The organism is Sulfurivermis fontis, from assembly GCF_004001245.1.
GTDB lineage: Bacteria > Pseudomonadota > Gammaproteobacteria > Thiohalomonadales > Thiohalomonadaceae > Sulfurivermis > Sulfurivermis fontis.
Map to the genome: position 1 here is coordinate 1,459,910 of NZ_AP018724.1, position 461,373 is coordinate 1,921,282.

Below are 461,373 nucleotides of genomic sequence, written 5' to 3' on the forward strand. Positions count from 1 at the left end.
TTGGCACAGCGGTTGTTTTCCAGTTGCGTCCACGCGGCGTGGCTGCCGGTGAGCGAGCTTTCGGCCTGGCGATCGATGTCGATCTCGAAGGCATAGGAGCGCCCGTCTTCCAGCTTCAGTTGGTAGGTGATGACGTTCATGGAGTGACGGCCCCGCAGCGTGATGACAGCGGCCAGCATAGCGCGTGGTCGTGGCAGTCGCCTAGGGGTGGGCAGGATTGTTCCGTGACAGCCCGGCACGGTCACGGAAAAGATGACATAGGCCGTGCTCAGTAGGTCTCGCCGAACAGCGGCAGGCCGTGCCCGGCGATCTGCGCGCGCAGCGCGTCGTTGAGATAGAAGGCCGGCACCGGCAGTTCGGTGGCACGGCAATGGCGGGCGACCACGGCCATGGCCTCGTCGCGGCTCTGGAAGCGGGCGCGGGTCTGGAACTTGCCCTGACCGTCGGCCACCCGCCACTTGTCCTGACGCCGCTCCATGTTGAGCCACGGTTCGCGTGTGGCGATCAGGGTGGTTTCCACCCTGCAGCGGAACGGCCGGCCGAGACGGTTGATGGCCTGGGGAATTTCGCGGTCGTAATGCTGCTTGATGGGCGTCAGCTCACGCATGTAGCGCAGTTCCTGGATGTCACCCGGCGGCCAGGCGATGCCAGCGTAGCCGTTCTCGCTGGCGTGGATCAGCATCAGCTTGGCGGCCAGTGCCGCCCATTCCTTCTTGAACGGCGCATCGGCCACCTGGCCCCACCAGCTGGTGTCGTAGCCGTCGCGGCGGCCGCTCTGGTGCCAGTCGCTCTGCACCTCCTCGATGAACAGCAGCTTGCGCCCGGCGCTGTCGCTGCGGGTGGTGGTGCGGATGTGCACCAGCACGTTGTGATCGTAGAAATGACCGCCGAAAAAGATGCGCTGGTGGTCGGGCAGCGTCACCAGCCATTCGCGGTAGTCGTGGCCGCCGAACAGGGTGAGATGGTCATAGCGGGTGTGGTTGCTGGCGCCGCTGCGGATGTCGAAGTGTTCGCGCGCGTGGCGATCGGCGGCAAGCTTGGCGTCGAGGCTGCTGTCGAAGAACAGGCGGCAGGCGGCGTCCTCCGCCGCCTCCGGGTTGGGCACGGCGCGGCCGTAGGGGTCGAGGGCGAACCAGTATTTGTTCAGCGCCATGGGGTGGCCGTTGTGCAGCGTCTTCACCACGCCGACGCGGTAGTTGTAGCAGGAGTCCACGTAGCGCTGCACGCACAGACAGTGGGCGTCGAGCCTGAGCGCGGCGCGGTACACCGCCTGATGCGGCATGCGCCGTGCCACCTCGCGGAAGTTGAGGCCGCCGTTGGCGCCCCAGATCTGCTCGGTGCTGAGTTCCAGGCGGATGTGGCGGAACTGCAGGCGCTGCAGCAGCTCACTCTTGTCCAGCATGCGCTCCGCCGGCTGATCCCGCAGAAACTCCGGCAGGCCCGACCAGTGCAGTTCCTCGGCACGCACGCCGTGCTGCGTCATGTTGGCGAGGGTGGCACGCCACTGCGCGGCGCTGGCCCGCGGCTGGGGCAGGGCGGCGAGGCGCCGGCGTAGCAGGGAATAGAGGTGGCGCGGCGCGGAATAGACCTTGGCCGACAGCTGCGGCTGACTGTCGATGAGGCGGCGGCGCGCGGTTTCGATGTGACGGCGCTGGGGTTCCTGGCGTACCCAGCGATCCAGTGCCGCCTTGTCCTCGTCACTCCAGTCATCGGCCTGACGCACACTGTCCAGGGTGTAGCCGGAGAACGCGTAGTCGTACTCGGTCCAGCCCGCACGCGGTGTACCGTCCGCGCCGCGATAGCGATAAACCACATCCACCAGGGCATAGAGCGCCTGGTGCTCTGAGTTTGGCCCGACGCCGGGCTGGCGCAAGGCATGGTATTTGGACCGTTCCGTGGACAGGTCGATGACTCTTCCGCCAGGCAGTTCCAGCATGGGCCACGTTCCTCCGTACGGTGCTGATACCGCGTAATTGATTAGTAAATTACTCATGTATTGCCGCGCATTCAACCCGATGAACATTCCGGTTATTGCGGCAACGGGGTAAGGTAGCGGGCGGAAAAGGACAGCGAAGGAGGCGGCACATGTCACAGACGACAACAGGGACGCCGGCCGGGGCGACCGCCATTCTGGTGGTGCACGGCATCGGCCAGCACGACAAATACGCAACCCTGGCGGCCTTCGCCGCCGGCCTTACGCAGTCGCTGGCGGACGAGCCGCGGATGCAGCGGCGGCTGGTGGCGCTGGGCGACGGCGTGGAAAGCGCGCTGTCACTCGAGGCGGGCGGACGCCAGGTGGATCTGTTCGAGTACTACTACCAGCCGCAGTTGCAGCGCAGTGTCGCCGCCAGCGATGTGGCGGGCTTCGTGTTTCACACCATCCGGCGCGTGCGCGCATTGTACCGGGTTTATGACTTCGACAGCAGGCAACGGGAACTGCGGCGGCGCCAGGCGGCGAAAGAGCCGGCCGATGCGGAACTGATCGCCTGGGACTACATGCTGCGCCATCGCAATACCCGGCTGTCGGCGCTGCTGGCCCTGCCGCTGATCGGCCTGTATCGCTTGTGGAGCATCGCCCCCGGTTTCATACAGCGCCCCCTGCAATGGCTCGGTGCACGTCTGTTGCAAAAGTATGTGCTGGAGGTGTTCGGCGACCTGGTGGCCTATCTGGCCATCGATCCCAAGGCGCGCCTCAACAGCAAACGGGCGGAGATCCTCGCCGGTTGCACGGCACGCATCAAGCAGCTGCTGTCCGCCGGCTACGGGCGGGTGATCGTGGCGGGTCATTCCCTCGGCAGCGTGGTGGCCTATGACGCGCTCAGCCGGGTGGCGCGCGATGCCGCCTGCGGGTTGTTCGACGAGCGGCAGTGCGACCGCCTCAAGGGCTTCGTGACCTTCGGCTCGCCCCTCGACAAGGTGGCCTTCGTGTTCTGGCCGACGGCCACGGCGGAAAGCCGGGGCAGCGCCTGGGATGTGCGCTGTGCGCAGGTTTACGCCGGCATGCTGCCGCACTTCTACGGCATGCGCAGCGCCACGGTACAGCAGCAGCTGAAGTCGCCGGTCGTGCAACCGGCGGCGACGGTGTTCGACGACGTGCGCTGGCTGAATTATCACTGCGATCGCGACCTCGTCTCCGGCCATCTGGATGCCTACGACGGCGTCGACAACCGCCGGATCGGCACGACGGATGCGGACATCGATCTGTTCAAGGCGTTTTCCGATCACAGCATGTACTGGGCGAGCCGCGAAATGTTCGACGGCGTGGCGGCGGAGTTCCTGCCCGACATTCCCGCGGCACCTGCCGTCGGCGCCGTGTCCCCGGAGGCCAACCGCTTTTTCGGGGAGCGGACGCGTCCGCTGATCCTCGGCCACCGCGGCGTGCCGCTGCTGCATCAGGAAAACACGCTCTCCGGTTTGCGCCGCGCACTGGAGCTGGGCATCGACGGCGTGGAGTTCGACGTGTTCAAGACCCGCGACGGCAAGATCGTCGTGTTCCATGACGAGGACACCGAACGCCTGACCGGCGTGAAGGGCAACATCACGCAGATGACCTGGGATGAGGTGGCGCGCCTGCGCATCCGCCGCCGCATCGACATGGGCGGCGGCCGCGTCGTCGAGTACCCGACGGAGGAGCGTATCCCGCTGCTGGAGGAGGTGCTGGACGAATTCAAGGGCCGGCTGCTGATGAACATCGAAATGAAGGCCTACGCGCCCGACTGGGCGCGGCGCCACACCGGCACCGAAGTGGCACGCGTCATCCGCCGCTGCGCTGCCGCCGATTCGGTGGTCATCACCTCCTTCGATTTCTTCATGCTGTACTATCTGGAGCAGGAACTGCCCGGCCTGCACTCCGGCTTCGCCTACGACGACGGCATGATGGCCAATGCGGCGGGGGAGTGGCTGCAGCGCTTTCCGGAACTGGCCACCGAGCTGGCCCGCGCCCCCGGCAACCAGAACGACCTCAGCTTCCTCAATTTCGTGCTGGAGGCCAACGCCGTGGGCAAGGCCATCGGCTCGACCCTGGTGGATGCCGAATACACCCTGCTCGACAGCGACACGGTGGCGCGTTTCCATGACAGAAACATGCTGGTGGGGGCCTATACGGCCTTTCCGCTCGATACGCGCTATGTGCGCTATCCCGACGAGGATCAGGACGCGGTGGTGCAGCGGCTGGTGCAGTTGGGCGTGGACTGGATCGAGACCGATGATCCGGGGCGGGTGCAGGAACTGTATGCGCGGCTGTAGGCGCGTCTAGCTGCCGGTAGGAGCGGCGGCGAGATCGGTATCCACAGTCTGCAACACGCTGGCCAGCAGTTGCCGCAGTCTGTCCACCTGCACCGGCTTGTGGATCACCGCATTCATCCCGGCCTGCAGGCAGGCCTGCTGCTGCTCGGGCAGCACGTGGGCGGTGAGGCCGATGATCGGCAGCGTGACGCCCGCCGCGCGCAGGCGCCGCGTCACCTCCAGGCCGTCCATGTCGGGCATGCCGAGGTCCATCAGCACCAGGTCGTAGTGTCCCTGCGCAATCTGCCGGAGCGCGGTCTGGCCGTTGTCGACGGCCTCCACCCGATGGCCGTCGCGCGACAACAGGGCGGTGGCGACCAGGCGGTTGATGGCATCGTCGTCCACCACCAGGATGCGCTGCGGCGGCAGCGCAACATCGGCCGCCGTTTCCACCGTCGGCGGCAGGGCCGCGCCTGCAGGCAGCACCATTTCCACCGTGAAGCGGCTGCCCTGGCCGGGTTCGCTCTCCACGCGAATGCTGCCGTCCATCAACTGTACCAACTCGTAGGCAATGGCCAGGCCCAGGCCGCTGCCGCCATAGCGGCGGGCGATGGAATTGTCGGCCTGGTGGAAGCGCTCGAACAGATGTTGCAGCGTCTGTGCATCCATGCCGATGCCGGTGTCGCTGACGGTGAAGCGCAGCCGGTAGTTTTCGTCATTCTGTTCCAGACATTCCGCACTCAGGCGCACCGCGCCGTGTTCGGTGAACTTGACGGCATTGCCGAGCAGGTTGAGCAGGATCTGGCGCAATCTTCCCGGGTCTCCCGCCACCACCGGCGGCAGGTGTGGATCCACCTCCAGTTGCAGTTGCAGGCCTTTCTTGCGCGCCTGGGCCGACAGCAGGAACACCGCTTCGTCGAGCAGCGGGCGTAGCTCGAAGTCGCTGCGTTCCAGGCGGATGCGGCCGGCCTCCACCCGCGAGTAATCGAGGATGTCGTCCAGCAGGGTGAGCAGTGCCGTGCCGCTGTGGCCGATGTGGTCGAGATACTCGCGCTGTTTGCTATCGAGCGGCGTGCCGTGCAGCACGTCGACCATGCCCAGCACGCCGTTGAGCGGGGTGCGGATCTCGTGGCTCATGTTGGCGAGGAAGGTGGATTTGGCCGCATTGGCCGCCTGCGCCGCTTCCTTCTCGCGGCTCAGGCGCCGCACCCGATCGGCCAGGGCCAGGGAGAGGAAGAACATCTCGAACAGGATGGCCCACACACTCCATACGCCGGCGTCGATGCTGAGTTCGGTCAGTCCCATCACGCCGAGCATGCCCTTGGTGGTCATCGCCAGCATGCCGCCCCAGCCGATGAGGATGTAGCGCGATTCGGGTTTGTTGTGGGCCACGGCGCTGAGCACCGCAGCCAGCACCAGTCCGGTGAGCAGCAAATGGCTGGCGCGTATCGTGGTGAGGAGGGCATGCGGTTCCAGCACGAACAGCGCCAGCGGCATCAGCAGCAGGGCGATGATGAAGGCGCGATACAGGCGCGCCAGACGCGGTGCAAACGTCGGCAGTTCCAGAAAGTGGTAGACGAACAGTGCGCCGCCCAGCACGGCCAGGGCAATGGCCGGAATGTTCAGCAGCAGATAGCGCTGCAGGATGGGCATGCCGGCACCGAGGAAGCCGAGCGCGGTGAGCAGGTAGACGAGGTGGCCGCTGGCGTGACCCACATAATACAGATAGGTGGACAGGCGCAGGCTGAGACCGAGGAACAGGTTGTAGCAGATGAGGGCGGCCATGGCACCGGCACCGGCCCAGATGGCGATCATGTGAAAGCGCGATTCGGCATTGGCGATGCTGGCCGGCTTGACGAAGATCAGGCCGCGATGGGCGACATCGGTTTCCAGATGCAGCACCACCGTGCGTCGGCCATCGGCCGGCAGATGGATGGGGAAGTGGTGGCCGATGGTGTAATCGGTCGCACCGCTGCGGCCGAGGGCCAGCAGATCGGCCGATGCGTGGTACACCGGGTGGCTGTCATCGAACAGCGACAGCGTTGCCCTTTCGATGGCGGTGTTGCCCACGTGCACGACCCAGTCGGTGTCCGTGCCGGGATTTTTTATCTCCGCCACCCACCAGTAGCTGCGCGTGGCAATGCCGAGGTTGTCTGCGGGTGGGTTTGCAGCGTGTTGCCGGGCCCGGGCCGCATCCCAGGTATTGTCCGGATCGCCGAGCAGGACCGGGCCGCGCACGATGGGCGACGGGCTGTCGTAGAAGGGCACGGTGCCGAACCAGGCTGCCAGCTGAAATGCCAGCAGCAGGAGTATCGCCCGCATCATCACGCCTCTGGCCGGCTGCATCCCCTCGTCTTGCCCTCCCTTGTCACTCAAGCCGCGTCAGGATTTGTTGTGCCTCTGGCTACGGGGTAGTATCCGGTCCATGGCAGCGGGATTATACGGCGGATTGCGACCAAGGCGAGTGTGGATTTTGACGGTGTCGGTATTGGGACTTACCCTTATCCGCACGATTCCGACCGTCGCAGATGCAGACGAGGCAAACCGATGAGCAACACGACATTTGCAGTGATTTTTTCCGGCCAGCTGGTCGAGGGCGCCAGGGTCGAGCAGGTGCAGGCCAACTTTTCCCAGCTGTTCAAGGTGGAGCTGGCCCGTATCACGCCGATGTTCTGCGGCAAGCCGGTGACCATCAAGAAGGGCATCGACGAGGCGACGGCGAAGAAGTACCAGCAGGCCTTGTTGCAGGCGGGGGCGATCTGTCAGGTGGTCGACCTGGCTGCTGCGGCTCCCGCGGCTGCACAACAGGCCCCCGCCGCGCCGGCAGCCGGCACGGCTCCGGCAGCGGCACCCGTGGCCGCCGCACCGGCTGGCGGTTTGAACGCCACCCTGGCCGAACCGGGGGTGATCATCAAGGAGCCGGAAGAGGTGCCGCCGCTGCAGGTGGATATCTCCCATCTCAGCATGGGGGCGCTGGGCGAGACCATCATCCAGCCCGCAGCGACCGCCGAACTCAAGGTCGATGTCAGCGCCCTGTCCTTGGCCGAGCCCGGCGTGCTGCTGGTGCCGCCCAGCGAGGTGGAGGCATTGCAGGTGGACGTCAGCGCGTTGAGCATGGCCGAACCGGGCGTCATCCTCAAAGAGCCGGAAGAGGTGGCTCCGGCACAGATCGACACCAGCAAGATCAGTCTGGCCTAGAGAACGTCCTTGTAGCGGGCGTAGAGCTGGGTGACGCGACGCACGTAGTTGCGCGTCTCGGGGTAGGGCGGGATGCCGCGATAACGCTCCACCGCGTCGGGGCCCGCGTTGTAGGCCGCCGCGGCGAGACGGATGTCGTTGCGGTAGCGGGCCAGCAGTTCTTTCAGCAGGCGGGTGCCGCCGTCCAGATTTTCATGCACATCGAACGGGTCGCGCACGCCGAGCTTGAGCTGGGTCTTGGGCATGAGCTGCATCAGCCCCTGCGCGCCGGCACGGGAAACCGCCCGGTGATTGAAGTTGGACTCTGCATGCACCACGGCACGGATCAGGGCCGGCTCCAGGCCGTGACGCTCAGCCACCTGGCGGATCGGTTGCTGGTAGTCGCGGTGATTGAGCGGGATGCGGCTCCAGTCGGCGCGTGACAGTGTGCAGCCGAGGTAGCTGAACAGGCAGTCCGGCTCCAGCTTCTCGTAGTGCACCGAGCGCGGCTTGTCCTGGCTGTAGGTGACGGTGCCATCGGGGGCGGTGTACTTGTAGATCTCGCTGGCCGTCGCCGGCAGCGCGGCGAGCAGCAACACGGCCAGCCAGCGCGACGTGCGCCGCGGCTGGAATCGCTGTTGTGGCCCAACCCTGTCGTACTGCATCACCGCGCCCTCAGTCACGCTCGCTTCAGCCGGTAGCCAACATTCTTATCGGCCATGACCTTGATAGTTTAAACCGTTCAGCCTGCCGCCGGCACGCGCAGCGCCGCCTGGATATCGTTGAGGATCGCCGGGTCGTCGATGGTGGCGGGCATGTCATAGGGCTGATGGTCGGCGATCTTGCGCATCACGCCGCGCAGGATCTTGCCGGAGCGGGTCTTGGGCAGACGCTTGACCACCACGGCATGACGGAAGCAGGCCACCGGCCCGATGCGCTCGCGCACCAGGGCCACCAGTTCCTGTTCGATCTGCCGCGGCTCACGCTGCACGCCGGCCTTGAGCACCACCAGCCCGAGCGGCAGCTCGCCCTTGAGGTCATTGGCCGTGCCGATCACCGCGCATTCGGCGACGTCGGGATGGGCGGCGAGCACCTCTTCCATGGCGCCGGTGGAGAGGCGGTGGCCGGCGACATTGATGATGTCGTCGATGCGGCTCATGATCCACAGATAGCCGTCCTCGTCCTTGTAGCCGGCGTCGCCGGTGAGGTAGTAGCCGGGGGCGGCGGAGAGATAGGCCTGGATGAAGCGCTGGTCGTTGCCCCACAACGTGAGCAGGCCGCTGGGCGGCAGCGGCAGTTTGATCATGATGCGGCCGATGGCGCCGGCGGGCAGCGGCTGATTGTCGTCGCCCAGCACCTGCACGTCGTAACCCGGCACGGCGCGGGAAGGCGACCCCGGCTTCACCGGCAACGGTTCGATGCCCATGCAGTTGGCGGCGATGGCCCAGCCGGTCTCCGTCTGCCACCAATGGTCGATCACCGGTACCTGGAGTTTTTCCTGCGCCCATTGCAGGGTAGGCGGATCACAGCGTTCACCGGCGAGGAACAAGGTGCGGAAGCCCGACAGGTCGTAGCGGGCCAGATGTGTCGCCTCGGGGTCTTCGCGCTTGATGGCGCGGAAGGCGGTGGGGGCGGTGAACATCACGTCGACGCCGTGTTCGGCGATGACGCGCCAGAAGGCGCCGGGGTCCGGGGTGCCCACCGGCTTGCCTTCGAAGAGTATCGTGGTGCAGCCCTGCAGCAGCGGGCCGTAGCAGATGTAGGAGTGGCCCACCACCCAGCCCACGTCGGAGGCGGCCCAGAACACCTCGCCGGGCTTTACGCCGTAGACGTTGGCCATGCTCCACTGCATCGCCACCGCATGGCCGCCGGTGTCGCGCACCACGCCCTTGGGCTGGCCGGTGGTGCCCGAGGTATAGAGGATGTAGAGCGGGTGCGATGATTCCACCGGCACGCAGTCCGCCGGCTCGGCCGTGTCGACCACGCTGTGCCATTCCACGTCGCGGCCGGCGCTGAGGGTGCCCGGCTCCTGCGGCCGTTGCAGGATGATGCAGTGTTCCGGCTTGTGACAGGCCTGTTCGATGGCGGCGTCCAGCAGCGGCTTGTAGTGCACGATGCGGTTCGGCTCGATGCCGCAGGAGCCGGCGACGATGACCTTGGGTTGCGCATCGTCGATGCGGGTGGCCAGCTCGCGCGCCGAGAAGCCGCCGAACACCACCGAATGGATGGCACCGATGCGCGCGCAGCCGAGCATGGCGACGAGTGTCTCGGGCACCATCGGCATGTAGATGATGACGCGGTCGCCCGTCTCGACGCCGAGCTTGCGCAATGCACCGGCGAACTGCGCCACGCGCTGCTGCAACTGGCGGTAACTGATCGTCTCTTTGGTGCCGGTCACCGGGCTGTCGTAAATGATCGCCGCCTGCCCGCCGCGGCCGTTCTCCACATGCCGGTCCACGGCGTTGTAGCAGGTATTGAGCCGGCCGCCGGCGAACCAGCGGTAGAAGGGCGGATTGGATCGGTCCAGCACCTGCCGCCATGGATGGTCCCAATGCAGCGCCACCGCCGCCTCGGCCCAGAACCCCTCCGGGTCCTGCATCGAACGCTGATATTCCTGCTGATGACCCATGCTGCCCCCTACGTCGCAGAATTGTTGTTTTGACGGTGCCCGGCCAATTCGGGTCGGAACGCAAGGCTTGATGAGCCAGGACTCCTAAGGAAGGTCTGAATAAGTCCATCCTGGACTTTTCAGGTCACTCCCGCCCCTCCCTGGGCTGCGCGACATAAGTCCATCCGTGGACAAAACCACGCCAAGCGAAAAGTGTGATTTTCGCTTGGCTTCATTTTTCAACGACTTATCGTCGTTGAAAAATGGCGGCACATCCCTGTGCCGCGGAAGCTCAGAGCTTCCCTAATTCGCATGGCTCTGCAAGCGGAAATAGTCTCCGACGACCAGATCGATCTCCTCCAGCGACAGCGGCGACTCATAGGCGGCATTGCCGGTCTTGTAGCAAACGAAGGCGTAGGGTGCCGGATCGCCACCGCTCAAGCGCCACTGGGTACGAAATTCCGAGGTATCCATCATCACGTAGGTGACATCCCACTCCACCTTGTCCATGCGGAACTGCCGCGGTGTCAATTCCAGAGCGGCTGCAGCTTTCTGCCGCAGTTCCAGCGCACAATAGGCCCGATAGCGATTGACGCCAAGGAAACCAAGTATCCCGGCGTTTTGATACAGCTTTCCATCCTGGAAATATACCCGCAGGCTGCCTGCGGTAAACTGCACCGGCCGCTCCAGGGAGAGCAGGGTACCTCCGGGAACCTGATGCAAGAAGCGCGGTGTCGCCGCCCGATTCCCAGGCACGGCACAGCCGGCCAGCAAGAGCACGACGGACAAACACAGTGGCCAGATACGCATGCAGAAATTGCTCCATGGTGAGACGGCAGGATTATACCGCGCCTACCGGGCACGGCGGTTGGCAAGGGCCGCGCATTGCCGGTATCCTGCTGCCCATGCCAAGCCATAGGGAGTGCGCAGTCTTGGAATTTACCGATACCAGCCGGCAAGAACAAACGCTGATTCAGTCCATCGTCAACGCCGAGCTCATCTTCCAGCGCCATCAGCCATCCGCCGGCAGCCTCCCGCCGGTAGTGACGCTGTCCCGCGATCACGGCGCCGGCGGTGAAGAGATCGCGCAAATGCTCGCCGAGCGACTGCAGGTGGAACTCTTCGACCGGCAGATTCTCGAGCGGGTTTCGCAAGAAGCCCATGTCGATGCCGAGCAGCTGTCCTCCATGGACGACAAATCCGGCGTCGACCGGATCACCACCTGGATCCACGGCCTGTTCAGCAGCAACACCGCCTATCCGGAATCCTACCGCTACCACCTGGTCAACGTGATTCTCGGGATTTGTCACAGCGGCGGCATCATCATGGGGCGCGGTGCGCACATCATTCTGAGTTCCCGTCCTGCATTTAGAGTGCGTATCGTCGGCAGCATCGAAAACTGCGCCGAACGTATCGCGCCACGTGAAGGCATCAGCATGGAGGAGGCCCGGGCCAGGGTCAGGAAGGTGAATGGTGAGCGTGACGCCTACCTGTTCAACATGTTCCATCGTCATCTGCACGACGCCAGTCTATTCGATCTGGTGATCAACACCGACAAGTTCCGGGATATGCAGACGGTCGTGGACCTGATCCTGATGGCGATGGTGCAGTGCGGCCACACGCTGCCGCCGCAGACGGGGGCCGCCCAGTGATCAACACTGACAAGACCTTCCTGCTGAACATTGCCAGTCCGGAGCGGGCGATCTATTCTGGCCCGGCGCACATGGTCTCGGTGCTGTCCGTCAACGGCGAGCTCGGCATCCTGCCGCGCCATTCGCCCTTGCTGGCCGATCTGCTACCGGGAGAGGTACGCATCAGCACCGCCGACGGCACGGAGGAATATGTCTACATCTCCGGTGGCTACATCGAGGTGCTCCCGCATGTAGTCACCATCCTCGCCGATACCGCCTTGCGTGGCGAGGACGTCGACGAAGCCGCAGCCCTGGAAGCCAAGAAGCGCGCCGAACGCACCATCCGTACCAGCCCGCTGTACAGCGACCGCGATCAGGCCCAGCTGGAGCTGATCAAGGCCCTGGCCCAGCTCAAGGCGCTGGAACACGCGCGGCGTGGCAAGAAGCGGGGGATGTGAACAAGGGAAGTGACAGTGGGGCAAACCAAGGTCAAGACCATTGCTGGCGACCCTCGGCAGATGGAGGCTTGAACCCGAAAAGTTCCTTAGGCGAGGCGCCCTCGCTCGATCCTTGAATTCACAAGGAATTTTCCTCAGTCGGCAATACGGCTCGGTAGTGCGCTCCTGCGGACATATTCCTTGTGAATCCAATTCCCGTCGCGATCATCACGCCGCCTAATGGACTTTCCGGCTTGAAGGTTTTCAAAATGTTCCCTATGCTAAACGGGAACCTTGCGAGAACCTTTTTATGACCCCCCAGCAGCGAAATACCTTCAATTTCATACAGGATTACCTCCAGAGCCACGGTCATGCCCCGACGCTGGAGGAGATTGGCGCGGCCGTGGGTGTCCGCTCCAAGGGGGCGGTGCACCGCCTGGTGCAGGCCCTGGTGGACAAGGGGCATCTGCAACGGGAGGCCGGGAGCTGGCGTGGCTTGCGCCTGACCGGGAACGCTGCTGCCCCGGTACTACCCCTGGTCGGACGCATCGCCGCCGGCCGGCCCATCGAGGCCATCCCCGGTGAGGACACCCTCAACTTGTCCGACCTCCTGCTCGGCCCCCGGCGCTATGCCCTGCGCGTACTGGGCGACTCCATGGTGGGGGCCGGTATCCTCAATGGTGACACGGTGGTGGTGGAGCAGGCCGATACCGCCCGCGACGGCGAGATCGTGGTCGCCCTCATCGACGACCAGGAAGCCACCCTCAAGCGCCTCAAGCACCGCAAGGACGGTGCCATCGAACTCATCCCCGAGAACCCCACCATGGCGCCAATGATCTACCCCGCCCAGCGGGTGCGTATCCAAGGCGTGGTGATCGGCCAGCTGCGCAGCTATCGCTGAGGTGCCCCATGCCGGCCTTGTGGGAACGCGCCATCATCCTGGTGGACATGAATGCATTCTTCGCCTCCATCGAGCAGATGGACCATCCGGAGCTGCAGGGCCGCGCCATCGGCATCACCAACGGCGCCACCGGAACCTGCATCATCACCTGCTCCTATGAAGCCCGTGCCTGGGGCATCAAGACCGGCATGCGCGTGCGGGAAGCGCGGCAGATGTGCCCCGACTTCATCCAGGTGCCCGCGCGCCCGGAACGTTATGCCGCGGTTTCCACCGCCATCATGGACGCCCTCACCACCATCACGCCGGATGTCGAAATCTTCTCGGTGGATGAGGCCTTTCTCGATGTCACCCGCTGCCAGACTCTACTCGGCACACCGGAGCAGATTGCGCGACAGGTGAAGCGCACGGTATACGAGGCCTCCGGTGTGCTCTGTTCGGTGGGTGTCTCCGGCGACAAGACCACCGCCAAGTGGGCCGCCAAGCTGAACAAGCCTGATGGCCTCACCGTGGTGCCGCCGTGGGAGGCCGCCGAGCGTCTGCGGACAGTCCCCGTCACCGAACTGTGCGGCATTGCCGGCGGCATCGGTCGCTTCCTGGCCACGCGTGGTGTGCACACCTGCGGTGACATGGCGAGGCTACCGGTGAGTGAACTCGGCCGCCGCTTCGGCAATGTCGGTCGGCGCATCTGGCTGATGGCGCAGGGCCTCGACCCCGCTCCGGTGGAGACCCGCATCGCCCCGCCCAAGAGCATCGGTCACGGCAAGGTGATGCCACCCAACACGACCGCGCAGGAGGTCATCCTCACCTATCTGGAACACATGAGCTTCAAGGTCGGTACGCGGCTGCGTCGACATGCGATGGTGGCGCAGAGTTTCTGCATTGGCCTGCGGGCGGACTTCGGTTGGCTGGGTGGCACCTATCACGCGGCCACACCGACAGATGACAGCGCCCCCCTGATGGCGCTGTGTCGGCGCATGCTGAATGAACAGTGGTCAGGGGAGGGGGTGAGCCAAGTTCAGGTCACCGCCCTCGACCCGCGCCCATCTGGCGGGCAAATGGAACTCTTTGCCGAACAGCAACAGACCGACAAGAAGGGCAAGGCGAACGCCGTGATGGATGCCATCAACCGGCGCTATGGCGAATTCGCCCTGGCCCCGGCGCGACTGCTGGGCCGCTCCGACATGCCCAACGTCATCGCCCCGGCCTGGAAGCCGCACGGCCATCGCCAGACCATCTGACCATGTGCGGCGGCGTCTACTTCAGCCACAACGGGGAGGACCAGCGCGTTTACTTCCCCAACCCCAAGGCCGTGCTGCCGGTACGGCGCAAGGATGGCAGTGTCATCCTGCTGCCGTGGGGGCGGCGCAAGACCCAGTCCGGTGTATTGCCCATGGGCGGTTGGGCACGGCTCGACGCCATCCACGCCGGCCGCTGGGACAAGTGGTTTCCGGTGCCGGTGAAGCTGCCCATCAAAAGCTTCATGGAGAAGGACATCGAGGGCAACTCACACTGGTATGACCTGACCAATCGCGTGAACATATATTTAACATAATATACATTATGCGCATTTCGTGCCCGTCACGAAATCGGCGGGAGGCCAGCTCTGATGCGGTCTTCAAGCGAATTGCTGCATCAAGGCTGGACGGGCAATTTGACCGCCCTGCGCGAGTTGCAACTGTTCGCCGGGCTCAGCAACGAGGACGCCGCCCGGCTGTGTCTGGTGTCGCCGGAAACCTACCGGCGCTGGCGCCGCGACCGCTCACCGAATCCCACTGCAGTGCGCCTGCTGGCCGTGCTGGCCGGGTACGTGCCTTGGCGCGGCTGGGATGGCTGGGAGGTCCACAGCGGGTTGCTGTTCCCTCCGGGGTACTCTCGGCACGGGGTTGCCCCGGCCGACATTCTGGCCTTGCCGTTCACCTTGCAGCTGCTGGCCGAGGTGCAGCGACAGGCCAAAATCACCCGCTCGGAACCGGCCGAGGTGCTGCCAGTCAAGGGGCGGTCCCTGTAACACCGCCCCTTAGTGCCATGGGTAGCAGTCGCCATACGCTTTGCAGGGTTATTGGGCAGGGGGTGCGTCATGGCTGATGCGGTCCTGAAAGTGGGCTTTCTGGAGTCCCTCGAAGCCGTCGCCCCAACCCCCGACGCGGGGCGGCAAGCGTTCCTCACCTGGTCGCTGGTGCAGTCCTTCGGCTGGGCTGAGGCGCGGCGTCGGGTGCCGTGCAGGACTTGGTATCGCCATTTGCGGCTGCTGGCCGCTGCGGGCCTCCCTGTGCCCCCTGGGCGGGCCATCACCGCCGAGGGGCCCTCTCGGGACGGCTCGGGGTGGTTCGGGGCGTCTACGCACGCTGAGGCCGCTCAACTGGTCGCTGTCTCTCCGGGCCGCCTGCTGGAACTCACTGGCCGGCGCTTCCGGGTGGTGATTCCGGAGGATGGGGCGGACGGGGCGGAAGCGACGACGGCGCCGCAGGCGGGGCCGTCGCTTCGCCTCGTCCGCCCTCGCCCTGCTCTGCCTTGGAAAAACCGCGGGCCGTTGCGTGTACCCAAGCCGGGGCATGTGATGGATCTGTGGCCTGCGGGAACGACCGGCGTCGTGGTGTCGGTGCTGTTCGATGGGGCTTGGCTGGTCGAGCTGGAGCACGACGACTGGCAGAAGTGCGAAGACTTGGAAGACCGCTATCCCCGTGTCGATGTAGCCGACTTCCTGCGTTGCACGTGGCCGCTGGAGGTGTCGGCATGAGCGGGTTGCCACCCCACAGCGGGAAAGCTGGCTGCATGTCTCATGGCCGCCCCGCGTCTGGATCACCTCGGAGGGTTTTCCCCGTAGTCCACAGCCCCGAAGCCCCGCGCGGGCCGATGAAATCGTGCCCAGAGCGCGGGGGCCGCGTGCAACGCGGCGGGCTTGTGGGCCCACGGGGGAAACCCGGTGCTTGCAAGGGCTCGATCTGCACGAGTCTTCACAACGTCTTTTTTTTGCTGGAGGATGGGCAAAATGACCAACCCGATTACCCTACTTACCCCCCCTTGTTTCGAGGGGTCGCATTTGCCCCTGCTGCGCACATTGCAGGGCATGTATTTTCATACAGCAAAACAAGCAAAACCCCTGAAAATAACAGCGTTTCTCGCCCTTACGAGTCTATACATTATGCGCATTTCGTGCCCGTCACGAAATCGGCGGGAGGCCAGCTCTGATGCGGTCTTCAAGCGAATTGCTGCATCAAGGCTGGACGGGCAATTTGACCGCCCTGCGCGAGTTGCAACTGTTCGCCGGGCTCAGCAACGAGGACGCCGCCCGGCTGTGTCTGGTGTCGCCGGAAACCTACCGGCGCTGGCGCCGCGACCGCTCACCGAATCCCACTGCAGTGCGCCTGCTGGCCGTGCTGGCCGGGTACGTGCCTTGGCGCGGCTGGGATGGCTGGGAGGTCCACAGCGGGTTGCTGTTCCCTCCGGGGTACTCTCGGCACGGGGTTGCCCCGGCCGACATTCTGGCCTTGCCGTTCACCTTGCAGCTGCTGGCCGAGGTGCAGCGACAGGCCAAAATCACCCGCTCGGAACCGGCCGAGGTGCTGCCAGTCAAGGGGCGGTCCCTGTAACACCGCCCCTTAGTGCCATGGGTAGCAGTCGCCATACGCTTTGCAGGGTTATTGGGCAGGGGGTGCGTCATGGCTGATGCGGTCCTGAAAGTGGGCTTTCTGGAGTCCCTCGAAGCCGTCGCCCCAACCCCCGACGCGGGGCGGCAAGCGTTCCTCACCTGGTCGCTGGTGCAGTCCTTCGGCTGGGCTGAGGCGCGGCGTCGGGTGCCGTGCAGGACTTGGTATCGCCATTTGCGGCTGCTGGCCGCTGCGGGCCTCCCTGTGCCCCTGGGCGGGCCATCACCGCCGAGGGGCCCTCTCGGGACGGCTCGGGGTGGTTCGGGGCGTCTACGCACGCTGAGGCCGCTCAACTGGTCGCTGTCTCTCCGGGCCGCCTGCTGGAACTCACTGGCCGGCGCTTCCGGGTGGTGATTCCGGAGGATGGGGCGGACGGGGCGGAAGCGACGACGGCGCCGCAGGCGGGGCCGTCGCTTCGCCTCGTCCGCCCTCGCCCTGCTCTGCCTTGGAAAAACCGCGGGCCGTTGCGTGTACCCAAGCCGGGGCATGTGATGGATCTGTGGCCTGCGGGAACGACCGGCGTCGTGGTGTCGGTGCTGTTCGATGGGGCTTGGCTGGTCGAGCTGGAGCACGACGACTGGCAGAAGTGCGAAGACTTGGAAGACCGCTATCCCCGTGTCGATGTAGCCGACTTCCTGCGTTGCACGTGGCCGCTGGAGGTGTCGGCATGATCGGGCTGCCACCCCACAGCGGACGAGCGGCGGCGAGGGGGCGGGAGGCAGCGAAGCGCCCGCCCCCGCGCCGCCTTGTGTCTGGATCACCTCGGAGGGTTTTCCCCGTAGTCCACAGCCCCGAAGCCCCGCGCGGGCCGATGCAATCGTGCCCAGAGCGCGGGGGCCGCGTGCAACGCGGCGGGCTTGTGGGCCCACGGGGGAAACCCGGTGCTTGCAAGGGCTCGATCTGCACGAGTCTTCACAACGTCTTTTTTTTGCTGGAGGATGGGCAAAATGACCAACCCGATTACCCTACTTACCCCCCCTTGTTTCGAGGGGTCGCATTTGCCCCTGCTGCGCACATTGCAGGGCATGTATTTTCATACAGCAAAACAAGCAAAACCCCTGAAAATAACAGCGTTTCGCTCCCTTACGAGTCTATACATTATGCGCATTTCATATGAGCGCGGCGGGCGAGCATAACGGTCACCTCGATGCCTCAGCCCGGTACATCTGGCTGAATCAGAAAGGAATTTCACTCCGGCGTTAATGGTTAGCATTGGTGCGTAATTTCTCTATAATGCCACCTTCATACTTGGCGTCGCCTGTGTCTGCAAGGGCTAGGCATTTGTTGAATGCCGGCCTGAGATTGACTTCAACCTGCCCGGAATATCCTGTAGCAACGACATGGCTGAAACCAGAACACGGGTCGAACCCCAATACCTTCGGAATTACGTACCACTTTCCGAACTGACCCAGGACAATCTGCAGGAACTCTCACGCAGCACCTTCGTGGAGAAGCTTCCGGCCGGCCGCACGCTGTTCACGAAAGGTGATGCGGACAACCGCTCCTATTACATTCTGGGTGGCGAAATCGAGCTCGATACCGGCGACGGCACGCCGCCACGCGTAGTGGCCGGAGCAACGCCGGCCTCCCGTTTTCCACTCGACCATCACCGGCCACGCCAGGCCACCGCCAAGGCACGTACCCAGGTGTTTTACTTTCAGGTCGATAACAACCATCTTGACCTGCTGCTGACCTGGGGACAGAACGCCGGTTACATGGTCACCGAAATCGACAACGGTGGCACAGATGTGGACGACGGCGACTGGATGACGCACATGCTGCGTTCCAGCATCTTCCACCGCATCCCGGCCTCGAACATTCAGGCGGTATTCATGAAGATGGAGGCCCATCCAGTGAGAGCCGGTGACGTGGTCATCAGGCAGGGCGATGAGGGTGATTACTACTATTACATCAAGCAGGGCCGTGCCGTGGTGACCCGCCTGACCAAGACCGGACAGACCATCAAGCTGGCGGAGCTGGAAGCGGGCAGCAGCTTTGGCGAGGAAGCCCTGATCTCGGATACCAAGCGCAATGCCAATGTCACCATGCTAACCGATGGCGTGCTGATGCGACTGGCAAAGGCGGATTTCGCCTCGCTGCTCAAGGAGCCGGTACTGGAAAGCCTCAGCTACGAAGAGGCACAGAAACAGGTCGAGTCCGGTGCCGCGATCTGGCTGGATGTGCGCCTGGAGAGTGAACACAAGAATGCGGCCCTACCCGGCAGCATCAATATACCGTTGTTCATGTTGCGCCTGAAAACAGCCAGCCTCGATCGCAACAAGAAGTATATCGTCTACTGCGATACCGGCCGACGCAGTTCATCGGCTGTCTTTTTGCTCACCGAGCGCGGTTTCGATGCCTATCTGCTCAAGGGTGGCCTGATGGCCATCAAGCAGGGCATGCAGCGTTAACTGCCCCTCCCCTACTTCTCCGTGCGTTCGTAAACCCCATCCCACTCCGCCGCAGGCGGTGCGTTGCGCAGTGCTTCAATACGTTCCAGATAAAGCGCATAAACCTGGACGGCAGGATGCGCGGCATGAAGTTGTTGCCACAGACTGGCCGCATGATCCCAGTCCTGACCGCGATAACTGGCCAGCGCCTCGTCATGCAACTGCAGTTCTGCAAGCAGTTCGCTGGATGCTTGGGCCTTGGCGCAGATGGGCTCGAAAATGTGAATTGCCTCGGCCTTGCCTTTGACACGGATCAGGTCCAGTTCGCGGAAGACATAGTTATCTGCAGCCAGGTGTCGCGTTGTCTCACCCACCACCAGGCCGACATGATAGTACTTGGTGGTCCCTTCCAGACGTGAGGCCAGATTCACCGCGTCACCCAGCACAGTGTAGGCGCGGCGATATTCCGAGCCCATGTCGCCGACATTCATGACACCGCTGTTGATGCCGATACCGATCTGTATTATGGGAAAGCCCGCCGCCTGGAACTCCGGCTTGAGCCGCTCCACCTCGCGCAACATCGCCAGCGCGGCGCTGATGGCATGCACGGCGTGCTGCGTGTCTTCCAGCGGCGCCCCCCAGAAGGCCATCACCATGTCGCCGACGTATTTGTCGATGGTGCCTCGGTTGTCGAAGATGATACGCGTCATCGGTGTGAAGAAACGGTTCAGCATGGCCTTCAGTTCGTTGGCCGACAGCACCTCAGAGATGGTGGTGAAGGAACGGATGTCGGCAAACAGCACGGTCATCTCCCGACTTTCACCCTCGAAACTGTACTGCTCCGGGTTTTCACTCATTTCCTGCACCAGCTGCGGCGGTACGTACTGGCCGAACATGCCTTGCAACTGCCGCTTGCTGCGGAATTCACCGAAGAAACCATAGGCCATATTGAACATGGCGAGCACGATCACCAGCAGTAACTGCGGCGCCAGCGCGAGGATCAGTCCACCGCTGGCCCAGATCCAGAAGTTGAAGGCAACGGCTGCCGCCAGCACCGCCAGTGAAACAATGACCAGCGGCAACGGAGCCAGACGTGGGAACAGTAGCGCCAGTACGAGGCCGATGATCAGGGTCAGCAGGAAGTCAGCCCCGGTGGCCCAGGCCGGCTCCATGGGGAAAGTGTTGTCGAGGATGGCGGCGATGGTGTTGGCGTGTACCTCGACACCGGGATACACCGCTTGGATCGGTGTCGCACGCAGGTCGAACAAGCCCTGCGCCGTAGTGCCGATAAGTACGATGGCATTTTCCAGGGTCGCCGCGTTCACACGTCCGTGCAGCACATCGGTGGCGGAGACATAGGGATAGCTACCCCACAGACCACGATAGGGAATGATCACGCGGCCTTCGCTATCGGTGGGAATGACTGTCTGTCCCAGGTGGATGGCCTCGAGAATTTCCTCACTGCCGACCATTGCGGTCTGCAGTTCCACCTCGTCGACCATCAGATATAGCCGTGCCACCTCCATACCGAGCGAGGGATAAAGGTAATCGCCATATCGTACCACGACCGGGGCGCGGCGGATGATGCCATCGGGGTCCGGTTCCAGACTGAAGAAACCGCCATGACGTGCCGCCTGCTGCAGCACATCGATGTTGCCGGTGTAACTGGCCGCAGTCGACATGGCCAGGCGCGCCACAATCTCGTGCGGCATGATGTTGAGTGGTTGAGGCAGTGTGCCGACGGCCTCCTCGCCGCGATTGTGGAAGATATAACCGAGTACCACCTCCCGGTCGGCCAGTTTCTCGGCGAAGGCAAGATTGTTGTCGAACAGCGGCAGGTAATCGCGCAACCCGCGCACCAGGGCATCGCCCTGTCCCCGCACCTCACCCAGGCGCTGCAGGACCACCTCGCCGCTGTTGCGTTCCGGTTCGGCGAAGATGATGTCGAAGCCAACCACCGCCACACCCTGTGCATACAAGTTGTCGAGCAGTTGTCCCAGCTTGCTGCGTGGCCAGGGCCACTGCCCTTCCTGCTGCAGGCTTTTCTCGTCGATATCGACGATGACGATGCGCGGATCGACATGGCGTCCGGGCAGCATGGCGCGCAGGCGCAGGTCGTAAACCAGGGAGTCGAGCCGCTGCATGGTCTGTTGCATCAGCGGCATATCGCTGAACTGCAGCCACAGCATGAGAAAAACCAGCAGCAGCCCGGTGACCGTGGGATAGAGTTTCTTGCGGAAGCCGCCCCGGGCCATGTTGCGTCAGGCCAGCCGGAACAGGCGCCGGAAATTGGCGCTGGTCAGTTCGGCAATCTCATCCAGCGTGGTGCCACGCACGCTGGCGAGCCGTTCGGCGACATGGCGCACATAGGCCGGATAATTGGGCTTGCCGCGATGCGGCATCGGTGCCAGATAGGGCGCATCCGTCTCCACCAGCAGGCGGTCGGACGGAACGCGTGCCGCCACCTCGCGCACCTGCACCGCATTGTTGAAGGTGATGATGCCAGAGAAAGAGATGTAAAAGCCCAGCTCCAGGGCCTGTTGTGCAGTACGCCAGTCGTCGACGAAGCAATGCATGATGCCGCCCACCATATCCGCTCCCTCTTCCCGCAACAGACGTATGGTGTCGTCCTGGGCATCGCGGCTATGGACGATGAGCGGTTTCCCTACGGCACGGGCCGCCTGAATATGGCGGCGGAAACGGTCGTGCTGCCAGGTCAGGTCACCCTCGCTGCGGAAATAGTCGAGGCCGGTTTCACCGATACCGAGCACCTTGGGCTGCTTGGCCGCGGCCACCAACTCCTCGATGGTAGGCTCATGCCCCTCGTGATCGTTGGGATGCACGCCAACTGTGGCATAGACATGTTCGTGCTGTTGGGCCAGCGCCAGCACGGCGGGAAAGTTTTCCCAATTGATACACACGCACAGCACGTCGCTGACGCCCTGCACCGCTGCCTGCTCCAGCACATCGTTGATACCGTCGGCATAGGGCGCGAGATCGAGGCGATCGAGATGGCAATGGGAGTCGATGAGCCGCGTGGACATGAAGACGTTATCGTGCTTGTAAACGTACCCCGCTGTGGCGGGGCACATCGCTTACATGGTGTGGGTCTGGCGATCGGATTTGAGGGCGCCGGCCAGATAGGTTTCGATTTTGTTGCGCACGTTGCCGCCGTCCTGTTCGCTGAATTGAACGCCGATGCCGGCGGCGCGGTTGCCCTGTGCACCCTTGGGGGTGATCCAGACGATCTTGCCGGCGACCGGCAGCTTTTCCTTTTCTTCCATCAAGGTAAGCAACATGAAAACCTCATCCCCCAGCGCATAATCCTTATTGGTGGGGATGAATAGGCCGCCGTTCTTGACGAACGGCATGTAGGCGGCGTACAGAGCGCTCTTGTCCTTGATGGTCAGAGACAATATGCCCTGCTTGGCTATCGGGGGTGCCTTCTGCTCCATGGTGACCTTATCTCGTTGGTGCGGCGCGCTGCGCCACCGTTGCGCCCATGCCGCTCCAGCCGAGCAGCATTTCCTCCAGCAGCAACTGCACATTGGGATGGCCGCGCGCCAGACGCATGGCCTCCAGCAGTTGTCCCTGCCGTTGCAGCAACTGGGCTAAGTCTACCTGCTCGCACAAGGCTTGCAAACGCCGGCGTAAATCCGGGTTGTCCAACCGCACCGTCGCGGCCCCGGCCTTGAGGCGGGCCATATCCACATGCCAGCCGTGCAGCGTGGCGAGTGTTTCCTGTAGGGGCAGCTCCAGCCACTGCGCCGCCAGGGCGATGGGTTCCTGTTGGCCGCCAATCAGTGCCTCGAACTCGCCGAACAGGCGCGCGCGCTGCTCCATGCCGCCGGACGCCGCCAGGGCCACGGCCCGCAGCGGGGCACCACCGCAAATGGCCAAGGCCAGCTCGGCTTGGGCCGCATCGCCCATCTGTCCGATCAGCCAACCGCGGGTTGCCGCATCATTCTGAGCGGCAAACGACAACTGCTGGCAGCGACTGCGGATGGTGGGCAGCAGCGCCGCGGGCCGTGCCGTAACCAGCAACAGCAGTGCATCGCGCCCGGGCTCTTCCAACGTTTTCAGCAGGGCATTGGCCGCATTGAGATTCATGCGGTCCGCCGGCTCGATGATCACCACCCGGGCCCGGCCGTACTGTGGCGTCAGCGCCTGCCAGCCCAGCAGGTCACGGATCTGGCCGATGGTGATCTCCTTGCCCTCCTCCGGCCGCACCGCCTGGAAATCGGGGTGGGTTCCCGCGGTAAAGAGCTGGCAGCCGCGACACCGGCCGCAGGGCAGCCCCTGCTCTGGGCTGTCACATAGCAGGGAACGCGCCAGCAGGTGGGCGAAATCCAGCTTGCCGAGACCGGCCGCACCGCTCAACAGCAGGGCATGGGGCAGGCGGCCGGCGGCGATACGCTGCTGCAGCGCCTGCCACGTCGTCTCCTGCCAGGGGTAAGGGTGCTGCATGGTTCAGCCCGCCTCCGCCAGATAGGCATCCAGTACCTGATCGATTTGTGCCTGTACCTCGGGCAGTGGCCGGCTGGCGTCGATGAGGCGGAAACGCTCCGGTTCCTGCGCGGCGCGGGCGTGATAGGCGTCGCGCACACGACGAAAGAAATCCTCCTGTTCCTGCTCGAAGCGATCCGGATCACTGCGTGCGCCGGCCCGCTGCAGCCCCTGTTCCACCGGCAGGTCCAACAACAGGGTGAGGTCGGGACGCAACTCACGCTGCACCCATTGCTCCAGCACACGGATGCGCTCCGGGTCGATACCGCGGCCACCGCCCTGATAGGCGTAGGTAGCATCGGTGAAGCGATCGCATAACACCCAGTCGCCACGTTCCAGCGCCGGCACGATCAGTTCACCCAGGTGCTGGGCACGGGCGGCGAACATCAGCAACAGCTCGGTGTCGGCGACCATGGCGCTCTGGCTGCGATCCAGCAGCAACGCACGCAGTTGTTCGCCCAACGGCGTGCCGCCGGGTTCACGGGTGCGGATCACCCGCTTGCCTGCCGCGCTCAGGCGGCGGTGGATGTGTTCGAGGTTGGAACTCTTGCCGGCGCCTTCGCCGCCTTCCAGAGTGATGAAGCGTCCACGCATGGTTTATTCCGGTATGACGAATCCGGTAATGCTACCACGACGACCACCCTCTCAGGCGGCGGGAGCCTCCTCCCATTGTTTGAGTATGTCGTTCAGCCCCTTCTTCAAGTTCTTGATCGCCTCGGGCGCCTCGATATCGACGACCTGCTCGATGACCCACTTGTTTTCCGTCCCGCCCATCACGCCGTCGACGCACTGTCCCAGATAGCGCAGGGACTGGTAGCTGGGCTGGCCGTCGGCAAAACCGAACTCGGCGTAAGCCTCCATGCGTTCGTTGAGACGCGCAACCACCGCGGCACGGTGATCGCCGGGACCGGAAACGGTGGTCTTGTTGTCCACCAGCGTGCGCACCAGATGCTGGGCGAGTGCCCCCATCAGCTGCTGGCGCTGTTCATCGGGCAGACGCTCGTAGCACAGGCGATCGGCCAGTTGCAGCAGAAATACGACGAACTCGCCCACCACATCCAGCAACTGTGCCTGGGAGGAGAAGTTGAAACCGGCGTTGTACATCTTGTCGGCGCGCTCCTGTGCCGCACGCCAGGTGATGAAACCGAGCACCGAGGCCAATTCTTCCAGCGACTTCGGCTTGTCTTTCTTGTGCCATTTGCTCTTGATACGCACGTTGGATCCTCGTTATTCATGGTTGGCAGACCAGGAAAGCCGTGCTAGCTTTGTCATAAGTTGAGTATTCTACTCAACATGAGTCACCAAACCAATCGCAGGCCAGCCATGCGCACCGATCTTCACACCCTCACCGCCCAGGTGCAACACAACTGCCACATCTCGGACGCCCGTCATGCCCGCAACTATTCCCTGTGCATCTACCTGCTCAAGATGCGCGAATATTTCCGCTGGGAAATGGGCTTCGGCTACGACGAGCGCCTGCCGGAGAAGCAACTCGGTGACTGGCTGGTGGATCGTGAGCGGTTCTGGGGCGAGTTGGAGGAGCAGGACTACCGCCCTATCGAGGTGAGCGCACAGACTTACGCCCCGTTCGAGCCGGAAATCATCAATGATCAGTTGCTGCCCAGCGGACTGGTGTACAGCGGCGGTTATGGTGGTCTGTCCAAACCGCATTTTTTCCTTGCCGAACTGCACGCAGTGGAACAGCGCCACGGTCGGCGCATCCTGATCACCGGACGGGAACATGCCCGCGATCTTACCGCCCCACCGGCGATGACCCTGCAAGGCGAGGTGTATGTGCGGCGCGAATCCCTGCGGCGCATGCTGTGGGAAAAGATCGAGGAATGGCGCTGGCGCCGTCAGGAAAACGCCATGGCGCGCGCCATCGCCTTCTACCCGGTGGAGACCGCACTGGAAAGTGCGCTGGATGCGATGACCGCCACGGAAACCGAGGCTGTGGTGCTGCACGAACTGGGCGAGGTGGAGGCCGGGCAACTGTTCGGCGCGGCCTGGGAGCAGATGCTGAGTGCCGTATGGCATACACGGGCGGAACTGGTGGCACGTGCCGTGCGCGACCATCTCGCCGACTGCCTGACGACGCTGCCGGCACTGCTGGAAGAGAAGCGTCTCCCCTCCCTCCATTTCTACATGGCCAATCTCAGCGGCATGCGCCAGGCGCTGTTTCCCGCCCTGAATGACGCTTATCGGGACTGGCTGGAGCGCGGCAGCCTGACTGCGCTGCACGATTGCGTCGGCCGCGGCCAGGAACACTGGCTGGCCGCAGGCCGGCGCCTGCTGCAGGCCTATGGCGGGGAAGATGATGCGGCGGCGGAACGTATCGATGCCGCGGCCGCGGGAATCGAGCTGTAGAAACGACGACGCCCGCCGAAGCGGGCGTCGTGCGGAGCACGGCAGGCTTAGTAACCGCCCTTGCGGCGGGTCTCCGGCAGACCGGCGATCTTGGTGGCCTGCTTGGAGGGCTGCATCGGGAACAGTTCGTACAGAGCCTTGGCATCGATCTTCTCGCCCCACTTTTCGGACATCGCCTTGACGATGTTGCGATCGTTGGGCTGGTTGCCGCCGTTGTTGAGGTATTCATCGCGCAGGTAGTTGATCACGTCCCAGGACTTTTCTGTCAGGGTGACCTTCTCGGCCTCAGCGATGACCTTGGCCACGTCCTCGTTCCAGTCTTCCAGATTTTCCAGGTAGCCGTTGGCGGTGGCCGCGATGGTCTTGCCGTTTACTTCGTAGGACATGCTGCTCTCTCCTTCAAGTTATTTCTAGGTTTAAATCGCAACTTATTATTCGGAATTGACTTTATTGATTGATTTATGCTCGATGAACAGGCCGCAACCCAGCGTGCGCAAGGGGCCGAGACCGCGCTCCTGCAAGGTCACGGCATCGGCTGGCGGCAACTCGGCCACCATCAGGCTGCGCACATAGATCGGACCATCCGGTGTATGAAAATGGTGTTGCCTGCCGGCCAGCACCTTCTTGAAGTGCAGGCCCATGGCGCGCATCTGCTGCACCGCCCCGGCAATAAACTGTTCTTCCTCCTGGCCCTCGGGCACAACGATATATCGGGCATACATGGTGGCGGCCGGACTGAGTGGAACAATCTTCGCCTCCCCTACGACCAGGCTATGCCCATCAACATCGAGGGTCTGGCCACACAGGGCGCGTGCATTTTCCACTCTATCGCGGGCCAGACGCAAGACAAGACGCGTCCGCTTTGACAGATGCAATAATGCCAGGGCGTGGCTGGGGCGCTCCCAACCATTGCCTGAGTCGGCCACGTGCACCAGATGCAGGCCATCGGACGGGTCATCACCGAACCACGGCAAGGCACGGCGGATGGCAGTGGAAAGGGCGTAGGCGTGATCCACCGGCAGGGTACGGCAGTCGATGCGGAATGACATATCGACCACGTTGTCCGGAACGGTGAAAAATTCCTTTTGTACGTCCTCTTGCCAGAACATGGGATTCAGTCCGCAGGCAACCGGCTGCGCAGCAGGTCACGATCGTACCACCAGGCATCGGGTACCAGCACGTCGAGCAGCTTGCCGAGGCGCGGCAGGAGCTTTGCCGGGTCATTCAATTCCAGGCGCTCCACCCAGAAATCGAAAATCTCCTTGTTGTCCACCACTTCACTGTGTTTCTTGGCCACCTCGGCCAACATGCCGGCGGTGAAGAACTTCAAGTCTTCGCGCTTCTTGCCCTCGGCGCGCAGTTCCACCAGATAGGCGGCAACCGCTGCCGGAATGGCGGCGGCATCGGCCTTGGGCGGGGTCTCCTCCACCAGATGCTTGAGCATCAGCACCGAAAGTTCGGGATCGATGGGATAGGTCACTGCCAGCCAGACGCCATGGGCCAGGGCCTTGATGGCATCGTTCTTCTCGGATTGATAGACGATGTCACAGCCCTGTACCGCCTGCTCCCACAGCTCGGCCGCAAGGGCCTGGCGGAAGCTGTCGTGTCCCAGGTGCCAGGCATCCTCATTACGTTCGAGGTCGAGGAGGATATAGCCGATGTCATTGCGCAGGGTCAGGCGTTGCGCCAGCGGGGCATCGGCCGGCAGGGATGCCAGTTCTGCCTCCAACTGGGCCAGCCGCGCCTCCTCCGCCTGTTTCGGACGGATGGCGTCGGAGGCGCACTCGGCCTCGCCTTGTACAGATTCGTTTTCCAGTTGCAGATATTTCACGCGTCAATTCCGTGGTTGGGTCGGGCATCAGGAAGTGAAGGCGGCCTCGAGCCGGTCTTCCCAGTTTTCCGGTGTATTTTCGTAGGTGGGTTTGACGTCGATGCGGAAGAACATCTCGCCCTTGGCCCGCTGCCTTACCACCTCGATCAGCTCCTCGAAGTCATCCAGTTGCGGGTTCTGGATCATGATTTCGCTTAAATACAGCATCGCTCGCCTCGTCGTCCCCAAAAACACTCTATATATGTGTGGCGCACGCCCTACCCCTTCAAGGGAAGGCCGGACAGCCCGCCAAATACTTCAGAGAATCAGTAAGTAATGATATTGAACCCGATGCACAAGGCCCGAACAAGTCTTAGTTTATGTCCCCATTCATCGCCGTCCGTAGTCACCGGAACAGCAACGAATCACATAAATGACATAAGATAGTTGTTGTAATATATTGATTAATTTCAACTAATTGTATTTCTTATGAGCCAATAATCCACATTCCAGAAGTCTTTTGTATATCCCATTCAGGATAGTCCTACCCCTCCCCTCCCCCCCATCGGAAGGATACTTCGCTTCATAATGAACTTCTAAACTTCGCGCCATGTTGAAAAGGACCACTCTGTCCAGTCCTCTTCAGACTAGGTAGTCGTGCCCCGCGCCGCGTCGCGTCGCCGGGCCAGATGGACGGCCAAGGTACCCTCCTCCGGCCGGCCCGAAACCCAACAGATCTCTGACGGGAGAATGACAACATGGCAACCAAGATGCACAAGACTCCGATGCTGGACCAGCTGGAGAGCGGCCCGTGGCCGTCCTTCGTAACCGGCCTGAAGCGCCTGGCCAACGACGAGGGCAAGCCCTATGCCGACATGATGAAAGACCTGCTCGGTCAGCTGGAAACCTCCTACACCACCCGTAAGGGCTACTGGAAGGGCGGTACCGTTGGCGTGGTCGGTTACGGCGGCGGCGTCATTCCCCGCTTCACCGAGCTGCACGACGAGAACAAGAAGCCGTTGTTCCCGAAGGCCGCCGAGTTCCACACCCTGCGTATCATGCCGCCTGCCGGCATGCACTATGACACCGCTACCATCCGCAAGATGTGCGACGTGTGGGACAAGTACGGTTCCGGCCTCGTGGCTTTCCACGGCCAGTCCGGCGACATCATGTTCCAGGGCTGCACCACCGAGAACGTCCAGCCGGCCTTCGACGAGTTCAACGAGATGGGCTTCGACCTGGGCGGCGCCGGCCCCGCTGTGCGCACCGGCATGTCCTGCGTGGGTGCCGCTCGCTGCGAGCACTCCTGCTTCAACGAACAGCGTGCCCACCGTACCCTGGTGAACCGCTTCCTGGACGACATGCACCGTCCGGCCCTGCCGTACAAGTTCAAGTTCAAGGTGTCCGGCTGCCCGAACGACTGCATGAACTCCATCCAGCGCGCCGACATGGCGACCATCGGCACCTGGCGCGACGACATGAAGGTCGACCAGGCCGAAGTGAAGAACTTCGTCAACGCCAAGGGCCGCAAGTACGTCATCGACAACGTCATCACCCGTTGCCCGACCGGCGCGCTGTCCCTGAACGACGATGACACCCTGGCGGTGGACAACAAGAACTGCGTCCGCTGCATGCACTGCATCAACGTCATGACCAAGGCCCTGTCCCCCGGCGATGACAAGGGCGTCACCATCCTGGTGGGTGGCAAGCGCACCCTGAAGATCGGCGACCTGATGGGCACCGTGATCGTTCCGTTCATGAAGCTCGAAACCGACGAAGATTTCGAAGCGCTGGAAGAACTGGCCGGCAACATCATCGACTTCTTCGCCGAGAACGCCCTGGAACACGAGCGTACCGGCGAGATGATCGAGCGTATCGGCCTGGTGAACTTCCTGGAAGGTATCGGTCTCGAGATCGACCCGAACATGATCACCAACCCGCGCATGAACCCCTACGTCCGTACCGATGGCTGGGACGAAGAGGCCAAGAAGTGGTTCGAGCGTAAGGCTGGCTAAACGGTCGGTCCAACAGGAAAACGCGGGGCGTCCCGGGCAACCGGAACGCCCCGCAAACTAAATAACGACGAATTTCTGAGTGTAATTGGAGGTAATTATGTCTGCACCTCGCATGCCCATCGAGAGTGGTGTACCGGATCCGTTCCCGTATATGCACCCCGCGCTGAAGAAGAACTTCGGCCAGTGGAAGTACCATGACCGCCCGCGTCCGGGCGTCCTGCACCACGTCGCCAAGAGCGGCGATGAAGTGTGGACCGTGCGCGCCGGTACCCAGCGCCAGATGGACACCTACACCATCCGCAAGCTGATGGACATCGCCGACCAGTTCGCTGACGGCTATGTGCGTTTCACCATCCGTTCCAACATCGAGTTCATGGTCACCGACGAGAAGAAGGTGCAGCCGCTGATCGACAAGCTGCAGGCCGAAGGCTTCCCCGTCGGCGGCACCGGTAACTCCGTATCCATGATCTCCCACACCCAGGGCTGGCTGCACTGCGACATCCCCGGCACCGACGCCTCCGGCGTGGTGAAGGCCCTGATGGACGAGCTGTACGAAGAGTTCATCAAGGAAGAGATGCCGAACCGCGTGCGCATCACCACCTCCTGCTGCCAGATCAACTGCGGTGGCCAGGGTGACATCGCCATCAACATCCAGCACACCAAGCCGCCCAAGATCAACCACGACCTGGTTGCCAATGTGTGCGAGCGCCCGTCCGTCGTGGCCCGCTGCCCGGTAGCGGCCATTCGTCCGGCCATGGTCAATGGCAAGCCGTCCCTGGAAGTCGATGAGAAGAAGTGCATCTGCTGCGGCGCCTGCTTCCCGCCCTGCCCGCCGATGCAGATCAACGATCCGGAGCACTCCAAGCTGGCCATCTGGGTGGGCGGCAAGAACTCCAACGCCCGTTCCAAGCCGACCTTCCATAAGCTGGTTGCCGCCGGTATCCCCAACAATCCGCCGCGCTGGCCCGAGGCCGCCGCTGTGGTGAAGAACATCCTGGCTGCCTACAAGAAGGACGCCAAGGAGTGGGAGCGTATGAACGAGTGGATCGACCGCATCGGTTGGCCTCGTTTCTTCGAGCTGACTGGCCTGCCGTTCACCAAGTACCACATCGATAACTGGCGTGGTGGCCGCGTGAACCTCAACGCCTCTGCTCACATCCGCTTCTAAAGATACGGATAAAGGAAGAGGTCAATGAAGTTTACGATTCAGGTTAACGAAGGCCCGTACACTCATCAGGCATCTGATACGGCATACAACTTCGTCAAGGCAGCTCTGGAAGCAGGTCACGAGATTTATCGCGTGTTCTTCTACCATGACGGTGTCAACAACGCGACCCGTCTGACTACTCCGCCGCAGGATGACCGCAACGTGGTCAACCGCTGGAGTGAGTTGGCTGCCAAGCACAACCTCGACCTCGTCGTATGCGTTGCCGCGGCCCAGCGCCGCGGCATCGCCGACGCCGATGAGGCCAAGCGTAATGGCAAAGACGCTGACAATATCGCTCCTGGCTTCCGGATCTCCGGTCTGGGCCAGCTGATCGAGGGCGGTATCCAGTCCGATCGCCTCGTCGTGTTTGGCGATTAATGCGGAGACAGAGTGATGAGTGACGAAGAAATGATGGAAGGCGGCGTGCAGAAGAAGTTCTGCTACATCAACCGCAAGGCCCCCTACGGCACCATATATGCCCTGGAGTCCCTGGAAGTCGTGCTGATCGGTGCTGCTTTCGAGCAGGACGTGTCTCTGATTTTCATGGACGACGGCGTGTTCCAGATCACCAAGGGGCAGGACACTGCCGGCATCGGCATGAAGAACTTCTCCCCCACCTACCGCGCACTCGAAATGTATGACGTCGAGAAGCTGTATGTGTCGGAGGAGTCGTTGGCAGAGCGCGGCCTGACGGCGGATGACCTGCTGGTGGACGTCGAAGTGCTGAACGCCGAGCAGATCCGCGACCTTATGGAACAGCAGGACGTGATCCTGAGCTTCTAATTGGGAGAGAAACGAAATGCTGCATACCGTAAACAAGTCGCCGTATGAAAAGAACACCTTTGAAAGCTGCATCAAGCACGCTGCAAAAGGCAGCGCCGTCCTGTTGATCGAGGATGGCGTTTACGCTGTGCTGAAGGGGTCCGCTGCGGCCGCCAAGGTACAGCAGGCCATGGGTGATATCACCTTTTATGCCCTCGAGCCGGACGTTAACGCCCGTGGTCTAAAGGGTAAAGTGATGGATGGTATCAATCTGGTCGATTACGCCGGGTTTGTTGACCTGACCGTCAAGTTTGATCGTGTTCAATCCTGGCTGTAAGCCTATTCATTCAATCCAACTGATTGAGGAGATAATGTCATGGGTACTATGACTGCTGGTGGTAAGACTGTAGAAGTCGATGAGGAAGGTTATCTGGTCAATATCAACGACTGGACCCGCGAAATCGCTGATGAGCTGGCCAAGTCCGAAAACGTGACGATGACCGACGCCCACTGGGAAGTGATCGACTTCCTGCGCGAGTACTACAACGAGTACCAGATCGCTCCGGCGGTGCGCGTGCTGACCAAGGCCATCGGCAAGAAGCTCGGCCCCGAGAAGGGCAATAGCAAGTATCTGTACGAGCTGTTCCCCTACGGTCCCGCCAAGCAGGCCTGTAAGATCGCTGGCCTGCCGAAGCCGACCGGCTGTATCTAATGCTGTGCCCGGGGGGCGTTTACGCCCCCCACCCCCTACTTCAATTCTCTAGCGAGGGTCGATACGAATGTCGTTCCTGACAGTGCTCTACGCACTCTTGTTCTATACCGCCACGGCGTTGTTCATCGTCGGCCTGGCCTACAAGATTCGCCAGTACGCCACGACGCCCGCTCCGCTCAAGATTCCGACCACGCCCGCCCCCACCACCACCGGCGGCGTCGTGTTTCGCATGGCCCGCGAGGTCGTGCTGTTTGAAAGCCTGTTCAAGTCCAACAAGTGGATCTGGCTCTTCGGCTGGATGTTCCATGTCGCTCTGGCCCTGGTGATTCTGCGTCACTTCCGCTATTTCCAGGAGCCGGTGTGGGGCATCATCAGCTTCATCCAGCCCTTCGGCATGTATGCCGGCTTCTTCATGGTCCTGGGCCTGCTCGGCCTGTGGGTGCGCCGCCTTTTCGTCGAGCGCATCCGCTATATCACCAATCCGTCCGACCACCTGATGTTGGCCCTGCTGGTAGGTATCGGTGTCAGCGGCCTGATGATGAAGTTCGTACGCCACACCGACATCGTGATGGTCAAGGCCTTCTTCCTTGGTCTGATGCGTTTCGACCTGCAGCCGCTGCCGAACGACGGCCCGCTGCTGGTTCACCTGGCACTGGTGGCCCTGCTGCTGATCGTCTTCCCGTTCAGCAAGCTGCTACATGCGCCGGGCGTGTTTTTCAGCCCGACCCGCAATCAGGTCGACAATCCGCGCGAGCGCCGGCATCTCGCGCCCTGGGCCGCGGAACTCGACAAATAACCGAACTTTAAGCGCTTGAACGTATAAGGAGAAACGCGTGGCTGCAGCCAAGTTTGACACGCCGAAAATGCGGGAGTACCCGAGCATTCCTGCCCTCCAGCCGGATGCGACGGCGCACCTGAAGTCTTTCCTCGCGGCACCGGAACACAATACCTTCCTCGGCTTTCCCGGCGAGTTGGTGGAAAACTGGCAGGAAAAGGCCATCGAAAAGATGGGCGACCTGCTGGGCAAGTACCGTGGCTTGCGCGTGTTCATGGATGCCTGCGTCAAGTGCGGCTCCTGCACCGACAAGTGCCACTACTTCCAGGGCACGAGCGATCCGAAGAACATGCCGGTGGCACGCCAGGACCTGCTGCGCAGTGTCTACCGCCGCTACTTCACCTTCGCAGGTAAATTCTTCCCCGGTCTGGTCGGCGCCCGTGACCTGACCCGTGAAGTGCTGGACGAATGGTACAACTACTTCCACCAGTGTTCGCAGTGCCGTCGCTGTTCGGTGTTCTGCCCCTACGGCATCGACACCGCCGAGGTCTCCATGGCCGCCCGCGAGATCATGGACTCCATCGGCTACGGCCAGAAGTACTGCAACGAGATCCTCGGCAAGGTACAGAAAGTCGGCAACAACCTCGGTCTGCCCGGCCCGGCGCTGGAAGCCACGCTGGAAGAGTTCGCGGAAGAGATTTCCGACGACACCGGCTGCAACGTCGAGATCCCGCTGGATCGCGAAGGTGTGGATGTGCTGCTAATCACGCCGTCCGCAGACTTCTTTGCCGAACCGCACATCGATGGCTTGATGGGCTATGCCAAGGTGTTCCATGCCGCCGGCATCAGCTGGACCCTGTCCTCCTATGCCTCCGAGGCGGCCAACTTCTCCATGTTCATCGGCTCCTACTCGAACATGAAGAAAGTCGCCGAGCGCATCCGCAAGGCGGCGCTGGATCTGGGCGTCAAGCGCATCATTGTCGGCGAATGCGGCCATGCCTGGCGCGTAGCCTATTCGTTCTGGAACACCCTGGCCGGCATCGGTTCCGGTGGCGACGATCCGTACGCGCAACAACTGCAGAAACAACTGGATCACAGCTACCCGATCCCACAGCACATCTGCGAGTTCACCTGGGACCTGATCCAGCAGGGCAAGCTCAAGTTCGACAAGTCGCAGAACGATCACCGCGTGGTGACCTTCCACGACTCCTGTAATGTGGCCCGCGCCACCCGCATGGGCACCGAGCCCGGCGGCCAGTTTGACATCCCGCGCAACGTCATCAAGGCAGTGTGTAACAACTATGTCGACATGGCGCCCGACACCATCCGCGAAGTGACTTACTGCTGCGGTGGTGGCGGCGGTCTGCTGACCGACGATTTGATGGAACTCCGTGTCAAGGGCGCCCTGCCCCGCATGGAGGCTCTGAAGAAGGTGATCGACGAAGACAAGGTCAATGCCATGGCGGCGATCTGCGCCATCTGCAAGGCGCAGTTCACCAAGATTATGCCGTACTACGGCATCCCCATGGATACCATCGTCAGTCTGCACCAGCTGGTGAAGGACGCGATCATTCTTCCCGGACAGGGAGAAGAAGAGGCGGAGCCGGCAGCAGAGGCCACCGAGTAACACTAAATTTCACATCCCGCGGTGCATACCGTCACCGGGGGGAGACAAGGCTACAGGCATAGGAGAGTGAAAATGGCAACTTCTAGCGACGACATGAAGAAGGGTTTTACGTACCGCCGCTACAAGGACGGCGACAGCAAGCATCGTCCGTTCTCCCAGGAAATCTGGCAGGCGGGCTGGACCCACAAGTGCCCGACCTACGTGCACCGCACCCCACCCTGCCAGGGTAGCTGCCCCTCCGGCCATGACATCCGCGGCTGGCTGGACATCGTGCGCGGTATCGAGAAGCCGACCGGCGGCATGACCATGCAGGAATACGCTTTCCGTCGCGCCACCAACGCCAACCCCTTTCCCTCCATCATGGGCCGTGTCTGTCCCGCTCCCTGCGAGGACGGTTGCAACCGCAATCAGGTCGACGACCACGTCGGCATCAACTCCGTGGAGCAGTACATCGGTGACCAGGCCCTGGCCAACGGTTACAAGTACGAAGCCGGCGCCGATACCGGCAAGAAGGTTGCCGTGATCGGCGGCGGCCCTGCCGGCCTCGCCGCGGCCTATCAGCTGCGCCGCAAAGGCCACGCCGTGACCATCTTCGAGCAGAAGGACCAACTGGGCGGCATGATGCGCTATGGCATCCCCGGCTATCGTACTCCGCGCGACGTACTGGACGGCGAAATCAAGCGCATTGTCGACATGGGCGTCACCATCAAGACCGGCGTGAAGATTGGCAAGGACATCACCGTCGATCAATTGGCCAAGGACTTCGACGCCGTCCTGTTCGCCATGGGTGCCTGGTCCGGCCGCAATCTGCCGATCCCCGGCGCGGATGCCGTCAATTGCATCACCGGCGTGGCCTTCCTGGCCGCCTTCAATGAAGGTCGCCTGAAGGGCGTAAGCGGCAAGGTGGTGGTCGTCGGTGGTGGCGACACCTCCATCGACGTCGCCTCCGTCGCCCGTCGTCTCGGCCACATCACCGTGGAGAACGAGAAAGACCGTCCGGAGCACATCATCATCAACCAGACCGCCCACGACGTGGCCATGACCGCCAATCGCCAAGGTGCCGACGTCATGCTGATCTCCCGCGCTCCCATCAACAAGATGCCGGCCGCGCAGCATGAAATCGAAGACGCCACCCGCGAAGGTGTGGAGATCGTCGGTCAGTTGAGCCCGGTCGAAGTCATCAAGGGTAAGGATGGCCGTGCCACCGCCCTGCGCGTGGTCAAGCTGGAAGAGGACGGCAAGACCCCCATCGCCGGTTCCGAGTTCGATATTCCCTGCGAGCTGATCGTTGCCGCCATCGGCCAGACCGGTGACGTCGCCGGTTTCGAAGGTTTCGCCAACGACAAGGGCCTGGTCGCTGCCGACAAGCACTTCCAGGTACCGGGCAAACCCGGCTTCTTCGCCTGCGGTGACATCGTGCGTCCGCACCTGCTGACCACCGCCATCGGCCAGGCCTCCATTGCCGTGGAAAGCATCGACCACTACCTGAACAATCAGGAGCAGGTTGCCCGTCCGAAGGTCGACGTGCACCACTGGAACCTGATGGAGAAGCTGATGGAGGCCGGCTTGCAGCCGGAGCACTTCGAAGCGGCCAACAAGGACGAGATTGCCAAGGCGGAAGGTTTCGTCAAGGACATCGACCGCGGCCTGCGCGGCACCTCCAGTTCCAAGTTCGCCATCCACAACTACGAAGACCGCTCTTTCGCCGAAATCATCCCGGCCGATGAGTTGTTCCTGGGCCACTTCAACTACACCCCGCGCAACAAGCGCCAGCACATCATGGTGAATGCCGACGAGGTGCTGGGCCACTTCCAGGAACGCCTGATCGCCCTGGACGAGAAGCAGGTTATCGACGAGGCCAAGCGTTGCATGAGCTGCGGCATGTGCTTCGAGTGCGACAACTGCGTGGTGTTCTGCCCGCAGACCGCGGTGAAGCGCGTTCCGGCCAAGGAGAGGACCACCGGCCGTTACGTTTACACCGACTACTCGATGTGCATCGGTTGCCATATCTGCGCCGACGTATGTCCGACCGGCTACATCCAGATGGGTATGGGCGACTAAGGGTGATCCCGATGAAGCGTTTACTGCAGCTTCTCTCCATGGCAGTGCTGGCGCTGACTCTGTCGGCGCCGGCCCTCGCCGGTGACGGCGGGCGGACTCCCCTGCCCTCCATTCCCGCGGCCAAGGGTGACCAGTGTGTGGAAGATACGGCGGTAATGCGCCGTGACCATATGAAGTTCCTCAAGCAGCACCGTGACGCCACCATGCACCAGGGTATCCGTACCAAAAAGTACAGCCTGAAGGCCTGCCTGGAATGTCACGCGCCGGCGGAGGGCAGCACGGCATCGGCCGGCAAGACGGAAGGGCACTTCTGCGTCAATTGCCACGTCTATGCCGGTGTCACCCTGGACTGCTTCGAGTGTCACGCCACCAAGCCGGAAACCACCGCGCAGTTCCATCCGCTGGTGAGCCCGGCCGCTGCGGCGCTGAAGGCAACGGAACGTACCGACTCCACCGTGCTGCTCAATCGTCTGGTGGGGATCTCTGAGAACAAGGCAGGTGTTGCCCATGAGTGATCACAAGCAACCGGATCTGACGCGTCGTGAATTCCTCGGCCAGGGTGCCGCCGCGGCCGGCGTGCTGCTGGCCCCCGGCGTCATGCTGTACGGCGTGGCCCAGGCCAAGCCGGCGGATGAGCCGGCAAGCAGCAAGGTGCGCTGGGGCATGCTGGTGGATACCAGCAAGTGCAGCAGCGGTTGCAATGCCTGCGTCGATGCCTGCAACAAGGAGCACGGCCTGGGTAACGAAACCCACAGCCGCGCCACGCAGCGTACCCAGTACATCCGCAAGGTGGAACTGCGCCATAAGTTCACCGGCGCCACCCACTCGCTGCCGGTGATGTGCCAGCACTGCGAGACGCCGCCCTGCGTGGATGTCTGCCCCACCGGCGCTTCGTTCAAGCGCGCCGATGGTATTGTGCTGGTCGACCGCCACATCTGCATCGGTTGCCGCTATTGCATGATGGCCTGCCCGTACAAGGCGCGCTCCTTCGTGCACGAGACGCTGACCGATCAGCGCCCGCACCAGCCGCGCGGCAAGGGCTGTGTCGAGGCCTGCACCATGTGCGTACACCGCGTCGACGAAGGCCGTCAGCCTGCTTGTGTCGAGGCCTGCGCGGCCGATGGCAGCAATGCGATCATCTTCGGTGACCTGAACGATCCCACTAGCGAAATCGCCCAGCGTGTGAAGACCTACGCCAGCAGCGAAATCCGTGCTGACCTCGGTCTCAACACCGGTGTGCGCTATCAGGGCCTTTAACGGGAAGGTGAGCTTCTAGCATGAAAAATACTAAGTTCCTGGAGATCGGCAGCGGCAAGGGCTATTACGGCCTGCTGGCGCTGTTGGGGGTGTTCATCCTGGCCGGCCTGAGTTCCTTCTTCTATATGGAGCACAGCGGCCACTGGGTGACGGGGATGGATAACCAGATCGTGTGGGGCGCCCCGCACGTGTTTGCCATCTTCCTCATCGTGGCGGCCTCCGGCGCACTCAACGTGGCCTCCATCGGCACGGTGTTCGGCAAGCAGATGTATCAGCCGCTGGGCCGCATGTCCGCCCTGCTGGCCATTGCCCTGCTCATCGGCGGCCTGACCGTGCTGGTGCTGGACCTGGGGCGGCCGGATCGCCTCATCGTCGCGATGACTCACTACAACTTCAAGTCCATCTTCGCGTGGAACATCATCCTGTATAACGGCTTCCTCGGTCTGGTTGCCGTGTATATCTGGACCATGATGGACCCCAACCCGGCGGTGAAGAAGTTCTACAAGGTTGCCGGCTTCGCCTCCTTCGTCTGGCGTCTGATCCTCACCACCGGTACCGGCTCCATCTTCGGCTGGCTGGTGGCGCGGCAGGCCTATGATGCCGCGATCATGGCCCCGATGTTCATCGTCATGTCCTTCTCCTTCGGTCTGGCGGTGTTCATGTTGGTGATGATGGCCACCTACAGCTGGACCGGCCGCCCGCTGGGCGATGCCGTGGTGCGACGTCTGAAGAATCTGCTCGGCGTGTTCATCGGCGGCGTGCTGTACTTCGTCATGGTCTATCACCTGACCAACCTGTATGCCACGGAGCATCACGGTGTGGAGGCCTTCATCCTGCGTGACGGCGGCGTGTTCACCAAGGTGTTCTGGATCGGTCAGATCTTCCTCGGCAGCCTGCTGCCGCTGGGCCTGCTGTTCTGCCGTTTCACCCGCGACTCCCGCTTCTGGATCGGTGTCGCCTCCGCCCTCGTGATACTCGGTGGCTTTGCCCAGCTGTACGTGCTGCTCATCGGCGGCCAGGCCTACCCGCTGGTACTGTTCCCGGGCTATGAAGTCAGCAGCACCTTTGCCGATGGTGTGGTCAACAGCTACAGTCCGAGCCTGCCCGAACTGGTGCTGGGCTTCTCCGGCATCGCCGTTGCCATGGCCCTGATGGTGGTGGGCATGCGCGTGCTGCGTCTGACCCCGGCCAGTCTGGCCGACGCGGCCGTCGACCCGCATCACAAGTAAGCCGGGTTCGCGGCGCCTGCGCCTGCAACTCGTGTGATCTGCCAATGCCCCTGCTCAGGGGCATTGGCGTTTATGCCGGGTGAAAACCTTGCCCGGCAACAGTGGTAAAATTCCGCGCCCGCCCCTATAACGGTAGTATCCAGCGCAGGGCCCGCACCGCCTCCAGCGGGCAATGACCACTCCAACTTCTGAGGTGCCTGGGCATGACCCAAGAACATCCGTTTGCACAGTACGTCCGTATCCTCGGCAAGGGCCGCAACGGCTCGCGCGCCCTGTCGCCGGAAGAGGCCTACGAGGCCTTCCGCCTGATCATGAACGGCCAGGTGGAGCCGATACAGCTCGGCGCCTTCCTGATGCTGATGCGTGTGAAGGAGGAAAGCCCTGAGGAAGTGGCCGCCGCCGTGCGCGCCATTCGCGAGTCGCTCCAGGTGCCGGCCAACGCGCCCAGGGTCGACCTCGACTGGTCCAGCTACGCCGGCAAGAAGCGCCAGCTGCCTTGGTATCTGCTGTCAACCCTGCTGCTGGCGGAAAGCGGCGTGAAGGTATTCATGCACGGTGCCAGCGGCCACACCGCCGGCCGCATCTACACCAAGGAGGTATTGCCGCAACTGGGCATACCCGTCGCCCGAAGTTTCGACGAGGCCTGCCGCCACATCGAGTCCGGCAATTTCGCCTATCTGGACCTGGAGTACCTAAGCCCGAAGCTGCACCAGATTATCGAGATGCGCCCTCTGCTCGGCCTGCGCTCGCCGGTGCACACCATCGCCCGCATGCTCAATCCCTTAGACGCGCCCTGCGTGATGCAGGGCATCTTCCACCCCGGCTACCGTGATATCCATCAGGAGGCCGGCAAGCTGCTGGGGCTGCCGCGCATGGCGGTGATCAAGGGCGAAGGCGGCGAAATCGAGCGCAACCCGGACATCGCCTGTCTGGTGCGCCTGGTGCGCGACGGCGCGCTGGCCGAGGAGGAGTGGCCGCCGATGTTCGACAAACGCCACATCCGCCAGGACGACCTGGACGTGAACCACCTGATCCAGGTGTGGGACGGCAGCCGCGAGGACGAGTATGGTGTCGGCGCCGTCGTCGGTACCGTGGCGGTCGCCCTCTACACCATGGGTCGCGCCCAGACCCGGGAAGAGGCCGAGGCCCAGGCCCTGACCCTGTGGCAGGGGCGCAACAAGACCCGTTTCCGCGCCGCTGCCTGATCCATGGCCCGCCTGCTCATCAGCGCCGCGCACAAGTCCTCGGGCAAGACCACCATCACCCTGGGCCTGTGCGCTGCCCTGCGTCGGCGCGGGCTGGCGGTGCAGCCGTTCAAGAAGGGGCCGGACTACATCGACCCCATGTGGCTGAGCCGCGCGGCAGGCCGCCCCTGCCACAATCTGGACTTCCAGACCCAGGGCGATGGTGAGATACGCGACACCTTCATCCGCTACCCGGCGGACCTGCGCATCATCGAAGGCAACATGGGGCTGTTCGACAGCATCGACGTCGAGGGCCGGCACAGCAACGCCGCCCTCGCCGCCCTGCTGCAGACACCGGTGATCCTGGTGGTCAACGTGCTGGGCATGACACGCAGCGTGGTGCCCATCATCCTCGGCTACCAGCGTTTCGACCCGTCGATCCGCATCGCCGGCGTGATCCTCAACAGTGTGGCCGGCAAACGCCACGAGGAGCGCCTGCGCGAGGTCTTCGCGCGCTATATCGACATCCCCCTGCTCGGCTGCATCCACCGCGACCCGCAGCTGGCCATCTCCGAGCGCCACCTCGGCCTGGTGCCCAGCAACGAGGCGGTGGAGGTGGACGACAAGCTGGATTACATCGCCGAGGCTATCGTCCGCCAGGTGGACCTGGAGCGATTGATGGACATCGCCCGCAGTGCGCCGCCCCTCCCAGAGCCGGAATCAGCACCTTCATCCCTCCGCCCTGAGGGCGGGGGGGGTAAAGTGGTGCGCATCGGCATCGCCCGCGACGCCGCCTTCGGTTTTTACTATCCCGGCGACCTCGAACGGCTGGAGGAGGCAGGCGCCGAACTGGTCCCCTTCGACGCCCTGCACGATACCCGGCTGCCCATCGTGGACGGCCTGTTCATCGGCGGCGGCTTTCCCGAGACCCATATGGATGCCCTGGCGGCCAACAGCGGCCTGCGCGAGGCCATCCGTGAGGCCATCGAGGGCGGCATGCCGGCTTATGCCGAGTGCGGCGGCCTGATGTATCTGGCGCGCTCCATCCGCTGGGGCGAGCGTTCCGCCGCCATGGTCGGTATCATCCCCGGCGACATCGTGATGTACGACAAACCGCAGGGGCGCGGCTACGTGCGCCTGCGCGAAACCGAGGCCAATCCCTGGCCGCGGGAAGACGCCCCGGCCGAATTCTATGCCCACGAATTTCACTATTCGATGTTGGAAAACCTGAGCAGCGGACTTACCTATGCCTATGATATGGTGCGCGGTACGGGCATCGACGGCCGCCACGACGGCATCGTGTACCGCAACCTGGTAGCCAACTACGTCCACCTGCGCGATGTCGACGGTTACCACTGGACGCGGCGCTTCGTGAAGTTCGTGCGCCAGTGCGCGGCCCGTCCCGGTAAAACGGGCACGGCTTAACCCCCTTGTGACACCCAAACCGAAAAGGTCTGCATATGATTACAGTGACTCCGGAAGCCGCCAAACAGATCCTGGCGGCCGCTGCCCAGGGCGGCATGGACAACATGGCCCTGCGCCTGGCCGCCCGTCCCGGTGCCCATGGTGGCCTGGAATACGGCATGGGCTTTGATGATGCCCAGGACGACGACCTGAGCTTCGATTGCGAGGGCGTGCATGTGGTACTGGAACCCCAGTACGGCCCGCTCCTGCAGGGCACCACCATCGACTACGTCGAGTTGGAGCCCGGCCAGTTCCACTTCATCTTCATGAACCCCAACGACACCGGCGGTGGCTGCGGCAGTGGCTCGGGCGGCGGTTGCAGCTCCGGCGGCTGCGGTTCCGGCGGCGGTTGCAGCTGATGCCTTCCGCGGGAGCCCGTCCTGCGGGTTCCCGCGCCACGTCTGACACAGGTTCAAGGCCGGCACCCTCTTGGTGTAATATGTCGCGTCTATGACACGATAAACCGGAGTCGGGGCTACACCACCCTATCCTATGCGCAAAGCCGAAGACCTCCAGGACGCCGAACGACTGCATGGAATTGCAACCTGGATGTTGCCACCCGCCCCGGACTGGCGCCGCAAGCTGGCTGCCTTTCGTCGCCATCATCTGCTCCCTGCCGTTGTCGGGCTGATTCTCAGCCTCGCCCTGCTCGCCCTGATCAGCTATCTCGCCTGGCAGCGGCAGTCCTATGTTGCCTGGCTGGTGGTGGTTCAGCTCATCGCCGTACTGGTCGCCGTCCTTTCCGGCGCCGTGCTGCTGCGCGGTGTGCAGCGCCAGCTGGTGGAGCCCTTCGCCCAGTTACGCGACTGGGCGACGCGCATGCGCAACGGCAACGTCGCTGCCCGCCTGCCACAGGATGGCAGCGGCGAATTTGCCGCACTGGCCGACGACCTCAACAACCTGGGCAGCTCGCTGCAATCCCTGACACAGAATCTGGAGGCCGAGGTACGCCGCCAGACCGAACACATCGCACAAAAGACCCACTCCCTGCAGGTGCTCTACGACGTCGCCGCCAGTCTCAACGCCTCACGCGACCTCAAGGATCTGCTCACCCGCTTCCTCTACACCATGCGCGATATCGTCAACGCCAAGGCCGGTACCGTGCGTCTGCTCATCGACGACGATCAGATGGAGCTGGTGGCCAGCATCGGCCTGGACGACGAGGTGGTATCCCATGAGCGCGTCGTGCCGGTAAAGCGCTGTCTGTGCGGCAATGCCGTGGACGAGGGTGAGGTGTTATTCCAGCAGGACCTGTTGCCGTGCCAGCAGTTCGTCGGCCGGCCGCTGCTCAACAACAACAGCCTGGGCATGATCGCCGTGCCGCTGCAATACCGCGGCAAGAGCCTGGGCGTCTACAACCTGTTCATCGACAAGTCAGAGTTCGAGGCGCGCGACGAAGTGAAGGCGCTGTTCACCAGTATCGGTCGCCACCTCGGCATGGCGATCGAGAAGGCTCGCCTCGACTCCGAATCCAAGCGGCTGTCCATCATGCAGGAGCGCAACACCCTGGCGCACGAGCTGCACGACTCCCTGGCACAGACCCTGGCCTCGCTGCGCTTCCAGGTGAGCATGCTGCCCTCCACCTTGAGCGATGAAGGCACCGCCGCCGCCAGCCGCGAGATCGAGCAGATCAAGAACGGCCTGGATGAGGCCTACACCGAGCTGCGCGAGCTGCTGGCCCACTTCCGCGCCCCCATCGACGCGCGCGGCCTGCTGCCCGCCATCGAGGACATGGTCAGCCAGTTCCGCAAGCAGACCGGCATCCATACCTTCCTGCAGAAGGAGTGGGACTCCACCCGCCTGCCGGCCAATCTGGAAATGCAGGTGCTGCGCATCGTGCAGGAGGCGCTGGCCAACATCCGCAAGCACAGCCAGGCGCAGAACGTGCGCATCATGCTGCGCTGCAATGCCGAGGGCCAATACCGCGTACTCATCGAAGACGACGGCGTCGGCATGCGCGAGCCGGCCTTCTCCGGTCATCCCGGCGAACATATCGGTCTGTCCATCATGCAGGAGCGTGCGCGCTACCTGGGTGGTGAATTGCGCATCGAAAGCGAGGAAGGCGAAGGAACCCGTGTACTGCTCACCTTCCGCTACCCCGATCCGAAACAGCACAAAGAACAACAGCGCTTTGCCCTGATATAACGACCATGCGCGTATTGCTCGTAGACGATCACACCCTGTTTCGCAGCGGTCTCGAAACCCTGCTGGAGCGCCACAATATCGAGGTAGTGGCCGCCACCGGCGATGGCCGCGACGGCATGCGCCTGGCGTTGGAGATTCAGCCGGATATCGTGCTGCTCGACATGCGTATGCCGGACATGAACGGCCTGGAGGTGCTGCGCGCTCTGCGCAATGCCGGCCTGAAGAGTCCCATCGTGATGCTCACCACCAGCAACGAGGAACGCGATCTGGTGGAATGCCTGCGTAACGGCGCCCAGGGCTATCTGCTCAAGGACATGGAGCCGGGCGAACTGGTCAACGCCCTGCGCGATATCCAGTCCGGCCGCACCGTGGTGGCGCCGGAACTGGCCGGTGTACTGGCGCGCGTGGTGCAGGGCGGCGAGGCCGTCGAGCCCGAGCGGCAGGACACCCCTTTCTCCGACCTCACGCCGCGCGAACTGGAAATCCTCTGCCTGCTCGCCGAGGGCCAGAGCAACAAGGTGATTGCGCGCAATCTCGGCATCTCCGACGGCACCGTGAAGCTGCATGTCAAGGCCGTGCTGCGCAAACTCAATGTCCATTCCCGCGTCGAGGCGGCGGTAATGGCGGTGGAACAGAATCTTTGTCAGAAGGAATTGGGATGAAACTGCATGGACTGTGTGCGGCACTGCTGTGTGCTGCGATCACCCTGCCTGTGGCGGCGGCAGAAACCTGGTACGAGGTCGAGATCATTGTCCTGGCACAGCGCCAGCCCGATGCCGGCAGCGAGGTCTGGCCCGTCAACGGACTGCCGCCGCTGGCGCAGGAAACAGTGCTGGCGATTCCGCAGGCGGATCAGCCCGGCATCAGCGGCAAGATCGCTCCGTTGCCGGCGGAAAACCTGCGCCTGCAGGCCGAGGCACAGCGCATCGCGGGGGATGCGCGCTACGAACTGCTGCTGCACACCGGCTGGCGCCAGCCTGGCCTGCCGAAGGAGCAGGCCCTGCCGGTGCGCATCCAGGCGGTCGAGGCGGAGGCCGGGCTGGACGAAGGGACGATGGCTCTGCCGCGTATCGATGGCACCCTGCGCCTGATCCTCGCGCGCTACCTGCACCTGGAGGCCGACCTGCGCTACCGCAGCGCTACTGCAGTCGCGGCAAACAGCGATACACTGTTCGCCTCATTCAATGACACCGCCGATGAGGAGCCGGTGTATCGACTCAACGAGACCCGGCGCATGCGCAGCCGCGAGATACATTATCTCGATCATCCGATGTTCGGCATCATTGCGGTGGTGACACCCTACGAACAACCTGCTGCAGCCCCGGTTCCCACCGCAAGCCCGGTTACCGCCAGACCGCCGGCACCGGTTACCGGCACCACGGGGACTATCCGGCGCAATTGATGCTCTGACATCATACCAGCGGTGCCACCCGCTCCAGCAGGCGGCGCACGCGCTCCATGCCCTCGTTGAGGTTCTGCTCGATTTCCTCCATGGTGATCGCGCCGTTACTGCGTCCCGCGCCCATGTTGGCGACCACCGCGCAACAGGCGTAGCAGATGTCCAGCTCGCGGGCCAGGGCCGCTTCCGGCATGCCGGTCATGCCCACCAGATCGCAGCCGTCCCGCTCCAGCTTGTCGATCTCCGCCGCCGTCTCCAGGCGCGGCCCCTGCGTCGTGGCATACACCCCCTCCTCCACCGCGTTCAGGCCAATGGCGCGTGCGCCGTCGATGAGCATCCGGCGCAGGCCAGGGCAGTAGGGCTCGGTGAAATCGATGTGGGTGACATGGGTCAACCCTTCCTCGAAATAGGTGTTGATGCGATTCCAGGTGTAATCGATGATCTGGTGCGGAATGACGATCCGGCCGGGCGTCATGTCGGCACGGATGCCGCCTACCGCGTTGACGGCGATGATGTGATCGGCGCCCGCTTCCTTCAGCGCCCAGATGTTGGCACGGTAGTTCACCTTGTGCGGCGGAATGGTATGACCATAACCGTGCCGTGCCAGGAACAGCACTTCCTTGCCGGCGATGGAACCGTGCGTCAGCGGTGCCGACGGTTCGCCGTAGGGCGTATGCACCACCTCGCGGTTGATGATCTCCAGATTCTTCAGCGAAGTCAGGCCGGTGCCGCCGATGATTGCCAGTTTTGCCATGTTTGTCTGCCCGATAGAAAAAACGTTGATCAAAGCCCGCGCACGGCGTAGATGCCGGGCGCGTTGCGCAGGTAGTCCTTGTAGTCCATGCCGTAGCCGAAGACATAGCGGTCCGGCACCGTGAGGCCGACGAAATCCGCCTGCAAACCGTTCTTGCGCGCGTGTTCCTTCTCCACCAGCACAGCGCTGTAGACGGCGCGCGCCCCCTGCGCCCGCAACTCCTCAAGGATCGCCTTCAGCGTAATGCCCTCATCCAGAATGTCGTCCACCACCAGCACTACGCGATCCCGTACCGGGTTGCGCGGCCGGGCCAGCCAACACAACTCGCCACCACAGGTGTCGCCGCGGTAGCGCGTGGCGTGGACATAATCAATCTGCAGCGGGAAATCCAGATGGGTAAGCAACTGTCCCATGGGAATCAAGGCGCCGGTCATCACGCACAACACCAGCGGATTGCTGTCGCGCAGCTGCGTGGTGATGGCGCCGGCCATAGCGGCGATGGCGGCGTCGACTTCGGCTCCCGAATACAGACAATCGGCCTCGCGATACACCTGCTCCGCCTGTTGCGGGGTAATGGACATGCTGGACCTCTAGGATTGCGCACTGGCGGACGGCGTCTGCAGATGGATGCCGTCGGGGATGTGCAGGGTGGATGTGGGAAAGGCGATCTCGGCACCATGGCGCGCGATGATCTCCACCACCTTGAGCAGCACATCCTGTTTTACCGCATGGTAGTGCACCCAGTTGGTGGTTTTGGTGAAGGTGTAGATGAAGAAATCCAGCGAAGACGGCGCAAAGGCGTTGAAGTTGACGATCAGCGTCTGTGTGGCGTCGATTTCGGGATGCCGCTCCAGCATGGCGCGCACGTCGGCCGTGATTGCCGCCATTTTGCCGGCATCGTCGTAACGAATGCCGATGGTTTCAAAGATGCGGCGATGACTCATGCGTGACGGATTTTCCACTGCGATGCTGGAGAAGGTGGAATTGGGTACGTACAAAGGCCGTTTGTCGAAGGTGCGGATCACCGTCAGGCGCCAGCCGATCTGTTCCACCGTCCCCTCGATATTGCGATCGGGCGAGCGTACCCAGTCGCCCACGGCAAAGGGACGGTCGAGATAGATCATCAAACCACCGAAAAAATTGGCCAGCAGGTCCTTGGCGGCGAAACCGACGGCGATGCCACCGATGCCGCCGAAGGCGAGGATGCCGGAGATGTTGAAGCCAAGCGTCTGCAGGGCCATCAGCGCGGCGGTGATGCCGACGGACACGCGCAGCAGTTTTCCTACCGCGTCCACCGTGGTGGCATCGACGTTCCGCCCTTCCGCCGCCGCGCTGGTGAGGATGTCCTGCTCCATGTTGCGGATGAAACGGAACAGGAACCAGGCCAGGGCGATGATCACGCCCAGGCTGCGCAGCGGCGCCGCCGCCTCGAACACCACGACATCGGCGCGACGACCGAGGATATCCGCGGCAAAGGTGATACCCACCACCCAGATGAGCAGGGTCAGCGGCTGGCGCAGGGACTCGACGAAGATGTGATCCCAGTGGTGACGGGTCAGCAGCAAGCGGGCATGGAGACGTTTCAGCAGGCGTTTCTGGACGAAGTCCAGCATCAGGGTGGCGAACACCACCAGAAATACCTGCGCCACGAGAAACCAGGTTCCATCGCGCCCACCCATGCTCTGCCAGATCGATTCGAGACTCACGCCACCTCCAGATTCAGAAATCGAATTCCATGGTCGGATCCTGTGCCAGGCGTTCCACGGCATGCACCGCCTGCTGCCAGTGCGGGTCGCGATGCAACGAGTCCCAACTCACCGGATGGCGGCCGTGCATGCGCGCCAGGCGCGTGTGCAGCACCGGATCATGCCGTGGCCTGAAGCCGTCGAGCACGGCCTCGACACCTGCCCGGTTGTTGCATACCAGCACCATATCACAGCCCGCCTCCACCGCCGCCGCGGCACGCCCAGCGTAATCGCCGCCACAGGCAGCGCCTTCCATGCTGAGATCGTCGGAGAAGATGACACCCTGAAAACCGAGACGACGGCGCAACACCTCGCCGAGCCAGAAGCGGGAAAAGCCTGCGGGTTGCGCATCGACCTTCGAGTACACCACATGGGCCGGCATGACTGCGGCCAGGCCGTAGCCGATCATGCGTTCGAACGGCACGATGTCCTCGGCATAGATGTCCTCATAACGCCGCTCGTCCACCGGCAGGGCCAGATGGGAATCCGCCTCCACCGCGCCATGGCCGGGAAAATGCTTGCCGGTGGCCGCCATGCCGGCCTTGCGCATGCCGACCATGTAGCTGTGCGCCAGTTCGGCCACCACATCCGGGCTATGATGAAAGGCGCGATCGCCGATCACCCGGCTGACGCCGCGATCCACATCCAGCACCGGGGCAAAACTGAAGTCCACACCGACCGCGCGCAGCTCGCTGGCCATCACCCATCCCGTCGCCTCGGCCAGGCGGCGTGCCCGGCGCGGGTCGCGGGCATGAATGTCGCCGAACACCCGCGCCGGCGGCAGCGGAGTGAAACCGGTGCGGAAGCGCTGCACGCGCCCGCCCTCATGATCCACCGCCACCAGCAGGCGCGGCTCGCGCAGTGCATGCACCTCGCGCAACAGCGCGCTCAACTGCTCGGGGGACTCATAGTTGCGCGTGAACAGAATCACGCCACCCACCAGCGGATGGCGCAAAAGCTCGCGCTCCTCCGGCAACAGCGTGGTGCCGTGCAGGTCCAGCATGACCGGGCCTAGCGACATGGGGCAAACTCCATCGATCGAACCTGGGAAGTGTGGCGGCACGCAGCCACCACACAGTCGATGATTTACAGCGGCAGATCCTTGACCACATCGACGATGACGCGGGTCTTGCCATTCATCAACACGACATCGGCACCGACCTCCACCCGCACATAGCCGGGCGGCACCGGCGACAGCTCACGCTCCAGTTCCGGCGGTAGGGAACGTGTTTGCAGGCCCGGCGGCAGGGTGCCGTTCTTCTCCACCTGTTTCTGCAGGCCCGGCGGCAACTGCTCGCGCTTGGCCAGTCCCGGAGGCAGGCCGTTCTTGTGCGGTTTGTTACCCGTATGCTGGCGCTGCCGGGCCTCGTAATACTCGCGAATGCGTCTGCGGTCCTGCTCGTTGAAGGCCACCTCGACGCGCGTGTTCTCGTCCTGCACCACCACACGGCCGGATGTACGCACCGGCTCCAGCACACAACCCGACAGCGTCAGCGCCGCCAGCGTGGCAGCCACCACCTCAATCCTGCTCATACCCTCTCTCCCTCGGTAATCAACACACGGGTGCCGGCAGGCACCTGCTCGAACAAAGCCATGATATCGGCATTGCGCATGCGGATACAGCCATGCGAAACCGGCACGCCCAGCATCTCCTCGTCGGGCGTACCGTGGATGTAGATGTAACGGCGCATGGTATCCACCTGGCCGAGACGGTTTCTGCCGCGCTCCAGGCCGGACAGCCATAGGATGCGCGTCAGAATCCAGTCGCGCTGCGGTTCCGCAGCACGCAGTTCCGGGGTGAGTATCTCGCCGGTCGGACGCCGGCCGACAAACACCGTATTGGCCGGGCTGTCCGCGCCGATGCGCGCCCGCACCACATGCCACCCGCGCGGCGTGCAGCCGCTGCCGCTCACCTCGCCGGCCCCGTTGGCCGCGGTGGATACCGGCGCCTCCAGCAAGAGCTCGTCGCCTTGGTACAGGCGCAGGCGCTGCTCGGCGAGGCTGATTTCAATCCAGCGTTCCGCGTTCATCCGCCGTCCAGTCCTTGTAGGGATGCTTGACCAGGCACACATTGTAATAACGCGGCTCGTGCGACACCTCGCGCCCGGCCCAGGGCGGCAACTGCAACGGCGCGTCCTCCGCCTCCAGCTCCACTTCGGCCACCACCAGCCCCGCATTGTCGCCGGCAAACACATCCACATCCCACACCCGGCCGCCGAAATGCACATGATGGCGCACCTTCTCGATGAGCGGCTTTTCGCACAGCGTATCGAGCATGGCAGCAGCATCGGCCAGCGGGATGGCGTATTCGTATTCCTGGCGCGTCACGCCCAGGGTGGCGCTCTTGATGTTGAGGCGTGCGTGATCACCTTCGATGCGCACACGCACCGAAGCCTGCTTCGACCCCACCAGATAGCCCTGGCGATAGCGCGTGCCGGCATCGGCCACCATCCGCCAGCCGTCGTCCTTCACCAGAAATTTGCGCTCGATTTCCATCGCCATGGTCATGTCCTTGCACAATGCCACCATGGTAGGCCATAGGGTCCGGTTTGTGTATTCTTGACGGGCACGCATTCCCTTGTTTTTCCGGAACGAAGAGCTTGACTACCCACACCATGCCGGCCGGCAGCTGCCACCCCGGCTTGATTATCCACCCCCGGCCCCATGACCGATGAAACCGATGCGCTCACACTACGCGGCCATAGCACCGTATCGAACCAGGGACGGTTCCGAGATCCGTGAATTGCTGCACCCGGCCGTGCACGGCAACCGCAATCAGAGCCTGGCCGAGGCCACGGTACAGCCTGGCCAGGCCACCGCCCTGCACCGCCATCGGCAGACCGAAGAGCTGTACCACATCAGCGCCGGCCACGGCGTGATGCAACTGGGTGGCGAGGAGTTTCCCATTGCCCCCGGCGACACCGTCTGCATCCCGCCCGGCACGCCGCACGCCGTACGCAACACCGGCGACGAACCGTTGCGTATCCTGTGCTGCTGCGCCCCGGCCTACAGCCACGACGACACCGAACTGCTCTGAGCACCATGCGCATCCTGCTCGCCCCCATGGAAGGCGTCATCGACGCCCCGATGCGCCGACTGCTCACCGGCATCGGTGGCTACGACGCCTGCGTCACCGAGTTCCTGCGTCTCAGCGACGGCGAACTGCCTGAACGCATCTACCACAAACACTTTCCCGAACTGGCCCAGGGCAGCCGCACTGCCAGCGGCACGCCGGTGATCCTGCAGCTGCTCGGCAGCGACCCGGAACTGCTGGCCGTCAGCGCCCGGCGCGCCGTACACCTCGGCGCCACGGCCATCGACCTCAACTTCGGCTGCCCCTCCCGCTTCGTCAACCGCAAGGGAGGCGGCGCGGCACTGCTGCGCGAACCCGAACGCATCCATGACATCGTCCGCGCGGTGCGCCGTGCCTTACCCGGGGAAATCCCGGTCTCGGCCAAGATGCGCCTCGGCTACGATGCGCCGGACAACGCGGTGGAGATTTCGCTTGGAATTCAGGAGGCCGGCGCCGACTTCCTCACCGTCCATGCCCGCACCCGGGAGGACGGCTACCGCGCCCCCGTCCGCTGGCAATGGTTGCGCTCCATCAATGACGCACTGAAGATTCCGGTGATAGCCAACGGCGACATCAACAGCGTCGATGACTGGCGCCGCTGCCACGAGGTCAGCGGCTGCCGACACGCCATGCTCGGCCGCGGCGCCCTGATGCAACCCGATCTCGCCCTGCAACTGCGCGCCTGGCAGGAAGGCCGGGAGATCGCCGCCATGCAGTGGCCCACGATACGTCTCCTGCTGCCGCGGCTGCTGGAACAGTATGCGCCGGGAACCCGTGGCCTCAGCGCCCGTCTCAAGCAGTGGCTGGGGATGTTGCGACTGCGGCATACAGGGGCGGACAAGGTGTTTGCTCAGATTCGCTCTTTGCGGGAATTGGGCCGTATCTTGGAAATCGTAGGAAGAGCGGACGTTCCTGCACATATTTCGGGCCGCCCTACTGGGGACGGACATGCCTGCCAGTGAAATAGTGAGTGGATTTTGTCCATGGACGGACTCATTCAGACATTCCTTAGGGAAGCTCTGAATAAGTTCAGAGCTTCCGCGGCACAGGGATGTGCCGCCATTTTTCAACGACGACAAGTCGTTGAAAAATGAAGCCAAGCGAAAATCACACTTTTCGCTTGGCGTGGTCTGAGAAGTCCAGGATGGACTTATTCAGACCTTCCTTAGCAAGTGCATCAGCACATACAAATACCAGGGTCTCGCCCCCCCTGCGAGCTTGAAAGATCGTATCGTCGGGACGCGCGATGGAGGGAGCCTCGAGAAGGCAGTGCCCTCTACTTCTTCCCCCTCACAAACAGCGCAATCGACTCCACATGCGCCGTGTGCGGGAACATGTCCATCACCCCGGCCTGCACCAGCCGGTAGCCATACTCGTTGACCAGTATTCCGGCATCACGGGCCAACGTGGCCGGATTGCAGGAAACATAAACGATACGTCCCACCTTCATCCTGGCGATATGTGCCAGCGTCTCCTGTGCGCCGAGGCGCGGCGGGTCGAGCAACACCTTGTCGAAGCCCTGCTTCCACCACGGCGAGTGTTCCAGATCACCGGCGAGGTCGGCGGCATGGAATTGAACGTTGCCCAGTTGATTCTCCGTCGCATTGACCCGGGCACGTTCCACCAGCTTGGTCTCGCCCTCCACTCCCACCACCTCGCGGCAGCGGCGCGCCAGTGGCAGGGTGAAATTACCGAGGCCACAGAACAGATCGAGCACGCGGTCTTCCGGCGTGAGCTCCAGCATTGCGATGGCCCGGTCGATCATCTGGCGGTTGATGTCGGTGTTCACCTGGGTGAAGTCGCCGGGCTTGAAGCCGAAGCTGACATCGTAGTTGTCCAGCACATAACGCAGCTGGATCTGCTCCGGCCACAGCGGTTGCAGCGAATCGGCGCCGCCCGGCTGCAGGTAAATATGGATGTTGTGCTCGATGGCGAAGGCCTTGAACCTGGCCTTGTCTTCGTCGCTCAGTTCGACCAGATTGCGCAGAGCCAGCGCCGTCTGCGTGTCGTCCACCGCCACTTCGATCTGTGCGATCTTGTCGCGCACCGACAGTGTGCCGATCATTGCGCCCAGCGCCTCGATGCGCTCGCCCACACTCGGGTGCAGCACCTCGCAGCGGGTCAGTTCTGCGAGGAACGGGCTACTGCGCTCGCGGAACCCCACCAGCACCTTGCCCTTCTTCGGCACGTACTTGACGCCCAGGCGCGCCTTGCGTCGGTAGCCCCAGTGCGGGCCGCGCAGCGGCGGCAGGACCTCCTGCGGCTGTACCTTGCCGATGTGCCTGAAATCATCCAGCAGCACCTTCTGCTTGTAGGCAATCTGCGCATCCGGGGCGAGATGCTGCATGGCACATCCGCCGCAGACACTGAAGTGCGGGCAGCGCGGCGCCACGCGCTCGGGCGAGGCGGTGATGATGTTCACCGCATCGCCCTCGTCGAAGTTGCGGTGGATGGCGCTGTAGGTGAACTCCACTTCCTCGCCCGGCAACGCACCGGCGACGAACACGGTCTTGCCATCGACCCGGCCGACGCCGCGGCCTTCATGGTTGAGGCTTTCGATGGTGACACGCACCGGCGTCGTGGGCAGAGGTTTCTTTTTGCGTCGGGACATAGCAGGTTTCGGTACTTTCAGTTCGCAGCCACGGCAGAAGAAAACGGAAAAAACCAATCTGGCGCGGAGCCACAGAATATTCGAATCGATATCTCTGCGTCTCTGCGGCAGGGGGTGGAAGTTCTTATGTCAGCCTTTCCAGTTGGCGAGGAATTCGCTGAAGTGCGGCTTGTTCTCCTTGGCCAGATACTCGCGCACGCGCTGGCATTCGGCCTCATATTCGCCCGCCGTGAGGCGGCCGCGCATCAGCTCGAAGCGCAGGTAGACCAGGAAGGTGTTGAGCACATCGGTTTCGCAGTAGTTGCGGATGCCGGCGAGGTCGCCGGCCTGGAACGCATCCCACACCTTGTCGCCGCTCATGCCCATCTTGCCGGGAAAACCGAGCATGGTGGCGACTTCGTCCAGCGGCGCGTTGGCGCGCGCCTGGTAGCCGGCCAGCACGTCCATCACGTCGGTATGGCGATAGTGGTAGCGGTTGATGTAGTTGTTCCAGCGGAAACTCTGGTCCTCGTCACCGGTTTCCCAGTAGCGCGGCGCTTGAATCCCGTGCAGCAGGGCACGGTAATGCAGCACCGGCAGGTCGAAGCCGCTGCCATTCCACGATACCAGGGTCGGCGTGAAGCGATCGATGCCGTCGAAGAATCGCTGCACGATCTCCTTTTCATCGGCCACCTCCTCGCCCAGTGACCACACCTTGAGGTCGTCGCGCGCGCGCAGCACCACCGAAATGGCGACGATGCGTTGCAGGTGCAGACGCAGAAAATCGCTGCCGGTTTCCTGGCGGCGCTTGTGGAACATCACGTTGGCCACATCGTGATCATCCAGCCCGTCCAGGCCGTACAGACGCCGGCCGCTGGCCACATCGGGTACCGTCTCGATATCGAACACCAGTACGTTCATAACACCTCAGAATCAAAAGCTTTCAACGCAAAGACGCAAAGATCGCCAAGACCGCAACGATATGCATGGCATTCGTTCACTATCAACTCTTTTGCGCCCTTTGCGTTTAACGCCTTTTTTCACGCCGGGAACACGCCGGTGGACAGGTAGCGGTCGCCGCGGTCGCAGATGATGCCGACGATGACGGCATTCTCCACTTCCTGCGACAACTGCAACATGGCGGCGACGGCACCGCCGGAAGAGACGCCGGCAAAGATGCCTTCTCGCGCCGCGAGGGCGCGGGTGGTCTCCTCCGCCTCCTGCTGACCGATGTCGATGGTGCGATCGACGCGGGAGGCCTCGAAGATGGTGGGCAGGTATTCCGGTGTCCAGCGCCGGATGCCCGGGATGCTGGCGCCTTCCGCCGGCTGCACGCCGACGATCTGAATGGCGGGGTTCTGCTCCTTCAGATAACGCGAGGTGCCCATGATGGTGCCGGTGGTGCCCATGGCGCTGACGAAATGGGTCACCTTGCCGTGGGTGTCGCGCCAGATCTCCGGGCCGGTGCCTTCATAGTGGGCCTGCGGATTGTCCGGGTTAGCGAACTGGTTCAGCACGATGCCCTTGCCTTCGCGTTCCATCTGGTCGGCCAGATCGCGGGCACCCTCCATGCTCGCCTCCTTGGACACCAGCACCAGTTCGGCGCCGTAGGCGGCCATGGCGGCACGCCGTTCCAGGCTCATGTTCTCCGGCATGATCAGTACCATGCGGTAGCCCTTGATGGCAGCGGCCATGGCCAGGGCGATGCCGGTGTTGCCACTGGTGGCCTCGATGATGGTATCGCCGGGCTTGATCCGGCCGCGCGCCTCGGCGCGCTGGATCATGGACAGGGCCGGCCGGTCTTTCACCGAGCCGGCCGGATTGTTGCCCTCCAGCTTCACCAGCAGGGTGTTGGAGGTGTTGCCGGGCAGGCGTTGCAGGCGCACCAGCGGGGTGTTGCCGACGAAGGATTCGAGGGTCGGAAAGTCCATATTTTGACTAATCCTGTGCCAGGGGATTGATTTACCGCGGATTATAAATCAATCCTTGCCAGCACCGGTGATTTCATTACACTTGAACTAAGGAAGGTCTGAATAAGTCCATCCTGGACTTTTCAGACCACGCCAATCGAAAAGCGTGATTTTCGATTGGCTTCATTTTCCAACGACTTATCGTCGTTGGAAAATGGCGGCACATCCCTGTGCCGCGGAAGCTCTGAACTTATTCAGAGCTTCCCTAAAGGATCATCCTAGGGAAAGGAGGAAAGGCATGAACGCCATAATGAAGGTAATCGACCAGGACCTGGCCCTGCAACGCGCCGGCGGCAACGCCCAACTGGCGGCCGAACTCTTCGGCATGTTGTTGCAGGAACTCCCCCAGCAGCGCAGCGCCATCCAGGCGGCCCTGGCCGCGGGTGATTACCCGGCGCTGCAGCATCTCGTCCACAAGCTCAACGGCTCGGCCACCTATTGCGGTGTCCCCGCCCTCAAGGCGGCCGCCGACAGCCTGGAGTCCCGCCTCAAGCGCGGCGAAACCGCGCAGGCCGCCGCAGGCGTCGCCTGCATCGTGGAAGAAATCGATCGGGTGATGCGCCAGGGCGCCTGATCAGGCACGTCCCCTACCGTCGACTTCACGAGAGCCCGGCGAGCCGGGCTCTCGCGTTTCGGGCCCAGAATGCTCAGGCAATATCGATTTCCTTCGCCAGATAAACGTCCTGAATGGCGTTGAGCAACGCCACTCCCTCCTGCATCGGTTTCTGGAAGGCCTTGCGGCCGGAGATCAGGCCCATGCCGCCGGCGCGCTTGTTGATCACTGCCGTGCGAATCGCCTGATGCAGATCGTCCTTGCCCGAGGGGCCGCCGGAATTGATCATCCCCACCCGCCCCATATAGCAGTTGGCCACCTGATAGCGCACCAGGTCGATGGGGTGATCGGTGGTCAGCGTGTCGTAGACGCGGGGATGGGTCTTGCCGAACTTGAGGGCGTTGTAACCGCCGTTGTTCACCGCCTGCTTCTGCTTGACGATGTCGGCGTTGATGGTCACCGCCAGATGGTTGCCCTGGCCGGTGAGGTCGGCGCTTTCGTGATAGTCGGTATCGCCCACCTTGAAGGCGCTGTTGCGCAGATAGGCCCACAGCACCGTCACCATCCCTAGTTCATGGGCCAGGGCAAAGGCCTCGCTGATCTCCATTACCTGGCGACGCGACTCGGGCGAACCGAAATAGATGGTCGCCCCCACCGCCACCGCGCCCAGATCGAAGGCCTGCTGCACCGAGGCGAACAGCGTCTGGTCGTGCATGGCGGGATAGGTCAGCATTTCGTTGTGATTGATCTTCACCAGAAACGGAATCTTGTGGGCATATTTGCGCGCCACGGAACCCAGCACACCCAGAGTGGAGGCCACCGCATTGCAGCCTCCCTCGATGGCGAGGCGCGGGATGTTGTCGGGGTCGAAAAACATGGGGTTCGGCGCGAAAGAGGCGCCGGCCGAGTGCTCCACACCCTGGTCCACCGGCAGGATGGACAGATAGCCGGTGCCGCCCAGGCGGCCGGTATTGAACAGCAGTTGCATGTTGCGCAGTACCGCCGGCGGCCGGTCCTTCAGCGCCATCACGCGATCCACATAATCCGGCCCCGGCAGCTGCAACATTTCCTTTCTGATGCCTTGGCATTGGTGCCCCAGCAGATAGTCGGCCTCGCTGCCCAATTGCGCGATTACATCGGTCATTGCTTCATCTCCTTGCGCGGTTGAATGGCAATCTGCATAAGCATAGGTGCCGCCGTCGAGTTTGCCTGTGGCTTGACCTCGATCCCCGGTTCGTTAAACTGTCGAACGAATCAGAAAATGCAATAAAGCATGTCAGATATCCGAACCCTACTCATCACGCTGCTGCTCGTTACCGCCCTGCCCGCCCATGCCGGCCAGAGCGCGGCGGCCGAACCCGCCGCCGCCAAGACCTGGCGCCTGGCCACCATCTCCGCCATCCGCGACACCCCCGATGGCCGTATCAACGGCATCTGGAATGCCGGCACCCTATTCACCGCCCGCCAGGAGGGCGAGGACTGGCTGCGCATCAGCGGCCACTTCCCCGACAACACCTGGGCTCCTCTCGACCAACCGCTGTGGGTCTCGCGCCACTACGCCAACGAGGTCGTACCGCGAACCGAACCACCCCGGCGCAGCGCTCCGGAGCGCTATATCGTGGTGAACAAGAACAGTTTCCTGCTACAGATATTCGAGCGGAAAAGCACAGGTGACGAGGTGATCTACCAAACCAAGGTGGCCCTCGGCATGGACCGCTGCATGCCCAGGGAACAGGGCGGCCGTTGCTATTACACCGAGCCGGGCGAATATGCCGTGCGCTGGAAGGTGCATGACCCGGAGGGCATCGAGTGGTGCATACCCAAGTACATGGAAGGGGAATACGCCGAGGACATTGCCAACGGCCAACGTTGCTTCCGCGGCGCCATCGGCACCCATGCCCTCAACATCGGCAAGAGCTACGCCATCCATGGCACCAGCCGGCCCGATCTCATCGGGCGCCGTGTCTCCCGCGGCTGCGTGCGTGCGGCCAATGCCGACATGCGCAAGATATACAACCTGATGCAGGTGGGCGACAAGGTGATCATTACCCAATAGCCCTTGCTCCACTCCGCCGGAGGCGGCACCATTTAGCCATCGTGCCCCAGAGAATTCCTTACAGGTCATATGACCGACGCCATTAAGAAGGTTGCTGTCCGGCAACTGCGCCCCGGCATGTACATCCACGACCTCAATTGCGGCTGGATGGAGCATCCCTTTCTAACCAACAGTTTCAAGATCAAGGATCTCGAGACCATCCAGCGCATCAGCGCGATGGGCATTCAGGAGGTCTACATCGATACCGGCAAGGGCGATGATGTCAGTGCGGCCATGACGCGGGAAGAGGTGCTGGCCGATCTGCAACGGCGCCTGCAGCGCGTCAGTGCCGAACCTTCCACTGGCGAGGCACCGCAGACCTCCGTGCGCGAGGAGCGTATCAATGCGGAGCGGGTCGAGCGCGAGGCCTCACGCCTGGTCACCAGCATCATGCAGGACGTGCGCCTCGGCAAACAGATCGAAGTGGAACGGGTGACGCATGTGGTTGACGGCATGGTCTCCTCCATCTTCCGCAACCCCCACGCCCTGATGAGCCTGGGGCGCATCCGCCAGATGGACAAGTACACCTTCGAACATTCGGTGAGCGTCGGGGTACTGATGTTGGCTTTCGCCAAGGAACTGGGGCTGGATCGGGACGTGATCCATGAGATTGGTATCGGCGCCCTGCTGCATGACATCGGCAAGATCAAGACACCGGACCACATCCTCAACAAGCCGGGCAAATTGACCGCAGAGGAGTTCACCATCATGCGCCAGCATGTGGTGTTCAGCCGCGAGGTGCTGGAACAGACCGCCGGCATCAGTCCCACATCCCTTGCCGTCGCCGCCCAGCATCACGAACGCTACGACGGCACTGGTTATCCGCTCAAGCTGAAGGGTGACGAAATCAGCCCCTACGGCCAGATGGCGGCCATCGTCGATGTCTACGACGCCATTTCGGCCGACCGCTGCTACCGCAAGGGCGAGGAACCCACCATCGTGCTGCGCAAACTGCTGGAGTGGAGCAAGTTCCATTTCAACGAACGTCTGGTCCACCAGTTCATCCGCTGCGTCGGCATCTATCCGGTGGGCACCCTGGTACGGCTGGAGAGCGGTCGACTGGCCATCGTGCTGGAACCGGGCGAGAAGGGACCGCTTTATCCCACCGTCCGCGTGGTCTACGACACCAACAAGCGCCAGTTCATCACCCCGCGCGACATCGACCTGTCCAACCCCACCCCCCGCAGCGGCGACGATCGCATCGTCAATTGTGAATCGGCGGAGAAGTACGGCATCAAGATACCGGTTTTCATGGACTCGCATTGAATCGGCATCATCCGTAGGCGAAGCGTATTCGCGCGCTGCGCCTGACGAAACCGGTCGTGAATACGACATGCCTACATCCGGGATTGAATATGCGCGCCCCTAACCCGCCAGCGCCTTGATTACATACACATCGAAACGGTGATTCTTGGTGCTGATGCTCATGGTCGGTGCGCGCCCCGCCATCGGTTCGGCATAATCCGGCCGCTTCACCACCACGCGCTGGCGCGCGCAGGCCAGGGCCGCCGGCAGCAAGGCATCGGCATCCGCATCCTCTCCCACCACCGCGCGGAACAGGCGCATCTCCTTTTTCACCAACGCCGATTTGCGCCGGTGCGGATACATCGGATCGAGATACACCACATCGGGGCGTGCCGTTTCGTCCAGCAGTTGCATGAGCTGTACCGCATTGCCGCACAACAACTGCATACGCGAGGCGATCGGCGCGACCTCGGCATCCCGTAGCGCACGCGCCAGCCCGTCCTCCAGCAGGGCCGCCACCACCGGCGCACGTTCGATGAGCGTCACCGTGCAGCCCAGGCTGGCCAATACAAAGGCATCACGCCCCAGGCCGGCCGTGGCATCCAGCACGCTCGGCGTTGCCCCCTTCTTCAGTCCCACCGCCCTGGCAATCTCCTGACCGCGGCCGCCGCCGAAACGGCGCCGGTGACCCACGGCACCGCCGACGAAATCCACGTACACCGGGCCTTCACTGGGCAGGGCGCGCAGCTCCAGGTGTTCGGTGGTCAGCACCAGCCGCGGCGTCTCGCCCGGCTCCCCTGCGCCGAGGGGAACCCCCCAGCGCGCGGCCAGTTCGGCGGCGCGCGGCCGCAGCGTGGCATCGGCGCAGTACAGAGCCAGCATCGGGCAGGCGACTAGAGGATATCCGCGGGCATCGACGGGCGATTGGGATCCGGCGGTTCGTCGCCCATCACACCGTGCTCGGTGCCGTCGCTGACGAAGACCTGAGCCAGGATGTCGATGAAGCGCTTCGCCTGAGGCGACAGGAAGCGTCCCTTGCGCTGCACGATGCCGTAGGTGCGGCGCGGGAAATATTGATTGAGCGGGATCTGCGCCAGGCGTTCCTCGCCGGTGAGGCAGACATCGGTGACGATGGAAATACCCAATCCCAGCTCGACATATTTCTTGATCACCTCCCAGCCACCGGCCTCCAGCGCCACGTTGTAGGTCAGATTGTGCTGTTGGAACACCAGGTCGACGATGCGCCAGGTGGAGAGGTGGCGCGGCGGCAGGATCAGGCCGTAGGGACTGATGTCGGCCAGGCGCAGGTTTTCCTTCTTTGCCAGCGGATGGTCGAGGGCGGTGATCAGCGTCGGGTTGTAGGTCACCACCGGACGGTAGCTGATGTCATCCGGCACCTCCAACATGGAACCGACGGCGAAGTCCGCCTCATCGGCGCGCAGCATGGCCAGGCCGTCGCGGCCGGTGACGTTGTGCAGCTTGAGGCGGATGTGCGGATAGGCCTCGGCGAACAACTTCATCGGCTCCGGCAGGATGTAGAGGATGGTCGATTCCCCGGCGGCGATGTTCAGCTCGCCCGACTCCAGCACCCCGAACTGCTCGGCGAAGGTCTCGTGCAGCTTGTCGATACCCTCCACCAGCGGCTCCGCCAGCTTGTACAGCGTCTCCCCCTCGGGCGTCAGCTTGATCTGCGGCCCGCGCCGCTCGAACAGGGTGATGCCGAACTCCCGTTCCAGCGCCTGGATCTGCAGCGACACCGAGGGCTGGCTCAGGAACAGCGACTCCGCCGCCAGGGTGATGCTGCCGGTGCGGGCGGTGTGGCAGAAGGCGCGCAACTGCTTGAGGCGGTTCTGTTTGTAATAGAGATTGGGCAGCGACGTCATGGCCGGACCTCATCATTAACTATTTCAATATTGAGCATTGAAATAATTGCCGCGTCAAATACATGAAACAATTTTAGACTTTGTACGCATAAAGGTAATACGGTTATTACTTGACAGCTTTTCTAAGGATTTCGTCGCAGTATTGACTGGCTTAGGGGCTAAGTGCGTTGAACCCAATTTTACACATCGCAGCAGCCGGTGGCTTCATGGCGGCACTGGGGGTAGCCCTGGCCGTCCTGCTCGCCATCGCCAGCCGCCGCCTCTATGTGTATGAGGACCCGCGCATCGACGAGGTCGAGGAGATGCTGCCCCACTCCAACTGTGGCGCCTGTGGTACCCCCGGCTGCCGTCCCTTCGCCGAGTTGCTGATCAAGGGCGAGGTGGAACCCGGCCAGTGCACCGTGAATTCCGCCGAGGCCAACCAGGAGATCGCCGACTACCTGGGCGTAGACGTGGGCAACATCGAAAAACAGGTGGCGCGCCTGGCCTGTGCCGGCGGCGTCCACGTCGCCCGCACCCGCGCCCGCTATGCAGGCATGAAGTCCTGCCGGGCCGCCAGCCTGGTGTCCGGCGGCGGCAAGGGCTGCACCTGGGGCTGCCTGGGATTGGGCGACTGCGAGGTGGTGTGCGACTTCGACGCCATCAGCATGAACCGCTACAGCCTGCCGGTGGTGGACGCCGCCAAGTGCACCGCCTGCGGTGACTGCGTCGATGTCTGCCCCAAGGACCTGTTCTCCCTGCAGCCGGTGAGCCGCCGCCTGTGGGTGGCCTGTCAGAACAGGCAACCGGGCGACGAGGCCGAACTGGAGTGCGAGGTGGCCTGCACCGCCTGCGCCCGCTGCGCCGCCGACGCGCCGGAAGGTCTGATCACCATACAGAACGAGCTGGCCGTCATCGATTACAGCAAGAACGCCCTCGCCTCGCGCATCGCCATCGAGCGCTGTCCGACCGGGGCCATCGTCTGGCTGGACGACAAGACCGGACCGCAGCGCGGCCGGGACGCAAAGAAAGTGGTGCGCCAGGAAGCGCTGCCGATCGGATAAGGCAAAGAATGCAAGGCTATCCGCAAATGAACGCGAAACACGCAAATGAATCTTTTGCAAAACACTATGCGCATTCTTTTGCGGACTGATTACAGATTCAGTGAGGGTGACTGAGATGTTCGGAAAGAAAGAGACCAAGACCTTCAAGTATCCGGGTGTACGCATGGCCATGGACGGCAACACCGCCGTCATCATGTGCGAGCGCGAATCCTCGGATGCAGCCGGTGCCTATCCGATCACCCCGTCCACCCAGATGGGCGAGTACTGGGCCGAGGAAGTGGCCAACGGCCATATCAACGTCTCCGACCGCACGCTGATTTTCATCGAGCCCGAATCCGAACACGCCGCGGCGGCCGTCACCGCCGGCATGGCCATGACCGGCCTGCGCGCCACCAACTTCTCCTCGGCGCAGGGCGTGGCCTTCATGCACGAATCCCTCTACGCCGCCGCCGGCAAACGCCTGCCCTACGTGCTGAACGTCGGCTGCCGTGCCATCACCAAGGCCTCGCTCAACGTCCACTGCGGCCACGACGACTATCACTGCATCGACGACACCGGTTTCTTCCAAATCTTCGCCAAGAACGCCCAGGGCGCCGCCGACCTGAACCTGATTGGCCGCAAGATCGCCGAACTGGCACTGACACCGGCCGTGGTGGCGCAGGACGGCTTCCTCACCACCCACCTCATCGAGCCGCTCAACGTGCCCGAGCGCGAGTTGATCGAGGAGTTCCTCGGCCGCCCCGATGACATGATCGAGTGTCCCACGCCGGCGCAGAAGATGATCTACGGCGAGAAACGCCGCCGCGTACCGATGATCTGGGACGTGGACGCGCCGCTGGTCTCCGGTACCGTGCAGAACCAGGACGCCTACATGCAGACCGTGGCGGCGCAGCGACCCTACTTCTACGCCCACATCCCGCAGATCGCCGATCAGGTGATGGACGAGTATTACGAACTGACCGGCCGCCGCTACCACCGCATCGGCACCTATAAAGCCGAAGATGCCGACTATGTCATCATCGGCATGGGCTCGATGATCGTGCAGGCCGAGGCCGTGGCCGACTATCTGCGCGAGACACGCAAGCTGAAGGTCGGTGTCATCGACGCCACCATGTTCCGCCCCTTCCCCGGCGACCTGATGGGCAAGGCCCTCAAGGGCAAGAAGGGCGTGGTGGTGCTGGAGCGCACCGACCAGCCGCTGGCCGAGGACCTGCCGCTGATGCGCGAAGTGCGTGCTTCCATCAACAAGTGCCTGGAAAACGGCATGGTGGCCAAAGGCGAGGCACTGCCCTACCCCAGTTATGACAGCTACCAGCAGGGCGACGCCCCGCGCCTGTACTCCGGCGCCTATGGCCTCGGCTCGCGCGACCTGCAGCCCGAGGGCCTCATCGGCGCCATCGAGAACATGCTGCCGAACGGCAAGAAGCAGAAGTTCTTCTACCTCGGCATCGATTTCGTGCGCGACGAGGCGGCCACGCCCAAGCAGGAAATCCACATGCAGCAGCTGCTGGAGTCCTATCCGCAGGTGAGGGACCTGGCCGTGCACGGTTCGGAGAATCCGAATCTGATGCCGGAAGGATCCATCACCGTGCGCATGCACTCCGTCGGCGGCTGGGGCGCCATCACCACCGGCAAGAACCTGGCGATGACCCTGTACGAACTGCTGGGCTACGAGATCAAGTCCAATCCCAAGTACGGTTCCGAGAAGAAGGGCCAGCCCACCACCTATTACCTGGCGGCCGCCCCCACCCCGATTCGCATCAACTGCGAATTCAACTTCGTCGACGTGGTGCTGTCGCCGGACCCCAACGTGTTCGGCCACTCCAATCCGTTGTTCGGTCTGAAGAAGGGCGGCGTGCTGATCATCCAGTCCTCCTTCGAGGACCCGGATCAGCTGTGGGCCACCATTCCGCGCCGCCACCAGCAGTTCATCGTCGACAACGACATCCGCGTGTTCTACGTCGACGGCTTCAAGATCGCCCGTGAAGAGGCCACCAACCCCGAGCTGCAGCTGCGCATGCAGGGCAACGCCTTCCAGGGCGCCTTCTTCGCCGCCTCGCCGCTGATGGAAATGGCCGGCCTGGACGAGGCCAGGTTGTTCAAGACCATCGAGGATCAGCTGATGGCCAAGTTCGGTGCCAAGGGCAAGCGCGTGGTGGAAGACAACATCCGCGTGGTGCGCCGCGGCTTCGACGAGGTGCACGAGATCAAGAACAAGAAAGTCGGCGTCACCTTGCAGGAACTGCGCACGGCCGAGTCCGCCCTGCCGATCATGCTCAAGCACATGCCTGAGGGTAAGGGCGAGCTGCACGACATCCACCGCTTCTGGGAGCAGACCGGTTACTTCTACGCCACCGGCCGCGGCGCCGACAATCTGGCCGATCCCTACATGGGTGTATCGCTGATGCCCGCCGCCAGCGGTGTGTTCCGCGACATGACCAACATCCGCTTCGAGTATCCGAAGTGGGTGCCGGAAAACTGCACCGCCTGCGGCAACTGCTATACCGTCTGCCCGGACTCCTCCATCCCGGGACTGGTGAATTCCATCAGCGAGGTATTCGCCACCGCCATTCACCGCATCGAGAGCAAGGGTGTGCTGACGGTGCACCTGCGTCGTGAGACACGCAAGGTGGAGAAGAAGCTGCGCGACCTGCTCAACGCCACCGGTGAGACCGCCAAGGTGCGTAACCTGCTGGATCAGGCGATCCTGGAAACCGTGGCCGAGTCGGAGCTGGAAGGTGATGCGCGCGCCAAGCTGGAACAGGAATTTGCCCAGCTGATGGATGCCATGGGCAGTTTCGACTTCGCCGTCACCAAGCCCTACTGGATCAACCGCGAGAAGAAGGAGAAAGGCAGCGGCGGCCTGTTCTCCATCACCATCAATCCGGACACCTGCAAGGGCTGCATGGAATGCGTCGAGGTGTGCGAGGACGCGGCCCTGGTCAGAACCAAGCAGACCGACGAGGCGGTGAAGCGCCTGCGCAGCGACTGGGCCTTCTGGCTCGACCTGCCCACCACCAACCCGGACTACATCCGCATCGATGATCTGAATGAAAAGATCGGCGCGCTGGATACCCTGCTGCTCGACAAGCGCAACTACGGCGCCATGGTGTGCGGCGACGGTTCCTGCCTGGGTTGCGGTGAAAAGACCGCCATTCATCTATTCACCGCCACCGTCACCGCACTGATGCAGCCGCGCGTGAAGAAGCAGATCGCCAGGCTGGACGATCTGATCCAGAAACTGGAGCAGCATATCCGCCTGAAGCTGGCCGCCGGCGTGGACCTGTCCGACAGCGGCACCATCAAGCAGGTGGTGGATCGCGTCAACGGCACCGACCTGACCCTGTCCAACCTGTCGGCCAATCTCGATGCCGGCCACGAGAAGACGGTCATCGACAAGCAGTGGCTGAAGTGGGCCACCAACCTGCTCGATCGCCTGCGTGACCTGAAGTGGCGCTACGAAGCCGGCCCCACCGGCCGCGGCCGCGCCGAAATGGGCATCGTCAACTCCACCGGCTGTACTTCGGTATGGGGTTCCACCTTCCCGTTCAATCCCTATCCGTTCCCCTGGACCTCCAATCTGTTCCAGGACAGCCCGTCCATGGCCATGGGCCTGTTCGAGGGTCATATGGTCAAGATGGCCGATGGTTTCAAGGCTATCCGCATGGCCGAGCTGGAACTGGAGGGCAAGTACAATCCGGAGGTGCACCAGCCCTTCTTCCGCCAGTTCAACTGGAAGGACTTCAGTGAGGAAGAATGGCTGCTGTGTCCGCCGGTGGTCGCCGTCGGCGGCGACGGCGCCATGTACGACATCGGCTTCCAGAACCTGTCGCGCGCCCTGGCCTCCGAGCTGCCGATCAAGGTGATGGTGGTGGACACCCAGGTGTACTCCAACACCGGTGGCCAGGCCTGCACCTCCGGCTTCGTCAGCCAGGTGGCCGACATGTCGCCCTATGGCAAGAACTGGAAGGGCAAGAACGAAATCCGCAAGGAGGTCGGCCTGATCGGCGTGGCTCACCGCGGTGCGTATATCCTGCAGGGCTCCACCAGCAACGTGACCCATCTGCTGGAAGGCTATATCGACGGACTCAACAGCCGCCGCCCGGCCATGTTCAACATCTACACCACTTGCCAGCCGGAACATGGTGTGGGTGACGATGCCTCCGATCGCCAGGGCAAGCTGGCAGTGGAATCGCGCGCCTATCCGCTCTTCCGCTACGACCCCGATCGGGGCACCACCTTCCCCGAGTGCTTCGACCTGGAGGGCAATCCCGCGCTGGACAGCGACTGGCCGATGTACACCCTCGACTACGTGGATGAAAACGGCAGGAAGGACACGCTGGAAGTGCCGATGACCTTCGCCGACTTCGCCGTGACCGAAGGACGTTTCCGCAAGCACTTCAAGAAGGCCCCGCGCGAGACCTGGAGCGACGACATGGTGCCGTTCCACGAATTCCTCGAACTGAACGAGGCCGATCGTGAAGGCAAGTTTCCGTTCATCTGGGCGGTGGACGCCAAGAACCGTCTCACCCGCGTACTCTGCTCGCAGGAGATCGTACTGGCCGCCGAGGAACGCCGCGACTTCTGGCGTCAGCTGAAGTCCATCGCCGGACTCGACCGTCAGGTGGACGTGGACGCTATCGTGCAGCAGACCAAGGCAGAGATGGCACAGAAGCTGTCTTCCACCCTGCTTTCGCTAGCCGCTTCCGGCGACATGGCCGCGTTCGCCGGCGGGGGCACGGTTTCCGCCAACGGCAATGGCAATGGTGCCGGCCATGCTGCGGCTCCCGGCGACTACGAGCCGGTGTGGATCGAAACGCCGGAATGTACGGCCTGCGACGAGTGCATAAATATCAACCCGAAGATCTTTGCCTACAACGATGATAAGAAGGCCATCATCGTCGATGCCAAGGCCGGGCCGTTCAAGGACATCGTCAAGGCAGCGGAGAAGTGCACGGCGGGATGCATACACCCGGGTACACCGTTCAATCCCAACGAGCCGGGCCTGGACAAGTTGATCCAGCGCGCCGCCAAGTACCAATGATGTCGTAGGCGCCGGGGCATCTCGGCGAACAGGCGGCCCAGCCGCAAATCGAGGAGTATTGCAGCAACGGGTGTGCGAAACGCATCCGGCGGAAAAACCGCAAACAACAGTTTCTTTCGGTGCTCCCTCCGAGAAGTTGCCTCTCCCCGTTTTGGGGAGAGGATTTTTTTCGGACCGGGCCGGGGAACAGTAAAGATTTCGACACCGAGGTACAGATGACACTGCTACGCTGGTTCGGACGGAAGACCTTCTCCCATGGGGTCCATCCGCAGGCCCACAAGGAGGACACGGCGGACAAGCCGATCCGCCGCCTGCCGTTCGCGCCGCGCATGATCGTCCCGCTGGCCCAGCATTTGGGCAAACCTTCGCGCGCCACCGTCAAGGTCGGACAGGAGGTGGTGCGCGGCCAGCCCATCGCCGAGGCTGACGGCTTCATGTCGGTACCACAGCATGCACCCGCCACCGGCGTGGTGGAAGCCATCAGACTGATGCCGAGCGCCCAGGGCCCCCGCGTCCCCGCCATCGTCATCCGCGTCTACGAGGCCTCCAATCAGGAGGTGCTGTGGCGCACACCACGCGACATGAATGCACTGACGCCAGAACAGATTATCCAGGCGGTACAGGATACCGGCCTGGTCGGTCTGGGCGGTGCCGCCTTCCCTTCCCACGTCAAGCTCAAGGTACCGTCAGGCGCCGTCATCGACACCCTGATCGTCAATGGCTGCGAATGCGAGCCCTACCTCACCACCGATCACCGTGTGATGCTGGAACAGGGCCCGGACCTGATCCGCGGCACGCAATACGCCATGCGCGTGGTCGGCGCCAGACAGGCGATCATCGGCGTGGAAGACAACAAACCCGATGCCATCGCCGCGATCCGCCGGCACCTGCCTGCCGACGGCAGCATCCGTGTGGAAGCGGTGGAAACCAAATACCCGCAGGGTGCGGAGAAGATGCTCATCACCTCCCTGCTCGGCCGCGAGGTGCCCTCCGGCGGCCTGCCGGCGCAGATCGGTGTGGTGGTCAACAACGTCGGCACCCTCACTGCCCTGGGCCGGTTGTTGCCGCGCGGCGAAGGACTCATCGAACGCGTCATCACCGTCGCCGGTCCCGGTGTGAAAAAGCCCGGCAACTATCTGGTGCCCATCGGTACACCGCTGCGCTTCGTGCTCAACCATGTCGGCTTCAGCGGCAGCGAACAGGAGGTGATCCTGGGTGGGCCGATGATGGGCAATGCGGTCGCCTCGCTGGACGTGCCGATCACCAAGGGTTCCTCCGGCGTGCTCGTGTTGTCCAACAGCGAGATTCAGGCCGAGACGCGCCGTATCCACCCCTGCATCAAGTGCGGCAAGTGCGTGGCGGCCTGCCCCATGCACCTCAACCCCACCCAGCTGGGCCTGCTCGCCGCCAAGCGCGAATATGACGTGATGGCGGAGCGCTTCCATCTCAAGGACTGCATCGAGTGCGGCTGCTGCAGCTTCGTCTGCCCCTCGTCCATTCCGCTGGTGCAATACTTCCGTATCGCCAAGTCCATCCTGCGTGAGCGTGCTGCCTGATGAACAAGCCGCAACAACCGCATATCGAACTCCGCACCTCGCCGCACGTCAAGGCGGCACCGACGGTGGAGCAGATCATGCGCAACGTGGTCTATGCGCTGCTGCCCATCGCCGCCTTCGCGGTGTGGCAGTTCGGCATCAGCGCCCTGGCCCTGATCCTCGTCGTCACCGGCAGTTGCCTCGCCACCGAATATGCCTTCTCGCGCAGCGCCGGCCGCGGCAATACCCTGAGCGACTGGAGCGCCGCCATCACCGGCCTGCTGCTGGCCCTCACCCTGCCGCCGGGCTTTCCGCTGTGGATGGGCGCGGTTGCCGGCTTCATCGCCATTGCCCTGGGCAAGACCCTGTTCGGCGGCCTCGGCTACAACGTGTTCAATCCCGCCCTGGTGGGCCGCGCCTTCGTGCAGGCGGCCTTCCCGGTCGCCATCACCACCTGGACGCCGGCCGGCCTGCCCGGCCGCTTCGTGGAGTTCATCCCCACCACCCTGGCCCTGCCCTTCATGACGCCGCCGGCGGTGGGCGAATGGAGCAAACAGCAGGTGGACAGTTTCAGCGGCGCCACGCCGCTGGCGCAGTGGAAATTCGAGGGCGTCATTACCAGCACCAGCGACCTGTTCACCGGCATGGTGGCCGGTTCCGCGGGCGAGACCTCGGCCCTGCTGATCCTGCTGTGCGGTATCTATCTGGCGGCGCGGCGCATGATGGACTGGCGTATCCCCAGCGCGGTCCTGCTTGGCGCCTTCGTCACCGCGCTGGTGTTCCATCTGCTCAATGACCAGCACTACCCGACGCCGCTGTTCGTGCTGTTCTCCGGCGGCCTGATGTTGGGCGCGCTGTTCATGGCCAGCGACATGGTCGCCTCGCCGGTGACGCCGTGGGGCGTGTGGATCTACGGTCTGTTCATCGGCGTGCTCACCGTCATCATCCGCTACTTCGGCGGCCTGTCCGAGGGCGTGATGTATGCCATCCTACTCGGCAACGCCCTGTCGCCGCTGATCGAACACATCACCCAGCCGCGCATCTACGGTGCGCGCAAGAGTGGAGCCAAATCATGAGCAGCACGGCACCGCTCCCCGCCGCGCCCGCTTCCAGCAGCCGCATGATCCAGGTGCTGGGCGGCATCGCCATGCTGTCCGGCTTTCTGGTGGTGCTGACCTACCAGCTCACCCTGCCGCGCATCGAGGAAAACCGTCAGCGTGCCATCGAGCGCGCCGTATTCCAGGTGTTGCCCGGCGCCACCACGCGACGCGACTTTCTGGTCGACGACAACGGTGTGCGCCCGGCCAGCGAGGGCGGCAGCGGCACCAGGGTGTACGCCGCCTATGACGCCGACGGCCGGCTCAAGGGCATCGCCGCCGAGGCCGGTGCGCGCGGCTACCAGGACATCGTGCGCATCCTCTACGGCTACGACCCGGCCTGTGAGTGCATCACCGGCTTTGCCGTGCTGCAGTCGACGGAAACCCCTGGTTTGGGCGACAAGATCGTCAAGGACGCCAAGTTCCTCGCCAATTTCCCGCTGGACGCGCGCCTCGCCGCCGACGGCAAACAACTGGCCAACGCCATCGTCACCGTCAAGCACGGCACCAAGACGGGGCCGTGGCAGATCGATGCCATCTCCGGCGCCACCATCACCTCCACGGCGGTGGGCAAGGGCCTGAACAACAGCGCGCAGATGCTGCTGCCGCGCCTGCATCCGCATGTCGACCAACTGAAGGTACAACCCTGATGGCCGGGCGCAAGAGAGACGACAGAATCACCGCCGATACCTTCCTCGAAGGCATCTGGCGCGAGAATCCGGTCTTCGTGATGCTGCTCGGCATGTGTCCGGTGCTGGCCGTCACCAACTCGGTGATGAACGCCATCGCCATGGGCGTGGCCACCACCTTCGTGCTGATCGGCTCCAGCACCCTGGTGTCGCTGCTGCGCAACGTGATCCCCAAGCAGGTGCGCATCGCCACCTACATCGTGATCATCGCCACCTTCGTCACCATCGTCGACTACATCATCCAGGCCATCAGCCTGGACCTGTACAACGCGCTGGGCGCCTTCATCCAGCTCATCGTGGTGAACTGCATCATTCTCGGCCGCGCCGAGGCCTTCGCCTCCAAGAACCGTCCGCTCAAATCCATCGTCAGCGGCCTCGGCATGGGCAGCGGCTTCACCATCGCCCTGCTCTGCCTGGGCAGCGTGCGCGAACTGCTGGGCAGCGGCACCCTGCTCGGCTTCAACGTGTTCGGGTCCCAGTTCGAGCCCTGGGTGGTGATGATCCTGCCGCCGGGCGGCTTCTTCGTGCTGGGTGCCTGGCTGCTGCTGTTCAACTGGCTGCGTGAACGCAAGGCCCGTCTGGAGCTGAAGGAGGAGACCGTCCATGCACGCTGATTCCCTCACCTTCATCTTCCTCAACGCCGCCATCGTCAACAATTTCGTGCTGGCGCTGTTCCTCGGCATCTGCCCGTTCCTCGGCGTCTCCGCCAAGCTGAAGACGGCGGTATCCATGGGCTTCGCCACCACCCTGGTGATGCTGATCAGCTCCATCTGCGCCTATGCCATCAACAACCTGCTAGTGGCCTATGACCTGGAGTTCCTGCGCCTCATCAGCTACATCGCGGTGATCGCCTCCGCCGTGCAGCTGGTCGAGATGAGCATGAAGAAGTTCAGCCCGGCGCTGTTCCGCGCCCTCGGCATCTTCCTGCCGCTGATCACCACCAACTGCGCCATCCTCGGCCTGGCCCTGTTCCAGACCGCCAAGGAATACAACTTCGTGCAGTCGGTGAGCTACGCCCTGGGTGCCGGCGCCGGCTTCATCCTGGCCCTGGTGCTGATGGCCGGGCTGCGCGAGAAGCTGGAGCTGGCCGAAGTGCCGAGCATCAGCCAGGGCGCGGCGCTCAGCCTGATGCTGGCCGGCATCCTGTCGCTGGCCTTCATGGGCTTTGCCGGCCTGGGGGCGCACTGATGCTGAAGCAATTTCTCATGGCCGGCGGTGCTATCCTGATGTTGTTGCTGGGATGGATCGCCGTACAGAAGATGGCGCGGGCCTTTGCCCGCCGTCATCCCGAGTTCGGTGCCTACCGTGAGGCCGGCACCGGATGTGGAACCGGCAAATGCGCCTGTGCCAGTATTGACCACTGCCGCAAGCGCGATGCCGATCTTCAATAACGACAGGGGTTCCGGACAACGGACCGGCCTAGGGGAATGGTGATGACCTCCATGATCCAACCACCAATCGAGCAAAGGGGTGTAACAGTGGACGAACGCGTAATCTGGTTCGAGTCTCTCGGCATGGATGATGTGGCGCGGGTGGGCGGCAAGAATGCCTCCCTGGGCGAAATGATCCGGGGGCTAACCGCCGCCGGCGTGCGCGTGCCGGAAGGCTTTGCCACCACCTCTGCCGCCTTCCGCGAATTCCTGCGTCATGGCCACCTGGCCGAGCGCATCAATGCCCGCGTCAGCAAGCTCGACGTCGACGACGTCGAGGAACTGGCCCGCGCCGGCGCCGAGATCCGCCAGTGGATCATCGACACCCCCTTCCCCGACTCGCTCAACGCCGCCATTACCGCCGCCTGGCGCAAGATGGAGGAGAAGGCCGGCGGCGAACTCGCCGTCGCCGTGCGCTCCTCCGCCACCGCCGAGGACCTGCCCGACGCCTCCTTCGCCGGTCAGCAGGAGACCTACCTCAACGTGCGCGGCCTGGACAATGTACTGACGGCGATCCACCACGTATTCGCCTCGCTTTACAACGACCGTGCCATTGCCTACCGTGTACACCACAATTTCGAGCACCATGAAGTCGCGCTGTCCGCCGGCATCCAGCGCATGGTCCGCTCCGATATCGGTGCCGCCGGCGTGATGTTCACTCTCGATACCGAGTCCGGCTTCCGCGATGCGGTGTTCATCACCGGCGCCTACGGTCTGGGTGAAACCGTGGTACAGGGCGCGGTGAATCCGGACGAGTTCTACGTCTACAAGCCCGCCCTCGCCGCCGGCAGGCACGCCATCCTCAGCCGCAAACTGGGCAGCAAGGCGATCAAGATGATCTATAGTGACAGCTCCGCCCACGGCAAGACCACCAAGACGGTGGACGTGGCGGAGTCCGAGCGCCAGCGCTTCTGCCTCAGCGACGAGCAGTTGCTCGACCTGGCGCGTCAGGCGGTGATCATCGAAAAGCACTATGGCCGCCCGATGGACATCGAGTGGGCGCTGGACGGCACCGACAACAAGGTCTACATCGTGCAGGCCCGTCCCGAGACGGTGAAGAGCCGCAGCAACGGCCAGATGATCGAGCGCTACCGCCTGAAGGAAAAGGGTGAGGTGCTGTCCCAGGGCCGCGCCATCGGCCAGCGCATCGGCGCCGGTCCGGCGCGCATCATCATGGACATCTCGCAGATGAGCGCGGTGAAGCCCGGCGACGTGCTGGTCACCGACATGACCGACCCGGACTGGGAACCGATCATGAAACGCGCCTCCGCCATCGTCACCAACCGTGGCGGCCGCACCTGCCACGCGGCGATCATCGCCCGTGAACTGGGCATCCCGGCGGTGGTCGGCTGCGGCGACGCCACCAAGCACATCAAAGACGGCCTCGATGTCACCGTCTCCTGCGCCGAAGGCGACACTGGCCACATCTACAAGGGCAAGCTGGACTTCGAGGTACAGCGCGCCGATGCCGGCAAGATGCCGGACCTGCCGGTGAAGATCATGATGAACATCGGCAACCCGGGCCATGCCTTCGAGTTCGCCAACATCCCCAACGCGGGCGTCGGTCTCGCCCGTCTGGAATTCATCATCAACTCCACCATCGGCGTGCACCCGAAGGCGCTGCTGGATTTCGACAACCAGAGCGACGACATCAAGCAGGCCATCCACAAGCGCATGGCCGGCTACCGCGATCCGGTCAGCTTCTATGTCGAGAAGCTCACCGAGGGCATCGCCACTCTCGCTGCCGCCTTCAACCCCAAGCCGGTGATCGTGCGCATGTCGGACTTCAAGTCCAACGAATACGCCAACCTGCTGGCCGGTGAAGGCTACGAGCCGCACGAGGAAAATCCGATGATCGGTTTCCGCGGCACCTCGCGCTACCTGTCGCCGGATTTCCGCCCCTGCTTCGAACTGGAATGCCGCGCCATCCGCAAGGTGCGCGACGAGATGGGCCTGACCAACGTCGAGGTGATGATCCCCTTCTGCCGTACCCTGGAAGAGGCGGATCAGGTGGTCAAGCTGCTGGCGGAGAATGGCCTGAAGCGCGGCGAGAACGGCCTGCGCGTGATCATGATGTGCGAGATCCCGTCCAACGCGGTGCTGGCCGACGAGTTCCTCGAATACTTCGACGGCTTCTCCATCGGCTCCAACGACATGACCCAGCTCAGCCTCGGTCTGGACCGCGACTCCGCCCTCATTGCCCATCTGTTCGACGAGCGCAACCCGGCGGTGAAGAAGCTGCTCAGCATGGCGATCAAGGCAGCTCGTGCCAAGGGCAAGTACGTCGGCATCTGCGGCCAGGGCCCGTCCGACTATCCCGACCTGGCAGACTGGCTGGTGAAGGAAGGCATCAGCAGCGTGTCGCTCAACCCGGACACCGTGGTCGATACCTGGCTGTACATCGCCAGCCAACAGGGTAAATAAAAAACCAGATACAAGAGCAAAGAGGCAAGATACAAGGGATGGAGTACGCTGCGCGCACGGTTGTTTGGATCCACAATCAACACGAGCGCAGCGAGTTCATTCCCTTGTATCTTGTCACTTGTATCTTTTATGTCTGTTTCTGGTGATTCGATTTGCTAACCTGTCGCTGATAAGCAGTTCGTAGGATGGGCAAAGCGAAGCGTGCCCATAGGGCCACCGTAACCGAAAACCGATGGGCACGCTTCGCTTTGCCCATCCTACAGGCACCTCTCATGCCAGAAGCAAACCTGCAGCACCGCCCCGTCTTCTTCGTCTCCGACCGTACCGGCATCACCGCCGAGACCCTCGGCCACAGCATGATGACGCAGTTCGACGGCGTGGAGTTCAGCTACACCCGCCTGCCCTTTCTCGACACCGCCGAGAAGATGGCCGAGGCGGTGCAACGCATCAACGGGGTGATGGAGCAGGATGGCGTGCGTCCCATCGTGTTCAGTACCCTGGTGGACACCGCTTTGCTGGAACAGATGCGGCGTGACTGCCGCGCCCTGGTGCTCGACTTCTTCGACGCCTTCAATGCGCCGCTGGAGGCCGAATTGGGCATCAAGGCCGCCCACGTCATGGGCCGCTCCCACGGCATGGGCAATTTCGCCAACTACACCGCGCGCATCGAGGCGCTCAACTTCGCCCTCGCCAACGACGACGGCGTCAGCACCCGCAACTACGGCTCCGCCGACATCGTCCTCATCGGCGTGTCGCGTTCCGGCAAGACGCCGACCTCGCTGTTCCTCGCCCTGCAATACGGCGTCTATGCCGCCAACTATCCGCTCACCGAGGAAGACCTGCAGCTACGCGCCCTGCCCGAAGCCCTGCGCCCGCACCGCGACAAGCTGTTCGGTCTCACCATCGATCCCGATCGCCTGCAACAGATCCGCAGCGAACGCCGCCCCAACAGCCGCTACGCCCAGTCCACCCAGTGCCAGTTGGAGGTGGATGCGGTGGAGAGCCTGTACCGCAAGGAAGGTATCCGCTTCCTCAACACCACCCACATGTCCATCGAAGAGATTTCCACCACCATCCTGCAGACCGCAGGCCTGAAGCGCCGGCTTTCCGGCTGAGGCGGCAAGGACAAGGAGAAGCGGATCAGCCATGCCGCGCTGGATTGCACTGCATCACTGAAGCAGACCGGGGATAGCGAAGGAAGGGGATGGTGCCCGGGACCGGAATCGAACCGGTACGGTGTTGCCACCGAGGGATTTTAAGTCCCTTGCGTCTACCAATTTCGCCACCCGGGCAGGGGTGTGACGTGCGCAATTCTACCGGGACTGCCGCTACTTCAAGAAAGAGAAATTAAGTGGAGGCTGGACCCGGAATCGAACCGAGGTACACGGCTTTGCAGGCCGCTGCATAACCACTCTGCCATCCAGCCGAAACTGCTGTGGCGCCGCCGGCGCCGAAATGAAAAACCCCGGGCAGCTACTTGTCCGGGGTTTCGGAATTGGAGCGGGAAACGAGACTCGAACTCGCGACCCCAACCTTGGCAAGGTTGTGCTCTACCAACTGAGCTATTCCCGCGCTGCCAAATGAGCCGCCTATTTTAGTGATGGCGCGCCTGCTGTCAAGCGCCTTTTTGCTCATCTGCCGCTGTTTTTTTGCCATCCAGCAACACCGGCCAGGCGGCCATCAGATACACCGTCATCGACCACAGGGTCAGCACCGCCGCCACATACAACAGCCAGAAACCCAGTTCCGCTGCATCGATACCGTATAGCGGCTTGCGATACAGCAACAGCAGCAGGGCCACCATCTGCGCCGTGGTCTTCACTTTGCCGATGTAGTTCACCGCCACCTTGCGCGTGGCCCCCACTTCCGCCATCCACTCACGCAGGGCGGAGATGGTGATCTCGCGGCCGACGATGATGGCCGCCGGCAGTGCCATGAGGATGCCGTGATAGTCGGTCGGATTGCGATCCACCAGCAGCACCAGCGCGGTGGCCACCATCAGCTTGTCGGCCACCGGGTCGAGGAAGGCGCCGAAGGCGGAGGTGGCGCCGAGGCGCCGCGCCAGATAGCCGTCCAGCCAGTCGGTAGCGGCGGCCAGGGCGAAGATGGCGGTGGTGATCAGATGCGACCAGCCGACAGGCAGATAGAAGAACAGTACGAATACCGGGATCAGGGCGATGCGCAGCAGGGTCAGGCTGTTGGGGATGTTGAGCATCGGACCTTATTCCGGGTGCAGGGCGTCGTAAATGCGTTGCGCGAGCTGGCGGCTGATGCCATGGACCTTGGCCAGGTCTTCTACACCGGCGCGCGCTACCTCCTGTAGTCCCCCGAACTGGCGCAGCAGCTGCTGGCGGCGTTTGGGGCCGAGTCCGGGGATGTCTTCCAGGCTCGATGTACGCCGCGCCTTGGCCCGGCGCTGGCGGTGTCCGGTGATGGCGAAGCGATGGGCCTCGTCACGTACCTGCTGGATCAGGTGCAGGGCCGGCGATTCAGGCGGCAGTATAGTGGGCGCCTCCCCCCCGGACAAGACAAGCTGCTCCAGCCCCGCCTTGCGCGTCGGTCCTTTGGCCACACCCACTACCAGGATGCCCGCCACCGCCAGTTCCTCCAGCACCTCGTGGGCCTGCTGCACCTGGCCGAGGCCGCCGTCGATAAGCAGGATGTCCGGCGCCCTGCCCTCGCCCTCCTGCAGACGACGGAAACGGCGCGTCAGTGCCTGGTGCATGGCGGCATAATCATCGCCCGGGGTGATGTCCTCGATGTTGTAGCGGCGGTAGTCGGACTTCACCGGACCCTCCGAGTCGAACACCACACAGGAGGCCACGGTGCGCTCGCCCATGGTATGGCTGATGTCGAAGCACTCGATGCGCTGCGGCATGGCCTCCAGATGCAGCGCCTCCTGCAAGGCCTCGAAACGTCCCATCAGATTGGCCTTGGAGGCCAGATGAGCCGCCAGCGCATGCTCCGCATTGTTGCGCGCCATCTCCACCCAGCGCGCCCGCTCGCCGCGCAGGCGGCTGCTGAGGAGCACGCGGCGTCCGGCCTGCTGGCTCAATACCTCGGCCAGAGCATCCTCCTCCTCCAGGGACTGGCCCAGCAGGATCTCCGGCGGGATCGGCCGCTCGCCCGGGGTATCCGCCAGATAATGCTGCGACAGAAAGGCGCCGAGCAGTTCGGCCGGATCGGCCCCGGCGGCGTTGCGCGGATAGAAGGTCTTGTTGCCGAGATTGTGGCCGCCGCGGATGAAGAACACCTGCACGCAGGCGGCACCCGCCGCGGTGGCCACGGCGATGACGTCACAGTCGGCACCGGCATTGCCGCTGACATACTGCCGCTCCTGTACCCGGCGCAGGTTGGCGATCTGGTCGCGGTATACAGCCGCGGTCTCGAAATCGAGCTCCGCCGCCGCGGCCTCCATGCGCCGCACCAGTTCGTCGATCACCTCGCTGTTCTTGCCCTCCAGGAACATCACCGCATGGCGCACGTGTTCCTGATAGCGCTCGGCCGTCACCAGGCCGACACAGGGACCGCTGCAGCGCTTGATCTGGTATTGCAGGCAGGCGCGGCTGCGGTTGCTGTAGAAGGTGTTGTCGCACTGACGTACCGGGAACAGCTTTTGCATCAGGTTGAGGCTTTCGCGCACCGCATTGGAGCTGGGATAGGGGCCGAAGTAGCGGCCGCGGCCACCGCGCTTGCCGCGGTAAAAGCTGAGGCGCGGAAACTCATCGTCGGACAGATGGATGTAGGGATACCCCTTGTCGTCACGCAGCAGGATGTTGTAACGCGGCTGCAGCGCCTTGATCAGGTTGTTTTCCAGCAGCAGTGCCTCACCCTCGGTGTGGGTTACCGTCACTTCGATATGCTGGATCTGCGCCACCAGTGCCTGGGTCTTGACGCTGTGGTCGCCCCGGGCGAAGTAACTGGAGACGCGTTTCTTGAGGTTGCGCGCCTTGCCGACGTAAAGAATTTCACCGGCAGCGTCGTACATGCGGTACACGCCGGGCCGCGCGGTAAGCGACTTGAGAAAGGCCTTGCTATCGAAGGGAGAAAGCGGTGCGGACATGCACAGACTTTAACAGAAGGAACCCGCGACGGAGTCCGGCGGCAGCCGTCAGCTGATGTTGTCCAGCATGCCGTGGCGCATGGCCAGGCGTGTCAACTCGGCATCGGTGCGCACGCCGAGTTTTTCATACAGCCGGTAGCGATAGGTGCTGATGGTCTTCGGGCTTAGGCAAAGCTGGGCGGAAATATCGGCCATCTTGTTGCCCTGCATCAGCATCATCATCACCTGCAGCTCACGGCGCGACAAGCGCTGGAAGGGTGATTCGGTACCGGGCAGCAGGGACAGGGCCAGGGACTGGGCAATGGTCGGACTGATATAGCGCTTGCCATTGGCCACCTGCTGGATGGCCTGGACCATCTCATCCACATTGCAGCCCTTGCTCAGATAACCGACAGCGCCGGCCTTGAGGAGTTGGCTGGGGAAGGGATCGTCGGTGTGAACGGTGAGTACGATGACCTTGATGTCGGGATAGGCATGCACCAGGCGACGGGTGGCCTCCAGACCGCCGATGCCGGGCATGCTGACATCCATCAGCACCACATCGGGCTGGAACTTGCGTACCGAGTCGATGGCGGCCTCGCCGCTATCGACCTCGGCATAGACCTTGATGCCCTTGACGTCACCGAGCAGGCGCCGGATCCCGGTGCGCACCAGTTCGTGGTCGTCAACCAGCAGGACATTGATCATGGAGGATTCTTGGGTGTCCGGACAATCAACCGCAGAACATACAGGATTTGCCGCAATAATCAAGACTGCCCCGGCGGGCATTAGATAAGGGCACCAGAAGACCTGCAGGACTGTGATGGAGATCACATGGCGGCAAGATGGCGGAGAGGGTGGGATTCGAACCCACGGTAGACTCGCATCTACAACGGTTTTCAAGACCGCCGCTTTCAACCGCTCAGCCACCTCTCCGGAGGAGGCGGAAGGATACCTTATCCGCCCCGCCCTCTGCCAGCGGGTTGACCTTCCCGTCCGGCCCGCTATCCTGTCGGCAGCTAGTCGGGAACCTGAGCCCCATCGCTACGGTCACAGATTCCAGTTGCAACCAATAACAAACCGAGGAGTAGCCATGCGTTCCAACGAGTTTGCCGTTGCCCGCCCGACCACGGCGGCGCAGGAAAGCAACAAGCTGATCCGCAATACCTACACCCTGCTGTCGATGACGCTGTTGTTCAGCGCCTTCACCGCCGGCCTGTCCATGGCCCTGAACCTGCCCCACCCGGGCCTTCTCATCACCCTGGCAGGTTATTTCGGCCTGCTCTTCCTCACCACCAAGCTGCGCAACAGCGTCTGGGGCCTGGCCGCCGTTTTCGCCCTCACCGGCTTCATGGGCCTGACCCTCGGCCCCCTGCTCAACGCCTACCTGCAACTGCCCAACGGCACCGAACTGGTGATGACCGCCATGGGGATGACCGGGGTCATCTTTCTCGGCCTATCCGCCTACGCCATCAGCACCCGCAAGGACTTCAGCTTCATGGGTGGATTCCTGATGGCCGGCATCCTGGTGGCCTTCCTGGCCGGCCTGGCGGCCTTCTTCTTCAGCCTGCCGGGGCTGGCGCTGGGCGTTTCCGCCATGTTCGTGCTGCTGATGTGCGGCCTGATCCTGTACGAAACCAGCAACATCGTGCACGGCGGCGAGACCAACTACATCATGGCCACGGTGACCCTGTACGTCAGCATCTACAACCTGTTCACCAGTCTGCTGCATCTGCTCGGCGCCTTCAGCGGCGACGACTGAGTCCAGCCCCGACCGGAAAAAACCCGCCTCGGCGGGTTTTTTCATTTATTGGCCCAGCCATGACCATTCAAGTGGTGCGAGAACTCTCGGCTATCCCCGCCGACGCCTGGAATGCCCTGGAAGGGGGCATCAGCAACCCCTTCCTGCGCCACGAGTTCCTGTCCGGCCTGGAGCAGCACCGCTGCGTCGGCGACCACTGGGGCTGGCGACCACGCCATCTCGTCCTGCGCGGCGACGACGGCACCCTGCTCGGTGCCGCGCCCCTGTACCTGAAGGACAACTCCTACGGCGAGCTGGTGTTCGACTGGGCCTGGGCCGAGGCCTACCAGCGCAGCGGCCTGCGCTACTACCCCAAGCTGGTTTCCGCCATCCCCTACTCCCCCATCCCCGGCCCGCGCCTGCTGGTGATGCCTGGCGTGGAGCGCGACAATGCCGAACAGCAACTCATCGCGGGAGCGCACGAGCTCCTGCGCGAGGAGTCCGCCTCCTCGCTGCACTGGCTGTTTCCCGACGATGCGCAGATGGACAGCCTGGAGCGACACGGCTTCCTGCGCCGCACCGGCTGCCAGTATCACTGGTTCAACCACGGCTATGAGTCGTTCGAACACTATCTGGAGCGATTCACCCGCGACCGGCGCAAGAAGGTGAAACAGGAGCGCCGCCGGGTGCGCGATGCCGGCATCGAAATCGAGGTACTGCACGGCGACGAGATCAGCGCCGCGCAATGGGCGGTGTTTCACCGCTTCTATGCGAGTACCTACGACAAGCGCGGCGGCTATCCGACGTTGACGCTGGAATTCATGCAGGCCATCGGCCGCGAGCTGCCGGACAACATCGTGCTGGTACTGGCGAAGCATCGCGGCGAATATGTGGCCGGAGCACTCAATCTGCGCTCACACGATACCCTGTACGGCCGCCACTGGGGCTGCCGGGAGGAGTTCAACAGCCTGCACTTCGAGGCCTGTTACTATACCGGCATCGATTACTGCATCAGCCACGGCCTGCAACGCTTCGAGCCGGGCGCCCAGGGTGAACACAAGGTCTGGCGCGGCTTCGAGCCGACGCCGGTGTGGTCGGCCCACCATCTGGTCCATCCGGGGTTTGCCGAGGCGATCAGCCGTTATCTGCAACAGGAACACCAGGCGATGTCCGAACAGATGCGCGAACTGCGCAGCCATCTGCCGTTCAAGGAATCCGACACGACACCATGACCGGCCGCGGCCCCTACTGGCTCGACCCCGCAGACCGCAGCCATGCCTTCCCCCCGGTGGAGCATGCCCTGCACGAACCCGACGGCCTCCTCGCCGTCGGCGGCGACCTGGCGCCGCAGCGCATCCTGAATGCCTATCGTCACGGCATCTTTCCCTGGTTCAGCCCCGGCCAGCCCATTCTGTGGTGGTCACCGGACCCGCGCGCGGTGCTGTTTCCCGACAAGCTCAAGGTGGCGCGCAGCCTGCGCAAGACCATCAACAAGGGCAGCTATCAGGTTCGTTTCGATACGGCCTTTGCCCGCGTGATCCGCGCCTGCGCTGAGACACCGCGTCGCGGCCAGAACGGCACCTGGATCACCGAAGAGATGCAGCAGGCCTACATCCGTTTGCATGAGATGGGTTACGCCCACTCGGCGGAGAGCTGGCAGGGCGAGGAACTGGTGGGTGGGCTGTACGGCATCCGCCTCGGCCGCGTGTTCTACGGTGAATCCATGTTCAGCCACAAGACCGACGCCTCGAAGGTGGCCTTCGTACATCTGGTGCGGAAACTACAGGCAGAAGGCGTGGTACTCATCGACTGCCAGGTCACCACCGACCACCTGCTCAGCCTCGGCGCGGAAGAGATCCCGCGCCGGCGATTTATCGAGCTACTCCGCCAATACGCCGTTTAGTCTCTGGTGAGTTGCCGCACACGTTCGAACAGGCACACCGCCACTGCGGCGGCGACGTTGAGCGACTCGACCTTGCCGGGCATCGGGATCTTGACCTGCCGGGTGGCGCAGGCTGACAGTTCGGGTGACAGTCCGGCGCCTTCGTTGCCGAACAGAAAGGCTACCGTGCCGCGCAGATCGATATCGTAGAGGGAATGCGTGGCATCCAGCCGGGTAGCGAGTACCAGTGAAAAATTCCGCACCACCTCGACCATATCCTGCTGTTCGAAAATGGCGACAGAGAAATGCGCGCCCATACCGGCACGCAGGGCCTTGGGCGACCAGGCCTCGGCACAGCCCCGGGAGAGAAACACCGCATCGCAGCCGGCGGCCGCCGCCGTGCGGATGATGCTGCCGAGATTGCCCGGATCCTGGATGTTCTCCAGCAACACCGCGCAACGATGATCACCGTGAGACGGCGCAACAATGTTCAGCAACGCCAGTACACCGGTCGGTGTCTCCACCGGCGCGATGGCGTCGAACAGCGCCGGTGTCAGCAGCAACTGCGCAACCTGTGGAAAGCGCGCCAGACAGGCGCCGTTCTCCGCCGCCTCCTGCGCCCCCTCGCGCACCACCAGCAGTTCGGGGCTGCCGCCGGCATCGGCCAGTGCATGCAGCAGGTGCACGCCGTCGAGCAGCGTCTGCCCGGCCTTGCGCCGCGCGCGCGCGCTCGTCGCCAGTTTCTTCAGTTGCTTGAACTGCGGATTGTCGGCCGAAGTGATGTGCTTGAAGGCACTCATCGCGCCGCCTGCGCCACCATGTCCAGGGCCAGCGCCTCCGCCACCTTGATGCCGTCCACCGCAGCCGACAGGATGCCGCCGGCATAACCGGCACCCTCGCCGGCCGGATACAGCCCACGCACATTGAGACTCTGCAAGGTGACATCGTCGCGCCGGATACGGATCGGTGAGGAGGTGCGCGTCTCCACGCCGGTGAGCACGGCATCGGCGCGGGCAAAACCGCGGATCTGTTTCTCGAAGGCCAGGAGCGCCTCGCGCAGTGCCGCGATGGCGTAGTCCGGCAGGGCGCTGCTCAGGTCGGTAAGATGCACGCCCGGCGTGTAGGACGGCTGCACCTCGCCGAAGGCGGTCGACGGCCGCCCGGCGAGGAAATCGCCCACCAGTTGCCCCGGCGCCTGATAGTTGCGCCCGCCCAGCTCGAAGGCGCGCGCCTCCAGCTGTTCCTGCAGGGCGATACCGGCCAGCGGATCGCCGGGGTAGTCCCGCTCCGGCGTGATACCGACCACGACGGCGCTGTTGGCGTTGCGCTCGGCGCGCGAATACTGGCTCATGCCATTGGTCACCACATGCCCTTCTTCCGAGGTGGCGGCCACCACCTGGCCGCCGGGGCACATGCAGAAGCTGTATACCGTGCGACCATTCTTGCAATGATGTACCAGCTTGTAATCGGCGGCCCCCAGCGCCGGATGGCCGGCCTGCGGACCGAAACGGCAACGGTCGATCATCGACTGCGGGTGCTCGATGCGAAAGCCGATGGAGAACGGTTTGGCCTCGATATACACGCCACGGCGATGCAGCATACGGAAGGTATCGCGCGCACTGTGGCCGATGGCGAGGATCACATGGTCGGCAGCAACGCGCTCGCCGGTGGACAATAGCAGCCCCTTGATCGCGCCATCGGTGATTTCCACGTCGTCGACGCGGCTGTTGAAACGGAACTCGCCACCCAGCGCCTCGATGCTGGCACGGATCTTTTCCACCATGCTCACCAGGCGGAAGGTGCCGATGTGCGGCTTGCTGATATAGAGGATTTCCTCCGGCGCACCGGCCGCAACGAACTCGGTGAGCACCTTGCGCCCCAGATGGCGCGGATCCTTGATGCCGCTGTGCAGCTTGCCGTCGGAGAAGGTGCCCGCCCCGCCCTCGCCGAACTGCACGTTGGACTCGGGGTTGAGCTTCCCTTCGCGCCACAGCGCCCAGGTGTCCTTGGTGCGCTCGCGTACCGGTTTGCCGCGCTCGAGGATGATGGGGCGAAACCCCATCTGCGCCAGAAGCAGGCCGGCCATGAAGCCGCACGGCCCGGTACCGACCACCACCGGGCGGGTGGCAAGGCGTGGCGGAGCCTGCGTGACGAACTGATAGGTGGTGTCAGGTGCTGGATTGACGTGGGGGTCGGCATGAAATTTCTGCAACAACGCCGCCTCATCGTCGACCGCCACATCCAGTGTGTAGATGAATACGATGTGGCCACGCTTGCGCGCATCGTAGCCGCGGCGGGCGACATGTACGCCATGCAGCGCCTGCGACGCGATGCCAAGTCGCTGCAGGACGGCGTCGCGGAGATCATCCTCGGCGTGTTCGAGCGGGAGCCGGATTTCGGTGAGTCGTAACATGCCCTGTGTTGCCTGACCAAAAAATAGTGCTACATGTTAGCCTGTTTCCTCCGGCAAACCCACACAACGCGCGTGGAGGCGGCGCGTGATTCCTGTGTTATGTTTTCTCCATGACCAGTCCCCACGCCTTTTCCGCTCTGCCGGCCGATCTGGTGTTCTACGCCAGCCCGCCGCACGAATGCAGCTACCTGCCCGAACGCGAGGCCGTGACCCTGTTCGCCGATCCGCATTCACCGATGAGCCCGTCGCTGTACAGCGTGCTGGCCGAGCTGGGTTTTCGCCGCAGCGGCAACTATGTCTACCGGCCGCGTTGTCCCACCTGCGACGCCTGCCGCCCGGCGCGCATCCCCGCCGCGGAATTCACTCCGGACCGCAGCCAGCGCCGTACCTGGCAGCGCAACCGTGACCTCGCCGTTTCGGTCCTGCCCGCGGAATACCATGAAGAGCACTATCAGCTCTACCGCAAGTACATCCACAGCCGCCATGCCGACGGCGGTATGGACGTCGACGACCCGGCACGTTACCTGGATTTTCTCGGCAGCCGCTGGATGGACACCCGCTTCGTGGAGTTCCGCCTCCAGGGGCGTCTGCTGATGGTGGCAGTCATCGACCTGATGCGTGACGGCCTCTCCGCCGTCTATACCTTTTTCGACCCGGACGCGGCCAGCCGCAGCCTGGGCACCCATGCGGTGCTGTGGCAGGTGGAAGAGGCGCGCTGGCGCAACCTGCCCTATGTCTATCTGGGCTACTGGATCAATGAGTCGCCGCGCATGGCCTACAAGAAACGTTTCCGCCCTCTGGAGATATACAGAAGTGGCGGCTGGCAAAAGCTCGCATTGGAACGCTGACCGCCTACACTTACAGGCAGCATGGTCACTCAACACCATGCAGAGGAGGCAGCATGCTTAGCTTCGTCTATCGGCTGGCCCATACCTTCGAGCGGGAACATGGCTACCGTCCCAACCTGCTCTACCTCAACCACCGTCACTACCGGGCCCTGGAGGCCGATCTCCCTGCCGATGCCGCCCGTGGCACCCTGCGGGAACGCCTGGGCATGGAGATCGTGCTGACCGAAGAGGTCGTGCATCCCCATGTGGCCTGGACACGGCTGATCTGGCAGCGGGCCGCCGGCTGAGCGCCATGGCGGTTACGGCGGCCGGCCCCATGGCCGGTAGGTTACCCCTTTCCCCTCGAACGGGATAAATCTTTGCCTTGTAACGCAAAATAAGGCACACTAGCGGGCTAATTAGTGGCCTGTGGTCCCCAAGTCCACCACACGCCCGGCATCCCCTTTCGAGCGAGGCGCAAGCAACACCGTATGGCGAAGGAAGAAGGCATTGAAATGGAAGGCACGGTCATCGAGACCCTGCCCAACACCATGTTCCGCGTGGAGCTGGAGAACGGTCACATCATCACCGCCCACATCTCCGGCAAGATGCGCAAGCACTACATCCGCATCCTCACCGGCGACAAGGTCACCGTACAGGTCACCCCCTATGACCTGACCAAGGGCCGCATCACCTTCCGCGCACGCTAGGAATACAGGTACGGGTTGCGAAGGGCGAGGCACGAACGCCCGCACCGCGCATCGAACGGATATTCGGCTGGCGTCACAGCAAACAAAAACGCCCGGTGGTCCTCCAGCGGGCGTTTTTGCTTATCGGGTCAACGGGCGCCTCAATCGATCAGAGCGGCCTCTTTCTTGCTCTCGAACTCGAAGGTCAGCTCGTCGCCCTCTTCGCTCACCAGGACGTGGCCGCCACCCTCCAGTTTGCCGAACAGCAGTTCTTCCGCCATCGGCTTCTTCAGCTTCTCCTTGATCACGCGGGCCATGGGACGGGCGCCCATCTGCGGATCGTAGCCGTGCCTGGCCAGCCAGCGCCGGGCGGCGGCATCCACCTCCAGAGTGACGCCCTTCTGTTCCAGCTGGGTCTCCAGCTCCATGATGAACTTGTCCACCACGTGCTTGATGTTTTCCTCATCCAGCGGCTTGAACTGAATCACCGCGTCGAGACGATTGCGGAATTCGGGGGTGAACATCTTCTTGATCACCTCCATGCCGTCGGTGCTGTGATCCTGCTCGGCAAAGCCGATGGAGCGACGGCTGGTCTGCTCCGCGCCGGCATTGGTGGTCATCACCAGGATGACGTTGCGGAAGTCGGCCTTGCGGCCGTTGTTGTCGGTCAGCGTGCCGTGGTCCATCACCTGCAGCAACAGATTGAACACATCCGGATGGGCCTTTTCGATTTCGTCCAGCAGCAGCACCGCGTGCGGATGCTTGGTGATGGCTTCGGTGAGCAGGCCGCCCTGGTCGAAGCCGACGTAGCCCGGCGGCGCGCCGATGAGGCGTGATACCGTATGGCGTTCCATATATTCGGACATGTCGAAACGAATCAGCTCGATGCCGAGTATGCTGGCCAACTGACGCGTCACCTCGGTCTTGCCCACGCCCGTGGGGCCGGCGAACAGGAAGGAACCGATGGGCTTCTGTTCGGTGCCAAGGCCGGAGCGGGCCATCTTGATGGCCGAGGCCAGGGTGGTGATGGCCTCGTCCTGACCGAAGATCATCAGTTTGAGGTCGCGCTCCAGGTTCTTCAGACTCTCGCGGTCCGAGGCCGACACGCTCTTGGGCGGAATGCGCGCAATCTTCGCCACCACCGCCTCGATGTCCTTCACACCCAGGGTTTTCTTGCGTTTGGATACCGGCAGCATGCGCTGATTGGCGCCGGCCTCGTCGATGACGTCGATGGCCTTGTCCGGCAGGTGGCGATCATTGATGTAGCGTGCCGCCAGTTCCGCCGCGGCGCGCAATGCCGCCTTGGTGTACTTGACGTCGTGGTGCTCCTCGAAACGGCTCTTCAGGCCCTCGAGGATCTGCACCGTCTCCTCCACCGTCGGCTCGGGCACGTCGATCTTCTGGAAGCGGCGCGCCAGGGCACGGTCCTTCTCGAAGATGCCGCGGTATTCCTGATAGGTGGTGGAGCCGATGCACTTGAGGTCGCCGTTGGCCAGCACCGGCTTGATCAGATTGGAGGCATCCATGGCACCGCCCGAGGCGGCACCGGCACCGATGATGGTGTGGATCTCGTCGATGAACAGAATGGCGCCGTGCTCTTTCTTGAGCTGGGCGAGCACCGCCTTGAGACGCTTCTCGAAATCGCCGCGATACTTGGTGCCGGCCAGGAGGGCGCCGAGGTCTAGGGAGTACACCGTGCTGTGCGCCAGCACCTCGGGCACCTCGCCGTCGACGATCTTCTTGGCCAAGCCCTCGGCCAGTGCGGTCTTGCCCACGCCGGCCTCGCCGACGAACAGGGGGTTGTTCTTGCGGCGACGGCACAACACCTGGATGGTGCGCTCGATCTCGTGGGCGCGGCCGATGAGCGGGTCGATCCTGCCCTGGCGTGCCAGGGCGTTGAGGTTGGAGGCATAGGCCTCCAGCGGCTTCTGCGCCGTGTCGGCACCGCCCTCCTCCTCGCTGGGACGCGCCGCCTCTTCCTCACCCTCGCCGCTCAGCTTGGAGATGCCGTGGGAGATGTAATTGACGATGTCGAGACGGGTGATGTTCTGCTGGTTGAGGAAGTAGACCGCCTGTGATTCCTGTTCGCTGAACATCGCCACCAGCACGTTGGCGCCGTTGGCCTCCTTGCGCTCCGAGGCCTGCACGTGAAACACCGCGCGCTGCAGCACACGCTGGAAACCGAGGGTAGGCTGAATCTCACGTTCACTGTCAGGGGCCAGCAGGGGCACGGTATCATCGATGAAGCCGACCAGGTCGTTGTGCAACTGCTCCATATTGGCACCGCAGGCCTTGAGTGCCGCCGCGGCAGTAGGCTCGTCGAGCAGCGCCAGCAGCAAGTGCTCCACCGTCATGAACTCATGACGCTGCTCACGGGCCGCCTTGAAGGCCTGATTGAGGGTATACTCCAGTTCTTTGGTCAGCATGGTAGCCTCTCTTTAAGACCTATTCGGCCTCCATGGCACACATCAAAGGATGCTGGTGCTTGCGGGAGTAGCTGTTGACCTGTTGCACCTTGGTCTCGGCCACGTCTCGGCTATAGACACCGGCAACGCCCTTCCCCTCAGTATGGACCGCCAACATGATTCGTGTCGCGGTCGGGCGATCTTTGTTGAAAAAAAATTCCAGTATGTGTACGACGAACTCCATCGGCGTGTAGTCGTCGTTCAGCAGCACCACCTTGTACATGGGCGGGTGCTTGAGTTGCGGGCGATCTTCTTCTACCGCCAGATCGCGGTGGTCACCGTACTGATGATCGCTCTCTGCCATGATTCCTTACCTGTCGCTCACGATTACTAACATAAAGACTTGAAACGGTGTTTCCAAGTGGCGACATTGTAGCAATGTCAGGCCCGGCCCACGGTTAGAACACGTCGAAAAGCAATAATTCCACGTCCGGCACAGGGACAAGGAGCGGAAAATGGAAAAGGGAAAGCGATAAATCCGCCCCACGGCTGCCGTGTGACGTTACCTCGTGATGGGCTTCCTCAAATGGTGTCCGAGGAAAAACCCTGTGCTTCCATGATCTTGCGCAAACGTTTCAGGGCCTCGATCTGAATCTGGCGCACCCGCTCACGGGTGACGCCGATCTGCTGGCCGACATCTTCCAGCGTGGTGACATCGTGGCCATTGAGGCCGAAGCGTCGCTCCACCACCTCACGCTGCTTGTCGGTCAGCTCATCCAGCCACTGCTCGATCTTGGCGCGCATGTCGTCATCCTGCAGCAGTTCCACCGGATCGAGATTGTTCTCATCCGGAATGGAATCGAGCAGGGAACGATCGGCATCCCGCCCCACCGGCACATCCACCGAGGTCACGCGCTCGTTCAGTCCGAGCATGCGCTTTACCTCCTCCACCGGCTTGTCCAGCATTTCGGCGATCTCTTCCGGGCTGGGCTCATGGTCGAGAGTCTGGGTCAGGTGTCGTGCCGCACGCAGATAGACGTTGATTTCCTTGACCACATGGATGGGCAGGCGGATGGTACGGGTCTGATTCATGATGGCCCGCTCGATGGTCTGACGAATCCACCAGGTGGCGTAGGTCGAGAAACGGAAACCACGCTCCGGGTCGAACTTCTCCACTGCGCGGATCAGACCGAGGTTGCCCTCTTCGATGAGATCGAGCAAAGGCAGGCCCCGGTGCAGATAGCGGCGCGCGATCTTCACCACCAGACGCAGATTGCTTTCAATCATGCGCTTACGACCAGCCTCGACACCTTTCTGCGCGAGCCGGGCGTAATACACCTCTTCCTCAGCAGTCAGTAGCGGTGAAAAACCGATCTCGCCCAGATAGAGTCGGGTGGCATCCAGCTCCAACTCCGGTACCGCCATGGGGGTGTAGTCATCGAGGGGATTGTCCTCCTCCACGCCATCGTCCACCGCAGCGTCAACCGTTCCGCTTTCTTCGGTTTCCAGCAGATATTCAGTCTCCTGCTCGAAACCGAATTCTTCCTCGCTGTCTGTGTTGGTGTTGTGCTTGCCCATACCCTCGTCCTTCATCTGTTCTGTTTCGGCAGATACCGCAAGGGGTCCACCGGTTTGCCTTCCTGGCGAATTTCGAAGTGCAGCAGCGCACCATCCTTGGCGGTCTCCCCCATCTCTGCAATCATTTGCCCGGGTTTGACCTTTTGTCCTTCCTTTACCAGCAACCTGCGGTTATGGCCGTAGGCGCTCAGAAACGTATCATCATGCTTGATGATGAGCAGATTGCCATAACCTACCAAACCGCTTCCACTGTATACCACATCACCGCCGGAGGCGGCATAGACCGGTTGGCCGAGCCGACCGGCGATGGTAATCCCCTTTTTACTGGCAGAATTATTGAAGCCCCGCTTGACGCTGCCGGCGGTGGGCCACTGCCAGCGGATAGGAGACTGATGCGGGCGTGACACCGGCTTTTCAACGGTCCTGTCAGGTGTGGTTTTTGCCGTTGCAGGAGGGGGGCGTGATGCAGACGGGGATGGCGCTGCAGAACGAGCGGCGGCGGAACGCTCCTCCACCACCGCGCCACGGGGCGTCGGAACCACCAGCAACCGTTGGCCGGGATAGATGCGGTAGGGCCAACCGATACGATTCCAGGAGGCCACCTCGCGGTAGTCGTAACCATAACCCCAGGCGATGGAATACAGCGTTTCGCCGGGGCGTACCGTGTGGTAGACGGCATAGTTTTTCCGTGGTGGAGGCCCCAGTTCGCCACAACCGGCCAGTGCCAGCAGAAGCGCCAGCAATAAAACGGCTGTATGGCGGATGGGCACGGTTTCAACCATTGCTGACGATGATATACCCGGCCACGGCGGCCAGGATGACCACCCAGCCGATGCGATCGATATACAGGCGCAGACTGCGCTCCATGGGTTCGCCGCCCCATACCATCAGCCCTGCCACCAGGAAAAAGCGGGCCCCGCGGCCGATGAGCGAGGCCAGCATGAACAACGGGACATTCATGGCGATCACCCCGGCGGAGATAGTGAACAGCTTGTAGGGAATGGGGGAAAATCCGGCCAGAAACACCGCCCAGAAACCCCACGCATCGAACCACTCCCGGGCAAGTTCGTAGCGCTCCCAGTAGCCTGCCTCACGAATCAGCGGCTCGACCAGCTCGAAGGCGAAATAACCGATGAGGTAGCCCGCGGCCCCACCCACCACCGAGGCCAGGGTGGTCAGCAGGGCGTAGTACCAGGCGCGGTCACGCCTTGCCAGCGCCATGGGTGCCAGCATCACGTCGGGGGGGATGGGAAAGAACGAGGACTCGGCAAAACTGAGCGTAGCCAGATAGCGCGGGGCATGGGGGTGCGCAGCCCAGCGCATCACCCGGGCATACAGGGCGGAAAACAGCTTCATCGCAACCTCATTGACTGGCTCCCGGTACCATCGGCACGAATGAGACCATTTCCAGAACTTCCTGTTTCAACTCGCCGTTGCTGCGGCTGACCAGCAGCAACTGCTGGCTACCGCGATTGCCCACCGGCACGATCAGGCGCCCCCCATCGGCCAGCTGTTCCAGCAGCGCCGCCGGCACCTGGGTCGGCGCCGCCGCGACCAGAATGCCGTCATAGGGGCCGTGCTCAGCCCAGCCGGCATAGCCGTCGCCATGACGCAGGCGCACGTTGCGGATCTGCAGGCGCTGCAACCGTTCGCGCGTGCGGCGCACCAGGTCGCCGATGCGCTCCACGCTGAACACCTCGTCCACCAGCGCCGCCAGCACCGCGCTCTGGTAACCGCATCCGGTTCCCACCTCCAGCACCTTGCGCGGCCGCCCGCCATTGAGCAGGGCCTCGGTCATGCGCGCCACGGCATAGGGCTGGGAGATGGTCTGGCCGCTGCCGATGGGCAGGGCGGTATCCTCGTAGGCGCGGGTGGCCAGGGCTTCGTCCACGAACAGATGGCGCGGCAGGGTGCGCATCACCTCCAGCACGCGCAGGTCGCGTATGCCCTGCTCCATCAGCCGGGTCACCATGCGTTCGCGGGTGCGCTGCGAGGTCATGCCGATACCGGCGCTCTCGCGCATCACAGCGGGCAACTCCGCAGCCAGTCGGCCACCTTGCCGATGGCGTTGTGGCGGGTCAGGTCCACCTGGATGGGTGTGACCGATACCCGGTTGTGGCGCACGGCGTGGAAATCGGTACCGGGTCCAGCATCCTGCTCGGCACCGGCGGGACCGACCCAGTAGATGGGGCGGCCGCGCGGATCCTGGGCGCGGATCACCGGTTCGGACTTGTGGCGCTGGCCCAGGCGCGTTGCCTCCAGGCCCTGTAACTCATCCCAGGGCACATCGGGGACATTGACGTTGAGGATGGTGTCCTTGGGCAGCGGGTTGGCCAGCAACTGACGTACCAGGCAGACGGCGACACGGCCGGCGGTGGCGAAGTGCTGCGGCTTGTGGCTGACCATGGAGATGGCGATGGCCGGCAGGCCGAGGAAACGCCCCTCCATGGCTGCCGCCACGGTCCCGGAATAGATGACGTCATCCCCCATGTTGGAACCGGCGTTGATACCCGAAACCACCATGTCCGGCTCGGCATCGAGCAGGCCGGTGATGGCCAGATGCACGCAGTCGGTGGGGGTGCCGTCGACACGGATCACGCCGTCGTCCATGACCACGGCGCGGATGGGGTTTTCCAGGGTGAGGGAATTGCTCGCCCCGCTGCGGTCGCGTTCCGGCGCCACCACGGTGATGTCGGCGATGGTACGCAGGTGTTCGGCCAGACAACGGATACCGGGGGCCTGGTAACCGTCGTCGTTGCTGATGAGTATCTTCATTGTTTTGGAATGGGGGGCGGTCGAGTCGGGCCTGCCTACTATACCCCAAGCCGCTGCCGGGACGGCAGGCCCGTCTGGTAGACTGGACGGTATCATGCGCAAGAAACCCGCACCGCTCAGCGACGAGGAAAGCGAGCTGTTCCGCTCCGCCGTGGCCGACGTGCGCCCGCTGGACTCCGATCGCCTGCCGGTCATGGCCCCGCCGCCACCCCCGCAGCCGCAGAAACGGCAGGAGGACGAGCGCCGGGTGTTGCAGGACATGCTGTCCGATCCGGAATACCCGGAGCTGCTGGAAACCGGGGAGGAACTGCTGTTCGCCCGCAGCGGCCTGCAACACAACGTGCTGCGCAAGCTGCGCCGCGGCCAGTACGCCATCGGCGCCGAACTGGACCTGCACGGCCTTACCGCCGCCGAGGCACGCGAACAGCTGGCGGCCTTCCTCGTCGCCGCACGCCGGCGTGACGTTCGCTGCGTGCGCATCATCCACGGCAAGGGCAACGGCTCGCTGCAGCGCCGTCCGGTGCTCAAGGGCAAGGTCAACCACTGGCTGCAGCAGCGCGACGAGGTGCTGGCCTTCTGCTCGGCCCGGCCGATGGACGGCGGCACCGGTGCGGTGTACGTGTTGCTGAAGCGCGCCCAGATGTAGGAGCCGAGTCCTCTCGGCGAAAGGGTGCCAGATTCAGCGTCAGGTTCGCCCACGGAGTGGGCTCCTACGCTTCGGTGTTCGCCACCACCTCGCGCAACACCGTGGTGGCGTAGGCCCCGGCCGGCAGATGGAAGGTCAGTGTCAACCTCCCATGCATCTCATCCAGCGCCCACTCCAGCGCCTGCGGCCGCAGGCACAGGCCGCGGCGCTCCTGCTGCAATCCCGCCGCCTCCAGGCCACGGCACCAGAGCGCATATTCGGCCAGCGCCGCCTGCTCCAGCTCCCGCACCGCACCTGCGCTGAGACTCTGGCCGCGGCCCCACAGCGGGCCGGTGAGTTGCAACTCGCCGCGCGCGATACGCGCGACGATCGCCGGCGTGGGCGCATCACAGGTGACCAGGCTTTGTGTCTCCCCCACCTGCACCACCTCGCCCGCCAGCGGCGTCTGCCAGTTGCCCGCCGCCACCCGCGCCGACAGCACGGTATTGAACAGCAGCGAACGCGCCGCCGAGAGATACAGCCCACGCCGGTGCCGATCCGGCTCCCGACGCTCGCCGGCGAACATCGCCGCGGCCGCCGCCAGATTGCCACCGCCGATACCGAAGCGCTGCTCGCCAAAATAATTGGGGACACCCTGCGCCTGCACCCGTTGCAACCGCGCCGCGAGTCCCGCGACATCGCCATCCAGTTGCCGCACCACCAGACGGAAACGATTGCCGCGCAGCTCGCCGCGGCGCAGCTTGCGGCGGTGGCGCTGCACATCCAGTATTTCCACGCCTGCACAGTCGAACCGGCCCCAGTCCGGCTCCGTGCCGGGCAGGTGCAGGCTGAACCACTGCGTGGTCACCGCATGACGATCCTTCAGGCCGGCAAATCCCACATCCGCCACCCCGATGCCGGCGAATGCCGCCAGCTCGCGCGCCAGCCACTCGGTGTTGGTGTCCCGTTTGCGCACGTGTAGCAGGATGTGATCGCCACGCCCGTCCGGCGCCTGGCCGAGGTCCTCGTCGACGACGAAATCATCCACTGTGCTGCGCAGCACGCCGCGCACCGTCGGCGTGCCATGGGCGCAGGCCCAGTGCGGCAGACCGGGGCCGTGTTCGGGGCGGGGGAAGGTCATAAACGTTGGTTACGCAGCAACGTCGTGCGCCGGCTCCGATCTACAGCGCTTCCAGCAGCACCACCGCATGGGCGGCGATGCCCTCCTCGCGCCCGGCAAAGCCGAGGTGTTCCGTGGTGGTGGCCTTGACGTTGACCTGGCCAGGGGGAATCTCGAGGTCCTGTGCCAGATTGGCGCGCATCGCTTCGATGTGCGGCGCCATCTTCGGGGCCTGGGCGATGATGGTGCCGTCGACATTGCCGACACGCCAGCCGTGCTCCCTCAGCAGTATCACCACGTGCCGCAGCAGCTTGCGGCTGTCGACACCCTGGAACTGCACGTCACTGTCGGGGAAATGACGGCCGATGTCGCCCAGCGCCGCGGCGCCGAGCAGCGCATCGCACAGCGCGTGGATCAGCACATCGCCATCGGAATGGGCCTTGAAGGCCTGGCGGTGGGGAATACGGACGCCGCCGAGCACGAGGTGATCGCCGGCGGTGAAGGCATGTACGTCATAGCCGTGGCCGATGCGCAGGGTCATGGTGGGAACTCATGTGGCACAGGGAAGGGCATTGTAGCGCGCCCGGCCCGGCACCGAAAATTTACCGGCACCGCCGGCCATGTTCTGTTAGACTGCGCGCCTGCGGTGCTTTTCCCAGTCTGCACACCGCGGCCTTCCCGGCTTTCCCTAATCCGTCCGCCTATGACTGGCGCCCCTGCCCGGTGGCGACAGGCCGATGTTTACCCTTTGGAGTTGTTATGTCCTTTTCCACCCTCGGTCTGTCCGAAGCGATCGTCCGCGCCGTCACCGAGCGCGGCTATAGCGAGCCCACCCCGATCCAGAAGCAGGCGATCCCCGCCGTGCTGTCCGGCGGCGACCTGCTGGCCGGCGCCCAGACCGGCACCGGCAAGACCGCCGGCTTCGTGCTGCCGATCCTGCAGCGCCTCACGGACAGCCCACCCAAGAGCCAGCCGCGCGGCTTCCCGCCGGTGCGCGCCCTGATCCTCACCCCCACCCGCGAACTGGCGGCCCAGGTGGAGGAAAGCGTGCGCCACTACGGCAAGTACCAGAAGCTCACCTCGATGGTGATGTTCGGCGGCGTCGGCATCAATCCGCAGATCGACAAGCTGAAGAAACGCGTCGACATTCTGGTCGCCACCCCGGGCCGCCTGCTCGACCACGTGCAGCAGCGCACCGTCGACCTGTCGCACATCGAGATCCTGGTGCTGGACGAGGCCGACCGCATGCTCGACATGGGCTTCATCCGCGACATCAGGAAGATCCTCGCCCTGCTGCCCAAGCAGCGCCAGAACCTGCTGTTCTCCGCCACCTTCTCCGACGAGATCAAGTCCCTGGCCGACGGCCTGCTGGACAAGCCCGCCCTGATCGAAGTGGCGCGCCGCAACGCCACCGCCGACACCGTCGCGCAGAAGGTTTATCTGGTGGATCGCGAGAAGAAGCGCGAGCTGCTGGCACACCTGATCAGCGAACACAACTGGCACCAGGTGCTGGTGTTCACCCGCACCAAGCACGGCGCCAACCGCCTGTCCGAACAGCTGAGCAAGGGCGGCATCCCGGCCCTCGCCATCCACGGCAACAAGAGCCAGTCGGCACGCACCCATGCCCTGGCCGAATTCAAGAAAGGCAGCCTGCAGGTGCTGGTCGCCACCGATATCGCCGCCCGCGGCATCGACATCAGCGAACTGCCCCACGTGGTCAACTTCGAACTGCCCAACGTGGCGGAAGACTACGTGCACCGCATCGGCCGCACCGGCCGCGCCGGCGCCGAGGGCGAGGCGGTGTCGCTGGTATGCGTGGACGAGCATCAGCTGCTCAGGGGTATCGAACGCCTGATCAAGCGCGAACTGCCCAAGGAGATCGTGCCCGGCTTCGAGCCTGATCTGAACGCCAAGCCGGAACCGATCCAGAATGGCCGCGGTTCGCGTCCCGGCGGCGGCGGTCGCGGTGGTCAGCGTCCGGGCGGCAACCGTCCGGCGCAGAAGCCGGCGGGCCGCAGTGGTGGTCAGGGCGGCAACAAGCAGCCGCCGCACCGTTCGAGTGGGCGGCATCAGTAAGTGACATTCGATATTTCCGCTCCCGCCTACCTTGTGTAGCGGAAGCTCCGCCATCAGCGGCCAAGAAAAAACTCCGCCAGGGCCAGATCCTCCGGCCGCGTCACCTTGATGTTGTCGGCGCGCCCTTCTACCAGCTTCGGCCGCAACCCGGCATGTTCCACTGCCGAGGCCTCGTCGGTGACGACGAAGCCGTCGGCCAGGGCCTGTTCCAGTGCCTGCGTCAGCAGGCCGAGGCGAAACATCTGCGGCGTCAGGGCATGCCACAGCGTGGTGCGATCTTCGGTGGCGCTGATGCGCCCTTCCCCGTCGGCGCGTTTCATGGTGTCGCGCACCGGCACGGCAAGAATGCCGCCGACCTCGTCGTGTTCCAGTTCGGCACAGAGCTGGTCGATATCGCTACGGGCGAGACAGGGCCGCGCGGCATCGTGCACCAGCACCCAGTCGTTGGCATCGGCGTGCTGCGCCAGCAGACGCAGTGCATTGAGCACCGAGTGGCAGCGCTCCTGGCCACCGGCGGCAACGTGCAGCGGTATGGCGGAATCGATGTGCAGTTCAGGCCAGTAGGGATCGCCCGGCGACAGTGCGACGACGATGCCGCTGATGGCGGGGTGATGAGTGAAGCAGGCCAGGGTGTGTTCGATGACGGTCCTGCCGCGCAGCGGCAGGTATTGCTTGGGGCGATCGGCCTTCATGCGCGCGCCGACGCCGGCGGCGGGGATCACGACCCAGTGGCGCGGCGGCTTCATTGACCGGCCTCGGCAGTCTTCGGTTCGTCGATGATCTGAAAGAAGGTTTCGTCCTTCTTCACCATGCCCAGCTCGGTGCGGGCGCGTTCCTCGATGGCCTGCAGGCCCTGCTTCAGATCGATGACTTCCGCTTCCAGGGCGCGGTTGCGCTCCAGCAGACGGGCGTTTTCCTGTTTCTGCACCTCCAGCGCCTCGGACAGCTGCCACATCTTGACCAGGCCGCCGTCACTGAACCAGAGACGGTACTGCAATACCAGCAGGAGGATGACGAGGATGGCGACAAGGAGCCGCTTCATGATGGGGACCGGACTGTCCCGGCCGTCAGGCCGGGACAGTGACGGTGGATGTTACCGCTTGAACGCGTCGCGCCCGGCATAACGCGCCTTGCTGCCCAGGGATTCGGCAATGCGCAGCAGACGGTTGTATTTGGCGATGCGGTCGGAGCGGGACAGGGAGCCGGTCTTGATCTGGCCGGCGCTGGTGGCCACGGCCAGATCGGCAATGGTGGTGTCCTCGGTCTCGCCGGAACGGTGGGAGATGACGGCGGTATAGCCGTTGATCTGTGCCATCTTGATGGCCGCCAGGGTCTCGGTCAGGGTGCCGATCTGGTTGACCTTGATGAGGATCGAATTGCAGATGCCCTTGTCGATACCTTCCTGGAAGATGGCGGTGTTGGTGACGAACAGGTCGTCGCCCACCAGTTGCACCCGCTTGCCCAGCTTGTCGGTATGCAGCTTCCAGCCTTCCCAATCCTGTTCGGCCATACCGTCTTCGATGGAGATGATGGGGTACTTGTCCACCCAGGCGGACAGGTAGTCGGTGAACTCGGCGGAGGTCAGGCTCTTGCCCTCGGAGGCCAGCACGTACTTGCCGTCCTTGTAGAACTCGGAGGCGGCCGCATCGATGGCGATCATGATGTCCTCGCCCGCCTTGTAACCGGCCTTGTCGATAGCCTCAAGAATCACTTCAATGGCCGCCTCGTTGGATGGCAGGTCGGGGGCGAAACCGCCCTCGTCGCCCACGGCGGTATTGAGACCCTTGTCGTGCAGCACCTTCTTCAGCGCATGGAACACCTCCGCGCCATAGCGGATGGCGTCGGCCATGGTGGGCGCGCCCACCGGGACGATCATGAATTCCTGCATGTCGACGCTGTTGTCGGCGTGGGCACCGCCGTTGATGATGTTCATCATCGGCGTGGGCAGCAGCAGGTCCTTGTTCTCCAGTGCGGTGGCGAGATTGCGGTACAGCGGCAGTTCCAGCGCATTGGCCACGGCCTTGGCGGCGGCCATGGACACGGCGAGGATGGCGTTGGCGCCGAGGCGCGCCTTGTTCGGCGTGCCGTCCAGGTCGATCATCGCCTGGTCGATCGCGGCCTGCTCCATCGCGTCCATGCCCACCAACTTCTGGCGGATCTCGCCGTGGATGTTGGCCACGGCCTTCAGCACGCCCTTGCCGCCGTAACGCTTCTTGTCGCCGTCACGCAGCTCGATGGCCTCGCGCGAACCGGTGGAGGCGCCGGACGGCACCGCGGCACGACCGATGTGGCCGGAGGCGAGGATCACGTCGGCCTCGACGGTGGGGTTGCCGCGCGAATCGAGGATCTCGCGCGCACGGATATCTTGGATTTGGGTCTTGAATTCAGCCATGGTACTCCACTCGTTAAATGTCGCTATTTGAATTCTTGCCTGCGGCACACCGGGCGCCATACTGCCCCGATGCAACGTGGTGTCCTGTTGTTATTGCTGTTCCAGCCAGCGTCGCTGCTTGACCTGTGTGTCGATGGCCTGCAGTCCTTCGAGCAATTCCTCCATCAGGTGCAGCGGCCACATATTGGGGCCATCGGAGAGTCCTTTGTCCGGGTCGGGATGGGTCTCCATGAACAGGCCGGCGATGCCGCTGGCCACTGCGGCGCGGGCCAGCACCGGCACGAACTGGCGCTGGCCGCCGGAGGCGCCGCCGAGGCCGCCCGGCTGTTGTACCGAATGGGTGGCATCGAACACCACCGGGCAGCCGGTGTCGCGCATGATGGCCAGGCCGCGCATATCGGAAATCAAGGTATTGTAGCCGAAGGACACGCCGCGCTCGCAGGCCATGATCTGCTCGTTGCCCACAGCGCGTGCCTTGTCCACCACGTTCTTCATGTCCCAGGGGGCGAGGAACTGGCCCTTCTTGATGTTCACCGGCCGGCCCTGGCGCGCCACGTTCTGGATGAAGTTGGTCTGGCGGCACAGGAAGGCCGGGGTTTGCAGGACATCCACCACCGCGGCCACCTCGGCGAGCGGCGTATCTTCATGCACGTCGGTGAGCACCGGCAGGCCATATTGCTTCTTCACCCGCTCGAGGATGCGCAGGCCCTGCTCCAGGCCGGGGCCGCGAAACGAACCGCCGGAGGTGCGGTTGGCCTTGTCGAAAGAGGCCTTGAAGATGTACGGCATGCCGAGCCTGTTGCAGATATCCTGCATGCGACCGGCGATATCCAGCACCAGCTGCTCACTCTCGATGACGCAGGGACCGGCGATGAGGAACAGCGGGTGCTCCAGGCCGGCATCGAAACCACAGAGCTTCATCGGGACGCCGTCCTCGCACGCTGCTCCACCGCCGCGTGGACAAAGCCGCTGAACAGCGGATGGCCATCGCGCGGCGTCGAGGTGAATTCGGGATGGAACTGGCAGGCGATGAACCAGGGATGATCCGCCAGTTCAATCACCTCCACCAGGCTGCCATCCATGGAGGTGCCGGTGAATTGCAGGCCGGCCTTTGCCAACTGTTCACGGTAGCCGTTGTTGAACTCGTAGCGATGGCGGTGACGCTCGACGATCACATCCTTGCCGTACAGGCCACGCACGCGGCTGCCCTCGGCCAGGCGGCACTGCTGGCCGCCGAGGCGCATGGTGCCGCCCAGGTCGGAATCGGCACTGCGCCTCTCCACATTGCCCGCCGCATCGGTCCATTCGGTGATCAGGGCGATTACCGGATGCGGCGTGTTGGGACGGAACTCGGTGCTGTGGGCGTCCTTGAGTCCGGCGACGTCACGGGCGTATTCGATCACCGCCACCTGCATGCCGAGACATATTCCGAGGTACGGCACCTTGTGCTCGCGCGCGTAGCGCACCGCCTGGATCTTGCCTTCCACGCCGCGCTCACCGAAGCCGCCCGGTACCAGGATCGCGTCCATGCCCTTGAGGCTGTCGGTGCCCTTCTTCTCGATCTGCTCGGAGTCGACATAGACGATGCGCACCTTGGTGCGGTTCTTGATGCCGGCGTGGATCAGCGCCTCGGTGAGTGATTTGTAGGATTCGGTCAGGTCGACATACTTGCCCACCATGGCGATGGTAACCTCGCCGTTGGGATGGGTCATGGCATCGACCACGGCATCCCACTCGGCAAGATTGGCCGGCGGAACGTCCATGCGCAATTTGTCGACCACGATCTGATCCAGGCCCTGCGCGTGCAGCAGGCCGGGGATCTTGTAGATGGTGTCCACGTCGAGGCAGGCGATGACGGCGCGTTCCTCGACGTTGGTGAACAGGGCAATCTTGCGCTTCTCGTCTTCCGGGATCGGACGATCGGCGCGGCAGATCAGCACATCGGGCTGGATGCCGATCGAGCGCAGTTCCTTCACCGAGTGCTGGGTCGGCTTGGTCTTCAGCTCGCCGGCGGTGGGGATATAGGGCAGCAGGGTAAGGTGAATGTAGAGCACATTGTCATGGCCCAGTTCCACGCCCATCTGGCGGATGGCCTCCAGAAACGGCAGCGACTCGATGTCGCCCACCGTGCCGCCGATCTCCACCATCGCCACATCGTAACCCTCGGCACCGGCCTTGACGCTGCGCTTGATCTCGTCGGTGATATGGGGAATCACCTGCACGGTGCCGCCCAGATACTCACCACGGCGCTCCTTGCGGATGACGTTTTCGTAGATGCGGCCGGTGGTGAAGTTGTTGCGCTTGGTCATGGTGGTGCGGACGAAGCGCTCGTAGTGCCCCAGGTCGAGGTCGGTCTCGGCGCCGTCCTCGGTGACGAACACCTCGCCGTGCTGGAACGGGCTCATGGTGCCCGGATCGACGTTGATGTACGGATCCAGCTTGAGCAGGGTGACCTTGAGACCGCGGGCTTCGAGGATGGCGGCAAGCGAGGCGGAGGCGATGCCTTTGCCCAGGGAGGACACGACACCGCCTGTAATGAAAATGTACTTAGTCATCAATGAGTTTCGATGGTAAGGGAGGGAACGGATGTTCAGGCGCGCGGGCCGGGGCAATTGTCGTTGTTTTCGGCCCGGCTTGCAATGTCCGCGGCGGCAAGCGATACCGTCAGCGCCGCTTCACCGTCCCGGGCGTTGAATGCTTCACAAGTCCAGTACCCCACCACCTGGGCCAGCACGCCATCCACGTACAGCAGCGGCACCCGCTCGCGCTCCCACGGCGGTACGCCGGCTTCCTGGAACAGCTTTTTCAGTTCGTGGCTATGACCGCGCCCAAGCGGGGCGCAACGCTCGCCGCCGGTGCGAAAACGCACCGTGACACGCGCCGCGGCCAGACGTTTCACGCTGACTCCCCCGCCTACGGCCGGAGCGGCCACAAGACAGCGCCCGTCGGGCAGGGGCAGGGGCTGCGCCAGGTCCCAGGACAATTCGGTAGCCGACACAGGCACCAGTGGCGCCATGGCATACAGGTCGTCGCGGTAGCGCCGCACCTCGGCCCCGGGCCAGTCCACCCGCGGCCCGGCGTCGGGGCGGGCCGGCAGCACCTCCCGCTCGATGCGATGCAGATGCGCGGTATCGGGCAGCGGCAGGCCCAGGCCGCGCAGCCAGTGGCGCAGCAGATTGCGCCGGCGCGGTACGGCCAGACTGTTGAGGGCGGCAACGGACAGGGTGCCGGCACGGCTGCCGTATGCGGCGGCCAAATCGGCCGCGGCCAGCCCGGCCAGCAATTCCTCCGCCTCCGCCAGGTGGGCGGCGGTACGGGCCAGGGTCCGCTCCAGCGCCGGCCAGCGCCGGCGCAATACGGGCAGCACCTCATGGCGCAGATAGTTGCGGTCCAGGCCGGTATCGAAATTGCTCTCGTCGTCGACCCAGGACAGGGCATGGGTCACGGCATAGTCATGCAACACCGCACGCGGCAACCCCAATAGCGGCCGCCCCAGCAGGCCTGGGCCGAAGGGACGCACGTCCGGCATGGCGGCCAGCCCGGCGATACCGGCACCACGCATGAGCATCAGCAGCAGGGTCTCGGCCTGATCATCCCGATGATGGGCGGTGAGCAGCATTTCGCCTGCCCGCAACACCTGTGCCAGGGCGGCGTACCGGGCGTCACGTGCCGCCGCCTCCACGCCGCTGCCGCCATGGCACACCTGCACGCGCACCACCGTGCAGGGCACCTGCAACGTGTCGCACTGGATCTGGCAATGTTCCGCCCACAGGTCGGCATTGCAACTGAGGCCGTGATGGACATGCACTGCGGCCAGCGTCACGCCGAGCCGGCTCAGCGCATGCAGGAGCACGTGGGAGTCGAGACCGCCGCTGTAGGCGACGACATAGCGCCTGGCGGGTGGCTGGGACTGGAGAAAACGGCGCAGGTGGTCGGTGATGTCCACGTCGGTCAGGCGGGCAGACAGGTACGAGGGACAAGGTACGGGAGATGAGGGAAGTGGGCGCGGCGCGCGCGGGTGTTTTGATCCAGACAGCACGAGCGCGGCGCGTTCATCCCCTCGTACCTTGTCCCTCGTATCGCGTACCCATTGCCTGATGGATGCGCCGCATCAATCCACCCTGCAAACTACCGTCGAACGGTGGTTCAGCCTTCCATGAAGTTGCCGAACCCCATCAGGCGCTCGTAGCGCTGGTCCAGCAACTTGGGCAGAGAAATCTTGCACAGTCCACCCAGGCTCTCCAGCAGGGCAGCCTTGATGTTGGCGGCGGCGGCATCGATATCACGGTGGGCGCCGCCCAGCGGCTCGTCGATGATCTTGTCGATGAGGCCCAGCTCCTTCAGGCGGCTGGAGGTGATGCCGAGGGCCTCGGCGGCCTCCGGGGCCTTCTCGGCGCTCTTCCACAGAATGGAGGCGCAGCCCTCGGGGGAAATGACGGAATAGGTGCTGTACTGCAGCATCATAACGCGGTCACCGACACCGATGGCCAGTGCGCCGCCGGAGCCGCCCTCACCGATGACAGTGCAGACGATCGGGGTCTTGAGACGTGCCATCACATACAGGTTGCGGGCAATGGCCTCGCTCTGGCCGCGTTCCTCGGCACCGACGCCGGGATAGGCGCCGGGGGTGTCGATGAAGGTGAGCACCGGCAACTTGAACTTCTCCGCCATCTCCATCAGGCGCAGCGCCTTGCGATAACCTTCCGGACGCGGCATGCCGAAATTGCGGCGCACCTTCTCCTTGGTGTCATGGCCCTTCTGATGGCCGATGACCATTACCGGCTTGCCGTCGAGGCGCGCCACGCCACCGACGATGGCCGGGTCGTCGGCATAGGCCCGGTCGCCGTGCAGTTCCTCGAACTCGGTGAAGATACGCTCGATGTAATCCAGGGTGTAGGGGCGCTGCGGATGGCGCGCCAGCTGGGAGATCTGCCAGGGAGTGAGATTGGAGAAGATGGACTTGGTGAGGGACTTGCTCTTGCTCTGCAGACGGGCGATTTCGTCGCTGATGTTGATCTCGTTGTCGTCACCGACGAAACGCAGCTCCTCGATCTTGGCCTCGAGTTCGGCGATGGGCTGTTCGAAATCCAGGAAGTTCAGGTTCATGGGAAATTCGGTGCGGAATTGTCGTTATCTGAATTGGTCGCGCTAGTTTAGCCGTTTCCGTCCGGGGCGTATACGGACCTCCTTGGCAGGTCGGACGTCAGTCCGACCACAACTCAATACTCCAGCCGTACCGCCTCGGGGCCGGCCAGTTGCACCAGCCGGTGCAAAAGTTCCTCGCTGGGGCGCACGCGCCACTGCTCCCCCAGGGTCATGCGGGCGCGGGCCCGGCCATTGACATAGTCCAGCTGCACCGGGCAGCGTCCCTCGCAGTAGGGTCCGAGCACCCGTTCCAGGGCATCGGTAAAGCCGTTGCCGGCCTTGTCGGCGTCAACACTGACCACCAGGCGCTTGGCGTAGTGGTTGCGCGCCAGTTCCAGGTCGAACACCTCCTCGGCACGCAGCACCAGACCGCCGGAATAATCGTCGTGGCGCACCTCGCCCTGCACCACGATCACCTTGTCCTGGCTGATGAGGTGCTGGAAACGGGCGTAGCTGTCGCCGAACAGGGTCACTTCCAGGCGGCCGCTGCGGTCGTCCAGGGTGACGAACCCCATACGGTCGCCGCGCTTGGTGGGGCGGGTGCGCAGGGCCACCACCAGCCCGGCCACGGTAACCGCGCGTGGCCGGTCGGCGGAAAGCTCGGCCAAGCGGCAACTGGTGAAACGGGCCAGCTCGGGCAGGAAACGGTCGATGGGATGGCCGGTCAGGTACAGGCCCAGGGTTTCCTTCTCGCCGTTCAAGCGGATTTCGTCGTTCCACTCCGGCACCTCCTCGTACACGGCGGGACCAGAATCGGCCTCCCCCGCCGGGGCGAAGCCGAACAGGTCGTCCACACCGGCCTGGTGGTTCTGCAGGTGCTGCTCGGCCACCTGCAGGGCCTGCGGCAGCGCCGCCATCAGGGTGGCACGGTTCGGGCCGAGACCATCCAGGGCGCCGGCACGGATCAGGGCCTCCAGCACACGGCGGTTGGCCTTTTTCAGGTCGATGCGCTTGCAGAAGTCGAACAGGTCGGCATAGGGGCCATGGGCCTCGCGTTCGCTGACGATGCCCTCGATGGCGCCCTCGCCCACCCCCTTGATGGCGCCGAGGCCGTAGACCACGGCATTGTCGGCGCGCACGGTGAACTTGTACTGGCTGGTGTTCACCGCCGGCGGCACCACCTTGAGCCCCATGTTGCGGCACTCGTCGATGAGGGTCACCACCTTGTCGGTGTTGTCCATATCCGCCGACAATACCGCCGCCATGAAGGCCGCCGGATAGTGCGCCTTGAGCCACATGGTCTGGTAAGACACCAGGGCGTAGGCGGCAGAGTGCGATTTATTGAAGCCGTAACCGGCGAACTTCTCCATCAAATCAAAGAGATCGCCAGCCTTCTTCAAGTCGAATCCGAGCTTCGCGGCACCGGCCAGGAATATCTCGCGCTGCTTGGCCATCTCCTCCGGCTTCTTCTTGCCCATGGCGCGGCGCAGCAGGTCGGCGCCGCCCAGGGTGTAGCCGCCGATCACCTGGGAGATTTGCATCACCTGTTCCTGGTAGACGATGACGCCGTAGGTCGGCTTGAGGATCGGCTCGGTCTCCGGGAACGGGTATTCGACCTTGGCACGGCCATGCTTGCGGTTGATGAAGTCGTCCACCATGCCCGACTCCAGCGGGCCGGGGCGGAACAGGGCCACCAGGGCGATGATGTCCTCGAAGGTATCCGGCTGCAGGCGCTTGATCAGGTCCTTCATGCCGCGCGATTCGAGCTGGAATACGGCGGTGGTCTGGCAGGCCTTGAGCAGATCGAAGGACGGCTTGTCATTGAGCGGGATGGCGGTGATGTCGATGGTCTCGCCGGTCTGCTGCCGGATGTTGCCCAGAGCCCAGTCGATGATGGTCAGGGTGCGCAGACCGAGGAAGTCGAACTTCACTAGCCCCACCGCCTCCACGTCGTCCTTGTCGAACTGGGTCACCACGCCCTGGGCGCCCTGTTCGCAGTACAGCGGGGCAAAGTCGGTCAGCGCGGTCGGGGCGATGACCACACCGCCGGCGTGCTTGCCAGCGTTGCGGGTGATGCCCTCCAACTGGCGCGCCATGTCGATGAGATTGCGCACCTCCTCATCGCGCTCGTAGCGATCCTTGAGGGCCGGCTCCTTCTCCAGGGCGTCATCCAGGGTAATGCCCAGCTCGAAGGGGATCAGCTTGGCGATCTGGTCCACGAACCCATAGGGATGGCCCATGACCCGGCCTACGTCGCGCACCACCGCCTTGGCCGCCATGGAGCCGTAGGTGATGATCTGGGAGACCTTCTCGCGGCCGTAATGCTCGGCGACGTACTCGATGACGCGGTCGCGGCCCTCCATGCAGAAATCGACGTCGAAGTCGGGCATGGAGACGCGTTCCGGGTTGAGAAAACGCTCGAAGAGAAGGTCGTAAGCCAATGGATCCAAATCAGTTATTGTCAGCGCATAGGCCACCAGCGAGCCGGCGCCCGAGCCGCGTCCCGGTCCCACAGGAATACCGTTGCGCTTGGCCCACTGAATGAAGTCGGCCACGATGAGGAAGTAGCCGGGAAAACCCATCTTGATGATGACGTCCAGTTCGATCTCCAGCCGCTCGCGGTAGGGTCGGCACTTTTCCTCATAATCAGGGGACTGCGGGTCGAACAGCCGGAGCAGGCGCAACTCCAGCCCCTTACGCGACTCGTCGCGGAAAAATTCATCCATGGTCATGCCCGCCGGGACCGGGAAGTCCGGCAGGAAATACTTGCCCAGGGTCAGGGTCAGGTTGCAGCGGCGGGCGATTTCCACCGAGTTTTCCAGCGCCTCGGGGATGTCGGCAAACAGCTCGGCCATCTCCTCCGGGGTCTTCAAGTACTGCTGCTCGGAGTAGCGCTTGGGCCGGCGCGGGTCGTCCAGGGTGCGGCTGTCGTGGATACAGACGCGGGCCTCGTGGGCCTCGAAATCGGTGGGCTTGAGGAAACGCACGTCGTTGGTCGCCACCACCGGAACGTTCATCATCCCGGCCAAGGCCACGGCGGCATGCAGATAGCCCTCCTCACCCTCGCGGCCGGTGCGGGTCAACTCCAGGTAGTAGTTGTCGCCGAACAGGCGCAGCCAGTCGGTGATGAGTTGGGCGGCAAGGTCGCGGTTATCGCCCAGCAAGGCCTGCCCCACATCGCCCTCGCGCCCGCCGGACAGGGCGATCAGCCCCTTGAGGTGGCCGGACAGCCAGCCGCGCTCGATGACCGGCACGCCGCGGTGCTGGCCCTCGATGTAGCTGCGGGAAATGAGTTCGGACAGGTTGCGGTAACCCTCCGCGTCCTTGCACAGCAGGGTCAGACGCGTCGGCGGGGCGCCGTCCTGCGCACCGGCGATCCACAGGTCGGCGCCGACGATGGGCTTCACGCCCTCCCCCTGAGCCGCCTTGTAGAACTTCACCATGGCGAACAGGTTGCTCTGGTCGGTCACCGCCACCGCCGGCATGCCGGCGGCGGCCACCGCCTTCACCAGCGGCTTGACCCGCACCAGACCGTCCACCAGGGAGTATTCGGTGTGGACGCGGAGGTGGATAAAGGACGGTTGCATGGGCGGCAAGTGTCGGGAGTTGGGCCGGGAGATGCAAGTCTTGACAGGTGAGTGTCGAACGGCAGGGGCCGTTTTCGGCCGGCAAAACGCTGGCGGTACCGAGGCGCCAGCGGGTTGAAACCCGCCCTACAGCAGCTTTTTCACCGGCCCGAAGGAACGGCGGTGGATGGGAGTCGGCCCCAGACGCTCCAGCGCCTCGATATGGGCCTTGCAGGGGTAGCCCTTATGACCGGCGAGACCGTAACCCGGGTAGAGCGCGTCCATCTCGACCATTTCGCGGTCGCGCGTCACCTTGGCCAGGATCGAGGCGGCGCTGATGACCGGCACCTTGCCGTCGCCCTGGATGATGGCCTCGGCCGTGCACGGCAGTTTGGGACAGCGGTTGCCGTCGATGAGGGCGTGCTGCGGCGCCGGATCCAGGGACGCCACCGCCCGCTGCATCGCCAGCAGGGTGGCCTGCAGGATGTTGAGACGGTCGATTTCCTCCACCTCGGCACGGCCGATGGCCCAGGCCAGCGCCCGTTCCTTGATCAGCTCGGCCAGCGCCTCGCGCCTCTTCTCGCTCAACTTCTTGGAGTCGGCCAGCCCGTCGATGGGCCGCGCCGGATCGAGGATCACCGCTGCCGTCACCACCGGGCCGGCCAGGGGGCCGCGGCCCACCTCGTCCACCCCCGCCACCAGCAGCGCCGTGCTGCCGAACTCCAGACCGTATTGCTGTTCCATAACCACCTGCAGAATCTGTGAAGCGGCTAGCATACCGGGCGCCTGGCATGCCGTCATGTCGCAGCGCCGTTCATTGCTTTGGCGGGCGGTAAATGCGACCATTTGCCGCTTCATTTCAGGGGCTCTTTCGCCCGGACGGAAACGCAATGGACAAGATCAAGACCGCCGTGGTCGGCGTCGGTTACCTGGGCCGCTTCCACGCCCAGAAATACGCCGCACTCCCCAATTCCGAACTGCTGGCCGTGGTGGACGCCAACGCCGAAACCGCCGCCCGTGTCGCCGGCGAATGCAAGACCACCGCCCTCACCGATTACCGGGAACTGGCCGGCAAGGTGCAGGCGGTGAGCATCGTGGTGCCGACCCAGCGTCACTACGAAGTGGCGAAGTTCTTCCTCGAAAGCGGGATCCACGTGTTGCTGGAAAAGCCGATGACCGTCACCGTCGCCGAGGCCGACGAGCTCATCGCCATCGCCGCGCGCAACAAGCTGGTATTGCAGGTCGGCCACCTGGAGCGCTTCAACTCCGCAGTGCTCGCCCTCGACGGCGTGCTTTCCGAACCGCGCTTCATCGAGTCGCACCGCCTGGCGCCGTTCAACCCGCGTGGTGCCGACGTCAACGTGGTGCTCGACCTGATGATCCACGACATCGACATCATCCAGAGCCTGGTACGTTCGCCGATCAAACACATCGACGCCGACGGCGTGTCGGTGTTGACCAAGGAGGTCGATATCGCCAACGCCCGCATCAAGTTCGAGAACGGCTGCGTGGCCAACGTCACCGCCAGCCGCGTGAGCATGAAGCCGCAGCGCAAGATGCGCATCTTCCAGAGCGACGCCTATATCTCGGTGGACTTCCAGGACAAGATCCTCAGCGTGCACCGCAAGGGCGAAAAGGAAATGTTCCCCGGCATCCCGGAGATCAAGTCCGAAGAAAGCATCTTCGAGAACTCCGATGCCATCAAGGCCGAGATCATCGCCTTCCTCGAAGCCATCAGCAGCGGCGGCAAGCCCCCGGTCACCGGCGAGGACGGCCGCGCCGCCCTTGCCACGGCGATCCACATCAGCGAATTGTTCCAGCAACAGACCGGCGCCTGAGGCCCGGCGGAGAAATTACGAATGATCCCAATGGTTGATCTGAAGGGCCAGTACCAGACCCTCAAGGCGGAAATCGACAGCGGCATCCGGCAGGCACTGGAAGCCACCCAGTTCATCCTCGGCCCCAACGTGCAGGCCTTCGAAAAAGAGGCCGCCGAATATCTGGGGGTCGAGCACGCCATCAGCTGCGCCAACGGCACCGATGCGCTGCACCTCGCCGTACGTGCGGCAGGCATCGAGGAAGGCGACGAGGTGATCACCACCCCGTTTACCTTCATCGCCACCGCCGAGGCGATCCGTTATGTCGGCGCCATCCCGGTTTTTGTCGACATCGACCCACACACCTTCAACATCGACGTCAGCAAGATCGAGGCGGCCATCACCCCGCGCACCAAGGCGATCATCCCAGTGCACCTGTTCGGCCAACCCGCCGACATGAACGCCATCATGGCCATCGCCGAGCAGCACAAGCTGCAGGTGATCGAGGACTGCGCCCAGTCCTTCGGCGCCGCCTATGGCGACAAGATGACCGGCAGTATCGGCCTGGCCGGCTGCCACAGCTTCTTCCCCAGCAAGAACCTGGGCTGCTACGGCGACGGCGGCATGGTCACGACCAACGACGCTGCGATGGCCGAGACCCTGCGCATGCTGCGCAACCACGGCAGCAAGGTGCGCTATCACCACGACATCATCGGCTACAACAGCCGCCTGGATGAATTGCAGGCGGTGATCCTGCGCGTGAAACTGAAGCGCATCGAGCAGTTCAACGCAGGCCGCCGTCGCGCCGCCCATCGCTACAGCGCTGCCCTGGCGCAGATGCCCGACGTGATCCCGCCGTTCGAGGACGGCAAGGGCCGTCACGTGTACCATCAGTACACCCTGCTGTCGCCCAAGCGCGATACCATCCAGAAGGCGCTCAACGAGGCGCAAATCGCCAACGCCATCTACTATCCGATCCCGCTGCACCAGCAGCAGGCCTTCGCCGACACCTGCCGCGGCATCAAGCTGCCGGTGAGTGAGCAGGTGGCAGCGCAGTGCCTGTCGCTGCCGATCTTCCCGGAGCTGACCGACGCCCAGGTGGACCAGGTGCTCGACGTCATCCGCGGCGTGGTGAGTTAACGCTGGAAAAGGCAAAAGCATTCAACGCAAGACGCAAAGGACGCAGAGGGCCGCAAAGAAATGCTGAGACTGCGCTTTTCGCTACCCTTACCTAATCCATTGCATCCTTTGCGTTCTTTGCGCCCTTCGCGTCTTTGCGTTTGACGGCCTTTATGCACAGAAAAGTCATGATCATCGCCGGGGAGGCGTCGGGCGATGCCCGTGCCGCCGGTCTGGTACGGGCGGTGAAGCGACAGCGGCCGGACATTCGCTTCTTCGGCATCGGCGGCGATCAACTGCGCGCCGAGGGCGTGGATACGCTGGTGGATTCACGCGTCATGGCGGTGGTCGGCCTGTTCGAGGTGCTGGCCCACTTCCCCACCATCTACGGTGCATTGCAATTGATGCGGCGCAAACTGCGCGAGGAACGTCCCGACCTGCTGATCCTGGTAGACTATCCCGACTTCAACCTGCGCCTGGCCAAGACGGCGAAAGAGCTGGGCATCAAAGTGCTGTATTACATCAGTCCGCAGATCTGGGCCTGGCGTCAGGAACGCGTGCACCGCATCCGCGAGCTGGTGGACCACATGGCGGTGGTGTTTCCCTTCGAGGAGCCGTTCTATCGCAATGCCGGCGTACCGGTGACCTTCGTCGGCCATCCGCTGGTGGAGGAGGTGCACAGCAGCTTCGACCATATTGGTGCCTGCCGCGCATTCGGCCTCGACCCCGCGCGCAAGGTGCTCGGCCTGTTTCCCGGCAGCCGCCGCAGCGAAATCAAGCGCCTGCTGCCGGTCCTGCTCGATGCCGCGGCGCAATTGCACACAAAGCACCCGGACCTGCAATTCATACTGCCGCGCGCCTCGACGCTGAGCGAGGCCGATCTCGCACCCCACTTCGCCGGGCGCAACGTGCCGGTCACCGTAGTCCCCGGACGTGCCTACGACGTGATGGCCGCCTGCGACGCCATCGTCAGCGCCTCCGGCACCGCCACCCTGGAGATTGCTCTGATGCGCACTCCGCTGGTGGTAATCTATAAAATCGCTCCACTCAGCTACCGCATCATGAGCCGCATGGTAAAAGTGAATCACATCGCCCTATGCAATATCGTCGCCGGTGCACGCATTGCACCGGAACTGATCCAGCATGACGCCAAGGCAGACAGGATAGCGGACGAGGCAGAGAGCCTCCTGTACGACACGATGCGCAACGCACAAATGCGCGAAAGACTGAGTCTGGTGCGGGAAAAGCTGGGGGCGGCCGGCGCTTCGGACAACGTAGCACGCGTAGTACTACAGATGCTTGATATACCCACGCCCCGATAACACGAACGCCCAGGCAACAGCACCCAAGGTAAGGGAAGCTCTGAATAAGTTCAGAGCTTCCGCGGCACAGGAATGTGCCGCCATTTTTCAACGACGATAAGTCGTTGAAAAATGAAGCCAAGCGAAAATCACACTTTTCGCTTGGCGTGGTCTGAGAACTCCAGGATGGACTTATTCAGACCTTCCTAAGGTAAGCTCCGAACAGGTTCAGAGCTTCCGCTGCTCAGGGATGCGCCGCGATCTGCGCAGTCCGGGATGGACTCATGCAGACCTGAAAGCCATAAGCGCCAGGGGTCACTGCTCGCCCGTCTGGACTTCAAACTCCGGCCGGTTCAACTCAAAAGCAATGGAGTCCGCGAATGAACGCAAATACTCCGCTTGTTACAACGGTGGCTGGCCCACCCGGCGGCTGAAGGGGGCTGCCACAGGCGTCGATCCTGAAATCTTATTTGCGTCCATTCACGTTTATTGGCGGACTGATTGAGCTTTTCAGGTTCAACAGGGCGAGCAGCTATCGCCAGGGACTGAAATAATCTTGGCGCGTTTTTATCCAGGCATCCCGCTATTAACGGATGATGCTGCGCTTGGAGTTGGCGATGAAGTCGACGAAGATCTTCAGTTCCGGACAGGTCTGCGCCATTTCCTTCAGGCGCGCCGTCGCCTCATCCAGCGACAGGCCGGTGCGATACAGCACTTTGTAGGCCTGACGCAGGGTCTGGATCGACTGCGGACTGAAGCCACGACGCTTGAGTCCTTCCTTGTTGATGCCGTGCGGTTCCGCCGGATTGCCCGCCACCATCAGATAGGGCGGCACGTCCTTGGAGATGGCGCTGCCCATGCCGGTAAAGGCATGATCACCGATGGAACAGAATTGATGCACCAGCGTAAAGCCGGACAGTATTACCTGGTTGCCCACATGCACGTGGCCAGCCAGGGAGGCATTGTTGGAGAAGATGACCTTGTCGCCGATATGGCAGTCGTGGGCAACATGGATATAGGCCATGAACAGGCCGTCGCTGCCGATACGCGTGACACCGCCGCCCCCCGGAGTACCGCGGTTCATAGTGACACACTCGCGGATGACGTTGCGATCACCGATCTCCAGACGGGTCGGTTCGCCGTTGTATTTCTTGTCCTGCGGCGCCTCACCAAGGGACGCGAACTGGTAGATCCTGTTGTCACGGCCGATGCGAGTCGGGCCGTTGATCACCACATGCGGACCAATCCAGGTATTGTCACCGATCTCGACATCGGCACCGATGATGGAATAGGCACCAATGCTCACCCCGGTGCCGATCTTTGCCTGCGGATCGACGATGGCGGTGTGATGAATGCTCATGCCATCACCTGCTCCGCGCACATCAACTCGGCACTGGCCACAACCTTGCCGTCAACCTTGGCTTCAGCACTGAACTTCCAGATATTGCGCTTGGTAGTAAGAAGTTTGACTTCGAGAAACATCTGATCGCCCGGCTGCACCGGCTGTTTGAAGCGACAGTTGTCGATGGCAGCGAAATAATACAGCGAGCTTCCATCCGGCTTTTTATCCTGGGACTTGAACGCCAGCAGACCGGTCGCCTGCGCCAGCGCCTCCATGATCAGCACGCCGGGGAACACTGGGCGCTGCGGAAAATGCCCCGGGAAGAACGGTTCGTTTACCGATACGTTCTTGACGCCGATGAGATACTCACCCGGCTTGTAGTCGACAACCTTGTCCACCAGCAGGAACGGATAGCGATGCGGCAGGTATTCGAGAATTTCGTGTATATCCATCGTATTCAAGGCACTACCCTTTCTTCAGTTCTTGCAGTTCTTTTTCCAGATGTTTCAAACGCCGAGCCATATCATCCAGTTGTCTGAACCGCACAGCGTTCTTGTGCCATAGTTCACTGCTTTCCAGTGGCGTACCGGACGAATAGACCCCCGGCTCCTTGAGTGACTTGGTTACCATGGACATCCCGGTCACTGTCACGCCATCCGCTATCTCTAAATGGCCAACGACACCGACACCACCTGCAAAGGTGCAATTTTTGCCTATTACTGTACTGCCAGCCACTCCCACACAAGCAGCCATGATGGTATTCGCACCAATGCGCACATTGTGCGCCACCTGGATCTGGTTATCCAGCTTGACACCATGTTCGAGTACCGTATTCTCGATTGCACCACGATCGATTGTGGTATTCGCGCCGATTTCCACATCGTCACCGATTTCCACGGCGCCCAACTGCGGAACCTTCACCCAGCTACCGCGATCATTGGCAAAGCCAAAGCCGTCCGAACCGATGACTGCACCAGCATGAATCAGACAACGGTCGCCGATACGGCAACCGTAGTAGACGGTGACATTGGCAACAAGACGGGTTCCGGCGCCGATGCTGACACCATGCTCCAACACACAACCTGGCCCGATAACGGCACCGGATCCAATGGTGCAATCGGCGCCGACGACGCAGTGCGGCCCGATGCTGGCACTGGCGTCGATACGGGCCGAGCCGGCAACGACCGCCGTAGGATGAATGCCGGGTATGGCATCCAAAGCGGGAACGAAAAGTGCGGCAGTTCGCGCATAGGCCACATGCGGATTGGCAACCACGAGTGCATTCGTCGGACAAAACTCGAGGTCGTCTTCTCTAAGAATGACAGCAGTGGCCTGTGTCGCCTGGAGATGTTTGCGATAGCGGGGGTTGGTAAGAAATGTAACAGTACCGGCAGTAGCGCCAACCAAGGTGGCTACGCCATCGATGATGCGCTGCCCGTCTCCGACCAGCCGCGCCCCCAGGCGCTGGGCGAGTTCCGCGAGAGTGATGCTCACTTGGTGTTTTTCTTGTTCTGGGCTTCAAACTGCTGACGCAACAGGCCCAGCACCCGCTCGGTCAGATCGACACGCTCACTGGCGTAGACCACACCGGTTTCGAAAATCAGGTCATACCCATCCTGCTTGGCGATGGCAACGATAGCATCTCCCACCTCCCTCTGCAGACGTGCAAATTCCTCATTGCGGCGTAAGTTGAGATCCTCAGTAAACGCCTCGCGGGAACGTTTCAGATCACGTTCCTGCATACGGACGTCGATTTCGAGCTTGCGGCGCTCCTCAAGGGTCATGAGGGCACCATCACGCGCCAGCTTTTCTTCCTGCGCCTTGAGGTTCTTCTGAGCGGTAGCCAGTTCGCTGTCGCGGGGAGCGAATTCCTGCTCCAGGCGCTCGCGCGCAAGTTTGGCCTGTGGAGCCAACTCAAGAATACGGGGGGTATTGACGAATCCAACCCGTGCTTCGGCGGCCAGAACAGAAGCGGTTCCCAGCAGCAGAAATATACCTAGCGCAGTCTGGAAGAATCTGTTCAACGTATCGCTCCTTAATAGAGGGTGCCCAGATTGAACTGGAAGCTTTCGGTCTGATCTTCCGGCTTGGCATTAAGGGCCTTGGCCACCGTAAAGGTCATGGCCCCCACCGGGGTCATCCAGTAAAGAGTCAGACCGGAAGCATAGCGCAGCTCGCCCAAATCCACACTTTCCTTGCCGGTATCGTACACATTGCCGGCATCCAGGAACACACCCACCCGGGTCGCGTTGCTATTCTCCCCAAAGGGTCCGGGCAAAATCAACTCCAGATTGCCCAGCACCCGGGCATTGCCGCCGACAGGATCGCCGTAGCTGTCCTTGGTGGCCGCCGAACCCAGGCTGCTGGACTTGTAGCCGCGCACGGTACGTGCACCACCGGCGTAGTAACGCTCGAAGGGCGGCAGAGTACCTACCGTATCACCATAGCTGTTGCCATAGGCCAATTCTCCACCGGCCGAGAAGGTCACCGACTGGCTCAGCGGCACATACAGCTTGTGGCGATAGCTCAGCTTGTAGAAATTGAGACTGCCCGCCGGCAGGGCCAGCTCCGTGCCCAGACTGATCTGCTGCCCGGACGAGGGGAAGAGATAACGATTGCGGGTATCGCGCGTCCAGCCCAGTTCGAGTTTGTACGCTTCATGGGTATCGCCATTATCGGCCACGAAGTCCTGAATACGCTGCGAGGACTGCGCCACATTCTTGAGATAGGTGTGCTCATAAGCACCCCCCACACGCACCGTGGTGAACTCGGCCACGGGGATACCAAACGCAACACCGGCACCATAGGTATCGGTCCAGTAATCGGCCACACTCGCTTCGCCGGCATCAGTTGTGCGGTAGAAGAAGTTCAGGCTGCGGCTGATACCGTCCATGGTGTAATACGGGTCCACCACATTCAGGGCATAGACCGTGGATGCCTTGCTATTATTGATGTCAACGGAAAAGCGCTGTCCTGTGCCGAGGAAATTATCCTGTGACACGCTGGCGTTGAACAACACCCCCTGGGCATCACCGTAGCCGACGCCAAAGCTCAGACTACCGAAGGCATCGCGTTCGTGGATAGTGTAGTTAACGTCCACCTGATCGGCCGTTCCAGGGACTGCCGGGGTTTCCACGCTGACCCCCTCGATATAACTGAGTCGTTCCAGGCGCATACGTGAGCGTTTGACACGTTCGGTAGATATCCAACCACTCTCCATCTGGCGCAACTCGCGCCGTATAACCTCATCTCGTGTTTTGGCATTACCCAGGACATTGACTCTGCGAACATAGACGCGCTTACCGGGATCGACAAAAAACGTCAGCGAGACCTCTTTCTTCTCCTCGTCCAACTCGGGCATGGCATTGATATTGGCAAAGGCATAACCTTCATTACCCAGGCGCTCACTGATGCGTGTTGTGCTTTCCGTGATCTGCTTACGTGAAAAGGTATCACCCGGCTGGATGCTGATCAGTTCGCGCAGAACCTCGTGCGGTACAATGCTCTCGCCCGCCATTTTTACTTCGCGCACAGTGTAGCGCTCGCCCTCGCTGACATTGACGGTGACGTAGATATGTTCATAGTCGGGTGTGATGGAAACCTGGGTAGAGTCGATCTTGAAGTTGATGTAGCCACGGTCCAGGTACCAGGAGCGCAGGGTTTCCAGATCGCCAGCCAATTTCTGCTTGGAATATTTATCTTTGTCGCTGAACAGTGAAAATGGCGGGCGCGAACCGAGCTGAAACTGGCGCAACAATTCTTCGCTGGAGAAGGCCTTGTTACCGACAATATTGATACGATAAATTGTGGCAACATCACCTTCCGCGACAGCGATATGTATAGCGACACGATTGCGCTCTTCGGGCGTAATGGTGGACTTCAACCCCATGCCGTATTTACCCATGGCCAGGTACTGGCGTTTCAATTCCTGCTCCACCTTATCCAGCATGGAACGATCGAATACGCGCCCCTCGGCAAAACCGATGCGTTTGAGACTTTCCAGCAACTGCTCGGTGGGAATGCTCTTGTTACCTTCGATGCTGATGCTGGAAATGGCGGGACGTTCGGCGACAAATATCACCAGGGTGTCGCCCTCCCGCTCCAGCACTACATCCTTGAAGAAACCCGTGCGATACAGCGCCTGAATCGCCTCCACGCTTACCTTGTCATCGAACTGGTCGCCACGCTTGAGCGGCAGATAATTGAATACGGTGCCGATGGAAATACGTTGCAGACCCTCAACGCGAATATCATCGATGACAAAGGGATCCAAGGCCCAGGCAGGCAGTGGCAAGGTAGCACAAGCCAGCGCTATCACGCGCGCCAGGTGCGGGCTTCTATTCTTCATTCTCCCCCCATCAGGCGTGCCAGATCGTTATACATGGCCAGGGTCATCAGCATCACAATAAGGGCAATACCTATGCGGGCAGCCATTGCCTCGGTCTGTTCCGATACCGGGCTGCCCTTGATCCCCTCAATCAGATAAAACAGCAGGTGACCACCATCAAGAATCGGTACTGGCAACAGGTTCAATACCCCCAGGCTGATGCTGACCACCGCCAGGAAAGCAAGGAATTGTGCGAAGCCGGCCAAGGCCGAACTCCTGGCATAAACTGCGATGGTGATCGGTCCGCTGATATTTTCCGTCGACACCCGTCCGACGACCATTTCGCCCAGCATACGCACGGTCAGGGCGGACATGTCCCAGGTTTTGTGTAGTGCGGCACCGATAGCGGCCACAGGTCCGAGACGCCACTCGCTGCGTAGATGCTCGGCCAGTTGTGGATTGATGCGCACGCCCGCACCGATACGTCCTACCATACCAGCCGCTGTCTCATGTGCAACCGGCCGCACCTGCACCTCGAATTCCTCACTGCCACGCCGCACCCGGAACTGCAAGTCGGTCTCTGGATTTTCACGCACCTTGAGGACCATGTCCTCCCAATCGGCAATAGCGATACCGTCGATGGCAACGATTTCATCGCCCGCCTGCAACCCTGCCCGGGCCGCCGCAGAATCGGGCGTTATCTCATCGAGCACCGGAGCAATATGTGGTCGATAGGGCTGCAGGCCAATCACCTTGCTGAAGGTATTGGCATCTACTTCTCCCTGCAATTGATCGAGAGGCAGCTGATAGCGGTATTCGACGCCGCCGTCATTCACCGTGACGGTTACTGCTTCCTTGCGCAAGGCATAAGGCAGCAGCGACTCCAGCACTGCACCCCAGGTCGGCGTGGCGCGGCCGTCCACTGCCAGCACCTCCTGTTCGCTGCGCAAGCCGGCCTGATATGCCAGACTCGTCGGCGCCATATCCCCCAGCAAAGGACGCATGCCTGGAGTGCCGGTGACATACATCAACCAGTAGGCCAGTACGGCAAACAGCAGATTGAACAACGGCCCGGCAGCCACAATGGCAGTACGCTTGCGCAAGGGTTGCCGGTTGAAGGCCCGGTCCAGTTCATGTGCGGCCACATCGCCTTCGCGTTCATCCAGCATCTTGACATAGCCACCGAGCGGAATGGCTGCGATGACATATTCGGTTTGATCAGGTCCACTGCGACGCAGCCACAATGGTTTACCAAAACCGATGGAGTAACGTAATACTTTGACCCCCATGCGCCGTGCTACCCAATAGTGGCCGAATTCATGTACTGCAATCAGCACACTGATGGCGAAAACGAACAGCAGTGGTGTCAGGAGAAAATCAAGCATCAGTGCCTCAGACCCCGCATCGCCACCTGACGTTCCGCTGCCATGCGCGCAGCGGCGTCATCGGCAAGAATTTGCTCCATGCTGTCGGCGTCATGGGCAGTGACTTCCATCAGCACCGCCTCGATCACCTGCGGGATGGCGGTATAGGCGATACGGCGCTGCAGGAAAGACTCTACCGCTATCTCGTTGGCGGCATTGAGGATGGCCGAGCTGGTTCCACCGGACTCCATCGCCTCCACGGCGAGGCGCAGGCAGGGAAAACGGTTCAGATCGGGGGCACTGAAATCCAGCCGCGCCACACTGAAGATATCCAGGCTACCGACACCGGACTCCATGCGCTCCGGCCAGGCCAGGGCGTGTGCAATGGGTGTACGCATGTCCGGATTACCGAGTTGCGCCAATACCGAACCATCGACATATTCGACCATCGAGTGGATTACGCTCTGCGGATGCAACACCACCTGCACCTGTGCCGGTGTGGTGTTGAACAACCAGCAGGCCTCGATCACCTCCAGACCCTTGTTCATCATGGTGGCGGAATCCACCGATATCTTGCGCCCCATGCTCCAGTTGGGATGAGCCACCGCCTGCTCCGGAGTAACGGCAGCCAACTGCTCGAGCGGTGTGGTGCGGAAGGGACCACCTGAAGCGGTGAGCAGGATGCGGCGCACACCGACATGCTCGAAGCCAGTGGAAAAACCCGAGGGCATGCACTGGAAGATGGCGTTGTGCTCACTGTCGATGGGCAGCAGCACGGCATTGTTCTGCTGTATCGCCTCCATGAACAGGCGGCCCGACATCACCAGTGCCTCTTTGTTGGCAAGCAGCACATGCTTGCCGGCGCGCGCCGCGGCGAGTGTCGGCAGCAGGCCGGCCGCGCCTACAATAGCCGCCATGACATACTCGACTTCTGGCAGTGCAGCGACCTGCTCCAAACCGGAAGTTCCCGCCAACACAATAATGTCCGGCGCGCTGTCACGCAGGCGGGCCGCCAGACGCTCGGCAGCCGTGGCATCACCCATCACGGCATAGGCAGGACGAAACTCCAGACACTGTTCATACAGCTTGTCCACCTGACTGTTGGCGGTGAGGGCTACCACACGATAACGGTCACGGTGCCGCCCCAACACATCCAGCGTGCTGCGCCCAATCGAACCGGTCGCGCCGAGTACGGTCACACCGATCATGACAACGCGTGCCAGAGGAAGAAACCAAACACGAACACCGGCGCCGCCGCGGTAAGGCTGTCGATACGGTCGAGCACACCGCCATGTCCGGGCAACAGACCACCGCTATCCTTCACCGCAGCGAGCCGCTTGAACATGCTCTCGGTCAGATCACCGACAATCGATGCAGCCACTACAAGCAGGGTTAGGGGCAACATCCAGGAAAGCGCCGTCAGTGGTAAACCAAGCAGCGGCGTGCCAAGCAGAGTGATGAGCAGGGTCGCGGCCATCGCACCGCCGACACCAGCCCAGGTCTTGCCGGGACTGACCTGCGGCGCCAGCTTGCGCCGACCGTAGGCATGGCCGGCGAAATAGGCGCCGATATCCGCGCCCCAGACGAGCAGTATGACAAACAAGGCATGGCGCGGCCCGGTGTGCCACTGCAGGCCGGCCAGACTGACCCAGCCAGGCAACAGGGTCAGCATGCCGGCGAAGCTCACCAGGCTGGGATACCGCTTCCACAGTGCGCCGCCGTGCGGAAAACGCAGCACGAAAACCAGCGCTACACACCACCACAGCACGCCGGCGGCGGCAACGAAAAACAGCAGATAGCCGATCGTGTCGCGATTGAGCAGTGCAATCATGACACCGACGAAGATCGCGACATAAAAGTGGCGCAGGACCACGTGTTGCAGGCCCGCCAGGCGTGACCACTCCCAAGCGCCCAAAACGAAAATGACGCCGAGTATGGCCGCAAACCAAGGTCCAGGCAGCGCCAGCGTAGCCCAAATGGCCAGAGGAGCCAGAATCAGCGCCGTGATTACACGTAGCTTAAGCATCGAGCAATTGCTCCACCTGCTCGCCGGTGCGACCAAAGCGCCGCTGCCGACTGGCGAAGGATTCCAGTGCTGCAGCGAAGGCCTGCTCGTCGAATTCAGGCCACAGCAGCGGGGTGAAATAGAGTTCGGTATAGGCCAATTGCCAGAGCAGAAAATTACTGATGCGCTGCTCGCCGCCGGTACGGATGAACAGATCCGGCTCCGGCAATCCCGCCAAGGAGAGGTGCGTTTCGATGACTGCCGGAGTGATGGCATCGGCCGCCAGCTCACCGCGCGCTACTTGTTCAGCCACGAAGCGACAGGCTTGGGTGATATCCCAGCGCCCACCGTAATTGGCGGCGATAATCAGATTAAGAGCCGTATTGCCGGACGTGAGTTCCTCGGCAGCAGCGATGCGCTTTTGCAGCTCAGGGGCAAAGGCACTGCAATCGCCGATGATGCGCAGCCGCACACCGTGCTTGTGCAGCTTTTTGACCTCCATGTCGAGGGCGGTCATGAACAGATTCATCAGCAGCCCTACTTCTTCCGCCGGACGGCGCCAGTTTTCGCTGCTGAAGGCAAACAGGGTCAGATATTCGATACCCCGTTCAAGGCATCCCTTGACCATGGCCCGCACGCTGTCCATGCCGGCCTTGTGACCGGCAAAGCGCGGCAGTCCGCGCTTGCGTGCCCAGCGCCCGTTGCCATCCATGATGATGGCCACATGGCGCGGGAGTTTGCGGGCATACAGTTCGGAGTCGGACATGGAACGCTAGTTACAAGTTTCAAGTTGCAAGTTGCAAAAAGAAAATCCCCGTTAGTTAAACACCCGCCAGTGACTTTCCCTCTCGTCACTTGCCACTTGTAACTTGGAACTCAAATTTCCATCAGGTCCTTTTCCTTCGTTTCCAGGACCTTGTCGACTTCGACAATGTAACGGTCCGTGAGTTTCTGGATTTCATCCTGGCCACGGCGCTCGTCGTCCTCGCTGATCTCCTTGGCCTTGAGCAGCTCTTTCAGATCATTGTTGGCATCGCGGCGGATGTTGCGGATGGCCACCTTGGCACCTTCTCCTTCGTGACGCACCACCTTGATCAACTCGCGGCGGCGTTCCTCGGTGAGCGGCGGCATGGGGATACGTATCACGGTGCCGGCGGAACTGGGATTGAGTCCCAAGTCGGAGGTAAGGATGGCCTTTTCCACCGCTTGGATCATATTGCGCTCCCACAGGGTGATGGTGAGGGTACGGGCATCCTCCACACCGATATTACCCACCTGGCTCAGCGGCACCATCGAACCATAATACTCCACGGTGATGTGCTCCAGCAGGCTGGGATGGGCGCGGCCGGTGCGCAATTTGGTCAGTTCACCCTTCAGCGCGTCCACGCTCTTCTTCATGCGCGTTTCGGCGTCTTTCTTGATGTCGTTGAGCATGTTTCCTCCAAAGCCTAGGCTTCGACCTGGGTGCCCTCGTCCCGTCCCAGCATGATGTTCATCAGGGCGCCCGGCTTGTTCATATTGAACACACGCAGCGGCATGCGGTGATCACGGCACAGCACGATGGCGGTGGCATCCATCACCTCCAGCTTGCGCTCCAGTACCTCGTCATAGGTCAGCCGACCGTAGCGGGTGGCGCTCGGATCTTTCACTGGATCGGCGCTGTAGACACCATCTACCTTGGTAGCCTTGAGTACCAGGTCAGCATTGATCTCGATGCCGCGCAGACTGGCGGCCGAGTCGGTGGTGAAGAAGGGGTTGCCGGTTCCGGCAGCGAAGATCACCAGCCGCCCCTTTTCCAGGTGACGGATGGCCTTGCTGCGCACGAAATCTTCGCACACGGCGGGGATCGGCAGGGCCGACATCACCCGCACTTGCAGCCCTTCCTTTTCCAACGCCCCTTGCATGTTGAGAGAGTTGATCACCGTGGCCAACATGCCGATCTGATCGGCTGCCGCCCGGTCCATGCCGGACGACGCCAGACTGACACCACGGAAGATATTGCCGCCGCCGATCACCACGCCGACCTGCACCCCCGCCCTGACCACCGCGGCAATCTCCCGGGCGATGCGTTGAGCGACTTCCGGGTCGATACCGAACCCCTGCTTGCCCATTAGGGCCTCACCGCTCAGCTTGAGCAGGACGCGGTGGTAAACCGGTTTGGCGGCGTCTCCCATGACTTACTTGCTCGTGGCGGCGGCCTGGGCGGCCACTTCCTCGGCGAAATTGACGGTCTTCTTCTCGATGCCCTCGCCTACCTCGAAGCGGGTGAAACCGATCACCTTGGCGCCGGCGTCCTTCACCAGCTTCTCCACGCTGATGTCCGGGTTCTTGACGAAGGGCTGGCCCAGCAGGGTGACTTCCTTGAGGAACTTCTTGATGCGGCCGTCCACCATCTTGGCGATGATGTCGGCGGGCTTGCCGCTGTCGGCGGACTGCGCGGTATAGATCTCGCGCTCCTTCTCGATCAGCTCGGCCGGTACCTGATCCTCGGACACACACTGCGGACGGCTGGCGGCCACATGCATGGCGATGTCGCGGGCCAGTTCGGCAGTGCCGCCCTGCAACTCGACCACCACGCCGATGCGGGTGCCGTGCAGATAGTTCACCAGGATGTTATCGCTGTTGTAGGCCACCATGCGGCGCACGGCGGAGTTCTCGCCGATCTTGGCGATCAGAGCCTTGGTAGCGTCGGCCACGGTCATACCGTCGGGCATCTTGGCGGCCAGCAGGGCGTCGATGTCGTTGGCGCCGGAGTTCAGGGCCACCTCGCCCACGGCGTTGGCGAAGTTGCGGAAATCGTCGCCCTTGGTGACGAAGTCGGTTTCGCAGTTCACTTCCACCATCACCAGGCGCTTGCCGTCGGCGGCGGCCTTGACGATGATCAGGCCCTCGGCAGCGGTGCGGCCGGCCTTCTTGTCGGCCTTGGCCATGCCGGCCTTACGCATGTGCTCGATGGCGGCCTCGATGTCGCCGTTGGTTTCCGTCAGGGCCTTCTTGCACTCCATCATGCCGGCGCCGGTGCGCTCACGCAGGTCCTTGACCAGGGCAGCGGTAATTTCAGCCATCTTGTAATCCTCGCTAGAAAATCGGAAATCTGTCGGCGGCCTGCGGCCGCCGGTTCGGCAATACATTCAAAAAAGGGGGCCTGGCCCCCTTTTTTGTCTTCAGGTCGCCATCCGGCTTAACGGGCGGTTTCTTCGACCTCGACGAACTCGTCCACCGCACCGGCGCCGGACGCGCTGCGGCCGGCCAGGATGCTGTCCGCCGCTGCCTGCACGTACAGGGTGATGGCGCGGATGGCGTCGTCGTTGCCGGGGATGACGTAGTCGACACCGTCCGGGCTGTTGTTGGTATCGACCACGCCGATCACCGGGATACCCAGGGTCTTGGCCTCGGCGATGGCGTTCTTCTCATGGCCGACGTCGATGATGAACAGGGCGTCCGGCAGGCTGGCCATGTCCTTGATACCACCGATGGAGCGCTGCAGTTTGTCGATCTCGCGGCGCATCAGCAGCGCTTCCTTCTTGGAGACGCGGTTCATGCTGCCGTCCTGCTCCATGCTCTCCAGATCCTTCAGCCGCTTGATGGACTGCTTGACGGTCTTGAAGTTGGTCAGCATGCCGCCCAGCCAGCGGTGGTTGACGTAGGGCATACCGCAGCGCTGTGCCTCGGCGGCGATGATGTCGCGGGCCTGGCGCTTGGTGCCGACGAACAGGATGGTGCCGCGCTTGGATGCCATGGAACCCAGGAAATTCATCGCCTCGTTGAACAGCGGGACGGTCTTTTCCAGGTTGACGATGTGGACTTTGTTGCGGGCGCCGAAGATGTAGGGCGCCATCTTCGGGTTCCAGTAACGGGTCTGGTGGCCGAAATGAACACCGGCCTCCAGCATCTGACGCATGGTCACGTTTGCCATTTGAAACATTCCTCTTTCAGGGTTGGGCCTCCACGTACCCCGCTGGCCGACCCCCGGGTGATAGACCCTGAAGGCACCCCGGCCAGTGTGACGGTACGTGTGCGGATTTGAAAAACTAAAAACTCAATAAACGCGGGTTTGCCTATTGAAGCCGCGCTTTATACCATAATCACCGTTCCGCAACAACGGCATACCCGCCCCGATGCGGCCGTCCGACAGCCGCCAACCCCCAGGAATCGCTGCATGAGCGTCACCATCAAGACCCCGGAAGAACAGGAAAAAATGCGCGTGGCCGGCCGCCTGGCCGCCGAGGTGCTGGAGATGATCGCACCCCATGTGCAGCCCGGGGTGACCACCGACACGCTGGACCGGCTGTGCCACGACCATATCGTCAACGTCCAGCAGGCCATCCCGGCACCGCTCAACTACCACGGCTACCCCAAGTCCATCTGCACCTCCATCAACCATCAGGTCTGCCACGGCATCCCCAATGACCGTGAGCTGAAGGACGGCGACATCGTCAATCTGGACATCACAGTGATCAAGGATGGCTACCACGGCGACACCAGCATGATGTTCCTGGTGGGCAAACCATCCATCAAGGCCGAACGCCTGTGCCGCGTCGCCCATGAATGCCTGTTGGTCGGCATCCGCCTGGTGCGGCCGGGGGTACGCCTGGGGGACATCGGCCACGCCATCCAGCACCATGCCGAGGCCAACGGCTACTCCATCGTGCGCGAATACTGCGGCCACGGCATCGGCAAGGACTTCCATGAGGAGCCCCAGGTGCTGCACTACGGCACCCCCGGCACCGGCCTGGAACTGACCCCGGGCATGACCTTCACCATCGAGCCCATGGTCAACGCCGGCAAGCGCCACATCAAGCTGCTGCCCGACGGCTGGACCGTGGTGACCAAGGACCGCAGCCTGTCGGCCCAGTGGGAACATACCATCCTGGTCACCGACGACGGCTGCGAGGTGCTCACCCGCCGCTCCGGCGAGGTCATATAACCTTCTGATGGAAAAGGATGTCCTCTTCGACGGCGCGGCCTTCGACGACGCCCTCGCCGCGGGCGCCGCGCCCCTGCCCCTGTTCCGCGACGCCCTGCGCCAGGCCCATGCCGTGCTGGCACGGCGCTTCGAGCGCGGCGCCCCCATCGTCCAGTTGGTGCGCGGCCGCGCCTGGGTGGTGGACCAGCTGCTGGCCCGGGCCTGGCAACACCTCATGGCTGGGAGCCAACATCAGGCGGCCCTGGTCGCCGTGGGCGGCTACGGCCGTGGCGAACTGCATCCCTATTCCGACATCGACCTGATGGTTCTGCTGCCGGTGGGCGAACTGCCCGCCCTGCATCAGGCCCTGGAAGGGTTTCTGCTGTTCCTGTGGGACATGGGGCTGGAGGTGGGCCACAGTGTGCGCTCGGTGGCCGACTGCGAGCGCGAGGGCCGGGCCGACATCACTGTCGCCACCAATCTGATGGAGTCGCGCCTGCTGGGTGGCGACGCCGGCCTGTACTACGCCATGCGCCAGGTAGTCGGCCCGGACCACATCTGGCCGGTACGCGAGTTCTTCGCCGCCAAGTGGCAGGAACAGATCGCCCGTCACCGCAAGTTTCACGACACTGCCTACAACCTGGAACCCAACGTCAAGGAAGGCCCCGGCGGCCTGCGCGACATCCAGATGATCGGCTGGGTGGCCAAGCGCCACTTCGGCGGCCAGACCCTGGACGACCTGGTCGGCCACGGCTTCCTGACCCCCGGGGAATACCGCACCCTCATCGACGGCCAGAACTTCCTCTGGCGCGTACGCTTCGGCCTGCACCTGCTGGCCCGCCGCCGCGAAGACCGCCTGCTGTTCGACCACCAGCGCGCCCTCGCCCGCCAGTTCGGTTACCAGGATGAAGATGCCACCCTGGCGGTGGAGCAGTTCATGAAGCGCTACTACCGCACGGTGATGGAACTGGGCCAGCTCAACGAAATGCTGCTGCAACTGTTCCAGGAAAAGATCCTGCTCGTCGACGAGCCGGCGCAGATTGTCCCCCTCAACCGCCGCTTCCAGACACGCAACGGTTTTCTCGAGGTCAGCAACGACCTGGTATTCCGCCGTCAGCCCTTCGCCCTGCTGGAGCTGTTCCTCCTACTGGCGCAGCACGAACACCTCAAGGGCATACGCGCCGAGACCATCCGTCTGATCCGCAGCCACCTGCATCTCATCGACGACGAATTCCGCGCCGACCTGCGCTGCCGCAGCCTGTTCATGGAACTGCTGCGCCAACCGCGCGGCGTACACACTGCCTTGCGCCACATGAACCGCTTCGGCCTGCTCGGCGCCTACCTGCCGGCCTTCGGCCGCATCGTCGGCCAGATGCAACACGACCTGTTCCACGTCTATACCGTGGACGAACACACCCTGTTCGTGCTGCGCAACGTGCGCCGCTACGCCTATACGCAATACAAGGCCGAGTTCCCGCTATGCAGCGAGCTGATGGACCAGATCCCCAAGCGCGAAGTGCTGTACGTCGCCGCCCTGTTTCACGACATCGCCAAGGGCCGCGGCGGCGATCACTCGGTGCTGGGGGCCGAAGAGGTAACGGAATTCTGCCGCAACCACCAGCTGTCCGACTACGACACCCGCCTCGCCGCCTGGCTGGTACGCAACCATCTGCTGATGTCGGCCACCGCCCAGCGCCAGGACATCAACGACCCGGACGTAGTGAACGCCTTTGCTGCCGCCGTGGGCGACCGCGTACATCTGGACTATCTCTATCTGCTCACCATCGCCGACATCCGCGCCACCAGCCCCACACTGTGGAACTCCTGGAAGGGCACCCTGCTCAACACGCTGTACAACAGCACACGCAACGCCCTGCGCCGCGGCCTCACCAACCCCATCGATGCCGACGAACTGATCGCCGAGACCAAGGAAGAGGCGCGCAAACGGGTGCGCGACCGTGCCGTTTCAGCGCAGGCCATCGACGCCCTCTGGTCGCGCCTGGACGACGACTACTTCCTGCGCTACACCATCGACGCCATTGCGTGGCATACCGAGTCGATCATTGCGGCGCAGGACAGCCCGCCGCCGCTAATTCTGATCCGCCAGCAGACCCAGCATGGCGGCACCGAGGTATTCATCTACACCCCACGCCACGACAACCTGTTCGCCCTTACCACCAGCACCCTGGATCAGATGGGGCTCACCATCACCGATGCCCGTATCATGACCTCGCGCGACGGCTACACCCTGGATACCTATATCGTGCTGGAGGAAGACGGCGCCCCGGTGAGCGATGCCTGGCGCATCCAGGAACTGGAAACCACGCTGCACGATGTGCTGGCCTATCCCGATGCACCTCCGCAAAAAGTCGAACGCCGCCTGCCGCGCCAACTGAAACACTTCACCATTCCGACCCAGGTTATCTTCCAACCCGATCCCTACAATGACCGCACGGTGATGGAGGTGATCAGTTCGGACCGCCCCGGGCTGCTGTCACAAATCGGCAAGGCATTGATGGAGTGCAACGTGCGCCTGCAGAATGCCAAAATCGCAACCCTGGGCGCCCGCGTGGAGGACATTTTCTTCATCACCGACGCGGCCAACCAGCCGCTGCACGATACACAGCAGATGGAGCAGTTGCGCCAGCGCATTGCGGCGTTGCTGGCGCCATAGGCGCGGGAGAGAACGCCTGACCTGCCATGCACAAAGTCAAGGCCGTAAACCTCGCCTGTCCGCTCGATGGCCTGCCGCTGACGCAGGGTGAGCGGCAGCTATGCTGTCCCGCAGGCCACAGTTTCGATATCGCGCGCCATGGCTATGTCAACCTGCTGCCGGTACAGAACAAGAAGTCCCGGGAACCTGGTGACAGCACTGAAATGGTCGAGGCTCGGCGTCGCTTCCTCAACGCCGGCTTCTATCGACCCATCGCCGACCAGCTCACGGCACTCATGCTGCAATCTTTGCCTGACACTGAACCTTGCATCGTGGATGCCGGCTGCGGTGAAGGTTATTACCTCGATCAGGTGAACCGGGTGCTGGCGGCAAACGGCCGCGATGCCACCCTCATCGGCCTCGATATCGCCAAACCCGCCGTTATCGCTGCCTGCCGGCGCAACAGGCAGCTCACCTGGCTGGTAGCCTCCAACAACAATCCGGCCATAATGCCGAAAACGGTGGACCTGATCCTGTGCCTGTTCGGTTTCCCGGTCTATCCCGCCTTCGCGCGCATGCTCAAACCGGGCGGCAGGCTACTGCTGGTGGATGCCGGCCCCGACCATCTGCTGGAGCTGCGCGAAGTCATTTATCCGGAAGTGCGCAAATCACCCCCGCCAGCCATCGATAAGGCGCAGCAGGCCGGATTCAAGCTCGTCGACAGCCGAACGCTGCGCTATCACACCGCCGCTCTCAACCATGAGCAGATCGCCGATCTGCTGCGGATGACGCCGCATCTCTACCGTGCCAGCTCCGTCGGCAAAGAGGCCGCAGCACGACTGAGCAGCCTCCGCCTGACAGTGGACGTGGTATTCCGCATCTTGGGAAGGTCCGAATAAGTCCATCTGAAGTTCTCAGGTCGCTCCCGCCCCTCCCTGGGCTGCGCGACATCAGTTCATCCGTGGACAAAACCACGCCAAGCGAAAAGTACGATTGTCGCTTGGGGGCCGTTGTACGCGCGCAAAGACGGCCTTACAGCTTCTGCAGGACAAACAGCCAACCCGGCACATCGACGCCCAGGTTCTGCCGCAATACGGCCGCCTCCTCCGCCAGTACCACGAAACCATGCTGTCTGGCCAGGGCGCGCACATAGCCCGCACCATGAGCATAACGTCCCGCCTCACACAGGACAAAGGTGTCCACGGCCCCCCGCTCCACCGAAAACAACAACCGCCCATCGCGCCTCAAGGCACGTCGTGCAGCAGCGAAGACCGGCGCCAGATCACCGAGATAAACGAACACATCGGCAGCCAGCAGCAAGTCGTATGGTGATGCCAGCGCCCGCAGCGTGGCCACTGCCTCGCCCACCTCGAGCACGTCATAGATGGCGCGCTCACGTGCCTTGTCCAACATGCGAGGAGACAGATCGACACCGGCGAGGTGTGCCGCGACATCACGAAATGCCATACCGGCGAGGCCGGTGCCGCACCCCAGGTCCAACACCTGCAAATCCCTGCCGCCACCGCAACGTTCGAACAGTTCGCGCAGCAGTGTCGGCGTGCGATAACCCAGCATGCCGGCCAGATGCTCATCGAAGTCATCGGCGTACTGGTCGAATAGCGCAGCGACGTATTCACCCGGCGCCGCCGCAGGCGGCGTGGCGCCACGCAATGCCGCCATCATGTAGGCGACTTCGGAGTAATCCGGCTTGAGGCGCAGGGCCTCACAGTAATGATGCAGCGCACCGTCCCGCTCTCCCGCCGCCGCCAGCAACCCGCCATAATTGCGATGTGCCTCCGCCAAGGCGGGATCGGCCTGCAAGGCCGCCTGATAACAGCGCATTGCACCATCGAAATCATCGGCCGCCTGCATCAGCGTCCCCAGGTTGTTGAGTGCCAGCGCATGCTGCGGCTGCAATTGCAACACCCGACCGTAGGCAGTCACTGCCTCGCTACCTCGGCCCTGCTGCTGCAAGGCCAGCGCAAGATTCAGCCAGGGTATTGCATCCTGCGGCGCCAGCTCCACCGCCTTCTGGTAGCAACTTATCGCCGCCGCCAGATTTCCTGCCTCCTCGCAGGCCTGACCGAGGTTGTTGTGATAGTCCGCTTCCTCGGGCTGCAGGTCCACCGCCTGCCGGTAACTGGTAATCGCCTGCTCCAGTGCGCCGGCATCACGCAGGACGTTACCCAGATTGAAGTGAAACACCGCCGTGTGCGGCGCGGCCGCCACAGCCGCGCGGATCTGTTGTGCGGCAGCGGCGAGGTCGCCGCGGGCATAGTGCACCAATCCGAGCAGATGCAGCGCCTCACCATGGTTCGGCTGCGCGGCAAGAATCTGTCGATATAAAAACTCCGCAGCGGCGAAATCACCGGCCTGGTGCCGTTGCACGCCCTGTCGCAGCCAGTCGTCCATCGCTGACGGCAAGGTACTCATCGGTAGTCTGCCAATCGGCTTCCAGGCATGGCGGCAAGAAAACGCCTCACCCAGTGCGGACACATCGGATCGCCCTCCGTCGGTGCCCACGCCGCGAAATCCTTGTCCGACAGCGGGGCATACGGGCCTTCCTTGAACTCGAACAGCACAGTGCCAGGAGCACGGGCAACGACGGTATGCCAGACGCCGGCGGGGATCTCCGCAGCGCGCACTGCGCCGCCGGTATCCAGCTCGACACGCTCGTCCACCACCCCGTCATCGTCCAGCAGCAAAATCACCGCGGCACCATGCCGCACCACGAACAGTTCCCAGCGTGGAGGATTGCCATGTCGGTGCGGACGGACATAACTGCCGGGTTCGATGGCATTGAGGAAACGCTGTACCGGATCCGACAGCTGTGGGTGCAGATTGAAATTGCTGCGGCCACGGACGCTTACCACCGCCCGGTGCGACAACTCGTGCATGAGTGAGGTAGTGATCGGTTTCATGCATTCTCCATGGCGGGCTGCGCGCTCCTCAGAGTCGTATCGGCAGTGCGGTATCCAGCACCACTCCGTGCGGTGTCACCGTGGCACGGTATGCCAACGCCTCCACCCCGGCCGCTACGGCCTCACGCAGGGTCTGGCCATAGCGGGGATCGATTTCATCGGCGGGGCGCACGGCACGGGCATCGGCCCGTTGCACACAAAAACAGAGTACGGCACGCCTCCCTTGCGCCACCACCTGGATCAGCTCGCGCAGATGTTTACTGCCGCGTGCACTCACCGCATCGGGAAAAAAGGCCGTGCCGGCGGCGTCGACCGCGGTGACATTCTTGATTTCCACATAACAGGGCGGGCGTCCATTCCCCTCCAGCAACAGGTCGATGCGGCTGTTCTCGCTGCCGTACCGCACCTCCTGGCGCAGCGTGGCGTAACCCTGCAACTCCCTGATAACGCCGCCGCTGATGGCCTCGCGCACCAGATGATTCACCACGCCGGTATTGATACCGATCAATACCCCGGCAGCGTTCTCCACCAGTTCCCAGGCATGCGGATACTTGCGCTGCGGATTGTCCACTGCCCGCAACCAGACCCGGCTGCCCGGCTCGGCACAGCCCAGCATGCTGCCGGTATTGGGGGTGTGCGCCGTAATGACGCTGCCATCGGCCAGACGCACGTCGGCCAGAAAACGCTTGTAGCGTTGCAGAAGAGTACCTACCAGGAGAGAAGTTTCGAATTCCACCGTCGGTGTTTACTTGTATCTTGCAACTTGTAACCGATTTTCAATGTATCCGCCGTCGCGCCTCGGTGACATTGGGTAACTGACCGATGCGGCCCAGCACCCGCGACAGCTCGTCGATGTTGGCGATCTCCAGGGTCAGCTGCATGCGCACGCTATAGTCCTGCTTGTTGGTCTGGGTATTGACCGACAATACGTTGATCTTTTCGTTGGACAGGATCGAGGTGATGTCGCGCAACAGACCTTGACGGTCGAAGGCCAGGATCTCGATATCCACCGGATAGGTCTGGCGCTGCTTGCTGCTCCACTCCACCTCGATGAGACGCACCCGCTTCTCCGGGGCGATGTTGAGAATATTACGGCAATCACGGCGGTGGATGGTGACACCGCGTCCTTGAGTTATGTAACCCACCACCGCATCCCCCGGTGCCGGTTTGCAGCAGCGCGCCATGGAGGTGAGCAAATTGCCGACACCACGGATATATATCCCGCCGTCGCTGCCGCCTTTGCCCGTCGCGGCGGGCGCGGTGATCGGCAGAGCTTCTTCCTCCGTCGATTCCGACGGCGGCACCACCTGCTTTTGCAGGGCGCGCACGATCTGGCTGGTGTTGATGTCGCCGCGGCCGATGGCCAGCAGGAAGGGATCGAGCTGATCGTAGCCGAACTGTGCCGCCAGTTGCTCCAGCGGCAGGTCGGAGACACTGAAGCGGCGCAGTTCCTTTTCCAGCACCGCGCGGCCCTCGGCCAGGTTGCGTTCCAACGCCTGCTGGGTGAACCAGTGGCGCACCTTGGCGCGGGCACGCGAAGTCTTCAGATAACCGAGATGGGGATTGAGCCAGTCGCGGCTCGGCTCGCCGTGGCGTGTGGTCAGAATCTCTACCTGTTCGCCGCTCTTCAGTTCGTAGGTGATCGGCACCATGCGTCCGTCGACACGTGCGCCACGCGCACGGTTGCCCACCTCGGTGTGGATGTAATAGGCGAAGTCCAGCGGCGTGGCGCCCTGCGGCATGTCCACCACCTCCCCCTGCGGCGTCAGCACGTAGACCCGGTCCTGGAATACCTCGGACTTGAAGCGATCGATGAAGTCGCCGGCGCTGTTTTCCTCGTCCTTCCATTCCAGCAGCTGGCGCAGCCAGGCCACCTTCTGCTCGAAGTCGCGGTTGCTCTTACCACCTTCCTTGTAGCGCCAGTGCGCCGCCACGCCCAGTTCCGACTCCTTGTCCATTTCGTAGGTACGGATCTGCACCTCCACGGTCTTGCCCTCGGGGCCGACCACCGCAGTATGTATGGAGCGATAGCGGTTCTCCTTCGGCGTGGCGATGTAGTCGTCGAACTCCTTGGGGATGTGCGGCCACAGCATGTGCACCACCCCTAGAGCGTGGTAGCAGTCGGGGATGGTATCCACCAGAATGCGCACGGCACGCACGTCGTACAGTTCGTGAAAGCTCAGCCCCTTGCGTTGCATCTTCTTCCAAATGGAATAGATGTGTTTGGGACGGCCCTTGACGTCGGCCTTGACGCCGGCGCGCTCCAGCTCCTGGCGCAGTATTGCCAGCACCTTGTCGATGTAGCGCTGACGGTCGATACGACGTTCGTCGAGGGCTCTGGCGATCTCCTTGTAGGCCTGCGGTTCCAGATAGCGGAAGGCCAGGTCTTCCAGCTCCCACTTCACTTGCCAGATGCCGAGGCGATTGGCCAGCGGTGCATAGATGTCCAGCGTCTCGCGGGCGATGCGCTGCTGTTTGTGCGGCGGCAGGTGTTGCAGGGTGCGCATGTTGTGCAGGCGATCGGCCAGTTTGATCAACACCACGCGCACGTCCTCGGCCATGGCCAGCAGCAGCTTGCGCAGACTCTCAGCCTTGACCTGCTCCTTCTTGTTGCCCTGCTCCGCCGCCTGGTATTCGCCAATCACCTTCATCTTGGTGAGACCGTCCACCAGATGCGCCACTGCCGCACCGCAGGCCTGTTCGATGTCGGTCAAGGATATCTCGGTATCTTCTACCACGTCGTGCAGAATGGCCGCCGCCAGGGTTTCGTGGTCCATGCGCAGCCCGGCGAGGATATCGGCCACTGCGGTGGCGTGGGCCAGATAGGGCTCGCCGGAGGCACGGGTCTGCGCACGGTGGGCGCGCTCCGCCAGATCGAGGGCGCGGCGGATGAGCGCGATCTCCTCGGGCTTGCGATCCGCAGCCAGCCCCTGCAGCCAGGCGTCACGGGCCGCCTCCTCATGCAGGGAGCCGTCGCCGAATTTGGATTCCACGTAGACCATGCTGTCGTTGTCGAATAAGTTGCAGGTTTTAAGTATTGCTGCCGCGGGCGCATTGTGCGAGCCCGCCATGCTGCGCCAGGCATTGCTGCAACGCCTCGGCCGACTGGCGTATCAGGCCGCGCAGCCATTGGTGGGCACCGTCCTGCTCGTTGCGCCGGTGCCAGCTCATGTGTACCTCCAGGGCCGGCACCGGGAATGGCGGCGGTGCCCAGGCCAGGCCGCGCATCAGACTACGGTCCAGCATGGAGGGGGCAATGGCCAGCAGGGCCGTACCGCGCATGAAACTGGGGATGCTGGCCACATTGTCCACCACCACGGCCACCGTGCGGTGGATGCCGCGGGCGCGGAAGCGGTTTTCAAAGTCGGCCCGTTCCGAGTCGTCGAAACGCAGACCGATGTGGCGCGCCGCCAGGTACTGCTCCATGTCGGCCGGCGGTTGGCTGTGGGCCGGGTCGTAATAACAGACCAGCTGATCGGTCACCAGATGCTCGCTCACCACATCACTGCCCATGGGGGGTTCCGGGGAAATGATCAGGTCGCAATAGCCCTCGCGCAGCTGCTCGACCGTGGGGATCCCCGCCGGCACGATGCGCATGCGGACGCCGGGGGCATGGGTGCACATGGTTTGCAGCACCGGGGGCAGCAACAGGTCGCGCTGGTAATCGTTGGCGGCGATGGTGAACTCGCGCCGGCTGCTGGCGGGGTCGAATCGCGGCCCCAGCGCCAGCGAGCGCATACCGTCGAGCAGGGCCCGCACCGGCTCCGCCATGGCCTGGGCATGGGCAGTGGCGGCAATGCCGCGCCCCGCCTTCACGAACAGGGGATCACCGGTAATTCCCCTGAGTTTTTCGAGGGTATGGCTCACCGCCGATTGGGTGGTACCCAGATATTCCGCCGCCGCCGTAACCGAGCCCGTCTCCAGAACGGTGAGAAACACCCGCAGGGCGCGGCCATCCAATCCCAAATAATCGAATTCATTCATGGATTACATCATAAACACCCTGTTTATCTTTATAAACAATTGACTCACTATCGTCCGCTTGTTTCGGCCAGCCTCCGGGCGGCCCCGGCTAAACTCAACTCGTAACTCCAACGACGGATCGGACAAGATGATCAAGCGTATCGTGATCGTGCTACTGGCCCTGGCCGTGATCCTGGGCGGCATCTTCGGGATAAAGGCCTACCAGTTCCGCATGATGCAGGCGCAATTTGCCCAGCCCATGCCCCCTGCGGTCATCAGCGCCACCGAGGCACGCGAGGAACAGTGGCAACCACGCCTGCAGGCTGCCGGCAGTCTCGTGGCACTGAACGGCACCGATGTCACCACCGAAATCGGCGGCATCGTCAGCGCGATCCGCTTCGAATCCGGCCAGGCCGTCAAGGCCGGTGATGTGCTGCTGCAACTGGAAGCGACCGTGGACAAGGCCGCCCTGGAAGGCGCGCGCGCCGAGCGTCGCCTGGCCGAGGTTCAGCTCGAACGCGCCAAGGACCTGATCAAGCGCAACGCCATCTCCTCCTCGGACTACGATGCCGCCAAGGCCTCCTTCGATGCCGCCGAGGCGCGCATGGCCGAAAAGGCCGCCAAGCTGGCGCAGAAGACCATCCGTGCCCCGTTCGACGGCCTGCTCGGCATCCGCGGCGTCAATCTGGGCGAGTACCTCTCGCCCGGCACCCGCATCGTCAGCCTGCAGGCCCTCGATCCCATCTATGTGGACTACGCCCTGCCGGAGCGCCATCTGCGTGAACTGGCGCCCGGGCAGGCGGTGGAGGTGCGTGTCGCCGCCTACCCCGAGCAGGTGTTCCGCGGCAGTCTCCAGGCGGTGGAATCCGGTGTCGATCGCCGCACCCGCTCCATCGCCCTGCGCGCCATCCTCGACAACAGCGCGGGCCTGCTGCGTCCCGGCATGTTCGCCGATGTCGCCACCGTGCTGCCCACGGTCGACACGGTAATCACGGTGCCGCAGACCGCCATCAGCTTCAACACCTACGGCAATTTCCTCTATGTCATCGAGAAGGCTGAAGGCGGCAAGCTGCTCGCCAAACGCCGCCAGGTGGAAACCGGGCGCAGCCATGAGGGACGCATCGTAGTCAGCAAGGGCCTGAAGGCCGGCGAGCAGGTGGTCCGTGCCGGCCTGGTGAAGCTGCGTGACGGCATGCCGGTGGCCATCGACAACCAGGTCGAACTCAACGACGGCGAGGTCCGGCAAGAATGAACTTCACCGACATCTTCGTCCGTCGTCCGGTCCTGGCGACGGTGATCAGCCTGCTGATCCTGATCGTTGGCCTGCGCTCCCTGCAGGAGATGGAGGTACGCCAATATCCGGAGATGCGCAACACCGTTGTGACGGTGACCACGGCCTATCCGGGTGCCAGCTCCGAACTGGTCAAGGGTTTCATCACCACTCCGCTGCAGCAGGCCATCGCCGAGGCCAACGGCATCGACTTCATCTCCGCCACCAGCACCCAGGGACTGTCCAAGATCGAGGTCACCATGGAGCTGAACTACGATGCCAATGCGGCGGTGGCGGAGATCCAGGCCAAGGTGGCCAGCAAGCGCAACCAGTTGCCCGCCGACGCGCAGGACCCGGTAATCGATTCCACCACCGGCGACTCCACCGCGTTGATGTATATCGCCATCTTCAGTGAGACCATCCCGCGGCCGCAGGTGGCCGACTACGTGCTGCGCGTGGTGCAACCGCAGCTGCAGGCCCTGCCCGGCGTGGCCAAGGCGCGCATGTTCGGCCAGCAGTACGCCATGCGCATCTGGCTCGACCCGCAGCGCATGGCGGCGCTCAACGTCACCGCCAGCGATGTCGCCAACGTGCTCACACGCAACAATTACCTCGCTGCCGTGGGCGCCACCAAGGGCAAGTATGTCAGCATCAACCTGACCGCCAGCACCGATGTCAGCACCGTGGAGGACTTCGAGAATCTGGTGGTACGCAATGAGGGTGGCGCCTTGGTGCGCCTGCGTGACGTGGCTTCCACTGAACTGGGCTCCGAGGACTACGATTCCACCGCCTGGTACCGCGGCAAACCCACGGTGTTCATGGCAATGGAGCAGGCCCCCGGCGCCAACCCCCTTACCGTGGCCCAGGCCATCAATGCCGAGGTGCCGAAGATCCGTGCCCAATTGCCGGAAGGCATGGAGGTGATGGTGCCCTATGACGCCAGCCGCTTCATCGAGGACTCCATCAACGAAGTATACAAGACTCTGGGCGAGGCGGTGCTCATTGTATTGCTGGTCATCTTTCTCACCCTGGGCTCGCTGCGTGCCGCACTGATCCCGGCGGTGGCGGTGCCGCTGTCGCTCATCGGTGGCGCCTTTGTGATGCTGCTGCTCGGCTATTCGCTCAACCTGCTCACCCTGCTCGCCATGGTGCTGGCCATCGGCCTGGTGGTGGACGATGCCATCATCATCGTCGAGAACGTTCACCGCCACATCGAACAAGGCGAAAGCAAGTTCCAGGCGGCGATCCACGGTGCGCGCGAGATGGCCATGCCGATCTTCGCCATGACCATCACCGTGTTCGCGGTATTCGTGCCCATCGGCTTCCAGGGCGGCCTGGTCGGCACCCTGTTCTCCGAGTTCGCCTTCACCCTCACCGGCGCGGTATTCATCTCCGGCGTGGTCGCGCTGACCCTGTCGCCGATGCTGGCTTCCAAGGTACTCAAGGCACATGGCAACCAGGGTCGTTTCGAGCAATGGGTAGAGCATGCCTTCGACTGGCTAGCGCACGCCTACCGCCGCGGCCTGCACGTTGCCATGGAGTCGGTACCGGCGACACTGATCTTCACCGCGGTGCTGCTGGTCGCCATCGTGCTGATGTTCATCACCAGCCGCAGCGAGCTGGCCCCCACTGAGGATCAGGGTATCCTGTTCTTCCAGGCCTCCGCGCCGCGCACGGCGACGCTGGACTATCACCAAACCTTTGCCGCGGAGATTCAGCGCCGCTTCGAGAGCGTGCCCGAGTACAACGACAGCTTCATGATCCTCGGCATGACGCCGGAGACCACCTTCGGCGGCTTCAAGATGAAGACCTTCACCCAGCGCGAGCGCAGCCAGATGGATGTACAACCGCAGGTGCAAGGCCTGCTTGCCGGCGTGGCGGGTTACCAGACTGCCGTTTTTCCGCGCCCCAGCCTGCCGGGCGGCGGCCGCGGTTTCCCCATCGAAATGGTGCTCACCTCCGATCGCAGCTATGAGGAACTGGCCGGCTTCGCCGATCAGATCGTCGGCACCGCCATGGGCAGCGGCCAGTTCATGTTCCTGCGCAAGTCGGTGGATATCGACCTGCCGGTCATCAATGTGCTCATCGATCGCGATCGCGCCGGCGACCTCGGCATCAGCATGGCGGACATTGGCCGCAACCTCGGCACCATGCTGGGCGGCGGTTACGTCAACCGCTTCAATCTGGAAGGCCGCAGCTACAAGGTGGTGCCGCAAGTGGGCCGTGAGTCGCGCCTGAGCGCCGAGATGCTGAACGACTACTACATCCGAACCGGCAGTGGTGAACTGGTGCCACTGTCCGCGGTGGCGCGGCTGGAGCAGTCGGTGGAGCCGTCCAGCCGCACCCAGTTCCAGCAGCTCAACGCCATCACTGTCGAAGGTGTGATGATGCCGGGCGTGGACCAGGGCACGGCGCTGGAATACCTGGGACGGATCGCCCGCGATATCCTGCCCAAGGGCTATGATGTCGATTACAAGGGCATCTCGCGCCAGTACATGCAGGAAGGCAGCGCCACGCTGATCACCTTCGCCCTGTCGTTGGTGTTCATCTATCTGACGCTGGCGGCGCTGTATGAAAGCTGGCGCGACCCGGCCATCATCCTGGTGACCGTGCCGCTGTCGGTATTCGGCGCGATGATCTTCATCACCCTCGGCTTCTCTTCGGTCAATATCTATACCAAGGTCGGCCTCATCACACTCATTGGCGTGGTGGCCAAGAACGGCATCCTCATCGTGGAGTTCGCCAACAAACTGCAGATCAGCCAGGGGCTATCCAAGCGCGAGGCGGTGGAACGGGCGGCGGAGATCCGTCTGCGGCCGATCCTGATGACAGCCTCGGCGATGGTATTTGCCATGCTGCCGCTGCTCACCGCCGCCGGCCCCGGCGCGGTCAGCCGCTTCGATATCGGCCTGACCATCACTGCCGGTCTCGCCATCGGTACGCTGTTCACGCTGTTCGTGCTGCCGGCCTTCTACGTGGTACTGGCACGCGATCACGCCAAGGCGGAACAACAACTGCACGCGGCAGAACAGGGGCTGTAGTAAAGAGCGCACCGCCGGTCGGCGGTGCGGGCTCAGCGACGACGCCCGGCAGGTTTCTGCCGGGCGTTTCTCTTTGCTGACTGCGGCGCCGTGCGTGACGGATGTGCGCGCCTTACGGCGGCCTTGTTGCCGGTGCCTTCCGGCTGCCAGGCCGGTACCAGATGGCGCTTGCCGTTGCCGATGAGATCACTGCGCCCCATGCGCTGCAGTGCCTCGCGCAACAGCGGCCAGTTCTCCGGATCGTGGTAACGCAGAAAGGCCTTGTGCAGGCGGCGTTGGCGCAGACCTTTGGGCACTTCGATACCCGCGCTGTCGCGGCGCACACGTTTCAGAGGATTGCGCCCGGTATGATACATGGCAGTGGCCATGGCCAACGGCGTGGGCAGGAAGGTCTGCACCTGATCGAGGCGGAAGCCGTTGCGCTTGAGCCACAGCGCCAGCTCCAGCATGTCGGTGTCCGAGGTGCCGGGATGGGCGGCGATGAAATACGGGATCAGATACTGCTCCTTGCCCGCCTCCTTCGAGGCCTGTTCGAACATCGTCTTGAAGCGGTCGTAGGCGCCGATGCCCGGTTTCATCATCAGGCTGAGCGGTCCCGCCTCGGTGTGTTCCGGCGCGATCTTGAGATAGCCGCCAACGTGGTGCGTCACCAGCTCCTTGACGTATTCTGGCGAGCGCACCGCCAGGTCATAGCGCAGGCCGGAGGCGATGAACACACGCTTGATGCCGGGCAACTGGCGCACCCGGCGGTAGAGATGGATCAGTGGGGCGTGATCGGTCTTCAGGTTGCCGCACACGTCAGGAAACACGCAGGACAGACGCCGGCAGGCAGCCTCGATCTGCGCCTCCTTGCAGTGCATGCGATACATGTTGGCGGTGGGACCGCCGAGATCGGTGATGACACCGGTGAAACCGGCGACCGTATCGCGGATCGTCTCCACCTCACGCACGATGGAGTCCTCGGAACGGTTCTGGATGATGCGGCCTTCGTGCTCGGTGATGGAGCAGAAGGTGCAGCCACCAAAGCAGCCGCGCATGATGTTGATGGAGAAACGGATCATCTCCCAGGCCGGCAGGCGTGCATTGCCATAGGACGGATGCGGTGCGCGGGCAAAGGGCAAATCGAAGATGGCATCCATCTCTCTGGTGCTGAGCGGGATCGGCGGCGGATTCAGCCACACTTCGCGCTCGCCGTGACGCTGCACCAGGGCACGGGCATTACCCGGATTGGTTTCCAGATGGAACACGCGCGAGGCATGGGCATACAGCACGGCATCGTCGCGCACCTGCTCGTAGGACGGCAGGCGCACCACGCTGCGCTCACGTACCACGCGCGGCTTGCGCTGCAGGCTCACCGGCTGCCCCGCCGTGACCATGCAGGTCTTGACCTCCGCATAGGGATTGACATGCACCGGCGGCGCACCCGGTATATCGATGTCGCCGGCATCCACCTCCACCCAATCATCCGGCACGGACTTGCGCACAAAGGCGGTACCGCGCACATCGGTGATCCCGGCGATGGGCTCGCCCTTGGCCAGGCGATGTGCCACCTCCACCAGGGCGCGCTCGGCGTTGCCGTACAGCAGCAGATCGGCCTTGGCATCCAGCACCACCGAACGGCGTACCTTCTCGGACCAGTAATCGTAATGGGCAATGCGGCGCAGGCTGGCCTCGATACCGCCGATGATCAGCGGTACATCGTTGTAGGCCTCGCGGCAGCGCTGGCTGTAGACGATGACCGAACGATCCGGCCGTTTGCCGCCCTCACCGCCCGGCGTGTAGGCATCGTCGCTGCGGATGCGCCGATCGGCGGTATAGCGGTTGACCATGGAATCCATGTTGCCGGCGGTGACACCGAAAAACAGATTGGGCCGTCCCAGACGGCGGAAATCCTCCGCCGAGGTCCAGTCCGGCTGGGCGATGATGCCGACGCGAAAGCCCTGCGCCTCCAGCAGGCGCCCAACCAAGGCCATGCCGAAACTGGGGTGATCCACATAGGCATCTCCCGTGACCAGGATCACATCGCAGGAATCCCAGCCCAATTGCTCCATTTCGGCACGCGACATGGGCAGGAACGGCGCGGTACCGAAGCGCTGCGCCCAATATTTGCGGTAGGAGAAAAGTTCGCGTACGGCGTGCATAATGTGGAGTATCGAATGAGGTTTTACTCTGGTGGAGCCAGTGCAGTATATTGGGTCACCAGGACCATAACCGAAGACGACGATCAAGGAGCCGAATCATGCGTCCCAGCCATATCCACCTCATTGCCGTCCTGCTGGCCGCCGGCAGCGCTGCCGCCCACGGCGATGTGGTACAGATGCCGCCCGCTGTGCTGGAAGACAGCGCCACCGCGCCGACGGCCCCGGCCCCCGTGGAACTTCCGGTTCGCGGCATGAGCATGCAGCAGGTGGAGACCCGCTTTGGCGCGCCGCAGGAAAAACTGCCTGCCGTGGGCAAGCCGCCCATCACGCGCTGGGTGTACCCGGATTATATCGTCTATTTCGAGCACCAGTATGTAATTCACAGTGTGCTCAAGCGCAAATAACACCCCGCCAACCGCTGTGGCTGCCGGTGTGCAAGCACGGCTCTTATGATTCCATGCAGATACTGCCCGCAGAATGGTCACCGCAATGCGCGGTGCTGCTCACCTGGCCCCACCGGTACGGCCCGCTGGGGCGCATCCTGCAACAGGCGGAACAGGTATTCATACAGATTGCCAGGGCGGTCACTGCTCATGAGCGGCTGATTGTTTCCTGTCTGGACGAGGAACATCGCACCCATATCCAGACTCAGCTGGCCGTCGCCCGCGTCGACCTCGGTCAGGTACTTCTGGCCATTGCCCCGTCAAATGATGTCTGGGCGCGTGATCACGGCCCTATCACCGTATTGCGCGACGGCAAGCCTCTGTTGCTCGACTTCGCCTTCAACGGCTGGGGCCGCAAATACCCCTACGAACTGGACAATGCCCTCACCCGCACCCTGCACCGCCAGGGCGTGTTCGGCACCACACCGCTGGAGATCGTCGATCTGATTCTGGAAGGCGGTAGCATCGAGAGCGATGGCCGGGGCACCCTGCTCACCACCCGCCATTGCCTGCTCAACCCGCAACGCAATCCCGAATACGACTGCGTCGGCCTGGAAGGCATCTTCGCCCAGGTGTTCGGCAGCCGGCGCGTGCTGTGGCTCGACCACGGCGAACTGGAGGGCGATGACACCGACGGCCATATCGACACGCTGGCCCGCTTCTGCGACGAACACACCATCGCCTACGTGCGCTGCGACAACCCGCACGACAGTCATTACGCCGCCTTGCTGGAAATGGAGCGTGAACTCAAGGCCTTCCGCGACAATGAAGGCCGGCCCTACCGTCTGGTGCCGCTACCACTGCCCTCCCCCAAACGCAACGAACACGGCCAGCGCCTGCCCGCCACCTATGCCAATTTCCTCATCATCAACGGTGCCGTGCTGGTGCCGGTCTATGACGATGTGCAGGATGCGGTGGCGCTGGAGCGACTGGCCCCCTGTTTCCCCGGCCGCGAACTCATCGCCATCAACTGCCTGCCCCTGATCCAACAATACGGCAGCCTGCATTGCGTCACCATGCAGTTGCCGGCAGGGGTGGTATGAAAAATCGGGTCCGCAAATGAACGCGAATGCAGGCCAATGAAAGCTATTCTTTCCCGGCAAAGTTGTATTCGCGTTAATTCGCGTTCATTTGCGGACTCGTCCTTGTGGAGGATGTGATGAAATCACGAACCCTGCGTGTCGGCCTGGTCCAGCAGCCTTGCAGCGAGGATCGGGAAACCAATCTTTACTACAGCGCATTGAACATCCGCGAGGCGGCCGCCGACGGCGCCGAACTGGTGCTGCTGCAGGAACTGCACAGCGGTGTGTACTTCTGCCAGTCGGAAGACCCGGCACGCTTCGATCAGGCCGAGCCCATCCCCGGCCCCACCACCCAAGCCCTGTCCGAACTGGCGCAGGAACTGGGGATCGTCATCGTCGGCTCGGTATTCGAGCGGCGCGCCTCCGGTCTGTACCACAACACCGCCGTGGTACTGGAAAAGGACGGCAGCCTCGCCGGCATCTACCGCAAGATGCATATCCCGGACGACCCCGGCTATTACGAAAAGTACTATTTCACCCCCGGCGATCTGGGCTTCACCCCCATCGACACCTCGGTAGGCCGCCTCGGCGTGCTGGTGTGCTGGGACCAGTGGTATCCGGAAGCGGCGCGCCTGATGGCCATGGCCGGTGCAGAGATACTACTCTATCCCACCGCCATCGGCTGGGACGAGCGCGCAGAACCGGACGAACAATTGCGCCAACGCGATGCCTGGGTCACCATCCAGCGCAGCCATGCCATCGCCAACGGCGTCCCGGTGGTCGCCTGCAACCGCGTCGGCCATGAGCCGGACCCGACCGGCCAGACACCCGGCATCAACTTCTGGGGCTACAGCTTCATCTGCGGCCAGCAGGGCGAGATCCTCGCCCAGGCACCGGAAGACGATCCCACCTTCCTGGTGGCGGAAGTCGATCTCGGCCGCAACGAACAGGTGCGCCGCGCCTGGCCCTATCTGCGCGACCGCCGCATCGATGCCTACGCCGACCTGCTGCGCCGCTACCGCGACTAGAAACCTCACACAGTCCGCAAATGAACGCAAATCAACGCGAATGTAGTCAGCGCGGGAGCATACAATGAATGCCGCACAGCTCATCGATACCCATGGTCGAGCCTGTACGTTCTGGCGAGAGAATCACTAATTTCCTGGCATAATAATTTGCGTTTATTCGCGTTCATTTGCGACTCATAGAGGTGAACCCACAATGATCATCATCCTGCAACCGCATGTCACCACGCAGAGTCCGGAATTCGAAAACCTGCGCACCTACATCGCCAACCTGCCGCGGGTGCAGATGCGCGTGCACGAGGAGCGCGGCAGCCAGCAGACACTGACCGAGATCTATCTCATCGGCGACACCGCCGCCCTGGACAAGGATGACATCGCCAGCCTGCCCGGTGTCGAACGCGTGGTGCGCGTATCACGCGAATACCGCGTGCTCGGCCGTCACCATGACGACCAGCGCCCGAGTTATTTCGAGTACAACGGCGTGCGCTTCGGCCAGGACAACCTCAACGTCTTCGCCGGCCTGTGTGCGGTGGACACGCCGGAACACGTGGAGAGCATGATGCGCACCCTGCGCGATCACGGCCAGGTGTGCACACGCATGGGCGCCTACAAGCCACGCACCAATCCCTATGCCTTCCAGGGCCACGGCAAGACCTGCCTGCCCTATGTATTCGAGCTGGCGGGAAAGTATGGCATCAAGGTCATCGCCATGGAGGTCACCCACGACAGCCATGTGCACGAGATTCACGAGGCACTGCATGCCGCGGGCAATCCCACCGGCGTGATGCTACAGATCGGCACGCGCAACACGCAAAACTTCGAACTGCTGAAGATCGTCGGTCGCCAGCGCGAGTTTCCGGTGCTGCTCAAGCGCGGCTTCGGCATCACTCTGGAGGAGTCGCTCAACGCCGCCGAATACCTGGCCTCGGAAGGGAACCGCAACGTGGTGTTCGGCCTGCGCGGCATGAAGACCAACATGGGCGACCCGCACCGCAACCTGGTGGACTTCGCCCATGTGCCGGTGGTGAAGCGCCTGACGCGCATGCCGGTGTGCATCGATCCGTCCCATTCGGTGGGTTCCCGCGAGCGCAGCCCGGACGGCCTGCTCGACGTTTTTCACGTCACCGCCCAGGGCATCATCGCCGGCGCCAACATGGTACTGGTGGATTTCCATCCCCAGCCGCCCAAGGCGCTGGTGGACGGCCCGCAGGCGCTGCTGCTGCCGGAGCTGCCACACTTCCTGGAGGATGTGGCCATCGCCCGCGAGACCTATGAAAAACGTGTGGCGGCGGCCGCCCGGTATGCGGGCTGACACAGGTGTCGCACACGCCAGACCTGACAGTTGACAGTCAATGACATGTCAGCAGCCGCACGGGAGAACTGTTAACACACTGATAATCAATGATTATTCATATGGCACGCATATTGCCACATGAATTGTGTGGAGCAATTCCACCGGCTCTGCGGAGTCGGTGGTGGATTCCCCTCCTTCCACACTGTGGTGTTTTCAGCCGCGCCCGAAATGGCGCGGCTTTTTTATTTCCACCACCCGGCTGCCGGCCCCATCAATTGCCGCGCATGCGTTCCACATAACGGTACAGGGTGCGCTCGCTGACGCCGAGACGCTGTGCCGCACGGGCACGGTGGCCGTCACAGGTCTCCAGGGCGTGCATCACCTCATCGTCGGTGAGACGGCCATGACGCCGCTGCAGCAGTTTGCGGCTGCTGCCCTCCAGCGCCCCCCGTTCGCCCCCTGGCTGTTGCACATCCTCGCGCCGCGGGCCCTCGAACACCAGATGTTCCGGCCGGATGATGTCCTCACCATAGGCCAGAATCGCGGCACGTTCGATGATGTTGCGCAACTCGCGCACATTACCCGGGTAATCGTAGGTCATCAGGGTTTCGATTACCTCGGGCGACAGCGGTACGAAACGATCGCCGTCATCGCTGCTGGACAGGAAATACTCGGCCAATGCGGCGATATCGTCGGGGCGGTCGCGCAGCGGCGGGATACGCACCGGGAAGGCGGACAGACGGTAATACAGGTCCTGGCGGAACTCGCCGCGCTCCACCATCCGTTGCAAGTCGCGGTGGGTGGCGGCGATGACGCGCACGTCGACGTTGATGTATTCGGTACCGCCGAGGCGGCGGATGGTGCCGGTCTCCAGCACGCGCAGCAGCTTGGTTTGCAGCGCCAACGGCAACTCGGCGATTTCGTCGATGAACAGGGTGCCGCCGTGGGCCACCTCGAACAGGCCCTTCTTGCGCCCGGTGGCGCCGGTAAAAGCGCCCTTCTCATGGCCGAACAGCTCGCTCTCGATCAGGTTCTCGCCCAGGGTGCCGCAGTCGACGATGACAAAGGGCCCGCCGCTACGCGGTGAATACTCGTGTACATACTTCGCCACGCACTCCTTGCCGACGCCACTCTCACCCAGCAGCAACACCGTGGTGGTGGTGGGGGCCACGCGCTGCAACAGGCTGGTCATGCGCACCATCGGGCGGGAACGACCGATGAGCAGGGTATCCTGACGCTTCTGGCTGATCGGAAAGATGTACTCGCCCACATACAGCACATTGCCATCATCGTCGAACAGCGGGGTCGATTGAAGCTGCACGTATTCCTCGTGGCCGTTCATGTCGTAATGGATGTGCATCACCTGGGTCGACTGTGCGGTGCTGAAGACGATCTCCAGCGGGCAATGCTCGCCGTGCTGGCTGCAGGGGGCATCCACATGATGAGATACCTCGTAGCAGAAGCGGCCCACCACGTCCTCGCCGTTGCTCAGGCCGTAACGCTTACGGTACTGGGCATTGGCCGCCATGATGCGGTAATGGCGATCGATGACCACGAAGGGGTCGGGCAGGATGTTGATGATTTGCTCACAGGACGGCTTGGCGATGTTGTCACAGGCCATTTACCCCTCCAATCAATATGTTAATTTATTGTTATTTTTGGCAGGCTATGTCATGACAGTGTCCGCCTGTCATGCTGACGTGTCAAGCCTGGCGTTACCTGCAAAAAAAACGGCGGGGACCTGCCCCGCCGTCTTTGATTCCCCTCTGCGACAACCTTACTTCAGGCGTTCGATACCCAGGGCCTTGAGGATGTACTTCTCGAACAGGGGCTCGGAAGAGCCCTTCTTCATCTTGTTGATGAAGTACTTCTCGAAGGCCACCTTGGCCATGTGCACCCACTTGCCCTTCTTCATCCAGGACACGTTGCGCGGCGGGATCTGCGGCATGGCGACGAAGGCCACGCCGGTATCGCCCATGTCCGCCAGGCAGATGGCGTTCCAGGTACCCTTCTCGTCCGGCTCCTTGCCCTCCAGGGCGTTCTTGATGTTATGGACGGTGGCCGACACCATGGACTCGATCATGTAGCCGGTCTTGGGGGTACCGGTCGGTACCGGAGTGGCCTCCACCGGCGGGATGGCGATGCACACGCCGACGGAGTAGATATTGTGCCACTTCGGGTTGCGCTGAAAGGCGTCCACCTTGACGAAACCGCGCGGGTTGACCAGATCCTCACCCACCTTCATCACCGGATCGATGCCCTTGAAGGCCGGCAGCATCATGGAATATTTGAAGGGCACTTCGTGCTCCTTGATGACCTCACCGCTGTCGTTGTGCTCGGACACATACATCTTGCCAGCCTCGACCTTGGTGACTTTGGCGTTGCAGATCCACTTGATGTGGTTCTGGCGCAGTTCCGACTCCAGCATGCCTTTGGAATCGCCCACACCGCCCAGGCCCAGGTGGCCGATGTAGGGCTCGGAGGTCACGAAGGTCATCGGCACCTTGTCACGAATCTTGCGCTTGCGCAGGTCGGTGGCGTAGATCAGCGCAGTCTCATAGGCCGGACCGAAGCAGGAGGCACCCTGCACGGCGCCGACGACCAGCGGCCCGGGATCCTTGACGAACTCCTGCCAAGCCGCATAGGCCTTCTCGGCGTGGTCGGTGGTGCACACGGAATGGGTGTGACCGCCATGGGGGCCCAAGCCCTCGACCTCCTCGAAGGCCAGCTTCGGGCCGGTGGCGATCACCAGGTAGTCGTACTTCACGGAGCTGCCGTCCTGCAGCACCAGGGTATTCTCATCCGGCTTCATCTCGGTGACCGGCTGGGCGATCAGCTTGATGTCCTTTTTGGCCAGATAGTTGGCCATCGGGAAGGTGATGTCCTTGCGGGTACGCCAACCCACGGCCACCCACGGGTTGGATGGGGTGAAGCTGAAGTGATCGGAGCTGTTGATCACGGTGATCTCATGCGCGCGCCCAAGGACGTCGCGGAAATCGTAGGCGGCGGGTAGACCGCCGATGCCGGCGCCCATGATTACGATATGTGCCATCTGGTCTCTCCTGTAGTGTGCTTGTGCCGAGCGAGCCCGGCATTTGTCATCTTCGCGCAATCATAAGGCAATATTTATGCCATTATCAGTGACTCATGGACCGTGCGGTCCGGTTGTCCTCTGTGAGGATGCCTATACAATAGCCCGCTTTTCCGTTTCGACATCCTGCCGATGACCGACCGCTACCTCTCGCCGCTGCACCCCACCCCCGCCCGCCGCCCCGGCGAGCGCCTGCGCTGGGGGCGCCTGTACGGCAGCAGCTACGGCCTGGCCATCGCCTCGGCGGCGCGCGAGCAGGACGGCATGGTACTGGTGGTCACCGCCGACGCACCGACGGCCAGCCGCCTGGAATACGAACTGCGTTTCTACCTGGGCGACGATGCCAACCTGCCGGTGCTGCACTTCCCGGACTGGGAGACCCTGCCGTACGACGCCTTCTCGCCACACCAGGACATCATCTCCGAGCGCCTGGCGACGCTGTACCGCCTGCCCTCCATCAGCCGCGGCGTACTGATCACCCCCATCGCCACCCTCATGCACCGCCTGCCGCCACGGGAGTATCTGGAGGGCCACAGCCTGGTGCTGGATGTGGGCCAGCGCATGGACCTGGAGCAAATGCGTCGGCGCCTCGACGCCAGTGGCTACCGCTGCGTGTCGCAGGTGATGGAGCACGGCGAGTTCGCCGTGCGCGGCGCCCTGTTCGACCTGTTCCCCATGGGCAGCGACCTGCCCTACCGCATCGAGCTGTTCGACGACGAGGTGGAGAGCATCCGCACCTTCGACCCGGAGACCCAGCGCACCCAGGAAAAGGTCCACTCGGTGCGCCTGCTGCCGGCACGCGAGTTCCCCCTCGGCGACGCCGCCATCAAGCAGTTTCGCAGCGCCTGGCGCCTCGCCATCGAGGGCGACCCGCAACGCAGCCTGATCTACCGCGACGTCAGCAACGGTTTCGCCCCACCGGGCATCGAGTACTACCTGCCGCTGTTCTTCGACCACACCGCCACCCTGTTCGACTACCTGCCGGGGCAGACCCTGGTGCTCAGCACCGAGGGCGCCGAGGATGCCGCCGACGGCTTCTGGGGTGAGTGCAAGGAGCGCCACGAACAGCTGCGCCACAACATCGAACGCCCGCTGCTGCCGCCGGAGCGCGTGTTCCTGCGCGGCGACGAGGTGCTGGGTGCGCTGGCACGTTACCCGCGCACCCAGTTGCAGCGTTTCGAGCTGGAGGCGAAGGCCGGGCATCTCAACTTCGCCTGTGACAATCCCCCCAGCCTGACCCTGGACGTGCGTTCCGAACAGCCCACCGCCGCCTTGCGCCGTTTCCTCGGCGAATTCCCCGGCCGCGTGCTGTTCGCGGTGGAATCCGCCGGCCGCCGCGAGGCCCTGCTCGACCTGCTGGTCGGTGCCGACATCAAGCCCAAGGCGGTGGAGTCCTGGCAACAGTTCCTCGACAGCGATATCACCCTCGGCCTGCTGGTAGCACCGCTGGAGCAGGGCCTGCTGTTGCAGGATCCGCCGCTGGCCGTCATCGCCGAACCACAGCTGTACGGCGAACAGGTGATGCAGCGGCGCCGCCGCAAGGTGCGCGCGACGCGTGACGCCGACGCGGTGATCCGCAACCTGGCCGAACTGCAGCCCGGTGCGCCGGTGGTGCACGAGGAACACGGCGTCGGCCGCTACCTCGGCATGCAGACCCTCGATGCCGGCGGCATTACCCAAGAATTCCTCACTCTGGAATACGCCGGCGGCGACAAGCTCTACGTGCCGGTATCCTCGCTGCACCTGATCAGCCGCTACACCGGCGCGGCGCCGGAATCGGCCCCGCTGCACAAACTGGGCAGCGGGCAGTGGGAAAAGGCCAAGCGCAAGGCCAGCGAAAAGGTGCGTGACGTAGCGGCGGAACTGCTCGCCATCTACGCCCAGCGCGCCGCCCGCAAGGGCCATGCCTACACGATCGATTGGGCCGCATATCAGGCCTTCGCCGCCGGCTTCCCCTTCGAGACCACCCCCGATCAGCAGGCCGCCATCGACGCGGTGCTCAACGACATGGAAACGCCGCAGCCGATGGATCGCCTGGTGTGCGGCGACGTCGGTTTCGGCAAGACCGAGGTCGCCATGCGCGCCGCCTTCGTCGCCGTGATGGGCGGCAAGCAGGTGGCCATGCTGGTGCCCACCACCCTGCTCGCCCAGCAGCACTACGAAAACTTCCGCGACCGCTTCGCCGACTGGCCGGTGCGCATCGAAAGCCTGTCGCGCTTCCGTACCAAAAAGGAACAGGACCAGGTCATCGAAGGCCTGCAACAGGGCAAGGTGGACATCATCATCGGCACCCACAAACTGCTGCAGGAGAATATCAAGCTGGAGCGACTCGGCCTCGTCATCATCGACGAGGAACACCGTTTCGGCGTGCGGCAGAAGGATCGCTTCAAGGCGCTGCGCGCCGAGGTTGACGTGCTGACCCTCACCGCCACGCCGATCCCGCGCACCCTCAACATGTCGCTGGCCCATATCCGCGACCTGTCCATCATCGCCACCGCACCGGCGCGCCGCCTCGCCGTGAAGACCTTCGTCACCGAATGGCAGCAGCCGCTGATCCACGAGGCCTGCCTGCGCGAGATCAAGCGCGGCGGCCAGGTCTACTTCCTGCACAACGATGTCGACACCATCGAGAAGATGGAACAGGAGTTAGCGGCGCTGATCCCCGAGGCCACCGTGCGCCACGCCCATGGCCAGATGCGCGAGCGCGAACTGGAACGGGTGATGTCCGACTTCTACCACCAGCGCTTCAACATCCTGGTGTGCACCACCATCATCGAAACCGGCATCGACATCCCCAGCGCCAACACCATCATCATCAACCGCGCCGACCGCTTCGGCCTGGCCCAGCTCTACCAGCTACGCGGCCGCGTCGGCCGCTCCCACCACCGCGCCTACGCCTACCTCATCGTGCCGCCGCGCCGGCAGATGACCGACGACGCCATCAAACGTCTGGAAGCCATCGAGGCCATCGAGGAACTGGGCACCGGCTTCACCCTCGCCACCCACGACCTGGAGATCCGCGGCGCCGGCGAACTGCTCGGCGAGGAACAGAGCGGCCAGATGCAGGAGATCGGCTTCAGCCTATACAGCGAACTGCTGGAACGCGCCGTCGCCGCGCTGAAGGCCGGCCGCGAACCGGAACTGGATCGCCCGCTCGACCACGGCACCGAAGTCGACCTGCACATCCCGGCCCTGATCCCCGACGACTACCTGCCCGACGTGCACAGCCGCCTGATCATGTACAAGCGCATCGCCAGCGCCGAAAGCCTGGAAGAACTGCGTGATTTGCAGGTGGAAATGATCGACCGCTTCGGCCTGCTGCCGGAACCGGCCAAGAACCTGATCCGCGTCACCGAGCTGAAACTGCACGCCACCCCGCTCGGCATCCGCAAGATCGAACTCGGCCCCGCCGGCGGCCGCATCACCTTCAACCCGCAGCCCAACATCGACGGCATGAAGATCATCCAGCTGATCCAGACTCAGGCGAAGGTCTACAAGCTGGACGGGCAGGAGCGCTTGCGCATCGTGATGGATATGCCGGATGCGGAGAGTCGGTTTGAGTTGTTGGAGGGGTTGCTCAAGCGCTTGGGCAGCTGAGCTTCAGCCGTTCCCGCTGTCAGACAGCAGGTCCCTTCTCCCTCAGGGAGAAGGACAGGATGAGGGGTGATCAGTTGTGCGCCATGCGCACGCTGACTCTAACGGGGATTCCGCCCCCCTGCTCCGGGATGGTGCGCGCTATCGCGCGGTTGTATTGGGTCGGGGTTCCGCCCCCGTACGACGTGTTACTTTCTTTTGCGCGGCCAAAAGAAACTAAGGAAGCTCTGAATAAGTTCAGAGCTTCCGCGGCACAGGGATGTGCCGCCATTTTTCAACGACGATAAGTCGTTGAAAAATGAAGCCAAGCGAAAATCACACTTTTCGCTTGGCGTGGTCTGAAAAGTCCAGGATGGACTTATTCAGACCTTCCCTAACGAAAGAAAAGGCCGCCCCGATGTCTCGCCGCTATCGCGGTCCCCTGCGCTACTCGCCCGGAGCGGGTTCTTCCGACGGCACGTCCATGTGCCGACGGAAGAATGCGCGCCATCCATGGCGCGCCCCCTACGGGCAATTCCGCCCCGGACTGCGTTGCTCGGCGAGACAGAGGGGTTTGAAAGTCAAACCCGGCTCGCCTAACGGCATCGCGCGGATGGCGTGCGCTACGCGCACGCAAAAACCAAATGCGTGTTGGGTTGGCCTAAGGCGTAATCCAACGGTAAACTCCCCCCGATAACACTCTTGAACGGCGATTTGCCAGACATGTAGTGTTATACGGCAAAGTTGCAGTATATTCCCCCATGGGTTCCCTCAGCGCAGGATGCCTTGACCCGTGGAAACAACAATTTGCATAAAATGGATCACTTCCCGGCCCGTTATATCTGGCAATGAGCCGTTCATTTATCGTTAGCGACAATGGAAGCTGACGCATGTCGAGTTATGAGAGTGCTTCAATCTACCTACAGATCGCAATCGGGGTCGTGGCTATCTGCACCTTGGCTGTCTATTACCATCAGTTGCGTGTGATGTCGCGGCAGTTGAGTGCAATGCAGGAGTCATCGAAGGCACAAAGCAGCCTCTCGCTTGTTGAGTTCCTGCAGGCGCCGGATGTCCGTCATGCGCGCCACATCGTCCGAAGCGTGCTCTCGAAGAAGCCAATTGGCGAGTGGTCTGAGGAGGAGCGGAACAGCGCATCGGTCGTTACCGCAAACTACGACGTAGCCGGCGCCTTGATTAAGGGTGGGTTAGCACCCGTCGAGTTGGTGGCAGCCAATTGGGGGCCAAGCATCATCTACTGCTACGAGGTGCTCGCGCCGTACATCGAAGAGCATCGGAACCGTCCCGACGCACACCCGCGATATTGGAGCAACTTTCAGTGGCTGGCTGAAAGGGCCGAGGAATGCTGCTAGTTGGCAAGGGCACCGCTAGAACAACCGGGGACAGACCACGGTATTCCCCATCCCGCGTGCGCGAAGCGCACGCCACCCGCGCGATGCCGAAGGCGAGCCGGGTTGAAACCCCGTCTGCCGCGCCGAGCATCGCAGCCCGAATCGGATTAAGCCCGGAGGGGACATGCCAGGGATGGCATGTCCTCGCCTTCGCGCCAGGACGGCGCGTAGGCGAGCGCCGATTCGGGCGAGAAGCACAGGGTACCCGCAGGGCGCGGGAGTCGGGCGGCCTTTCTTTTCGTTAGTTTTCTTTGGCCGAACAAAGAAAAGTAACCCGGCGTAGGGGGACGGAATCCCCCGCCAAAATCAATCCGCGATAGCGCACCAACCCACCGGTGGATGCACTACCCTCATCCACCCTACATAAGCCGCCAGACGCCGCTATCGCCCAATGAATTGGGCTCCCACGCAGGGGCATATTAGTCGCGCAACAACCGGGAACATAGGACGGCATCCCACATCCCGCGTGCGCGTAGCGCACGCCACCCCCGCGATGCCGCAGGCGAGCCGGTTTTGACTTTCAACCCCCTGTGTCTCGCCGAGCAACGCAGCCCGGAGCGGAATTGCCCGCAGGGGGCGCGCCATGGATGGCGCGCATTTCTCCGTCGGCACATGGACGTGCCGTCGGAGAAACCTGCTCCGGGCGAGTAGCGCAGGGCACCGCGATAGCGGCGAGACATCGGGGCGGCCTTTCTTTTCGTTAGTTTTCTTTGGCCGAACAAAGAAAAGTAACCCGGCGTAGGGGGACGGAATCCCCCGCCAGAATCAATCCGCGCGCCGGCGCACATCAGCTCCGCCAAAACGTTGTATCGTGGATACGATCCGCTCCTACATATTACTCACAAACGGTATCCGCACCTGCGCCACCGTCCCTCCCCCAAGGCGTGGCAACAACTCGATGGTCCACTGATTGGCCTCGGCCAACTGCCTCGCAATGGCAAGTCCCAATCCGCTGCCACCGGTCTGGGCGCTGCGTGATTGTTCCAGCCGATAGAACGGACGGAACACCGCCTCGCGTGCCTCCGCGGGGATGCCGGGACCACGGTCCATGATGGTCAGGGTCAGGCCGTGCTCATCCCAGCCGTATTCCACCTCCACAGGATTGCCGGCGCCATAGCGCACGGCGTTCTCCAGCAGATTGGCGACGATGCGACACAGGGCCAGCTTGTGCAGCTGGATGCGACAGGGACCGGTATCGCGCCAGGTGACCACGGCGCCACCACGGCGGGCGTTGTCGCTCAGCTCGCGTACCGCCTCGCGCACGTCCACCCACTCCAGCTTCGCCTCGCCCAGGCCGCGGCTGATCTCGAGGAACTGGCCAATAAGACGATTCATTTCTTCCAGATCGCGCTGCATGCCCTGCACCAGTTCCGGCTCGATCTGCGCCGGCAGCATCGCCAGCGCAAGCTGGATGCGCGCCAGCGGCGTGCGCAGGTCGTGAGAAATTCCGGCGAGCAAGGTGGTGCGATTGGCCAGCAGCTCGCGCACCTGCTGGCCCATCTGGTTGAAGCTGTGGGCCAGTGCCGCCATTTCCTGCGGCCCCTGCTCCGGCACCGGTGCCGGCCAGTGGCCGCTGCCCAGATGGTGTGCTGCGGCTGCCAGGTTTTCCAGCGGCCGACTGAGGCGCCGCGCCAGCAGCACGGCGGTGCCGAGGATCACCAAGCCGCCCACGCTCAACACGAGAAACAACGCGATGGGCGGATGAACGCCGATGCGGCTGCGGCTGAAGCCGAGGCGCACGGCCTCGTTACCGACGGCCAGATCGGCCCAGAACCATTCGTCCTCGCCCTCGCGACTCATGCGCAGCGAAACAGGCTGACCGGTCAGGGTCTGCAATTCGTCTTCCAGGAAATACACGTAGGGCAGCAGGCTGGTGGAGTACGGCAACGACTGTTCCGCCTTGCCCACATACAGCAGGTGCAGATGCCATACCTCTCCGGCATAACGTGGCCGCTCCTGATCCGGACGCTGTTGCCAGTTGTGCGCCGTCTGCACCATCAATGCGGCCAGATCGTCGGCAGAACGCTTGCCGACCGGCAACAGCATGAACTGGCCGATGACCCAGGCGGTGAACAACTGAAAGACGATCGACACCACAGCAATGGTGAGCAGCAGGCGGCCAAACAGCGTACGCAGCGCCGGGATGGACATGCCGCTAGGCCTGCGGGCAGAACATGTAGCCCTCGCCCCACACGGTGCGGATGTACTGCGGGCTCGCCGGGTCTGCTTCGATCTTGCGCCGCAGACGGTTCACGCGCACATCGATGCTGCGATCGAAAGGATTGCGCTCATAGCCCTTCAGACGCTCCAGCAGCGCGTCCCGCTCCAGTACGCGGTTCGGGTGTTCGGCGAACACCCGCAGCAGGGCGAATTCACCGGTGGTCAGCGTCACCTCGCTGCCGTCGCGCAACAGACGATGGCGCTCCAGCTCGAGCCGATAGGGACCGAAGCCGATGGCCGCCTCGCCCGCTGCCGCAGGCACCGCGCGCTGACGTCGCAGCACGGCGCGGATGCGCGCCAGCAGCTCGCGAGGGTTGAACGGCTTGGGCAGATAATCGTCGGCGCCGATCTCCAGACCGACGATGCGGTCGACATCCTCGCCGCGCGCCGACAGGATGACGATGGGGATATCACTGCTGCTGCGCAGACGCCGGGCCAGGGTGAAACCGTCCTCACCGGGCAGCATCAAGTCCAGGATCAGCAGATCTGGTTGCCGTTCTGCCATCGCAGCGCCCATCGTTGTGCCGTCGGCCACGGCGGTGACGTCGAAGCCGTTCTCGGTGAGATAGCGGGTCAGCAGATTGCGCAATGCCGCATCATCGTCCACCACCAGCACATGTTCTTTGCCATTTAGCATATTCCGCCACCTGTTGATATAGCGCAGAAACATCCTGTTACAACTTGTTACAGCTGCGACATTCCGCGGCAACACCCTCGCGTCACGCTGCATCCCGACGCACAAACATCACAAGGGGAATTATATGCACCACTCTGCAGCGCGCCGCAAACTTCGTATCGCAACCCTGGCCGCAGCACTGGCCTGCAGCATGGGAACGCAGGCCGCAGACCCCCATGCCACCCAACCCAATCAGGCAGAGGCGCAAAAAATGATGCAGCAGATGCTGTCGATCATGACGCCGGAACTGCGCAGCAAGGTGCAGTCGCTGTCGCCGCAGAGCCGTCAGACCATGATGCGCCTGCAGAGCCTGCACGATCGCCGCAGCGACAGCCTGACCATGGTGCAGGTGATGCAGGAAATCCTCGCCGACTACCAGCGCATGGCCGCCGCCATCGCCACCGACAACGCGGACATGGCCATCGACGCCGCCCACAACCTGGCGCACCACCGCCTGCCGCGCGGCGGCCTGCTGCCCTACATGCCGCTGGACAAGATCAGCAATGAAAGCGTCGATGCCCTGCTCGGCTTCCAGGACATGGTGGAAGGCAACACCCTGCGCCTGGCCGACGCCGCCAAGGAGGGCAACATGGCCAAGGCCGCCGGATATCTCGGCCAGATCGCCCAGGGCTGTGTCGCCTGCCACAACCACTTCCGTGGTCAGCCGGGCATTTCTCCCAACGTAGCGCCGAAAAAATAAAAGGAAGCTCTGAATAAGTTCAGAGCTTCCGCGGCACAGGGATGTGCCGCCATTTTTCAACGACGATAAGTCGTTGAAAAATGAAGCCAAGCGAAAATCACACTTTTCGCTTGGCGTGGTCTGAGAAGTCCAGGATGGACTTATTCAGACCTTCCAAAACATAGCGGCGCATATTTTTAGTGGAGGGAGGGGAATCACAATGTCTGCAAGTACGATAAAAAGAGCAGCAGCCTTGACGGCGATGTGCGGCCTCGCCGGTCTGGCGCATGCCACCAACGGCGATCAGATGCTCGGCGTCACGGCGACGCAATGGGGCATGGCGGGTGCGGTGGTGGCGGCGCCGCAGGATGCCGGCACGATCCTGACCAACCCGGCGGGCCTCGCCACGCTGGAGATGAGCGAGTTCCGTGCCGATATGGGGTTCGGTTTTCTCAACCCGCCGCGCAAGGCCAATGGCGCCGAAAGCGACTCCGATCTCTACATGATCCCGTCCGGTGCCCTCGCCTTCCGCCTCGATGACCAGCTGACCCTGGGCATGGGCATGGCCGGTTTGTCAGGCATGGGCGTGGACTTTGCCGATATCATGGCGGCGGCCCCGGGAAACCAGCCGGTGGTAACCACCAAGCAGTTCTTCAAGATTGCTCCCGGCTTTGCCTACAAGGTGAATGATCGGCTCAACGTCGGCGCCGCACTCAACATCGACTACCAAAGCCTGGCCCTGTACAACTCCGCCATGTCGCTGCCGCAAAACCAGGTCTACGGTTTCGGCGCGTCCTTCGGCCTGACCTACCAGATCAGCGATACGCTGCGCCTCGGCGCCGCGTATATCAGCGAGCAGAACATGCAGGCCTTCAAATGGAATACCGCGGCGGGAAAGTTTGAAATGACCATGGATGCGCCACAGACGCTGCAGGTCGGCCTCGCCTACATGCCCAACCCCGAGCTGCTCATCGAGGCCGACATCAAGCAGATTCAATTCAGCGATGTGCTGGACAAGGTCACGCTGAAAACGCCGGGCGGCGATCAGGTGATGAACTTCGGCTGGGACGATCAGACGGTCTTCGCCATCGCCATGCAGAAAAAAGTCAACGACAAGACCACGGTGCGCGTCGGCTACAACTACGGCGCCTCCCCCATCGAGGCTGAAGACGTCGCCAACAATTTCGGTTCCCTCGCCGTCACCGAACATCATCTGGCGCTGGGCATGACGCGCCAGATGACGCAAAAGGCGGCGGTGAGCCTGTCCTACGTCCGCGCCTTCAACAACGAAATCAAGGACAGCGTGGGCAATTCGATCGAGTTGGAACAGAACGTCATCAACCTGCAACTCAGCTATCGCAACTGAGAAAGGAGTCGGACATGACTGTCGATCGCATCGTACATCTGGTGGCGGGAATGATGGTCCTGCTCAGCCTGCTGCTGTCCCATCTGCACCATCCGGACTGGATCTGGCTGACAGCCTTCGTCGGCCTGAATCTGGCCCAGAGTGGCATCACCAGCTTTTGCCCGCTGGCCTTCCTGCTGAAGAAGGCGGGTGTACCGGAGGGCAATGCCTGCGCTTGACCTGGCGCGGCACAGGTCCAGCGCCTGGGTCGTCCACACAGTCTCCATCAGCCGCACCCCTGCAGCTGTGGACTTTTATAGCGGCCTTCGGGCCGCTTTTTTTCTTGGAACGGGGCGGCAAAGCACCTACAATGGCCTGCACATCCCGCAACCCAGGACCGCATCATGCAAATTTCCGTTCACAAAGTCGTCACCATCGACTACACCCTCACCGATGATCAGGGCAATGTCATCGACAGTTCCAAGGGCGGCGACCCGCTGGCCTACATCCACGGCATCGGCAACATCATTCCCGGCCTGGAGTCGGCGCTGGAAGGCAAGAAGGCCGGCGACGCACTCAAGGTTTCCATACCGCCGCAGGAAGGCTACGGCGAGCGCGACGACAGCATGATGCAGGAAGTGCCGCGTCAGATGTTCGAAACCCCGGAAGAGATTCAGGTCGGCATGCAGTTCCACACCATGACCGAGAACGGCCAGCCGATGGTGGTTACCGTGGTGGAAACCTCGCCGGAGACCATCACCGTCGATGCCAACCACCCTCTGGCCGGTCAGACGCTGAACTTCGATGTCACCATCGTCGGAGTACGCGACGCCACCGCAGAAGAGCTGGAGCACGGCCACGTGCACGGCGCCGGCGGCCATCACCACTGATGAAAAACCGGCCGGGTCATGCCCCATGGGCTGACCCGGCCGGCATGGCCTGGCATTGAATCAGGCGTAATGCTTGATGTTCTTGCGTCCCCCGCCCTTGCCCTTCTTCTGCACGATTACCCCCTTCACCACCTCTACGCCGGGCACCTGTTCCATCGGGTAGGCAGGATTCAGTGCCTTGAGATAGCTGCGGCCTTCCACCACCACATACTGGCGGAAGATGTACTCATCGTTATGATAGGCCACGACATAGGAACCGTCCTTCACCACGTTCTTCGGGTAGATGACGATGACGTCGCCCTCGACGAACTCCGGCTGCATGCTGTCGCCCAGCACCATCAGTGCGTAGGGCTCGTTGCCCTCGCATGGGCTGGAAAACGCCGCCAGGCGCTCGTCCTCCACTGCCGGCGACTGTTCGTTCATGATGGGGATGAATTTTTCCACGCTCATGTTGCGCGCCTCCACTTGCTATGCACGCTTTGAGTCCACAGCTCAAAGCAAGTAATATTCCGCCTTCCGTTCCGACTGTTCGTCAGGGTCAACAACTATGAAACGTTATTCCGATCTGGTCGCTGAATGCCTGTCCGAGGTCAATGAACTGTTCCCCTGGGATTTGGAGGAAAAGCTCAAGGAGACACCGGACCTGTTGCTCATCGATGTGCGCGAGCCCTATGAATTTGCAGCGCTCCACATCGAAGGCGCCCTCAACGTGCCACGCGGCGTGCTGGAGTCGGCCTGCGACTGGGACTACGATGAAACCGTGCCGGAACTGGCTGGCGGACGCGAGCGCGAAATCGTCGTCATCTGCCGCTCGGGACACCGCAGCGTCCTTGCCGCCCACACCATGCAGCGCATGGGCTTCAAGCGCGTCTATTCGCTCAAGACCGGCATGCGCGGCTGGTTCGAATTCGAGCAACCCATGGTCGACGCCGCCAACAATCCGGTCGACGAGGATTTTGCCGAAGACTACTTCACCACCAAGCTGCGCCCGGAACAGCGCAAACCGGCCTAAAATCAGTCGCGAGTTGCGAACGGCTGGTCTGTGCCCAATATGCAACTCGCAAACTGAAACGGTTATTTATCCCCGTAATACGCCTGCGGCTCGAACCAGCTGAACTGCTTGTGCAACTGCACCACCTCGCCGACCACGATCAGGGTCGGTGCCTTGATTTCCTGGTTTTCGATCACCTTGAGCATGGTACCCAGGGTACCGATGAATTCCTTCTGCCGCGGCGTCGTCGCCTGCTGCACCAGGGCCATCGGCGTGTCGGACGAGCGGCCGTGCTTGATCAGATTGTCACAGATCACCGGCAGGCCCTTCAGGCCCATGTAGAACACTACGGTCTGGTTGGGCTGCGCCAGCGCCGACCAGTTGAGGTTCATGCTGCCGTCCTTGAGATGGCCGGTGACGAAGGTGACCGACTGCGAATAGTCGCGGTGGGTCAGCGGGATGCCGGCGTAGGACGACATGCCGATGGCCGCGGTGATGCCGGGCACCACCTGGAAGTTCACGCCCTCTGCGGCCAGGGTTTCGATCTCCTCGCCGCCGCGGCCGAAGATGAAGGGGTCGCCTCCCTTGAGACGGCAGACGCGCTTGCCTTCCTTCGCCAGCTTTACCAGCAGCATGTTGATCTGTTCCTGCGGCAGCGCGTGATTGTCGCGTTCCTTGCCGACGTAGATGCGCTCGGCATCGCGGCGGCACAGATCCAGCACCTGTTTGGACACCAGGCGGTCGTGCACGATGACATCGGCCTGCTGCATCAGGCGCAGGGCGCGGAAGGTCAGCAGATCCGGGTCGCCGGGACCGCCACCTACCAAGTACACCTCGCCTACCTTCTCATCCTTGCCGGCAGCCACCGCGGCCTCCAGCGCGGCCTGGGCCTGTTCATCCTTGCCGGCGAACACCAGCTCGGCAATCTCGCCCTGCAGGACGTTTTCCCAGAAATTGCGCCGTGCGTTGGTATCCTTGAAGCGGGCCTTGACCTTGTCGCGGAAACGTTCCACCAGTTGTGCCAGACGGCCGTAGGCGGCCGGGATGGCCGACTCCAGACGGGCGCGCAGCAGGCGCGCCAGCACCGGCGAGGCGCCGCCGGTGGACACCGCGATCTGCACCGGCGAACGGTCGATGATCGAGGGCATCACGAAGCTGCACAGGGCCGGGTTGTCCACCACGTTCACCGGAATGTGCCGCGCCTGCGCCAACTCGGAGACCAGGGCGTTGACCGCCTCGTCGTCGGTGGCTGCCACTACCAGCGCAACCCCTTCCAGGTCGGCAGGCTCGAAGGCCGCGCGGCGGCTGGTAATGGCGCCGCTGTCCACTTGTGCCTGCAACGCAGGAACCAGCACCGGGCTGACCACGTGTACCGCAGCACCGGCCTCCAGCAGCAGTCCGACCTTGCGCACCGCCACCTCGCCGCCCCCCACCACCAGGGCGCGGCGGTCCCGCACGTTCATGAAAATTGGCAATAAATCCATCGGCTTACTACTCGTTATATCGCCCTGGCGGGCAAAAGGCTGGTTAGTTTACCGCGAAGCACGGGCATAACCTAGCCCGATGTGGGGCCGCAATACCGTAAGACAATGCGGCCTCCGGAAACGCAAAGGGGCGCCGCAGCGCCCCCTGGGGAACCCGCCACCCCCGGCGCCTAGTGGGAAAAATCCTTCTTCGCCTTGGCGGCACTGGCCTTGGCGTCCTCCTTGATGGCCGTGCCGACATCCTGAAAGGCGCGTCCGGTATCCTTCAGACCCTGCTTGAAACCCTGCCAGGTTTCCTTCGCACCGTCCTTGATCTGTTGCGTCACCGGCTTGTCGGCAGCCTGATCGGCAGCGGCCTCTTCGGCCAGCACCACGCCCCCATTCAGCAGCAACAGCAGCAGCAACCAGGTACGCATGAGGTTCATTTCCAGAAGTCGTGCCAGCCCTGCTTGAAGCTGGCCCAACCGTCCTTCATCCCGCTCTTGAAGCCGGCCCAGAACCCCTGGGATTCGCCTTTGACCGCCCTGGCGCCCTCCTTGACTTCCTTTTTTACCTCTTTCGCCCCGGCCTTGATGTCGTCCTTGAGCTCCTTGGCGCCTTCCTTCATGCCCTCTTTCACATCGCGCGCGCCGGATTTGACGTCATCCCAGAACCCCGCGTGCGAAGGCTGCGCGAACGCCAGCAGCAGCACAGCCAAACCGATCCAGTGTTTCATCTTCATTGCCTGCAACTCCTGCCCTAGCGGGCGTTGATGACAGCGAGACCACCCATGTACGGCTGCAGCGCGGCCGGCACGGCGACGCTGCCGTCCTCCTGCTGGTAGTTCTCCAGGATCGCCACCAGGGTACGGCCGACGGCAAGGCCGGAACCGTTCAGGGTGTGCACCAGCTCAGGCTTTTTGGTCTCCGGATTGCGCCAGCGCGCCTGCATGCGGCGGGCCTGGAAATCCTGGAAGTTGGAACAGGAGGAGATCTCGCGGTACTTGTCCTGCCCCGGCAGCCACACCTCCAGATCGTAGGTCTTGGCGGAGGAAAAGCCCATGTCGCCGGCGCACAGGGCCATGGTGCGGTAGGGCAGCTCCAGGCGCTTCAGCACCTCCTCGGCGTGGCCGGTCAGCTCCTCCAGCGCCTGCCAGGAGTCCTCCGGCCGCACCACCTGCACCAGTTCCACCTTCTCGAACTGGTGCTGACGGATCATGCCGCGGGTGTCCTTGCCATAGGCGCCGGCCTCGCTGCGGAAACAGGGCGTGTGGCAGACGAACTTCAGCGGCAGGCGCTCGGCCTCGACGATGGTGTCGCGCACGATGTTGGTGACCGGCACCTCGGCGGTGGGGATCAGGTAGTAGTTCTGCTCGCCGCGCAGGGCGAACAGGTCCTGCTCGAACTTGGGCAGCTGGCCGGTGCCGCGCAGGCTGTCGGCGTTGACCAGATACGGCACGTAGGCCTCGGTGTAGCCGTGCTCGGTGGTGTGCAGGTCCAGCATGAACTGGATCAGGGCGCGGTGCATGCGCGCCAGCGGCCCCTGCATGGTGGCAAAGCGCGAGCCGGTGATCTTGGCGGCGGTCTCGAAGTCGAGCTGGCCCAGGCCCTCGCCCACGTCGACGTGATCCTTCGGCGTGAAGCTGAAACGGCGCGGCGTGCCCCAGCGGCGCACCTCCACATTGTCGTTCTCGTCCCGCCCGTCCGGCACACTTTCATGCGGGATGTTGGGCACCCCCATCAGGAGGGCGTTCAGTTCGTCCTGGATGGCGTTGAGGCGCGCCTCGGCCTCCTTCAGCCTGTCACCGAGGTCGGCCACGGCGGCGAGCAGCGGCGCGGTGTCCTCGCCGCGCGCCTTGGCCTGACCGATGGCCTTGGAACTGCTGTTGCGCTCGGCCTGCAGCTCCTGGGTGCGCATCTGGATATCCTTGCGCTCGGCCTCCAGGCGGCCGATGGCAGCGGTGTCCAGCACGAAGCCGCGACGCGCCAGCTGCTGCGCGGTGGTTTCCAGTTCAGTGCGAAAGAGACGCGGATCAAGCATGTTGTCGCCTTTCTATTTTTTACATTCAACAAAATCAGTACGCGTATAAACGCAAAGGGATGCACATCAACCCCATCAATTTGCGTTCATTTGCGGACCCGTTTTTCCCGGTATTCGCAGGGTGCGCGCCCAGCCTTGGTTCAATCGTTCACCCGGGCCGTCCAGCTCAGCATGTGTCCCGGCTTGATATCGTTCTTCAGGTGCTCGAGGATCGCCGCCACCTTGTCCGGCGTATCGAAAAACTCGACGATGAGCGGCAGGTCCAGCGACAGGTCCACCAGCTTGGCGGTGTGGATCTTGCCGGAAGCCCCGAAGCCGGCGATGCCACGGAACACGGTGACGCCGCGCACGTGCTCCCAGTCGTGCAGGCGCTTGAGCAGGTGATCCGCCTGGCCCTGCCCTTCGCTCAGGTAGATGCGCACCACGGTGACCTCGGTTCCGTTCATAGCTGCCTCCCCAGCACCATCCCGCCCCAGGCCGCGGCTACGCACAGCACGACACTGAGCAACATGTTCATCACGGCCCGCAACAGCTGGCCGTCCTCGATCAGATTGAGCGTTTCCAGCGAAAAGGTGGAGAAGGTGGTGAAGGCGCCGAGAAAGCCCACCAGCAGCAGGGCGCGCCACTCCGGCGCGGCGCTCATCCGTTCCACCAGCAGCACGTACAGAAACCCCATCAGCAGAGAGCCGGTCACGTTCACCGCCAGGGTGCCCCAGGGAAAGCCGCGCCCGAGCAGGCCGTACACCCAACCCGCCACCCAGAAGCGCAGCAGGGCCCCGACGGCACCGCCACCTGCAATGGCCAATATCTGTGTCATCGCTACCCTCAACCGCTATTTCTTCTTCTGCCGCGCCGCGCGATCCAGCTCGCGCAGATGGGCCAGCTTCTCGCCGATCTTGATCTCCAGGCCACGCGGTACCGGCTGGTAGTAGCGGCGCTCCGGCATCTCCTCGGGGAAGTAGCTCTCCCCCGCCGCGTAGGCCTCCGGCTCGTCGTGGGCGTAGCGATAGTCCTTGCCATAGCCCAGCTCCTTCATCAGCTTGGTCGGCGCATTGCGCAGATGGATCGGCACCTCGTAGGAGCCGTGCTGCTTCACGTCGGCCATGGCCGCATTGTACGCCATGTAGGCCGCATTGCTCTTGGGCGCACAGGCCATGTACACCACGGCCTGGGCGATGGCCAGCTCCCCCTCCGGGCTGCCGAGACGCTCCTGCACGTCCCAGGCATTCAGGGCCAGTTGCAGGGCGCGCGGGTCGGCGTTGCCGATATCCTCGGTGGCCATGCGCACCACGCGGCGCGCAATGTAGAGCGGATCGCAGCCGCCGTCCAGCATGCGCGCCAGCCAGTACAGAGAGGCGTCCGGCGACGAGCCGCGCACCGATTTATGCAACGCGGAAATCTGGTCATAAAAGACTTCGCCGCCCTTGTCGAAACGGCGTCCGCCGCCGGCCAGCACCTCGTGCAGGGTTTCCTCCGACACCACCTCCCGACCGTCCACCTTCTCCGCCAGATCGGCGGCGATCTCCAGCAGGTTGAGGGCACGGCGGGCGTCGCCGTCGGCGGCCTCGGCGATACGCGCCAGCAGTTCGGGCGCGATGGACAGCGGACGGTCGCCCAGCCCACGCTCGGCATCGTGCAGGGCCCGCTCCAGCACGGCGAGGATGTCCTCCACCGTCAGGCTCTTCAGCACATAGACGCGGGCCCGCGACAGCAGCGCGTTGTTCAGCTCGAAGGAGGGATTCTCGGTGGTGGCGCCGATGAAGGTGACGGTGCCGTCCTCGACGTAGGGCAGGAAGGCATCCTGCTGCGACTTGTTGAAGCGGTGCACCTCGTCGACGAACAGCACCGTGCCGCGGTTGTAGGCGGCGCGCACCTGCTGCGCCTGGGTGATGGCCTCGCGGATATCCTTGACACCGGACAGCACCGCGGACAGGGCGATGAACTGGGCGTTGGCACGGCCGGCGATCATCCGCGCCAGGGTGGTCTTGCCGGTACCCGGCGGCCCCCAGAACACCATGGAGTGCAGGTTGCCCGACTCGATGGCGAGGCGCAGCGGCTTGCCCGCACCGAGCAGGTGCGACTGACCGCAGTACTCCTCCAGCGTGGCCGGCCGCATGCGGTCGGCCAGCGGATGGAAGCGATCGCCGTCCTTCATTCCCCCACCACGTCGACGCCCGGCGGCGGCGTGAAGCGGAAGGCGCCCGCCTCGACGCGGGGATTGCGGCTCACGGTATGGAAGAACAGCCGCGTCATCTGGCCGAAGTTGTCCACCATCTCCATGGCGCGAATCACCTCGCCCTCCAGGGCCAGGCGGATGTAGGCGAAGGTGGCCTCCTTCTCGCGCGGCTTGAGGTCGATCCAGGTATAGCCTTCGTGATCGCCCAGCTCTTCCAGGGTAAAGCTGCGCTCCAGCGGCTCACTGCCCGTCAGCAGCATCGCCGGAGTGCTGCCCAGCGCCTCGGCCTGCGGCCGCACGGTAACCTGCTCCAGGTCTTTGTCGTACATCCACACCTTCGTGCCGTCGGCGACATAGAGCTGACTGTACGGCTTGGAGTAATCGAGGCGGAAACGGCCGGGGCGCGACAGCAGCAGCACCCCCTCGCTCTCCTCCTTGACGCGCTGTTCGGCGTCCACCAGGGTCTGCACGAACTCGGCGCGCATGGTCTTCAGACCCTTGAAAAAGGTATCCAACCGCGCCTTGCCGTCGGTGGCCTGGGCGATGGACGCCAGCAGCGGGGACAGCAGAACCGACAACAGGACGGTCCGACAAATCGGGATAATGTTCTTCATCACATTACTCAAAAGAATAGAAACGCGGGTTCATTCCGGCGGCGGCGGCGCCAGCACCTCGCGCGCACCGTTGGATTGCAGCGGGCCGACCACGCCGGCCGCCTCCATCATCTCCACCATGCGCGCGGCGCGGTTGTAGCCGATCTTGAGGCGGCGCTGGATGCCGGACACCGACGCGCGGCGACTTTCCAGCACGATCTGCACCGCCTCGTCGTACAGTGGATCGGACTCGGAACCCTCGCCACCGCCCTCGCCGGCGAAACCGCCTTCGCTGCTGTCGCCGCCGCCCTTGAGGATGTCCTCCACATATTCGGGGCGGCCGCGCTGCTTGAGATCGTCCACCACGCGGTGCACCTCCTGATCGGAGACGAAGGCACCGTGAATACGCGTCGGCACACCATGGCCCGGCGGCAGATACAGCATATCGCCGTTGCCGAGCAGGCTCTCGGCACCCTGCTGATCGAGGATGGTGCGGGAGTCGATGCGCGAGGACACCTGGAAGGCGATGCGGGTCGGGATGTTGGCCTTGATGAGGCCGGTGATCACGTCCACCGACGGCCGCTGCGTGGCGAGAATCAGGTGGATGCCCGCGGCGCGCGCCTTCTGCGCCAGGCGGGCGATGAGCTCCTCCACCTTCTTGCCCACCACCATCATCATGTCGGCCAGCTCGTCCACGATGACCACGATATAGGGCAGCGTATCCAGCGCGGGGCGCTGCTCCTCCAGCTCCGGCGCGTCGGGCACCAGCGGCTTCCACAAGGGGTCCTTGATGGGCTGCTTGGCGGCGATGGCATCCTTGACCTTCTTGTTGTAGCCGCCGACGTTGCGCACACCCAGCGAAGCCATCAGCTTGAAGCGCCGCTCCATCTCCGCCACGCACCAGCGCAGCGCATTGGCGGCATCCTTCATGTCGGTGACCACCGGCGCTAGCAGGTGAGGGATGCCTTCGTAGATCGACAGCTCCAGCATCTTGGGGTCGATCATGATCAGGCGCACGTCACGCGGCGTGGCGTTGTACAGCAGACTCAGGATCATGGCGTTGATCGCCACCGACTTGCCGGAACCGGTGGTACCGGCCACCAGCAGGTGCGGCATCTTGGCCAGGTCCGCCACCATGGGCACGCCGGCGATGTCCTTGCCCAGGGCCAGGGTCAGGTGCGAAGCGGCATTCTCGTAGGCCGGCGAGGTCAGCACCTCGGACAGGCGCACGATCTCCCGCGTCTCGTTGGGTACCTCCAGGCCGATGGTGGTCTTGCCCGGAATCACCTCCACCACGCGCACGGAGACGGACGACAGGGAGCGCGCCAGATCCTTGGACAGGTTGGAGATCTGGCTCACCTTGACGCCGGCGGCCGGCTGCAGCTCGAAACGGGTGATCACCGGGCCGGGATGCACCTCCACCACCTGGGCCTCGATGCCGAAATCCTGCAGCTTCATCTCCACCAGACGTGACACCGCCGCCAACGCCTCCGGCGAGATACGGTTGCCGCTCTGCTCGGCGACATCGAGCAGGGCCAGCGGCGGCAGACCGCCCTCGCCCGCCGCGGGCGCGAACAGCGGCACCTGCTTTTCCTTCTCCACCCGCTCCGACACCACCGGCGCCTGATTGATCATCGGCTCGATGCGCGGCGGCGGGCGCTTGGCCACCTTGGCCTTTTCCGTCTTTACCACCTGCTCGCGCTGTTGGCGCGCCTGACGGGCGGCGAGAAATTCATTGAGCTGCGGCAACAGCCGGCGCAGCCTGGCACCGAGGCGCAGGGTTCCCGCCCCCACCGCGTCCATCACCCACAGCCAGGACAGGCCGGTGAATACCGTCACGCCGGTCAGGAACAGGGCCAGTAGGAACAGGGTGGCACCGAGGAAACTGAACGAACCGACCAGACTGCGGCCCACCACATCGCCGAGGATGCCGCCGGCATTGAGCGGCAGGGCCACGTCGCTGTAATCGAAGTGCAGGAAGGCCAGACCGGCCCCGGCCATCACGGTGAGCACGAAGCCGGCGCCGCGCAGGACCAGTTCGGCATGATTCTGCGCGTTCTCCTCCTCGTTGCGGCCGCGGAACAGCAGCCAGCCGCTGTAGGCCACCATCACCGGGAACAGGTAGGCCATGTAGCCGAACAGATACAGGAAGATATCGGCAAACCAGGCGCCGGCACGACCGCCCAGGTTGGCCACCCCGGTACTGCGCCCCACGCTGGACCAGCCCGGGTCGGCCGGGTGATAGCTGTAGAGGGCGATGAGCAGATAGATGGCGACGGCGCCGAACAGATACAGCGCCGCCTCGCGCAGGCCGCGGCGCAGCTGCTGTCCGAGGACAAGACGATTCGGTTTCTTACTGCTTGCCTGGGCCAATGAAACTAACCTTTTACCGTAAGTGTTTTATGTAAGACTTTGTAATTATATAGGTTAAGCGCTGCGATTACAGCTGTTGCAGGGCCGGATGCACGATCGCCCCGCCACGCACGTTCACCCCGCGCGCCAGGGCCGCCTGGGCCTCCCAGCCACCCTGGGCCAGGCGCTGCACATAGGGGATCAGGGCCGCCGACAGGGCCTGCGAGGCGGTGCGCGGCACCGAGCCGGGCATGTTGGTGACGCCGAAATGCACTACGTTCTCCCACACATAGGTGGGGGCGGCCCAGGTGGTCGGACGCGTAGTCTCGATGCAGCCGCCCTGGTCCACCGAGATATCCACCACCACGCTGCCCGGCTGCATGGCGCGCACGGTGTCGGCACTGACCAGATGCGGGGCACGCGCACCGGGGATCAGTACCGCCCCCACCAGCAGGTCCGCTGCCAGCACCGCCCGCTCGATGGCGTCGGCATAGGGATACAGCGCCGTCACGTTGTCCCCCAGGGCACGCATCATGGCCAGCTTGTCGCGGTTGCGGTCGAACACCGTCACCTGCGCCCCCAGTGCCGCCGCCACCCTCGCCGCGCTGCCGCCGGCAACGCCCGCCCCCAGCACCACCACATGACCGCGCTCCGCCGCCGGCAGGCCGCCGAGCAAAAGTCCCTTGCCGCCCTGCGGTGCGGTGAGCAGCCAGGCCCCGGCCTGCGCGGCGATGCGCCCGGCGATGTCGCTCATCGGCGCCAGCAGCGGCAGGCGGCCGTCCGCCTCCTCGACGGTTTCGAAGCCCACGGCGGTGAGACCGATGCGCAGCAGTTCCTGCGTCAGCGCCGGTTCGGCGGCGAGGTGCAGGTAACAGAACAGAAGATGATCGGCACGCAGCAGCGGCCACTCCTGCGGCTGCGGCTCCTTCACCTTCACCACCAGCTGCGCCCAGCCGTACAGCGCCGCCGCATCAGGCAAGACGCTGACGCCTGCCGCCTGATAATCGGCATCGGCGTAACCGCTGAGGCGGCCGGCATCGTGCTGCACGGCCACTTCGTGACCCGCCCGCACCAATTCCGCCGCCGCCGCCGGGATCAGGCCGACGCGACCTTCCAGAGTCTTCACCTCACGGGGGATACCGATACGCATACGCTGTCCTTTACCCTGCGGGAACCATTCCGTAACATGCCTGCATCGACGGCTTGAACTTTGTCTGAGCGCCCCGATATCCGGCACCTGTTGCGCCGGAATTCTGGCATGAGATTCAGGAAATTAACTGCGATGGAGTCTACCACATGAGTCAAACCAAGCATTGCCGCCTGCTGATCCTCGGTTCCGGTCCCGCCGGCTACACCGCCGCCGTCTATGCCGCCCGCGCCAACCTCAATCCGGTGCTCATCACCGGCATGCAGCAAGGCGGCCAGCTGATGACCACCACCGAGATCGACAACTGGCCCGGTGGCGAACACGGCCTCACCGGTCCCGGCCTGATGCAGCAGATGGAGGCTCACGCCAGGCGCTTCAACACCGAAATCATCTTCGACACCATCGTCAAGGCCGACCTGTCCAAGCGCCCCTTCACCCTCACCGGCGACTCCGCCACCTACACCTGCGATGCCCTGATCATCGCCACCGGCGCCTCGGCCATGTACCTTGGCCTGGAATCGGAAGAGAAGTTCAAGGGCCGCGGCGTCTCCGGCTGCGCCACCTGCGACGGTTTCTTCTACCGCAACCAGAACGTGGCCGTGATCGGCGGCGGCAACACTGCCGTGGAAGAGGCACTGTACCTGTCCAACATCGCCAAACACGTCACCGTGGTACACCGCCGCGACAAGTTCCGCTGCGAGAAGATCCTCAGCGATCAGCTGATGGAGAAGGTCAAGGAAGGCAAGGTCACCATCGAGTGGAACCACGAAGTGGATGAAGTGCTGGGCGACAACTCCGGCGTCACCGGCCTGCGCATCAAGAGTACCCAGGACGGCAGCAAGAAGGAGCTGGCATTGACCGGCGTGTTCATCGCCATCGGCCACAAACCCAACACCGACCTGTTCGCCGGCCAGCTCACCCTGGAGCACGGCTACATCGTCACCCAGGGCGGCCGCAACGGTAACGCTACCGCCACCAACATCGAAGGCGTATTCGCCGCCGGCGACGTGGCCGACCACAACTACCGCCAGGCCATCACCTCGGCCGGCACCGGTTGCATGGCCGCGCTGGACGCCGAGGCCTTCCTGGAAAGCAAGGGCTGATTCCCCTTTCTTGCCGCACCCCCCCGCGGGTATGTCCCGCGGGGGGTTATGGGCCGTCAGCGACGCTTGAGCTGGTAGTACTGCACCGCGCGGTTGTGCTCCTCCAGCGTGGCGGAGAACTGATGGGTACCATCGCCGCGGCCAACGAAATATAAAGCCTCGCCGGGCGCCGGATGCAGTGCGGCATGGATGCTGTCACGGCCGGGCATGGCGATGGGCGTGGGCGGCAGACCGTGGCGGGTATAGGTATTGTACGGTGTGTCGCTGGTGAGATCGCGACGACGCAGATTGCCGTCGAAGTCCAACCCCAGGCCATAGATCACCGTGGGGTCGGTCTGCAGGCGCATGCGTTTTTGCAGGCGGCGCACGAACACGCCGGCGATGGCGCTACGCTCGGCGGGCTGGCCGGTTTCCTTCTCGATGATCGAGGCCAGGATCAGCGCCTCTTCCGGTGTCGCCAGCGGCAGGCCGTCGCTGCGTCGCTCCCACTCGTAGGCCAGCACCTCGCTCATCTGGCGATAGGCCCGGCGCAGAAACTCCACATCACTCATGCCACGTGGAAAATGATAGGTGTCGGGAAAGAAGCGCCCCTCCGGATGCTCGCCGGCATACCCCAGACGTGCCATCACTTCGCTATCGGTGAGGCCGGACAGGGTATGCGTCAGGTACGGACTGCCGCGTACGGCATCCATGACCTGGCGGAAATTCCAGCCTTCCACCAGGGTCAGTGCATACAGGTGCACACGCCCCTCCACCATCATCTGCAACAGCTGACGTGCGGTCATACCGGGCTCGACACGGTATTCGCCGACACGTATCTGGCGGGCACTGTCGGACAGGCGCGCCATCCAGACGAAATAGCGCGCACTGCTGATATGGCCCGCCTCCTCCAGTTGCCGCGCCACCGCCGTCAGCGAGGCACCGGGACGCACCTCGATGGTGGCGCCTTCCTCTCCCACCAGCAACGGCGCCGTGACGAAGGACTGATAGCCGAACCAGAACCACCCCAGCACCAGGCTGGCGACGAGCACCAAGGCGCCCAGCAAATGGAACAGACGTTCACGCATGATCCGGACTCTCAATGGCCTGCTGCAGGCACCGGGTCAACGGCCCCACTGCAAACTCCTGTTGCTCGAACTGCCGCACCGGCCACAGGCCGATGAGACTGTTGCAGAAAAACATCTCCTCCGCCGTCGCTACATCATCCAGCCGCAGCGGCGCCACCACACCCGGAATGCCGAGCCGGGCCGCCTGTTCCAGAATTTGCGCGCGCATGACACCGGCCACGCCGCATTCATCCAGCACAGGGGTCAGCAGACAGCCGTCACGCACCAGAAACACATTGCTCATGGTGCCCTCGACGAGGTGGCCGGCACCATCCAGCAGCAAGCCCTCGGCAATCCCGGGGTCGTTCCATTCGGCACGCGCCAACACCTGCTCCAGCCGGTTGAGGTGTTTGATGCCGGCCAGGCGCGGATTGCTGCCCAGGCGCAGCGTGCACAGACGGGCGCGCACGCCCTGCGTGGCGTACTGCTCCGGATAGCCCGGCCAGGGATGCAGGGACAGGATGCGCCGCGGCATGGCCTGCTCGGGCAGCCGGTAACCGCGACCGCCGGAACCGCGGGTGATGACAATCTTCAGCACGGCACGGGCATGCCCGGCACACAACTGCAAGGCTTCTGTGTGCAACAATTCCACGGGGGGCGGCACGATACCGAGGCGGGCACAGTCGCGTTGCAGGCGGTCCAGGTGCTGCGACCACAATTGCGGGACACCGTTCCTGACGGCGAAGGTTTCGAACAGGCCGTCGCCATACAGCAGACCGCGATCATCGGCCGCTATCTGGTCGCTGTCCTTGCCGTCGATGAGCATGCGGGGAAAAAACACCGGCCCGCGCCAGCGGGCCGGTGCGAAGGCTTAGATCTTCTTGAACACCAGGGTGCCGTTGGTACCGCCGAAACCGAAGGAGTTCGACAGGGCGATCTCGATCTTGCGCTCCTGTGCCGTATTCGGCACGTAGTTCAGATCGCACTCGGGGTCCTGGTTGAAGATGTTGATGGTGGGCGGCGCCACCTGATCACGAATCGCCAGGGTGGTGAACACCGCCTCGATACCGCCGGCGGCTCCGAGCAGGTGGCCGGTCATGGACTTGGTGGAGCTCATCGCCAGCTTGTAGGCGTGGTCGCCGAAGGCCGCCTTGGCGGCATCGGTCTCGGCCTTGTCACCGGCCGGGGTCGAGGTGCCGTGGGCGTTGATGTAGTCCACCTGTTCCGGGTTGATACCGGCATTGCGCATCGCGGCCTGCATACAGCGCCTGGCGCCGTCGCCGCCGGCGGCCGGCAGGGTCATGTGGTAGGCGTCGCCGCTCATGCCGTAACCGATCAGTTCGGCGTAGATGCGCGCGCCGCGCGCCTTGGCGAATTCGTACTCTTCCAGTACCACCACGCCGGCACCGTCGGACAGCACGAAACCGTCGCGGTCCTTGTCCCACGGCCGGCTGGCAGTGGCGGGATCGTCATTGCGGCTGGACAGGGCGCGGGCGGCACAGAAACCGCCCAGTCCCAGCGGCGAGGTCGCCATCTCGGCACCGCCGGCGATCATCACGTCGGCATCGCCGTACTCGATGATGCGCGCGGCGTCACCGATGCTGTGGGTGGCGGTGGCACAGGCAGTGACCAGCGCAATATTCGGGCCCTTCATGCCGTACATGATCGACACATGACCGGAGATCATATTGATGATATTGCTCGGCACGAAGAACGGGGAGATGCGGCGCGGGCCGTTGGCCATCAGGCTTTCGTGCGCTTTTTCGATGCCGGGCAGACCGCCGATGCCGGAGCCGATAGCCACACCGATGCGCTCGGCATTTTCCTCGGTCACCGTCAGGCCGGAATCCTCGATGGCCTCTTTGGCGGCGGCGATACCGTAGTGGATGAAGGGGTCCATCTTCTTCGCCTCTTTGGGCGAGAGATAGTTCTCGACATTGAAGCCTTTCACCGAACCGCCGAAATGGGTGGTGAATGCCGAGGTATCGAAATGGGTGATGGGAGCGATGCCGCTCTTACCGGCGAGAATATTCTCCCAGGATTCCTTCACATTCAGGCCGACAGGGGAAACCATGCCCAAGCCGGTGATCACAACGCGCCGCTTAGCCAAGGGACATACCTCTTAGAAATTTGCTTCCTGTTAAAGCGCGAGGCCGCGACCACTCAACGTGGATCGGCGGCCTCGTACAGGGACAACAGGCGAATCAGCCCTGGTGGGCGTTGATGTAATCGATGGCCTGCTGAACCGTGGTGATCTTCTCGGCCTCTTCGTCCGGAATCTCGGTCTCGAATTCCTCTTCCAGAGCCATCACCAGCTCGACGGTGTCGAGGGAATCTGCGCCCAGGTCGTCGACGAAGGAGGAGCTGTTCTGTACCTCTTCTTCCTTAACTCCCAACTGCTCGACAACGATCTTCTTGACGCGTTCTTCGATGCTGCTCATGACAGGTATATCCTCCAAAGATAAATGACCGCGGTATTGTAATTAAACCCACCGGCCTATGCCAGACAAATGATGGTGCCGTCCCGGCTGCGAAACGGCATCACGACACGCCACTAACTGTTTGTTTAAAAATAAACTTTTTAGCTTACGCCATGTACATGCCGCCGTTCACGTGCAGGGTCTCGCCGGTGATGTAGGCCGCCTCGGGGGAGGCCAGGAAGGCCACGGCCGCGGCGACCTCCTCCGGCTGACCGAGACGGTTGAGCGGGATCTGCTTGAGCAGATTCTCCTTGTGCTCGTCGGCCAGGGCGCGCGTCATGTCAGTGTCGATGAACCCCGGCGCCACGGCGTTGACGGTGATGCCGCGGGCGCCGACCTCGCGCGCCAGCGACTTGGTGAAACCGAAGATACCGGCCTTGGCGGCGGCATAGTTGGTCTGGCCGGCATTGCCGGCCGCTCCCACCACCGAGGCGATGCTGATGATGCGGCCCTTGCGTGCCTTGGTCATGGCGCGCAGGCAGGCCTTGGACATGCGGTAGACGGACTTGAGGTTGGTGTCGATGATGGCATCCCACTCCTCGTCCTTCATACGCATCAACAGATTGTCGCGGGTGATGCCGGCATTGTTCACCAGTACGGTGGGCGCGCCGAACTCCTGGGTGATCGCCTCCAGCACCGCGTCGATACTCGCCTGCTCGGTGACGTTCAGCGCCACCCCCCTACCCTTCACGCCCGCCTGTTTCAGGTAGGCGGTAATCTGCTCGGCGCCGCTTTCGGAGGTGGCGGTACCGATCACCGTGGCGCCACGCTGGCCCAGGGCCAGGGCGATGGCCTTGCCGATGCCGCGGCTGGCGCCGGTGACGAGGGCGATTTCATTTTCCATGGACATGGGTTTCTCCTCAGCTCAGGGCCGCCAGCGCCTCATCCAGGCTGGCGGTATCGACGATGGCGAAAGTCTTCATATCTTTGGCGATGCGCTTGTTGAGGCCCACCAGCACCTTGCCGGGACCGCACTCGACCAGGGCATCGACGCCGTCGGCGGCCATCTTCTGCACCGTCTCCACCCAGCGCACCGGGCTGTACAGCTGGCGCGCCAGGGCCTGGCGCATGGTGTCGGCATCGCTCGCCACCGCCACATCGACATTGTTTATCACCGGGATCTGCGGCAGCTGCACGCTGATGCCGGCCAGACGCTGGGCCAGGCGCTCGGCGGCCGGCTGCATCAGCGCGCAGTGCGACGGCACGCTCACCGGCAGCGGCAGGGCGCGCTTGGCGCCCATGGCCTTGGCCGCCTCCATGGCGCGCTCCACGGCGGCGGCATGACCGGCAATCACCACCTGCCCCGGTGAATTGAAATTGACGGCGGACACCACCTGCCCCTGCGCCGCACCGGCACAGGCCTCGACCACCTGCGCGTCCTCCAGGCCGAGGATCGCCGCCATGGCGCCGGTACCGGCAGGAACGGCCTCCTGCATGTAGCGGCCACGCTCGGCCACCAGGGCCACGCCGTCGGCAAAGGACAGCGCCCCGGCGCACACCAGCGCGGTGTACTCACCCAGGCTGTGGCCGGCCATCACCACCGGCGTCTTGCCGTTCATTTCCTGCCATACGCGCCACGTCGCGACGCCCGCGGTGAGCATGGCCGGCTGGGTGATGTGGGTCTGGTTCAGCTCGTCGGCCGGACCATTCTGGGTCAACTGCCACAGGTCATAGCCCAGCGCAGCGGAGGCCTCGGCGAAGGTGTCGCGCACCAGCGGATGGGCTGCGGCCAGTTCGGCCAGCATGCCGACGGATTGTGAGCCCTGACCGGGAAAGACAAAGGCTAACGACATGAAATCCCCCAGACGTTATCTTTTTACAAAGCTCAACACTATCCGCAAACGAACGCAAATTCACGCGAATGGAAAGCCGGTTTTTGCGTCGAGCGGCGTTGATTCGATCGTTAATCCGGATCAATACCGCACCAGCGCCGAACCCCATGTGAAGCCGCCGCCGAAGGCCTCCAGCAGCAGCACGTCACCGCGCTGGATGCGGCCGTCGCGCACCGCGGCATTCAGCGCCAGCGGCACCGAGGCGGCGGAGGTGTTACCGTGCTCGGCCACCGTCATCACCACACGGTCCATGGTCATCTTCAGTTTCTTTGCAGTGGCCTGGATGATGCGGGTGTTGGCCTGGTGCGGCACCAGCCAGTCCACCTCGCTCTTGTCCATATGATTGGCTTCCAGGGTTTCATCGACGATGCGGCCCAAGGTGTTGACCGCCATCTTGAACACCTCGTTGCCGCTCATCTCGATGTACGGACCGTCCTCGCCCTGCACCCCTTCCGACACGCCGCCATTGGTGGTGAGCAGCGATTCGTAGCTGCCGTCGGCGTGCATGTGGGTGGAGAGGATGCCCGGCTCGCTGCTCGCCTGCAGCACCACGGCGCCGGCGCCATCGCCGAACAGCACGCAGGTGTTGCGGTCGGTCCAGTCGACGATGCGCGACAGGGTTTCGGCGCCGATCACCAGGGCGTTGCGCACGCCGCCGGCGCGGATGAACTTGTCGGCCACGCCGAGGGCATAGACGAAACCGGTGCACACCGCCTGGATATCGAAGGCGGGACAACCGTGGATATCGAGGCGCTGCTGCAACAAGCAGGCGGTGCTGGGAAACACGCGATCCGGCGTGGTGGTGGCAACGATGATCAGGTCGATCTCGTCCTTGCCGATGCCGGCCGCCTCCAGCGCCTGACGCGCGGCCTGCTCGGCCAGATCGCAGGTGGTCTGACCATCGGCGGCGATGTGGCGTTCCTTGATGCCGGTGCGGTCGGTGATCCACTCGTCCGACGTGTCGACCATCTTTTCCAGGTCGGCATTGGTCAGCACCTTGTCGGGCAGATAACCGCCCGTACCGATAATGCGTGAATAGTTCAAACTGCGCGCCTTTCTTCCAGCAGGGTTGTCAGTTGTTCCCGAATGCGTTCGGGGACGTTCTTGCGCGTCTCCACCACCGCCTCGTGGATGGCGTGGGCAAAGGCGAAGACATCGGCACTGCCATGGCTCTTGATCACGATGCCGCGCAGGCCGACCAGACTGGCGCCATTGTAGCTGCGCGGGTCGATGCGCGCACGGAACGCCTTCAACACCGGCAGGGCCACCAGACCGGCCAGACGCGTCAGCAGGTTGCGCTTGAACTCCTGACGCATGTAATGGCTGATCATCTTGGCCACGCCCTCGCTCGCCTTGAGCGCCACGTTGCCGATGAAGCCGTCACACACCACCACGTCCACGGTGCCCTTGTAGATGTCGTCACCCTCGACGAAACCGACGTAATTGAGCTTGCTCTGCTGCAACAGGCGCGAGGCCTCCTTCACCTGCTCGTTGCCCTTGATCTCCTCCTCGCCGATATTGAGCAGACCGACGCTGGGGGACGCGATGTTGCCTACGGTCTGCGCCAGCACCGAACCCATGACTGCGAATTCGTACAGATTCTCCGCACCGCTGTCGACGTTGGCGCCGAGGTCGAGCACGTAGGACTGGCCGCGAATGGTGGGCAGTGCGGTGAGGATCGCCGGCCGATCGATACCCGGTAGGGTCTTGAGCACGAAACGAGCGGTGGCCATCAACGCGCCGGTATTGCCGGCACTGACGCAGGCCTGGGCGACGCCATCCTTCACCAGGTTGATGGCGACGCGCATGGAAGAGTCTTTCTTGTTGCGCAGGGCATGGGACGGCAGATCGTCCATGCTCACCACCTGGGAGGCATGGTGTACGCGCAGGCGCTCGGCGGCAACCGCCGGATGGCGGCGCAACTCGGCGTCGAGAATCTGCTGGTCACCAACCAGGATGATGGAAAGTTCGGGATGGGACTCAATGGCCTGCAGGGCTGCCGGAACCACCACGCCGGGGCCGTGGTCGCCGCCCATGGCATCGAGCGCTATCGTCGTTGTTGTCGCCGTCATCGCTATGGATCAGTCTGGTTCAGACACGCGAAAGCGGCCTCAACGAAACCGGCTGCACGGCAACCGGCACGCGAGGCCGCTTTCGCAGTGACACCGCCTGATCTTACTCGCCCTTGACGTTCAGCACCTTGCGGCCACGGTAGTAGCCGTCCGGGCTGATGTGGTGACGCAGGTGGGTCTCGCCGGTGGTCGGCTCGATGGACAGGGCGCCTGCCTTCAGCGCGTCGTGGGAACGGCGCATATCGCGCTTGGAGCGGGTCTTGCGGTTTTGCTGAACAGCCATGGTGTTACCTCGTTAAAGAGTCTTGCTCACTGGTTTTTAAGTCCGGCCAGGACCGTAAACGGATTTTCACGCGCGGCCCCGGCCTCATTGTCCGTCCCCGCCCCCGTCACCGCCGGCGCACATTCATCTTCGGCGTGGCGCGGCACGATGGGCAAAGAAAGAATCAATTCGTCTTCAATCACCTCACGCAGGAACAGCGGTTCCTCCGTGACATACAATGGTTCGTAGATGTCGGGCAGCTTTTCCGCCTGAGCTTCGCTGGTCACTACACCCAACAGGCGCTCCACCTCGATGAAATGGATCACCGGCCCCAGGCAGCGCTGACACACCAGAATGACCTCGGTGCGCAACTGCAGGCGCATGAAGGCACGCCGTTCGACGTCAACACGGAAATCCAGCGCCACCTCCACCTCACCGGGCACTTGCGCCAGCAACGGGGCAAAACGCTCCATCTCCGCCATGGGCATGCGCCCGCGCAACTGCGCGCCGGCCCGGGCCAGACGCAGCGGGTCTATATGGAGGGGAAGGCGCTCGTCCGACATAAGCGGCGCATATTACTCCGCGGGGACGCTTTTTGTCAAAACCGTTTTACTCAGAAACTCCTTCTGATTCCGTAGCTTCCATGGACCGGATCGCACTTTTGGCTTGACAAGGCTGGGCGATTTCCCTAAATAGCATGGGGCAGAAAACGGCATATCCCCCTATGCCGTTTTTTTTGCCTTTTATCCATCCTAGGAGCTAGTCGGACCCGGACCGGTCTGCCGCGCCGGTTCTTTGCCAGGGCGGCCCGGAACGATAGCGAGAGCCGCCTGTGATAAAGAAAATCCTCATTGCCAACCGCGGCGAAATTGCCGTGCGCATCGTCCGCGCCTGCGCCGAAATGGGCATCCGCTCCGTGGCGGTCTATGCCGAGGCGGACCGCCATGCGCTGCACGTCAAGAAGGCCGACGAGGCCTACAGCCTCGGCCCCGACACCGTCGCCGGTTATCTGAATGCCCACCGCCTGGTCAATCTGGCCGTCGCCACCGGTTGCGACGCCCTGCACCCGGGCTACGGCTTCCTGTCGGAAAACCCCGAGCTGGCCGAGATCTGCGCCCGCCGCGGCATCATCTTCATCGGTCCCGACGCCGACGTAATCCGCCGCATGGGCGACAAGACCGCCGCCCGCGAGGCGATGATCGCCGCCGGCGTACCGGTCACTCCCGGCTCCGATGGCAACGTGGAATCCCTGGAGCATGCCGTCGAAGTCGCCAAGGGCCTGGGCTACCCGGTGATGCTCAAGGCCACCTCCGGCGGTGGCGGCCGCGGTATCCGCCGCTGCGAGAACGAGGAGGAACTGCGCCGCAATTTCTCCCGCGTGGTGTCCGAAGCCACCAAGGCCTTCGGCAGCGCCGAGGTGTTCCTGGAAAAGTGCATCGTCGACCCGCGCCACATCGAGGTGCAGATCCTGGCCGACGCCCACGGCAACGTCATCCACCTCAACGAGCGCGACTGCTCCATCCAGCGCCGCCACCAGAAACTGATCGAGATCGCCCCCTCCCCCCAGCTCAACCAGGAACAGCGCGACTACATCGGCGGCCTGGCGGTCAAGGCGGCCGCGGCGGTGGGCTACCGCAACGCCGGCACGGTGGAGTTCCTGCTGGACAAGGACGGCACCGTCTATTTCATGGAGATGAACACCCGCCTGCAAGTGGAGCACTGCGTCACCGAGGAGATCACCGGGGTGGACATCGTGCAGGAGCAGATCCGCATCGCCGCCGGCCTGCCGCTGCGCCACGCCAACACCAACCTGCGCCCGCGCGGCTATGCCATGGAGTTCCGCATCAACGCCGAAGACCCCAAGAACGGCTTCCTGCCCAGTTTCGGCAAGGTCACCCGCTACTTCGCCCCCGGCGGCCCCGGCGTGCGTACCGACGGCGCGCTGTATACCGGCTACGAGATCCCACCTTACTACGACTCCATGTGCGTCAAACTCATCGTCTGGGGACCGGACTGGGAAACGCTGCTGAACCGAGCCCAGCGCGCCCTGCGCGACATCGCGGTGTACGGCGTGAAAACCACCATTCCCTACTATCAGGAGATCCTCAAGAACGAGGAGTTCCGCAGCGGACGCTTCGATACCAGTTTCGTCGATACCCATCCGGAACTGGTGGAGTACTCCATCAAGCGGCCGCAACGCGAGATCGCGGCCGCCATTGCCGCCTCCATTGTCGCCTCCATGGGTCTCTAAGACCCGTATCCAACCTACGGAAACTGACACAATGCCCAAGGTTCATATCACCGAAACCGTACTGCGCGACGGCCATCAGTCCCTGATCGCCACCCGCATGCGTACCGAGGACATGCTGCCCATCTGCCAAAAGCTGGACAAGGTTGGGTTCTGGTCGCTGGAAGTCTGGGGCGGCGCTACCTTCGACGCCTGTCTGCGTTTCCTGAAGGAGGATCCGTGGGAGCGCCTGCGCGTGCTGCGCCGGGCCCTGCCCAACACCCGTCTGCAGATGCTGCTGCGTGGCCAGAACCTGCTCGGCTATCGCCACTATTCCGACGATGTGGTGCGTGCCTTTGTCGAGCGCGCCGCCGCCAATGGCGTCGACGTGTTCCGCATCTTCGATGCCCTCAACGACACGCGCAACCTGCGCACCGCCATCGAGGCGGTGAAGCAAAACGGCAAGCACGCCCAGGGCGCCATCAGCTACACCACCAGTCCGGTGCATGGCATCGCCCAGTTCGTGGCCATGGCCAAGGAGATGGAGGCCATGGGCTGTGACAGCATCGCCATCAAGGACATGGCCGGCCTGCTCACCCCCAGCGCCACGGCCGAACTGGTGGACGCGCTGGTCGCCGCCGTCAAACTGCCCATCGCCGTGCACAGCCACGCCACTGCCGGCCTGGCCAGCATGTGCCAGCTCAAGGGCATCGAGCACGGCGCCGCGCACATCGACACCGCCATTTCCGCCTTCGCCGGCGGCACCTCGCACCCGCCCACCGAGTCCATGGTGGCGGCCCTGCGCGGCACCGAATACGACACCGGTCTCGACCTCGCCCTGTTGCAGGAGATCGGTTTCTATTTCCATGAGGTGCGCAAGAAATACCACCAGTACGAAAGCGAATACACCGGCATCGACACCCGGGTGCAGATCAACCAGGTGCCGGGCGGCATGATCTCCAACCTGTCCAACCAGCTGCGCGAACAGGGCGCGCTGGGACGCATGAACGAGGTGCTGGCCGAGATCCCGCGCGTGCGCGAGGACCTGGGCTATCCCCCGCTGGTCACGCCGACCTCGCAGATCGTCGGCACCCAGGCCGTGCTCAACGTACTCACCGGCGCGCGCTACAAGAACATCACCAACGAGGTGAAGTTCTATCTGCAGGGCCGCTACGGCAAGGCGCCGGGCACGGTCAACTCCATCGTGCGCCAGCAGGCCATCGGCAACGAGGAGGTGATCGAGTGCCGTCCCGCCGATCTGCTGAAGCCGGAACTGGACAACCTGCGTGATCAGGCCGGCGCCCTCGCCCACAGCGAGGAAGACGTGCTCACCTTCGCCATGTTCCCCGAAGTGGGGCGCGAATTCCTCGAGCAGCGCGCGAAGGGCGAACTGAAGCCGGAACCGCTGGAGCCGCTGCCGAGCGAAAACGGCCACATCAGCGCCGCCCCCACCGAATTCAACGTCACCATGCACGGCGAGACCTACCACATCAAGGTCACCGGCACCGGTCACAAGAATCGCCAGCAGCGCCCGTTCTACATCACCGTCGACGGCCAGCCGGAAGAGGTGAACGTCGAGATCCTCGAGGAACTGTTCTCCGAAGTCGCCGATGCGCCGGCCAAGACCGCCAACGGCAACAGCAAGCGGCCGCGCGCCACCAAGCCGGGCCACGTCACCACCTCCATGCCGGCCGCCGTGGTCGACGTGATGGTCAAGGTGGGCGACGAAGTGAAGGCCGGCGCCCCGGTGCTGGTCACCGAGGCGATGAAGATGGAGTCGGAGATCCAGGCCCCGGTGGCGGGCACGGTAGTGGCCGTGCACGTGGTCAAGGGTGATCGCGTCACCCCGGACGAAGCCCTGGTCGAGATCGAATAATTGAAACTGATCCTTGCATCGACCTCGCCCTACCGGCGCGAGTTGCTGGGACGACTCGGCCTCGCCTTCGACACGGCGGCGCCCAACACCGATGAAACGCGCCTGCCCGGTGAAACCCCCAAGCAGTTGGTGCGCCGTCTGGCCGAGGCCAAGGCACGCGCCGTGGCGAAGGAATTTCCCCAGGCGCTGATCATCGGTTCGGATCAGGTGGCCGTGCTGGGCGATCGCATCCTCGGCAAGCCGGGTGATCACGCCACCGCCGTGCAGCAGCTGACCGCCGCCTGCGGCCGGCGCGTGACCTTTCTCACCGGCCTGTGCCTGTACAACAGCGGCAACGATCACTGCCAGGTGGACGTGGTGCCGTATACGGTGGAGTTCCGCACCCTCAACGCGGTGCAGATCGAGAACTACCTCAAGCGTGAACAGCCCTACAACTGCGCCGGCAGTTTCAAATCCGAGGGACTCGGCATCAGTCTGTTCCGCCGCATGGAAGGCGAGGACCCCAACGCCCTCATCGGCCTGCCCCTGATCCGCCTCATCGACATGCTGACGGCGGAAGGGGTGAACGTCTTATAGGGTTCGCGTTTCGATTGGATTCATTTGCCCACGAATTTGCGTCGTCGGAACATGGCGGCACATCCCTATACCACATCACCCCTGGACGTATTCAGCGCTTAGTCCATCAAATCCACCACCACCCCCTGTTCGCGCAACAGGTCGGCACGCTCCTGAATATAGCGCTGCAGATTGGGCTGACGCCGGTAGGCGCCACTGGCGATGTACTCCATCACCGATTGCACGTGGAAGGTGCGCAGATAGGCCTCGGTGCGAAATACCTCCCGGCCCTGCTCATCGAAAAACACCAGTGACGGTGTGTAGTGGATATTCAGCTGTCGGGCCCATTCCGCTGCCGTGGCGCGCCTGCCATCCGGCTTCACCAGTTTCACATCGCTCCACATATCGAGCTGCACGGCATCAAAGCGCTGCAACAGTTCCTTCATCTCCGGACGCGCCAGAATGTCACGATGGAGTTCGGCACAATCGGCACATCCGGCCTGCTCGAACAGTACCAACAACGGCCGCTGTGCGGCCATGCGGTTACGCGCCAGGACATGGGGCGGCTGGAGAAACAGCGGACTGGCCTGCAGGACAGCCGCGGTGTTGGAAACGCCAACGCGGGCGACATAGTCACGGAAGCTGAGGCCGTCCTTTTCCCGGCGCGCAGCGTAATCCAGCGCCAGCTCGAAGCGTTCGGGGGCATAGTAGCCGTTCAGTCGCAACACTGGCTTGCCGGTCTCATCGAGAAACAACAACGTCGGCGTGTACATCACCTTGAGCTGCTCGGCAAACGCCTTCTCGCTCAGGGTCGCGCCATCGACGGAGGTCACTTCACGATCGCCCCACAGATTGATGGCAATGACGTCATACAGGCGTTGTGTCTTCGCGGCAATGGCCGGATTGCCGAAGTTGTCGTCCAGCAACTTCTTGCAGTAGGGACAGCCATCCTGATAGAAGTACAGCAAGACACGCTTCCCCGCCGCATGCGCCTCGGCCACGTCCTCGGCCAGGTCCATGAAGGAATTCTTGAACCACTCCGGCTTGTCGTGATAACCGGGATTGACCCCGCCCTGTAGCACCGCGCCATCACCGGACGCCGCAGCCACGGCATTCCCCAGCCACAGCGCCCCCAACAGTCCGAATCCAAGGGCCAGCTTACGCATCGCTCTCCTCCATATCGTTGTGCTTGCCGGTTGGACCAGCGGCCACCGGTACCGTTCGCTCCCGGCGACTGCAACCCGGCATAGGATTGCCGCGGGCAGCGCCGTTTTTTTGACTACAGCCAGACACACATAACTTAAGACTATGTTTTTATTATGTTTTACATCTTTGGCACAAAATTGGCTACAAGCATGGCATGAACCGTCGTACCCAGTGAGGGATGGAAATCATGGCACCGCAAGGCTCGCTCAATACTGACAACAAACCGACCCTGGCCCCGGTGGTCAGCCTGGCCCGCGGCGTCGAGGCGCCGGATACCCTGCGACTCACCACCGCCCTGCAAACGACCCTCGACCTGGAACAGCTATTGCGCATCTTCTCCGAGACCGTTCAGGATATCGTGCCCCACCAGGGGCTCACCTATCGCAATGACGAGCGCCGCTTCGTCCTCGCCGTCGGCCACACCGGTCGCCACCACTGCAGCTACCGCCTCAATCTGCTCGGCAGCGAACTGGGTGAAGTGGCCATGAGCCGCAGCAAGCGCTTCTCCGAACAGGATCTGGCCCAGATCGAATACGTGCTCTGTGCACTGGTCTATCCGCTGCGCAACGCCCTGCACTACCGTGACGCCTTGGACGCCGCCCACCGCGATCCCCTCACCGGAGTGGGCAACCGTGCCGCGCTGGAGGATCATCTGCGGCGCGAGGTGACCCTCGCCCGGCGGCATCACCAACCGCTGTCCCTGCTGGTCATCGATATCGACTGGTTCAAACAGGTCAACGACCGTTATGGCCATGCCATAGGGGATGCGGTGCTGCGCGCGGTGGCGCATGTCACACAGGAAGGGTTGCGCGGAGACGACCTGTTATTCCGTTTCGGCGGCGAAGAATTTGTGGTTCTGCTGCGGGCGACTCCCGCCGATGGAGCGGCCATCGTGGCCGAACGCATCCGCGCCACCATCGAGGCGGCGAGCTGCACCTGTGACGGCAAGGACATCAAGGTGACTGTCAGCGTCGGCGTCGCCACCTTGCGCGAGGAGACTGGCGACAGCCTGTTCGACCGCGCCGACCATGCCCTGTACCAAGCCAAGCAGCAGGGCCGCAACCGCGTACAGTCGGCTCAGTAGTCCACCCGATCCGCCTTCGCCGCCCAGGCGGCGAAGGCGTCCGCCGCCTCCTCCGGCAACAGTCGCAGCAACGGCAGGCGCCGCTGTTCCGGCAGCAGACAGACCTCTCGATAGATCAAGGCATCATCAAAGCCGGCCGCTGCGGCATCATCTCGCGTTGCGGCGTAGTAGATACGCTCCAGCCGCGCCCAGTAGGCGGCGGCGAGGCACATCGGGCAGGGTTCGCAATTGACGTACAGCTCGCAACCCTCCAGGCTGAAGCTGTTCAGGCTATGGCAGGCGGCACGGATCGCCACCACCTCGGCATGGGCGGTGGGGTCATTGTCGGGGGTCACGCGGTTGCTGCCGCGACCGATGATTACGCCGTCGCGTACCACCACGGCACCGAACGGCCCGCCGCCGTCACGCACCGACTGCGCCGCCAGGGCCAACGCCTCGCGCATGCAATGTTGCTGCTGCTCCATATCGATCATCGACGCCCCCTCATCCCGTCGGGTAGGAACACCGCCGCCGCAGACAGCAGACATCGCACAGCGGCCTGGTGCGGCATGCCTGCTTGGCATGGGCCACGATCAGGGCATGGTACTCATTGAACAGCGCCACCTTGTCTGCACTGCGCCCCAGCCCCTGCTCGAAATAATGCCGCAATTCCTCATAGGTTTCCTCCCCCGTCACCAGTTGCAAGCGGGAAAACAGCCGTCGTGTGTAGGCATCGATGACGAACACCGGACGCTCAAAGGCATACAGCAGGATGTCGTCGGCAGTCTCGGGACCGATACCGTTCACCGCCAGCAGCGCCCTGCGCAGGACGGGCGTCTCCAGCTTCTGCAACGACGCCAGGCCACCGGCGGCCAGATACCAGGCGCAGAAATTCTTCAGGCGCCGGGCCTTGATGTTGAAGTAGCCGGAGGGTTTGAGCCACGCCGCCAGGGTGACGGCAGGGGTGTGGGTGATGACGGCGGGGTCGAGGGCGTCGTGGGCCTTGAGATTGTCGATGGCCTTCTCGACATTGCTCCAGGCCGTGTTCTGGGTCAGCACCGCCCCGACCATCACCTCGAAGGGGGTTTCGCCGGGCCACCAGTGCTGCGGACCGTAGGCACGGTACAGCGCGGCGTAGACCTGGCGCAGGGTCATCGGCGCCGGTGGCTGTGAGCGGATGGTTTGCGTGCCGCAGGCGTGCGGCGTGGTGCCGGTGACGTATCGCCGTCGCCAGCCCGGTTGCGTGGCCGTTCCTCGCCCTCGGCGCGGGGCTCGCGGCCTGCCGGACGGGAGCGCGCGGCACCCGGGCGTCCTCCCTGCCTACCTCGCTCCTTGCGCGACGCGGCCGGCGGATGCGGCGAGGTGGACCAGTCATCCGCCGTGTCACGCGGCCGGCGTGCGGCCGGGCGCTCTGCTCTCGCCCGCCCCTGACGCGGTGCCTTGTCACGTCCGGCAGCCACCTTCTTTGCAGCGGCCTTGGCCTTGGGACGCGCCAGGCCGACTTGCTGCAGCAGGGCCTGCAGGGGCTCTCCTTCCAGCTCTTCATAACGGCCGGGACGCAGGCGCCGGCCCAGTTGCACCGGACCGTAACGAACGCGGATCAGGCGGCTGACGGTCACCCCCTGGCTTTCCCACAGGCGGCGCACCTCGCGGTTGCGGCCCTCATGGAGGATGACGTGGTACCAGTGATTGGCGCCGTCACCGCCGGCATCGACGATGCCGTCGAAGCGCGCCGGACCATCATCCAGCATGACGCCATCGCGCAGCTTCTGAATCACCTCGGGACTGACCTCGCCGAACACACGCACGGCGTACTCGCGTTCGATATTGCTGGAGGGATGCATCAGGCGATTGGCCAGCTCGCCATCGGTGGTGAGCAGAATCAGGCCGGTGGTGTTGACGTCGAGCCGCCCCACCGCCACCCAGCGCCCGTTGCGCAGCGGCGGCATCTTCTCGAAGATGGTCGGACGTTTCTCCGGATCGGAACGGGTACACACCTCGCCCAACGGCTTGTGGTATACCAGCACGCGCCGCTCCGGTCCCTGCAACGCCGCCTGGCCGATGATGTGACCATCGACGCGCACCACATCGCCGGGACCGACACGGTCACCCAGCGTCGCCACCTTGCCATTGACCGACACGCGGCCGTCGCTGATCCATTGTTCCAGCTCGCGGCGTGAACCCAGACCGATACGGGCCAGCACCTTCTGCAATTTTTCGTTCATCGAGGGCTCAGGCATCGGTGGGCTCGAAGGCCGGATCGTAGGCCGGCATGGCGGCTGCTAGCGCCACTGCCGCCGTCTCGCCGCTGCCCTCGCCCCCCGGCTCGCGCAGGTCCAGCTCCGCGTTGATCTTGTCGATATCCATCAGCTCGGACAGCGGCGGCAGTTCGTCCAGGCTCTTCAGGTTGAAGTAGTTGAGGAAGTGGCGCGTGGTGGCGAACATCGCCGGACGACCCGGCACATCGCGGTGGCCGACGACACGAATCCAGTCGCGTTCCTGCAGGGTCTTGATGATGTTGCTGCTCACGGTGACGCCGCGGATGTCCTCGATCTCGGCGCGGGTGATGGGCTGGCGATAGGCGATCAGGGCCAGGGTCTCCAGCGTGGCGCGGGTGTAGCGCTGCGGTTTTTCCTCCCACAGGCGCGATACCCAGGTCGACACTTCCTGGCGCGCCTGGAAGCGGAAGCCGGTGGCCACCTCTTTCAGCTCGATACCACGCCCCTCATAATCCTGCTGCAATTGCAGCAATGCCTGATGCAGCGTGTCGCGCGATGGCTGCTGCTCCTCGTCAAACAAAGCCTGCAGCCGCTCGGCATTGAGCGGCTCGCTGGCGGCGAACAGTGCCGCCTCGATGATGTTGCGCAGTTGTTCCGGGTTCATCGCGTCCATCCTGAAAAATGATTAAGGAAGCTCTGAATAAGTTCAGAGCTTCCGCGGCACAGGGATGTGCCGCCATTTTTCAACGACGATAAGTCGTTGAAAAAATGAAGCCAAGCGAAAATCACACTTTTCGCTTGGCGTGGTCTGAGAAGTCCAGGATGGACTTATTCAGACCTTCCTTAATTCACCGCAAAGGCGCCAAGCACGCAAAGGTTCCGTCATGTGTTGCGGGAACTCGCTTCATCATCCGCCAATGTTCGGGCAAACACCATGTGCCCGTCGCGGCCATGCTACCGAGACGGCGCGGTACGATGGCCGGAGAAATACAGCACATCCACATCACGCATAAAAACCTTTGCGTCCTTGGCGTTCTTTGCACCTTTGCGTTGAAATCTCTTCGCTTTACTGTTCGCTCGCCGCCACGACCTTGACGTGGATCGGGCCGAAGGGTTCGGTCTGGATCAGCTCCACCAGCGACTGCTTGATCAGCTCCAGGATCGCCAGCAGGGTCACCACCACGCCGCGCTTGCCCTCGTCGATGCGGAACAAGGTGGTGAATTCGGTGAAGTGATCGGGGGTGAGCGCTTCCAGCACCTGCGACATGCGCTCGCGCACCGACAGCGGCTCGCGGCGGATGTGGTGGTGGGCAAACATCTCGGCGCGGCGCATCACGTCGGCAATGGCCAGCAGCAGCTCTTTCAGGTCCACCTCGGGATGGGCGCGTACCACCTCGCGGTGCGGCACCTCGATGCTGACCGGAAAGGTGTCGCGGTCGATGCGCGGCAGTGCGTCGATGTCCTCGGCGGCCTTCTTGTAACGTTCATACTCTTGCAGGCGCCGCACCAGCTCGGCGCGCGGATCCTCCTCGTCCTCCTCGGCACCGGGCGGACGCGGCAGCAGCATGCGTGACTTGATCTCCGCCAGCATGGCGGCCATCACCAGGTACTCCGCCGCCAGTTCCAGGTTCACCACCTTCATCATCTCCACGTACTCGATGTACTGGTGGGTGATCTCGGCAATGGGAATGTCGAGGATGTCGAGGTTCTGCCGCCGGATCAGGTACAGCAGCAGATCGAGCGGTCCCTCGAAGGCCTCGAGGAACACCTCCAGCGCCTGCGGCGGAATGTAGAGATCCTTGGGCAGCTCCAGGAGCGGCGCGCCCTGCACGATGGCAAAGGGCATCTCCTGCTGCTGCGGACTCTCCGCCTTGGCGACTTCCACTGTTTCGGCTTCGCTCACGTCGCGTCCCTTACCGGTAACTGAGCCCCATGACCTGGCGCACCTCATCGAGAGTGGCGCGCGCCACGCTGCGCGCCGCCTCGCTGCCCTCGGCCAGGATGTTGCGCACCCGCTCCGGGTCATTGCTGAACTCGACCACGCGCTCCTGGATCGGGCGCAGTTCGTTCAACACGGCATCCACCACCGGCTGCTTGCAGTCCAGGCAGCCGATGCCGGCGCTGGTGCAACCCTCCATCACCCAGCTCTTCACGGTATCGTCGGAATACACCTGGTGCAGTTGCCACACCGGACACTTGGCGGGGTCGCCGGCGTCGCTGCGGCGCACGCGCGCCGGATCGGTGGGCATGGTGCGCAGCTTCTGCTCCACCTGCTTGGGTTCGTCGCGCAGGGCAATGGTGTTGTTGTAGGACTTGGACATCTTCTGCCCGTCCAGCCCCGGCATCTTGGAGGCCGGAGTCAGCAGCGCCTGCGGCTCGGGCAGAATGGTGCGTCCGGCGCCGTCGAGATAACCGAACAGGCGTTCGCGATCGGCCAGGGTGATGTTCTGCTGCGACTCCAGCAGGGCACGGCCGGTGGCCAGCGCCTCATGGTCACCCTGTTCGGTATAGCGCTTGCGCAGCTCGTGATACAGCTTGGCGTTCTTCTTGCCCATCTTCTTCACTGCCGCCTCGGCCTTGGCCTCGAAGTCCGGTTCGCGGCCATAGAGGTGATTGAAACGACGCGCCACCTCGCGGGTGATCTCCACGTGGGCCACCTGGTCCTCGCCCACCGGCACCAGACCGGCGCGGTAGATAAGGATATCGGCGCTCTGCAACAGCGGATAACCGAGAAAACCGTAGGTAGCGAGATCCTTTTCCTTCAGCTTTTCCTGCTGGTCCTTGTAGGTCGGCACGCGTTCCAGCCAACCCAGCGGGGTGATCATCGACAACAGCAGATGCAGCTCGGCATGCTCCGGCACGCGCGACTGGATGAATATCTTGGCCGCACCGGGATTGACGCCGGCGGCCAGCCAGTCCACCGCCATTTCCCACACCGAGGCGTTGATGCCCGCAGTGTTGTCATAGGAAGTGGTCAGGGCGTGCCAGTCGGCGACGAAGAAGAAGCAGTCGTATTCGTGCTGCAACTTGATCCAGTTCTTCAGCACCCCGTGGTAATGGCCCAGATGGAGCCGGCCGGTGGGGCGCATGCCGGAGAGGACGCGCTGGTGGGACGAGACGACGGAATTCAAGTGAAACTCCTAGAGATTCATCAAAACGGAAAGCAAGCCTATATAAAGCTCACCGGACAGGCCAGAGATGCCGGACATCGCCCACAGCATCAGTTCGATGACCGGCCACAGGATCTTGCCCAGCAGGCCGGTGAACAGCAGCACCAGCAGGATCGGGAAACCGTAGGGTTCGAGGCGGGACACGCGCCAGGACAGGGGCCCCGGCAACACCCCCACCAGCACCCGGCCGCCATCCAGTGGCGGCAGCGGCAACAGGTTCAGCACCATCAGAATGGTATTGATGAAGATGCCGGCCACACCGCTGTACACCAGATAGATGCCGGCCCCGGTTCCCGCCCCCAGTTCCAGGCCGAGGCGGATGACCAGTGCCCAGAACAGAGCCATCACCAGGTTCGACAGCGGCCCCGCCGCCGCCACCAGGGCCATGTCGCGCTTGGGGTGGCGCAGGTTTTCGTAGGTGATGGGCACCGGCTTGGCCCAGCCGAACAAAAAACCGCCCAGCAACAGCAGCACCCCCGGCACCAGCACCGTGCCGATGGGGTCTATGTGCTTGATCGGATTGATGCTGAGGCGCCCCAGCATCATGGCGGTGGGGTCCCCCAGGCGCAGCGCCATCCAGCCGTGGGCGGTTTCATGCACGGTGATGGCGAACAGCACCGGCAGGGCCCAGACCACCACCCGTTGCAGCAGATTCAGTTCATCCATCGGGGCAGTATACCTCAGCCCTCGAGACGGCTGGCGTCGCCCTTGCCCTGGCGCACCACCACCGGCACGCCGTCCACCAGATCGATGACCGTGGTGGGTTCCAGATCGCCGTAGCCGCCGTCGATGATCAGGTCCACCTGGCGCTCCAACTGACTGCGGAACTCATAGGGATCACTCAGCGGCAAGTCGTCACCGGGCAGGATCAGGGTGGTGCTCATCAGCGGTTCGCCCAGTTCCGCCAGCAGGGCCTGGGCGATGGCGTTGTCCGGTACGCGGATGCCGATGGTCTTGCGCTTGGGGTGCTGCAGGCGGCGCGGCACCTCGCGGGTGGCGTCCAGGATGAAGGTATACGGTCCCGGCGTCAGCTGCTTGAGCAGGCGATAGGTGCTGTTGTCCACCTTGGCATAGGTGGCGATCTCCGACAGGTCGCGGCACACCAGGGTGAAGTTGTGGCGCTCGTCCAGGCGGCGGATCTGGCGGATGCGTTCGATGGCATCCTTGTCGCCGCTGAGGCAGCCGAGGGCATAGCCGGAGTCGGTGGGATAGACAATGACGGCGCCGCCGCGCAACAGGTCCGCCGCCTGACGGATCAGGCGTGGCTGCGGCGTTCCGGCATGGATTTGGAAAAACTGGCTCATGGCAACAATGACTCGGGAAATATAGGGAAATCAGGCGGCGCCGCGCGCCGCTTGCCAGTGCTGCCACACCGGGGTGAGGCCCTCGGGCAAGGGCGGCAGACGGCCCAGTTCGACCCAGGGATTCTCCGGGCCATGGAAATCGGAACCGGCCGAGGCCAGCAGACCGAGGGCGCGGGCATGACGCGCCATGGCCTGCACATCGTCGGGGGTATGGCTGCCTGAGATCACCTCCATGGCCTCGCCGCCACACTCCATGAACTCGCCGAGCAGGCGGCGCAGCTTGCTGGAGGTCAGCTCGTAACGCGCCGGATGAGCCAGCACCGCCACCCCGCCGGCGGCGCGGATCCAGCCCACCGCCTCTTCCAGTGCCGCCCACTGGCCCGGCACATGGCCCGGCTTGTTGCGCTTGAGGTAGTGCTTGAAGATGTCGCGCACGTCCTTGCCGCAGCCGCGGCTGACCAGATAGTGGGCAAAGTGGGTGCGGCTGATGATGCGGCCGCGGCTCAGGGCCGCCGCGCCCTCATAGGCGCCGTCGATGCCGCGCGCCGCCAGGCGCCGGCCCATCTCCTCGGCGCGCCAGCCGCGGAACTCCCGCAGCCTCTCCAGCCCGGCCTGCAGGGCCGGGGCTGCCGGGTCGATGGCGAGGCCAACGACGTGAACGGTCATCCCCTGCCAGGTCACCGACACCTCCACCCCGGCCAGCACCTCGATGCCACAGGCTGCGGCAGCGGCCTGGGCCTCGGCACAACCGGCGGTGTCATCATGGTCGGTCAGCGCCAACACGTCCACCCCGGCGGCGGCGGCGCGCTGCACCAATGCGGTCGGGCTGAGTGTTCCGTCGGAAACCCAACTATGGCTGTGGAGGTCGTGGCAGGACATAGGGACGTCATTCTACCCCAAGCCCCAGACAGGATGTTGGTCATGCTTCTGCGCCCGTCGATGTGCTAAAGTGGGGCACATCAGTCAGATAACCCGGTGTTCCCCTGCCTTCATGAAACTGCTGTTCGATCTGTTCCCCGTCCTGCTGTTTTTCCTGGCCTATAAACTGCACGACATCTATGTGGCAACCGCTGTGGCCATCGTCGCCGCCTTTGTGCAGGTGGGCTGGTTCTGGTGGCGCCACCGCCGTTTCGAAACCATGCACCTGGTCACCCTCGGCCTCATCGCCGTACTGGGCGGCGCCACCCTGTGGCTGCACAACGAAGAATTCATCAAATGGAAGCCCACGGTGGTCAACTGGCTGTTCGGTGCCGCCTTCCTCGGCAGCCGCTTCATCGGCCGCAAGACGCTGGTGGAACGCATGATGGGCACGGCCATCGCCCTGCCTGCCGCCATCTGGCAGCGTCTGAACCTGGCCTGGGCCGGGTTCTTTCTCGCCCTCGGCGGCGCCAATCTGTATGTCGTGTACCGCTTCGATACCGACACCTGGGTCAATTTCAAGCTGTTCGGCATGATGGGCCTGACCCTGGCCTTCATGGTAGCGCAGGCCTTTTATCTGGCGCGCCACGTCAGAACGGAACCCGACAGCCAGGAGAGCGACTAATGTTCTATGCCATTATCAGCCGGGATGTGCCCGACAGCCTGCCGCACCGACAGAAGGCACGCCCGGAGCACCTCAGGCGTCTGGAACAACTCAAGGCCGAGGGGCGTCTCCTGCTCGCCGGGCCGCATCCGGCCATCGACAGCGAGGACCCCGGTCCGGCCGGCTTCAGCGGCAGCCTGGTGGTGGCGGAATTCGCCTCGCTGCAAGACGCGCAGGACTGGGCCGCTGCCGACCCTTATGTGGCCGCCGGCGTGTACGCCGAAGTCACCGTGAAACCGTTCCGAAAGGTGTTGCCATGAACCGTGTGGATGCAATCCGCGACCGCCTCACTGCCACCCTGGCACCCCAGCGGCTGGAGATCATCGATGACAGCCAGAAACATGCCGGCCATGCCAGCGCGGGCGGCGGCGGCCATTTCCGTGTCCATATCGTCGCCGAGGCATTTCGAGGCCAGGGCACCCTGCAACGCCACCGCATGGTTTACGCCGCCCTCGCCGAAATGATGCAGCAAAACGAAGTGCACGCCCTCAGTATCGAGGCGCGCACCCCCGATGAAACCTGACCAAAGGAAGCCCCCTGATGAAACTGCAATGGAAGATACTGACCGCCTCCGCCCTGTGCGTGGCGCTGGCCGTCCCCGTTATGGCCGCCCCCACCGACGTGGTGGCCACGGTCAACGGCCGCAACATCCTGCAAAAGGACGTGGACGGCTACATCCGTGACTTCAAGCTGACGCCGGAACAGGCGCAGCGCCGCGACCTGATCATCAACGAGTTGATTTCGCGCGAACTGGTCTATCAGGATGCGCTCAAGCAGAAGCTGGACAAGCGTGCCGATGTCGTCGCCGAGTTGGATCAGGTGCGGGTGAAGATCCTGCTCAATGCCGCTGTGCGTGAGGCCATGCTGGCCAATCCGGTGACCGAGGAGGAAATGAAGAAGGAATATCAGGCGCAGCTGCCCAAGATGCAGCAGCAGGAGTACAAGGCCCGCCACATCCTGGTGAAAACCGAGGACGAGGCCAAGGCCCTGATTACAGCCCTGGATCGTGGCGCCGACTTCTCCACCCTGGCCAACGAGAAATCCATCGACTCCTCCGCCCAGGCTGGCGGTGACCTCGGCTGGTTCCCCGCCGGCCAGATGGTGGAGCCCTTTGCCAAGGCGGTCAGCAGCATGAAGAAAGGCAGCTACAGCAAGAGCCCGGTACAGACCCAATTCGGCTGGCACGTCATTGCACTGGACGATACCCGTCAGGGTCAAGCTCCGGACTATGAATCCATCAAGCCGCAGTTGCAGAACTTCCTGCAGCAGCGCCACATCGCCGCGTATCTCGACAAGCTGCGCAGTGGCGCCAAGGTCGATCTAAAGACCAAGTAAATTCGCACCACCGGCTCCCGTGCAGCAACCCGGGAGCCGGTGTTCATTCCCCGCCCCGCCGTAACCAGACCTGCCGCTGCGACATCCCGAAGCGCCGTTCAAGTATGGACGCTGTCGTGCTGTCCGTATTCCCACCACATTCAGCGTGAACTGGCTTACACTATCCGAAGCCCCGGCCGGAGCGTCGGAGTTCGCACCAGCACATCGTTCATGGAGAAAAAAATGCTGAACAACCTGCGTATCGGCACACGCATTCAACTGGGTTCCACCCTGGTCCTCGTCTTGGCCCTGGCCATCATCATTCCCGTTGTCCTCGGCAAGATAAACAGTCTCATCAGCGACAACGAGCAACGCTCACTCAATCGCCATTACCAGACCATGATGGACCAGATTCGGGCGGAAGGCCGCCTGGCGGAAACCTTGGCCATGTTCCTGGCGCAGGTACCCGACTTCCAGCAGGCCATGGCCGCCGGCCAGCGCGATCGCCTGGGTGCGATGTTGCTGCCGGCTTTCGCCGAACTGAAGAAAAACTATGCCGTGGTGCAGATGCAGTATCACACCCCGCCGGCCACCACGTTCTTCCGCGTGCACATGCCCAACAAGTTCGGCGATGACCTGTCCTCCTTCCGCCATACCGTGGTGCAGACCAATCTGGAACGCAAGCCCGTTGCCGGCCTGGAAAGTGGTGTCGCCGGTCTCGGCATCCGCGGTGTGGTGCCGGTGTTCCATCAGGGCAAGCACATCGGATCGGTAGAAACCGGCATGTCCTTCGGCCAGCCGTTCTTCGATCAGTTCAAGGCCACCTACAACGTGGACATCATCTTCCGCATCCGCCAGCCGGACGGCAGCTTCAAGGCCTTCGCCAGCACCCTGGGCGAAGGCGCCAAGCTGTTCGAGGAGGGCGAGTTGCGCCAGGCCTTCGACGGCAAGCCGCAGATCCGCCGCATGGAACTGGGCGGCAAACCGCTGTCCATCTATGCCAACACCGTGCTGGACTATTCCGGCAAACCCATCGGCGTGGTGGAACTGGCCGCCGATCGCAGCCTCTTCGTCGCTGCCATCAACGATGCGCGCAACACCACCCTGCTCATTGGCGTCATCGCCCTGACCCTGGGCCTGCTGCTGTCCTGGGTGGTGGCGCGCACCATCACCCGCCCGCTGTGCGTGACGGTGGCGACATTGCAGAACATCGCCGAAGGCGAAGGCGATCTGACCCAACGCCTGGATGCCAGCGGCAAAGACGAACTGGCGCGGCTGGCCGATGCCTTCAACCGCTTCACTGCCAAGATCCAGCAACTGGTGCAACAGGTCGCCAGCGCCACCGGCCAACTGCACAACGCGACGGATCGCATGAACGCGATTACCACGGAAACCACACGCGGCATCCAGGCACAGCAGTCGGAAACGGATCAGGTCGCCACTGCCATCAACGAAATGGCCGCCACGGTGCAGGAAGTGGCACGCAGTGCCGCCGCCGCCGCCGAGTCCGCCGGCATGGCCGACAGGCAGGCCGAGCATGGGCAACAGGAGGTGGGGCAAACCATTCACGCCATCAACACCCTGGCCGGCGAGGTCGAACAGGCCGCCAGCGCCATGCAGCAATTGGAAGCGGACAGCCGCAACATCGGCGCCGTGCTCGATGTCATCCGGGGCGTTGCCGAACAAACCAACCTGCTGGCCTTGAATGCCGCCATCGAGGCGGCCCGGGCCGGCGAACAGGGCCGCGGCTTTGCCGTCGTCGCCGACGAGGTGCGCGTACTGGCCCAGCGTACACAGAAATCGACCCAGGAAATCGAAGCGATGATTGGGCAACTGCAGGAAGCCGCGGTCGCCGCCGCCCGTACCATGGAGAAAAGCCGTGCCCGTGCCCAGGCAACGGTTAATCAGGCACGCAGTGCCGGCGAGTCCCTGGATGCCATTGCCTCGGCCGTGGGCGTGATTTCCGATATGAATACGCAAATCGCCAGCGCGGTGGAGGAACAGAGCGCGGTGGCCGAAGAGCTGAACAAGAACATCAGCAACATCAGCCACATCGCCGAAATGTCGGCAGAGGGTTCACATCAGACGGCAGCCGCCTCGGCCGACATCCGCCGTCTGGCCGATGAGCTGGAGGCCCTGGTCGGTCGCTTCAAGGTCTAACCCGGTGACAAGTGACAAGTGACAAGTGACAAGCAGGATACAATTCCTGTTCTTGTCACTTGCAACTTGCCGCCTGAGCCTATCCGGCCCGATAACTGCCGTCCATGATCCCCCGCCACCAGGCCTCGTTGTCCAGATACCAGGCCAAAGTCTTGCGGATGCCGCTTTCGAAGGTTTCCTGGGGCACGTAGCCCAACTCGCGCCGCGCCTTGTCGGCATTGATGGCGTAGCGGCGATCGTGGCCCGGCCGATCGGTGACGTGGGTGATGAGTTCCGCGGTGGAACGCCCCCCGGCCGCCGGCGCCTGCGGGAAGCGGCGACGCAGCTCTGCATCGGCGGCAAAGCGCTCATCAAGCAGGCGGCACAGCAACTGCACGATGTCGATGTTGCGCCACTCGTTATTGCCGCCGATGTTGTAGGTCTCTCCGCGCCGCCCCTTCTCCATCACCAGCTCGATGCCGCGGCAATGATCGTCCACGTAGAGCCAGTCACGCACATTGCGACCGTCGCCATAAACAGGGAGGGGCTTGCCCTGCAGGGCATTGACCAACATCAGAGGGATCAGCTTCTCGGGAAACTGATAGGGGCCATAATTGTTGGAGCAGTTGCTGGTGGTTACCGGCATGCCATAGGTGTGGTGATAGGCGCGCACCAGGTGATCCGACGCCGCCTTGGAGGCGGCGTAGGGTGAGTTCGGGGCATAGGGTGTCTGTTCGGTGAACGGCGGGGCATCTTCACTGAGTGAACCGTAGACCTCGTCGGTGGACACGTGATGAAACAGGGCGCGCTCCGGCCAGCCACCATGACCGTCGAACCACACCGCCTTGGCCGCCTTGAGCAGGACATGGGTGCCGACCACGTTGGTGGAGATGAAGGCATCCGGGCCGGTGATGGAACGATCCACATGCGACTCGGCGGCGAAGTGTACGACGGTATCGATACCCTCCTCACGCAGTATACGCTCCACCAGGGACTGATCGCATATGTCGCCATGCACGAAACGATAGGCGGGATTACCAGCCGCAGATGGCAGGCTCGCCGGATTGCCGGCATAGGTAAGCGCGTCCAGCACCACCAGTCGATCGCCGGGATGCCGTGCCAGCCAATAGTGTACGAAGTTGACGCCGATGAAACCGGCGCCGCCGGTGACCAGCAGCTTACGCATCGTTGGTTAATTCCTTCAGCATCATTCGCAAGACCGCACGCCAGTGCATGCCGGCCAACTCAAAGTCCCGTCGCGCGTCGCTGGTATCCAGTACGCTGTAAGCCGGCCGGCGCGCGGGGGTGGGATACTCCTCACTGCGCAGCGGGCGAACGGGAATCGCCTGTTGCAACAGGCCCAACGCCTGCGCCTCTTCCTGAATCGCCACGGCAAAGTCATACCACGAGGCCACGCCCAGATCGGCCCAGTGATAGATACCATGGAGTTGTGGCCGCTGTACCGCCGCCCACAGGGCGGCGGCCAACGTACCGGTCCAGGTGGGACTGCCGATCTGATCGGCCACCACACCCAGCTCGCTGCGCTCCCGCATCAGACGCAGCATGGTACGCACGAAGTTGTTGCCCTGCGCCGCATACAGCCAGGAAGTGCGCACGATGAGTCCCTGGCTGGCCATGGCGAAGACCGCCTCCTCCCCTGCCCGCTTGCTGGCCCCATAGACACCCAGGGGATGACAGGCGTCCAGCGGCCGGTACGGCCGCGATGCCGTGCCGTCGAACACATAGTCGGTGGAGACGTGAATCAGCCGTGCGCCGCACTGCGTCGCCGCCTGGGCCAGATGCGCCGGCCCGCGCGCGTTCACCGCATGGGCATGTTCCGGTTCCTGCTCGGCGCGATCCACCGCAGTGTAGGCCGCCGCATTGATGATCACGGCGGGTCGAAGCGCAGCAACCTCACGCGCCACCTCGACGAGATCGCTTATATCCAGCTGCGCGGAATTACGGGCCTCCAACTGCACATGGCCAGGGACAGTAGCACACAACATGTGTCCAAGCTGTCCGCTGGCACCGCAAACCAATACCTTCATGGATAACACTCCGCCTCACGGAATGACACACCGGCGGCATCCTTGGTCGAAACCAGGGGTGCGGCACCATCCACCAGCGGCCAGGCGATGGCCAGCGTGGCATCATCCCAGCGCACGCAGCGTTCATGCTCCGGCGCATACAGTGCGGTGCACTTATAGACAAAGTCGGCGCTATCGCTCAGCACATAAAAACCATGGGCAAAGCCGGGCGGCACCCACATCTGACGCTTGTTCTCCGCCGACAGTATCTCGCCCACCCACTGCCCGAAGGTCGGTGACGAGCGGCGCATGTCCACCGCCACGTCGAATACCGCGCCCTGCACCACTCGCACCAGTTTGCCCTGTGCCTGCTGAATCTGATAGTGCAGGCCGCGCAAGGTGCCCTTGACCGAACGGCTGTGATTGTCCTGCACGAAATCGGCGTCGATACCCGCCGCGCTGAACCGGGCGCGATGATAGGTTTCCATGAAAAACCCACGCGCATCGCCGAACACCTGTGGTTCGATGACGAAGACATCCGGAATGGCTGTGGTGAGAAAGCGCATCAGAATATCCGCTCCTGCACGATCTGGCGCAGGTAGTCACCGTAGCCGTTGTTGCGATACCGTGCGGCGAGCCGCAGCACCTGCTCGGCGTCGATATAGCCCATGCGCCAGGCGATCTCCTCCGGGCACGCTATCTTGAGGCCCTGCCGCTCTTCGATGGTCTGAATGAACAGACTGGCCTGCAACAAGGACTCATGAGTACCGCTATCCAGCCAGGCGGCACCGCGCCCCATCACTTCGACCTGCAAGCTGCCCTGCTCCAGATAGCAGCGGTTGACATCGGTGATTTCCAGCTCACCGCGCGCCGACGGCTGGAGGTCGCGCGCGATATCCACCACCTGGCTATCGTAGAAATACAATCCGGTCACCGCATAGTTGGAACGCGGCTGCGCCGGCTTCTCTTCGATAGAGATGGCGCGTCCCTCCGTATCGAACTCCACCACGCCGTAGGCGCGGGCGTTCTTGACGCGGTAGGCGAACACCGTCGCGCCACGGTCACGCGTCGTGGCGCGTTGCAGGTCGTCGGTGAGCTCGTGGCCGTAAAAGATGTTGTCGCCCAGGATCAACGCCGACGGCCCCTTGCCGACGAAGTCGGCGCCGATGATGAAGGCCTGGGCCAGGCCTTCCGGCCGCGGCTGCTCGGCGTAGGAGAAACTGACGCCCCACTGGCTGCCGTCACCCAGCAGTTCACGAAACCGCGGCAGGTCGTGGGGCGTGGAGATGAGCAGGATGTCGCGGATGCCGGCCAGCAGCAGGGTGCTGACCGGATAGTAGATCATCGGCTTGTCGTACACCGGCAGCAGCTGTTTGCTCACCGTCAGGGTCAGCGGGTACAGCCGCGTGCCGGAACCGCCGGCGAGGATGATGCCCTTGCGCGTCATGATGTCTCCAACAATTTCAATAACGCCGCCTCGTCCAACACCGGCACGCCGAGTTCCCCGGCCTTGGCCAGCTTGGAACCGGCCTCGCTGCCGGCGACCACGTAATCGGTCTTCTTCGATACGCTGCCCGCCACCTTGGCGCCCAGCGCCTGTAATCTTTCCTTCGCCTGATCGCGCGACATCGACGCGAGTGTTCCGGTGAGCACGAAGGTCTTGCCGGCCAGTGGCTGCGCACCGCGCTCGGGCTTCGCCTCCGGCCAGTGTACGCCCGCAGCGCGCAGGCGCGCGATCACCGCCAGGTTGTGCGGTTCGGAGAAAAATGTGGCGATACGCTCCGCCACCTCCGGACCAACGTCCGGTACCTGCTGCAAAGCCTGCCCCCTGAGACGGCGCGCACGAGCCGCAGCGGTTTCATCATCGGTCAGCGCCAAGGCTGCCGCATACTCTGTTGCGGCCTGCTGCAAGGCCTCCAGCGTGCCGAAGTGCGCGGCCAGCGCCGCAGCGGTGGCCTCGCCCACCTCGGGGATGCCAAGAGCGAACAGGAAACGGGCCAAGGTCGTAGCACGGCTTTGCGCGATGGCGTCGATCAGATTCTGCGCCGACTTATCGCCCATGCGCTCCAAGGCGGCAATCTGCCCGACTTCGAGCGCATACAGATCGGCCACATCATGCACCAGGCCACCGTCCACCAGTTGCTCCACCAGTTTTTCGCCCAGCCCCTCGATGTCCATGGCGCGGCGGCCGGCGAAGTGCAGGATAGCATTCTTGCGCTGTGCCGGACAGTACAGGCCACCGGTGCAATGCCAATCGGCGGCGCCCTCCTCGCGGGCAATGGCGCTGCCGCACTCGGGACACTCACCATGCAGTTGTGCATACAGATCGAACGGCGCGCCAGCGTCACGCGGACGCCTATCCAGCACCACACCCACCACTTCGGGGATCACGTCGCCGGCACGGCGCACGATCACCGTGTCGCCGACGCGCACATCCTTGCGTCGCACCTCGTCTTCGTTATGCAGCGTGGCATTGGTGACGGTGACACCGCCGACGAACACCGGCTCCAACTTGGCCACCGGGGTCAGCTTGCCGGTGCGTCCCACCTGGATGTCGATGGCGCGCACCACGGTGAGCTGCTCCTGTGCCGGATACTTGTGCGCCACCGCCCATTTCGGCTCGCGCGTGACGAAACCGAGGCGCTGCTGCAAGGCCAGGCTGTTCACCTTGTACACCACACCGTCGATATCGAAGGGCAGCGCATCGCGGCGTGCGGCGATGCGCTGATGAAAGGCCACCAACCCGTCGGCGCCCTGCACCACGGCGCGCTCGTCACACACCGGCAGGCCCGCGGCCTGCAGGGCATCGAGCAACGCGCTGTGGGTCGGTGGCAACTCCCAGCCGTCCACCGCGCCCAGGCCGTAGGCGAAGAAACTGAGTGGACGGCGCGCGGCAACGGCGGGGTCGAGCTGGCGGATGGAACCGGCGGCGGCGTTGCGCGGATTGACGAAGGTCTTCTCGCCCGCTGCCCGCTGGCGCTCATTGAGCCGCTCAAAGGCATCGCGCCGCATGTAGATCTCGCCGCGCACCTCCAACACCGCCGCTTCGATGCCGCGCAGGCGCAGCGGCACCGCACCGACGGTACGCACGTTCTGCGTCACGTCCTCGCCGGTTTCGCCATCGCCCCGCGTCGCCGCCTGCACCAGCACGCCGCGCTCGTAGCGCAGGTTGATGGCCAGGCCGTCGAACTTCAGTTCCGCGGCATACTCAACCGGCGGTGCATCCGGCCCGAGCCCCAGTTCACGGCGAATACGTGCGTCGAAATTGCGCGCACCGTCAGGGCCGGAATCGGTTTCGGTGCGGATGGACAGCATCGGCACGGCATGGTGCACCGGAGCGAACCGCTCCAGTACCGCACCGCCCACGCGCTGGGTGGGAGAATCGGCTGTGCGCAGGACAGGATAGGTCTGTTCCAGTTCCTGCAACTCGCGGAACAGGCGGTCGTACTCGGCATCCGGGATCTCCGGCGCGTCGAGCACATAGTACAGATAGTTGTGATGGGCAAGCTCGGCACGCAGCGCGGCGGCACGCTGCTGTACCTCGGCAGGAACGCTGCTCATGATCCGATGGCGCGGTAACGTGCGGCCAGGGTGCGCATCTGCATCAGTGCGGCATCGGTCAGCAGATTGCGGGCCTGATCGCCGATACGCCCCTCCTGGGCGGCGGCCAGGGCCTGTGCGGTGGCATACATATCCTCGAAGGCGGCGCGGCCATCCTCCGGTCCCGGCAGGCGCATGAACAGTGCCAGCCCTGGCGTACGCAGCTCGTGCAGGGTTTCCAGATCGAAATAGCCCGGCTCGATGATACTCACCACACTGAACACCGGCTCACCGCTGGCGGCGTCGAGACGATGAAAGATACGCATGTCGCCATACTGCAGGCCGAGACGCTCGAACAGATCGGAGAGCGTCGGGCCGGTGAAAAATTCGCCTTCCTGGGTGATTACGCTCAATACCAGCAGTTGCTCGGCCGGCGGCGGCTCGCCATCTGATGCCGGTGGCACAGCGAAGGAATCAGCCACCACGTCTTCGGTCACTGCCGCCTTGGCCTCACGACCGTTGATGCCGGCAAACTCGCGCAGATGGGTATCGTCCACCGGCACACCGCGCACGGCATGGCGTAACAGCGGGATCACATCCCAGTCGTCGTCGCCGGCATGCTCGCCGTCGCCCAGCGCTGCGTCGATGATGTCGTCCTGCTCGGCACGGCGCCTCTGCCTGCGGTCCCACAGGTAGATGGCGGCTATGATGACGACGCCGATGAGCAACAAACTTACGCGCAAGGCATCCATAACGGTTACACCGCCGCCAGTTCCACCGCCTCGTCCACGTCCACCGCCACCATGCGCGACACGCCCGGCTCGTGCATGGTCACGCCGGTGAGATGGGTAGCCAGCTCCATGGTCGCCTTGTTGTGGGTGATGAAGATGAACTGCACGCGCTCGGACATTTCCTTCACCATGTTGCAGAAGCGGCCGACGTTGGCCTCGTCCAGCGGCGCATCCACCTCGTCCAGCATGCAGAACGGCGAGGGATTGAGATCGAAGATGGAGAACACCAGCGCCACCGCGGTCAGCGCCTTCTCGCCGCCGGACAGCAGATGGATGGTGCTGTTGCGTTTGCCGGGCGGCCGCGCCATGACGGTAACACCGGTATCGAGCAAGTCCTCGCCGGTCAGCTCCAGATAGGCATGCCCGCCGCCGAACAGGCGCGGGAATTTCTCCTGGAGTCCCTTGTTGACCTTGTCGAAGGTTTCCTTGAAGCGGGTACGTGTCTCGCGATCGATCTTACGGATAGCGTTTTCCAGTGTCTCCAAGGCCTCGGTCAGATCCTTGTTCTGCGCGTCAAGATAATTCTTGCGCTCGGACTGCTGTTCGTATTCGTCGATGGCGGCGAGATTGATGGGACCGAGGCGCTGAATCTTCTGCCCCAGCTCGTCCAACTGCTGTTCCCAGCCCTGCTCGTCGGCCTGTGCGGGCATTTCCGCCAGCAGGGCATCCAGTTCGAAACCGGCCTCGGTCACCGACTCGTGCAAAGTCTGGCGCCGCACCTTCAGCTCCTGGCCGTGCATGCGCAGGCGTTCCAGGGCGGAGCGCACTTCCTGTACCTGACGCTCGGTGGCGAGACGGTCGTGCTCCAAACGGCGCAGCTCGTGATCGATGTCCTCCACCCGCTTGCGCGCCGCCGCGAGCTGCCTCTCCACCTCCATGCGGCGGTTGAGAAGGGCTGCCAACTCCTCGCCCATGGCCTGGATCGGGGCATCCCCCTCGCCCAGGGCCAGACGCAATTCCTCGCGCCGCTCCGCCAACATGGCGAGCTGGTTCGCCATGCGCTCCAGCGCCTGTTCGGTGCTGCTGCGTTCGGTGCGCATACCCTGCAGGCGCAGGGCGATGCCGTGAGCGGCCTCGCGCGCCGTGCGCGCCTGTTCGCGCGCCTGCTCCAGCGCACTGCGGCGTTCCTCGCGCTCACGCGACAATTCCTCGCGGCGGATGGCATTTTCCTCCATCGAGGCCAGGGCCTGATGCAGACGGCTGCGCGCCTGCTCCATCTCGACCTCGGCGTCCTGCTGCTGGCGCTGCAACTCCTGCGCCTCGGCCTGCAGGCGTTCGTGGCGCTGACGGATCTGTTCCAGCCGCGCCTGCTTGCCGGACAACTGGGCCTTTTGTTCCGCGGCACGGCGGTTGGCCTCGTTCAACTGGCGCTGCAAGGCCTCGCGTTCCTCTTCCAGCCGGCGCAGTTGCTCGCGGCCATCGAGCAGTCGCTGCTCGGCGGCCCCCACCTGCTGCTCCAGTTGCGCCAGGGCCGTGTTCAACTCGCGCAATTCCTGCTCGCGTTGCAGCACACCGGCGTGCTCGTCGGCCTCGCGTGCCACACGCAACCAACTGCTCCCCAGCCACAGGCCATCACGGGTAATCACCGATTCATGGGCGGCCAGGCGCGGCCGCAGGGCCAGGGCCTCGGCCAGATTCTCGGCGGCATATATGCCCCCGAGTAGTCCAGCCAGACTCCACGGTGCCTGCACCTTGCTCGCCAGCGTGCCGCTGGTCGCGGCACCGCTGGCCCGGGTGTCGAACAGGGTCAGGTGGCCCTGCTCCAGCCCCTGCAACACCTCGGCCAGCGGGTCGATGCCCTCGACACACACCGCCTCCAGGCTGCTGCCGAGCACGGTTTCCACCGCCCGCTCCCAACCGCGTTCCACGGACAGCCCCTGCGCCAGACGTTGGGCGCCGGCCAGGTCCTGCCGTTCCAGCCAGGCCGTGACGGCACCCTGTCGCTTGCCCAGCGCCGCCTGCTGCAGGGCCTCCAGGGAGGCATGACGGCCGCGGCGGCTGTGCAGCTCGGCGCGCAGCCGATCCAGTTCGCCGGAGGTGGCGTTGTTCTGTTCGCGCTGCGCCGCGATGCGGTTAAGGCAATCGCTCACCCGCTCCTGCAAAGCGGCGGCCTGCATCTCTTCTTCCGCCTGCTGCTCGCGCAAGACAGCCACATCTTCCTCCAGGGCGTCGGTGGACAGCATCTTCTGCTCTTCTTCCAGCCGTTGCAGGCGCTGACGCTGCTGGTTGGCCTGCTGTTCCAGATGTTGCAGGCGCGCACGCTCCACCTGGGCGGTCTGCGAGGACTCGGCGGCTTGGTGATTGAATTCGTCCCACTGCCCCTGCCAGGCGTGCATCGCCTCCTCGGCGGCGGCGAGGGCAGCGGCGGCCAGCCGTTCCTCCTGTTGCGCGCTCTCCAACGCCGGCTCCTGCTCACTCAGGGCGGCGGCCAGCTCGTCGAGCTTGCGCCGGTCCGACTCCATGTGCGCCTGCGCCTCGTTCCAGGAACGCTCCACCTGGTTCAAATCCGCCTGCTGCTGCTGGCGGCGTTCGCGCGCATGCTGGATGGACTGTTCCAAGCGGGCGATGTCGGCGCCGACGCTGTAGAAGGTGCTCTGTACGCCGTTGAAGGTATCGGTGGCCTCCACATGCTCCTCACGCAGGCGTTCGATGCCCGCCTCGGCGTTGCGCTGGCGTGCCAGCTGCGCCTCCAGGCCGGTCTCCTGCTCGCTGATCTGGCCTTCCACCAGGCGCGCCTCGCCATCCAGGGCACGCCAGCGCAGGGCCTGCAACTGGCCTTTAATCAAGCGTTCCTCCTGCTTCAGTTCCTTGTAGCGCTCGGCGGTGCGCGCCTGGCGGTTCAGGTGGGCGAGCTGCTTGTCCAGTTCCTCGCGCAGATCGTTGAGGCGATCGAGATTCTCCCGCGTGTGCTTCATGCGGTTCTCGGTTTCGCGCCGGCGCTCCTTGTACTTGGAGATGCCCGCCGCCTCTTCCAGGAAGATGCGCAGTTCTTCCGGCTTGGCCTCGATGAGGCGCGAGATGGTGCCCTGTTCGATGATGGCATAGCTGCGCGGCCCGAGGCCGGTGCCGAGGAAGATATCGGTGATGTCGCGGCGGCGGCAGCGGCTGCCGTTGAGGTGATAGATGGACTGGCCGTCGCGGGTCACGGTGCGACTGATGGATATCTCGCTGTACTGAGCATACTGGCCGCCGATCTGACCGTCGCTGTTGTCGAACACCAGTTCGATGGTGGCCTGGCCCACCGGCTTGCGCGAGGTGGAGCCGTTGAAGATCACGTCCGCCATGGAGTCGCCGCGCAGGTGCTTGGCGGAGCTTTCGCCCATCACCCAGCGCACGGCGTCGATGACGTTGGACTTGCCGCAGCCGTTGGGACCGACCACGCCCACCAGGTTGCTGGGCAGGGGAATGGTGGTGGGGTCGACAAAGGACTTGAAGCCGGACAGTTTGATCTTGCTCAGGCGCATAATTATTGGGTTTGTATCAACCTAACCGATTGAGAGGCAAGAAAAATGAGAAAACGGTAGGTGGGCGCTGGAGCCCCGTGCCTCCCTGCCGCAGGCCGAAAACAGAACGATTCGGCATGCCTTCCCGGCTGTTTTTCGCTAGAATCGCCGGCCCGCAAAGCTACCATGAAAGCCACCGTCATGCCTACCCAACCGAGCAAGGACCTGGAAACCTTCGACAACCCGATGCCGGGCCGGGATTATACCATCCGCATCGAGATCCCCGAGTTCACCTGCCTGTGCCCCAAGACCGGCCAGCCCGACTTCGCCACCCTGTACCTGGACTACGTCCCGGCCCAGAAGTGCGTCGAGCTGAAGTCCCTCAAGATGTACGTCTGGTCGTTCCGCGAGGAAGGGGCCTTCCACGAGGCGGTGACCAACCGCATCCTCGACGACCTGGTGCGCGCCACCCAGCCCCGTTTCATGCGCCTGACCGGCAAGTTCAACGTGCGCGGCGGCATCTGGACCACCGTGGTGGCGGAACACCGCGCCGCCGACTGGAACCCGCCGCAGCCGGTACACCTGCCTTAAGGCCGTTCGATCGATACCACCTGGCCCAGGGCGGCACGCATGTCCGCCAGAGTCGGCAACTGCGCCGCCCCGGGCAGATCGAAACCGCCGTGGCAGGTCAGACGCATTACGCCCGGCTGCTGCGACGAGGCCAGGGTGTAGTGAAAATAGCGATTGATCTGGGACGGGCTGGTATCATCCCCCGCAAGAGTCAGCGCGGCATAGACGAAGAAGCGACGCTGCACGACAAAATCCTCCCCCTCGCTCACCGCCATCACAGTGAAGCGATCGGCGGCGATGACTGCCGTGCCGTCACTCACGGTCCGCTGCTCGTAGTTACAGTGCGGCCGATAGACATCGAGACGGTGCTTGGCCACCACCCGGCCGTGCTGCAGAAACACCCGTGCCTGTCCCGCGGGGACTGCCAGGTCTTGTCGCAATACCAGCGTCGTTCCGACCGGCAGGCGATAACCGGCCGCACTTTCGTCCAGTACCGGCGTGGCACAGCCAGCCAGCGCCACAACGGTCAATACCAGCAGTCCACTGATGCGTGTCATCATGTCTCTCCTATGAAGGGCACTGATCCAAGCATAGGCCGTCGCCCATGACGCGGAACGAGCGCACGCTGGCCGTCGGCATCGACTTCGGCACCTCCGGCTGCCGCGCCATCGCCATCGACCGTGACGGTTCGGTCCAGGCCGAAGTGGACCTGCCGCTGCCGCCGCCGGTGCGGCAGGGGGCGGCGGTGGAGCAGGAGCCGTCCCTCTGGGCAAGCGCCCTCCACGACCTGTTCACACGACTGCTCAGCGCCGTTCCTGCCAAGAGCATTGGCGCCATCGCCGTGGACGGCACCTCCGGCACCGTGCTGCTGGCCGATGTCGCCGGCGCGCCGCTGGGCCCTGCCCTGATGTACAACGACGGCCGCGCCACCGCCGAGGCGGCCGCCATCGCCGCCGTGGCGCCGCGCGAGTCGGCCGCCCACGGCACCGCATCGGGCCTAGCCAAGCTGCTCTGGCTGCGCAGGCAGCCCGGCGCGGAACGGGCCGCCCATCTGCTCACCCAGACCGACTACCTCAACGGCCTGCTCGGCGGCCGCCACGACATCAGCGACGCCAACAACTGCCTGAAGAGCGGTTATGACGCCGTCCAGCGCGGCTGGCCGGGCTGGCTGGAGCAGTTGGGCATCCCTCGCCATCTGCTGCCGCAGGTGGTGACACCGGGGACAACCATCGGCAGCATCCACCCCGAGCTGGCCCTGCGTTATGGTTTTGCACCCGATACGCAGATCGTCGCCGGCACCACCGACAGCACCGCGGCCTTTCTCGCCACCGGCGCGGCACAGCCGGGCGAAGCGGTGACATCGCTCGGTTCCACCCTGGTCCTGAAGGTGATCAGCGAACGGCCGGTATTCACACCGGAATACGGCGTCTACAGCCAACCGCTGGGGGAACTCTGGCTGGTGGGCGGCGGCTCCAACAGCGGCGGCGCCGTGCTGCGCCAGTTCTTCACTGATGCCGCGATGGCGGCACTGACGCCGCGGCTGCGTCCGGAGCGTCCCACCGGACTCGATTACTATCCGCTGCCGGCACCGGGAGAACGTTTCCCGGTCTGCGACCCGACCCTGCCGCCGCGGCTGACCCCACGGCCGGACGATGCGGCGGTATTTTTTCAGGGACTGCTGGAGGGCATCGCCCGCATCGAGCAGCGCGGCTACCAATTGCTGGCGGAACTGGGCGCGCCCTGGCCCGTCACCCTGCGCACGGTGGGCGGCGGCGCGCGCAATCCGGCCTGGACCGCCTTGCGACATACCCTGCTGCAGGTACCGATGGTGGAGCCGCGGCACACCCAGGCCGCCTACGGTGCCGCCCTGCTGGCACGCAAGACTCTCATGGAGGGACACTGATGGAACCGCTGCGCCAACCCCTGTCCGGCTTCGGCTACCTGCTGGCCGGCTTTCGCCTGCTGCTGCGCCCGGCGCTGTGGCCTTACGTGCTGTTGCCGCTGGGGGTGAATGTGCTGGTGTTCGGCCTGCTGCTGTGGCTCGCCGCCGGCGAGTTCGGTGCCCTGGTGGACAGCCTGCTGCCGACGCTGCCCGACTGGCTGGCCTGGCTCGCCTGGCTGCTGTGGCTGGTCTTCGGACTGGTGGCGGCCATCCTCGTGTTCTTCACCTTCACCCTGGTCGCCAACTTCATCGCCGCGCCGTTCAACGGCCTGCTGGCAGAAGCGGTGGAACGGCTGCTCACCGGCGCCGCGCCCCCCGGCGGCGGCAGTCTGCGTCAGGCGCTGCGCGAGGCGCCCCAGGCACTGCTCGACGAGCTGCGCAAGCTGGGCTATTTCCTGCTCTGGGCCATCCCCCTCGGCCTGCTGTTCCTGGTGCCGCTGCTGAATCTCGCCGCGCCCCTGCTGTGGACACTGTTCTCCGCCTGGATGCTGGCGCTGCAATACCTCGACTACCCCCTGGGCAATCACGGTCTGCGCTTTGCCGCCCAGCGCCGACGGCTGCGCGGCCAGCCGCTGCTCGGCCTCGGTTTCGGCGGCGCTGTGCTGCTGACCACCCTGATCCCGCTGGTCAACCTGCTCGTCATGCCGGCGGCGGTGGCCGGCGCCACCCGGCTGTGGGTGGAGCGGTTGCAGGACGAGCGGCGATAACGCTTGCACTGTCTGGATGCAAGCACGCTAAATATGCGACGTTTGCTTCGCACAGACAGCCGTCGTGAATCTTTCCCTCATCATCCTGCTGATCGTCTTCACGCTCATCGCCGCGCGGCGCATCGGCCGCTTCCGGATAGCCATCTGGCAGGCGATGCTGGGCGGTGCCGTCGCAGCCCTGCTCAGCGGAGAGATCGCGCCGCGGGCGGCACTGCAGGCCATCGACTGGGATGTGATGCTGTTTCTGTTCGGCATGTTCGTCATCGGCCAGGCCCTGGTGCAAAGCGGCTATCTGTATGCCATCGCCTACGGCCTGTTCAGCCGCGCCCGCAGCAGCGACGGCCTGATCCTGCTGATCCTGTTCGGCGGCGCACTGACTTCGGCCCTGCTGATGAACGACACCCTCGCCATCATCGGCACACCGCTGGTACTGCGCCTGGCCCGCGAGCACAACATCGCACCGCGGCTGGTTCTGCTGGCGCTGTGCTTCGCCGTCACCCTGGGCAGCGCAATGAGCCCCATCGGCAATCCGCAGAACCTGCTGATCGCCCTGTGGGGCAACGTGGACAGCCCCTTCCTCACCTTCGCCCGCTACCTGGCCCTGCCCACCCTGCTCAACCTGTGCATCGCCTACGGCCTGCTGCGCTGGATGTTCCGCAGCGAATTTCACCGCACACCGCTGGTGCATACTGCCGTCACCCCCACCGACGCGACGCTGACACAGCGGGTCAGGATCGCCATGCTTCTGCTGCTGCTCCTGATCGGGGCCAAGGTGGTGCTCGCCCTGCTGCCGACCGAGCTGACGCTGCGCCTCAGCCACATCGCCCTCATCGCCGCCCTGCCGCTGCTGCTGACACGCCGCATTGGCGCACGCCTGCGCGGGGTGGACTGGCCGACGCTGATCTTCTTTGCCGCCATGTTCGTGCTGATGGCCAGCGTCTGGCAGAGCGGAGTCTTCCAGCACCAGCTCGCCGCGGCCGACCTCGATCTACACGCGCCGGGCACCGTGCTCGGCCTCAGCGTGCTGCTCAGTCAGCTCATCTCCAACGTGCCGCTGGTGGCCCTCTACCTGCCGCTGCTGCAGCCGGCCGATACGGCCACCCTGATGCTGCTCGCCGCCGGCAGTACGGTGGCCGGCAATCTACTGCTGCTCGGCGCCGCCAGCAACATCATCGTGGTGCAGAGCGCCGAACGTCATGGCGCCACACTGACCTTCCTGGAATTCGCCCGAGTCGGTATCCCGCTCACCACCCTGAATGTCCTGGTGTACTGGCTGTTCCTTTTTTGACTTACAGCACTATAGGAATTTTCCTACAGCGGCCGGTCCCGGAAGCTGCCAACCTGATACCGGACAATTAAGGAAGCTCTGAATAAGTTCAGAGCTTCCGCGGCACAGGGATGTGCCGCCATTTTTCAACGACGATAAGTCGTTGAAAAATGAAGCCAAGCGAAAATCACACTTTTCGCTTGGCGTGGTCTGAGAAGTCCAGGATGGACTTATTCAGACCTTCCTTAACAGGGAGAATTTGCCATGGATGCCGCTATCGTCCACCAGGAACTCCAGGCCGGTCTGGCACAACTGAAGACCCGCCTGGAACGGGAACTGGAACACCTGCACACCGGCCTCAACAGTCTCAACGCCTGCGGCGATGACGCCGAACGCTGGGCCCATGAGCTCTACCAGCGCCTGATCGAACGTCGCCGCACGACCCTGGCCCTCTTCTTCTCCCCCCGCTGAAACCAGATGAGGCGGGCGCGCCGCTCCTGCGGCCGCCCGCGTCACTCACTCCCCCTCCCGCCCCTCTTTTGCCGCCAGGAGGGCCCCGCTCATCCTCAGTACACGGGATTCGTTGTATACCGCCGGCAAAGCCGCTAGGCTTGCGACTGACCGACCGGTCAGTCAGCGAGGTTGTCCCATGAGCGAAGTCCCCGGCCACCTGCCCCCCCTCCCCAGCGAGGGCGCCCGCGCCATACTGGCAGCCGCCGAGACCCTGTTCGCCTCGCGCGGCTACGACGCCGTGTCCATGAACGAGATCGCCCAGGCCGCCGGTGTCAGCAAGGCCAATGTATTCCATCACTTCAGCACCAAGCGGTCGTTGTATCTGGAGGTCCTCCGCAATGCCTGCGCCAACGACTCGGCGAACCTGCTGGATGAGCTGGAACAGCAGACCGGCCCCGTCGTTGAACGCCTGCAGCGCTTTGTCACCCACCACCTGGCGTCCCTGCTGCGCAATGAACGCAGCGCGCGACTGATCCAGCGCGAGGTGCGTCAGAGCAGCGATGAATGCGCCAAGGAACTGGCCGAGCAGGTTTTCGGCGCCAACTTTCTGCGCCTGCTCCGCCTCATCAAGGCCGGGCAGCACCAGGCCGAGCTGCGCCAGGACATCGAACCGGCCCTGATCGCCGTGCTGCTGCTCGCCGGCAACCTGTTCTTTTTCGATGCCCACCGCGTACTGCGCCACCTGCCGGAGACGGGCTTTGCCGACGACCCGGCCGAATTCAACCGCCGGGCGATGACACTCCTGCTGCACGGCATCCAGCCGCCCGCAGCCTGACATCCTGCCCCACCGGACAGAAAAAATCCGTTTCATCGCCCCCCGCCCCTAGTAGGGACATGGCTCAGCACCTAGAATAGCGCCTACCTTTTTCCTGGCGAGGCCCCAGCAATGCCCTTCAAGCTCGACGACTACTTCGACCGCGAAACCTTTGCCCGCATCAAGGCCTTCGCCGCTACCAAAGAGACACCGTTCCTGGTGGTCGACACCGCCACCGTCAGCCGCCAGTACGACGAGATGGTGAAGTGCTTCCCCTATGCCAAGGTGTATTACGCGGTGAAGGCCAATCCGGCCCCCGCGATCATCGAATTGGTGCGTGACAAGGGCGCCAATTTCGACATCGCCTCCATTTATGAACTGGACAAGGTGATGGGGCTCGGCGTGACCGCCGACCGCGTCAGCTACGGCAACACCATCAAGAAGAGCAAAGACATCCGCTACTTTTACGAAAAGGGCGTGCGCCTGTTCGCCACCGACTCCGAGGCCGACCTGCGCAACATTGCCAAGGCAGCCCCCGGCTCCAAGGTCTATGTGCGCATCCTCACCGAAGGTACGCAGACCGCCGACTGGCCGCTGTCGCGCAAGTTCGGCTGCCAGACCGACATGGCCATGGACCTGCTGATCATGGCACGCGACCTCGGCCTGGAACCCTACGGCGTCTCCTTCCATGTCGGCTCGCAGCAGCGTGACATCGGCACCTGGGATGCCGCCATCGCCAAGGTCAAGGTCATCTTCGAGCGCCTCAAGGACGAGGACGGCATCGAACTCAAGATGATCAACCTGGGTGGTGGATTTCCCGCCAACTACATGTCGCGCACCAACCCGATGGAGACCTACGCGGAGGAAATCACCCGCTTCCTGGTAGAGGACTTCGGCGAGGAATTGCCCGAGATCATCCTGGAGCCGGGCCGCTCGCTGGTCGCCAATGCCGGCGTGCTGGTGAGCGAGGTGGTACTGATCTCGCGCAAAGCACGCACCGCCTTGAACCGTTGGGTATATGTCGATGTGGGCAAGTTTTCCGGCCTGATCGAAACCATGGACGAATCGATCAAGTTCCCCATCTACGTGGAGAAAAACGGCGAGTTGGAAGAGGCCGTCATCGCCGGCCCGACCTGCGACAGTGCCGACATCATGTACGAGGACTACAAATACCCGCTGCCGCTGAACCTGGCCATCGGCGACCGCCTCTACTGGCTGTCCACCGGCGCCTATACCACCACCTACAGTGCCGTCGAGTTCAATGGCTTCCCACCGCTGAAGGACTACTACATCTAAGGAAGGTCTGAATAAGTCCATCCTGGACTTCTCAGACCACGCCAAGCGAAAAGTGTGATTTTCGCTTGGCTTCATTTTTCAACGACTTATCGTCGTTGAAAAATGGCGGCACATCCCTGTGCCGCGGAAGCTCTGAACTTATTCAGAGCTTCCCTAAACATCAGCAACAAACAACCCCGATCACAATGGTGCCGGGGCTGTTTGTTGTGCAAGATAAACAGCGAGCGCTCTGAAGGCATTCGATGCCTTTGGAACAGAAAACAAAAAACCCGATCACCTTGCGGTAACCGGGTTTCCTGATTGGCGTCCCCTAGGGGAGTCGAACCCCTGTCGCCGCCGTGAAAGGGCGATGTCCTAGGCCTCTAGACGAAGGGGACAAAACACACTGTCTAGAAAAAAACCGGGACTGCCTTGGGCAGTCCCCAGCATTTGGTGGAGCTAGCCGGGATCGAACCGGCGACCTCTTGCATGCCATGCAAGCGCTCTCCCAGCTGAGCTATAGCCCCGAAAGGAAGCGCCATTTTAATGAAATAGCGCCCTCTGTCAAGCAGGGATTCCAGGCTTTTTTCAATCACCCTGCTGCTCGATCTTCGCCCAGGAATCGCGCAGCGTTACCGTGCGATTCCAAATGGCCGTACCATCGGCAGCGCGTTGCGCATCGAGGCAAAAATACCCTTCACGCTCGAACTGGAAGGTGTCCCCGGGCCGGGCTTCGGCCAGCACCGGCTCCAGATAGCAGCGGGTCAGCGTGCGCAGCGAATCGGCATTGAGAAAGTCCTTGTAGTCCTTGCCCTCCTTCGCCGCCGCCGCATCGGGGTTCGGCACGCTGAACAGGCGATCGTACAGGCGCACCTCGGCCGCCACCGCATGACGCGCGGACACCCAATGGATCACGCCCTTGATCTTGCGCCCTTCCGGATTGACGCCGAGCGTGGCCGGGTCGTAGCTGCACCGCAGCTCGATCACCTCGCCCTGTGCGTTCTTGATCACCTGCTCGCAGCGGATGACATAGGCGTTGCGCAGACGCACCTCGCCGCCGGGCACCAGGCGCTTGTATTTGGGCGGCGGCACCTCACGGAAGTCTTCGGCATCGATGTAGACCTCACGGCAAAACGGCAGCTGGCGGCTGCCCATGGAATCGTCCTGTGGATGGTTGGCGCAGTCCAACATCTCCACCTGATCTTCCGGATAGTTCTCGATCACTACCTTGAGCGGACGCAACACCGCCATACGGCGCGGCGCATGCACGTTGAGGTCTTCACGCACACAATTCTCCAGCAGGCTCATCTCCACCGTGTTGTCGGACTTGCTGATGCCGATGCGATCGCAGAAATCGCGCACTGCGGCCGGGGTATAGCCGCGGCGGCGCATACCGGCGATGGTGGGCATGCGCGGATCGTCCCAACCCTCGACGAAACCTTCATCCACCAGCTGGGTCAGCTTGCGCTTGCTCATCACCGTGTATTGCAGGTTGAGGCGCGAGAACTCAATCTGCTGCGGATGACAGGGGATGGTGATGTTGTCCAGCACCCAGTCGTACAACGGACGATGGTCCTCGAACTCCAGGGTGCAGAGGGAATGGGTGATGCCCTCCAGCGCGTCGGAGATCGGATGGGTATAGTCGTACATCGGATAGATGCACCACTCGGCACCGGTCTGGTGATGGATCACGCCGTGGCGGATGCGGTACAGCGTCGGATCGCGCAGATTGATGTTGGGCGACGCCATATCGATCTTGGCACGCAGCACGCGGGCGCCGTCGGGGAACTCGCCGGCCCGCATGCGCCGGAACAGGTCCAGGTTTTCCGCCACCGACCGGTTACGGTAGGGACTGTCCTTGCCGGGCTGGGTGAGCGTGCCACGGTAGGCGCGCGTCTCCTCCGCCGACAGATCGCAGACATAGGCCAGGCCCTTCTCGATCAGCTCTACCGCAAACTGGTACAACTGCTCGAAATAATCGGAGGCGTAGTACACCTTGTCGCCCCAGGAAAAGCCGAGCCAACGCACGTCATTCTTGATCGACTCGACGAACTCGATGTTCTCCTTGTGCGGATTGGTGTCGTCGAAACGCAGGTTGCAGGTGCCGTTATAATCGCGTGCGATGCCGAAATTCAGGCAAATGGACTTGGCATGGCCGATGTGCAGATAGCCGTTGGGTTCGGGCGGAAAGCGCGTGGCGACGCGGCCGCCGTTCTTGCCCGCCGCCAGATCCTGGTCGATGATCTGGCGGATAAAGTTGCTGGGGGCGCTGGTGTCGTTACTGCCCATGCTGGTGTATTCCTTGTCGATGCTTCTTCAAGCGGTAATCAGTTGTCTTCGGCGCGGGTGCGGATGAAATCCACCGCGCGGTCGATGCGACGCAAGGTTGCCTCGCGCCCCAGCAGGTGCAGGGTCACGTCGATACCCGGCGAGGCGGCGGCACCGACCACGGCCACACGCAGCGGCTGTGCCAATTTGCCCATCTTGAGTTCCATGGCCGTGGCCACCTGTTCCACCGCCGCATGCAGCGCCTGCGGTTCCCACTCCGGCAACTGCGCCAGAGCCTCGCGTACCTTGAGCAACGGCTCCAGCGCCACCGGGCGCAAGTGCTTCTTCGCGGCATCGGCGTCGTAATCCTCGAAATCGCGGTACAGCCAGGCCGCCTGCGCCGCCATCTCGGCCAGGGTTTTGGTGCGCTCGGCGTAGGCCTGCACCACCACCACCGGATCGGGCCCCTGGCTGGGGTCGATGCCCAGCTTGCCGAGCTGATAGCGCAGATGGTGCGCCACCTGCACCGGATCCATGGTCTTCATGTAGTGCTGATTGAGCCACTGCAGCTTGCTCATGTTGAGCGCCGAGGCCGAGTTGTTGATCTCGGTGATATCAAACAGCTGGATCAGTTCGTCGAGGGTAAAGATTTCCTGGTCGCCATGCGACCAGCCGAGGCGCGCCAGGTAGTTGAGCAATGCCTGCGGCAGATAGCCTTCCTCGCGGTAGTCGGTGACGCTGGCGGCGCCGTGGCGCTTGGACAGCTTCTGGCCATCCTCGCCCAGGATCATCGGCAAGTGGGCATAGGTCGGTGGTTCCACGCCGAGGGCGCGCAGGATGTTGATCTGACGCGGGGTATTGTTGAGATGGTCGTCGCCGCGGATGACATGGGTGATCCCCATGTCCATATCGTCCACCACCACCACGAAGTTATAGGTGGGGCTGCCGTCGCTGCGTTTGATGATCAGGTCGTCCAACTCGTCGTTGCTGAACACCACCTTGCCACGCACCAGGTCGTTCACCACCACGGCACCACCCACCGGATTACGGAAGCGGATCACGTGCGGCTCATCGGGGCTCACATGTTGACCGCGGCAACGACCGTCATACCGCGGCTTCTGCTTGTTGGCCATCTGCTCCTCACGCAGCGCCTCCAGGCGCTCCTTGGAGCAGTTGCAGCGGTAGGCCAGGCCCTGGGCCAACATCTGCTGAATCACTTCCTCATAACGGTCGAAGCGGTGGGTCTGGAAGAAAGGCCCCTCGTCATATTCCAGACCGAGCCAGGTCATACCCTCCAGGATCACGTTCACCGATTCCGCCGTGGAGCGTTCCAGGTCGGTGTCCTCGATGCGCAGCACGAACTTGCCGCCGTGGCGGCGGGCATACAGCCAGGAAAACAGCGCCGTGCGCGCGCCACCGATATGCAGATAGCCGGTCGGGCTGGGGGCAAAACGGGTCTTGATCATCATAGAAAATTCAACGTGCTCAGGGTTTATCGGCCTCGCGGCCACTCGTCTCATAGGGAAAACGCACATGCCCGTAGCGCACTATCAACACGGCCAGGCCGAGCAGCAGGATCGCCACCGCCACCGCCAGCATGCGCCACTCATCCAGCTCTTTCATGTCCAGGATCAGGTAACGCGCCAAGGCCACCATGCCGATATATAACGGCATACGCACCGGTAACTGGCCGGACTGCCAATAGGCGTTCACCATGGCCACCACTTCCAGGTAGATGAACAGCAGCAGCAGGTCGGCCAGATGTACGCTGCGCGCACCTATCATGTGGGCCACCTCGCCCGCCGCCGCCACCAGCGTCGCCAGCAGGATCAGCAGCAGACCGGCATCCTCGATTAACCGGACCAGACGCCGCCCTGCGCGCTGCAATTTTTCCTCGGCCATCTCCCCCCACCTCATCATGTAAGCAGACCGGCCTGTAGGCGCGGCATCACCAACGCAAAAAGGCGGCCATTATACCCTCCGGCAACGACGCCGGCGCAGAACGAAAAAGAGTTTGACGCTAACCAAGGGCCTTATTATGATAGCGACCCTCTCGACGGGCGGTTAGCTCAGTGGTAGAGCACTGCCTTCACACGGCAGGGGTCACAAGTTCAAGCCTTGTACCGCCCACCAAATAAAATCAATCAGTTATACTCAGTCAAGCCCCGCCCCGTGCGGGGCTTGGTGTTTTCATGGCATACCTCGTCCCCGCCGGGGATGCACTCTGCCCGCGGCACTGATGTGTCAGGAGGAGAGATACCATGCCTCACTCCTCACAAGCGCCCATCAAACGGCATAGGCCGGCGATGGCTATCGCGTGTTGGTCGAACGGCTGTGGCCACGCGGATTGCGGCGGGAGGCACTGCGCGAGGATGAATGGCTGAAGGAGGCAATAGCATCTGCTGGACTACACCCGCTGGCGCAGCGGTCCCGTCCAGCCATCGTCGCCCTGCTCGATGCTGTCAATGACCGGCGACACAACAATGCCGCTGTAGTGAACCCATATCTGAAACTGCTGAAAAAAGCGCTGCCGACCTATTCGCGGGCGCCACGGATCACGCTGCTGATGGTACTGAGGATGAACAGCAGTAGGGCCAGGGCATTGGCCACGCCACCCAGGGCGACGAGGCGAGTATCGGCCAGAACGTCGCCGGCCAGCCGCAACAGCAGCGAGGCGTGCAGCACCAACAGCGGCAGATAAAAGGTCCAGTGCCAGGGCATACGTACGTGCACCACGGCGGGAAAGATGATCGGCGCATGGCCGAACACCATTGCGAACACGAAACCCAGTAGCAGCGCATGCAGCACCGCATCGTAGCCGGGAGCGTGCAGGCCGCCACTGGCCAGCAGAATCACCCCGGACAGCGCCAGCCAGCCATAACCGGACAGCAGACACACCGCGATGAAGCGGGTCAACCCATGCTCACGTACGGTGCGGCGGGCGATATCCTGGCGCAGCAGCCACAATGCCAAGGCCAACAGCCCCAGTCCATAGAGCAGCTCCGCTCGCTGCAGCACTACCGCCACACTGCCCGACAACAGCAGCAGCACGACCAGCAGGAAAACCTGCCGTGCGCGCTGCGACAGCGGCAGGAAGCGCGACAGCTCCAGACGCTCGCCGGCAATGGTGAGCACCAGGAAATTGCCCCACAGCGCCACGACCTGCGACGGTGGCGCCCCGCCCAGCCACAGCAGATTACCGAGCAGACAGCTGGCCGCGCCCAGGGCCAGCGTCACGGTAAACAGCTCACGTTGACGGCGCACGACGCGCAGGGTTGCCGTCAGCAACAGCGCACTGCCGCCGCTCAGCAGGATGGCCCCGGCCTGCCACGGCCCGCCCAGCAGGAGCACACCGCCGCCGGCGCCAGACATCAGTGGCGCGGCATAGGCCCAGCGCCGTCCCAGGGCCACGGCACGTTCCAGGCCTATCACCGTGCCGAAGAAGCCGCAGATCATCAGCGGGCCATGCAGCGCCAGCGCCTGCGCCGACGGCAGCGGTACCGCCCAGCCCAGCCGCGCCAGCCCACCCAGGATGCCGCTGAGCAGGGACAGAAAGCCCAGGATCAACAAGGGCACGCGCAGTGCGACCGGCAGATCGCCCACCCGACCAGGCATCGTGCTCACTCCCAACCAAAGCGCCGACGCGCCTCGACACTCATCCGCTGGGGGCTCCACGCCGGCTCCCATACCAGGCGCACCTCGACCGTCGTCCCCTGCGGCGTCACCGCCGTCAGCGCACGCCGGGCATCATCGGTGATCATCTCGCCCAGCGGACAGGCGGGCGTGGTCATGGTGAGGTCAACGGCGACGCGTCCGGGCTCGATGGTCAGGCCGTAGACCAAACCGAGGTCGACCACATTCATACCCACCTCGGGGTCGTTCACGGTACGCAGGGCCGCCAGCACGGTGGCCTCGTCCGGCATGGTTGGCGGGGATTCGGTCATCTAACACTCACCATGGTTCACGATAGCCGGGAGGCTATGAATCTAGCCAATGCCGCCACCGGCGTACTTGATCAAGGACAACCGGCCAATGGGCAACACGATGCAGTGAGCGCATAGCTTACGGTGCAGCCACTATCCCGCGCGGTATTGCGCCTGGGCCTCAGCATCCCTTAGGGAAGGTCTGAATAAGTCCATCCTGGACTTCTCAGGTCGCTCCCGCTCCTCCCTGGGCTGAGCGACATAAGTCCATCCGTGGACAAAACCACGCCATGCGAAAAGTGTGATTTTCGCTTGGCTTCATTTTTCAACGACTTATCGTCGTTGAAAAATGGCGGCACATCCCTGTGCCGCGGAAGCTCTGAGCTTATTCAGAGCTTCTGCGGCACCGGACTATCCTCACCCCAGGTCACGCGCACAATCTGCAGATGAGTACGCTCCAGCTCGCGCATCACCGCCTCCTGGCAGCTGATCTGCATCTACTGGCAAGGTGACCGAGTGGACACGACGCAACGCCAGCTCCGCGGCAGCGAACGATTCGCTGGTGTAACGAGGCGACTTCAGCAGCCGTTACAGCGTGCGCAAGCGCCCGGTTCTTCATCCACCAGCAGAATGCGGTACATCGTCACCTCCCTCCGCCAGAACATGAACGATGAACTCCTGCTTTTCATCCTGCTGAAGTTCCCTGATCTTGTGCACCAGGATATCGTTCAACTTGTAGCCCTTGGTCAACAGCAGCACGCCATCGTGCCCCAGCAGGTCGCGCGACAAGACCATTCCCGCCCGCAACTCCGCCGGCGCCAGGCGCAACTCGCGTATCATCCCCTCGCCGCGTTCGCGCGCATCGAGCACGGCGATACAGACGTCGACCACAGTCCCGTCATAGTGCTTGTTGCGCCGTTGCAGCAGAAAGGTACGGGCATCGAGCGGACTCAACTCCTCACCCAGCAGCGTGCCGGCACGCAAGCCGTCATAGTCATTGGCAACGGCCACGATGCGCGCACCCAGCGGGATCTTTTCGCCATAGAGTCCGTCAGGATACCCCTTGCCGTCGTACTGCTCGTGGTGGTGCCGGATGAATAGCCCCGTCTTCGACAAAGGCTCCATCCCCATCAGGATCGCCTGCCCGGTAATGGGGTGCTTCTCCACCACCTTGCGCTGGGCGGCATTCAGGTTGGCGGGAAGGAGGCGCAACAAGTCATCGGGCCAGGCCAGCTTGCCGATGTCGTGCAGCAGCCCGGCGAAATAAACATGGCGTACGTCGTCTTCATCCAGTTCCATGGAGACGGCTATCTCGCGCGCCAGCTCGCCGACCCGCTTGCCGTGGCCGCCGCCGGGCCCTTCACGCAATTGCACCAGATTTGCAAACACCGGAATGGCGGCGTAGTAGCTTTCCTGCAACTGCTCATAGGCCAGCTCCAGGAACATGTTGGTCTGGCGCAGCTCCTCGGTACGTGCCGCGACGATCTTCTCCAGATTGGCATTGAGGTCCTTGAGCTCCTGGTTCTGGCGCTGCGTCAGCGCCAGCAGCCGATCGTGCTCCTCACGCAGCCGTTTCTGCTCCAAGGCATGTTGCACCGCCAGCTTGATTTCATTGTCTTCCCACGGCTTGCTGAAATAACTGTAGATATGTCCCTGATTGATGGCGGCGACGGTGGCATCGAGATCGGCATAACCGGTCAGCAGGATGCGCACCACCTGCGGCCAGCGCTGCGCTACCTGGGCCAGAAACTGCGCGCCGTCCATGTGCGGCATGCGCATGTCGGAGATCACCAGGTCGATGTGTTCCTGCTCCAGGATGGCCAGCGCTGCCGCGCCGCTTTCGGCGTTGTGCACCGTATAGCCCAGCGGGCGAAACAGGCGGCGCAAGGCCGCCAGGATGTTGGCCTCGTCATCCACCAGCAAAATCGAGACAGGCGCCTGGCTGGCCGGCACGGCTGCCCCCACTGCGTTTTCCTCTGCTGCCATCACTTGCCTCTGCGCCTTGGTCATGAGCGGGCCGCATCACGGCCTGCGACGACTTTTTCCTTGTCAGTATGTCCCGTCCACCGAGCATTGCCACAATACCACCGATACAGACCAGCCTCCCCGCTCGGCGCCACCCGGCAGGCTGGCCATCTGCTCGATAAATCCCATACAAACTATGCGACTAAACTACTGTCCGCCAGAGCCCCCTGGCACCCACCCGGCGCAGGCGGTAACGTCTGTATTGCAGCAAAATAACCAAGTATTTGCATTGGGTTATTTTTCTGACATTTTATACTGAAAGATATACACTTGGTCCCAATTCAGCCGATATGCATGACTGAGACAGGGATTCTTTATGTCCCGCCCAGGAAGGGTCAGTCCATTCAGCGACAGGTAATGACATGAAAAAGAACTTCCCGATCACCGGCAATGAGGTGAATTACGCCGACAGCGCCAACATTCTCTCCACCACCGATCTCAAGGGCGCCATCACCTACGTCAACGACGACTTCATCAACATCAGCGGTTTCACCATCGATGAGCTGATGCACAAAAACCACAACGTGGTGCGCCACCCGGAAATGCCACCGGCGGCCTTCGAGGATCTCTGGTCCACCGTCAAGTCCGGCAAGTCCTGGATGGGCATCGTGAAAAACCGCTGCAAGAACGGTGACCACTACTGGGTCAGCGCCTATGTCACACCGATCCTGCACAACGGTCAGGTGGTGGAATACCAGTCGGTACGTACCAAACCCAAGCGCGAACTGGTGCAAAGGGCGGAACGTGTCTACGCCGATCTGATGGCGAGCCGGACACCACTGGCATTGCGTATGCCGCGCCTCGGCCTCAAGTCCAAGACCGTCGCTGCCGTGGCCGTGGGCGTAGGTGCGGGCCTTGCCGCCGGCGTCGTCTTCGGCGCTGTGACCCTCCTCGGGGCGGCCATTGTCGGCGGCGTGGCACTGGCCGTCGGCGGTCTGTTGGGCGCCCTGGCCCTCTCCCCGATCTGCCAGGTTGTGGCCCATGCCCGCACCATTGCCAACAATCCGATAGGGCAATTGATCTATACCGATCGCCTGGACGAGGCAGGCCAAATCATGTTCGCCATGAAGATGTTGGAGGCCGAAGCAGGCGCCGTGGTGGGACGTATCTCCGATGCATCGCGGCAGTTGTCCGTCACGGCCGATAATCTGGTGACCGCTGTGGAGCACAGCAGCGAGGGCATCCGCCAACAGCAGAGCGAAACCGATCAGGTGGCGACGGCCATTACCGAAATGGCAGCCAGCGTGCAGGAAGTGGCGCGCAACGCCCAGAATACCGCCGATGCCGCCGACAAGGCCGACGCCGAAGCCCGTGAAGGGCGTCAGGTGGTAGCCGACACCAGCGCCGCCATCGGTCGCCTCGCCGCAGAGGTGGAAAAGGCAGCGGGCGTCATCCAGCAGCTGGAAGCGCGCAGCAGCGAGATCACCTCGGTGCTCGATGTGATCCGCGGTATCGCCGAACAGACCAACCTGCTGGCACTGAACGCCGCCATCGAGGCCGCCCGTGCCGGCGAGCAGGGACGCGGCTTTGCCGTGGTCGCCGATGAGGTGCGCACCCTGGCCTCACGCACGCAGAAGTCGACGCAGGAAATCCAGGCGATGATCGAGAAGTTGCAGGAAGGCGCGCGCTCGGCCGTAAAGGTGATGCAGCACAGCCGTGAGCAGGCCGACAGCAGTGTGGAGCAGGCGCGCCATGCCGCCAGTTCGCTGGACAGCATTACCCGCAGCGTCAGCGTGATCACCGACATGAGTGCGCAAATCGCCACGGCTGTGGAGGAACAGAGTGCCGTAGGCGAAGAGATCAACCGCAACATCATCTCCATTCGCCACATTTCCGACTCCAACGCCCATACCGGCGCGGAAAGCGAACAGGCAGCACAGAACGTCGCCCAGCTGGCCATGAGCCTGCAACAACTGGCACAGCAGTTCTGGTCCAAGCGCCGCTGAGTTATGCTGCGCCGTGACAGCCCGTTGCCATATTGGCGACGAATTGTCATGAGGTGAACAGCCATGACTAGCGCCTACTGCAACCAGCTTCCTCCAGCTGGCCACATCCCCGGCAACCGGGGAATGTGGGCGGGTATTCTGTGCGAAATGACGGAATTTGCCGTATTGTTCACCGTCTACTTCACCGCACGGGTGTTTTTTCCGCAGGAATTCCGCAGCGGCCCGGGCAATCTCAATCTCCTCGCCGGCACACTCAATACCCTGTGGATGATCTCCGGCAGCTATTTCGTGGTCAACGCGGTGATCGCCATCCGGCAGAACCGTCCGGTCCTCAGCGTGCGCTTTCTCTATCTGGTATTGGCCTCGGCTGTCGCCTACATGGTGACCAAATATCTGGAATTCGAGTGGAACGTCGCTCACGGCGTCACAGCGGGCAATGGCGCCTTCTTCACGGTCTATTACTACCTGACGCTGACACACATGGTGCACGTCTTCTGGGGCATGATCGGCCTGGGTTGGATCATTTTCCGCACCCACGACGACGCCTACAGCCCGACAGAGCATGAAGGCATGGAGTCCTTTGCCTCCTACTGGCATGCAACCGATCTGGTGTGGCTGATCATCTTCCCACTGCTATATCTGCTGCGTTGAGGGCGCAACAATGAGCCATAAGCAAGTCGTTGCGGTGCTGTGGATAGTGCTGGTGATATTGACGCTGGGTGGATCTCTGCTGGGAGAAACCACCGAACCCGGCTATGTATTGATGTTGCTCATCACACTCACCATGGCCTTCAAGGGACGCATGGTAGTTGATCATTTCATGGAACTGAAAAACGCCCATCCGCTGATCCGGCGTCTGATGCAGGGCTATTTCTATATCCTGCCGCTTGCCACGGCGACCACCTATCTGCTCAGCAACGCACAGTTGTAGTAACCACGCTCCCGCTCGACACCATGCACGGCTTGTTGTCGCTTACGCAAGGCATGAACAAGTCCATTTTGGACTTCCCGACACACATCGATGCGAGCGCTCTCGAAGGAGAAAGCCGGAGGCCGGCACCATTGACCCACTCAGCGCACCCGGTGGTCCGGTTCCCAGGCATGGCAGTCATAGTGCATACGCTGAAAATCGGCGGTCATGGCGCGGGGCAATCAACAATGTCTGGGCATGCGCGGTGTTCAGCGGTGTGGAGAAAACGTTCTGTCGCGTCATGAGGTCAGGGTTGCAGTGCGCGCAAACGCAGCGTGCCCATCAATTCATGACCGCAGCAACGGTGATGCAGCTCTGCTGCGCGCAACCTACGCCCTCATCGCGCGCGCCACCGCATGGGCAAGGTCAACGGGAACGAATTTGGTAAGCACGTCGTTGGCGCCGACTTTATGGGCCTTCTCGGTATTGATGGCACCGTTGAGCGATGTATGCAACAGCACGTACAGATGCTGCAGCGCCGGGTCGTTGCGGATCTCGCGTGTCAGACTGTAGCCATCCATCTCCGGCATCTCGATGTCGGACAACACCATGTCCACCAGCTTGCCGTCGCGGGCCTGCGCCTGCAGCGCCTGCAGCGCCTCCTTGCCGTCGCGCACCATCACACACTCCATGCCCAGCGGTTCCAGGGTATTGGCGGTCTGGTGGCGGGCCACCATCGAATCATCCACCACCATCACGCGGCGCCCCTGCAACTTCGCCCGTTCCCCCTCAGCCAACTGCACCTCACCCGTGGCCTCCACCGGCTCGATTACCTCGCCGATGACCTTCTCCACATCGAGGATCTGTACCAACTCGCCATCCACATCGGTGACGCCGGTGATATAGCTGCCGAGTCCGGTGCCCACCGGCGGCGGCAGCACCTTCTTCCAGTCGCAGTGCACAATGCGATCCACCTGGCGCACCAGAAAGCCCTGCATGCTGCGGTTGAACTCGGTGATGATAATGGAACCGTTGCACGTCCCTTCCTGCTGCACCTGGCCGCGGCCGATGGCTCGGGCCAGATCAATCACCGTCACCGGCGCACCACGCAGATGGGCGACACCCTTTACCGCGACATGGGCCTGCGGCAAATGGGTCAGGCTGGGACAGGGAATGATCTCCTTGACCTTGAGTACGTTGATGCCGAAGCGCTGCTTGCTGCCCAGATCGAACAACAGCAACTCAAGACGGTCATCGGAGTGGGACTGCTTGACCATGCTGCCTCCCGCGGCGCATCTGCGCCTAGTAGCTCGCCAGTTCGGACAGCTCCTCGTCGGACAACAGCTTGCTGGCATCCACCAGGATCAGCAGGCCCTCCTTGCGGTTGGACAGGCCGGAGATGAAACGTGCCGCGTCGCCGGCGCCGGTATCGGGAGCGGACTCGATCTCGGAGGAACGCAGTTCGGCCACTTCGCACACGCTGTCGACCAGAAAGCCGACCGCATGGTCGCCCGCCTCCAGGATCAGGATACGCGAGGCATCATCCATGTCGTGCGGCGGCAGACCAAAACGGCTGCGGGTGTCGATGATGCTGACCACGTTGCCGCGCAGATTGATGATACCCAGCACATAGCCGGGTGCGCCGGGCACCGGGGATATCTCCGTGCCGCGCAGCACCTCGCGCACCTGCATCACATCGATGCCGTAGGTTTCGCTGCCCAGACGGAAGGTAACCCAGCGCGACACCGTCTCACTACGCGACTTCATTTCCTGAGCCATGCAGGCGCTCCTCCAGTTTGCTCTTAAGGAAGGTCTGAATAAATCCATCCTGGACTTCTCAGGTCGCTCCCGCCCGTCCCTGGGCTCCGCGACATAATTCCATCCATGGACAAAACCACGCCAAACGAAAAGAGTGATTTTCGCTTGGCTTCAATTTTCAACGACTTATCGTCGTTCAAAATTGGCGGCACATCCCTGTGCCGCGGAAGCTCTGAACTTATTCAGAGCTTCCTTAAGAATATTACTTACAGAAACATTGTATAGGAGATTACTCTGACTCGCCCGGGACCGCCAGCGCAGCGGCATCCAGACTGCGCCACAGACACCTGCCGCCACTGGCCTTGTCTATGGCCTGCAGACGCTGTTCGTGCGCCGCCAGTTCCTCGTCGCTGGCGCGCACCACACGCAGTGCCGGCCGGCCGGCCAGCCGCTGGATCGCCTCAGGCGCGGCCGTCGTGCCGGTGTTGCCGCTGCCGCCCAGCGACAGCGTAGCCTGGCCGCCGGTCATGGCCAGATAGACATCGGCCAGGATCTCGGCGTCGAGCAGCGCGCCGTGCAGTTCGCGGTGTGTGTTGTCGATACCGTAGCGCTTGCACAGGGCATCCAGATTGTTCTTCTGTCCCGGATGCAACTGCCGCGCCATCGCCAGGGTGTCCAGCACCGAGCAAAAGGCGTCGATGCGGCCCCACTCGTCCCCCAGGAGTTTCAGTTCGTGGTTGATGAAACCGACATCGAACGGGGCATTGTGGATGATCAGTTCGGCGCCACTGACGAAATCGAGAAAGTCGCGCGCCACATCGGCAAAGCGCGGCTTGTCGGCCAGCATTTCATTGGTGATGCCGTGTACTTCGATGGCGCCGGCATCGATCTCGCGATCCGGCTGCAGGTACTGATGATAGGTATTGCCGGTGAGACGGCGGTTGATCAGTTCGACGCAGCCAATTTCGATGATGCGGTGGCCATCGGCCGGCTCCAGGCCGGTGGTTTCGGTATCGAGCACAATCTGGCGCATCAGGCCTGCTCCTCCATTTCGTCGATGGCGTGGTTGGCCAGTTGATCGGCCAGTTCGTTCTCCGGGTGGCCGTTGTGACCGCGCACCCAGACCCACTCCACCTGATGGCGCTGGCAGGCTGCATCCAGCCGCTGCCACAGGTCGGCGTTCTTCACCGGCTTCTTGTCGGCAGTCTTCCAGCCGCGACGGCGCCAGTTGGCCAGCCACTCGGTGATGCCCTTCATCACGTACTGCGAGTCGGTGGTCAGGCGCACCTTGCAGCCGCGCGTCAGTTCCTCCAGCGCCATGATGGCCGCCATCAGTTCCATACGGTTGTTGGTGGTCTGCGCGTCGGCGCCGTACAGGCGCTTTTCCTTGCCCTTGTAGCGCAGCAGCGCCCCCCAGCCACCGGGGCCCGGGTTGCCGCGACAGGCGCCGTCGGTATAGATCTCCACGATATCGTTACAACTTTCCGTCATGTTCCTGCTTTCTAACAGTGGGACCGGCGAGCCCGGCGGACACCAGGGCACGGCGCGGGCGCCAGCGCGGGCGGATCGGGGTCAGCGTGGCGACACGTTTCTTGGCCACCAGCAGATAGGCGCCGCCAAGGACCGGCCACCAGCGCCCTCCCCAGCGTTCGAGAAACTGCAGGCGCTGCAGCAGGCCCGGGTGGCGCAGCGGTGGCCGGTGATAGGCGTGGCGCAGCAGCACCGTATCAAAGCCCAGCAGGGACAACCAGTCCTTCACCCGCCACGGACTCAGGAAACGCCCGCACCACGGCGCACGCCGCCGCCAGCCCAGCAACAACCGGCACAACCCCCACAGACTCCACGGATTGAACCCCAGTACGGCCACATGTCCCTCGGGAATCAGCACGCGCTCAGCCTCGCGTAGCACCTGATGGGGCTCGTCGGCAAAGGCCAGGACATGGGGCAGCAACAGCAGATCAATGCTGTCCGTCGCCAAGGGCAGGGACTCCGGCAGCCCGGCACACCCCTCGGCACCCGCAGCGCCTGGCAGAGCCGCAGGCGTGTCCACCAAGACCATGCGGTGGGCAATGCGCGAGGCGGTGGTCAGGTCGCGCCCTTGCGGCGCCCCCACCTGCAGCAGGTGGTAGCCAAACAGGTTGTACAGGGTTTCATCCAGCAGTTGCTGCTCGCAGGTGGCGAGACTTTGGCCAAGGGGTGTGGCATACCACTGGCGCAGGCCGGCGCGCGCCTCGCTGCCCGGGCCGCAGCGGTAGGACTGCAAGACACGCCTGACGCTAGCCCACATTGACCCGTTCCCCGCCCCCTGTCACCATGCACCCATTATGCTTGAAGTCCGCTGCGTTCCCGCCTTTGACGACAATTATATCTGGCTTCCCGGATTGCCCGGCAGCCGCCGCGTCGCCATCGTCGACCCCGGTGATGCCGAACCGGTACTGGCCTACCTAAGCACCCATGGCCTGGAGCCGGCCGCCATCCTCGTGACCCATCACCACGGCGACCACACCGGCGGCATCTGCGACCTCACTGCCCGCTATGACATCCCGGTCTACGGCCCGGCCCGCGAACGCATCCCGGGCATGACCCATCCGGTGAGCGACGGGGAGCGGCTGGAACTGGAAGCGCTGGGCCTGGAGTTCGAGGTCATGGAAACCCCCGGCCACACCCGCGGCCACGTCTGCTACCTCGGCCACGGCGCCCTGTTCTGCGGCGACACCCTGTTCACCGCCGGCTGCGGCCGTCTGTTCGAGGGCACGCCGCAGCAGATGCACGCCTCCCTGAGCCGCATCGCCGCCCTGCCCCAGGCCACGCTGATCTACTGCGCCCATGAATACACCGCCACCAATCTGCGCTTTGCCCGGGTGGTGGAGCCGGACAATCCCGACATCCTCGCCCGCATCGACGAAGTGGCACGCCGCCGTGCCCGCCACGAGGCCACCGTACCGGCACCGCTGCTGCAGGAACTGAAGACCAACCCATTCCTGCGCTGCGGGGTGCCGGAGGTGGTGACCGCCGCCGAGGGCTTCGCCGGCCACGCCCTGCCGGACGGCGCCAGCGTGTTCGCCACCGTGCGCCACTGGAAGGACACCCTCGACTGAGGCCGCTACCGCATCCAGCGGCAGATCCTGCGTTAAGGAAGCTCTGAATAAGTTCAGAGCTTCTGCGGCACAGGGATGTGCCGCCATTTTCCAACGACGATAAGTCGTTGGAAAATGAAGCCAAGCGACAATCACACTTTTCGATTGGCGTGGTTTTGTCCACGGATGGACTTATGTCGCGGAGCCCAGGGACGGGCGGGAGCGAGCTGAGAAGTCCAGGATGGACTTATTCAGACCTTCCTTAAATCTTGAACCGTACCCGGGCCACGGCCTACCATTGCACCCTGTGCCCGAGATGAGAACAACAATGCGCCGGATACTGTCCCTGTCGCTGCTGGTCCTGACCCTGAACGGCTGCCTGCCGCAACAGGCGCGCCACGATACTGCCTCCCCGGCGCTGAACGCCCCTCCAAGCACAGACCGCACCGCCACAACGACCATCGCCGCCATCCAGTGGAGCCAGCCCGATCAGTCCGGTGAGATTTGCGTGCCGCCGCTGGATATCTGGGACCGCATCCGCGAAGGCATGACCCTACCCGATCATGACCATCCCGGGGTACGCGCCGACCTGGAGTGGTATGCCAGCCATCAGGGCTATCTGGACCGCGTGGTGACCCGTGCCAGCCCCTACCTGCACCTGGTGGTCGAGGCCGTTGAAGAACGCAACCTACCCACCGAACTGGTGCTGCTGCCGGTGGTGGAAAGCGCCTACCAGCCCTTCGCCTACTCCCACGGCCGCGCCGCCGGCCTGTGGCAGTTCATCCCCGGCACCGGCCGCCGCTTCGACCTGAAACAGAGCTGGTGGTACGACGGTCGCCGTGATGTCGCCGCCTCCACCCGCGCCGCCCTTGACTACCTGGAATACCTGCGCGACCACTTCGACGGCGAATGGCTACTGGCCATTGCCGCCTACAACTCCGGTGAAGGCACCGTGAAGCGTGCCGTGGCCCGAAACAAAGCACGCGGCAAACCGACGGACTTCTGGTCCTTGGACCTGCCGCGCGAGACGCGCGGCTATGTCCCCAAGCTGCTGGCCATCTCCCGTCTGATCAAGGACCCGGAAGCCCATGGCGTCAGCCTGGGCCCCGTGCCCAACGAGCCCTTCCTCACCAGCGTCGAACTGGATTCACAGATCGATCTGGCCCTCGCCGCCGAACTGGCGGATATCTCGCTGGAGGATATCTACCTGTACAACCCCGGCTTCAACCGCTGGGCCACCGACCCGGACGGCCCATACGACCTGCTGCTGCCCATCGAGCGTGTGGACACATTCAAACAAAAACTGGCCGCCTATCCGCCGGAACGGCGTGTGCGCTGGGAACGCCATCGCGTCAAGAGTGGCGAGAGCCTGCTGCAGATCGCGCAGAACTATCGCACCACGGTCGAATTACTGAAGAGCGTCAACAACCTGCGCAGCAACACCATCCGTGCCGGCGACTACCTTACCATACCGGTGGCACGCCAGAAACTAGCCAGCTACCGCCTCAGCGAGGAACAGCGCCTCATCGCCACCCAAAACCAGCCGCGCGAAGGACGCCGCATCGACTATCAGGTTAAGCATGGTGATTCACTATGGGGCATAGCACGCCGCTACGACGTCGGCGTCAACGAACTGGCGCGCTGGAACGGCATGGCGCCACGCGATCCGCTGCTGCCAGGACGCACGCTGGTGATCTGGACCGATGCCAAGGCAGATACTGTGGCGGCCATCAATCCGGCACGCTTCACCCATCCCTTCAGCAGCAGCACGCGCCAGCGTATCGGCTATGTCGTGCGCAGCGGTGACTCCCTCGCCACAATTTCCCAGCGCTTCCGCGTCAGCGTCGACAACCTGATCAGCTGGAACAAACTGGACGGCAAGAAATACCTGCAGCCGGGTCAGCGCCTGACCCTGTACGTGGACGTTATCCGACAATCGGAGAATCTATAAAGACACTGTAGGAGCCCGCTTCGCGGGCGAATACACGCGTGGCCCAGGTATGATACGCCGAGAGGACTCGGCAGATCATTTGAACAACGCTGCCGCCAGCAACTGCTGCGTGTAGGGATGCTGCGGCGCATCGAACACCCGCTCCGTCTCTCCTGCCTCCACCACCCTGCCCTCATGCATTACCAGCACGCGATGAGCAACGGCACGGATCACCTTGAGGTCGTGGGAAATGAACAGATAGCTCATCCGGTGCCGGCGCTGCAACTCACGCAGCAAAGTCAGCACCTGCTTCTGCACCGAGACATCCAATGCACTGGTCGGCTCATCGAACAAAATCAATTTCGGTTCCAGCACCACCGCGCGAGCGATGGCGATACGCTGACGCTGGCCACCGGAAAACTCGTGCGGATAGCGTGCCAGTATGTCAGGCGACAAGCCGACTTCCTCCAGTACCTGCACGATGCGCTCACGCCGCGCCGCCGCGTCGAGTTCGGGGAAATGCAGCTCCAGCCCCTCGCCGATGATCTGCTCCACCGTCAGGCGCGGCGACAATGATGAGTACGGATCCTGGAACACCACCTGGAACTGGCGCCGCAACGGCCGCAGGGCGCGCTGCTGCAAGGTATCGAGCCGCCTGTCTTCGAAATAAATCTCGCCCTGGCAATCCTGCAGGCGCAGCAGGCACATGCCCAGTGTCGACTTGCCCGAACCAGACTCGCCCACCACACCCAGCGTCTCGCCGGGACGCAGTTCCAGCTCCACGCTGTCCACCGCCCGCACCGCGCCCACCTGGCGCCGGAAGAAACCGGCCTTGATGGGAAAGTGACAGGACAGTTCCCGCGCCGCCAGCAGCGGCGTCAGATCGGCCAGGGCCACGCGCTCCTCCGCCGCCGGCAGCACATCCAGCTCACTGGCCAACAGCTGCCGTGTATAGGGATGCTGCGGCGCGGCGAACAGCTCGGTTACCGCGCCCTGCTCCACCAGACGGCCACGCTGCATCACGCACACGCGGCCAGCGAAATGGCGCACCATGTTGAGGTCGTGGGTGATGAGCAATACCGCCATACCGAACTCGGCCTGCAACTCATCCAGCAGATCGAGGATCTGGCGTTGGATAGTGACATCCAGCGCGGTGGTCGGCTCATCGGCGATGAGCAGTTTGGGTCGACAGGCCAAAGCCATGGCGATCATCGCGCGCTGGCGCTGACCACCGGACAACTGGTGCGGATACGCCTCCAGGCGCTGCATCGGATCGGGAATACCGACGCGACCGAGCAGCTCGATAGCACGCCGCTGTGCGGCCTTGCCGTCCAGTCCCTCATGCAGCAGCAACGGCTCGATGATCTGGCGGCCAATGGTGTGCAGCGGATTGAGAGCAATCATCGGCTCCTGGAAGATCATCGCGATATCACGGCCACGGATATGGCGCATCTCTGCCTCGGACAGCGTCAGCAATTCACGGCCGGCAAAGCGGATGCTGCCGCCGTAGGCGGTACGCTGCGCCTCATGCAGACGCAGGATGGACAGAGCAGTCACCGACTTGCCTGAACCCGACTCACCCACCAGCGCCAGCTTTTCACCGGGATGTATGGCGAAGCTCACCTCCTCCACCACGTGTTGCCGTGCCTCGGTGGGACCGAAAGCGACGCTGAGTTGCTCGATCTGCAGTAGCGGTTCCATATCAGCCCTGCCGCGTGTCCAGCGCCGAACGCAGCGCCTCACCGATGAAGATGAGCAGCATCAGGGTCCCCACCAGCACGATGAAGGTGGTCATCGACAGCCACCATGCATCGATGTTGTCCTTGCCCTGGGCCAGTAGCTCACCCAGGCTGGGCGTGGTCGGCGGCACACCGAGGCCGAGGAAGTCCAGGCTGGTCAGCGCCAGCACTGCACCACTGATGCGGAACGGCAGAAAGGTAATCACCGGCGTCAAGGCATTGGGCAGCAGGTGGCGCCACATGATGGTGCGGTTGGACACACCCAGGGCACGGGCCGCGCGCACATAGTCCATATTGCGTCCGCGCAGGAATTCTGCACGCACATAATCGGCCAACCCCATCCAGCCGAACAGACTGAGGAGGACAATCAGCAGCAGCAGGCTGGGCTGGAAGATGGAGGCGAAGATGATGAGCAGATACAGCTCCGGCATCGAACCCCATACTTCCATAAAGCGCTGCGCAAACAAATCGATACGGCCGCCGAAATAACCCTGGATGGCGCCGGCCAGGATACCGATGGCAACACCGATGGCGGTCAACACCAGACCGAACAGTACCGAAATGCGGAAACCGTAGATCAGACGCGCCAAGACATCGCGGCCGCGATCGTCAGTACCGAGCAGATTGTCTGCCGAGGGCGGCGCCGGATTGGGCGCTTGGGCAAAATAGTTGATGGTGTCGTGGCGATAGGGATTGGGCGGATACAGCGCCCAGTTGTCGCCTGCGTGCAACTGTTCGCGTATGAACGGATCGAGATAATCGGTCTCGGTGGCGAAATCGCCGCCGAAGGTGGTCTCGGGATAGGTGACGAGCAACGGAAAGTAATACTCGCCCTGATAATGCACGATGATGGGCTTGTCATTGGACAACAATTCTGCACCCAGACTCAACATGAACAACAGACCGAACAGCCACAGACTATAGTAGCCACGGCGGTTAGCTTTGAAGCGGCGCCATGCACGTCGGCTGCTCGACTCGTTCATTGCCTCACCGACTCGAATTGGATGCGTGGATCGACCAGCACGTAACAGATATCGGTGAGCAACTTGCCCACCAGACCAATCAGAGTGAACAGATACAGCGTACCCATTACCACCGGATAATCACGCTTCATGACCGCGTCATAGGACAGCAGGCCGATGCCATCGAGGGAGAAGATGGTTTCAATGAGCAGGCTGCCGGTGAAAAACGCCGCCAGGAAGGCGCCGGGAAAACCGGTAATCAGCGGGATGATGGCATTGCGGAACACGTGACGGTACAGCACGGCGTTCTCGCTCAGCCCCTTGGCGCGGGCGGTGAGCACATATTGTTTGCGAATCTCTTCGAGAAAACTGTTTTTGGTCAGCATGGTCATCACCGCAAAGCTGCCCACCACCGAGGCGGTGACCGGCAACACCATGTGCCACAGATAATCCAGCACCTTGCCGAACACTGACAGTTCCTCCCAGTTGTCCGAGGTCAGTCCACGCAATGGGAACACGTCCCAGAAGCTGCCGCCGCCGAACAGCACCAGCAGGGTGATGCCGAGCACAAAACCGGGGATGGAGTAGCCGATGAGGATCAGCGTGCTGGTAGCCAGGTCGAATGGGGTGCCATCGCGTACCGCCTTGGCTACACCAAGCGGCACCGAAATCAGATAGGTGAGGAAAAAAGTCCACATACCGAGGCTGATGGACACCGGCAGCTTGGATAACACCAGCTGTAACACCGACTGATGATGAAAATAGCTGTCCCCCAGGTTGAAGGTAAGGTAATTACCCAGCATCTCCATAAAACGCTGCCAGGCCGGCTTGTCGAAACCGTAATAGGCCTTGAGTTCCGTCAGCCGTTCGCTGTCCAACCCCTGTGCGCCACGATACAGTCCCTGCAAACCGGCACTGGCTTCACCCTGCACCCCCTGCCCCTTGAGTTGGGAAACCAGTTGCTCTACCGGACCACCAGGCACGAACTGGATGACGATGAAAGTGATCAGTAGTACACCGAACAACGTCGGGATCATCAGCAGCAGGCGCTTGAGGATATAGGCAGCCATCAGTGCGGTCCTTCCTCGCTCCACCAGGTAGTCAGCATCCAATTCGCTGCGTTGTAATACAGCGGCAATCTCTCCGGCCGACCGAAGCGGTCCCAGTAGGCGACGCGATGGGTGCCGATGTACCAGTGCGGCACCAAGTATTCTCCCCACAGCAGTACCCGATCCAAAGCATGCACTGCCGTCACAAGGGCGGCGCGGTCGCGGGCGTAGATCACCTGTTCCACCAGGGCATCCACTACCGGATTCTGGATACCGATGAGATTGCGTGTACCTTCCTGCGTCGCGGCCGAGGAATGGAACATGCCCATCAGCTCGTTGCCCGGTGACTGCGACTGGCCGAAACCGGCCACCACCATGTCGAAGTCATAGGTATCTATACGGCGCTGATATAGCGCCGGATCCACCGTACGGTAACTCACGGTGATGCCAAGCTTGCCCAGATTGCGTGCGTAGGGCGCAACGATACGTTCGAAACCCTTCTGCACCAGCATGATATCGAACTGAAATGGCTCGCCTTGCCCGTTGCGCAGCGCACCGTCACGATACTCCCAGCCGGCTGCATGCAGTAGCGCTTTGGCATCACGCAGATTCTCGCGCAGACTGTGCGGTGGATCGGTACTCGGCGGCAACCACGGCCGCTGGAACAGCTCCGCCGGCAATTGCGCACGGAACGGCTCCAGCAGGGCCAGCTCGGCGCCTGTGGGCACGCCGCGTGATGCCAGTTCGCTGTTACTGAAATAGCTGTCACACCGCTGGTACTGGTTGTAGAACAACTGACGGTTGGACCACTCGAAATCGAATGCCAGCGACAGGGCGCGGCGCACACGGATATCACGAAACTGTGGGCGGCGTAGGTTGAACACGAAACCCTGCATGCCGGCGTTATTGTGATGTTCCAGCTCGGTCTTGACGATACGGCCATCGCGGAATTTGCTACCGACATAATCCCGTGCCCAAGTCTTGGAATTGTATTCGACATTGAAATCGAATTCACCGGCCTTGAATGCCTCCAGTGCCACGGTGAAATCACGGTAGAACTTGAAAGTAACCCGATCAAAATTGAACATGCCGCGGCGCACATTGAGGTCGCGTGCCCAGTAGTCAGGATTGCGCACAAAGGTTATGTACTTGCCCAGTTCATACTTCTCGATGCGATAGGGACCACTGCTGAGCGGCTCTACCAGTGCCATTTTGTCAAAGTCACTGTCGCCGACCCAAGCACGGGAGAAAATGGGGATCTGCCCGGCAATCATGTGCAACTCTGGGTTGACGCGGGCGAACTCGAAACGCACGATGCGCTCATCCAGCACCACCGCCCGCTCAATATCACTCCAATAGAAACGGTACTGCGGATGGCCCTTGTCGCGCAGGGTTTCGAAAGAAAACTTCACGTCGGCGGCGGTCACCGGCGTGCCATCATGGAAACGGGCACGCGGATTCAGCCGGTAGGTCACCGAGCGACGGTCCGGCGCCAATTCAACATCCTCAGCCAGCAATCCATACTGGCTGAACGGCTCGTCGAGGCTGCTCTCCATAAGGGTTTCGAACATCAACTCGGTAAGCCCGGCGGCAGCCTGGCCCTTGAGGGTAAACGGATTGAGACTGTCGAACCCACCCACCGCGGCCAGATTGACGCTGCCGCCTTTGGGGGCCTCCGGGTTAACATAGTTGAAGTGGGCAAAGCCCGGTGCGTAGGCCGGGGTGTACCCCAGCGCCTGCGCTGGTGCCGCAGACACCGGAGCTGTGCTGCACAGCAGGAGAAGGATCAGCGCAAGGTATCGCATAGGCACAGCTCAGCGCAGTGCACTCCGGGACGGTGATGGTGCCGGTAGTCCATGGTTATCGTTCGGTTGTATGATGAACCCGTTATGTGTAAGACAACTGCCGCATGGTAGTACGAGCCTCCCTTCTGGAACAACTGGAGTTCGTCATGGGATTTCTGCAGGGTAAACGTGCGCTGATTGTCGGTCTGGCCAACAACCACTCCATCGCCTGGGGCATCGCCAGGGCGATGCGGCGCGAAGGTGCCGAACTGGCCTTTACCTACCAAAGCGAAAAACTGGCTGCCCGCGTCACCGCCCTGGCAGCGGAACTGGACTCCGACATCGCACTGCGCTGCGATGTCGGCAGCGATGCCGATATCGCGCAGGTGTTTCATCATCTCGATAATTACTGGAATCATATCGACATACTGATCCACTCCGTAGCCTTTGCACCGGCCAGCCAACTGGAAGGCAACTACATAGACGACGTGACCCGTGAAGGGTTCCGTATCGCCCACGACATCAGTTCCTACAGCTTCGTCGCCCTGGCCAAGGCGGCACACCCTATGCTGCGGGCTGGCAGCAACCTGCTCGCCATCAGCTATCTGGGCGCGGTGCGTGCCGTACCGCACTACAACGTGATGGGCCTGGCCAAGGCCAGTCTGGAGGCCAACGTTCGTTACATGGCCGCAGCCCTCGGGCCGCAGCAAATCCGTGTCAACGCCATCTCCGCCGGTCCGATCAAGACGGCTGCCGCCAAGGGTATCCGCGACTTCAACAGAATGCTCGACTACGGTGCGCGCAACGCACCGCTGCGGCGCAACGTTACGCTGGATGAGGTAGGAAATGCCGCTGCCTTTCTTTGTTCGGACCTCGCCTCTGGCATCACCGGCGACGTACTGTATGTAGATGCCGGCTATCACATCCAGGGCATGGCCGTGCTGGATGGCAAATAGTCCGAAGATTGTATAAATTCGCGCATTGATAGCGCAGTATATTGGCCACACAAGGGAATTTCCGAACGATTTTCAAGGAACCAATCGTCGCTGCAGCCCATAAGGATGAGGCGCAAGGACGCGCCGGGCAAGGAGCGGCGCATCGGTGATTACGGCCGCCTGAGGTCAATCCCATGTGCGGTAAGAGACCAGCGATGACGGGCGTAATTTATGAAATATTCGCACGGGGCTCAGGCCGCCGTCTTCTCCTGTAGAATCCCCTCCTCCCCTTCCAACCGCGCGATAACCACCGCGCCGCAGGAATCGCTATAGACATTCACCGCGGTACGGCACATGTCGAGGACGCGGTCGACCGCCAGGATCATGGCAATTCCCTCCAGTGGCAGGCCGATACTACCCAGAATGATCGCAATGGCCACCAGACTGGCAGCCGGAACACCAGCAACACCAATGGAGGTAAGGAGTGCCAAGGTGACGATGGTGAACTGCACGGCGAAACCAAGCTCCAGACCATAGGCTTGGGCGATGAACATCGCCGCCACACACTCATACAGGGCCGTGCCGTCCATATTGACCGTCGCCCCCAGCGGCAGCACAAAGCTGCTGGTACGGTTGGATACCCCGGCATTCTTTTCCACGCACTCCAGCGTCAGCGGCAGTGTGGCCGACGACGAGGCAGTGGAAAAGGCGGTGAGCAGGGCCGGTGCCATCGCCTTGTAATGCCGCCAGGGATGGACCCGCCCGATCAGACGCAACAACAAGGGCAAGACCACAAAGAAGTGTACCGCCAGTGCCGACAAGACCGTGAGGAAAAACCAGGCCAGCGGTGCAAAGGCGGCAAAGCCGGTATCGGCCACCACCCGCGCCACCAGGGCAAATACCCCGAACGGAGCAAAACGGATCACCCATTCGGTGATCAGCATCATCACCTTGAACACACCGTGCCAGAAGTTGTACTGCACCTCGGCATAGGCGGTGCCGATCCGGGTCATGAAATACCCATACAGCAGGCTGAAGAAGATCAGCCCCAGCATCTGCCCATCGGCTGCCGCCGCGACGATATTGACGGGTACCATGCGCAGGAACACCCCCACCACATCGCCCGCCCCATGCCCGGAAACCTTGTCCATCACATCATGGTTGTCCACTGCCAGACCCAGACGCTGCTGAGCCGGCTCGCCATTGACGATACCAGGTGCAATCAGGTTGACCAGCACCAGCCCCACCAGTATCGCCAGCAGGCTGGTAGAGAGGTAATACAGCAGGGTACGGCCGCCAAGACGGCCCAAGGCGGAAGATGAGCCGATACCGGCGATACCGCTGATGATCGATGCCATGATCAATGGCACGATCAGCATCTTCAGTGCATTGAGGAACAGCGTGCCGACAAAGTCGAACACGGCATAGAAGGTGACACCGAACAGTCCACCGTCACGGCCGGACAACAGACCGGCGGGCAGTGCAAACAACAGCGCGATGAGGATCTGCCAGTGCAGTTTGAGCTGCAGCAGCCTCATCGCTCTAGCCCCGGATTACTGTGGCCGCGCCGGACGGCTGATCTGTGCCGACGCGCGAATGCTGGCGAGTGTGGCAGCAAAGGCGGCCTCTCCGGCCGCACGTTCCAGATCACCGGCGGCGCCGACTTCGCCATCCACCACCTCACCATCCCGCACGGCGTAAACACCGAGCACCGCCATATCGCCAGCGGCGGTAACCACCAGTTCCCAGCTCGGCTTGCCCTCCTGCGGGCGCGGCATGGCAAAGGCACGTCGCACGATAGTGGCATCGACACTGCCATCATCACGGGATACGCCATCCTTGCGCTGCCACTTGACGCGCGCGGCCTTGGCGGCCAATACCGGGTCAGTCCCCTGCTGCAGTTGTTGCAGCAGCGCGGCGGCGGCCTCATTTGCAGCGGCGGCAGCCTTGTCACGACGCAGGCGCGTCACGATATCTTCGCGCACGCTATCCAGTGGACGCCGCGCCTCGGCCTGATGCTGCAGGACGCGCAACACCACCAGATGATTGCGTCCCACCTCGATGGTTTCGCTGTTGTTGCCGCGAGCCAAGACGTCTTCGCTGAAAGCCGCCGCCACCAGACGCGGATTGGCCAGCACGCCGGGGCCACCACGGCGGGTAAACGGCTCGCTCTGCTTGATGGTCAGCCCCAGTTGCCGCGCGGCCTCTTCCAGGGTATCCGGATGCTCATAGGTCAGGCTGGCGAGCTGTTCGGCCTGTTCGTAGTATTGCTGCTCTGCGCGTTCATTGCGTATTTCCGCCAGCAGTTGCTCACGCACCTCGGCAAACGGCTTGGTAGCACCGCCGCGCACCGCTTCGAGCTTGATCAGGTGATAACCAAAGGCGCTGCGCACCGGCTCGCTCAACTGACCCGGTTGCAGCGCAAAAACGGCATCTTCAAAGGGCTTGTCCATCACACCACGGCCAAAGAAACCGAGGTCTCCTCCCTCCGCAGCGGAAACAGGATCCTGTGACTCCTTGCGGGCAACATCAGCAAAAGATGCGCCGGCACGAATCTGCGCCAGCAGTTTCTCTGCTCTGGCACGCGCAGCCGCATCAGTCGCGGCATCGGCATCGGTGGCAACCTGAATCAGGATATGACGGGCGCGTCGCTCTTCCGGCGCGGTGTAATTGGCCTGGTTGGATTGGTAGCGTGCACGCAACTCATCGTCTCCCACCTTGATACCCTGTGCAATCTGCTCGGCAGACAGTTCCAGATAGGCGATACTCACCTGCTCCGGTTGCATGAACAAGGCACCCTGCGCCTCGTAGTAGGCCTGCACCTCGGCATCCGTGACTTGCACCTTGGCCGTGAAATCGGTCAGCGGCAGCACCATGAAACCGATATCACGCTGCTGCCCCTGCAATTTCTGCATGGCAAGCCGCTCGGCCGGAGTTGTGAAATCACTACGTGCCACACCGGCATACAGTTGTTGCGTGAGCATGTCGCGACGCAGATCGGCCTCGAACGACTTGACCTCCATACCGCGGCTGCGCAAGGCTGTCTCGTAAGCCTGCTGTGAGAAATGGCCGTCGACCTGGAATGCAGGGACGTTGTGGATGGTCGCCGCCAACAAGGCATTGCCAATACGCATACCGCTGTCAGTAGCCGTCTGTACCAGCAATTCCTGTTCGATCAGCCCATCCAGCACCTGCCGCCGCATCTGTTCCTCCGGAAACATCTCCGGACGGTAATTGGCACCCAGCATTTCCTGCAAGCGCTGCTGCTGCTGGTAGTACACCTGCTGCAGGCGCTGCTGGGAAATTTCGGTGTCGTTGACCTTGGCGGCCGGCAGTTCCTTGCCGCCACCAAAATACTGATTGATACCCCACAGTGCGAATGGAATGATGATCAGGATTACGATAACCCAGGCAATCCAACTCTGGGCGCGTTCACGGATGAATTGCAGCATGGCGGTTTGGCCCCTACGCTGACGAATTAGTATTTTTGTTCACAAAAAAGAAAAGGGCGCACTGTGCGGTGCGCCCTTTTGCTAGTGGCGGAGTGGACGGGACTCGAACCCGCGACCCCCGGCGTGACAGGCCGGTATTCTAACCGACTGAACTACCACTCCATAAAACAACTGCATTGCATGGTGGGTGCTGAGGGACTTGAACCCCCGACCCTCGCCTTGTAAGGGCGACGCTCTACCAACTGAGCTAAGCACCCTATCCTAAAGGCGCGCTAGTTTACTGCATCCTTCAAGGCTTTGCCAGCCTTAAATGAAGGATTTTTTGCAGCCTTGATATTGATGGTTTCGCCGGTGCGCGGGTTACGGCCGCTACGAGCAGCACGCTCACGCACAACGAAAGTACCGAAACCAACCAGATTCACCTGTTCGCCATTCTTCAGCGCGCTGGTCACAGCCTCGATCATGGCATCCAATGCACGGCCGGCGGCAGCCTTGGAAATATCGGCGCCTGCAGCAACCGCATCGATCAACTCGGACTTATTCACCAGGTCATCTCCTATATTTCGCTGTTCAAAAAAAACACCGCCTCATGACTGGGCGGCCGGCGATTCGAGGGGCGTTTTATACCAACTGCCTTGAGACACTGTCAAGCAAGGATTTGCGACCTACGGATTGCGAATTGATTTTGCAGGAAAAACATCCCGCTGCCTGGACAACGGGATGTGAACGGCATATCAGTGCGGCCTGATGGCCCCCTGCGCTTCCTGCTCCGCCGGCTTGGCCGTATCAGCCACCTCAACGGGCTCAGGAAGGGGTTCGGGTGTGCGCACCAGCGCCAATTGCAGTACCTCATCAATCCACTTGACCGGACGAATAACGAGGTTTTCCTTGATGCTATCCGGTATATCGGCCAGATCGCGTCGATTCTCGTCCGGAATTACCACGGTCTTGATCCCGCCGCGCTGCGCCGCCAGCAATTTTTCCTTCAGACCACCGATGGGAAGCACCTCGCCGCGCAAGGTGATCTCGCCAGTCATGGCCACATCGGCACGAACCGCAATACCGGTCAGCGCCGACACCAGTGCAGTACACATGCCGATACCGGCGCTGGGGCCATCCTTGGGAATGGCGCCCTCGGGGACATGGATGTGAATGTCCTTCTTTTCGTAGAACTCCGGATCGATACCGAGCTTGCGCGAACGACTGCGCACCACACTCATTGCCGCCTGGATCGATTCCTTCATCACATCACCCAACTGGCCGGTGATGGTGTGCTTGCCCTTGCCCGGCACCACGGCAGTTTCGATACTGAGCAACTCGCCGCCCACCTCGGTCCAGGCCAGGCCGGTCACCTGCCCGACCTGATCCGTTTCCTCGGCACGTCCGAAACGGAAACGGCGCACCCCGAGATATTTCTCGATATTGTCTTCACTGACTATCGCCTTGCCTTGCTCCGGATGCAGCAACAGATCCTTGACCACCTTGCGACATATCTTGGATATCTCGCGTTCCAGGTTGCGCACGCCCGCCTCGCGCGTATAGTAACGGATAATCGCCCGCAAACCATCGTCGCCGATCTCCAATTCGCCCTCCTTAAGACCATTGGCCTTGATCTGCTTGGGCAACAGATAGCGCTGGGCAATATTCAGCTTTTCATGCTCGGTGTAGCCGGGAATACGGATCACCTCCATACGGTCGAGCAGCGGTGCCGGTATGTTCATGGAGTTGGCCGTCGCCACGAACATCACGTCGGACAGGTCGTAATCCACCTCCAGGTAGTGATCGTTGAAGGTATTGTTCTGTTCCGGATCAAGTACCTCCAGCAGGGCCGAGGCCGGATCACCGCGGAAATCCATCGCCATCTTGTCGATTTCATCGAGCAGGAACAACGGGTTGCGCGTACCGATCTTGGAGAGATTCTGCACGATCTTGCCGGGCATGGAGCCGATATAGGTGCGGCGATGACCACGGATCTCGGCTTCGTCACGCACCCCGCCCAGAGACATACGCACAAACTTGCGATTGGTGGCACGGGCTATCGACTTACCCAGCGAGGTCTTGCCTACACCAGGGGGACCGACCAGGCACAACACCGGGCCCTTGAGCTTGTTCACCCGCTGCTGCACTGCGAGGTATTCCAGAATCCGCTCCTTCACCTTTTCCAGACCGTAGTGATCCTGCTCGAGCACCTGCTCGGCAACAGCCAGATCATTGCGCACCTTGCTGCGCTTCTTCCACGGCACATTCACCAGCCAATCGATGTAGTTGCGCACCACCGTGGCCTCGGCCGACATGGGTGACATCATCTTCAGCTTGTTCAGCTCGGCAGTGGCCTTGGCCTTGGCCTCTTTGCTCATACCGGCTTTCTGAATCTTGCGCTCCAGTTCCTCCATCTCGTTGGGTGCCTCGTCAAGATCACCCAATTCCTTCTGGATCGCCTTCATCTGTTCGTTCAGATAATACTCGCGCTGGCTTTTCTCCATCTGCCGCTTGACGCGGGTGCGAATACGCTTCTCCACCTGCAACAGGTCGAGCTCCGACTCCAGAGCGGCGATGATGTGTTCGAAACGTTCACGCAAATCGACGATTTCGAGTATCTTCTGCTTCTCGTCGATCTTGAGGGCCATGTGTGCGGCGATGGTATCGGCCAATCGATTGCTATCTTCGATACCGGCCAGGGAGGTCAGTACCTCCGGCGGCACTTTTTTGTTCAGCTTGACATACTGATCGAACTGATTGAGCACGGAGCGTGACAACACCTCCGCCTCCCGCTCGTCCAATGCAGGCGTTTCCAGCAGACTGATCTGAGCGGAGAAAAATTTCTCATTGGGCAGGAAATGAATTATCTTAGCCCGCTTGGTGCCCTCGACCAGCACCTTTACGGTACCATCGGGCAGCTTGAGCAATTGCAGGATATTGGCCACGGTCCCAATGCGATAGACATCATCCTGCTCAGGATCATCCTGGGCGGCGCTCTTCTGCGCCACCAGCAGGATACGCTTGTTGCCGGCTATCGCCTCTTCCAGCGCAAAAATGGATTTCTCGCGGCCGACGAACAATGGAATCACCATGTGGGGGTAAACCACCACATCGCGCAGGGGCAGCACAGGTATTACCTGCAACTGGTCGGTCAGCTCGGAACTCTTGTCCTGTTCAGTCATTCTCGGTTACCTCATTGCCAAGCCGACTCACCCTCATCGGTAGTCAGGCCATGGCCGTGTGTGGGCATGCAAACCCCATGCATTGAGAAAGGATATGCGGATTAGGCATAGGGTTTTCAAGCAAGGCCAGAAACAGCACGGCCGCCCTGGGGCGGCCGTGGATATGGCTCATTCGCTGGCCGCCGCCGGGCGTTCACCACCTTCATACAGCAACAACGGCTCCGCTTCGCCCTTGATGACGCCTTCGTCAATCACCGCCTTGCTGACATTCTCCAGCGAAGGCAGTTCATACATGACATCCAGCAGGATCGCCTCGAGGATGGAGCGCAGGCCACGGGCACCGGTTTTGCGCTCCATGGCCTTGCGCGCCACTGCCGTCAGTGCCTCGGGGGTGAATTCCAATTCCACCCCTTCCATGTCGAACAGACGCGCATACTGCTTGGTCAACGCGTTGCGCGGCTCGGTGAGGATCTGCACCAGGGCCGCTTCGTCCAGCTCCTCCAGGGTCGCTACCACCGGCAAACGGCCGACAAACTCGGGGATCAGGCCGTACTTGATGAGATCCTCCGGCTCGACATCATAGAGCACCTCACCAACATTACGCTTGTCATCCTTGCTCTTCACCTCGGCGGAGAAACCGATGCCGCCCTTTTCGGAACGACTGCGGATCACCTTTTCCAGACCGGCGAAGGCACCGCCGCAGATGAACAGGATGTTGCGGGTATCCACCTGCAGGAACTCCTGCTGCGGATGCTTGCGTCCGCCCTGGGGTGGCACCGAAGCCACCGTACCCTCAATGAGCTTCAGCAACGCCTGCTGCACGCCCTCACCGGATACGTCACGGGTGATGGAGGGATTGTCGGACTTGCGCGATATCTTGTCGATTTCGTCGATGTAGACGATGCCAGTCTGCGCCTTCTCCACGTCATAGTCGCACTTCTGCAACAACTTCTGGATGATGTTTTCCACGTCTTCACCGACATAACCTGCCTCGGTCAGCGTGGTGGCATCGGCGATGGTAAACGGCACATTGAGTAGGCGCGCCAGGGTTTCCGCCAGCAGGGTCTTGCCACTGCCGGTGGGGCCGATGAGCAGGATATTGCTCTTGGCGATCTCGACATCGTCCTTTTTGTGGCCGGCTTCCAGGCGCTTGTAGTGGTTGTATACCGCCACCGACAGCACCTTCTTGGCGCGCTCCTGGCCGATGACATACTCGTCGAGGATGCTCTTGATCTCGCGCGGTGCAGGCAACTTGCTGCGGCCCTGATGGGTCTGCTCCTCCTGCACCTCTTCACGAATGATGTCGTTGCACAGTTCGACACATTCGTCGCAGATGAAGACGGACGGTCCGGCAATAAGCTTGCGCACCTCATGCTGGCTCTTGCCGCAGAAGGAGCAGTAAAGCAGCTTGTCATTGTCGCCCGTGCTGTTGGATCCTTCGCTCATGGGCTGTCCTCGCGTCTTTCGGTTACTTGTTTACACCTTGCAGGGTTTCGGCCCGCTTTGCAAGCCGCCCCGGCCCGGTCTCTGCCATCCCTGCGCCGCATGCGGCGCGGGGTCGCGTACGTCAGACGCGCTTCTCCAGCACCTTGTCCACCAAGCCGTATTCCTGGGAGACGGTGGCGCTCATGAAGTTGTCGCGCTCGGTATCCTGCTGGATGCGCTCCAGCGGCTGGCCGGTGTGGTGGGCCAGGATACCGTTCAGGCGTTCACGTATATATAGGAGTTCCCGGGCGTGAATCTCCACGTCGGAGGCCTGGCCGGAAAAACCGCCTAGCGGTTGGTGGATCATCACGCGGGAATTGGGCAGGCAGTAGCGCTTGCCCGGCTCGCCCGCCGCCAGCAGCACCGCGCCCATGCTGGCCGCCTGGCCGATGCACATGGTACTGACATGGGGCTTGATGAACTGCATGGTGTCGTAGATCGCCATACCTGCGGTCACGGAGCCGCCGGGAGAGTTGATATAAAGATGGATGTCCTTGTCCGGGTTTTCCGATTCGAGGAACAGCAGTTGAGCCACAATCAGATTGGCCATGTGGTCCTCGATGGGACCGACCACAAAGATCACCCGCTCCTTGAGCAGACGCGAATAGATATCAAAGGCGCGCTCGCCGCGACCCGTCTGCTCGATGACCATGGGAACCAGTCCCAGGTTGCGGATTTCCTGCATTCCGGCCATAGGCCCCTTATCGGTAAACATGCACGTTCCTTTAACTGGCGTGCTTACGCACGGTTCATAAGCTCATTGAAGTCCTGCGGCTTCTCCGTCACCTGCACCTGACCCAGCACCCATTCGACCACGCGCTCTTCCAGGGCCAGGGACTCCACCTCACCCAGGCGTCGCTGATCGGCATAGAACCACTTCACCACCTCGTCCGGCTGTTCATAAGCGGCAGCCATCTGTTCCACCTTGCGGCGCAGGGTATCGGCATCCACCTTGAGATTGTGGCGCTGTACCAGTTCCGCAAGTAGCAGGCCGAGGGTCACGCGCTTTTTCGCCTGTTCTTCGAACATGGCGGGCGAAATCGAACCACTCTTGTCGGCCGGCAGCTGCATGTTCTCACGCATTTGTTGTGCCAAGGCCTGCGACTCCTGCTGTACCAGCGCCTGAGGAACATCTATATCATTGATTTCCAACAACTTATCCATCACCTGCTGCTTCACCAGATTGCCCAGACGCTGTTCCAGCTCGCGTTCCATATTGGTGCGTACCTCATTGCGCAGTGCAGCAATCCCCCCCTCCACACCAAACTTTGCGGCAAAGGCGTCATCCAGCGCGGGCAGCTCGGGTGCTTCAACCTTTTTGACGCTGACCTTGAACTGAACCGGCTTGCCGGCGACGTCCTTATAACCGTAGTTCTCCGGGAACTGCAGGTCGAGGGTACGCTCCTCGCCCGCCCTGGCCCCCACCAGCCCCTCTTCGAAGCCGGCGATCATGCGTTTGCCACCGAGAGTCACGGGAACGTTTTCGCCCTTGTTACCCTGGAAATCGGCACCGTCGATGGTGCCGTGGAAGTCAATGGTGAGCCGGTCACCAACGGCAGCGCCACGCTCCACCTCCTGCCAACCGGCGTTCTGCTTGCGCAGGGTCTCCAGCATGGCGTCGACATCGGCCTCGGTGACCTGGGCAACAGGCTTTTCAATAGTGACACCGTCAAAGGCCGCCAGCTGAACCTCCGGCATAACCTCGAAGGTGGCCACGTACTCGATCCCCTTGCCCTGTTCCAGGCTCTTGGGTTCAAAAGAAGGGTAACCGGCCGGGCGCAGCTTTTCCTGGTTCACGGCTTCGAAATAGGTAGACTGGATGACGTCGCCCAGCACTTCCTGGCGCACCTGGGCACCGAAGCGTTGCTGCACCATCTTGAACGGCACCTTACCGGGACGGAACCCCTTGATACTGGTAGTGCGGGCCAGCTGGCGCAGGCGGTTGTCCACCTCCGTAGCAATGCGCTCCTCGGGAACCTGAACAGTCATGCGGCGCTCGAGGCCGGCGGTCGTCTCAACTGAAACCTGCATTGCAACTCCTTAATTTCAATAGCAATAGTTGTAATCATGAAACTGGGCCACCCGGTCGAGGGCACGGCGCGTGCGATACGGCAGGGTAACGGCTGCACCAGGTATGCTGGTGCGAAAGGAGAGACTCGAACTCTCACGGGTTGCCCCGCTGGAACCTAAATCCAGTGCGTCTACCAATTCCGCCACTTTCGCGAATCGGGGAATTATAACGGTTCCCACCGGCACGATATAGCCCCAAAAGGCGCGCCTGGCGCGGAGAAAATCAGGAGCGAGGGATTAAAGAAGAGGAAAAATTGGTGGGCCGTGTAGGACTCGAACCTACGACCAAGAGATTAAGAGTCTCCTGCTCTACCAACTGAGCTAACGGCCCTGAAGAGGGCGCAAATTAAACCAAATTCATTGCCGCCGATCAAGAGGGAAGTACAACCAGTTTATCCCCCCTGCCTGCACGCCCTTGATCACTGTCAAGGCACCAAGCGCCGCGTCATGGCCTTATGTCACCCAGGGACTTTACCGCATGCAGCCTCGACGTTATTCTTGGGTGTGCATGCAGGGCAAACCAACGACAAACGACGGGACAGGAGCAGCACCATGTCTGGCATGAATGCTTTTGATCAACTGCTGATCGGCCAAGCACCAGAGTTCTGTGCCCTCGTCCGCTCTGCCAAGGTGGTTGCCGCTACCGATGTCACGGCACTGCTACTGGGGGAAAGCGGAACCGGTAAGGAACTGTTCGCCTCGGCCATTCACCAGGAAAGCCGCCGGGCCCGTGGCCCCTTTGTTGCCATCAACTGCGCTGCACTGCCGGAAGGTCTCGCCGAGTCCGAACTCTTCGGCCACCGCAAAGGAGCATTCACCGGTGCCGTACGTGAGCATGCCGGCCGCATCCGTGCCGCCCACGGTGGCACCCTGTTCCTGGATGAAATCGGTGAGCTGCCTCTGGCGGTGCAAGCCAAACTGTTGCGTTTCCTCGAGTCCAGCGAACTGCAGCCCGTGGGGAACACGGAAATCGAGCGTGTCGATGTACGCGTTATCGCCGCCACCCATCACGATCTGCACCAACGGGTCAAGCAGGGCCTGTTCCGTGCGGACCTGTACTACCGACTCAATGTCGTGCCGCTGGAACTGCCGGCGCTGCGCAACCGCTCCGGTGATATCCGCCTGTTGCTCGATCGCCTCACGGCGCGCATTGCGGAGCAACATGGTCTGCAAGCCCCCCGCTACCGCCCGCGCGCCCTCAAGGCGCTGGAACAATACCGCTGGCCGGGCAACATCCGTGAATTACGCAATTTTGCCGAGCGCATGGTCGTTCTCCTGCCCGGCGGTGATGTCGATCTGGAAAATCTGCCCCATGAAATCCGCCTTCCGCAACTTGAGGAACCGACCCTGTTCACCCTACCTGACAGCGGCATCAATCTCGAGGAGCTGGAACAGCAGATGATCCGCCAGGCGCTGTACAAGACCCGTGGCAACCGCAGCCATGCCGCCCGCCTGCTCGGCTTGACGCGCGACACTCTGCTCTACCGGCTAAAGAAATACGCCATCGAATAAAGACGCCACACCCGGAAACGACAAGGGCGGCCTCGGAGGCCGCCCTTGTCGTTTCCGGAACACCGCCGTCAGTGATGGTGGTGCATCATCTTGCCGTCATCCATGGGCATGCCCATGCCGGTGCGTACCTCGAAGGAGGCCGGCACACTGCTGCCGTCCTTGAACTTCAGGGTAATGTCCACCTTTTCCCCAGCCTTGAGCGCACGCTTCGGCTGCATCAGCATCAGATGGTAATCGCCGGGCTTGAATTCGAGCTTGCCATGGGCCGGAATTTCGATGCTGGGCTGATGCACCATGCGGGCCATGCCGCCGTCCATCACCGTACGGTGCAACTGCACCTCTGCCGCCGCCGCGCTCTCCGCGCCAACCAGCACCAGCGGTGCGGCGCCATGGTTATGCAGCACCATGAATGCACCGAGCGCCGGCGCCATCGGCGGCGCCTCGCGCACCCAGGGATTTTCCACCACCGCACCGGATGCAGCCGCCGCGGCCGTATACAATCCCGCCGCCAGCAGTCCCAGTACCCGCACCATCCTCATCATCGCCGTTCTCCTCCCGCTAGCTGTGTAAAAACCGTCAATTCAACTTGAACTCCATGCCGAAACTCACCCGCATGGGGCAAACCACGTCGCGCGGCGGCGCCGGCAGCGGCAGGGCGGCGCGTACCGCCACCTCCGCCGCCTTGCGCAGGACATCAGGGCCGTCCTCCACCCGCACATCGCCGATCCGGCCGTCGTCATGCAGCACGAATGATACCTGAATCACTCCCTGCAACCCGCGCCGCCGCGCCGCCCGCGGATAAAACTTGTGTTCCTCGATATGTGCCAGCAGTGTGCCCAGATAATGCCGCCGCGCCTGCTCCTGCTGCCGGGGGTCACCCGCGGTTTCCACCGGCGCGGGAGCGGAGTCGGCCACAGGCTCCGGCGCGCTGACCGGCGCGGTCTCCGCCGGAAGTGCCTGCTTGACCGGTCGCGGTTCCGGCGGCCGCTGCTTGGGCGGCTCCGGCGGCTTGGGACGCGGCTGTACCTCGGGTACCGGAGCCGGCGGCTGCGGCTTGGTGGCGACGCGAAAGCTCAGGCGGGTGACGCCGGCGGCCTGCCGCGCCTTGCCGTCATCCGCGCTCAGGGCGAAGGCTCCCGGCCAGAACAGGAGCAGGTGCAGCCCCAACGACACCACGGCGGCAACGGTCCAGATAAGACTCTCGCGCAAGGTCATTGCTCCACGGTCACGATGTCCACGCCCTCGGCCCCAGCCTTGCGCGCGGCATCCAGCACGCCGACGGCCAGACCCAGCGTGGCGGCGCGATCACCGCGGATGCGTACCACCTTTTCCCCCTGCTGCTGCAATTCGGAGCTCAGACGCGACTCCAGCTCGCTGATGTCGATGAAGTGATCGCGCACCAGGATGCGTCCCTGCGCGTCCAGCACCACCTGTACGTACTCACTGTCGTCAGGGGCACCGCTCTGCGCCACCGGCAGGTCAACCTTGATGTTCTCCTCGCGCACGAAGTGCGAGGTAAGCATGAAGAACACCAGCAGCAGGAAGACGATGTCGATGAGCGGCGTCAGATTGGGAACGTGGCTCAGGCGGCGGCGGCCCTCAAACTGCATGGACGACGCCCTCGCGATGATGCACCGGTTCCGCGCTATCCGTCAGGTCGCAGCCCGGCATCTGCTCCAGCACCACCGAGGCGCAGCTGCGCATGGCCTGGGCGCGGCGATCCGCCATGCCCTCCAACACATGCAGCATCAGCAGTATCGGGATCGCCACCGCCAGCCCAACGCCGGTGGTCAACATCGCCTCCCAGATACCGCCGGCCAGCGCCTGGGCATCCACCCGGCCACCGGCCTGCTCGATGACCATGAACGCCTTGATCATGCCGATGATGGTGCCGAACAGGCCAAGCAGCGGTGCGGTGTTGCCCAGCACACCGAGGGTGCGGAAGCCGCGCTCCATGCGCTGCAACTCCTCCGAGCCGATGCGCGAGGCCACCCGGCCGAGGTCCTTCACGCCAGCCGCGGCGGCCTCCAGCATGCCGCGGACGATGGCCGCCTCCGGACCACGCAATGATTGCAGCAGCGCAGCGGTTTCATTGCCGCGCAGCGCATACAGCAGGCGCCCTTCGAAATCACGCGGCGGACGCCCCAGCAGGGCGAAGCTCAGAAACCGCTCGACGAGCAATGCCAGCGCGACAACGGAATAGGTCAGCAGTATCCATACCACCGCACCGCCCTTGGCCAGAATCTCTTCAATAGTCATGGCTGCTCCGGTTCTTTGCCAATCTGGGTCTGCCTTCAAAACTGCACGGACAAACCGGCGGTCCAGACACGCCCCGGGTTGACCACGATGGAGATATCCTCGGCATCGAACACCCCGTCCTTGTTACCGTCGCTGCTGCCCCGTGCGGTGTTGTAGTAGTGCTCGTCGAAGACGTTGTCGATACGCACGAAGAATGACGCCTTGTTGGCAGCGCCGAAACGGGTATCGTAGCGCAGCAGGGCGTTAAACACCGTGCGCGCACCGATCTCGATGGTATTCGGCTCGTCGACATAGTAACTGGAGTAGGCATCCATTTCACCAGTCACCGTCCAGCCCCGCGCCGGCCGATAGTCCAGCGACAGATTCAGGTGATGCTGCGGCGTGCGCGGGATGACGTTGCCGGTAAGATTCATGGACTGGAGGCAGTACTGCGTAGCCGGGTTGAGTATGCTGCAATCCGCCACGTAGGTGCCGTAACGATTGCCCAGCAGCAGGTTGAAGTTGTCGTAACGGGTAAACTCCGACAGCAGATAGGTATAGGCGACGTTGAGCGCTACCTTCCTTTCCCGATCGCTGTTCATCGCCAGCTCGAAGCCGCGCGAGCGCATGCCGCCGATGTTCTGGTACTGCTCCAACTCGCCGCTCACCGGCAGACTGTACTGCCCCGCCGTGGACATGATGTAGTCGTCGCGCTCCAGCTGGAAAATGGCGGCATCGAAATCCCAGTCCACGCCGCCCCAGTTGCCCCTGCCGCGCAGCCCCAGCTCCATGTTCAGCGACTGTTCCGGGCGCAGGTCGGGGTTGCTGGCGGTCTTGCCGGTGGGCGAGATGGTGCCGGCGAACAACTGGCTGATGGACGGTGCGCGGAATCCGGTGGACACATTGCCGTAGATATCCACCGTGTCGGCCAGGGCGTAGTTACCACCCAGGCGCCATGAGGTGACATTGAAGCTCTTGTCCAGTTTGAGCGCGGCGAGATAGTCCTCGTAGTCGAGGGCCAAATGGTCGTAGCGGCCATTGACGGTGAAGGTGAAACGATCTGCCGGCTGGAACTTGATCTCGCCATAAACGGCGTGCACCTGCTCGCGGGTAAAGTCGTCGCCGACGACTGTTCCGGCGTAGCGGATGGGGTTGAGCGGCGATGGACTGGGGCTGGACTTGAAGTCCACCAGATACTTAGTGTAATTGCGGTAGGTGTTGTCGCGCAGGTCGAGTGCGGCCATCCAGGCCATACCGGTGCCGGCACTGCGGTACTCGCTCTTCACGCCCCGCTGCACCTGCTTGTAATCGTTGCCGGTGGTGTAGGCATTCACATCGGTTACGATCTGGGGCGGCGTATCCGCTGTGTAGTTCTGCGGCGCGGTGACGAAGCGGGTGTGGTCGTTGTACTGATAGGCGTTCAGAAGCAGATTCTTGCCGCCGTCCAGATCCTTGGCATAGGTCAGGTAGTACTTGCCCAGATCGACGTCATACATACGGGCATAATCGCGTCCTTCGTAGCTCTGCGGATCGGTCTCGGCCTGCGTCACGCCCTCAACAGAACCGTGACTGTCCTTCTTGCGGTTGGAGGCCTCGAAGCCGAAGGTCAGATCGCTGCTGTCGTCGACATACCATTGCAGCTTACCGTCCACATAGTCCGCACGGTACTCCGACTGGAACCAGTAGCCGTCGCTCTCGCGCCGTGACACCTGGACGTGGGCATTCATGTTGTCGCTGGCATAACCGGCCCGTGCCAGGTACTTCTGGTAGTTGAAACTGCCGCGCTCTGCCTCCAGGCGGTAGCCGGCCAGTTTGGCGCCGCGCTTGGTGGTTATGATGACGGCACCGGCCAGCGCATCATCGCCGAACAGATAGGACGCACCGCCCTTCACCACCTTGATGGACTCGATGTTGTCCAGGTCGATATTCACGGCGCCGGTACGCTCGAACACCGGCACGCCGTCGATGACCACGGCAACGCCGGGCTTCTCGCCCATATAGCGCTGGTTTTCCACGCCGCGGATATGAATCTTCAGGTTGCCGCCGCTGGTGAACTCCGAGGTGATGCCGGGGACGGACTGCAGGACCTGTTGCAGGTTTTCCACATGGGACTCGTCCACCTTCTCGCCGGAAATGGTCCTGGTGTTGGACGGCTCGTCACGCTTCTGCTCAAAGCGGTCGTCAATGGTGGTCGACTCGACATAGATTACCCCAAGATTATCCGCCGCCGACACGCCGGACAGCGCCAGAACACTACCCAGCGCCCCCGCCAGGACAGGAAAGCCGCAACCACGTCTCATTGTATTTACCCCGTATATTCGTTGTTTTATGCATTCGCTTCCGGTGATGCATCGCATCCCGGGCAGTGCCGCTATTGGCGCAGGCAGCAACGTTGACAAATATCAATCGCCCTACCGCCTTGTTGCGCGGGCGTAAACAAGTGCATGATTCATGCCCGCCGCCAAGTGATTGTTTCCACACTCCATGTGGTTTCAACATCACCACGGGATCACGGTAAATGCCGCACTGCCGCGGCATATGACACAGCGGCAGATTCCACCGCCCGTCGCCGCACCGCGAACTACGTCCGCCGGCTGCGCTGTGTCAAATGCCACAGGATCGCGGCATATGACCTGGCGCCCACCCGCTGCGCCAGCGCCGCGAGTGCATAGGTTCAATGGCTTATACCGTTGGCATGCATCGTGCTCTCCTCAATAGTCGCGCCTTCCCCGCGCATCACGCCGGACAACCAACGGATTTGCCCATGAGAACAACGACAACCCTGTTAATGACACTATTACTCGCCTGCGGTGCACCTCTGACGGCAGCGCCCCTGTGGTGGTCGGAAACCAACCCCCATGCCGAACACGGCGACGCGCGCCATTCCCACGGTGGTCCGGTAGAGATACGCCGTGGTGTCTATTACAAGAATCTTTGGCTGCGCAGCGGCGATGGGCCGGCAAATTCTGCCTATGTGGATCAGCTCATGCCCGGACGGCTGCTGTTGCAGAACGTCAAGGGCGATGTCGTGGAAATGTCCGGCGGCAACCTGCACGGTTCCTTCGGCGTCAACTTCGCCATGCCGGACGAGGGGTTCTACAACCTGTACCTGATCTCCGAATTCGTCAGTGACGGCGTGCGTCATATCGGCGTCGCCAAGTCCGAGGTGCTGAAACACAGCTGCCGAGAGGGCCATGATCACATCAAACCGCTGATTGCGCCGCGCACCCTCGACACCCTGCCGCTGGAGATCGTGCGCGAACGCCAGATGGCGGAGAACTTCCATACCCTGCTTGGCTACGGCGACACCGTCACCTTCCAGATACGGCGTCAAGGCCAGCCGCTGGCCGACGCCGAGGTCACCTTTCACACCGCGCAGGGCTGGCACAAGACCGTACGCAGCGACGCCGCCGGCCACGCCAGCTTCATGCTGGTGCGCGACTACTATCCGGACTGGCATGAGTTCGAGCGCCGCTACCGCCAAGACTACATGGTCAGCGCCGCTTACAGCGTCACCGAGGACGGCATGCCCACCCGCTATGTCGCCACGTACAACGGCAGTTACTATCCGTCGACGCGCGACTATCGCTCCTACGCCTACGGTCTGCTGCTGGGCACCTTCGCCCTGACCTTCACCGGCGTCGCCGTCTACCTGTACCGTCGCCGCCGTCAGCGTCGCTTCCACGAGGTCCGCTTCGATGAAAAGAATTAGGGACGCCGTCAACAGCGTCGACCTGCGGCGCTTCCGCTTCTGGCTGCAACTGTTCTTCTTCGTGCTGCTGGTCTATGGCGGCTATCTGGCCGTCAATCTGGGTCAGTACCTGCCCACCTTCGCCTGCGGCTTCAATCAGGAGGGCCGCGGCGGCATCTGCTATCTGCTGCCCTTACAGCACCAGTTGGCGATGTCCTGGAAAACCTTGTTCAGTTGGGCCGGGCTGATGGTGTTGCAGGGATTTCTGTTCTTCGCCCTGTGGTTCTTCGTGCTCAATAAGGGTTGGTGCGGCTATGTCTGCCCGCTGGGCACCCTCCAGGATTGGATCACCAGCCTGCGCGCCCGTCTCGGCATCCGTTACTCGCGTTATACCGAAGGCCAGTTCCGCCGCCTCAGCCTGATCAAGTATCTGCTGCTGGCCCTGATGATTCTGATTCCGCTCGGCATCGGCGGTGCGCTGCTGCCCCACGACATGGGCACGCCGTTCTGCGACATCTGTCCCGGGCGCATGATCATTCCCATGTTCACCGGTGACTTTTCCCAGCTCACCATCGACTTCTCCACCAAGACCACCATGGTGATGACTGCGCTGGGCATGCTGGTCACCGGCCTGTTTCTGGCCGGCGCCTTTTTCAAGAAACGGTTCTTCTGCTTCTTCTGCCCCATGAGCGCCCTGCACTACCTGCTGTCCAAGCCGGCACTGCTCAGGCTGAAGAAGGACGGCGCCAAGTGCACCCGCTGCGGCGACTGCTATCGGGTGTGCGACATGGAAATCAGGGAAATCGCCGATGAAGTGAAGGATCCGCGCATCATGCAGGATGACTGCATCATGTGCCTCAAGTGCGTGGCCCATTGCCCGGAACCCGGCGCACTCAAGGCCACCTTTGCCGGCATCCCCATTTTCGAATCCACTGAATACGGCTTCATCAAGCGCATGAACAAGGGACACCAACATGAACACAACGCCCAGTGAGGCCCTGGCCTACAACCGTTCACGCCAGGCGCGGGAGGCGGAAACCCTGCTTGATCGCATACAGGATGGCTTCCCCGACAATCCGCAGGCGATGCGCTATTTCTACGACCTGTTCCGCAACGTCTATTGTCATGGCGAGCCAGTCAAGCACGAGGGCACGCTGGTCGGTACCACCTGCATCCATGCCCCGGAGGAACTGATTTACGCCTTCGGTGCCACGCCGGTACGGCTATGCAACGGCTCCTATCACTACGACCAGATCGGTGCCGACTTCATGCCGGCCAAGTCCTGCCCTCTGGTGAAGGCCACACTGGGTTCCCTGCATGCCAAGGCGGCGGTGCCCAATACCGCGGCGCTGGAGTTGATCGTCAACCCCACCACCTGCGATCAGAAGACCAAGGCGAGCGCAATGATCGCGGCCATGGGCTACCAGGTGCATGACCTGGAGCTGCCGCCGGCCAAGGAAAGCGAGGAGGCACGGCTGTACTGGCAGCGCTCCGTACGCCGCCTGGCCGTGCGCCTGCGCGAACTGACCGGGCGCAAACTGACGCGCAACAATCTGAAGCAGGCCATGGCGCGCACCGCCCGCGCCCAGGCCGCTTTCCGAGCCCTGCATCAACTGCGCAAATCCGCACCGGCACTGTTCCTCGGCAAGGATGCCTTCCTGGTGACCAACGCCTATTTCTTCGATGATCTCGACCGCTGGACCGCTGCGGTGGAGCAGCTCAACGCCGAGCTTCTGCAACGGCAACAGGCGGGATTCCAGGCGGCGCAGAAACGCGCGCCGCGCATCCTGTTCACCGGTTCGCCGCCCATCTTCCCCAACCTGAAGCTACCGCTCCTCATCGAGGAAGCGGGCGGCGTGGTGGTGGCCGACGAGACCTGCTCCGCCAACCGCATGCTCTACGACATGACGGCGGTGGACGAATGGCTGCTCAACGATATGGTGGACGGCCTGGCCGATCGCTATCTCAAGCCCTGCACCTGCCCGATCTTCACCCGCAACGACGATCGCCAGCGCCGCCTGCTGCAACTGGCGTCTGACTTCAGCGTCGACGGCGTGGTGTATCAGGCCTTCGCCGGCTGCCAGGTCTACGAAATGGAGCACCGCAGCATCGCCGACGTGCTCGCCGCGCAGGACATTCCCATGCTGTACGTGGAGACCGACTACAGCCCCGACGACATGGGCCAGTTGTCCACCCGCATCGAGGCGTTTCTGGAGTCCATCAAAACCCGCAAGAGGAGCAAGCAATGAGTTATTTCGCCGGTATCGACATCGGCTCCACCGCCATCAAGGCCGCCGTGGTCGATGACGCAGGCGCACTGGTCGGCACCCATATCGCTCCTACCGGAAGTTCCTTTCACAAAAACGCCATGGAAACCTTCGAAACGCTGCTGGCCCGGCACGGCATCACCCGCGACGCGGTAAAGTTCATCACCGCCACCGGCTACGGCCGCAAACTGTTCAAAGAGGCGGACGACTCCATCAGCGAGATCACCGCCAACGCCATAGGTGCCTGGGAGGCAGGCAAGGCCTTCGGCGGCGTGCGCACCATCATCAACATCGGCGGCCAGGACTCCAAGGCGATCCAAATCGACGTCAACGGCAACGTCAGCAACTTTGCCATGAACGACAAGTGCGCCGCCGGCACCGGCCGTTTCCTCGATGTGGCCGCGCGCAACCTGGAGATCGACCTGGAAGAACTGGGCGACTACCACTTCGGTGGCAACGGCACACCGCTCACCATCAACAGCACCTGCGCGGTATTCGCCGAGTCGGAGATCATCGGCCTGCTGGCCAAGGGCCACGGCAAGGAAGAGATCGTCGCCGGCATCCACTACTCCATCGCCCGCCGCACCGTGCGCTTGGCCAAGCGCGTCGGCATCGAGGACCGTGTCTACTTCGACGGCGGCCCGGCGCTGAACAAGGGCCTGGTGGCGGCGCTCCAGGACGAACTGGGCCGCGAACTGGTGATTCCGCAGGAGCCGCAGACCACCACCGCCTTCGGTGCCGCGATGCTGGCGCGCAGCCAGTTTCTGGCCGAGGCGTGATGGAACCCATCGAGCAGACCATCGTCACCCTGCCCCTGGCCCTGGCCCTCGGTCTGGTGTTCGGTTTCAGCGCCTGCACCATCAGTTGCCTGCCCTATCTCGGCCCGGTGTTCCTCGCCAGCGAGGGCGGCATCCGCCAGTCCTGGCGCACCGTGCTGCCCTTCTCCCTGGGGCGCCTGTGCAGCTATGGCGGCCTCGGGCTGCTGGCGGGCTATGTGGGGCAATATCTGGGCGACGATGCGGGACTCGGCGGCATGCGCTGGGTGCTTGGCAGTGCGGCGATCATGGTCGGCCTCGCCCTGTTGCTGCGCCGGACGCGGCGTACATCATGCAGCGTTCCGGTCGCCACGGAGCAGCCGCTGCAACGCTTCGATCCGGCGGCACCGCGCACCCTGATGCCCGGTGGACTGTTCCTGCTCGGTGCCAGCATGGCCCTCACCCCCTGCGCCCCCCTCGGCACGGTGCTGTTCTCCGCCGCCCTCACCGCCAGCGCCGCGCATGGCCTGGCCCTCGGCTTGTCCTTCGGACTCGGTGCCATTGCCCTCCCCGCGCTGATCTTCGGCATCGGCGTGGCCTACATCGGCGCCCGCCTGCGCGAACAATTGCGCCACTGGAGCCACGGCGTACAGCACCTCAGCGCGCTGCTCCTCATCGCAGTCGGCGGGGTGAATCTGTTCGGCTGAATGCGCGAACGCCGGAAACGAAAAAGCCCGCTGATGCGGGCTTTTTCTGTTAGGTGGGGTGGACGATGGGACTCGAACCCACGACGGCCGGAATCACAATCCGGGACTCTACCAACTGAGCTACGTCCACCATTGAAACTGTGGCCACTGAAGGCCGCCGGGATTGGCGCGCCCGGCAGGACTCGAACCTGCTACCCTCGGCTTAGAAGGCCGATGCTCTATCCGGATGAGCTACGGGCGCCGGATGGCCGAGTCCGCGTATCCTATCGAAAAACGGTCCCTTAATCGAGTTGGTCGGGGTAGAGGGATTTGAACCCCCGACATCCTGCTCCCAAAGCAGGCGCGCTACCGGACTGCGCTATACCCCGGATTCAGGAGCCGCGCCCGACCTTCGGCAGGACGCGCGAAGCGGGCGATAATACGCGCCGACCGCCGGCGAGTCAACGGCCGGAAGCGCCGGGCGCGGCTTGCTGCAATGGCGGACATTATATAGGAAAAGACGCGCGCAATACCGCACGAATCTTGGCGAAACCGCGCCCGGCGTGCGAACATATGCCGCTTCCATTTTCAGCCCACGGCAAGGTTATGAGCGCGCAGATCATCGACGGCAAGGCCATCGCATCCCGACTCCGCCAGCAGGTCAAGCAACGTGTGGACGAGCGCGTCGCCAAGGGACTGCGTGCCCCCGGCCTCGCCGTGATCCTGGTGGGCAACGATCCGGCCTCCGAGGTCTATGTGGCACACAAGCGCAAGGATTGCGCCGAGGTGGGCTTCGCCTCCCGCGCCTACGACCTGGCCGCCGACACCAGTGAGCAACAGCTGCTCGGCCTCATCGACGAGCTGAACGACGATGCCAGCGTCGACGGCATCCTGGTACAGCTGCCGCTGCCCGCACACATCGATGCCGAAAAGGTCATCGAGCGCATCCACCCGGACAAGGATGTGGACGGCTTTCATCCCTACAACATCGGCCGCCTGGCCCTGCGCATGCCGGTGCTGCGTCCCTGCACCCCGCGTGGCGTGATGGTGCTGCTGGAAAGCCTCGGACAGTCGCTCAAGGGCATGCACGCAGTGGTGGTGGGCGCCTCCAACATCGTCGGCCGTCCCATGGGCCTGGAACTGCTGCTGGCCGGCTGCACCGTCAGCACCTGCCACCGCTTCACCCGCGACAGCGCCGCCCTGGCCCGTCAGGCCGACATCGTGGTGGTGGCCGTGGGCAAACCCGGTCTGGTCAAGGCCGACTGGATCAAGCCCGGCGCCATCGTCATCGATGTCGGCATCAACCGCACCGCCGACGGCAAGCTGGTGGGCGACGTGGACTACGCCGGCGTCAGCCAGGTGGCCGGCTGGATCACCCCGGTGCCGGGCGGCGTCGGGCCCATGACCCGCGCCCTGCTGCTGCAGAACACCCTCGACGCCGCCGACAAGCTGCATAAATAAGGCCGCTTTGGCATTATCGGCGGGACAACTACAACAGAACCCGCCGCCATGGAACTGCCCGGCCTGCTGCTCACCGCCCTCTTCGTCTGGGGCGTCATCATCTACAACCGGCTGGTGCGTGACCGCAACCGCGTGCTCGCCGCCTGGTCGGACATCTCCGTCCAGCTCAAACGGCGCCACGACCTGCTGCCCAAACTGGTCGACGCGGTCAAACAGTACGCCGCCTATGAACAGGCCACCCTCAGCGCCGTCATCGAACTGCGCACCCGGAGCGAACACACCACTGCCCTGGCCGAAAAGGGCCGTCTGGAAAGCGCGCTCGGCACCGGCATGCACCAGTTGCTGGCCATGGCGGAGCAGTATCCGGAATTGAAGGCGAACCAGAACTTCCTCGCCCTGCAGCGCGACATCACCGCCGTGGAAGACCACTTGCAATACGCCCGCCGCTACTACAACGGCGCGGTGCGCAATCTCAACACCCGTATCGATTCCTTTCCCGACCTGCTGCTGGCCCGTCTGTTCGGCTTCCGGCAGCGTGAATATTTTGAACTGGAATCTGCCACCGAACGCCAGACTCCGGAGGTTCGCTGATGCGCCATTGGCTGTTTTTGCTGCTGCTCGTTGCCACCGGTGCCCACGCCGATGAGCGCATCCTCGACTTTCACAGCGCCATCATCGTCTACAGCGACGGCAGCATGCTGGTCACCGAAACCCTGCGCGTGCGCGCCGAAGGACAGCAGATCCGCCGCGGCATCTACCGCGACTTTCCCACCGATTACCGTGATCAACAGGGCAACCGCTACCGCGTGGCCTTCGATGTCATCGAGGTACTGCGCGACGGCCGCCGCGAGGACTACCACACCGAGCGCCGCAGCAACGGTGTCCGCGTCTATATCGGTCACGCCGATCGGCTGCTGCAACGCGGCGAGTACACCTACACGCTGAGTTACCGCACCAACCGCCAGCTCGGCTTCTTCAGCGACCACGACGAACTGTACTGGAACGTCACCGGCAACGGCTGGAGCTTCCCCATCGACCACGCCGAGGCCACCGTACAGCTGCCGCCCTCGCTGGGCGACAGCGTACTTACCCTGGAGGCCTATACCGGCCCCGCCGGCAGCCAGGGCCGGCTGTATCGCGCCGCCCAGACCGATCAGGCCCTGGCCTGGTTCGAGACCACACAGCCGCTGTGGCCGCAGGAGGGTCTGACCATCGTCGTGGGCTGGCCCAAGGGGCATGTGCACGCACCGACACAACAGGAACAGCTCGGTTACCTCCTCGACGACAACCGGGAACTGCTGGTGGCGGGCGGCGGCCTGCTGCTGCTCACCTTCTATTACCTGATGGCGTGGCACCGGTTCGGCCGCGATCCGGAGCCCGGCGTCATCATCCCGCAGTACGAGCCGCCGCCGCAGTTCTCCCCCGCTGCGCTGCGCTTCATCCGCCGCATGGGCTATGACCACAAGGCCTTTGCCACAGCCCTGGTCGGGCTGGCCGTCAAGGGACTGGTGCGCATCGATTACCTCAACGGCCATTACTCTGCCCACCGTGAAAAGACGCCGACCAGCGAACTGGCCCCGGGCGAGCACGCCCTGCTCAAGCACCTGTTCGATTCCTCCGCCAGCATCACCTTCAAGCAGGAAAACCATCGCCGCATCAAGACGGCCATCGACGCCCACAAGGCGGCGCTGAAACGCCATTACGAAAAACTGTTTTTCGTCACCAACAGTGCCTGGCTGCTGCCCGGCATCCTGATCTCCCTCGCCACCCTGGCCCTTGCCGCCATGCAGCTGCCGCAGGGAGAGGAGGCCTTCGCCGGCATCTTCATGCTGGTCTGGCTCAGCGGCTGGAGTGTCGGTGTCACCGTGCTGGTCATCGGCGCCGTCACGGCCTGGCGCAATGCCTTCCATGGCGGCAGCTTCCTCGGCGCCATCGGCATCACGGCCTTCAGCATTCCCTTCCTCGCCGGCGAGGGCTTCGGCCTCTGGGCCCTACTCCAGTTCACCTCACCGAGCATGGTCGCCATCCTGCTCGGCGTACTCCTGCTCAACTTCGCCTTCTACCATCTGCTCAAGGCACCGACACTGGCCGGACGCAAGCTGCTCGACAAGGTCGAAGGCCTGCGCCTGTATCTCGATGTGGCGGAGAAGGACGAGCTGCAGCTCAGGCATCCGCCGGAGAAAACTCCGCAACTGTTCGAGCGCCTGTTGCCCTACGCCATGGCATTGGACGTGGAGCAGCGTTGGGCCGAACGATTCGCCGCCGTATTCGCCCGGCTCAGTGCCGAGCGGCAGGAGTACAGTCCATCCTGGTACCGCGGCAGCCACTTCAGCAGCCATGACCTGGGCGGCTTTGCCGGCAGCCTCGGCGGCGCCATGAGCAGCGCCATCTCATCGTCTTCCAGCGCCCCCGGCTCCAGCTCGGGCGGCGGGGGCGGCGGCTCTTCGGGTGGCGGCGGCGGTGGTGGTGGCGGCGGCGGCTGGTGATGCCCGGAAATGGTGCACAACGGCCTGTTTTTTCCTGTTGCCTCGCTGTCCGGCGCGCGCTATTTTTCGCACTTCCAAACAATAACCTGCGCATGAGGCGCCTATGCTGCTCTGGTTCGTGATTGGCTATCTGGTGATCTCCATCGGCCTCGGCCTGATGGCGGCGATGCGCGTACACAACTCGCGCGACTACATCGTGGCCGGACGCCACCTGCCGATGTTCATGGTGTTCGCCATGGTGTTCGCCACCTGGTTCGGCGCCGAAACGGTGCTCGGCATCTCGGCCACCTTCCTTACCGACGGCCTTTCCGGCCTGGTGTCCGACCCCTTCGGCGCCTCGCTGTGTCTGATCCTGTTCGGCCTGTTCTTCGCGCGGCCGCTGTACCGCATGAACCTGCTCACCATCGGCGACTTCTACCACAACCGCTACAACCGGCCGGTGGAAGTGATCACCTCCATCTGCATTGCCCTGTCCTACCTCGGCTGGGTGGCGGCGCAGATCACGGCGCTGGGCGTCGTATTCAACGTGCTCACCGATGGTGGCGTATCGCAGTCCCTCGGCATGGTCATCGGCGCCTCGGTGGTCCTGCTCTACACCCTGTTCGGCGGCATGTGGTCGGTGGCCTTCACCACCGCCGTGCAGATGGTGATCATCGTCCTCGGCCTGCTGTTCATCGCGGTGCTGGTCTCCGATCAGGCCGGTGGTGTCGTCACCGTGGTCAATCACGCCAACGAGGCCGGCAAGTTCGAGTTCTGGCCCGCCTTCAGCGCCGCCGAATGGCTCGGCTTCATCGCCGCCTGGATCACCATGGGTTTCGGCTCAATCCCGCAGCAGGACGTATTCCAGCGCGTCAACTCGGCACGCAGCGAGAAGATCGCCGTGCATGGAACGATCATCGGCGGCAGCGCCTACTTCGTGTTTGCTGCGGTGCCGCTGTTCCTGGCCTATGCCGCGACGCTGATTGACCCGGAAATGGTCAGCCGCCTGATCGACGAAGACTCGCAGCTGATCCTCCCCACGCTGATCAAGGAACACCTGCCGCTGTATGCACAGATCATCTTCTACGGCGCCTTGCTGTCGGTGATCATGAGTACCGCCAGCGGTACCCTGCTGGCGCCATCGGTGACCATCTCGGAGAACGTGATCAAGAATCTCGTCGGTCCGATGGACGATCGCCGCTTCCTGTGGCTGACGCGCGTCGTGGTGGCGAGCTTTGCGGTGCTGGTCACCCTGTACTCCCTGTCTTCCGACACCACCATTCACCACATGGTGGAAAACGCCTACAAGGTTACCCTCGTGTCGGCCTTCATTCCGCTGGTGTTCGGCATCTACTGGAAACGCGCCACCACACAGGGGGCCATGCTGGCCATCGTGCTGGGTCTGGGGTCGTGGATCCTGATGGAACTGTTCCTGCCGGAAGGCGACAGCATGTGGCCGCCGCAGCTCGTCGGCCTGCTGTTTGCCTTTGTCGGCATGCTCGCCGGTTCGCTGCTGCCGCAGGTGTATGGCCGGCATCACATGACAGCGGCGGAAGAGTCCCATATCTGACGCCCCACTGCGATGATTCTGACCCCGACCGCCAACGACGAGGACCTGCGCCTCATACCGATCCTGGATGACCTGATCAACCAGGGCTGGTCGGTGCAGAAGAACTTCCTCGACAGCGCCACTGCGGCCATGCTGCGCGCCGAGTGCCTCATCCGCTGGCAGGGCGGCGAGTTCCGCCACGCCGGCGTCGGGCGCGGCGCCGAGCTGCGCATCCGTCCCGAGGTGCGCAGCGACCACGTCTGCTGGCTCGACCCCACCATTCCCGATACGCCGCAGCAACAGCAGTACTTCGCCATCATGGAGCAGTTGCGGCAGGCGGTGAACCGCACGCTGTACCTCGGCCTGTTCCAGTTCGAGGCCTTCTTCGCCGTCTATCCGCCGGGCACGTTCTACCAGAAACACCTCGACCGCTTCCGCGGCAGCGAGGAGCGAACCCTCACCGCAGTGCTGTATCTCAACGAGGACTGGAAGGAAGAGGACGGCGGCCAGTTGCGCCTGTATCTGGACGAGGCCGGTGTCGGCCCCCATGTGGACGTGTTGCCGGAGAGCGGCACCCTGGCGGTGTTCATCACCGAGGGGCGCTGGCACGAGGTATTGCCCGCCACGCGCGAGCGCATGAGCCTGACCGGTTTTTTCCGCACCCGCGGCTAGCAGCACAACGCGCTCAATCGCCGCCGCACCCTCCGCCGCCATCGCCGCCACAACCGGCGCCGTCACCGAGACCTCCGCTGCAACCACTGCCGCCGCAACCGATGTGCGAGGCGCAGTAGCTGCCGGTATTCTGCGTGCCTGTGGTCACCGCGCAGTCCAGGGTGTAGCGGAAGCCGTTGGGGATAGCGAGATCACTGTCGATGGAGAACAACAGGGGCAGGCGCAACGGCTGCTTCGGATCGATGCCGTCACGCGCGCAGGCCAGGCGCCAGGCGCGCCTGATGCCATCCTGGGCCAGGGTCGGCGCCGCCATCGCCTCGGCCGGGGTATGGTGCAGAAAACGGCCGAAGGCGCGGCGGCAGAACTGCTCGTAGGCGCGGGTGAACAGGATGAAGGCATGCCACGCATCATCCACCACCTGCGACGGCATCGCCACCATGCGCCGACCGGCCATGTTGCAGAGATGGAAATAGTCGCGCAGTGCCGCCAGCACCAGTTCTTCCTGCGCCGTTGTCAGGCCGGGGCGCACCTCGCGCAACTTGTTCAGCACTGCGGGGTGAAACGCGAAATCATCGATATAGGCGGCGCGGCGCCGACGCGCCGCGGACCGCCCCAGCCGCCCTGCCGCCATGGCCATGGCGGCCAGGGCCAGCAGATACAGCACCTCCATGGCCGCGGCGGTCAGATGCCGGCGCAGGAATACTCGGCCACCAGACGATGCTGCGCACCCGGCGCGAGGTTCACCACATCTTCCGCCGCGTTGGCCGTTTCCACGCACAGCATGCGCAGATAACCGTCGCTGCCGAAGTCACCCATCTTGGTCGCCTTCTCGACGCCCGGATTCCACACGATGGTGGAGGCGCTGTTGCGGCTGCGGATGATGATACGGCGTTTCAGTACCGGGTCGCGGATCTCGCAGCAGTTGCCGGTACCGAGATAGATGCGATCCACTTCGCCGGCGATGGTCACCGGCCCCCCCTGCTGCTTGCGCGCCCCGCCGTCCACCTTGTCGATATAGGCACAGCCTTCCAGGCCGTGCACGGTGGCCCGGGTCACGTCACCGACATGGAAGTAGGTGTGCAGTGCATCGCCCAGCACGTAGGGCGTGGTGCCCAGATTGGTGGTTTCCAGCTCCACCTGCAGGGTGGCGCCGACGGTAACCGTATTGCGCACACGCAACGGATGCGGCTCCTGGGCGCGGGTGGCCGGCGTATCGATCAGTTCGAAGATCAGCTGAATACGGCCGTCATCCAGCGGAGTGACCCGCAGCAGGCGCCAGTCGACGGTGCGTGCGTAACCGTGACCGGGCAACTTGGCATTGCTGGCATGCGGGCCGAACCACGGCCAGCACACCGGCACACCACCGCGTATCGACTTGCCCGCCGCATACTTGGCCTGCTCGCTGACCCACACCACCGGCGCCTGCCCCTGCGGCGCCCAGGTGGTGACGTGCGCGCCCTGCAGGGCGATGTCGGCCTGCCCCTGTGCGGTGCGCACCTCGATCAGCACGAAGCCGTCGCCGCGCTCGACGAAACGCACCTTGCCATCGATACCAAACTGCCGGTTCAACTGTTCTGCACTTGTCATGTCGCTCTCCCTCCGGGTCTCAGTGCCCAGTGTCGCCGCAGGCTAATGGAGCGGACGGCGGAAAACAAGCGGCCTAAACAAATATCCCCCGGCGCCGATAAACCCTACAAGAGCCGTCGGCAGGAGGTATCCATCATGTCCTATGAAGACTATGTGCGGCAGCTGGACGAGGCCGGGTTCGGCGATGAGCAAATGGAGCGTCTGAACCGCCAGGAGGCGGTGCATCAGGGGCGGCTGCGGGTCGATGACGAGGCCACCCGGCGTCTGCTGGCCGCTGCCGGCCAGGGCGGCAGCTACTGACGACGGGTCACCAGGCGCGCCAGTTCCATGTTCAGTTTTTTCATGTCCTGCGGCTATGCCACGATGGCAGCCATACCAGCGGCAAGGCAGCGCACCGCCGGCACCACCTGCCCCGCCGGGGTAAACTTGATGGCATTGTTGAGCTGATTGTGCAACACCTGATGCAGGCGGTTGGCATCGCCATGCACATGCCGTGACACATCATCCATTTCGGCAACGGATTGCAGTTGCTTGGCCGCCGTCTGTGTGCGGCACTCCTCGCGCACCTTGTTCACTTCCAGCTGCACCAGCCACAGCGTCACCAGCAGCAGTGCCGCGGCGACCGCCACACCGGCCAGGCTGAACAGGAGATAGGGGTAAAGCGAAAACGTTCCATGTCGTTTGGCACAACGGTTTCAGCGATGACAGGACGCGGGGCGGCGCACTGCATGCCGCCCCGGACAGCGGGATTCAGGCACGGCGCCAGGTGGTGCCGCCGGCAGCATCCTCCAGCACCACTCCCTGCGCCTTCAGCTCGTCGCGGATCCGATCGGAGGTGGCCCAATCCTTGTTCTTGCGCGCCGCCAGACGTTCGGCGATGAGGCGCTCGATCTCGGCATCGGCCAGGCCGCCTGCCGCACCACCCTGCAGGAATGCCTGCGGCTCGCGCTGCAACAGACCGAGCAGACCAGCCAGGTGCTTGAGCAACGCGCCATGCTGTGCCGCGGCGCTCTCATCGACACCACGCAGGCGGTTCACCTCGCGCGCCAGATCGAACAGCACCGCCAGCGCCTCCGGCGTGGCAAAGTCGTCGTCCATCGCCGCGTAGAAACGCGCGGCATAGTCGCCCAGCCCCTCGTCCGCCGCCGGCAGAGTCAGACCGCGCAGCGCGGTGTACAGGCCGGTAAGCGCCGCCTTGGCGCCGTCCAGGTGTTGGTCGGAGTAATTCAGCGGGCTGCGGTAGTGGCTGGCGAGGATGAAGTAGCGCACCACCTCCGGGTCGTACTTCTTGAGCACGTCGCGGATGGTGAAGAAGTTGCCCAGCGACTTGGACATCTTCTCGTTGTCCACACGCACGAAGCCGTTGTGGATCCAGTAATTGACGTACTTGCAGCCGCAGGCCGCCTCGGACTGGGCGATCTCGTTTTCATGGTGCGGGAACTGCAGGTCGAGGCCGCCACCGTGAATGTCGAAGTGATGGCCCAGGGCCTGGGTGGACATGGCGGAACATTCGATATGCCAGCCGGGACGCCCCGGCCCCCAGGGCGAATCCCAGTACGGCTCGCCCGGCTTGGCCGCCTTCCACAGCACGAAGTCCAGCGGGTCATCCTTGGCCTCGTCCACCGCCACGCGTTCGCCGGCACGCAGGTCTTCCACGTTCTTACCGGACAACTGGCCGTAGTGCTCGAACTTGCTGACATCATAGTACACGTCGCCGTTAGCGGCGGCATAGGCATAGCCCTTGTCCATCAGGGTCTGAATCATGACCAGGATTTCCCCGATGTGCAGTGTGGCGCGCGGCTCCTGGTCGGGGCGCTGCACGCCGAGGGCGTCGGCGTCTTCGTTCATGAACCCGATGAAACGATCTGTCAGTGCGGTATACGGCTCGCCGTTTTCGTTGGCGCGCTTGATGATCTTGTCGTCGATGTCGGTGATGTTGCGCACATAGGTCAGGTGCTCGGCACCATAGATCTTGCGCAGATAGCGGCTGATGACGTCGAACACCACCAGCACACGGGCATGGCCGATGTGGCAGTAGTCATACACCGTCATGCCGCACACATACATGCGTACCCGCTTGGGATCGATGGGCCGGAACGGCTCCTTGCGCTTGGTGAGGTTATTGTGGATGTGCAGATTGTGCTGATAGCTCATCGTTCGGTTGTCCGCTGCGGCCGGTCGAAACGGGAAGTGGCACGCATGATATCAGCCCGGCGGGGCAGGCAGAAGGCGCCGGTGCCTTCTGCCCCGTGTCCGGGGCTGCTATCATGGCGCCTCACTCAGGATTTAGGGAGTCTCGCCATGCATCGCCTTACCGCTTTCCTGTGCGCCCTGCTGCTCGGTCTGAGCGCCGCTGTCTGGGCCGACGAGGCCAACCCGCGCGTGCGCCTGGTCACCAACAAGGGCGACATCGTGCTGCAACTGGACCGCGCCAAGGCCCCCAAGACGGTGGAAAATTTCCTGCGTTACGTGCAGACCGGCTTCTACGACGGTACCATCTTCCACCGCGTCATCGACAACTTCATGATCCAGGGCGGCGGTTTCACCCCCGAGATGCTGCAGAAGGAAACCCGTCCCCCCATAATGAACGAGGCGGATAACGGCCTGCGCAACCTCATCGGCACCATCGCCATGGCGCGTACCGGCGACCCGCACTCCGCCACGGCGCAGTTCTTCATCAACGTCAACAACAACGACTTCCTCGACTTCCGCGAGAAGACGCCGCGTGCGTGGGGCTATGCCGTCTTCGGCCGCGTGGTAAGCGGCATGGACGTAGTCAAGGCCATCAAGGGCGTGCCGACCACCACCGTCGGCTATCACCAGAACGTGCCGGTGGAACCCATCATCATTCAACAGGCCGTCGTGCTCGACGCCGCCAACAGCAAATAATCAGGAGTCAGCATGATCAAGATGCACACCAGCATGGGCGTTATCACCCTCGAACTCGACGCCGCCAAGGCCCCGGCCACCGTCGCCAACTTCGAGCGTTATGCGCGCGAAGGTTTCTATGACGGCACCATCTTCCACCGCGTCATCGACGGTTTCATGATCCAGGGCGGTGGCCTCGATAGCGGCATGATCAACAAGCCGACCCACGAGCCCATCAAGAACGAGGCCGCCAACGGCCTGAAGAACGAGCGCGGCACCATCGCCATGGCGCGCACCAACGATCCGCACTCCGCCACCGCCCAGTTCTTCATCAACGTCAAGGACAACCACTTCCTCGACCACCGCATGCCGAGCGGCGACGGCTGGGGCTATTGCGTGTTCGGCAAGGTGGTCGACGGCATGGACGTGGTGGATCGCATCAAGAGCGTCGCCACCGGCCGTGTCAGCTTCCACCAGGACGTGCCTCTCGAACCCATCGTCATCGAGAAAGTCGAGATCGTCGACTGAGCCGATGGCCACCCTGTTCGTCTCCGACCTGCACCTGCAGGGCGAGCGCACCCCGGCCGACGGTCTGTTCCGGCATTTTCTCGCCGGTCCGGCCGCGGCGGCCGAGGCACTGTACATCCTGGGCGATCTGTTCGAGGCCTGGCTGGGTGACGATCTGGTGCTGCCGGAATATCAGGGCATCCTCGCGGCCCTGCGTGAGCTTACCGACAGCGGCGTGCCGGTATACGTGATGCACGGCAACCGTGACTTCCTGCTCGGTGCGGAATTCGCCCGCCGCACCGGCTGCACCCTACTGCCCGATCCCAGCGTCATCGACCTGTACGGCCGCCCCACCCTGCTGATGCATGGTGATCTGCTGTGCAGCGATGATCTGCCCTACCAGCAGATGCGGCGCCAGATCCGCGACCCGCGCTGGCTCGGCGCCTTCCTGGCCAAGCCGACGGAAGAGCGCATCGCCTTCGCCCGCCAGCTGCGTGACACCAGCCGCGAGGAAACCGGGCGCAAGGCCGGGTACGTAATGGACGCCAACGGAGAAACCGTGGCGACCTACCTGCACCAGTATCGGGTCGGCCGCCTGATTCACGGCCATACCCATCGACCCGGAGTACACACCCTGCCGGGGGGGGCGGAGCGCCTGGTGCTGGGCGCCTGGGAAGAACATGGCAGTGTGCTGCACTGCGACGAAACCGGCTGCCGGCTGGAAGAGTACAGGTGCGGGGGACAAGGAGCGAGGGACGAAAACTGCGCCCCACGGCGCGCCCCTGCGTATCTCGCGCCTGACGCCGTTCAGCGCCCGGGCGAATAATGCTGGTAGCCCTTGGGCAACATGAACAAGCCCGCTTCCGCCGGATACTCGGTACTGAAATCCATCAGCAGTTGTCCTTTGCCCTGGGGGTCATGTTCCTGCACCGGCAGGCCGAACTGCAGCTGCCAGGCCGGAGCGTAGGTGTTCAGCGCCAGATCACAGGGGTCATGCATGTCGGCAGGCACATCGACCAGAATGCGCGCATTCTCGCCGGCCAGCACACTGCGGAAGGCCGTCAGTGCCTGCACCACGTCGGGCAACAGGCCGTCGACCGCCACCGTCTCGTAGCACAGCTCGCCGTTGACGCTGAGACGGTACTGGTGCGGCGTCCTACCGGCAATGGCGGGCAGATCCTCCTCCGTGACCACCTGCACATGTTTGCGCTCCAGCGCCACCGGAGACTCCACCGTCACCGCCTGGGGATGGATCTCCAACACGGTGCGATCGCCGTGCGTCACGCTGTAGATGATGTTTTTCTGGCGATCGAACAGGACGAAATTGCTGGCAACATCGCCGTCATCCATGCGCATGTAGCGCGGCGTAACGATCAGCCGCGAGCTGTACGGCTCGAAGCCCGGCTCCATCACCTGATACAACACCATGGTTGCGTCCTGCGCCCAGGCCATGCCGCATACCAGCGACAGGCCAAACACCCAGCTTCGCTGCCACATCACCGTCCCCCTCATCCCACACCTTGCAAATAATCCAGCTCGGCCTCGGAAAATCCCGCCCGGCGCCGCGCCTCCAGATGAAACGGCCCCTTCAGCGGCCCTTTCATGTACTCATTGAGCAGGCCGCGATAGGTGATCTCCACCGCCAGCCCGCGCTCGGCGCAAAGATGCCGGAACCAGCGATCGCCGATGGCGACATGGCCGATCTCGTCACGCAGGATGATGTCGAGCAGAGCGCAGCCCTCCGTGTCGCCCACGGCACGCAGTTTGTCCTGGATACCGGGATTCACGTCCAGCCCGCGCGCCTCCAGGCAACGCGGCACCAGCGCCATGCGTACCAGCGGATCATGCGCGGTCTTCAGCGCCATCTCCCACAGGCCGTTGTGGCCGGGCCAATCGCCGTAGTCCGCGCCCAGCGTGTTGAGGTGAGCACGCAACAGCTCAAAGTGGTAGGCCTCCTCCTCGGCGACGCGGATCCAGTCATCGTAGAACGCGGCCGGCATGGCGCGGAAACGGTACACCGCATCCCAGGCCAGATTGATGGCGTTGAATTCGATATGGGTGAGGGCGTGGAACAGGATGGCGCGCCCCTCCAGGCTGTCGGGGCGGCGCTGCGGCAGCTCGCGCGGCAGCACCAGACGCAGGCGGGCCGGTCGGCCGGGCGTGGCGACGGTGCCAACAGGCGTGGCGTCCTCCCGCGTCAGGCGTCCCTCGCGCCAGGCCCGGGCCACGGCGCGGGTCAGCACCAGCTTGTCTTCGGCTTCACCGGCCAGCAGACAACCCAGGGCGGCATCGAACAGATTGGTCGCAGTCATGGCGCGCCATTCTAGCCCGAACGCCGCAGGACGTTCACGTCGGTTTCAGCGCCAGCACCAAGTCCATCACATTGCTGCCGGTGGGACCGGTCTGCAACAGATCGCCGCTGGCCTCCAGGAAACTGCCGGCATCGGCGCGGGCGAGACAATCGCGCGCAACGAACCCCTCCAGCTCACCCCGCGCCATGGTCTCCCCATCCACCAGGGCCCCGGCATCCTCGCCGGGTCCATCGCTGCCGTCGGTGCCGGCGGCCAGCAACACCACGGCAGAACCGGCCAACACCTGGGCCGCCGCCAGGGCCAGGTGCTGGCAACGGCCGCCGCGCCCCGGTTGTGGCGGCAGGCGCACCGTGGTCTCGCCACCCCACACATACAAGCCGGGCGGACCGGCCAGCACCTGCGCGGCCAGGGCACGGCCGCCAGCGGCGGCGTCATCCTGCAACAGGACATCATTGCCGTGGACTGTCAGCCCCCGGGACCGGCCGGATGCGATGACCGCCGCGCGGGCATCGCGGTTGCTACGCAATATCTCGGTATGAATGTGGCTGAAGCTCTCCGCGGCGGGCGGCGAGGTCTCTGCCAGCAGGACTCGCAGCCATGCCGGCAGTGCCTGCACGTCGGTCCCGCTCAGGACATCCTCGGAACGCGGCGCCACCAACAGGCCGGAGCCGATGGTGGCCGGTTCGTCTCCCGGCACATCGGAGATGAGCAGGTTGAGCACCGCATGCCCCTGCAGCCGCTCCGCCAGACGCCCCCCCTTGATGCCGGACAGTGCGCGCCGCACGCGGTTGATACGGCCGATATCCCAGCCGCTGGCCAGCAGCCAGTCGTTGGCGGCCTGCAATTGCGTCACCTCGACACCGGGGGACAGGACCTCCACCAGGGCCGAGGTTCCCCCGGAGATCAGAAAAACAACCGGCGCCTGCGGCGGCAGCGCGGCCAGAAACTCCAGCAGGGCCCGACCGGCCGCCAGGCTGCCGCTGCCGGGCACGGGATGCTCCGCCTCCAGCACCTGCAGTCGGGCATCCACCGGGCCGGCCCCGCCGTAACCCTGCTTGGTGATCACCAGGGCGCGAGCCAGGCGTGCATCGAGGACGTCGAACGCCCCCTCCATCATGGCCGGTGCGGCCTTGCCGATGGCCACGACGTAGACCGGCCCCGCCGCCGCATAGTGCGCCAGTCGCTCCCGCACGGCGACACGACCGTCCACCGCCCGCAGGGCGGCGGCATAGAGCTCCAGCAGCAGACGACGCGGTTCAGGAATCATGGTGGCAAAGGGATCGCAGCGGCGCCGCACCGGGCGCCGGCAGGAAACGGCCGGGGAATGTCTCAGGCAGTGCGGTAGGGGGAGCGGCGGCGCATGCCCGCGCCGGAACGCGGTGCGCGCTCCTTGGCCTCGTTGACACGCAACGCGCGGCCGCCGAATTCCTTGCCATCCAACTCGCGGATGGCGGCCTCGGCCCCCTCGCCCATCTCGACGAAGGCGAAGCCGCGGAAACGACCGGTTTCGCGATCATTGACGAACTTCACCGCATTCACCGCACCGAAGGCTGCAAACAGCTCGCGCACCCGATCCTCGCTGGCACTGAACGGCAGATTGCCCACGTAAATGGTCTTGCCCATGCTCCTCTCCTCCCGCCTCCACAGGCCGGGGCCTGCCGCGCGGTATTGTCGTTATGACCACACTCTGCGGTGCGGCGCAATCGAGCTTACGCCAGATGCCGGGAGCTGTCACGAAAGGCCGCAAACCGGGGAGATGGTGTCCGCCACAGGGAGCTGTGACGGGACAAATGTCAGAAAACCGTTCAGATCAGCGCCAGGCCACGCGCCAGATCCGCCTTGATATCATCCACCTCCTCCAGGCCGACGGAGATGCGGATCAGACCTTCGCCGATACCGGCCTCGCTCTTCTGCTCCGGCGACAGGCGGCCGTGGGTGGTGGTGGCGGGATGGGTGATGGTGCTCTTGGCATCGCCCAGATTGGCCGTGATGGACAGCATGCGCGTGGCGTCGATCACCGCCCAGGCCTGCTCGCGGCCGCCCTTGACCTCGAAGGCCACGATGCCGCCGTACCCCTTCTGCTGGCGGGACGCCAGTTCATGCTGCGGGTGCGAACTCAGGCCCGGATAGTAGACCCGCGCCACCTGCGGCTGCTGCTCCAGCCACAGCGCCAGGGCCAGGGCATTGGCGCTGTGCGCCTGCATGCGCAACTTGAGCGTCTCCAGTCCTTTCAGAAACACCCAGGCATTGAACGGGCTCATGGTCGGTCCGGCGGTGCGCAGAAAACCGAACACCTCCTTGCCCACCAGCGCCTCACTGCCCACCACCGCGCCGCCCAGGCAGCGCCCCTGGCCATCGATGTACTTGGTGGCGGAGTGGATCACGATATCGGCGCCGAGCTTGAGCGGCTGCTGCAAGGCCGGGGTGCAAAAGCAGTTGTCCACCGCCAGCAGGCAGCCGTGGCGATGGGCGATGTCGGCCAGGGCGCGGATGTCGGCCACCTCGGTGAGCGGATTGGACGGCGTCTCCACGAACAGCAGGCGTGTATTGGGCCGGATCGCCGCCTCCCACGCCGCCAGGTCGGTGAGCGGCACATAGCTGGCCTGCACGCCGAAACGACCCATGAAATTGTCGAACAGCACCACGGTGGAACCGAAGATGGCGCGCGAGGACACGATGTGATCGCCGCTCTTCAGCAGGCCCATGCAGGTGGACAGGATCGCCGCCATGCCGGCGCTGGTGGCGACGCAACGCTCGCCTCCCTCCAGTGCCGCCAGGCGCTGCTCGAAGGTGCGCACCGTCGGGTTGGTGAAGCGTGAATAGATATTGCCCGCCTCGCTGCCGCCGAAGCGCGCCGCCGCCTGGGCGGCGCTATCGAAACGGAAACTGGAGGTGGGGAAGATCGGCTCGCTGTGCTCACCCTCCGCCGTGCGCACCTGGCCGGCGCGCACCGCCAACGTATCGAAACCCCACTCGTCGAAATCCTGCTGATCCATCTCGTCACCTTCCACGCATTAAAAACAGGCAGTCCGCAAATGAACGCAACACACGCAACTAAAAGCCGCCACCCCGAAAAGCCCGCTCAGTCTCTGCGCGGAAACCTTGCCCTGCCAACGCCTTGACATCATTTGCGTCCATTCGCGTTCATTTGCCGACCGATTACTTCAGGCACAAAAAAACCCGCCGGCTGGAGCCAAAGCGGGTTTTTGCCCTCGCTTTAGCCGTATTTATTGAGCGCCCGCAAGCTGAGTCAAATCGGCGCTGGAACCTGAGATTAGGTAATCATCGGCGTGCTGTCAATCAGGCGTTGTTATGCATCTCGATGATGGCGCTCTCCTCGCGCTCGCGCTGTTCCTTGGCTGCTTCGCAACGGGCCCGCTCCAGACCGGCCAGATACTCCGGTGTGACATCACCAGTGATGTACTTGCCGTCGAATACCGAGGCCTCGAACCGGGTCACCGCCTTGTTCTTCTTGTGCAGCACGGCATCGATCAGATCGTCGAGATCCTGATAAACCAACCAGTCGGCACCGATGGCATCGGCGATCTGCCGCTCGTCGCGGCCATACCCGATCAGTTCCGCCGAGGTCGGCATATCGATGCCGTAGACGTTGGGGAATCGCACCGGAGGCGCCGCCGAGGCGAAATACACCTTGTTGGCACCGGCATCGCGCGCCATCTGGATGATCTCCTTGGAGGTGGTGCCGCGCACGATGGAGTCGTCCACCAGCAGCACATTCTTGCCTTTGAACTCCAGGGAAATGGCATTGAGCTTCTGGCGCACCGACTTCTTGCGCTGCTTCTGCCCGGGCATGATGAAGGTGCGGCCGATGTAACGATTCTTGATGAAGCCCTCACGGTACAGCACACCCAGCTCGTAGGACAGCTGCAACGCCGAGGTGCGACTGGTGTCGGGGATTGGAATCACCACGTCGATGTCGTGGTCGGGGAACACGCGCTTGATCTTATGCGCCAGTTTCTCACCCATGCGCAGCCGCGCCTTGTATACCGAGATGCCGTCGATGATGGAGTCGGGACGGGCGAAGTACACATACTCGAAAATGCACGGCGAAGTCACCGGGGCATCGCAGCACTGGCGGGCATGAAAGGAACCGTCCTCGCCGATGAACACCGCCTCACCCGGCATCACATCGCGCAGGCGATCGAAACCGAGGGCATCGACCGCCACACTCTCCGACGCCACCACATATTCGTCGCCGTCGCAGGTGGTGCGCTTGCCGATGAACAGTGGACGGATGGCATAGGGGTCACGGAAGGCGACGATGCCGTAGCCGATGATCATCGCCACTGCCGCATAGCCGCCCTTCACGCGCTGGTGCACGCGCGCCACGGCATCGAAGATGTCGTCCGGCAGGATACGCAGCTTGCCCTGGCGCTGCAGCTCGTGGGCGAAGACGTTGAGCAGGATTTCCGAATCGGAGGTGGTATTGATGTGGCGCAGGTCGTCGCGGAACACCTCCTCCTTCAGTGCCTCGGCATTGGTGAGATTGCCGTTGTGGGCCAGGGCGATGCCGAAGGGCGAGTTGACGTAGAACGGCTGCGCCTCGGCAGACGACGAGCAACCGGCGGTGGGATAGCGCACATGGCCGATGCCCATGTTGCCCCGCAACTTGTACATGTGACGATTTTCGAACACATCGCGCACCAGGCCGTTATCCTTGCGCAGATGCAGCCGTCCGTTGTCGCAGGTCATGATGCCGGCGGCGTCCTGTCCGCGATGCTGCAACACGGTCAGGCCATCATAGATGGCCTGATTGACCGGGCTCTTGCCTACCATGCCAATAATACCGCACATCGCAACTACCTCTGTATCCCACGGACGCCAGGGCGTCTTCAGTAACGAATGTTCTTGGCAATCTCCGGCGGCAGCCAGCCGCGGGTCCAAACCGCCAGATCCTGGAAATAGTGCATCAACGCCGAACGCTGCCACCACGGATCACGCGGCACGCTGGTGAATCCTGCCAACAGCACCAACACCGTCACCAACACGATGCCGCGCGCCAGACCGAAGGCGATGCCGATGATGCGATCGGTGCCGGACAGGCCCGTCTTCTTGATCAACTGCACCGCCAGATAGTTGATGAAGGCGGCGACCAGCAGGGTGAGAAAAAACAGTATGGCAAAGGCGACGATCAGGCGCAGCGAAGGGGTTTCGATCTGCGCGCGCAACAGGTGTTCCAGATTGTCGCTGAACATCAGTGCCACCCACACCGCCAGCACCCAGCCGGCCAGGGACAGCGCCTCGCGCGTGAAGCCGCGCCACAGACTGATGAGGATGGAGACCCCGAGGATGCCGAGAATGACGAAATCGACCCAGTTCATTGGTTGGGGCTGGGGAGTGGTTCCTAGGTGGCGGCTGGAAAGGGCGCAATTCTATCAGAAAAGCCTGGTGCGCGAGAGGTGAGCCGTCTGCTGTCTCTCCGCTCGCGCACCCTACCGTCAGTCAGGGATGCGGCACCACGATGCCGCGCTGGTCAATCTTCGCCAGCTTGGCCTGGATCGACTCGGCATCGGCGCGGGTCAGCACCGGACCGACGCGCACGCGATAGGCCGTGCCGCTGCTCAGCTTGACCCGCTCCACATAGGCGGGATAACCCTTGCCGCGCAGGCTGTCGCGCAGACGGCTGGCATTGGCCTGCTCGGAGAAGCTGCCCACCTGCACCGCCCAGCTCTCGGCGGCGGGTTGGCTGCTGGCCACCTCGGCCGGTTTGACCGGCTTCACTGTCGTCGGTGCCGGAGCCGCCGGTTTGGGCTGCGCTGCCGGTGCGGGCGCCACGACGGGAGGGGGGGCCGGCACCGCTGCAACCGGCGCGGCGGGGGCGACGGGCGCCGGTTCCGGCGGCAGTTCACGCTCCACCACCACAGGCGCCTCCACCGAGGGCGGCGGCACCTGCAACGGGATGTCGACCATGGGGGCATGGCTTTCCGGCGCCTCCGGCACATTGCTGCCGAACAGGGGGATGCCATTGCGCTTGTCCCCCTCCAGCAGCATGGGCACGAAGATCACCGCCAGCGCCACCAGCACGATGGCTCCTACCAGACGCTTTTTCAGCTGCTCGTTCAAGGTCAGTCTCCGTGCCGCGCCAGGGCTCAGGAAGGGTGGGCTGATTATACGGGGCGGGCCAAAGCCTCCGCCACTGTGTAGAAGGAACCGAACACGACGATGCGGTCTCCCGCCCGGGCCGCCGCCTGCGCCTGTGCCAATGCCGCCGTGACGTCGCCGCAGGCGGTAACCCGTTCAGCCCCCGTACCGGCGGCCGCCAGCGCCGCCGTCAGCTGCGCCGTCGTCGCGCCGCGCGGCACCTGCAGGGCCGCGGCATACCAGTGGTCGATGGCATCACGCAGTTGCCCCAGGGCGCCGGCCATGTCCTTGTCCGCCAGCATCCCCACCACCGCCAGCGTCCGCCCTGCACAGGGCATGGCCGCCAGATTGGCCGCCAGCTCGGCGGCTGCCTGCGGGTTGTGCGCCACATCGAGGATACGCACGACCTCGCCCGGCTGAATCTGGAAGCGCCCCGGCAGCGTCGCGGCCAGCAGACCGGCACGGATCTGTGCCTGGTCGAGCGGCAGGCGATGCGCCACCGCCGCCAGCGCCATCAACACGCCGGCGGCATTCTGCAATTGCGAACGGCCACGCAGGGCCGGCAGCGGCAACGCATGGCGCTCCTGCCCTCCCCCCCACCAGCGCCAGCCCTCTCCCTCCGGCCGGGCGCCGAAATCGCGGCCATAGCGGAACAGCGGCGCCCCGATGGCGGCAGCATGGTCCAAGAGGGTTTGCGGTGCATCCGGGCTGCCGTAGACGGCCGGACGGCCGCCCCGGTAGATGCCCGCCTTCTCGAAGGCGATGGCCTCGCGCGTTTCCCCCAGCCACTGGGCATGGTCGATGTCCACGGTGGTGACCAGGGCGACATCGGCATCCAGGACGTTGACCGCGTCCAGCCGCCCGCCCATGCCCACCTCCAGGATCGCCACGTCCACTCCGGCATGCCAAAAGATGTCCAGCGCCGCGAGGGTGCCGAACTCGAAATAGGTGAGGGAAATGTCGCCGCGCGCAGCGTCGATACGCGCAAAGGCGTCGCACAAGGCGGCATCATCCACCATTTCGCCGTCGAGACGCACGCGCTCGTTGTAGCGCAGCAGATGGGGCGAGGTATAGGCGCCGACGCGGTAGCCGCCGGCACGCAGGATCGCATCCAGCATGGCCACGGTGGAACCCTTGCCGTTGGTCCCGCCCACGGTGATGACCACGAAGGGCGGCGGCGCGGGATGCAGGCGGCGCAGTACGGCGGCCACCCGCTCCAAACCGAGATCGATCGTGCTGGGATGGAGGGTTTCCTGCCACTCAAGCCAGGCTGCGAGAGAATTAAAACGCATGGAAAGAGTTACAGGCTACAAGTGACAAGTGACAAGTGACAAGTCAAAACATGCGCAGCGGTTTTACTTGGTACTTGTCACTTGTAACTTGCAACTGCCGTCAAGGCGCCGGCTGGTTGGTCAGCTTGGCCAGCAGGCTGGCGATGCGATCGCGCATGTCGCGGCGATCGACGATGAGGTCGATGGCGCCCTTCTCCAGCAGGAACTCACTGCGCTGGAAGCCTTCCGGCAAGGTTTCGCGCACTGTCTGCTCGATGACGCGCGGACCGGCGAAACCGATCAGCGCCTTGGGCTCGCCGATGTGGATATCGCCCAGCATGGCGAAGCTGGCGGAGACACCGCCCATGGTGGGGTCGGTGAGCACGGAGATGAAGGGCAGGCCGCGCTCGGACAGCTTGGTCAGGGCGGCCGAGGTCTTGGCCATCTGCATCAGGGAGAAGAGCGCCTCCTGCATGCGCGCGCCGCCGGAGGCGGAGAACGTCACCAGGGGTATCCTGTGTTCGATGGCGGTGTTCACCGCGCGCACGAACTTTTCGCCCACCACCGACCCCATGGAGCCGCCCATGAAGCTGAACTCGAAGGCGGCGGCCACCAGCGGCACCCCCTTCACCTGCCCCATAATCACCACCAGGGCATCGTTTTCCGCGGTGGCCTTCTGTGCGGCCAGCAGGCGATCCTTGTAGCGTTTGCTGTCCTTGAACTTGAGGGTATCCACCGGCTGCAGGTTGCCGGCGATCTCGACACGCGGTTCGGTGTCGAGAAAGGTCTCCAACCGGCGCCGCGCGCCGATGCGCATGTGGTAGCCGCACTTGGGACAGACATCCAGGTTGCGCTCCAGCTCGGCGCGGTACAGCACGGCGTTGCAGTCCGGGCACTTGGCCCACAAGCCCTCCGGCACGGAGCGGCGCTGCGTGCCGGTGCTTTCGGTCCGGATGGTGGAGGGAAGAAATTTCTGTAACCAGCTCATGGTGGAATCCTTCGCTGCCGCCGTCAGTCAATGGGCGCCATCGAGGGCGTGGCGCAATTCGCCTATGAGACCGGCGGTCTGGGCCAATAGTGTATCAGGATCGTCGCGCAGTTCCTCGATGCGGCGCACCAGGGCGGAACCGACGATGACCGCATCGGCCACCTGGGCCACCGCCCGGGCCGACCCGGCATCCCGGATACCAAAACCGACACCCACCGGCAGGTCGGTGTGGGCACGGATGCGTTCCACCTGGGCACGCACACCGTCGACATCCAGGTGGGCGGCGCCGGTGACGCCCTTCACCGAAACGTAGTAGACGAAGCCGCTGGCCGCGCGGCAGATGGTGGCGATGCGGCTGTCGGCGGTGGTGGGCGACAGCAGAAAGATGGGGTCGATGCCGTGCGGCCGGAGCGCTGCCAGCAGCTCGCCCGCCTCCTCCGGCGGGATATCGACGGTGAGCAGGCCATCGACGCCGGCCTGCGCCGCTGCCGCGGCAAAGGCGGCATAGCCCATGGCCTCCACCGGATTGAGGTAGCCCATCAGCACCACCGGCGTAGCGGCATCCTGCTGGCGGAAGGTATGCACCATTGCCAGCACGTTGCGCAGGCTGACGTGGTGCTCCAGGGCACGCTCGCTGGCACGCTGGATGACCGGGCCGTCGGCCATCGGGTCGGAAAACGGCACGCCCAGCTCGATGACATCGGCACCGGCCGCCACCAGAGCGTGCATCAGCGGCACGGTGATCTCCGGGCGCGGGTCGCCGGCGGTGATGAAGGGGATCAGCGCCTTGCGGCCGGCGGCCTTCAGATCGGCGAATTTCTGCTGGAGCCTGCTCATACCTTGATTCCCTCCAGCGCCGCCACGGTGTGGATGTCCTTGTCGCCGCGGCCGGACAGGTTGACGATGATGACCTGGTCCTTGCCCATGGTCGGCGCCAGCTTCATGGCATAGGCCAGGGCATGGCTGGATTCCAGCGCCGGCATGATGCCCTCGGTGCGGGTCAGATCGTGGAAGGCGGCCAGCGCCTCCTCGTCGGTGGCGTAGACATAGGTGGCGCGGCCGCTGTCCTTGAGCCAGGCATGCTCGGGGCCGACGCCGGGGTAGTCGAGGCCGGCAGAGACCGAATGGGACTCGATGATCTGGCCGTCCTCGTCTTCCATCAGATAGGTGCGGTTGCCGTGCAGCACGCCGGGACGACCGGTGGCAAAACGCGCGGCATGGCGGCCGCTTTCGATGCCCTCACCGCCGGCCTCGACCCCGTACAGCTTGACCGCCTCGTCGGCGAGGTAGGGATAGAACAGGCCCATGGCGTTGGAGCCGCCACCGACGCAGGCCACCAGGGCGTCGGGCAGGCGCCCCTCCTGCGCCAGGCACTGCTCGCGCGCCTCGCGGCCGATGACCGACTGGAAGTTGCGCACCATCGCCGGATAGGGATGGGGCCCGGCCACGGTGCCGATGATGTAGAAGGTGTCGTCGATGTTGGTGACCCAGTCGCGCATCGCCTCGTTGAGCGCATCCTTCAGGGTCTTGGAGCCGGAGGACACCGGCACGACCTCGGCGCCGAGCAGGCGCATGCGGAACACGTTGATCTTCTGCCGCTCCACGTCGGTGGCGCCCATGTAGACCACGCACTTGAGGCCGAGGCGCGCCGCGACGGTGGCGGTGGCCACGCCGTGCTGGCCGGCGCCGGTCTCGGCGATGATGCGGGTCTTGCCCATGCGCTTGGCCAGCAGGGCCTGACCGATGGTGTTGTTGATCTTGTGCGCGCCGGTGTGGTTGAGGTCCTCGCGCTTGAGGTAAATCTTCGCCCCGCCCAGCTTTTCGGTCCAGCGCTCCGCCAGGTACAGCGGCGAGGGCCGGCCGACGAACTGCTTGAGGTCGTACTCGAACTCGGCGATGAACTCCGCGTCGTCCTTGTAGCGCTCATAGGCCAGGCGCAGCTCTTCCAGCGGCCCCATCAGGGTTTCCGCCACGAAGCGGCCGCCGTAGGGGCCGAAATGGCCACCGGCATCCGGCAGTTGTTGCAGCTCGGCGCCACTCATGGGTTTATCGGTCTTGGGCACTCTCTACACCTCGCATAAATGCCGCCATTTTCTCGGCACTCTTGATTCCCCTGGCCTGCTCCACCCCGCCGCTCACATCGACGGCGTAGGGTCGGGCAGTGGCGATGGCCTCGGCCACGTTGTCCGGGGTCAGACCACCGGCCAGGATGACGGGTTTGTCCAGCTTTTGCGGTACGCGCGCCCAGTCGAAGCTCCGCCCGGTGCCGCCCGCCGCGCCCGGGACATAGGTATCCAGCAGCAACCCCTGGGCATCGGCATAGCGCCGCGCTTCGGCCGCCACGTCGAGGCCGTCGCGCATGCGCAGGGCCTTGAGATACGGCCGGCCGAAGGCGCCGCAATAGGCCGGGGCCTCGTCGCCGTGGAATTGCAGCACATCGAGGGGGACGGCCTGCAACACCTCCAGCACCTCGGCCGCCGGGGCGTCCACGAACAGGCCCACCACACTGACGAAGGGGGGCAGCGCCGCGCACACCGCCTGCGCCTGCGCCACGGTCACGGCACGCGGGCTGGGGGCATAGAACACCAGACCGATGGCATCGGCGCCGAGACGGGCCGCGGCGATGCCGTCTTCCGGGCGGGTAATGCCGCAGATTTTCACTCGTGTACGCATGAAGGGGCGCAGATTACCAAACCAGCGCAGGGGGCGGAAGCGGCGGAATCCCGAACTCCGGCGGATAGTCGATGCGCACCAGGTACAGACCCCAGGGCTGTGCCGTCACGCCGCCGGCGCTGCGGTCGCGCGATTCCAGCACCTCCCGGCTCCACTCCACCGGCCGCTCGCCGGCGCCGATGGCCATCAGCACCCCGGCGATGTTGCGCACCATGTGGTGCAGGAAACCGTTGGCCTCGATGTCCAGCAGGATCAGTTCGCCCTGGCGCTGCACATCCAGTCGGTACAGGGTACGCACCGGGCTGCGCGCCTGGCAGGCCACGGCGCGGTAGGAGGAAAAGTCGTGTTCACCGAGCAGGGGCTGTGCCGCCGCCGCCATGCGCTCCGCATCGAGCGGACGGTAGTCGAAACACACCCGCCGCGACAGCAGCGCGGGCCGGTAGGGGCGGTTGAGAATGACATAGCGATAGGCACGGCGGCGGGCGGAAAAGCGGGCATGGAAATCATCGGCCACCGGCCGCGCCCAGCGCAGGGCGATGTCCGGCGGCAGGTGGGAGTTGCCGCCCATCACCCAGGCGTGCATCGGCCGCACCGCCCCGGTATCGAAGTGGATCACCTGGCCGCTGGCGTGCACCCCCGCGTCGGTGCGCCCGCCGCAGACCACCTCCACCGGATGGTTAGCAATACGCGACAGGGCCTCCTGCACCCGCGCCTGCAGGGTGTTGGGGTCGTGGGACTGCGCCTGCCAGCCGCCGTAACGGCTGCCGTCGTACTCAATGCCTGCGGCGATACGCATAGGAAGTTCAACTACAGATTTAAAAAGCCTTAAACGCAAAGACGCCAAGGACGCCAAGTTCGCAAAGGAAATAACCTGTTCAAACTTTGCGTCCTTGGCGTCCTTGGCGCCTTTGCGTTTAATGTCTTTGAGCTTCGCGAAAAAAACAAACGTCCCCGGCGGGTGGCCCGGCCGGGGACGTTCATTGTACTGCCTGAAGGGTCAGGAAAGCTGGTTGAGCAGTTCCTGGGCCTGGGCCTTCTGTTTGTCGTCGCCCTCGACCAACACCTCGTTGAGGATGCTGCGCGCGCTGTCCGGCTCACCCATGTCCACATAGGCGCGGGCCAGGTCCAGCTTGGTGCCGACGGCGTCGAGATCGCCGAGGTCCAGATCGCCAAGGTCACCCAGGTCCAGCTCTCCCGCCGGCGCCTCCTCCAGCACCGGTTCCATTGCAACCTCTGTGGCAGGCGCCTCGGCTGCCGCCTCCTCGCCGAGGTCCAGACCCAAATCACCCAACTCGAAGTCAAGGGCGGGCTCTTCCTTCTTGGCCGCCGGCACCGCCTCGGCAGCCGGGGCCCCAGCCTCCGCCTCATCGAAGGTGAGGTCACCCAGGTCAAACTCCATGGATGGTTCGGTCTGAATGGCTTCCGCCGCGGGCTCCGCGGCCGGTGCCGGAGCCGGCTCGGCTGCGATCTCATTCTCCAGACCGCTCAGGTCAAATACCACATCGGCCGGTTCCTCGGCCGCCGGCTTCTTGGCCGCCAGCGCCGGGGCAGGCGTGGCCGCAGATTCATCCTCCAGATCGGAGAAATCCACACCCAGGTCGAGATTGAAGGCGGTACCACCGTCCTCGGACGAGGACTCCATATCCTCCGCCAGGGCATCCAGATCGAGGCCGATATCCAACACCTCGCCACCGGCGTCGTGCCCGCCCAGTTCCAGCCCGGCGCCGGCTTCCGGTGCCGCACTGAACATCGGATTGTCGGGACACAGTTCGTGGCCCATGACCAGGACCTTGCCCCACAGCGGGCCGTTGCCCTCCAGGGCGTTGAACACCTCGTCGGCCAGCGGCTCAAAGGCGGCGCGGTCCTTGGTGGAGTAGTACACCTCCAGCAGCTTCACCTTGATGTCGTGGCGCTCGGGATGACTGTTCAGCGCCTCCTTGAGCAACTCCTCCGCCTGCTGGTAACGACCGTAGGCCATGTAGACATCGGCCTCGGTGAGCGGGTCGACCTCCGCTTCGCCGCCTTGCAGGCTGTTCATGCCGCTGACGGCCAGATCGCTGAACAGCGAACTCTCCTCGGACGGCACACCGGAGGCCGTGGTCTTGGAGTTGAGCAGCGAGGTGCCACCGGCGGTCAGGATGCTTTCGCTGAAACCGGGACCACCGGCACGGCGGCGCTTGATCATCAGGCCGACCAGCACCAGCAGGGCCAGCACCACGGCGCCGGCGCCCCCCAGCATCAGCGGATCAGCCAGAAGCTCGTCCAGCAGGCTGGGCTGGGCTACCGGGGCCGGCTTCGGCTTGGCGGCCGGCTTCGGCTTGGCCGGCGCGGCCGGCTTCTTGGGTTCTTCCACCACCGGCTTGGCTTCCTCCGCCGGGACAGCCGGCTTCGGCTCCTCCACCACCGGGGCGGCGGTGGCAGGCTCGGTAGCCGGAGCCGCAGCAACCGGGGCGGCCGGCGTCTCGGCCGGGGCCGGTTCGGTGGCCGGCGCTGCCGGAGCCGCGGGAGTGGCCGGGGCCTGTCCCATCTGTTGCTGCAGGGCCGCCAGGTCGGAATCCTTCAGAGTCAGCAGGCGCTGCATGGAGGACAGCTGGTCTTCCAGCTCCTGCATGCGCTTCTTCAACTGCTCGTTTTCGCGCAGCTGCGCCTCGGCCGTTTCCTGCGCCAGCAACAACTCTTTGCGCATATTGTCGACGGTGGCAGCATCGTCGCCCGTCCCCCCCGCCTGCTTGCCCTCGCCTTCCGGTGCCACCAGCTTGAGGCGCGGCTCCGCCGGGGCGGCCACGGCGCGGGACGCCTGTGCCGTGCTGGCGGTCGTCGGGCGCTCGCCTGCGGCGGCACCCGCCCGCATGGCCTGATCCTGCCAGGCACGGTTCTGTGCACTGATGGCACGCACCGCCTCGGCATGGCTCATGGCGGTGATCATCGCCGGGTCATCGATGCGCAGCACGTAACCCATTTTCAGACGATTGACGTTGTTGTCGTAGAAGGCCTCGGGGTTGGCCTTGAGCAGGGCCATCATCATCTGCTGGGTGGTTACCGACTTGTTCGGGCGCATGCGGCTGGCAATGGACCACAGGGTCTCGTCGGCCTTGACCGGGCCATAGCTCAACCCGCCGCGGGGCAGGGTGCTGGCGCGCGCCGGCGCGGTGGCCGGAGCGGTGCCGCTCACGATGGCCGGCGCGACTGCTGTCGGGGCCGTGCGGGTGGCAGCGGGAGCGGCGGTGGTGGCAACCACCGGGGCCTGCACGGCGGGGGGCTCTTCCTGGCCCATGCCCGGCGGGTCGATGAGCACGGTGTACTCACGCAGCAGACGGCCGGAACTCCAGCTGGCCTCCACCAGGAAGCTCAGGAAGGGTTCCCGGATGGGTTCGGTGGAGGTGATCTTGATGTAGTGGCGGCCATCGCGGTGCTCGGCGTTGAAGCGCAGGAACATCAGCGCGGCAGGGCGATCCAGGCCGACCCGGGCGAAAGTCTCGTAGGAGGCAAGATTGACCTTGAGGGATTCCGCCTCGTCGGCAGAGACGGACAACAGTTCGATTTCCGCATCAAACGGCTGGTTCAGGGCAGAACGTAGTTTGATGTCCCCCATCCCCAAGGCATAGGCCGCTGATGGCAAAACGAACAATAGCGACAGCAACGGGTAGGCCAGCTTTCGCACCATCCTCACTCCCTAGTTATCCCCCCCGGACCGGCGTCCACATGGCGGGCTTTTAGTATTCCTGAACGGGCAGTTGAGACGTCTTCCTCTCAACAAGCTTTATGTATCGGCACTAACTTTAACTCACATATAGTCTTTTACCAAGACCTGAGCGATTTGAATACAGTTCAATGCGCCCCCTTTGCGCACATTGTCCCCCACCAACCACATATCCACAGCGTTTTGATGGGAAATATCCTGCCGTATCCGCCCCACAAATACGGCATCCTCGCCCGCAGCCTCGGTCACCGGGGTGGGCCGCTCTTCGTCGATAGCCACGCCTGGCGCGTTTTGTAACAGTTCCCGCACGCGGGACGCTGTGATCCTGTCGCGGGTTTCGATGTGCAGCGCCATGGCGTGTCCGTAAAAAACCGGCACGCGCACCGTGGTGGGATTCACGCCGATGGCCTCGTCGCCGAGGATTTTGCGCGTCTCCCACACCATTTTCATCTCTTCGCGGGTGTAGCCGTTGTCCTCCGGCGCACCGATGTGCGGCAGGATATTGAAGGCAATCTGCCTGGAAAAAACCGGGGTTTCGATGCCGCGCATGTTGAGCAGGTCGGCGGTCTGGCGGCCCAGTTCCTCCAGCCCGGCACGGCCGGCGCCGGACACCGCCTGATAGGTGGCGACATTGATGCGCGTGATGCCGGCGGCATCATAGATCGGCTTGAGGGCAGTCAGCATCAGCACCGTGCAGGCATTGGGATTGGCGATGATGCGCCGCGCCTGCCAGCCGGCCAGGGCCTCGGGGTTGACCTCGGCCACCACCAGCGGCACATCCGGCTCCATGCGGAACAGGCCGCTGTCATCGATGACCACGCAGCCAGCGGCGGTGGCTTGCGGGACATAGGCGGCGGAAATCTCGGTGTCGGCGCAGAAAAAGGCCAGCTGTACCTGGGAAAAATCGAAGCGGGCGACATCCCCCACCCGCAGGTGGCTGCCCTTGAACTCCACCCGGCCGCCGGCCTCGTCGGCCGTGTCCAGCGGATGGAGCCTGCCGAGGGGAAAATCCCGCTCGGCGAGGAGGGTGACCAGCGTCTCCCCCACCAGGGAGGAGACACCGACCACGGCTACATCAAATACTCTGCTCATGTAACGTCCAACAAATGTTCAACCACGGCGCGCAAGGAGGACACGGAGAACAGGCCTGTTCAGTATTCCCCGCGTCCTCCGTGCCCTGCGTGGTCCAGGTGTTACGGCCGCATCAGGCATCCAGCAGGATGCGCAGCATGCGGCGCAGCGGCTCGGCGGCGCCCCACAGCAGCTGGTCGCCGACGGTGAAGGCCGACAGATACTGCGGGCCCATGTTGAGTTTGCGCATGCGGCCGACCGGCACGGTGAGGGTGCCGGTGACGGCGGCGGGGGTGAGCTGCTCCATGGTGATCTGGCGATCGTTGGGGACCACCTTCACCCAGTCGTTGTGGGCGGCGATGATGCCGTGGATCTCGTCGAGCGGCACATCCTTGGTCATCTTGATGGTCAACGCCTGACTGTGGCAGCGCATCGCGCCGACGCGCACGCACAGACCGTCGATGGGGATCTGCTGGTTGGAGCGACCGAGGATCTTGTTGCACTCCACCTGCGCCTTCCACTCCTCCTTCGACTGGCCGGATTCCAGCTGCACGTCGATCCAGGGGATCAGGGAACCGGCCAGAGGCACCGGCCAGGCATCCAGCGGGTAGCGATCGGAGCGGATGAAATCGGCCACTTTCCTGTCGATCTCGAGGATGGCCGAGGCGGGATCATCGAGCAGCGTCTTCACTTCATTGTTGATGGCGCCCATCTGCTGGATCAGCTCGCGCATGTTGCGCGCGCCGGCGCCGGAGGCGGCCTGGTAGGTCATCGGGCTGATCCACTCGATGAGTCCCTTGTCGAACAGGCCGCCGATGGCCATCAGCATCAGGGAGACGGTGCAATTGCCGCCGACGTAGGTCTTGATGCCCTTCTTCAGGCCGTCCTGGATGACGTGCTTGTTGACCGGGTCAAGGATGATGATGGCGTCGTCCTTCATGCGCAGGGTGGAGGCGGCATCGATCCAGTAGCCCTTCCAGCCGGCGGCCATCAGCTGCGGATACACTTCCTTGGTGTAGTCACCGCCCTGGCAGGTGATGATCACGTCCATCGCCTTCAGCTCGTCGATGCTCATGGCGTCCTTCAGCGGCGGCACATCCTTGCCGATATCCGGCCCCTTGCCGCCCACATTGGAGGTGGTGAAGAACACCGGATCGATGAGATCGAAATCCTTCTCCTCGCGCATGCGCCCCATCAGCACCGAACCGACCATACCGCGCCAACCAACCAGACCTACCCGCTTCATGTTGCCACCTCGTAACCGTCGCAAGAGTTAAACGCAAAGGCGCAAAGAGCGCAAAGGCCGCGAAGAACGACTATTAATCACTTTGCGTTCTTCGCGTACTTTGCGTCTTTGCGTTTAATGATTCATTTCAGTGCCGCCACCACGGCGTCGCCCATTTCGCTGCACGAAACCTTTTTGGTGCCCGCCGTGTAGATGTCGGCGGTACGAACCCCGTCTGCCAGCACCTTGCGCACCGCCTGCTCGATGCGCTGGGCATTCGCCTCGTCGCCGAAGGTGTAGCGCAGCATCATAGCGGCCGACAGGATGGTGGCCAAGGGATTGGCCACGTTCTTGCCGGCGATGTCCGGCGCCGAGCCGTGGATCGGCTCGTACATGCCCTTGTTGTTCTCGTCCAGCGAGGCGGAGGGCAGCATGCCGATGGAGCCGGACAGCATGGAGGCCTGGTCGGACAGGATGTCGCCGAAGATGTTGCCGGTGACGATGACATCGAACTGCTTGGGCCACTTCACCAGTTGCATCGCCGCGTTGTCCACGTACATGTGGGACAGCTCGACCTCGGGGTACCCCTTGCTCACCTCGATCACCACCTCTTTCCACAGCTCGGAGCATTCCAGCACATTGGCCTTCTCCACCGAGCACAGCTTCTTGCCGCGCTTCATGGCGATATCGAAGGCCACGCGCGCCACGCGGCGCACTTCGGACTCGGAGTAGATCATGGTGTTGAAACCGACGCGCTCGCCGTTGCGAACCTCGATGCCGCGCGGCTGGCCGAAATACACATCGCCGGTCAGCTCGCGCACGATCATGATGTCCAGCCCGGACACCACTTCCGGCTTGAGCGACGAGGAGTCGGCCAGCTCCGGATAGAGCAGCGCCGGGCGCAGGTTGGCGAACAGGTTCAGTTCCTTGCGGATGCGCAGCAGACCGCGCTCCGGACGCAGCGGCCGGTCCAGTTTGTCGTACTGCGGACCGCCGACGGCACCGAGCAGCACCGCATCGGCTTCGCGCGCCAACTTGAGTGTGGCCTCGGGCAACGGGTCGCCGGCGGTGTCGTAACCGGCACCGCCGATGGCGGCCTCTTCCATCTCGAGGTTCAGCTCCGGCATCGCCTGAAGCACCTTCACCGCCTGGGCCACGATCTCCGGGCCGATGCCGTCACCGGGCAGAACTGCAATCTTTTTGGTCATGTCTTAAACCCCTTAAACGCAAAGACGCAAAGTTCGTAAAAGACGCAAAGACGAAAAGTACTCATGCCAAAAAGCCATTGCGCACTTGGCGTCCTTGGCGTCTTTGCGTTTAACGCTATTTATCCAAACAACCACGGCGCTTCCCGGCGGCGGCGTTCTTCGTAGGCCTTGATCGCATCCACATGCTGCAGGGTCAGGCCGATGTCGTCCAGACCATTGAGCAGGCAGTGCTTGCGGAAGGCGTCGACTTCGAACGGGATCACCTCGCCGCCCGGGGTGGTGATGGTCTGCGCCGCCAGGTCGACGGTGAGCCGGTAGCCCTCCGTCGCCGCCGTTTCCTTGAACAGGCGATCGACGATGGCGCCGTCCAGCTTGATGGGCAGCAGACCGTTCTTGAAGCAGTTGTTGAAGAAGATGTCGGCAAAGCTCGGCGCGATGATCACACGGAAGCCGTAATCCTGCAGCGCCCACGGCGCATGCTCACGCGAGGAGCCGCAACCGAAATTGTCGCGCGCCAGCAGAATTTTGGCGCCCTGGTAACGCGGCTGGTTGAGCACGAACTCCGGGTTGAGCGGGCGCTTACTGTTGTCCATGCCCGGCTCGCCGTGATCCAGGTAGCGCCACTCGTCGAACAGGTTGGGGCCGAAGCCGCTGCGCTTGATCGACTTGAGAAACTGCTTGGGGATGATGGCGTCGGTGTCCACGTTGGGACGATCCAGCGGCGCCACGATACCGGTGATTTTATTCAGCTTTTCCATAACAAAAACCCCTTAAAACGCAAAGACGCGAAGGCCGCAAAGATCGCAAAGGAATCACATGCATAAACTTTGCGCCCTTTGCGTCCTTGGCGTCTTTGCGTTGAATGCTTTTCATCAGAACTCCCGCACGTCGACGAAGTGGCCGGCGATGGCCGCCGCGGCCGCCATGGCCGGACTGACCAGATGGGTACGCCCGCCCTGCCCCTGCCGTCCTTCGAAATTGCGGTTGGAGGTGGAGGCGCAGCGTTCACCCGGCTGCAGCCGGTCGGCATTCATCGCCAGGCACATGGAGCAGCCCGGCTCACGCCACTCGAACCCGGCATCACGGAAAATCTTGTCCAGCCCTTCCTGTTCCGCCTGCTGCTTGACCAGGCCGGAACCCGGCACCACCAGCACCTGCTTGACGTTGGCGGCCTTCCGGCGCCCCTTGATCACCGCCGCCGCGGCACGCAGGTCTTCGATGCGTGAGTTGGTGCAGGAACCGATGAACACCACGTCCACCGGGATGTCGGTGATCGGCGTATTCGCCGCCAGCCCCATGTACTTGAGCGCGGCGCGCATGCCGTTGGCCTTCACGGCATCCTGTTCCTGAGCAGGGTCCGGTACCTTGCCGTCCACCGCCACCACCATCTCCGGCGAGGTGCCCCAGGTGACCATCGGTTTGATCTTCGCGGCATCGAGCCGCACGATGCGATCGAACTCGGCATCGAAATCGGAGTGCAGGCCGAACCAGACGGCCACCGCCTGGTCCCACAGGTCGCCCTTGGGCGCGTAGGGCTTGCCATACAGATAGTCGATGGTGGTCTCGTCCACCGCCACCATGCCGGCACGGGCGCCGGCCTCGATGGCCATGTTGCACACCGTCATGCGTCCCTCCATGGACAGGGCGCGGATCGCCTCGCCGCCGAACTCGATGGCATAGCCGGTGCCGCCGGCGGTGCCGATCTCGCCGATGATGGCGAGCACGATGTCTTTGGCGGTGACGCCGGGACCAACGTGGCCGTCCACCGACACCAGCATGTTCTTCGACTTCTTCTGCACCAGACACTGGGTGGCGAGCACGTGCTCCACCTCGGAGGTGCCGATGCCGTGGGCCAGCGCGCCGAAGGCGCCGTGGGTGGAGGTATGGGAATCGCCGCACACCACGGTCATGCCGGGCAGGGTGCCGCCCTCTTCCGGGCCCACCACGTGTACGATGCCCTGGCGCACGTCACCCATGGGGAAATAGGTCAGCCCGAACTCGCGCACGTTGGCCTCCAGGGTTTCCACCTGGGTGCGCGCGATGGGATCGGCGATGCCCTTGCTGCGGTCGTCGGTGGGCACGTTGTGATCGGGCGTGGCCAGCACGGTGTCCCTGCGCCACGGCTTGCGCCCGGCCAGACGCAGGCCCTCGAAGGCCTGCGGCGAGGTCACCTCGTGCACCAGATGCCGATCGATATACAAAAGACAGGTGCCGTCGTCATCGCAGCGCACCACGTGGGCATCCCACAATTTGTCGTACAGTGTCTTTCCAGCCATTACCTGCTCCTCTTGCGATGGAGGCATGCTACGCCTAGTCTATACATGAATCCAATTTATTAAATTCATAGACTCAATTCCTTAAAGTAATGGACATCAGCGCCCTGCAGGCCTTTCTCGCCGTTGCCGACAACGCCTCCTTCTCCCAGGCGGCGGAGCGGCTGTTCCTCACCCAGCCGGCGGTGAGCAAGCGCATCGCCGTGCTGGAGGCGGAGCTGGGCACGCCGCTGTTCGACCGCATCGGCCGCCAGGTCGGACTGACCGAGGCGGGCCGCGCCCTGCTGCCGCGGGCACGGCGCATCGTCGACGAACTGGAGGACAGCCGCCGCGCCATCGCCAATCTGTCCGGCAGGGTCGAAGGCCGCCTGTCCTTCGGCACCAGCCACCACATCGGCCTGCACCGTCTGCCGCCGCTGTTGCGCGCCTACCACCAGCGCTATCCGCAGGTGGCGCTGGACATCCAGTTCATGGATTCGGAACAGGCCTGCCAGGCGGTGCTGCGCGGCGAACTGGAACTGGCGGTAGTGACCCTGCCCACCATGGAGCTCCCCAGCCTGGACGCCCACACGGTCTGGCGTGACCGCCTCGCGGTCGCCGTCGCCGCCGGCCATACCCTCGCCGGCAAGAACCGCCCCACCCTGCGCGACCTCGCGCAGTGGCCGGCGATCATGCCGGCCCACGGCACCTACACGCGCGAGATCGTCGAGGCCGCCTTCCGCCGCGAGGGGCTGACACCGCAGGTGAGCATGTCCACCAACTATCTGGAGACCATCAAGATGCTGGTGTCCGTCGGCCTGGGCTGGAGCGTGCTGCCGCAGACCATGCTGGATGAGCAGGTGACGGCGCTGCGACTGCCCACTCTCAGACTGGAGCGCCAGCTGGGTCTGGTCACCCACACCGACCGCAGCCTGTCCAATGCCGCCCGTGCCATGCAGCAACTGCTGTTCGAGGAGGCCGGGCGATGACGCTGCTGGGAATGTGGCATGGTGATCCGCTCGATGCCGCTGCGGCGCAGGCCTTGCGGGTACGCGCGCAACAAAGACAGCGGCGCGGGCAACGGCAGCGGCGCTGCCGCACCTGCCTGCTGCAGGATTTGATCGCCGGCTACTGGCTGGGCGAAGACATCGCCGTGCGGTATCACCACGCCCTGCCATTGTTGCAGCGCAGCGCCCACGGTCGCGCGCTGCTGGAGCTGATTACCGGGCAACTGCTGTTGAGCCGGCGCCTGAACGGGGCGCGGCAGCATCTGGAGCGGGGCTTTCACCTCGCCAGCGGGCTGTTCACCCCCGCCGACTATCTGACCGTGCTCAAGCGGCAGCAACAGCTGGCCGGCCTGCCGCTGGCCGATACGCCGCTGCCGGCGGCGACGCTGGCCCAGCTGCTCACCACGGCCCAGGTGATAGAACGCATGGCAGGCGGCCGCAGACGGCCTCAGGGGAAACACGACCCGGCGGATTTGTATGGTTAGGAAGTGGCAAGTGGCAAGTGGCAAGTGGCAAGTGGCAAGTGGCAAGTGGCAAACAAGAGTGTTTTCCTTTTCTTGTAACTTGCCACTTGTTACTTGTAACTATTCCTTCAGCCACCGCCAACCGATCACCAGGCCCGCCGCGCTCAATCCCGCCGCGATGATGAAGGCCGCCTCCGCCCCCAGCAACTCCCACACGGCACCGCTGTAGTAGCTGCCGAGGGCGCCGCCGGCGCCGAACGACAGCGAGGCATACAACGCCTGGCCGCGCCCCTGCAGGCGGCCGGGGAAATAGCGATGGAACAGGGCGATGGCGGTGGCGTGATAGATGCCGAAGCTGGCGGCATGCAGGGTCTGCGCACCCAGCACGACGGGCAGGGACTGTGGGTAATGACCGATGAGCAACCAGCGCAGCGTGGTCAGTGCCAGACTGGCCAGCAACAGGCTGCGCAGACCGTAGTGCGCCACCAGGCGCGGCATGAGCAAGAAAATGCCCACCTCCGCCACCACGCCCAGGGCCCACAACTGGCCGATGGCGCTGCGCGTGTAGCCGTGGCCCTCCATGTACAGCGTGTAGAAGGTGTAATACGGGCCGTGGCTGGCCTGGATCAGGAAACACACCGCCAGCAGCGCCAGCACCTCCGGCTTGCGCAACACGCGGCGCAGCGACTCGCTGTTTCCCGCGTGCGGCGCACCATCCAGCGTCGGCGCCAGCAGACTGGCGAGCAGGATGCCGACGAACAGCGCCAGCATCACACCGGGCACGATGCCGGCATCGAATGCATCCAGCAGCGGTCCCATGCCGGCCACCGTGGCGATGAAGCCGATGGAGCCCCACAGACGAATCGAGCTGTAACGATGCTGCTGCTCGCCCAGGTGGCTCAGGGTATTGGCCTCGAACTGCGGCAGCACCGCATTCCAGAAAAAGCTGAACGCCACCATCACCAGGGCGGTGGCCCAGTAGCCGTCGACGAAGAAGATGGCGGTGAAGGTGACCAGCGCCAGCAGCGCACCGGCGCGCACCACGCCGAGGCGCAGGCCGGTGTGATCGGCAATCCAGCCCCAGATGTTGGGCGAGACGATCTTGGTGGCCATCAGCAGCGCCATCAGTTCGCCGATTTCGCCCGCACCGAAGCCCTGATGCTTTAGATACAGGCTCCAGTAGGGCACCAGCACGCCGAGGCTGGCGAAGTGGAACAGATAGAAGGTGGAGAGGCGCCAGTACATCGGGAAAGTTTCAAGTCACAAGTTGAAAGTTACAAGTTGAAAGACAGAACCGCCGGGCCTTTCTTGTCACTTGTAACTTGTCACTCGCAACTTTCTTACACTTCGCTCCACATGCGCACCAGATTGATGTAGGCGTGATCGACGGCATCGGTCTCCGGCGCGCCGGCGTTGTCGGCCAGCAGCTTGTTGCGGGCACCGGCCAGCTCGAACAGGATTTCACGCTGGGAGGGGTCGCGCACCATGCTCTGGATCCAGCCGATGGACACCAGACGCACGCCGCGCGTCACCTCGGCCACCTGATGCAGGGTGCCGGAGGGATAGATCACTGCATCGCCCGCCTTGAGCTTCACCTTTCTCTCGCCGAAGGAAGTGCGGATGGTCAGTTCGCCGCCGTCGTACTCCTCGGGTTCGCTGAGGAACAAGGTGAACGACACATCGGTACGGTAATGCGGCCCCTGCCCCATCACCGGGTCGTCCACATGCCAGCCATAGGCCATGCCCGGCGTGTAGCGGGCAAAGATCGGCGTCCCCAGCTTGAGCGGCAGCGCCGCAGTGCGGAAGGTTTCGCTGCGGTACAGCGCGGTGACCACGATCTGCGCCAGGGTGTCGCGCTGCGGCTGCTCGCGGTCCAGCTCGGTATTGTGCTTGACCCGCTCCGCCGCCTTGCCGGCGGTCAGCTTGCCGTCGACGAAGGCCGACTGATCCAGTACACGGCGTACCACTTCCAGCTCATTGGGCAACAGGATGTCAGGGATGTGCAGCAGCATGCGGAACCTCTTGAAAGCCATTAAACGCAAAGACGCAAAGTTCGCAGAGAACGCAAAGTTGTAATTCGGCAGGTGATATCTCAACGGGCGTGAAAACTCGATTTTCGCTACCGTCGTCAAGTGCTCATATGTCGTAACTCGATGGAACCTTTGCGTTCTTTGCGAACTTTGCGTCTTTGCGTTGAATATCTTTTATCTCTCAACGGACGCCGGAATGATCGGCGTGGCCGAGTGCACCTCGCCGTTCTGGCCACGCTGGCGCAGGAAATGATCCATCAGCACGATGGCCATCATCGCCTCGGCAATGGGCGTGGCGCGGATGCCGACACAGGGGTCGTGGCGGCCGGTGGTCACCACCTCCACCGGCTCACCGTGCAGGTTCACGCTGCGACCGGGGATGCGCATACTGGAGGTCGGCTTGAGGGCGATGGAGGCGATGATGTCCTGGCCGCTGGAGATGCCGCCGAGGATGCCGCCGGCGTTGTTGGACAGAAACCCCTGTGGCGTGATCTCGTCGCGGTGCTCGGTGCCCTTCTGCTCCACACAGGCAAAGCCGGCACCGATTTCCACGCCCTTCACCGCATTGATGGACATCAGGGCATGGGCCAGGTCGGCGTCGAGGCGATCGAAGATGGGCTCGCCCAGGCCGGGCGGCACGCCGGTAGCGACCACGTTGATACGCGCGCCCACCGAATTGCCCTCCTTGCGCAGGGCGTCCATGTATTCCTCCAGCTGCGCCACCTTGGTGGCATCGGGGAAGAAGAAGGCGTTCTGCTCCACCGCGTCCCAGTCGAACTGTTCGGCCTTGATGGGACCGAGCTGCATCATGTAGCCGCGGATCTCGATGCCGTGGCGGTGCAGGTATTTCTTGGCGATGGCACCGGCGGCGACGCGCATCGCCGTCTCGCGCGCCGAGGAACGGCCGCCGCCGCGGTAGTCGCGCAGACCATATTTCTGCTGGTAGGTGTAGTCGGCATGACCGGGGCGGAATTTCGCGGCGATATCCGAGTAGTCCTTGGAGCGCTGATCGGTGTTTTCAATCAACAGGCCGATAGGCGTGCCGGTGGTGCGTCCCTCGAACACGCCGGACAGGATGCGTACCTGATCCTCCTCGCGGCGTTGCGTGGTATGGCGCGAGGTGCCGGGCTTGCGGCGGTCCAGGTCGTGCTGCAAATCCGCCTCGCACAGTTCGAGGCCGGGCGGACAGCCGTCGACGATGGCGCCCAACGCCGCACCGTGGCTCTCGCCGAAGGTGGTGACGGTAAACAGTTTGCCGATGCTATTGCCTGACATAGTGGCGCCTATTGTAACGATTTATCGGCACAGCGTCCCCGGGCCTTGAAGCCAAGACAAAGACCGATGCCATAGTAACGGATGTGGTCGGAATAAAACTGGCCGTGGGGGTGTTGCCGTCGTCGCCCGCCAGCATCGGCGCACGCGGCGCTGGCCCGGCTGATGGGCGCCGAATTCCAGTTCGACCGCGAGACTCACATCGGGGCTGAAACCGTGTTCCTCCCAGGCATTGACGGCGAGGCCGCAGGTCCGGCCCACGTCAGATCACTTTCGAGAAACGCTGATTGGCCTTCTCGCGCAGGTAACGATCGAAGGTCATGCAGATATTACGGATCAGCAGCTTACCGACCGGCTGCACCCGGATGTGGCCGGCGTCGACGGTGAGCAGCCCGTCAGCCTGCATCGCCGCCAGTTCTTGCAGTTCGGTGGCGAAATAGCTGTCGAAGTCGATGCCGAACTGCTGCCCCATCTTGGCCTTGTCGAGATGAAAATGGCAGATCAGTTCGGTGATCACCGCGCGGCGCAATACATCGTCGTCACTCAGCTCGATGCCGCGGAACACCGGCAGGCGGCCGGCATCGATGGCCTCGTAATAGGCCTCCAGCTCCTTCAGGTTCTGGGCATAGCAGCGTCCCACCTGGCCGATGGAGGTGCTGCCCAGGCCGACGAGATCGCAGTCGGCATGGGTGGAGTAGCCCTGGAAGTTGCGGTACAGGGTGCCGCTGCGCTGCGCCACGGCCAGTTCGTCATCGGGTTTGGCGAAGTGGTCCATGCCGATGTAGACATAGCCCGCGGCGGTGAGCTTTTCGATGGCCATCTGCAGGATGGCCAGCTTCTCCTGCGGCGCCGGCAGTTCCTCGGCGTTGATGCGACGCTGCGGCTTGAACAACTCGGGCAGGTGGGCATAGTTGAACACCGACAGGCGATCGGGCGAAATCTCCAGAATCTTGTCCAGGGTGGCGGAAAAGCTCACCACGCTCTGGAACGGCAGCCCGTAGATCAGGTCGATGCTGATGGACTTGAAACCCTCGCGTCGTGCCGCCGCCAGCGCCGCCATGGTCTCCTGCTCCGACTGCAGGCGGTTGACCGCCTTCTGTACGCGCGGGTCGAAGTCCTGCACGCCGAGACTCATGCGGTTGAAGCCGAGCTGGCGCAGCAGGGCGATGGTGTCCACCTTCACTTCACGCGGGTCGATCTCGATGGAGTATTCGCCGCTGTCGTCATCGCGCAGGTTGAAGCACTCGCGTGTCTTGGCCATCAGCGCAGTCATCTCGCTGTGGCTGATGAAGGTGGGCGTGCCGCCGCCCCAGTGCAGCTGATCCACGGTGCGGTTCTTGTCGAACAGCGCGCCCTGGAGTTCCAGCTCGCGGTGCAGCCGCTCAAGATACGGCGCCGAACGGGTACGGTCCTTGGTGACCACCTTGTTGCAGCCGCAGTAGAAGCACACCGTGTCGCAGAACGGGATGTGGAAATACAGCGACAGCGGGTTGCCGCGCTGGTTGCTTGCCTCGACATAGCGCCGGTAATCATCGGCGCCGAAACCGTCATGGAACTGCACCGCCGTGGGATAGGAGGTATAGCGCGGCCCGGACTTGTCGTAGCGCTTGATCAGCTCCGGGTCGAAGACGATCTGCTGGTTGCTGCTGTCATGCTGCTTGCTCATGCCACTCCTCCACACCGCCGCAGGCAGTGCTCATTCACTCTCGGTGTCGAGACCTTCTTTGTGGGTCTTATTGATCATCGCCAGCAGGTCCGCAAAGGGAATGCGGCTGCGGAAGCGGTTGACGATGTCCATGAACGGCAGGTCGGTCTTGCCGAACTCGTAGCTGCCGTCGGCCATGCTGCGGCGCAGGTCCTTCAGCATCTGTTCCAGGGTGGCGAGATACGGCGGCACGGCGCCCATCTCCTCGGCGTCGTATTCATAGCTGGAACGCAGCTCATCCACCTCGACGATGGCGCTGTCCACCATGCCGACATATTGCTGGGCCGTTTTCGGTCGCAAACTCAAAGCCATGATTCACTCCTGCAACAACATTACATCGATTGTAGGAGCGGCTGTGCCGCGACGGGTCGCGGCACAGCCGCTCCTACAGAGAAATATTTTCAACGCACCAGACGGAACAGGCTGCGATATTCGCGCACCTGCTCGGCGGTGAGCAGAAACACGCCGTGGCCGCCGCGCTCGAACTCCAACCAGGTGAAAGGCACTTCCGGCAGGCGTTCGGCCAGGGCATGCCAGCTGTTGCCCACCTCGACGATGAGGATGCCGTCGCGGGTCAGGTGCAGCGAGGCCTCCTGCAGAATGCGCAACACCAGATCGAGACCATCCTCGCCGGCGGCCAGGGCCAGCTTGGGTTCGTGACGATATTCCGGCGGCAGTGCCGCCATGTCCTCGGCATCCACGTAGGGCGGATTGCTGACGATGATGTCGTACTTGCGGCCGGACAGGTTCTGGAACAGGTCCGACTGCACTGCATGCACCCGTCCTTCCATGCCGTGCTTCTCGATATTGATCTCCGTCACCGCCAGGGCATCGGCGGAGATGTCCACCGCATCCACCTCGACATGGGGCAGATAGGCGGCGCAGGCGATGGCGATGCAGCCACCACCGGTACACAGGTCCAGCACGCGCTCCACCTGGTTGGGATCGAGCCACGGCTCGAAACCGCGTTCGATCAGCTCGGCGATGGGCGAACGCGGGATCAGCACGCGCTTGTCCACGTAGAACGGCATGCCGGCAAACCAGGCCTCATGGGTCAGATAAGGGGCCGGCAGGCGGGCATCGATACGGCTGTCCAGAATATCCACCACCGCCTTCTTTTCCGCCTCGGTCAGGCGCGTGTCGAGATAGGGCTCGGCGATATCCGGCGGCAGGTGCAGGGTATGCAGCACCAGATAGGCCGCCTCATCCAGGGCATTGTCGGTACCGTGGCCGAAATGCAGCTTCGCAGCGGCAAAGCGGCTCATCCCCCAGCGGATGAAGTCGCGTACCGTCTGCAGCCGCGTCATTGCGTCTTCGCGATCCATGATTCAGTCCTGCGGCTTCTTGGCGTGCTTGGGACGGAAGGCGGCGATCACCTCCGGCCGCGTTTCCAGATAGGGGCCTTCGATGAGATCGATGCAGTACGGCACGGCGGGGAACACCGCATCGAGGCAATCCTTGATGGCCGAGGGCTTGCCCGGCAGATTGATGATCAGGGAGCGACCGCGGATGCCGGCGATCTGGCGCGACAGGATGGCGGTGGGCACGAACTTGAGCGACACGGCGCGCATCTGCTCGCCGAAGCCGTCGAGGATCTTGTCGCACACGGCCGCGGTGGCCTCGGGGGTGATGTCGCGCGGCGCCGGGCCGGTACCGCCGGTGGTCACCACCAGGCAGCAGCCCTGCTCGTCGCACAGTTCGCGCAGCGCCGCCTCGACCTGGTCCTGCTCGTCCGGCACCAACCGCGCCACGCCCTCCCAGGGGGTGGCGAGGGCCTGTTGCAGCCAGTCCTGAATGGCCGGGCCGCCCAGGTCTTCATATTCGCCGCGGCTGGCGCGGTCGGAGACGGTGACGATACCGATACGTACGTTCTGCATGGGAATCCTGGCTGGAGAGTTTCGGGCCGGGTATTGTACCCGCATCCGCGCCGCTTGGGGCCCGTATCCCCTTGGCGGCGCGTCAGAAGTCGTACACCAGGGTGACCGCGCTCAGGGTGTCGGTCTTCTCCACGCCGGCCGGCACGTCGCTGTTGTGCTTCACCGTCAGGGAGAGCTTGAGGGCGAACCGGCTGTTGATGCGCACGCTGAGGGCGGACACGGACTCGGTATAGGTATTGTTCTCGCCGCTCTCCACCAGCAGTTCCTCGGTGAAGCGGGAGGTGGGGCTGACGGCCCAGCCCAGCCTGGCCGCACCGCGCACGATGGCCTCGTCTTCCCTTTGCCGTCCGGTTTCCCGGCTGTGACGGCCACCGGCACCGATTTCCAGGTCCAGTTCGACGCTCTCGGTCTTCACCACCCGGCGGCCATAGCCCACCGCCTCGGAGAACTGGTAGTCGTAGCCGCTGAAACGGTCGTCCTCGTAACGCACGGTGACGAACAGGTAGTCGGTGGGGGTAAAACGGTAGTCGCTCTTGCCGCTGGCGAGGTAGCGCTCGGCGGTGATGGTGTCGCCGTCGGAGGTGCGCAGCCCCTCGAGACGGCCTTCATGGCGCCAGTTTTCGATGAGATAGCGCAAGCGTACCTTGGCATTGATGCTGCGGGTATCGGTGTTGCCGCTGGTGGTGACCAAGCCCAGCTCGGCCTCGCCGCCGAAACCGGGGGCCTCCTCCGCCGCGCTTACCGCCCCCGTCCCACAACCCAGCAACAGCGCCGCACACGGCGCCAAAATCCTGATGAAATTTCCCATGACCGGGACAGGCTACCGGCCGGGTCAGGTCGATTCAACCCGCAATTCCACAGGGTTATAGGTGACGATTTCCCCGACAGGCGCTCAGCGCGCGGCATAGTCGCGCAGCCGCACCGGCTGGCGCCTGCTGCCCCAGTGGCCGGGTTGCGCCTCGAACACGCCGGCGCAGGCGGTGCCGCAGGACTGGCACTTGCCGGCGGCATCCAGCTGCCAGGCGGTGATGGTGTAGCCGTCGCGGCCGATGAGCTGGTGGCCACAGTGATGGCAATAGGTGCTCTGCCCCTCGGGGTCGTGCACGTTGCCAGTGAAGGCATAGCGCACACCGTTGTCCATGGCGATGCGCCGCGCCAGGGTCAGCGTTTCCCGCGGCGTCGGCGGGGTGTCCAGCATCTTCCAGTCCGGATGGAAGGCGGTGAAGTGCATGGGTACGTCCGGCCCCAGTTCCTTCACCACCCACTGGGTCATGGCATCGATCTCCGCCGCGGCGTCGTTGTGGCCGGGGATCAGCAGCGTGGTCAGCTCCAGCCAGACCTTGGTCTCGTGCTTCAGATACAGCAGGGTGTCGAGCACCGGCTGCAGGTGACCGCCGGTGAGCTTGTGATAGAAGTCTTCGGTAAAGCCCTTCAGGTCGACGTTGGCCGCATCCATATAGTCGTAGAACTCGCGCCGCGGCTCGGCGCAGACATAGCCGGAGGTGACCGCCACCGACTGGATGCCGTGCCTGCGGCACTCCCTGGCCACGTCGATGGCGTATTCATGAAAGATGATCGGGTCGTTGTAGGTGTAGGCCACGCTGCGGCAACCGAGGTCGGCGGCGGCGCGGGCGATCACCTCCGGCGTGGCCTGGTCCAGCAGGGTATCCAGTTCGCGCGACTTGCTGATGTCCCAGTTCTGGCAGAACTTGCAGGCCAGGTTGCAGCCGGCGGTGCCGAAGGACAGCACCGGGGTGCCGGGCAGGAAGTGGTTGAGCGGCTTCTTCTCGATGGGGTCCACGCAGAAGCCACTGGAGCGGCCCCAGGTGGCCAGCACGATCTTGCCGCCGAGGTTGCCGCGCACGAAACACAGCCCGCGCTGGTTCTCCTTCAGCTTGCAGTAGCGCGGGCACAGGTCGCATTGCACGCGGCCATCGCCCAGCGCGTGCCAGTACTTGGTGTCGACGATGCTGGACGGCTCGACGCCGTCGAAATTGGCTGTTTCCATGGCTGCCCTCCGCCGTGAACCCGCGCCGCCGGGGCGCTATAGTTGTTAACCATAGCGCATCGAGCCCCAGGAGTCCGTCATGCCGAAGATCCGCCACCCCGCCGTCGCCGGCCTGTTCTATCCCGCCGATCCGATCCAGCTGCGCCAGATGGTGCAGGAGTTCCTGCGCGCCGCCGCAAGCGGCGACGGCGCGCCGCCCAAGGCCATCATCGCCCCCCACGCCGGCTACATCTACTCCGGGCCGGTAGCGGCCAGCGCCTATGCCCGCCTCGCACCGCTGCGCGGCACGGTGACGCGGGTGGTGCTGCTCGGACCGTCGCACCGCGTCGGCTTCCTGGGTCTGGCCAGCAGCAGCGCCGACTATTTCCGCACCCCGCTGGGCGACATCCCGCTGGACCGCGCCGCCGTCGACAGTATCAGCCCCCTGCCCCAGGTGCATGCCCTGGACGAGGCGCACAGCATGGAACACAGCCTGGAGGTGCACCTGCCCTTCCTGCAGGAAGTGCTGGGCGAGTTCGCCCTGGTGCCGCTGGTGGTGGGCGATGCCTCAGCCCAAGAGGTGGATGAAGTTCTCGAACAACTGTGGGGCGGACCCGAGACGCTGATCGTGATCAGCTCCGACCTGTCGCACTACCACGAGTACGCCACCGCCCAGGCCATGGATCGCCGCACCGCCCAGGCCATCGAGGAACTGCGCTACCAGGACCTGCGCAGCGAGGCCGCCTGCGGCCGCAATCCGGTGCGCGGCCTGCTGCTCGCCGCCCGGCGTCGCGGCCTCCACGCCACCACCATCGACCTGCGCAACTCCGGCGACACCGCCGGACCGCGCGACCAGGTGGTCGGCTACGGCGCCTGGCTGTTCCGCGAGGCCGCATGACCATGATCAGCCCCGCCGGCCGGCAGACCCTGCTGCAAATCGCCCGCGACTCCATCCGTCACGGCCTCGACCACGGCCGCCCGCTGACGGTACACGCCGCCAACTACCCGGAAGAACTGCGCCCGTTGCGCGCCAGCTTCGTCACCCTGCAGCGCCACGGCGAGCTGCGCGGCTGCATCGGTACTCTCGAAGCCCTGCGCCCGCTGGCGGAAGACGTCGCCTACCACGCCTGGGCGGCGGCCTTCGAAGACCCGCGCTTCGCGCCGCTGGCCGAATGGGAACTGGAAGGGCTCGACATCCACATCTCCATCCTGAGCCCGCCGGAACCGCTGCACTTCGAAAACGAGGCCGACCTGCTGCGACAACTCCGCCCCGGCCGCGACGGCCTCATCCTGCGCGACCGCGGCCACCGCGGCACCTTCCTGCCCAGCGTGTGGGAATCCCTGCCGCAACCCCGCGACTTCTGGCAACACCTCAAGCTGAAGGCCGGCCTGCCACCGGACTGGTGGTCGGACACCCTGCAGGTGGAGCGCTATACCACGGAGAGTTTCGGCGACGAGACAGTACACCACCGGCACATGAGCAATTAATCACCCGACGTTACAGAGCCGGCTACTGCACCTTCGCCGGCACACACTCCCCCACCGATCCCGGCATGCACACCACGCCGCCGCGCCACACGGCGTGGTCCAGCTTGGCGCCGGCGAGATTAACGCTGTCCAGATCGACGGCGCTGAGGTCGGCGTAGGACAGGTCGGCGTTTTCCAGGCTGACGTTGTCCAGGTCGGTGTTGCGCAGGGTGGCGCCCTTGAGATTGGCGCCCTTGAGATTGGCGCCGCGCAGATTGGTCAGGGTGAGGTTGGCGTAGGCAATGTCGGCACCGGCAAGATTGGCGGCACGCAGCACGGTGCCGGTGAGATTGCTGTTGCGCAGGTTGGCGCCGGCGAGATCGGCATTGGGATACTGGCGTCCCTCCAGGCGGCAGTTGCTCCAGTTGATGCCGGGGGCCGGCGCGGCCTCGCACTGCGGGTCGCTGGGCTTGGGACCGGAGGGCAGCAGGAAGGGGATCGCCACCAGGCCCACCAGGATCACGGCGACGATCAGATAATCGCGCCGGCTGATCAGCGTGCCGGGGCGCTCATCCGCACCGCCGCTGGGATGAGTGAAGACCATCGAACCGGCGCTGCGCCGCTCGGTGCCCGGCGGTGTCCCCTTCACCTCGCGGCGCTCGTCGGCCCAGCGCCGGGCGGCGGCGAGGTGCTGTTGCGCCTCCTCGTCGTCGGGGTGGGCGCGGGCGTTACGCACCACATCGGGAATCAGTTCCGGCACGGCGGCCACCCGCCGCCACTCCTGGCGGTCGCGGCTCACCTCATCCTGTTCGCTGATGCGCTGCAGCAGGATGTAGCGGGACACCAGGCCGGCCGGGAACGGTCCCTTGACCTCCTTGCCGCGCCGCACATACCAGTTCTGCGTTTCCTTCATCGCGGGAGCATCCCTTTGTTGTCGTTGGCAATGACTTATACTGCATCATGGTAACACCGCCAAGCCACCCGACCCGCCCTGTCATTCCATGCATATCGGCCATCCCAGCAGCGGCATCCCCCTGACCCTCGCCCTGAACAACACGGCGGCGGCCAACCCGCAGTGGCAGGCCGGTCAGGTCCTCGATGCCCGGGTGCTGCAGGCGCAGGCCGACGGCAGCCTGCTGCTGCAACTGGAAGGACAGAACAAGCCGCTGCAGGCACGCAGCCCGCTGCCGCTGACGGCAGGCCAGCAGGTCAAGCTGCTGGTGGCCGTCGAGGCCGACCGCATCGTGCTGCGCCTGCTCGATACGCCGGCGGAAGAAACGGCATTGCAACAGGCCTGGCGCAGCGCACTGCCGCGGCAGCAGCCGCTGGTCACCGTACTGCAACACATCGCACGCCTGGCACAACTGCCGCCAACCACAGCGGCGACGGGAAGTGGCACGCCAATGACCGTGCCGACCGCCGCCGCAACGACGACGGCGGCCAGCCCGCCCATGCCGGAATTGCCGCTGCCCGAAACGGGGCTGCGTGCGCAACCGACTACATCCACACCGGCGACCACCACGGCAACTGCCGCGGCGGCAACCGCGGCCGCACCGTCGCCGGAGCAGCTCAAGACCCTGGCGATGGAGCTGCTGAGCCGCCTCGCCGATCCGCAGCGCCTCACCACCGCCGACGGCCTGCGTCAGGCCATCAACCAGTCCGGCCTGTTTCTGGAGGCACGCCTCGCGCGCGGCGACACCAGCGCCCTGCAACAGGATTTCCGCGCCGGGCTGCTGCGCCTGCTCGGGGCCGTGCAGGAACAGATGGCGGCACCGGCCAGCGCCGCACCGCGCAGCGGCGCGGCGTCCACCCCGGCGCTGAACCCGGGCCGGCTGCTGGAGCTGAGCCAGCACATCGAAGGCGCCCTGGCGCGGGTCAAGGTGCAGCAGTTGCAGACACTGAATGCGCAAACCGGCCCCGATCCGGCCTGGCTGCTGGAACTACCGCTGCGCCACGGCGCCGGGCAGGAAGTCATGCGCCTGCGCATTCAGCGCGAGAGCGGCAGCAACCATGGCAGCGGCGCCCCCGGCTGGTCGGTGCGGCTGCACTTCGACAGCGCGCAGCACGGCGGGGTCGACAGCGTCGTCACCCTGCTCGGCGGCAAGGTCGGCGTGAGCTTCTGGGCCGAGCAGCCTGCAACCGCCGCACGCTTTCAGCAGCACCTGGAGGAACTGCGCGGCCAGTTGCAGCACGCCGGGCTGGAGGTGGCGCACCTGCGCAGCGTTGCCGGCCGCGCCACCCTGAGCGAAGAGCCCGTCCCCGGCGGCCTGCTGGATCTGAGCGTATGAGCCAGAGCCGCACGCCGCCGAAGAACGCCGTCGCCCTGCACTACGACGGCAAACGCGCGCCGCGCATCACCGCCAAGGGGCGCGGCGCGGTGGCCGAGGAGATCATCGCGCTGGCACGCGAGCACGGCGTACCGCTGCACGAGGACCGTGAACTGGTGGCGCTGCTGGCGCAACTGGAGCTGAACGACGAGATACCGCGCGAACTGTATCTGGCGGTGGCGGAGGTGATCGCCTTTGCCTACATGGTGACGGAGAAATTCCCGCCGGGCTGGGGGCCGGATGGAAAGCTGTAGGCGTCCGCTGCGCGGGCGAGTGCATCGGACAGATTATGGGTTTGTTCACCGACGGGGATCGGCACCTACTCCTTGCCGAGGCGATGCATCATCGCCACCAGCTCGGCCTCGCCGCGCGACAGGCCGCATACCTCGATGAGGTCGTCCACACTGGCACCCTTGTGCGCCAGCTTGATGGCCTGATTGTAGGAACGCGCCTCCGGATCTTCCTGGTTGAGCTGGTCCTGGCGCAGGCCCAGTGCCTCCTGCCGTTCGGACAGTTGGCGCAGGCGCCGTTCCATCTGATTGACACGCTCCCCCATGCCCACCGCCGCGTTGCACAGGGCTCGCATGTCGTTCTGCAAGGTGCGCAGGATCATGGCCTGGCGCGCCGTGGTGCGCTGCAGCACAAGCACCGCCAGGATTGCGATCACCGCCAGCGCGGCGGCCGCCACCATCAGCCACAGATTGTCCATTACTCGCGGTCCTCAGACATACACATCGATATGCGGCTTGCCGTCGTCACGGTCATCATCCCGGGGCGGCCGCTCCTCTCCCGGCGCATCCTCCGACGGCGGATTTTCCTCTTCCTCCGGTGGTGCTCGCCGCTGCTGCCGGTCGCGCTCCTCGGCGGGAACGCGATGGGGCCGAATCGACGGACTCGGCGGCGGCGGCGGAACCGGGCCGATCTCAGCCATCGCCCTCGGCACTGAGCAGTTTGTTCAGGTCCACCAAGATCAGCAGGCCGTCGTCGAGATTGCTCACCCCCTGGATGAACTTGGCGCTTTCGTCGTTGCCGACGTTGGGGGCCGTTTCAATGGACGAGGCGCGCAGATCGACCACCTCGGCCACGCTGTCCACCAGCATGCCCACCACCTCGTCACCGGCCTCCAGGATGACGATGCGGCTGGATTCATCGATGTCCTTCGGTGCCAGGCCGAAGCGCTTGCGCGTGTCGATCACCGTCACCACATTGCCGCGCAGATTGATGATGCCGAGCACGAAATCCGGCGCCCCGGGCACCGGCGCGATCTCGGTGTTGCGCAGCACCTCGCGCACCCGCATGACGTCGATGCCGTACTTTTCCGCATCGAGACGGAAGGTCACCCATTCGGTGATGGGATCGCTGCCGCTTTGCATTTTTTCGCTCATTGCTGTTCCCCCTCATCCTGCGCGCCGGATTCCGGCATGTCCTCTATCCCGCTGGCCAGCACGTCGGCGAATACCGGCGGGTCCAGCAGGGCGCACATATGTTCAATCACGGTACCGGCGAGCCAGCGCCGCCGGGTGCGGCTGGTGCGCCAGCGCACCTCGTCGGGCCGCAAGGTCACCACCTCCGCCAGTTCGTCGCAGGCCAGTCCCCAGGTGCCGTCGGCGATGAACACCACATGGCGCAGACGTTCCTGCCAGGGACGGATATTCGCCTGCCGATCTTCCGGCATCACCAACTGTGCCGTGTCCACCACCGGCACATTGCGTTCGCGGTACTGCATCAGCCCCAGATACCAGGGCACATGGCCCGGCAACGGCGTCACCTTGCCCTCCTCCCACTCCTGCACCCCGGACAGCTCCACCAGCGGCACGGCCAGGGTCAGGCCGTTCACCTTGAACAGCAGGGCCTGAAAGGTTTCGTCGCCCCAGGCCGGGCGTCCCTCACTGCGCCGCGGCGCGGCGACCGGTGCGACGACCGGCGAAGTGACGGTTTCGATATCCAGCTCCGGCGGCGCCTCGCGCAGCAGCGCCTCGAAATAGACACTGAGCGCATCCTTTTCCGCCACCAATGCCTGCAATTTGTCCCGTTCCATACTCACAGCCCACCCAGTGTCTGGCTGTCGTTCCCCAGCAGCGTGCCCAGCAGGGCGGTATAGGCGATGACACCGCGGGCGTGGGGATTGAGATAGGACAGCGGCATGCCCTCGCGGCTCGCCTCGCGGAACTGGGTGTCGATGGGGATCACCGACTTCCACAGCACCTCGGCGTAGTTGTTGCGCAGATTCTGCAGCGTCTCCAGCGAGGCGCGCGTGCGGCGGTCGAACATGGTGGGCACGATGAGATAGTTGAGCGGGCGCTTGCGCGCCTTGGTCACCATCATCAGCGTGCGCATCATGCGCTCCAGTCCCTTGAGGGCGAGAAACTCGGTCTGCACCGGCACCAGCAGATGACTGCTGGCGGCGAGGGCATTGATCATCAACACGCCCAGCACCGGCGGACAGTCGATGAGCACATAGTCGAAGCGGTTGGCCAGCTGCACCAGGGCGCGGCCGATGACCAGGCCCATGCCCTCCTTCGCGCCGAGCTGGCGATCCAGCGTCGCCAGCGCCGTGGAGGCCGGCAGCAGCGACAGGCGCTCGAAACGCGTGTCGCGCACGATCTCCGCCGCCGGCTGGCGGTTGTCGTCCTGGAACAGTGAATAGACGCTTTGTTCGATGCTGTCCGGGTCATGGCCGAAGTAGCTGGTGAGCGAGCCGTGCGGATCGAGGTCCACCATCAGGGTGTTGTGACCGCGCGCCGCCAGCAGTCCGGCGAGGGTGACGGCGGTGGTGGTCTTGCCCACGCCACCTTTCTGATTGGCTACCGACCAGACCTTCATGTGCCACCTGCCGCCGTGTTGCGCTGAATGTCGAGGGCACGGCGCGCCTTTTCATCCGCCAGGATCACCAGGACCACGCGGCGGTTCTTGCGTCGTCCTTCCGGCGTGGCATTCTCCGCGATGGGACGGTACTCGCCGTAACCGATGGCGGCCATACGGTCGGGCTGCACGCCTTTGTCCATGAAAAGATGCACCACGGCAGCGGCGCGATGGGCCGACAACTCCCAATTGGACGGGTAAGCGGCCGTGGCGATGGGCACGTTGTCGGTGAAGCCCTCCACCTGGATGTAGTTGGGATACTTCTTGAGGATGCCAGCCAGCTCACTCAACACCGGAATGGCGTCATCCTCCAGGCGCGCGCTGCCGCTGTCGAACAGGATGCTGGTGTTGATCTCGATCTCCACCCATAGTTCATTGCGCGAGACGTTGATCAGGTCCTGCTGGATCAGCGGCGCCATGGCGCGCTCGAAATCGGAGGCGATCTGTCCCAGCTCGTTGGACTCGGCCATCTGCGCCAACTGCTCGATGACACCGGGTGACACCGCCGAAGAGGCCTTCTCCGGCTTGATCGGCGAGGGTTCGCCGCTCACCCCCTCCTCACCCACCTGGATCGGCTGCAGGGTCTTGGGCGGAGTATTGAAGGCGGCCACCATGGTATCGGACAGCACGCGGTACTTGCCCTCGTTGATGGAAGAGATGGAATACATCACCACAAAAAAGGCGAACAGCAATGTGATGAAGTCGGCGTAGGAGATCAGCCAGCGCTCCAGGTTTTCGTGCTCTTCCGGGCGTTTTCTGCGCGCCATGCCGACTCCTAATGCAGGTAGCCTTGCAGCTTGGTCTGGATATTGCGCGGATTCTCGCCCTCGGCGATGGACACGATGCCTTCGATGATCATCAGGCGGAACTGGGTCTGGCCGTGGATGATGCTTTTCAACTTGTTGGCGATAGGGATGAGCAGCAGGTTGGCGGTGCCGACACCGTAGATGGTGGCGACGAAGGCCACCGCGATGCCATGACCGAGCTGGCTCGGATCGGCCAGATTGTTCATCACCTGGATCAGGCCCATCACCGCGCCGATGATACCGATGGTGGGGGTATAGCCCCCCATGCTGGCGTAGATGTTGGCGGCCTGCATGTCGTGGTGTTCCTTGGCGTCCACCTCCACCTCCAGGATGCCACGCATCACCTCCGGCTCGGAGCCGTCCACCAGCAACTGCAGGCCCTTGCGCGCGAAGGCATCCGGCTCGGTTTCGGAGATCGCCTCCAGACCGAGCAGGCCTTCCTTGCGCGCGATATTGCTCCAGGCAATCAGTTTTTCGATGGCCTCGTCGGCGGCCAGGGTGGGCGGACGAAAAATCCAGCCCAGAATGTGCAGAGAACGCATGAAGGTACTCATGGGCGCCTGCAGCATGATGGCGCCCATGCTGCCGCCCAGCACGATCACCGCCGCCGGTCCGTTGAGCAGTGCGCTGGCCTGGCCACCCTCCAGATACTGGCCAAGCAGCAGCGCACCGACACCGAAAATCAGACCGACAAGGGTGAGGATATCCATATCACACTCTCTGGCTTATCGCCGTCCCGATTTCGGACAGCGGCAGTACGGCATCGGCCAATCCCGCTTCCACGATGGCGGCCGGCATACCATAGACGACACAACTGGCCTCGTCCTGTGCCCAGACAGTCGAGCCGCCCTGCTTCATCAGACGCGCCCCCTCACGGCCATCGGCACCCATGCCGGTAAGCACCACCGCCAGCGCCTGACCGGGAAAGATGCGCGCCACGGAGGTGAAGGTCACATCCACCGACGGCTTGTAGTTCTGGCCCGGTTCGCTCTCGGTAATGCGCACCGTGGTGCGTCCGGCACGCTGGTCCAGCACCATCTGCTTGCCGCCCGGCGCCAGCAGGGCCAGCCCCGGCTTGAGTTCATCACCATCTTTCGCCTCACGCACTTCGATAGCGCACAGTTGATTGAGGCGCTGGGCAAAGGCCGGGGTGAAGCTGCCGGGCATGTGCTGGATCAGCACCAGGGGCAGCGGAAAATTGCCGGGCAGCTTGGTGAGCACCTGTTGCAGCGCCACCGGCCCGCCGGTGGACGTACCGATGGCCACCAGACGGTACTGGCCGCGCCGCGCCGCCGGCATGGCGCTGGGCACGGGGCGCGCCGCGGCAGCGACAGCCACGGCCGGGCGCGTCGGCGCCGCCGTCGTGCTCAGCGGACGCTGCGGATGCACCGCGCGCTTGTTGCTGCCGATGGCATAGACCCGCTCGCACAACTGGCGCTTGGCCTCGTCCTGATCGCGCGAGATGTCCTCGAATTTCTTCGGCAAGTAATCCACCGCACCGGCATCGAGGGCATCCAGGGTCGCCTTGGCACCGTCGGTGGTCAGCGACGAGAACATCAGGATCGGTGTCGGTGTGACGGTCATGATACGGCGCGTCGCGGTGATGCCGTCCATCACCGGCATTTCTATGTCCATGGTCACCACGTCCGGACGCAGCTTGGCCACCTGCTCCACCGCCTGCGCACCATCGGCCACCGCTCCGACCACCTCAAGGCGCGGATCGGCGTTCAGCATCTCCGTCAGACGGCGGCGGAAGAAACCGGAATCATCGACAATCAAGACCCGTACGGGCATCCACAACTCTCCTCAAAGTGAAATCTACTCAGGCCTGGCGGCGACCATAGGACTTCATCAATCCAGGCACATCCAGGATCAGGGCGATCTTGCCATCGCCAGTGATGGTGGCGCCGGCCAGGCCCGGCGTACCGTGCAACATGCTGCCCAGCGGCTTGATGACCACCTCTTCCTGGCCGATGAGATAGTCCACCACGAAGCCAACCAACTGGGTGCCGATGTGCACCACCACCACATGACCGGACTCCGGCAACGGGATACCGCGGCAACCGGCGACCAGCCAGCGCGTCAGGTAGTACAGCGGCAAGGCCTTGCCGCGCACCCTCACCACCAATTGGCCGTCGACCACATTGGTCTTGGTCAGGTCGAGATGGAAGATTTCGTTGACGCTCACCAGCGGCAGGGCGAAGGTCTGTTCGCGCAGCTTGATCATCAGCGTCGGCATGATGGCCAGGGTCAGCGGCACCTTGATGGACAAGCGGGTACCCTTGCCCTTCTCGGAATGGATGTCGACGCTACCGTTGAGCTGGGCGATGCGGGTCTTCACCACGTCCATGCCGACACCGCGGCCGGATACGTCGGAGATCTCGGTCTTGGTGGAAAAGCCGGCGGCAAAGATCAGGTTGAACGCCTCCTTGTCGTCGAGGCGGGCCGCGGCCTCGGCATCCATCATGCCCTTCTCCACTGCCTTGCGCCGCAGCACCTCCGGGTCCATGCCAGCGCCGTCGTCCTCGATGATGAGCAGGATGTGATCGCCCTCCTGCTCGGCAGCGAGCAGCAGGGTGCCCTGACGCGGCTTGCCCGCCTTCTCGCGCACCTCCGGCAGTTCGATGCCGTGATCCACGGCATTGCGCACCAGATGCACCATGGGATCGGCCAGCGCCTCGACCAGGTTCTTGTCCAGGTCGGTCTCCTCACCCTGCATCACCAGGTTGACTTCTTTCTTCAGGTTGCGCGCCAGGTCGCGCACCACGCGCGGGAAGCGGCCGAACACCTTTTTGATCGGCTGCATGCGTGTCTTCATCACCGAGGTCTGCAAATCGCCAGTGACCACGTCGAGGTTGGCCACCGCCTTGATCATTTCCTCGCGCGCCTGATTCATGTCGCCGACATGCGCCAGGGTGGCGATGCGGTTGCGTACCAGCACCAGCTCGCCCACCATGTTCATGATGTCGTCCAGGCGCTTGGTATCCACGCGTACCGTGGTCTCGGCCTGAGCGGCGGTGACCTTGTCGCCGGCAGGTTCGGCCGCCGCCGGGGCGGAGGCCGGCGCCGGCTTTGGTGTAGGCGCAGCAGGGGCAACAGGAGCTGCCGGCGCCGCGGCCGGTGCCTTGAACTTGCCCTTGCCATGCAGTTCGTCCAGCAGCGCCTCGAACTCCTCCTCGGTAATGTCCTCGCCGCCCGCCGCATCCGCAGGGGCAACCGGCGCAGCGGGGGCCGCGGCCGGCACCTTGAACTTGCCCTTGCCGTGCAGTTCGTCGAGCAGCGCCTCGAACTCTTCCTCGGTGATGTCCTCATCGGATGAGGTCGGGGCCGCAGCGGCTGCGGGGGCAGGCGCCGCCGCTGTGGTGGCCGGATTTTCCAAGGCATCGAGCAGTGCCTCGAATTCCTCATCGGTGATATCGCCCATCTCCCCTTCCACCATGGAGGCCACGGCGGCAGGTGGAGTCGCCGCGGGTGGCGCGGCGACAGTTTCGGGGGCGGGCGCGGCGACAGTTTCGGGGGCGGGTGCGGCGGCCGCAGGCTGCATGGCATCGGGCTGGGCCAGCGCCTCCAGCCCCTGGAGCAGTTCCGCCGGGGCCGGGTCCGGCTCTTCGGCTGCGCGCAGCTGCTCGAACTGGGCATTGAGCACGTCGAGCACCGGCAGCACGGTGTCCATCAGCTGCGGTGTCACCTGCTTCTGACCGTTGCGCAGCAGGTTGAATACATCCTCGGAACGATGGCACACGTCCACCATGTTGTTCAGGCCAAGAAAACCGGCACCGCCCTTGATGGTGTGAAAACCGCGAAACACTGCGTTGAGCAGATCGTGATCGTCGGGGCTGCGCTCCAGCTCCACCAACTGCTCGTTGAGCTGTTCCAGTATCTCGCCCGCCTCGACCATGAAGTCCTGCAGGATTTCATCATCCGCATTCAGTGCCATCTGTGCGCTCCGTTAGAATCCAAGACTGGACAACAGATCGTCCACTTCGTCCTGTCCGGCCACCGTACCGCTATCCACCCCGGGTACCGGTGGGCCACTGGCGGCAATGCGATCCTCGTGTTTTACCTCCTGCCGCTCCGCCACCATGCCCTGGCCGGAAATGCGAATCAGGTCCACCAGATTACGCTCGACCTCGTCCACCAGTTGCACCACACGATGGATGATCTGGCCGGTAAGGTCCTGGAAATCCTGTGCCATCAGCACTTCCTGCAAATTGGCGCGCAGGCGCGGCGCATCCTCGCCTACGCTGTCGAGGAACTCGCCCAGACGGCGGCTCAGGTCGCGGAACTCGTCGGCGCTCATCTTGCGCTGGGTAAAGCGCATCCAGTCCTGCTTCAGCGACATTGCCCGCTCCTGCATCGATTCGCAGATGGGCATGGACTCCTCCACGGCGGTCATGGTGCGGTTGGCGGACTGGGCGGTCATACTGACCACGTAATTGAGGCGTTCGCGTGCGTCGGGGAAATCCTGTGCCGCGAGGGAGGCGATACGGGAATCGAGGCGAAAGCTCTGCAAGGCCTCGTGGAACTCACGGGTCAGGCGGCCCAGTTCCTGAAACAGGGTCTTCTCGCGCAGGCTGGTGAGCTCGTCGAGCAGGCGCGCCGCTTCATCGGTATTGCCCGCGTCGATGGTCTGGGCCAGGGTGCGTACCCTGTCGATGTACTCTTCGCTCAGGGGGCCGGTTACAATAGTCATTATTTCGCTCGTCCTCTGCTGCTCAGCCGCCGGGCGGCCAAGGATTTACTGGCTGGCTTCGATACGCTCGAATATCTTTTCCAGTTTTTCCTTGAGTGTCTGCGCCGTGAATGGCTTGACGATGTAGCCGTTCACACCGGCCTTGGCGGCCTCGATGATCTGCTCCTTCTTCTGTTCCGCGGTCACCATCAGTACCGGCAGGTGGGCCAGCTTGGGATCGGCACGCACCGCTTTGAGCAGATCGATGCCCTGCATGCCGGGCATGTTCCAGTCGGTCACCAACAGCTCGAAATTGCCGGATTGCAGCATAGGCAGGGCCGTCGTGCCGTCGTCCGCCTCGGCGGTGTTGGTGAATCCGAGGTCGCGCAGCAGGTTTTTGATGATGCGACGCATCGTGGAGAAGTCGTCCACGATGAGTATCTTTATGTTTTTATCCAAGGCTACCTCCTGACACTACTTCCAGCCGGACGGTCAGAACCCGTCCGCGCATGTGGGATTGCGCTATCTTAACCCGAACATTTCCTTAATTGCGCGCCCCGTCGGCCATGGCGTTGCGCAGGCGTAGCAGGGCCCGGCTGTGGATCTGGCAGACACGGGACTCGCTCACCCCCAGCACGGCGCCGATTTCCTTCAGATTCAGCTCCTCGTCGTAGTACAACGCCATCACCAACCGCTCCCGCTCCGGCAGCTCGTCTATGGCGGCAGCCAGGTGACTTTGTAATTCCGACGCCTGCAAACCGTCCTCGACGCCCGGCCCCTCGTCCGCCAGCCGTTCCAGGATGGACTCGTCATGGCCGGTGGCCATGTCGTCCAGGCTGAGCAGACGATGGCTGCTGGAGTCCAGCAGAATCTGGTGGTACTCCTCGCTGTCGATGCCGAGAGCGGCAATGATCTCCTGCTCGGTGGCCTCGCGCCCCTCACGGTGCTCGATGGCCCGTGTCACCTCACCCAGCTCGCGCGCCTTGCGATGCACCGAACGCGGTGTCCAATCGGTGCGCCGCACCTCGTCCAGCATGGCGCCGCGGATGCGGATACCGGCATAGGTCTCGAAGCTGGCGCCCTGACCGGTGCGGTAATTGCGCGCCGCCTCCAACAGGCCGATCATGCCGGCCTGGATCAGGTCGTCGACCTGGATATGTTCCGGCAGACGTCCCAGCAGGTGATAGGCGATGCGCTTGACCAGCGGGGCATACTGCTCCACCAGGTCGTCGGACCACGTGGTTTCATGTTCGATGGCATAAGCCGCCAGGCCGTTCATGACTGCCTCCTCCGCCTCATGGCCACATTCCCCAGTCGGCGGCCTCGCTGCGCACCAGCCGCTCGACAAAGAATTCCAGGTAACCACCGGCGGCGGTAGGCATAGGCCAGCTGTCGGCCTTCTTGGCCAGTGCGGTAAAGGCCTGCGCCGCCTTGCTGCGCGGATAGGCCTCCACCACCGGACGCTGGCGCTGCACCGCCTTGCGCAGATATTCGTCGTAGGGGACGCTGCCCATGAAGTCGAGCACCACGTCCTCCAGGAAACGGTCGGTCACCTTGACGATCTTGGCGAACAGTTCGCGCCCTTCCTGCGGGCTGTGGGCCATGTTGGTCAGCACGCGGAAGCGGCGCACGTCATGTTCCTTGTTGAGCAGCTTGATCAGGGCGTAGGCGTCGGTGATGGAGGCGGGCTCGTCGCACACCACCACGATCACCTCCTGGGCGGCCTTGCTGAAGCTGACCACGCTGTCGGAGATGCCGGCGGCGGTATCCACCAGCAGCACGTCGACATCGATGGACAGTTCGCTGAAGGCACGGATCATCCCGGCATGTTCCGCCGGGGTCAGCTCCGCCATGCGCTGGATGCCGGAGGAGGCGGGAATGATGCGTACCCCCGCCGGTCCATCCACCAGGATTTCCTCCAGACTGCGCTCGCCGGAGAGGACATGGGACAGGTTGTACTGCGGTTGCAGGCCGAGCATGACGTCGACATTGGCCAGCCCCAGATCGGCGTCGAACACCAGTACTTTACGCCCCAGATGCGCCAGCGCCACGGCCAGGTTGACCGAGATGTTGGTCTTGCCCACGCCGCCCTTGCCGCTGGCCACCGCCAGCACGCGCACCGGCTTCGGCTTGTTCATGCGGCGCAGGCCGGCGGCCTGATCGTTTGCGTTATCTGCCATCGTATTCGCTCGTTAGCTCACCCTGCGGCCGAAGGCCTCGGCCAGAACTTCTTCTCCCGGCACCTCTGCACTGTGAGTCTGCATCAGCGCCACGCTGCCGCTGACCAGTTTGTTGGCACGCGCCTGATGCAGATCCTCCGGCACACGCTGACCGTCGCTGACATAGGCCACCGGCAGCTTCTGCTGTACCACCGCCGACAGCACCTCACCCAGGCTGGCCGCCTCGTCCATCTTGGTGATGACACAGCCGGCCAGCTCCATGTGGCGGAAGGTGCGCACGGTCTCGTCCAGCGCGGCGCGCTGGGCCGTGGCCGACAATACCAGATAGTTCTTCACCCGCGGCGCCCCCTGGCGCAACAGGCTCAGCTGTTCGGTCAGGCGCATGTCACGCTGGCTGACGCCGGCGGTGTCGATCAGCACCAGTTGCTTGTCACGCAGGGTATCGAGCACAGTGCGCAGTTCGGCGGCATCGTTGGCCACGTGCACGGGTACGCCGAGCAGGCGGCCGTAGGTACGCAGTTGTTGGTGGGCGCCGATACGGAAGCTGTCGGTGGTCACCAGGGCAACGCGGTTCGGGCCATGGCGCAGGATGTAGCGGGCGGCCAGTTTGGCTACGGTGGTGGTCTTACCCACGCCGGTGGGGCCTACCAGGGCCACCATGCCGCCACGGCTCAGGATATCGTCTTCGGTGACCTGTATCCGGCGCGCCAACAGGCCGAGGGCATGGCGCCAATGGTGCTCGTGATCCTGCTCATAGGAAACCTTGTCGGCGAGCTGCCGGCACAAAGCCGGCGCCAGCCCCAGTTGCAGCAGCCGTTGCATCAGTTTGGCGCGTGCCGGGTGGCGCAGGGTCTGGTCGCGCCAGGCCATGCCGGTGAGCTGGCTCTCCAGCATGCCGCGCAGGGTCTTGATCTCCTCGCGCATGCCACGCAGGGCCGGGTCCTGACTCCATTCGATCTTACTGGCGGCGGAAAGGGGCGGCGTGACCGGGGCGGGTTCCGGCGCGGATACCTTGCGCGTCAGGGAGGCGGCCACCGCCTCGGCAAACTGTTCATTGTTCCCGCCCCGGCGCGGCGCTACCGTCTCGCCGGCACCGAGACGCGGGGCGGCGGGTTCGGGGGCCGTCTGGGGCCGGGCGGCGCTATGGGGCTCCTCCCCCGCCATCTTCCGCACCAGCGATTCGTCGTAATCCACCGCCGCCACGATCTCGACGCCGCCGTTGACCTTGCGGTTGGAGAGTATGACCGCATCCGGTCCCTGTTCCTCGCGCACCAGACGGATGGCCTGGCGCATATCGGCGGCAAAATAGCGTTTGATTTTCATCCCATCGACCCTCGTACAGGCCGACCGCATGCGGCTAGCCTGCCTGGTTACCCACCGTGGCCACGATCCTCAGCTGCTTGCTATCCGGAACCTCGTTGTAGGCGAGGACGTGCATGCCTGGAATCGTGTGCCTGACAAACCGCGCCAACAGATCGCGCAAGGGGGCGGAAACCAGCAGGACCGCCGGCTGGCCGGCCATTTCCTGCTTCTGGCTGCTCTGGGCCAGGCCGCGGTGGATACGTTCCGCCAGTCCCGGCTCGATGCCCGCGCCCCCATCGTCTGACGCTCGAATACTCTTTAGCAATATCTGTTCCAACTCGGGCGCCAGTGTAATTACCGGCAACTCACTCGCCAACCCATTGATTTTCTGTACAATCATCCTACCAAGGGCGACGCGCACGGCACTCGTCAAAATCCCGGCATCCTGGGTGCGTGGGGCGTGCTCGGCCAGGGTCTCGGCGATGGTGCGCATGTCGCGGATGGGGATCCCCTCGGCCAACAGATTCTGCAATACCTTCACCACCACCGACATGGGCAGCAGCTTGGGCACCAGATCCTCCACCAGCTTGGGGGCACTCTTGCCGAGTTGGGTCAGCAGATGCTGCACCTCCTCGTGACCGAGCAGTTCGTGGGCATGGCTCTGCAACAACTGGCTCAGGTGGGTGGCCACCACGGTGTTGGGGTCGACCACCGTATAGCCCAGTCCCTGTGCCTCCTCGCGGCGGCCCGGTTCGATCCATACCGCCTCCAGGCCGAAGGCCGGGTCGGTGGTCTTGATGCCGGTCAACTGACCATAGACCTGGCCGGGATTGATGGCCATCTCGCGGTCTGGATAGATCTCCGCCTCGCCCACCGTCACGCCGAGCAGGGTGACGCGGTAGGCGGTGGGCGACAGGTCCAGGTTGTCGCGGATGTGCACCGCCGGGATCAGGAAACCCAGCTCCTGTGACAGCTTTTTGCGTACACCCTTGATGCGCGCCATGAGCTGGCCGCCCTGCGTCTTATCCACCAGCGGAATCAGGCGATAACCCACCTCCAGACCGATGGGGTCCACCAGCGGTACATCGTCCCAGGTCAGCTCCTTCAGTTCGGTGCCCGGCTCGGCCGCGGCCGTCACCGCCACCGGTGGCGGGGCGGCGGCCGCCGCCGCCTCTTCCTTCTGCTTGCGGAACAGCCACCAGGCGCCGCCACCGATGGCCGAAGCCAGCAGCAGGAACGGCAGGTTGGGCATGCCGGGGATCAGACCCAGCAGCAGCAGCACACTGGCGGTCACCGCCAGGACGCGCGGATTGGAAAACACCTGCGCCACCACCATCTCACCCATGTCGCGCGAGGCGGAGACGCGGGTGATGATGATACCCGCTGCGGTGGACAGCACCAGCGAGGGGATCTGTGCCACCAGGCCGTCACCGATGGTGAGCAGGGCATATACCTGGGCGGCATCGGTGAAGGCCATATCGTGTTGGGCCACACCGATGACCAGGCCACCGATGATATTGATGATGGTGATCAGGATGCCGGCCACGGCATCGCCGCGCACGAATTTGCTGGCACCGTCCATGGAGCCGTAGAAATCGGCCTCGCGCGCGATCTCCTCACGGCGTTTGCGCGCGGTATCGGCATCGATGAGGCCGGCATTGAGGTCGGCGTCGATGGCCATCTGCTTGCCGGGCATGGCATCCAGGGTGAATCGTGCGCTCACCTCCGAGATACGTCCGGCGCCCTTGGTCACCACGGCAAAGTTGATGATCACCAGGATCACGAACACCACCAGACCGACGGCGTAGTTGCCACCCACCACGAACTCGCCGAAGGATTCGATCACCTGGCCGGCAGCGCCGGTGCCGTTGTGGCCTTCCAACAACACCACGCGGGTGGAAGCGACATTGAGGGCCAGGCGCAGCAGGGTGGCGATGAGCAGCACGGTCGGAAACACCGCGAAGTCCAGCGGGCGCAGGGCGTAGATCGTCACCAGCAGGACGATGAGCGATAAGGCGATGTTGAAGGTGAAGAAGATGTCGAGCATGAACGGCGGCAACGGCAGCACCACCATCGCCAGCAGGATCAGCACGATGATCGGCGCACCGAGGCCCGAGGCCAGCAGCATGCGCGTGGTATGGAGGACTCCGCCAAATTGCGCCATCGTCAGTACCTAGTCAGAAATCTCGTTCATCATTCATCCCGCCGCAAATCGTCCGGGATCGGCAGGTCGGGCATGGTCACCACACCCTCGCGGCTGTACACCGGGCCCTGGCGCAGGTGGTAGACATAGGCCAGCACCATGGCCACCGCACGGTACAGGCCGACCGGAATCGGCTGCTCCAGGTCGGTGCTGTGGTACAGGGCACGCGCCAGCGGCGGCGCCTCCAGTACCGGCACGTCGTTCTCCTGCGCCACATTACGTATCTTCAAGGCGATCAGATCGCTGCCCTTGGCCACCACCACCGGCGCATCGCCACGCGCCTGATCGTAACGCAGCGCCACTGCATAATGGGTCGGGTTGGTGACCACCACATCGGCCTTGGGCACCTCGGCCATCATGCGCCGCTGCGCTATCTCCATCTGCATGCGGCGGATGCGTCCCTTCACCTCCGGGCTGCCCTCCGTCTGCTTGAACTCGTCACGCACTTCCTGCTTGGTCATGCGCAGTTGGCGCTGGTGATCCCACAACTGGAACGGCACGTCGATGAAGGCAACGATCAGCAGCGTCGCACTCAACAGCAGGAATGCCCAGGACAGCAGGCTGCCGGCATGGGCCAGGCCTTGCGACAACGACTCACGCCCCAGGCCGAGAAACTGTTCGCCCATCACCCGCAGCAGCAGCAGCGCCGCCAGCGCCACCAGCAGGAACTTGGCCATACCCTTCAACATCTCCACCAGGCCGCGCCAGGCAAACACACGCCCCATGCCCTTGATGGGATCGAGTTTCTCCCAGTTGAAAGTGATGGCGGTAAACGCCCACCCCCCCAGTACCGCCGAGGCGGCAATGGCCACCACCAGCATCAACACGAAAAACGGCATGAAGGTCCACAGGGCCTCGAACACCGCGTCGAGAAACAGCGCCGGCATGGCCGCCGTGTCGAACACCTGCTCGCGCGTCAGGGTGAGGCCGCGCTGCATCTGCATGGCGAGATCACGGGTCAACGAATCCCCCATGCCAATCATCGCACCTGCCGCCGCCAACAGCGCGGCCACGGTCGCCAGTTCGCGCGAACGCGGTACCTGTCCCTTTTCGCGCGCCTCCTGCTGGCGTTTGGGTGTTGCCTGTTCTGTACGTTCCTGGCCGTCGCTCTCCGCCATGGGCTACTCCCGGGATAGCAAACGTACAATCAGCGCGAAACCGTCGTTGACCAGGGTTTCGAACTGCGGGACCACGACGGGCAGGGTAAACAGGATCACCACAAAGCCCATCATCAACGCCACCGGAAAACCGATGGCAAAAATATTCAACTGCGGCGCGGCGCGCGCCATCACGCCGAAGGCGATGTTCACCACCAGCAGCGAGGCCACCGCCGGCAGCGCCAGCCACAGCGCGCCGGCGAACATTTGCGTGCCCCAGCCCACCAGCGTCCACAGGCCGTTGCGGGTCAGGCCGTCCGCTGCCACCGGCAGGGCAGTGAAGCTCTCCGCCACCATTTCAATCATCACCAGATGGCCGTTGAAACCGAGGAACAGCAGCGTCACCAACAACAGATAAAGTTGCGACAGCACCGGCACCTGCATGCCGTTCTGCGGGTCCACCATCGAGGCGAAACCGAGCCCCATCTGCATGGCGATGATCTGGCCGCCGGTGGTCACCGCATTGAACACCAGCTGCATGGCAAAACCCATGGCCACACCGATGAGAATCTGCTGCAGAATGATCAGCACCGAGGCCAGACTGATGGGATCGACCGCCGGCCCCGGTGGCAGTACCGGTGCCACGATGGAGGTAACGGCCAGCGCCAGCATCAGCCGCACCCGCACCGGGATCAGGATCGAACCGAAGATGGGCATTGCGACGATCATTGCAGCGATGCGGAACAGCGGCCACAGATAGCTGCCGAGCCATGCTGCGATTTCGGCGCCGGTCAGGTGCATGGGCTAGCCCAGCAGCGACGGAATGCTGTCGACCAGCCGCTGTGTGTAGTCGATGAGCAGCTGCAGCATCCATGGCCCGGCGATCATCAACACTGCCAGGGTGATGAGTATCTTGGGGATGAAGCTGAGGGTCATTTCATTGATCTGGGTCGCCGCCTGGAACATCGCCACCAGCAGACCGACCAGCAACGCCGGCACCAGCAGCACCAGGATCAGGACCGTCATCACCTCCAGCGCCTGCTGAAAAACCGTCAGTACCGTCTCGGGCGTCATGACAGCTCACCGCTAGACATAGAAACTGGCCGCCAGCGTCCCCACCACCATCGCCCAGCCATCCACCAGCACAAACAGCATCAGTTTGAACGGCAGGGAGATGATCATCGGCGACAGCATCATCATACCCATCGACATCAGCACACTGGCCACCACCAGGTCGATGATCAGGAAGGGTATGAACAACAGGAAACCGATCTGGAATGCAGTCTTCAACTCGCTGGTGACGAAGGCCGGCACCAGCACCGACAGCGGCACGGCATCGGCCGAGGCATAGCCCTCGCTGCCGGCCAAACGGCCGAACAGCTGGATGTCGCTCTCGCGCGTTTGTGCCAGCATGAACCCGCGCAGCGGCACGCTGGCCTTCTGCAGTCCTTCCTGGAAACTGATCTTGTTGTCCATATAGGGTTGGAAGGCCTCGGTGTGGATGCGATCGAATACCGGCGCCATGATGAAGAAGGTGAGAAACAGCGCCAGTCCGATGAGCACCTGACCGGAAGGCGCCTGCATGAGGCCCACCGCCTGGCGCAGGATCGCCAGCACGATGATGATGCGGGTAAAGGCGGTCATCATCATCACGGCTGCCGGCAGGAAGGTCAGCGCCGTCATGAGCAGCAAAACCTGGATACTCAGACTGTAGGTCTCGCTGCCGTTGGGATTGGTGGTGACGGTTACCGCCTCCAAGCCGGTCTGGGCAAAAGCGCTCCACGGCAGAAGAGCCAACAACACAAACAGCGCAACACGCATCCGGCTCATGAACGGCCACTCTTCTTCAGCGCCGCAGTCAGACGCTCGGCAAAACTCTCGCCACCGCTTGGCACAGCAGTCACATTGATCGGTTCATCCAACACATGCAGGGTCTGCACCCGTCCCGGCGCCACACCGAGCAGCAGCTGCTTGTTACCGACCTGGATCAGCACCACGCGCTCACGCTGCCCCACCGGGACACCACCCAGCACGCGTACCACCCCGCCGCCGACCTGGCTCAGCCCCCCATACGCCGCATCAGCCAGGCCATGCCGGCGATGAGCAGCAACACCAGAACCAGGGCCAACAACACCTGCAGCAGGCTCGCCGCCCCTACCGGCTCCACCGGCGCGGGGGTCGGGCGGCCAATCTCCGCCGCCATGGCCGGCAGGCTCCCTGCGGCAACCGACAGCCACACCCATATCAGGCGGCAGCTTTTCATTTCAGCTTCTTCACCCGCTCCATCGGACTGATCACGTCAGTCAGACGAATGCCGTATTTTTCGTTGACCACCACCACCTCGCCATGGGCGATCAGGGTGCCGTTGACCATCACGTCGAGCGGCTCGCCGGCCAGGCGATCCAATTCCACCACCGACCCTTGATTGAGTTGCAGCAGGTTACGAATGCTGATCTTGGTGCGGCCGATCTCCAGCGAGATGGTCACCGGCACATCGAGGATCACATCCAGGTTCACCTCCTCGGACGGCGGCGGCCGGTGCTCGTCCTGCAGATCCTTGAGCGGTGCCTTCCTGACGTCGGGCTTGGCGGCAGACTGTTCCTCCGTCGCACCGGCCTCGGCCATCGCCGCCGCCCACTCATCCATCACGTCGCTGTCTTTGTCGGTCGTGTCACTCATGATTTGCTCCGTCCACTCTCAGTGCGGCCCTTGCCAGGCCGTTCCACTTGCTTGACGATCTTGATCGCCAGATTGTCGTTGGCGACCCCCAGTGTGCCGCGGAACACGGGTACCCCCTCGGCACACAATGTCACCAGTTCCGGCATCTCGATGGGAATGATGTCGCCCGGCTTCATATGCATGATGTCGCGCAGGGTCAGCTCCACCTCGGTGAGGGTGCTTTCCAACTCCACCTCGGCGGTGCGGATTTCCTCCCGCAGCGCCACCATCCAGCGTTCATCGGTATCGGTACGGTCGCTTTGCACGCCGGCATCGAGCATTTCGCGGATCGGCTCCAGCATGGAGTACGGCATGGTGACGTGCAGATCGCCCCCGCCGCCCTCCAGCTCGATATGAAACTTGGACGCCACCACCACCTCGGTAGGGCTGACGATATTGGCGAACTGTGGATTGACCTCGGAATTCATGTACTCGAAATCCACGTCCATCACCGGCGCCCAAGCCTCGCGCAGATCCTTGAAAGCCAGATTGAGCAGCATCTGGATGACACGCTGTTCGGTGGGGGTGAATTCGCGGCCCTCGATCTTGGCGTGGTAACGGCCGTCGCCACCGAAGAAGTTGTCCACCACGATGAACACCAGCTTGGGGTCGAGCACCAGCAGCGCCGTACCGCGCAGAGGCCGGATCTTGATCATGTTCAGGCTGGTGGGAACGTAGAGGGTGTGCACGTACTCGGCGAACTTCATCATTTCCACACCACCGACGGATATCTCCGCCGAACGCCGCAGCATATTGAACAGACTGATGCGGAAGTGGCGCGAAAAGCGCTCGTTGATCATCTCCAGGGTCGGCATGCGCCCGCGGACGATGCGCTCCTCGCTGGCGAAGTCGTAGGTGCGGACCTCGCCCTCGGCAAGGCCCTCGTCGGTTTCGGTCTCGATATCGCCGCCCGACACCCCGTGCAGAAGGGCGTCGATTTCGTCTTGCGACAGCAGGTCGTTGATGGCCATGGGCGTTTACTGCATCACGAACTCGGTATAGTAAACGGCCTCGACCTTACGTTCCTTCTCGTAGGTGTCGAGTACGTTCTGCACTTTCGCCAGAATCGCTCCGCGCAACTGCTCCTTCCCCTCCGGCGTGCTGACCACTTCATACTTTTGGCTGCCGAGCAACAACAGAATGTCGTTGCGTATGGCCGGCATATGGGTCTCCATCGCCTTCAGCGCCTCCGGGTCGTAGCTCATCACCTGCAGGTTCACCTGCAGGAAACGCACCGGCGCCCCGGGGCCGAAGTTGACCACCAGTTTGTCCAGCGCCAGATAATGGGCCTGTTTCACCTCGGCCGCCTTGCTGTCAGCCCCCGCGCCTTTATCCTTGCCCTCGCCGCCCTTCATCAGGAAGAAAGCGGCGCCCAGGCCGCCCAAAGCCAGCACCAGCACGCCGATGACGATGTACAGAATCAGTTGCTTCTTGCCCCCCGGCTTCTGCTGTACGTCGAGATCCAGCTCATCCTTATTTGCGTCTTTGTTGGCCATAACCTAGTCCCCTAAGCGTTTAGCGGCTTCAAGCAAGCTATATGCCAGCGCCCCACAGAGGTAATTATCATATTTATTTCAACAAGTTACAAAAAACCAACATCCTCTCCCGGCCCCTCTGGCAGGGGCGTGTCGGAAAATTGGCGCGGCTCAGCGGAACAGTTTCTCGCGGTAATACCGCAATTCGGCGATGGACTCGCGGATGTCGTCCAGGGCCAGGTGGACACCGTTCTTCTTCAGCCCGGCGGCCACCTCGGGGTACCAGCGCCGCGACAGCTCCTTGATGGTGCTCACATCCATATTGCGATAATGGAAAAAGGCCTCCAGCTCCGGCATCCAGTGCGCCAGGAAGCGGCGGTCCTGGCAGATGCTGTTGCCACACATGGGCGATTTACCGGCCGGAACGTATTGCTGCAGGAATTCGATGGTTGCCCGCGCCGCCGCCGCCTCGTCGAGGCGGCTGCCACGCACCCGTTCCACCAACCCGGAGGCGGTGTGGGTACGGATATTCCATTCGTCCATGGCATCCAGTACCGCGGCCGGCTGATGTACCGCCAGTACCGGCCCTTCGGCGAGGACGTTGAGCTGGCTGTCGGTGACGATGGTGGCGATCTCGATGATGCGGTCGGACAGGGGCTCCAGACCGGTCATTTCCAGATCGATCCAGATAAGGTTGTCGGGGTTGGCAGCCATGGGCGCGACGGGCTCCGTGTGGTGGTCGGGTTGCGGGCTATTCTATCAGAAGCCAACCTGTCGCCCGCCTGGTCAGCGCTCGGGTGAAGCTGGATCTGAACAACGCCAGCACGCTCACCCCCGAACCGCGCTGCTCGGCCTTCCACGACGCGCACCCGCCGGCGCCGGTGCGCATTACCCACCTGACGAGGTAAGCCCCATGACCACCCCTCTCGCACAACAGCATTGCCAACCCATCAGCCGCGGCACAGCGGCACTCGATGCCGCCACCATCGCCACCCTACTGCCGCAGATACCGCAATGGATGGTGGCGGCTGACAGCACCAGCCTGAGCCGGGAGTTCCGTTTCCGCGACTTCTATGCCACCGTGGCCTTCGTCAATGCCGTGGCCTGGATCGCCCACCAGCAGGATCACCACCCGGATCTGCAGGTGGGCTACAATCGCTGCCGCATCACCTGGCGCACGCACGCCGTGGGCGGGTTGTCACTCAACGACTTCATCTGCGCCGCCCGTACCGATAACCTGGAAGCCGCTGCATGACACCACATACCGACGTTCGCCGATGAGCAAACGCAAACTGACGCGCCAGCAAGCCTGGCGTATCGAAAAGATCCAGGAGGAGCGACGCCGGCGCGCCCAGCGCAAGGCCGTCGCCATGGAGTCATATGATGCAGAACATCTGGGGCCGGAGCAGGAAGGACTGGTCATCGCCAATTACGGCGCCAGCGTCGATGTCGAGGCCATGACGGGCGGCCTGCATCGCTGCCGCCTGCGCCAGAATCTGGAGTTGCTGGTGCCAGGTGACCGGGTCATCTGGCAGGCCATCGGCGGCGATGAGGCCGGCGTGGTAGTGGCGCTGCTGCCGCGCCGTACCGTGCTCGCCCGCCCCGACGCCCTCGGTGCGCTGCGGCCGCTGGCGGCCAATATCGATCAGATTCTGGTGGTCGCCGCGCCGCGTCCCGCCTACAGCACCGACCTCATCGACCAATACCTGGTAGCTGCAGAGTGCACCGGCATCACCCCGCTCATCGTGTTCAACAAGGTCGATCTCATTGCCAGTGACGCCGAGCGGGAGCGCATCGAGCAGGACCTGCAACGCTATCGGCAGATCGGCTACCGCGTGCTTCGCGCCAGCACCGTCGCCCAGCACGGCCTCGACGCGGTAACAGCCGCCCTGCGCGACAAGAGCAGCGTGTTCGTCGGCCAGTCCGGCGTCGGCAAGTCATCCCTGGTGCACGCCCTGCTGCCGCAGGAGGAGATCAAGGTCGGTGCCCTGGCTGAACGCAGCGGCCTCGGCCGCCACACCACCAGCGCCGCGCGCTACTACCGCCTGCCCGGCGGCGGCGCCATCATCGACTCACCGGGGGTGCGTGAATTTTCCCTCTGGCACATGGCGGCGACGGAACTGGCACAGGGGTTCATCGAGTTCCGTCCCCATCTGGGCCATTGCCGCTTCCGCGATTGCAGCCACCGCCACGAACCGGGCTGCGCCCTGCGACAGGCGGTCGCCGACGGCACTGTCAGTGCCGAACGGCTGGCGAGTTTTCATCGCATGGTGGAGGCCGAAGCCGGGGGAAGAGGCTGATAGGCGAGTCTGGCTATCGGATCGGGGCGGGACCGAGGACGCCCTCGATGGCGTTTTCCATACTGTTGCCACGCGGGGCCGGACGCGGCATGATGGCGGGGGTAATGGCCGGCTCGGGGGCGGCCACGGGTGGCGCAACGGGCGCCGGGGGAACGACCGTCGGCAACGGCGGCGTCGCGGATGACCGGGGCGCCACCACCGGAGCCTCATCGGTAAGCCCGATGGCGCGCTCGGTGGCCTTGTTGAGCACCACGATGCTGATGCGGCGGTTCACCGGGTTGAAACGATTTTCCTTGTCGAACATCACCGAATCCGCCAACCCCACCACGCGGCCGAATTTTCGCTCCGGCATGCCGGCGGCCAGCATCTCGCGCCGGGCGGCATTGGCGCGATCGGCGGACAGCTCCCAGTTGCTATAGTCGGTAATCTCACGGCTGTACGGGGTGGCGTCGGTATGGCCGGTGAGGCTGATGTGGTTGGGCACCTCGTTGATGGTGCGGGTCAACTCGCGCAGGATCGCGCGGGTGTAGGGCTTCAGCCGGGTACTGCCCAAGTCGAACATGGGACGGTTTTCCCGGTCCACGATCTGGATACGCAACCCCTCGCTGGTGATGTCCAGCAACAGCTGATCCTTGAAGTCCTTCAGGGTCGGCGTGGACTCGATCTGTTCCTTCAGCTTCTGCATCAGCTCGTCCAGACGGGCCTTGTCCTCGATGATCTCGGCGATCTCCTCCGGCGTGGGCTTGGCCGTCTCCCCCGAGGCATCACGCATCGGCTCCTTCTCGCCGCGCGGCACCTCCAGCGAACCGCCCAGCTTGATCATCGAGGTAGAGGCGCCGCCCGGCCCCTGGATAGCGCTCGGGTTCTGGAAGTAGTCGGCGATAGCGGCGCGCTCTTCCTGGGTGGTGGAACCGAGCAACCACATCAGGAGGAAGAAAGCCATCATCGCCGTCACGAAATCGGCATAGGCCACCTTCCAGGCGCCGCCATGGTGACCATGACCGCCCTTCTTGATCTTCTTGACGACGATCGGCTGTTTTTTGTCTTCCAACGCCATGGGCCACCGGCTGGCTTATTTCTTCTTGACGTGCGCTTCCAACTCGGCAAAACCGGGACGCACGGTGGAAGGCAGCGCCTTGCGGCCGAACTCGACGGCAATCTGCGGGGTATAGCCGTTCAGGGTAGCCATGATGCACACCTTGATACAGCCGAGAAACTTGCCCTCTTCCTCGGCACGGTGCTTGAGCGCCGTGGCCAGCGGGCCGACGAAACCGTAGGCGAGCAGGATACCGAGGAAGGTACCGACCAGGGCGGCAGCGATCTTCGCACCCAGCACCTCGGGGGGCTCGCCCACCGAGGCCATGGTGATGACCACACCCATGACCGCTGCCACGATACCGAAGCCGGGCAGGCCGTCGGACACGGTGGTGACGGACTCACCGGGCAACATCGCCTCGTGATGATGTATCTCCAGCTCGAGGTCCATCAGATTTTCCAACTCGAAGGGGTTCATGCTGCCGCCGACCATCAGGCGCATGTAGTCGGTGATGAAATCGAGGGCGTGATGATCGGCCAGAATCTTGGGGTACTTCTTGAATATCTCGCTCTGCTGCGGTTCCTCGATATCGTTTTCCAGCGCCATCAGGCCTTCCTTGCGCGCCTTGGCGAACAGGTCATACATCAGAGCCAGCAGGTCCATATAGGACTTCTTGCTGTACTTGGCGCCGCCGAACAGCTTGGGCAGTCCCGAGAGAACCCCCTTGATCACATGCGGCGGATTGGCCACTACGAAGGCGCCCAGCGCACCGCCGGCAATGATGATGATTTCGGAGGGGTGCCAGAGGGCCAGCAACTGGCCGCCGGACATCAGAAAGCCGCCAAACACGCAGAGGATTACGATCAGAATGCCGACGATCAGCTTCATCCGTTGTCCGTCCTTAAACTGAACTCATTCATGACTGGCTTCGGGGGTTATCGGCAGAGGCGCCTGGTCCTTTATCCAGCATGGAAGTAAACCAGGGACGTCCGCATCCCCTCATGGGATACGCGAAAGTCGGCAGTTTACCAGCACCGTACACCGAAAACACCCCGCGATGCGGCTATAATCCGCTGCCTGCCGCATGCCGATGCCTTGCTCCCCCCGGAGGCACAGGGCACACTGCGTCATGGAACGTGATTAGGGAAGCTTCATGCACAACACACTGAACGCCTGGGCGGACAAGCTCCAGCATGCCGTCCTGCCGGCCCTGCCGCAGACGGTGGCGGAACTGAGCCGTCTCAGCGCCGACGACAATGTGAACATGTGGAGTCTGGCGCGGGTGGTGGAGAAGGATCCGGGCCTGTGCATCGCCCTGCTGCGCCGCGTCAATACCGGTGGACAGAAGCGGCTGCGCACCGAAGTGACCACGGTGGAACACGCCATGATGATGCTGGGCCTGACCCAGCTGCGTACCCTGCCCAAGGCGGTCCCCCTGATCCAGCGTGCCGGCGATGCCTTGGGGCGGGAGCGTGCTCTGCGCCTGATGGCGCAGAGCTACCATGCCGCCTGGCAGGCCCGCGAACTGGCCCGGCTGCGCAAAGACCTGGAACCGGATGAAGTCTTCCTGCCCGCGCTGCTGCACCACCTGGGCGAAATCCTGCTATGGCTGTACGCCCCGGCCAAGATGAGCCAGATCGAGGAACTGGCCGCGCAGCAACAGATGGAACCCGAAGAGGCCCAGTACGTGGTGCTTGGTTTCGGCCTCGACCACCTCACCCTGATGCTGGCACGACGCTGGGGCCTGCCCACCCTGCTGCAGGACAGCCTCAAGTCGGAAAATGCGCAGCAGCCGCGCGTCTACGGCGTGATGCTGGCGGTGCAGCTGGCACGCGCCGCCGAGCAGGGCTGGTACCGCGCCGCCACCACCGCCGTTCTGGAGCAGCTGGCCGACTACCTGGGCCATGATTTCGGCCGCACCGCCGCCGAATGCCACCGCTACGCCGTGGAAGCGGCGCGCCAGGCCGACTGCTATCCCACGGCCCCCGCCGCCGTCCGGCTGCTTTACCCGAGCCAGCCCGAGGCCGCTCCCGGCTGGAAACCCGAGCCTGCCCCCACGGCCGAATCGGCAACCGGTGCGGCACCGCAACCTCCCACCGAGGCTACGGCAGAAGGCAGCGCCGCCTTCTGTCTGGCACCACAACTGCACATCCTGCGCCGCTCGCTGCAAGAGTTGCAGACCGGCATGAAGGCCGGCAACCTGACGCTGCAAAAGATCCTGTCGCTCACCATGGATGGCATGCACGACGGCATGGGCCTCAATCGCGTGGTCTTCGCCCTGCTCACCCAGGAGCGTCACCAGTTGCGCGCGCGCGCCATTGCCGGTGCTGACAATGACCCGAACTTCAACCGCTTTCTCATCGAGCTGAACGGTGCCCACCTGTTCACCCGCCTGCTGGAGAAACCGCAGGCGCTGTGGATCAACGACACCAACCGGGTGAAGTTCTGGCCCATCGTGCCCAAACCGTTCCAGCGCATCATCCGCTGCAACAGCTTCTTCGCGCTGTCGGTCTTCGTGAAGGAACGGCCGGTCGGCCTGTTCTATGCCGACCGCCACACCGGCGACTGCGCCCTGGACGGGCACGCCTATCACCGCTTCAAGCAGTTGGGGCTGCTGGCGGCCCAGGCGATAGGCATGGCTTCAGGGGAAAAAGAGTAATCCCGGATCCCGTGGCGACTGTTGGCTGAAGACAGCCGCTACACTTCGCGCCGCCCATGAAAGGCATGCGACAGCGTGCCGCCATCCACGGACTCCAGCTCGCCGCCCAGCGGCACACCGTGGGCAATGCGTGTGGCACGGATGCCGCGGCTGTGCACCATCGCGCCGATGTAGTGCGCAGTGGCTTCACCTTCCACGGTGGGATTGGTGGCCAGGATCACCTCCTGCACCTCACCGGCGTCGAGCCGCGCTGCCAGGCGATCCAGCCCGATATCCTCCGGGCCGATGCCGTCCAAAGGCGACAGGTGACCGAGCAGCACGAAGTACAGGCCCTGATAGCCGGTGGACTGCTCCAGTGCCTGCACATCGGTGGGGGACTCCACGATGCACAGCAGGGAACGATCGCGGCGCGGGCTGCTGCACACCGGACAGACCTCGGCCTCGGTCAGCGTGCGGCAATCGCGGCAATGGCCCACCTTCTCCACCGCCTCGATCAGGGTCTCCGCCAACCGGCGCGCCCCATCGCGGTTCCGCTCCAGCAGATAATAGGCCATACGCTGCGCCGATTTGGGTCCGACGCCGGGCAGGCAGCGCAGCGCCTCGATGAGACGGCCGATGAGGGGACTATGCGACACGAAGGGATTCCAGGCTCTTGCTTGAAGGTACGAGAGACAAGGGACAAGGTACGAAGAATGAACTCACTGCGCCCGTGCCGTTGCAAACTGAACAACTGCGCGCACCGCGCTCCTCCCCTTGTATGTTGTACCTTGGCCCTTGTATCTGCTGTTTAGAACGGCAGTTTCATCCCGCCGGGCAGGTTCATGCCCGCGGTCAGACCGGACAGGCGTTCCTGGCTGGTCTTTTCGATCTGGCGTACCGCATCGTTCACCGCCGCGGCAATCAGATCCTCCAGCATCTCCTTATCATCCTGCATCAGGCTCGGATCGATACTGACGCGCTTGACGTCGTGCCGCCCGTTCATCACCACCGACACCATGCCGCCGCCGGACTGGCCGGTCACTTCCATCCTGGCGAGTTCTTCCTGCATGCGCTGCATGTCGGCCTGCATCTTCTGGGCCTGACGCATGAGATTGCCCAATCCACCTTTCATCGCTTCTCTTTCCTCGACAGATTGCAGTGAAAAATTGTCTATTCCAGCGGCTGTACCGAGCCGGGTTCGATACGGCCACCAAAACGCTCGAGCAGGGTCTGCACATTGACATCCCCCTCGATGGCGGCCTGCGCCGCGGCCTGCCGCTCCTGATCGCGGCGCTGCTGGGCCGCCATCGGTGTCTCGCCGCCGGCACGACCATCCAGATGGATGGTGAGACGCACGGCGTGACCGAGATGCTCGGACAAGGCCTTGGCCAGCGCCTCTTCCCACTTTTTGTTGTACAGCGCGCGCTGGCTCGGCTCCAGGGCCAGTTCGATCACCTCAGCGTCATGACGCACCAAGGCACAGTTGAGCGCCAGTTGGCGCGTCAAGCCGCCCAGCGGCAAGGAGGCGGCCAACGCAGTCCAGTTCAAGTCAGCACGGGAAACCGCAGGCAGCGGGACTGCCGGCGCCTCCGTGGCGGCGGGAGACGGTGGCACTGTCACACGATCATTGCGCATTGCCGCCGAAGTGGCCGACGTGACGGCCCTCGCGGCAGGCACCGCCGCAGGACGGGACATCCCCTGCCCCGCCCCGCCGGCGGGACGGAAGGCCAGCATGCGCAGCAATATCATCTCGAAACCACCCCGCGGCTCCGGGGCCAACGGCAGATCACGGCGACCGGTCAGGCCGATCTGGTAGTAGAGTTGCACGTCCTCCGGACTGATGCGCTGCGCCAATTCCTGCAGTGCCTCGCGCTGCTCCACCTCCTCGCCCAGGGCATCCGGTACGGCCTGCACCAGGGCGATGCGGATCAAGGCGCTATTCAGTTCGTTGAGCACGCCGCCATAATCGGGCGACAGTTCTGCCAGGACCGCCGCCTCCGCCAGCAACACCGCCGGGTCGCCACCGGCCAGGGCGCGCAACAAGGCCACCACCCGGGTGCGGTCGATGGTACCAAGCATGGCGCGCACCGCCGCGGCCTCCAGCACGCCGCCACCGTGGGCGATGGCCTGGTCGAGCAGGCTGAGTGCATCGCGCATGCTGCCGTCCGCAGCACGGGCGATTTCACTCACCGCCGCCGCCTCGGCGTCGATCCCCTCTTCCTGCAGAATGTGTTGCAGATGGCCGCGGATCTGTTCCAGCGGCAGGCGCTTGAGATTGAATTGCAGGCAGCGCGACAGGATGGTGACCGGCAATTTCTGCGGGTCGGTGGTGGCGAGCAGGAATTTGACGTGCGGCGGCGGCTCCTCCAGCGTCTTCAGCAAGGCGTTGAAGCTGTGGTTGGACAGCATGTGCACCTCGTCGATGAGATACACCTTGTAGCGGCCGCGGCTGGGTGCATATTGCACGTTGTCGAGGATCTCGCGGGTATCCTCCACCTTGGTACGCGAGGCGGCGTCCACTTCGATCAGGTCGACGAAACGTCCTTCATCGATTTCACGGCAGGCACTGCATTCACCGCAGGGCTGCGATGACACGCCGCGCTCACAGTTGAGCGATTTGGCCAGGATGCGCGCGATGGTGGTCTTGCCTACGCCGCGGGTACCGGTAAACAGGAAGGCGTGGTGCAGACGATCGTTGTCCAGGGCATTGATCAGGGCGCGCAGCACATGCTCCTGCCCCACCATCGCGGGAAAGGAGCGGGGACGCCATTTGCGGGCCAGAACCTGATAACTCACGGGCGAACGACTCTCCGATACGGTACCGCCGGAACTCCGGCCGAAGAAGCCGGCAGTATACCCGATCGGACGACAGCGGTTGGCAAGAAGCCGTGAAGGGTGGCGTCCCGTACCAGCCACACCCCGGCGCCCGAGTCCACTGTTACGGCTGCTCCCTTCCGGGCCTGACCGGGTTCACAGTTTGTCGTCGCGAGGGGACCGGCACGGTCCGCCATTGAACTCAGGGGGACGGCGCCGCACAGGGCGCCTCAACAGAATAACGGGTTAGGAAAGTGGCGGAGAGGAAGGGATTCGAACCCTTGATACGCTATTAACGTATACACACTTTCCAGGCGTGCTCCTTCAACCACTCGGACACCTCTCCGGGAAAGCGCGCAAGGTTAAACCAGAACGCCGGACGGCGCAATACGAAAACGCCGTCAGAAACGGTAGTTGAGGTAAAAACCGATGGTGTCCTGCTGGCTCTCGGGCTGATGGACGCTGTACAGCGAACCGCCGCCGCTCACCAGGGTGCTGTCCGACTGGCGGAAACGGTAGCTATCGTAATAACCGCCCAAATCCCAGCGCGGATTCAGACTGTAGACGACCGCGGCATACAGGCTGTAGTCGGGCTTGGGCTTCAGGCTTGGATCGCTGTCGAACCCCAGACGGGTCAGGCCCACGTTTTCGCTGGTGTAGAAAGGCAGTTTGACACCGCCCTGCACCGACCAACCGTAATTGTTGCTGTAGACGGCACCCAGCCGGCCATAGCCGACATCGTAGCGTTCATCATAGCCATACACGCTGCCCTTGTCGCGCAGAGAACGCAGCCAGGAGTCATAACCGAAGGAAAATGAAACGCCCCAGCCGTGGGGCGTCGCCGCGGAGGAATGGAAGCGGTGGGTAAAATCCAGTTCCGCCATCCAGCCCACATAGTCGGTGTCCGTGGTATGGGGAACACCCGACTGGGTCTGACCGTCATAAGCCACCCGCCCCAGATAGAGCCGGCTGCGCAGGCCGTACACCCAGTTCGCCGCCGGCACCGACTCGGCCTCCAGGCCAACGAAATGCCGCAGCCCCCTCTCCTCGAGCAGCTTGCCGTCATCGTCGTACTCGCGCCAGGAAAAATACTCGCCGCCAAAGGTCACCATCACCTGCTCCGCCTGGGCGGGCAGCAGGACGGCGAACAACAGCGCTGTGGGCAATAAACGATACATCAGGCACTCCGCGAGTCGGGCGCGTGGATAGCAGCAAAAATGGGTTGCGAAACGATGAAAAGCAAGGAACGCCAGCACACTCCGCGAGGACAAAACCGGAACTTTTTTCCGCCGGCCGCTGACCAACCGGAAGCCCGAACCGCGAACCATCTCACACATTCACCGTAACAGGCTGATTCAAAAGGCCATAAATGACCCAAAAGAAGTGCGGGGTGGGGGCAGAAATGGCGGAGGGGGAGTCCCCCACCGTAGGGTCTCGCGTCATCGCGTAACGTCGCCATAGTGCCAGCAAACCCGCGGAAATACAAGACCTCCACCGCGTTGATCGTCTCGTCTGGTCTCGACTTATCGCGTAAGATCGCGTAATCTTAGGCGGGTTTTTAGGCGGGTGCGAGGATTTGAGATCATGCCACGAGTAGCGAAAGAAATGTCAGCATTGGAGGTGAAACGCCTCTCACAGCCGGGGATGTACGCCGTTGGGGGCGTGCCTGGGCTCCATCTTCAAGTCCTCCCCGGCGGAGGAAAGACCTGGCTGCTGCGGGTCACTGTCGGAGTGACCGCGAGCGGCAAGCAGCGCCGCAGCGAGATCGGCTTGGGTGGGTATCCAGCGGTGACGCTACAGCAGGCCCGGGACAAGGCGCGCGAGGTCCGGGAGAAGATCGCCCAAGGCATCGACCCGATAGCGGAGCGCAAGGCCGCGCGCTCCGCTCTGCTGGCGAGCCGGGCGAATCAGATCACCTTCGAGGAAGCCGCACGGCTGTGCTTTGAGGCGAAGCGCCCCGAGTGGAAGAACCCCAAGCACGCTCAGCAGTGGATCAACACGTTGGAAGCCTATGCCTTCCCGACCCTCGCCAAACTTTACGTGCGCGACATCGACACCCCCCATGTCTTGGAAGTGCTCGAACCCATCTGGAAGGTGAAAACCGAGACAGCCAAACGGCTGCGCGGGCGCATCGAGGCCGTACTGGACTGGGCTACAGCTCGCAAGTACCGCGACGGCTCCAACCCGGCGCGGTGGAAGGGCAACCTTGATGCGATGCTGCCCAAACCGTCGAAGGTAGCGAAGAACGGCAACCACCCCGCGCTGCCCTTCACGGAGGCTCCCGCATTCATGACGCATCTTCGCAAGATGGAAGGGACCGGCGCGCGGGCGCTGGAATTCACCATTCTGACCGCCGCCCGCTCCGGCGAAGTACGCGGGGCGAAGTGGGACGAAATCGACCTTGAGGCCGGAGTCTGGACGATCCCGGCGGACCGCATGAAGATGGGCAAGGAACACATGGTGCCGCTCACCGCGGAGGCAGTGACCTTGTTGAAGGCCCTCCCGCGCTTCGACAATACTGACCTTGTATTCCCTGCATCCCGTGGCGGCGAGTTGTCGGATATGACGCTGACCGCGGTCATCAGGCGGATGCACAAAAGCGAGACGAAGGCAGGCCGCAAGGGCTACATTGACCCCAAGCAGGCCGACAGCGATGGAAAGCCGCGGGTGATCACCGTGCACGGGTTCCGCTCGACCTTCCGCGATTGGGCAGGCGAGACAACGCACCACCCCCGGGAAGTGATCGAACATGCCCTTGCCCATCAGCTCAAGGACAAGGCCGAAGCCGCCTATGCGCGCGGCAGTCTTTTCCAGAAACGACGGGCACTTATGGAGGATTGGGCCGCGTACATCCACCCGAAAAAGTAAAGTAAGCCGTTGATCTACAAAAAAGATTTTCGACTTTAAGGCTAGACGAGACGCCCGGAAAGTCTTATAGTCTTTCGCATATCCCGCCGGTTCCCCGGCGCGGACGTACAGAAATGGAGAAGAAAAGGAGCGAGCCACTGGTGGCTCGACCTTCACCCGTTTCTGGTGCGAATCATCCAAGGGGAAGCGTTCGAGCTGTTTGTTATCGGCTCCGCGCTTCCCCTTCTTGTTTTTCGGCAGGCGGCAGCGCGGACGTATTGGAGTCGCTGCCATGCAAACACAATCAACAAAATCGCTCCGCCCAGCCCAAGCGGCTGAGTTCTTGGGCATCAGCCACGCGACCCTCTGGCGCTGGCTCAAGGAGCGCCCGGACTTCCCCCGCCCGCGCAAGATCGGCGCACGGACCACCATTTGGATCGTCGCCGAACTTGAACAATGGCGTGATGCGCAAGCGCATAAGTGAGGAGACGGACCCATGAACCCGAATCCTCACGCGCTGAAGGCGGCGCTGCTTCTCCTGGGCGAGACGGAGAACAACATTGCCGACGAGTACCAGTTCAAGCGCCAATACAACGGGCCGGACCATCGCCGCGCGACTTCTCGGCAACCCGGCGAACCCGGCAGCGTGCCGCCGTTCTTTCCTGAGTGGGCGAACGAGCAGCATCACCAAGACCTGCTCGCGTTGCAGCAGTTCGCATGGGAACGGCTGTTTGCCGAAATCCTCAAGGCGCAGCGTCTCGAACAGCAGCACCCCGAGCTGCTGCGCGACCCTGACTTTCTCGCCTACCGGGAGACGGTCAAGCACGCCATTGAGATCGTTTCCGGTCGCACGGCCTTTGTTCCTGGTCGTGGTGCGGTGCGCACCTTCGCTGAACCCGACCTCGCGGGGCATCGGATCGGCACTTGGCCCGAGGAGGACGCGCAATGATTGCCGACTTCCTCAACACCTTCCGCCCCGGCGGGCCGTGGCTTCTGGTCGCAATTCACCCCGACAAGAAGGGTTCGCCGCTCGCCGTCTCGTTCCAAGATGCGGCGCAAGCCGAGACGTGGGCAACCGAACGCAACAAAACCCACAACATCTATTTCAGCATCAACCCGACCGTCAAGGCGCTGAACAAAAAACCGACAAAGGCGGACATTGCGCGGCTCGAATGGCTGCACGTCGATCTTGACCCGCGCGCCGGGGAGGACTTCGAGCAAGAGCGCCAGCGCATCAAGTCGCTGCTGAATGGTGGAATGCCCAAGGACATTCCTGCGCCGTCGCTGGTCATCGACTCGGGTGGCGGATATTGGGGGCTGTGGCGTCTCGCGGAACCGCTCGACCTGAATGGCGACCCGGACAAGATCGCGCAGGCCGAAGCCTTCAACGTCGAATTGGCGAACCGCCTTGGGGGCGATCACTGCTTCAACATCGACAGGATTGCGCGCCTGCCGGGCCTGACGAACTGGCCTGATGCGAAAAAGCGGGCGAAAGGCCGTGAGCCCCGCAAAGCTGAGGTGTACAGCCGCACCGATGCCGCCTATCCGCTGACCGCGTTCAAGGCCGCGCCCCCGAAAGCCGAAACGATCACCGGCGGCACACCTACGGCCAGCAGGAAGGCATCGAAGGCGACCGGGGCAGGCATCCCTACAGCCGTGGGTACCGAGGAGCTACGGGCATGGGCTGAGGCCAACGGCAAGCCGCTGGACGATTACCCGCTGGCGCTGATCGCAACCGGCGACGCCTCCGACTTCGGCAACGACCGCAGCGCGATGGTGTTCAAGGTCTGTTGCGACCTCGTGCGCGCGGGCGTGCCGGACGAAATGATTGTCGGTGTGCTGCTGGACCGCAACAACCCCGTATCGGCGCACGTGCTCGAACAGAAAGGCGACACGCGGAAATATGCGTGGCGGCAGGTTATCCGCGCGCGTGAAAGCGTCGATGCCCAACACGCCGCCGGTCCGGTGTCGGGCTACGCGCCGCGCTGGGAAGGCGTCAGCGAGAAAACCGGCACGCCAGCCCCGACCTTCCACAACACCATCGAGGCACTGCGGGCGCTGGGGGTGGAGTTCCGCTTTGACGAGTTCAAAGGCCAGAAGATCATCGGCGGTCACTACCTGCAAGAGTACGCGGGGCCGCTGACCGACCGCGCCGAGGTATTCCTGCGCCGCGCGATCCGGCTGCGCTGGGGCTTCGACGTGAAGAAAGAGCAGCTGCATGAGGCAATCACGGAGCTATGCGAGGTCAACCGCTTCGACTCGCTGCGCGATCACCTCGAAAGCCTGCCGCCGTGGGACGGCACGCCGCGCCTCGATACCTGGCTGATCGACTTCTGCGGTGCCAAAGACACGCCGATGGTGCGCCAAGCCGGAGCCGCATTCCTGACCGCCGCTGTCGTGCGCGCCTTCGAGCCTGGAGCCAAGTTCGACTACATGCTGATCTTGGTCGGGCAGCAGGGCATCCGGAAGTCGGCGGCGCTGCGTGTGCTCGCCTCCGGCGTGCTCGATAGCACCTGCACGGATCGCTTTTCCGATGCGCCGCTGCTGGGCGCAAAGGATGGCCGCGAAGTCTTGGAGCTGACCGGCGGGGGCGTCTGGATTCAGGAATGCGCCGAGTTGGATGGCATCACCAAGAAGGACGTGTCAGCCCTCAAGGCGATGATCGTGCGCACGCACGACAAGGGCCGCTTGGTCTGGTCGCGCAACCCAGTCACGGTGCCCCGGCGCTTTGTGCTCGCGGGCACGACCAATGAGCGCCGCTTTCTACAAGACCCGACAGGCAACCGCCGGTTCTGGCCGGTGGACGTGGATCGCATCGACCTCGAAGCCCTCGCCGCCGCACGCGATCAACTGCTGGCCGAGGCGCTGGCACGGTATCGCAGCGGCAACTATCGGCTGTGGTTGGAAGGCGAAGCCGAGGCCGAAGCCGCAGCGGCGCAGGCTGACCGCGTGGTGATTGATGAAGGCTTCCGCGAAATGCTCGAACTCATCAAGGCCGAGGGCGAGCACGAGGGGAGGCGCTACGTCACCAATGAGCGCGTGTATCGCGTGCTGGGGCTGGATCGCCGCAACCGGGCCGGGGCCATTACGCATCGCGTTCGCTCTGTGATGGAGCGGCTGGGCTGGCAACCGTCCGGCGGGCCTGTGCGCATCGACGGCACCAGGCAGCGCGTGTACTTCTGGAACGGCGACGGCGAACCGCCGGAGATCGTGAAAGACCCCTTCTGACGCTTTCAACGGGCCACTGCCGGGTGGCCCTTTTTTACCCGGCAAATCTTGTATGCAATGGAGAAACGACGATGTACTACGACTACACGACTGAGAAAGAAACCCTCGAAACCCTGCGGATTGAGCATCACGAGGCCGACGAACGCTATGTCAGCCACGCTGCCGTGCTGAACCTTGCCCTCCGGTTGCTAGACCTCGAAGACGATGAAGACCGGCACGACGCAGGCACCATTCGCGCTGCTCTGTGCGTCCTGCTGCAAGACCTCCTCTGGGATGCGACACGTGAAGCTCAGATGGGCGAAGGCGAACGCGAGGCCCATATGCAGCGCCTCGCTGACCAACTACGGCTGATGCTAGACGTGATCGAGCACGCTGAGGTGAGGCACTGAGCGGCAGCGGAACGATGGCCGGAACGATACGGAACGATGCCCATCGTTCCGGCTAAAGCCAGCAACGGCTGGGGTTAGCGCAGCCCGGAACGCGGAACGATGGAAAAGCTACTCTTGTGCAGGCAGTAGCGGCGACGGCTGCCGGCGGGTGCCCAAGGGGCGCTGCGCCGTAGCGGCTCCCTCTACTCGTTTTCCTGTCCTATAGCTTTTCTATCGTTCTATCGTTCCGTAATAGAAGAAAAGCCATAAGGGACTGGGATTTAGGCCGGAACGATGCTGCCGGAACGATGCTTTTTCGCATCGTTCCGTCGTTCCGCCCGCATCGTTCCGCCCCTCTGGGCATGAGCAGCAGCGCACCGCCGCCCTGCTTGTTGAACATACAATTCGGAAAACGTCTCCGAAACCACACCGCCGGAGCGCCATAGATTCCAGCGCCCCTACCCCGCGTTTTCCCTCGCACTGAAGAGGGTCGATTTCCGAATGCCCGCCAGTTATACTCGAAGCGCACAAGCAATAATCGTGCCAACTGAAAAGGAGCCGACCATGAACCGCCAGACCCTTACTGAACAAGACCTCGCCACGATGACCGGCCCGGAGCTGGTCGCCCTTCACAACAACCTCGCCGCCTCGCTGGGCGATGCCGCCGTCAAGCGGTTTGCCACCAAGGCGGACGCGATCCGCCGGACCTGGGCGAAGGTACAGGCATGGAAGGAAAAGCAGCAGGAGGCAGCAGCGCGGCCAGCAGCGAAGCAGGCGAAGGCGAAGGCGAAGGCGAAGGGCGAGCCGAAGCCCCGCCCCCGCCGCGGAACCGACCTCAAGCCGACCGGCGAACCCGTCAAGCCTTGCCTGATCGGCTCCAAGCAGGCGGTCCTCGTTGACCAGCTCCGCCGCAAGGAAGGCGCGACGATGGCAGAACTACTCGCCGCCCTCGCGGTGAGCGGCAAGCCGTGGCAGGAACAAACGGTGCGCTCCGGCTTCGGCTGGGACCTCAAGCGCAAGGGCTACGGGGTCCGCTCCACCATCGGCCCGGACGGCGTGGAGCGGTTCCACCTCGTGGTCCCGGCGGGCCAGAAGATTCCGCCGCACGTCGCCCGCGGCTCCTCGAAGGCGGAGGGCTGACCATGGCCCGCGTCGCCCTATACGCTCGCGTGAGTACCAACAAAGACCAGACTGTCGAAACTCAGTTGCTGGCCCTCCGTGATTGGGCCGCGGGCCGGGGTCATACCGTGGTGGCGGAGTTCACCGACGAAGGCATCAGCGGAGCCAAGGGCCGCGACAAGCGCCCGGGTCTGGACGCCATGATGAAAGCCGCGGCGCTGGGCAAGTTCGACATGGTTGCCGTGGTGGAACTCTCCCGCTTGGGCCGCTCGCTGTCGCACCTCGTTCAGATCGGGACCGAGCTACAGGCGCTGGGCGTCGATTTGTTCTTGCACCGGCAGGCCCTCGACTCCTCCACGCCGTTCGGGCGTATGCAGTTCGGGATGCTGGGCGTGCTCGCGGAGTACGAACGGGACCTGATCCGGGAGCGGACGCTTGAGGGCCTTGCTCGTGCGAAGAAGCGCGGCAAGCGCCTGGGCCGTCCGACCGTCTCCCCGGGCAAGGAACAGAAGATCGCCGCCTTGCTCAAGGCCGGGACGCCCATCAACCGCATCCGCCGCATCACGCAGGTCGGAGTATCAGCCATCTATCGCATCAAGAAGGAGATGGAAGAATGCCCGCCAACAACCAACTGACCAAGAACCCGACCGGGGGCGCGCTGGCGCTGCCCGACCTCGAACCGCGACACCTCGAACTCGTGCGGATGCTCGCGCAGGAGGGCAACCGTGAGCACACGATCCGGCGGGCCTTGGGCCTTACCCCAGCCCAATGGAAGCGCCTCAAGGAGGACACCGAGGACGGCGAGCTGTCGCCGCTCGCGCTCGCCCTCGAAGAAGGCCGCGCCGAAGGGGCCGGTGAGATCGTGGCCTTCATGAAAGACAAGATGAAGAACGAGGGCGACATCAGGGCCGCGGAATGGCTCGCGGATCGCATCTACAAGATCAACAAGGGCGACGGCAACAACGAGGACGCCCCGCGCGTACTCATTCAGATCAACGCCGCCCTTTCGCCCGAGGAGTACAGCCGTGTTATTCACGTCCAGCCGGAACCGTAACCGCCGCCTCATCCTCGCCTTGGCCGTCCTGCCACTTCTCGCCACGCAGGCGCACGCGGAGGAGGCGGGCCGCTACTCCGCCTTGGATACGATCCGCCGCGCGCAGGTCGGCACATTCTCGCCACGCCTCGCGCCGCCGGTTCGCGTAGTGCCAGCGGAGCCCCGGGCCGGGAAGCCGGAGCCGTCCCGGTTCGAGCGCATGGACTGCCGCCCGGACCCCAGCCGCCCGCTGGAAAGGGCCATCGTTTGCACCCCGGCGGGGACTTTACTTTTCACTTCAAGCCCTTGATCTACAACTTCTTTTTCTAGACGGCCAGTGTATAGCGCCATTATCCTTACGGTCAGTGTGGTCATTGTTGCGACCGCACGCTGATGGTGGGAGGAGCCCCGCTGGTTACGTGCTTTGGGCCTCTCCCGGTTGTGATAACTGAGACAGGAGCCCGACATGGCAACCCTCGACTTCAACACCGTTCCCTCCGGCGTGACGCTGAACGAGGAGCGTGTTCAATATCTGAGCGACCGCGCGACTGAGACAGCCACAGCCTTCTCTCGCAAGATCGAGAAGCTGCAAGCAACCGTGCTCGAAGCCCGTGACCGCTACTCCCGCGAGGCTGACGAACTGATCGCCTCCGCCACGTCCGAAGATCGCGCCGCCGCGCGCGCATTTGCCAAGAAGTCCGCCGCCAACAAGGCCGCGAACCTTTACCGCCAGCTCATCGCCAGTTCCGAGCCGGAACGCGCCGCGATGCTCAAGGGCCTGAAAGGCTATGCGGATGAAGCTGCCGCCATCCAAGCCGTTTACACCTCGCCCGCCTCGATGCTGGGCCGTATCGCCTTAGGCGACCCGAAGCGCACCCAATACCAGCTCCAGCTCGAAGGAGCCGGGCCGGTGGAACTCGAAACCGCCGCCCGTACCGCGATCATGACCGGGGACCTCGTGTTGGGCGCTGCTATCGCTACGGTGATCGACCGCCGCCCGAAGGATCGCCGCCCCTTCGCTGTGCAGGCCTTCGCGGAGCGCCTGTTGGGCGAAGTCTGGAAGCGGATTCACGCCAAGCTCGAAGGCGTCCAGCTCGCCTACAAGTCCGCCGTTGCGGCTGACCGCGAGTTTGTCCGCGGCAAGGCGGATGGCATCACGAATCTGTCGCTGGCGCTGTCCCGGAAGGCCATCACCGATGCCGAAGGCGACGAAGCCTGAGCAGGAGCCGCCGAAGCCGCGGACCGTGGGCGGCCACGTTCCGCGGTGGCTGCGGCCCGATGACCCGCGCGTGAAGGTCCGCCGCTGCCTGACGTGTGGCAGGGACTTTTGGAGCGCCCACGCGGGAAACCGCATGTGTGCCCGCTGCCTCGAAAGGGCCGCGGAGATTGTTTGACCGACCGGAGGAACCAACCATGAAAGGTAGTGTGCCGAACGTGAAGAAGGCGAAAGCCATCCACGAACAGCGCCAGGCCGCGCGCAATGCGAACGTGGCCGCGATGAAGCGCGGGACCGTCGCAACCCAACTGCAAACGAAGATCAACAAAGCGTACCGGGGACGCTAACGAGTTCAGCCCCGGAGCCGGAAGCCTGCCCAGCATCACGCAACCGCCAACCCTCGCCCCTCACGAGGCGGGCCGGTGGAAGGCTCCGGCGCTGACCCATAGGGAGGGAAAGCCCCATGAATCAAGCGGCGGTAGTGAGGCCGACCCCGTTTCAAGCGCAGGTCCTATCCATCCCGGAGGACCACTTCATCTTCCTGGGCGGCGGTCGCGGGGGCGGCAAGTCCTTCGGCATTCAGCTCCTCATCCTCCGGCACTGCGACCAGTACAAGAACCGCGCCCGCGTCCTCGTGACCCGCCGCCGGTTGAAGTCGCTGCTTCAGTTCGCGGAGGAAATGCGCGGCCTGTTCCGCTCCGCCTATGGGCAGGGCTTCAGCTACAACCAGAATGACAACGTGTTCCGCCTCGCCAACGGCGCAACCGTCCAGCTCACGCATTGCGAATCGAACGCCGCCCTACAAGACACCGTACAGGGCATGACCTTCTCGCTGATCGTGGTTGATGAGGCGGGCGAAGGCCCGGAGCTGCCCGTGATTGATGCGCTCGCGCTGACCCTCCGCGCTCCGGGCGTCCCGCTGCGCATGGTCTTGGCGGGGAACCCGGGCGGCGCGAATCACTCCGCCCTCGCGGAGCGGTACGTCACGGGCCGAACCCCTTGGGTTCCGTTCGAGTTCGCGGACCAGCGTTGGGTCTATGCGCCCTCGACCGTGGACGACAACCCGCACCTGCCCGAAGCCTACAAGCGCAATTTCGAGGTGCTACGCCATACGGACCCGGCGCTGTACAAGGCGCACCGGCACGGCGATTGGTCGGCCATCGTGGGGGATTACTTCGGGGGCGTCTGGTCGCACGCTCGCGCCGTGTTCGATCATCACGAAGTCCCGCCGGACCTGTTCAGCTCGCTGCGCTTGTCGATTGACTGGGGCTCCGCCGCTCCTTGCGCGGCTGTCTTGGGCGGACAGCTCGCCTATGACGTGCGCTTGAGCGATGACCGCGTGATGCCCAAGGGCGCATGGGTGATCTATGACGAACATTTCGAGTGCGACCCGCAGAACATCGCCCGCGGGACGGGCCGGACCCCGGGCCAGATTGCGCCCGCGCTTCATGCGATGGCGCGCCGGAACGGCGTGCGCGCCCGGGGCGTGATCGACTCCGCCGCCGAAGCCCGGACTGCGGGCCGCGCGGAGGCGTCCATTGCCGACCTGTTCCGCGAAGCCGGGGTGAGGGTGTCGCCTGCCCGGAAGGGGGCACGTGTGCCGCGCTTCGAGTTGTTGAAGCAACTCATGGCCAACGGTGAATTCTTTGTAGCCTCCCGGTGCCGGTACTGGCTGGCGACGGTCCCGAGCCTGCCGCGCGATCCGCGCAACCCTGAGGACGTGGACAGCGCCGCGAACGATCACATGCTGGACGCGACCAGCTACCTGATCGCGGGGGCCTCCTCTGGGCGTGTAGCCGTGGGCGACTTCGCCGGACCGCCGCCGCGCCTGCCTGATACCGGGAACCGCGTCATGTATGTGTGAATCAGACGCCGCCGTGTCCGATCCGCTCCCATGCCTCACGGAACGGGTCTTGTTCATAGGACCCCGGCTGCAACCAGTAGGACACGCGCCCGTCCTTCTCGCCGCGGTGGGCCAGTTCCCGGACTTCCGAAGGCAAGAGCACGAAGGCTGAGGGCGAAGGCGAGGCGACCTTGTTCACGATCACCCAGAAGTCGCCCATGATCTTGTCCAGCGAGGACCCGAGGGGGACGGGGTTGCGCTTGCTCAGGGCCTTGACCTGCACCCCGACGAAGCGGGAGGCGTCCCGGCTATAGGCGATGATGTCCACCCCGCGGGCGTTGCGCGCGGTCGGCATGACGTTCCACCCGAGGAGGGAAAGCCGATAGCAGCAGTAGTACAGCCCCACGTTGCCGGTGAGCTGCGGGTCCAGCGGCGCGATTCCGTTCGCCATGACCTCAGACCCGCTCGATGCTCGTGACTTTGACGAAGCCGCCGCCGGTGTGAACCCGCTTCCCGACCGTCAGCACGTTGATGCTCAACGGGGTTGCCCGTCGATACTCCGGCGGATACTCGCGCGTGCGCACCCAGCCCGCCGCCGGGGTGTCTCTGGGCGGGTGGCTCTCAATCTCGATCACCTCGCCGTCCCGGTACTCGATCACAGAACCATCCTCGAACGTCACACGCAACATAGTCCTCTCCCGAAGGGATCGACGCCCCATAGCAAAAAGCCGCCCGAGGGCGGCTTTCTTCATCGTCTCACAGGGCCTTACCCCATCGCATCCCATCACTTCGAGGAAGGCGGGTTTTTAGGCGGGTTTAGCGCCAATGCCCTGCGGTAAAGCCAGTGAAACTGGCAAATATGGCGGAGGGGGAGGGATTCGAACCCTCGTGGGGCGGTAAAGCCCCAACTCGATTTCGAGTCGAGCCCGTTATGACCGCTTCGGTACCCCTCCGGAAGGGGGCCAAAGATACACCCACCGCCGGATAACGACAACCGGCGGATGCTATATTTCGATTCAACCATGCCTCGACAACGACGACGCTATACTGCCGCCCTAGGCGGTCTGTTCCTGCTCCAGCTCATTGGCGGTTGCTCCCAGCCGCGCAATGAACTGGAGCAGGTGCTGCATACAGGGGAACTGGTGGTCATCACCACCAATGCGGCCACCACCTATTACGAAGGTCCGGACGGACCGACGGGCATGGAATATGACCTGGTGCGCGGCTTCGCCGATGAGCTCGGCGTGCGCCTGCGCCTGGTGGTGGCCGGCAACGTCGGCGAGGTATTACGGCAACTGGCCGAGGGCAAGGCCCATTTCGCCGCCGCCGGCCTCACCGTCACCGAACCGCGCCGGCAATGGCTGCGCTTCACCCCGCCCTATCAGGAAATCACCCAGCAGTTGGTCTACCGCCGCGGCACCCCGCGCCCGTCGTCCCTGGAGAATATGGAGGGACATCTGGAAGTACTGGCCGCCAGCAGCCATGCCGAACACCTGACTCGCCTCAAGGGCACTCATCCACAACTCAAGTGGACCGAAAACACCGACCTGGGCAGCGAGGAACTGCTGTCCCTGCTGCACGAGGGACTCATCGACTATACAGTGTCCGACTCCCACGAGGTGGCCATCAACCAGCGCTTCCTGCCCGAACTGCGCGTCGCCTTCGACCTGACCGAGCCGGAACCGCTGGCATGGGCCTTTCCGCGCTTCCGCGACGGCAGTCTGCACCAGGCCGCGACGGCCTATTTCGAGCGCCTGCACGAAACCGGCCAACTCGCCCGGCTGAGAGAAAAACACTACGGCCACGTCAATGATTTCGACTACGTGGAGACGCGCACCTTCATGCGCCACATCGAACAGCGTCTGCCGCAATTCCGCGCCCAGTTCGAGGCGGCAGGCAACGAACACAATATGGACTGGCGTCTGCTCGCCGCCATGGCCTACCAGGAATCGCACTGGAATCCGCGCGCGGTGTCACCCACCGGCGTGCGCGGCATCATGATGCTCACCCAGATCACCGCCCGCGACCTCGGCGTGGAACGGCGCACGGACCCGAGCCAGAGCATCGCGGGAGGTTCACGCTACTTCAAGTCACTACTGGATCGGCTGCCGGAGCGCATCCAGGGACGCGACCGCCTCTGGCTGGCTCTGGCCGCGTACAACATAGGCTATGGCCACCTCGAGGACGCGCGCGTCATCACCCAGCAGCGCGGCGGCGATCCGGACAAGTGGATGGACGTGAAGGAAAACCTGCCCCTGCTGCACAAGCGCAAGTGGTACAGCCAGACGCGCTACGGCTACGCCCGCGGCAACGAGGCAGTACGCTATGTGGAAAACATCCGCAGCTACTACGACATCCTCGCCTGGAGCATCGAGCGCAACACGCCGAAACCGCCACCGGTAACCCTGCCCGCCGCCCTGCTGCTGGCCAATCCGGCGCTGTGATTCTACTTGCGCCGGATCTGGAAAAACCCGCGCAGCAGCGCACCGCACTCGTCCGCCAACACCCCGCCGCAGACCTCGGCCTGATGGTTGAGCTGCGGCGCCTGCAATAGGTTGAACACACTGCCCGTCGCGCCGGTGCGCGGATCGGCGGCGCCATATACGACGCGCCGCACACGGGCATGTACCATGGCGCCGGCACACATGGCACACGGTTCCAGCGTAACGTACAACGTGGTATCCACCAGGCGATAATTGCCCAGCAATTGTGCTGCCGCACGCAATGCCTGAATCTCGGCATGCGCAGTCGGATCATGGGCGGCGATGGGCCGGTTCCAGCCTTCGCCGATGACGACACCGTCCTTTACCACCACGGCCCCCACCGGAACTTCACCCTCCGCTGCGGCGCGCTGCGCCAGTTCCAGCGCAAGCCTCATCCAGCGAACATCTTCCGCCTCACTCATCGCCGAGCGTCACCGATATCACGTTCGCGCATACCGAGCAGATAAAGGATCGCGTCCAAGCCCAGTGTGGCAATGGAATGTTGCGCCTGTTGTTTGACAATGGGTTTGGCATGAAAGGCGATGCCGAGACCGGCGATAGACAGCATGGGCAGGTCGTTGGCACCATCGCCCACAGCAATCACCTGCTGCAGAGATATCCCCTCTTTTGCCGCCAGTTCGCGCAACAATCGTGCCTTGGCCTGGCCATCGATGATTTCGCCCTTGACCTCGCCGGTCAGTTTACCGTCACGGAAATCGAGTTGGTTGGCGTATATGTAGTCAATGCCCAGCTTGCGCTGCAGGTGCTGCGCGAAATAGGTGAAGCCGCCAGACAGTATCGCCACCTTGTAACCGAAACGTTTGAGATTCGAGATCAGCAACTCGGCACCCTCGGTGATCGGCAGACGCTCGGCGATATCCTGCAACACTGCCTCATCCATGCCCCGCAGCAGCGCCAGACGACGACGAAAGCTCTCGGAAAAATCCAGTTCACCACGCATCGCCGCCTCGGTAATGGCTGCGACCTGGTCGCCAACACCGGCCACTTTGGCCAGCTCGTCGATGACCTCGGCCTGAATCAGGGTAGAATCCATGTCGAAACACACCAAACGGCGGCTGCGGCGGTAAATATCGTCCTCCTGGGTGGCGATGTCCACCTCCAGTTCTTGCGAGACCTGCAGGAATGCCGCGTGCAACCGCGTCAAATCAGGGGCCACGCCGCGCACCGACAATTCAACGCAGGCAATCCGCTTCTGCTCAGGATGCTGCAAGGAAATCCGGCCGGACAGGCGCGTGATGTTGTCGATGTTCAATCCCTGTTCCGCGACCACTTCCGATACCCGCGCCAGATGCCTTGCGCTGATCTTGCGCCCCAACAATGTAATGATATGACGCGGCTGTCCCTGTGCCGCTACCCACTGTTCGTACTCCGCACTACCGATGGGAGAAAAACGAATGGCGAGATTGAGACGATGGGCAGCGAACAGCAGGTCACGAAATACGGCACAACCAGCGGCATCCTGCGGCATTTCCACCAGCAACCCCAGAACCAAGCTGTCGTGGATCACTGATTGACCGATATCGAGCACATTGACCTCGTAGGTTGCCAACACCGCGGTCAACGCAGTGGTGATACCGGGCTGGTCATGTCCGGAAACGGTAATCAAGATGACTTCATGCATGATGCAGACTCAACGAAATCTGATGACTGAACATTACTTGTCTGGAAATACAAAAGGGATGATACGCCAGCACATCATCCCTTTACTCACCACCGCAGCGAAGGAACGCTGCGTTAATTTCCGCTCATCAACGAGAAGCTCAACATCTCGTTCTCGCGCCTTTTCTTGCCTGAATTTGCCAGATACCACCAATAATACCATTACAAGTCAACCTCTTGCCGTTGCCTGCCGCTGCTAGGGAAGCCCTGAATAAGTTCAGCGCTTCCTTAACGCTGGTGCAACGCTTGAGCAGTTCCTGGAGCACGGCGCCCCGCAGGTTGTAGGTGCTCTCCATCAGTTCGCGCGCCTCCTGCAACGGCTGGCGCACACCGACTTCGCTCAGCAGTTCCAACAAGGCGCGCTCGGGTGTGGAAACCAGCGGCGCCTCGTTGCGTCCTTCAAACGACACGACGTGCAACAGGTCTTCCGGCCGCTCGTCGAATAGGCGCTTGCGGTGGTACTCGGCGGGGAATTCCTTCAGGAACCACTCCGGCAGGCGAGCCGTGGTCCATCCATACAGGTGCAACGTTTCCTGCTGCGCCACATACTGGCGCACGCCCTGCCAGTCCAGGGCGGACTTGCCGCCGACGTGCAGGACTTCGATCCTGCGCTCCAGCAGCTTCAGGCTCGGATGGAGCGACAGTCCTTGATCGGGGCGACGGAAAACGCCCCTCGCCAGCCGTACCAGCCACCCGGCACGCGCGTAGTGGACGGCGAGATCAGCCGACACACCCAGATGCGCCAGATATTACGATGTGACAGGTTCTCCGTGGGCAAGCGGGACGTAAAGAGATGTTGGTTTGCCTTGCGATAGCGTAGTCACCACATTACGTACCCCGACCTCCTGGCAGTTCCTCCTGTGCAGCGAGGCTCAGAACCGCCAGACGAGGCTCACCCAGGCGCGCGGGTTGTTGTCCTGGGTGTCGGACTCGGGTTTGCCGCCGTGCGTGCGCCAGGCGAGCGCCGCATCGAGACTGTAGGCGCCGCTGGCATAGCGGATGCCGAAGCCTGAGCCTGCGATCGAGCGCGTGTTGTCGACCAAGGGCGCGGCGAGCCTGCCGTTGTCGGCATTGATGCGCACCTTGCCGGCATCGTAAAAGAGATACGGCTCGGCGCTTCCCAGCCGGTAGCGCGCCTCGAGCTGCACGAGATAGCCCTCGTCGCCGTTGCCCTCGCCCACCGGATAGGCGCGCACGCCGTTCGGGCCGCCCAGGAGGAAACTCTCCGAGGAGTCGAGGTTCTTGTTTGCCCACTGGGCCGAGAGCCGCCCATAAAGGTTGAAGTTGGCGATGGGCGTCGTCTGCAGCCGGGCGAGGTCGAGGTTCCACTTGGCGAAATGCCCGCGGCTGTCCATGCCGCTGGCGATGTCGGCCGCTTCGAGCGCGGCATCGAGTTCGAGATCGCCGACGGTGTAAGCCAGACTGCCCCAGGTCACGCCCGCGCTATCCCGCCGGTCGAACTGCACGGTAAGCGGCACGACATCGCTTGTCTTGTCGTTGCGGGTCGCGGTCGCATCCTGCCGGTCTTCGAGCTTTTTGTGCTGGTAGGCCAGCCCCACGGCGAGGTTGGCCTGCTGGCCGCGCAGGATGGGATAGGACAGTCCCGCGCTCGCTACCTTTGCCGTGCCTTGGGCATCGAGATTGGCGAAGTCCTCGCCCAGTTCGTAGTAGGTGTGGCTGTAGCCCACGTTCGCCCGCAGCCCCGAGCCGCCCAGGGGCAGGCCGTAATCGAATGCGCCCTGCCAGGTGCCTTCCTCGCTTGCAATCGCGCGCAGGGCGAACCGGTCGCCCAGGGTGAAGGGGCTGTCGAGAGAGAGGTTGGCCCGCCCACGAATCTCGCCGCTGTAGCGGTTGCCGTGGTTGTCGAGGCCCACATCGCCGCGCCATGCCCGTTCGCGCTGGACTTCGACGACGAGATCGCCGGTGCCCAGTTCCTGACCGGGGCGCAGGATGGGAGAAACCTTGACGCCCGGCTGGTCGCCCAGGAGAAGCAGGCGGCGCTCGAGCGGCGCGCCTTCGATCATCGCGCCCGGTTCGAGACCGGCAAGGAAGTCCTGCGCCGCCTCGTCGCCTCGAACGTCGATCCTGCCATAGCGCCCTTCGATCACTCGAATGGTAAGCACGCCATCCTCGAAGCGCTGCGCCGGGATGAGCGCCCGGGCGAAGGGGTAGCCGGCTTCGCGGTAGTGGCGGGTGATGCGGGCGGCGAGCTCCTTGAGGCCGGAAAGATCGTAGGTCTTGCCTTTGACGTCGCCCAGTAGCGCACGGAGTTCGGCCTCATGAAAGACCGTGTTGCCTTCGACTCTCACGCCCGTGAGCGCGACCGTGGCCCCGCCGGGCAGGACTTCGCCCTCGGCAGGCGGGGCGAGGCCCAACTCGCGTTGCGGCAGAGGCGCGGGCTGTGCCGGTTGCGTTTCCTGCAAAAGGCGCCCGGCGTCGGGGACGGGCTGCGCAAGTGCGGAAGAAGCGAAGACCACGCACAGCGCGGCGGCAAGCGGAGAGAGGTGCAGGTGTTTCACTTGTTTCAATTTCCTTCTTGTTAGAGATTCGTTGGAGCACGGCAAAACCACCAGGAAAGAGGCAAGACATCTTCACTTGCGCCTCCACTCCTCGTCATCGGGCAGGATGCCTTCCGGCAACCGGATGCCGCCGGCGATGACCATCAGCCCGGGCAGCGGCGAGGTGATGCCACCGCCGCCCGCGCCGGCGAAGCCTTGCGGGTTGCCGTCTCCTGCGCTCCCGCCGCCGTCTTCGCCGGAACCCGCACCGCCGCCCGTGGGCGCGCCGCCCGCAAGACCGGCCGTGCCCGTCCCACCGGAGTCGTTGCCCGCCGTCGTCTGCACGCTGGCCAGCGCGGCGTCGAGCGGGGCGCCACCGCCACCCGTGTTGCCGCCGGAACTCGCCGCCGTGATGGTCAGATCGGCGCCCACGTAGGCGATGGCGTAGTTGGGGTTGTTGGCATCGGTCACCGTGCCCTGCCGGATGGCGTAAGCTCCCACGGCTTCGCCGGGATCGCGCGCGAGGCTGCCGGCGAGGCTCTCGCCCGTCACCAGACCGCAGTCCGTGCTCTGCCCCGCCGCGCAGCCGGTGCTGTAGGTGAGCGCGGGATCGGGCTGGCCTGCGGTCTTGTTCTTGGCGTCCGCCGTCACCACCACCGGGCGGGGGGTGATGTCGGCACTGGCGGTGCCGGTGGTGTTCTGCAGGCTGTAGTTGCCGGCATCCGCCCCGGCGAGCGCCCCGCCCGTGATGCTCACCGTCTTGCCGGTGCCGACGTTTTTGGTATCGAAGCTGCCGCTGGCGGCGATATTGACCACGTCGCCCGAAACGATGTCGCCGCTGGTGGCGCTCACCGTGGCGACGGTGGTGCCGTCATAGACCTTGTTCGCCGCCGTGTAGCTGGCGGTGAGGGCCTTGGGCGTGATGGAGGCCTGCAGCGTCTCACCGGCCAGCGTGTAGTTCGAGGCGAGCCCGCCGTTCGCGCCGTCGGCCAGCGTATAGCTCGCCGTCACGTTCTTGTTCGTGCCCGTGTTCTTGTCGGCGAAGGCGCCGGTGGCGGAGGCAACCGTCACCGTTTCGGAACCGACGAAGCCCGAGAGCGTGCCCGCCGTGACGCTGGCCGTAGTCGTGCCGTCGTAAACCTTGTCCGCCGCGCTGCTGCCGGCGATCGTGAGCGCCTTGGGCAGGATGCTGGCGGTGGTGGTGGCGCCGGAACCCAGGGTGTAGTTGCCCGCGTCCGTGCCGGTGAGCGCAAGGCCCGAGACGGTCACCGTCTTGCCGGTGCCGGCGTTCTTGTCGGCGAAGCTCGCGCTGGCGGTGCCGGATACGCTCACGTCGTCGCCGCCGATCACGCCGGCGAGCGTGCCGAGACTGGACAGGGTGGCCGCCGTGGTGCCGTCGTAGGTCTTGTCGTTGGCCGTCAGGCCGGAAAGCGACAGCGCCTTGGGCGTGATGTCGGCGCTGGCGGTGCCGGTGGTGTTGGTGAGGACGTAGTTGCCGGCATCCGCCCCGGCAAGCGCCCCGCCGGTGACATTCACGGTCTTGTTCGTGCCCGCGTTCTTGTCGGCAAAGGCGCCGCTGGCAGTGATATCGACCGTATCGCCCGTGACGATGTCGCCGCTGGTGGCGCTCACCGTGGCGGCGGTGGTGCCGTCGTAGACCTTGTTGCTTGCGCTGTAGCTGGCGGTGAGCACCTTGCGGGTGATGTCGGCCATATTTGTGCCGGTGGTGTTCTGCAGGGTGTAGTTGCCGGCGTCCGCGCCGGAAAGCGCCCCGCCGGTGATCGTCACGACCTTGTCCTCGGCGGCGTTCTTGTCGGCGAAGCTGCCGCTGGCAGTGATATTGACCACGTCGCCCGCGACGATGTCGTTGCTGGTGGCCGTCACCGTGGCGGCCGTCGTGCCGTCGTAGGTCTTGCTGTACGCCGTGTAGCTGGCGGTGAGCGCCTTGGGCAGGATGCTGGCGGTGGTGGTGGCGCCGGAACCCAGGGTGTAGTTGCCCGCGTCCGTGCCGGTGAGCGCAAGGCCCGAGACGGTCACCGTCTTGCCGGTGCCGGCGTTCTTGTCGGCGAAGCTCGCGCTGGCGGTGCCGGATACGCTCACGTCGTCGCCGCCGATCACGCCGGCGAGCGTGCCGAGACTGGACAGGGTGGCCGCCGTGGTGCCGTCGTAGGTCTTGTCGTTGGCCGTCAGGCCGGAAAGCGACAGCGCCTTGGGCGTGATGTCGGCGCTGGCGGTGCCGGTGGTGTTGGTGAGGACGTAGTTGCCGGCATCCGCCCCGGCAAGCGCCCCGCCGGTGACATTCACGGTCTTGTTCGTGCCCGCGTTCTTGTCGGCAAAGGCGCCGCTGGCAGTGATATCGACCGTATCGCCCGTGACGATGTCGCCGCTGGTGCCGCTCACCGTGGCGGCGGTGGTGCCGTCGTAGACCTTGTTGCTTGCGCTGTAGCTGGCGGTGAGCACCTTGCGGGTGATGTCGGCCATATTTGTGCCGGTGGTGTTCTGCAGGGTGTAGTTGCCGGCGTCCGCGCCGGAAAGCGCCCCGCCGGTGATCGTCACGACCTTGTCCTCGGCGGCGTTCTTGTCGGCGAAGCTGCCGCTGGCAGTGATATTGACCACGTCGCCCGCGACGATGTCGTTGCTGGTGGCCGTCACCGTGGCGGCCGTCGTGCCGTCGTAGGTCTTGCTGTACGCCGTGTAGCTGGCGGTGAGCGCCTTGGGCAGGATGCTGGCGGTGGTGGTGGCGCCGGAACCCAGGGTGTAGTTGCCCGCGTCCGTGCCGGTGAGCGCAAGGCCCGAGACGGTCACCGTCTTGCCGGTGCCGGCGTTCTTGTCGGCGAAGCTCGCGCTGGCGGCGCCGGCAAGGCTCACGGCATCAGCGCCGATCACGCCGGAGAGCGTGCCGAGGCTTCCCAGGGTGGCTGCCGTAGTGCCGTCGTAGGTCTTGTCGTGGGCCGTCAGGCCGGAAAGCGACAGCGCCTTGGGTGTGATGTCGGCGCTGGCCGTGCCGGTGGTGTTGGTCAGGTAGTAGTTGCCGGCGTCCGTCCCGGAAAGCGCCCCGCCGCTGATGTTCACGGTCTTGCCGTTGCCCGCGTTCTTGTCGGCAAAACTGCCGCTGGCGGTGATATGGACCTCGTCGCTGCCGATGATGTCGCTACTGGTGGCGGAGACGGAGGCAGTAGTGGTGCCGTCATAGGTCTTGTTCTGCGCCGTGTAGCTGGCGGTGAGCAGCTTGCGGGTGATGTCGGCCGTATCTGTGCCGGTGGTGTTCTGCAGGGTGTAGTTGCCGGCGTCCGCCCCGGAAAGTGCCCCGCCGGTGATCGTTACGATCTTGTCCTCGGCGGCGTTCTTGTCGGCGAAGGCGCCGTTGGCGGTGATATTGACCTCGTCGCTGCCGATGATGTCGCTACTGGTGGCCGTGACCATGGCGGCCGTCGTGCCGTCGTAGGTCTTGCTGTACGCCGTGTAACTGGCGGTCAGCGCCTTGGGCAGGATGCTGGCGGTGGTGGTGGCGCCGGAACCCAGGGTGTAGTTGCCCGCGTCCGTGCCGGTGAGCGAGAGGCCCGAGACGGTCACCGTCTTGCCGGTGCCGGCGTTCTTGTCGGCGAAGCTCGCGCTGGCGGTGCCGGCAAGGCTCACGTCATCAGTAACGATCACGCCGGAGAGCGTGCCGGGGCTTCCCAGGGTGGCTGCCGTAGTGCCGTCGTAGGTCTTGTCGTTGGCCGTCAGGCCGGAAAGCGACAGCGCCTTGGGCGTGATGCTGGCGGTGTGCGTCCCCCCAGTGAGGGTGTAGTTGGTGGCACTGCCAGTTGCGCCATTGCCAAGCGCAAGAGAACCTAAGGTCACTGGCTTGTTGTCGCCAACATTCTTGTTATCTACCGCGCCGCTGCCGCTAAGCGTCAGGTCTTCGCCACTCACCAGGTTGTCGAGCGTGAAGATTGCGGCAGCAACAGTGTTGGTGCCATCATAGACACGTGAGCCGGTGAGGCTCACCGGGCGGGGTGTGATGTCCGCGGTGGCGCTTACCTGGCCGCTGAATGTGTAGTTGCCCGCGTCTGCTCCACCAAAGGAAAGCGTTACCGTCTTGCCATTGCCGACGTTCTTGTCGGCAAACGCGCCGCTGGCGTTAAGGGTGTCGCCAGAGATGATCCCGACGAAGTTGGCGTCGCTGTAATTGACAGTCGCATCTGTCGTGCCGTCATAGGTCTTGCTGTCGGCGGTGATGCCGGAGACGGTCAGCGCCTTGCGGGTGATCTCGTAACCAGCGCTGCGTGTGCCAATCAGGTCGTAGCCATCTTGCGTGCTGTAGATCCTGGCGGTGTAAGTTCCGGCGTTCTTCTGGTTGTAGAGATCGCCGCCCAACAGAATCTTGCTGGAATCGTAAGACCCAGAGATGCTGAACATGCCAGCAGGCACGGTGGTGACCTTGTTGCCATCATAGACCTTGCTGCCCGCTGTCGCCGAATCGATGGTGAGCGGCGTCAACGCCCAGCGCAACAGCGGATAGCTGTCGCCGTCATAAATCCGCCAGACCGTGCCGGTGCCGCCGGCGTCGTCGATATTCCAGCCGGAGAAGGTGGAAAGAGTCTTCATCTCGGCGGTGGTTTTGCCGGTGCCGCCGGCGCTAGTCATTTGGCCAGAAGTTTCAGTATTCCAGAAAGATGATTCGACGGTGGCGTCGTTGTAGTTCCACCCCACCAGCCCGCCGACGCTACTACTGCCCGACACACTGCCGGTGGCGTAGCTGTCGGTGATGGTGATGTTGCCGCCGGCATCACCGTAATTTTCCCCCACCAGCCCGCCGACGTTGTTGCCACTGCCCGACACACTGCCGGTGGCGTAGCTGTTGCTGATGATGGAGTTGCTGCCAGCCATGCTATAGTTCCGCCCCACCAGCCCGCCGACGCTACTACCACCCGCCACGCTGCCGGTGGCGTAGCTGTTGCTGATTGTGGAGTCTAAGGAGACGCCGGCGCTGTAGTTCTGCCCCACCAGCCCGCCGACATAGCTGCCACTGCCCGTCACATCGCCGGTGGCGTAGCTGTCGGTGACGGTGCTGCGGTTGTTCGAGCCCACCAGCCCGCCGACGCTAAAATCCCCCGTCACAATGCCGGTGGCGTAGCTGCCTGTGATGGTGCCATAATAATAGTTCTTACCCACCAGCCCGCCGACGCTAATATCCCCCGTCACAATGCCGGTGGCGTAGCTGTCGGTGATGGTGCCGCGGTTGTTCGAGCCCACCAGCCCGCCGACGTTAGTATTGCCCGACACGCTGCCGGTGGCGTAGCTGTCGGTGATGGTGCCGGAGTTGTTCGAGCCCACCAGCCCGCCGACGTTAGTATTGCCCGACACAATGCCGGTGGCGTAGCTGCCTGTGATGGTGCCACTGTTGCCATTGGAACCCACCAGCCCGCCAACGCTGTCGGTTCCAGTCACTGCTACCCCGTCGGCATAGACGTTGCGTATCATGGCCAAAAGAGAGGAGGTAGTGTCATTAACCTTCCCCACCAGACCGCCGACGGTGTTGTTGCCCGTCACGCTGCTGCCCACCAGCCCGACGTTCCGGACCCGCTCATGTTTTTCCGCAAGTTGAGGTTGAGGAGTAACGATACTGAAAAGCCCGACGTTGTCCTCATCCGGCCGGTTGATGGTGAGGTTCGTGATTGTGTGCCCCAGCCCGTCGAAGCGGGCGGCGAATCCAACTGGCACTGCAGTAGTATGGACCAGGGGCTTGAAGCCCGCGCCGCCGTTCCAGGTACTGGTGGCGCTGGCGTCGATGTCGGCGCCCAGCACGTACCTGCCGTCTTTTTTGCTATCGTTCCCCAGCCCCTGCAGGCTGTTGGTGGTGTAGTTGTTTTCATCACCCGCATTGCCCAGTTGGGTGATCACGGTCCAGGTAAAGGTACTGCCATCCGACCCCAGCCTGGTGGAGAAGTTGCCGCCCGGCTGCAGGTTGATCTTGCCGGTAAAGCCAGAGCCGGTGAGACCAAAGCTGTAGGTGGCGGTGTTGCCGGAAGCAGACGCCCCCTGTCCGTATTCGAGCGCCACCTTGCCGCCCGAGCCGCCGGAGGCATCGATGGTGGAGAGGATTTCGATGTTGCGATAAGCCGAAAGCGTGAGCGTGTTGCCAGAAGTCCAGGTGATATCGTCCTTGACGAAGATGTCGCCGTTGCCGGCAGTTCCTCCATTGGCAGACTGAATAGTGACGTTACCGGAGTTTAATGAGGATGACAGGGTGGCTCCCGTGATATCCCCACCACTTGCCGCAATGGTGAAGTCATTGGGGTCAATCAGCCAGTGGCCGGCCTTGACCTGCGCGCCGTCCTGCACCTTCACCTTCGCCGCGGAGGTCTCGATAAAGCCCCCATCGCCGCCTGCGGGGGCGCTCGCATCGAGCCGCCCGCCAACGTTGGCTTGCCCCGTCTTCATGTCGGCAAGCAGCAGGATTTCGCCCCGCTCGCCGGTGGCGAGCGTCTTCGCTTCGGTAATGCCCGTGTGGTTGATGACGGCGGTGGCGATCTCGTCGGCAGCCTGGGCGGTGAGCAGCACCCGCCCGCCGTCGGCGAGGATCGCGCCGCCCTGTTCGATCAACGCATCGAGCGCGCCCTTGTCCACTTCGAGCTTCAGCGGCCCGCCCAGATCGAGCCGCACGGTATCGGCGGCCGCCATCAGCACGTTGCCCTTGGGCGCTTCGATCCGCCCGACGTTTTCGATCTTGGCGGCAATGAAGGCTGCCGTGCCGCCAGCGCCGACTTTGATCTCGCCTTCGTTGCGGATGGCAGCATTGCCACCGCCGCTGAAACGATAGTTGCCGGCCATGAAATCGGCCACCGACAGATCGCGCGTGGAGGCGACCAAGCCCCCGACCTCGACCCGGGCGGTGGGGGTGAACAACACGCCGTTGGGGTTGACGAGAAACACCTGGCCGTTGGCGGTGAGACTGCCCTGGATGCGGGAGACATCGGAACCCAGCACACGGTTGAGCGCAATGCTCGATGCCGAGGGCTGCACGAAGTTGACCGCATAGCCTTGCCCGATGGAGAAGCTCTGCCAGTCGGCGGCCATCCGGTCGGTGCTCTGGCTCACCGTCATCGTGTTGCCGGATTGCGCGATGCTGCCGGAGCCTGCGACGATCCGGCCGCCTTCGGGGAGATTCGCGGCGAAAGTCGGCGCCAGAGGGACGGCGAGGCAGGCCGCGGCGAGGACGGCAGAGGATGCCCGCTTGCCGCGGGCGCGGGCAAACTCGGCGACGGCGACAAAAGCCTGGTGGATGTCGCTCCAGACGAGACGATAAGCGCGGTTCATGGTTCCGGTCTCCCCATCCATTCGGAAATCCACGGGATTTTCCACGGGGCCGGTGGGTGTTACCATCCGCTCGTTAGCGGATACGACGGATCGGAGGACGCGGGGAGGACTTCATGATCAGGACGGTGCGCGAAGCGGATCTGGACGCCCTGGCGCGGCTGTGGCAGGAACTGGCGGAAGCGCCGGCGGCCGAGCACGAGGCGGCGCTACGCCATTGTTTCGAGGCGTTGTGCCGCATGATCGGCGCGGCGAATGCCTCCTGGGTGGGCCTCCGCCGCGACCCCAATGAGGACCCCTACGCGGGCTGGCGCATCCGCGCGCTGGATCATTTCCACAACCGCGAACGGCGGCTCGCGCTCGGGCAAGAGATCGCCGAACGCATCGCCCAGGGGGAAATCGATCCGCATGTGGTGGCGGTGGCCCGCCACGCCGGCAGGCCGCGCTGCCATCTGCGCGCCGAGCTGGTGAGCGAGCGGGAATGGCGGCAGAGCTGGACGATCCACGAAGCCTTCCGCGAGGAGCGCATCATCGACCGGCTCGATGGCGGCGTGCCGGTCGGCGCCGACTGCGAGGTGCACTTCGTGCTCGACCGGCGCGCGGGCGAGCCGCCGTTCGCCGAGCGCGAGCGCGACCTCTTGCGCTTCTTCCTGCTCGGCGCCCAGGGCTTCTTACGGGAGACGCTGCTCGCGCGCGGGCTGATCCATGCCGCCGCCCCTTTCAGCCCGCGGGAACGCCAGGTGCTCGCGCTCTTGCTCACCGACGCGAGCGAAAAGGAAATCGCCCGGCGGCTTGGCATCGGCCACCGCACGGTGCACCAGCACGCCGAGGCGATCTACGCCAAGCTCGGCGTGCGCGGGCGCGTCGGCCTCATGGCCCTGTGGCTGCGCCACCGGCGCGCGGAACAGGCCGACCCCGGCGCGCCGCCGTCCGCGCCGCTCCGGCTGGCCGAGGACATGCAGGCCGGGTCCTGAGGGGCGGCGGCGGGGCTACGATGACCACGAAAGAAATCGACCTCAAGGGGTGAACGTCACTATCGCCTCCGCGCAATGAATCCGCGCATCGCGGCGGACGGCATTCCCGCCCAGGATGCTGAATTTCGAGTCCTCTTCCAGATACTCGACCATCGAAAAACGCCCCCTTCCGAACTCGATATAGTCCTGAGCAGACAGACCATTGCTCGCCCTGCCAGCGGGAAAGGTAAGCACGAGTTTCAAGCGGGAGGCGGCGCAGAGATCGATGAGTTCGGCTGCCGCCCGTCTTGCTTCCGTCTTGCGGCTGAATAGGGTGGACTCCGAGATTCGTTCGCCCAGCAGGGACTCGGTCAGGGACTGGGTGCGGGCCAGAGGCATCATCTGGCCTACCATCAGGTTGATGAGATAGGCCTTGAGCCCATGGCCGTATTGCAGGGGGCCGGTCATGTCGGCGGGGAACAGGCCCTTGACCGTGCTGGCGCATGCGGGACATGGCTTGATTTCGGCATCCACGTGCTCGACGACCTTCTCGAAGACGATGTCGATTTTGGTACGTCGCCCATGGACGAGACAGTCGACGCTATCGAGTGGGTTACCGCAGACGTCGCAGCTCTCGACGGTGGATACCGTGACCGTCTCGACACGGCGGTGATTGCTCACCGTCTCAGCGCCCAGCTGTCGCTTGGGGGCGGTTACAGGGAGGGATCAACTGGTTTCATCCTAGTCGGTTTGCGATGAGGGCAGGCTGGAGTTCTTGCTGGTCTGATGATCCAGAAAGATGGATAAGATCAGCTCGACAATGAGCAGCAGGCTTTTGAACAGCGCTTTAGTTTCAGGGGGGATCTTACCCTGTTGGGATAGCTGGTCGAAGTCCGCCTTGAGACGGGCGATTTCTTCCCGGACGGAGGCTTTGTCGAGTGAGGCCATCTGTGGCGTTGGGCATGATCAGCGGATAACGCCTATTTGATCATGGCTTACACCACAAGGCTATTCCGTGTTTTCGATCGGCCGATAAGTGAGTTGATCGCCGCATCCCTCACAAGGGGGCGAGTAGTTACGTTTATCTTTTATATTCAATGGCTTATTTTGCCGCAAACGGTAATACCATGAAAAATACCATACTCAGAAAATCCTTCAAAATGCTCGAAAAAATTCCTGATTGAACGCTGCAACACAGCCACCTCTGAATTCTCCCTGGCTCGCAGATACAAACATTGACGATCTTTGTATTTCACCCTAACATTCTTTAGTGAAAGCGTCCACCTTCGGAGGCCATTATGCATATATCACTCACTCCCGAACTGGAATCTCGCGTTAAAGCCAAAGTGGAATCCGGCCTGTACAACAATGCCAGCGAAGTCATCCGTGAAGCGCTTCGTTTTATGGAAACCCATGAAGACTGGATTCACGAGATCAAACTGACTCGACTTCGTGAGCAACTGAAAGTCGGAGTAGACCAACTAGACCGTGGAGAAGGTATCGCAGTCGAATCAAAATCGGCGCTCGACACCTTGTTTGACGATATCATGAGCTGACCTTCATGGCGCCCCATCAGCTCGTCATTGCGCCTACCGCAATAAATGACCTCAAAGACATTTACCAATACGGCCTGCGACAGTGGGGACAAGCACAATCCGAAAGCTACCTATCCACTATAAAGAACCAATTCTGGTTGCTGACCCAGCATCCGCTTATGGGTACCGAGCGCCCAGAGCTCCTGCCAGGCGCCAGAAGTCTTCCTATAGAAAACCATACCTTATTCTATCGTGTGATTGCCAATAAGGTTGAAATCATCCGTGTACTGCATGGCCGCCAGGATCCACAACGCCATCTGAAATAGCCAGACATAACCCATATTCAATTGATGATGCAGATTACATCATCGATTGGGTTGTTTTATTATTTTAAGGAAGGTCTGAATAAGTCCATCCTGGACTTCTCAGACCACGCCAAGCGAAAAGTGTGATTTTCGCTTGGCTTCATTTTTCAACGACTTATCGTCGTTGAAAAATGGCGGCACATCCCTGTGCCGCGGAAGCTCTGAACTTATTCAGAGCTTCCTTAATTCAGTATGTTACAAATTCCTTGGTCACTCCCACTCGATAGTGGCGGGCGGCTTACTGGAAATGTCGTACACCACGCGGGCAATGCCCTTTACCTCATTGATGATACGGCGCGACACAGTTTCCAGAAAATCATAGGGCAGATGTGCCCAGCGCGCGGTCATGAAGTCGATGGTCTCCACCGCGCGCAGTGCCACCACATATTCGTAGCGACGACCATCGCCGGTGACACCTACCGACTTGACCGGAAGGAATACGGCGAAGGCCTGCGAGGTCTTGTCGTACAGATCGGCCTTGCGCAGCTCCTCGATGAATATGTGATCGGCGAGACGCAAAATGTCGGCATATTCCTTTTTCACCTCGCCAAGAATACGCACGCCGAGCCCCGGACCGGGGAAGGGATGGCGATAGACCATTTCATAGGGCAGACCCAGCTCGACACCGATCTTGCGCACCTCGTCCTTGAACAACTCGCGCAACGGCTCCAGCAACTTTAGCTGCATGTGTTCCGGCAGACCGCCGACGTTATGGTGCGACTTTATCAGGTGGGCCTTGCCGCTCTTGGCGCCGGCCGACTCGATGACATCGGGATAGATGGTGCCCTGGGCCAGCCATTTGGCATTCTGCAGCTTGGCCGCCTCTTCCTCGAAAACCTCGACGAACAGGTTGCCGATGATCTTGCGTTTCTTTTCCGGATCGGTGACGCCAGCCAGGGCGGACAGGAAGCGCTGCTCGGCATCGACGCGGATCACACGTACCCCCATGTGCTCGGCGAAGGTCGCCATCACCTGGTCGCCCTCGCGGTAGCGCAGCATTCCGTTGTCGACGAACACGCAGGTAAGCTGGTTGCCAATGGCTTTGTGCAACAACGCCGCCACCACCGAGGAATCGACGCCGCCGGACAGGCCCAGCAGCACCTCGTCACTTCCCACCGTTTCGCGCACGGTACGGATGGCGTCGTCGATGATCTGGTCCGGTGTCCACAGAGAGGCGCAACCGCAAATATCGTGGACAAAGCGGCTGATGATGCGCATGCCCTGGCGGGTATGGGTCACTTCGGGATGGAACTGCAGGCCATAAAAGGCACGCGCCTCGTCGGCCATGCCGGCGATGGGGCAGGAGTCGGTGCTGGCCATCAGCACGAAACCGGGCGGCAGAGTGGTTACCTGATCACCGTGGCTCATCCACACGTCGAGCAGGCCGTAGCCTTCCGCACTGGTATGGTCCTCGATTTCCTTCAGCAGACGGGTATGGCCGCGGGCGCGTACCTGGGCATAACCGTATTCATGGTGAGCCGCCGCCGCCACCGCGCCGCCGAGCTGCTGCGCCATAGTCTGCATGCCGTAGCATATGCCCAGGACGGGAACGCCCAGCTCGAATACCACCTGCGGTGCACGCGGCGTACCCTCCACCGTCACGGTCTCCGGCCCACCGGACAGAATGATGCCCCGCGGATCGAAGGCGCGGATGTCCGCCTCGGCCATGTCGCAGGAATGAAGCTCGCAATACACCCCTGCCTCGCGCACACGGCGGGCGATGAGCTGGGTGTACTGGGATCCGAAATCGAGGATCAAAATGCGGTCGGCGTGAATATTGATGGACATGGGGTCAAGTGGCTCGGTAACTGGGGAGGAAAGGCTCAGGGCTGCAGATCATCCGTGATCTCGTCGCCCTGTTCAAGTCGGTTACTTTCTGGCGCCCAGGACCAGTTCGTCCAGCGGTATTGGCTTCTCGATGATATAGCCCTGACCAAAGTCCACGCCGATCTTGCGCAGCTTGTCGAGGGCGATCTCACTCTCGATGTACTCGGCGATGGTGCGCTTACCCAAGGCATGGGCCATCTCATGGATGGACTTCACCACCGAATAGTCGAAAACGTTGGTGCTGATGTTGCGGATGAATTGCCCATCGATCTTCAGGTAGTCCACCGGCATCGATTTCAGGTAGGAATACGAGGCATGTCCCGAACCGAAATCGTCCAGCGCCAACTGACAGCCGGTCTGGCGCAGGCGGCGCATGTAGTAAACAGCACGTTCCAGATTGCTGATCGCAGCAGTCTCGGTGATTTCGAAGCAAACTTGATGACTTGGCACCTCGGCATTTTCCAGACGCTGCACCAATTCCTCCATGAATGCATCGTCGTCGATGGAGTGACCGGACAGATTCACCGAAATGGAATTGATGGTATTGAGTTTGCCGCGGTTGGCGCGCAACCACGCAAAAACCTTGTCTACCACCCAACGGTCGATATCGCCGATGCGATTGTAGATCTCTGCCGAAAGGACGAACTGATCCAGGGAAACCAGCTCACCTTGCTCATTGTGCACATGCAGTAGTATCTCATAGCGCGGGTGTTCATGGGCAAATTTGAGCGAGGCGATCTTCTGGCATTTGAGCTGAATCAGGCCGGCATCGAACAACTTGTTGATACGCCCGACCCATTCCATCACACCCTGCCGCTTGATAATGACCTCGCTCTGCGGATCATAGAACTGGATGCGACCACGGCCAGCCTCCTTCGCGGCGAAACAGGCCGAATCGACAGCCGCCAGCAGGGTCCGTACCGAATCGCGCGCCGGGTCGATGGCCGCGATACCGAAACTGGCATCCACTACGAATTCCTTGTTCTCGCAGCGGAAATGGTAGTCGTTAATGGCGCGGCGGATTTCCTCTGCCCGTCGCATGCCTTGCTCACGATCGCAGTTCTCCAGCAACACGCCGAATTCGTCACCGCCCAGACGGGCAATCACCGGCGTGCTGCCCAGTTTGCGGCGCAACAAGTCCGCCAGGTTGCTGAGCAATTCATCGCCCGCTTCATGACCGCAGGTAACGTTGATGACATTGAATCGATCGAGATCGAAATAGCACAAAATATTGTTGCTGCCTTCCTTTTTGGCGCGTAACAACAGATCGTCAAGCGCGCTTTCGAAACCGCGCCGGTTCATCAGACTGGTCAGCGCATCGTGATTGGTCTGCTCGATAAGGCGATCGTGAATCGACTGCAGCATCGTGTAGGTGGCGCGATCCATGAGCGGTCGATCCCAGCCTTCAAGGATCAGCATCTGACCACGCGACATGTACGCTGCCATCTCCTCCGGTCGCACGTCCAGACCCTTGTTGCCTTCACGGTCCACAAAGACAAAACGGCCCCACTTGCGGTCAGACCACACCAGCTTCTGCTGCTGCAACTCCTCCTTATCGCTCTTGTAGGACACCAACTCGCCATCAGCCAGGGATTCCGCACGCTTGAGCCAGCGTGCCCACTCCACCTTGGACAGTTCCACCGGTTTGAGAGCCTGCTTCTCCTGCTCCCAGGACTGCAGCATCAACTGGGCAATGGAGCCTTTCTTGATGCGTGCCACCTTGGTGGGATCGATTTTGGCTTGCTCTAAGGTCGAAATCAGCTCGGACACCAGCAGCAATGATCGGGCATCGCCCTTACTGAGCTTTTCCAGCACCTTGCTGACTTCTTCCACCAGTTTGTGATTAGGCCAGTCCGCCTTGAGTCCCTTGTACGTCTTACCCTGCAAGCGCATCAGCAACTGTTCCATGGTGGCGCGCGCGGCTTGGTAACCCTCGCTGTTCATACCACCATGCTGGCAATGACGCCACAGCAGATTCTTCCAGCCGGCATCCAACAGTTCCAGCACCACCTTGGGTATCAGGCGTCCGTCCGCCATATCGAACAGGCGATCGATATCCTCCAGCATCTCCAGCGTCATCTGCCGATGATTGGGCTCAGCCTTGCATTTGGCGATAACCTCGTCGACCCGACGCCGGTATTCCTCCGACTGCTCGCCATACAACTTGTTGAGCGAATCGACTGCCTCATCCAGCACCTTGGGATCGCCGCCGGACTCATCGCTCAGGCTCCGCAGTGCCTGCTCCACCTTGGCAACCATTTGCCGGCGCACCTCCACCTTGTTCGCCGGCAACATCTGGAACAGTTGATCCAGGGTGTTGAACAGATGATGCACCGGATGGGAACGGTCCTGCAGCACATGCTCGTTGTTGAGCGCCATCTTGATGAACGGCAGCTCGACGCTCTCGAACCAGTCCTTCAGGTGGTCGTCGGTAATCGGGTCGGTCTGGATGGATGACAGCAGGCTCTCCGTCACCTCCAGCTTGTCTTGCGTCTCCAGCGGCAGCTGTTTGGAGCTGTCACCACCGGCCTGCTCCGTCAGTATCTGCGACAGGCGCGAGGCCAGCGTGGTGCCCTGCTGGCGCAGATGGCGGATGCTGAGTCCCTGTTGCTGCAGGCTTGCCAAGCCGTTGTTCAATTCCTGCACAGAAAAATGCGCCACCGGGCCACGGGCAACACCGGCCTCTCCCGCAGCGGCCGCCGCAGCACCGGCCTGATGGCGACGGGAGGGCTGAGACTGCTGCGCCGTACGTTCAAGCTGCAGCAACTCATTGGCCGCGGCATAGGGTGACGGTACCGGCATATAGCCACCGCTCACGCCATCGGCAACACCGGCACCCGCCTCCGCCGGCGCGTAGCCGCTGCCCTGGACCGGTGGGGCAGCACCGGCCGGCGCGCCCGGTGGCGCCATCGCAGCACTACCTGGCACAGCGCCGGCCTGTTGCGTAGCAGCGGCTCCGGCCGGTACACCCACTTGCATACCCGGTACCGCCCCCATCCCGGGCTCCGCGTACGCTCCGCCGAGTGCTGCTGCATAGCCGGTATCGGGCGCGACACCACTGCCGGCATCATCGGAGGTATTCGGTGTCTCGGCACCGGGCTGGCCCGGCGGAACAGCGCGGGACGGAGCCGCCCCCCGCTGCTTGACCACGCGGAAGTCCTTTTTCAGAGCGGGAAGCACACCCTGCTCCTTGAGGTAATTGTTGAGCTGCCCCAGGAATGTGCCATAGCGGCCAAGCATGAAATCCTCGAAGGCCTTGAAGACCAGCGGTTTCATCGTCTCTTCCAGACCTACCGCATCGAAACACTCCAGAAAGCGCTGTGCCAGCATGGCAGCGCCGACGGGATTGCTCTGGTGGTCCAGCGGCCGGTTCAGGATCAGCCCCAGACGCTGCTCCAGTTCGAACATCACCTCATCGTTGTGGGATTCGAGTTTGGTAGCGATGGTCGTCACGGTCAGCCAGTTCTGGAACACCTCATCGGCCACGAGCGACAATTCGGATGTGTCTGTCTGCGCCCCCTGTTGCTTGAGCGGGCGACCATGATTGTCGAACTCATCCATGATCGCCGTGGTGTAACAGTTCAGCAGCCTGCCACGACTATCGCGCAGCTTCTGCTGTGCCTCGACGACGCCACGCCAGTTCCTCTTGGTCAATTCGTCGGACTTGTTGAGATTGTCGACACCTTCGGCAGTGAAGTTTTCCACCAGGTGGTCAATGAAGGCACGGGCCTTGTTGCGGCATTCGGCAATCACCCCGGCGTAACGAACATCCGGTCGCCCCCCAGTGGAGACAGGTACCGCCGTGCGCTGGGCTTGACTCATCAGATACTGGAAAGCAGCTCCATCAAGGCCGGCGAAGCTGATCCCCACTCCGATATCGATAACCCGCGCCACCTGCCCCTGTATCACATAACCTTGGCCGGCGCTGCCCGATGCCTGGGCAAGATGCACCTCGATGTAATCGCCAACACGCCAGTGGGTCGCGTGGGCCACCTGCGGGTAGAAAGTGATGAAGAGGCCGCCTTGGCAGAAATCCTCCACCACGCAGTCCAGCCGGACACCCTGGGTAGAAATGGCGACGGCATCCAGCCTGACCGGATAACGGGGGTAGGCACGCTTGTTGGCAGCTGACGTCATGTCACTGTGACTCCTGATGTTTTGCAGCGATTATACCCAATAAGGATACTAAAGCTGCCCATGCAGCCACCGGGCCAATGATATAATTTCCGCCCCAATCGGCTGCCCAATCGTCATGACCAGTTCATCCCGCAAGGACACCCTCTACGCCAGTCCGCAGTATCCGCTGGCGGACTTCGCCTTCGACGAACGGGTGGCCGGCGTATTTCCTGACATGATCCGGCGCTCGGTGCCAGCCTACGGCAGCGTGACCGGATTGCTGGGACTGGTGGCCGGCGAGTATGCGCAACCCCACAGCCGGTTGTACGACTTGGGCTGTTCCCTCGGTGCCGCCACCCTGGCCATGCGACGCCGCATCACCCAGCCCGGCTGCCGCATCATTGCCATCGACAACTCCCCCGCCATGGTGGAAGGATGTCGGGAGAACATCGCGGCCGACAATGCCCCGACCCCTGTGGATGTCGTCTGCGCCGACATCCGTGACTGCGCGCTCGAGGGCGCCTCAGTCGTCACCATGAATTTTACCCTGCAATTCGTCACACCGGAGGAACGCCTGCCGTTGCTGCGCCGTATCCGCGCCGGCCTGTTACCCGGCGGCGTGCTGCTGCTGGCGGAAAAACTGCGCTTCACCGACACGGCCGAACAGGCCACGCTCGAAGGGCTGCATTTCGCCTTCAAGCGCGCCAACGGTTATTCAGAGCTGGAGATCAGCCAGAAACGCGCCGCGCTGGAACGGGTACTGCTGCCGGACACCCTGGAGGCGCACCGGGCCCGGCTGCAGGCAGCCGGATTCAGCCAGATCATACCCTGGTTCCAGGCCTTCAACTTCGCCGCTCTCCTCGCCATCCGATGATTGACTACGCGGGACTGTGGCAAGCCCTGGTGGGCTCGCCCCTTGCCGGCTGGCGTGAAGAACTGGAGCCATGCCTGCACCGGGCACTGGATCCGGCAAGCCACGGCGATCTGCCGCACTGGTATGCCACCCTGGCGGCGCTCCCCTCCCTGACACCGTCCGTCATCGATCTGTCCACCGACTGTCCGCGCATCGGCAGCCCCGCGGACATCGACACGGAGCAACGCGCCCGGCTGGAGAAGTTGCTGCGTGATTTCCACCCCTGGCGCAAGGGACCGTTCTGCGTATTCGGCATCCACATCGATACCGAGTGGCGCTCCGATTGGAAATGGAACCGCCTCGCCTCCCACCTCGACCTGCGCGGCAAAACCGTGCTGGATGTCGGTTGTGGCAACGGTTATTACGGCTGGCGCATGTGCGGTGCCGGTGCCGCGCTGGTGTTAGGCATCGATCCGACCATCCGTTACGTCATGCAGTACGCCGCGCTGAGCCGTTACATCGGTGCTGTCGGCAACTACGTGCTGCCGCTCAGGTTCGAGGAACTGCCGCTGCACAGCGCGGCGTTTGACGTGGCGTTTTCCATGGGTGTGCTGTATCACCGCCGCGACCCGCTGGAGCATCTCGCCCGCCTGTACGGCCAGCTCAGGCCGAACGGCGTGCTGGTGCTGGAAGGGCTGGTACTGGCAGGGGATGAACTGGCCGTGCTGCACCCGCCGGGGCGCTACGCCAAGATGAAGAACGTGCACACCATCCCCAGCGTGCCGCTGCTGCGACAGTGGCTGACCGAGACGGGCTTCGTCGACATCCGCGTACTCGACGTCTCACCCACCACGCTAGAGGAGCAACGTCGCACGCCATGGATGGAGTTCGAATCCCTCGCCGACTTTCTCGACCCACAGGACCCGACGCGCACCATCGAAGGCCATCCCGCCCCGCGGCGGGCGAGTCTGCGCGCGCGCAGGCCGGGTAACTCAGGCGCTAAACTCGGGCAGGTGGGAAGCGTCCCACCCCTCGGCTCCGATATCCTCGGTCAGAAGCGTATCGAGACCGTCTTCGGTAGTGGATTCCACGGGTGCGGCCGTGCCTGGATGGGCGGGGTGGTCTTGCCGGTTCATGTCATCTCCTGTCTACATAGGGAGATCCATTCACTGGGGCGGATATGCCAGTCCGTTGTGGCATACGCAAGCAGAATGCCTGCCGGGAGGAAATTACCCCATCTCCACAGCCAATGTCCACAAGGAACGCAATGTTAAGGAAGCTCTGAATAAGTTCAGAGCTTCCGCGGCACAGGGATGTGCCGCCATTTTTCAACGACGATAAGTCGTTGAAAAGTGAAGCCAAGCGAAAATCATACTTTTCGCTTGGCGTGGTCTGAGAAGTCCAGGATGGACTTATTCAGACCGTCCTTAATGACCTGAGGCATTTCCATGCCGCAAACGGCAAGGCCGCCCGCAGGCGGCCTTGCCGTATGGCGCTGACTACACGGCGTCAGACGCGGTAGTTGGGCGCTTCCTTGGTGATCTGCACGTCGTGTACATGGCTCTCGCGGATGCCGGCACCGGTGATGCGCACGAATTCCGGCTTGGTACGCATCTCGTCGATGGTCTTGCAGCCGGTGTAGCCCATGGAGGAGCGCAGACCACCCATCAGCTGGTGAATCACCGGCTGCAGCGGCCCCTTGAACGGCACACGGCCCTCGATGCCTTCCGGCACCAGCTTGTCGGCCTCGTTGCCTTCCTGGAAGTAGCGATCCGACGAACCCTGCGAGGATGCCATGGCGCCCAGCGAGCCCATGCCGCGATAAGATTTGTAGGAGCGGCCCTGGAACAGCTCGACCTCACCCGGCGCCTCCTCGGTGCCGGCGAACATGCCGCCCAGCATCACCGAGTAGGCGCCCGCCACGATGGCCTTGGCCAAGTCGCCGGAATAGCGGATACCGCCGTCGGCGATGAGCGGCACATCCGTGCCCTTCAGCGCCTCGGCCACATTGGCCACGGCGGTGATCTGCGGCACCCCGACGCCGGCGACGATACGGGTGGTGCAGATGGAGCCGGGGCCAATGCCGACCTTGACGCCGTCGGCGCCGGCGTCGACCAGGGCCAGTGCAGCGGCAGCGGTGGCGATGTTGCCGCCAATGACCTGCAGGTCGGGGAAGTTGTTCTTGGCCCAGCGTACACGGTCCAGCACACCCTGGGAGTGGCCATGGGCGGTATCGACAACAATCACGTCCACACCGGCCTCGACCAGGGCGGCGATACGCTCATCGGTGCCGGCGCCCACGCCGACGGCGGCGCCCACGCGCAGGCGACCCAGCTCGTCCTTGCAGGCATTGGGCTTGTCGGTGGCCTTCTGGATGTCCTTGACGGTAACCATGCCCTTGAGACGGAAGGCGTCGTCCACCACCAGCACCTTCTCGATGCGATGCTCGTGCAACAGGCGCTTGATCTCTTCCTTGTCGGCGCCTTCCTTGACGGTCACCAGCTTGGCCTTGGGGGTCATGATGGCGGAAACCGGGGCATCGTAACGGGTCTCGAAACGCAGATCGCGATGGGTGACGATGCCCACCAGACCGCTGGCATCCACCACGGGAACACCGGAGATGCCATAGGCGCGGGTCAGTTCCAGCACCTCACGGATACTGGCGGTGGGAGCGACGGTGATGGGATCCTTGATCACACCGCTCTCGAACTTCTTGACCTTGCGCACCTCGGTGGCCTGCTGCTCGACGGTCATGTTCTTGTGGATGATGCCGATGCCGCCTTCCTGCGCCATGGCAATGGCGAGGCGGGCCTCGGTGACGGTGTCCATGGCCGCAGAAACCAGCGGCAGGTTCAGGGTGATGCCGCGGGTCAGGCGGGTCTTGAGATCCACTTCCTTGGGCAGGACGGTGGAATGGGCCGGAACCAGCAATACGTCGTCGAAGGTAAGGGCTTCCTGAACAATGCGCATAGACGATCCGCCTTAGGAGATGTGGTCGGGAAATAAACGGGCGATTATACGTTTCCATCCCGCAGCGGTAAACCTCCCGATGTCCCCGCTGGCCTGTGGAATAATCAGACCCTCTGCAGCCACCTGATCGAAGTCCCTGACCAATAAATCCACTGGAGGAGCAATGATGCGCAAGACTATCCTGGCCCTGGCCGCCACCACCCTGCTCGGCGCCGGTTGCGCCACACCGACGGTGAGCAAGCCCGCCGATGCCGAGTCGGCCGCCGCCGCCATCGCAGCGGCCGAAGCCAGCCGCGCCGCGGCCGCCGCGGTCGGATACGAGTGGCGCGACACCGCCCAGATGATCGCCGATGCCAAAAAGGCGGCGGAAGAGAAGGATTTCGACAAGGCCGTGAAACTGGCCGGGCAGGCTGAACAGCAAGGCCGGGCCGCTGTTGCCCAGCACAAGCAGCAGATGGAAGCGGTCAAGGCATACTGATCCCCCGCGCCGAGGCAAGGGCCGGACGGCCCTTGCCTCGGCGACGTACCAGCCAGTCCCTTACCCCCTCCCCGGCCGCCCGCCCGCTGGCGAAACAGGCGGTCAGCAGATAGCCACCGGTCGGCGCCTCCCAATCCAGCATCTCGCCGGCACAAAACACCCCCGGCAGCCCGCGCAACATCAAGTGCTCATCCAGTGCCTCGAAACGCACGCCCCCGGCACTACTAATGGCCTCATCGAGCGGGCGTGTCGCCCGTAGCGGCAGTGGCAGGGCCTTGAGCGCCGCCGCCAGCCGCGCCGGATCGCGCAGTACCTCCACCGGGACCAACTCACGCAACAGGCCGGCCTTCACCCCGTCGATACCGGCATGGCGGCGCAGGTGCTTGGCGAGACTGTCGCGTCCGCGCGGCCGTGCCAGATCGGCCGCCAGGCGCGCCTGTTCCCGCCCGGGCACCAGATCGAGCAGCGGCACCGCCCGCCCCTCCGCGGCAATGGCCTCGCGCAAGGGCGCCGACAGGGCATACACCACGCCGCCCTCCACGCCGTATTCCGTCACCATCAATTCACCCTGGCGGCGCTCACCGGCAAAGCTGACCACCACCGGTTTCACCGGCTGTCCGGCATGGCGCGTGCGCAGGTGCTCGCTCCAGGCCACCTCGAAACCGCAATTGGAGGGCCGCAGGGGAGCAACCGCGATGCCGCGTCCCTGCAGCAGCGGAACCCAGGCGCCATCGGAGCCGAGCCGCGCCCAGCTGCCGCCCCCCAGCGCCAGCACTGTGGCGGCCGGCCGTCCCACAACCTCCCCTGAAGGTGAGGCAAAACGCAGGGCACCTGCCGCGTCCCACCCCAACCAGCGGTGGCGCACATGAAAGCGCACGCCGGCACTGCGCAAGCGGTGCAACCAGGCGCGCAGCAGCGGCGCCGCCTTCATGTCGGCGGGGAACACCCGCCCGGAGCTGCCGACGAAGGTGGCGATGCCGAGGTCGTGGATCCACGCCCGCAGCGCGTCCGGGCCGAACCGGGCCAGCAGGGGCGCAAGGTATTCACGGCGGGCGCCGTAGCGATCGATGAAGCGTTCCAGCGATTCGGAGTGGGTGATGTTCATGCCGCCCTTGCCGGCCATGAGGAACTTGCGCCCCACCGAGGGCATGGCGTCGTACACGTCCACCTGCACGCCGGCGGCGGCGAGCACCTCAGCCGCCATCAGGCCGGCAGGGCCGCCGCCGATGACGGCAACGTTCGTGGTGGGAGCTTCAGACATCATGCATTCCGAGAATATCCGCTGCCTCAGGCGCACCGCGTGGGCATGCCGCAAATGAAAAAGGGGCTTCCCCTGCGGGAAGCCCCTTTTTGAATTGGTGCCCAGGAGAGGACTCGAACCTCCACGGTGTTACCCACTAGTACCTGAAACTAGCGCGTCTACCAATTCCGCCACCTGGGCAGGTGCAACGAAGGCGCGCACTTTACCCAAAGCGCCGGGGGCTTGTCAACAAGACGTTCGTGCCCCCGCAAGCGACAAATACCGCGCTCCGGACGAGGCGTGTGCGCGCCGGTGTTTCTCTCCGACTCAGTTGAACGGATGGCGCAACACGATGGTTTCGTTGCGGTCCGGACCGGTGGAAATGATGTCGATGGGCACGCCGGTCACCTCTTCGATACGCTTGAGATAGTTGCGCGCCGCCTGCGGCAATTTGTCGTATTCCTTCACGCCCACCGTCGACTCCTTCCAGCCCGGCATCTCCTCGTACACCGGCTTGCAGGCACTGAAGGCCTCGGCGCCGACCGGCGGCGTATTGCGCGTGACACCGTCGCACTCGTAACCGACACACAGGCGGATGGTGTCCAGACCGTCCAGCACGTCCAGCTTGGTGATGCACAGGCCGGTGACCGAGTTGATCTGGTTGGAGCGGCGCAGCGCCACGGCATCGAACCAGCCACAGCGGCGCGGACGGCCGGTGGTGGAACCGAACTCATGGCCGCGCTCGGCCATGTAGGCACCGACGGCATCCATCAGCTCCTTGCCGTCGTACAGTTCGGTGGGGAACGGACCGGCGCCGACACGGGTGGTGTAGGCCTTGGTGATACCCAGCACATAGTCGAAGTAGCACGGCCCGACGCCGCTGCCGGTGGAGGCACCGCCGGCGGTGGTGTTGGAGGAGGTCACGAAGGGATAGGTGCCGTGATCGATGTCCAGCAGCGCGCCCTGGGCCCCTCGAACATCACGTTCTCGCCGCGCTCGCGGTACTGGTGCAGCATCTCGGTGACATCGGCCACCAGCGGGCGCAGTTCCTCGGCCATGGCCATGCTCTCGTCCAGCACCTGCTGGAAGTCGACCGGATCGGCCTTGAAGTAGTGCTGCAGACAGAAGTTGTGGTAGTCCAACACCTCGCCCAGCTTGGCGGCGAAGCGTTCGCGGTGGAACAGGTCGCCCAGGCGCAGGCCGCGGCGGGATACCTTGTCCTCGTAGGCCGGGCCGATGCCGCGGCCGGTGGTACCGATGGCGGACTTGCCGCGGGCACGCTCGCGGGCGTGGTCCAGGGCCACGTGGTACGGCAGGATCAGGGGGCAGGCCTCGCTGATACGCAGGCGGTCGCGGGCCGGCACGCCGTTTTCTTCCAGCATGCGCAGCTCTTCCAGCAGGGCCGCAGGCGACAGCACCACGCCGTTGCCGATGAGACACATCACGCCCTCACGCAGCACGCCGGAGGGAATCAGATGGAGTACGGTCTTCTTGCCGTCGATGACCAGGGTGTGGCCGGCATTGTGGCCGCCCTGGAAGCGGGCCACCGCGCTGGCGCGGTCGGTAAGCAGGTCCACCACCTTGCCCTTGCCTTCGTCACCCCACTGGGTACCGATGATTACGACGTTCTTGCCCATTATTACCCCTAAAGTCCCGCCCGCACGCCTGCTTCCCCGGACGTTGCGGGTGTTGTGATGAATTTGGATACGGGAAAACTCGAAAACGCGGCCCGCTAGCCCAGCGCCGCCACCTGCCAGTGGCCATCGCGCAGTACCAGCTGGCGGTCACATCCCATCGCCGCCGCATCGCCCTGTTGCCCCGGCAGGGCACAGACCACCCGTTCGCCGCGCGCGCGCAGTTCATCCACCTGCCGCGCCAGTGCCGGGTCGTCGGCGCAGGGCGCAAAGATACCACGAACCCCCGGCAGGGTGGCAGTAGACAGGGCCAGCAGGGTCTTGAGGTCGGCGGAAAAGCCGGTGGCGGGACGGGCGCGGCCGAACACCCGGCCGATGTCGTCGTAGCGCCCGCCCTGGGCCAGGGCCTGGCCGCTGCCCGGGGCATAGGCGGCGAACACCGCGCCGGTGTGATAGTGGTAACCGCGCAGCTCGGCCAGATCGAAGTGCAGCGGCACCTCGGGCAGGGTGCGGCGCACCGCCGCGGCGATGGCCGCCAGATTGTCCAGGGCAGCCTGCACCTCGGCGCCGGCAGCGGCCAGCATGGTGCGCGCCGTTGCCAGGGCCTCTTCGCCGCCGTTGAGGTCGGCCAGTTGCAGCAGCATGCCGCGCATGACCTCGTCCAGCTCCAGACCGGCCAGCAAGGCCGCGATGTCCGGGCGTGACTTGCGCTGCAACGCATCGAACAGCCGCGCCTCCTGGTCCGGCGTCAGGCCCGCCTGACGGGCCAGGCCGCGGAAGATGCCGACATGGCCGAGGTCGAGATAGAGCCGGTCGAGACCGGCCGCGTGCAGGGTCGCCAGCATCAGGCGCAGCACCTCCACGTCGCTCTCGATGCCGGCGTGGCCGTACAGCTCGGCGCCCACCTGCAACGGGCTGCGGCTGCCGCCGTGCCCTTCCGGCCGGGTACGCAGCACGGTGCCCAGATAGCATAGACGGGTCGGCGTCACGCGCTTGAGATGGTGGGCGTCGATGCGCGCCACCTGCGGCGTCATATCGGCACGCACGCCCATCAGGCGGCCGCTCAGCTGATCGGTCAGCTTGAAGGTCTGCAGATCGAGGTCGTTGCCGGTACCGACGAGCAGTGAATCCAGATATTCGATGAACGGAGGCAGCACCAGCTCGTAGCCCCAGGCGCTGAACAGATCGAGCAGACGGCGGCGCAACAGCTCCAGCCGCCAGGCCCCCTCGGGCAGCACTTCCTCGATGCCTTCCGGCAATAACCAGCGTTCGCTTTCCATCAGTGTTTCAACCAGTAGACCAGTACCGCCCCCACCACCATCAACACCAGGCCTGCGGTGCGGATGGAGCGGTCATTCAGCTGCGCCAGCCCCAACATGGCCTTGCGGTAATTGCGCGGCGACAATGCAGGCAGCACCCCTTCCAGCACCAGCACCAGGGCCAGCGCCACCCACAGATCAGACCACATCACGATACCCCACAAAAAAACCGGGTGGCTTCCGCCACCCGCCAGGTGCTGCCCTGTTACTTGCGTGTGCCCGTCGCGTTGTTGAAGTACTGGAAAAACTCCGCACTGGGGTCCACCACCAGCATGTCCTGGGACTTGCTGAAGGTGTTGCGGTAGGCATCCAGACTGCGATACAGGGCATAGAATTCGGGGTTACGGCCAAAGGCCTTGGCGTAAATCTCCGCCGCCCGGCCGTCACCCTCACCGCGGATGCGTTCGGCATCACGATAGGCCTCCGCCAGGATCACGGTACGCTGGCGATCGGCATCGGCGCGGATGCGCTCCGCCGCCTCGGCACCGCGCGAGCGCAGATCCTTGGCCACACGGGAGCGTTCCGCCTCCATGCGATGGTACACCGAGCTGGAGACCTCGGCCGGCAGTTCGATGCGCTTGATGCGCACATCCACCACCTCGATGCCGAACTGCTTGGCCTGTTCGCTCATCTGGCTGGTGATGATGTTCATGATCTCGGAACGCTCACCGGAGATAGCCTCCTGCATGGTGCGCTTGCCGAACTCGCTGCGCAGACCGTCCTTGATCACCTGCGCCAGGCGCATGGCGGCCTGTTGTTCGTCACCGCGCATGGTCAGGTAATAGGTAGCGACATCGCTCACCCGCCACTTGATGAACGAATCGACGATGACGTTCTTCTTTTCCTGGGTCAGGTAACGCTCGGAATCCACTTCCAGGGTAAGGATGCGCTTGTCGAAGAAACGCACGTTGTTGATGAACGGGATCTTGAAATACAGGCCTGGAGCGTAGTCGGCACGGACGAATTCACCCAGACGGAACTTGATCGCCAGTTCACGCTCGTTGACCACGAAGACCGACATGGAGCCCAGCCAAGCCACGGCCAGCAGAGCAATCAAGGACAGCATTCCGCGCGACATTATCGCACCTCCCGTTGACGCAGATTGTCACGCAGACGGACGTCTGCGCGCGGCTGTTGTACCGGCGCGGCCGGCGCCGTGCCGAGCATATCGCCGGCGCCCATAGCGCCCAGCGGCGTCTCGCGCTGCATCAGCTTGTCCAGGGGCAGGTAGAGCAGGTTGTTGCCACCCTTGGTATCCACCAACACCTTGCTGCTCTGCGCCAGAACCGACTCCATCGCCTCCAGATAGAGGCGCTTGCGGGTCACGGCCGGGGCCTTTTCGTACTGCGCCAGTACGCTGAGGAAGCGTGCCGACTCACCTTCCGCCTGCGCAATCACCTGATCACGGTAGGCATTGGCCTCCTCGATCAGGCGCGCCGCCTGACCACGGGCCTTGGGCAGGATATCGTTGGCATAGGCCTCGGCCTCGTTCTTCAGGCGCTGCTCGTCCTCACGCGCCTTGACCGCATCGGCAAAGGCCCCCTGCACCTGCTCCGGCGCCTGGGCATCCTGCATATTGAGGTTGACTATGGTCAGACCGGCGTTGTAGCGATCGAGAATATCCTGTACCAGGGTCTTGATGCGATCCACCACGTCGGCACGACCGCCGGTAATCACGAAATCCATCTCACTCTGGCCGATCACCTCACGCACGGCGCTTTCCGTCGCCTCGCGCAGAGTCTGATCCGGGTCGCGCACGTTGAACAGATAGTCGCGCGCATTCTTTACCTGGTACTGCACAGTGAACTTGACGTCGATGATGTTCTCATCCTGGGTCAGCATCAGCGCCTCGTCGGCGCGGCGTCCCAGCTCGATGGAGCGGACGGTGGAGATATCCACCTTCTCCACCGTCTGGATGAAACGCGGAAACCAGTTGAGGCCCGGCATGGTGGTCGCCTTATAGGCGCCGAATTGCATCACCACGCCACGCTGGGTGGCATCGACGATATAGATACCGGACAGTGCCCACAGGGCCACGGCCAGCGCCAATACCAGACCGGCCGAGCCGGCAGAAGCGCCACCACCGTTGCGGCCGCGCCCCTGACCGAACAGGCCGCCGAATTTGTCCTGCAGCTTGCGCACCACCTCGTCGAGGTCCGGCGGTCCCTGCTCGTTGTTGCGGCCGCCCCAGGGGTCCTTGCCCCCGGAATTACCCGGTTCGTTCCACGCCATGAGTATCAGTACCTGTTGTTTTCGTTAACACCATACAGAGGGCGAAGTTTAGCCCTCTGCCTGCAAAGGGGGCAACAACGGGGCGAAATCCTGCTGCTTGTGTAGCTGCGCCAGATCGTGTGCCTTGATCTCCACATCCAGCAGCCACGCACCGCTGTCCTCCACCTGCTCGCCTTGTACCGCCTGGATGGCATACAGGGCGGCGCGCAGGCGGCCGGCACCGGGCGGCAGGCACAACCGTGCACGCACGGTCGCCGTTCGGAAGAAATCGGCAATGGCCTGCAGCAAAAGTTCCACGCCGGCGCCGCTGACGGCGGAAAGATGCACGCGCAGCGGCCGTCCCTCACTGTCGCGCTCCAGTTGCGGCTGGCCATGCTCCAGCAGGTCGATCTTGTTGTATACCTCCAGCTGCGGCACCGTGCCGGCACCGATCTCCTCCAGTACCGCCCGCACCTGCTCGATCTTCGCCTGCCGCTCCGGATCCTGCACATCGATGACGTGCAGCAGCAGATCGGCATCGCGGGTCTCCTGCAGGGTGGAGCGGAAGGCGGCGACCAGGTCATGGGGCAGATGGCGGATGAAGCCGACGGTGTCTGCCAGCACGATGCCCGTCCCGCCGGGCAGTTCGACCCGGCGCAGGGTCGGGTCGAGGGTGGCGAACAGCTGGTCGGCGGCATACACGCCCGCCGCGGTCAGGCGGTTGAACAGGGTGGATTTGCCGGCATTGGTGTAGCCCACCAGCGATACGGTGGGCAGCTCGGCCCGTTTGCGCGCCCGCCGCCCCTGCGCGCGCTGGCGGTCGACCTTTTCCAGACGCTTCTGCAACTGGCGGATGCGGTCCGCCAGCAGGCGGCGGTCGGTTTCCAGCTGGGTTTCGCCGGGACCGCGCAGGCCGATACCGCCCTTCTGCCGCTCCAGATGGGTCCAGCCGCGCACCAGCCGGGTGGACAGGTGGCGCAGCTGCGCCAGCTCCACCTGCAGCTTGCCCTCGTGGGAACGGGCGCGCTGGGCGAAGATATCCAGAATGAGGCCGGTGCGATCCAGCACGCGGCATTGCAGCAGGCGTTCCAGGTTGCGTTCCTGCGCCGGTGTCAGGGCATGGTTGAACAGCACCAGCTCGGCCTGATGGGACAGCACCGCCTCGCGCACCTCCTCGGCCTTGCCGCTGCCGATGAACAGCTTGGCGTCGGGGCTACGGCGAGTGCCGGTGACGATGGCCACCGGCTGGGCGCCGGCGGACACCGCCAGCTCCTCGATTTCCAGCAAGTCTTCCTTGTCGCCTTCCTGCGGTAGTTCCAGATGGACCAGAACCGCGCGTTCGCCTGTCTTCGGCCGGTCAAACACGGACGACACTCCACGCCGGGACTGCGGCAGGAAGAAGAAGGTACTTGGTGCCGCTGCGGCGCCGCACACACGGACGAGTCATGGCCATAAATGATGCCGCACGGGCGCTGCCCGTACGGCAGTGGTTCCTCTGCGTCTTCAGCGCCGCGGCGTTGGGGTTCAAGTCAGATGCGGTTACCGGGTTCGGCTTCGGCAGGTATATCATCCGGCCCCAGGTTCAGCTTGACGTTGCGCGCCGGTACCACGGTGGAAATGGCGTGCTTGTATACCATCTGGCTGACGGAATTCTTCAGCAGCACGACAAACTGGTCGAAGGATTCGATCTGGCCTTGCAACTTGATTCCGTTCACCAGGTAGATGGAGACAGGGATACGCTCCTTGCGCAGGGCGTTCAGATACGGGTCCTGCAGGGCTTGCCCTTTACTCATGGTGTTTCTCCTTTATTGTTATCCGCAACATGCGGTTTGGCGGCCAAAATCGGCCAAGTATCCCATTGTTTAAGTTAAGACTTCCCTGTTCGTGGGCAGTGTAACACAGGCCCGTGAGCTCAGTTAATGGCGTTGCGGTCCAGCAATTTCAACACCTTGTCCAGCAAATGGGGATCCATGCTGTCGAGCCAATGCACGTCCGGCTCACTGCGCAGCCAGGTGAGCTGGCGCTTGGCCAGCTGGCGGGTGGCCGTGATGCCCTGGGTCACCATCGTCGCGTGGTCCACCTCACCGGCGAGATAGCTCCACACCTGGCGATAACCGACACAGCGGATGGATGGCTTGTCCGGTCCCAGGTCGCCGCGGCGGAACAACCCCTCCACCTCACCGATCAGGCCGCGCTCCAGCATCAGGTGGAAACGCGCGTGGATACGCCGGTGCAACAACTCGCGCTCCGGCACCAGGGCCAGCGCGACGACCCGGTACGGCAAGGCGTCGCCGCCACCGCGCTGCAACTCGCTCAGGGGGCGGCCGGTCACCGCAAAAACCTCCAGCGCCCGTTGCAGACGCTGCGGATCGTTGGGATGAATGCGGGCCGCGGCCACCGGGTCCACCTCGCGCAGGCGCCGGTGCAGCGCCTCCCAACCCCGGCTCGCCGCCTCCGCCTCCAGGCGGGCGCGCACCGCCACATCGGCCCCCGGCAGATCGGACAGGCCGCGGCGCAAGGCGCGGAAATACAGGCCGGTGCCCCCGACCAGCAGCGGGATACGGCCGGCCGCGGCGATCGCCGCCATCTCGCGCAGGGCATCGGCACGGAAGCGGGCGGCGGAATAGGACTCGGCGGGATCGAGGATATCGATGAGACGGTGCGGGGCACGTTCCAATAGCGCGGCATCGGGCTTGGCAGTACCGATGTCCATGCCGCGATACACCAGGGCGGAATCGACACTGACGATGTCGCAGGGCAAACGCTCCACCAGCTCCACGGCAAGATCGGTCTTGCCCGCGGCGGTGGGGCCCATCAGCAGGATGGCCGGCGGCAATGCACTCATTGCAGCAGACGCTCCAGTTCGGCCGGCCCGAGCAACACCGTCACTCCCGCCGGCTGCATGGCCGCCGCCGCCACCAGGCCATCCCACTCACCCCGCTCCGGCAAGGTCGGGGTGATTGCGGCCAACACCTCGGCCAATGCCGCAGCGTCGGCCCCTGCCGTCAGTTGCTCCAGTGCCGAGTGCACCAATGCCTCCGGTGCGACATGACGCAGCAGCGCCGGAACCTGGCGCAGGATCCACTGCTGATCCCCCAGCATTTCCAACTGGAAACCAAAGGCGGCGAGCGTGGCACCATGCTGCTGCACCACGGCCTGCTGGGCGGGAGTCAACTGCAGGGTGAGCGGCAAAAGCAGCGGCTGACCGCGCACCCGTCCCTCTGTCGCCAGCGCGCTGCGCATCGCTGCCGCCGCCTGCCGTGCACGCACCGCCGGCAGATCGACAAGACGCACCCCCTGCTCACCCTCGTCCAACAGCAGGTAGCGCCCGGCCACCACACCGAGTTGCCGCACGTTGCCGGCAACAGCGGCGGATGAGGCTGGAGCCGTCTGGTAGCCGGCCGGCGCATCACGCACCGCCAGTACGTTCGCCGGTGCCGCCGCACTCTCGTCCACCGCCGCACGCAGGGCGCGGTAGAGAAAATCGTGCACCTGCCGTGTCTCGCGAAAACGCACCTCGTGCTTGGTGGGATGGACGTTCACATCCACCTGCGCCGGGTCCATTGCAAGATACAGGACGTAACCGGGATGACGGCCGGGATAGATGGCATCGCCATAGGCCTGGCGTACCGCATGGGTTACCACACGATCACGGATGACGCGGCCGTTGATGTAGAAATACTGCAGATCGGCCTGGGCACGCGCCGCCTCCGGTCGCAGCAGCCAGCCACGCAGTTGCAGGCCCGGCAGGGAGAAATCCACCGCCACCGCCTGTGGTACAAAGGACCGGCCACAAATCGCGGCAAGGCGCTGCTCGCGCTGCGCCGCCTCCTGGGCCGGCCGTACCGCCAGCACCTGGCGGCCGTTATGGCGCAGCGTGATGGCGACGTCGAAGCGGCTCAACGCGACGCGCCGCACCACCTCGGCGAGATGTTCGAACTCGGTGCGCTCGGCGCGCAGAAACTTGCGCCGTGCCGGTGTGTTGTAGAAGAGGTCACGCACCTCCACCGTACAACCGCGCGGGTGGGCGCAGGGGGCGATGGCGCCGCTGCTGTCGATGCGGTGGCCGTGTCCTTCCCCGGCACAGCGGCTGCTCAGGGTCAGGCGCGACACCGAGGCAATGCTGGCCAATGCCTCGCCACGGAAACCGAGGCTTGCCACCCGCATCAACTCGTCCTGACTGTACACCTTGCTGGTGGCGTGGGGTGCCAGAGCCAAAGCCAGGTCATCCGCCGCAATTCCTGTGCCGTCATCCTGCACACGGATCAAGGCCACCCCGCCCTGCTCCACTTCGACATCGATACGTGAGGCGCCGGCATCGAGACTGTTCTCCAGCAACTCTTTGACCACGGAGGCCGGGCGCTCCACCACCTCGCCGGCGGCGATCTGATTGGCAAGCAGGGGATCGAGGAGACGGATGCGCCGGGGAGATTGCGTCATGGCGCGCAGATTACCCCGAACGGCGCCGGTTGTGTACCGTGCCGGCACGGGCAGGCACCGCCCGCGAACAGCTCAACCGCCGCTGGCGGCCGGGATGCGCAGCACGTCACCGACGCGCAGTTGATCCCCCTTGATGTCGTTGCTGGAACGCAGCTGTTCGAGACTCACCTGATACTGCCGGGCAATGCCGGACAGCGTATCGCCGCGGCCAATCACATGCTGCTGGCCGCGCGAGTCCTGGCGCACCGCCAGCAGGGTACCGGGCGGCGGATTCTGCCGGAAATAGGCCCGCACGCCGTCCATGATGCTGCTTGCCAGGGCGTATTGATGATTGGGATCGCGCAGCTTGCGCTCCTCATCCGGATTGGAGATGAACGCCGTCTCCACCAGGATCGAGGGCACGTTGGGTGACTTCAGCACGCGGAAACCGGCCTGCTCCACGCGGCTGCGATGCAGGTGTCCCACTTGTCCCAGACCGGACAGCACGCGGCTGGCCACGTCGGTGCTCGCCTCCATCGTGCCGGTCAGCGAAAGATCGAACAACACTGAAGTCAGCAGATCATCCTTATCGTCCAGGCTGACGCCGCCGATGATATCGGAGGCGTTTTCCTTGTCGGCCAGCAGGCGTGCATGTTCGCTGGAGGCACCACGTTGCGACAAGGTGTAGACCGACGCGCCGCGCGCACGGCGATCGGCAAAGGCATCGGCATGGATGGAGATAAACAGATCGGCACGGTGCTCGCGCGCCATTTCCACGCGCCGCTGCAGCTTCACGAAATAGTCGCTGTCGCGAATCATCACCGCACGCATACCCGGCTCGCGCTCCACCAGATCGCGCAACCGCTTGGCCACGGCCAGGGTCACATCCTTTTCCCGCGTACCGCGCGGGCCGATGGCGCCCGGATCCTCACCGCCATGGCCGGCGTCGATGGCGATCACGATCTCGCGCGGGGCGTTGGTTACCGCAGGTACTGCAGGCACCGCCGGCGCCGGACCTACCGCGGCCACCTTGGTGTCATACAGGTCGATCACCAGACGGTGACCATATTCGTTATTGGGGCGCAGCACGAAACTCTTCGGCCGCACCTCACCCTTCAGGTCCAGTACCACACGCAGATCGCTGCCGTTGCGCGGCGCGGAACGGATGTCGCGGATCAGACTGGGGCCGAGATCGAGGCCGACGAAGGGTTTGTCGAGTCGGGTATTTTTCAGGTCGATGACCAGACGATCGGGATTTTTCAGCATGAACAGGCTGTGCTCGACATCGCCGGTGACATCGAACACCAGGCGGGTGTTGTCCGGTGCAGGCCACATACGCACACCGCGGATAGTCACCGCATCGGCCCAGACGGCAGAGGTCAGCACCAGCAGCAGCAGCGCCGTTATGGCTTTTGTTGTCATTGCCTGCCCTCCCCCGTCCCGGAACATGACCCTAAACAGTCATATTAATCATTAAGATAGCAATCAATCCTTTGACTGTTTCTCATGACATAGGGGTAACTTAATACCGAACAAGCAAAAAATCAACCTGCTGCCAAGGCACGACGGAGGCAGGCGAGTATCACCTCGCCCCGTTCCGTACCGGCCTGAATACGTGTCAGCCGCCCCGCGGCCCGGTATTCGAGGGTCAGTTCGAGATCGGCCACCGGCAATACGCCGGCCCCGCGCTCCGGCCATTCCACCAGGCATTGCGCGGTACCGGCCAGATAGTCGCGGATACCTAGAAACTCCAGTTCCTCCGCATCGCCCAGTCGATAGAGGTCGAAGTGATAGACGCTGCGGCCGGCCAGTTCGTAGGGCTCGACCAGGGTGTAGGTGGGACTTTTCACCGCGCCGCCGTGACCGAGGCCATGCAGATAGCCGCGCACCAGGGTGGTCTTGCCGGCACCGAGATTGCCGTGCAGGAACAGCAGCAGGCCGCCATCCGCCGCACAGCGGGCCAGGGCCGTGCCGAGCGCCTCGGTGGCCACGGCATCAGCCAGTTGGAGTTGCAACAGGGAAGCAGTCATTGCGGATTGACCAGACGACGCAGATGGGGGAACAGATCGGAGGCGAGCAGGCCGCGTTCCCCTCCGGCAACCGCAGCGGCATCGGCCGCCGCCGCATGCAGGCATACCCCGGCGCCCGCCGCCTCGCGCAGCGGCAGCCCCTGGGCGATGAGCGCGGCAATGATCCCGCTGAGCACATCACCCATGCCGCCGCTGGCCATGCCCGGATTGCCGCCGGCACAGATGCCGGGCAGGCCGTCGTCGGCCAGCACCAGACTGCCCGGCCCCTTGAGCACCACCACGCCGCCGAAACTGGCCTGCAGGCCGGCCACCGCCGTAAAACGGTTGGCCTGCACCTGCGCCGCGGTTTCACCAAGCAGGCGGCCCGCCTCGCCGGGATGGGGGGTGAGCACCCAGTCCTTACGGTGCGTGGGCTCCTGTGCCAACAGATTGAGGGCATCGGCATCGACCACCAGCGGCTGGCGCGCCTGCAACACCTTCCCCAGCATGTGCCGTCCCCACGCCCCCTGTCCCAATCCCGGACCGATCACCACCACTGTGGCACGGCGCAGCAGCGGCTCCAGTTCCGCTGCACTTTCCACTCCGTGGCACATCAATTCCGGACGCGCTGCGGTGAGCGCTGCCGCATGAGCCGCGTGCGTCGCCACGCTGACCAGGCCGGCGCCGCAGCGCGCCGCCGCCTCCGCCGCCAGGCGTGCGGCACCGGCATAGCCGAGATCACCACCCACCACCAGCACATGGCCGCAGTCACCCTTGTGGGCATCACGCCGACGCGGCGCGAGCCAGGCAGCGAACTGCGCGCTATCGAGCCGCCGCGCCGCGACCGGGACCCTGCCATAGACGGCCGGCGGTACGGCGAGGGAGGCGAAGTGCAGTTCGCCGCAGCAGGCCGGGCCAGCCGCGGTGAGCAGGCCCTGCTTGAGGCCGATGAAGGTAAGGGTGAGCGTGGCACGCACGGCGCAGCCCAGTACCGCGCCGGTGTCGGCATCGAGGCCGGAGGGGATGTCCAGCGCCAGTACCGGCCGGCCGCTGCCGTTGATGATTTCGATAGCCGTGCGCCAGGCATCGTGCACCGCGCCGCTCAGGCCCGTGCCCAGCAACGCATCCACCACCACGTCGCAGTGGCGCAAATCGCCCGGAGCCAGGGGCCGTGCCGTCATGCCAACCGCCTGCGCGGCGGCCAGGGCATCACCCTGCAGACGGCTCGCCTCACCCACCTGATACAGCGCCACCTCCAGTCCCGCCTCGCGCGCCAGCCGCGCCACCACAAAACCGTCACCACCGTTGTTGCCAACGCCGCACACTACGGCGATACGGTGTGCCTCGGGCCAGTGCCGGCACAGCAGCTCGAAGGCGGCACGGCCGGCACGCTCCATCAGCACACCGCCGCCCAGCCCGCCCAGCTCCATGGCCAGACGGTCCAGTTCGCGCACCTGGGCGGCGCGATAAAGATCATGGGGTAAGGTTGGCATGGCAGGTATCATACCGACATGGCCGATCTCCACAACAGCGACGCGCACGACTACACCGCCCTGGTGCAGCAGATCCGGCAATGGGGTGCGGCACTCGGTTTCCAGCAGGTGGGCATCAGCCACACCGATCTGTCGGCGGCCGAAACGGAACTCAACCAGTGGCTTGCTGCCGGCCATCACGGTGAAATGGGCTACATGGCACAGCATGGCAGCAAGCGCAGCCGGCCAGCGGAACTGGTACCCGGCACCCTCAGCATCATCAGTGCGCGCATGGACTATCTGCCGCCCGCCGCTGAACCCTGGGGGGTTTTGCAGAACGGCACACGCGGCTACATCGCGCGCTACGCCCTCGGCCGCGACTACCACAAACTGATCCGCACACGGCTGCAGCAACTGGCCGCGCAGATCGAGGGCGCCATCGGTCCCTACGGCTACCGCGTGTTCAGCGACAGCGCCCCGGTGCTGGAAAAACCCATCGCCGCCCAGGCCGGCCTCGGTTGGGTGGGCAAGCACAGCAACCTGCTCACCCGCCAGGGTTCCTGGTTCTTTCTCGGCGAGATATACACCGATCTGCCGCTGCCGGCAGACCGTGCGGCAAGTGCCCACTGCGGACGCTGCACGGCATGCATCGACCTCTGCCCCACCCGCGCCATCATCGCCCCGTATACGGTGGACGCACGGCTGTGTATTTCCTACCTCACCATCGAACTGCACGGCGCCATTCCCGAACCGCTGCGTCCGCTGCTGGGCAACCGGATCTACGGCTGCGACGACTGCCAGCTGGTCTGCCCCTGGAACGGTCACGCCCGCCACACCGCCGAACCCGACTTCCTGCCGCGCCGCGGTTTGGACGCACCACAGCTCGTCGACCTGTTCGCCTGGAGTGAGCAAGACTTCCTGCACCGCACCGAAGGCAGTCCGCTGCGCCGCCTCGGCCACGAGCGCTGGCTGCGCAACATCGCCGTGGCCCTCGGCAATGCCCCCGCTGATGCGACCATCCGCAGCGCCCTGCAGCAGCGCAGCGAACATCCCTCCGCCCTGGTGCGGGAACACGTGGCCTGGGCGCTGAGGCGGCAACAGCAACGGACCGAGAACCGCACCTGATGTGATCGCGGTGGCGAAATCTGCCCGCCGCCGGGTTTACACTACGCAACCCCGCATGACCGGACTTACATCATGGCCCGCATCCTTGCCGTCGGCATCGCCACACTCGACATCATCAATCTGGTAGAAGACTATCCGCCGGAGGATGCCGAGGTGCGCGCCCTGGAACAGGAGACGCGCCGCGGCGGGAACGCCACCAATACCCTGGTGGTACTGAGCCAGTTCGGCCACCAGTGCAGTTGGGCCGGCACCCTGGCCGACGAACCGGATGCCCGGCTGATCCGTGCCGACCTGGCACGCCACGCCATCGACACCAGCGCCGTGGAATGGCTACCGCGCGGCAAGGTACCGACCTCCTACATCACCCTGAGCCAGCGCAGCGGGTCGCGCACCATCGTGCATTACCGCGACCTGCCCGAATACAGCTTCGAACATTTCCGCGCCATCGATCTGACGCGCTTCGACTGGATACATTTCGAGGGACGCAATGTGGAGGTGACGCAACGCATGCTGGAACGGGTAACAAAACTGCATCCCGAGCTGCCCTGTTCCCTGGAGGTGGAGAAACCGCGTCCCGGCATCGAACAGCTGTTTCCCTACCCCGACCTGCTGCTCTTTTCCCGCGTCTATGCCCGCGCCTGTGGTTTCCAGCGTGCCGAGGGCCTGTTCGACCGCGTACGCGCGCAGGCACCGACGGCACAACTGGTATGTGCGTGGGGCGAAGGCGGCGCCTATGCCCGCGACCGCGATGGCCGTGGCTACCACACCCCGGCCTTCCCGCCGCCGCGTCTGGTGGACACCCTGGCTGCCGGCGACGTGTTCAACGCCGGCATCATCCACGGACTGGCACGCAAGCGTCCGCTGGAACTGACCCTGATCGAAGCGGCGCGCCTGGCCGGCCGCAAATGCGGCCAGCAGGGTATCGAGGGATTGGCGGATTAGTCGGTCCTAGAGGAAACAGGCAATTTCCGGATAGGCACAGGCCTTGTCGCGGCCGTTGTGCTTGCCGAAATAGAGAGCCTGATCGGCCTCGCTGATGAGGCGCTCGAGAATAATCTGGGCATCGGCCTTGTCCTGCGCCAGCAGGCAGGCGATACCGATGCTGACCGTCACCTTGATGCGACGGCCATCGATGTTGAATTCCGTATCCTTCACCGCTGCACGTATGCGTTCCGCCAGCTGCTTGGCCCCCTCCAATTCCGTATCGGGTACGGCGATGATGAATTCCTCGCCGCCGAAGCGCGCCAGCACATCCACCTCGCGCACCTGCTGCCGGAGCAGTTCGGCGCAGCGGCGCAGTACTTCATCGCCCAGGTTGTGACCGTGCACATCGTTGATGCCTTTGAAGTGATCGATATCGAGCAGCAGCAGGCAAAAGCCTTTTTTGTAACGCAGGCTGCGTGCCAGCGCCGAGCGGGATTCAGGGAAAAAGAAGCGGCGGTTGTGCAAACCGGTCAACTCGTCGATCACCGACAGCTCGGCATAGCGGCGCTTGAGCGCCTCGGCATCGGCCAGCGCCTGCTCCAACTGGCGCGTTCGTTCACGCACCATGTTCTCCATGCTGTTGAGCAGGCGGTTGTTGACCAACATCTGGCCAAGGAAATTGGCAAAAATCACCAACGAACGCTCCTGCGCCTCGGTGAAGAATTCAGCATGGGGGTGTGACACATTGAGCACACCGAGCACCTCGCCACTGGCCTTGATGGGCAGGCTGATCAGCGAACCGATGGTCATGGCGGCGGGGCTGATGCCGCGGCAGTTGCGCGCGAAACGCGGGTCATTTTCACAATTGCGGCTGTGCTGCAGAAGGCCGGTCTGCGCCGCCATACCTACCAGCCCCTCGCCCACCTCGAAACTGGCGAACAACGGCGCATGGCCGGAGCTGCGTTCCTGCGTCAGGCCGATCATATCCGCCCAGTCGAGGCCGGCGGCATTCACCAGCTTGCCGTCGCGCAGCAGGTACACCGAGCAGCGCTCCATATCCTGGTTCTGCATCAGCACGTCGAGGGCACTACCGAGCAACTGGCTGTCGCTCTGGCCATAGACCCGCAATGCCGACAGGCCGCGCAGGGCGGAAAGGGAATCGATCAGCTTGAGAAAACTGTCGTTGAGTTCGCGGAATGTTTCAATGAACGGCGCCGTATCCATCGTGCACCCGCATCAACCGTCAGCCAGCAGCCGGGCCAACAGCGCGATTTCGTCACGCTTGGCCAGCATTTCGCCCAGCTCGCTCTCCGCCTCTACCGGCGGGATACCCAGCGCTGTCAGCGTGCCTAAATCAACAGCTTCATTCTCCCGCTGCAGGCGCGCGGCCCATTGGGCGCAAAAACCGATCAGACGCACCAAGGGTTGGTATTCGCCGTTATAGGCCACATCCCGGTGGTGCTCGATGGCCGCCACGGCAAAGGCCGGCAGGTGCCACTTGCGCGCCAGCCAACCGCCTACCTGCAAATGGTCCGCGCCCAGCGCAGCGGTTTCTGCCGCGGCCAGACTGAGCCCCGGCTCCTGCGCCAGACGGTCAAATACCCACGCCATCTCGTCCGGATAAAGGTGTACCAGCGCCAACAGCCCCAGGTTGTGCAGCAGACCGGCCAGATAGGCGTTGCCGCCGTGGGGGCGCGGCTCCTCCTCGACCAGACGGGCCAGACGCTGGGCCAGGGTCGCCGTGACCATGGCGCTGGCCCAGTACTCGTCGACATGGAAAGAGGGGCAATGGCTGGTGCGGAAGGGGCCGGCCAGCACCATGCTGAAGGCCAGGCTGCGGGCGATATTGATGCCCAACACCTTGAAGATGGCGTCCTCGGCAGTGGCGACCCGCTCGGGATAGCCGAAATAGGCGGAATTGGCCAGGCCGATAAGGCGTGCCAGCAATGGCGGGTCTTTTTCGATGATGGCGGCAATACGCTGCACATCCATATCGCCTTCGGCGAACACCGCCAACAGTTCCTGCGCCACCAGGGACATCGGCGGAAGCCGGTTCAGCTTCTGAATTTCGAGCCGGGTCTCGGTTACCGTATGGCTGATGTGCACGTATGGTTATCCTTGCGGAGTCCCGCCCACGGCGGGCACATTCTCGGGAACAGGTGCACAGTATATGAGAATGACGGGCAAAGGATAGCCCTCCACCCCATCAGGGAGAGGAGCGCAGCTCAGGCCTTGTCGTCGAACAGGCTGCCGATGGCCTCATCGATGGTGCGCATGGCCTTGGCGCTGGCCTCCACCTGCAGGCGATTGACCTTGCTCTCCACCAGGGGCTCGGTGGGTGAGGCCTCGCCCTGCAGCTGCGCGGTACTGGCGATCTGGGCCGCATTGCGATCGAGTCCTTCCATACCGCGACGGATGCCTTGCAGGGCGCTGTTGAATGCCGATGTGATCTTCATGAGAGTTTATCCCGTGGAACCTCACTGCTTACTATCGTCCAAGCAGGCCGATTTTCAAGGGGACCACAATTGCTGCAGGCGTGACCGGTTCAGCTGCAGCCATTGCAGGGCGATGATCGGACTGGCGGAGTTGATACGCCCGGAGGACAGCAGGGCCATGGCCTCGGCGAAAGTCACCGTGAAGACCCGGATGTCCTCCCCCTCGGCAGCCAGGCCATGGATACCGCCGACCCCGGCCGCATCGACCCGGCCACAATACAGGCTGATGCGCTCCGAGGTGCCACCGGGACTGACCAGATACTCGCAGATGGGCTCCAGCGCCAGCAGGGTACAACCCGCCTCCTCCAACATCTCGCGCTCAACCACCTCCGCTGCCGTCTCGCCGCTCTCGATGATTCCCGCCACGATCTCCAATAGCCAGGGTCCACCGGGAGCGTCCAAGGCACCGATACGAAACTGCTCCAGCAATACGATGCGATCAAGGACCGGATCATAGGGCAGGACCGCCGCTGCGTGACCGCGCTCGAACAATTCGCGGCTGAGCAATGGACTCATGCCGCCATCGTAGCGACGGTGGCGCAGGCGGTAATGCTCCATGCGGAAAAAGCCTTGATAACAGGTGCGCTGCTCCACGATCTCCACCGTCGGCTCAGCCGGACCACCTGTCTGTGTCTGTATCGTCACCCTGCCACCTCCACGCCTGCTGTAATCCTGCCCCCCATGGTACGATGTCGACATCCTGTTACAACAGTTACACGCCATGCCCGTCCAAACTGCTCTCCCCGCCATCACCGCCGTGATTCTTGCCGGTGGCCGCGCACGCCGCATGGCTGGGGCCGACAAGGCGCTGCTGCCCCTCGCCGGCAGGCCGCTGCTGGCCCATGTAATCGCTGCCCTGCGCCCGCAGGTGGATATGATCCTGCTGAACAGCAATCGTGCCGCTGCGGCGTACGCATCCTTCGGCCTGCCGGTCATCGCCGACACACTGCCAGATCAGCCCGGTCCACTCGCCGGTTTGCTTGCGGCATTACAGGCCAGTACCAGCGACCTGGTGCTGTGCGTTCCCTGTGACACCCCCTGCCTGCCTGCCGCACTGGTGCAACGCATGTATACAGCCCTGTCACAGGCCGCCGCCGATGTCTGCACCGTCAGTGACGGAGAGCGATTACATGCCGCCATCATGCTGGCACACCGCCGCGTCCAACCGGCCCTGGAGAGTTACCTCATCAGCGGCGGACGCAAGGTACAGGACTGGCTGCACAGCCAGAAACTGGTGGTTGCGGATTTTTCCGATCAATCGGCCGCCTTCAGCAACATCAATACCGCCCAGGATCTGCAAGCCCTGGAACAAAGGTTTTCCGCCCATGAGTGCTGAACACACCCCGCCGCTGCTCGCCTTCGTCGCTGCCAGCGGCACCGGCAAGACCACCCTGCTGGAGCAGATCATCCCGCTGCTGCGCAGCCGCGGCCTGCGCCTTGCCGTCATCAAGCACACGCATCACGATTTTGATATCGATCGGCCCGGCAAGGACAGCTATCGCATGCGTGATGCCGGCGCCCGGCAGGTGATGGTCGCCTCGCGCCGGCGCTGGGCGCTGCTCACGGAACATCCGGACGGCCGTGCCGAACCCTGCCTGGAGGAACTGGTGGCCGCACTGGATCGCGCCGCCCTCGACCTGATCCTGGTGGAAGGCTTCAAACACGAGGCGGTCAATAAAATAGAGTTGCACCGGCCAACGCTGGGCAAACCGCCGCTGTTCCCCCATGACCCACAGATCATCGCCGTGGCCTGCGATGCACCCCCCGACATCCCCACCCCGCTGCCACTGCTCGACCTCAACGACCCGCCGGCCATCGCCGCATTTGTGCTGCGGCACATCGGCCGGCAATAATCCGCCCACCATCGATACATCAGGAGTTGTCCCCACATGAGCCAGGAGCAAAACAGCACGCCACGCCCGGCACTGCTCAGCGTCGCCCAGGCACTGGAATACATCCGCGCCGGCCTCAAACCCATCACCGGTTTCGAACAACGCGCCCTGCGCGATGCTCTCGGCCGTGTACTCGCCAGCGACGTGTCATCCCCCATCGACGTACCGCCCCATGCCAACTCGGCGATGGACGGCTACGCCCTGCGTGCCGCCGATTTACCGCCAGACGGCGAAACCGCACTGCAACTCATCGGCACCGCCCTCGCCGGCCACCCGTACAGCGGCACGGTTGCCAGCGGCCAGTGTGTGCGCATCATGACCGGAGCCAAGCTGCCGACCGGTGCCGACACGGTGGTAATGCAGGAGAATGCACGGCGCGAGGGCGATACTGTCTACATCGGTAATGGACCGCGCCAAGGTGACCATGTGCGCCTGCCCGGTGAAGACATCGCCAACGGACAAATCGTGCTGCAGCAGGGCCGCCAGCTGACACCCGCCGACCTCGGCCTGCTCGCCTCCCTCGGCATCGCCGAGGTAAAGGTGGCACGGCGTCTGCGCGTGGCCTTTTTCTCCACCGGCGATGAGCTGCGTTCCCTGGGCGAGACATTGCAGGAAGGCCAGATCTACGACAGCAACCGTTACACCCTGTACGGCATGCTGAGCCGCCTCGGAGTGGAAATCATCGACATGGGCGTGGTACGCGATCGGCGCGAGGATATCGTCACCGCCTTCCGGCAGGGTGCAGCCGTCGCCGATGTGCTCATCACTTCCGGTGGCGTATCCGTCGGTGATGCCGATTATGTGAAGGAAACGCTGGAAAGCCTCGGCAAGGTGAATTTTTGGAAGATTGCCATGAAACCGGGCAAGCCGTTGGCCTTCGGTCTGTTGGGGGAGACCGCCTTTTTTGGTCTGCCGGGCAATCCTGTGTCATCCATGGCCACCTTCTATCAGCTGGTGCAGCCGGCGCTGCAGCAGCTCATGGGCCAGACGGTTCAGCAACCGCTACGACTGCGGGTGCCGTGCATGACGCGGTTGAAAAAAACCCCGGGCCGCGCCGACTATCAGCGCGGCATTTTGGAATACGACGCCGCCGGACAGCTCACCGTGCGCAGTACCGGAGCGCAAGGTTCACATGTGCTCAGTTCGATGAGCCGGGCCAACTGCTTCATCATTCTGCCGGCGGAATGCGGCAATGTGGAGGCGGGAACGCTGGTGGAAGTACAACCCTTCGCCGGCCTGATTTGACCGGACAGGACACGGCCCGGAGCTGAAAAACAGGGCCTACAAAGAAGAAGGCCACCGTCCGGGGACGGTGGCCTTGTTCATCAGGCGGCTTTGGCGGCGCGTTTCTTACGCGCCGGCTTGCGCTTGGCCTTCTTGGCAGCGACCTTGGCGTGCTTCTTGTCGTAAGCCGCAACAGCCTTGGCAATTGCGGCCTGACGGCCTGCAAAGGCCTTTTCCTCATCCAGGACAGCCTTCAGTCGTGCCTTGGCTTCCGCAACGGCAGCACGCAGCTTGGCACGCATGGCCTTCTCGGCCTGAGCTGCCTTCTTCTTCTCGGCAGCCAGACGTGCCTTAACGGCCTTGGCCTGGGCATTCATCTTCTTCACGCTGGCCAGCACTGCCTTCTTGCCGGCAGCGATCTTCTTCGCGGGGGAACGGCGCACGGCGCGCTTCGGCGCAGCAGCCTTCTTGGTACGAACACTCTTCTTGGCAACGGCGCGTCTTGCAACTTTCGGCATGGCAACTCTTCTCCTTGTTAGTAGAGACACATGTCGAAAAACATTATAAACATAAAAACCGATGTAACAAGCAAACTTGCAATATTTTTTCAAGTACCAAATGCGCTGCCGCTCAACATGCGCACGACATCACAACGACGCACGGCTCGTGGGCTTGCACGATGTCGGTACTGACCACACTATATCCACGGCACGCCGCATGCGCGCAGACTGAAAAAATCAGCTCCCGTCACACTGCCAAGCCGCTGTGAGGAACAACAAAATGTCCAACAACGACACCCTCGAATCCGAAGTTCTGTCCCGGGATGGCGGCTCTTCCGAATTGGCCGTCAGCGCCGATGTACTGCCCACCACACTCTATCTGCTACCGCTGACCGACCGTCCCTTCTTCCCGGCGCAGGCCTTTCCTGTCCTGCTGGACGAGCAACCATGGCTGGAAACGCTGGAACGCATCGGCGATCATCCCCATCACATGGCCGGCCTGGTCCTCACCCGCAACGGCGATCCGGAGCATCTCAAGCCGGAGAATTTCCACCGCATCGGCAGCCTGGTGCGGGTACACAACCCCAACCGCTCCGGCGGCAAGATCCAGTTCATTGCCGAAGGCATCCAGCGCTTCCGCATCGTCAAATGGCTGTCGCACAAGCCGCCGTTCATGGTGCAGGTGGAGTATCCGGCGGAAAAGCCGCTCAAGGCGGACGCCAAGGTCAAGGCCTACGCCATGGCCATCATCAACACCCTGAAGGAGCTGATTCCGCTCAATCCGCTCTACAGCGAAGAACTGAAATACTTCCTCAGCCGTTTCAGTCCCAATGACCCCTCCCCGCTGGCCGATTTCGCCGCGGCACTGACCAGTGCCAAAGGCGAAGAGTTGCAACAGGTGCTGGAGGCCTTCGCGGTGTTGCCACGCATGGAAAAGGTGCTGGTACTGCTGAAAAAGGAATTGGATGTCGCCCGTCTGCAATCGCAGATCCGCGAAAAGGTGGACGAGCGCATGAGCGAGCAGCAGCGCAAGTTCTTCCTGCGCGAACAGCTCAAGGAAATCCAGAAGGAACTGGGCCTGGAGAAGGACGACCGCACCGCCGACGTGGACCGTTTCCGCGAGCGGCTGGCCAAACTCACCCTGCCCGCGGCGGCCCGGAAGCGCATCGACGACGAACTGCAAAAGCTATCCATCTTGGAAGTGGGTTCGCCGGAATACACCGTCACGCGCAACTACCTGGACTGGGCCACCGCCCTGCCCTGGGGTATCCACTCGACCGATCGGCTGGATTTGAAACGTGCCCGCCGCGTCCTCGATCAGGATCATGACGGCCTGGAAGACGTGAAGCAGCGCATCATCGAATTCCTCGCCGTCGGCGCCATGAAGGGCGAGGTGGCCGGTTCGATCCTGCTGCTGGTCGGCCCGCCCGGCGTGGGCAAGACCTCCATCGGCCGTTCCATCGCCAATACCCTGGGCCGTCAGTTCTACCGCTTCTCCCTCGGCGGTATGCGTGACGAAGCGGAGATCAAGGGCCACCGCCGCACCTACATCGGCGCCATGCCCGGCAAGTTCATCCAGGCCATCAAGGAGGCAGGCACCGCCAATCCGGTGATCATGCTGGACGAGATCGACAAGATCGGCGCCTCCTACCAGGGCGACCCCGCCTCGGCCCTGCTGGAGGTACTCGATCCGGAACAGAACAGCGACTTCCTCGATCACTACCTGGACCTGCGCTTCGACCTGTCCAAGGTGCTGTTCGTCTGTACCGCCAACCAGCTCGACACCATCCCCGGCCCCCTGCTGGATCGCATGGAGGTGATCCGCCTGTCCGGCTACATCACCGAGGAGAAGCTGGCCATCGCCAAACACCACCTGTGGCCCAAACAACTGGAAAAGGCGGGGCTTAAGCCGAGCCAGCTGAAAATCTCCGACAGTGCGCTGCGCAAGGTCATCGAGGACTATGCACGCGAGGCCGGTGTGCGCAATCTGGAGAAGCAACTCGGGCGCATCATCCGCAAGGCGGTGGTGCGCATCGTCGGCGGCGAGCGGACGCCGATTCGCGTCGGCCCCACGAGCATCGAAGAACTGCTGGGCAAGCCGCTGTTCCAGCGCGAGAGGCCCTTGAGCGGCATCGGCGTGGTCACCGGCCTGGCCTGGACCGCCATGGGCGGCGCCACCCTGAGCATCGAGGCGACGCTGGTGCACAGCCGCAACCGCGGTTTCAAGCTCACCGGCAAGCTGGGCGAGGTGATGCGCGAATCGGCGGAGATCGCCTACAGCTACATTTCCTCACATCTCAAGCAATTCGACGGCGACCCCGCCTTCTTCGACGAGGCCTTCGTGCACCTGCACGTACCCGAGGGGGCCACCCCCAAGGACGGTCCCAGCGCCGGCATCACCATGGCCACCGCCCTGCTCTCCCTGGCACGCAGGGAACGCATCAAGCGGCCGCTGGCCATGACCGGCGAGCTGACCCTCACCGGTCAGGTGCTGCCGGTGGGTGGCATACGCGAGAAGGTGATTGCGGCACGCCGCGTCGGCGTGATGGAACTGATCCTGCCCGAGGCCAACCGTGGCGACTACGAGGAACTGCCGGCCCACATCCGCAAGGGCATCACGATTCATTTCGCCCATCACTACCGCGACGTGGCGGCGGTGGCATTCGGGTTTGGGTAGAAAAACGCTTAAACGCAAAGACGCAAAGGACACCGAGAGCGCAAAGGTTTTATGTTCCCCAGGCCGTTCCACAGGCTGACTCATGCCTGCCGCAGCGACGACAGCTTCTGCTTTGAACCGGCGCAATAACCAAGGAAGGTCTGAATAAGTCCATCCTGGACTTTTCAGACCACGCCAAGCGAAAAGTGTGATTTTCGCTTGGCTTCATTTTTCAACGACTTATCGTCGTTGAAAAATGGCGGCACATCCCTGTGCCGCGGAAGCTCTGAACTTATTCAGAGCTTCCCTAACTTTGCGACCTTCGCGTCCTTTGCGTCTTTGCGTTGAAAGCCTTTAGCTTTCTCCCAGGCACAACTCCCGCGCCACAATGCCGGCCAGGGCGGCGATGTGGTCGGGGCGGTCGTTGAGAGCGGGGATGTAGTGGAAGGACTCGCCACCGGCGTGCAGGAACAATTTGCGGTTTTCGCCGGCGATCTCCTCCAGAGTCTCCAGGCAATCGGCGGAGAAACCGGGGCAGATCACCTGTACGTGCCTGATGCCCTGCGCCGGCAATGCCTGAAGCACTTCATCGGTATACGGTTGCAACCACGGCTCACGCCCGAAACGCGACTGGAAGGACACCTGCCACTCGTCTCCCTTCAATCCCAGGCGCTCCGCCGTCAACTGTGCGGTGACAAGGCACTGCTGATAGTACGGATCACCCTCGCTACGATAGCGTTCCGGCGTGCCGTGGAAGGAAAACAGCAGCCGCTGCACCGGCCCGGCCTCCTGCCGCGCCTCGCGCACCGAGGCGGCCAGGGCATCGATGTAGGCGGCATCGGCGTGATAGTCCGCCACGAAGCGCAGCGACGGCACATCGCGCGTGGCGCGCAGCGCCTCGGCCAGCGCATCGAAGGTGGAGGCGGTGGTGGAGCAGGAATTCTGCGGATACAACGGCAGCACCAGCACCTGCTGCACGCCGGCGGCGCGCAGTTCGGCCAGTGCCGCGGCGATGGAGGGATTGCCGTAGCGCATGCCGAGGGCCACCCGGGTCCGTCCCGGCCACTGCGCCTCCAGCGCCTGCTGCAACAGCGCCTGCTGGCGCCGCGCGATGAGCAGCAGCGGTGAACCTTCGGCAGTCCATACCTTGCGGTACAGCCGCGCCGAGCGGGCCGGGCGGGTGCGCAGGATGATGCCGTGCAGGATCGGCCACCACAGCGGCCGCGGCACATCCACCACGCGGCGGTCCCACAGGAACTCGGCCAGATAGCGGCGCAGCGCCGGCGGGGTCGGCGCATCGGGGGTGCCCAGGTTGGTCAGCAGGATGCCGAGCGGCGCGCTGGAATCACTCACGGCATGCACTCCAGGTCGTTCGTTCGGCGCGAGTATATCAATGCCGTCCGCGCAGTACGGCAAACTGCTGCAGGATCGGCGTCACCACCGGCTCGATCTTCTTGCGCATCACGGTACCGACCGCGTCGCTGTGGGCGAAGATCGGGGTCACGATGGCCTCGTCGATGTGGGCCAGAAATACCATGGCGCGGATCTCGGCAGCCAACTGCGGCACCCCCTGCAGCAACTCGCACAGTTCGCCGCTGCCCGCGGCACACAGGGCCGCCACGCTGGCAGCGATGGCCTCGATCTCGCGCAGGCTGGGGGCGGCGGGACGTGCGGCCTGGAAATAGCGGCCGATGGCGTTGACCAGCGCCGTCACCACGTCCTGATCCGCCGGCTTGTGCAGTGCGTCGGCTCCCACGTCGAGGAAGGTCTGGCCCGGGCTATCCAGCAGCCTGAGCAGCAGCGCGGCACAGGCGTTGTGTGCCGCCAGCGGGGCCAGCAGTGGCCGGTATTGTTCCACATCGGCGCGGGCCGGCACCGCATCGGGCAGGTTGTCCGGCTCGGCGGCGAGGAAACCGACGCGATAGGTCTTGCGGGTACGCCCGGCATCCCACAACCGCTTGCGGGTTTCGGCGCTGATCAGTCCGGGCTGCAATACCAGGCGCACCGTATCCAGCATGTCCTGGTGTTCGCTCTCGAAGGGCAGATGCTCCACCAGAAACTCCGCCAGCACCGGCCCCATGCTGCCGGCCACCACCAGCGGATGTTCCAGCATGCGCCGCGCATTCTCCGCATACGGCGCCACCCACCAGGCGCGACGCGCCAGTTCGTCGGTGAGCTGGCGCGAGCGGGTCACCGCCACCACCGCCTCCGGCTCGCCGATCATCAGCAGCTTGTCCAGATCCTCGTTGTTGATCTGGCCCATGCGGGTCCAGCGACGCAGGAATACCGGATAGCCGCCGGGCGAACCCAGCACCTGCCCCGACAGCAGTTCGCGCACCCGTTGCAGATACTGCTCGCTGCGTCCGGTGGGATTGAGCGACACCTTCATCTCGCGGTCACCCTTGAGGCCGTACACCGTCATGTTGTTTTCGTCGATGCGGATCGCCTCGGCATTGGCGATGAGCACGTTCAGGCGCAGACTGTCTTCGCTGGAAAGTTCCATAAAATCGCTGTCCGTTACGGGTTCCGTGCGGGATGACGCCCGCAGGCGTCAATTGAGTTGTATGCGCTGTCCCCAGGGCACCTTGCCCTTGCCTTTCACCAGCCAGATCACCGGGAAGCCGGGCTCCTGCGCGGGAAAGGCGCCATCGGCGTCGGTGAAATAGACCAGCAGGTCGGGACGGCGGCCTTCGCGCTCCAGCCAGTCGAACACCGGCAGGAAAGATGTCCCGCCGCCGCCCTTGAACGCACGCGGCAACTTGAACTCTTCCCACGGCTCAAAGCTCCACGGCCCGTCGTCGGCCAATTGCGCATCGCAGGCATGCAGGGTGATGCGGGCACGCACCTGCCCCTTGATGGCATCGATCTCGGCGAGGAACTCGCCCATCTCCTGGTCGCTGACCGAGCCGCTGGTATCCAGCGCCACCACGATATCGATCTCGGAGGAGCGCAGGCTGGGGAAGATGGCGTCGCCCTCGCGGCGCGAGGGACGCGCATAGTTATAGTCGTCACGCGCGGTGGCGGTCATGTATCTGGCCAGCAGCATGCGCCAGGGCAGTTGCGGTTGCAGCAGGTGGTCGATGAGCCGCGCCAGCGCGCCGCCCAGCTTGCCGGCCTGCAAGGCCTGCTGTGCCGCACCGGCCATGCGCTGACGCCACTGCACCGCCAGGCGTTCGCGCTCTTCATGGGACAGCGGTTCCGGTTTGGGCGCCCCGCCCTGGCCGCCCTGTTGCTGCGGCTGCGGCTTGCCGCTGCCGCCCTTGTCGTCCTTGTCCTCCGGGGTGGCCTGGCCACCACCGCCCTCGCCCTTGTCGCCGCCGCTGCCGGCCTTGCCCCCCTGATCGCCGCTGTCCTGGTCGTAGACATGGTCGTCATGGGGTTGCAGCGAGTCGGCCTCGTCCAGGCAGGGATAGATCTCCTCCGCCGTCATGCCCTTGTACTCCTCGAGGAACAGGGCGTCCTGCACCGGCGTCAGCCCCTCGTCGATGAGCAGCGGATTGATGGCGAGGTCGCAGGCGACATCCCAGCGGTGGCGGTCGCGGTGCTGACGGCGCGCGAAGTGCGACAGCGCGCAGTGCAGCGCCTCATGGGCCAGGGCGAACTGGGTCTGATCGAGGGTCAACGCGTCCATGTAGTCGGCGTTGTAATAGAAGGTGCGCGCGTCGGTGGCCGTGGTCTTGCACCAGCGCGGATCGGCGGCCACCAGCGGCAGGCGCAGCACCAGGGCGCCGAGGAACGGCTTGTCCAGGATCAGCTTGGTGCGCGCGGCGCTGAGTTTGGTTTCGAGATCGCCTGACATAAAGCGATTAAACACAAAGACACAAAGGACGCCAAGAGCGCGAAGAAATACAGGAAGCAAAGAACACATCCCTTTGTGTACTCTGCGCTCTTTGCGTCTTTGCGTTTAACATGCTTTACATCTCATAGAGCATCACGTCGGCCACGGCCTGCGCCCAGGGCGCAAACTCGGGCACGCTGAAGATTTCCTGGCCGATGGCGCGGTGCATGTCGGACACCAGCATCACGCCCATCTCGCGCTGGCTGAAGCGGCCGGCGAATTCCAGGATCGGCCCGTACACCTCGGCCCCCTTCCGCTCGGCCTTGGCGCGCAGGGCGCGGGCCACCAGCGCGGAGGCTACGGCGTATTGCAGGTCGATCTCGCGTGGCACCGGCACCATCTCGCGGCGCAGGATGGCATCCAGATCGGGGAGCTTGTCCAGGTTGCGCACGAAGGCGGCCGCTTCGATGCCAGCCGCTGGACCGACACAGGCTTGCAGGGTCTCCACCAATAGCTGATGTGCCTCGCCGAATTTTTTCAGCGCACGGTGGGCAAACTCCCAGGAACGTGGTGAGGGGAAGGCAATGGGATTGTGCGCCGGGTCGAAATCGAACAGCAATTCGGGACGGAAGCGCAGAAAGGCGATGATGCGTTCGTCGATACCGTTGCGGTAGGCCCACAGCACCCAGTCGTCGAGATGAGTCTCCACCTCGAAGTGGGCGAAACGGTTGGCCAGCGGTGCCGGCATGGCATAGGTGACACCGCGATCACCCTGGCGGTTGCCGGCGGCGAAGATGGCCCACCCCTCGGGCACACGGTATTCGCCGAGGCGGCGATCGAGGATCAGCTGGTAGGCGGCGGCGGAAACGGACGGCGGTGCCGAGGTGATTTCATCGAGAAACAGGATACCGGCCGGGCCGTGCCGCCTGGCATCGGGCAGCATGGCCGGCACCGCCCATTCCACCTGGCCTTCGCTACGGAACGGGATGCCGCGCAGGTCGCTCGGCTCCATCTGCGACAGACGGATATCGATCACCGGCACCCGATGGCGCGCCGCCACCTGGGCCACCATCTGCGACTTGCCGACACCGGGCGGCCCCCACAGCATCACCGGCGTGTGATGGCCGTCGTGCGTGCTCGCAAATTCCCGTTCCAGAACCTCGGTGATGTGTGCCGGACGCATCGATACTCCCCGTTATGTGGCAAAGGACAATAGTTTACTTTATTTGTCGGATACACAAAACAGGGAGTGGAGGTCGGTGCGGCAAGTTCCAAGTCGCAAGTTTCAAGTGGCGCTACAACACCACCGAAACCCGCGTCCGGAAACCGGCAGGATTCAGCCCCGCTGTTGCTGCTGCTCCGCCACCTGCTTGTGCACCTCGGCCATGTCCAGTTCCTTGGCACGCTGCAGCAAGTTCTTCAGTTGGGACGGCTGCAGGGCACCCGCCTCGGAATAGATGATCACCTGCTCGCGGAAAATCATCAGCGTGGGGATGGAACGGATCTGGAACAGGCCACCCAGCTCCTGCTCCTCTTCGGTATTCACCTTGGCGAACACGATGTCGGGATGATGTTCCGACTCCGCCTCGAACACCGGACCGAAGCCCTGGCAGGGGCCGCACCACGGCGCCCAGAAATCGATGATGACGAAATCGTTGTTGTTGATGATCTGTTCGAAATTATCTTTGGTCATGTGCACGGTGGCCATGGCGGTACTATATGGACGCCTCCCGTTTGCCAAGGGCGATTTTGGTGTGTTGGGACAGATAGGCTGCAGTTCTATATCCGGCCTGTTGTGCAGGAATAGACCTGCTGGCCCTGATGGAATCCGCTGACCCGCGCCTCATTCTCCTGAAGGACTCGAAGTCCTTACCGCCATACAGGTTTGGCGGGTCACGGTCTGACCTGTTTGCCATCACACTTTATCGACCTTGCGCAACCTTTACGGCGGCCACTCCTTTCTTCAAAGTGGTTGATACACTCGTCAGGCACCTATGCCGGCTGACTGACGAATCCCTTTTGGTACGTCCGTTCATGGGCGAGCATCGCCCAGATCGTTCGCGCCATCTTGTTGGCCAGGGCCACGACCGCGACATTCAGCGGCCGGCGCTGGCGTAATTTCGTGACCCACGGGCCGGGGTCTTTGGCGTGGGTCAGCACGGATCGCGCACCGTGAATCAGCAAGGTGCGCAGGTAGGTGTCACCGCGCTTGCTGATGCCGAGCAGTTTGATGCGCCCACCAGTGCCCACCTGTCGCGGCACCAGGCCGGCGAAGGCGGCGAACTCTCGCCCCGACTTGAAGGCTTTGGCGTCGCCCATGATGGCGACCGCCGCCGTGGCGGTCAGCGGCCCGACACCAGGAATTTCAGCGATTCGCTTGCAAGCTTCGTCTTGCTTGAGCCACAGCTGGATGCGCTGCTCGATGGCGGCGATTTCCCCATCCAGCTTCTCGATGCGCGCCCATTGCTCGCGCAACGTATCGATCACCATTGCCGGCAGCCGGTCTTCCAGTCTGGCCAAAGCCGCAGCAATTCCCTTCCTGACCCCCGCTTTGCCCTGCGGCATCACTTCACCGTATTCGGCGAGCAACCCCCGCAGGCCGTTAATCTGCGCGGTGCGGAACTTGACCAACTGGCTCCTCATGCGGTGCAGCGCCAGGATGGCCTGCTGTTCTTCCGTCTTGATCGCCACCGCCTTGACGTGCGGCTGCTGCACCGCTGTCCAGATCGCCCGCGCGTCCTGCCGGTCGTTCTTGTTGCCGGTGACGAACGGCTTCACCGCCTTGCCTGGCAGGAGCTTGACCTGGTGGCCCAGCGCCGTGAGTTTCCTCGCCCAGTGCTGCGCACCGCCGCAGGCTTCCATCCCAATGAGGCATGGTTGCCGGTTAGCGAAGTGTTCGAGGAACTTCTCGCGCTTGAGCTGCAGGCTCACGATCTCTCCGGTCTCCATGTCGATCCAGTGCAACTGAAATACCCGCTTGGCGATATCCACGCCAACGACCGTTTTGCTACCATTCATTTCGGACCCTCCGGTTTGCCTGTGAAGACCTTCAGTATCTTCCACCTTGGGCACTTCGATGCCGTCGGCCCGTGAGGGTCCACCTTCATCCCACCCACACCGCAAAGCTATCCACGGCGCCGGGCGCCGCAGGTCCCTCCATACCGAAGACGGCCAGCGCGCCGGATAACTCGTGTTCAGCGCTCACGGGGTGGGAGGCGTCCATTCAATTCTCCGTTCGCTGATTGCGGGAAGAAAGGTCTGAAGCGGACCGGCGGCATGCCGTGACGTACGACAGACGGGTAATGGTGAAACATTAGCCTACCTTAATGTTGCCCGGTTAAACACCTCGGCCGGTAAAACGGATGATCCGGCGCCGGCCACGCTTGTCCGGCCGGCGCGCCGGCAGCACCCCGGCGGCAGCGGCGAGACGCCGTTCCTCCGCCAGCGCTTCGCGCCGCTGGCGGCTCTCCTCGCTTTCCCGGTAAAGCTGTTGCGCCGCCGTTGCCGGACCGCGCCGCTCCGACAAACCTGTCACAGTGATCACGAACTCCAAACCCGCCTTGCGGATTGCCAGTTCGTCGCCGCATTGCACGCCGCGCGACGGTTTCGGCCGCACACCATTGAGATAAACATGGCCGCCGTTGATAGCCTCCACCGCCAGGGCACGGGTCTTGTAGAAGCGCGCCGCCCATAGCCACTTGTCCAACCGCAGTGCGACTCCCGCCTCACTCATCGGAAGTGCCGTTCTCGCTGATCTCGTGGTAGTACTCCATGGTAATCAAGGTGTGCTCCCGGCTGCCGCAGGCCGGGCAATGCAGCAGCATCATCAGCCCCAGCGCCTCCTCGTCCTCGTAGGACTCCCCCTCCACCCGGTAGTACTCCAGCATCCCCTCATAGCCACAGTCGATGCAGGTTCCCCACGCACGCAATGCCTTACTCATCAGTGACCGTTCCTGTTTGGAAAATGGGGCCAGTCTATCGGAAACCCTTGCCGATGGCTGCCCACATTAGGGAAGGTCTGAATAAGTCCATCCTGGACTTCTCAGACCACGCCAAGCGAAAAGTGTGATTTTCGCTTGGCTTCATTTTTCAACGACTTATCGTCGTTGAAAAATGGCGGCACATCCCTGTGCCGCGGAAGCTCTGAACTTATTCAGAGCTTCCTTAGATAAATGCTAAAGTACGCAACAGAACCTGCCGATATCCTTGCGTAGGCAATACACCTACATACCCATATAAAGAACAAGGTGATATATGAACCTGCTGCAGAACTTCACCATCAAGACCCGCCTGGTCACCTTGGTCACCCTCGCCACCGTGCTGATGATCGCCATCGGCCTGATGGGTCTGACCGGCATGCGCCACGCCAATGGATCATTGAACACGGTTTATAACGACCGTCTGGTGCCCACCGGCCAAATCAGCCGCATTCTGGAAATGATGCAGGACAACCGCACCCAGCTGCTGCTGTCCCTGCAGCACGACCCGGCCAGCGAGTTCTCCAAAATGCATGATCACCCCATCGACATGCATCTGAAGGTCGCCGAGGACAACATCGAGAAGATTTCCTCCCTGTGGCAGGCCTTCATGGCCAGCTACATGACCGAGGAGGAGAAGAAGCTGGCCGAAGACTTCGCCATCAAGCGCGGCGTGTTCGTCAACGAGGGCCTGAAACCCGTCATCACCCTGCTCAAGGCCGGCCGTTACCACGACGCCAACGAAACACTGCTCAAGCGCGTCAACCCCACCTTCTACACCGCCACCGGCGCTGCTGAAAAACTGCTGCAACTGCAACTCGACGTCGCCAAGGCCGAATACGATAAGGCGGAGGCGGAATATACTCTGATCCGCAACGCCTCCCTCACCCTGATCGTGGTCGCCATCGGCCTCAGCACCCTGCTGGCCTGGGCCACCATCGGCGGCATCGGCCGTGCCGTGGCGGAGCTGGAGCGTGCCAGCGGCCAGATGGCCGAAGGCGACCTGACCACCCGTGCCAATTATAAGGCCCAGGATGAACTGGGCCGCGTCGCCACCGCCTTCAACCGCATGGGTGAACGCTTCCACAGCATGGTGCAGCAACTCTCCGGCGCCACCGGCCAATTGGCGGCGGCAGCGGAAGAGACCTCCGCCATCACCGAGCAGACCAGCAGCGGCATCCGCCAGCAGCAGTCGGAGACCGAGCAGGTCGCCACTGCCATGAACGAAATGACGGCGACGGTACAGGAGGTGGCGCACAGCGCTGCCAGCGCCGCCGAGGCCGCCCACAAGGCCGACGACGAAGCGTTGGCCGGCAAACAGGTGGTCACGCGCACCATCGATGTCATCGACTCCCTGGCCAGCGAAGTGGAAAAGGCCGCCGGCGTGATCCATCAGCTGGAACAGGACAGCGAACAGATCGGCACCGTGCTGGACGTGATTCGCGGCATCGCCGAACAAACCAACCTGCTGGCACTGAACGCCGCCATCGAGGCCGCCCGCGCCGGCGAACAGGGCCGCGGCTTCGCCGTGGTGGCCGACGAGGTGCGCACCCTGGCCTCGCGCACCCAGCAGTCCACCGCCGAGATACAGGGCATGATCGAAAAACTGCAGACCGGCGCCGCCAATGCAGTGAAGGTCATGGAGGCCAGCCGTGCCCAGGCGCAGGCCGGTGTGGAGCAGGTGGCCCAAGCCGGCGCCTCGCTGGACTCCATCACCCGCGCCGTCGGCACCATCAACGACCTCAATGCACAGATCGCCTCCGCCGCCGAGGAACAGAGCTCCGTGGCCGAGGAAATCAACCGCAATATCGTCAACATCAGCCAGGTGGCCGAACAGACCAGCCAGGGGGCACAACAGACCGCTGCTGCCAGCGAGGAACTGGCGCGCCTGGCCGAACAACTGCAAGGCCTGGTCGGTCAGTTCCGTATCTGACACTTCTTTACCGAAAAATAAAACGCCGCCTGATCAGGCGGCGTTTTTTTGTGACAGGCAGAATTAAGGAAGCTCTGAATAAGTTCAGAGCTTCCGCGGCACAGGGATGTGCCGCCATTTTTCAACGACGATAAGTCCAGTTGAAAAATGAAGCCAAGCGAAAATCACACTTTCCGCTTGGCGTGGTTTTGTCCACGGATGGACTTATGTCGCGCAGCCCAGGGAGGGGCGGGAGCGACCTGAGAAGTCCAGGATGGACTTATTCAGACCTTCCTTAATTTCCCCTTTCCTCCCAGTCTTTCGGCAAGACATCGGGATACTGCTGCGCCACCTGCTGCAACAGCGAGGTACGGGCATCCAGCAGATGCCGCAACTGCTCCAGCTCTATGCGCAACTCAGCCACCTCGCGCTGCAAGGCCCCTTGGGCGAGCCCTTCCTCAACGGCCTGCAACAGCACCATGTTATCCACCGGCTTTTCTATGAAGCGGTGCAACTGTGCCTGGTTGATGGCCGAACGGAACAGTTCGCCGTCGGCGTAGCCACTGACGATGATGCGGTAGGCCTGAGGCTGCAACTGGCGGAAGGCCTGCAGAAAGCGCGCGCCGTCCATCTCCGGCATGCGGTAGTCGGCGATCACGATGTCGAACAGCGTCTCCCGGGCACGGGCCAGCGCCGCTGCGGGGGTCTCGAAACGCTCGATCTCGTGCTCGCCCTGCATGCGCAGCACGCGCATCATCGCACTGAGGTTGTGCGGTTCATCGTCCACCAGCATGATGCGCGCCATGACTCAACTCCCTGCCAGATATCTGCGCACTACCCTACCCGACCCGGCCCTGCCCCCGCAAGGCAGGGCCGGAGTACAGCCTAGCGCAGTTCCAGCAGCAGCTGATTGAGCCGCTGTACAAAAGCCGCCGGGTCATCGAGCTGGCCGCCTTCGGCCAGCAGGGCCTGATCGAACAGGAGGCTGACCCAGTCACTGAAGCGCGTGCCCTCGCTTTCGCCCTTGAGGCGCAGTACCAGCGGGTGTTCGGGATTGAGCTCCAGAATCGGTTTGCTGCCGCCAATCTTCTGCCCGGCCTGCTTGAGGATGCGTTCCAGATGGGCGCTCATGTCGTGCTCGCCGGTCACCAGGCAGGCGGGCGAGACGGTGAGGCGGTGGGTGATGCGCACCTCCTTCACCTTGTCACCCAGGGTTTCCTTCACCTTGGCCACCAGATCCTTGAAATCGTCGGCCACCTTCTCCTGCGCCTTCTTCTCTTCCTCGTCCTCCAGCTTGCCGAGGTCCAGCGCACCCTTGGTGACGGACTTGAGCGGTTTGCCGTCGAACTCGGTGAGCGCGGACACCAGCCACTCGTCGACGCGATCGGACAACAGCAGCACCTCGATGCCCTTCTTGCGGAAAATCTCCAAATGCGGGCTGTTCTTGGCTGCGGCAAAGGAGTCGGCAGTGATGTAGTAGATCGCCTCCTGGCCTTCCTTCATGCGCTGGATGTAATCCGCCAGTGCCACGGTCTGGTCGCTGCTGTCGGTATGGGTAGAGGCAAAACGCAGCAGCTTGCCGATCTGCTCACGGTTGGCATAATCCTCGCCCGGCCCCTCCTTCAGCACACGACCGAATTCGTTCCAGAAACTCTGGTATTTCTCCGCGTCGTTTTTGGCCAGGTCTTCCAACATGCCCAGCACCTTCTTCACCGATCCGCCGCGCATGGCGTCGATGACCTTGCTGTGCTGCAGGATCTCGCGCGAGACGTTGAGCGGCAGGTCGTTGGAGTCGATGACACCGCGCACGAAGCGCAGATAGGCGGGCATCAGCTTCTCGGCGTCCTCCATGATGAACACGCGACGCACGTACAGCTTGATACCGTGGCGGCGCTCGCGGTCCCACAGATCGAAGGGGGCGCGCTGCGGGATGTATAGCAGCGAGGTGTATTCCAGCTTGCCCTCGACCCGGTTGTGGCTCCACAGCAGCGGATCCTCGAAGTCGTGGGCGACGTGCTTGTAGAACTCCTTGTACTCGTCCTCGCTGATGTCATTCTTGGAGCGTGCCCACAGCGCCGAGGCCTGGTTGACGGTTTCCTCCTCCGGCGTTTGCTCCTTCTCCTCCTTACCGTAACGCTCCTTCGCCATCACGATGGGCAGGGTGATGTGGTCGGAATACTTGCGGATGATGGAGCGCAGGCGCCAGCCGTCGAGGAACTCGTCCTCGCCTTCGCGCAGGTGCAGCACCACCTCGGTGCCGCGTCCGGCCTTTTCCACCGTCTCCAGGGTGTAATCACCGGCCCCATCCGATTCCCAGCGCACACCGTGCTCGACGCCGAGACCGGCACGACGGGTGGTCAGGGTTACCTTGTCGGCAACGATAAAGGCGGAGTAGAAACCGACACCGAATTGGCCGATGAGGTGAGCGTCCTTGGCCTGGTCGCCGGTGAGCGATTCGAAGAACTGCCGCGTGCCGGACTTGGCGATGGTGCCTATATTGTCGATCACTTCCTGGCGCGACATGCCGATGCCGTTGTCGCGGATAGTCACGGTGCGTGCCGCCTTGTCGAAACTGACACGAATCTTCAGTTCGTTGTCGCCTTCCCACAGGGCATCATCGGACAGGGCCTCGAAGCGCAATTTGTCGCAGGCATCGGAGGCATTGGAGATCAGCTCGCGCAGGAAAATTTCCTTGTTGGAATATAAGGAATGGATCATCAGCTGCAACAGCTGTTTCACCTCGGCCTGAAAGCCAAGAGTTTCCTTATGGGCTTCTACGGTCATGGTCCAACTCCCGACAAATTAGAGGGTTAACGATACAGCAACGGAAAGTGGGGATATTATGGTGAGGTTTCAAGCCTGACACCGACCGCCACCGTATGGTTGAATGAGCAAAATCCAAACAGGGAGCCGTCATGACCGTCCGCACCATCCCCACCTTCCCCTTCGAGGGCCAGCGTCCCGGCACCTCCGGCCTGCGCAAGCGCGTCACCGTATTCCAGCAACAGGGCTACCTGGAAAACTTCGTCCAGGCGGTATTCGACTGCGTGCCCGAACTGGTGGGCGGCACCCTGGTACTGGGCGGCGACGGCCGCTACTACAACAAGGAGGCCATCGAGGTGATCCTGCGCATGGCGGCGGCCAACGGCGTGCAGCGCTGCCTGGTGGGGCGCGGCGGCCTGCTCTCCACCCCGGCCGCCTCGGCGGTGATCCGCAAACACAAGGCCAGCGGCGGCCTGGTACTCTCCGCCAGCCACAATCCCGGCGGCCCGGAGGGGGACTTCGGCATCAAGTACAACATCGGCAACGGCGGTCCGGCACCGGAAAAACTCACCGAGGCCATCTACGCCCGCACCCAGACCCTCGACCGCTACCGCACCCAGGATACGAAGGATATCCCGCTGGATGTCATCGGCCACTATGCCATCGGCACCATGGCGGTGGAGGTCATCGACCCGGTGGCCGACTATGCCGAACTGATGGAGTCGCTGTTCGACTTCGACGCCATCCGCGCCCTGTTCCAATCCGGCTTCCGCATGCGCTACGACGCCATGAATGCCGTCACCGGCCCCTATGCGCGCGAGATCATCGAGGGCCGCCTCGGCGCGCCCGCCGGCACGGTGATCAACGGCGAGGCCCTGCCCGATTTCGGCGGCGGCCACCCCGACCCCAACCTCACCTACGCCGAACAGCTGGTGGCCGAGATGTTCGGCGCGAATGCCCCCGACTTCGGTGCCGCCTCCGACGGTGACGGTGACCGCAACATGATCCTGGGGCGCAAATTCTTCGTCACGCCGTCCGACTCGCTGGCCGTGCTGGCCGCCAACGCCACCCTGGTGAAAGCTTACAAAAAGGGACTGGCCGGCATCGCCCGCTCCATGCCCACCTCCTGCGCCGCCGACAAGGTGGCGGAAAAACTGGGCATCGAATGCTTCGAAACGCCCACCGGCTGGAAATTCTTCGGCAATCTCTTGGATGCCGGCCGCATCACCTTCTGCGGTGAGGAAAGTTTCGGCACCGGCTCCGACCACGTGCGCGAGAAGGACGGTCTGTGGGCGGTACTGTGCTGGCTGAATGTTCTCGCCGTACGCCGGGAGCCGGTGGAACAGCTGCTGCGCGAACACTGGGCCAGGTTCGGCCGCAACTACTACACCCGCCACGACTACGAAGAAGTCGATGCGGTGGACGCCAAGGGCCTGATGCAGCACGTCATCGACCAGCTGCCCACCCTGCCCGGCAAGACCATCGCCGGCCGCACGGTGAAGCTGGCCGACGACTTCAGCTACACCGATCCCATCGACGGCAGCGTGTCCAAGAATCAAGGCCTGCGCATCGTGTTCGATGACGGCGCGCGCATCATCTTCCGCCTCTCCGGCACCGGCACCGTGGGTGCCACCCTGCGCATCTACATCGAGAGCTACGAGCCGGACCCGGGCAAACATGATCAGGATCCTCAAATCGCCCTCGCCGACCTGATCAAGGCAGCGGCGCAGCTCTCCGAACTGGGCGAGCGTACCGGCCGCGACCGGCCGACGGTGATCACCTGATCCCACGACGCCGGCGGGCGATACAAATGAAAAAGGCGGGTAACCCCGCCTTTTTCATTTCTGATGTCTACGACACCACTACCACTGGTAGTCCGCCTCTTTCAGCTTCGCATGCGCCGCCGCCAGGCGCGCCACCGGGACGCGCGGCGAGGAGCAGGAAATATAGTCGAGACCGACGTGGTGGCAGAAGCGGATGGTCTCCGGGTGGCCGCCCTGCTCGCCGCAGATGCCCACCTTGAGGTCGGGCCGACCCTTGCGGCCCCAGTCCACGGCAATCCAGATCAGGCGGCCGACACCCTTCACATCCAGCACCTCGAAGGGATTGTGATCGAGGATTTTCTTCTCCGCATACATGGGCAGGAACTTGTTTTCGGCGTCCTCGCGCGAGAAGGAGAAGGTGGCCTGGGTCAAATCATTGGTGCCGAAGGAGAAGAACTCCGCCGCCTCGGCCATGTGGCCGGCGCGCAGACAGGCGCGCACCACTTCCATCATGGTGCCGAACTTGAGCGGCACGCTGACGCCGTACTGCTTCTCCACCTGTGGCTTGATCTCGTCCAGATAGCCCTTGACGATCTCCAGTTCGCGCTTGGTGCAGACGTTGGGCACCATCACCTCCGGGTGCACATCGATGCCTTCCTTGATGCATTCCGCCGCCGCCTCGCACAGGGCGCGCAGCTGCATCTTGTAGATCTCGGGATAGGTGATGCCGAGACGCACGCCGCGGTGGCCCAGCATCGGGTTGACCTCCTGCAGCACACGCACCTTGGCCAGCATGGTTTCGGTGCGGGCAATGGCCTCCTCCACCAGCGAGCTGTCGCCCAGCACGCCTAAACTACCCTCCATGCCGACGGATTTTTCCGGATGCAGCACGCGCAGGGTAGACACCAGTGACTCGACACCTTGCACCGAACTGCGCAACTGACGCAGATGGGTCAGTTCGTCGAGCAGGCGCTGCTCGGTGGGCAGGAACTCGTGAATCGGCGGATCGAGCAGGCGCACGGTCATCGGCAGCGGCGCCATCACGCTGAGCATCTCCTTGAAGTCGCCGCGCTGCATGGGCAGCAGTTTGTCCAGCGCCTTCTGCCGCGCCTCGGTATCCTCGGCCAGGATCATCTCCACCACGATGGGCAGGCGCTCCTGGGCATTGAACATGCGCTCGGTGCGGCACAGGCCGATACCCATGGCGCCGAACTTCAGCGCGCGGCGCGCATCGTTGGGGGTGTCGGCGTTGGCCATCACCTGCAGCTTCGCCACCTCGTCGGCCCAGCCCAGCAGCGTCGCCAGCTCCTCGCTGAACTCCGGTTCCACGGTCGGCACCTTGCCCAGATACACCGCGCCGCTGCCACCGTCGATGGTGAGCACATCGCCTTCGTGCAACACGTGCTCGCCCACCACCGCGGTGCGCGCCCGGCTGTCCACCTTGATGCCCTCGGCACCCACCACGCAGGGCTTGCCCATGCCGCGCGCCACCACCGCCGCGTGCGAGGTCTTGCCGCCGCGCGAGGTGAGCACACCCTGGGCGGCGAAGAAACCGTGAATGTCTTCCGGTTTGGTCTCCTCACGCACCAGAATCACCTTTTCGCCCAGCTTGCCACGCCGCTCGGCAGTATCGGCGTCGAACACCACATGGCCGCTGGAGGCGCCGGGCGAGGCGCCGATGCCCACGGTAATGGCCTCGCGCTTGTAGCTCGGATCGAGGCGCGGGAACAGCAACTGCTCCAGCAGGGTCGGCTGAATGCGCAGCAGGGCCTGATTACGATCGATGAGGCCTTCCTTGACCATCTCCACCGAGGTGCGCACCATGGCCTGCGCGTTCATCTTGCCGTTGCGCGTCTGCAGGCAGTACAGCACCCCCTTTTCGATGGTGAACTCGAAGTCCTGGACTTCGTGATAGTGCGCCTCCAGCTTGTTGCGCAGCTCCACCAACTGACGGAACATCTCCGGCATTTCCTTTTCCAGCTCGAGGATCGGCTTAGGCGTGCGGATACCGGCCACCACGTCCTCACCCTGGGCATTGACCAGGTATTCGCCGAACAGGACATTCTCGCCGGTACCCGGGTTGCGGGTGAAGCCGACGCCGGTGGCGGAATCGTCGCCCAGATTGCCGAACACCATGGTCACCACGTTCACCGCGGTGCCATTGGCCATCTGCGGCGTGATGTGGAACTCGCGGCGGTAATCCACCGCGCGCTTGCCCATCCAGGAGTTGAACACCGCCTTGATGGCCAGCTCCAATTGCTCCATCGGATCGGTAGGGAACGGCTTGCCGGTCTGCTGCTGCACCACTTGCAGGAAACGTTCGCTGATCTCCTTGAGGTCGGCGGCCTTGAGACCGACATCCACCGCCACACCGGCGCGTTGCTTCACCGCCTCGAAGTGTTCGTCGAAGTGCTCGTCGGCCACGCCCAGCGCCACCTTGCCGAACAGTTGGATGAAACGGCGGTAGGAGTCGTAGCCGAAACGTTCGTTGTTGCTCTGCTTGATGAGACCGGAGAGGGTCTGCGCATTCAGGCCGAGGTTGAGGATGGTATCCATCATGCCGGGCATGGACATGGCCGAACCGGAGCGCACCGATACCAGCAATGGATTGTCGGCACCGCCGAAGGTCTTGCCGGTGGCCTTTTCCAGCGCCGCAATCTGGTCGCGCACCTGTTCCATCAGGCCGGCGGGCAGTTCGCGCTTGGGATCGGCCAGGTAGGTGAGGCAGGCCTCGGTGCTGATCACGAAGCCGGGTGGCACGTTGAGACCGATCTGGGTCATCTCGCACAGATTGGCTCCCTTGCCACCGAGCAGATGCTTGTTCTTGCCGTCGCCCTCGCTGAAGGCGTACACGTATTTCTGCGATCCCATAATCGACCTCGTTTGGTAGTTGTTATCGACCGTCCTGGTGGTCAGGCGCTGGAAATAAGGTAGCCCCATTGCCAGTGGGCGGCAATGGGGATCAGAGAGGCCAGAGGGAACTCAGTGCGCGGCGCGCGCCTGCATGGCATCGTATTCGGCCTGGAAGAAAAATTCCTTCTCGCCCAAGGCCGGACGCAGGTCATCGAGCCAGGTCGCCGCGGCGTCGAACTGGGCAAAGAACGGCCGCTGCACCCAGTCGGGATTGCGCCCCTGAATGAAACGCAGCACGAACACCTTTTCGCCCCCCACCTCGGCAACACCCTGTACCTCCACCTTGCCGGGGCCGGCACTCATGGATGGCCCTCGCGCCGTGCGCGCCACGCCGGAGACCTGCTGGATAGCGTCCCGGTAGATCTCCCAGGCGCGTACCAGGGGAACCTCGAAATAACGCCGTGCGCCGGTATCGCGCTCGACGAACATGTAATAGGGCACGATGCCGAGGCGCACCTGGGTCTGCCACAGCGTGGCCCACACATCGGCATCATCGTTGATGTGGGCGATCAGCGGCGACTGGCTGCGGATCACCGCGCCGGTCTCGCGCAGGCGGCGCACCGCCTCGCGGGCGATGGGCGTATCCAGTTCGCGCCAGTGGTTGTAGTGCGCCATGACCGCCACCTGCTTGCCCTTGCGCACCAGCCACTCCAGCAGGCGCAGCAGATCGTCGGCATCCTCGTCGAGCACGAAACGCTGCGGCCAGAACGACAGCGCCTTGGTGCCGAGGCGCAGGGTCTGCACATGATCGAATTCCGGCTGCAGCAGCGGCTCCAGATAGCTGGCCAGATGTTTGGTCTTCATCACCATCGGGTCGCCGCCGGTCACCAGCAGATCGGTGACCTCAGTGTGCTGCCGGAGGTAACGGTGCAGCAGCGTGGCCTCGTGGGAGGCGATACGCAGTTCCTTGTCGCCGATGAACTGTGCCCAACGGAAGCAGAAGGTGCAGTAGCTGTGGCAGGTCTGTCCCTGGCTGGGGAAGAACAGCACCGTCTCGCGGTACTTGTGCTGCATCCCCTCCAGCCGCTTGTCGTCCAGGCGCGGCACGTTGAGCAGACGCTGCCCGGCGGGATGGGGATTGAGCTTGTGGCGGATCGCCTGCGCCGCAGCACGGATCTGCACCGGGTCGCCCCCGGCATCGAGCAACCCGGCAATGTGCGCAAAGTCCTCCGGCGCCAGCATGCCCTGTTGCGGGAAGGTGAGCTGGAAGATGGGGTCGTTGGGGATGTCGTCCCAATCGATCAGTTCGTCGACCACATAACGGTTGACGCGGAACGGTAGCACCTGGGCCACCGCATGCATGCTGCGGCGCAGCTCCGCCGGCAGGCGTGCCACCTGCGGGATCTGCTCCAGCTGGCGCTCGGTGTAGACCTGAAACTGTTCTACCCCGGTCAGGGGCCGAGCCGTGCGCGCCCCGAGATTTCTGACTTGGCTCATCTGCTTACCTCGTATCTGCCGACAACAACTGCCGATAGAGTTCGCATAGGCAAACAGGAAGGAAACATCATCCCGGCAACCGGGCCGCCCGATACGGCGTTTCCTGCTTGCGATGTCCGAATGCACCGGACTTGGCGACCGGTACGCGTATGAGGGTACTGCTGTTATGTGACAATCAATGTCTGCGGACGGTTCGAGAGGATTATGCTGTCCGCCACGCTGGCTAGTATAACGCAAGCGGCAGCAAGACCAAACCCAAACAAATATCAACGCAGTGGCGGCACATTTGCCACAAATATGCACACAGTTTCGCGCGTTACTTGAATTCGCGCCCCGCAACCCCACATCTCGCCCACCATCCCCAAAGCGAGTTCATCATGTCATCCGCTCCTCTGCCGCTGTTGCTCGAACCGGAAATGCTGGAACCCTTGCTGGGCGACCCGCGTCTGCTGCTGGTCGATCTGAGCCGGGCCGAGATTCATGCCCAATATCACATTCCCGGTGCTGTTCCCCTGGAATATGGACTGATCGTGCGCATGGCACCGCCGGTTGGGGGCCTGCTGCCGGACGAGGCACAGTTGAGCGAGATACTGTCGGCCATCGGCCTGACACCGGAACGCCATGTGGTGGCCTATGACGACGAGGGCGGCGGCAAGGCCTGCCGCCTGCTGTGGACCCTGGAGGCCATCGGCCATACCCGCTATTCGCTGCTCAACGGCGGCCTGCACGCCTGGGCCAACGAGGGCCATAAGCTGACACAGCAACCCAGCCCTGCCACACCGTCTTCCTATGACGCGCGCTATACCAATGGCGAGGTGGTGGCCGACGCCGCCTACATCCTTGCCCATCTGGGCGATGCGTCACACGCCCTGGTGGATGCCCGCACACCGCTGGAATACCGTGGGCTGCAACGCTATTCCGCGCGCGGCGGCCACATCCCCGGGGCGGTCAATTTCGAATGGACCGAGGCGATGGATCAGGGACGCAACCTGCGTCTGAAACCGGCGGCGGATCTGCGCCGGCAATTGGAGGCATTGGGCATCACCCCGGACAAGACCGTGGTGGCCTATTGCCAGACCCACCACCGCTCCGCCCACACCTGGTTCATGCTCAAGTGGCTGGGTTATCGGGCCAGGGGCTATGCGGGCTCCTGGTCGGACTGGGGCAACCGGGAAGACACCCCTGTTGAAAACTAGGGAAGGTCTGAATAAGTCCATCCTGGACTTCTCAGACCACGCCAAGCGAAAAGTGTGATTTTCGCTTGGCTTCATTTTTCAACGACTTATCGTCGTTGAAAAATGGCGGCACATCCCTGTGCCGTGGAAGCTCTGAACTTATTCAGAGCTTCCCTAGGTACCAGGGACGTGGCACGGGATACGGAAAAGGAGTGCGCTGCGCGTCCCATAGCCACCCGGCAGCGGGGAGTGTCATCCCTCGCTCCTCGTCCCTCGTACCCCGCACCTATTGTCACGCAGTGCGTATCACCCCGGTAACGATACCGAGGATCTGCACCTCGTCGTTGCGCAGGTAGATGGGCTGCATCTCGGGATTGGCCGGTTGCAGGCGGATGCCGTCGCGCTCCACATAAAACTTCTTCAGCGTCACCTGCTCGCCGTTGATCATCGCCACCACCGACTGGCCATTGGCGGCACTCTCGCGCTTTTCGATGATCACGATATCGCCGTCCTGGATGTTGTCGTCAATCATGGAATGGCCGCGCACGCGCAGGGCGTAGGTGTTCTTGCGCACCATGGTGGCGGGTACCGCCACCTGCTCCTGACTTTCATTCAACTCCACCGGACTGCCCGCCGTGATGTAACCGAGCAGGGGCACCTCCACCATCTCCACCGCCGCCAGCGCGACCGGCTCCAGCTCCGCATGCCACACCGGACGATTGTGTTTGGGGATCAACAGGCTAACATTGGACACGACAGACTCCTCCCGTGGTTATTTATACAGTAAGGTACTTGTCCCGCCGCCGCAAGGCAAGCGGCCGATGACCCCGTGGCCGACAGATGCGATAATCGCGCCCGCCATGGACCGACCGCGTACCCCCCTGCTGCTTATCCTCGTCGTGGCGCTCAGCGCCGCGCTGTTCTGGCTATGGTCTGCGGACAACCTGCACCAGCCCAGCCGCACTGCGCCCCTGCCGCGGGAACTGCAGGGCATCGTGCAGCCGCAGTTGCGAGGCCTGCCCGAATTTCTCCTCCACGATTACGACGGCCAGCCCATCGGCCCGGCCTGGTTCCACGGCCAGTGGACCTTCGTCTTCTTCGGCTACACCCACTGCCCGGACATCTGCCCCACCACGCTGTACACCATGCAGCAAGTGCGCCGGCAACTGGAGCGCACCCCGGACCTGCTGGCCGATACCCGTTTCCTGTTCATCACCCTGGACCCGGCACGCGATACGCCAGAGATCCTCAAGGGTTACGTCCAGCACTTCGACCCCGGATTTCTCGCGGCCAGCACCGACCAGCCCACCCTGGATCGGCTGACCGCCGCAATGAATGTCGTCTACGCCATCGACCAGCGCCCCGGCCAGGACAACTACATCATCAATCACAGCGCCGCCATCCTGCTCATCGATGCTCAGGGGCGCTATCATGCGCGCTTCACGCCGCTACAGAACGCTGCCTTCATCGGCGACACTTACCGTACAATCCGCGACCTCCGCCACCGCTGACGAGCCCCCCATGGAACAGCCCGACACTGCCCCGGTACCGCTCAAGGACCATCTCAAGACCTGGCCCCAGTACCTGATGCCCGGCCACCTGCTGTCGCGTCTGATGCAGGGACTGACCCGCGTCCGCTGGGCGGGCTTCCGCGAACCCTTCACCGACTGGTTCGTCGACCGTTTCCAGGTCAACATGGAGGAGGCGCAGGAACCGGACCCGCACGCCTACGAACATTTCAATGCCTTCTTCACCCGTGCCCTCAAGGCGGGTGCCCGGCCGCTGGTGGACGGGCCCTACGACATCGCCTGCCCGGTGGACGGCACCGTCAGCCAGGCCGGCCCCATCACGGACGGCCGTCTGCTGCAGGCCAAGGGGCACGACTTCAGTCTGGTGGAACTGCTCGGTGGATCAGAAAAACGCGCCGCCCCGTTCCAGGGCGGCAGCTTCGCCACCCTCTATCTCTCGCCGCGCGACTACCACCGCATCCACATGCCCATCGACGGCACCCTGCGTGAAATGGTACATATCCCGGGGCGACTGTTCTCGGTCAATGCCGTCACCGCACGGCGGATCCCCCGCCTGTTTGCGCGCAACGAGCGCGTCGCCGCCATCTTCGATACCGCAGCCGGCCCCATGGCCATGGTGCTGGTGGGGGCGGTCTTCGTCGGCAGCATCGAGACGGTATGGAGCGGCGTGGTCACGCCGCCGGCCGGCCGTGTGGTGCGTCGCTGGCGCTACGATGACGCCGCACAGCCCATCCGGCTGGCACGCGGCGAGGAAATGGGCCGTTTCAACATGGGCTCGACGGTGATCGTGCTGTTCGGCCCCCAGGCTCTGGACTGGGCCGACAGCATCCAGCCCGGCGCCGGCATCCGCATGGGTCAGCGGCTCGCTACGCGCCGCCTGTCCGGCACCGAGGAACCGAGCGGAATCCAGTGAGCCGACTATAATTCCTAGTACTCCACTACGGATTACGGGAACTATGTCATGTACTACCCGAACGCGGAGAAGCCCTTCCCCAGTGAACCGGAGCCGATCCAGTGCGAGATCTGCCTGCACGATATCCCCGCCTCAGTCGCCGTAACCGTGGAGGGATGCGACTACGTCCACCACTACTGCGGACTGGACTGCCTGGCACGCTGGAGCGCCCGTGTCAAACTCCCAGAATATGGCTCAAATTGATGTGGCAGGGCATTGATTCCGGCTGATATTTTGCATCCGAATTGTTATGCTACACAGTGGGATTGATACCCCTGACACGACAACAATGAGGATGCTCCATGGCAGAGGGACAGGGCCACATCGGATTCACGCTACCGGAACGGCACAAACCGGGGCGGGAATCCTTCGACACCAAACCGAGGAAGGTGGAGGCTTGGATCTCCCAGTTGCCCATGGGCAACGTGGGCGAAACCGCACGTCAGGTATTCGGTGCCCTGCATGAATCCAACCGTCTGCGGATCGGCTGGAACGAGCGCTATCGCCTGCTGGAAGCCCTGCGCGAACCGGTTGCCTATGTCGGCCAGGCGCTCAACAAACGCTTCACCGGCCTGACCTTCCCCTTGCAACCGAAGACACAGCGCATCGCCAACCTCGCCATCGAGCTGTATAGCGAAATGGCCCTCGGTTACAAAATCGCCATCGAGGATATGCTGGCGCGCAACTTCCTGTTCCGTGACCGCAAGGCACTCACCGTAATGCTGCACCGCGCCCTGCGCTATCTCAACCGCGTGCTGCTCACCAGCTACCAAGTCTATGCCGCGGCACCGCGCGAGACCTGGGCCGACCTGCACCGTCTGTATCGCTATGCCGAAAGCAAGCGTCTGCATCAGTCCTCGGTCACCGACAAGGAACAGGCCATCCTCCCCAAAACCAGCATCACCACCGCCTACAAACAGGCACTGCTGCTGGCCCTCGCCACCCCCTACCGCCTGCGCCAGGGTGAAGTCAGCGTGGTATATGCGGCGCTGGAAATATGGGCCCATCTGGCCCAACTGCAGCCCTATAACCCCAAGGCCGACGCCGAGGCCGCCCTGTTCGTTACCCATCTCGGCAGCGACGAAGAACCCAGCCACATCGCCTTCAGCCATGCCCAGTGCAACGACGGCCAGTGCCGCCTCATCGATCTGCAGCGCCTCACTGCGACCGTGCATGAAGAACTGGAGCTGGTAGCCCGCGGCACCGTCACCGAGATGAAACACCGGCTCGGCAACAGTCTCACGGTGGACCTGCTGCGCCGTCTCAGCATGACCTGGGGGGCCCCGCCCAAGCGCGGCTTTTACCGCAACCACAAGGACTCCAAGGCCGAACTGGTGGTCGGACTTACCGCCGTACATCGCGCCCTCGGCCTGGTCAGCGCCTTGCGCAGTATCACCCTGCTGAACAATGTCACCGGCGCGGAAAACCTGTTCGCCAAGACCTCGTCCTATTCAAGTCGGGTCGTCAACTCGGAAAATGATGTCAAGGAAGACGTCTGGGATGTGTTCAAGCCCAAGCCGGCAAGCAAACCCGGTCAGCCACAAAAGACAGCCCCCAAGACCCCGCCCCTGCTGATGCAGACCTGGGATGTGCGTGACGAAAGCGGTGGCGGCTACCGGGTTGCCCGTCGCGGCAACGACACCCTGGGGGTGCAGGTGGGTGACCTGATCGGCATCCGCCCGCTTACCGATACCGATGACGCCAACTGGGTGGTAGGTGTGGTGCGCTGGATCCGACACAGCGGTACCGATGAGCTGGAGATGGGCCTGCAGAATCTGGCCCACCACAGCCGCCCCGCGGCGGCTCGGGTAAAACAACCCAATGGCCAGTACACCGAATACCAGCGGGTTATCGGCCTGCCCGAAACCAAAGAGCCGCCACAGCCGCAGACACTGCTGACGCCTCCCCTCTTGTTCAGTGTCGGAGCCACACTGCTGGTACAATTCGATCACAGCGAACATCGTCTGCTGCTGACCGGCCTACGGGAAACCACCGGCTCCTTTGCCCAGTTCACCTTCGAGAACCTGGGGCCCGCCAGCACTGACTCCGGCGGCAAAAAGCCGGGCTCCACGCCTGGCTCACCGTCCGACTACACCTCGTTGTGGAACGAGCTGTAAGCTGACATACGCAACCAAAATCAGAAGACGGTATTGATGGTAAAAACAGAAGAGATCCTCCGCCTCATCGTCCTCGATGATTCCTCCAATTATGCCGAAACCGTCAGTAGCCTGTTGCGCAATGCCGGTCAGGCCGTGCGCACCGAGCGAGCCGAGGACGACGAGGATTTGCGTGAAATGCTGGCCCAGCAGGCCTGGGACATGGTGCTGGCCAAGGCCAATATCGCCTACTGCTCTCCCGTAGACGCCCTGCGCATCATCACCCAGACCGAACTGGACCTGCCCCTCATCGTGTTGATGGAGGACATCGACGACAGCGCCATGGCCGAGGTATTCCAGGCCGGCGCACGCGACGTCGTCAGTCTCAAGCACCCGCTCTGCCTGGTGCACACACTGATGCGTGAGTTCGACGACGTACTCAAGCGCCGCCGCCACCGTGAATGCGAAACCCTGCTGCAGGAAGCGAACAAGCGCGCCCAGAGCCTGGTGGACAGCTCGCGCGATGCCATCGCCTACGTGCACGAAGGCATGTACATCTACGCCAACGAATCCTATTTGCAGATGTTCGGCTACTCCGCCCTGGAAGAGATCGAGGGCATGCCACTGATGGACATGGTCTCGCCGGCCGATCATGGCAAGTTCAAGGAATTTCTGCGCGGCTACCTCAAGGGGCGTACCAGCAGCGACTCCCTCGACATTCACGGTTGCAAGTCGGACGGCAGTGAATTCAATATCACCATGGACTTCTCGCCCGCCAGCTATGAAGGCGAATCCTGCATCCAGATCATCATCCGCGACCAGGCCCTGAGCAAAGAACTGGAGGCTAAACTCGACTCCCTCACCAAGCATGACCTGCTTACCGGCGCCTATAACCGGCAGTACTTCATGGCCATGCTGGAAAATCTGGTCGGCCAGAGCGGCGTGCACGGTACCCTGCTGTATGTGGCTCCGGACGACTTCAAGTCACTGCGCGAGCGCATCGGCATCGCCGGCAGTGATTTGATCCTCACCGACTTCGCGACCCTGCTCAAGAAACAGCTACCGGGCGAAAACGACTTGGTAGCACGCTTCGATGGAGAGGTTTTCACCCTCATTCTACAGGGTGTGGACGAGAACGACGCCGAGGCGGCAGCGAAGAAACTGCTCAAGGCAGTGGAAGAAAACATCTTCGATGCCAACGGCCAGACCGCCACCCTCACCTGCAGCGTTGGCATTGCGCTATACCATGAAGACCTGCACGACGTACATGAGCTGTTACAGCGCGCCGAGAAAGCCTATCGCAAGGCGGCCGCTGGCGGCAATCGCCACTATCTGTACAACCCGCAGACCGAAGGCATGGCGGAACGCGAACAAACGGCGTTGCGCATCCGCCAGCTGAAGACCGCTCTGCGCGACAATCGCTTCCTGCTGTTGTACCAACCCATCGTCAGCCTACGCGGCGATCCGGTCGAAAATTATGAAGTACTGCTGCGCATGCTGGACGATGACAACAACCAAATTCCACCCAGCGAATTCATACCCGCCGCCGAGCAGGCCGGACTGATGGGCGGCGTCGACCGCTGGGTACTGGCACACACGGTGAAAGCATTGGTGGAGCGACGCCGCGCCGGCCGCCACACCAATTTCTTCATCAAAATCTCCGGTGAGTCGCTGCACGACGACAAGTTGCTGCCCTGGCTGCGCGACCTACTCAAGGCGGCCAAGGTGGAAGGAAGCTATCTCACTCTGGAGATGAGCGAGGCGGTAGCGAGCAGCAACCTCAAGCTGATCAAGCCGCTCATCGACGGCCTGCACCAGTTACGCATCCAGGTGGGCCTCGACCACTTCGGCCTCGCTCCCAACTACGCCAATCTGCTACGCCATGCCGAAGTCGACTTCCTCAAGATCGACGGCAACCTGATCCGCGGCATCGCCCAGAACAAGGAAAATCAGGCGCGCGTCACCGAAATCGCCAGCCTGGCGCAGGAGTCCGGCAAGAAGACCATCGCCGAATTCGTCGAGGATGCCGGCAGCCTGTCCGCCCTATGGACCTGTGGCGTCGACTATATCCAGGGCTACTTCCTGCAAGAACCCGGCACGGAGATGAATTACGACTTCAACGCCAGCTAAATAGCAAATATTGATCGGAAAAAAGGCCGGCACATGCCGGCCTTTTTTCTTCCGCCTACGCATCTATGCGACGGTACGGCTTTTCAGCGCGGCGATGCGCTCTTCCAAGGGCGGATGAGACATGAACAGGCGCTTGATGCCACTACCCAAACCACCGGAAATACCGAAGGCAGCCATTTGATCCGGTAACTGGCCGGCACCGCGATTCATCTGCAGCCGCTCCAGTGCAGCGATCATTTTGCGCGAACCGGCCAGGCTCGCACCGCCGGCATCGGCGCGGAACTCGCGCTGGCGCGAGAACCACATAACGATGATACTGGCCAGTATGCCCAGTACCAACTCGGCGATGATAGCGGTGATCCAGAACGCCGGACCATGGCCACGCTCGGTCTTGAATACCACGCGGTCGACCAGATGGCCAATCACGCGCGACAGGAAGATGACGAAAGTGTTCACCACGCCCTGGATCAGTGCCAGCGTCACCATGTCGCCATTGGCGACGTGACTCACCTCGTGGGCCAGCACCGCCTCTGCCTCGTCTTGATTCATCTTCTGCAGCAGACCGGTGCTCACCGCCACCAGTGAATTGTTACGGCTCGGCCCGGTGGCAAAGGCATTGATCTCCGGTGCATCGTAGATGGCCACCTCGGGCATGGCGATGCCGGCCTGCTGGGCCTGGCGTCTTACCGTCGCCACCAGCCATTGCTCGGTGGCGGTACGCGGCTGCTCGATGACCTGGGCGCCGGTCAGGTGCCTGGCCGTCCATTTGGAAATGGACAGGGAGATGAGCGAACCGCCGAAACCGAACACAGCAGCGAACACCAGCAGGGCATTGAGATTGAGATCCACCCCTTGCGCGTCGAGGATGCGCTCCACACCGAGCAGGCGCAGGGTGATACTGAGTACCACGATGATGGCCAGGTTGGTGACCAGGAACAGGAAAATGCGCTTCATGGCAGCTAATTCACTCCTAAATGGTTGCGGTCATGGTTCAGCGGTATTGCCTGATAAATGGTGTGGGCTTGGCCTCCCGCTTTCAAGGCCGTTCCGGCGCCGCATGATAGACAAATCGGAGTCAGCACGGTTCCTTGCGCTGCATCAATTTTGCGCGCGAAAACATCAGCGTTTCATTATATAATCGCAGACCTTTATGATTTCCGACGTCGCCGGCTGCGACGCCACGTCAGCTTTGAAGATACGCCGCACATGAACGCCCTCGCGCAATGCAATCTGTTCTGGGTCAAACTGTTTCCCTTTCTGCGCTGGTGGCCGCGCGTCAACCGTGACAGCGTCCGCGCCGACCTGCTCGCCGGCCTGACCGGCGCCGTCATCGTCCTGCCCCAGGGCGTCGCCTTCGCCACCATCGCCGGCCTGCCGCCGGAATACGGCCTGTACGCCGCCATGATGCCGGCGGTAATCGCCGCCCTGTGGGGCAGTTCCTGGCACCTGGTCTCCGGCCCCACCACCGCCATCTCCATCGTGGTGTTCGCCTCCCTCAGTCCGCTGGCCGAACCGGGCAGCACCGACTTCGTCCGCCTCGCCATCACCCTCGCCTTCCTGGTCGGCGTGCTGCAGCTGGTGATGGCCCTGGCCAAGATGGGCAGCCTGGTCAACTTCATCTCCCACTCGGTGGTGGTCGGCTTCACCGCCGGCGCGGCGATCCTCATCGCCGCCAGCCAGATCAAGAATTTCTTCGCCCTGGACATCCCCCGCGGCAGCCACTTCTACGAAATCATCTACACCTTCTTCCAGCAGCTGGACGCGATCAATCCCTATGTCACCGCCGTCGGCATGGTGACACTGGTGACGGGCATCGTGGCACGGCGTTATGCCCGCCGCATCTACATGATCATCGCCATGCTGGTGGGCAGCCTGTTCGCCCTGGCACTCAACATGGCCTTCGGCGTCGAGACCACCGGTATCCGTACCGTGGGCGCCCTCCCCACCCACCTGCCGCCGCTGTCCCTGCCCGACCTGTCGCTGGGCACCATCAAGCAGCTGGCGCCCAGTGCAGTGGCCGTGGCCCTGCTGGCCATCACCGAGGCGGTGTCCATTGCCCGCTCCATCGGCAACAAGGCGCAGCAGCGCATCGACGGCAACCAGGAATTCATCGGCCAGGGCCTGTCCAACATGGTCGGCGCCTTCTTCTCCGCCTATCCGAGCAGCGGCTCGTTCAACCGCAGCGGCGTGAACTTCGCTGCCGGCGCCCAAACCCCCCTCGCCTCGGTATTTGCCGCCATTGCCCTGGCGCTGATCGTGCTGCTGGTCGCGCCGCTGGCCGCCTACCTGCCGGTGGCGGCTATGGCCGGCATCCTGTTCCTGGTCGCCTGGGGCCTGATCGACTTCCATCACATCGGCCAGATCATCCGCGTCAGCCGCAGCGAAACCACCGTGCTCGGCGCCACCTTCTTCGGCGCCCTGTTCCTGGAGCTGGAATTCGCCATCCTGCTCGGCGTGATGCTGTCGCTGGTGTTCTACCTCAACCGCACCTCGCGCCCGCGCATCCTCAGCCGCGTGCCGAACCCAAAGCACGAAAAACGCGCCTTCACCACCGACCCGGCCCTGCCGGAATGTCCGCAGCTCAAGATCATGCGCATCGAGGGCTCGCTGTTCTTCGGCGCCATCAATCACGTCGAACAGGCCATGCACAATGTCGACGCGCTCAACCCACAACAGAAACACCTGCTACTGGTCGCCAAGGCGATCAACTTCGTCGACCTTGCCGGCGCCGAGATGCTGACCCAGGAGGCCGAGCGCCGCCACAAGCTAGGCGGCGGCTTCTACCTGTACGAGGTCAAGGATACGGTGTGCAGCATCCTGCACCGGGGTGGCTACATCAAAACCATCGGTGACGAGCACATCTTCCATTCCAAGACCGAGGCACTGCAGACCATCATCAATGACAAGCTGGACCACACCATCTGCCGGCAGTGCGACAAGCGCATTTTCCGCGAGTGCCAGCAGTTCGCCCCGGTAGGCAGCTGAGACATCTGCCACAGCTGGCCTGGGGGACGGCCGTGGTATGATCGCGCTCCGACTGTCGGACCGTCAGACTTATGCGCGCAGCCAGCCTTACCCGCAGAATGGCACGAGATGTAACGACGCGACTGCGTCAGCAGATGGCCGCGCTGTGGCCACGCGCCGGCCTCCTGTGGCAGAACCTGCAACCGCAGCACTTCCCCATTGCCTACAAACTGGCCCTGGTCATTACCCTTGTCATCACTGTGGGAATGTCCCTGCTGGGCATGGCCGTGGTGGACAACCAGACACGCCTGCTGCGCCAACAGATGAATCACTTCGGCCAGGCGCTCATCAGCCAGATGGCGGAGACCGTCAAGGAGCCGCTGTTGGCCGGCGACAGTCTGACACTGAGCCTGACGGCCGGCAGCATGATGCGTCACGCCGGTGTGCGCGGCGCCGTCGTCTACAACGAAGAACTCGAGCCCCTGATCAGCGAAGGCCTGGCACCCACGCCGCTCCAGCTCAGGCAGTTGGTGGAACAGGCCAAGGCCGGCAACAGCATCGCCACCGTGGAATGGCAAGCACTGACACAGGGCCACCCCACCGACGCCATCGCCTTCTTCACCCCCATCGAGGTGCGTGAACTGATCACCGGCTATGTGCTGCTCACCTTCGATCATTCCCAGCTCAGTCAGGCCCAGCGCGATACCCTGCACGCCGTCACCACTGCCACCCTATTGATGGTCCTGCTCGGTGCCGTCGCCGCCATCCTGCTCGGCCAGCGTCTGTCACGGCCGATCAACGACCTGATGGATGCCAGCCTGCAAATTTCCCGCGGCAACTATAGCTTCCGCTTCGCCGAGCGGCGCAACGACGAAATCGGTACCCTGATGCAGGCCTTCAACACCATGAGTGACGGGCTGCTGCGCAAGGAGCAGGTGGAGCAGATATTTTCCCGTTATGTCTCGCCCAAGGTGGCGCGCGAGGTGCTGAGCGATCTCGATCAGGTGCAGCTTGGCGGCCAGCATGTCGAGGCCAGCGTACTGTTTGCGGACATCGCCGGGTTCACCGCCCTGTCCGAACAACTCACACCGCAGGAGATCAGCAGCCTGCTGAACGAATACTTCGGCGTCATCGCCCTGGCGGCACAGGCCTATCAGGGACATGTGGACAAATATATGGGCGACTGCGCCATGCTGGTGTTCGGCGTCCCGCAACCCGATGACCAACACAGCCTCAACGCCGTGTGTTGCGCGGTGCTGATCCAGCACCTCATCGGTGAGCTGAATCGCCGGCGCCAGGCCCGTGGCCACATACCGGTCGATTTCCACATCAGCTGCAATTCCGGCACCATGCTGGCCGGCAACATGGGCTCACGGGAACGCATGGAATATACCGTGGTCGGTGATGCGGTAAATCTCGCCTCACGCCTGTCCACGGTGGCAGAAGCCGGCCAGATCATCATCAGCAAAGAGATGTACAGTCTGCCGACCCTGAACGGCAGGATCATCGGCCACGAGCACAACACCATCCGCCTGCGCGGCAAGCAGCAACCGGTGGCCACCGTGGAGATCATCGATCTGATCGAGCCACTGCGCCATCAGATGGAACAGCACTATCACCACATCCTGCGCCAGCAACCCGAGCTGGCCTCTGCCTGATGCGTCGCCTGCTGCTCATCCTGTTCCTGCCGCCGCTGCTTGGCGGCTGCGCCTATCTCGTAAGCGTCAGCGGCGATGTGGACAGTCAGCTCGATCGGTGGGTACAGCAGCAGGAGTATGGCAAGGCTCTGAACGTGCTGAGTTACATCAAACCACAGCATCCAGACTACGCGCGCCTGATGAAAAAGCGCGACACCATTGCACGCCGTGCCGAACAATACGCGCGCGAAACGGCCAGCCAGAGCGCGGAGCTGGCCCGGCAGGGACACTGGCAACAGGCACTCGAACTCAGCGCCGCCGCACTAAAACGTCTACCCGAAAGCAGTGTATTGCAGAACAGCCACCAGCGCCTGTTGCAGCAGCAGGCGGCACGACTGGAGGAGATCGAACTGGAGTTACTGCAGGCACGTGCCGAAGGACTGCTGCACCTGCTGCCGGTGTACACCCGCCGTGTGACTGTTGACCCCTATTCCTGGCGTGCCCAGTATGATCTGCGCCAGCTGCGCAAGGAGGCCGCCGAGGTAAGCGGAGAGCTGACCCGGCGCGGCCGTCAGGCCCTGGAGCACAAGGACATGGATAGCGCCCGCCGTAGTCTGAACTTGGCCTTGCGTCTCAGTCCCGGTCCGGAAACCAAACAAGCCACCAAGGAGCTCCTGCGCCGCCTCGCCCCGCCGACACCGCCAACCGCAAAGATTGCCGACCAACCCGGTGGCGAAGAAGAGACGCAGGAGTTGCTGCAGCAATACCGCCAGGCCGCCAGTCAAAAGAACTGGCTCGAGGCCCAGCGTCTGCTGGCCCTGCTGGAGTTGCAGCCCACGCCACCGGAGGAGCTGCCGCAGTTGCGCAGCGAGCTCAATGCCGAGGTGGCCGAGGTGGTGAACCGCCATACTGAACAGGGCATCCTCCTTTATAGCCGCGGCAAATATGAACAGGCCCTGGCCACCTGGCGCCAGGCACAGCAGCTGGACCCGGCCAATGAGCGGGTTGCCGCGCACATCGAACGCGCCGAACGGGTTTTGGAGAAATTGCGCGCACTGCAGGAAAAGCGCAGCGGCGAATAAGGACTTATGACGGCGGCATCAGCTGTGCACGCAGACTATCTTCCGCCTGCTGCACCAGGCCATCGAATTCATCCGCCGACTCGGCGACATTCTGCGTCGAGATACCCGCCTTGAACAGGATGGACGCCTTGCGCTCGCCGACCTTCAGTTCAAAAGTGGCGAGGCGACTGCGCAACCGGGCCCACACCTGCACCGTCGCCTGCGGATCGGCCCCCAGCAACAGCAACGCAAACTGGCCGGTGGAAAAACTCGCCGCAAGATCCTCCGTACGAATACTGTCGCGCAGCACCTTGGCCACCACAGCCAGCATCTTCACCACCAGCGGTACACCAAATTCCCGCTTCAGCTCCTCCAGGTTGGCAACCGCGATACGCGCCACGCTGATCTTGAATCCCTGCCGACGCGCCAGGGCCAGATGCTTTTTGCCCTGCTCCAGAAAATAGTACCGGCTCATCAGACCGGTCAGCTTGTCGATGGGGGCCTGCTGCTCGAGCCTGGTTACGGTCTTGCGCAGACTGGCATACCCGCGTGCGCGTGACACCAGTTCGGAAGAATGAAACGGCTTGTTGATGAAATCGGTCGCACCAAGGGCGAGCAGACGCTCCCGTGCCTCTTCCTCATCCTCCTTGCCGGTGACGATGATGACCGGCAATTCGCGGATGGCCGGGTTCTCGCTGGCACGAATGCGCTCCAATAACGCATAGCCATCCAGGCGCGGCATGGACAGATCCGTGAACAGCAGGGTGAAATCATCGGTCCGCTCCAGCACCTCCCATGCTTGCTGGCCGTCCTCGCACAGCACCAACTCGAACTGTTCACCCAAATAACGGGAAAAACTGGCGCGAATCAGGCGTGAATCATCGGCCGCCAGGATCTTCGCCTTGCCCTGCCCGTCATCGCTCATCAGGCCCTCCGTCCATTTCCCGATCCATCTGCCGAACCTACTACGCCTTCTCCCCCACCATCATCGCATCCACCCGCTGGAAACCGCGCGGCAGTTTGTTGCCGCGCCGGCCGCGCTCGCCGCGATAGTGCTCCAGATCGGCGGCCTTGAGGGTGATGTGGCGTTTACCGGCGAACAGTGTCACCGCACCGTCCACCGGGATCACCGCCGTGGCCACCACATATTCCTCGCGCATGGCCGCCTTGTTGGCCGGGATACCGATGATCTTGTTGCCCTTGCCGCGCGGCATCTGCGGCAGTTCGTTGAGCGGGAACACCAACAGGCGGCCGTCGTTGGTGGCGGCAGCCACGAGATCGGTATCGTAGTTACCCACCTTCTGCGGCGGCAACACCCGGGCGCCGCTGGGCAGGTTGAGCACGTTCTTACCGGCCTTGTTGCGCGCGTGCAGATCGGACAGTTTGGCGACGAAGCCATAACCGGCGTCGGAGGCAAGCAGCACCAGTTCGTCATCCTCGCCCATCAACACGCTTTCGAAGGTCGCCCCGGCGATGGGGTTGATGCGGCCCGACAAGGGTTCGCCCTGACCGCGCGCCGAGGGCAGCGTATGGGCGGGCAGCGAATAGCTGCGGCCGGTGGAGTCGATGAAGGTGGCGAGTTGATTGCTCTTGCCGCGTGCGGCGTCCTTGTAGCCATCGCCGGCCTTGTAGCTGAGTCCGGTGGGGTCGAGGTCGTGCCCCTTGCCAGCGCGTACCCAGCCCTTCTCCGACAGCACCACGGTGACCGGCTCGACGCCGACCAGTGCGGTTTCGTCCAGTGCTTGGGCCGCGGCGCGCTCCACCAGCGGCGAACGGCGTTCATCGCCGTAGCTCTCGGCATCGGCGATGAGTTCCTTCTTCACCAGGGTCTTCAGGCGCGCCTCGGAGGAGAGGGTCTTCTGCAGGGCATCACGCTCCTGAGCCAGTTCGTCCTGCTCACCGCGGATCTTCATCTCCTCCAGCTTGGCCAGGTGACGCAACTTGAGTTCGAGGATCGCCTCGGCCTGTTCGTCGGACAGGCCGAAACGTGCCATCAGTACCGGCTTGGGCTCGTCCTCGGTGCGGATGATGTGGATCACTTCGTCGATGTTGAGGAAGGCGATGAGCAGGCCGTCGAGGATGTGCAGGCGGCGTTGTACCTTGTCCAGGCGGTGCTCCAGACGGCGGCGCACGGTACGGATGCGGAACTCCAGCCACTCGGTCAGCATCTCGCGCAGGTTCTTCACCCGCGGCCGGCCATCGAGGCCGAGCACGTTCATGTTGACGCGGTAGCTGCGCTCCAGATCGGTGGTGGCGAACAGGTGGTTCATCAGTTCATCGACATCAATGCGGTTGGAACGCGGCACGATCACCAGCCGCGTGGGGTTCTCGTGATCGGACTCGTCACGCAAGTCTTCGACCATCGGCAGCTTCTTCTGCTGCATCTGCTGGGCGATCTGCTCCAGCACCTTGGCGCCGGACACCTGATAGGGCAGCGCGGTAATGACGATGTCGCCCTCGTCGCGCTCCCAGCGGGCGCGCATGCGCACGCTGCCGCCGCCCGTCTGATACATCTTCAGCAGTTCGGCGCGCGGGGTGATGATCTCCGCGTCGGTGGGATAGTCCGGCCCCTGTATGTGCTCGCACAGCTGTTCGATGGTGGCCCTGGGCTCTTCCAGCAGACGCACGCAGGCACTCACCACCTCGCGCAGGTTGTGCGGTGGAATATCGGTGGCCATGCCCACGGCGATGCCGGTGGTGCCGTTGAGCAGCACATGGGGCACGCGCGAAGGCAGCAGCGCCGGTTCTTCCAGCGTGCCGTCGAAGTTGGGCACCCAGTCCACCGTACCTTGCTCCACCTCGGTAAGCAGCAGGTCGGAGAACCTCGCCAGGCGCGACTCGGTGTAACGCATGGCGGCGAAGGACTTCGGATCGTCGGGTGAGCCCCAGTTGCCCTGGCCGTCGATGAGCGGATAGCGGTAGCTGAACGGCTGCGCCATCAGCACCATCGCCTCGTAGCAGGCGGAGTCGCCGTGGGGGTGGAACTTGCCCAGCACGTCACCGACGGTGCGCGCCGACTTCTTGTACTTGGCGCCGGCCTTCAGGCCCAGCTCGCTCATGGCGTAGACGATGCGGCGCTGCACCGGCTTGAGGCCATCGCCGATATGCGGCAGGGCGCGATCCATGATCACGTACATGGAGTAGTCCAGGTACGCCTTCTCGGTGAAGGCCTTGAGCGGCAGACGCTCGACGCCTTCGTAATTCATCTCGGTGGTTTCAGCCATGACGTTCGCTCAGTGTTCTCATTGCGCCAGTTGCAGCAGGAGGGCGGCGATGCCCTCTTCCGCCGCGCCCAGATACGGCGCGATGGTGATCCGCACCTGCGGGTGCTCGGCCTGCTTGGGCTGCACCTGCGCGGGGATGTCGGTCGCCACGTGGCGCCCCTGTGACAGGAAATAGGGCAACACCACCACTTCCTGCGCGCCGCGCTCGACGCAGCATTGAATGGCGCCGGGGATGCTCGGCTCGGCCAGTTCGAGAAAGGCCGCGGTGACGTCGGCATAGCGGTTGCCGGCCAGTTCCTTCAGGCGCGCGGCGATCTGGCGCACCTCCTCGTTGGAGGCCGCGCGGCGGCTGCCGTGGGCGACCAGTACCAGATGCTTCATCCTCACACCTCCGCCAGGTCGCCCTTCTGCTCCAGCCAGCTCTTGCGCTCGCCGGCGCGCTTCTTGGCCAGCAGCATGTCGAGCAACTGGTTGGTGTCGTCGCCCGACTCGATGGTGAGCTGCACCAGGCGGCGCGTGTCCGGCGCCAGGGTGGTCTCGCGCAGTTGCAGCGGGTTCATCTCGCCGAGGCCCTTGAAGCGGGTGACGCTGACCTTGCCGCGCTTGCCCTCGGCGGCGATGCGATCGAGCACGCCCTGCTTCTCCGCCTCATCGAGGGCATAATACACGTCCTTGCCGATGTCGATACGGTACAGCGGCGGCATCGCCACATACACATGGCCGTTGGCCACCAGCGGGCGGAAGTGACGCACGAACAGCGCGCACAACAGGGTGGCGATATGAGCGCCGTCGGAGTCGGCATCGGCCAGGATGCACACCTTGCCGTAGCGCAGGCCTTCCAGGTTGTCGGAGCCGGGATCGACACCGATGGCCACGGCGATGTCGTGCACCTCCTGCGAACCGAGCACCTCGGCCGGGTCCACCTCCCAGGTGTTCAGGATCTTGCCGCGCAGCGGCATGATGGCCTGGAAATCCTTGTCGCGCGCCTGCTTGGCGGAACCACCGGCGGAATCGCCCTCCACCAGGAACAGTTCGCTGCGTGCCGGGTCCTGGCTGGTGCAGTCGGCCAGCTTGCCGGGCAGGGCCGGGCCCTGGGTCACCTTCTTGCGCGCCACCTTCTTGCCGGCGCGCAGACGGCTCTGCGCACTGCTGATGGCCAGCTCCGCCAGGCGCTCGCCGAGGTCCACATGCTGGTTGAGCCACAGCGAGAAGGCGTCCTTCACCACGCCGGAGACGAAGGGCGCGCACTCGCGCGAGGTGAGCCGCTCCTTGGTCTGGCCGGAGAACTGCGGGTCGGCCAGCTTCACCGACAGGATGTAGCTCGCCTTGTCCCACACATCCTCCGGCGCCAGCTTGACACCGCGCGGCAGCAGGTTGCGGAACTCGCAGAACTCGCGCATCGCCTCGGTGAGGCCGGTGCGCAGGCCGTTGACGTGGGTGCCGCCCTGAGCGGTGGGGATCAGGTTGACGTAGCTCTCCGCCACCGGCTCACCGCCTTCCGGCAGCCACACCACCGCCCAGTCCACCGCCTCGGTGTTGCCGGCCAGGCTGCCGATGAACGGGTCTTCCGGCAGCAGCTCACACTCCTTCAGCTCGTCGAGCAGATAGGCGCGCAGGCCGTCTTCGTAATACCACTCCTCGCGCTCGCCCGCCGCCTCATCGAAAAAGGTGATGCGCAGGCCGGGACACAGCACCGCCTTGGCGCGCATCACGTGCTTGAGGCGCGGCACGGCGAACTTGGGCGAGTCGAAAAACTGCGGGTCGGGCCAAAAGCGCACCGTGGTGCCGGTGTTGCGCTTGCCCACCTCGCCGACCACCTCCAGCGGCGAGGCCTTGTGGCCGTCCTTGAAGGCGATGTTGTATTCCTTGCCGTCGCGTCGCACCCAGACCTCCAGATGCTTCGACAGCGCGTTGACCACCGACACGCCGACACCGTGCAGGCCGCCGGAGAACTGGTAGTTCTTGTTGGAGAACTTGCCGCCGGCGTGCAGCTTGGTGAGGATCACCTCGACGCCGGGCATCTTCTCCACCGGGTGCATGTCCACCGGCATGCCGCGGCCGTCATCGGCCACCGCCAGCGAGCCGTCCTTGTACAGGGTCACCTCGATGGTCCTGGCGTGGCCGGCGATGGCCTCGTCCACCGAATTGTCGAGAACCTCCTGCGCCAGGTGATTGGGGCGCGAGGTGTCGGTGTACATGCCCGGGCGCTTGCGCACCGGGTCCAGGCCGGACAACACCTCGATGGATTCGGCGGTATAGGAACTGGCTGACATAATTTATTGATTAATAATGGTTATTATCGTGAGACACGACCTGCAGCACGGGTGCGCCGCAGGCAAAGTGGAAGGATTCTAACGCAAAACGCCCCCGCCACGGTGTGACGGGGGCGTTTTCCGGGATCGGCGGCGGGCCATCAGGTCCGGAACTGCCCCACCAGCCCCTGCAACTGCTCGGCCAGCCCGGCCAGCTGGGTGCTGGAGGCCGCCAGCTGGCGCGTGCCCTCGGCGGTCTGCTCGGCCACCTGGGTGATGTTGGCGATATTGCGGTTGATCTCCTCGGCCACCTGTTCCTGCTGGGCGGCGGCATCGGCGATATGGCGGTTCATGTCGGTGATGTTGTCCACCGAGGCGGTGATCTCCGCCAGGGCGGCACCGGCACGGGCCGCCTGCTCGACGCTGGCGGTGGCCTGCACCCGCCCCTTGGTCATCATCGCCACCGCATCGCTGGCCCCCTTTTGCAGCTTCTCGATGATGGCCTTGATCTCGGCAGTGGACTGCTGGGTACGCGAGGCCAGGGTGCGCACCTCGTCGGCCACCACGGCAAAACCGCGCCCCTGCTCGCCGGCGCGCGCCGCCTCGATGGCGGCGTTGAGGGCCAGCAGGTTGGTCTGCTCGGCGATGCCGCGGATCACGTCCACCACGGTGCCGATGCTGTCGCTGTCGTCCTCCAACTGGTGGATGACCTCGGCCGCCTCTTCCACGGCATGTGCCAGGCTGTCGATGGCGTCCACGGTCTGCGCCACCACCTGACGTCCACCCGTCGCCTGGGCATCGGCCTGGGCGGCGGAATCGGCGGCCAGGCCGGCGTTCTGCGCCATCTCCTGCGCCGTGGCCACCATCTGATTCATCGCCGCGGCAACCTGTTCGGTCTCCTGCTGCTGACGTTGTACGCCGCGATTGGCGTCGGAACTGATCCGTGACATCTGTTCGGCGGCCGCCGCCAGTTGCGCTGTGGAGCCCGCCACCTGACTGACGATGGCGCGGATCTTTTCCACGAAACGGTTGAAGGCCATGCACAACTGGCCGATTTCATCACGGCCGTCCACGTGCAGCTGGCAGGCCAGATTGCCGCCGCCAGCGGCAATATCGTTCATGGTGCTGACCGCCATGCGCAGTGGCCGACTGATCAGATGGCTGATGATCCAGGCGCCGAACACGCCGAGGAACAGACCGGTGGCCAGCAGCAACAGCACCGTTGCCCGTGTCACATCGATCTGCGTCAGCAGGGCATCACTGCGCTGCTCGGTACGGCTGCGCAACTCCTGCACCAGTTCATCGAGCAGCTGTTTGCTCTCGCCCAGCAGCGGCCCCAGCTCGCTGCGCACCAGATGGGCATCGGTGCGCCACTGCTCGCTGCTGTGCAGGGTACGCATCCGGGTGAAATTGGCGAGGAAGCGCTGGCGCAGGGCGACGAACTGCTCGAAGGCATCCTGCTGCTCGAAATTGAGCTGGCCGGCGCGTTTCTTCAGCCGCTCCACCAGCTTGCCGACATTGTCCTGGTGCAACTGGATCTCATCCAGGGCACTGTCGGCGCGGAAGGCCAGATAGCCGCGGATGCCGTTCATGACGTTGGTCCAGGCGTAGCGCAACTCCCCCAGCAGCAACAACAACTGTTTGCGCTGCCCGTTGGCCGCCTCTTCCTCCTCCGCCATGATCATCTGCGACAGCAGTTGCAGCGCCTCCTGGCTGAGTGGATTGACGTTCATGCCGGCATAGTGCATGGCCGGGAAATTGGCGCCGTCATCCAGCGCCAGCTGCAACATGCGCTCCCGATAGTCCGCAAAACGCTGCACCTTCTCCGCCACCGCGGCGACCTTGCTGCCCAGCGCCGCCTCTTGCTGCACCAGCGGCTGCTGTTGCAAGCGCTGCAAGAGCTCGCTCACCTGTTGCAGATTTTGCAGATAGTCTTCCCGCTGCGTCGGCTCCTTGCTGAGCAGATAGAAGCCCAGCGAGGCGGAGGTATGTTCCAGACGCGTGGCCAGTTCCAGCGCATCGAGCACGGTGGGCTGGATGCGCTCCGCCACCTCGGCCATGTTGCCACGGGTGGCGGTCAGGCTGGCAACGGTGGTCAGCACGACCCCGGCCAGAATCGCCACCAGCAGACCGAAGCCGAACCAGAGTTTGGTGCGTATGGAATAGCGCGCCAGCAGGCGCTGGATGAATGTGAGCATGGACACCTCTCCCCGGCAATACATGCATCCCGGCACAGAAAGGCCCATCCTGGCGCTTATTGCGATTTGCTAAATTTCTGAACAAAAGCAGTCAATTACTGCCTCTTTATAAGCAGCTTAGGAGATGATGTCGAGGGAAGGCTTTTTATTCCGGCGCTGCGCCGCGGCAGGCTCAGGCCAGCTCGCGCCAGCCGAGGCCGTCGTCCTGATGGGCCACGCCGATCCAGGCATGTTCGCAATCCAAGGCCGTAGCGAGTGCGGCAACGGCCAGCGGCGGCGTGTTGTTCTTGTCACTGAGGTGGGCGGCAACGATGTGCTGCAGATGCGAACAATCGATGCGCTGCAGCAGCGTACCGGCCTGCTCGTTGCTCAAATGGCCATAGTCGCCGCCGACACGGGCCTTGAGCAGCGGCGGATAGATGCCGTTGGCCAGCATGGTGGGATCGTGATTGCACTCCAGTACCAGCGCATCACAGCCAGTGAGTTGCTGTTCGATGTGCGGCGTCAGCGATCCGGTATCGGTGAGCAGACCGAGTCGCTGTGCACCGTTGCCGAAGACAAACTGCGTCGGCTCGCGGGCATCGTGCGGCACGGGGAAGGGAGTGACCTCGACATCGCCGACGGCGAAGGAGGCATGGCTGCTGAATACCCGGCAGTCGGCAATCTCTTCATTGCCGGCCGCGCGCGTGCCGGCACTGAGCCACACCGGCACGCCATAGCGGCGGGCGAACAGTGCCACCCCGCTCAGGTGGTCGCCATGCTCATGGGTAACGAGGATCGCGCTGACCTGCGCGGGATCACGCCCGAGCCGCAGCAGACGCCGCTCGGTTTCGCGCAGGGAAAAGCCGCAATCGATGAGCAGCAGGGTGTCCCCCTGCTCGACCAGGGTGGCGTTGCCGCGGCTGCCGCTGCCGAGGGAGGCGAAACGCATCGATCAAAGATCTTTCGAGTTTCGGGGGCGGAGCTTCGCACTCCCCCCGCAACAGGTGTTTAGCGCAGTTCCGATTCCAACTGCTGCAGGATCTTCACCGCTTGCGGAGTAGTGGCGAGCACACCACTCTTGTCCTGTACCGTGACGCGGGTGGTCTCGCCATTACCCTGCAACAGGATACGGGCCGGCGGCTCCGCGGGCCTGTCCTCCTCCTTGCCGGAGAACAGGCTGGAGAAGAAGCCCTTCTTGCCGGCATCGGCCACCTGATCGACCGGGCGGATGTAATACAGGCCGGCGGAGCGATCGCGGTCCTCGACCACCAGTCCCAGGCGATCCAGGGCGATGCCGACGCGACGCCAGGCGCGCGGGAAGGATTCGTTGATCTGCAATGCCGCGCCATCGAGGCGGGCGCGCGGTTCAGCGGCGACGGGGGCGGCGGCCAGTTGGGTTTCAGCCTCGGCCTGCGGCACGCCGAAATACACCATCATGCGGTTGAGCATTTCCGCGACCAGTTCCGGGTCGGCGGGGCGGGATTGCCAGATCGTGTCATAGGATTCCACATTCTGGCCGCGCTGTATTTCTTCCAGGCCGTAGTGGGTCACGAATATCTCGGTAGTACCCGGTGTCGCGCCGCGCTCGACACGCGTGCGGAATTTGTCACGCGTCGGCGCGGAATAGGCGCTCTTGAACAGCTTGCTCACCATGTTGGTGATCCAGTCACCGGGCACGTCGGCCTTGTTCTCGGCCCACTGGGTCTCCATCAGGCCGAGCCGCGGCTCGTCGATCTTGATCTCCAGCCCCTGCTTCTGCCAGAACTCGCGCAGGCGCGCCCAGAGCTGTTCCGGCTCGGCATTCACCTGCAACCAGCGCATGTCGTGATCGCGCAGCACCCGCACATTGGCTTGTTGCGGCAACACCTGTACCCCCGACTTGTCACCGCCCTGCGCCACATGGGCCGAATAGCTTTGCGGCAGCTCCATGTCGCCTTGCAGATCAGGGGCGGTCAAATCGGGCGGCACCTCCAGCGGCGGCAGAGTCACGGCACGCTGATATTCGGCCTTGCGGCCGGAACTGCTGGCACAACCGGAAAGAAGGAAACAGACGGCCGTGGCCACGGCCACGATGGCAATACCTTTACGCACTGGGAGTCCTCGTTACTGCCCGGGAAGATGCTCCCGGGTCAAAGCACGCCGGCCCGCTTCATGGCCTGACGCACGGTGTCGTGATGCTGGCTCGACAGTTCGGTCAGCGGCAGGCGGATCCCCGGCGGGATCAGCCCCATTTCATGCAGCGCCCACTTCACCGGAATGGGGTTGGCCTCGACAAACAGATTCTTGTGCAGCAGTTCCAGATCGGCGTTGATGGCATGGGCGGCGACGCGATCCCCGCGCAGGGCGGCGGCACACATCTCGTGCATCGCACGTGGCGCCACATTGGCGGTCACCGAGATGTCGCCCTTGGCGCCCATCAGGATCAGCTCCATGGCGGTGGCGTCATCGCCGCTGTAGATGTCCATACGATCGCCGCAACGGTCGATAAGTTCCTTGCCGCGCTCCAGATTGCCGGTGGCGTCCTTGATGCCGACGATGTTGCTGATGTCGGCCAGGCGGGCCACGGTATCGTTGCTCATGTCGACGGCCGTGCGGCCCGGTACGTTGTACAGGATCTGGGCGATGGGCACCGCCTCGGCCACGGCGCGGAAATGGCGGTACAGTCCTTCCTGGGTGGGCTTGACGTAATACGGCGTCACCAGCAGGCAGGCATCGGCACCGGCCTCCATGGCGCAGCGGGTCAGCTCGATAGCCTCGACGGTGGAGTTGGAGCCGGTGCCGGCGATGACCGGAATGCGGCCGGCGGCCAATTCGACCACCCGGCGGATCAGGCCGCAGTGCTCATCGTAATCGAGGGTGGAGGCCTCGCCGGTAGTACCGACCGCCACGATGGCGTCGGTGCCGTTGGTCACGTGAAACTCCACCAGCCCGCGCAGGCTGTCGTCGTCGACGCTGCCGTCGGCCCGCATCGGCGTGACCAGGGCCACCATACTGCCGTGAAACATGTTCGCTCCCCCGCTGTGGACGCCGCGCCAGGGGCGCCCGTCCGACTAAAATAACGTTGCATCCTACAAGAAGACAGGGACGAGGGACAAGAAGAAGACAGATACGCGGGACGAGGCACAAGGAACGCCCCCCTCGCCAGCCGTCCGTCGTACCTGGCGGCACCCGCACTCCCTTTGCGCCGACTACTCCGCTCCCGCGCCGCCCTGGGGTACAATGCCCGACGACCATCCCTTTAGCCGCCCTGAGGCCCCATGAGCACCCAACCCACCCAGCAGCAATACCTCGTCATTTCGGCCCTGGGCCAGGACCGTCCCGGCATCGTCAACGACCTGGCCCTGCACGTCACCGACGCCGGCTGCAACATCGTCGACAGCCGCATGACCGTTCTGGGTGGCGAGTTCGCCATCATGATGATGGTGGAGGGTGCCTGGAGTGCGGTGGCAAAGCTGGAAAACCAGCTGCCCGGCCTGCAGAAGAAACTGGGCCTGACCATCATCTCCAAACGCACCGAAGAACACGAACCCAAGACCGGCGGTCGTCCCTACATGGTGGAAGTCATCGCCATGGACCATCCGGGCATCGTCTACCAGCTGGCCAATTTCTTCTCCAGCCGCAACATCAACATCCAGGACCTGTACACCGACAGCTATCGTGCCGCCCACAGCGGCGCCCAGATGTTCTCCGCCAACATCACCGTCAACCTGCCGGCCACCACCCAGGTCGCCCGCCTGCGCGAGGAGTTCCTCGACTTCTGCGACGCCCTCAACCTGGACGCGGTGCTGGAGCCGGTGAAGGGCTGAGCGTCATCATCCGACAATCTCGCCGCCACAGGCTTGCACATGATCTGCAAGGGAGTTCCATGAGCACTGTAACCCTGGGCAAAAAGGTGCCCACCTTCGCCCTGCCCGCCACCGGCGGCCGGACCCTCGGCCTGAAAGACTACAAAGGCAGGAATCTGGTCATTTATTTCTATCCCAAGGACAGCACTCCCGGTTGCACCACCGAGGGCCAGGAGTTCCGCGACCTGCACGCCGAGTTCGAGCGCCTGAACACTGCCATTCTCGGCGTGTCCCGCGACAGCGTGAAATCCCATGAAAACTTCAAGGCCAAGCAGGACTTCCCCTTCGAGCTGCTGTCCGACAGCGAGGAAACCCTGTGCCGGCTGTTCGATGTCATCAAGGAAAAGAACATGTACGGCAAGAAGGTCATGGGCATCGAGCGCAGCACCTTCCTCATCGACGCCCAGGGCGTGCTGCGCGCCGAGTGGCGCAAGGTCAAGGCCGCCGGTCACGCCGCCGAGGTGCTCGCGGCGGTACAAAACCTATAATCCCCCAACCACAGCCAGAATCCACGATGAAGCAATCCAGCAAGCCCGGCAAGAAGCTGTTCGTCCTCGACACCAACGTCCTGATGCACGACCCCACCGCCCTGTTCCGTTTCCAGGAACACGACATCTATCTGCCGATGGTGGTGCTGGAGGAGCTGGACAACAACAAGAAGGGTCATTCCGAAGTGGCGCGCAACGCACGTCAGACCAGCCGCTTCCTCGACGAGCTGATGGTGGGCGTGAGCAAGGACACCATCGGCCACGGCATCCCCCTGGCCGGCGGCAGTCTCGGCAACGGCACCACCGGTCCGAGCGGCTGCCTGTTCTTCCAGACCCGCATCATGGAAGCCAACCTGCCCACCACCCTGCCTGGCAGCAAGTCGGACAACACCATCCTCGGCACCGCCCTCGCCCTGCGCGACGAGCGCAAGGACGTCACCGTCACCCTGGTGTCCAAGGACACCAACATGCGCATCAAGGCGGCCATCCTCGGCATCCACGCCGAGGACTATCGCAACGACCAGGTACTGGACGACGTCGATCTGCTGTACAGCGGCATGACCGACCTGCCGGCCGATTTCTGGGACCGCCACAGCAAGGCCATGGAGTCCTGGCAGGAGCAGGGCCGCAGCTACTACCGCCTCACCGGTCCGGCCACCGCCGAATGGCATCCCAACCAACTGCTCTATCTGGAGGGTGAAGCCCCCTTCGAGGCGGTGGTGCGCCGCAAGGATGAGCAGGGCGCCATCATCGAGACGGTACGCGACTTCCGCGCCAAGGGCCACAGCGTGTGGGGCATCAACGCCCGCAACCGCGAACAGAACTTCGCCCTCAACCTGCTGATGGACCCGGAGATCGACTTCGTCACCCTGGTGGGCCAGGCCGGCACCGGCAAGACCCTGCTCACCCTGGCCGCGGCGCTGGCGCAGACCCTGGACGAAAAACGCTACAGCGAGATCGTCGTCACCCGCGTCACCGTGCCGGTGGGCGAGGACATCGGCTTCCTGCCCGGCACCGAAGAGGAAAAGATGACACCATGGATGGGCGCCCTGATGGACAACCTGGAGGTACTGACCCAGTCGGAACAGCACAACGACTGGGAGCGCGCCGCCACCCAGGAACTGCTCAACAAGCGCATCAAGATCCGCTCCCTCAACTTCATGCGCGGCCGTACCTTCCTCAACAAGTTCCTCATCATCGACGAGGCGCAGAACCTGACCTCCAAACAGATGAAGACCCTGATCACCCGCGCCGGTCCCGGCACCAAGGTGGTGTGCCTGGGCAACGTCGCCCAGATCGACACCCCCTACCTGACCGAAACCAACTCCGGCCTCACCTACGTGGTGGACCGCTTCCAGAACTGGGAGCACTCAGGCCACATCACCCTCACCCGCGGCGAGCGCTCGCGCCTGGCGGATTACGCCTCCGAGGTGCTGTAACGGGGAACAGGAGGCGGACGTAGGCCGGACATAGCGCAGCACTGTCCGGCAATGCCGCCCGATGCCGCTGCGCTCTAGGGAAGGTCTGAATAAGTCCATCCTGGACTTCTCAGGTCGCTCCCGCCCCTCCCTGGGCTGCGCGACATAAGTCCATCCGTGGACAAAACCACGCCAAGCGAAACGTGTGATTTTCGCTCGGCTTCATTTTTCAACGACTTATCGTCGTTGAAAAATGGCGGCACATCCCTGTGCCGCGGAAGCTCTGAACTTATTCAGAGCTTCCCTAACCTGCGACCGGCGGCGCGGTCGCGGGCCGCGGCCAGGCGCGGATGATGGCGCTGACCAAGGTGCCGAGCGGGATGGCGAAGAACACCCCCCAGAAGCCCCACAGGCCGCCGAACAGCAGCACGGCGACGATGATCGCCACCGGATGCAGGTTGACCACCTCGGAGAACAGCAGCGGCACCAGCACGTTGCCATCCAACGCCTGGATGATCGCATAGGCCACCATCAGCCAGGCAAACGCCGGACTCCAGCCCCATTGGAACCAGGCGATCAGAGCCACCGGTATGGTCACCACGGCTGCACCGATGTACGGCACCACCACCGACAGGCCTACCAGCACCCCGAGCAGCACGGCGTATTTCAGTCCCATCAGCACGAAGGTGATCGATGTAACCACGCCGACGATGAGTATCTCCCAGAACTTGCCGCGCACGTAATTGCCGATCTGCACGTCCACCTCACCCCAAACCTGCTGGGCCAAGTGGCGTTCGCGCGGCAGGAAGCCGCTGCACCAACGCACCAACAGCTCTTTGTCCTTGAGGAAGAAGAACACCAGCAGCGGCACCAGGATCACGTACACCAGGATGGTGATGATGCCGGGCAGCGAGGTGAGCGAATAGGCCAGAACGCGCTGCCCAAAACCCAGGCTCTGGGCACGGATCACCTGCAACAGTTCCGTCACCTGCTGTTCGGAAATGATGGGATAGTGCTGCGGCAGTTGCAGCAAGGCCTGCTGGCCCTGATTGATATAGCTGGGCAGTTCGCGCGCCAGTTCCACCGTCTGCGTCCACAGCAGCGGCGTCACGCCGAACAGCAGGAACAACACGAAGGCCAGGAAACTCAGGAACACCAGGATCACCGCCGACAACCGTGGCACGCCATGGCGCACCAGCAGCCGCACCACCCCCTCCAGCAGATAGGCGATCACGATACTGGCCAGCACCGGTGCCAGCATCTTGCCGAAGATCAGCACCGCACCAAACCCCAGCAGCAGCAGCACCGCCAGAATGACAGCCTGCGGATCGGAGAAATAGCGGCGGAACCAGTCGGCGATCAGGTTCATTCGGCGTCACCGAACTGCTGCCGGTAGTGGCGGCGGAACAACTCTTCCAATTCGTCGATCACCTCCGCCGCCGCCCGCCCCTGCATCAGGTGCTCGGTCATCAGGCCGGAGGTTTCGTGCAGTATTTTGGAGCGGTCCAGCATGTGATAGCTGGCCGACAAGCGCTTGATGGCCGCCACCACCGACTCCTGTGCCGGTCGTTCGATGGGTTTGGGGGTGACGTCCAAGGGCACATCGCTGCGCGCCACCAGAAACTCGGCGAAGGCCAGCAGTGTCTCGCGTTCGGCGGTGGGCAGACGGTTGAACATCTGCACCAGGCGGGCGTCATCCTTGGCCATGGGCTACAGACCTACGCCGGGATGGTCCTTGCAATAGGCGCGGGCGAAATCGAGCAGCTTCTCGATGGCGCGCAGGCGGAACTTCTGCTTCTGGTGCACGAAGGAGAACGGCCGCTCCATCGGCGGGTCGATGTTGATGGCGACCAGGGTCCCCAGGGCCAGCTCCTTGGCGATGGTGGCGCGCGAGATGATGGAGATGCCCATGCCCGCTTCCACCGCACCCTTCACCGCTTCCGGGCTGCCCAGTTCCATGACGATGTTGAGATTGCAGGAGTCGATACCACCGGCGCTGAGGTGCTCCAGCATTACCTCACGGGTGCCCGAGCCCTCCTCACGGCAGATGTAGGGGTAATCGATGATGCGGCTCATGGCGACGGAACGCTCCTTCGCCAGGGGATGCCCCTTAGGCACGATCAGCACCATCTGATCCATGCGGCAGGTCTCCACCACCAGATTCTTGTTGCTCACCGGGGCCTCGACCACGCCGAGATCGATGCTGTTGTTCTCCACCAGGGAAACGATGTGATCGGTATTGGCCACCTGCAGGCGGATGTTGACGTCGGGGTACTTGGCTTTGAAGTCGCCCAGCAGCGCCGGCAGCATGTACTCGGCGATGGTGGTACTGGCACCGATGAGCAGCACGCCGCTCACTTCGCCGGTCAGCTCGCGCACCGAGTTCTCCATCTCGCCGTACAGGGTGAAGATGCGGTCGGCGTACTGATAGACCCGCTCGCCGGCGGCGGTCAGGCTGATGCGGTTGTGGGTGCGATCGAACAGGCGGGTGTTGAAATGCTCCTCCAGCTGGCGCACCTGGAAGGTGACCGCGGGCTGGGTCATGTGCAGGTGTTCCGCCGCCTTGGTGAAGCTGAGCAGGCGGGCCACCGTGTGAAATACCTGTAAACGTCTGTCGGCCATGAATTTCTTATGCCGCCGGGCGGCAAAACCTGATTAATGCACGGATAAGCGGCAAGAATACTTTATCCGCATGGCCCGAAACAACGACAAGCATATATCCACAAAGAGAAAGGGGCGGTTGTCACCGCCCCTTTTCCCTGCAGCCGCCCGACTTACGCCGGCCCGTTGATGATGCTGTCCAGCCGCTTGCGCATGAAGGCATAGTACATCACCGGTATCACCACCAGCGTCAGCAGGGTGGAAACGAAGATACCGAAGATCAGCGACACGGCGAGGCCGCTGAAGATCGGGTCGTCCAGGATAAAGAAGGCCCCCAGCATGGCCGCCAGACCGGTGAGCACGATGGGCTTGGCGCGTACCGCGCCGGAGCGGATCACCGCCTCCTCGAAGTCCATCCCCTCGCGTACCTGCTGGTTGATGAAGTCCACCAGCAGGATGGAATTGCGCACGATGATGCCGGCCAGGGCGATCATGCCGATCATCGAGGTGGCGGTGAACTGCTTGTCCATCAGCCAATGGCCCGGCATCACGCCGATGACGGTGAGGGGAATCGGCACCATGATGATCAGCGGCACCAGGTAGGAGCGGAACTGCCCCACCACCAGCAGGTAGATGAGCAGCAGCCCCACCGAGTAGGCCAGGCCCATGTCGCGGAAGGTTTCATAGGTGACCTGCCACTCGCCATCCCACTTCAGGCTGTACTCGTAGGGGCTCTCCGGCGCATTGATCAGATACTGCTTGAGCACCTCGCCGTTTTCCACCGCCTTGTCGGCCAGTTGGCCGAGGATGTCGAACATGCCGTACAGCGGACTGTCCAGTTCGCCGGCCATGTCGCCGGTGACGAACACCACCGGCAGCATGTCCTTGTGGTAGATGGCATGCTCGCGCGTGCTCTCCTCCACGGTGACGATGTCGGACAGAGGTACCAGCAGACCGCTCTGGCTGCGCACGCGCAGCGCCAGCAGCGACGCAATCGCGGCCTTGTCGGCCACCGGCAGTTCCAGGCGGATCGGCACCGGATACTTGAAGTGCTCGCCGTGCAGGTAGGAGGCATCCTCTCCGGACAGCGCCGTACCCAGCGCCGCCACCACGCTCTGTTGCGCCACGCCGAGCAGAGCCGCCTTTTGCTGATCGACCTTGATGATCAGCTTGCGCTGCTCCGCCTCGATGCTGTCGTCCACGTCGATGATGTCAGGGGTGGCCTCGAACACCTTGCGTACCTCCCGGGCGACGCGGATCTGGCCTTCGTAATCCAGGCCATAGACCTCCGCCACCAGCGGCGCCATCACCGGCGGGCCGGGCGGCACCTCCACCACCTTCACGTTGGCGTTATGACGGCGGCCGATCTCCTGCAGCGGCGCGCGCACCGCCAGCGCCACCTCGTGGCTCTTGCGCTCGCGATACTTGGCCGCCACCAGATTGACCTGGAGATCGCCAACGTTGGCCCCCTCGCGCAGATAGTACTGCCGCACCAGACCATTGAAGTTGATCGGTGCGGCGGTACCGGCGTAGGCCTGGTAATCGCTCACCTCCGGCACGGTGGCGAGATAATCGCCCAGCTCGGCCAGCACACGCGCGGTCTGCTCGACGCTGGTGCCCTCCGGCATGTCCACCACCACCTGGAACTCAGACTTGTTGTCGAAGGGCAGCATCTTCAGCACCACCAGCTTGACGCCGGCCAGCCCGACCGAAAGGACGATCAGGCCAAGGATTGCCAGGGTCAGCTTGCGCCGGTCCGGGGCGCCCTCGCTGCCACGCAGAAAGCGGCCGACGGTACCCTTGAACAGGCTGTAGAGAAAATCCTCCTTAGGCTCCATCGCATGTCCGACGTGATGGTTCTTGAACATCACCTGCGACAGCCAGGGCGTGAAGATAAAGGCCACGCCCAGGGAAATCAGCATACCGATGGAGGCGTTGATGGGGATCGGGCTCATGTACGGCCCCATCAGGCCGGTAACGAAGGCCATGGGCAGCAGCGCGGCGATGACGGTGAAGGTGGCCAGGATGGTCGGACCGCCCACCTCGTCCACCGCCAGCGGGATCGCCTCCAGCAGGGTCTTGTCGCCCATCTGCATGTGGCGGTGGATGTTCTCCACCACCACGATGGCGTCATCCACCAGGATGCCGATGGAGAAGATCAGCGCAAACAGCGACACACGGTTCAGGGTAAAGCCCCAGGCCCAGGAGGCGAACAGGGTCACCGCCAGGGTGATCACTACCGCCATGCCGACGATGAAGGATTCGCGCCAGCCCAGCGCCAGCAGTACCAGCGCCACCACCGAGGCGGTGGCGAAGATCAGCTTGGAGATCAGCTTCTGCGCCTTGTCGTTGGCGGTTTCGCCATAGTTGCGCGTCACCGTGGCGTGCACGCCCTCCGGCACGACGATGCCCCTGAGCTGCTCGAAGCGATCGATCACCTGATTGGCGATGTCCACCGCGTTGGTACCGGGCTGCTTGGCCACCGCCAAGGTCACGGCCGGATGCACGCCCTGGCTGTCGATGCCCTTGGATTGCGCCGCCGGCCCGGTGCCGAACCAGACATACTGCTCCGGCTGATCGGCGCCGCGGCTCACCTCGGCCACATCGCGCAGGAACACCGGCGCACCATTGGCCACGCCCACCACCAGATCGGCCACCTCGTCGGGGCTGGACAGGAAAGTGCCGGCCTGCACCAGAATCTCCTGATTCTCGTTCACCAGGGCTCCGGCGGGCTGGGTCACATTGGACAGTTGCAGGGCATTGCGCAGGTCATCCAGCGCCAGGCCATAGCCCGCCAGCCGCGCAGCGTCGAAACGGACATTCACCACCTGATCCGGACCACCGATGGTATAGATGTCGCGCGTGCCCTTGACCCGCTTCAGCTGGGTTTCCAACGCATGCGCCACCTGCTGCAGCTCGTAGCCACCCACCTGCGGGTCTTCGCTCCACAGGGTCAGGGCGACGATGGGCACATCGTCGATGCCCTTGGGCTTGATCAGCGGCTGACTGACACCGAGATTGCGCGGCAACCAGTCGCCCTTGGAGTACATGGCGTTATACAGACGCACGATGGCCGCGGTACGATCCTCACCCACCTCGTATTGCACGGTGAGCACCGCCATGCCCGGCTGCGACACCGAGTAGACGTGCTTGACGCCCTCGATCTCGGAGAGGATCTGTTCCGCCGGCATGCTCACCACGCTCTCCACCTCGCGCGCGGAGGCGCCGGGATAGGCGATGAAGATGTTGGCGAAGGTGACGTTGATCTGCGGCTCTTCCTCGCGCGGCGTGATCAGCACCGCGAACACGCCGAGCAGAAAGCCCACCAGGGCCAGCAGCGGCGTGATCTCGGTGGTGAGGAAACGCCGGGCGATGTTGCCCGAGATACCGAGCTTCATGCTCATGTGCCGTCGCCCTCACGCTTGCCCTTGAGATGGATGCCGGCGCGGATCGGGTCCAGCGCCACGCGTTCGCCGGCGGACAGGCCTGCCAGCACCTCCACCGAGCCATCCGGCAGGGTGCGGCCGGCACGGATCTGGCGCAGGGCGACACGGTCACCCTCGCCCACCACATATACCGCAGTCACCTCGGAGCGATGCACCACCGCCGCCGCCGGCACCAGCAACCGAGCCTCCTCACCCACGACGAAGGCCACCTTGGCGAACATGCCGGGATAGACACCGTGCTGGCCGGGCGGCAGGTCGACGCGCACCTTGAAGGTGTGCGACACGCTGTCGGCATAGGGACTGATGGTGAGCTTGCTGCCCTCGACGCTGCCCGTGCCGTCCGGCACCAGCACCCGGGCGCGCGACAGACTGCGCAGGGTATCGATGTAGGCCTGCGGCACGTCGGCCACCGCACGCAACCGCTCCAGCGACAGTCCGGTCATCAAGGCCTGCCCCGGATTGGCCAGCTCGCCCACTTCGATGTGGCGTTTTACCACGATGCCGCTGTAGGGGGCGCGCACCACGGTATGCTCCAGCTGTTCCTGCGCCTGCTCCAGGCCGGCGCGGGCGGCCTTGTAGGCAGCCTCGGCACGGTCAAAGGCCGACCTCGCCACCAGCTGTTTCTCGAAGATATCCTTGATGCGTCTGAATTCGGCTTCGGCCTCGGCATGACGCGCCTCGGCGGCCTTGAGGGCTGCGCGCTGCTCGGTGTCGCGGAAGCGGATCAGGACATCGCCCTTGGTGACGTAATCGTCGACATCGAACTTGACCTCGACCACCCGGCCGGAGGTCTGCGCCGACACCGTGGCGCGCTGCACGGCCTCGATGATGCCGTTCACCACCACCTCGCGCACCACCGTGCGCGACTCCGCCGTAGCCACCTCGAAGGGCAGCGGTGACTCCGCACCCGCCGTCCCCATACCGGCCAAGGCGATTAGCCCACCGATCATCAGACGCCTCAAACGCATTCCCTTCCCTCCGCAGAAAATCGTTATCAAACCGAAACTTGGCTAACTATAGAGAATTACCGCCGGGAGCGCGAACAGCCTTGCAACCCGCAGACGCATTGTATATTAGCATTTCCTAATATACCAGACGGGATATGGGGTGGACGGGGGTGTGATTCAAGCCTGGGTCCGGCCCGGGGAAGAAAAGAAGACAGGGCGCCGTCCGGCGCCCTGTCCTGCGCGAATCAAAGCTTGAACTCGTCGATGAGGCGGTTCAGCTCGCTGGCAAGACGCACCAGCTCCTCACTGCTCTGCGAGGTCTGCTTGGCCCCTTCCGAGGTCATGTCCGCCAAGTGGCTGATGCTGGCGATGTTGCGATTGATCTCCTCGGCCACGGCACTCTGCTCTTCCGCCGCCGTGGCAATCTGGGCATTCATATCGGTGATGGTGGCCACCTCGCCGGCGATCATGCCCAGGCTCTCCGCGGCCTTCTCCACATGCTCGGAACCGGATTGTGCCCGCCCCTGGGCCGCCTCCATCGCCCGCACCGCATCGCGCACACCGCCCTGCAGGCGCTCGATCATGGCCTGGATTTCCTCGGTGGACTTCTGTGTGCGCGAGGCCAGGGTACGCACCTCGTCGGCCACCACGGCGAAGCCGCGCCCCTGCTCGCCGGCACGGGCGGCCTCGATGGCCGCATTGAGCGCCAGCAGGTTGGTCTGCTCGGCAATGCCCTTGATGACATCCAGCACCATACCGATATTGGCGCTGTCACTCTCCACCTGCTGGATCACCTTGGCGGCATTCTCGATATCGCGAATCAGCACCTCGATGCCGCCCAGCGCTTCGGTGGCCACATAGGCGCCGGCCTTGGCCTCGTCGTCGGCGCCGCGCGAGGCCGCCGCCGTCTGGCTGGCATTGCGCGCCACCTCCTGCACCGTGGCGGCCATCTCATTCATTGCCGAGGCGACCATATCGGTTTCGCTGCGCTGTTCCATCACCACACGCAACGTCTCCTCGGCCACGTTGGCAACGCGGTCGGACACCTCGGTCAGGCTGTGGGTGGCCTGGGACACGGAAAGCAGACTCTGACGGAACTTGTCGATCATGTGGTTGAAGGCATGCCCCATGGCCCCCACCTCGTCCTCTGCCTCGATGGTGACGCTGCGGCTGAGATCCTCATCCCGGGCCATGGTTTCCATGGTGCTGCGCATGGCATTGATGCGGCTGATCACCACGCGGCGCACGGTATAGACCATCACCACCAGCCCCAGCACCAGGAGCAACAACTGAATGCCGGCAGAGATGAAGATGTTGCGGTTCACCTCGTCGTCCAGCTCCTTGAGCGAATAGCTGATGCGTACCGCGCCAACGACGGTATTTTCCTCCACCGGGTGGCACATCAGGCAGTTGGTGCCGCGATAATCCTTCTCCGCCAGAATGGGATTGATGACGGTCAGCACACGGCCGCCACCGTTATCGCTGACATCGATGATGGCCTCGCCGGCCAGGGCGCGGCGGTCAAAGTCGTCGGTCGGGGCCTGGTGGTCGTAGCCGGGGCCGTACATCTTGGTGACGGGCTCGCCGCGCACGATGCGCGCATCGATGACGCCGGGACGGGAGAGGATTTTCTTGCGCAGCACATCGCGCTGGGCCATGGTGCCGGTCAGCATCATGGTGTTGATGCTGTCGAAATAGGAGTCGGCAGCGTCCTTGGTCTGCTGCTCCACCACTTCCAGCACCAGCCGCTTTTCGGTGCCGGCGGCAAACATCAGCGAGGCGGTCATCACCGCGGCGAATACCAGCACCAGGGCCAGGTTGATCTTTGCCTGCACGGACATCTGTCGGGTGGCGGACGGCTTGTTCATGAAATACCTCGATCACACTGTGGCAGCAGACACTGGGAGCCACCATCGTTATATGTTTTATTAACTTATCAACACTTCCTTATTTGCCCGACTCGCATGCATTCCAGTGCTCTCTGGCTCCCCTATCGGCAGGCCTCTCACGTTCTGAAGGGGGAGGTCCACCGACACCGGAAGTGTGATCCACATCATACTCCGGCCGCAATGGTATCCGCATCAGCCGTTGGTGTAATGGACGCCCGCCGGCCCCTCCGGGCGATAAAACGCATATTGCGCCCCCCGCTCCCGCGCCTGATGCATGGCCAGCGCGGCCTTGTGCAACAGTTCCTCGGTTTCCGTGCCGTCTCCGGGATAGCGACTGATGCCGATGGCCGGGGTCAGGAACAGCTCATAGCCCTCCAGCCGCAGGGGTTGGGCGAACTCCAGCCTGAGACGCTGTGCCAGCGGCACCATTTCCTGCGCCGACAGCGCCTCCTTGTGCAGGATGGCGAACTCATCGCGCCCGAGCCGCGCCACGGTGTCACCCTCGCTCACTGCCTCTTTCAGGTGGCGCGCCAACAAGCCCTGAAAACGCTCCTCGGTGCGCCGCTCCATCCCCTCACCGAACAGCGCCGCGAGGTCGAAAGAGACATGCAGCACTCCTACCGCCAGGCCGAGGCGGCGTGCCTGCAGCAGGGCTTGGCCAAGACGATCGACGAACAGGATGCGGTTGGCCAGGCCGGTCATGGCGTCGTAGTGCAGCACGCGGTGCAGGCGCTGCTGCGCCAAAAGACGCCGGGTGATGTCTTTGCCGGTAGAGACGAAATGGGTGATATTGCCCTGCTCGTCCCGCACCGGGGTGATGGTCTTTTCCTCGTAATACAACTCGCCGTCCTTGCGCCGGTTGATGAACACATCGCAGAACGGCAGGCCATTGAGCAGCAACTTCCACATCTGTCCATAGAAGGCCGGCTCCTGAAAGCCCGAACGCAGCAGCGCCGGGGTACGGCCAATCACCTCGGCCTTGCTGTAACCGCTGATGTCCTCGAAGGCCGCGTTGACATACTCGATCACCCCCTCGCGGTTGGTAATCATCACCGCGTCCGCCGTCTGTTCCAGGGCGCGGGACATCTGCTTGGTCTGTGACTCCCGCTGGCGTGCCTCGGTGATATCGCTGGACAGGGTGGCGCAGTGCTGCACTCGGCCGGCCTCATCGTGCATGGGAAAGCTGCGGCTGCGCACCCAGCGCACCGTACCGTCAGGCTGCTGGATACGATATTCGCCATGGAGGCCGGGCCAGCCGGCGGCCAGCCACTCCTCCACCTGCGGCACATCCTCAGGATGCACCGTGGCCAGAAACGAGGGGATGTCGTGGAACAGCCGCCCCCACAGGCGGGCGCAGGCGGGATTGCTGTACACCACCTTGCCGCGACAGCCTGCGGCCAACCAGAAGGCCTCGTCGATGGCACCGGCAAACTGCCGTAGGCCGCCGGCCTCATCGGCTGTCGCCGAAGGCGGCGATGAATGGAAGGAGTTGTCCATCGCGGTGTGACACCTGAGCGGAAACACGTCGGATCGTCATCCTATGACCGTGACCGAGAAGGCACAAGACTTTTTGTACCGCGCTTTGCCGCGCAAATTCCAGCCCGGCTATAATGCCGCCTTCGGCAATTTCCTACCTTCGACAGCAAACAGCCATGGCCCAATACGTAATGTCCATGCTCCACGTGAGCAAAGTCGTCCCGCCCAAGCGGCAGATCATCAAGGACATCTCCCTGTCCTTCTTCCCCGGCGCCAAGATCGGTCTGCTCGGCCTCAACGGCTCGGGCAAATCCACCGTGCTGCGCATCATGGCCGGCGCCGACAAGGAGTTCGACGGCGAGGTGCAATGGCAGTCCGGCGTGCGCATCGGCTATCTGCCACAGGAGCCGCAGCTCGATGCCAGCAAGACGGTGAAGGAAGAAGTCGAGGCTGGCCTGGGCGAGATCGCCGAGGCGCGCGTCAAGCTGGAAGAGATCTACGCCGCCTACGCCGAACCCGATGCCGACTTCGACAAGCTGGCCGAACAGCAGGCCAAATACGAGGCGATCATCGCCGCCGCCGGCAACGACGTGGAGCACCAGATGGAGATCGCCGCCGACGCCCTGCGCCTGCCGCCCTGGGACGCGAAGATCGAACACCTGTCCGGCGGCGAGAAGCGCCGCGTCGCGCTGTGCAAGCTGCTGCTGTCCAAACCCGACATGCTGCTGCTCGACGAACCCACCAACCACCTCGACGCCGAATCGGTGGAGTGGCTGGAACAGTTCCTCACCCGCTTCCCCGGCACCGTCGTCGCCGTCACCCACGACCGCTACTTCCTCGACAACGCCGCCGAGTGGATCCTGGAACTGGACCGCGGCCACGGCATCCCCTGGAAGGGCAACTACTCCTCCTGGCTGGAGCAGAAGGAAGAGCGGCTGGAGAAGGAACAAAAGCAGATCGACGCCCACATGAAGGCGATGAAACAGGAACTGGAATGGGTGCGCTCCAATCCCAAGGCACGCCAGGCCAAGTCCAAGGCCCGCCTCGCCCGCTTCGAGGAGCTCAACTCCATCGAATACCAGCGCCGCAACGAAACCCAGGAAATCTTCATTCCGCCCGGCGAGCGCCTCGGCGACAAGGTCATCGAATTCAAGAACGTCAGCAAGAGCTTCGGCGACCGCCTGCTCATCGACGACCTCTCCTTCCAGATCCCGCCCGGCGCCATCGTCGGCATCATCGGCCCCAACGGCGCCGGTAAGTCCACCCTGTTCAAGATGATCCAGGGCAAGGAGCAGCCGGACGCGGGCAGCATCGACATCGGCCCGACGGTGAAGATCTCCGCCGTCGACCAGAGCCGCGAGGGGCTGGAGAACGACAAGACCGTGTTCGAGGCCATCTCCGGCGGCGCCGACATCCTCACCGTCGGCCGCTTCGAGATGCCGAGCCGCGCCTACATCGGCCGCTTCAACTTCAAGGGCGCCGACCAGCAGAAGATCGTCGGCAACCTGTCCGGCGGCGAGCGTGGCCGCCTGCACCTGGCCAAGACCCTGATCCAGGGCGGTAACGTGCTGCTGCTCGACGAACCGTCCAACGACCTGGACGTGGAAACCCTGCGCGCGCTGGAAGATGCATTACTGGAATTCGCCGGCTGCGTGCTGGTGATCAGCCACGACCGCTGGTTCCTCGATCGTATCGCCACCCATATCCTCGCCTGCGAAGGCGACTCACACTGGGAGTTCTTCGCCGGCAACTACCAGGAATACGAGGCCGACAAGAAACGCCGCTTGGGCGAGGAAGGCGCCAAGCCCAAGCGCATCCGCTACAAGCCGATCAGCCGCTGAGCCGTCGGCCAGCCTCCTGACCTGACCAGACGCCGCGTCCCCGCCAGGGCACGCGGCGTTTTTATTTACACTTCAATCTTCAAAACCACCTTGTGGATCAGCCCGTCGCTGATCAGCGGGGCGTGGGCATCTTCGGGGAAAAAGATGCAGAAGCTGCCGGCGCGGGCCGTCACCCAACTATGCGGTGTGTCGTGGAAGAACTGGATATCCTTGTCGCTGTTGAACGCCGCCACCGGATTGTGACAGTCCTGCAGCGGTGCCCAGCCCATCTCGTCGCAACCGGCGATGACATACTGGATGTCGATATAGCGGCGATGACATTCCAGCTGCGCGGCATCGCGCGCCCGCCCCTGCACCGCCGAATAGATGGCCACCAGGTGCTCACCGACGAGGTTGAGCCGCCCGCTCTCCGGCGGCTGCACCGGCAGATGGCGCAGGTAGTCGAAGGCGCGGGCGAACATCGGATGCAGGGCCGTGTAACGGTCGGCATTGTCCAGGGTGTCGAGGATCACGGGGAGTCTCCGGGGTCGGTATGGCCAGCGCCAGACGCCATTGTGCCCTTGCCGCGTCCTGTGCGCCATCATTGCGCCGACCATTTGACGCCGGCCGTCCCCATGGGCTAAAACCGCACGACCGGCGCAGCAACACGCGCCCGCCCCCAGCCCGCCATAACAACGAGGTATCATCGTGGCCCAGACCAAGATTCTGCTCGACGAAAGCGAGATCCCGACTCACTGGTACAACATCGTCGCCGACATGCCCAACGCGCCGGCGCCGGTACTGGGCCCGGACGGCAAGCCGATCACTCCCGATGCGCTGGCGGCGATCTTTCCCATGTCGCTCATCGAGCAGGAGGTCTCCGCCGAGCGCTGGATTCCGATCCCGGACAAGGTGCGCGAGATTTACCGCCTGTGGCGCCCCTCGCCCATGTTCCGCGCCCACCGCCTGGAACAGATGCTGGGTACGCCGGCCAGGATTTACTACAAGTACGAGGGCGTCAGTCCCGCCGGCTCGCACAAGCCCAACTCCGCCATCGCCCAGGCCTATTACAACAAGGAGGCCGGCATCAAGCGCCTGGTCACCGAGACCGGCGCCGGCCAGTGGGGCTCGTCGCTGGCCCTGGCCGGCCAGATGTTCGGCCTGCAGGTGCGCATCTACATGGTGAAGGTGAGCTACGAACAGAAGCCGTTCCGCCGCTCCATGATGCAGACCTGGGGCGCCGAGGTGTTCGCCAGCCCCACCAACATGACCAACGCCGGCCGCAGCATCCTGGAGAAGGACCCGACCAACCCCGGCTCCCTCGGCATCGCCATCTCCGAGGCGGTGGAAGAGGCCGCCTCGCGCGCCGACACCAACTATGCCCTGGGTTCGGTGCTCAATCACGTCATCCTGCACCAGACCGTCATCGGCCTGGAGGCCAAGAAGCAGTTCGAGAAGGTGGGCGACTATCCGGACATGATCTTCGCCCCCTGCGGCGGCGGCTCCAACTTCGGCGGCGCGGCCTTCCCCTTCTTCGCCGATCGCGCCGCCGGCAAGAACGTGCGCCTGGTGGCGGTGGAACCCTCCTCCTGCCCGACCCTGACCCGCGGCCACTATGCCTATGACTTCGGTGATTCCGTCGGCATGACCCCGCTGCTCAAGATGTACACCCTGGGCCACGACTTCATGCCGCCATCGATCCACGCCGGCGGCCTGCGCTATCACGGCGACAACGCCATCGTCTCGCAACTCTACAACGAGGGGCTGATCGAGGCGGTGGCCGTCCCGCAGGTGGCGACCTTCGAGGCCGGCGTGCAGTTCGCCCGCGCCGAGGGCATCATCCCGGCGCCGGAGTCCTGCCACGCCATCCGCGCCTGCATCGACGAGGCGCTGCGCTGCAAGGAGTCCGGCGAGGCCAAGACCCTGTTCTTCAACCTGTCCGGCCACGGCCACTTCGACATGGCCTCCTACGACAAGTACTTCGCCGGCGAGCTGGAGGACTATGCTTATCCGGAAGAGGCCATTCGCCAGGCGCTCGATCACCTGCCCAAGGTCGGTTGATCATTACCGTCTGGCGGAACAGGGAGCGACGGTGTTCCCTGCTCCGCCAGGCGGCATCACCACCCTTTTCACAGCATCAGCAAAGGATCGCCATGACCAAACCCGAACCGCTGGCGCCCGACGCGCTGTACAAGCGCTGCGACCCCGGCCTGTTCAGTTTCGAGACCACCGCCGAGCTGCCGGATGTCAGCGGCATCATCGGCCAGAATCGCGCCATCGGCGCGGTGCGTTTCGGCGTCAACATCCAGCGCGAGGGCTACAACCTCTACGTCATGGGTCCGCCGGGCATCGGCAAGCACACCCTGGTGCGCCAGTTCCTGGAACAGAAGGCTGCCGGCCGCACCACCCCGGACGACTGGTGCTACGTCAACAACTTCGAGCAGGGCCACAAACCCCATGCCCTGCGTCTGCCGCCGGGGCGCGGCACCGCGCTCAAGCGCGACATGGAAAAGCTGGTGGAGGAACTGGGCGTGGTGCTGCCCGCCACCTTCGAGGGCGAGGAGTACCGCAGCCGCATCCAGGCGCTGGAAGAGGAATTGAAGGAGCGCCAGGAACACGGCTTCAGCAACCTCGCCGAGGAGGCCGGCAACCACAATATCAAACTGTTCCGCACACCGTCCGGTTTTGCCTTCGCGCCGCTGAAGGACGACGAGGTGCTCGGCCCGGACGAATTCGAGAAGCTGCCCAAGGAAGAGCAGACACGCATCGAGCAGGTGGTCGCCGCCCTGCAGGAAAAGCTGCAGGCACTGATCCGCCAGATCCCGCAATGGCGCAAGGAGACACGCGAAAAGGTCAAGGATCTCAACCGCGAAACCACCCGGACGGCGGTGAGTCACCTCATCGACGAGGTGAAGGAGCGCTATGCCGACCTGCCGCGGGTGGTGGAATACCTCGCCACGGTGGAACAGGATGTCATCGACAATGTGCGCAACTTCGTGCATGGCGATGAAGGCAGCGAGGGCATGCCCGACGGCAAGGGCGAATCGCTGCACCGCTATCAGGTCAACGTGCTGGTGGACAACAAGGACACCGAGGGTGCGCCCATCGTCTACCTGGACAACCCCACCTACCTCAACCTGGTGGGCCGCGCCGAACACATCGCCCAGTTCGGCACCCTGATCACCGACTTCACCCTGATCAAGCCCGGCGCCCTGCACCAGGCCTGCGGCGGCTATCTGCTGGTGGACGCCTACAAACTGCTCACCCACCCCTTCGCCTGGGAAGGACTGAAACGCG

At 63.4% G+C, this 461,373-nt stretch carries 423 protein-coding genes, 17 tRNA genes, 1 other RNA gene and 6 pseudogenes (2 of these 447 only partly in view); 164 read left to right on the top strand and 283 right to left on the bottom strand.

The features are described from left to right. On the bottom strand, positions 1–179 hold the 5' end (the start) of the coding sequence (locus EP379_RS07500; RefSeq protein WP_127477217.1) for a DUF6901 family protein. 541 nt of this gene lie to the left of the window's left edge; the window shows 179 of its 720 coding nt (coding positions 1–179); the start codon lies at positions 177–179; the stop codon falls past the left edge of the window. A gap of 89 nt (positions 180–268) precedes the next feature. Beyond that, positions 269–1,936: a hypothetical protein gene (locus EP379_RS07505; RefSeq protein ID WP_127477218.1), complete on the bottom strand. Its 1,668-nt coding sequence runs from the start codon at positions 1,934–1,936 to the stop codon at positions 269–271. Between the two features lie 149 nt (positions 1,937–2,085). Here EP379_RS07505 and EP379_RS07510 point away from each other — a divergent pair, with 149 nt between their 5' ends. Beyond that, positions 2,086–4,245, top strand: coding sequence for a glycerophosphodiester phosphodiesterase (locus EP379_RS07510; protein ID WP_127477219.1), 2,160 nt, complete (start codon positions 2,086–2,088; stop codon positions 4,243–4,245). A gap of 6 nt (positions 4,246–4,251) precedes the next feature. Here the strand turns inward: EP379_RS07510 and EP379_RS07515 are convergent, their stop codons facing one another. Continuing rightward, entirely contained in the window at positions 4,252–6,570 is a 2,319-nt protein-coding gene (locus tag EP379_RS07515; RefSeq protein WP_127477220.1) for an ATP-binding protein, read from the bottom strand. A gap of 201 nt (positions 6,571–6,771) precedes the next feature. Here EP379_RS07515 and EP379_RS07520 point away from each other — a divergent pair, with 201 nt between their 5' ends. Then, the gene (locus EP379_RS07520; protein ID WP_127477221.1) at positions 6,772–7,422 is read left to right on the top strand and encodes a hypothetical protein; all 651 of its coding nucleotides are present in this window, start codon (positions 6,772–6,774) and stop codon (positions 7,420–7,422) included. On the opposite strand, the gene EP379_RS07525 is transcribed toward EP379_RS07520, so the two are convergent. From EP379_RS07525 to EP379_RS07535, 3 genes are all read right to left on the bottom strand, one after another. Next, on the bottom strand, positions 7,419–8,084 hold the full coding sequence (locus tag EP379_RS07525; RefSeq protein WP_197722878.1) for a transglycosylase SLT domain-containing protein: 666 nt from the start codon (positions 8,082–8,084) through the stop codon (positions 7,419–7,421). The genes EP379_RS07520 and EP379_RS07525 overlap by 4 nt on opposite strands. A 59-nt stretch (positions 8,085–8,143) precedes the next feature. Beyond that, positions 8,144–10,030, bottom strand: a complete 1,887-nt coding sequence (locus EP379_RS07530) for a propionyl-CoA synthetase (protein ID WP_127477222.1) — start codon at positions 10,028–10,030, stop codon at positions 8,144–8,146. Between the two features lie 282 nt (positions 10,031–10,312). Further along, positions 10,313–10,819 (bottom strand): hypothetical protein, encoded by a 507-nt coding sequence (locus EP379_RS07535; RefSeq protein WP_127477223.1) that lies wholly within the window; start codon positions 10,817–10,819, stop codon positions 10,313–10,315. Positions 10,820–10,941: 122 nt separating this feature from the next. Between EP379_RS07535 and EP379_RS07540 the strand changes: the two genes are divergently transcribed. From EP379_RS07540 to EP379_RS07585, 10 genes are all read left to right on the top strand, one after another. Then, positions 10,942–11,661, top strand: a complete 720-nt coding sequence (locus EP379_RS07540; RefSeq protein ID WP_172600415.1) for a cytidylate kinase-like family protein — start codon at positions 10,942–10,944, stop codon at positions 11,659–11,661. Beyond that, a complete protein-coding gene (locus EP379_RS07545; protein ID WP_197722907.1) occupies positions 11,661–12,098 on the top strand; it encodes a F0F1 ATP synthase subunit epsilon in 438 nt (145 codons plus the stop codon). The genes EP379_RS07540 and EP379_RS07545 overlap by 1 nt, the downstream gene beginning before the upstream one ends. Before the next feature lie 289 nt (positions 12,099–12,387). Continuing rightward, a complete protein-coding gene (gene lexA, locus EP379_RS07550; protein WP_127477225.1) occupies positions 12,388–12,978 on the top strand; it encodes a transcriptional repressor LexA in 591 nt (196 codons plus the stop codon). A gap of 8 nt (positions 12,979–12,986) precedes the next feature. Continuing rightward, complete coding sequence (locus EP379_RS07555; RefSeq protein ID WP_127477226.1) at positions 12,987–14,216, top strand: DNA polymerase Y family protein; 1,230 nt, start codon at positions 12,987–12,989, stop codon at positions 14,214–14,216. Positions 14,217–14,218: 2 nt separating this feature from the next. Beyond that, positions 14,219–14,530: a hypothetical protein gene (locus tag EP379_RS07560; protein WP_127477227.1), complete on the top strand. Its 312-nt coding sequence runs from the start codon at positions 14,219–14,221 to the stop codon at positions 14,528–14,530. Between the two features lie 54 nt (positions 14,531–14,584). Beyond that, a complete protein-coding gene (locus EP379_RS07565; RefSeq protein WP_127477228.1) occupies positions 14,585–14,986 on the top strand; it encodes a hypothetical protein in 402 nt (133 codons plus the stop codon). Positions 14,987–15,535: 549 nt separating this feature from the next. Beyond that, complete coding sequence (locus tag EP379_RS07570; RefSeq protein WP_127477229.1) at positions 15,536–15,715, top strand: hypothetical protein; 180 nt, start codon at positions 15,536–15,538, stop codon at positions 15,713–15,715. A 451-nt stretch (positions 15,716–16,166) separates the two neighbouring features. Continuing rightward, entirely contained in the window at positions 16,167–16,568 is a 402-nt protein-coding gene (locus EP379_RS07575; protein ID WP_127477228.1) for a hypothetical protein, read from the top strand. 548 nt (positions 16,569–17,116) lie between these two features. Next, the gene (locus EP379_RS07580; protein WP_127477229.1) at positions 17,117–17,296 is read left to right on the top strand and encodes a hypothetical protein; all 180 of its coding nucleotides are present in this window, start codon (positions 17,117–17,119) and stop codon (positions 17,294–17,296) included. A 669-nt stretch (positions 17,297–17,965) separates the two neighbouring features. Then, positions 17,966–19,036, top strand: coding sequence for a cyclic nucleotide-binding domain-containing protein (locus tag EP379_RS07585; RefSeq protein WP_127477230.1), 1,071 nt, complete (start codon positions 17,966–17,968; stop codon positions 19,034–19,036). 11 nt (positions 19,037–19,047) lie between these two features. Here EP379_RS07585 and EP379_RS07590 read toward each other — a convergent pair whose 3' ends face one another. Genes EP379_RS07590 through EP379_RS07615 form a run of 6 tightly spaced genes read right to left on the bottom strand, consistent with a single transcriptional unit; the run spans position 19,048 to position 24,736 of the window. After that, entirely contained in the window at positions 19,048–21,270 is a 2,223-nt protein-coding gene (locus EP379_RS07590) for a CHASE2 domain-containing protein (protein ID WP_127477231.1), read from the bottom strand. 6 nt (positions 21,271–21,276) lie between these two features. After that, positions 21,277–22,059 (bottom strand): TatD family hydrolase, encoded by a 783-nt coding sequence (locus EP379_RS07595; protein WP_127477232.1) that lies wholly within the window; start codon positions 22,057–22,059, stop codon positions 21,277–21,279. 51 nt (positions 22,060–22,110) lie between these two features. Then, the gene (locus EP379_RS07600; protein ID WP_127477233.1) at positions 22,111–22,470 is read right to left on the bottom strand and encodes a PilZ domain-containing protein; all 360 of its coding nucleotides are present in this window, start codon (positions 22,468–22,470) and stop codon (positions 22,111–22,113) included. Between the two features lie 7 nt (positions 22,471–22,477). Beyond that, complete coding sequence (locus EP379_RS07605; protein ID WP_127477234.1) at positions 22,478–23,482, bottom strand: DNA polymerase III subunit delta'; 1,005 nt, start codon at positions 23,480–23,482, stop codon at positions 22,478–22,480. 3 nt (positions 23,483–23,485) lie between these two features. Then, positions 23,486–24,115: a dTMP kinase gene (gene tmk / locus EP379_RS07610; protein ID WP_127477235.1), complete on the bottom strand. Its 630-nt coding sequence runs from the start codon at positions 24,113–24,115 to the stop codon at positions 23,486–23,488. 51 nt (positions 24,116–24,166) lie between these two features. After that, a complete protein-coding gene (locus EP379_RS07615; RefSeq protein ID WP_127477236.1) occupies positions 24,167–24,736 on the bottom strand; it encodes a hypothetical protein in 570 nt (189 codons plus the stop codon). A gap of 108 nt (positions 24,737–24,844) precedes the next feature. Here EP379_RS07615 and EP379_RS07620 point away from each other — a divergent pair, with 108 nt between their 5' ends. Then, on the top strand, positions 24,845–25,888 hold the full coding sequence (locus EP379_RS07620) for an Sfum_1244 family protein (RefSeq protein ID WP_127477237.1): 1,044 nt from the start codon (positions 24,845–24,847) through the stop codon (positions 25,886–25,888). Positions 25,889–25,935: 47 nt separating this feature from the next. On the opposite strand, the gene EP379_RS07625 is transcribed toward EP379_RS07620, so the two are convergent. The 4 genes from EP379_RS07625 to EP379_RS07640 are packed head-to-tail and all read right to left on the bottom strand — an operon-like array spanning position 25,936 to position 27,926. After that, positions 25,936–26,274 carry a TusE/DsrC/DsvC family sulfur relay protein gene (locus EP379_RS07625; RefSeq protein ID WP_127477238.1) on the bottom strand — a complete coding sequence of 113 codons (339 nt, stop codon included), beginning with the start codon at positions 26,272–26,274 and terminating at the stop codon, positions 25,936–25,938. Positions 26,275–26,319: 45 nt separating this feature from the next. Beyond that, positions 26,320–26,997, bottom strand: coding sequence for a type I-MYXAN CRISPR-associated protein Cas6/Cmx6 (gene cas6, locus EP379_RS07630; RefSeq protein ID WP_127477239.1), 678 nt, complete (start codon positions 26,995–26,997; stop codon positions 26,320–26,322). 5 nt (positions 26,998–27,002) lie between these two features. Beyond that, positions 27,003–27,719, bottom strand: coding sequence for a hypothetical protein (locus tag EP379_RS07635; protein WP_127477240.1), 717 nt, complete (start codon positions 27,717–27,719; stop codon positions 27,003–27,005). 27 nt (positions 27,720–27,746) lie between these two features. Next, complete coding sequence (locus EP379_RS07640; RefSeq protein WP_127477241.1) at positions 27,747–27,926, bottom strand: sulfur relay protein DsrC; 180 nt, start codon at positions 27,924–27,926, stop codon at positions 27,747–27,749. A 530-nt stretch (positions 27,927–28,456) separates the two neighbouring features. On the opposite strand from EP379_RS07640, the gene dsrA reads away from it, so the two are divergent. From dsrA to EP379_RS07730, 18 genes are all read left to right on the top strand, one after another. Continuing rightward, positions 28,457–29,713 (top strand): dissimilatory-type sulfite reductase subunit alpha, encoded by a 1,257-nt coding sequence (dsrA, locus tag EP379_RS07645; protein WP_127477242.1) that lies wholly within the window; start codon positions 28,457–28,459, stop codon positions 29,711–29,713. A 97-nt stretch (positions 29,714–29,810) separates the two neighbouring features. Further along, positions 29,811–30,881, top strand: coding sequence for a dissimilatory-type sulfite reductase subunit beta (gene dsrB, locus EP379_RS07650; RefSeq protein ID WP_127477243.1), 1,071 nt, complete (start codon positions 29,811–29,813; stop codon positions 30,879–30,881). 24 nt (positions 30,882–30,905) lie between these two features. Continuing rightward, a complete protein-coding gene (tusD, locus tag EP379_RS07655; protein WP_127477244.1) occupies positions 30,906–31,298 on the top strand; it encodes a sulfurtransferase complex subunit TusD in 393 nt (130 codons plus the stop codon). Between the two features lie 15 nt (positions 31,299–31,313). After that, positions 31,314–31,703, top strand: a complete 390-nt coding sequence (gene tusC / locus EP379_RS07660; protein WP_127477245.1) for a sulfurtransferase complex subunit TusC — start codon at positions 31,314–31,316, stop codon at positions 31,701–31,703. 16 nt (positions 31,704–31,719) lie between these two features. Then, positions 31,720–32,019, top strand: a complete 300-nt coding sequence (gene tusB / locus EP379_RS07665) for a sulfurtransferase complex subunit TusB (protein ID WP_127477246.1) — start codon at positions 31,720–31,722, stop codon at positions 32,017–32,019. Positions 32,020–32,058: 39 nt separating this feature from the next. Further along, on the top strand, positions 32,059–32,394 hold the full coding sequence (locus EP379_RS07670; RefSeq protein WP_172600416.1) for a TusE/DsrC/DsvC family sulfur relay protein: 336 nt from the start codon (positions 32,059–32,061) through the stop codon (positions 32,392–32,394). 67 nt (positions 32,395–32,461) lie between these two features. After that, complete coding sequence (locus EP379_RS07675; RefSeq protein WP_127477247.1) at positions 32,462–33,190, top strand: respiratory nitrate reductase subunit gamma; 729 nt, start codon at positions 32,462–32,464, stop codon at positions 33,188–33,190. Between the two features lie 37 nt (positions 33,191–33,227). Then, positions 33,228–34,796 carry a sulfate reduction electron transfer complex DsrMKJOP subunit DsrK gene (dsrK, locus tag EP379_RS07680; protein ID WP_127477248.1) on the top strand — a complete coding sequence of 523 codons (1,569 nt, stop codon included), beginning with the start codon at positions 33,228–33,230 and terminating at the stop codon, positions 34,794–34,796. Between the two features lie 72 nt (positions 34,797–34,868). Further along, on the top strand, positions 34,869–36,857 hold the full coding sequence (locus tag EP379_RS07685) for an NAD(P)-binding protein (RefSeq protein WP_127477249.1): 1,989 nt from the start codon (positions 34,869–34,871) through the stop codon (positions 36,855–36,857). Positions 36,858–36,868: 11 nt separating this feature from the next. After that, complete coding sequence (locus EP379_RS07690) at positions 36,869–37,372, top strand: hypothetical protein (protein ID WP_127477250.1); 504 nt, start codon at positions 36,869–36,871, stop codon at positions 37,370–37,372. Further along, entirely contained in the window at positions 37,365–38,114 is a 750-nt protein-coding gene (dsrO, locus tag EP379_RS07695) for a sulfate reduction electron transfer complex DsrMKJOP subunit DsrO (RefSeq protein WP_127477251.1), read from the top strand. The genes EP379_RS07690 and dsrO overlap by 8 nt, the downstream gene beginning before the upstream one ends. 20 nt (positions 38,115–38,134) lie before the next feature. Then, positions 38,135–39,343, top strand: a complete 1,209-nt coding sequence (gene nrfD / locus EP379_RS07700; RefSeq protein ID WP_127477252.1) for an NrfD/PsrC family molybdoenzyme membrane anchor subunit — start codon at positions 38,135–38,137, stop codon at positions 39,341–39,343. Positions 39,344–39,546: 203 nt separating this feature from the next. Beyond that, entirely contained in the window at positions 39,547–40,548 is a 1,002-nt protein-coding gene (locus tag EP379_RS07705; RefSeq protein ID WP_127477253.1) for a glycosyl transferase family protein, read from the top strand. 3 nt (positions 40,549–40,551) lie between these two features. Continuing rightward, on the top strand, positions 40,552–41,952 hold the full coding sequence (locus EP379_RS07710; RefSeq protein ID WP_127477254.1) for a cobyrinic acid a,c-diamide synthase CobB: 1,401 nt from the start codon (positions 40,552–40,554) through the stop codon (positions 41,950–41,952). Positions 41,953–41,987: 35 nt separating this feature from the next. Beyond that, positions 41,988–42,350: a HesB/IscA family protein gene (locus tag EP379_RS07715; RefSeq protein WP_127477255.1), complete on the top strand. Its 363-nt coding sequence runs from the start codon at positions 41,988–41,990 to the stop codon at positions 42,348–42,350. A 190-nt stretch (positions 42,351–42,540) separates the two neighbouring features. Then, positions 42,541–44,136 carry an ATP-binding protein gene (locus tag EP379_RS07720; RefSeq protein WP_172600417.1) on the top strand — a complete coding sequence of 532 codons (1,596 nt, stop codon included), beginning with the start codon at positions 42,541–42,543 and terminating at the stop codon, positions 44,134–44,136. A 5-nt stretch (positions 44,137–44,141) separates the two neighbouring features. Further along, positions 44,142–44,798: a response regulator gene (locus tag EP379_RS07725; RefSeq protein WP_127477257.1), complete on the top strand. Its 657-nt coding sequence runs from the start codon at positions 44,142–44,144 to the stop codon at positions 44,796–44,798. Further along, positions 44,795–45,538 carry a peptidoglycan binding protein CsiV gene (locus EP379_RS07730; protein WP_127477258.1) on the top strand — a complete coding sequence of 248 codons (744 nt, stop codon included), beginning with the start codon at positions 44,795–44,797 and terminating at the stop codon, positions 45,536–45,538. The genes EP379_RS07725 and EP379_RS07730 overlap by 4 nt, the downstream gene beginning before the upstream one ends. A 10-nt stretch (positions 45,539–45,548) precedes the next feature. On the opposite strand, the gene EP379_RS07735 is transcribed toward EP379_RS07730, so the two are convergent. The 7 genes from EP379_RS07735 to EP379_RS07765 form a co-directional block, all read right to left on the bottom strand. Further along, entirely contained in the window at positions 45,549–46,289 is a 741-nt protein-coding gene (locus EP379_RS07735) for an S-methyl-5'-thioinosine phosphorylase (RefSeq protein WP_127477259.1), read from the bottom strand. Positions 46,290–46,318: 29 nt separating this feature from the next. Further along, positions 46,319–46,870 (bottom strand): hypoxanthine-guanine phosphoribosyltransferase, encoded by a 552-nt coding sequence (locus EP379_RS07740; protein ID WP_127477260.1) that lies wholly within the window; start codon positions 46,868–46,870, stop codon positions 46,319–46,321. Positions 46,871–46,879: 9 nt separating this feature from the next. Further along, positions 46,880–47,968: a mechanosensitive ion channel family protein gene (locus EP379_RS07745; RefSeq protein WP_127478867.1), complete on the bottom strand. Its 1,089-nt coding sequence runs from the start codon at positions 47,966–47,968 to the stop codon at positions 46,880–46,882. Between the two features lie 40 nt (positions 47,969–48,008). Beyond that, positions 48,009–49,055 carry a beta-N-acetylhexosaminidase gene (nagZ, locus tag EP379_RS07750; protein ID WP_127477261.1) on the bottom strand — a complete coding sequence of 349 codons (1,047 nt, stop codon included), beginning with the start codon at positions 49,053–49,055 and terminating at the stop codon, positions 48,009–48,011. Between the two features lie 65 nt (positions 49,056–49,120). After that, a complete protein-coding gene (locus EP379_RS07755; RefSeq protein WP_127477262.1) occupies positions 49,121–49,567 on the bottom strand; it encodes a hypothetical protein in 447 nt (148 codons plus the stop codon). Beyond that, positions 49,564–50,064, bottom strand: a complete 501-nt coding sequence (locus EP379_RS07760; protein ID WP_127477263.1) for a L,D-transpeptidase — start codon at positions 50,062–50,064, stop codon at positions 49,564–49,566. The genes EP379_RS07755 and EP379_RS07760 overlap by 4 nt, the downstream gene beginning before the upstream one ends. Further along, a complete protein-coding gene (locus EP379_RS07765; RefSeq protein ID WP_127477264.1) occupies positions 50,042–50,536 on the bottom strand; it encodes a CYTH domain-containing protein in 495 nt (164 codons plus the stop codon). Before EP379_RS07765 ends, EP379_RS07760 begins: the two co-directional genes overlap by 23 nt. A gap of 178 nt (positions 50,537–50,714) precedes the next feature. Here EP379_RS07765 and EP379_RS07770 point away from each other — a divergent pair, with 178 nt between their 5' ends. Both EP379_RS07770 and EP379_RS07775 read left to right on the top strand, forming a co-directional pair. After that, positions 50,715–51,071, top strand: a complete 357-nt coding sequence (locus tag EP379_RS07770; protein WP_127477265.1) for a cupin domain-containing protein — start codon at positions 50,715–50,717, stop codon at positions 51,069–51,071. 5 nt (positions 51,072–51,076) lie between these two features. Further along, the gene (locus tag EP379_RS07775; protein ID WP_127477266.1) at positions 51,077–52,069 is read left to right on the top strand and encodes a tRNA dihydrouridine synthase; all 993 of its coding nucleotides are present in this window, start codon (positions 51,077–51,079) and stop codon (positions 52,067–52,069) included. 314 nt (positions 52,070–52,383) lie between these two features. Here EP379_RS07775 and rlmD read toward each other — a convergent pair whose 3' ends face one another. From rlmD to cysM, 3 genes are all read right to left on the bottom strand, one after another. After that, complete coding sequence (gene rlmD / locus EP379_RS07780; protein WP_127477267.1) at positions 52,384–53,718, bottom strand: 23S rRNA (uracil(1939)-C(5))-methyltransferase RlmD; 1,335 nt, start codon at positions 53,716–53,718, stop codon at positions 52,384–52,386. A gap of 129 nt (positions 53,719–53,847) precedes the next feature. Further along, on the bottom strand, positions 53,848–54,618 hold the full coding sequence (locus EP379_RS07785; protein WP_127477268.1) for a 3'-5' exonuclease: 771 nt from the start codon (positions 54,616–54,618) through the stop codon (positions 53,848–53,850). Positions 54,619–54,737: 119 nt separating this feature from the next. Beyond that, the gene (gene cysM, locus EP379_RS07790; RefSeq protein ID WP_127477269.1) at positions 54,738–55,628 is read right to left on the bottom strand and encodes a cysteine synthase CysM; all 891 of its coding nucleotides are present in this window, start codon (positions 55,626–55,628) and stop codon (positions 54,738–54,740) included. Positions 55,629–55,905: 277 nt separating this feature from the next. On the opposite strand from cysM, the gene EP379_RS07795 reads away from it, so the two are divergent. Continuing rightward, complete coding sequence (locus EP379_RS07795; protein ID WP_172600418.1) at positions 55,906–56,241, top strand: Hpt domain-containing protein; 336 nt, start codon at positions 55,906–55,908, stop codon at positions 56,239–56,241. Between the two features lie 73 nt (positions 56,242–56,314). Here the strand turns inward: EP379_RS07795 and EP379_RS07800 are convergent, their stop codons facing one another. Continuing rightward, positions 56,315–57,364 carry a class I fructose-bisphosphate aldolase gene (locus EP379_RS07800; RefSeq protein ID WP_127477271.1) on the bottom strand — a complete coding sequence of 350 codons (1,050 nt, stop codon included), beginning with the start codon at positions 57,362–57,364 and terminating at the stop codon, positions 56,315–56,317. 129 nt (positions 57,365–57,493) lie between these two features. Between EP379_RS07800 and EP379_RS07805 the strand changes: the two genes are divergently transcribed. Both EP379_RS07805 and EP379_RS07810 read left to right on the top strand, forming a co-directional pair. Next, the gene (locus EP379_RS07805) at positions 57,494–58,276 is read left to right on the top strand and encodes a L,D-transpeptidase (RefSeq protein ID WP_127477272.1); all 783 of its coding nucleotides are present in this window, start codon (positions 57,494–57,496) and stop codon (positions 58,274–58,276) included. 69 nt (positions 58,277–58,345) lie between these two features. After that, on the top strand, positions 58,346–59,581 hold the full coding sequence (locus tag EP379_RS07810) for an HD-GYP domain-containing protein (RefSeq protein WP_127477273.1): 1,236 nt from the start codon (positions 58,346–58,348) through the stop codon (positions 59,579–59,581). A gap of 99 nt (positions 59,582–59,680) precedes the next feature. On the opposite strand, the gene EP379_RS07815 is transcribed toward EP379_RS07810, so the two are convergent. Further along, entirely contained in the window at positions 59,681–60,442 is a 762-nt protein-coding gene (locus tag EP379_RS07815; RefSeq protein ID WP_127477274.1) for a class I SAM-dependent methyltransferase, read from the bottom strand. Positions 60,443–60,453: 11 nt separating this feature from the next. Beyond that, positions 60,454–61,443, bottom strand: a complete 990-nt coding sequence (locus EP379_RS07820; RefSeq protein WP_127477275.1) for a LysR family transcriptional regulator — start codon at positions 61,441–61,443, stop codon at positions 60,454–60,456. Positions 61,444–61,649: 206 nt separating this feature from the next. On the opposite strand from EP379_RS07820, the gene EP379_RS07825 reads away from it, so the two are divergent. From EP379_RS07825 to ppsR, 10 genes are all read left to right on the top strand, one after another. Further along, positions 61,650–62,486 carry an RnfABCDGE type electron transport complex subunit B gene (locus tag EP379_RS07825; protein ID WP_127477276.1) on the top strand — a complete coding sequence of 279 codons (837 nt, stop codon included), beginning with the start codon at positions 61,650–61,652 and terminating at the stop codon, positions 62,484–62,486. Between the two features lie 115 nt (positions 62,487–62,601). After that, entirely contained in the window at positions 62,602–67,530 is a 4,929-nt protein-coding gene (locus EP379_RS07830; protein ID WP_127477277.1) for a 2-oxoacid:acceptor oxidoreductase family protein, read from the top strand. A 215-nt stretch (positions 67,531–67,745) separates the two neighbouring features. Beyond that, positions 67,746–69,086 carry an electron transport complex subunit RsxC gene (rsxC, locus tag EP379_RS07835; RefSeq protein ID WP_127477278.1) on the top strand — a complete coding sequence of 447 codons (1,341 nt, stop codon included), beginning with the start codon at positions 67,746–67,748 and terminating at the stop codon, positions 69,084–69,086. Next, positions 69,086–70,141, top strand: a complete 1,056-nt coding sequence (locus EP379_RS07840; RefSeq protein WP_172600419.1) for an RnfABCDGE type electron transport complex subunit D — start codon at positions 69,086–69,088, stop codon at positions 70,139–70,141. Before rsxC ends, EP379_RS07840 begins: the two co-directional genes overlap by 1 nt. Further along, complete coding sequence (locus tag EP379_RS07845) at positions 70,138–70,812, top strand: RnfABCDGE type electron transport complex subunit G (protein WP_127477280.1); 675 nt, start codon at positions 70,138–70,140, stop codon at positions 70,810–70,812. Before EP379_RS07840 ends, EP379_RS07845 begins: the two co-directional genes overlap by 4 nt. Next, the gene (gene rsxE / locus EP379_RS07850) at positions 70,812–71,465 is read left to right on the top strand and encodes an electron transport complex subunit RsxE (RefSeq protein WP_127477281.1); all 654 of its coding nucleotides are present in this window, start codon (positions 70,812–70,814) and stop codon (positions 71,463–71,465) included. The genes EP379_RS07845 and rsxE overlap by 1 nt, the downstream gene beginning before the upstream one ends. Next, positions 71,455–72,039 carry an electron transport complex protein RnfA gene (locus EP379_RS07855; RefSeq protein WP_127477282.1) on the top strand — a complete coding sequence of 195 codons (585 nt, stop codon included), beginning with the start codon at positions 71,455–71,457 and terminating at the stop codon, positions 72,037–72,039. Before rsxE ends, EP379_RS07855 begins: the two co-directional genes overlap by 11 nt. Beyond that, positions 72,039–72,242: a hypothetical protein gene (locus EP379_RS07860; RefSeq protein WP_127477283.1), complete on the top strand. Its 204-nt coding sequence runs from the start codon at positions 72,039–72,041 to the stop codon at positions 72,240–72,242. The genes EP379_RS07855 and EP379_RS07860 overlap by 1 nt, the downstream gene beginning before the upstream one ends. An 87-nt stretch (positions 72,243–72,329) precedes the next feature. Further along, the gene (gene ppsA, locus EP379_RS07865; RefSeq protein ID WP_127477284.1) at positions 72,330–74,705 is read left to right on the top strand and encodes a phosphoenolpyruvate synthase; all 2,376 of its coding nucleotides are present in this window, start codon (positions 72,330–72,332) and stop codon (positions 74,703–74,705) included. Positions 74,706–74,977: 272 nt separating this feature from the next. After that, the gene (ppsR, locus tag EP379_RS07870; RefSeq protein ID WP_127477285.1) at positions 74,978–75,820 is read left to right on the top strand and encodes a posphoenolpyruvate synthetase regulatory kinase/phosphorylase PpsR; all 843 of its coding nucleotides are present in this window, start codon (positions 74,978–74,980) and stop codon (positions 75,818–75,820) included. A 90-nt stretch (positions 75,821–75,910) separates the two neighbouring features. Here ppsR and EP379_RS07875 read toward each other — a convergent pair. The 7 genes from EP379_RS07875 to EP379_RS07905 all read right to left on the bottom strand — a co-directional run bounded on the left by EP379_RS07875 (position 75,911) and on the right by EP379_RS07905 (position 79,683). Then, positions 75,911–75,997: transfer RNA gene (locus EP379_RS07875), tRNA-Leu, on the bottom strand. Positions 75,998–76,057: 60 nt separating this feature from the next. After that, a tRNA-Cys gene (locus tag EP379_RS07880) sits at positions 76,058–76,131 on the bottom strand. A gap of 70 nt (positions 76,132–76,201) precedes the next feature. Next, positions 76,202–76,277, bottom strand: a tRNA-Gly gene (locus EP379_RS07885). A gap of 43 nt (positions 76,278–76,320) precedes the next feature. Further along, positions 76,321–76,920, bottom strand: a complete 600-nt coding sequence (pgsA, locus tag EP379_RS07890) for a CDP-diacylglycerol--glycerol-3-phosphate 3-phosphatidyltransferase (RefSeq protein WP_127477286.1) — start codon at positions 76,918–76,920, stop codon at positions 76,321–76,323. Positions 76,921–76,926: 6 nt separating this feature from the next. After that, positions 76,927–78,768: an excinuclease ABC subunit UvrC gene (gene uvrC / locus EP379_RS07895; protein WP_127477287.1), complete on the bottom strand. Its 1,842-nt coding sequence runs from the start codon at positions 78,766–78,768 to the stop codon at positions 76,927–76,929. Positions 78,769–78,816: 48 nt separating this feature from the next. After that, positions 78,817–79,455: a UvrY/SirA/GacA family response regulator transcription factor gene (uvrY, locus tag EP379_RS07900; protein WP_172600420.1), complete on the bottom strand. Its 639-nt coding sequence runs from the start codon at positions 79,453–79,455 to the stop codon at positions 78,817–78,819. A 138-nt stretch (positions 79,456–79,593) separates the two neighbouring features. Next, positions 79,594–79,683, bottom strand: a tRNA-Ser gene (locus tag EP379_RS07905). Positions 79,684–79,840: 157 nt separating this feature from the next. On the opposite strand from EP379_RS07905, the gene EP379_RS07910 reads away from it, so the two are divergent. From EP379_RS07910 to aat, 3 genes are read left to right on the top strand one after another with little or no spacing between them, the layout of a single operon-like run. Then, positions 79,841–80,509, top strand: a complete 669-nt coding sequence (locus tag EP379_RS07910) for a Bax inhibitor-1/YccA family protein (protein ID WP_127477289.1) — start codon at positions 79,841–79,843, stop codon at positions 80,507–80,509. A gap of 59 nt (positions 80,510–80,568) precedes the next feature. Then, entirely contained in the window at positions 80,569–81,720 is a 1,152-nt protein-coding gene (locus tag EP379_RS07915; protein ID WP_127477290.1) for a GNAT family N-acetyltransferase, read from the top strand. Beyond that, the gene (gene aat / locus EP379_RS07920; protein WP_127477291.1) at positions 81,717–82,391 is read left to right on the top strand and encodes a leucyl/phenylalanyl-tRNA--protein transferase; all 675 of its coding nucleotides are present in this window, start codon (positions 81,717–81,719) and stop codon (positions 82,389–82,391) included. The genes EP379_RS07915 and aat overlap by 4 nt, the downstream gene beginning before the upstream one ends. Here the strand turns inward: aat and EP379_RS07925 are convergent. Together EP379_RS07925 and EP379_RS07930 are read right to left on the bottom strand one after the other, a co-directional pair. Next, positions 82,388–83,170, bottom strand: coding sequence for a TrmH family RNA methyltransferase (locus tag EP379_RS07925; protein ID WP_127477292.1), 783 nt, complete (start codon positions 83,168–83,170; stop codon positions 82,388–82,390). The two genes, aat and EP379_RS07925, sit on opposite strands and share 4 nt — an antisense overlap. Further along, the gene (locus EP379_RS07930; RefSeq protein WP_232023995.1) at positions 83,167–84,585 is read right to left on the bottom strand and encodes an NAD(P)/FAD-dependent oxidoreductase; all 1,419 of its coding nucleotides are present in this window, start codon (positions 84,583–84,585) and stop codon (positions 83,167–83,169) included. Before EP379_RS07930 ends, EP379_RS07925 begins: the two co-directional genes overlap by 4 nt. On the opposite strand from EP379_RS07930, the gene EP379_RS16680 reads away from it, so the two are divergent. The 4 genes from EP379_RS16680 to infA all read left to right on the top strand — a co-directional run bounded on the left by EP379_RS16680 (position 84,568) and on the right by infA (position 86,320). Beyond that, entirely contained in the window at positions 84,568–84,780 is a 213-nt protein-coding gene (locus EP379_RS16680; RefSeq protein ID WP_232023996.1) for a hypothetical protein, read from the top strand. The two genes, EP379_RS07930 and EP379_RS16680, sit on opposite strands and share 18 nt — an antisense overlap. A 113-nt stretch (positions 84,781–84,893) precedes the next feature. Beyond that, a complete protein-coding gene (locus EP379_RS07935; protein WP_127477294.1) occupies positions 84,894–85,631 on the top strand; it encodes an arginyltransferase in 738 nt (245 codons plus the stop codon). A 53-nt stretch (positions 85,632–85,684) separates the two neighbouring features. Further along, on the top strand, positions 85,685–85,918 hold the full coding sequence (locus EP379_RS07940) for a hypothetical protein (RefSeq protein ID WP_127477295.1): 234 nt from the start codon (positions 85,685–85,687) through the stop codon (positions 85,916–85,918). A gap of 183 nt (positions 85,919–86,101) precedes the next feature. Beyond that, on the top strand, positions 86,102–86,320 hold the full coding sequence (gene infA / locus EP379_RS07945) for a translation initiation factor IF-1 (protein WP_127477296.1): 219 nt from the start codon (positions 86,102–86,104) through the stop codon (positions 86,318–86,320). Between the two features lie 140 nt (positions 86,321–86,460). On the opposite strand, the gene clpA is transcribed toward infA, so the two are convergent. From clpA to surE, 7 genes are all read right to left on the bottom strand, one after another. Next, positions 86,461–88,725: an ATP-dependent Clp protease ATP-binding subunit ClpA gene (clpA, locus tag EP379_RS07950; protein ID WP_127477297.1), complete on the bottom strand. Its 2,265-nt coding sequence runs from the start codon at positions 88,723–88,725 to the stop codon at positions 86,461–86,463. Between the two features lie 19 nt (positions 88,726–88,744). Continuing rightward, positions 88,745–89,068, bottom strand: a complete 324-nt coding sequence (gene clpS, locus EP379_RS07955) for an ATP-dependent Clp protease adapter ClpS (RefSeq protein ID WP_127477298.1) — start codon at positions 89,066–89,068, stop codon at positions 88,745–88,747. A 218-nt stretch (positions 89,069–89,286) separates the two neighbouring features. Next, positions 89,287–90,282: an RNA polymerase sigma factor RpoS gene (gene rpoS / locus EP379_RS07960; protein ID WP_127477299.1), complete on the bottom strand. Its 996-nt coding sequence runs from the start codon at positions 90,280–90,282 to the stop codon at positions 89,287–89,289. A gap of 11 nt (positions 90,283–90,293) precedes the next feature. Next, positions 90,294–91,064 (bottom strand): peptidoglycan DD-metalloendopeptidase family protein, encoded by a 771-nt coding sequence (locus EP379_RS07965; RefSeq protein WP_127477300.1) that lies wholly within the window; start codon positions 91,062–91,064, stop codon positions 90,294–90,296. Beyond that, entirely contained in the window at positions 91,057–91,638 is a 582-nt protein-coding gene (locus tag EP379_RS07970) for a YqaA family protein (protein ID WP_127477301.1), read from the bottom strand. Before EP379_RS07970 ends, EP379_RS07965 begins: the two co-directional genes overlap by 8 nt. Positions 91,639–91,645: 7 nt before the next feature. Beyond that, positions 91,646–92,308, bottom strand: coding sequence for a protein-L-isoaspartate(D-aspartate) O-methyltransferase (locus EP379_RS07975; protein ID WP_127477302.1), 663 nt, complete (start codon positions 92,306–92,308; stop codon positions 91,646–91,648). Continuing rightward, on the bottom strand, positions 92,305–93,057 hold the full coding sequence (surE, locus tag EP379_RS07980; RefSeq protein ID WP_127477303.1) for a 5'/3'-nucleotidase SurE: 753 nt from the start codon (positions 93,055–93,057) through the stop codon (positions 92,305–92,307). The genes EP379_RS07975 and surE overlap by 4 nt, the downstream gene beginning before the upstream one ends. A gap of 94 nt (positions 93,058–93,151) precedes the next feature. On the opposite strand from surE, the gene EP379_RS07985 reads away from it, so the two are divergent. Further along, positions 93,152–93,703: a Smr/MutS family protein gene (locus EP379_RS07985; protein ID WP_127477304.1), complete on the top strand. Its 552-nt coding sequence runs from the start codon at positions 93,152–93,154 to the stop codon at positions 93,701–93,703. Positions 93,704–93,767: 64 nt separating this feature from the next. Here EP379_RS07985 and truD read toward each other — a convergent pair whose 3' ends face one another. Next, positions 93,768–94,823, bottom strand: a complete 1,056-nt coding sequence (gene truD / locus EP379_RS07990) for a tRNA pseudouridine(13) synthase TruD (RefSeq protein ID WP_127477305.1) — start codon at positions 94,821–94,823, stop codon at positions 93,768–93,770. A 40-nt stretch (positions 94,824–94,863) separates the two neighbouring features. Beyond that, a complete protein-coding gene (gene ispF, locus EP379_RS07995; RefSeq protein ID WP_127478868.1) occupies positions 94,864–95,337 on the bottom strand; it encodes a 2-C-methyl-D-erythritol 2,4-cyclodiphosphate synthase in 474 nt (157 codons plus the stop codon). A gap of 224 nt (positions 95,338–95,561) precedes the next feature. Here ispF and EP379_RS08000 point away from each other — a divergent pair, with 224 nt between their 5' ends. Then, on the top strand, positions 95,562–96,878 hold the full coding sequence (locus EP379_RS08000; protein WP_127477306.1) for a DEAD/DEAH box helicase: 1,317 nt from the start codon (positions 95,562–95,564) through the stop codon (positions 96,876–96,878). 53 nt (positions 96,879–96,931) lie between these two features. Here the strand turns inward: EP379_RS08000 and ispD are convergent, their stop codons facing one another. From ispD to rnhB, 9 genes are all read right to left on the bottom strand, one after another. Then, a complete protein-coding gene (gene ispD / locus EP379_RS08005) occupies positions 96,932–97,624 on the bottom strand; it encodes a 2-C-methyl-D-erythritol 4-phosphate cytidylyltransferase (RefSeq protein WP_127477307.1) in 693 nt (230 codons plus the stop codon). Further along, positions 97,621–97,920 carry a cell division protein FtsB gene (ftsB, locus tag EP379_RS08010; protein ID WP_127477308.1) on the bottom strand — a complete coding sequence of 100 codons (300 nt, stop codon included), beginning with the start codon at positions 97,918–97,920 and terminating at the stop codon, positions 97,621–97,623. The genes ispD and ftsB overlap by 4 nt, the downstream gene beginning before the upstream one ends. Positions 97,921–97,971: 51 nt before the next feature. Then, a complete protein-coding gene (gene eno, locus EP379_RS08015; protein ID WP_127477309.1) occupies positions 97,972–99,270 on the bottom strand; it encodes a phosphopyruvate hydratase in 1,299 nt (432 codons plus the stop codon). Positions 99,271–99,360: 90 nt separating this feature from the next. Continuing rightward, entirely contained in the window at positions 99,361–100,191 is an 831-nt protein-coding gene (kdsA, locus tag EP379_RS08020) for a 3-deoxy-8-phosphooctulonate synthase (protein WP_127477310.1), read from the bottom strand. Beyond that, the gene (locus EP379_RS08025; protein ID WP_172600421.1) at positions 100,188–101,825 is read right to left on the bottom strand and encodes a CTP synthase; all 1,638 of its coding nucleotides are present in this window, start codon (positions 101,823–101,825) and stop codon (positions 100,188–100,190) included. Before EP379_RS08025 ends, kdsA begins: the two co-directional genes overlap by 4 nt. A 35-nt stretch (positions 101,826–101,860) precedes the next feature. Next, entirely contained in the window at positions 101,861–103,216 is a 1,356-nt protein-coding gene (tilS, locus tag EP379_RS08030) for a tRNA lysidine(34) synthetase TilS (RefSeq protein WP_232023998.1), read from the bottom strand. Positions 103,217–103,416: 200 nt separating this feature from the next. After that, complete coding sequence (gene accA, locus EP379_RS08035; protein ID WP_127477311.1) at positions 103,417–104,376, bottom strand: acetyl-CoA carboxylase carboxyl transferase subunit alpha; 960 nt, start codon at positions 104,374–104,376, stop codon at positions 103,417–103,419. A gap of 113 nt (positions 104,377–104,489) precedes the next feature. After that, positions 104,490–107,942 (bottom strand): DNA polymerase III subunit alpha, encoded by a 3,453-nt coding sequence (gene dnaE / locus EP379_RS08040; RefSeq protein ID WP_127477312.1) that lies wholly within the window; start codon positions 107,940–107,942, stop codon positions 104,490–104,492. A gap of 126 nt (positions 107,943–108,068) precedes the next feature. Further along, positions 108,069–108,698 (bottom strand): ribonuclease HII, encoded by a 630-nt coding sequence (gene rnhB, locus EP379_RS08045; protein ID WP_338055859.1) that lies wholly within the window; start codon positions 108,696–108,698, stop codon positions 108,069–108,071. 113 nt (positions 108,699–108,811) lie between these two features. On the opposite strand from rnhB, the gene EP379_RS08050 reads away from it, so the two are divergent. The 3 genes from EP379_RS08050 to lpxB all read left to right on the top strand — a co-directional run bounded on the left by EP379_RS08050 (position 108,812) and on the right by lpxB (position 112,179). Beyond that, a complete protein-coding gene (locus EP379_RS08050) occupies positions 108,812–109,759 on the top strand; it encodes a Gfo/Idh/MocA family protein (RefSeq protein ID WP_127477313.1) in 948 nt (315 codons plus the stop codon). A 21-nt stretch (positions 109,760–109,780) separates the two neighbouring features. After that, positions 109,781–110,878 carry a DegT/DnrJ/EryC1/StrS family aminotransferase gene (locus EP379_RS08055; protein ID WP_127477314.1) on the top strand — a complete coding sequence of 366 codons (1,098 nt, stop codon included), beginning with the start codon at positions 109,781–109,783 and terminating at the stop codon, positions 110,876–110,878. A 152-nt stretch (positions 110,879–111,030) separates the two neighbouring features. Next, on the top strand, positions 111,031–112,179 hold the full coding sequence (gene lpxB, locus EP379_RS08060; protein ID WP_232023999.1) for a lipid-A-disaccharide synthase: 1,149 nt from the start codon (positions 111,031–111,033) through the stop codon (positions 112,177–112,179). Between the two features lie 565 nt (positions 112,180–112,744). Here the strand turns inward: lpxB and lpxA are convergent. The 13 genes from lpxA to rpsB form a co-directional block, all read right to left on the bottom strand. Continuing rightward, positions 112,745–113,518, bottom strand: a complete 774-nt coding sequence (gene lpxA / locus EP379_RS08065; protein ID WP_172600422.1) for an acyl-ACP--UDP-N-acetylglucosamine O-acyltransferase — start codon at positions 113,516–113,518, stop codon at positions 112,745–112,747. Beyond that, entirely contained in the window at positions 113,515–113,961 is a 447-nt protein-coding gene (gene fabZ, locus EP379_RS08070) for a 3-hydroxyacyl-ACP dehydratase FabZ (protein ID WP_127477316.1), read from the bottom strand. The genes lpxA and fabZ overlap by 4 nt, the downstream gene beginning before the upstream one ends. Positions 113,962–113,965: 4 nt before the next feature. After that, on the bottom strand, positions 113,966–114,994 hold the full coding sequence (lpxD, locus tag EP379_RS08075; protein WP_127477317.1) for a UDP-3-O-(3-hydroxymyristoyl)glucosamine N-acyltransferase: 1,029 nt from the start codon (positions 114,992–114,994) through the stop codon (positions 113,966–113,968). Beyond that, on the bottom strand, positions 114,991–115,524 hold the full coding sequence (locus EP379_RS08080) for an OmpH/Skp family outer membrane protein (protein ID WP_127477318.1): 534 nt from the start codon (positions 115,522–115,524) through the stop codon (positions 114,991–114,993). The genes lpxD and EP379_RS08080 overlap by 4 nt, the downstream gene beginning before the upstream one ends. Before the next feature lie 11 nt (positions 115,525–115,535). After that, a complete protein-coding gene (gene bamA / locus EP379_RS08085; protein ID WP_127477319.1) occupies positions 115,536–117,848 on the bottom strand; it encodes an outer membrane protein assembly factor BamA in 2,313 nt (770 codons plus the stop codon). Further along, entirely contained in the window at positions 117,845–119,212 is a 1,368-nt protein-coding gene (gene rseP / locus EP379_RS08090; protein WP_127477320.1) for an RIP metalloprotease RseP, read from the bottom strand. The genes bamA and rseP overlap by 4 nt, the downstream gene beginning before the upstream one ends. Continuing rightward, positions 119,212–120,399, bottom strand: a complete 1,188-nt coding sequence (gene ispC / locus EP379_RS08095; protein ID WP_127477321.1) for a 1-deoxy-D-xylulose-5-phosphate reductoisomerase — start codon at positions 120,397–120,399, stop codon at positions 119,212–119,214. Before ispC ends, rseP begins: the two co-directional genes overlap by 1 nt. After that, complete coding sequence (locus tag EP379_RS08100) at positions 120,396–121,217, bottom strand: phosphatidate cytidylyltransferase (RefSeq protein WP_127477322.1); 822 nt, start codon at positions 121,215–121,217, stop codon at positions 120,396–120,398. Before EP379_RS08100 ends, ispC begins: the two co-directional genes overlap by 4 nt. Beyond that, complete coding sequence (gene uppS / locus EP379_RS08105; RefSeq protein WP_127477323.1) at positions 121,210–121,962, bottom strand: polyprenyl diphosphate synthase; 753 nt, start codon at positions 121,960–121,962, stop codon at positions 121,210–121,212. Before uppS ends, EP379_RS08100 begins: the two co-directional genes overlap by 8 nt. Positions 121,963–122,072: 110 nt before the next feature. Beyond that, a complete protein-coding gene (frr, locus tag EP379_RS08110; RefSeq protein ID WP_127477324.1) occupies positions 122,073–122,630 on the bottom strand; it encodes a ribosome recycling factor in 558 nt (185 codons plus the stop codon). Positions 122,631–122,644: 14 nt separating this feature from the next. After that, on the bottom strand, positions 122,645–123,370 hold the full coding sequence (gene pyrH, locus EP379_RS08115; RefSeq protein ID WP_127477325.1) for a UMP kinase: 726 nt from the start codon (positions 123,368–123,370) through the stop codon (positions 122,645–122,647). A 3-nt stretch (positions 123,371–123,373) separates the two neighbouring features. After that, the gene (gene tsf / locus EP379_RS08120) at positions 123,374–124,261 is read right to left on the bottom strand and encodes a translation elongation factor Ts (protein WP_127477326.1); all 888 of its coding nucleotides are present in this window, start codon (positions 124,259–124,261) and stop codon (positions 123,374–123,376) included. A 116-nt stretch (positions 124,262–124,377) separates the two neighbouring features. Further along, the gene (gene rpsB, locus EP379_RS08125) at positions 124,378–125,112 is read right to left on the bottom strand and encodes a 30S ribosomal protein S2 (protein ID WP_127477327.1); all 735 of its coding nucleotides are present in this window, start codon (positions 125,110–125,112) and stop codon (positions 124,378–124,380) included. A gap of 243 nt (positions 125,113–125,355) precedes the next feature. Between rpsB and map the strand changes: the two genes are divergently transcribed. The 3 genes from map to EP379_RS08140 are packed head-to-tail and all read left to right on the top strand — an operon-like array spanning position 125,356 to position 129,654. Next, positions 125,356–126,123 (top strand): type I methionyl aminopeptidase, encoded by a 768-nt coding sequence (gene map, locus EP379_RS08130; protein ID WP_127477328.1) that lies wholly within the window; start codon positions 125,356–125,358, stop codon positions 126,121–126,123. Positions 126,124–126,130: 7 nt separating this feature from the next. After that, positions 126,131–128,776: a [protein-PII] uridylyltransferase gene (gene glnD / locus EP379_RS08135; protein ID WP_127477329.1), complete on the top strand. Its 2,646-nt coding sequence runs from the start codon at positions 126,131–126,133 to the stop codon at positions 128,774–128,776. A 26-nt stretch (positions 128,777–128,802) separates the two neighbouring features. Then, complete coding sequence (locus EP379_RS08140) at positions 128,803–129,654, top strand: putative RNA methyltransferase (protein WP_127477330.1); 852 nt, start codon at positions 128,803–128,805, stop codon at positions 129,652–129,654. 133 nt (positions 129,655–129,787) lie between these two features. Here EP379_RS08140 and EP379_RS08145 read toward each other — a convergent pair whose 3' ends face one another. The 5 genes from EP379_RS08145 to EP379_RS08165 are packed head-to-tail and all read right to left on the bottom strand — an operon-like array spanning position 129,788 to position 135,660. Further along, positions 129,788–131,188, bottom strand: coding sequence for a tetratricopeptide repeat protein (locus EP379_RS08145; RefSeq protein WP_127477331.1), 1,401 nt, complete (start codon positions 131,186–131,188; stop codon positions 129,788–129,790). Next, positions 131,185–131,676 (bottom strand): WbuC family cupin fold metalloprotein, encoded by a 492-nt coding sequence (locus tag EP379_RS08150; RefSeq protein WP_127477332.1) that lies wholly within the window; start codon positions 131,674–131,676, stop codon positions 131,185–131,187. Before EP379_RS08150 ends, EP379_RS08145 begins: the two co-directional genes overlap by 4 nt. Positions 131,677–131,704: 28 nt before the next feature. Further along, the gene (sfsA, locus tag EP379_RS08155; RefSeq protein WP_127477333.1) at positions 131,705–132,412 is read right to left on the bottom strand and encodes a DNA/RNA nuclease SfsA; all 708 of its coding nucleotides are present in this window, start codon (positions 132,410–132,412) and stop codon (positions 131,705–131,707) included. A 40-nt stretch (positions 132,413–132,452) separates the two neighbouring features. Beyond that, positions 132,453–134,678, bottom strand: coding sequence for a GTP diphosphokinase (gene relA / locus EP379_RS08160; RefSeq protein WP_420824453.1), 2,226 nt, complete (start codon positions 134,676–134,678; stop codon positions 132,453–132,455). A 28-nt stretch (positions 134,679–134,706) separates the two neighbouring features. After that, on the bottom strand, positions 134,707–135,660 hold the full coding sequence (locus EP379_RS08165) for a LysR family transcriptional regulator (protein WP_127477335.1): 954 nt from the start codon (positions 135,658–135,660) through the stop codon (positions 134,707–134,709). 127 nt (positions 135,661–135,787) lie between these two features. Here EP379_RS08165 and EP379_RS08170 point away from each other — a divergent pair, with 127 nt between their 5' ends. Together EP379_RS08170 and EP379_RS08175 are read left to right on the top strand one after the other, a co-directional pair. Next, a complete protein-coding gene (locus EP379_RS08170; protein ID WP_127477336.1) occupies positions 135,788–136,891 on the top strand; it encodes an efflux RND transporter periplasmic adaptor subunit in 1,104 nt (367 codons plus the stop codon). Next, on the top strand, positions 136,888–139,950 hold the full coding sequence (locus tag EP379_RS08175; RefSeq protein WP_127477337.1) for an efflux RND transporter permease subunit: 3,063 nt from the start codon (positions 136,888–136,890) through the stop codon (positions 139,948–139,950). Before EP379_RS08170 ends, EP379_RS08175 begins: the two co-directional genes overlap by 4 nt. 32 nt (positions 139,951–139,982) lie before the next feature. Here the strand turns inward: EP379_RS08175 and EP379_RS08180 are convergent, their stop codons facing one another. Beyond that, complete coding sequence (locus tag EP379_RS08180; protein ID WP_127477338.1) at positions 139,983–142,091, bottom strand: YgiQ family radical SAM protein; 2,109 nt, start codon at positions 142,089–142,091, stop codon at positions 139,983–139,985. A gap of 98 nt (positions 142,092–142,189) precedes the next feature. On the opposite strand from EP379_RS08180, the gene EP379_RS08185 reads away from it, so the two are divergent. The 4 genes from EP379_RS08185 (at position 142,190) to EP379_RS08200 (ending at position 145,893) form a co-directional block, all read left to right on the top strand. Then, a complete protein-coding gene (locus EP379_RS08185) occupies positions 142,190–142,495 on the top strand; it encodes a hypothetical protein (RefSeq protein WP_127477339.1) in 306 nt (101 codons plus the stop codon). A 53-nt stretch (positions 142,496–142,548) separates the two neighbouring features. Beyond that, positions 142,549–143,577, top strand: a complete 1,029-nt coding sequence (locus tag EP379_RS08190) for an agmatine deiminase family protein (RefSeq protein WP_127477340.1) — start codon at positions 142,549–142,551, stop codon at positions 143,575–143,577. A gap of 116 nt (positions 143,578–143,693) precedes the next feature. Beyond that, the gene (locus EP379_RS08195) at positions 143,694–144,584 is read left to right on the top strand and encodes a carbon-nitrogen hydrolase (protein WP_269471034.1); all 891 of its coding nucleotides are present in this window, start codon (positions 143,694–143,696) and stop codon (positions 144,582–144,584) included. 193 nt (positions 144,585–144,777) lie between these two features. Then, positions 144,778–145,893 (top strand): 3-deoxy-7-phosphoheptulonate synthase, encoded by a 1,116-nt coding sequence (locus EP379_RS08200; protein WP_127477341.1) that lies wholly within the window; start codon positions 144,778–144,780, stop codon positions 145,891–145,893. Between the two features lie 253 nt (positions 145,894–146,146). On the opposite strand, the gene EP379_RS08205 is transcribed toward EP379_RS08200, so the two are convergent. Both EP379_RS08205 and EP379_RS08210 read right to left on the bottom strand, forming a co-directional pair. Then, complete coding sequence (locus tag EP379_RS08205; RefSeq protein WP_127477342.1) at positions 146,147–147,496, bottom strand: sigma-54 interaction domain-containing protein; 1,350 nt, start codon at positions 147,494–147,496, stop codon at positions 146,147–146,149. Between the two features lie 156 nt (positions 147,497–147,652). Then, positions 147,653–148,927 (bottom strand): NAD(P)/FAD-dependent oxidoreductase, encoded by a 1,275-nt coding sequence (locus EP379_RS08210; RefSeq protein WP_127477343.1) that lies wholly within the window; start codon positions 148,925–148,927, stop codon positions 147,653–147,655. A 171-nt stretch (positions 148,928–149,098) separates the two neighbouring features. Here EP379_RS08210 and mfd point away from each other — a divergent pair, with 171 nt between their 5' ends. After that, a complete protein-coding gene (mfd, locus tag EP379_RS08215) occupies positions 149,099–152,563 on the top strand; it encodes a transcription-repair coupling factor (RefSeq protein WP_127477344.1) in 3,465 nt (1,154 codons plus the stop codon). 866 nt (positions 152,564–153,429) lie between these two features. Continuing rightward, positions 153,430–153,909: a DUF4760 domain-containing protein gene (locus EP379_RS08220; protein WP_127477345.1), complete on the top strand. Its 480-nt coding sequence runs from the start codon at positions 153,430–153,432 to the stop codon at positions 153,907–153,909. 867 nt (positions 153,910–154,776) lie between these two features. Here EP379_RS08220 and EP379_RS08225 read toward each other — a convergent pair. Together EP379_RS08225 and EP379_RS08230 are read right to left on the bottom strand one after the other, a co-directional pair. Beyond that, positions 154,777–156,099, bottom strand: coding sequence for an ATP-binding protein (locus tag EP379_RS08225; protein ID WP_197722880.1), 1,323 nt, complete (start codon positions 156,097–156,099; stop codon positions 154,777–154,779). A 4-nt stretch (positions 156,100–156,103) separates the two neighbouring features. Beyond that, positions 156,104–156,805 (bottom strand): response regulator, encoded by a 702-nt coding sequence (locus EP379_RS08230; RefSeq protein WP_127477346.1) that lies wholly within the window; start codon positions 156,803–156,805, stop codon positions 156,104–156,106. 124 nt (positions 156,806–156,929) lie between these two features. On the opposite strand from EP379_RS08230, the gene EP379_RS08235 reads away from it, so the two are divergent. From EP379_RS08235 to EP379_RS08250, 4 genes are all read left to right on the top strand, one after another. Continuing rightward, positions 156,930–157,544: a hypothetical protein gene (locus EP379_RS08235; RefSeq protein ID WP_127477347.1), complete on the top strand. Its 615-nt coding sequence runs from the start codon at positions 156,930–156,932 to the stop codon at positions 157,542–157,544. Positions 157,545–157,785: 241 nt separating this feature from the next. Continuing rightward, positions 157,786–158,889, top strand: a complete 1,104-nt coding sequence (locus EP379_RS08240; RefSeq protein ID WP_232024014.1) for an OmpP1/FadL family transporter — start codon at positions 157,786–157,788, stop codon at positions 158,887–158,889. 14 nt (positions 158,890–158,903) lie between these two features. Then, entirely contained in the window at positions 158,904–159,107 is a 204-nt protein-coding gene (locus tag EP379_RS08245) for a YgaP family membrane protein (protein ID WP_127477349.1), read from the top strand. Between the two features lie 165 nt (positions 159,108–159,272). Further along, positions 159,273–159,758 (top strand): FKBP-type peptidyl-prolyl cis-trans isomerase, encoded by a 486-nt coding sequence (locus EP379_RS08250; RefSeq protein WP_127477350.1) that lies wholly within the window; start codon positions 159,273–159,275, stop codon positions 159,756–159,758. Between the two features lie 60 nt (positions 159,759–159,818). Here the strand turns inward: EP379_RS08250 and EP379_RS08255 are convergent, their stop codons facing one another. Beyond that, a complete protein-coding gene (locus tag EP379_RS08255) occupies positions 159,819–160,208 on the bottom strand; it encodes a S24 family peptidase (RefSeq protein ID WP_127477351.1) in 390 nt (129 codons plus the stop codon). A gap of 97 nt (positions 160,209–160,305) precedes the next feature. Here EP379_RS08255 and EP379_RS08260 point away from each other — a divergent pair, with 97 nt between their 5' ends. Next, entirely contained in the window at positions 160,306–160,770 is a 465-nt protein-coding gene (locus EP379_RS08260) for a rhodanese-like domain-containing protein (RefSeq protein ID WP_127477352.1), read from the top strand. A 62-nt stretch (positions 160,771–160,832) separates the two neighbouring features. Here the strand turns inward: EP379_RS08260 and cysG are convergent, their stop codons facing one another. The 10 genes and pseudogenes from cysG to ald all read right to left on the bottom strand — a co-directional run bounded on the left by cysG (position 160,833) and on the right by ald (position 170,523). Further along, positions 160,833–162,233, bottom strand: a complete 1,401-nt coding sequence (cysG, locus tag EP379_RS08265) for a siroheme synthase CysG (protein ID WP_127477353.1) — start codon at positions 162,231–162,233, stop codon at positions 160,833–160,835. Between the two features lie 170 nt (positions 162,234–162,403). After that, entirely contained in the window at positions 162,404–162,649 is a 246-nt protein-coding gene (locus EP379_RS08270) for a hypothetical protein (RefSeq protein WP_127477354.1), read from the bottom strand. 5 nt (positions 162,650–162,654) lie between these two features. Next, entirely contained in the window at positions 162,655–162,954 is a 300-nt protein-coding gene (locus tag EP379_RS08275; protein ID WP_127477355.1) for a hypothetical protein, read from the bottom strand. 17 nt (positions 162,955–162,971) lie between these two features. Further along, complete coding sequence (gene serS / locus EP379_RS08280) at positions 162,972–164,252, bottom strand: serine--tRNA ligase (RefSeq protein WP_127477356.1); 1,281 nt, start codon at positions 164,250–164,252, stop codon at positions 162,972–162,974. 140 nt (positions 164,253–164,392) lie between these two features. Next, complete coding sequence (locus EP379_RS08285) at positions 164,393–164,698, bottom strand: DUF190 domain-containing protein (protein WP_127477357.1); 306 nt, start codon at positions 164,696–164,698, stop codon at positions 164,393–164,395. Beyond that, positions 164,698–165,069: pseudogene (gene crcB, locus EP379_RS08290) on the bottom strand (fluoride efflux transporter CrcB); the annotation flags it as partial. The pseudogene crcB and the gene EP379_RS08285, both read right to left, overlap by 1 nt. Positions 165,070–165,084: 15 nt before the next feature. Next, entirely contained in the window at positions 165,085–166,407 is a 1,323-nt protein-coding gene (locus tag EP379_RS08295; protein WP_127477359.1) for a replication-associated recombination protein A, read from the bottom strand. Beyond that, entirely contained in the window at positions 166,404–167,042 is a 639-nt protein-coding gene (gene lolA, locus EP379_RS08300; RefSeq protein ID WP_127477360.1) for an outer membrane lipoprotein periplasmic chaperone LolA, read from the bottom strand. Before lolA ends, EP379_RS08295 begins: the two co-directional genes overlap by 4 nt. A 30-nt stretch (positions 167,043–167,072) precedes the next feature. Next, entirely contained in the window at positions 167,073–169,394 is a 2,322-nt protein-coding gene (locus EP379_RS08305; protein ID WP_127477361.1) for a DNA translocase FtsK, read from the bottom strand. A gap of 67 nt (positions 169,395–169,461) precedes the next feature. Next, complete coding sequence (gene ald, locus EP379_RS08310) at positions 169,462–170,523, bottom strand: alanine dehydrogenase (RefSeq protein WP_127477362.1); 1,062 nt, start codon at positions 170,521–170,523, stop codon at positions 169,462–169,464. A gap of 146 nt (positions 170,524–170,669) precedes the next feature. Here ald and trxB point away from each other — a divergent pair, with 146 nt between their 5' ends. Then, positions 170,670–171,623, top strand: a complete 954-nt coding sequence (gene trxB / locus EP379_RS08315; protein WP_127477363.1) for a thioredoxin-disulfide reductase — start codon at positions 170,670–170,672, stop codon at positions 171,621–171,623. A 56-nt stretch (positions 171,624–171,679) separates the two neighbouring features. Here trxB and mltG read toward each other — a convergent pair whose 3' ends face one another. The 10 genes from mltG to EP379_RS08365 all read right to left on the bottom strand — a co-directional run bounded on the left by mltG (position 171,680) and on the right by EP379_RS08365 (position 179,878). Next, a complete protein-coding gene (gene mltG, locus EP379_RS08320; protein WP_127477364.1) occupies positions 171,680–172,690 on the bottom strand; it encodes an endolytic transglycosylase MltG in 1,011 nt (336 codons plus the stop codon). Next, on the bottom strand, positions 172,683–173,510 hold the full coding sequence (gene pabC, locus EP379_RS08325) for an aminodeoxychorismate lyase (protein WP_232023888.1): 828 nt from the start codon (positions 173,508–173,510) through the stop codon (positions 172,683–172,685). The genes mltG and pabC overlap by 8 nt, the downstream gene beginning before the upstream one ends. Positions 173,511–173,540: 30 nt before the next feature. Continuing rightward, complete coding sequence (fabF, locus tag EP379_RS08330) at positions 173,541–174,779, bottom strand: beta-ketoacyl-ACP synthase II (protein WP_127477365.1); 1,239 nt, start codon at positions 174,777–174,779, stop codon at positions 173,541–173,543. Between the two features lie 94 nt (positions 174,780–174,873). After that, positions 174,874–175,110 carry an acyl carrier protein gene (gene acpP / locus EP379_RS08335; protein WP_127477366.1) on the bottom strand — a complete coding sequence of 79 codons (237 nt, stop codon included), beginning with the start codon at positions 175,108–175,110 and terminating at the stop codon, positions 174,874–174,876. 145 nt (positions 175,111–175,255) lie between these two features. Next, the gene (fabG, locus tag EP379_RS08340) at positions 175,256–175,999 is read right to left on the bottom strand and encodes a 3-oxoacyl-ACP reductase FabG (protein ID WP_127477367.1); all 744 of its coding nucleotides are present in this window, start codon (positions 175,997–175,999) and stop codon (positions 175,256–175,258) included. A gap of 10 nt (positions 176,000–176,009) precedes the next feature. Next, positions 176,010–176,942 (bottom strand): ACP S-malonyltransferase, encoded by a 933-nt coding sequence (fabD, locus tag EP379_RS08345; protein ID WP_127477368.1) that lies wholly within the window; start codon positions 176,940–176,942, stop codon positions 176,010–176,012. Between the two features lie 120 nt (positions 176,943–177,062). Beyond that, positions 177,063–178,025, bottom strand: coding sequence for a beta-ketoacyl-ACP synthase III (locus EP379_RS08350; RefSeq protein WP_127477369.1), 963 nt, complete (start codon positions 178,023–178,025; stop codon positions 177,063–177,065). Then, on the bottom strand, positions 178,022–179,053 hold the full coding sequence (gene plsX, locus EP379_RS08355; RefSeq protein ID WP_127477370.1) for a phosphate acyltransferase PlsX: 1,032 nt from the start codon (positions 179,051–179,053) through the stop codon (positions 178,022–178,024). Before plsX ends, EP379_RS08350 begins: the two co-directional genes overlap by 4 nt. Positions 179,054–179,156: 103 nt before the next feature. Further along, entirely contained in the window at positions 179,157–179,336 is a 180-nt protein-coding gene (gene rpmF, locus EP379_RS08360; RefSeq protein ID WP_127477371.1) for a 50S ribosomal protein L32, read from the bottom strand. A gap of 26 nt (positions 179,337–179,362) precedes the next feature. Further along, a complete protein-coding gene (locus tag EP379_RS08365; RefSeq protein ID WP_127477372.1) occupies positions 179,363–179,878 on the bottom strand; it encodes a YceD family protein in 516 nt (171 codons plus the stop codon). Between the two features lie 269 nt (positions 179,879–180,147). On the opposite strand from EP379_RS08365, the gene EP379_RS08370 reads away from it, so the two are divergent. The 3 genes from EP379_RS08370 to EP379_RS08380 are packed head-to-tail and all read left to right on the top strand — an operon-like array spanning position 180,148 to position 183,994. Beyond that, complete coding sequence (locus EP379_RS08370; protein ID WP_127477373.1) at positions 180,148–181,566, top strand: acetyl-CoA carboxylase biotin carboxylase subunit; 1,419 nt, start codon at positions 180,148–180,150, stop codon at positions 181,564–181,566. A 31-nt stretch (positions 181,567–181,597) separates the two neighbouring features. Continuing rightward, positions 181,598–183,418, top strand: a complete 1,821-nt coding sequence (gene oadA, locus EP379_RS08375; RefSeq protein WP_127477374.1) for a sodium-extruding oxaloacetate decarboxylase subunit alpha — start codon at positions 181,598–181,600, stop codon at positions 183,416–183,418. Then, positions 183,419–183,994, top strand: coding sequence for a Maf family protein (locus tag EP379_RS08380; RefSeq protein WP_127477375.1), 576 nt, complete (start codon positions 183,419–183,421; stop codon positions 183,992–183,994). Positions 183,995–184,092: 98 nt separating this feature from the next. On the opposite strand, the gene EP379_RS08385 is transcribed toward EP379_RS08380, so the two are convergent. Continuing rightward, complete coding sequence (locus EP379_RS08385; RefSeq protein WP_127477376.1) at positions 184,093–185,139, bottom strand: thioredoxin family protein; 1,047 nt, start codon at positions 185,137–185,139, stop codon at positions 184,093–184,095. A 227-nt stretch (positions 185,140–185,366) separates the two neighbouring features. On the opposite strand from EP379_RS08385, the gene EP379_RS08390 reads away from it, so the two are divergent. Further along, on the top strand, positions 185,367–186,263 hold the full coding sequence (locus tag EP379_RS08390) for a GGDEF domain-containing protein (RefSeq protein WP_172600424.1): 897 nt from the start codon (positions 185,367–185,369) through the stop codon (positions 186,261–186,263). Here the strand turns inward: EP379_RS08390 and EP379_RS08395 are convergent. The 9 genes from EP379_RS08395 to EP379_RS08435 form a co-directional block, all read right to left on the bottom strand. Beyond that, positions 186,257–186,736, bottom strand: a complete 480-nt coding sequence (locus EP379_RS08395) for a nucleoside deaminase (RefSeq protein ID WP_197722765.1) — start codon at positions 186,734–186,736, stop codon at positions 186,257–186,259. The two genes, EP379_RS08390 and EP379_RS08395, sit on opposite strands and share 7 nt — an antisense overlap. A 10-nt stretch (positions 186,737–186,746) precedes the next feature. Beyond that, on the bottom strand, positions 186,747–187,397 hold the full coding sequence (locus EP379_RS08400; protein WP_127477378.1) for an endonuclease III domain-containing protein: 651 nt from the start codon (positions 187,395–187,397) through the stop codon (positions 186,747–186,749). Beyond that, positions 187,394–188,467 carry a 23S rRNA pseudouridine(2605) synthase RluB gene (gene rluB / locus EP379_RS08405; protein WP_127477379.1) on the bottom strand — a complete coding sequence of 358 codons (1,074 nt, stop codon included), beginning with the start codon at positions 188,465–188,467 and terminating at the stop codon, positions 187,394–187,396. Before rluB ends, EP379_RS08400 begins: the two co-directional genes overlap by 4 nt. Before the next feature lie 7 nt (positions 188,468–188,474). Continuing rightward, positions 188,475–189,125, bottom strand: coding sequence for an SMC-Scp complex subunit ScpB (gene scpB / locus EP379_RS08410; protein ID WP_127477380.1), 651 nt, complete (start codon positions 189,123–189,125; stop codon positions 188,475–188,477). Positions 189,126–189,527: 402 nt separating this feature from the next. Then, on the bottom strand, positions 189,528–190,307 hold the full coding sequence (locus tag EP379_RS08415; protein WP_232024016.1) for a segregation and condensation protein A: 780 nt from the start codon (positions 190,305–190,307) through the stop codon (positions 189,528–189,530). Between the two features lie 67 nt (positions 190,308–190,374). After that, complete coding sequence (locus EP379_RS08420) at positions 190,375–191,592, bottom strand: tryptophan--tRNA ligase (protein WP_127477382.1); 1,218 nt, start codon at positions 191,590–191,592, stop codon at positions 190,375–190,377. Positions 191,593–191,601: 9 nt separating this feature from the next. Continuing rightward, on the bottom strand, positions 191,602–192,297 hold the full coding sequence (locus EP379_RS08425) for a site-2 protease family protein (protein ID WP_127477383.1): 696 nt from the start codon (positions 192,295–192,297) through the stop codon (positions 191,602–191,604). A gap of 14 nt (positions 192,298–192,311) precedes the next feature. Beyond that, a complete protein-coding gene (locus tag EP379_RS08430; protein WP_127477384.1) occupies positions 192,312–192,935 on the bottom strand; it encodes an L-threonylcarbamoyladenylate synthase in 624 nt (207 codons plus the stop codon). 30 nt (positions 192,936–192,965) lie between these two features. Beyond that, positions 192,966–193,814, bottom strand: a complete 849-nt coding sequence (locus EP379_RS08435; RefSeq protein ID WP_127477385.1) for a PHP domain-containing protein — start codon at positions 193,812–193,814, stop codon at positions 192,966–192,968. 112 nt (positions 193,815–193,926) lie between these two features. Here EP379_RS08435 and EP379_RS08440 point away from each other — a divergent pair, with 112 nt between their 5' ends. From EP379_RS08440 to EP379_RS08460, 5 genes are all read left to right on the top strand, one after another. After that, positions 193,927–194,478 carry a septation protein A gene (locus EP379_RS08440; RefSeq protein WP_127477386.1) on the top strand — a complete coding sequence of 184 codons (552 nt, stop codon included), beginning with the start codon at positions 193,927–193,929 and terminating at the stop codon, positions 194,476–194,478. Further along, complete coding sequence (locus EP379_RS08445; RefSeq protein WP_127477387.1) at positions 194,478–194,777, top strand: YciI family protein; 300 nt, start codon at positions 194,478–194,480, stop codon at positions 194,775–194,777. Before EP379_RS08440 ends, EP379_RS08445 begins: the two co-directional genes overlap by 1 nt. Continuing rightward, complete coding sequence (locus tag EP379_RS08450; protein WP_127477388.1) at positions 194,774–195,040, top strand: BolA family protein; 267 nt, start codon at positions 194,774–194,776, stop codon at positions 195,038–195,040. Before EP379_RS08445 ends, EP379_RS08450 begins: the two co-directional genes overlap by 4 nt. Positions 195,041–195,057: 17 nt before the next feature. Then, positions 195,058–195,852, top strand: coding sequence for a peptidylprolyl isomerase (locus EP379_RS08455; RefSeq protein WP_127477389.1), 795 nt, complete (start codon positions 195,058–195,060; stop codon positions 195,850–195,852). A 222-nt stretch (positions 195,853–196,074) separates the two neighbouring features. Then, positions 196,075–197,991, top strand: coding sequence for a methyl-accepting chemotaxis protein (locus EP379_RS08460; RefSeq protein ID WP_127477390.1), 1,917 nt, complete (start codon positions 196,075–196,077; stop codon positions 197,989–197,991). Between the two features lie 79 nt (positions 197,992–198,070). On the opposite strand, the gene rfbB is transcribed toward EP379_RS08460, so the two are convergent. The 7 genes from rfbB to smc are packed head-to-tail and all read right to left on the bottom strand — an operon-like array spanning position 198,071 to position 207,792. Continuing rightward, entirely contained in the window at positions 198,071–199,156 is a 1,086-nt protein-coding gene (gene rfbB, locus EP379_RS08465) for a dTDP-glucose 4,6-dehydratase (protein ID WP_127477391.1), read from the bottom strand. Further along, complete coding sequence (gene rfbD / locus EP379_RS08470; RefSeq protein ID WP_127477392.1) at positions 199,149–200,018, bottom strand: dTDP-4-dehydrorhamnose reductase; 870 nt, start codon at positions 200,016–200,018, stop codon at positions 199,149–199,151. The genes rfbB and rfbD overlap by 8 nt, the downstream gene beginning before the upstream one ends. Then, positions 200,015–200,563 carry a dTDP-4-dehydrorhamnose 3,5-epimerase gene (gene rfbC / locus EP379_RS08475; protein ID WP_127477393.1) on the bottom strand — a complete coding sequence of 183 codons (549 nt, stop codon included), beginning with the start codon at positions 200,561–200,563 and terminating at the stop codon, positions 200,015–200,017. Before rfbC ends, rfbD begins: the two co-directional genes overlap by 4 nt. Further along, positions 200,563–201,444 (bottom strand): glucose-1-phosphate thymidylyltransferase RfbA, encoded by an 882-nt coding sequence (gene rfbA, locus EP379_RS08480; RefSeq protein WP_172600425.1) that lies wholly within the window; start codon positions 201,442–201,444, stop codon positions 200,563–200,565. Before rfbA ends, rfbC begins: the two co-directional genes overlap by 1 nt. Next, entirely contained in the window at positions 201,441–203,558 is a 2,118-nt protein-coding gene (gene ligA / locus EP379_RS08485) for an NAD-dependent DNA ligase LigA (protein ID WP_127477395.1), read from the bottom strand. The genes rfbA and ligA overlap by 4 nt, the downstream gene beginning before the upstream one ends. Next, entirely contained in the window at positions 203,555–204,289 is a 735-nt protein-coding gene (locus EP379_RS08490; RefSeq protein ID WP_127477396.1) for a cell division protein ZipA, read from the bottom strand. The genes ligA and EP379_RS08490 overlap by 4 nt, the downstream gene beginning before the upstream one ends. Before the next feature lie 5 nt (positions 204,290–204,294). After that, a complete protein-coding gene (gene smc, locus EP379_RS08495; RefSeq protein WP_127477397.1) occupies positions 204,295–207,792 on the bottom strand; it encodes a chromosome segregation protein SMC in 3,498 nt (1,165 codons plus the stop codon). 180 nt (positions 207,793–207,972) lie between these two features. On the opposite strand from smc, the gene queF reads away from it, so the two are divergent. Further along, a complete protein-coding gene (gene queF / locus EP379_RS08500; protein WP_232024017.1) occupies positions 207,973–208,362 on the top strand; it encodes a preQ(1) synthase in 390 nt (129 codons plus the stop codon). Here the strand turns inward: queF and EP379_RS08505 are convergent. Beyond that, positions 208,359–208,901 carry a hypothetical protein gene (locus EP379_RS08505; RefSeq protein ID WP_127477399.1) on the bottom strand — a complete coding sequence of 181 codons (543 nt, stop codon included), beginning with the start codon at positions 208,899–208,901 and terminating at the stop codon, positions 208,359–208,361. The genes queF and EP379_RS08505 overlap by 4 nt on opposite strands. A 44-nt stretch (positions 208,902–208,945) precedes the next feature. On the opposite strand from EP379_RS08505, the gene EP379_RS08510 reads away from it, so the two are divergent. The 6 genes from EP379_RS08510 (at position 208,946) to EP379_RS08535 (ending at position 214,820) form a co-directional block, all read left to right on the top strand. Continuing rightward, positions 208,946–210,244, top strand: coding sequence for an FGGY-family carbohydrate kinase (locus EP379_RS08510; protein WP_127477400.1), 1,299 nt, complete (start codon positions 208,946–208,948; stop codon positions 210,242–210,244). Next, a complete protein-coding gene (gene cysZ, locus EP379_RS08515; protein ID WP_127477401.1) occupies positions 210,244–210,990 on the top strand; it encodes a sulfate transporter CysZ in 747 nt (248 codons plus the stop codon). Before EP379_RS08510 ends, cysZ begins: the two co-directional genes overlap by 1 nt. A gap of 64 nt (positions 210,991–211,054) precedes the next feature. Then, on the top strand, positions 211,055–212,278 hold the full coding sequence (locus EP379_RS08520; RefSeq protein WP_127477402.1) for an SLC13 family permease: 1,224 nt from the start codon (positions 211,055–211,057) through the stop codon (positions 212,276–212,278). A gap of 243 nt (positions 212,279–212,521) precedes the next feature. Beyond that, positions 212,522–212,728 carry a hypothetical protein gene (locus EP379_RS08525; RefSeq protein ID WP_127477403.1) on the top strand — a complete coding sequence of 69 codons (207 nt, stop codon included), beginning with the start codon at positions 212,522–212,524 and terminating at the stop codon, positions 212,726–212,728. A 178-nt stretch (positions 212,729–212,906) separates the two neighbouring features. Continuing rightward, positions 212,907–213,545: a TetR/AcrR family transcriptional regulator gene (locus EP379_RS08530; protein WP_127477404.1), complete on the top strand. Its 639-nt coding sequence runs from the start codon at positions 212,907–212,909 to the stop codon at positions 213,543–213,545. Positions 213,546–213,656: 111 nt separating this feature from the next. Further along, a complete protein-coding gene (locus EP379_RS08535) occupies positions 213,657–214,820 on the top strand; it encodes a type III PLP-dependent enzyme (protein ID WP_127477405.1) in 1,164 nt (387 codons plus the stop codon). 301 nt (positions 214,821–215,121) lie between these two features. Here EP379_RS08535 and EP379_RS08540 read toward each other — a convergent pair. The 5 genes from EP379_RS08540 to EP379_RS08560 all read right to left on the bottom strand — a co-directional run bounded on the left by EP379_RS08540 (position 215,122) and on the right by EP379_RS08560 (position 218,969). Continuing rightward, positions 215,122–215,197 (bottom strand) — tRNA-Glu (locus tag EP379_RS08540). Positions 215,198–215,250: 53 nt separating this feature from the next. Then, positions 215,251–215,326, bottom strand: a tRNA-Ala gene (locus EP379_RS08545). A 61-nt stretch (positions 215,327–215,387) separates the two neighbouring features. Continuing rightward, positions 215,388–217,088, bottom strand: a complete 1,701-nt coding sequence (locus tag EP379_RS08550) for a glutamine--tRNA ligase/YqeY domain fusion protein (RefSeq protein WP_127477406.1) — start codon at positions 217,086–217,088, stop codon at positions 215,388–215,390. Between the two features lie 38 nt (positions 217,089–217,126). Continuing rightward, a complete protein-coding gene (gene gltX, locus EP379_RS08555) occupies positions 217,127–218,536 on the bottom strand; it encodes a glutamate--tRNA ligase (protein WP_127477407.1) in 1,410 nt (469 codons plus the stop codon). A gap of 16 nt (positions 218,537–218,552) precedes the next feature. Further along, on the bottom strand, positions 218,553–218,969 hold the full coding sequence (locus EP379_RS08560) for a phosphate-starvation-inducible protein PsiE (protein ID WP_127477408.1): 417 nt from the start codon (positions 218,967–218,969) through the stop codon (positions 218,553–218,555). 156 nt (positions 218,970–219,125) lie between these two features. On the opposite strand from EP379_RS08560, the gene EP379_RS08565 reads away from it, so the two are divergent. Further along, positions 219,126–219,200 (top strand) — tRNA-Val (locus tag EP379_RS08565). 181 nt (positions 219,201–219,381) lie between these two features. After that, positions 219,382–219,480 (top strand): annotated as a pseudogene (locus EP379_RS17015) (DUF488 family protein, N3 subclade); the annotation flags it as partial. Positions 219,481–219,602: 122 nt separating this feature from the next. Here EP379_RS17015 and EP379_RS16690 read toward each other — a convergent pair. From EP379_RS16690 to nosR, 3 genes are all read right to left on the bottom strand, one after another. Beyond that, positions 219,603–220,682, bottom strand: a complete 1,080-nt coding sequence (locus EP379_RS16690) for a hypothetical protein (protein ID WP_127477409.1) — start codon at positions 220,680–220,682, stop codon at positions 219,603–219,605. 5 nt (positions 220,683–220,687) lie between these two features. Further along, on the bottom strand, positions 220,688–221,011 hold the full coding sequence (locus tag EP379_RS08580; RefSeq protein ID WP_197722767.1) for a metal-sulfur cluster assembly factor: 324 nt from the start codon (positions 221,009–221,011) through the stop codon (positions 220,688–220,690). Positions 221,012–221,605: 594 nt separating this feature from the next. Continuing rightward, positions 221,606–222,976 carry a response regulator c-di-GMP phosphodiesterase, NosR family gene (gene nosR / locus EP379_RS08585; protein WP_127477410.1) on the bottom strand — a complete coding sequence of 457 codons (1,371 nt, stop codon included), beginning with the start codon at positions 222,974–222,976 and terminating at the stop codon, positions 221,606–221,608. 401 nt (positions 222,977–223,377) lie between these two features. Between nosR and EP379_RS08590 the strand changes: the two genes are divergently transcribed. The 3 genes from EP379_RS08590 to EP379_RS08600 all read left to right on the top strand — a co-directional run bounded on the left by EP379_RS08590 (position 223,378) and on the right by EP379_RS08600 (position 225,892). Next, positions 223,378–224,961, top strand: coding sequence for a methyl-accepting chemotaxis protein (locus EP379_RS08590; protein ID WP_127477411.1), 1,584 nt, complete (start codon positions 223,378–223,380; stop codon positions 224,959–224,961). Positions 224,962–225,024: 63 nt separating this feature from the next. After that, positions 225,025–225,612: a cytochrome c oxidase subunit 3 family protein gene (locus tag EP379_RS08595; protein ID WP_127477412.1), complete on the top strand. Its 588-nt coding sequence runs from the start codon at positions 225,025–225,027 to the stop codon at positions 225,610–225,612. A 10-nt stretch (positions 225,613–225,622) separates the two neighbouring features. Then, on the top strand, positions 225,623–225,892 hold the full coding sequence (locus EP379_RS08600) for a cytochrome C oxidase subunit IV family protein (RefSeq protein WP_127477413.1): 270 nt from the start codon (positions 225,623–225,625) through the stop codon (positions 225,890–225,892). A 368-nt stretch (positions 225,893–226,260) separates the two neighbouring features. Here EP379_RS08600 and EP379_RS08605 read toward each other — a convergent pair whose 3' ends face one another. The 5 genes from EP379_RS08605 to EP379_RS08625 all read right to left on the bottom strand — a co-directional run bounded on the left by EP379_RS08605 (position 226,261) and on the right by EP379_RS08625 (position 229,916). Continuing rightward, positions 226,261–227,148, bottom strand: a complete 888-nt coding sequence (locus EP379_RS08605) for a chemotaxis protein (protein WP_127477414.1) — start codon at positions 227,146–227,148, stop codon at positions 226,261–226,263. Between the two features lie 25 nt (positions 227,149–227,173). Then, positions 227,174–227,650 carry a chemotaxis protein CheW gene (locus EP379_RS08610; RefSeq protein ID WP_127477415.1) on the bottom strand — a complete coding sequence of 159 codons (477 nt, stop codon included), beginning with the start codon at positions 227,648–227,650 and terminating at the stop codon, positions 227,174–227,176. A gap of 268 nt (positions 227,651–227,918) precedes the next feature. Beyond that, complete coding sequence (dnaQ, locus tag EP379_RS08615; protein WP_127477416.1) at positions 227,919–228,662, bottom strand: DNA polymerase III subunit epsilon; 744 nt, start codon at positions 228,660–228,662, stop codon at positions 227,919–227,921. After that, positions 228,662–229,120, bottom strand: a complete 459-nt coding sequence (rnhA, locus tag EP379_RS08620) for a ribonuclease HI (protein ID WP_127477417.1) — start codon at positions 229,118–229,120, stop codon at positions 228,662–228,664. The genes dnaQ and rnhA overlap by 1 nt, the downstream gene beginning before the upstream one ends. Further along, a complete protein-coding gene (locus tag EP379_RS08625) occupies positions 229,104–229,916 on the bottom strand; it encodes a class I SAM-dependent methyltransferase (protein WP_127477418.1) in 813 nt (270 codons plus the stop codon). The genes rnhA and EP379_RS08625 overlap by 17 nt, the downstream gene beginning before the upstream one ends. A 37-nt stretch (positions 229,917–229,953) precedes the next feature. Here EP379_RS08625 and gloB point away from each other — a divergent pair, with 37 nt between their 5' ends. After that, positions 229,954–230,727 carry a hydroxyacylglutathione hydrolase gene (gene gloB, locus EP379_RS08630; protein WP_127477419.1) on the top strand — a complete coding sequence of 258 codons (774 nt, stop codon included), beginning with the start codon at positions 229,954–229,956 and terminating at the stop codon, positions 230,725–230,727. Between the two features lie 307 nt (positions 230,728–231,034). After that, entirely contained in the window at positions 231,035–232,657 is a 1,623-nt protein-coding gene (locus EP379_RS08635; protein ID WP_127477420.1) for a lytic transglycosylase, read from the top strand. Positions 232,658–232,732: 75 nt separating this feature from the next. Here the strand turns inward: EP379_RS08635 and EP379_RS08640 are convergent, their stop codons facing one another. The 4 genes from EP379_RS08640 to EP379_RS08655 are packed head-to-tail and all read right to left on the bottom strand — an operon-like array spanning position 232,733 to position 238,191. Beyond that, complete coding sequence (locus EP379_RS08640; RefSeq protein WP_127477421.1) at positions 232,733–234,337, bottom strand: ABC transporter ATP-binding protein; 1,605 nt, start codon at positions 234,335–234,337, stop codon at positions 232,733–232,735. Position 234,338: 1 nt separating this feature from the next. Beyond that, the gene (locus EP379_RS08645; protein WP_127477422.1) at positions 234,339–235,358 is read right to left on the bottom strand and encodes an ABC transporter permease; all 1,020 of its coding nucleotides are present in this window, start codon (positions 235,356–235,358) and stop codon (positions 234,339–234,341) included. Further along, on the bottom strand, positions 235,355–236,407 hold the full coding sequence (locus EP379_RS08650) for a microcin C ABC transporter permease YejB (protein WP_127477423.1): 1,053 nt from the start codon (positions 236,405–236,407) through the stop codon (positions 235,355–235,357). Before EP379_RS08650 ends, EP379_RS08645 begins: the two co-directional genes overlap by 4 nt. Further along, positions 236,407–238,191: an extracellular solute-binding protein gene (locus EP379_RS08655; RefSeq protein WP_127477424.1), complete on the bottom strand. Its 1,785-nt coding sequence runs from the start codon at positions 238,189–238,191 to the stop codon at positions 236,407–236,409. The genes EP379_RS08650 and EP379_RS08655 overlap by 1 nt, the downstream gene beginning before the upstream one ends. Before the next feature lie 146 nt (positions 238,192–238,337). Between EP379_RS08655 and EP379_RS08660 the strand changes: the two genes are divergently transcribed. Continuing rightward, complete coding sequence (locus EP379_RS08660) at positions 238,338–239,126, top strand: enoyl-ACP reductase FabI (protein WP_127477425.1); 789 nt, start codon at positions 238,338–238,340, stop codon at positions 239,124–239,126. Positions 239,127–239,356: 230 nt separating this feature from the next. Here EP379_RS08660 and EP379_RS08665 read toward each other — a convergent pair whose 3' ends face one another. The 11 genes from EP379_RS08665 to EP379_RS08715 all read right to left on the bottom strand — a co-directional run bounded on the left by EP379_RS08665 (position 239,357) and on the right by EP379_RS08715 (position 249,604). Next, the gene (locus EP379_RS08665) at positions 239,357–240,643 is read right to left on the bottom strand and encodes a dicarboxylate/amino acid:cation symporter (protein ID WP_127477426.1); all 1,287 of its coding nucleotides are present in this window, start codon (positions 240,641–240,643) and stop codon (positions 239,357–239,359) included. A gap of 15 nt (positions 240,644–240,658) precedes the next feature. Then, positions 240,659–242,557 (bottom strand): SurA N-terminal domain-containing protein, encoded by a 1,899-nt coding sequence (locus EP379_RS08670; protein ID WP_127477427.1) that lies wholly within the window; start codon positions 242,555–242,557, stop codon positions 240,659–240,661. Between the two features lie 85 nt (positions 242,558–242,642). Then, a tRNA-Asp gene (locus tag EP379_RS08675) sits at positions 242,643–242,719 on the bottom strand. 19 nt (positions 242,720–242,738) lie between these two features. Then, positions 242,739–242,814 (bottom strand) — tRNA-Val (locus EP379_RS08680). Positions 242,815–242,829: 15 nt separating this feature from the next. Continuing rightward, positions 242,830–243,102 carry an HU family DNA-binding protein gene (locus EP379_RS08685; RefSeq protein ID WP_127477428.1) on the bottom strand — a complete coding sequence of 91 codons (273 nt, stop codon included), beginning with the start codon at positions 243,100–243,102 and terminating at the stop codon, positions 242,830–242,832. 189 nt (positions 243,103–243,291) lie between these two features. Beyond that, entirely contained in the window at positions 243,292–245,718 is a 2,427-nt protein-coding gene (gene lon, locus EP379_RS08690) for an endopeptidase La (protein ID WP_127477429.1), read from the bottom strand. 168 nt (positions 245,719–245,886) lie between these two features. Further along, positions 245,887–247,164, bottom strand: coding sequence for an ATP-dependent Clp protease ATP-binding subunit ClpX (clpX, locus tag EP379_RS08695; protein WP_127477430.1), 1,278 nt, complete (start codon positions 247,162–247,164; stop codon positions 245,887–245,889). 121 nt (positions 247,165–247,285) lie between these two features. Further along, positions 247,286–247,918, bottom strand: coding sequence for an ATP-dependent Clp endopeptidase proteolytic subunit ClpP (gene clpP, locus EP379_RS08700; RefSeq protein WP_127477431.1), 633 nt, complete (start codon positions 247,916–247,918; stop codon positions 247,286–247,288). Between the two features lie 23 nt (positions 247,919–247,941). After that, a complete protein-coding gene (gene tig, locus EP379_RS08705) occupies positions 247,942–249,234 on the bottom strand; it encodes a trigger factor (protein WP_127477432.1) in 1,293 nt (430 codons plus the stop codon). Positions 249,235–249,341: 107 nt separating this feature from the next. Next, positions 249,342–249,426, bottom strand: a tRNA-Leu gene (locus EP379_RS08710). A 102-nt stretch (positions 249,427–249,528) separates the two neighbouring features. Then, a tRNA-Lys gene (locus EP379_RS08715) sits at positions 249,529–249,604 on the bottom strand. A gap of 230 nt (positions 249,605–249,834) precedes the next feature. Between EP379_RS08715 and EP379_RS08720 the strand changes: the two genes are divergently transcribed. Then, positions 249,835–250,785, top strand: a complete 951-nt coding sequence (locus EP379_RS08720) for a sigma-54 interaction domain-containing protein (protein ID WP_127478878.1) — start codon at positions 249,835–249,837, stop codon at positions 250,783–250,785. Positions 250,786–250,853: 68 nt separating this feature from the next. Here the strand turns inward: EP379_RS08720 and EP379_RS08725 are convergent, their stop codons facing one another. Genes EP379_RS08725 through EP379_RS08745 form a run of 5 tightly spaced genes read right to left on the bottom strand, consistent with a single transcriptional unit; the run spans position 250,854 to position 255,323 of the window. Next, on the bottom strand, positions 250,854–251,327 hold the full coding sequence (locus EP379_RS08725) for a copper chaperone PCu(A)C (RefSeq protein WP_127477433.1): 474 nt from the start codon (positions 251,325–251,327) through the stop codon (positions 250,854–250,856). Between the two features lie 34 nt (positions 251,328–251,361). Next, positions 251,362–251,994, bottom strand: coding sequence for an energy transducer TonB (locus EP379_RS08730; protein ID WP_172600426.1), 633 nt, complete (start codon positions 251,992–251,994; stop codon positions 251,362–251,364). A 2-nt stretch (positions 251,995–251,996) separates the two neighbouring features. Further along, positions 251,997–252,395, bottom strand: a complete 399-nt coding sequence (locus EP379_RS08735; protein WP_127477435.1) for an ExbD/TolR family protein — start codon at positions 252,393–252,395, stop codon at positions 251,997–251,999. Then, positions 252,385–253,044 carry a MotA/TolQ/ExbB proton channel family protein gene (locus EP379_RS08740; protein WP_127477436.1) on the bottom strand — a complete coding sequence of 220 codons (660 nt, stop codon included), beginning with the start codon at positions 253,042–253,044 and terminating at the stop codon, positions 252,385–252,387. The genes EP379_RS08735 and EP379_RS08740 overlap by 11 nt, the downstream gene beginning before the upstream one ends. A gap of 35 nt (positions 253,045–253,079) precedes the next feature. Further along, positions 253,080–255,323 carry a TonB-dependent receptor gene (locus EP379_RS08745; RefSeq protein ID WP_127477437.1) on the bottom strand — a complete coding sequence of 748 codons (2,244 nt, stop codon included), beginning with the start codon at positions 255,321–255,323 and terminating at the stop codon, positions 253,080–253,082. Positions 255,324–255,811: 488 nt separating this feature from the next. Here EP379_RS08745 and EP379_RS08750 point away from each other — a divergent pair, with 488 nt between their 5' ends. From EP379_RS08750 to EP379_RS08770, 5 genes are read left to right on the top strand one after another with little or no spacing between them, the layout of a single operon-like run. Further along, positions 255,812–256,735: a hypothetical protein gene (locus tag EP379_RS08750; RefSeq protein WP_127477438.1), complete on the top strand. Its 924-nt coding sequence runs from the start codon at positions 255,812–255,814 to the stop codon at positions 256,733–256,735. Further along, entirely contained in the window at positions 256,722–257,708 is a 987-nt protein-coding gene (locus EP379_RS08755) for a 4Fe-4S binding protein (RefSeq protein ID WP_127477439.1), read from the top strand. Before EP379_RS08750 ends, EP379_RS08755 begins: the two co-directional genes overlap by 14 nt. Beyond that, a complete protein-coding gene (locus EP379_RS08760; protein ID WP_127477440.1) occupies positions 257,689–258,963 on the top strand; it encodes a double-cubane-cluster-containing anaerobic reductase in 1,275 nt (424 codons plus the stop codon). The genes EP379_RS08755 and EP379_RS08760 overlap by 20 nt, the downstream gene beginning before the upstream one ends. Beyond that, positions 258,960–259,760, top strand: coding sequence for an acyl-CoA dehydratase activase (locus EP379_RS08765; protein WP_127477441.1), 801 nt, complete (start codon positions 258,960–258,962; stop codon positions 259,758–259,760). The genes EP379_RS08760 and EP379_RS08765 overlap by 4 nt, the downstream gene beginning before the upstream one ends. After that, on the top strand, positions 259,760–260,443 hold the full coding sequence (locus tag EP379_RS08770; protein WP_127477442.1) for a sulfite exporter TauE/SafE family protein: 684 nt from the start codon (positions 259,760–259,762) through the stop codon (positions 260,441–260,443). Before EP379_RS08765 ends, EP379_RS08770 begins: the two co-directional genes overlap by 1 nt. Before the next feature lie 54 nt (positions 260,444–260,497). On the opposite strand, the gene EP379_RS08775 is transcribed toward EP379_RS08770, so the two are convergent. The 3 genes from EP379_RS08775 to EP379_RS08785 form a co-directional block, all read right to left on the bottom strand. Further along, positions 260,498–260,573, bottom strand: a tRNA-His gene (locus EP379_RS08775). Positions 260,574–260,607: 34 nt separating this feature from the next. Continuing rightward, positions 260,608–260,684: transfer RNA gene (locus EP379_RS08780), tRNA-Arg, on the bottom strand. A gap of 50 nt (positions 260,685–260,734) precedes the next feature. Continuing rightward, positions 260,735–260,811: transfer RNA gene (locus tag EP379_RS08785), tRNA-Pro, on the bottom strand. A 217-nt stretch (positions 260,812–261,028) separates the two neighbouring features. On the opposite strand from EP379_RS08785, the gene folD reads away from it, so the two are divergent. The 5 genes from folD to EP379_RS08810 all read left to right on the top strand — a co-directional run bounded on the left by folD (position 261,029) and on the right by EP379_RS08810 (position 266,569). Then, positions 261,029–261,883, top strand: a complete 855-nt coding sequence (gene folD, locus EP379_RS08790; RefSeq protein WP_127477443.1) for a bifunctional methylenetetrahydrofolate dehydrogenase/methenyltetrahydrofolate cyclohydrolase FolD — start codon at positions 261,029–261,031, stop codon at positions 261,881–261,883. 48 nt (positions 261,884–261,931) lie between these two features. Continuing rightward, positions 261,932–262,474, top strand: coding sequence for a LemA family protein (locus EP379_RS08795; protein ID WP_127477444.1), 543 nt, complete (start codon positions 261,932–261,934; stop codon positions 262,472–262,474). After that, a complete protein-coding gene (locus tag EP379_RS08800) occupies positions 262,474–264,369 on the top strand; it encodes a DUF2207 domain-containing protein (RefSeq protein ID WP_127477445.1) in 1,896 nt (631 codons plus the stop codon). The genes EP379_RS08795 and EP379_RS08800 overlap by 1 nt, the downstream gene beginning before the upstream one ends. Before the next feature lie 103 nt (positions 264,370–264,472). Continuing rightward, a complete protein-coding gene (locus EP379_RS08805; RefSeq protein WP_127477446.1) occupies positions 264,473–265,918 on the top strand; it encodes a high affinity choline transporter 1 in 1,446 nt (481 codons plus the stop codon). Between the two features lie 12 nt (positions 265,919–265,930). After that, positions 265,931–266,569: a 2OG-Fe(II) oxygenase gene (locus tag EP379_RS08810; RefSeq protein ID WP_127477447.1), complete on the top strand. Its 639-nt coding sequence runs from the start codon at positions 265,931–265,933 to the stop codon at positions 266,567–266,569. A gap of 13 nt (positions 266,570–266,582) precedes the next feature. Here EP379_RS08810 and EP379_RS08815 read toward each other — a convergent pair whose 3' ends face one another. Then, complete coding sequence (locus tag EP379_RS08815; protein WP_127477448.1) at positions 266,583–267,239, bottom strand: glycine-rich domain-containing protein; 657 nt, start codon at positions 267,237–267,239, stop codon at positions 266,583–266,585. Between the two features lie 11 nt (positions 267,240–267,250). Beyond that, positions 267,251–268,156 carry a D-hexose-6-phosphate mutarotase gene (locus tag EP379_RS08820; RefSeq protein ID WP_127477449.1) on the bottom strand — a complete coding sequence of 302 codons (906 nt, stop codon included), beginning with the start codon at positions 268,154–268,156 and terminating at the stop codon, positions 267,251–267,253. Between the two features lie 135 nt (positions 268,157–268,291). On the opposite strand from EP379_RS08820, the gene EP379_RS16365 reads away from it, so the two are divergent. Next, the gene (locus EP379_RS16365) at positions 268,292–268,456 is read left to right on the top strand and encodes a hypothetical protein (protein WP_172600427.1); all 165 of its coding nucleotides are present in this window, start codon (positions 268,292–268,294) and stop codon (positions 268,454–268,456) included. Positions 268,457–268,509: 53 nt separating this feature from the next. Here the strand turns inward: EP379_RS16365 and EP379_RS08825 are convergent, their stop codons facing one another. Both EP379_RS08825 and cysS read right to left on the bottom strand, forming a co-directional pair. After that, a complete protein-coding gene (locus tag EP379_RS08825) occupies positions 268,510–268,785 on the bottom strand; it encodes a hypothetical protein (RefSeq protein WP_127477450.1) in 276 nt (91 codons plus the stop codon). 121 nt (positions 268,786–268,906) lie between these two features. Next, positions 268,907–270,310, bottom strand: coding sequence for a cysteine--tRNA ligase (cysS, locus tag EP379_RS08830; RefSeq protein ID WP_127477451.1), 1,404 nt, complete (start codon positions 270,308–270,310; stop codon positions 268,907–268,909). A gap of 147 nt (positions 270,311–270,457) precedes the next feature. On the opposite strand from cysS, the gene EP379_RS08835 reads away from it, so the two are divergent. Genes EP379_RS08835 through EP379_RS08845 form a run of 3 tightly spaced genes read left to right on the top strand, consistent with a single transcriptional unit; the run spans position 270,458 to position 272,357 of the window. Next, a complete protein-coding gene (locus tag EP379_RS08835; protein ID WP_127477452.1) occupies positions 270,458–271,045 on the top strand; it encodes a peptidylprolyl isomerase in 588 nt (195 codons plus the stop codon). Between the two features lie 12 nt (positions 271,046–271,057). Next, on the top strand, positions 271,058–271,552 hold the full coding sequence (locus tag EP379_RS08840; protein WP_127477453.1) for a peptidylprolyl isomerase: 495 nt from the start codon (positions 271,058–271,060) through the stop codon (positions 271,550–271,552). Positions 271,553–271,556: 4 nt separating this feature from the next. Next, a complete protein-coding gene (locus tag EP379_RS08845; RefSeq protein WP_127477454.1) occupies positions 271,557–272,357 on the top strand; it encodes a UDP-2,3-diacylglucosamine diphosphatase in 801 nt (266 codons plus the stop codon). Here the strand turns inward: EP379_RS08845 and EP379_RS08850 are convergent. The 20 genes from EP379_RS08850 to leuC form a co-directional block, all read right to left on the bottom strand. Further along, positions 272,339–273,028, bottom strand: coding sequence for a hypothetical protein (locus EP379_RS08850; protein WP_127477455.1), 690 nt, complete (start codon positions 273,026–273,028; stop codon positions 272,339–272,341). The genes EP379_RS08845 and EP379_RS08850 overlap by 19 nt on opposite strands. 11 nt (positions 273,029–273,039) lie before the next feature. After that, positions 273,040–273,843 (bottom strand): ferritin-like domain-containing protein, encoded by an 804-nt coding sequence (locus EP379_RS08855; protein ID WP_127477456.1) that lies wholly within the window; start codon positions 273,841–273,843, stop codon positions 273,040–273,042. Positions 273,844–273,877: 34 nt separating this feature from the next. Then, positions 273,878–275,110: a glycerate kinase type-2 family protein gene (locus EP379_RS08860; RefSeq protein ID WP_127477457.1), complete on the bottom strand. Its 1,233-nt coding sequence runs from the start codon at positions 275,108–275,110 to the stop codon at positions 273,878–273,880. Positions 275,111–275,172: 62 nt separating this feature from the next. After that, positions 275,173–275,466: an RNA recognition motif domain-containing protein gene (locus EP379_RS08865; RefSeq protein WP_127477458.1), complete on the bottom strand. Its 294-nt coding sequence runs from the start codon at positions 275,464–275,466 to the stop codon at positions 275,173–275,175. 182 nt (positions 275,467–275,648) lie between these two features. Beyond that, the gene (locus tag EP379_RS08870) at positions 275,649–276,839 is read right to left on the bottom strand and encodes an O-succinylhomoserine sulfhydrylase (protein ID WP_127477459.1); all 1,191 of its coding nucleotides are present in this window, start codon (positions 276,837–276,839) and stop codon (positions 275,649–275,651) included. A 304-nt stretch (positions 276,840–277,143) separates the two neighbouring features. Beyond that, positions 277,144–278,658 (bottom strand): amidophosphoribosyltransferase, encoded by a 1,515-nt coding sequence (gene purF, locus EP379_RS08875; RefSeq protein WP_127477460.1) that lies wholly within the window; start codon positions 278,656–278,658, stop codon positions 277,144–277,146. Positions 278,659–278,696: 38 nt separating this feature from the next. Further along, positions 278,697–279,185 carry a CvpA family protein gene (locus EP379_RS08880; RefSeq protein ID WP_127477461.1) on the bottom strand — a complete coding sequence of 163 codons (489 nt, stop codon included), beginning with the start codon at positions 279,183–279,185 and terminating at the stop codon, positions 278,697–278,699. Positions 279,186–279,306: 121 nt separating this feature from the next. Then, positions 279,307–279,927: an SPOR domain-containing protein gene (locus tag EP379_RS08885; RefSeq protein WP_127477462.1), complete on the bottom strand. Its 621-nt coding sequence runs from the start codon at positions 279,925–279,927 to the stop codon at positions 279,307–279,309. Between the two features lie 44 nt (positions 279,928–279,971). After that, a complete protein-coding gene (gene folC, locus EP379_RS08890) occupies positions 279,972–281,237 on the bottom strand; it encodes a bifunctional tetrahydrofolate synthase/dihydrofolate synthase (RefSeq protein WP_127477463.1) in 1,266 nt (421 codons plus the stop codon). 100 nt (positions 281,238–281,337) lie between these two features. After that, positions 281,338–282,204 (bottom strand): acetyl-CoA carboxylase, carboxyltransferase subunit beta, encoded by an 867-nt coding sequence (gene accD / locus EP379_RS08895; protein ID WP_127477464.1) that lies wholly within the window; start codon positions 282,202–282,204, stop codon positions 281,338–281,340. A 27-nt stretch (positions 282,205–282,231) separates the two neighbouring features. After that, on the bottom strand, positions 282,232–283,041 hold the full coding sequence (gene trpA / locus EP379_RS08900; protein WP_127477465.1) for a tryptophan synthase subunit alpha: 810 nt from the start codon (positions 283,039–283,041) through the stop codon (positions 282,232–282,234). Further along, on the bottom strand, positions 283,038–284,246 hold the full coding sequence (gene trpB / locus EP379_RS08905) for a tryptophan synthase subunit beta (RefSeq protein WP_127478879.1): 1,209 nt from the start codon (positions 284,244–284,246) through the stop codon (positions 283,038–283,040). Before trpB ends, trpA begins: the two co-directional genes overlap by 4 nt. Positions 284,247–284,250: 4 nt before the next feature. Further along, a complete protein-coding gene (locus EP379_RS08910; protein WP_127477466.1) occupies positions 284,251–284,877 on the bottom strand; it encodes a phosphoribosylanthranilate isomerase in 627 nt (208 codons plus the stop codon). A 13-nt stretch (positions 284,878–284,890) separates the two neighbouring features. Further along, positions 284,891–285,673, bottom strand: a complete 783-nt coding sequence (gene truA, locus EP379_RS08915) for a tRNA pseudouridine(38-40) synthase TruA (protein ID WP_127477467.1) — start codon at positions 285,671–285,673, stop codon at positions 284,891–284,893. A 201-nt stretch (positions 285,674–285,874) separates the two neighbouring features. Then, positions 285,875–288,541: a motility hub landmark protein FimV gene (locus EP379_RS08920; protein WP_127477468.1), complete on the bottom strand. Its 2,667-nt coding sequence runs from the start codon at positions 288,539–288,541 to the stop codon at positions 285,875–285,877. A 120-nt stretch (positions 288,542–288,661) separates the two neighbouring features. After that, positions 288,662–289,669, bottom strand: coding sequence for an aspartate-semialdehyde dehydrogenase (locus EP379_RS08925; RefSeq protein ID WP_127477469.1), 1,008 nt, complete (start codon positions 289,667–289,669; stop codon positions 288,662–288,664). 112 nt (positions 289,670–289,781) lie between these two features. Continuing rightward, a complete protein-coding gene (gene asd, locus EP379_RS08930; protein WP_127477470.1) occupies positions 289,782–290,894 on the bottom strand; it encodes an aspartate-semialdehyde dehydrogenase in 1,113 nt (370 codons plus the stop codon). Positions 290,895–291,016: 122 nt separating this feature from the next. Continuing rightward, positions 291,017–292,081 carry a 3-isopropylmalate dehydrogenase gene (leuB, locus tag EP379_RS08935; RefSeq protein WP_127477471.1) on the bottom strand — a complete coding sequence of 355 codons (1,065 nt, stop codon included), beginning with the start codon at positions 292,079–292,081 and terminating at the stop codon, positions 291,017–291,019. A 119-nt stretch (positions 292,082–292,200) separates the two neighbouring features. Beyond that, entirely contained in the window at positions 292,201–292,839 is a 639-nt protein-coding gene (gene leuD, locus EP379_RS08940) for a 3-isopropylmalate dehydratase small subunit (RefSeq protein ID WP_127477472.1), read from the bottom strand. 114 nt (positions 292,840–292,953) lie between these two features. Next, the gene (gene leuC / locus EP379_RS08945) at positions 292,954–294,357 is read right to left on the bottom strand and encodes a 3-isopropylmalate dehydratase large subunit (protein WP_127477473.1); all 1,404 of its coding nucleotides are present in this window, start codon (positions 294,355–294,357) and stop codon (positions 292,954–292,956) included. Positions 294,358–294,446: 89 nt separating this feature from the next. Here leuC and EP379_RS08950 point away from each other — a divergent pair, with 89 nt between their 5' ends. Together EP379_RS08950 and EP379_RS08955 are read left to right on the top strand one after the other, a co-directional pair. Next, entirely contained in the window at positions 294,447–295,322 is an 876-nt protein-coding gene (locus tag EP379_RS08950) for a LysR family transcriptional regulator (RefSeq protein WP_127477474.1), read from the top strand. After that, positions 295,319–295,825 (top strand): hypothetical protein, encoded by a 507-nt coding sequence (locus EP379_RS08955; protein WP_127477475.1) that lies wholly within the window; start codon positions 295,319–295,321, stop codon positions 295,823–295,825. Before EP379_RS08950 ends, EP379_RS08955 begins: the two co-directional genes overlap by 4 nt. 99 nt (positions 295,826–295,924) lie before the next feature. Here EP379_RS08955 and EP379_RS08960 read toward each other — a convergent pair whose 3' ends face one another. The 9 genes from EP379_RS08960 to amrS all read right to left on the bottom strand — a co-directional run bounded on the left by EP379_RS08960 (position 295,925) and on the right by amrS (position 304,696). Further along, positions 295,925–297,049, bottom strand: a complete 1,125-nt coding sequence (locus EP379_RS08960) for an MFS transporter (protein ID WP_127477476.1) — start codon at positions 297,047–297,049, stop codon at positions 295,925–295,927. Between the two features lie 95 nt (positions 297,050–297,144). After that, positions 297,145–297,816 (bottom strand): Fe2+-dependent dioxygenase, encoded by a 672-nt coding sequence (locus EP379_RS08965; protein ID WP_127477477.1) that lies wholly within the window; start codon positions 297,814–297,816, stop codon positions 297,145–297,147. Between the two features lie 192 nt (positions 297,817–298,008). Continuing rightward, positions 298,009–299,109, bottom strand: coding sequence for a chorismate synthase (gene aroC / locus EP379_RS08970; protein WP_127477478.1), 1,101 nt, complete (start codon positions 299,107–299,109; stop codon positions 298,009–298,011). Between the two features lie 259 nt (positions 299,110–299,368). After that, complete coding sequence (hemN, locus tag EP379_RS08975) at positions 299,369–300,772, bottom strand: oxygen-independent coproporphyrinogen III oxidase (RefSeq protein ID WP_127477479.1); 1,404 nt, start codon at positions 300,770–300,772, stop codon at positions 299,369–299,371. Between the two features lie 30 nt (positions 300,773–300,802). Continuing rightward, positions 300,803–301,123 carry a general secretion pathway protein GspF gene (locus EP379_RS08980; protein WP_127477480.1) on the bottom strand — a complete coding sequence of 107 codons (321 nt, stop codon included), beginning with the start codon at positions 301,121–301,123 and terminating at the stop codon, positions 300,803–300,805. Positions 301,124–301,212: 89 nt separating this feature from the next. Beyond that, the gene (gene prmB / locus EP379_RS08985) at positions 301,213–302,136 is read right to left on the bottom strand and encodes a 50S ribosomal protein L3 N(5)-glutamine methyltransferase (RefSeq protein WP_127477481.1); all 924 of its coding nucleotides are present in this window, start codon (positions 302,134–302,136) and stop codon (positions 301,213–301,215) included. Positions 302,137–302,139: 3 nt separating this feature from the next. Continuing rightward, positions 302,140–302,688 (bottom strand): molybdopterin adenylyltransferase, encoded by a 549-nt coding sequence (gene mog / locus EP379_RS08990; protein WP_127477482.1) that lies wholly within the window; start codon positions 302,686–302,688, stop codon positions 302,140–302,142. Positions 302,689–302,770: 82 nt separating this feature from the next. Then, the gene (locus tag EP379_RS08995) at positions 302,771–303,496 is read right to left on the bottom strand and encodes a DUF481 domain-containing protein (RefSeq protein WP_127477483.1); all 726 of its coding nucleotides are present in this window, start codon (positions 303,494–303,496) and stop codon (positions 302,771–302,773) included. A gap of 84 nt (positions 303,497–303,580) precedes the next feature. Then, complete coding sequence (gene amrS / locus EP379_RS09000) at positions 303,581–304,696, bottom strand: AmmeMemoRadiSam system radical SAM enzyme (RefSeq protein WP_127477484.1); 1,116 nt, start codon at positions 304,694–304,696, stop codon at positions 303,581–303,583. Between the two features lie 79 nt (positions 304,697–304,775). Here amrS and amrB point away from each other — a divergent pair, with 79 nt between their 5' ends. Both amrB and amrA read left to right on the top strand, forming a co-directional pair. Beyond that, positions 304,776–305,573, top strand: a complete 798-nt coding sequence (gene amrB / locus EP379_RS09005; protein WP_127477485.1) for an AmmeMemoRadiSam system protein B — start codon at positions 304,776–304,778, stop codon at positions 305,571–305,573. Further along, positions 305,570–306,163, top strand: a complete 594-nt coding sequence (amrA, locus tag EP379_RS09010) for an AmmeMemoRadiSam system protein A (protein WP_127477486.1) — start codon at positions 305,570–305,572, stop codon at positions 306,161–306,163. Before amrB ends, amrA begins: the two co-directional genes overlap by 4 nt. Positions 306,164–306,185: 22 nt before the next feature. Here amrA and EP379_RS09015 read toward each other — a convergent pair whose 3' ends face one another. Further along, a complete protein-coding gene (locus EP379_RS09015) occupies positions 306,186–307,055 on the bottom strand; it encodes a pentapeptide repeat-containing protein (protein WP_127477487.1) in 870 nt (289 codons plus the stop codon). Positions 307,056–307,143: 88 nt separating this feature from the next. On the opposite strand from EP379_RS09015, the gene fliK reads away from it, so the two are divergent. Both fliK and EP379_RS09025 read left to right on the top strand, forming a co-directional pair. Continuing rightward, positions 307,144–308,430: a flagellar hook-length control protein FliK gene (gene fliK, locus EP379_RS09020; RefSeq protein ID WP_127477488.1), complete on the top strand. Its 1,287-nt coding sequence runs from the start codon at positions 307,144–307,146 to the stop codon at positions 308,428–308,430. Further along, entirely contained in the window at positions 308,427–308,723 is a 297-nt protein-coding gene (locus tag EP379_RS09025; protein WP_127477489.1) for an EscU/YscU/HrcU family type III secretion system export apparatus switch protein, read from the top strand. Before fliK ends, EP379_RS09025 begins: the two co-directional genes overlap by 4 nt. 65 nt (positions 308,724–308,788) lie before the next feature. On the opposite strand, the gene EP379_RS09030 is transcribed toward EP379_RS09025, so the two are convergent. From EP379_RS09030 to orn, 25 genes are all read right to left on the bottom strand, one after another. Continuing rightward, complete coding sequence (locus tag EP379_RS09030) at positions 308,789–309,178, bottom strand: DUF2802 domain-containing protein (RefSeq protein ID WP_127477490.1); 390 nt, start codon at positions 309,176–309,178, stop codon at positions 308,789–308,791. A gap of 12 nt (positions 309,179–309,190) precedes the next feature. Further along, positions 309,191–309,400, bottom strand: coding sequence for a hypothetical protein (locus tag EP379_RS09035; protein WP_127477491.1), 210 nt, complete (start codon positions 309,398–309,400; stop codon positions 309,191–309,193). Next, positions 309,393–309,854 carry a chemotaxis protein CheW gene (locus tag EP379_RS09040; RefSeq protein WP_127477492.1) on the bottom strand — a complete coding sequence of 154 codons (462 nt, stop codon included), beginning with the start codon at positions 309,852–309,854 and terminating at the stop codon, positions 309,393–309,395. Before EP379_RS09040 ends, EP379_RS09035 begins: the two co-directional genes overlap by 8 nt. Continuing rightward, complete coding sequence (locus EP379_RS09045) at positions 309,851–310,507, bottom strand: chemotaxis protein CheW (RefSeq protein ID WP_127477493.1); 657 nt, start codon at positions 310,505–310,507, stop codon at positions 309,851–309,853. Before EP379_RS09045 ends, EP379_RS09040 begins: the two co-directional genes overlap by 4 nt. A gap of 2 nt (positions 310,508–310,509) precedes the next feature. Continuing rightward, the gene (locus EP379_RS09050) at positions 310,510–311,292 is read right to left on the bottom strand and encodes a ParA family protein (protein WP_127477494.1); all 783 of its coding nucleotides are present in this window, start codon (positions 311,290–311,292) and stop codon (positions 310,510–310,512) included. After that, positions 311,289–312,098, bottom strand: a complete 810-nt coding sequence (gene motD, locus EP379_RS09055) for a flagellar motor protein MotD (RefSeq protein WP_127477495.1) — start codon at positions 312,096–312,098, stop codon at positions 311,289–311,291. The genes EP379_RS09050 and motD overlap by 4 nt, the downstream gene beginning before the upstream one ends. Positions 312,099–312,106: 8 nt before the next feature. Then, positions 312,107–312,847, bottom strand: coding sequence for a flagellar motor protein (locus EP379_RS09060; RefSeq protein WP_127477496.1), 741 nt, complete (start codon positions 312,845–312,847; stop codon positions 312,107–312,109). A gap of 1 nt (position 312,848) precedes the next feature. Beyond that, a complete protein-coding gene (locus tag EP379_RS09065) occupies positions 312,849–313,931 on the bottom strand; it encodes a protein-glutamate methylesterase/protein-glutamine glutaminase (RefSeq protein WP_127477497.1) in 1,083 nt (360 codons plus the stop codon). A 28-nt stretch (positions 313,932–313,959) separates the two neighbouring features. Further along, complete coding sequence (locus EP379_RS09070; RefSeq protein WP_127477498.1) at positions 313,960–316,074, bottom strand: chemotaxis protein CheA; 2,115 nt, start codon at positions 316,072–316,074, stop codon at positions 313,960–313,962. Between the two features lie 12 nt (positions 316,075–316,086). Continuing rightward, a complete protein-coding gene (locus EP379_RS09075; RefSeq protein WP_127477499.1) occupies positions 316,087–316,830 on the bottom strand; it encodes a protein phosphatase CheZ in 744 nt (247 codons plus the stop codon). Positions 316,831–316,875: 45 nt separating this feature from the next. Beyond that, complete coding sequence (gene cheY / locus EP379_RS09080) at positions 316,876–317,268, bottom strand: chemotaxis response regulator CheY (protein WP_127477500.1); 393 nt, start codon at positions 317,266–317,268, stop codon at positions 316,876–316,878. A gap of 85 nt (positions 317,269–317,353) precedes the next feature. After that, the gene (locus tag EP379_RS09085) at positions 317,354–318,088 is read right to left on the bottom strand and encodes an RNA polymerase sigma factor FliA (RefSeq protein ID WP_127477501.1); all 735 of its coding nucleotides are present in this window, start codon (positions 318,086–318,088) and stop codon (positions 317,354–317,356) included. A 16-nt stretch (positions 318,089–318,104) separates the two neighbouring features. Next, positions 318,105–318,989, bottom strand: a complete 885-nt coding sequence (locus tag EP379_RS09090) for a MinD/ParA family protein (protein ID WP_127477502.1) — start codon at positions 318,987–318,989, stop codon at positions 318,105–318,107. A 12-nt stretch (positions 318,990–319,001) separates the two neighbouring features. Next, complete coding sequence (flhF, locus tag EP379_RS09095; protein ID WP_127477503.1) at positions 319,002–320,312, bottom strand: flagellar biosynthesis GTPase FlhF; 1,311 nt, start codon at positions 320,310–320,312, stop codon at positions 319,002–319,004. A 34-nt stretch (positions 320,313–320,346) separates the two neighbouring features. Next, positions 320,347–322,455 carry a flagellar biosynthesis protein FlhA gene (flhA, locus tag EP379_RS09100; protein ID WP_127477504.1) on the bottom strand — a complete coding sequence of 703 codons (2,109 nt, stop codon included), beginning with the start codon at positions 322,453–322,455 and terminating at the stop codon, positions 320,347–320,349. A gap of 29 nt (positions 322,456–322,484) precedes the next feature. Then, the gene (flhB, locus tag EP379_RS09105; RefSeq protein ID WP_127477505.1) at positions 322,485–323,612 is read right to left on the bottom strand and encodes a flagellar biosynthesis protein FlhB; all 1,128 of its coding nucleotides are present in this window, start codon (positions 323,610–323,612) and stop codon (positions 322,485–322,487) included. Positions 323,613–323,615: 3 nt separating this feature from the next. Beyond that, a complete protein-coding gene (gene fliR, locus EP379_RS09110; RefSeq protein ID WP_127477506.1) occupies positions 323,616–324,392 on the bottom strand; it encodes a flagellar biosynthetic protein FliR in 777 nt (258 codons plus the stop codon). 3 nt (positions 324,393–324,395) lie between these two features. Next, on the bottom strand, positions 324,396–324,665 hold the full coding sequence (gene fliQ / locus EP379_RS09115; RefSeq protein WP_127477507.1) for a flagellar biosynthesis protein FliQ: 270 nt from the start codon (positions 324,663–324,665) through the stop codon (positions 324,396–324,398). Positions 324,666–324,677: 12 nt separating this feature from the next. Continuing rightward, on the bottom strand, positions 324,678–325,421 hold the full coding sequence (fliP, locus tag EP379_RS09120) for a flagellar type III secretion system pore protein FliP (protein ID WP_338055787.1): 744 nt from the start codon (positions 325,419–325,421) through the stop codon (positions 324,678–324,680). After that, positions 325,418–325,624, bottom strand: a complete 207-nt coding sequence (locus EP379_RS16370; protein ID WP_172600428.1) for a FliO/MopB family protein — start codon at positions 325,622–325,624, stop codon at positions 325,418–325,420. Before EP379_RS16370 ends, fliP begins: the two co-directional genes overlap by 4 nt. 26 nt (positions 325,625–325,650) lie before the next feature. Further along, positions 325,651–325,854 carry a hypothetical protein gene (locus EP379_RS16375; RefSeq protein ID WP_172600429.1) on the bottom strand — a complete coding sequence of 68 codons (204 nt, stop codon included), beginning with the start codon at positions 325,852–325,854 and terminating at the stop codon, positions 325,651–325,653. Next, positions 325,851–326,270, bottom strand: coding sequence for a flagellar motor switch protein FliN (fliN, locus tag EP379_RS09130; protein WP_127477509.1), 420 nt, complete (start codon positions 326,268–326,270; stop codon positions 325,851–325,853). Before fliN ends, EP379_RS16375 begins: the two co-directional genes overlap by 4 nt. Further along, positions 326,267–327,280 carry a flagellar motor switch protein FliM gene (gene fliM / locus EP379_RS09135; protein ID WP_127477510.1) on the bottom strand — a complete coding sequence of 338 codons (1,014 nt, stop codon included), beginning with the start codon at positions 327,278–327,280 and terminating at the stop codon, positions 326,267–326,269. The genes fliN and fliM overlap by 4 nt, the downstream gene beginning before the upstream one ends. Before the next feature lie 6 nt (positions 327,281–327,286). Further along, complete coding sequence (locus tag EP379_RS09140; RefSeq protein WP_127477511.1) at positions 327,287–327,805, bottom strand: flagellar basal body-associated FliL family protein; 519 nt, start codon at positions 327,803–327,805, stop codon at positions 327,287–327,289. A gap of 150 nt (positions 327,806–327,955) precedes the next feature. Next, the gene (gene orn, locus EP379_RS09145; protein WP_127477512.1) at positions 327,956–328,498 is read right to left on the bottom strand and encodes an oligoribonuclease; all 543 of its coding nucleotides are present in this window, start codon (positions 328,496–328,498) and stop codon (positions 327,956–327,958) included. Between the two features lie 199 nt (positions 328,499–328,697). Between orn and EP379_RS09155 the strand changes: the two genes are divergently transcribed. Together EP379_RS09155 and rsgA are read left to right on the top strand one after the other, a co-directional pair. After that, positions 328,698–329,039: a 4a-hydroxytetrahydrobiopterin dehydratase gene (locus tag EP379_RS09155; protein WP_127477513.1), complete on the top strand. Its 342-nt coding sequence runs from the start codon at positions 328,698–328,700 to the stop codon at positions 329,037–329,039. 22 nt (positions 329,040–329,061) lie between these two features. After that, on the top strand, positions 329,062–330,084 hold the full coding sequence (gene rsgA, locus EP379_RS09160) for a small ribosomal subunit biogenesis GTPase RsgA (RefSeq protein ID WP_127477514.1): 1,023 nt from the start codon (positions 329,062–329,064) through the stop codon (positions 330,082–330,084). A gap of 13 nt (positions 330,085–330,097) precedes the next feature. On the opposite strand, the gene motB is transcribed toward rsgA, so the two are convergent. Both motB and motA read right to left on the bottom strand, forming a co-directional pair. Continuing rightward, positions 330,098–331,141, bottom strand: a complete 1,044-nt coding sequence (gene motB, locus EP379_RS09165; protein WP_127477515.1) for a flagellar motor protein MotB — start codon at positions 331,139–331,141, stop codon at positions 330,098–330,100. Between the two features lie 15 nt (positions 331,142–331,156). Next, entirely contained in the window at positions 331,157–332,008 is an 852-nt protein-coding gene (gene motA, locus EP379_RS09170) for a flagellar motor stator protein MotA (protein WP_127477516.1), read from the bottom strand. A 265-nt stretch (positions 332,009–332,273) separates the two neighbouring features. Here motA and EP379_RS09175 point away from each other — a divergent pair, with 265 nt between their 5' ends. Next, the gene (locus tag EP379_RS09175; RefSeq protein ID WP_127477517.1) at positions 332,274–333,779 is read left to right on the top strand and encodes an HDOD domain-containing protein; all 1,506 of its coding nucleotides are present in this window, start codon (positions 332,274–332,276) and stop codon (positions 333,777–333,779) included. Positions 333,780–333,817: 38 nt separating this feature from the next. Here EP379_RS09175 and recR read toward each other — a convergent pair whose 3' ends face one another. The 6 genes from recR to EP379_RS09205 form a co-directional block, all read right to left on the bottom strand. Further along, on the bottom strand, positions 333,818–334,414 hold the full coding sequence (recR, locus tag EP379_RS09180) for a recombination mediator RecR (RefSeq protein ID WP_127477518.1): 597 nt from the start codon (positions 334,412–334,414) through the stop codon (positions 333,818–333,820). A 152-nt stretch (positions 334,415–334,566) separates the two neighbouring features. After that, positions 334,567–334,890, bottom strand: coding sequence for a YbaB/EbfC family nucleoid-associated protein (locus tag EP379_RS09185; protein ID WP_127477519.1), 324 nt, complete (start codon positions 334,888–334,890; stop codon positions 334,567–334,569). Positions 334,891–334,928: 38 nt separating this feature from the next. Next, positions 334,929–336,554, bottom strand: coding sequence for a DNA polymerase III subunit gamma/tau (gene dnaX / locus EP379_RS09190; RefSeq protein WP_127477520.1), 1,626 nt, complete (start codon positions 336,552–336,554; stop codon positions 334,929–334,931). 107 nt (positions 336,555–336,661) lie between these two features. Beyond that, positions 336,662–336,758, bottom strand: an RNA gene (ffs, locus tag EP379_RS09195) — signal recognition particle sRNA small type. A 69-nt stretch (positions 336,759–336,827) separates the two neighbouring features. Then, positions 336,828–336,918 (bottom strand) — tRNA-Ser (locus EP379_RS09200). A gap of 55 nt (positions 336,919–336,973) precedes the next feature. Continuing rightward, on the bottom strand, positions 336,974–337,750 hold the full coding sequence (locus EP379_RS09205; protein WP_127477521.1) for a hypothetical protein: 777 nt from the start codon (positions 337,748–337,750) through the stop codon (positions 336,974–336,976). A gap of 406 nt (positions 337,751–338,156) precedes the next feature. On the opposite strand from EP379_RS09205, the gene EP379_RS09210 reads away from it, so the two are divergent. From EP379_RS09210 to EP379_RS09260, 11 genes are all read left to right on the top strand, one after another. Next, a complete protein-coding gene (locus EP379_RS09210; protein WP_127477522.1) occupies positions 338,157–339,440 on the top strand; it encodes a tyrosine-type recombinase/integrase in 1,284 nt (427 codons plus the stop codon). Between the two features lie 271 nt (positions 339,441–339,711). Continuing rightward, entirely contained in the window at positions 339,712–339,903 is a 192-nt protein-coding gene (locus EP379_RS09215) for a helix-turn-helix transcriptional regulator (RefSeq protein ID WP_127477523.1), read from the top strand. A 12-nt stretch (positions 339,904–339,915) separates the two neighbouring features. Next, entirely contained in the window at positions 339,916–340,368 is a 453-nt protein-coding gene (locus EP379_RS09220; protein WP_127477524.1) for a hypothetical protein, read from the top strand. Then, the gene (locus EP379_RS09225) at positions 340,365–342,647 is read left to right on the top strand and encodes a virulence-associated E family protein (protein ID WP_127477525.1); all 2,283 of its coding nucleotides are present in this window, start codon (positions 340,365–340,367) and stop codon (positions 342,645–342,647) included. The genes EP379_RS09220 and EP379_RS09225 overlap by 4 nt, the downstream gene beginning before the upstream one ends. Before the next feature lie 71 nt (positions 342,648–342,718). Continuing rightward, a complete protein-coding gene (locus EP379_RS09230; protein WP_127477526.1) occupies positions 342,719–343,036 on the top strand; it encodes a hypothetical protein in 318 nt (105 codons plus the stop codon). Positions 343,037–343,579: 543 nt separating this feature from the next. Beyond that, positions 343,580–344,155, top strand: coding sequence for a DUF3489 domain-containing protein (locus EP379_RS09235; protein ID WP_127477527.1), 576 nt, complete (start codon positions 343,580–343,582; stop codon positions 344,153–344,155). A gap of 2 nt (positions 344,156–344,157) precedes the next feature. Next, positions 344,158–344,769: a recombinase family protein gene (locus tag EP379_RS09240; RefSeq protein ID WP_127477528.1), complete on the top strand. Its 612-nt coding sequence runs from the start codon at positions 344,158–344,160 to the stop codon at positions 344,767–344,769. Beyond that, positions 344,748–345,188, top strand: a complete 441-nt coding sequence (locus EP379_RS09245) for a hypothetical protein (RefSeq protein ID WP_127477529.1) — start codon at positions 344,748–344,750, stop codon at positions 345,186–345,188. Before EP379_RS09240 ends, EP379_RS09245 begins: the two co-directional genes overlap by 22 nt. A 445-nt stretch (positions 345,189–345,633) precedes the next feature. Beyond that, positions 345,634–346,386 carry a hypothetical protein gene (locus EP379_RS09255; protein WP_127477531.1) on the top strand — a complete coding sequence of 251 codons (753 nt, stop codon included), beginning with the start codon at positions 345,634–345,636 and terminating at the stop codon, positions 346,384–346,386. 194 nt (positions 346,387–346,580) lie between these two features. Beyond that, on the top strand, positions 346,581–346,730 hold the full coding sequence (locus EP379_RS16380) for a hypothetical protein (protein WP_172600430.1): 150 nt from the start codon (positions 346,581–346,583) through the stop codon (positions 346,728–346,730). Positions 346,731–346,846: 116 nt separating this feature from the next. After that, a complete protein-coding gene (locus EP379_RS09260) occupies positions 346,847–348,247 on the top strand; it encodes a PBSX family phage terminase large subunit (protein WP_127477532.1) in 1,401 nt (466 codons plus the stop codon). Between the two features lies 1 nt (position 348,248). Here EP379_RS09260 and EP379_RS16515 read toward each other — a convergent pair whose 3' ends face one another. The 3 genes from EP379_RS16515 to EP379_RS09275 all read right to left on the bottom strand — a co-directional run bounded on the left by EP379_RS16515 (position 348,249) and on the right by EP379_RS09275 (position 349,179). Continuing rightward, complete coding sequence (locus EP379_RS16515; protein ID WP_127477533.1) at positions 348,249–348,677, bottom strand: hypothetical protein; 429 nt, start codon at positions 348,675–348,677, stop codon at positions 348,249–348,251. Between the two features lie 4 nt (positions 348,678–348,681). Further along, a complete protein-coding gene (locus tag EP379_RS09270; RefSeq protein WP_127477534.1) occupies positions 348,682–348,915 on the bottom strand; it encodes a hypothetical protein in 234 nt (77 codons plus the stop codon). A 171-nt stretch (positions 348,916–349,086) separates the two neighbouring features. Further along, positions 349,087–349,179 (bottom strand) — tRNA-Ser (locus tag EP379_RS09275). A 69-nt stretch (positions 349,180–349,248) separates the two neighbouring features. Here EP379_RS09275 and mltF point away from each other — a divergent pair. Beyond that, positions 349,249–350,670 (top strand): membrane-bound lytic murein transglycosylase MltF, encoded by a 1,422-nt coding sequence (gene mltF, locus EP379_RS09280; RefSeq protein WP_127477535.1) that lies wholly within the window; start codon positions 349,249–349,251, stop codon positions 350,668–350,670. A gap of 2 nt (positions 350,671–350,672) precedes the next feature. On the opposite strand, the gene tadA is transcribed toward mltF, so the two are convergent. The 5 genes and pseudogenes from tadA to EP379_RS09305 form a co-directional block, all read right to left on the bottom strand. Beyond that, positions 350,673–351,131 carry a tRNA adenosine(34) deaminase TadA gene (gene tadA, locus EP379_RS09285; RefSeq protein ID WP_127477536.1) on the bottom strand — a complete coding sequence of 153 codons (459 nt, stop codon included), beginning with the start codon at positions 351,129–351,131 and terminating at the stop codon, positions 350,673–350,675. Next, positions 351,128–352,351, bottom strand: coding sequence for a phosphoserine phosphatase SerB (serB, locus tag EP379_RS09290; RefSeq protein ID WP_127477537.1), 1,224 nt, complete (start codon positions 352,349–352,351; stop codon positions 351,128–351,130). The genes tadA and serB overlap by 4 nt, the downstream gene beginning before the upstream one ends. Positions 352,352–352,616: 265 nt before the next feature. Next, positions 352,617–353,135 (bottom strand): annotated as a pseudogene (locus EP379_RS09295) (type IV toxin-antitoxin system AbiEi family antitoxin domain-containing protein); the annotation flags it as partial. A 126-nt stretch (positions 353,136–353,261) separates the two neighbouring features. Continuing rightward, a complete protein-coding gene (locus EP379_RS09300; RefSeq protein WP_197722768.1) occupies positions 353,262–354,908 on the bottom strand; it encodes a ShlB/FhaC/HecB family hemolysin secretion/activation protein in 1,647 nt (548 codons plus the stop codon). A gap of 72 nt (positions 354,909–354,980) precedes the next feature. Then, positions 354,981–362,189 (bottom strand): YDG domain-containing protein, encoded by a 7,209-nt coding sequence (locus tag EP379_RS09305; RefSeq protein ID WP_172600431.1) that lies wholly within the window; start codon positions 362,187–362,189, stop codon positions 354,981–354,983. A gap of 113 nt (positions 362,190–362,302) precedes the next feature. On the opposite strand from EP379_RS09305, the gene EP379_RS09310 reads away from it, so the two are divergent. Beyond that, a complete protein-coding gene (locus EP379_RS09310; RefSeq protein WP_127477541.1) occupies positions 362,303–363,160 on the top strand; it encodes a helix-turn-helix transcriptional regulator in 858 nt (285 codons plus the stop codon). Positions 363,161–363,202: 42 nt separating this feature from the next. Here the strand turns inward: EP379_RS09310 and EP379_RS09315 are convergent, their stop codons facing one another. Both EP379_RS09315 and EP379_RS09320 read right to left on the bottom strand, forming a co-directional pair. After that, positions 363,203–363,820, bottom strand: a complete 618-nt coding sequence (locus EP379_RS09315) for a hypothetical protein (RefSeq protein WP_127477542.1) — start codon at positions 363,818–363,820, stop codon at positions 363,203–363,205. A 60-nt stretch (positions 363,821–363,880) separates the two neighbouring features. Further along, on the bottom strand, positions 363,881–364,087 hold the full coding sequence (locus EP379_RS09320) for a hypothetical protein (RefSeq protein WP_127477543.1): 207 nt from the start codon (positions 364,085–364,087) through the stop codon (positions 363,881–363,883). 350 nt (positions 364,088–364,437) lie between these two features. Here EP379_RS09320 and EP379_RS09325 point away from each other — a divergent pair, with 350 nt between their 5' ends. Continuing rightward, on the top strand, positions 364,438–364,695 hold the full coding sequence (locus tag EP379_RS09325) for a type II toxin-antitoxin system ParD family antitoxin (protein ID WP_127477544.1): 258 nt from the start codon (positions 364,438–364,440) through the stop codon (positions 364,693–364,695). Positions 364,696–364,700: 5 nt separating this feature from the next. Next, a complete protein-coding gene (locus tag EP379_RS09330; RefSeq protein ID WP_127477545.1) occupies positions 364,701–365,000 on the top strand; it encodes a type II toxin-antitoxin system RelE/ParE family toxin in 300 nt (99 codons plus the stop codon). A gap of 249 nt (positions 365,001–365,249) precedes the next feature. Here EP379_RS09330 and guaA read toward each other — a convergent pair whose 3' ends face one another. Next, positions 365,250–366,827: a glutamine-hydrolyzing GMP synthase gene (gene guaA, locus EP379_RS09335; protein ID WP_127477546.1), complete on the bottom strand. Its 1,578-nt coding sequence runs from the start codon at positions 366,825–366,827 to the stop codon at positions 365,250–365,252. Between the two features lie 81 nt (positions 366,828–366,908). Beyond that, on the bottom strand, positions 366,909–371,003 hold the full coding sequence (locus EP379_RS09340) for a DUF1631 family protein (RefSeq protein WP_127477547.1): 4,095 nt from the start codon (positions 371,001–371,003) through the stop codon (positions 366,909–366,911). 115 nt (positions 371,004–371,118) lie between these two features. On the opposite strand from EP379_RS09340, the gene cmoA reads away from it, so the two are divergent. Both cmoA and cmoB read left to right on the top strand, forming a co-directional pair. Next, positions 371,119–371,856, top strand: a complete 738-nt coding sequence (cmoA, locus tag EP379_RS09345; protein WP_127477548.1) for a carboxy-S-adenosyl-L-methionine synthase CmoA — start codon at positions 371,119–371,121, stop codon at positions 371,854–371,856. After that, positions 371,853–372,818: pseudogene (gene cmoB / locus EP379_RS09350) on the top strand (tRNA 5-methoxyuridine(34)/uridine 5-oxyacetic acid(34) synthase CmoB); the annotation flags it as partial. The gene cmoA and the pseudogene cmoB, both read left to right, overlap by 4 nt. A gap of 526 nt (positions 372,819–373,344) precedes the next feature. Here cmoB and guaB read toward each other — a convergent pair. After that, on the bottom strand, positions 373,345–374,805 hold the full coding sequence (gene guaB / locus EP379_RS09355; protein WP_127477550.1) for an IMP dehydrogenase: 1,461 nt from the start codon (positions 374,803–374,805) through the stop codon (positions 373,345–373,347). Positions 374,806–374,968: 163 nt separating this feature from the next. Here guaB and EP379_RS09360 point away from each other — a divergent pair, with 163 nt between their 5' ends. Further along, entirely contained in the window at positions 374,969–375,283 is a 315-nt protein-coding gene (locus EP379_RS09360) for a SoxAX-binding protein (protein ID WP_127477551.1), read from the top strand. Here EP379_RS09360 and EP379_RS09365 read toward each other — a convergent pair. From EP379_RS09365 to EP379_RS09430, 14 genes and pseudogenes are all read right to left on the bottom strand, one after another. Further along, positions 375,270–376,544 (bottom strand): TIGR03862 family flavoprotein, encoded by a 1,275-nt coding sequence (locus EP379_RS09365; protein WP_127478881.1) that lies wholly within the window; start codon positions 376,542–376,544, stop codon positions 375,270–375,272. The two genes, EP379_RS09360 and EP379_RS09365, sit on opposite strands and share 14 nt — an antisense overlap. A gap of 95 nt (positions 376,545–376,639) precedes the next feature. Beyond that, positions 376,640–376,724 (bottom strand) — tRNA-Leu (locus EP379_RS09370). Between the two features lie 126 nt (positions 376,725–376,850). Beyond that, positions 376,851–378,160: pseudogene (locus EP379_RS09375) on the bottom strand (adenylosuccinate synthase). Between the two features lie 95 nt (positions 378,161–378,255). Continuing rightward, positions 378,256–379,440 (bottom strand): ATP phosphoribosyltransferase regulatory subunit, encoded by a 1,185-nt coding sequence (locus EP379_RS09380; protein WP_127477552.1) that lies wholly within the window; start codon positions 379,438–379,440, stop codon positions 378,256–378,258. Beyond that, positions 379,437–379,625, bottom strand: coding sequence for a DUF2065 domain-containing protein (locus tag EP379_RS09385; protein ID WP_127477553.1), 189 nt, complete (start codon positions 379,623–379,625; stop codon positions 379,437–379,439). The genes EP379_RS09380 and EP379_RS09385 overlap by 4 nt, the downstream gene beginning before the upstream one ends. 56 nt (positions 379,626–379,681) lie before the next feature. Then, positions 379,682–380,554, bottom strand: coding sequence for a protease modulator HflC (gene hflC, locus EP379_RS09390; RefSeq protein ID WP_127477554.1), 873 nt, complete (start codon positions 380,552–380,554; stop codon positions 379,682–379,684). Then, complete coding sequence (hflK, locus tag EP379_RS09395; RefSeq protein ID WP_127477555.1) at positions 380,554–381,708, bottom strand: FtsH protease activity modulator HflK; 1,155 nt, start codon at positions 381,706–381,708, stop codon at positions 380,554–380,556. Before hflK ends, hflC begins: the two co-directional genes overlap by 1 nt. A gap of 48 nt (positions 381,709–381,756) precedes the next feature. Continuing rightward, positions 381,757–383,052 carry a ribosome rescue GTPase HflX gene (hflX, locus tag EP379_RS09400; protein ID WP_127477556.1) on the bottom strand — a complete coding sequence of 432 codons (1,296 nt, stop codon included), beginning with the start codon at positions 383,050–383,052 and terminating at the stop codon, positions 381,757–381,759. Between the two features lie 164 nt (positions 383,053–383,216). Further along, the gene (gene hfq, locus EP379_RS09405) at positions 383,217–383,480 is read right to left on the bottom strand and encodes an RNA chaperone Hfq (RefSeq protein WP_127477557.1); all 264 of its coding nucleotides are present in this window, start codon (positions 383,478–383,480) and stop codon (positions 383,217–383,219) included. 119 nt (positions 383,481–383,599) lie between these two features. Next, entirely contained in the window at positions 383,600–384,532 is a 933-nt protein-coding gene (gene miaA / locus EP379_RS09410; RefSeq protein ID WP_127477558.1) for a tRNA (adenosine(37)-N6)-dimethylallyltransferase MiaA, read from the bottom strand. 131 nt (positions 384,533–384,663) lie between these two features. Beyond that, a pseudogene (gene mutL / locus EP379_RS09415) lies at positions 384,664–386,127 on the bottom strand (DNA mismatch repair endonuclease MutL); the annotation flags it as partial. A gap of 72 nt (positions 386,128–386,199) precedes the next feature. Next, entirely contained in the window at positions 386,200–387,528 is a 1,329-nt protein-coding gene (locus EP379_RS09420; RefSeq protein ID WP_127477560.1) for an N-acetylmuramoyl-L-alanine amidase, read from the bottom strand. Positions 387,529–387,650: 122 nt separating this feature from the next. Then, positions 387,651–388,136 (bottom strand): tRNA (adenosine(37)-N6)-threonylcarbamoyltransferase complex ATPase subunit type 1 TsaE, encoded by a 486-nt coding sequence (gene tsaE / locus EP379_RS09425; protein WP_127477561.1) that lies wholly within the window; start codon positions 388,134–388,136, stop codon positions 387,651–387,653. Further along, positions 388,133–389,608 carry an NAD(P)H-hydrate dehydratase gene (locus EP379_RS09430; RefSeq protein ID WP_127477562.1) on the bottom strand — a complete coding sequence of 492 codons (1,476 nt, stop codon included), beginning with the start codon at positions 389,606–389,608 and terminating at the stop codon, positions 388,133–388,135. The genes tsaE and EP379_RS09430 overlap by 4 nt, the downstream gene beginning before the upstream one ends. Positions 389,609–389,626: 18 nt before the next feature. On the opposite strand from EP379_RS09430, the gene queG reads away from it, so the two are divergent. Next, positions 389,627–390,712, top strand: coding sequence for a tRNA epoxyqueuosine(34) reductase QueG (gene queG / locus EP379_RS09435; protein WP_127477563.1), 1,086 nt, complete (start codon positions 389,627–389,629; stop codon positions 390,710–390,712). A 72-nt stretch (positions 390,713–390,784) separates the two neighbouring features. Continuing rightward, positions 390,785–391,654, top strand: a complete 870-nt coding sequence (locus EP379_RS09440; RefSeq protein ID WP_127477564.1) for a PfkB family carbohydrate kinase — start codon at positions 390,785–390,787, stop codon at positions 391,652–391,654. A 6-nt stretch (positions 391,655–391,660) separates the two neighbouring features. On the opposite strand, the gene EP379_RS09445 is transcribed toward EP379_RS09440, so the two are convergent. The 4 genes from EP379_RS09445 to EP379_RS09460 form a co-directional block, all read right to left on the bottom strand. Beyond that, entirely contained in the window at positions 391,661–392,860 is a 1,200-nt protein-coding gene (locus EP379_RS09445) for a sensor domain-containing diguanylate cyclase (protein WP_127477565.1), read from the bottom strand. Positions 392,861–392,872: 12 nt separating this feature from the next. Further along, entirely contained in the window at positions 392,873–393,742 is an 870-nt protein-coding gene (locus EP379_RS09450; protein WP_127477566.1) for an HDOD domain-containing protein, read from the bottom strand. 119 nt (positions 393,743–393,861) lie between these two features. After that, positions 393,862–394,092 carry a hypothetical protein gene (locus EP379_RS09455; RefSeq protein ID WP_127477567.1) on the bottom strand — a complete coding sequence of 77 codons (231 nt, stop codon included), beginning with the start codon at positions 394,090–394,092 and terminating at the stop codon, positions 393,862–393,864. Between the two features lie 54 nt (positions 394,093–394,146). Further along, complete coding sequence (locus EP379_RS09460) at positions 394,147–394,776, bottom strand: NUDIX domain-containing protein (RefSeq protein WP_232023891.1); 630 nt, start codon at positions 394,774–394,776, stop codon at positions 394,147–394,149. A 76-nt stretch (positions 394,777–394,852) separates the two neighbouring features. Here EP379_RS09460 and mobA point away from each other — a divergent pair, with 76 nt between their 5' ends. From mobA to moeA, 3 genes are read left to right on the top strand one after another with little or no spacing between them, the layout of a single operon-like run. Continuing rightward, on the top strand, positions 394,853–395,467 hold the full coding sequence (gene mobA / locus EP379_RS09465) for a molybdenum cofactor guanylyltransferase MobA (protein WP_127477569.1): 615 nt from the start codon (positions 394,853–394,855) through the stop codon (positions 395,465–395,467). Further along, positions 395,457–395,984, top strand: coding sequence for a molybdopterin-guanine dinucleotide biosynthesis protein B (gene mobB, locus EP379_RS09470; RefSeq protein ID WP_127477570.1), 528 nt, complete (start codon positions 395,457–395,459; stop codon positions 395,982–395,984). The genes mobA and mobB overlap by 11 nt, the downstream gene beginning before the upstream one ends. A 36-nt stretch (positions 395,985–396,020) precedes the next feature. After that, positions 396,021–397,268 carry a molybdopterin molybdotransferase MoeA gene (gene moeA / locus EP379_RS09475; protein ID WP_127477571.1) on the top strand — a complete coding sequence of 416 codons (1,248 nt, stop codon included), beginning with the start codon at positions 396,021–396,023 and terminating at the stop codon, positions 397,266–397,268. 80 nt (positions 397,269–397,348) lie between these two features. On the opposite strand, the gene EP379_RS09480 is transcribed toward moeA, so the two are convergent. Then, a complete protein-coding gene (locus EP379_RS09480) occupies positions 397,349–397,765 on the bottom strand; it encodes a histone (RefSeq protein WP_127477572.1) in 417 nt (138 codons plus the stop codon). 262 nt (positions 397,766–398,027) lie between these two features. Here EP379_RS09480 and lon (EP379_RS09485) point away from each other — a divergent pair, with 262 nt between their 5' ends. Continuing rightward, positions 398,028–400,424, top strand: a complete 2,397-nt coding sequence (gene lon / locus EP379_RS09485; RefSeq protein ID WP_127477573.1) for an endopeptidase La — start codon at positions 398,028–398,030, stop codon at positions 400,422–400,424. Between the two features lie 333 nt (positions 400,425–400,757). Here lon (EP379_RS09485) and hemH read toward each other — a convergent pair whose 3' ends face one another. The 8 genes from hemH to EP379_RS09525 form a co-directional block, all read right to left on the bottom strand. Continuing rightward, positions 400,758–401,765, bottom strand: coding sequence for a ferrochelatase (hemH, locus tag EP379_RS09490; RefSeq protein ID WP_127477574.1), 1,008 nt, complete (start codon positions 401,763–401,765; stop codon positions 400,758–400,760). Positions 401,766–401,793: 28 nt separating this feature from the next. Then, positions 401,794–402,906 (bottom strand): sulfur reduction protein DsrS, encoded by a 1,113-nt coding sequence (locus EP379_RS09495; RefSeq protein ID WP_127477575.1) that lies wholly within the window; start codon positions 402,904–402,906, stop codon positions 401,794–401,796. A 48-nt stretch (positions 402,907–402,954) separates the two neighbouring features. Then, positions 402,955–404,202 (bottom strand): vWA domain-containing protein, encoded by a 1,248-nt coding sequence (locus tag EP379_RS09500; RefSeq protein WP_127477576.1) that lies wholly within the window; start codon positions 404,200–404,202, stop codon positions 402,955–402,957. Between the two features lie 115 nt (positions 404,203–404,317). Further along, entirely contained in the window at positions 404,318–405,364 is a 1,047-nt protein-coding gene (locus EP379_RS09505) for an AAA family ATPase (protein ID WP_127477577.1), read from the bottom strand. Between the two features lie 153 nt (positions 405,365–405,517). After that, on the bottom strand, positions 405,518–405,889 hold the full coding sequence (gene trxA / locus EP379_RS09510) for a thioredoxin (RefSeq protein ID WP_127477578.1): 372 nt from the start codon (positions 405,887–405,889) through the stop codon (positions 405,518–405,520). Positions 405,890–406,173: 284 nt separating this feature from the next. Then, positions 406,174–407,199: an IS110 family RNA-guided transposase gene (locus EP379_RS09515; protein WP_127476133.1), complete on the bottom strand. Its 1,026-nt coding sequence runs from the start codon at positions 407,197–407,199 to the stop codon at positions 406,174–406,176. Positions 407,200–407,518: 319 nt separating this feature from the next. After that, positions 407,519–407,914 (bottom strand): RNA-binding S4 domain-containing protein, encoded by a 396-nt coding sequence (locus tag EP379_RS09520; protein WP_127477579.1) that lies wholly within the window; start codon positions 407,912–407,914, stop codon positions 407,519–407,521. Next, entirely contained in the window at positions 407,907–408,122 is a 216-nt protein-coding gene (locus tag EP379_RS09525) for a hypothetical protein (RefSeq protein WP_127477580.1), read from the bottom strand. Before EP379_RS09525 ends, EP379_RS09520 begins: the two co-directional genes overlap by 8 nt. A gap of 313 nt (positions 408,123–408,435) precedes the next feature. Between EP379_RS09525 and EP379_RS09530 the strand changes: the two genes are divergently transcribed. Then, complete coding sequence (locus tag EP379_RS09530) at positions 408,436–410,091, top strand: HAMP domain-containing methyl-accepting chemotaxis protein (protein WP_127477581.1); 1,656 nt, start codon at positions 408,436–408,438, stop codon at positions 410,089–410,091. Between the two features lie 274 nt (positions 410,092–410,365). Here EP379_RS09530 and EP379_RS09535 read toward each other — a convergent pair whose 3' ends face one another. Further along, positions 410,366–410,875, bottom strand: coding sequence for a response regulator (locus tag EP379_RS09535; RefSeq protein WP_127477582.1), 510 nt, complete (start codon positions 410,873–410,875; stop codon positions 410,366–410,368). Positions 410,876–410,955: 80 nt separating this feature from the next. After that, a complete protein-coding gene (gene htpG / locus EP379_RS09540; protein WP_127477583.1) occupies positions 410,956–412,854 on the bottom strand; it encodes a molecular chaperone HtpG in 1,899 nt (632 codons plus the stop codon). A 131-nt stretch (positions 412,855–412,985) separates the two neighbouring features. Here htpG and EP379_RS09545 point away from each other — a divergent pair, with 131 nt between their 5' ends. After that, positions 412,986–414,617 carry an alpha-D-glucose phosphate-specific phosphoglucomutase gene (locus tag EP379_RS09545; RefSeq protein WP_127477584.1) on the top strand — a complete coding sequence of 544 codons (1,632 nt, stop codon included), beginning with the start codon at positions 412,986–412,988 and terminating at the stop codon, positions 414,615–414,617. Positions 414,618–414,695: 78 nt separating this feature from the next. Here EP379_RS09545 and ppdK read toward each other — a convergent pair whose 3' ends face one another. Next, a complete protein-coding gene (gene ppdK / locus EP379_RS09550) occupies positions 414,696–417,467 on the bottom strand; it encodes a pyruvate, phosphate dikinase (protein WP_127477585.1) in 2,772 nt (923 codons plus the stop codon). Positions 417,468–417,578: 111 nt separating this feature from the next. Next, positions 417,579–418,946 carry a KamA family radical SAM protein gene (locus tag EP379_RS09555; protein WP_127477586.1) on the bottom strand — a complete coding sequence of 456 codons (1,368 nt, stop codon included), beginning with the start codon at positions 418,944–418,946 and terminating at the stop codon, positions 417,579–417,581. 377 nt (positions 418,947–419,323) lie between these two features. Between EP379_RS09555 and EP379_RS09560 the strand changes: the two genes are divergently transcribed. Continuing rightward, positions 419,324–420,142 (top strand): sulfurtransferase, encoded by an 819-nt coding sequence (locus tag EP379_RS09560; protein WP_127477587.1) that lies wholly within the window; start codon positions 419,324–419,326, stop codon positions 420,140–420,142. Between the two features lie 271 nt (positions 420,143–420,413). On the opposite strand, the gene lexA (EP379_RS09565) is transcribed toward EP379_RS09560, so the two are convergent. Further along, positions 420,414–420,875, bottom strand: coding sequence for a transcriptional repressor LexA (lexA, locus tag EP379_RS09565; protein WP_127477588.1), 462 nt, complete (start codon positions 420,873–420,875; stop codon positions 420,414–420,416). A gap of 106 nt (positions 420,876–420,981) precedes the next feature. Here lexA (EP379_RS09565) and EP379_RS09570 point away from each other — a divergent pair, with 106 nt between their 5' ends. The 5 genes from EP379_RS09570 to EP379_RS09590 all read left to right on the top strand — a co-directional run bounded on the left by EP379_RS09570 (position 420,982) and on the right by EP379_RS09590 (position 426,828). Beyond that, entirely contained in the window at positions 420,982–421,632 is a 651-nt protein-coding gene (locus EP379_RS09570) for an SCO family protein (protein WP_172600432.1), read from the top strand. A 10-nt stretch (positions 421,633–421,642) separates the two neighbouring features. After that, entirely contained in the window at positions 421,643–422,563 is a 921-nt protein-coding gene (gene asd, locus EP379_RS09575; protein ID WP_127477590.1) for an archaetidylserine decarboxylase, read from the top strand. 48 nt (positions 422,564–422,611) lie between these two features. Further along, positions 422,612–422,806 (top strand): DUF3330 domain-containing protein, encoded by a 195-nt coding sequence (locus EP379_RS09580; protein ID WP_127477591.1) that lies wholly within the window; start codon positions 422,612–422,614, stop codon positions 422,804–422,806. Between the two features lie 98 nt (positions 422,807–422,904). Then, positions 422,905–424,719, top strand: coding sequence for a hypothetical protein (locus EP379_RS09585; RefSeq protein ID WP_127477592.1), 1,815 nt, complete (start codon positions 422,905–422,907; stop codon positions 424,717–424,719). 36 nt (positions 424,720–424,755) lie between these two features. Then, on the top strand, positions 424,756–426,828 hold the full coding sequence (locus EP379_RS09590) for an EAL domain-containing protein (RefSeq protein WP_127477593.1): 2,073 nt from the start codon (positions 424,756–424,758) through the stop codon (positions 426,826–426,828). 63 nt (positions 426,829–426,891) lie between these two features. On the opposite strand, the gene htpX is transcribed toward EP379_RS09590, so the two are convergent. After that, a complete protein-coding gene (gene htpX / locus EP379_RS09595) occupies positions 426,892–427,782 on the bottom strand; it encodes a protease HtpX (RefSeq protein WP_127477594.1) in 891 nt (296 codons plus the stop codon). A gap of 252 nt (positions 427,783–428,034) precedes the next feature. Here htpX and EP379_RS09600 point away from each other — a divergent pair, with 252 nt between their 5' ends. From EP379_RS09600 to EP379_RS09610, 3 genes are all read left to right on the top strand, one after another. Further along, positions 428,035–429,813, top strand: a complete 1,779-nt coding sequence (locus EP379_RS09600) for a SulP family inorganic anion transporter (protein WP_127477595.1) — start codon at positions 428,035–428,037, stop codon at positions 429,811–429,813. A 98-nt stretch (positions 429,814–429,911) separates the two neighbouring features. After that, positions 429,912–431,450 carry an adenylate/guanylate cyclase domain-containing protein gene (locus EP379_RS09605; protein WP_172600433.1) on the top strand — a complete coding sequence of 513 codons (1,539 nt, stop codon included), beginning with the start codon at positions 429,912–429,914 and terminating at the stop codon, positions 431,448–431,450. Then, positions 431,450–432,511 (top strand): tetratricopeptide repeat protein, encoded by a 1,062-nt coding sequence (locus tag EP379_RS09610; protein WP_127477597.1) that lies wholly within the window; start codon positions 431,450–431,452, stop codon positions 432,509–432,511. The genes EP379_RS09605 and EP379_RS09610 overlap by 1 nt, the downstream gene beginning before the upstream one ends. Positions 432,512–432,515: 4 nt before the next feature. Here the strand turns inward: EP379_RS09610 and EP379_RS09615 are convergent, their stop codons facing one another. From EP379_RS09615 to dapA, 8 genes are all read right to left on the bottom strand, one after another. After that, complete coding sequence (locus tag EP379_RS09615) at positions 432,516–433,415, bottom strand: GGDEF domain-containing response regulator (RefSeq protein ID WP_127477598.1); 900 nt, start codon at positions 433,413–433,415, stop codon at positions 432,516–432,518. Between the two features lie 40 nt (positions 433,416–433,455). After that, entirely contained in the window at positions 433,456–435,714 is a 2,259-nt protein-coding gene (gene parC / locus EP379_RS09620; protein ID WP_127477599.1) for a DNA topoisomerase IV subunit A, read from the bottom strand. A gap of 18 nt (positions 435,715–435,732) precedes the next feature. After that, on the bottom strand, positions 435,733–436,095 hold the full coding sequence (locus EP379_RS09625) for a sirohydrochlorin chelatase (RefSeq protein WP_127477600.1): 363 nt from the start codon (positions 436,093–436,095) through the stop codon (positions 435,733–435,735). 2 nt (positions 436,096–436,097) lie between these two features. Continuing rightward, positions 436,098–437,987: a DNA topoisomerase IV subunit B gene (gene parE / locus EP379_RS09630; RefSeq protein ID WP_127477601.1), complete on the bottom strand. Its 1,890-nt coding sequence runs from the start codon at positions 437,985–437,987 to the stop codon at positions 436,098–436,100. Between the two features lie 140 nt (positions 437,988–438,127). Continuing rightward, entirely contained in the window at positions 438,128–440,164 is a 2,037-nt protein-coding gene (locus tag EP379_RS09635; protein ID WP_172600434.1) for a methyl-accepting chemotaxis protein, read from the bottom strand. Between the two features lie 172 nt (positions 440,165–440,336). After that, on the bottom strand, positions 440,337–441,095 hold the full coding sequence (locus EP379_RS09640; RefSeq protein WP_127477603.1) for an MBL fold metallo-hydrolase: 759 nt from the start codon (positions 441,093–441,095) through the stop codon (positions 440,337–440,339). Positions 441,096–441,154: 59 nt separating this feature from the next. After that, complete coding sequence (bamC, locus tag EP379_RS09645) at positions 441,155–442,237, bottom strand: outer membrane protein assembly factor BamC (protein WP_127477604.1); 1,083 nt, start codon at positions 442,235–442,237, stop codon at positions 441,155–441,157. A 38-nt stretch (positions 442,238–442,275) separates the two neighbouring features. After that, positions 442,276–443,151, bottom strand: coding sequence for a 4-hydroxy-tetrahydrodipicolinate synthase (gene dapA / locus EP379_RS09650; protein WP_127477605.1), 876 nt, complete (start codon positions 443,149–443,151; stop codon positions 442,276–442,278). A 252-nt stretch (positions 443,152–443,403) separates the two neighbouring features. On the opposite strand from dapA, the gene EP379_RS09655 reads away from it, so the two are divergent. The 3 genes from EP379_RS09655 to EP379_RS09665 are packed head-to-tail and all read left to right on the top strand — an operon-like array spanning position 443,404 to position 445,918. Beyond that, on the top strand, positions 443,404–443,952 hold the full coding sequence (locus EP379_RS09655; RefSeq protein ID WP_127477606.1) for a glycine cleavage system transcriptional repressor: 549 nt from the start codon (positions 443,404–443,406) through the stop codon (positions 443,950–443,952). Positions 443,953–444,011: 59 nt separating this feature from the next. Continuing rightward, entirely contained in the window at positions 444,012–444,479 is a 468-nt protein-coding gene (locus EP379_RS09660) for a peroxiredoxin (RefSeq protein ID WP_127477607.1), read from the top strand. A gap of 26 nt (positions 444,480–444,505) precedes the next feature. Beyond that, the gene (locus EP379_RS09665) at positions 444,506–445,918 is read left to right on the top strand and encodes a PhoH family protein (protein WP_127477608.1); all 1,413 of its coding nucleotides are present in this window, start codon (positions 444,506–444,508) and stop codon (positions 445,916–445,918) included. A gap of 283 nt (positions 445,919–446,201) precedes the next feature. Here EP379_RS09665 and EP379_RS09670 read toward each other — a convergent pair whose 3' ends face one another. The 7 genes from EP379_RS09670 to EP379_RS09700 all read right to left on the bottom strand — a co-directional run bounded on the left by EP379_RS09670 (position 446,202) and on the right by EP379_RS09700 (position 456,277). Then, a complete protein-coding gene (locus EP379_RS09670; protein WP_127477609.1) occupies positions 446,202–447,266 on the bottom strand; it encodes an AI-2E family transporter in 1,065 nt (354 codons plus the stop codon). Beyond that, the gene (locus EP379_RS09675) at positions 447,263–447,604 is read right to left on the bottom strand and encodes a Crp/Fnr family transcriptional regulator (RefSeq protein ID WP_127477610.1); all 342 of its coding nucleotides are present in this window, start codon (positions 447,602–447,604) and stop codon (positions 447,263–447,265) included. The genes EP379_RS09670 and EP379_RS09675 overlap by 4 nt, the downstream gene beginning before the upstream one ends. 3 nt (positions 447,605–447,607) lie before the next feature. After that, positions 447,608–448,519 (bottom strand): selenium metabolism-associated LysR family transcriptional regulator, encoded by a 912-nt coding sequence (locus EP379_RS09680; protein WP_127477611.1) that lies wholly within the window; start codon positions 448,517–448,519, stop codon positions 447,608–447,610. A 152-nt stretch (positions 448,520–448,671) separates the two neighbouring features. After that, positions 448,672–451,902, bottom strand: a complete 3,231-nt coding sequence (locus EP379_RS09685; RefSeq protein WP_127477612.1) for an efflux RND transporter permease subunit — start codon at positions 451,900–451,902, stop codon at positions 448,672–448,674. Continuing rightward, on the bottom strand, positions 451,899–452,894 hold the full coding sequence (locus tag EP379_RS09690; protein WP_232024020.1) for an efflux RND transporter periplasmic adaptor subunit: 996 nt from the start codon (positions 452,892–452,894) through the stop codon (positions 451,899–451,901). Before EP379_RS09690 ends, EP379_RS09685 begins: the two co-directional genes overlap by 4 nt. A 242-nt stretch (positions 452,895–453,136) precedes the next feature. Further along, the gene (locus EP379_RS09695) at positions 453,137–454,759 is read right to left on the bottom strand and encodes a methyl-accepting chemotaxis protein (RefSeq protein ID WP_127477614.1); all 1,623 of its coding nucleotides are present in this window, start codon (positions 454,757–454,759) and stop codon (positions 453,137–453,139) included. 213 nt (positions 454,760–454,972) lie between these two features. Beyond that, the gene (locus EP379_RS09700) at positions 454,973–456,277 is read right to left on the bottom strand and encodes a PAS domain S-box protein (RefSeq protein ID WP_127477615.1); all 1,305 of its coding nucleotides are present in this window, start codon (positions 456,275–456,277) and stop codon (positions 454,973–454,975) included. A gap of 155 nt (positions 456,278–456,432) precedes the next feature. On the opposite strand from EP379_RS09700, the gene ettA reads away from it, so the two are divergent. Then, positions 456,433–458,097, top strand: coding sequence for an energy-dependent translational throttle protein EttA (gene ettA, locus EP379_RS09705; protein ID WP_127477616.1), 1,665 nt, complete (start codon positions 456,433–456,435; stop codon positions 458,095–458,097). 65 nt (positions 458,098–458,162) lie between these two features. Here ettA and EP379_RS09710 read toward each other — a convergent pair whose 3' ends face one another. Then, the gene (locus tag EP379_RS09710; RefSeq protein ID WP_127477617.1) at positions 458,163–458,609 is read right to left on the bottom strand and encodes a NanQ anomerase/TabA/YiaL family protein; all 447 of its coding nucleotides are present in this window, start codon (positions 458,607–458,609) and stop codon (positions 458,163–458,165) included. A gap of 175 nt (positions 458,610–458,784) precedes the next feature. Here EP379_RS09710 and EP379_RS09715 point away from each other — a divergent pair, with 175 nt between their 5' ends. Both EP379_RS09715 and EP379_RS09720 read left to right on the top strand, forming a co-directional pair. Then, positions 458,785–460,137, top strand: coding sequence for a TrpB-like pyridoxal phosphate-dependent enzyme (locus tag EP379_RS09715; RefSeq protein WP_127477618.1), 1,353 nt, complete (start codon positions 458,785–458,787; stop codon positions 460,135–460,137). A gap of 92 nt (positions 460,138–460,229) precedes the next feature. Continuing rightward, positions 460,230–461,373, top strand: the beginning of a protein-coding gene (locus EP379_RS09720; RefSeq protein WP_127477619.1) for a Lon protease family protein. The gene runs 1,310 nt beyond the window's last position; only the first 1,144 of its 2,454 coding nucleotides appear in the window; it begins with the start codon at positions 460,230–460,232; its stop codon lies off the right edge, out of view.

Coding starts and splice junctions, on each gene's coding strand:
- EP379_RS07505 (WP_127477218.1), bottom strand. CDS start 1,936: ATGCTGGAACTGCCTGGCGGAAGAGTCATCGACCTGTCCACGGAACGG.
- EP379_RS07510 (WP_127477219.1), top strand. CDS start 2,086: ATGTCACAGACGACAACAGGGACGCCGGCCGGGGCGACCGCCATTCTG.
- EP379_RS07515 (WP_127477220.1), bottom strand. CDS start 6,570: ATGCAGCCGGCCAGAGGCGTGATGATGCGGGCGATACTCCTGCTGCTG.
- EP379_RS07520 (WP_127477221.1), top strand. CDS start 6,772: ATGAGCAACACGACATTTGCAGTGATTTTTTCCGGCCAGCTGGTCGAG.
- EP379_RS07530 (WP_127477222.1), bottom strand. CDS start 10,030: ATGGGTCATCAGCAGGAATATCAGCGTTCGATGCAGGACCCGGAGGGG.
- EP379_RS07535 (WP_127477223.1), bottom strand. CDS start 10,819: ATGCGTATCTGGCCACTGTGTTTGTCCGTCGTGCTCTTGCTGGCCGGC.
- lexA (WP_127477225.1), top strand. CDS start 12,388: ATGACCCCCCAGCAGCGAAATACCTTCAATTTCATACAGGATTACCTC.
- EP379_RS07555 (WP_127477226.1), top strand. CDS start 12,987: ATGCCGGCCTTGTGGGAACGCGCCATCATCCTGGTGGACATGAATGCA.
- EP379_RS07560 (WP_127477227.1), top strand. CDS start 14,219: ATGTGCGGCGGCGTCTACTTCAGCCACAACGGGGAGGACCAGCGCGTT.
- EP379_RS07565 (WP_127477228.1), top strand. CDS start 14,585: ATGCGGTCTTCAAGCGAATTGCTGCATCAAGGCTGGACGGGCAATTTG.
- EP379_RS07570 (WP_127477229.1), top strand. CDS start 15,536: ATGGATCTGTGGCCTGCGGGAACGACCGGCGTCGTGGTGTCGGTGCTG.
- EP379_RS07575 (WP_127477228.1), top strand. CDS start 16,167: ATGCGGTCTTCAAGCGAATTGCTGCATCAAGGCTGGACGGGCAATTTG.
- EP379_RS07580 (WP_127477229.1), top strand. CDS start 17,117: ATGGATCTGTGGCCTGCGGGAACGACCGGCGTCGTGGTGTCGGTGCTG.
- EP379_RS07585 (WP_127477230.1), top strand. CDS start 17,966: ATGGCTGAAACCAGAACACGGGTCGAACCCCAATACCTTCGGAATTAC.
- EP379_RS07590 (WP_127477231.1), bottom strand. CDS start 21,270: ATGGCCCGGGGCGGCTTCCGCAAGAAACTCTATCCCACGGTCACCGGG.
- EP379_RS07595 (WP_127477232.1), bottom strand. CDS start 22,059: ATGTCCACGCGGCTCATCGACTCCCATTGCCATCTCGATCGCCTCGAT.
- EP379_RS07600 (WP_127477233.1), bottom strand. CDS start 22,470: ATGGAGCAGAAGGCACCCCCGATAGCCAAGCAGGGCATATTGTCTCTG.
- EP379_RS07605 (WP_127477234.1), bottom strand. CDS start 23,482: ATGCAGCACCCTTACCCCTGGCAGGAGACGACGTGGCAGGCGCTGCAG.
- tmk (WP_127477235.1), bottom strand. CDS start 24,115: ATGCGTGGACGCTTCATCACTCTGGAAGGCGGCGAAGGCGCCGGCAAG.
- EP379_RS07620 (WP_127477237.1), top strand. CDS start 24,845: ATGCGCACCGATCTTCACACCCTCACCGCCCAGGTGCAACACAACTGC.
- EP379_RS07625 (WP_127477238.1), bottom strand. CDS start 26,274: ATGTCCTACGAAGTAAACGGCAAGACCATCGCGGCCACCGCCAACGGC.
- cas6 (WP_127477239.1), bottom strand. CDS start 26,997: ATGTTCTGGCAAGAGGACGTACAAAAGGAATTTTTCACCGTTCCGGAC.
- EP379_RS07640 (WP_127477241.1), bottom strand. CDS start 27,926: ATGCTGTATTTAAGCGAAATCATGATCCAGAACCCGCAACTGGATGAC.
- dsrA (WP_127477242.1), top strand. CDS start 28,457: ATGGCAACCAAGATGCACAAGACTCCGATGCTGGACCAGCTGGAGAGC.
- dsrB (WP_127477243.1), top strand. CDS start 29,811: ATGTCTGCACCTCGCATGCCCATCGAGAGTGGTGTACCGGATCCGTTC.
- tusD (WP_127477244.1), top strand. CDS start 30,906: ATGAAGTTTACGATTCAGGTTAACGAAGGCCCGTACACTCATCAGGCA.
- tusC (WP_127477245.1), top strand. CDS start 31,314: ATGAGTGACGAAGAAATGATGGAAGGCGGCGTGCAGAAGAAGTTCTGC.
- tusB (WP_127477246.1), top strand. CDS start 31,720: ATGCTGCATACCGTAAACAAGTCGCCGTATGAAAAGAACACCTTTGAA.
- EP379_RS07670 (WP_172600416.1), top strand. CDS start 32,059: ATGGGTACTATGACTGCTGGTGGTAAGACTGTAGAAGTCGATGAGGAA.
- EP379_RS07675 (WP_127477247.1), top strand. CDS start 32,462: ATGTCGTTCCTGACAGTGCTCTACGCACTCTTGTTCTATACCGCCACG.
- EP379_RS07685 (WP_127477249.1), top strand. CDS start 34,869: ATGGCAACTTCTAGCGACGACATGAAGAAGGGTTTTACGTACCGCCGC.
- EP379_RS07690 (WP_127477250.1), top strand. CDS start 36,869: ATGAAGCGTTTACTGCAGCTTCTCTCCATGGCAGTGCTGGCGCTGACT.
- dsrO (WP_127477251.1), top strand. CDS start 37,365: ATGAGTGATCACAAGCAACCGGATCTGACGCGTCGTGAATTCCTCGGC.
- nrfD (WP_127477252.1), top strand. CDS start 38,135: ATGAAAAATACTAAGTTCCTGGAGATCGGCAGCGGCAAGGGCTATTAC.
- EP379_RS07705 (WP_127477253.1), top strand. CDS start 39,547: ATGACCCAAGAACATCCGTTTGCACAGTACGTCCGTATCCTCGGCAAG.
- EP379_RS07710 (WP_127477254.1), top strand. CDS start 40,552: ATGGCCCGCCTGCTCATCAGCGCCGCGCACAAGTCCTCGGGCAAGACC.
- EP379_RS07715 (WP_127477255.1), top strand. CDS start 41,988: ATGATTACAGTGACTCCGGAAGCCGCCAAACAGATCCTGGCGGCCGCT.
- EP379_RS07720 (WP_172600417.1), top strand. CDS start 42,541: ATGTTGCCACCCGCCCCGGACTGGCGCCGCAAGCTGGCTGCCTTTCGT.
- EP379_RS07725 (WP_127477257.1), top strand. CDS start 44,142: ATGCGCGTATTGCTCGTAGACGATCACACCCTGTTTCGCAGCGGTCTC.
- EP379_RS07730 (WP_127477258.1), top strand. CDS start 44,795: ATGAAACTGCATGGACTGTGTGCGGCACTGCTGTGTGCTGCGATCACC.
- EP379_RS07735 (WP_127477259.1), bottom strand. CDS start 46,289: ATGGCAAAACTGGCAATCATCGGCGGCACCGGCCTGACTTCGCTGAAG.
- EP379_RS07740 (WP_127477260.1), bottom strand. CDS start 46,870: ATGTCCATTACCCCGCAACAGGCGGAGCAGGTGTATCGCGAGGCCGAT.
- EP379_RS07745 (WP_127478867.1), bottom strand. CDS start 47,968: ATGGGTGGGCGCGATGGAACCTGGTTTCTCGTGGCGCAGGTATTTCTG.
- nagZ (WP_127477261.1), bottom strand. CDS start 49,055: ATGTCGCTAGGCCCGGTCATGCTGGACCTGCACGGCACCACGCTGTTG.
- EP379_RS07755 (WP_127477262.1), bottom strand. CDS start 49,567: ATGAGCAGGATTGAGGTGGTGGCTGCCACGCTGGCGGCGCTGACGCTG.
- EP379_RS07760 (WP_127477263.1), bottom strand. CDS start 50,064: ATGAACGCGGAACGCTGGATTGAAATCAGCCTCGCCGAGCAGCGCCTG.
- EP379_RS07765 (WP_127477264.1), bottom strand. CDS start 50,536: ATGGCGATGGAAATCGAGCGCAAATTTCTGGTGAAGGACGACGGCTGG.
- EP379_RS07770 (WP_127477265.1), top strand. CDS start 50,715: ATGCGCTCACACTACGCGGCCATAGCACCGTATCGAACCAGGGACGGT.
- EP379_RS07775 (WP_127477266.1), top strand. CDS start 51,077: ATGCGCATCCTGCTCGCCCCCATGGAAGGCGTCATCGACGCCCCGATG.
- rlmD (WP_127477267.1), bottom strand. CDS start 53,718: ATGTCCCGACGCAAAAAGAAACCTCTGCCCACGACGCCGGTGCGTGTC.
- EP379_RS07785 (WP_127477268.1), bottom strand. CDS start 54,618: ATGAACGTACTGGTGTTCGATATCGAGACGGTACCCGATGTGGCCAGC.
- cysM (WP_127477269.1), bottom strand. CDS start 55,628: ATGGACTTTCCGACCCTCGAATCCTTCGTCGGCAACACCCCGCTGGTG.
- EP379_RS07795 (WP_172600418.1), top strand. CDS start 55,906: ATGAACGCCATAATGAAGGTAATCGACCAGGACCTGGCCCTGCAACGC.
- EP379_RS07800 (WP_127477271.1), bottom strand. CDS start 57,364: ATGACCGATGTAATCGCGCAATTGGGCAGCGAGGCCGACTATCTGCTG.
- EP379_RS07805 (WP_127477272.1), top strand. CDS start 57,494: ATGTCAGATATCCGAACCCTACTCATCACGCTGCTGCTCGTTACCGCC.
- EP379_RS07810 (WP_127477273.1), top strand. CDS start 58,346: ATGACCGACGCCATTAAGAAGGTTGCTGTCCGGCAACTGCGCCCCGGC.
- EP379_RS07815 (WP_127477274.1), bottom strand. CDS start 60,442: ATGCTGGCTCTGTACTGCGCCGATGCCACGCTGCGGCCGCGCGCCGCC.
- EP379_RS07820 (WP_127477275.1), bottom strand. CDS start 61,443: ATGACGTCGCTGCCCAATCTCTATTACAAACAGAACCGCCTCAAGCAG.
- EP379_RS07825 (WP_127477276.1), top strand. CDS start 61,650: ATGGCGGCACTGGGGGTAGCCCTGGCCGTCCTGCTCGCCATCGCCAGC.
- EP379_RS07830 (WP_127477277.1), top strand. CDS start 62,602: ATGTTCGGAAAGAAAGAGACCAAGACCTTCAAGTATCCGGGTGTACGC.
- rsxC (WP_127477278.1), top strand. CDS start 67,746: ATGACACTGCTACGCTGGTTCGGACGGAAGACCTTCTCCCATGGGGTC.
- EP379_RS07840 (WP_172600419.1), top strand. CDS start 69,086: ATGAACAAGCCGCAACAACCGCATATCGAACTCCGCACCTCGCCGCAC.
- EP379_RS07845 (WP_127477280.1), top strand. CDS start 70,138: ATGAGCAGCACGGCACCGCTCCCCGCCGCGCCCGCTTCCAGCAGCCGC.
- rsxE (WP_127477281.1), top strand. CDS start 70,812: ATGGCCGGGCGCAAGAGAGACGACAGAATCACCGCCGATACCTTCCTC.
- EP379_RS07855 (WP_127477282.1), top strand. CDS start 71,455: ATGCACGCTGATTCCCTCACCTTCATCTTCCTCAACGCCGCCATCGTC.
- EP379_RS07860 (WP_127477283.1), top strand. CDS start 72,039: ATGCTGAAGCAATTTCTCATGGCCGGCGGTGCTATCCTGATGTTGTTG.
- ppsR (WP_127477285.1), top strand. CDS start 74,978: ATGCCAGAAGCAAACCTGCAGCACCGCCCCGTCTTCTTCGTCTCCGAC.
- pgsA (WP_127477286.1), bottom strand. CDS start 76,920: ATGCTCAACATCCCCAACAGCCTGACCCTGCTGCGCATCGCCCTGATC.
- uvrC (WP_127477287.1), bottom strand. CDS start 78,768: ATGTCCGCACCGCTTTCTCCCTTCGATAGCAAGGCCTTTCTCAAGTCG.
- uvrY (WP_172600420.1), bottom strand. CDS start 79,455: ATGATCAATGTCCTGCTGGTTGACGACCACGAACTGGTGCGCACCGGG.
- EP379_RS07910 (WP_127477289.1), top strand. CDS start 79,841: ATGCGTTCCAACGAGTTTGCCGTTGCCCGCCCGACCACGGCGGCGCAG.
- EP379_RS07915 (WP_127477290.1), top strand. CDS start 80,569: ATGACCATTCAAGTGGTGCGAGAACTCTCGGCTATCCCCGCCGACGCC.
- aat (WP_127477291.1), top strand. CDS start 81,717: ATGACCGGCCGCGGCCCCTACTGGCTCGACCCCGCAGACCGCAGCCAT.
- EP379_RS07925 (WP_127477292.1), bottom strand. CDS start 83,170: ATGAGTGCCTTCAAGCACATCACTTCGGCCGACAATCCGCAGTTCAAG.
- EP379_RS16680 (WP_232023996.1), top strand. CDS start 84,568: ATGAAATTTCTGCAACAACGCCGCCTCATCGTCGACCGCCACATCCAG.
- EP379_RS07935 (WP_127477294.1), top strand. CDS start 84,894: ATGACCAGTCCCCACGCCTTTTCCGCTCTGCCGGCCGATCTGGTGTTC.
- EP379_RS07940 (WP_127477295.1), top strand. CDS start 85,685: ATGCTTAGCTTCGTCTATCGGCTGGCCCATACCTTCGAGCGGGAACAT.
- infA (WP_127477296.1), top strand. CDS start 86,102: ATGGCGAAGGAAGAAGGCATTGAAATGGAAGGCACGGTCATCGAGACC.
- clpA (WP_127477297.1), bottom strand. CDS start 88,725: ATGCTGACCAAAGAACTGGAGTATACCCTCAATCAGGCCTTCAAGGCG.
- clpS (WP_127477298.1), bottom strand. CDS start 89,068: ATGGCAGAGAGCGATCATCAGTACGGTGACCACCGCGATCTGGCGGTA.
- rpoS (WP_127477299.1), bottom strand. CDS start 90,282: ATGGGCAAGCACAACACCAACACAGACAGCGAGGAAGAATTCGGTTTC.
- EP379_RS07965 (WP_127477300.1), bottom strand. CDS start 91,064: ATGGTTGAAACCGTGCCCATCCGCCATACAGCCGTTTTATTGCTGGCG.
- EP379_RS07970 (WP_127477301.1), bottom strand. CDS start 91,638: ATGAAGCTGTTTTCCGCCCTGTATGCCCGGGTGATGCGCTGGGCTGCG.
- surE (WP_127477303.1), bottom strand. CDS start 93,057: ATGAAGATACTCATCAGCAACGACGACGGTTACCAGGCCCCCGGTATC.
- EP379_RS07985 (WP_127477304.1), top strand. CDS start 93,152: ATGCGCAAGAAACCCGCACCGCTCAGCGACGAGGAAAGCGAGCTGTTC.
- truD (WP_127477305.1), bottom strand. CDS start 94,823: ATGACCTTCCCCCGCCCCGAACACGGCCCCGGTCTGCCGCACTGGGCC.
- EP379_RS08000 (WP_127477306.1), top strand. CDS start 95,562: ATGTCCTTTTCCACCCTCGGTCTGTCCGAAGCGATCGTCCGCGCCGTC.
- ispD (WP_127477307.1), bottom strand. CDS start 97,624: ATGAAGCCGCCGCGCCACTGGGTCGTGATCCCCGCCGCCGGCGTCGGC.
- ftsB (WP_127477308.1), bottom strand. CDS start 97,920: ATGAAGCGGCTCCTTGTCGCCATCCTCGTCATCCTCCTGCTGGTATTG.
- eno (WP_127477309.1), bottom strand. CDS start 99,270: ATGGCTGAATTCAAGACCCAAATCCAAGATATCCGTGCGCGCGAGATC.
- kdsA (WP_127477310.1), bottom strand. CDS start 100,191: ATGAAGCTCTGTGGTTTCGATGCCGGCCTGGAGCACCCGCTGTTCCTC.
- EP379_RS08025 (WP_172600421.1), bottom strand. CDS start 101,825: ATGACTAAGTACATTTTCATTACAGGCGGTGTCGTGTCCTCCCTGGGC.
- accA (WP_127477311.1), bottom strand. CDS start 104,376: ATGAACCTGAACTTCCTGGATTTCGAACAGCCCATCGCCGAACTCGAG.
- dnaE (WP_127477312.1), bottom strand. CDS start 107,942: ATGCAACCGTCCTTTATCCACCTCCGCGTCCACACCGAATACTCCCTG.
- rnhB (WP_338055859.1), bottom strand. CDS start 108,698: ATGCTAGCCGCTTCACAGATTCTGCAGGTGGTTATGGAACAGCAATAC.
- EP379_RS08050 (WP_127477313.1), top strand. CDS start 108,812: ATGGACAAGATCAAGACCGCCGTGGTCGGCGTCGGTTACCTGGGCCGC.
- EP379_RS08055 (WP_127477314.1), top strand. CDS start 109,781: ATGATCCCAATGGTTGATCTGAAGGGCCAGTACCAGACCCTCAAGGCG.
- lpxB (WP_232023999.1), top strand. CDS start 111,031: ATGCACAGAAAAGTCATGATCATCGCCGGGGAGGCGTCGGGCGATGCC.
- lpxA (WP_172600422.1), bottom strand. CDS start 113,518: ATGAGCATTCATCACACCGCCATCGTCGATCCGCAGGCAAAGATCGGC.
- bamA (WP_127477319.1), bottom strand. CDS start 117,848: ATGAAGAATAGAAGCCCGCACCTGGCGCGCGTGATAGCGCTGGCTTGT.
- rseP (WP_127477320.1), bottom strand. CDS start 119,212: ATGCTTGATTTTCTCCTGACACCACTGCTGTTCGTTTTCGCCATCAGT.
- ispC (WP_127477321.1), bottom strand. CDS start 120,399: ATGATCGGTGTGACCGTACTCGGCGCGACCGGTTCGATTGGGCGCAGC.
- EP379_RS08100 (WP_127477322.1), bottom strand. CDS start 121,217: ATGCTTAAGCTACGTGTAATCACGGCGCTGATTCTGGCTCCTCTGGCC.
- uppS (WP_127477323.1), bottom strand. CDS start 121,962: ATGTCCGACTCCGAACTGTATGCCCGCAAACTCCCGCGCCATGTGGCC.
- frr (WP_127477324.1), bottom strand. CDS start 122,630: ATGCTCAACGACATCAAGAAAGACGCCGAAACGCGCATGAAGAAGAGC.
- pyrH (WP_127477325.1), bottom strand. CDS start 123,370: ATGGGAGACGCCGCCAAACCGGTTTACCACCGCGTCCTGCTCAAGCTG.
- tsf (WP_127477326.1), bottom strand. CDS start 124,261: ATGGCTGAAATTACCGCTGCCCTGGTCAAGGACCTGCGTGAGCGCACC.
- rpsB (WP_127477327.1), bottom strand. CDS start 125,112: ATGGCAAACGTGACCATGCGTCAGATGCTGGAGGCCGGTGTTCATTTC.
- map (WP_127477328.1), top strand. CDS start 125,356: ATGAGCGTCACCATCAAGACCCCGGAAGAACAGGAAAAAATGCGCGTG.
- glnD (WP_127477329.1), top strand. CDS start 126,131: ATGGAAAAGGATGTCCTCTTCGACGGCGCGGCCTTCGACGACGCCCTC.
- EP379_RS08140 (WP_127477330.1), top strand. CDS start 128,803: ATGCACAAAGTCAAGGCCGTAAACCTCGCCTGTCCGCTCGATGGCCTG.
- EP379_RS08145 (WP_127477331.1), bottom strand. CDS start 131,188: ATGAGTACCTTGCCGTCAGCGATGGACGACTGGCTGCGACAGGGCGTG.
- EP379_RS08150 (WP_127477332.1), bottom strand. CDS start 131,676: ATGAAACCGATCACTACCTCACTCATGCACGAGTTGTCGCACCGGGCG.
- relA (WP_420824453.1), bottom strand. CDS start 134,678: ATGGTCTACGTGGAATCCAAATTCGGCGACGGCTCCCTGCATGAGGAG.
- EP379_RS08165 (WP_127477335.1), bottom strand. CDS start 135,660: ATGAATGAATTCGATTATTTGGGATTGGATGGCCGCGCCCTGCGGGTG.
- EP379_RS08170 (WP_127477336.1), top strand. CDS start 135,788: ATGATCAAGCGTATCGTGATCGTGCTACTGGCCCTGGCCGTGATCCTG.
- EP379_RS08175 (WP_127477337.1), top strand. CDS start 136,888: ATGAACTTCACCGACATCTTCGTCCGTCGTCCGGTCCTGGCGACGGTG.
- EP379_RS08180 (WP_127477338.1), bottom strand. CDS start 142,091: ATGCACGCCGTACGCGAACTTTTCTCCTACCGCAAATATTGGGCGCAG.
- EP379_RS08185 (WP_127477339.1), top strand. CDS start 142,190: ATGCGTCCCAGCCATATCCACCTCATTGCCGTCCTGCTGGCCGCCGGC.
- EP379_RS08190 (WP_127477340.1), top strand. CDS start 142,549: ATGCAGATACTGCCCGCAGAATGGTCACCGCAATGCGCGGTGCTGCTC.
- EP379_RS08195 (WP_269471034.1), top strand. CDS start 143,694: ATGAAATCACGAACCCTGCGTGTCGGCCTGGTCCAGCAGCCTTGCAGC.
- EP379_RS08200 (WP_127477341.1), top strand. CDS start 144,778: ATGATCATCATCCTGCAACCGCATGTCACCACGCAGAGTCCGGAATTC.
- EP379_RS08205 (WP_127477342.1), bottom strand. CDS start 147,496: ATGGCCTGTGACAACATCGCCAAGCCGTCCTGTGAGCAAATCATCAAC.
- EP379_RS08210 (WP_127477343.1), bottom strand. CDS start 148,927: ATGGCACATATCGTAATCATGGGCGCCGGCATCGGCGGTCTACCCGCC.
- mfd (WP_127477344.1), top strand. CDS start 149,099: ATGACCGACCGCTACCTCTCGCCGCTGCACCCCACCCCCGCCCGCCGC.
- EP379_RS08220 (WP_127477345.1), top strand. CDS start 153,430: ATGTCGAGTTATGAGAGTGCTTCAATCTACCTACAGATCGCAATCGGG.
- EP379_RS08225 (WP_197722880.1), bottom strand. CDS start 156,099: ATGTCCATCCCGGCGCTGCGTACGCTGTTTGGCCGCCTGCTGCTCACC.
- EP379_RS08230 (WP_127477346.1), bottom strand. CDS start 156,805: ATGCTAAATGGCAAAGAACATGTGCTGGTGGTGGACGATGATGCGGCA.
- EP379_RS08235 (WP_127477347.1), top strand. CDS start 156,930: ATGCACCACTCTGCAGCGCGCCGCAAACTTCGTATCGCAACCCTGGCC.
- EP379_RS08240 (WP_232024014.1), top strand. CDS start 157,786: ATGTGCGGCCTCGCCGGTCTGGCGCATGCCACCAACGGCGATCAGATG.
- EP379_RS08245 (WP_127477349.1), top strand. CDS start 158,904: ATGACTGTCGATCGCATCGTACATCTGGTGGCGGGAATGATGGTCCTG.
- EP379_RS08250 (WP_127477350.1), top strand. CDS start 159,273: ATGCAAATTTCCGTTCACAAAGTCGTCACCATCGACTACACCCTCACC.
- EP379_RS08255 (WP_127477351.1), bottom strand. CDS start 160,208: ATGAGCGTGGAAAAATTCATCCCCATCATGAACGAACAGTCGCCGGCA.
- EP379_RS08260 (WP_127477352.1), top strand. CDS start 160,306: ATGAAACGTTATTCCGATCTGGTCGCTGAATGCCTGTCCGAGGTCAAT.
- cysG (WP_127477353.1), bottom strand. CDS start 162,233: ATGGATTTATTGCCAATTTTCATGAACGTGCGGGACCGCCGCGCCCTG.
- EP379_RS08270 (WP_127477354.1), bottom strand. CDS start 162,649: ATGCGTACCTGGTTGCTGCTGCTGTTGCTGCTGAATGGGGGCGTGGTG.
- EP379_RS08275 (WP_127477355.1), bottom strand. CDS start 162,954: ATGAAGATGAAACACTGGATCGGTTTGGCTGTGCTGCTGCTGGCGTTC.
- serS (WP_127477356.1), bottom strand. CDS start 164,252: ATGCTTGATCCGCGTCTCTTTCGCACTGAACTGGAAACCACCGCGCAG.
- EP379_RS08285 (WP_127477357.1), bottom strand. CDS start 164,698: ATGAACGGAACCGAGGTCACCGTGGTGCGCATCTACCTGAGCGAAGGG.
- EP379_RS08295 (WP_127477359.1), bottom strand. CDS start 166,407: ATGAAGGACGGCGATCGCTTCCATCCGCTGGCCGACCGCATGCGGCCG.
- lolA (WP_127477360.1), bottom strand. CDS start 167,042: ATGAAGAACATTATCCCGATTTGTCGGACCGTCCTGTTGTCGGTTCTG.
- ald (WP_127477362.1), bottom strand. CDS start 170,523: ATGCGTATCGGTATCCCCCGTGAGGTGAAGACTCTGGAAGGTCGCGTC.
- trxB (WP_127477363.1), top strand. CDS start 170,670: ATGAGTCAAACCAAGCATTGCCGCCTGCTGATCCTCGGTTCCGGTCCC.
- mltG (WP_127477364.1), bottom strand. CDS start 172,690: ATGCGTGAACGTCTGTTCCATTTGCTGGGCGCCTTGGTGCTCGTCGCC.
- acpP (WP_127477366.1), bottom strand. CDS start 175,110: ATGAGCAGCATCGAAGAACGCGTCAAGAAGATCGTTGTCGAGCAGTTG.
- fabG (WP_127477367.1), bottom strand. CDS start 175,999: ATGTCCATGGAAAATGAAATCGCCCTCGTCACCGGCGCCAGCCGCGGC.
- fabD (WP_127477368.1), bottom strand. CDS start 176,942: ATGTCGTTAGCCTTTGTCTTTCCCGGTCAGGGCTCACAATCCGTCGGC.
- plsX (WP_127477370.1), bottom strand. CDS start 179,053: ATGACGGCGACAACAACGACGATAGCGCTCGATGCCATGGGCGGCGAC.
- rpmF (WP_127477371.1), bottom strand. CDS start 179,336: ATGGCTGTTCAGCAAAACCGCAAGACCCGCTCCAAGCGCGATATGCGC.
- EP379_RS08365 (WP_127477372.1), bottom strand. CDS start 179,878: ATGTCGGACGAGCGCCTTCCCCTCCATATAGACCCGCTGCGTCTGGCC.
- oadA (WP_127477374.1), top strand. CDS start 181,598: ATGCCCAAGGTTCATATCACCGAAACCGTACTGCGCGACGGCCATCAG.
- EP379_RS08385 (WP_127477376.1), bottom strand. CDS start 185,139: ATGCGTAAGCTGGCCCTTGGATTCGGACTGTTGGGGGCGCTGTGGCTG.
- EP379_RS08390 (WP_172600424.1), top strand. CDS start 185,367: ATGGCACCGCAAGGCTCGCTCAATACTGACAACAAACCGACCCTGGCC.
- EP379_RS08395 (WP_197722765.1), bottom strand. CDS start 186,736: ATGATCGATATGGAGCAGCAGCAACATTGCATGCGCGAGGCGTTGGCC.
- EP379_RS08400 (WP_127477378.1), bottom strand. CDS start 187,397: ATGACCCTGCGCCAGGTCTACGCCGCGCTGTACCGTGCCTACGGTCCG.
- rluB (WP_127477379.1), bottom strand. CDS start 188,467: ATGAACGAAAAATTGCAGAAGGTGCTGGCCCGTATCGGTCTGGGTTCA.
- scpB (WP_127477380.1), bottom strand. CDS start 189,125: ATGAACCCGGAACAACTGCGCAACATCATCGAGGCGGCACTGTTCGCC.
- EP379_RS08415 (WP_232024016.1), bottom strand. CDS start 190,307: ATGCCCTTTGCCATCGTGCAGGGCGCGCCGCTCCTGGAGCTGCCCAAG.
- EP379_RS08425 (WP_127477383.1), bottom strand. CDS start 192,297: ATGGATGAACTGAATCTGCTGCAACGGGTGGTGGTCTGGGCCCTGCCG.
- EP379_RS08430 (WP_127477384.1), bottom strand. CDS start 192,935: ATGAGCCAGTTTTTCCAAATCCATGCCGGAACGCCGCAGCCACGCCTG.
- EP379_RS08435 (WP_127477385.1), bottom strand. CDS start 193,814: ATGTCCTGCCACGACCTCCACAGCCATAGTTGGGTTTCCGACGGAACA.
- EP379_RS08440 (WP_127477386.1), top strand. CDS start 193,927: ATGAAACTGCTGTTCGATCTGTTCCCCGTCCTGCTGTTTTTCCTGGCC.
- EP379_RS08445 (WP_127477387.1), top strand. CDS start 194,478: ATGTTCTATGCCATTATCAGCCGGGATGTGCCCGACAGCCTGCCGCAC.
- EP379_RS08450 (WP_127477388.1), top strand. CDS start 194,774: ATGAACCGTGTGGATGCAATCCGCGACCGCCTCACTGCCACCCTGGCA.
- EP379_RS08455 (WP_127477389.1), top strand. CDS start 195,058: ATGAAACTGCAATGGAAGATACTGACCGCCTCCGCCCTGTGCGTGGCG.
- EP379_RS08460 (WP_127477390.1), top strand. CDS start 196,075: ATGCTGAACAACCTGCGTATCGGCACACGCATTCAACTGGGTTCCACC.
- rfbB (WP_127477391.1), bottom strand. CDS start 199,156: ATGCGTAAGCTGCTGGTCACCGGCGGCGCCGGTTTCATCGGCGTCAAC.
- rfbD (WP_127477392.1), bottom strand. CDS start 200,018: ATGAAGGTATTGGTTTGCGGTGCCAGCGGACAGCTTGGACACATGTTG.
- rfbC (WP_127477393.1), bottom strand. CDS start 200,563: ATGCGCTTTCTCACCACAGCCATTCCGGATGTCTTCGTCATCGAACCA.
- rfbA (WP_172600425.1), bottom strand. CDS start 201,444: ATGACGCGCAAGGGCATCATCCTCGCCGGCGGTTCCGGCACGCGGCTG.
- ligA (WP_127477395.1), bottom strand. CDS start 203,558: ATGAGCAGCGTTCCTGCCGAGGTACAGCAGCGTGCCGCCGCGCTGCGT.
- EP379_RS08490 (WP_127477396.1), bottom strand. CDS start 204,289: ATGGATGCCTTGCGCGTAAGTTTGTTGCTCATCGGCGTCGTCATCATA.
- smc (WP_127477397.1), bottom strand. CDS start 207,792: ATGCGCCTGAGCAAGATCAAACTGTCCGGCTTCAAGTCCTTTGTCGAC.
- queF (WP_232024017.1), top strand. CDS start 207,973: ATGCCTACCCAACCGAGCAAGGACCTGGAAACCTTCGACAACCCGATG.
- EP379_RS08505 (WP_127477399.1), bottom strand. CDS start 208,901: ATGATGACACGCATCAGTGGACTGCTGGTATTGACCGTTGTGGCGCTG.
- EP379_RS08510 (WP_127477400.1), top strand. CDS start 208,946: ATGACGCGGAACGAGCGCACGCTGGCCGTCGGCATCGACTTCGGCACC.
- cysZ (WP_127477401.1), top strand. CDS start 210,244: ATGGAACCGCTGCGCCAACCCCTGTCCGGCTTCGGCTACCTGCTGGCC.
- EP379_RS08525 (WP_127477403.1), top strand. CDS start 212,522: ATGGATGCCGCTATCGTCCACCAGGAACTCCAGGCCGGTCTGGCACAA.
- EP379_RS08530 (WP_127477404.1), top strand. CDS start 212,907: ATGAGCGAAGTCCCCGGCCACCTGCCCCCCCTCCCCAGCGAGGGCGCC.
- EP379_RS08535 (WP_127477405.1), top strand. CDS start 213,657: ATGCCCTTCAAGCTCGACGACTACTTCGACCGCGAAACCTTTGCCCGC.
- EP379_RS08550 (WP_127477406.1), bottom strand. CDS start 217,088: ATGGGCAGTAACGACACCAGCGCCCCCAGCAACTTTATCCGCCAGATC.
- gltX (WP_127477407.1), bottom strand. CDS start 218,536: ATGATGATCAAGACCCGTTTTGCCCCCAGCCCGACCGGCTATCTGCAT.
- EP379_RS08560 (WP_127477408.1), bottom strand. CDS start 218,969: ATGGCCGAGGAAAAATTGCAGCGCGCAGGGCGGCGTCTGGTCCGGTTA.
- EP379_RS16690 (WP_127477409.1), bottom strand. CDS start 220,682: ATGCCTGGTCGGGTGGGCGATCTGCCGGTCGCACTGCGCGTGCCCTTG.
- EP379_RS08580 (WP_197722767.1), bottom strand. CDS start 221,011: ATGACCGAATCCCCGCCAACCATGCCGGACGAGGCCACCGTGCTGGCG.
- nosR (WP_127477410.1), bottom strand. CDS start 222,976: ATGGCAGCAGAGGAAAACGCAGTGGGGGCAGCCGTGCCGGCCAGCCAG.
- EP379_RS08590 (WP_127477411.1), top strand. CDS start 223,378: ATGAAAAAGAACTTCCCGATCACCGGCAATGAGGTGAATTACGCCGAC.
- EP379_RS08595 (WP_127477412.1), top strand. CDS start 225,025: ATGACTAGCGCCTACTGCAACCAGCTTCCTCCAGCTGGCCACATCCCC.
- EP379_RS08600 (WP_127477413.1), top strand. CDS start 225,623: ATGAGCCATAAGCAAGTCGTTGCGGTGCTGTGGATAGTGCTGGTGATA.
- EP379_RS08605 (WP_127477414.1), bottom strand. CDS start 227,148: ATGGTCAAGCAGTCCCACTCCGATGACCGTCTTGAGTTGCTGTTGTTC.
- EP379_RS08610 (WP_127477415.1), bottom strand. CDS start 227,650: ATGGCTCAGGAAATGAAGTCGCGTAGTGAGACGGTGTCGCGCTGGGTT.
- dnaQ (WP_127477416.1), bottom strand. CDS start 228,662: ATGCGCCAGATTGTGCTCGATACCGAAACCACCGGCCTGGAGCCGGCC.
- rnhA (WP_127477417.1), bottom strand. CDS start 229,120: ATGACGGAAAGTTGTAACGATATCGTGGAGATCTATACCGACGGCGCC.
- EP379_RS08625 (WP_127477418.1), bottom strand. CDS start 229,916: ATGTGGGCTAGCGTCAGGCGTGTCTTGCAGTCCTACCGCTGCGGCCCG.
- gloB (WP_127477419.1), top strand. CDS start 229,954: ATGCTTGAAGTCCGCTGCGTTCCCGCCTTTGACGACAATTATATCTGG.
- EP379_RS08635 (WP_127477420.1), top strand. CDS start 231,035: ATGCGCCGGATACTGTCCCTGTCGCTGCTGGTCCTGACCCTGAACGGC.
- EP379_RS08640 (WP_127477421.1), bottom strand. CDS start 234,337: ATGGAACCGCTACTGCAGATCGAGCAACTCAGCGTCGCTTTCGGTCCC.
- EP379_RS08645 (WP_127477422.1), bottom strand. CDS start 235,358: ATGAACGAGTCGAGCAGCCGACGTGCATGGCGCCGCTTCAAAGCTAAC.
- EP379_RS08650 (WP_127477423.1), bottom strand. CDS start 236,407: ATGGCTGCCTATATCCTCAAGCGCCTGCTGCTGATGATCCCGACGTTG.
- EP379_RS08655 (WP_127477424.1), bottom strand. CDS start 238,191: ATGCGATACCTTGCGCTGATCCTTCTCCTGCTGTGCAGCACAGCTCCG.
- EP379_RS08660 (WP_127477425.1), top strand. CDS start 238,338: ATGGGATTTCTGCAGGGTAAACGTGCGCTGATTGTCGGTCTGGCCAAC.
- EP379_RS08665 (WP_127477426.1), bottom strand. CDS start 240,643: ATGAGGCTGCTGCAGCTCAAACTGCACTGGCAGATCCTCATCGCGCTG.
- EP379_RS08670 (WP_127477427.1), bottom strand. CDS start 242,557: ATGCTGCAATTCATCCGTGAACGCGCCCAGAGTTGGATTGCCTGGGTT.
- lon (WP_127477429.1), bottom strand. CDS start 245,718: ATGACTGAACAGGACAAGAGTTCCGAGCTGACCGACCAGTTGCAGGTA.
- clpX (WP_127477430.1), bottom strand. CDS start 247,164: ATGAGCGAAGGATCCAACAGCACGGGCGACAATGACAAGCTGCTTTAC.
- clpP (WP_127477431.1), bottom strand. CDS start 247,918: ATGTTTACCGATAAGGGGCCTATGGCCGGAATGCAGGAAATCCGCAAC.
- tig (WP_127477432.1), bottom strand. CDS start 249,234: ATGCAGGTTTCAGTTGAGACGACCGCCGGCCTCGAGCGCCGCATGACT.
- EP379_RS08720 (WP_127478878.1), top strand. CDS start 249,835: ATGAATGCTTTTGATCAACTGCTGATCGGCCAAGCACCAGAGTTCTGT.
- EP379_RS08725 (WP_127477433.1), bottom strand. CDS start 251,327: ATGATGAGGATGGTGCGGGTACTGGGACTGCTGGCGGCGGGATTGTAT.
- EP379_RS08735 (WP_127477435.1), bottom strand. CDS start 252,395: ATGCAGTTTGAGGGCCGCCGCCGCCTGAGCCACGTTCCCAATCTGACG.
- EP379_RS08740 (WP_127477436.1), bottom strand. CDS start 253,044: ATGACTATTGAAGAGATTCTGGCCAAGGGCGGTGCGGTGGTATGGATA.
- EP379_RS08745 (WP_127477437.1), bottom strand. CDS start 255,323: ATGAGACGTGGTTGCGGCTTTCCTGTCCTGGCGGGGGCGCTGGGTAGT.
- EP379_RS08750 (WP_127477438.1), top strand. CDS start 255,812: ATGACACTATTACTCGCCTGCGGTGCACCTCTGACGGCAGCGCCCCTG.
- EP379_RS08755 (WP_127477439.1), top strand. CDS start 256,722: ATGAAAAGAATTAGGGACGCCGTCAACAGCGTCGACCTGCGGCGCTTC.
- EP379_RS08760 (WP_127477440.1), top strand. CDS start 257,689: ATGAACACAACGCCCAGTGAGGCCCTGGCCTACAACCGTTCACGCCAG.
- EP379_RS08765 (WP_127477441.1), top strand. CDS start 258,960: ATGAGTTATTTCGCCGGTATCGACATCGGCTCCACCGCCATCAAGGCC.
- EP379_RS08770 (WP_127477442.1), top strand. CDS start 259,760: ATGGAACCCATCGAGCAGACCATCGTCACCCTGCCCCTGGCCCTGGCC.
- folD (WP_127477443.1), top strand. CDS start 261,029: ATGAGCGCGCAGATCATCGACGGCAAGGCCATCGCATCCCGACTCCGC.
- EP379_RS08795 (WP_127477444.1), top strand. CDS start 261,932: ATGGAACTGCCCGGCCTGCTGCTCACCGCCCTCTTCGTCTGGGGCGTC.
- EP379_RS08800 (WP_127477445.1), top strand. CDS start 262,474: ATGCGCCATTGGCTGTTTTTGCTGCTGCTCGTTGCCACCGGTGCCCAC.
- EP379_RS08805 (WP_127477446.1), top strand. CDS start 264,473: ATGCTGCTCTGGTTCGTGATTGGCTATCTGGTGATCTCCATCGGCCTC.
- EP379_RS08810 (WP_127477447.1), top strand. CDS start 265,931: ATGATTCTGACCCCGACCGCCAACGACGAGGACCTGCGCCTCATACCG.
- EP379_RS08815 (WP_127477448.1), bottom strand. CDS start 267,239: ATGGAGGTGCTGTATCTGCTGGCCCTGGCCGCCATGGCCATGGCGGCA.
- EP379_RS08820 (WP_127477449.1), bottom strand. CDS start 268,156: ATGACAAGTGCAGAACAGTTGAACCGGCAGTTTGGTATCGATGGCAAG.
- EP379_RS16365 (WP_172600427.1), top strand. CDS start 268,292: ATGTCCTATGAAGACTATGTGCGGCAGCTGGACGAGGCCGGGTTCGGC.
- cysS (WP_127477451.1), bottom strand. CDS start 270,310: ATGAGCTATCAGCACAATCTGCACATCCACAATAACCTCACCAAGCGC.
- EP379_RS08835 (WP_127477452.1), top strand. CDS start 270,458: ATGCATCGCCTTACCGCTTTCCTGTGCGCCCTGCTGCTCGGTCTGAGC.
- EP379_RS08840 (WP_127477453.1), top strand. CDS start 271,058: ATGATCAAGATGCACACCAGCATGGGCGTTATCACCCTCGAACTCGAC.
- EP379_RS08845 (WP_127477454.1), top strand. CDS start 271,557: ATGGCCACCCTGTTCGTCTCCGACCTGCACCTGCAGGGCGAGCGCACC.
- EP379_RS08850 (WP_127477455.1), bottom strand. CDS start 273,028: ATGTGGCAGCGAAGCTGGGTGTTTGGCCTGTCGCTGGTATGCGGCATG.
- EP379_RS08855 (WP_127477456.1), bottom strand. CDS start 273,843: ATGACTGCGACCAATCTGTTCGATGCCGCCCTGGGTTGTCTGCTGGCC.
- EP379_RS08860 (WP_127477457.1), bottom strand. CDS start 275,110: ATGATTCCTGAACCGCGTCGTCTGCTGCTGGAGCTCTATGCCGCCGCC.
- EP379_RS08865 (WP_127477458.1), bottom strand. CDS start 275,466: ATGGGCAAGACCATTTACGTGGGCAATCTGCCGTTCAGTGCCAGCGAG.
- EP379_RS08870 (WP_127477459.1), bottom strand. CDS start 276,839: ATGGATCAGCAGGATTTCGACGAGTGGGGTTTCGATACGTTGGCGGTG.
- purF (WP_127477460.1), bottom strand. CDS start 278,658: ATGTGCGGTATTATTGGCATGGTAGGCAAGAGCCCGGTCAATCAGGCC.
- EP379_RS08880 (WP_127477461.1), bottom strand. CDS start 279,185: ATGAACTGGGTCGATTTCGTCATTCTCGGCATCCTCGGGGTCTCCATC.
- folC (WP_127477463.1), bottom strand. CDS start 281,237: ATGCGTTTTAATTCTCTCGCAGCCTGGCTTGAGTGGCAGGAAACCCTC.
- accD (WP_127477464.1), bottom strand. CDS start 282,204: ATGAGCTGGTTACAGAAATTTCTTCCCTCCACCATCCGGACCGAAAGC.
- trpA (WP_127477465.1), bottom strand. CDS start 283,041: ATGAGCAGGCTCCAGCAGAAATTCGCCGATCTGAAGGCCGCCGGCCGC.
- trpB (WP_127478879.1), bottom strand. CDS start 284,246: ATGAGTGGCGCCGAGCTGCAACAACTGCCGGATGCCGGTGGCCATTTC.
- EP379_RS08910 (WP_127477466.1), bottom strand. CDS start 284,877: ATGCGTACACGAGTGAAAATCTGCGGCATTACCCGCCCGGAAGACGGC.
- truA (WP_127477467.1), bottom strand. CDS start 285,673: ATGCGTATCGCCGCAGGCATTGAGTACGACGGCAGCCGTTACGGCGGC.
- EP379_RS08920 (WP_127477468.1), bottom strand. CDS start 288,541: ATGGTGCGAAAGCTGGCCTACCCGTTGCTGTCGCTATTGTTCGTTTTG.
- EP379_RS08925 (WP_127477469.1), bottom strand. CDS start 289,669: ATGAGCAGAGTATTTGATGTAGCCGTGGTCGGTGTCTCCTCCCTGGTG.
- asd (WP_127477470.1), bottom strand. CDS start 290,894: ATGAAGCGGGTAGGTCTGGTTGGTTGGCGCGGTATGGTCGGTTCGGTG.
- leuB (WP_127477471.1), bottom strand. CDS start 292,081: ATGACCAAAAAGATTGCAGTTCTGCCCGGTGACGGCATCGGCCCGGAG.
- leuD (WP_127477472.1), bottom strand. CDS start 292,839: ATGGAAAAGCTGAATAAAATCACCGGTATCGTGGCGCCGCTGGATCGT.
- leuC (WP_127477473.1), bottom strand. CDS start 294,357: ATGGCTGGAAAGACACTGTACGACAAATTGTGGGATGCCCACGTGGTG.
- EP379_RS08950 (WP_127477474.1), top strand. CDS start 294,447: ATGGACATCAGCGCCCTGCAGGCCTTTCTCGCCGTTGCCGACAACGCC.
- EP379_RS08955 (WP_127477475.1), top strand. CDS start 295,319: ATGACGCTGCTGGGAATGTGGCATGGTGATCCGCTCGATGCCGCTGCG.
- EP379_RS08960 (WP_127477476.1), bottom strand. CDS start 297,049: ATGTACTGGCGCCTCTCCACCTTCTATCTGTTCCACTTCGCCAGCCTC.
- EP379_RS08965 (WP_127477477.1), bottom strand. CDS start 297,816: ATGCTGCTGCACATCCCTGACATCCTGTTGCCCAATGAGCTGGAAGTG.
- aroC (WP_127477478.1), bottom strand. CDS start 299,109: ATGTCAGGCAATAGCATCGGCAAACTGTTTACCGTCACCACCTTCGGC.
- hemN (WP_127477479.1), bottom strand. CDS start 300,772: ATGAGCAAGCAGCATGACAGCAGCAACCAGCAGATCGTCTTCGACCCG.
- EP379_RS08980 (WP_127477480.1), bottom strand. CDS start 301,123: ATGGCTTTGAGTTTGCGACCGAAAACGGCCCAGCAATATGTCGGCATG.
- prmB (WP_127477481.1), bottom strand. CDS start 302,136: ATGGATCGCGAAGACGCAATGACGCGGCTGCAGACGGTACGCGACTTC.
- mog (WP_127477482.1), bottom strand. CDS start 302,688: ATGCAGAACGTACGTATCGGTATCGTCACCGTCTCCGACCGCGCCAGC.
- EP379_RS08995 (WP_127477483.1), bottom strand. CDS start 303,496: ATGGGAAATTTCATCAGGATTTTGGCGCCGTGTGCGGCGCTGTTGCTG.
- amrS (WP_127477484.1), bottom strand. CDS start 304,696: ATGGAAACAGCCAATTTCGACGGCGTCGAGCCGTCCAGCATCGTCGAC.
- amrB (WP_127477485.1), top strand. CDS start 304,776: ATGCCGAAGATCCGCCACCCCGCCGTCGCCGGCCTGTTCTATCCCGCC.
- amrA (WP_127477486.1), top strand. CDS start 305,570: ATGACCATGATCAGCCCCGCCGGCCGGCAGACCCTGCTGCAAATCGCC.
- EP379_RS09015 (WP_127477487.1), bottom strand. CDS start 307,055: ATGAAGGAAACGCAGAACTGGTATGTGCGGCGCGGCAAGGAGGTCAAG.
- fliK (WP_127477488.1), top strand. CDS start 307,144: ATGCATATCGGCCATCCCAGCAGCGGCATCCCCCTGACCCTCGCCCTG.
- EP379_RS09025 (WP_127477489.1), top strand. CDS start 308,427: ATGAGCCAGAGCCGCACGCCGCCGAAGAACGCCGTCGCCCTGCACTAC.
- EP379_RS09030 (WP_127477490.1), bottom strand. CDS start 309,178: ATGGACAATCTGTGGCTGATGGTGGCGGCCGCCGCGCTGGCGGTGATC.
- EP379_RS09035 (WP_127477491.1), bottom strand. CDS start 309,400: ATGGCTGAGATCGGCCCGGTTCCGCCGCCGCCGCCGAGTCCGTCGATT.
- EP379_RS09040 (WP_127477492.1), bottom strand. CDS start 309,854: ATGAGCGAAAAAATGCAAAGCGGCAGCGATCCCATCACCGAATGGGTG.
- EP379_RS09045 (WP_127477493.1), bottom strand. CDS start 310,507: ATGGAACGGGACAAATTGCAGGCATTGGTGGCGGAAAAGGATGCGCTC.
- EP379_RS09050 (WP_127477494.1), bottom strand. CDS start 311,292: ATGAAGGTCTGGTCGGTAGCCAATCAGAAAGGTGGCGTGGGCAAGACC.
- motD (WP_127477495.1), bottom strand. CDS start 312,098: ATGGCGCGCAGAAAACGCCCGGAAGAGCACGAAAACCTGGAGCGCTGG.
- EP379_RS09060 (WP_127477496.1), bottom strand. CDS start 312,847: ATGGATATCCTCACCCTTGTCGGTCTGATTTTCGGTGTCGGTGCGCTG.
- EP379_RS09065 (WP_127477497.1), bottom strand. CDS start 313,931: ATGCCCGTACGGGTCTTGATTGTCGATGATTCCGGTTTCTTCCGCCGC.
- EP379_RS09070 (WP_127477498.1), bottom strand. CDS start 316,074: ATGGCACTGAATGCGGATGATGAAATCCTGCAGGACTTCATGGTCGAG.
- EP379_RS09075 (WP_127477499.1), bottom strand. CDS start 316,830: ATGACTATTGTAACCGGCCCCCTGAGCGAAGAGTACATCGACAGGGTA.
- EP379_RS09085 (WP_127477501.1), bottom strand. CDS start 318,088: ATGAACGGCCTGGCGGCTTATGCCATCGAACATGAAACCACGTGGTCC.
- EP379_RS09090 (WP_127477502.1), bottom strand. CDS start 318,989: ATGGCAGATAACGCAAACGATCAGGCCGCCGGCCTGCGCCGCATGAAC.
- flhF (WP_127477503.1), bottom strand. CDS start 320,312: ATGAAAATCAAACGCTATTTTGCCGCCGATATGCGCCAGGCCATCCGT.
- flhA (WP_127477504.1), bottom strand. CDS start 322,455: ATGGCGCAATTTGGCGGAGTCCTCCATACCACGCGCATGCTGCTGGCC.
- flhB (WP_127477505.1), bottom strand. CDS start 323,612: ATGGCGGAGAGCGACGGCCAGGAACGTACAGAACAGGCAACACCCAAA.
- fliR (WP_127477506.1), bottom strand. CDS start 324,392: ATGCACCTGACCGGCGCCGAAATCGCAGCATGGCTCGGCAGCTATCTG.
- fliQ (WP_127477507.1), bottom strand. CDS start 324,665: ATGACGCCCGAGACGGTACTGACGGTTTTTCAGCAGGCGCTGGAGGTG.
- fliP (WP_338055787.1), bottom strand. CDS start 325,421: ATGAGCCGGATGCGTGTTGCGCTGTTTGTGTTGTTGGCTCTTCTGCCG.
- EP379_RS16375 (WP_172600429.1), bottom strand. CDS start 325,854: ATGAAAAGCTGCCGCCTGATATGGGTGTGGCTGTCGGTTGCCGCAGGG.
- fliN (WP_127477509.1), bottom strand. CDS start 326,270: ATGAGTGACACGACCGACAAAGACAGCGACGTGATGGATGAGTGGGCG.
- fliM (WP_127477510.1), bottom strand. CDS start 327,280: ATGGCCATCAACGACCTGCTGTCGCAAGACGAAATCGACGCCCTTCTG.
- EP379_RS09140 (WP_127477511.1), bottom strand. CDS start 327,805: ATGGCCAACAAAGACGCAAATAAGGATGAGCTGGATCTCGACGTACAG.
- orn (WP_127477512.1), bottom strand. CDS start 328,498: ATGGCTGCCAACCCCGACAACCTTATCTGGATCGATCTGGAAATGACC.
- EP379_RS09155 (WP_127477513.1), top strand. CDS start 328,698: ATGACCACCCCTCTCGCACAACAGCATTGCCAACCCATCAGCCGCGGC.
- rsgA (WP_127477514.1), top strand. CDS start 329,062: ATGAGCAAACGCAAACTGACGCGCCAGCAAGCCTGGCGTATCGAAAAG.
- motB (WP_127477515.1), bottom strand. CDS start 331,141: ATGGCGTTGGAAGACAAAAAACAGCCGATCGTCGTCAAGAAGATCAAG.
- motA (WP_127477516.1), bottom strand. CDS start 332,008: ATGAAGCTGATCGTCGGCATTCTGATCGTAATCCTCTGCGTGTTTGGC.
- EP379_RS09175 (WP_127477517.1), top strand. CDS start 332,274: ATGCACAACACACTGAACGCCTGGGCGGACAAGCTCCAGCATGCCGTC.
- EP379_RS09185 (WP_127477519.1), bottom strand. CDS start 334,890: ATGAAAGGTGGATTGGGCAATCTCATGCGTCAGGCCCAGAAGATGCAG.
- EP379_RS09205 (WP_127477521.1), bottom strand. CDS start 337,750: ATGTATCGTTTATTGCCCACAGCGCTGTTGTTCGCCGTCCTGCTGCCC.
- EP379_RS09210 (WP_127477522.1), top strand. CDS start 338,157: ATGCCACGAGTAGCGAAAGAAATGTCAGCATTGGAGGTGAAACGCCTC.
- EP379_RS09215 (WP_127477523.1), top strand. CDS start 339,712: ATGCAAACACAATCAACAAAATCGCTCCGCCCAGCCCAAGCGGCTGAG.
- EP379_RS09220 (WP_127477524.1), top strand. CDS start 339,916: ATGAACCCGAATCCTCACGCGCTGAAGGCGGCGCTGCTTCTCCTGGGC.
- EP379_RS09225 (WP_127477525.1), top strand. CDS start 340,365: ATGATTGCCGACTTCCTCAACACCTTCCGCCCCGGCGGGCCGTGGCTT.
- EP379_RS09230 (WP_127477526.1), top strand. CDS start 342,719: ATGTACTACGACTACACGACTGAGAAAGAAACCCTCGAAACCCTGCGG.
- EP379_RS09235 (WP_127477527.1), top strand. CDS start 343,580: ATGAACCGCCAGACCCTTACTGAACAAGACCTCGCCACGATGACCGGC.
- EP379_RS09240 (WP_127477528.1), top strand. CDS start 344,158: ATGGCCCGCGTCGCCCTATACGCTCGCGTGAGTACCAACAAAGACCAG.
- EP379_RS09245 (WP_127477529.1), top strand. CDS start 344,748: ATGCCCGCCAACAACCAACTGACCAAGAACCCGACCGGGGGCGCGCTG.
- EP379_RS09255 (WP_127477531.1), top strand. CDS start 345,634: ATGGCAACCCTCGACTTCAACACCGTTCCCTCCGGCGTGACGCTGAAC.
- EP379_RS16380 (WP_172600430.1), top strand. CDS start 346,581: ATGAAAGGTAGTGTGCCGAACGTGAAGAAGGCGAAAGCCATCCACGAA.
- EP379_RS09260 (WP_127477532.1), top strand. CDS start 346,847: ATGAATCAAGCGGCGGTAGTGAGGCCGACCCCGTTTCAAGCGCAGGTC.
- EP379_RS16515 (WP_127477533.1), bottom strand. CDS start 348,677: ATGGCGAACGGAATCGCGCCGCTGGACCCGCAGCTCACCGGCAACGTG.
- EP379_RS09270 (WP_127477534.1), bottom strand. CDS start 348,915: ATGTTGCGTGTGACGTTCGAGGATGGTTCTGTGATCGAGTACCGGGAC.
- mltF (WP_127477535.1), top strand. CDS start 349,249: ATGCCTCGACAACGACGACGCTATACTGCCGCCCTAGGCGGTCTGTTC.
- tadA (WP_127477536.1), bottom strand. CDS start 351,131: ATGAGTGAGGCGGAAGATGTTCGCTGGATGAGGCTTGCGCTGGAACTG.
- serB (WP_127477537.1), bottom strand. CDS start 352,351: ATGCATGAAGTCATCTTGATTACCGTTTCCGGACATGACCAGCCCGGT.
- EP379_RS09305 (WP_172600431.1), bottom strand. CDS start 362,189: ATGAACCGCGCTTATCGTCTCGTCTGGAGCGACATCCACCAGGCTTTT.
- EP379_RS09310 (WP_127477541.1), top strand. CDS start 362,303: ATGATCAGGACGGTGCGCGAAGCGGATCTGGACGCCCTGGCGCGGCTG.
- EP379_RS09320 (WP_127477543.1), bottom strand. CDS start 364,087: ATGGCCTCACTCGACAAAGCCTCCGTCCGGGAAGAAATCGCCCGTCTC.
- EP379_RS09325 (WP_127477544.1), top strand. CDS start 364,438: ATGCATATATCACTCACTCCCGAACTGGAATCTCGCGTTAAAGCCAAA.
- EP379_RS09330 (WP_127477545.1), top strand. CDS start 364,701: ATGGCGCCCCATCAGCTCGTCATTGCGCCTACCGCAATAAATGACCTC.
- guaA (WP_127477546.1), bottom strand. CDS start 366,827: ATGTCCATCAATATTCACGCCGACCGCATTTTGATCCTCGATTTCGGA.
- EP379_RS09340 (WP_127477547.1), bottom strand. CDS start 371,003: ATGACGTCAGCTGCCAACAAGCGTGCCTACCCCCGTTATCCGGTCAGG.
- cmoA (WP_127477548.1), top strand. CDS start 371,119: ATGACCAGTTCATCCCGCAAGGACACCCTCTACGCCAGTCCGCAGTAT.
- guaB (WP_127477550.1), bottom strand. CDS start 374,805: ATGCGCATTGTTCAGGAAGCCCTTACCTTCGACGACGTATTGCTGGTT.
- EP379_RS09360 (WP_127477551.1), top strand. CDS start 374,969: ATGATGCGCAAGACTATCCTGGCCCTGGCCGCCACCACCCTGCTCGGC.
- EP379_RS09365 (WP_127478881.1), bottom strand. CDS start 376,544: ATGTCTGAAGCTCCCACCACGAACGTTGCCGTCATCGGCGGCGGCCCT.
- EP379_RS09385 (WP_127477553.1), bottom strand. CDS start 379,625: ATGTGGTCTGATCTGTGGGTGGCGCTGGCCCTGGTGCTGGTGCTGGAA.
- hflC (WP_127477554.1), bottom strand. CDS start 380,554: ATGTCGCGCGGAATGCTGTCCTTGATTGCTCTGCTGGCCGTGGCTTGG.
- hflK (WP_127477555.1), bottom strand. CDS start 381,708: ATGGCGTGGAACGAACCGGGTAATTCCGGGGGCAAGGACCCCTGGGGC.
- hfq (WP_127477557.1), bottom strand. CDS start 383,480: ATGAGTAAAGGGCAAGCCCTGCAGGACCCGTATCTGAACGCCCTGCGC.
- miaA (WP_127477558.1), bottom strand. CDS start 384,532: ATGAGTGCATTGCCGCCGGCCATCCTGCTGATGGGCCCCACCGCCGCG.
- EP379_RS09420 (WP_127477560.1), bottom strand. CDS start 387,528: ATGACAACAAAAGCCATAACGGCGCTGCTGCTGCTGGTGCTGACCTCT.
- tsaE (WP_127477561.1), bottom strand. CDS start 388,136: ATGACTGCTTCCCTGTTGCAACTCCAACTGGCTGATGCCGTGGCCACC.
- EP379_RS09430 (WP_127477562.1), bottom strand. CDS start 389,608: ATGCCAACCTTACCCCATGATCTTTATCGCGCCGCCCAGGTGCGCGAA.
- queG (WP_127477563.1), top strand. CDS start 389,627: ATGGCCGATCTCCACAACAGCGACGCGCACGACTACACCGCCCTGGTG.
- EP379_RS09440 (WP_127477564.1), top strand. CDS start 390,785: ATGGCCCGCATCCTTGCCGTCGGCATCGCCACACTCGACATCATCAAT.
- EP379_RS09445 (WP_127477565.1), bottom strand. CDS start 392,860: ATGGATACGGCGCCGTTCATTGAAACATTCCGCGAACTCAACGACAGT.
- EP379_RS09455 (WP_127477567.1), bottom strand. CDS start 394,092: ATGAAGATCACATCGGCATTCAACAGCGCCCTGCAAGGCATCCGTCGC.
- mobA (WP_127477569.1), top strand. CDS start 394,853: ATGCCCGTCCAAACTGCTCTCCCCGCCATCACCGCCGTGATTCTTGCC.
- mobB (WP_127477570.1), top strand. CDS start 395,457: ATGAGTGCTGAACACACCCCGCCGCTGCTCGCCTTCGTCGCTGCCAGC.
- moeA (WP_127477571.1), top strand. CDS start 396,021: ATGAGCCAGGAGCAAAACAGCACGCCACGCCCGGCACTGCTCAGCGTC.
- EP379_RS09480 (WP_127477572.1), bottom strand. CDS start 397,765: ATGCCGAAAGTTGCAAGACGCGCCGTTGCCAAGAAGAGTGTTCGTACC.
- lon (WP_127477573.1), top strand. CDS start 398,028: ATGTCCAACAACGACACCCTCGAATCCGAAGTTCTGTCCCGGGATGGC.
- EP379_RS09495 (WP_127477575.1), bottom strand. CDS start 402,906: ATGGAACTTTCCAGCGAAGACAGTCTGCGCCTGAACGTGCTCATCGCC.
- EP379_RS09500 (WP_127477576.1), bottom strand. CDS start 404,202: ATGTCAGGCGATCTCGAAACCAAACTCAGCGCCGCGCGCACCAAGCTG.
- EP379_RS09505 (WP_127477577.1), bottom strand. CDS start 405,364: ATGCGTCCGGCACACATCACCGAGGTTCTGGAACGGGAATTTGCGAGC.
- trxA (WP_127477578.1), bottom strand. CDS start 405,889: ATGGCCACCGTGCACATGACCAAAGATAATTTCGAACAGATCATCAAC.
- EP379_RS09515 (WP_127476133.1), bottom strand. CDS start 407,199: ATGAATGGTAGCAAAACGGTCGTTGGCGTGGATATCGCCAAGCGGGTA.
- EP379_RS09520 (WP_127477579.1), bottom strand. CDS start 407,914: ATGAGTGAGGCGGGAGTCGCACTGCGGTTGGACAAGTGGCTATGGGCG.
- EP379_RS09525 (WP_127477580.1), bottom strand. CDS start 408,122: ATGAGTAAGGCATTGCGTGCGTGGGGAACCTGCATCGACTGTGGCTAT.
- EP379_RS09530 (WP_127477581.1), top strand. CDS start 408,436: ATGAACCTGCTGCAGAACTTCACCATCAAGACCCGCCTGGTCACCTTG.
- EP379_RS09535 (WP_127477582.1), bottom strand. CDS start 410,875: ATGGCGCGCATCATGCTGGTGGACGATGAACCGCACAACCTCAGTGCG.
- htpG (WP_127477583.1), bottom strand. CDS start 412,854: ATGACCGTAGAAGCCCATAAGGAAACTCTTGGCTTTCAGGCCGAGGTG.
- EP379_RS09545 (WP_127477584.1), top strand. CDS start 412,986: ATGACCGTCCGCACCATCCCCACCTTCCCCTTCGAGGGCCAGCGTCCC.
- ppdK (WP_127477585.1), bottom strand. CDS start 417,467: ATGGGATCGCAGAAATACGTGTACGCCTTCAGCGAGGGCGACGGCAAG.
- EP379_RS09555 (WP_127477586.1), bottom strand. CDS start 418,946: ATGAGCCAAGTCAGAAATCTCGGGGCGCGCACGGCTCGGCCCCTGACC.
- EP379_RS09560 (WP_127477587.1), top strand. CDS start 419,324: ATGTCATCCGCTCCTCTGCCGCTGTTGCTCGAACCGGAAATGCTGGAA.
- EP379_RS09570 (WP_172600432.1), top strand. CDS start 420,982: ATGGACCGACCGCGTACCCCCCTGCTGCTTATCCTCGTCGTGGCGCTC.
- asd (WP_127477590.1), top strand. CDS start 421,643: ATGGAACAGCCCGACACTGCCCCGGTACCGCTCAAGGACCATCTCAAG.
- EP379_RS09580 (WP_127477591.1), top strand. CDS start 422,612: ATGTACTACCCGAACGCGGAGAAGCCCTTCCCCAGTGAACCGGAGCCG.
- EP379_RS09585 (WP_127477592.1), top strand. CDS start 422,905: ATGGCAGAGGGACAGGGCCACATCGGATTCACGCTACCGGAACGGCAC.
- EP379_RS09590 (WP_127477593.1), top strand. CDS start 424,756: ATGGTAAAAACAGAAGAGATCCTCCGCCTCATCGTCCTCGATGATTCC.
- htpX (WP_127477594.1), bottom strand. CDS start 427,782: ATGAAGCGCATTTTCCTGTTCCTGGTCACCAACCTGGCCATCATCGTG.
- EP379_RS09600 (WP_127477595.1), top strand. CDS start 428,035: ATGAACGCCCTCGCGCAATGCAATCTGTTCTGGGTCAAACTGTTTCCC.
- EP379_RS09605 (WP_172600433.1), top strand. CDS start 429,912: ATGGCACGAGATGTAACGACGCGACTGCGTCAGCAGATGGCCGCGCTG.
- EP379_RS09610 (WP_127477597.1), top strand. CDS start 431,450: ATGCGTCGCCTGCTGCTCATCCTGTTCCTGCCGCCGCTGCTTGGCGGC.
- EP379_RS09615 (WP_127477598.1), bottom strand. CDS start 433,415: ATGAGCGATGACGGGCAGGGCAAGGCGAAGATCCTGGCGGCCGATGAT.
- parC (WP_127477599.1), bottom strand. CDS start 435,714: ATGGCTGAAACCACCGAGATGAATTACGAAGGCGTCGAGCGTCTGCCG.
- EP379_RS09625 (WP_127477600.1), bottom strand. CDS start 436,095: ATGAAGCATCTGGTACTGGTCGCCCACGGCAGCCGCCGCGCGGCCTCC.
- parE (WP_127477601.1), bottom strand. CDS start 437,987: ATGTCAGCCAGTTCCTATACCGCCGAATCCATCGAGGTGTTGTCCGGC.
- EP379_RS09635 (WP_172600434.1), bottom strand. CDS start 440,164: ATGCTCACATTCATCCAGCGCCTGCTGGCGCGCTATTCCATACGCACC.
- EP379_RS09640 (WP_127477603.1), bottom strand. CDS start 441,095: ATGCGTTTCGCCTCCCTCGGCAGCGGCAGCCGCGGCAACGCCACCCTG.
- dapA (WP_127477605.1), bottom strand. CDS start 443,151: ATGTTTCACGGCAGTATGGTGGCCCTGGTCACGCCGATGCGGGCCGAC.
- EP379_RS09655 (WP_127477606.1), top strand. CDS start 443,404: ATGAGCACCCAACCCACCCAGCAGCAATACCTCGTCATTTCGGCCCTG.
- EP379_RS09660 (WP_127477607.1), top strand. CDS start 444,012: ATGAGCACTGTAACCCTGGGCAAAAAGGTGCCCACCTTCGCCCTGCCC.
- EP379_RS09665 (WP_127477608.1), top strand. CDS start 444,506: ATGAAGCAATCCAGCAAGCCCGGCAAGAAGCTGTTCGTCCTCGACACC.
- EP379_RS09670 (WP_127477609.1), bottom strand. CDS start 447,266: ATGAACCTGATCGCCGACTGGTTCCGCCGCTATTTCTCCGATCCGCAG.
- EP379_RS09675 (WP_127477610.1), bottom strand. CDS start 447,604: ATGGCCAAGGATGACGCCCGCCTGGTGCAGATGTTCAACCGTCTGCCC.
- EP379_RS09680 (WP_127477611.1), bottom strand. CDS start 448,519: ATGGCCGACAGACGTTTACAGGTATTTCACACGGTGGCCCGCCTGCTC.
- EP379_RS09685 (WP_127477612.1), bottom strand. CDS start 451,902: ATGAGCATGAAGCTCGGTATCTCGGGCAACATCGCCCGGCGTTTCCTC.
- EP379_RS09690 (WP_232024020.1), bottom strand. CDS start 452,894: ATGATCGGTGGGCTAATCGCCTTGGCCGGTATGGGGACGGCGGGTGCG.
- EP379_RS09695 (WP_127477614.1), bottom strand. CDS start 454,759: ATGAACAAGCCGTCCGCCACCCGACAGATGTCCGTGCAGGCAAAGATC.
- EP379_RS09700 (WP_127477615.1), bottom strand. CDS start 456,277: ATGGACAACTCCTTCCATTCATCGCCGCCTTCGGCGACAGCCGATGAG.
- ettA (WP_127477616.1), top strand. CDS start 456,433: ATGGCCCAATACGTAATGTCCATGCTCCACGTGAGCAAAGTCGTCCCG.